Annotated in this window: 390 protein-coding genes, 4 tRNA genes, 3 rRNA genes, 9 pseudogenes and 1 riboswitch (2 of these 407 running past the window's edge); of the genes and pseudogenes, 239 read left to right on the top strand and 167 right to left on the bottom strand. The window is 37.3% G+C overall.

Going from position 1 to position 461,373, the window contains the following annotated elements; all coding sequences use genetic code 11:
- Positions 1-230, bottom strand: the 5' portion of a protein-coding gene (locus WJM97_RS04195; protein ID WP_353931793.1) for a hypothetical protein. It extends 202 nt beyond the left edge of the window; 230 of the gene's 432 nt are visible here — the first part of the coding sequence; it begins with the start codon at positions 228-230; the stop codon falls past the left edge of the window.
- Between the two features lie 269 nt (positions 231-499).
- Between WJM97_RS04195 and psbQ the strand changes: the two genes are divergently transcribed.
- Together psbQ and WJM97_RS04185 are read left to right on the top strand one after the other, a co-directional pair.
- Positions 500-955, top strand: a complete 456-nt coding sequence (gene psbQ / locus WJM97_RS04190; protein WP_353931792.1) for a photosystem II protein PsbQ — start codon at positions 500-502, stop codon at positions 953-955.
- A 150-nt stretch (positions 956-1,105) separates the two neighbouring features.
- On the top strand, positions 1,106-2,254 hold the full coding sequence (locus WJM97_RS04185) for an FAD-dependent oxidoreductase (protein ID WP_353931791.1): 1,149 nt from the start codon (positions 1,106-1,108) through the stop codon (positions 2,252-2,254).
- Between the two features lie 98 nt (positions 2,255-2,352).
- Here the strand turns inward: WJM97_RS04185 and WJM97_RS04180 are convergent, their stop codons facing one another.
- Positions 2,353-3,156: an SDR family oxidoreductase gene (locus WJM97_RS04180; protein ID WP_353931790.1), complete on the bottom strand. Its 804-nt coding sequence runs from the start codon at positions 3,154-3,156 to the stop codon at positions 2,353-2,355.
- 644 nt (positions 3,157-3,800) lie between these two features.
- Here WJM97_RS04180 and larB point away from each other — a divergent pair.
- The 3 genes from larB to argH all read left to right on the top strand — a co-directional run bounded on the left by larB (position 3,801) and on the right by argH (position 6,401).
- The gene (gene larB / locus WJM97_RS04175) at positions 3,801-4,589 is read left to right on the top strand and encodes a nickel pincer cofactor biosynthesis protein LarB (protein WP_353931789.1); all 789 of its coding nucleotides are present in this window, start codon (positions 3,801-3,803) and stop codon (positions 4,587-4,589) included.
- Between the two features lie 104 nt (positions 4,590-4,693).
- The gene (locus tag WJM97_RS04170; RefSeq protein WP_353931788.1) at positions 4,694-4,909 is read left to right on the top strand and encodes a hypothetical protein; all 216 of its coding nucleotides are present in this window, start codon (positions 4,694-4,696) and stop codon (positions 4,907-4,909) included.
- A gap of 109 nt (positions 4,910-5,018) precedes the next feature.
- Complete coding sequence (argH, locus tag WJM97_RS04165) at positions 5,019-6,401, top strand: argininosuccinate lyase (RefSeq protein ID WP_353931787.1); 1,383 nt, start codon at positions 5,019-5,021, stop codon at positions 6,399-6,401.
- A 144-nt stretch (positions 6,402-6,545) separates the two neighbouring features.
- Here the strand turns inward: argH and WJM97_RS04160 are convergent, their stop codons facing one another.
- Entirely contained in the window at positions 6,546-6,731 is a 186-nt protein-coding gene (locus WJM97_RS04160; RefSeq protein WP_353931786.1) for a hypothetical protein, read from the bottom strand.
- 323 nt (positions 6,732-7,054) lie between these two features.
- Between WJM97_RS04160 and WJM97_RS04155 the strand changes: the two genes are divergently transcribed.
- Positions 7,055-8,491 (top strand): DUF697 domain-containing protein, encoded by a 1,437-nt coding sequence (locus tag WJM97_RS04155; protein ID WP_353931785.1) that lies wholly within the window; start codon positions 7,055-7,057, stop codon positions 8,489-8,491.
- Between the two features lie 76 nt (positions 8,492-8,567).
- On the opposite strand, the gene WJM97_RS04150 is transcribed toward WJM97_RS04155, so the two are convergent.
- Positions 8,568-10,229, bottom strand: coding sequence for a mechanosensitive ion channel (locus WJM97_RS04150; RefSeq protein ID WP_353931784.1), 1,662 nt, complete (start codon positions 10,227-10,229; stop codon positions 8,568-8,570).
- A 184-nt stretch (positions 10,230-10,413) separates the two neighbouring features.
- Here WJM97_RS04150 and WJM97_RS04145 point away from each other — a divergent pair, with 184 nt between their 5' ends.
- Complete coding sequence (locus WJM97_RS04145; RefSeq protein ID WP_353931783.1) at positions 10,414-11,154, top strand: DUF429 domain-containing protein; 741 nt, start codon at positions 10,414-10,416, stop codon at positions 11,152-11,154.
- A gap of 124 nt (positions 11,155-11,278) precedes the next feature.
- Here the strand turns inward: WJM97_RS04145 and WJM97_RS04140 are convergent, their stop codons facing one another.
- From WJM97_RS04140 to WJM97_RS04120, 5 genes are all read right to left on the bottom strand, one after another.
- A complete protein-coding gene (locus tag WJM97_RS04140) occupies positions 11,279-13,543 on the bottom strand; it encodes a tetratricopeptide repeat protein (RefSeq protein ID WP_353931782.1) in 2,265 nt (754 codons plus the stop codon).
- On the bottom strand, positions 13,543-14,841 hold the full coding sequence (locus WJM97_RS04135; RefSeq protein ID WP_353931781.1) for a P-loop NTPase fold protein: 1,299 nt from the start codon (positions 14,839-14,841) through the stop codon (positions 13,543-13,545). Before WJM97_RS04135 ends, WJM97_RS04140 begins: the two co-directional genes overlap by 1 nt.
- A gap of 45 nt (positions 14,842-14,886) precedes the next feature.
- Positions 14,887-15,111: a hypothetical protein gene (locus tag WJM97_RS04130; RefSeq protein WP_353931780.1), complete on the bottom strand. Its 225-nt coding sequence runs from the start codon at positions 15,109-15,111 to the stop codon at positions 14,887-14,889.
- Positions 15,112-15,538: 427 nt separating this feature from the next.
- Positions 15,539-18,103, bottom strand: coding sequence for an alpha-glucan family phosphorylase (gene glgP / locus WJM97_RS04125; RefSeq protein WP_353931779.1), 2,565 nt, complete (start codon positions 18,101-18,103; stop codon positions 15,539-15,541).
- A gap of 1,007 nt (positions 18,104-19,110) precedes the next feature.
- On the bottom strand, positions 19,111-19,422 hold the full coding sequence (locus WJM97_RS04120; protein ID WP_353931778.1) for a hypothetical protein: 312 nt from the start codon (positions 19,420-19,422) through the stop codon (positions 19,111-19,113).
- A 1,629-nt stretch (positions 19,423-21,051) separates the two neighbouring features.
- On the opposite strand from WJM97_RS04120, the gene WJM97_RS04115 reads away from it, so the two are divergent.
- From WJM97_RS04115 to purF, 5 genes are all read left to right on the top strand, one after another.
- The gene (locus WJM97_RS04115; RefSeq protein ID WP_353931777.1) at positions 21,052-21,750 is read left to right on the top strand and encodes an acyltransferase; all 699 of its coding nucleotides are present in this window, start codon (positions 21,052-21,054) and stop codon (positions 21,748-21,750) included.
- Positions 21,751-21,990: 240 nt separating this feature from the next.
- On the top strand, positions 21,991-22,107 hold the full coding sequence (locus tag WJM97_RS04110; protein WP_353931776.1) for a photosystem II reaction center protein I: 117 nt from the start codon (positions 21,991-21,993) through the stop codon (positions 22,105-22,107).
- 201 nt (positions 22,108-22,308) lie between these two features.
- Positions 22,309-24,822, top strand: coding sequence for a DUF3769 domain-containing protein (locus WJM97_RS04105; RefSeq protein WP_353931775.1), 2,514 nt, complete (start codon positions 22,309-22,311; stop codon positions 24,820-24,822).
- A 158-nt stretch (positions 24,823-24,980) separates the two neighbouring features.
- Positions 24,981-27,326: a phosphoribosylformylglycinamidine synthase subunit PurL gene (gene purL / locus WJM97_RS04100; protein ID WP_353931774.1), complete on the top strand. Its 2,346-nt coding sequence runs from the start codon at positions 24,981-24,983 to the stop codon at positions 27,324-27,326.
- Between the two features lie 250 nt (positions 27,327-27,576).
- Positions 27,577-29,055, top strand: a complete 1,479-nt coding sequence (gene purF / locus WJM97_RS04095) for an amidophosphoribosyltransferase (protein WP_353933102.1) — start codon at positions 27,577-27,579, stop codon at positions 29,053-29,055.
- 59 nt (positions 29,056-29,114) lie between these two features.
- Here the strand turns inward: purF and WJM97_RS04090 are convergent, their stop codons facing one another.
- The 3 genes from WJM97_RS04090 to WJM97_RS04080 form a co-directional block, all read right to left on the bottom strand.
- On the bottom strand, positions 29,115-29,594 hold the full coding sequence (locus tag WJM97_RS04090; protein ID WP_353931773.1) for a PPC domain-containing protein: 480 nt from the start codon (positions 29,592-29,594) through the stop codon (positions 29,115-29,117).
- 90 nt (positions 29,595-29,684) lie between these two features.
- Positions 29,685-30,341, bottom strand: coding sequence for a ComF family protein (locus tag WJM97_RS04085; RefSeq protein WP_353931772.1), 657 nt, complete (start codon positions 30,339-30,341; stop codon positions 29,685-29,687).
- Between the two features lie 81 nt (positions 30,342-30,422).
- Positions 30,423-30,902 (bottom strand): GNAT family N-acetyltransferase, encoded by a 480-nt coding sequence (locus tag WJM97_RS04080; RefSeq protein WP_353931771.1) that lies wholly within the window; start codon positions 30,900-30,902, stop codon positions 30,423-30,425.
- 389 nt (positions 30,903-31,291) lie between these two features.
- Here WJM97_RS04080 and WJM97_RS04075 point away from each other — a divergent pair, with 389 nt between their 5' ends.
- From WJM97_RS04075 to WJM97_RS04055, 5 genes are all read left to right on the top strand, one after another.
- The gene (locus tag WJM97_RS04075; protein ID WP_353931770.1) at positions 31,292-32,545 is read left to right on the top strand and encodes a transposase; all 1,254 of its coding nucleotides are present in this window, start codon (positions 31,292-31,294) and stop codon (positions 32,543-32,545) included.
- Between the two features lie 130 nt (positions 32,546-32,675).
- Positions 32,676-36,290 (top strand): chromosome segregation protein SMC, encoded by a 3,615-nt coding sequence (smc, locus tag WJM97_RS04070; protein ID WP_353931769.1) that lies wholly within the window; start codon positions 32,676-32,678, stop codon positions 36,288-36,290.
- Between the two features lie 190 nt (positions 36,291-36,480).
- Positions 36,481-37,611, top strand: a complete 1,131-nt coding sequence (locus WJM97_RS04065) for a hypothetical protein (RefSeq protein ID WP_353931768.1) — start codon at positions 36,481-36,483, stop codon at positions 37,609-37,611.
- Between the two features lie 228 nt (positions 37,612-37,839).
- The gene (locus WJM97_RS04060) at positions 37,840-38,808 is read left to right on the top strand and encodes a hypothetical protein (protein WP_353931767.1); all 969 of its coding nucleotides are present in this window, start codon (positions 37,840-37,842) and stop codon (positions 38,806-38,808) included.
- On the top strand, positions 38,801-39,694 hold the full coding sequence (locus WJM97_RS04055) for a site-specific DNA-methyltransferase (RefSeq protein WP_353931766.1): 894 nt from the start codon (positions 38,801-38,803) through the stop codon (positions 39,692-39,694). The genes WJM97_RS04060 and WJM97_RS04055 overlap by 8 nt, the downstream gene beginning before the upstream one ends.
- A gap of 75 nt (positions 39,695-39,769) precedes the next feature.
- Here WJM97_RS04055 and WJM97_RS04050 read toward each other — a convergent pair whose 3' ends face one another.
- The gene (locus WJM97_RS04050; protein WP_353931765.1) at positions 39,770-40,411 is read right to left on the bottom strand and encodes a type I restriction endonuclease subunit R; all 642 of its coding nucleotides are present in this window, start codon (positions 40,409-40,411) and stop codon (positions 39,770-39,772) included.
- Positions 40,412-40,687: 276 nt separating this feature from the next.
- Between WJM97_RS04050 and WJM97_RS04045 the strand changes: the two genes are divergently transcribed.
- From WJM97_RS04045 to WJM97_RS04030, 4 genes are all read left to right on the top strand, one after another.
- Positions 40,688-40,981, top strand: a complete 294-nt coding sequence (locus tag WJM97_RS04045) for a CopG family transcriptional regulator (RefSeq protein ID WP_353931764.1) — start codon at positions 40,688-40,690, stop codon at positions 40,979-40,981.
- The gene (locus WJM97_RS04040; protein ID WP_353931763.1) at positions 40,968-41,393 is read left to right on the top strand and encodes a PIN domain-containing protein; all 426 of its coding nucleotides are present in this window, start codon (positions 40,968-40,970) and stop codon (positions 41,391-41,393) included. The genes WJM97_RS04045 and WJM97_RS04040 overlap by 14 nt, the downstream gene beginning before the upstream one ends.
- Positions 41,394-41,763: 370 nt before the next feature.
- A complete protein-coding gene (locus tag WJM97_RS04035; RefSeq protein ID WP_353931762.1) occupies positions 41,764-42,972 on the top strand; it encodes an AAA family ATPase in 1,209 nt (402 codons plus the stop codon).
- Positions 42,966-43,706, top strand: a complete 741-nt coding sequence (locus WJM97_RS04030) for a DUF4276 family protein (RefSeq protein WP_353931761.1) — start codon at positions 42,966-42,968, stop codon at positions 43,704-43,706. Before WJM97_RS04035 ends, WJM97_RS04030 begins: the two co-directional genes overlap by 7 nt.
- A 128-nt stretch (positions 43,707-43,834) precedes the next feature.
- Here the strand turns inward: WJM97_RS04030 and WJM97_RS04025 are convergent, their stop codons facing one another.
- The 9 genes from WJM97_RS04025 to apcB all read right to left on the bottom strand — a co-directional run bounded on the left by WJM97_RS04025 (position 43,835) and on the right by apcB (position 54,887).
- On the bottom strand, positions 43,835-44,164 hold the full coding sequence (locus tag WJM97_RS04025) for a hypothetical protein (protein WP_353931760.1): 330 nt from the start codon (positions 44,162-44,164) through the stop codon (positions 43,835-43,837).
- 230 nt (positions 44,165-44,394) lie between these two features.
- Complete coding sequence (locus WJM97_RS04020; RefSeq protein ID WP_353931759.1) at positions 44,395-44,883, bottom strand: hypothetical protein; 489 nt, start codon at positions 44,881-44,883, stop codon at positions 44,395-44,397.
- Between the two features lie 385 nt (positions 44,884-45,268).
- Complete coding sequence (locus tag WJM97_RS04015) at positions 45,269-47,854, bottom strand: adenylate/guanylate cyclase domain-containing protein (protein ID WP_353931758.1); 2,586 nt, start codon at positions 47,852-47,854, stop codon at positions 45,269-45,271.
- Between the two features lie 1,114 nt (positions 47,855-48,968).
- On the bottom strand, positions 48,969-49,955 hold the full coding sequence (gene arsS, locus WJM97_RS04010) for an arsenosugar biosynthesis radical SAM (seleno)protein ArsS (RefSeq protein WP_353931757.1): 987 nt from the start codon (positions 49,953-49,955) through the stop codon (positions 48,969-48,971).
- Between the two features lie 131 nt (positions 49,956-50,086).
- Positions 50,087-51,055 (bottom strand): arsenosugar biosynthesis arsenite methyltransferase ArsM, encoded by a 969-nt coding sequence (gene arsM, locus WJM97_RS04005; RefSeq protein WP_353931756.1) that lies wholly within the window; start codon positions 51,053-51,055, stop codon positions 50,087-50,089.
- A 108-nt stretch (positions 51,056-51,163) separates the two neighbouring features.
- Positions 51,164-51,838 carry a response regulator transcription factor gene (locus WJM97_RS04000; RefSeq protein ID WP_353931755.1) on the bottom strand — a complete coding sequence of 225 codons (675 nt, stop codon included), beginning with the start codon at positions 51,836-51,838 and terminating at the stop codon, positions 51,164-51,166.
- Between the two features lie 178 nt (positions 51,839-52,016).
- Positions 52,017-53,453: an ATP-binding protein gene (locus WJM97_RS03995; protein WP_353931754.1), complete on the bottom strand. Its 1,437-nt coding sequence runs from the start codon at positions 53,451-53,453 to the stop codon at positions 52,017-52,019.
- 65 nt (positions 53,454-53,518) lie between these two features.
- The gene (locus WJM97_RS03990; RefSeq protein ID WP_353931753.1) at positions 53,519-53,995 is read right to left on the bottom strand and encodes a DM13 domain-containing protein; all 477 of its coding nucleotides are present in this window, start codon (positions 53,993-53,995) and stop codon (positions 53,519-53,521) included.
- Between the two features lie 382 nt (positions 53,996-54,377).
- On the bottom strand, positions 54,378-54,887 hold the full coding sequence (gene apcB / locus WJM97_RS03985; RefSeq protein WP_353931752.1) for an allophycocyanin subunit beta: 510 nt from the start codon (positions 54,885-54,887) through the stop codon (positions 54,378-54,380).
- 371 nt (positions 54,888-55,258) lie between these two features.
- Here apcB and glnA point away from each other — a divergent pair, with 371 nt between their 5' ends.
- Entirely contained in the window at positions 55,259-56,692 is a 1,434-nt protein-coding gene (glnA, locus tag WJM97_RS03980) for a type I glutamate--ammonia ligase (RefSeq protein ID WP_353931751.1), read from the top strand.
- Between the two features lie 93 nt (positions 56,693-56,785).
- Here glnA and WJM97_RS03975 read toward each other — a convergent pair whose 3' ends face one another.
- Positions 56,786-56,986 carry a hypothetical protein gene (locus tag WJM97_RS03975; protein ID WP_353931750.1) on the bottom strand — a complete coding sequence of 67 codons (201 nt, stop codon included), beginning with the start codon at positions 56,984-56,986 and terminating at the stop codon, positions 56,786-56,788.
- A gap of 334 nt (positions 56,987-57,320) precedes the next feature.
- On the opposite strand from WJM97_RS03975, the gene WJM97_RS03970 reads away from it, so the two are divergent.
- Entirely contained in the window at positions 57,321-58,376 is a 1,056-nt protein-coding gene (locus WJM97_RS03970) for a class I SAM-dependent methyltransferase (RefSeq protein ID WP_353931749.1), read from the top strand.
- 567 nt (positions 58,377-58,943) lie between these two features.
- Here WJM97_RS03970 and WJM97_RS03965 read toward each other — a convergent pair.
- The 3 genes from WJM97_RS03965 to WJM97_RS03955 all read right to left on the bottom strand — a co-directional run bounded on the left by WJM97_RS03965 (position 58,944) and on the right by WJM97_RS03955 (position 61,199).
- Positions 58,944-59,174, bottom strand: coding sequence for a hypothetical protein (locus WJM97_RS03965; protein ID WP_353933256.1), 231 nt, complete (start codon positions 59,172-59,174; stop codon positions 58,944-58,946).
- Positions 59,116-59,349, bottom strand: a complete 234-nt coding sequence (locus WJM97_RS03960; protein ID WP_353931748.1) for a hypothetical protein — start codon at positions 59,347-59,349, stop codon at positions 59,116-59,118. Before WJM97_RS03960 ends, WJM97_RS03965 begins: the two co-directional genes overlap by 59 nt.
- A 107-nt stretch (positions 59,350-59,456) precedes the next feature.
- Positions 59,457-61,199 carry an FAD-dependent oxidoreductase gene (locus WJM97_RS03955; RefSeq protein WP_353931747.1) on the bottom strand — a complete coding sequence of 581 codons (1,743 nt, stop codon included), beginning with the start codon at positions 61,197-61,199 and terminating at the stop codon, positions 59,457-59,459.
- Positions 61,200-61,319: 120 nt separating this feature from the next.
- Here WJM97_RS03955 and WJM97_RS03950 point away from each other — a divergent pair, with 120 nt between their 5' ends.
- Together WJM97_RS03950 and WJM97_RS03945 are read left to right on the top strand one after the other, a co-directional pair.
- Positions 61,320-62,276, top strand: a complete 957-nt coding sequence (locus WJM97_RS03950; protein ID WP_353931746.1) for an Rpn family recombination-promoting nuclease/putative transposase — start codon at positions 61,320-61,322, stop codon at positions 62,274-62,276.
- Positions 62,277-62,375: 99 nt separating this feature from the next.
- Positions 62,376-62,543, top strand: coding sequence for a hypothetical protein (locus WJM97_RS03945; protein WP_353931745.1), 168 nt, complete (start codon positions 62,376-62,378; stop codon positions 62,541-62,543).
- Positions 62,544-62,716: 173 nt separating this feature from the next.
- Here the strand turns inward: WJM97_RS03945 and WJM97_RS03940 are convergent, their stop codons facing one another.
- The 6 genes from WJM97_RS03940 to WJM97_RS03915 all read right to left on the bottom strand — a co-directional run bounded on the left by WJM97_RS03940 (position 62,717) and on the right by WJM97_RS03915 (position 69,512).
- Positions 62,717-63,976: a hypothetical protein gene (locus WJM97_RS03940; protein WP_353931744.1), complete on the bottom strand. Its 1,260-nt coding sequence runs from the start codon at positions 63,974-63,976 to the stop codon at positions 62,717-62,719.
- Between the two features lie 588 nt (positions 63,977-64,564).
- Positions 64,565-65,272, bottom strand: a complete 708-nt coding sequence (folE, locus tag WJM97_RS03935) for a GTP cyclohydrolase I FolE (RefSeq protein ID WP_353931743.1) — start codon at positions 65,270-65,272, stop codon at positions 64,565-64,567.
- A 180-nt stretch (positions 65,273-65,452) separates the two neighbouring features.
- Complete coding sequence (locus WJM97_RS03930; RefSeq protein ID WP_353931742.1) at positions 65,453-66,178, bottom strand: SDR family oxidoreductase; 726 nt, start codon at positions 66,176-66,178, stop codon at positions 65,453-65,455.
- Positions 66,179-66,531: 353 nt separating this feature from the next.
- Positions 66,532-67,512, bottom strand: coding sequence for an acetyl-CoA carboxylase carboxyltransferase subunit alpha (locus WJM97_RS03925; RefSeq protein ID WP_353931741.1), 981 nt, complete (start codon positions 67,510-67,512; stop codon positions 66,532-66,534).
- A 107-nt stretch (positions 67,513-67,619) separates the two neighbouring features.
- Positions 67,620-68,639 (bottom strand): long-chain acyl-[acyl-carrier-protein] reductase, encoded by a 1,020-nt coding sequence (locus WJM97_RS03920; protein WP_353931740.1) that lies wholly within the window; start codon positions 68,637-68,639, stop codon positions 67,620-67,622.
- A gap of 177 nt (positions 68,640-68,816) precedes the next feature.
- Entirely contained in the window at positions 68,817-69,512 is a 696-nt protein-coding gene (locus tag WJM97_RS03915) for an aldehyde oxygenase (deformylating) (protein ID WP_353931739.1), read from the bottom strand.
- A 229-nt stretch (positions 69,513-69,741) separates the two neighbouring features.
- On the opposite strand from WJM97_RS03915, the pseudogene WJM97_RS03910 reads away from it, so the two are divergent.
- The 6 genes and pseudogenes from WJM97_RS03910 to WJM97_RS03885 all read left to right on the top strand — a co-directional run.
- Positions 69,742-69,840 (top strand): annotated as a pseudogene (locus WJM97_RS03910) (carbohydrate ABC transporter permease); the annotation flags it as partial.
- A gap of 117 nt (positions 69,841-69,957) precedes the next feature.
- Positions 69,958-70,158, top strand: coding sequence for a hypothetical protein (locus tag WJM97_RS03905; RefSeq protein WP_353931738.1), 201 nt, complete (start codon positions 69,958-69,960; stop codon positions 70,156-70,158).
- A 234-nt stretch (positions 70,159-70,392) separates the two neighbouring features.
- Complete coding sequence (locus WJM97_RS03900) at positions 70,393-71,595, top strand: peptidoglycan DD-metalloendopeptidase family protein (protein WP_353931737.1); 1,203 nt, start codon at positions 70,393-70,395, stop codon at positions 71,593-71,595.
- A 75-nt stretch (positions 71,596-71,670) separates the two neighbouring features.
- Positions 71,671-71,743, top strand: a tRNA-Arg gene (locus tag WJM97_RS03895).
- 173 nt (positions 71,744-71,916) lie between these two features.
- The gene (locus WJM97_RS03890; RefSeq protein WP_353931736.1) at positions 71,917-72,345 is read left to right on the top strand and encodes a DUF29 domain-containing protein; all 429 of its coding nucleotides are present in this window, start codon (positions 71,917-71,919) and stop codon (positions 72,343-72,345) included.
- Between the two features lie 144 nt (positions 72,346-72,489).
- Complete coding sequence (locus WJM97_RS03885; RefSeq protein WP_353931735.1) at positions 72,490-73,236, top strand: SIMPL domain-containing protein; 747 nt, start codon at positions 72,490-72,492, stop codon at positions 73,234-73,236.
- A 73-nt stretch (positions 73,237-73,309) separates the two neighbouring features.
- Here WJM97_RS03885 and WJM97_RS03880 read toward each other — a convergent pair whose 3' ends face one another.
- Positions 73,310-73,672, bottom strand: a complete 363-nt coding sequence (locus WJM97_RS03880) for a single-stranded DNA-binding protein (RefSeq protein WP_353931734.1) — start codon at positions 73,670-73,672, stop codon at positions 73,310-73,312.
- 511 nt (positions 73,673-74,183) lie between these two features.
- On the opposite strand from WJM97_RS03880, the gene WJM97_RS03875 reads away from it, so the two are divergent.
- The 4 genes from WJM97_RS03875 to ribD all read left to right on the top strand — a co-directional run bounded on the left by WJM97_RS03875 (position 74,184) and on the right by ribD (position 77,856).
- A complete protein-coding gene (locus WJM97_RS03875; protein WP_353931733.1) occupies positions 74,184-75,191 on the top strand; it encodes a rod shape-determining protein in 1,008 nt (335 codons plus the stop codon).
- Positions 75,192-75,275: 84 nt separating this feature from the next.
- Positions 75,276-76,085: a rod shape-determining protein MreC gene (gene mreC / locus WJM97_RS03870; RefSeq protein WP_353931732.1), complete on the top strand. Its 810-nt coding sequence runs from the start codon at positions 75,276-75,278 to the stop codon at positions 76,083-76,085.
- Positions 76,086-76,111: 26 nt separating this feature from the next.
- Complete coding sequence (gene mreD, locus WJM97_RS03865) at positions 76,112-76,750, top strand: rod shape-determining protein MreD (RefSeq protein ID WP_353931731.1); 639 nt, start codon at positions 76,112-76,114, stop codon at positions 76,748-76,750.
- 11 nt (positions 76,751-76,761) lie between these two features.
- Positions 76,762-77,856: a bifunctional diaminohydroxyphosphoribosylaminopyrimidine deaminase/5-amino-6-(5-phosphoribosylamino)uracil reductase RibD gene (ribD, locus tag WJM97_RS03860; RefSeq protein ID WP_353931730.1), complete on the top strand. Its 1,095-nt coding sequence runs from the start codon at positions 76,762-76,764 to the stop codon at positions 77,854-77,856.
- Between the two features lie 30 nt (positions 77,857-77,886).
- Here the strand turns inward: ribD and WJM97_RS03855 are convergent, their stop codons facing one another.
- Positions 77,887-78,105, bottom strand: a complete 219-nt coding sequence (locus WJM97_RS03855; protein WP_353931729.1) for a hypothetical protein — start codon at positions 78,103-78,105, stop codon at positions 77,887-77,889.
- Positions 78,106-78,680: 575 nt separating this feature from the next.
- Here WJM97_RS03855 and WJM97_RS03850 point away from each other — a divergent pair.
- The gene (locus WJM97_RS03850) at positions 78,681-80,846 is read left to right on the top strand and encodes a DNA phosphorothioation-associated putative methyltransferase (protein ID WP_353931728.1); all 2,166 of its coding nucleotides are present in this window, start codon (positions 78,681-78,683) and stop codon (positions 80,844-80,846) included.
- Positions 80,847-81,120: 274 nt separating this feature from the next.
- Here the strand turns inward: WJM97_RS03850 and WJM97_RS03845 are convergent, their stop codons facing one another.
- From WJM97_RS03845 to WJM97_RS03835, 3 genes are all read right to left on the bottom strand, one after another.
- Positions 81,121-82,359, bottom strand: a complete 1,239-nt coding sequence (locus WJM97_RS03845) for a hypothetical protein (RefSeq protein WP_353931727.1) — start codon at positions 82,357-82,359, stop codon at positions 81,121-81,123.
- A 58-nt stretch (positions 82,360-82,417) separates the two neighbouring features.
- Positions 82,418-83,878, bottom strand: coding sequence for a protein phosphatase 2C domain-containing protein (locus tag WJM97_RS03840; RefSeq protein ID WP_353931726.1), 1,461 nt, complete (start codon positions 83,876-83,878; stop codon positions 82,418-82,420).
- Positions 83,879-83,951: 73 nt separating this feature from the next.
- A complete protein-coding gene (locus WJM97_RS03835; protein WP_353931725.1) occupies positions 83,952-84,614 on the bottom strand; it encodes a VWA domain-containing protein in 663 nt (220 codons plus the stop codon).
- 136 nt (positions 84,615-84,750) lie between these two features.
- On the opposite strand from WJM97_RS03835, the gene WJM97_RS03830 reads away from it, so the two are divergent.
- Entirely contained in the window at positions 84,751-85,236 is a 486-nt protein-coding gene (locus WJM97_RS03830; RefSeq protein WP_353931724.1) for a helix-turn-helix domain-containing protein, read from the top strand.
- Positions 85,237-85,367: 131 nt separating this feature from the next.
- Here the strand turns inward: WJM97_RS03830 and WJM97_RS03825 are convergent, their stop codons facing one another.
- Positions 85,368-85,955, bottom strand: coding sequence for a hypothetical protein (locus tag WJM97_RS03825; RefSeq protein ID WP_353931723.1), 588 nt, complete (start codon positions 85,953-85,955; stop codon positions 85,368-85,370).
- 261 nt (positions 85,956-86,216) lie between these two features.
- Here WJM97_RS03825 and WJM97_RS03820 point away from each other — a divergent pair, with 261 nt between their 5' ends.
- The 4 genes from WJM97_RS03820 (at position 86,217) to murI (ending at position 93,717) form a co-directional block, all read left to right on the top strand.
- On the top strand, positions 86,217-87,662 hold the full coding sequence (locus tag WJM97_RS03820; protein WP_353931722.1) for a cation:proton antiporter: 1,446 nt from the start codon (positions 86,217-86,219) through the stop codon (positions 87,660-87,662).
- A gap of 677 nt (positions 87,663-88,339) precedes the next feature.
- A complete protein-coding gene (locus WJM97_RS03815; RefSeq protein ID WP_353931721.1) occupies positions 88,340-90,217 on the top strand; it encodes an N-acetylmuramoyl-L-alanine amidase in 1,878 nt (625 codons plus the stop codon).
- A gap of 502 nt (positions 90,218-90,719) precedes the next feature.
- Positions 90,720-92,618: an N-acetylmuramoyl-L-alanine amidase gene (locus WJM97_RS03810; RefSeq protein ID WP_353931720.1), complete on the top strand. Its 1,899-nt coding sequence runs from the start codon at positions 90,720-90,722 to the stop codon at positions 92,616-92,618.
- 241 nt (positions 92,619-92,859) lie between these two features.
- Positions 92,860-93,717 (top strand): glutamate racemase, encoded by an 858-nt coding sequence (gene murI, locus WJM97_RS03805; protein ID WP_353931719.1) that lies wholly within the window; start codon positions 92,860-92,862, stop codon positions 93,715-93,717.
- A gap of 144 nt (positions 93,718-93,861) precedes the next feature.
- Here the strand turns inward: murI and WJM97_RS03800 are convergent, their stop codons facing one another.
- Positions 93,862-94,059 (bottom strand): hypothetical protein, encoded by a 198-nt coding sequence (locus WJM97_RS03800; protein WP_353933101.1) that lies wholly within the window; start codon positions 94,057-94,059, stop codon positions 93,862-93,864.
- A 1,090-nt stretch (positions 94,060-95,149) separates the two neighbouring features.
- On the opposite strand from WJM97_RS03800, the gene sds reads away from it, so the two are divergent.
- Positions 95,150-96,121 carry a solanesyl diphosphate synthase gene (sds, locus tag WJM97_RS03795; protein ID WP_353931718.1) on the top strand — a complete coding sequence of 324 codons (972 nt, stop codon included), beginning with the start codon at positions 95,150-95,152 and terminating at the stop codon, positions 96,119-96,121.
- 282 nt (positions 96,122-96,403) lie between these two features.
- Here the strand turns inward: sds and WJM97_RS03790 are convergent, their stop codons facing one another.
- On the bottom strand, positions 96,404-96,877 hold the full coding sequence (locus WJM97_RS03790) for a hypothetical protein (RefSeq protein ID WP_353931717.1): 474 nt from the start codon (positions 96,875-96,877) through the stop codon (positions 96,404-96,406).
- A gap of 190 nt (positions 96,878-97,067) precedes the next feature.
- On the opposite strand from WJM97_RS03790, the gene hetZ reads away from it, so the two are divergent.
- The 5 genes from hetZ (at position 97,068) to secA (ending at position 105,993) form a co-directional block, all read left to right on the top strand.
- A complete protein-coding gene (gene hetZ, locus WJM97_RS03785; protein ID WP_353931716.1) occupies positions 97,068-98,258 on the top strand; it encodes a heterocyst differentiation protein HetZ in 1,191 nt (396 codons plus the stop codon).
- 284 nt (positions 98,259-98,542) lie between these two features.
- Positions 98,543-99,328: a PatU gene (locus WJM97_RS03780; RefSeq protein ID WP_353933100.1), complete on the top strand. Its 786-nt coding sequence runs from the start codon at positions 98,543-98,545 to the stop codon at positions 99,326-99,328.
- Positions 99,329-99,622: 294 nt separating this feature from the next.
- Positions 99,623-101,920 carry a DUF3488 and DUF4129 domain-containing transglutaminase family protein gene (locus WJM97_RS03775; RefSeq protein ID WP_353931715.1) on the top strand — a complete coding sequence of 766 codons (2,298 nt, stop codon included), beginning with the start codon at positions 99,623-99,625 and terminating at the stop codon, positions 101,918-101,920.
- Between the two features lie 440 nt (positions 101,921-102,360).
- Positions 102,361-102,900, top strand: a complete 540-nt coding sequence (locus tag WJM97_RS03770; RefSeq protein ID WP_353931714.1) for a cytochrome C — start codon at positions 102,361-102,363, stop codon at positions 102,898-102,900.
- 303 nt (positions 102,901-103,203) lie between these two features.
- The gene (secA, locus tag WJM97_RS03765; protein WP_353931713.1) at positions 103,204-105,993 is read left to right on the top strand and encodes a preprotein translocase subunit SecA; all 2,790 of its coding nucleotides are present in this window, start codon (positions 103,204-103,206) and stop codon (positions 105,991-105,993) included.
- Positions 105,994-106,113: 120 nt separating this feature from the next.
- Here secA and WJM97_RS03760 read toward each other — a convergent pair whose 3' ends face one another.
- On the bottom strand, positions 106,114-106,437 hold the full coding sequence (locus WJM97_RS03760) for a type II toxin-antitoxin system PemK/MazF family toxin (RefSeq protein WP_353931712.1): 324 nt from the start codon (positions 106,435-106,437) through the stop codon (positions 106,114-106,116).
- On the bottom strand, positions 106,431-106,691 hold the full coding sequence (locus tag WJM97_RS03755) for an AbrB/MazE/SpoVT family DNA-binding domain-containing protein (RefSeq protein WP_353931711.1): 261 nt from the start codon (positions 106,689-106,691) through the stop codon (positions 106,431-106,433). The genes WJM97_RS03760 and WJM97_RS03755 overlap by 7 nt, the downstream gene beginning before the upstream one ends.
- Positions 106,692-107,039: 348 nt before the next feature.
- Here WJM97_RS03755 and WJM97_RS03750 point away from each other — a divergent pair, with 348 nt between their 5' ends.
- A complete protein-coding gene (locus WJM97_RS03750; RefSeq protein WP_353931710.1) occupies positions 107,040-107,204 on the top strand; it encodes an S-4TM family putative pore-forming effector in 165 nt (54 codons plus the stop codon).
- Between the two features lie 172 nt (positions 107,205-107,376).
- Here the strand turns inward: WJM97_RS03750 and WJM97_RS03745 are convergent, their stop codons facing one another.
- From WJM97_RS03745 to WJM97_RS03735, 3 genes are all read right to left on the bottom strand, one after another.
- Positions 107,377-107,574, bottom strand: a complete 198-nt coding sequence (locus WJM97_RS03745) for an AbrB/MazE/SpoVT family DNA-binding domain-containing protein (RefSeq protein WP_353931709.1) — start codon at positions 107,572-107,574, stop codon at positions 107,377-107,379.
- Positions 107,575-107,679: 105 nt separating this feature from the next.
- The gene (cphA, locus tag WJM97_RS03740; RefSeq protein ID WP_353931708.1) at positions 107,680-110,382 is read right to left on the bottom strand and encodes a cyanophycin synthetase; all 2,703 of its coding nucleotides are present in this window, start codon (positions 110,380-110,382) and stop codon (positions 107,680-107,682) included.
- A 175-nt stretch (positions 110,383-110,557) separates the two neighbouring features.
- Positions 110,558-111,421, bottom strand: a complete 864-nt coding sequence (locus WJM97_RS03735; RefSeq protein WP_353933099.1) for a cyanophycinase — start codon at positions 111,419-111,421, stop codon at positions 110,558-110,560.
- 692 nt (positions 111,422-112,113) lie between these two features.
- On the opposite strand from WJM97_RS03735, the gene trmD reads away from it, so the two are divergent.
- From trmD to WJM97_RS03695, 8 genes are all read left to right on the top strand, one after another.
- Positions 112,114-112,821 (top strand): tRNA (guanosine(37)-N1)-methyltransferase TrmD, encoded by a 708-nt coding sequence (gene trmD, locus WJM97_RS03730; RefSeq protein ID WP_353931707.1) that lies wholly within the window; start codon positions 112,114-112,116, stop codon positions 112,819-112,821.
- A gap of 41 nt (positions 112,822-112,862) precedes the next feature.
- Positions 112,863-113,351, top strand: a complete 489-nt coding sequence (gene ispF / locus WJM97_RS03725) for a 2-C-methyl-D-erythritol 2,4-cyclodiphosphate synthase (RefSeq protein WP_353931706.1) — start codon at positions 112,863-112,865, stop codon at positions 113,349-113,351.
- A 19-nt stretch (positions 113,352-113,370) separates the two neighbouring features.
- The gene (locus WJM97_RS03720; protein WP_353931705.1) at positions 113,371-113,925 is read left to right on the top strand and encodes a hypothetical protein; all 555 of its coding nucleotides are present in this window, start codon (positions 113,371-113,373) and stop codon (positions 113,923-113,925) included.
- A 36-nt stretch (positions 113,926-113,961) separates the two neighbouring features.
- Entirely contained in the window at positions 113,962-114,591 is a 630-nt protein-coding gene (locus tag WJM97_RS03715; protein ID WP_353931704.1) for a PIN domain-containing protein, read from the top strand.
- Positions 114,592-114,615: 24 nt separating this feature from the next.
- Complete coding sequence (locus WJM97_RS03710; RefSeq protein WP_353931703.1) at positions 114,616-116,400, top strand: ABC transporter substrate-binding protein; 1,785 nt, start codon at positions 114,616-114,618, stop codon at positions 116,398-116,400.
- 496 nt (positions 116,401-116,896) lie between these two features.
- Positions 116,897-118,651, top strand: a complete 1,755-nt coding sequence (locus WJM97_RS03705) for a DUF1565 domain-containing protein (protein ID WP_353931702.1) — start codon at positions 116,897-116,899, stop codon at positions 118,649-118,651.
- A 325-nt stretch (positions 118,652-118,976) separates the two neighbouring features.
- Entirely contained in the window at positions 118,977-124,925 is a 5,949-nt protein-coding gene (locus WJM97_RS03700) for a PAS domain S-box protein (RefSeq protein ID WP_353931701.1), read from the top strand.
- Between the two features lie 30 nt (positions 124,926-124,955).
- Complete coding sequence (locus tag WJM97_RS03695) at positions 124,956-126,026, top strand: hybrid sensor histidine kinase/response regulator (protein ID WP_353931700.1); 1,071 nt, start codon at positions 124,956-124,958, stop codon at positions 126,024-126,026.
- 37 nt (positions 126,027-126,063) lie between these two features.
- Here WJM97_RS03695 and WJM97_RS03690 read toward each other — a convergent pair whose 3' ends face one another.
- The 6 genes from WJM97_RS03690 to acpP form a co-directional block, all read right to left on the bottom strand.
- A complete protein-coding gene (locus WJM97_RS03690; protein ID WP_353931699.1) occupies positions 126,064-126,465 on the bottom strand; it encodes an Hpt domain-containing protein in 402 nt (133 codons plus the stop codon).
- Between the two features lie 17 nt (positions 126,466-126,482).
- Entirely contained in the window at positions 126,483-130,817 is a 4,335-nt protein-coding gene (locus tag WJM97_RS03685; protein WP_353931698.1) for a PAS domain S-box protein, read from the bottom strand.
- 9 nt (positions 130,818-130,826) lie between these two features.
- Positions 130,827-132,356 carry a diguanylate cyclase gene (locus WJM97_RS03680; RefSeq protein ID WP_353931697.1) on the bottom strand — a complete coding sequence of 510 codons (1,530 nt, stop codon included), beginning with the start codon at positions 132,354-132,356 and terminating at the stop codon, positions 130,827-130,829.
- Between the two features lie 548 nt (positions 132,357-132,904).
- Entirely contained in the window at positions 132,905-134,917 is a 2,013-nt protein-coding gene (tkt, locus tag WJM97_RS03675) for a transketolase (protein ID WP_353931696.1), read from the bottom strand.
- A gap of 273 nt (positions 134,918-135,190) precedes the next feature.
- Entirely contained in the window at positions 135,191-136,438 is a 1,248-nt protein-coding gene (gene fabF, locus WJM97_RS03670) for a beta-ketoacyl-ACP synthase II (protein ID WP_353931695.1), read from the bottom strand.
- 169 nt (positions 136,439-136,607) lie between these two features.
- Positions 136,608-136,841, bottom strand: coding sequence for an acyl carrier protein (gene acpP, locus WJM97_RS03665; RefSeq protein WP_353931694.1), 234 nt, complete (start codon positions 136,839-136,841; stop codon positions 136,608-136,610).
- A 250-nt stretch (positions 136,842-137,091) separates the two neighbouring features.
- On the opposite strand from acpP, the gene WJM97_RS03660 reads away from it, so the two are divergent.
- Complete coding sequence (locus tag WJM97_RS03660) at positions 137,092-137,997, top strand: CoB--CoM heterodisulfide reductase iron-sulfur subunit B family protein (protein WP_353931693.1); 906 nt, start codon at positions 137,092-137,094, stop codon at positions 137,995-137,997.
- Between the two features lie 122 nt (positions 137,998-138,119).
- On the opposite strand, the gene lpxD is transcribed toward WJM97_RS03660, so the two are convergent.
- Positions 138,120-139,166, bottom strand: a complete 1,047-nt coding sequence (gene lpxD, locus WJM97_RS03655; RefSeq protein ID WP_353931692.1) for a UDP-3-O-(3-hydroxymyristoyl)glucosamine N-acyltransferase — start codon at positions 139,164-139,166, stop codon at positions 138,120-138,122.
- A gap of 604 nt (positions 139,167-139,770) precedes the next feature.
- On the opposite strand from lpxD, the gene WJM97_RS03650 reads away from it, so the two are divergent.
- Complete coding sequence (locus tag WJM97_RS03650) at positions 139,771-140,457, top strand: hypothetical protein (protein ID WP_353931691.1); 687 nt, start codon at positions 139,771-139,773, stop codon at positions 140,455-140,457.
- A 439-nt stretch (positions 140,458-140,896) separates the two neighbouring features.
- Here the strand turns inward: WJM97_RS03650 and WJM97_RS03645 are convergent, their stop codons facing one another.
- The 15 genes from WJM97_RS03645 to WJM97_RS03575 all read right to left on the bottom strand — a co-directional run bounded on the left by WJM97_RS03645 (position 140,897) and on the right by WJM97_RS03575 (position 158,459).
- Positions 140,897-142,135, bottom strand: coding sequence for a transposase (locus WJM97_RS03645; RefSeq protein ID WP_353931690.1), 1,239 nt, complete (start codon positions 142,133-142,135; stop codon positions 140,897-140,899).
- Between the two features lie 208 nt (positions 142,136-142,343).
- Positions 142,344-144,542, bottom strand: a complete 2,199-nt coding sequence (locus WJM97_RS03640; RefSeq protein WP_353931689.1) for a polysaccharide biosynthesis tyrosine autokinase — start codon at positions 144,540-144,542, stop codon at positions 142,344-142,346.
- A 185-nt stretch (positions 144,543-144,727) separates the two neighbouring features.
- Positions 144,728-145,894, bottom strand: coding sequence for an endo-1,4-beta-xylanase (locus WJM97_RS03635; RefSeq protein WP_353931688.1), 1,167 nt, complete (start codon positions 145,892-145,894; stop codon positions 144,728-144,730).
- Positions 145,895-145,907: 13 nt separating this feature from the next.
- Entirely contained in the window at positions 145,908-146,996 is a 1,089-nt protein-coding gene (locus WJM97_RS03630; RefSeq protein WP_353931687.1) for a glycosyltransferase family A protein, read from the bottom strand.
- A complete protein-coding gene (locus WJM97_RS03625) occupies positions 146,993-147,772 on the bottom strand; it encodes a WecB/TagA/CpsF family glycosyltransferase (RefSeq protein ID WP_353931686.1) in 780 nt (259 codons plus the stop codon). Before WJM97_RS03625 ends, WJM97_RS03630 begins: the two co-directional genes overlap by 4 nt.
- The gene (locus WJM97_RS03620) at positions 147,769-148,851 is read right to left on the bottom strand and encodes a glycosyltransferase family 4 protein (RefSeq protein WP_353931685.1); all 1,083 of its coding nucleotides are present in this window, start codon (positions 148,849-148,851) and stop codon (positions 147,769-147,771) included. Before WJM97_RS03620 ends, WJM97_RS03625 begins: the two co-directional genes overlap by 4 nt.
- Positions 148,826-150,145 carry an O-antigen ligase family protein gene (locus WJM97_RS03615; protein ID WP_353931684.1) on the bottom strand — a complete coding sequence of 440 codons (1,320 nt, stop codon included), beginning with the start codon at positions 150,143-150,145 and terminating at the stop codon, positions 148,826-148,828. Before WJM97_RS03615 ends, WJM97_RS03620 begins: the two co-directional genes overlap by 26 nt.
- 21 nt (positions 150,146-150,166) lie before the next feature.
- Positions 150,167-151,258, bottom strand: a complete 1,092-nt coding sequence (locus tag WJM97_RS03610) for a glycosyltransferase family 4 protein (protein WP_353931683.1) — start codon at positions 151,256-151,258, stop codon at positions 150,167-150,169.
- 18 nt (positions 151,259-151,276) lie between these two features.
- Positions 151,277-152,707 (bottom strand): oligosaccharide flippase family protein, encoded by a 1,431-nt coding sequence (locus WJM97_RS03605; RefSeq protein WP_353931682.1) that lies wholly within the window; start codon positions 152,705-152,707, stop codon positions 151,277-151,279.
- Positions 152,708-152,738: 31 nt separating this feature from the next.
- Positions 152,739-153,680, bottom strand: a complete 942-nt coding sequence (locus tag WJM97_RS03600; RefSeq protein WP_353931681.1) for a methyltransferase domain-containing protein — start codon at positions 153,678-153,680, stop codon at positions 152,739-152,741.
- Between the two features lie 90 nt (positions 153,681-153,770).
- A complete protein-coding gene (locus WJM97_RS03595) occupies positions 153,771-154,832 on the bottom strand; it encodes a glycosyltransferase family 2 protein (protein ID WP_353931680.1) in 1,062 nt (353 codons plus the stop codon).
- A 52-nt stretch (positions 154,833-154,884) separates the two neighbouring features.
- Positions 154,885-156,309 (bottom strand): sugar transferase, encoded by a 1,425-nt coding sequence (locus tag WJM97_RS03590; protein WP_353931679.1) that lies wholly within the window; start codon positions 156,307-156,309, stop codon positions 154,885-154,887.
- Between the two features lie 412 nt (positions 156,310-156,721).
- Positions 156,722-157,957 (bottom strand): NAD(P)/FAD-dependent oxidoreductase, encoded by a 1,236-nt coding sequence (locus tag WJM97_RS03585; protein ID WP_353931678.1) that lies wholly within the window; start codon positions 157,955-157,957, stop codon positions 156,722-156,724.
- 46 nt (positions 157,958-158,003) lie between these two features.
- Positions 158,004-158,168, bottom strand: a complete 165-nt coding sequence (gene rd, locus WJM97_RS03580; protein WP_353931677.1) for a rubredoxin — start codon at positions 158,166-158,168, stop codon at positions 158,004-158,006.
- A 96-nt stretch (positions 158,169-158,264) separates the two neighbouring features.
- Positions 158,265-158,459 (bottom strand): hypothetical protein, encoded by a 195-nt coding sequence (locus WJM97_RS03575; protein ID WP_353931676.1) that lies wholly within the window; start codon positions 158,457-158,459, stop codon positions 158,265-158,267.
- A 381-nt stretch (positions 158,460-158,840) separates the two neighbouring features.
- Here WJM97_RS03575 and WJM97_RS03570 point away from each other — a divergent pair, with 381 nt between their 5' ends.
- Positions 158,841-159,407, top strand: coding sequence for an SRPBCC family protein (locus tag WJM97_RS03570; RefSeq protein ID WP_353931675.1), 567 nt, complete (start codon positions 158,841-158,843; stop codon positions 159,405-159,407).
- Positions 159,408-159,412: 5 nt separating this feature from the next.
- A complete protein-coding gene (locus tag WJM97_RS03565) occupies positions 159,413-159,985 on the top strand; it encodes a DUF924 family protein (protein WP_353931674.1) in 573 nt (190 codons plus the stop codon).
- A 78-nt stretch (positions 159,986-160,063) separates the two neighbouring features.
- Here the strand turns inward: WJM97_RS03565 and WJM97_RS03560 are convergent, their stop codons facing one another.
- Complete coding sequence (locus tag WJM97_RS03560; protein WP_353931673.1) at positions 160,064-160,288, bottom strand: hypothetical protein; 225 nt, start codon at positions 160,286-160,288, stop codon at positions 160,064-160,066.
- A gap of 127 nt (positions 160,289-160,415) precedes the next feature.
- Positions 160,416-163,034 (bottom strand): ATP-dependent chaperone ClpB, encoded by a 2,619-nt coding sequence (clpB, locus tag WJM97_RS03555; RefSeq protein WP_353931672.1) that lies wholly within the window; start codon positions 163,032-163,034, stop codon positions 160,416-160,418.
- Positions 163,035-163,503: 469 nt separating this feature from the next.
- Here clpB and WJM97_RS03550 point away from each other — a divergent pair, with 469 nt between their 5' ends.
- From WJM97_RS03550 to WJM97_RS03530, 5 genes are all read left to right on the top strand, one after another.
- On the top strand, positions 163,504-163,755 hold the full coding sequence (locus tag WJM97_RS03550) for a TIGR02450 family Trp-rich protein (RefSeq protein ID WP_353931671.1): 252 nt from the start codon (positions 163,504-163,506) through the stop codon (positions 163,753-163,755).
- Positions 163,756-164,277: 522 nt separating this feature from the next.
- Positions 164,278-165,144 (top strand): ferredoxin:protochlorophyllide reductase (ATP-dependent) iron-sulfur ATP-binding protein, encoded by an 867-nt coding sequence (gene bchL / locus WJM97_RS03545; RefSeq protein ID WP_353931670.1) that lies wholly within the window; start codon positions 164,278-164,280, stop codon positions 165,142-165,144.
- A 30-nt stretch (positions 165,145-165,174) separates the two neighbouring features.
- Positions 165,175-165,954: a DUF5331 domain-containing protein gene (locus WJM97_RS03540; protein ID WP_353931669.1), complete on the top strand. Its 780-nt coding sequence runs from the start codon at positions 165,175-165,177 to the stop codon at positions 165,952-165,954.
- 149 nt (positions 165,955-166,103) lie between these two features.
- Positions 166,104-167,507: a ferredoxin:protochlorophyllide reductase (ATP-dependent) subunit N gene (locus tag WJM97_RS03535; RefSeq protein ID WP_353931668.1), complete on the top strand. Its 1,404-nt coding sequence runs from the start codon at positions 166,104-166,106 to the stop codon at positions 167,505-167,507.
- A 101-nt stretch (positions 167,508-167,608) separates the two neighbouring features.
- On the top strand, positions 167,609-167,905 hold the full coding sequence (locus WJM97_RS03530) for a DUF4160 domain-containing protein (RefSeq protein WP_353931667.1): 297 nt from the start codon (positions 167,609-167,611) through the stop codon (positions 167,903-167,905).
- Between the two features lie 13 nt (positions 167,906-167,918).
- Here the strand turns inward: WJM97_RS03530 and WJM97_RS03525 are convergent, their stop codons facing one another.
- Complete coding sequence (locus WJM97_RS03525) at positions 167,919-169,067, bottom strand: RNA-guided endonuclease TnpB family protein (protein ID WP_353931373.1); 1,149 nt, start codon at positions 169,065-169,067, stop codon at positions 167,919-167,921.
- 205 nt (positions 169,068-169,272) lie between these two features.
- Between WJM97_RS03525 and WJM97_RS03520 the strand changes: the two genes are divergently transcribed.
- Genes WJM97_RS03520 through WJM97_RS03505 form a run of 4 tightly spaced genes read left to right on the top strand, consistent with a single transcriptional unit; the run spans position 169,273 to position 170,930 of the window.
- On the top strand, positions 169,273-169,563 hold the full coding sequence (locus WJM97_RS03520; RefSeq protein ID WP_353931666.1) for a DUF2442 domain-containing protein: 291 nt from the start codon (positions 169,273-169,275) through the stop codon (positions 169,561-169,563).
- Positions 169,544-169,753 (top strand): hypothetical protein, encoded by a 210-nt coding sequence (locus WJM97_RS03515; RefSeq protein ID WP_353931665.1) that lies wholly within the window; start codon positions 169,544-169,546, stop codon positions 169,751-169,753. Before WJM97_RS03520 ends, WJM97_RS03515 begins: the two co-directional genes overlap by 20 nt.
- Positions 169,754-169,799: 46 nt before the next feature.
- Positions 169,800-170,105: an SH3 domain-containing protein gene (locus tag WJM97_RS03510; protein ID WP_353931664.1), complete on the top strand. Its 306-nt coding sequence runs from the start codon at positions 169,800-169,802 to the stop codon at positions 170,103-170,105.
- Between the two features lie 6 nt (positions 170,106-170,111).
- Positions 170,112-170,930 carry a hypothetical protein gene (locus tag WJM97_RS03505; protein ID WP_353931663.1) on the top strand — a complete coding sequence of 273 codons (819 nt, stop codon included), beginning with the start codon at positions 170,112-170,114 and terminating at the stop codon, positions 170,928-170,930.
- 10 nt (positions 170,931-170,940) lie between these two features.
- Here the strand turns inward: WJM97_RS03505 and WJM97_RS03500 are convergent, their stop codons facing one another.
- The 5 genes from WJM97_RS03500 to surE form a co-directional block, all read right to left on the bottom strand.
- Positions 170,941-171,234, bottom strand: a complete 294-nt coding sequence (locus WJM97_RS03500; protein WP_353931662.1) for a DUF4277 domain-containing protein — start codon at positions 171,232-171,234, stop codon at positions 170,941-170,943.
- 56 nt (positions 171,235-171,290) lie between these two features.
- Positions 171,291-172,199, bottom strand: a complete 909-nt coding sequence (locus WJM97_RS03495) for a MoxR family ATPase (protein WP_353933098.1) — start codon at positions 172,197-172,199, stop codon at positions 171,291-171,293.
- Positions 172,200-172,307: 108 nt separating this feature from the next.
- The gene (locus WJM97_RS03490) at positions 172,308-173,414 is read right to left on the bottom strand and encodes a bifunctional riboflavin kinase/FAD synthetase (RefSeq protein WP_353931661.1); all 1,107 of its coding nucleotides are present in this window, start codon (positions 173,412-173,414) and stop codon (positions 172,308-172,310) included.
- A 216-nt stretch (positions 173,415-173,630) separates the two neighbouring features.
- Positions 173,631-174,521 (bottom strand): MBL fold metallo-hydrolase, encoded by an 891-nt coding sequence (locus WJM97_RS03485; RefSeq protein ID WP_353931660.1) that lies wholly within the window; start codon positions 174,519-174,521, stop codon positions 173,631-173,633.
- 368 nt (positions 174,522-174,889) lie between these two features.
- Positions 174,890-175,687: a 5'/3'-nucleotidase SurE gene (gene surE / locus WJM97_RS03480; RefSeq protein ID WP_353931659.1), complete on the bottom strand. Its 798-nt coding sequence runs from the start codon at positions 175,685-175,687 to the stop codon at positions 174,890-174,892.
- A 285-nt stretch (positions 175,688-175,972) separates the two neighbouring features.
- Between surE and pheS the strand changes: the two genes are divergently transcribed.
- Positions 175,973-176,965: a phenylalanine--tRNA ligase subunit alpha gene (gene pheS / locus WJM97_RS03475; protein ID WP_353931658.1), complete on the top strand. Its 993-nt coding sequence runs from the start codon at positions 175,973-175,975 to the stop codon at positions 176,963-176,965.
- Positions 176,966-177,261: 296 nt separating this feature from the next.
- Here pheS and WJM97_RS03470 read toward each other — a convergent pair whose 3' ends face one another.
- A complete protein-coding gene (locus WJM97_RS03470) occupies positions 177,262-178,164 on the bottom strand; it encodes a metallophosphoesterase (RefSeq protein ID WP_353931657.1) in 903 nt (300 codons plus the stop codon).
- A gap of 100 nt (positions 178,165-178,264) precedes the next feature.
- Here WJM97_RS03470 and WJM97_RS03465 point away from each other — a divergent pair, with 100 nt between their 5' ends.
- The 5 genes from WJM97_RS03465 to WJM97_RS03445 all read left to right on the top strand — a co-directional run bounded on the left by WJM97_RS03465 (position 178,265) and on the right by WJM97_RS03445 (position 181,816).
- Positions 178,265-179,209 (top strand): hypothetical protein, encoded by a 945-nt coding sequence (locus WJM97_RS03465; protein WP_353931656.1) that lies wholly within the window; start codon positions 178,265-178,267, stop codon positions 179,207-179,209.
- A 95-nt stretch (positions 179,210-179,304) separates the two neighbouring features.
- Positions 179,305-179,622 (top strand): 2Fe-2S iron-sulfur cluster-binding protein, encoded by a 318-nt coding sequence (locus WJM97_RS03460; protein WP_353931655.1) that lies wholly within the window; start codon positions 179,305-179,307, stop codon positions 179,620-179,622.
- A 112-nt stretch (positions 179,623-179,734) separates the two neighbouring features.
- Positions 179,735-179,917 (top strand): hypothetical protein, encoded by a 183-nt coding sequence (locus WJM97_RS03455; RefSeq protein WP_353931654.1) that lies wholly within the window; start codon positions 179,735-179,737, stop codon positions 179,915-179,917.
- A gap of 201 nt (positions 179,918-180,118) precedes the next feature.
- Complete coding sequence (locus WJM97_RS03450) at positions 180,119-181,177, top strand: DUF3326 domain-containing protein (RefSeq protein WP_353931653.1); 1,059 nt, start codon at positions 180,119-180,121, stop codon at positions 181,175-181,177.
- Positions 181,178-181,237: 60 nt separating this feature from the next.
- On the top strand, positions 181,238-181,816 hold the full coding sequence (locus WJM97_RS03445) for a type II CAAX endopeptidase family protein (protein WP_353931652.1): 579 nt from the start codon (positions 181,238-181,240) through the stop codon (positions 181,814-181,816).
- Between the two features lie 146 nt (positions 181,817-181,962).
- On the opposite strand, the gene WJM97_RS03440 is transcribed toward WJM97_RS03445, so the two are convergent.
- The 4 genes from WJM97_RS03440 to WJM97_RS03425 form a co-directional block, all read right to left on the bottom strand.
- The gene (locus tag WJM97_RS03440) at positions 181,963-182,451 is read right to left on the bottom strand and encodes a plasmid segregation centromere-binding protein ParR (protein ID WP_353931651.1); all 489 of its coding nucleotides are present in this window, start codon (positions 182,449-182,451) and stop codon (positions 181,963-181,965) included.
- A gap of 8 nt (positions 182,452-182,459) precedes the next feature.
- On the bottom strand, positions 182,460-183,605 hold the full coding sequence (locus tag WJM97_RS03435) for a ParM/StbA family protein (RefSeq protein ID WP_353931650.1): 1,146 nt from the start codon (positions 183,603-183,605) through the stop codon (positions 182,460-182,462).
- A 260-nt stretch (positions 183,606-183,865) separates the two neighbouring features.
- Positions 183,866-184,039: a hypothetical protein gene (locus tag WJM97_RS03430; RefSeq protein ID WP_353931649.1), complete on the bottom strand. Its 174-nt coding sequence runs from the start codon at positions 184,037-184,039 to the stop codon at positions 183,866-183,868.
- A gap of 494 nt (positions 184,040-184,533) precedes the next feature.
- On the bottom strand, positions 184,534-185,613 hold the full coding sequence (locus WJM97_RS03425) for a Gfo/Idh/MocA family oxidoreductase (RefSeq protein WP_353931648.1): 1,080 nt from the start codon (positions 185,611-185,613) through the stop codon (positions 184,534-184,536).
- A 519-nt stretch (positions 185,614-186,132) separates the two neighbouring features.
- Between WJM97_RS03425 and queC the strand changes: the two genes are divergently transcribed.
- From queC to WJM97_RS03400, 5 genes are all read left to right on the top strand, one after another.
- A complete protein-coding gene (gene queC / locus WJM97_RS03420; RefSeq protein ID WP_353933097.1) occupies positions 186,133-186,810 on the top strand; it encodes a 7-cyano-7-deazaguanine synthase QueC in 678 nt (225 codons plus the stop codon).
- Between the two features lie 686 nt (positions 186,811-187,496).
- The gene (locus WJM97_RS03415; protein ID WP_353931647.1) at positions 187,497-187,751 is read left to right on the top strand and encodes a hypothetical protein; all 255 of its coding nucleotides are present in this window, start codon (positions 187,497-187,499) and stop codon (positions 187,749-187,751) included.
- A gap of 429 nt (positions 187,752-188,180) precedes the next feature.
- Positions 188,181-190,388, top strand: coding sequence for a cation:proton antiporter (locus tag WJM97_RS03410; protein WP_353931646.1), 2,208 nt, complete (start codon positions 188,181-188,183; stop codon positions 190,386-190,388).
- A 41-nt stretch (positions 190,389-190,429) separates the two neighbouring features.
- Positions 190,430-190,939, top strand: a complete 510-nt coding sequence (locus tag WJM97_RS03405) for a hypothetical protein (RefSeq protein ID WP_353931645.1) — start codon at positions 190,430-190,432, stop codon at positions 190,937-190,939.
- Positions 190,940-190,943: 4 nt separating this feature from the next.
- On the top strand, positions 190,944-191,681 hold the full coding sequence (locus tag WJM97_RS03400) for an AMIN domain-containing protein (protein ID WP_353931644.1): 738 nt from the start codon (positions 190,944-190,946) through the stop codon (positions 191,679-191,681).
- 119 nt (positions 191,682-191,800) lie between these two features.
- Here the strand turns inward: WJM97_RS03400 and WJM97_RS03395 are convergent, their stop codons facing one another.
- Together WJM97_RS03395 and WJM97_RS03390 are read right to left on the bottom strand one after the other, a co-directional pair.
- Positions 191,801-192,340, bottom strand: coding sequence for a DUF3172 domain-containing protein (locus WJM97_RS03395; RefSeq protein ID WP_353931643.1), 540 nt, complete (start codon positions 192,338-192,340; stop codon positions 191,801-191,803).
- A gap of 152 nt (positions 192,341-192,492) precedes the next feature.
- Positions 192,493-193,185: a DUF305 domain-containing protein gene (locus WJM97_RS03390; protein WP_353931642.1), complete on the bottom strand. Its 693-nt coding sequence runs from the start codon at positions 193,183-193,185 to the stop codon at positions 192,493-192,495.
- Positions 193,186-193,463: 278 nt separating this feature from the next.
- On the opposite strand from WJM97_RS03390, the gene WJM97_RS03385 reads away from it, so the two are divergent.
- From WJM97_RS03385 to WJM97_RS03370, 4 genes are all read left to right on the top strand, one after another.
- The gene (locus WJM97_RS03385) at positions 193,464-193,595 is read left to right on the top strand and encodes a hypothetical protein (RefSeq protein ID WP_353931641.1); all 132 of its coding nucleotides are present in this window, start codon (positions 193,464-193,466) and stop codon (positions 193,593-193,595) included.
- A gap of 515 nt (positions 193,596-194,110) precedes the next feature.
- Positions 194,111-196,372 carry a heavy metal translocating P-type ATPase gene (locus tag WJM97_RS03380; protein ID WP_353931640.1) on the top strand — a complete coding sequence of 754 codons (2,262 nt, stop codon included), beginning with the start codon at positions 194,111-194,113 and terminating at the stop codon, positions 196,370-196,372.
- Positions 196,373-196,383: 11 nt separating this feature from the next.
- Positions 196,384-196,911 (top strand): cupredoxin domain-containing protein, encoded by a 528-nt coding sequence (locus tag WJM97_RS03375; protein ID WP_353931639.1) that lies wholly within the window; start codon positions 196,384-196,386, stop codon positions 196,909-196,911.
- A 219-nt stretch (positions 196,912-197,130) separates the two neighbouring features.
- Positions 197,131-197,544, top strand: coding sequence for a heavy metal-responsive transcriptional regulator (locus WJM97_RS03370; protein ID WP_353931638.1), 414 nt, complete (start codon positions 197,131-197,133; stop codon positions 197,542-197,544).
- Between the two features lie 179 nt (positions 197,545-197,723).
- On the opposite strand, the gene WJM97_RS03365 is transcribed toward WJM97_RS03370, so the two are convergent.
- Positions 197,724-198,200 carry an NAD(P)H-quinone oxidoreductase subunit N gene (locus tag WJM97_RS03365; RefSeq protein WP_353931637.1) on the bottom strand — a complete coding sequence of 159 codons (477 nt, stop codon included), beginning with the start codon at positions 198,198-198,200 and terminating at the stop codon, positions 197,724-197,726.
- A gap of 866 nt (positions 198,201-199,066) precedes the next feature.
- Here WJM97_RS03365 and rplC point away from each other — a divergent pair.
- The 33 genes from rplC (at position 199,067) to WJM97_RS03200 (ending at position 218,281) form a co-directional block, all read left to right on the top strand.
- The gene (gene rplC / locus WJM97_RS03360; protein ID WP_353931636.1) at positions 199,067-199,705 is read left to right on the top strand and encodes a 50S ribosomal protein L3; all 639 of its coding nucleotides are present in this window, start codon (positions 199,067-199,069) and stop codon (positions 199,703-199,705) included.
- Positions 199,706-199,764: 59 nt separating this feature from the next.
- Positions 199,765-200,397 carry a 50S ribosomal protein L4 gene (rplD, locus tag WJM97_RS03355; RefSeq protein WP_353931635.1) on the top strand — a complete coding sequence of 211 codons (633 nt, stop codon included), beginning with the start codon at positions 199,765-199,767 and terminating at the stop codon, positions 200,395-200,397.
- Positions 200,390-200,704 carry a 50S ribosomal protein L23 gene (locus WJM97_RS03350; protein WP_353931634.1) on the top strand — a complete coding sequence of 105 codons (315 nt, stop codon included), beginning with the start codon at positions 200,390-200,392 and terminating at the stop codon, positions 200,702-200,704. The genes rplD and WJM97_RS03350 overlap by 8 nt, the downstream gene beginning before the upstream one ends.
- 98 nt (positions 200,705-200,802) lie before the next feature.
- Positions 200,803-201,666: a 50S ribosomal protein L2 gene (gene rplB / locus WJM97_RS03345; RefSeq protein WP_353931633.1), complete on the top strand. Its 864-nt coding sequence runs from the start codon at positions 200,803-200,805 to the stop codon at positions 201,664-201,666.
- A gap of 145 nt (positions 201,667-201,811) precedes the next feature.
- Positions 201,812-202,090 carry a 30S ribosomal protein S19 gene (gene rpsS, locus WJM97_RS03340; RefSeq protein ID WP_353931632.1) on the top strand — a complete coding sequence of 93 codons (279 nt, stop codon included), beginning with the start codon at positions 201,812-201,814 and terminating at the stop codon, positions 202,088-202,090.
- An 80-nt stretch (positions 202,091-202,170) separates the two neighbouring features.
- On the top strand, positions 202,171-202,527 hold the full coding sequence (rplV, locus tag WJM97_RS03335; RefSeq protein WP_353931631.1) for a 50S ribosomal protein L22: 357 nt from the start codon (positions 202,171-202,173) through the stop codon (positions 202,525-202,527).
- Positions 202,528-202,584: 57 nt separating this feature from the next.
- On the top strand, positions 202,585-203,340 hold the full coding sequence (gene rpsC / locus WJM97_RS03330; RefSeq protein WP_353931630.1) for a 30S ribosomal protein S3: 756 nt from the start codon (positions 202,585-202,587) through the stop codon (positions 203,338-203,340).
- 80 nt (positions 203,341-203,420) lie between these two features.
- Complete coding sequence (rplP, locus tag WJM97_RS03325; protein ID WP_353931629.1) at positions 203,421-203,846, top strand: 50S ribosomal protein L16; 426 nt, start codon at positions 203,421-203,423, stop codon at positions 203,844-203,846.
- Between the two features lie 3 nt (positions 203,847-203,849).
- Positions 203,850-204,071, top strand: a complete 222-nt coding sequence (gene rpmC, locus WJM97_RS03320; protein ID WP_353931628.1) for a 50S ribosomal protein L29 — start codon at positions 203,850-203,852, stop codon at positions 204,069-204,071.
- Between the two features lie 12 nt (positions 204,072-204,083).
- Positions 204,084-204,335 carry a 30S ribosomal protein S17 gene (gene rpsQ, locus WJM97_RS03315; RefSeq protein ID WP_353931627.1) on the top strand — a complete coding sequence of 84 codons (252 nt, stop codon included), beginning with the start codon at positions 204,084-204,086 and terminating at the stop codon, positions 204,333-204,335.
- A gap of 42 nt (positions 204,336-204,377) precedes the next feature.
- Positions 204,378-204,746 carry a 50S ribosomal protein L14 gene (gene rplN / locus WJM97_RS03310; protein ID WP_353931626.1) on the top strand — a complete coding sequence of 123 codons (369 nt, stop codon included), beginning with the start codon at positions 204,378-204,380 and terminating at the stop codon, positions 204,744-204,746.
- Positions 204,746-205,093 carry a 50S ribosomal protein L24 gene (gene rplX / locus WJM97_RS03305; RefSeq protein WP_353931625.1) on the top strand — a complete coding sequence of 116 codons (348 nt, stop codon included), beginning with the start codon at positions 204,746-204,748 and terminating at the stop codon, positions 205,091-205,093. Before rplN ends, rplX begins: the two co-directional genes overlap by 1 nt.
- Positions 205,094-205,216: 123 nt before the next feature.
- Positions 205,217-205,762: a 50S ribosomal protein L5 gene (gene rplE, locus WJM97_RS03300; RefSeq protein WP_353931624.1), complete on the top strand. Its 546-nt coding sequence runs from the start codon at positions 205,217-205,219 to the stop codon at positions 205,760-205,762.
- Between the two features lie 23 nt (positions 205,763-205,785).
- Positions 205,786-206,187: a 30S ribosomal protein S8 gene (gene rpsH, locus WJM97_RS03295; RefSeq protein ID WP_353931623.1), complete on the top strand. Its 402-nt coding sequence runs from the start codon at positions 205,786-205,788 to the stop codon at positions 206,185-206,187.
- Positions 206,188-206,288: 101 nt separating this feature from the next.
- Positions 206,289-206,837 carry a 50S ribosomal protein L6 gene (rplF, locus tag WJM97_RS03290; protein ID WP_353931622.1) on the top strand — a complete coding sequence of 183 codons (549 nt, stop codon included), beginning with the start codon at positions 206,289-206,291 and terminating at the stop codon, positions 206,835-206,837.
- 2 nt (positions 206,838-206,839) lie between these two features.
- The gene (rplR, locus tag WJM97_RS03285) at positions 206,840-207,202 is read left to right on the top strand and encodes a 50S ribosomal protein L18 (RefSeq protein ID WP_353931621.1); all 363 of its coding nucleotides are present in this window, start codon (positions 206,840-206,842) and stop codon (positions 207,200-207,202) included.
- A 134-nt stretch (positions 207,203-207,336) separates the two neighbouring features.
- The gene (gene rpsE, locus WJM97_RS03280; protein ID WP_353931620.1) at positions 207,337-207,861 is read left to right on the top strand and encodes a 30S ribosomal protein S5; all 525 of its coding nucleotides are present in this window, start codon (positions 207,337-207,339) and stop codon (positions 207,859-207,861) included.
- An 84-nt stretch (positions 207,862-207,945) separates the two neighbouring features.
- On the top strand, positions 207,946-208,392 hold the full coding sequence (gene rplO / locus WJM97_RS03275) for a 50S ribosomal protein L15 (protein ID WP_353931619.1): 447 nt from the start codon (positions 207,946-207,948) through the stop codon (positions 208,390-208,392).
- Between the two features lie 69 nt (positions 208,393-208,461).
- Complete coding sequence (secY, locus tag WJM97_RS03270; protein WP_353931618.1) at positions 208,462-209,775, top strand: preprotein translocase subunit SecY; 1,314 nt, start codon at positions 208,462-208,464, stop codon at positions 209,773-209,775.
- On the top strand, positions 209,775-210,329 hold the full coding sequence (locus WJM97_RS03265) for an adenylate kinase (protein WP_353931617.1): 555 nt from the start codon (positions 209,775-209,777) through the stop codon (positions 210,327-210,329). Before secY ends, WJM97_RS03265 begins: the two co-directional genes overlap by 1 nt.
- 207 nt (positions 210,330-210,536) lie before the next feature.
- Positions 210,537-210,761 carry a translation initiation factor IF-1 gene (gene infA, locus WJM97_RS03260; protein ID WP_006276978.1) on the top strand — a complete coding sequence of 75 codons (225 nt, stop codon included), beginning with the start codon at positions 210,537-210,539 and terminating at the stop codon, positions 210,759-210,761.
- Between the two features lie 118 nt (positions 210,762-210,879).
- A complete protein-coding gene (gene rpmJ, locus WJM97_RS03255; protein WP_190368723.1) occupies positions 210,880-210,993 on the top strand; it encodes a 50S ribosomal protein L36 in 114 nt (37 codons plus the stop codon).
- A gap of 234 nt (positions 210,994-211,227) precedes the next feature.
- Positions 211,228-211,605, top strand: a complete 378-nt coding sequence (gene rpsM / locus WJM97_RS03250; protein WP_353931616.1) for a 30S ribosomal protein S13 — start codon at positions 211,228-211,230, stop codon at positions 211,603-211,605.
- 54 nt (positions 211,606-211,659) lie between these two features.
- Complete coding sequence (gene rpsK, locus WJM97_RS03245; RefSeq protein ID WP_353931615.1) at positions 211,660-212,055, top strand: 30S ribosomal protein S11; 396 nt, start codon at positions 211,660-211,662, stop codon at positions 212,053-212,055.
- Positions 212,056-212,384: 329 nt separating this feature from the next.
- Positions 212,385-213,329: a DNA-directed RNA polymerase subunit alpha gene (locus tag WJM97_RS03240; RefSeq protein ID WP_353931614.1), complete on the top strand. Its 945-nt coding sequence runs from the start codon at positions 212,385-212,387 to the stop codon at positions 213,327-213,329.
- Positions 213,330-213,360: 31 nt separating this feature from the next.
- Positions 213,361-213,711 carry a 50S ribosomal protein L17 gene (gene rplQ / locus WJM97_RS03235; protein WP_353931613.1) on the top strand — a complete coding sequence of 117 codons (351 nt, stop codon included), beginning with the start codon at positions 213,361-213,363 and terminating at the stop codon, positions 213,709-213,711.
- A 55-nt stretch (positions 213,712-213,766) separates the two neighbouring features.
- Positions 213,767-214,594 carry a tRNA pseudouridine(38-40) synthase TruA gene (gene truA / locus WJM97_RS03230; protein ID WP_353931612.1) on the top strand — a complete coding sequence of 276 codons (828 nt, stop codon included), beginning with the start codon at positions 213,767-213,769 and terminating at the stop codon, positions 214,592-214,594.
- Between the two features lie 66 nt (positions 214,595-214,660).
- Complete coding sequence (rplM, locus tag WJM97_RS03225) at positions 214,661-215,116, top strand: 50S ribosomal protein L13 (RefSeq protein ID WP_353931611.1); 456 nt, start codon at positions 214,661-214,663, stop codon at positions 215,114-215,116.
- Entirely contained in the window at positions 215,116-215,532 is a 417-nt protein-coding gene (gene rpsI, locus WJM97_RS03220) for a 30S ribosomal protein S9 (RefSeq protein ID WP_353931610.1), read from the top strand. Before rplM ends, rpsI begins: the two co-directional genes overlap by 1 nt.
- 104 nt (positions 215,533-215,636) lie before the next feature.
- A complete protein-coding gene (gene rpmE / locus WJM97_RS03215; protein ID WP_353931609.1) occupies positions 215,637-215,870 on the top strand; it encodes a 50S ribosomal protein L31 in 234 nt (77 codons plus the stop codon).
- A gap of 95 nt (positions 215,871-215,965) precedes the next feature.
- Complete coding sequence (prfA, locus tag WJM97_RS03210; RefSeq protein WP_353931608.1) at positions 215,966-217,060, top strand: peptide chain release factor 1; 1,095 nt, start codon at positions 215,966-215,968, stop codon at positions 217,058-217,060.
- Positions 217,061-217,168: 108 nt separating this feature from the next.
- Positions 217,169-217,486 carry a muconolactone Delta-isomerase family protein gene (locus WJM97_RS03205; protein ID WP_353931607.1) on the top strand — a complete coding sequence of 106 codons (318 nt, stop codon included), beginning with the start codon at positions 217,169-217,171 and terminating at the stop codon, positions 217,484-217,486.
- 405 nt (positions 217,487-217,891) lie between these two features.
- Positions 217,892-218,281, top strand: coding sequence for a hypothetical protein (locus WJM97_RS03200; protein WP_353931606.1), 390 nt, complete (start codon positions 217,892-217,894; stop codon positions 218,279-218,281).
- A gap of 113 nt (positions 218,282-218,394) precedes the next feature.
- On the opposite strand, the gene WJM97_RS03195 is transcribed toward WJM97_RS03200, so the two are convergent.
- The 3 genes from WJM97_RS03195 to infC form a co-directional block, all read right to left on the bottom strand.
- Complete coding sequence (locus WJM97_RS03195) at positions 218,395-219,954, bottom strand: sodium:proton antiporter (RefSeq protein ID WP_353933096.1); 1,560 nt, start codon at positions 219,952-219,954, stop codon at positions 218,395-218,397.
- A gap of 44 nt (positions 219,955-219,998) precedes the next feature.
- A complete protein-coding gene (locus WJM97_RS03190; protein WP_353931605.1) occupies positions 219,999-223,013 on the bottom strand; it encodes an MFS transporter in 3,015 nt (1,004 codons plus the stop codon).
- A gap of 220 nt (positions 223,014-223,233) precedes the next feature.
- The gene (gene infC, locus WJM97_RS03185) at positions 223,234-223,767 is read right to left on the bottom strand and encodes a translation initiation factor IF-3 (protein ID WP_353931604.1); all 534 of its coding nucleotides are present in this window, start codon (positions 223,765-223,767) and stop codon (positions 223,234-223,236) included.
- 414 nt (positions 223,768-224,181) lie between these two features.
- On the opposite strand from infC, the gene WJM97_RS03180 reads away from it, so the two are divergent.
- A complete protein-coding gene (locus WJM97_RS03180; protein WP_353931603.1) occupies positions 224,182-225,087 on the top strand; it encodes an alpha/beta fold hydrolase in 906 nt (301 codons plus the stop codon).
- A 43-nt stretch (positions 225,088-225,130) separates the two neighbouring features.
- On the opposite strand, the gene WJM97_RS03175 is transcribed toward WJM97_RS03180, so the two are convergent.
- Positions 225,131-225,481, bottom strand: a complete 351-nt coding sequence (locus WJM97_RS03175; protein WP_353931602.1) for a phospholipid-binding protein — start codon at positions 225,479-225,481, stop codon at positions 225,131-225,133.
- 206 nt (positions 225,482-225,687) lie between these two features.
- On the opposite strand from WJM97_RS03175, the gene ilvN reads away from it, so the two are divergent.
- The 9 genes from ilvN (at position 225,688) to WJM97_RS03130 (ending at position 233,686) form a co-directional block, all read left to right on the top strand.
- Entirely contained in the window at positions 225,688-226,206 is a 519-nt protein-coding gene (gene ilvN, locus WJM97_RS03170; protein WP_353931601.1) for an acetolactate synthase small subunit, read from the top strand.
- Between the two features lie 628 nt (positions 226,207-226,834).
- On the top strand, positions 226,835-227,323 hold the full coding sequence (locus WJM97_RS03165; protein WP_353931600.1) for a universal stress protein: 489 nt from the start codon (positions 226,835-226,837) through the stop codon (positions 227,321-227,323).
- Positions 227,324-227,379: 56 nt separating this feature from the next.
- Positions 227,380-227,892 (top strand): bidirectional hydrogenase complex protein HoxE, encoded by a 513-nt coding sequence (gene hoxE, locus WJM97_RS03160; protein WP_353931599.1) that lies wholly within the window; start codon positions 227,380-227,382, stop codon positions 227,890-227,892.
- Positions 227,879-229,477 (top strand): NuoF family protein, encoded by a 1,599-nt coding sequence (locus WJM97_RS03155; RefSeq protein WP_353931598.1) that lies wholly within the window; start codon positions 227,879-227,881, stop codon positions 229,475-229,477. Before hoxE ends, WJM97_RS03155 begins: the two co-directional genes overlap by 14 nt.
- A gap of 94 nt (positions 229,478-229,571) precedes the next feature.
- Positions 229,572-230,288 carry a bidirectional hydrogenase complex protein HoxU gene (gene hoxU / locus WJM97_RS03150; RefSeq protein WP_353931597.1) on the top strand — a complete coding sequence of 239 codons (717 nt, stop codon included), beginning with the start codon at positions 229,572-229,574 and terminating at the stop codon, positions 230,286-230,288.
- Positions 230,289-230,317: 29 nt separating this feature from the next.
- The gene (locus tag WJM97_RS03145; protein WP_353931596.1) at positions 230,318-230,839 is read left to right on the top strand and encodes a DUF3122 domain-containing protein; all 522 of its coding nucleotides are present in this window, start codon (positions 230,318-230,320) and stop codon (positions 230,837-230,839) included.
- Positions 230,832-231,377 carry an oxidoreductase gene (locus WJM97_RS03140; RefSeq protein WP_353931595.1) on the top strand — a complete coding sequence of 182 codons (546 nt, stop codon included), beginning with the start codon at positions 230,832-230,834 and terminating at the stop codon, positions 231,375-231,377. The genes WJM97_RS03145 and WJM97_RS03140 overlap by 8 nt, the downstream gene beginning before the upstream one ends.
- Before the next feature lie 86 nt (positions 231,378-231,463).
- The gene (locus WJM97_RS03135) at positions 231,464-232,078 is read left to right on the top strand and encodes a CP12 domain-containing protein (RefSeq protein ID WP_353931594.1); all 615 of its coding nucleotides are present in this window, start codon (positions 231,464-231,466) and stop codon (positions 232,076-232,078) included.
- Between the two features lie 159 nt (positions 232,079-232,237).
- Positions 232,238-233,686, top strand: coding sequence for a Ni/Fe hydrogenase subunit alpha (locus tag WJM97_RS03130; RefSeq protein WP_353931593.1), 1,449 nt, complete (start codon positions 232,238-232,240; stop codon positions 233,684-233,686).
- A gap of 88 nt (positions 233,687-233,774) precedes the next feature.
- On the opposite strand, the gene WJM97_RS03125 is transcribed toward WJM97_RS03130, so the two are convergent.
- A complete protein-coding gene (locus tag WJM97_RS03125) occupies positions 233,775-234,161 on the bottom strand; it encodes a pentapeptide repeat-containing protein (RefSeq protein WP_353931592.1) in 387 nt (128 codons plus the stop codon).
- Between the two features lie 344 nt (positions 234,162-234,505).
- Here WJM97_RS03125 and WJM97_RS03120 point away from each other — a divergent pair, with 344 nt between their 5' ends.
- The 3 genes from WJM97_RS03120 (at position 234,506) to acs (ending at position 238,895) form a co-directional block, all read left to right on the top strand.
- Entirely contained in the window at positions 234,506-235,531 is a 1,026-nt protein-coding gene (locus tag WJM97_RS03120) for an NAD(P)-dependent alcohol dehydrogenase (RefSeq protein ID WP_353931591.1), read from the top strand.
- A gap of 27 nt (positions 235,532-235,558) precedes the next feature.
- Positions 235,559-236,008, top strand: coding sequence for a hydrogenase maturation protease (locus tag WJM97_RS03115; RefSeq protein WP_353931590.1), 450 nt, complete (start codon positions 235,559-235,561; stop codon positions 236,006-236,008).
- Between the two features lie 118 nt (positions 236,009-236,126).
- Positions 236,127-238,895 carry an acetate--CoA ligase alpha subunit gene (gene acs, locus WJM97_RS03110; RefSeq protein ID WP_353931589.1) on the top strand — a complete coding sequence of 923 codons (2,769 nt, stop codon included), beginning with the start codon at positions 236,127-236,129 and terminating at the stop codon, positions 238,893-238,895.
- Between the two features lie 136 nt (positions 238,896-239,031).
- On the opposite strand, the gene WJM97_RS03105 is transcribed toward acs, so the two are convergent.
- Together WJM97_RS03105 and WJM97_RS03100 are read right to left on the bottom strand one after the other, a co-directional pair.
- A complete protein-coding gene (locus WJM97_RS03105) occupies positions 239,032-239,454 on the bottom strand; it encodes a hypothetical protein (RefSeq protein ID WP_353933095.1) in 423 nt (140 codons plus the stop codon).
- 12 nt (positions 239,455-239,466) lie between these two features.
- Positions 239,467-239,949 (bottom strand): adenosine-specific kinase, encoded by a 483-nt coding sequence (locus tag WJM97_RS03100; RefSeq protein WP_353931588.1) that lies wholly within the window; start codon positions 239,947-239,949, stop codon positions 239,467-239,469.
- Positions 239,950-239,994: 45 nt separating this feature from the next.
- Here WJM97_RS03100 and WJM97_RS03095 point away from each other — a divergent pair, with 45 nt between their 5' ends.
- Positions 239,995-240,636, top strand: a complete 642-nt coding sequence (locus WJM97_RS03095; RefSeq protein WP_353931587.1) for a PAP/fibrillin family protein — start codon at positions 239,995-239,997, stop codon at positions 240,634-240,636.
- A 39-nt stretch (positions 240,637-240,675) separates the two neighbouring features.
- The gene (locus WJM97_RS03090) at positions 240,676-241,038 is read left to right on the top strand and encodes a hypothetical protein (protein ID WP_353931586.1); all 363 of its coding nucleotides are present in this window, start codon (positions 240,676-240,678) and stop codon (positions 241,036-241,038) included.
- On the opposite strand, the gene pgmB is transcribed toward WJM97_RS03090, so the two are convergent.
- Both pgmB and WJM97_RS03080 read right to left on the bottom strand, forming a co-directional pair.
- On the bottom strand, positions 241,039-243,918 hold the full coding sequence (gene pgmB / locus WJM97_RS03085; RefSeq protein WP_353933094.1) for a beta-phosphoglucomutase: 2,880 nt from the start codon (positions 243,916-243,918) through the stop codon (positions 241,039-241,041).
- Between the two features lie 80 nt (positions 243,919-243,998).
- Entirely contained in the window at positions 243,999-246,434 is a 2,436-nt protein-coding gene (locus WJM97_RS03080; protein ID WP_353931585.1) for a sucrose synthase, read from the bottom strand.
- Positions 246,435-247,124: 690 nt separating this feature from the next.
- On the opposite strand from WJM97_RS03080, the gene WJM97_RS03075 reads away from it, so the two are divergent.
- Positions 247,125-247,412, top strand: coding sequence for a HetP family heterocyst commitment protein (locus WJM97_RS03075; RefSeq protein WP_353931584.1), 288 nt, complete (start codon positions 247,125-247,127; stop codon positions 247,410-247,412).
- 413 nt (positions 247,413-247,825) lie between these two features.
- The gene (locus WJM97_RS03070) at positions 247,826-248,605 is read left to right on the top strand and encodes a hypothetical protein (protein ID WP_353931583.1); all 780 of its coding nucleotides are present in this window, start codon (positions 247,826-247,828) and stop codon (positions 248,603-248,605) included.
- A gap of 125 nt (positions 248,606-248,730) precedes the next feature.
- On the opposite strand, the gene WJM97_RS03065 is transcribed toward WJM97_RS03070, so the two are convergent.
- A complete protein-coding gene (locus tag WJM97_RS03065; RefSeq protein ID WP_353931582.1) occupies positions 248,731-250,068 on the bottom strand; it encodes a Mur ligase family protein in 1,338 nt (445 codons plus the stop codon).
- Positions 250,069-250,219: 151 nt separating this feature from the next.
- On the opposite strand from WJM97_RS03065, the gene WJM97_RS03060 reads away from it, so the two are divergent.
- Together WJM97_RS03060 and WJM97_RS03055 are read left to right on the top strand one after the other, a co-directional pair.
- Positions 250,220-250,810 (top strand): thylakoid membrane photosystem I accumulation factor, encoded by a 591-nt coding sequence (locus WJM97_RS03060; protein WP_353931581.1) that lies wholly within the window; start codon positions 250,220-250,222, stop codon positions 250,808-250,810.
- A gap of 439 nt (positions 250,811-251,249) precedes the next feature.
- Complete coding sequence (locus WJM97_RS03055; protein WP_353931580.1) at positions 251,250-251,858, top strand: hypothetical protein; 609 nt, start codon at positions 251,250-251,252, stop codon at positions 251,856-251,858.
- Between the two features lie 4 nt (positions 251,859-251,862).
- Here the strand turns inward: WJM97_RS03055 and WJM97_RS03050 are convergent, their stop codons facing one another.
- On the bottom strand, positions 251,863-252,714 hold the full coding sequence (locus tag WJM97_RS03050; protein WP_353931579.1) for a lysophospholipid acyltransferase family protein: 852 nt from the start codon (positions 252,712-252,714) through the stop codon (positions 251,863-251,865).
- 103 nt (positions 252,715-252,817) lie between these two features.
- A complete protein-coding gene (locus tag WJM97_RS03045; RefSeq protein ID WP_353931578.1) occupies positions 252,818-254,251 on the bottom strand; it encodes a carotenoid oxygenase family protein in 1,434 nt (477 codons plus the stop codon).
- Positions 254,252-254,434: 183 nt separating this feature from the next.
- Between WJM97_RS03045 and WJM97_RS03040 the strand changes: the two genes are divergently transcribed.
- From WJM97_RS03040 to WJM97_RS02995, 10 genes are all read left to right on the top strand, one after another.
- Positions 254,435-255,076, top strand: coding sequence for a nuclear transport factor 2 family protein (locus tag WJM97_RS03040; RefSeq protein WP_353931577.1), 642 nt, complete (start codon positions 254,435-254,437; stop codon positions 255,074-255,076).
- A gap of 41 nt (positions 255,077-255,117) precedes the next feature.
- Complete coding sequence (locus WJM97_RS03035) at positions 255,118-256,374, top strand: glycosyltransferase (RefSeq protein WP_353931576.1); 1,257 nt, start codon at positions 255,118-255,120, stop codon at positions 256,372-256,374.
- Between the two features lie 17 nt (positions 256,375-256,391).
- Positions 256,392-258,098, top strand: a complete 1,707-nt coding sequence (locus tag WJM97_RS03030; protein ID WP_353931575.1) for an amidohydrolase family protein — start codon at positions 256,392-256,394, stop codon at positions 258,096-258,098.
- A 97-nt stretch (positions 258,099-258,195) separates the two neighbouring features.
- Positions 258,196-258,444 carry a hypothetical protein gene (locus tag WJM97_RS03025; RefSeq protein WP_353931574.1) on the top strand — a complete coding sequence of 83 codons (249 nt, stop codon included), beginning with the start codon at positions 258,196-258,198 and terminating at the stop codon, positions 258,442-258,444.
- Positions 258,445-258,754: 310 nt separating this feature from the next.
- Positions 258,755-259,807: a hypothetical protein gene (locus WJM97_RS03020; RefSeq protein WP_353931573.1), complete on the top strand. Its 1,053-nt coding sequence runs from the start codon at positions 258,755-258,757 to the stop codon at positions 259,805-259,807.
- Positions 259,808-259,933: 126 nt separating this feature from the next.
- The gene (locus WJM97_RS03015) at positions 259,934-260,368 is read left to right on the top strand and encodes an Mpo1-like protein (RefSeq protein WP_353931572.1); all 435 of its coding nucleotides are present in this window, start codon (positions 259,934-259,936) and stop codon (positions 260,366-260,368) included.
- A complete protein-coding gene (locus WJM97_RS03010) occupies positions 260,352-261,374 on the top strand; it encodes an aromatic ring-hydroxylating dioxygenase subunit alpha (protein ID WP_353931571.1) in 1,023 nt (340 codons plus the stop codon). Before WJM97_RS03015 ends, WJM97_RS03010 begins: the two co-directional genes overlap by 17 nt.
- Positions 261,375-261,582: 208 nt before the next feature.
- Entirely contained in the window at positions 261,583-262,323 is a 741-nt protein-coding gene (locus WJM97_RS03005; RefSeq protein WP_353931570.1) for a hypothetical protein, read from the top strand.
- A 5-nt stretch (positions 262,324-262,328) separates the two neighbouring features.
- Positions 262,329-263,411 (top strand): aromatic ring-hydroxylating dioxygenase subunit alpha, encoded by a 1,083-nt coding sequence (locus tag WJM97_RS03000; RefSeq protein ID WP_353931569.1) that lies wholly within the window; start codon positions 262,329-262,331, stop codon positions 263,409-263,411.
- The gene (locus WJM97_RS02995; protein ID WP_353931568.1) at positions 263,395-264,303 is read left to right on the top strand and encodes a ferritin-like domain-containing protein; all 909 of its coding nucleotides are present in this window, start codon (positions 263,395-263,397) and stop codon (positions 264,301-264,303) included. The genes WJM97_RS03000 and WJM97_RS02995 overlap by 17 nt, the downstream gene beginning before the upstream one ends.
- Here WJM97_RS02995 and WJM97_RS02990 read toward each other — a convergent pair.
- A complete protein-coding gene (locus tag WJM97_RS02990) occupies positions 264,300-265,049 on the bottom strand; it encodes an alpha/beta hydrolase (protein ID WP_353931567.1) in 750 nt (249 codons plus the stop codon). The genes WJM97_RS02995 and WJM97_RS02990 overlap by 4 nt on opposite strands.
- Positions 265,050-265,153: 104 nt before the next feature.
- Between WJM97_RS02990 and WJM97_RS02985 the strand changes: the two genes are divergently transcribed.
- From WJM97_RS02985 to WJM97_RS02935, 11 genes are all read left to right on the top strand, one after another.
- Positions 265,154-266,377: a P-aminobenzoate N-oxygenase AurF gene (locus WJM97_RS02985; protein WP_353931566.1), complete on the top strand. Its 1,224-nt coding sequence runs from the start codon at positions 265,154-265,156 to the stop codon at positions 266,375-266,377.
- Complete coding sequence (locus WJM97_RS02980) at positions 266,370-266,657, top strand: 2Fe-2S iron-sulfur cluster-binding protein (RefSeq protein WP_353931565.1); 288 nt, start codon at positions 266,370-266,372, stop codon at positions 266,655-266,657. Before WJM97_RS02985 ends, WJM97_RS02980 begins: the two co-directional genes overlap by 8 nt.
- A 50-nt stretch (positions 266,658-266,707) precedes the next feature.
- Positions 266,708-267,730, top strand: coding sequence for an aromatic ring-hydroxylating dioxygenase subunit alpha (locus WJM97_RS02975; RefSeq protein ID WP_353931564.1), 1,023 nt, complete (start codon positions 266,708-266,710; stop codon positions 267,728-267,730).
- Between the two features lie 61 nt (positions 267,731-267,791).
- Positions 267,792-268,544, top strand: a complete 753-nt coding sequence (locus WJM97_RS02970) for a sterol desaturase family protein (RefSeq protein WP_353931563.1) — start codon at positions 267,792-267,794, stop codon at positions 268,542-268,544.
- Positions 268,541-269,149 (top strand): acyl transferase, encoded by a 609-nt coding sequence (locus WJM97_RS02965; RefSeq protein WP_353931562.1) that lies wholly within the window; start codon positions 268,541-268,543, stop codon positions 269,147-269,149. Before WJM97_RS02970 ends, WJM97_RS02965 begins: the two co-directional genes overlap by 4 nt.
- Before the next feature lie 237 nt (positions 269,150-269,386).
- Positions 269,387-270,907, top strand: coding sequence for a GH3 auxin-responsive promoter family protein (locus WJM97_RS02960; RefSeq protein WP_353931561.1), 1,521 nt, complete (start codon positions 269,387-269,389; stop codon positions 270,905-270,907).
- Positions 270,885-271,655, top strand: a complete 771-nt coding sequence (locus WJM97_RS02955) for a thioesterase II family protein (RefSeq protein WP_353931560.1) — start codon at positions 270,885-270,887, stop codon at positions 271,653-271,655. The genes WJM97_RS02960 and WJM97_RS02955 overlap by 23 nt, the downstream gene beginning before the upstream one ends.
- Before the next feature lie 395 nt (positions 271,656-272,050).
- The gene (locus WJM97_RS02950; RefSeq protein WP_353931559.1) at positions 272,051-272,545 is read left to right on the top strand and encodes an Hsp20/alpha crystallin family protein; all 495 of its coding nucleotides are present in this window, start codon (positions 272,051-272,053) and stop codon (positions 272,543-272,545) included.
- A 151-nt stretch (positions 272,546-272,696) separates the two neighbouring features.
- Entirely contained in the window at positions 272,697-274,580 is a 1,884-nt protein-coding gene (gene dnaK, locus WJM97_RS02945) for a molecular chaperone DnaK (RefSeq protein ID WP_353931558.1), read from the top strand.
- 423 nt (positions 274,581-275,003) lie between these two features.
- A complete protein-coding gene (locus WJM97_RS02940; RefSeq protein ID WP_353931557.1) occupies positions 275,004-275,249 on the top strand; it encodes a hypothetical protein in 246 nt (81 codons plus the stop codon).
- A gap of 10 nt (positions 275,250-275,259) precedes the next feature.
- Complete coding sequence (locus WJM97_RS02935) at positions 275,260-276,243, top strand: hypothetical protein (RefSeq protein WP_353931556.1); 984 nt, start codon at positions 275,260-275,262, stop codon at positions 276,241-276,243.
- Between the two features lie 124 nt (positions 276,244-276,367).
- Here WJM97_RS02935 and WJM97_RS02930 read toward each other — a convergent pair whose 3' ends face one another.
- Entirely contained in the window at positions 276,368-277,876 is a 1,509-nt protein-coding gene (locus WJM97_RS02930; protein ID WP_353931555.1) for a UbiD family decarboxylase, read from the bottom strand.
- Positions 277,877-278,065: 189 nt separating this feature from the next.
- Between WJM97_RS02930 and WJM97_RS02925 the strand changes: the two are divergent.
- Positions 278,066-278,671 (top strand): annotated as a pseudogene (locus tag WJM97_RS02925) (Rpn family recombination-promoting nuclease/putative transposase); the annotation flags it as partial.
- A 225-nt stretch (positions 278,672-278,896) separates the two neighbouring features.
- Complete coding sequence (locus tag WJM97_RS02920) at positions 278,897-279,415, top strand: DUF29 family protein (RefSeq protein ID WP_353931554.1); 519 nt, start codon at positions 278,897-278,899, stop codon at positions 279,413-279,415.
- A gap of 154 nt (positions 279,416-279,569) precedes the next feature.
- On the opposite strand, the gene WJM97_RS02915 is transcribed toward WJM97_RS02920, so the two are convergent.
- Together WJM97_RS02915 and WJM97_RS02910 are read right to left on the bottom strand one after the other, a co-directional pair.
- A complete protein-coding gene (locus tag WJM97_RS02915) occupies positions 279,570-280,892 on the bottom strand; it encodes a hypothetical protein (protein ID WP_353931553.1) in 1,323 nt (440 codons plus the stop codon).
- 226 nt (positions 280,893-281,118) lie between these two features.
- Positions 281,119-283,560, bottom strand: a complete 2,442-nt coding sequence (locus tag WJM97_RS02910) for an ATP-dependent Clp protease ATP-binding subunit (protein ID WP_353931552.1) — start codon at positions 283,558-283,560, stop codon at positions 281,119-281,121.
- A 231-nt stretch (positions 283,561-283,791) separates the two neighbouring features.
- Between WJM97_RS02910 and WJM97_RS02905 the strand changes: the two genes are divergently transcribed.
- Positions 283,792-284,088 (top strand): DUF3288 family protein, encoded by a 297-nt coding sequence (locus WJM97_RS02905; RefSeq protein ID WP_353931551.1) that lies wholly within the window; start codon positions 283,792-283,794, stop codon positions 284,086-284,088.
- An 81-nt stretch (positions 284,089-284,169) separates the two neighbouring features.
- On the opposite strand, the gene WJM97_RS02900 is transcribed toward WJM97_RS02905, so the two are convergent.
- Positions 284,170-285,654, bottom strand: coding sequence for an MlaD family protein (locus tag WJM97_RS02900; RefSeq protein ID WP_353931550.1), 1,485 nt, complete (start codon positions 285,652-285,654; stop codon positions 284,170-284,172).
- 73 nt (positions 285,655-285,727) lie between these two features.
- Complete coding sequence (locus tag WJM97_RS02895; RefSeq protein ID WP_353931549.1) at positions 285,728-286,552, bottom strand: ATP-binding cassette domain-containing protein; 825 nt, start codon at positions 286,550-286,552, stop codon at positions 285,728-285,730.
- A gap of 47 nt (positions 286,553-286,599) precedes the next feature.
- Here WJM97_RS02895 and WJM97_RS02890 point away from each other — a divergent pair, with 47 nt between their 5' ends.
- On the top strand, positions 286,600-288,099 hold the full coding sequence (locus WJM97_RS02890) for an NAD(P)/FAD-dependent oxidoreductase (RefSeq protein ID WP_353933093.1): 1,500 nt from the start codon (positions 286,600-286,602) through the stop codon (positions 288,097-288,099).
- A 231-nt stretch (positions 288,100-288,330) separates the two neighbouring features.
- The gene (locus tag WJM97_RS02885) at positions 288,331-289,851 is read left to right on the top strand and encodes a class I SAM-dependent methyltransferase (protein WP_353931548.1); all 1,521 of its coding nucleotides are present in this window, start codon (positions 288,331-288,333) and stop codon (positions 289,849-289,851) included.
- 27 nt (positions 289,852-289,878) lie between these two features.
- On the opposite strand, the gene WJM97_RS02880 is transcribed toward WJM97_RS02885, so the two are convergent.
- Together WJM97_RS02880 and WJM97_RS02875 are read right to left on the bottom strand one after the other, a co-directional pair.
- Positions 289,879-291,825 carry a phosphotransferase gene (locus tag WJM97_RS02880; protein ID WP_353931547.1) on the bottom strand — a complete coding sequence of 649 codons (1,947 nt, stop codon included), beginning with the start codon at positions 291,823-291,825 and terminating at the stop codon, positions 289,879-289,881.
- Between the two features lie 96 nt (positions 291,826-291,921).
- Entirely contained in the window at positions 291,922-293,469 is a 1,548-nt protein-coding gene (locus tag WJM97_RS02875) for an S-layer homology domain-containing protein (protein ID WP_353931546.1), read from the bottom strand.
- A gap of 415 nt (positions 293,470-293,884) precedes the next feature.
- Between WJM97_RS02875 and WJM97_RS02870 the strand changes: the two genes are divergently transcribed.
- Entirely contained in the window at positions 293,885-294,889 is a 1,005-nt protein-coding gene (locus tag WJM97_RS02870) for an iron ABC transporter permease (protein ID WP_353931545.1), read from the top strand.
- Positions 294,890-294,968: 79 nt separating this feature from the next.
- Positions 294,969-295,745 (top strand): ABC transporter ATP-binding protein, encoded by a 777-nt coding sequence (locus WJM97_RS02865; RefSeq protein WP_353931544.1) that lies wholly within the window; start codon positions 294,969-294,971, stop codon positions 295,743-295,745.
- Positions 295,746-295,897: 152 nt separating this feature from the next.
- On the opposite strand, the gene WJM97_RS02860 is transcribed toward WJM97_RS02865, so the two are convergent.
- The 3 genes from WJM97_RS02860 to WJM97_RS02850 all read right to left on the bottom strand — a co-directional run bounded on the left by WJM97_RS02860 (position 295,898) and on the right by WJM97_RS02850 (position 299,186).
- The gene (locus tag WJM97_RS02860) at positions 295,898-296,767 is read right to left on the bottom strand and encodes an ABC transporter permease (RefSeq protein ID WP_353933092.1); all 870 of its coding nucleotides are present in this window, start codon (positions 296,765-296,767) and stop codon (positions 295,898-295,900) included.
- 172 nt (positions 296,768-296,939) lie between these two features.
- Entirely contained in the window at positions 296,940-298,022 is a 1,083-nt protein-coding gene (locus WJM97_RS02855) for a spermidine/putrescine ABC transporter substrate-binding protein (RefSeq protein WP_353931543.1), read from the bottom strand.
- Between the two features lie 18 nt (positions 298,023-298,040).
- Positions 298,041-299,186 carry an ABC transporter ATP-binding protein gene (locus tag WJM97_RS02850; protein WP_353931542.1) on the bottom strand — a complete coding sequence of 382 codons (1,146 nt, stop codon included), beginning with the start codon at positions 299,184-299,186 and terminating at the stop codon, positions 298,041-298,043.
- A gap of 312 nt (positions 299,187-299,498) precedes the next feature.
- On the opposite strand from WJM97_RS02850, the gene mrdA reads away from it, so the two are divergent.
- Positions 299,499-301,304 (top strand): penicillin-binding protein 2, encoded by a 1,806-nt coding sequence (gene mrdA / locus WJM97_RS02845; protein ID WP_353931541.1) that lies wholly within the window; start codon positions 299,499-299,501, stop codon positions 301,302-301,304.
- Between the two features lie 13 nt (positions 301,305-301,317).
- On the opposite strand, the gene WJM97_RS02840 is transcribed toward mrdA, so the two are convergent.
- The 3 genes from WJM97_RS02840 to WJM97_RS02830 form a co-directional block, all read right to left on the bottom strand.
- On the bottom strand, positions 301,318-301,641 hold the full coding sequence (locus WJM97_RS02840; protein WP_353931540.1) for a metalloregulator ArsR/SmtB family transcription factor: 324 nt from the start codon (positions 301,639-301,641) through the stop codon (positions 301,318-301,320).
- A gap of 135 nt (positions 301,642-301,776) precedes the next feature.
- Positions 301,777-302,319 carry a GNAT family N-acetyltransferase gene (locus WJM97_RS02835; RefSeq protein WP_353931539.1) on the bottom strand — a complete coding sequence of 181 codons (543 nt, stop codon included), beginning with the start codon at positions 302,317-302,319 and terminating at the stop codon, positions 301,777-301,779.
- Positions 302,320-302,459: 140 nt separating this feature from the next.
- On the bottom strand, positions 302,460-303,320 hold the full coding sequence (locus WJM97_RS02830) for an XDD3 family exosortase-dependent surface protein (RefSeq protein WP_353931538.1): 861 nt from the start codon (positions 303,318-303,320) through the stop codon (positions 302,460-302,462).
- Positions 303,321-303,628: 308 nt separating this feature from the next.
- Here WJM97_RS02830 and WJM97_RS02825 point away from each other — a divergent pair, with 308 nt between their 5' ends.
- The 3 genes from WJM97_RS02825 to WJM97_RS02815 all read left to right on the top strand — a co-directional run bounded on the left by WJM97_RS02825 (position 303,629) and on the right by WJM97_RS02815 (position 307,466).
- Positions 303,629-305,044: an ATP-binding protein gene (locus WJM97_RS02825; protein WP_353931537.1), complete on the top strand. Its 1,416-nt coding sequence runs from the start codon at positions 303,629-303,631 to the stop codon at positions 305,042-305,044.
- 20 nt (positions 305,045-305,064) lie between these two features.
- A complete protein-coding gene (locus WJM97_RS02820) occupies positions 305,065-306,444 on the top strand; it encodes a tetratricopeptide repeat protein (protein WP_353931536.1) in 1,380 nt (459 codons plus the stop codon).
- Positions 306,445-306,599: 155 nt separating this feature from the next.
- On the top strand, positions 306,600-307,466 hold the full coding sequence (locus WJM97_RS02815; protein WP_353931535.1) for a Uma2 family endonuclease: 867 nt from the start codon (positions 306,600-306,602) through the stop codon (positions 307,464-307,466).
- Positions 307,467-307,543: 77 nt separating this feature from the next.
- Here WJM97_RS02815 and WJM97_RS02810 read toward each other — a convergent pair whose 3' ends face one another.
- The 6 genes from WJM97_RS02810 to WJM97_RS02785 all read right to left on the bottom strand — a co-directional run bounded on the left by WJM97_RS02810 (position 307,544) and on the right by WJM97_RS02785 (position 313,842).
- The gene (locus WJM97_RS02810; RefSeq protein WP_353931534.1) at positions 307,544-308,749 is read right to left on the bottom strand and encodes an aspartate aminotransferase; all 1,206 of its coding nucleotides are present in this window, start codon (positions 308,747-308,749) and stop codon (positions 307,544-307,546) included.
- A gap of 169 nt (positions 308,750-308,918) precedes the next feature.
- Complete coding sequence (locus tag WJM97_RS02805) at positions 308,919-310,067, bottom strand: iron-containing alcohol dehydrogenase family protein (protein WP_353931533.1); 1,149 nt, start codon at positions 310,065-310,067, stop codon at positions 308,919-308,921.
- Positions 310,068-310,291: 224 nt separating this feature from the next.
- Positions 310,292-310,813 carry a Ycf51 family protein gene (locus tag WJM97_RS02800; protein WP_353931532.1) on the bottom strand — a complete coding sequence of 174 codons (522 nt, stop codon included), beginning with the start codon at positions 310,811-310,813 and terminating at the stop codon, positions 310,292-310,294.
- Between the two features lie 107 nt (positions 310,814-310,920).
- Positions 310,921-311,301, bottom strand: coding sequence for a hypothetical protein (locus tag WJM97_RS02795; protein WP_353931531.1), 381 nt, complete (start codon positions 311,299-311,301; stop codon positions 310,921-310,923).
- A 390-nt stretch (positions 311,302-311,691) separates the two neighbouring features.
- Entirely contained in the window at positions 311,692-312,999 is a 1,308-nt protein-coding gene (locus tag WJM97_RS02790; RefSeq protein ID WP_353931530.1) for an O-antigen ligase family protein, read from the bottom strand.
- Positions 313,000-313,842 carry a YaaW family protein gene (locus WJM97_RS02785; protein ID WP_353931529.1) on the bottom strand — a complete coding sequence of 281 codons (843 nt, stop codon included), beginning with the start codon at positions 313,840-313,842 and terminating at the stop codon, positions 313,000-313,002.
- 102 nt (positions 313,843-313,944) lie between these two features.
- Here WJM97_RS02785 and WJM97_RS02780 point away from each other — a divergent pair, with 102 nt between their 5' ends.
- The 3 genes from WJM97_RS02780 (at position 313,945) to WJM97_RS02770 (ending at position 316,497) form a co-directional block, all read left to right on the top strand.
- Complete coding sequence (locus tag WJM97_RS02780; protein WP_353933091.1) at positions 313,945-315,036, top strand: FAD-dependent oxidoreductase; 1,092 nt, start codon at positions 313,945-313,947, stop codon at positions 315,034-315,036.
- Between the two features lie 414 nt (positions 315,037-315,450).
- Positions 315,451-315,828 carry a hypothetical protein gene (locus tag WJM97_RS02775; protein WP_353931528.1) on the top strand — a complete coding sequence of 126 codons (378 nt, stop codon included), beginning with the start codon at positions 315,451-315,453 and terminating at the stop codon, positions 315,826-315,828.
- A 282-nt stretch (positions 315,829-316,110) separates the two neighbouring features.
- Entirely contained in the window at positions 316,111-316,497 is a 387-nt protein-coding gene (locus WJM97_RS02770; protein WP_353931527.1) for an STAS/SEC14 domain-containing protein, read from the top strand.
- A 76-nt stretch (positions 316,498-316,573) separates the two neighbouring features.
- Here the strand turns inward: WJM97_RS02770 and WJM97_RS02765 are convergent, their stop codons facing one another.
- Positions 316,574-317,140: a DUF5132 domain-containing protein gene (locus WJM97_RS02765; RefSeq protein WP_353931526.1), complete on the bottom strand. Its 567-nt coding sequence runs from the start codon at positions 317,138-317,140 to the stop codon at positions 316,574-316,576.
- Positions 317,141-317,430: 290 nt separating this feature from the next.
- Here WJM97_RS02765 and WJM97_RS02760 point away from each other — a divergent pair, with 290 nt between their 5' ends.
- A complete protein-coding gene (locus tag WJM97_RS02760) occupies positions 317,431-317,892 on the top strand; it encodes a pyridoxamine 5'-phosphate oxidase family protein (protein WP_353931525.1) in 462 nt (153 codons plus the stop codon).
- Between the two features lie 99 nt (positions 317,893-317,991).
- Here WJM97_RS02760 and WJM97_RS02755 read toward each other — a convergent pair whose 3' ends face one another.
- Both WJM97_RS02755 and WJM97_RS02750 read right to left on the bottom strand, forming a co-directional pair.
- On the bottom strand, positions 317,992-318,210 hold the full coding sequence (locus WJM97_RS02755; RefSeq protein WP_353931524.1) for a hypothetical protein: 219 nt from the start codon (positions 318,208-318,210) through the stop codon (positions 317,992-317,994).
- Positions 318,211-318,221: 11 nt separating this feature from the next.
- Entirely contained in the window at positions 318,222-318,845 is a 624-nt protein-coding gene (locus WJM97_RS02750; RefSeq protein ID WP_353931523.1) for an HPF/RaiA family ribosome-associated protein, read from the bottom strand.
- Positions 318,846-319,257: 412 nt separating this feature from the next.
- A riboswitch (cobalamin riboswitch) is annotated at positions 319,258-319,432 on the top strand.
- A 41-nt stretch (positions 319,433-319,473) separates the two neighbouring features.
- Here WJM97_RS02750 and cobG point away from each other — a divergent pair.
- The 4 genes from cobG (at position 319,474) to cobJ (ending at position 324,323) form a co-directional block, all read left to right on the top strand.
- Positions 319,474-321,027 (top strand): precorrin-3B synthase, encoded by a 1,554-nt coding sequence (gene cobG / locus WJM97_RS02745; protein WP_353931522.1) that lies wholly within the window; start codon positions 319,474-319,476, stop codon positions 321,025-321,027.
- 34 nt (positions 321,028-321,061) lie between these two features.
- Positions 321,062-321,691, top strand: a complete 630-nt coding sequence (locus WJM97_RS02740; protein ID WP_353931521.1) for a precorrin-8X methylmutase — start codon at positions 321,062-321,064, stop codon at positions 321,689-321,691.
- Positions 321,688-322,392 (top strand): precorrin-2 C(20)-methyltransferase, encoded by a 705-nt coding sequence (locus WJM97_RS02735; protein WP_353931520.1) that lies wholly within the window; start codon positions 321,688-321,690, stop codon positions 322,390-322,392. Before WJM97_RS02740 ends, WJM97_RS02735 begins: the two co-directional genes overlap by 4 nt.
- Positions 322,393-322,592: 200 nt before the next feature.
- The gene (cobJ, locus tag WJM97_RS02730; RefSeq protein ID WP_353931519.1) at positions 322,593-324,323 is read left to right on the top strand and encodes a precorrin-3B C(17)-methyltransferase; all 1,731 of its coding nucleotides are present in this window, start codon (positions 322,593-322,595) and stop codon (positions 324,321-324,323) included.
- Positions 324,324-325,014: 691 nt separating this feature from the next.
- Here the strand turns inward: cobJ and rrf are convergent.
- From rrf to WJM97_RS02715, 3 genes are all read right to left on the bottom strand, one after another.
- A 5S ribosomal RNA gene (gene rrf / locus WJM97_RS02725) occupies positions 325,015-325,132 on the bottom strand.
- A gap of 126 nt (positions 325,133-325,258) precedes the next feature.
- Positions 325,259-328,083 (bottom strand): 23S ribosomal RNA (locus tag WJM97_RS02720).
- A 241-nt stretch (positions 328,084-328,324) separates the two neighbouring features.
- Positions 328,325-329,811: ribosomal RNA gene (locus WJM97_RS02715) — 16S ribosomal RNA — on the bottom strand.
- Together the 16S, 23S and 5S rRNA genes form the textbook arrangement of a ribosomal RNA operon.
- A 419-nt stretch (positions 329,812-330,230) precedes the next feature.
- Here WJM97_RS02715 and WJM97_RS02710 point away from each other — a divergent pair.
- The 9 genes and pseudogenes from WJM97_RS02710 to gshB form a co-directional block, all read left to right on the top strand.
- Positions 330,231-330,938 (top strand): annotated as a pseudogene (locus tag WJM97_RS02710) (IS1380 family transposase); the annotation flags it as partial.
- Positions 330,939-330,995: 57 nt separating this feature from the next.
- The gene (locus WJM97_RS02705; RefSeq protein ID WP_353933090.1) at positions 330,996-331,127 is read left to right on the top strand and encodes a hypothetical protein; all 132 of its coding nucleotides are present in this window, start codon (positions 330,996-330,998) and stop codon (positions 331,125-331,127) included.
- A 352-nt stretch (positions 331,128-331,479) separates the two neighbouring features.
- Positions 331,480-331,677 (top strand): annotated as a pseudogene (locus WJM97_RS02700) (transposase); the annotation flags it as partial.
- 614 nt (positions 331,678-332,291) lie between these two features.
- Positions 332,292-333,866: a tetratricopeptide repeat protein gene (locus tag WJM97_RS02695; protein WP_353931518.1), complete on the top strand. Its 1,575-nt coding sequence runs from the start codon at positions 332,292-332,294 to the stop codon at positions 333,864-333,866.
- Between the two features lie 89 nt (positions 333,867-333,955).
- Positions 333,956-335,281, top strand: a complete 1,326-nt coding sequence (locus WJM97_RS02690; RefSeq protein ID WP_353931517.1) for an ATP-binding protein — start codon at positions 333,956-333,958, stop codon at positions 335,279-335,281.
- Positions 335,278-335,910: a hypothetical protein gene (locus tag WJM97_RS02685; protein ID WP_353931516.1), complete on the top strand. Its 633-nt coding sequence runs from the start codon at positions 335,278-335,280 to the stop codon at positions 335,908-335,910. The genes WJM97_RS02690 and WJM97_RS02685 overlap by 4 nt, the downstream gene beginning before the upstream one ends.
- Before the next feature lie 52 nt (positions 335,911-335,962).
- Entirely contained in the window at positions 335,963-337,699 is a 1,737-nt protein-coding gene (gene hflX / locus WJM97_RS02680; RefSeq protein ID WP_353933089.1) for a GTPase HflX, read from the top strand.
- Positions 337,700-337,843: 144 nt separating this feature from the next.
- A complete protein-coding gene (gene grxC, locus WJM97_RS02675; protein WP_353931515.1) occupies positions 337,844-338,113 on the top strand; it encodes a glutaredoxin 3 in 270 nt (89 codons plus the stop codon).
- A gap of 348 nt (positions 338,114-338,461) precedes the next feature.
- On the top strand, positions 338,462-339,424 hold the full coding sequence (gene gshB, locus WJM97_RS02670; protein ID WP_353931514.1) for a glutathione synthase: 963 nt from the start codon (positions 338,462-338,464) through the stop codon (positions 339,422-339,424).
- 344 nt (positions 339,425-339,768) lie between these two features.
- On the opposite strand, the gene ftsZ is transcribed toward gshB, so the two are convergent.
- From ftsZ to WJM97_RS02655, 3 genes are all read right to left on the bottom strand, one after another.
- On the bottom strand, positions 339,769-341,064 hold the full coding sequence (gene ftsZ / locus WJM97_RS02665) for a cell division protein FtsZ (RefSeq protein WP_353931513.1): 1,296 nt from the start codon (positions 341,062-341,064) through the stop codon (positions 339,769-339,771).
- A gap of 1,024 nt (positions 341,065-342,088) precedes the next feature.
- Positions 342,089-342,973: an FtsQ-type POTRA domain-containing protein gene (locus WJM97_RS02660; protein WP_353931512.1), complete on the bottom strand. Its 885-nt coding sequence runs from the start codon at positions 342,971-342,973 to the stop codon at positions 342,089-342,091.
- Positions 342,974-343,184: 211 nt separating this feature from the next.
- Positions 343,185-343,550, bottom strand: coding sequence for a hypothetical protein (locus tag WJM97_RS02655; RefSeq protein ID WP_353931511.1), 366 nt, complete (start codon positions 343,548-343,550; stop codon positions 343,185-343,187).
- 383 nt (positions 343,551-343,933) lie between these two features.
- On the opposite strand from WJM97_RS02655, the gene WJM97_RS02650 reads away from it, so the two are divergent.
- The 11 genes from WJM97_RS02650 to WJM97_RS02600 all read left to right on the top strand — a co-directional run bounded on the left by WJM97_RS02650 (position 343,934) and on the right by WJM97_RS02600 (position 354,276).
- Entirely contained in the window at positions 343,934-344,185 is a 252-nt protein-coding gene (locus WJM97_RS02650; RefSeq protein WP_353931510.1) for a zinc ribbon domain-containing protein, read from the top strand.
- 371 nt (positions 344,186-344,556) lie between these two features.
- On the top strand, positions 344,557-345,390 hold the full coding sequence (locus tag WJM97_RS02645) for a photosystem II manganese-stabilizing polypeptide (RefSeq protein ID WP_353931509.1): 834 nt from the start codon (positions 344,557-344,559) through the stop codon (positions 345,388-345,390).
- A 515-nt stretch (positions 345,391-345,905) separates the two neighbouring features.
- Entirely contained in the window at positions 345,906-346,682 is a 777-nt protein-coding gene (locus WJM97_RS02640) for an RNA polymerase sigma factor SigF (protein ID WP_353931508.1), read from the top strand.
- Between the two features lie 145 nt (positions 346,683-346,827).
- Entirely contained in the window at positions 346,828-347,673 is an 846-nt protein-coding gene (locus WJM97_RS02635) for a hypothetical protein (RefSeq protein WP_353931507.1), read from the top strand.
- A 117-nt stretch (positions 347,674-347,790) separates the two neighbouring features.
- Complete coding sequence (locus tag WJM97_RS02630) at positions 347,791-348,039, top strand: hypothetical protein (protein WP_353931506.1); 249 nt, start codon at positions 347,791-347,793, stop codon at positions 348,037-348,039.
- A gap of 151 nt (positions 348,040-348,190) precedes the next feature.
- Complete coding sequence (locus tag WJM97_RS02625) at positions 348,191-350,056, top strand: hypothetical protein (protein ID WP_353931505.1); 1,866 nt, start codon at positions 348,191-348,193, stop codon at positions 350,054-350,056.
- Positions 350,057-350,139: 83 nt separating this feature from the next.
- Positions 350,140-350,394: a SemiSWEET transporter gene (locus WJM97_RS02620; protein WP_353931504.1), complete on the top strand. Its 255-nt coding sequence runs from the start codon at positions 350,140-350,142 to the stop codon at positions 350,392-350,394.
- Between the two features lie 203 nt (positions 350,395-350,597).
- Entirely contained in the window at positions 350,598-352,241 is a 1,644-nt protein-coding gene (locus WJM97_RS02615) for a radical SAM protein (RefSeq protein WP_353931503.1), read from the top strand.
- A 6-nt stretch (positions 352,242-352,247) separates the two neighbouring features.
- Complete coding sequence (locus tag WJM97_RS02610) at positions 352,248-352,436, top strand: CPXCG motif-containing cysteine-rich protein (protein ID WP_353931502.1); 189 nt, start codon at positions 352,248-352,250, stop codon at positions 352,434-352,436.
- 126 nt (positions 352,437-352,562) lie between these two features.
- Positions 352,563-353,012 (top strand): SRPBCC family protein, encoded by a 450-nt coding sequence (locus tag WJM97_RS02605; RefSeq protein WP_353931501.1) that lies wholly within the window; start codon positions 352,563-352,565, stop codon positions 353,010-353,012.
- A gap of 22 nt (positions 353,013-353,034) precedes the next feature.
- Positions 353,035-354,276, top strand: coding sequence for a damage-control phosphatase ARMT1 family protein (locus tag WJM97_RS02600; protein ID WP_353931500.1), 1,242 nt, complete (start codon positions 353,035-353,037; stop codon positions 354,274-354,276).
- Positions 354,277-354,320: 44 nt separating this feature from the next.
- On the opposite strand, the gene WJM97_RS02595 is transcribed toward WJM97_RS02600, so the two are convergent.
- Together WJM97_RS02595 and WJM97_RS02590 are read right to left on the bottom strand one after the other, a co-directional pair.
- Positions 354,321-355,454: a mechanosensitive ion channel domain-containing protein gene (locus WJM97_RS02595; RefSeq protein WP_353931499.1), complete on the bottom strand. Its 1,134-nt coding sequence runs from the start codon at positions 355,452-355,454 to the stop codon at positions 354,321-354,323.
- 30 nt (positions 355,455-355,484) lie between these two features.
- Positions 355,485-356,471, bottom strand: a complete 987-nt coding sequence (locus WJM97_RS02590) for a mechanosensitive ion channel domain-containing protein (RefSeq protein ID WP_353931498.1) — start codon at positions 356,469-356,471, stop codon at positions 355,485-355,487.
- 471 nt (positions 356,472-356,942) lie between these two features.
- Between WJM97_RS02590 and WJM97_RS02585 the strand changes: the two genes are divergently transcribed.
- Positions 356,943-358,499, top strand: a complete 1,557-nt coding sequence (locus WJM97_RS02585; protein ID WP_353931497.1) for a metallophosphoesterase — start codon at positions 356,943-356,945, stop codon at positions 358,497-358,499.
- Entirely contained in the window at positions 358,463-359,200 is a 738-nt protein-coding gene (locus WJM97_RS02580) for a class I SAM-dependent methyltransferase (protein WP_353931496.1), read from the top strand. Before WJM97_RS02585 ends, WJM97_RS02580 begins: the two co-directional genes overlap by 37 nt.
- Positions 359,201-359,249: 49 nt before the next feature.
- Here WJM97_RS02580 and WJM97_RS02575 read toward each other — a convergent pair whose 3' ends face one another.
- Positions 359,250-359,531 carry a hypothetical protein gene (locus WJM97_RS02575; RefSeq protein ID WP_353931495.1) on the bottom strand — a complete coding sequence of 94 codons (282 nt, stop codon included), beginning with the start codon at positions 359,529-359,531 and terminating at the stop codon, positions 359,250-359,252.
- Between the two features lie 174 nt (positions 359,532-359,705).
- On the opposite strand from WJM97_RS02575, the pseudogene dcm reads away from it, so the two are divergent.
- Together dcm and WJM97_RS02565 are read left to right on the top strand one after the other, a co-directional pair.
- Positions 359,706-361,088, top strand: a pseudogene (gene dcm / locus WJM97_RS02570) (DNA (cytosine-5-)-methyltransferase).
- Positions 361,089-361,157: 69 nt separating this feature from the next.
- A complete protein-coding gene (locus WJM97_RS02565) occupies positions 361,158-362,333 on the top strand; it encodes a DNA cytosine methyltransferase (RefSeq protein ID WP_353931494.1) in 1,176 nt (391 codons plus the stop codon).
- Positions 362,334-362,336: 3 nt separating this feature from the next.
- On the opposite strand, the gene WJM97_RS02560 is transcribed toward WJM97_RS02565, so the two are convergent.
- The 3 genes from WJM97_RS02560 to WJM97_RS02550 are packed head-to-tail and all read right to left on the bottom strand — an operon-like array spanning position 362,337 to position 367,661.
- Positions 362,337-363,131 (bottom strand): hypothetical protein, encoded by a 795-nt coding sequence (locus tag WJM97_RS02560; RefSeq protein ID WP_353931493.1) that lies wholly within the window; start codon positions 363,129-363,131, stop codon positions 362,337-362,339.
- A 50-nt stretch (positions 363,132-363,181) separates the two neighbouring features.
- A complete protein-coding gene (locus WJM97_RS02555; protein WP_353931492.1) occupies positions 363,182-366,304 on the bottom strand; it encodes an efflux RND transporter permease subunit in 3,123 nt (1,040 codons plus the stop codon).
- A 43-nt stretch (positions 366,305-366,347) separates the two neighbouring features.
- A complete protein-coding gene (locus WJM97_RS02550) occupies positions 366,348-367,661 on the bottom strand; it encodes an efflux RND transporter periplasmic adaptor subunit (protein WP_353931491.1) in 1,314 nt (437 codons plus the stop codon).
- A gap of 305 nt (positions 367,662-367,966) precedes the next feature.
- Between WJM97_RS02550 and WJM97_RS02545 the strand changes: the two genes are divergently transcribed.
- Positions 367,967-370,960 carry a PAS domain S-box protein gene (locus WJM97_RS02545; protein WP_353931490.1) on the top strand — a complete coding sequence of 998 codons (2,994 nt, stop codon included), beginning with the start codon at positions 367,967-367,969 and terminating at the stop codon, positions 370,958-370,960.
- Between the two features lie 148 nt (positions 370,961-371,108).
- Positions 371,109-372,602: a site-2 protease family protein gene (locus WJM97_RS02540; RefSeq protein ID WP_353931489.1), complete on the top strand. Its 1,494-nt coding sequence runs from the start codon at positions 371,109-371,111 to the stop codon at positions 372,600-372,602.
- A gap of 37 nt (positions 372,603-372,639) precedes the next feature.
- On the opposite strand, the gene WJM97_RS02535 is transcribed toward WJM97_RS02540, so the two are convergent.
- Positions 372,640-373,860, bottom strand: a complete 1,221-nt coding sequence (locus WJM97_RS02535; protein WP_353931488.1) for a glycoside hydrolase family 10 protein — start codon at positions 373,858-373,860, stop codon at positions 372,640-372,642.
- A gap of 524 nt (positions 373,861-374,384) precedes the next feature.
- Here WJM97_RS02535 and WJM97_RS02530 point away from each other — a divergent pair.
- A complete protein-coding gene (locus WJM97_RS02530; RefSeq protein ID WP_353931487.1) occupies positions 374,385-374,765 on the top strand; it encodes a hypothetical protein in 381 nt (126 codons plus the stop codon).
- Positions 374,766-375,259: 494 nt separating this feature from the next.
- Here the strand turns inward: WJM97_RS02530 and WJM97_RS02525 are convergent, their stop codons facing one another.
- Positions 375,260-376,429, bottom strand: coding sequence for a helix-turn-helix domain-containing protein (locus WJM97_RS02525; protein ID WP_353931486.1), 1,170 nt, complete (start codon positions 376,427-376,429; stop codon positions 375,260-375,262).
- A 321-nt stretch (positions 376,430-376,750) separates the two neighbouring features.
- On the opposite strand from WJM97_RS02525, the gene WJM97_RS02520 reads away from it, so the two are divergent.
- Positions 376,751-376,876: a hypothetical protein gene (locus WJM97_RS02520; RefSeq protein WP_353931485.1), complete on the top strand. Its 126-nt coding sequence runs from the start codon at positions 376,751-376,753 to the stop codon at positions 376,874-376,876.
- Positions 376,877-377,033: 157 nt separating this feature from the next.
- Here the strand turns inward: WJM97_RS02520 and WJM97_RS02515 are convergent, their stop codons facing one another.
- The gene (locus WJM97_RS02515; protein WP_353931484.1) at positions 377,034-378,263 is read right to left on the bottom strand and encodes a glycosyltransferase family 4 protein; all 1,230 of its coding nucleotides are present in this window, start codon (positions 378,261-378,263) and stop codon (positions 377,034-377,036) included.
- A 204-nt stretch (positions 378,264-378,467) separates the two neighbouring features.
- Here WJM97_RS02515 and WJM97_RS02510 point away from each other — a divergent pair, with 204 nt between their 5' ends.
- Positions 378,468-379,454: a glycosyltransferase family 2 protein gene (locus tag WJM97_RS02510; RefSeq protein WP_353931483.1), complete on the top strand. Its 987-nt coding sequence runs from the start codon at positions 378,468-378,470 to the stop codon at positions 379,452-379,454.
- 257 nt (positions 379,455-379,711) lie between these two features.
- On the top strand, positions 379,712-381,748 hold the full coding sequence (locus WJM97_RS02505) for an ATP-binding protein (RefSeq protein ID WP_353931482.1): 2,037 nt from the start codon (positions 379,712-379,714) through the stop codon (positions 381,746-381,748).
- Positions 381,749-381,846: 98 nt separating this feature from the next.
- Here the strand turns inward: WJM97_RS02505 and WJM97_RS02500 are convergent, their stop codons facing one another.
- Both WJM97_RS02500 and WJM97_RS02495 read right to left on the bottom strand, forming a co-directional pair.
- Complete coding sequence (locus WJM97_RS02500) at positions 381,847-382,581, bottom strand: chromosome partitioning protein ParB (protein ID WP_353931481.1); 735 nt, start codon at positions 382,579-382,581, stop codon at positions 381,847-381,849.
- Positions 382,581-383,957 carry an AAA family ATPase gene (locus WJM97_RS02495; protein ID WP_353931480.1) on the bottom strand — a complete coding sequence of 459 codons (1,377 nt, stop codon included), beginning with the start codon at positions 383,955-383,957 and terminating at the stop codon, positions 382,581-382,583. The genes WJM97_RS02500 and WJM97_RS02495 overlap by 1 nt, the downstream gene beginning before the upstream one ends.
- A gap of 378 nt (positions 383,958-384,335) precedes the next feature.
- Here WJM97_RS02495 and WJM97_RS02490 point away from each other — a divergent pair, with 378 nt between their 5' ends.
- Positions 384,336-385,232: a ParA family protein gene (locus tag WJM97_RS02490; RefSeq protein ID WP_353931479.1), complete on the top strand. Its 897-nt coding sequence runs from the start codon at positions 384,336-384,338 to the stop codon at positions 385,230-385,232.
- A gap of 78 nt (positions 385,233-385,310) precedes the next feature.
- On the opposite strand, the gene WJM97_RS02485 is transcribed toward WJM97_RS02490, so the two are convergent.
- Both WJM97_RS02485 and glp read right to left on the bottom strand, forming a co-directional pair.
- Positions 385,311-385,574 (bottom strand): hypothetical protein, encoded by a 264-nt coding sequence (locus tag WJM97_RS02485; protein ID WP_353931478.1) that lies wholly within the window; start codon positions 385,572-385,574, stop codon positions 385,311-385,313.
- Positions 385,575-385,756: 182 nt separating this feature from the next.
- The gene (glp, locus tag WJM97_RS02480) at positions 385,757-386,980 is read right to left on the bottom strand and encodes a gephyrin-like molybdotransferase Glp (protein ID WP_353931477.1); all 1,224 of its coding nucleotides are present in this window, start codon (positions 386,978-386,980) and stop codon (positions 385,757-385,759) included.
- 30 nt (positions 386,981-387,010) lie between these two features.
- Here glp and WJM97_RS02475 point away from each other — a divergent pair, with 30 nt between their 5' ends.
- From WJM97_RS02475 to radC, 5 genes are all read left to right on the top strand, one after another.
- Positions 387,011-387,568, top strand: coding sequence for an RDD family protein (locus WJM97_RS02475; RefSeq protein WP_353931476.1), 558 nt, complete (start codon positions 387,011-387,013; stop codon positions 387,566-387,568).
- A gap of 44 nt (positions 387,569-387,612) precedes the next feature.
- Entirely contained in the window at positions 387,613-387,807 is a 195-nt protein-coding gene (gene rpmG, locus WJM97_RS02470) for a 50S ribosomal protein L33 (RefSeq protein WP_353931475.1), read from the top strand.
- 2 nt (positions 387,808-387,809) lie between these two features.
- Positions 387,810-388,025 (top strand): 30S ribosomal protein S18, encoded by a 216-nt coding sequence (rpsR, locus tag WJM97_RS02465; protein ID WP_353931474.1) that lies wholly within the window; start codon positions 387,810-387,812, stop codon positions 388,023-388,025.
- A gap of 316 nt (positions 388,026-388,341) precedes the next feature.
- Entirely contained in the window at positions 388,342-390,399 is a 2,058-nt protein-coding gene (locus WJM97_RS02460; RefSeq protein ID WP_353931473.1) for a ribonuclease R family protein, read from the top strand.
- A 143-nt stretch (positions 390,400-390,542) separates the two neighbouring features.
- The gene (gene radC, locus WJM97_RS02455; RefSeq protein WP_353931472.1) at positions 390,543-391,274 is read left to right on the top strand and encodes a DNA repair protein RadC; all 732 of its coding nucleotides are present in this window, start codon (positions 390,543-390,545) and stop codon (positions 391,272-391,274) included.
- 13 nt (positions 391,275-391,287) lie between these two features.
- On the opposite strand, the gene WJM97_RS02450 is transcribed toward radC, so the two are convergent.
- From WJM97_RS02450 to WJM97_RS02435, 4 genes are all read right to left on the bottom strand, one after another.
- Complete coding sequence (locus WJM97_RS02450) at positions 391,288-392,076, bottom strand: ABC-2 family transporter protein (protein ID WP_353931471.1); 789 nt, start codon at positions 392,074-392,076, stop codon at positions 391,288-391,290.
- Between the two features lie 91 nt (positions 392,077-392,167).
- On the bottom strand, positions 392,168-393,151 hold the full coding sequence (locus WJM97_RS02445) for an ATP-binding cassette domain-containing protein (RefSeq protein WP_353931470.1): 984 nt from the start codon (positions 393,149-393,151) through the stop codon (positions 392,168-392,170).
- Positions 393,152-393,284: 133 nt separating this feature from the next.
- Entirely contained in the window at positions 393,285-394,937 is a 1,653-nt protein-coding gene (locus tag WJM97_RS02440) for an AarF/ABC1/UbiB kinase family protein (protein WP_353931469.1), read from the bottom strand.
- A 246-nt stretch (positions 394,938-395,183) separates the two neighbouring features.
- Positions 395,184-396,248, bottom strand: coding sequence for a mannose-1-phosphate guanylyltransferase (locus WJM97_RS02435; RefSeq protein ID WP_353931468.1), 1,065 nt, complete (start codon positions 396,246-396,248; stop codon positions 395,184-395,186).
- A 354-nt stretch (positions 396,249-396,602) separates the two neighbouring features.
- On the opposite strand from WJM97_RS02435, the gene WJM97_RS02430 reads away from it, so the two are divergent.
- The 5 genes from WJM97_RS02430 to WJM97_RS02410 all read left to right on the top strand — a co-directional run bounded on the left by WJM97_RS02430 (position 396,603) and on the right by WJM97_RS02410 (position 401,008).
- A complete protein-coding gene (locus WJM97_RS02430) occupies positions 396,603-398,105 on the top strand; it encodes an LCP family protein (RefSeq protein ID WP_353931467.1) in 1,503 nt (500 codons plus the stop codon).
- Positions 398,106-398,191: 86 nt separating this feature from the next.
- Positions 398,192-398,698 carry a pentapeptide repeat-containing protein gene (locus tag WJM97_RS02425; RefSeq protein WP_353931466.1) on the top strand — a complete coding sequence of 169 codons (507 nt, stop codon included), beginning with the start codon at positions 398,192-398,194 and terminating at the stop codon, positions 398,696-398,698.
- 100 nt (positions 398,699-398,798) lie between these two features.
- Positions 398,799-400,406: a murein biosynthesis integral membrane protein MurJ gene (gene murJ / locus WJM97_RS02420; protein ID WP_353931465.1), complete on the top strand. Its 1,608-nt coding sequence runs from the start codon at positions 398,799-398,801 to the stop codon at positions 400,404-400,406.
- A 213-nt stretch (positions 400,407-400,619) separates the two neighbouring features.
- On the top strand, positions 400,620-400,823 hold the full coding sequence (locus WJM97_RS02415; protein ID WP_353931464.1) for a type II toxin-antitoxin system HicB family antitoxin: 204 nt from the start codon (positions 400,620-400,622) through the stop codon (positions 400,821-400,823).
- Positions 400,820-401,008, top strand: coding sequence for a type II toxin-antitoxin system HicA family toxin (locus WJM97_RS02410; protein WP_353931463.1), 189 nt, complete (start codon positions 400,820-400,822; stop codon positions 401,006-401,008). Before WJM97_RS02415 ends, WJM97_RS02410 begins: the two co-directional genes overlap by 4 nt.
- A 77-nt stretch (positions 401,009-401,085) precedes the next feature.
- Here the strand turns inward: WJM97_RS02410 and hrcA are convergent, their stop codons facing one another.
- Together hrcA and WJM97_RS02400 are read right to left on the bottom strand one after the other, a co-directional pair.
- Positions 401,086-402,171, bottom strand: coding sequence for a heat-inducible transcriptional repressor HrcA (gene hrcA, locus WJM97_RS02405; RefSeq protein WP_353931462.1), 1,086 nt, complete (start codon positions 402,169-402,171; stop codon positions 401,086-401,088).
- Positions 402,172-402,531: 360 nt separating this feature from the next.
- Positions 402,532-402,891, bottom strand: coding sequence for a rhodanese-like domain-containing protein (locus tag WJM97_RS02400; RefSeq protein WP_353931461.1), 360 nt, complete (start codon positions 402,889-402,891; stop codon positions 402,532-402,534).
- Positions 402,892-402,963: 72 nt separating this feature from the next.
- On the opposite strand from WJM97_RS02400, the gene WJM97_RS02395 reads away from it, so the two are divergent.
- From WJM97_RS02395 to cysE, 3 genes are all read left to right on the top strand, one after another.
- On the top strand, positions 402,964-404,616 hold the full coding sequence (locus WJM97_RS02395) for a DUF3352 domain-containing protein (protein WP_353931460.1): 1,653 nt from the start codon (positions 402,964-402,966) through the stop codon (positions 404,614-404,616).
- A gap of 224 nt (positions 404,617-404,840) precedes the next feature.
- The gene (locus WJM97_RS02390; protein ID WP_353931459.1) at positions 404,841-405,329 is read left to right on the top strand and encodes a hypothetical protein; all 489 of its coding nucleotides are present in this window, start codon (positions 404,841-404,843) and stop codon (positions 405,327-405,329) included.
- A gap of 90 nt (positions 405,330-405,419) precedes the next feature.
- Positions 405,420-406,190: a serine O-acetyltransferase gene (gene cysE / locus WJM97_RS02385; RefSeq protein WP_353931458.1), complete on the top strand. Its 771-nt coding sequence runs from the start codon at positions 405,420-405,422 to the stop codon at positions 406,188-406,190.
- A gap of 95 nt (positions 406,191-406,285) precedes the next feature.
- Here cysE and WJM97_RS02380 read toward each other — a convergent pair whose 3' ends face one another.
- Both WJM97_RS02380 and WJM97_RS02375 read right to left on the bottom strand, forming a co-directional pair.
- Positions 406,286-406,867: an Npun_F5749 family FMN-dependent PPOX-type flavoprotein gene (locus WJM97_RS02380; RefSeq protein WP_353931457.1), complete on the bottom strand. Its 582-nt coding sequence runs from the start codon at positions 406,865-406,867 to the stop codon at positions 406,286-406,288.
- Positions 406,868-407,020: 153 nt separating this feature from the next.
- Positions 407,021-407,332 (bottom strand): DUF4351 domain-containing protein, encoded by a 312-nt coding sequence (locus tag WJM97_RS02375; protein ID WP_353931456.1) that lies wholly within the window; start codon positions 407,330-407,332, stop codon positions 407,021-407,023.
- Between the two features lie 71 nt (positions 407,333-407,403).
- On the opposite strand from WJM97_RS02375, the gene WJM97_RS02370 reads away from it, so the two are divergent.
- The 3 genes from WJM97_RS02370 (at position 407,404) to nrdJ (ending at position 411,890) form a co-directional block, all read left to right on the top strand.
- Complete coding sequence (locus WJM97_RS02370) at positions 407,404-407,787, top strand: hypothetical protein (RefSeq protein ID WP_353931455.1); 384 nt, start codon at positions 407,404-407,406, stop codon at positions 407,785-407,787.
- Positions 407,788-407,803: 16 nt separating this feature from the next.
- Positions 407,804-408,160, top strand: a complete 357-nt coding sequence (locus WJM97_RS02365; protein WP_353931454.1) for a hypothetical protein — start codon at positions 407,804-407,806, stop codon at positions 408,158-408,160.
- A gap of 247 nt (positions 408,161-408,407) precedes the next feature.
- Positions 408,408-411,890 carry a ribonucleoside-triphosphate reductase, adenosylcobalamin-dependent gene (gene nrdJ, locus WJM97_RS02360; RefSeq protein WP_353931453.1) on the top strand — a complete coding sequence of 1,161 codons (3,483 nt, stop codon included), beginning with the start codon at positions 408,408-408,410 and terminating at the stop codon, positions 411,888-411,890.
- A gap of 107 nt (positions 411,891-411,997) precedes the next feature.
- On the opposite strand, the gene WJM97_RS02355 is transcribed toward nrdJ, so the two are convergent.
- Positions 411,998-412,831, bottom strand: a complete 834-nt coding sequence (locus WJM97_RS02355) for a DUF3598 family protein (RefSeq protein ID WP_353931452.1) — start codon at positions 412,829-412,831, stop codon at positions 411,998-412,000.
- Positions 412,832-412,976: 145 nt separating this feature from the next.
- Here WJM97_RS02355 and WJM97_RS02350 point away from each other — a divergent pair, with 145 nt between their 5' ends.
- The 3 genes from WJM97_RS02350 (at position 412,977) to WJM97_RS02340 (ending at position 415,140) form a co-directional block, all read left to right on the top strand.
- The gene (locus WJM97_RS02350) at positions 412,977-413,195 is read left to right on the top strand and encodes a hypothetical protein (RefSeq protein ID WP_353931451.1); all 219 of its coding nucleotides are present in this window, start codon (positions 412,977-412,979) and stop codon (positions 413,193-413,195) included.
- A gap of 659 nt (positions 413,196-413,854) precedes the next feature.
- Positions 413,855-414,124: an RNA-binding protein gene (locus WJM97_RS02345; RefSeq protein WP_353931450.1), complete on the top strand. Its 270-nt coding sequence runs from the start codon at positions 413,855-413,857 to the stop codon at positions 414,122-414,124.
- Positions 414,125-414,570: 446 nt separating this feature from the next.
- Positions 414,571-415,140: a pentapeptide repeat-containing protein gene (locus tag WJM97_RS02340; protein ID WP_353931449.1), complete on the top strand. Its 570-nt coding sequence runs from the start codon at positions 414,571-414,573 to the stop codon at positions 415,138-415,140.
- 9 nt (positions 415,141-415,149) lie between these two features.
- Here WJM97_RS02340 and WJM97_RS02335 read toward each other — a convergent pair.
- Together WJM97_RS02335 and WJM97_RS02330 are read right to left on the bottom strand one after the other, a co-directional pair.
- Positions 415,150-415,566: pseudogene (locus tag WJM97_RS02335) on the bottom strand (CHAT domain-containing protein); the annotation flags it as partial.
- Between the two features lie 200 nt (positions 415,567-415,766).
- Positions 415,767-415,952 carry a CHAT domain-containing protein gene (locus tag WJM97_RS02330; protein WP_353933088.1) on the bottom strand — a complete coding sequence of 62 codons (186 nt, stop codon included), beginning with the start codon at positions 415,950-415,952 and terminating at the stop codon, positions 415,767-415,769.
- Between WJM97_RS02330 and WJM97_RS02325 the strand changes: the two genes are divergently transcribed.
- Positions 415,888-416,037, top strand: a complete 150-nt coding sequence (locus WJM97_RS02325; RefSeq protein WP_353931448.1) for a hypothetical protein — start codon at positions 415,888-415,890, stop codon at positions 416,035-416,037. The two genes, WJM97_RS02330 and WJM97_RS02325, sit on opposite strands and share 65 nt — an antisense overlap.
- 301 nt (positions 416,038-416,338) lie before the next feature.
- On the opposite strand, the gene lnt is transcribed toward WJM97_RS02325, so the two are convergent.
- Complete coding sequence (lnt, locus tag WJM97_RS02320) at positions 416,339-417,925, bottom strand: apolipoprotein N-acyltransferase (RefSeq protein ID WP_353931447.1); 1,587 nt, start codon at positions 417,923-417,925, stop codon at positions 416,339-416,341.
- On the bottom strand, positions 417,906-420,530 hold the full coding sequence (gene gyrA / locus WJM97_RS02315; protein WP_353931446.1) for a DNA gyrase subunit A: 2,625 nt from the start codon (positions 420,528-420,530) through the stop codon (positions 417,906-417,908). Before gyrA ends, lnt begins: the two co-directional genes overlap by 20 nt.
- A 314-nt stretch (positions 420,531-420,844) precedes the next feature.
- Here gyrA and WJM97_RS02310 point away from each other — a divergent pair.
- Both WJM97_RS02310 and WJM97_RS02305 read left to right on the top strand, forming a co-directional pair.
- Positions 420,845-421,130: pseudogene (locus WJM97_RS02310) on the top strand (Rpn family recombination-promoting nuclease/putative transposase); the annotation flags it as partial.
- A gap of 161 nt (positions 421,131-421,291) precedes the next feature.
- Positions 421,292-421,819: pseudogene (locus WJM97_RS02305) on the top strand (Rpn family recombination-promoting nuclease/putative transposase); the annotation flags it as partial.
- A 119-nt stretch (positions 421,820-421,938) separates the two neighbouring features.
- Here the strand turns inward: WJM97_RS02305 and WJM97_RS02300 are convergent.
- The 3 genes from WJM97_RS02300 to WJM97_RS02290 all read right to left on the bottom strand — a co-directional run bounded on the left by WJM97_RS02300 (position 421,939) and on the right by WJM97_RS02290 (position 424,695).
- Entirely contained in the window at positions 421,939-422,193 is a 255-nt protein-coding gene (locus WJM97_RS02300; RefSeq protein WP_353931445.1) for a TIGR03643 family protein, read from the bottom strand.
- A 56-nt stretch (positions 422,194-422,249) separates the two neighbouring features.
- Positions 422,250-423,569: a DUF697 domain-containing protein gene (locus WJM97_RS02295; protein ID WP_353931444.1), complete on the bottom strand. Its 1,320-nt coding sequence runs from the start codon at positions 423,567-423,569 to the stop codon at positions 422,250-422,252.
- 286 nt (positions 423,570-423,855) lie between these two features.
- Positions 423,856-424,695, bottom strand: coding sequence for an alpha/beta hydrolase (locus WJM97_RS02290; protein WP_353933087.1), 840 nt, complete (start codon positions 424,693-424,695; stop codon positions 423,856-423,858).
- A 126-nt stretch (positions 424,696-424,821) separates the two neighbouring features.
- On the opposite strand from WJM97_RS02290, the gene WJM97_RS02285 reads away from it, so the two are divergent.
- Positions 424,822-426,354, top strand: a complete 1,533-nt coding sequence (locus WJM97_RS02285; protein ID WP_353931443.1) for a SagB/ThcOx family dehydrogenase — start codon at positions 424,822-424,824, stop codon at positions 426,352-426,354.
- A 403-nt stretch (positions 426,355-426,757) separates the two neighbouring features.
- On the opposite strand, the gene WJM97_RS02280 is transcribed toward WJM97_RS02285, so the two are convergent.
- The 4 genes from WJM97_RS02280 to pds all read right to left on the bottom strand — a co-directional run bounded on the left by WJM97_RS02280 (position 426,758) and on the right by pds (position 430,847).
- Positions 426,758-428,053, bottom strand: coding sequence for an ABC transporter substrate-binding protein (locus tag WJM97_RS02280; protein WP_353931442.1), 1,296 nt, complete (start codon positions 428,051-428,053; stop codon positions 426,758-426,760).
- Positions 428,054-428,253: 200 nt separating this feature from the next.
- Positions 428,254-428,345: transfer RNA gene (locus WJM97_RS02275), tRNA-Ser, on the bottom strand.
- Between the two features lie 146 nt (positions 428,346-428,491).
- Complete coding sequence (gene crtB / locus WJM97_RS02270; protein WP_353931441.1) at positions 428,492-429,424, bottom strand: 15-cis-phytoene synthase CrtB; 933 nt, start codon at positions 429,422-429,424, stop codon at positions 428,492-428,494.
- Positions 429,408-430,847, bottom strand: a complete 1,440-nt coding sequence (gene pds / locus WJM97_RS02265) for a 15-cis-phytoene desaturase (protein WP_353931440.1) — start codon at positions 430,845-430,847, stop codon at positions 429,408-429,410. Before pds ends, crtB begins: the two co-directional genes overlap by 17 nt.
- A gap of 154 nt (positions 430,848-431,001) precedes the next feature.
- Between pds and nagZ the strand changes: the two genes are divergently transcribed.
- On the top strand, positions 431,002-432,081 hold the full coding sequence (gene nagZ / locus WJM97_RS02260; RefSeq protein WP_353931439.1) for a beta-N-acetylhexosaminidase: 1,080 nt from the start codon (positions 431,002-431,004) through the stop codon (positions 432,079-432,081).
- A 166-nt stretch (positions 432,082-432,247) separates the two neighbouring features.
- Here nagZ and WJM97_RS02255 read toward each other — a convergent pair whose 3' ends face one another.
- Positions 432,248-432,463, bottom strand: a complete 216-nt coding sequence (locus tag WJM97_RS02255; RefSeq protein WP_353931438.1) for a hypothetical protein — start codon at positions 432,461-432,463, stop codon at positions 432,248-432,250.
- A gap of 513 nt (positions 432,464-432,976) precedes the next feature.
- On the opposite strand from WJM97_RS02255, the gene WJM97_RS02250 reads away from it, so the two are divergent.
- Together WJM97_RS02250 and WJM97_RS02245 are read left to right on the top strand one after the other, a co-directional pair.
- Positions 432,977-436,738, top strand: coding sequence for a P-loop NTPase fold protein (locus WJM97_RS02250; RefSeq protein ID WP_353931437.1), 3,762 nt, complete (start codon positions 432,977-432,979; stop codon positions 436,736-436,738).
- A 430-nt stretch (positions 436,739-437,168) separates the two neighbouring features.
- On the top strand, positions 437,169-438,134 hold the full coding sequence (locus WJM97_RS02245; protein ID WP_353931436.1) for a transposase: 966 nt from the start codon (positions 437,169-437,171) through the stop codon (positions 438,132-438,134).
- Between the two features lie 35 nt (positions 438,135-438,169).
- On the opposite strand, the gene WJM97_RS02240 is transcribed toward WJM97_RS02245, so the two are convergent.
- The 5 genes and pseudogenes from WJM97_RS02240 to WJM97_RS02220 form a co-directional block, all read right to left on the bottom strand.
- Entirely contained in the window at positions 438,170-438,415 is a 246-nt protein-coding gene (locus WJM97_RS02240) for a hypothetical protein (RefSeq protein ID WP_353931435.1), read from the bottom strand.
- A gap of 57 nt (positions 438,416-438,472) precedes the next feature.
- Complete coding sequence (locus WJM97_RS02235) at positions 438,473-438,946, bottom strand: type II toxin-antitoxin system VapC family toxin (RefSeq protein ID WP_353931434.1); 474 nt, start codon at positions 438,944-438,946, stop codon at positions 438,473-438,475.
- On the bottom strand, positions 438,924-439,214 hold the full coding sequence (locus tag WJM97_RS02230; RefSeq protein WP_323314034.1) for a DUF2281 domain-containing protein: 291 nt from the start codon (positions 439,212-439,214) through the stop codon (positions 438,924-438,926). The genes WJM97_RS02235 and WJM97_RS02230 overlap by 23 nt, the downstream gene beginning before the upstream one ends.
- Before the next feature lie 45 nt (positions 439,215-439,259).
- Positions 439,260-439,844 (bottom strand): mobilization protein, encoded by a 585-nt coding sequence (locus WJM97_RS02225; protein WP_353931433.1) that lies wholly within the window; start codon positions 439,842-439,844, stop codon positions 439,260-439,262.
- Positions 439,822-440,088, bottom strand: a pseudogene (locus WJM97_RS02220) (IS701 family transposase); the annotation flags it as partial. The pseudogene WJM97_RS02220 and the gene WJM97_RS02225, both read right to left, overlap by 23 nt.
- Positions 440,089-440,143: 55 nt before the next feature.
- On the opposite strand from WJM97_RS02220, the gene WJM97_RS02215 reads away from it, so the two are divergent.
- Entirely contained in the window at positions 440,144-441,091 is a 948-nt protein-coding gene (locus WJM97_RS02215) for an IS630 family transposase (protein WP_353929831.1), read from the top strand.
- Between the two features lie 558 nt (positions 441,092-441,649).
- On the opposite strand, the gene WJM97_RS02210 is transcribed toward WJM97_RS02215, so the two are convergent.
- The 4 genes from WJM97_RS02210 to psaK all read right to left on the bottom strand — a co-directional run bounded on the left by WJM97_RS02210 (position 441,650) and on the right by psaK (position 442,964).
- Entirely contained in the window at positions 441,650-441,979 is a 330-nt protein-coding gene (locus WJM97_RS02210) for a hypothetical protein (protein ID WP_353931432.1), read from the bottom strand.
- A gap of 196 nt (positions 441,980-442,175) precedes the next feature.
- A tRNA-Lys gene (locus WJM97_RS02205) sits at positions 442,176-442,247 on the bottom strand.
- 110 nt (positions 442,248-442,357) lie between these two features.
- Positions 442,358-442,430: transfer RNA gene (locus tag WJM97_RS02200), tRNA-Ala, on the bottom strand.
- Between the two features lie 273 nt (positions 442,431-442,703).
- Positions 442,704-442,964, bottom strand: coding sequence for a photosystem I reaction center subunit PsaK (psaK, locus tag WJM97_RS02195; RefSeq protein WP_353931431.1), 261 nt, complete (start codon positions 442,962-442,964; stop codon positions 442,704-442,706).
- Positions 442,965-443,216: 252 nt separating this feature from the next.
- Here psaK and WJM97_RS02190 point away from each other — a divergent pair, with 252 nt between their 5' ends.
- From WJM97_RS02190 to WJM97_RS02170, 5 genes are all read left to right on the top strand, one after another.
- A complete protein-coding gene (locus tag WJM97_RS02190) occupies positions 443,217-443,654 on the top strand; it encodes a SufE family protein (RefSeq protein WP_353931430.1) in 438 nt (145 codons plus the stop codon).
- 246 nt (positions 443,655-443,900) lie between these two features.
- On the top strand, positions 443,901-444,872 hold the full coding sequence (locus WJM97_RS02185) for a GTP-binding protein (protein WP_353931429.1): 972 nt from the start codon (positions 443,901-443,903) through the stop codon (positions 444,870-444,872).
- Positions 444,873-445,415: 543 nt separating this feature from the next.
- Positions 445,416-447,563 (top strand): AMP-binding protein, encoded by a 2,148-nt coding sequence (locus tag WJM97_RS02180; protein WP_353931428.1) that lies wholly within the window; start codon positions 445,416-445,418, stop codon positions 447,561-447,563.
- Between the two features lie 68 nt (positions 447,564-447,631).
- Positions 447,632-449,032: a polyketide synthase gene (locus WJM97_RS02175; protein ID WP_353931427.1), complete on the top strand. Its 1,401-nt coding sequence runs from the start codon at positions 447,632-447,634 to the stop codon at positions 449,030-449,032.
- Positions 449,029-461,373 carry the 5' portion of a non-ribosomal peptide synthase/polyketide synthase gene (locus WJM97_RS02170; RefSeq protein ID WP_353931426.1) on the top strand. It continues 3,192 nt past the right edge of the window, so 12,345 of the gene's 15,537 nt are visible here — the first part of the coding sequence; its start codon is at positions 449,029-449,031; the stop codon falls past the right edge of the window. The genes WJM97_RS02175 and WJM97_RS02170 overlap by 4 nt, the downstream gene beginning before the upstream one ends.

Genomic DNA, 461,373 nt, shown 5'->3' with positions numbered 1-461,373 from the left:
TAAAAACGAATTTGAAATAACACACTACGACTGCGCCAAGATTTACTAATTCCGGGGAAGTGAAAACCGATGTCTATGGAATCAGGATCTATCAATTCTCTGGTTTCTGGGTCATTTTGCCAAGGTTGAAGATCGCTTTTAGCATCAGGAAATTCTAGTTTAAACAGATTAACTACTGTAGCAATTTTGCTGGCCTGTTCAAGGTTTGTTGCCTGTTCAGCTGCATTCACGTCAAATATCTCCTAATATTGCTTTGGCCTGTGGGGGAGTGAAAACAGAAAAACCGCCAGAAGGCTTATCTTGTTAGTGTTTCAGCTTATCAATAAGATCGGAATTTTTGCAACTGTGAATGAGGATTTCCTCACATTTATGGTGGGTGACAGAGTTGACAGTGGTATTGTTGTGGTAAATTTCGATGGTTTTGACAAAAACTTGGAGGGATAGAAACGATAAATTACACTGTAAATTGGTAAACAAACAGTAAATTAATTTTTTGTGTATGGTGCGTCAACGCTCTATTTTTTCACTGATTCTTGTACTTGTTACCACGTTTCTGATTAGCTGTGGTGGTCCGAGTGTTGCTACTGCACCTCCAACTTATACAGAAACTCAACTGGTGAAAATTCAGGAATACATTCCTGATATTCAGGTGGTGCGCGATCGCTTTCCAGAACTGAAAACTCTGATTCAAAGCGGTGAATGGATTAAGGTTGGTAATTTTATCCACGGGCCAATGACTGAAGCTAGGCTAAATATGACTTATGTTATCCCTAACCTAGTACCCCAAGACCAACCTCAAGCTAGACAGATTACGAAGGATTTGTTGAGTCATTTGGTAAAGGTTGACCAAGCTGCTAGTGCTGGTAATACTAATCAAGCTTTAAGTGCTTACAAAGATGCTTTTGTTGATGTTGACAAGTTTTTACAACTGATTCCAGAAGCAGGCGATAGTTAACAGGTGACAGTAAAAAAGCAAAAGTTCCTAATTTTGACTTTTGATTTTTGACTTGATTCTCTGAGTCTTGAGTCACAAAACGATAGGTTGATGAAGTGATAGGGTGAAGAGGATCATTTTTCTCTTCATCCTTCACTGTTTACAAAAGTTATGAATATAGTAATTATTGGTTGTGGTGTAGTTGGGGCAGCGATCGCCTATCAACTCAGCCAAGTTAAAGGTTTAAATATTACTGTTTTTGATCAGAACCAACCCGCCCAAGGTTCAACTGCTGCGGCTCTTGGTGTTCTTATGGGCGTTATTAGCCATAAAACTAAGGGTAAAGCTTGGCAAATGCGTGAGGACAGTATTAAATGTTATGGAACTTTGATTCCTGAGTTGGAAGGGATCACAGGACGGAAAATTCCTTGCAACCGTCAGGGAATTGTGATGTTGCTATCGGAGGACGTGGAACATCCTTTAGAAAGTGGTGTAGAAGTGATAGCAGAATGGGAACAATTACGGGAAGTTCGTAAAACTCAAGGTTGGCAATTAGCAGTTTGGGATCGGGAAAAATTACAAAAGTTTTGTCCACAAATTAATCACCCACAAATTATTGGCGCTGCTTATTCTCCTCAAGATTTACAACTTAATCCGACAGCTTTAACTTTAGCTTTGGTAGATGCTGCTCAACGTAATGGGGTTAAGTTTAAGTTTGGTGTCAATGTCCGTAATCATCAAACTCCATCTTCTCAATTAGTCGAGACTGCACCAACGGTAACTGAGCAACTTAAATCTATAGAAACTACAGAGGGTAATGTCAGTGCCGATTGGTTTATTATTTCTGCTGGTTTGGGTTCAACTTTATTAACTACACAATTACATCAAAAATTGAATATTCGTCCGGTGTTAGGACAGGCTTTATATTTAAGTTTAGGGCGGATTTTAGGTAATCCTGATTTTCAACCGGTGATTACTGGTAATGATATTAATTTAGTACCGATGGGTAGCGGTGACTATTGGGTAGGTGCGACGGTGGAATTTCCCCAAGATACCGATGAGATATATGCAAAGAAAGAATTACTAGAATCTTTAAGACAACAGGCGATCGCATTTTGTCCGGATTTAACTGAGGCAAAAATTCTCCGTACTTGGTCTGGTTTGCGTCCCCGTCCTGAAGGTAGACCCGCACCTGTGATTGAAAAATTACCTGCTTTTAGTAATGTTATTGTTGCTACTGGTCACTATCGCAATGGTGTTTTACTTGCTCCTTCTACCGCTTTAGCTGTGCAAAATATGCTATTTAATTCTGGTTCTTAAAGGTAGTTTTTAGACTGATTAGGGCGGGCAAGATGCCCACCCCACAATAGTTTTAAGACTGATATTTTACTTGATTTATGGCTGGCAAAAAAAGTTTTTTATCTTCTCAGTTCGTGCATATTTCTAACAATTTTGGTGACTATATTTCTGGGAGCAAATTTAACAGATTCAGCTAATATTTTATTTCTTAAACCAGGAATTGCTACAGTTTTATTTGCCATTAAACTATCATAAGCAATTTTAGCTACTGTTTCAGTTTTCATCATCCGGTTCACATGGGCAATTTTTGATTCTTCCATGGCTGCGGCTTTTTGAAATTCCGATGCTGTCGGACCTGGACACAAGGTTGTTACAGTCACTCCTGTTCCTTTTAATTCATTGGCGATCGCTTCGGAAAAAGACAAAACATAGGCTTTACTAGCAAAATAAACAGCCATTAATGGACCAGGTTGAAAAGCTGCTACTGAAGCTACATTTAATATTTTTCCATAGCCTTGGTTAATCATATCTTCTAGGAATAATTTAGTTAAGTACGTGAGACTAATGATATTAACCTGCAATATTTGCAATTCTGTTGTCAGGTCGGTTTCACTAAATACTCCATAAGTACCAAACCCAGCATTATTAACTAAGATATCAATCTTAATTCCTGCTTTTTGCAATTCTTTAAATATTTCATCTGGAGATGTGGGAATAGATAAATCTTTCACCAAAGGCATGACGATAATATCAAATTTATGGCTAAATTCCTCTGCCATTAATGCTAATTTTTCAGCATCTTTATCTACTAGGACTAAATTGTAATAGTGACTGCCAAAAATATAAGCTAATTGATAGCCAATTCCGTGGGCTGAACCAGTAATTAGCACAGTTTTTTGGCGATTTTCTTGAGTATTTTTCATTGGATATAATAACTAATTTTACTTTAATGAAAGCATTTTTATTTGCACAGAGTTGTAATTACTTTTATCAACATTCTAATTAATCACATTCCCAATTTTAAAATCTGTATTCTTTGCTGCACTTTGTATTTACAAAAAATCATGGGTCATCATTTCTTGACTAAAATATCAAAATTAATTTAGTTGATTGCTGACTACTATCATTAGTTAGAATAATTTTAATTATTCTTTTGAATTATTCTGATGACAACATTGTATTAACTCTAGCTGCTGGTAAAATGGCTATGTTTTGAATTCTTACTGCGGAGATTATAAATCCTCACCAGGTTTGCAATTTACTGATAATTAAAGGGGCAAATTTGTTAACGATTTTCAGAAAAATCAATAAACCTAGAGTTGATGAAAAACTATAAATTAATTCTGGCAAAATATTATTTATAAGTACCTGGGCAAAATTAATTGCACATTTGGGAAAACAATAGAAATCTCTGTATCTCTTGTCTGTCACCTGTCACCTTCCCTAAATATGAAATTTATTTTGCACGACTACTTACTACGGTTTTCTTGATATTTAGCTAATAAATCAAAAGAATATCCAGGATAATCGTGTATATTCATTAGAAATTTCCAATTAAAAATAGCTTGTGACTCAACCTGAAAATTTGCGATCGCTCTTAGAATCTGTAGCTAATGGTATAGTCAGCCCAGAAATGGCTTTAAACTCCCTCAAAGACTTAGCCTATGAATCTGTCGGAGAATTTGCCAAAATTGACCACCATCGTCATTTAAGAACCGGTTTCCCAGAAGTAATTTGGGGACTTGGTAAAACACCAGATCAAATTGCTCAAATTATAGAAGTCATGCGTCAGCGTACTTCTGTAGTTATGGCCACTCGCATCTCCCTTGATGTTTATGCAACACTACAAAAAAAAGTCAGAGGTTTGCAATACTTTGAATTAGCCAGAATTTGCGCCATTACTCCCCCAGAAATTGAACCGAGATTCCCCGGCACAATTGGGATATTATCTGCTGGTACGGCTGATTTACCCGTCGCTGAAGAAGCCGCAGTCACCGCTGAACTTTCTGGTTTTCGTGTTAACCGTCTCTGGGATGTGGGGGTGGCTGGTATTCATCGCTTATTAGATAATCGTCACCTGCTTAATTCGGCATCGGTGTTAATAGTAGTTGCAGGGATGGAAGGTGCTTTACCCAGTGTGGTAGCAGGTTTAGCTGATTGTCCAGTCATTGCTGTTCCCACTAGCATCGGTTATGGGGCAAGTTTTTCTGGGTTAGCACCTCTGTTAACAATGCTGAATTCCTGTGCAGCGGGTGTTGGAGTAGTTAATATTGATAATGGTTTTGGTGCAGCAGTGTTAGCCGGACAAATTTTAAGAACTTCAGCAAAATTATCCTTGGCATCTGATAATGATTAAGTTATTAAAGTAAATATTGCGTGTAATTGCGGTAATTTGTAATTGAATAGATTACTTCAAATTCACGAATACAGTCAATAAACCTCTTAATGGTAGGTATCCTTATGGAACTCTTAAACGATCAATTATTTAGCCTTGTAAGTAATTTGCACGAACATATTACTTTCGTAGCATCGAATTACACTAACGTTAGAGATGCAGACCTTTTAGGACAAATGCAAGCAGCCTGGAATAACTTTGTCACCAGCGGTCAAATTTGGGCTACTTTGATTGGCATTATTATCGGTTATATGTTCAAAAGTTTAACCAGTTACGGTTAAATTGTTAGTTGGTGATTGGTGATTGGTGATTGGTGATGGGGTGCAAATAAATCGCTAATGACTAATAACTAATCACTATGTTTTGTTATTTCTTCTTCTTGTAAATTATATGACCGAAAAAGTAACTTGGAGTCAGCGATTTGAATCTGCTCTACATCCGGCGATCGCTCGTTTTAATGCCAGTATTAGTTTTGATATTGAACTGATAGAATATGACATTACTGGTTCTCAAGCTCATGCCAAAATGCTGGCTCACACAGGCATTATTTCCCCAGAAGAAGGAGAGAAATTAGTTACAGGTTTAGAACAAATTCGTCAAGAATATCAACAAGGTCAATTTCAACCCGGCATTGATGCCGAAGATGTACATTTTGCCGTAGAAAAAAGACTCACAGAAATTGTGGGTGACGTTGGTAAAAAACTACATACCGCCCGTTCTCGTAATGACCAAGTAGGAACAGATACCAGACTTTACCTCAGAGAGCAAATTACACAAATTCGTCAATATTTACGGGAATTTCAAACCGTATTATTAGAAATAGCCGAACAAAACGTAGAAACCCTGATTCCCGGTTACACTCACCTACAACGCGCCCAACCTGTGAGTTTAGCTCATCACCTATTGGCATACTTTCAGATGGCACAGCGGGACTGGGAGAGGCTAGGAGATGTCTATAAACGGGTGAATATTTCGCCTCTAGGTTGTGGTGCTTTAGCGGGAACAACTTTTCCCATTGACAGACATTACACAGCCAAACTCTTAGATTTTGATAGCATTTATGCTAACAGTTTGGATGGAGTCAGCGATCGCGACTTCGCCATAGAATTTCTCTCTGCTGCCAGCATCATCATGGTTCACCTCAGCAGACTATCAGAAGAAGTGATTCTTTGGTCATCAGAAGAATTTCGCTTTGTCACCCTCAAAGATAGCTGTGCCACAGGTTCTAGCATCATGCCCCAAAAGAAAAACCCCGATGTACCAGAGTTAGTACGCGGAAAAACAGGGCGTGTATTCGGTCATCTCCAGGCCATGTTAGTCATTATGAAAGGTTTACCCCTGGCATATAACAAAGACTTACAAGAAGATAAAGAAGGCATTTTTGACAGTGTCAACACCGTGAAAGCCTGTCTGGAAGCAATGACAATTTTAATGAAAGAAGGTTTAGAATTTCGTCACCAACGCCTAGCAGCAGCGGTAACAGAAGATTTTTCTAACGCTACCGATGTGGCAGACTACCTAGCAGCCAGAGGAGTACCCTTTAGAGAAGCTTATAACCTAGTGGGAAAAGTTGTAAAAACCAGTATAGCCGCTGGTAAGTTGCTCAAAGATTTAACCATAGAAGAATGGCAACAAATACACCCAGCTTTTGAGGCAGATATTTATGCAGCGATATCTCCCCGTCAAGTAGTAGCTGCCCGCAACAGCTATGGCGGTACAGGCTTTGACCAAATTCAACAGGCTATTTTATCCGCTCATACCCAACTTAGTTGAAAAGAGCAAGGGGAGCAGGAAAAGATGAATAACCCAATGCCCAATGCCCTGTATTAGCATAAATAAAGGCGTACAATTATATTTAGATAGTTGTACGCCTAAGTATTGCAAATTAATGTCAGAGTAAATATTTAAACAGTAAATTTAATCAGCAGTATCCATTGCTCCTGTTCCTCCTGCTGCTCCTGTTCCTTCTTCCTCTTCACTCTTAGGTGGTCTCTGTTGGAACCTTCTTTGCATTCTTCCTGTAGTAGTCCGTTTACGAAACTTTCTGGCATAAGCCTGGTTCCGTAGCGCCTTTTCTTTTTTCGGGTTACGGCGCTTGGCCATATTCACCTCATGAATAAACAACAAAAACCTACACTTAGGCAATCTTTAGTTACCGATGTTATTGATAGACTTTTAGCCTAGCGTAGATAAATATACTTGAAACAGCATACAAATATATCATATTTTGAGAATCCATGTCAAGTTTAATTTCACAAGGAACAGGAAACAGAAAAAAGTCATATTTAGAAACATGAGATTAAACTTAACCGGAAAAATTAAGTTTCTTCATGACTTGAAAAGCACAAATATAATAAAAGTATGTTAAATGATGTAGATGTTTAGGATGGAACAGAGGGTTAATCAATAAAATTACGGTTCTTGATATGACATCATTACCAGAAGCTGATCAAAATAACTCAACTACATGGGAACAAGAATTAGATCATGCTATTTTTACCTTTGAAGATATTCAAGCGGAACTTAACTATAAACAAGCAAAAACAGCGTTGCAAAATTTAGTTAATGGTCTTGACTTGAGTAACCAGGAAAAATCCGGTCTGGAAGCGCAAATTGCTGATTTAGAAACTATGCTGGACAAACTGGAAAGTATGGTAGTCCAGATTGCGGCTTTTGGTATGGTGGGACGGGGAAAGTCTTCCCTGCTTAATGCTTTAGTAGGTGAAACTGTATTTGAAACTGGGCCTTTACATGGTGTTACCCGCGCTGAACAAAAGGTAAGTTGGAGTATTACTAAAGAAGAGATTGGTACTTTAAAAGCAACTTTTGCTAGAACTGGCCAGTCTCAGGTGGAGTTGGTTGATACTCCGGGTTTAGATGAGGTAGACGGAGAAACCCGTACTGTATTAGCTCAACAGGTAGCAAAACAAGCGGATTTAATTTTGTTTGTTATTTCTGGTGATATGACCAAAATTGAACAGGTGGCACTTTCACAGTTACGAGAAGTGGGTAAACCGATCATTTTGGTGTTTAACAAAGTTGATCAATATCCCGAAACTGATAGAATTGCGATTTACGAAAAAATTCGGGATGATCGTGTCAGAGAGTTACTTTCACCTGATGAAATTGTGATGTCTGCTGCTTCTCCTCTAGTGAAAACTGCGGTAGTTAATTCTGATGGTACGAGGAATATTAAACTACGTCCAGGTCAGGCGCGGGTGGATGAATTAAAAATCAAGATTTTGGAAATTTTGCAACGGGAAGGTAAGGCTTTGGTGGCGTTGAATACTATGCTTTATGCTGATGCTGTAAATGAGCAGGTTGTACAGCGAAAATTAGAAATTAGAGACAAAAACGCTAATGATTTGATTTGGAAAGCGGTAATGACTAAAGCTCTGGCGATCGCATTAAACCCTGTGACTGTAGTAGATATACTTAGTGGCGTAGTAATTGATATTGCTTTAATTTTAGGTTTATCTCAACTTTATAGCATCGAGATGACAGAAAGAGGTGCGGTAAAATTGCTACAAAAAATCGCCCTGAGTATGGGCGGAATTGGTGCGAGTGAGTTGTTAGCAAATTTGGGTTTAAGTAGTCTCAAAACCTTGCTGGGTGTTTCCACCTCTGTGACTGCGGGAGTTACTCTAGCACCGTATTTATCAGTAGCAGTCACCCAAGGGGCGGTAGCGGGAGTTTCATCCTATGGTATCGGCCAAGTCACCAAAGCCTATTTAGCAAATGGGGCGACTTGGGGACCCGATGGACCAAAAGCGGTGGTGAGTAAGATTTTATCTACTTTGGATGAAACATCAATTTTAAACCGCATTAAAGATGAGTTGTTAACAAAGGTGGGCAGAAGGTGACAGGTGCTACGCCACGGTGACAGCAGGAGAGAGGGAGTAGATTTTTACCAATGCCCAATGCCCAATGCCCTATGCCCTATTCCCTATTTTTAAAAGAGTCTAACCATTCTCGCATTTGTTCTTGGGCTACGTCGCGGCCACCTAAACCGAATGCTAAAGCAATGGCTACAGCGATCGCCCCAAGTAATAAACCAAAGGCTAAATTAACGATATCAGGAGCAACGCCGATCTGCTGTAATGCCATTGCGGAAACTAGGGTAATAATAGAAATTCTGGCTAATTGAGCCAAAATTCTGGTTTGGGAATTACCAGAACTGCTAATGATATTAAAAGCCAGATTTGCTAAAAACAAACCGATGGCAAATACTATCAAGCCTGATAAAATTCGTCCCAAGAGAATGACAATACCTGTCACCAAAACTGTCAAAGCCGGAATATTTAAGATATTCACTGCCGCAACAGTGGCAAACAGCATAATACCCACTAAGGCGATCACACCCACAATTTCCGAAGGAGTGCGACTTGGTGTAGGCATTGATTCAGAACTGTCTGTTTGCTGAACCAGAGAGGGTAAACCTAAGATGGTGAAAATGTTATTAAAACCTAAACTGGTGAGGATGCTTGTTACCAACTCACTGGCAAATCTACCCAAGAAATAGGAAACTATCAAAATGCCGACAGCGGTAAAAATGCTAGGTAGAACATTGAGAACCTGCTGCAACATAGAAATTGCCGGTGCAGAGATAGCCTCAATTTTCAGAGCATTCAAGGATGCGATCGCTACAGGAATCAAAATCAAAATGTAGACAATCGTACCGATAATACTTGATAAAGATTGTACTCCTGTAGTGGGAGACAAACCAAATCTACTACCTAAATGATCCAGACCAGTTGTGTGTAGTAAACGAGTTACCACCCTGCGAAGGATACCAGCCAAAAACCAGCCGACAGTACCAATTAATAATCCTGCCAAAATATCAGGCAGAATGGCGAGAATTTCCGTAATTAAAGCCTGGACTGGTTGTAGTGCTTGTTGCAGTCCTAAAGTATCTAAAACTGGAATCAGGAACAGTAAAAAAATAAACCAATATAAAGCACTACCGATAGTCTCACTGAGATTTTGTTGATTTAAACCTGGTGTACCGTCTTCAGGTTCTGATTCTAGGAACTGATCTAACTGCAAGGTTTGTAAACTACGTACCGTAATCAATTTAACGATAGTTGCTAAAAACCAGGCTGCGCCTAAAAATATACCTGCGCCAAGAATTTTAGGCAAAAAGCCAATTACTTGATCTAAAAAGCTGTTAAGTGGACGAGAGGCTACTTCCAGACCTAAATTCTGTAAAACAGCTACCACCGTCAACAGGATAATACTCCAAAACACCAAGCCAGAGATTAATTTCTCTACCTGGGGGACTTCCTGGCCAGCAGTGATTCCTGCTGCTATCCTGTTATCTATATCTGTGTTGTCAAGGATTTTTTTAGTAGCTTTGGCGATGATAGCAGCGAGTAGCCAACCTACCAACAAAATCGCCGCAGATCCTAATAAACGAGGGGTAAACTGAAGTAGTTGTTCAAAAACTCCTTGTACATCGTTCACACCTGTAGTTATTGCTGACTCGTCAGGTTGTAAAACTGGAGATTGTGCGAGAAAAATGTGAAAATTATGAAAATTTTGCACCCTGTTCGACAAACCAAACTCTGTCAACTGGGTTATACCTTGCCAAGTTGTATTCATGGTTTTTCGATATTGAGGTTTACTGTCAGGTCAAAACTCTAAGAAAAGTTACGATTGTGATCCTTCTTAATGATTTTGTGATTACGTGAGCTTACTAGAATTTTGCCTGGTTATTTACCAGTAAACTCATATCTTGGGATATATATCAAGAATATTTACGGAATTTTTGGGATTATTTGATTTTATGAAATTTATCGGTGTGGACTTTGGCTGGACTTCCCAACCCAGCGGCCTATGTTGTTTAGAACTCATAGACGGAAAATTACAACTATTAGATTTAGATCGTCAAGATGCCATTGCAGATATCTTCCTGTGGATAGATGAAAATCTGCAAACGGGAGAACCAGCGATCATTGCTGTGGATGCACCCACCTTGATCCCGAACCCTACAGGAAGTCGTTTACCGGATAAACTCAGTCATAAATACTTTGGTAAATATCATGCTGGTTGCTATCCAGCTAACCAAAATTTAGCTTTTGCAGAACGTACTATTAATTTTGGCTTGGAATTAGAAACCCGTGGTTTTGTTCATGCACCTACAATTGAACCCCAAAAACCAGGCAGATATCAAATAGAAGTGTTTCCCCATCCAGCCATAGTTAACTTATTTCAATTAGATAGAATTCTCAAATATAAGAAAGGAAAAATTGCAGAACGCCGTTTAGAACTCATCCAATTATATAATTACATCCAAGAAATCCTGCCCAAGATTTCACCATATCTGTGTTCATCTGCGTTTATCTGCGGTTCGTTTCCCTCGGAAATACCCACCACAGGAAAGGAACTTAAAGCTACGGAAGATATGTTAGATAGTTTAATTTGTGCTTACGTTGGCGCTTATTGGTGGTTTTGGGGAACGGAAAAGAATCTAGTTTTAGGAGATGAAAGTACAGGTTATATAGTTGTACCGGAAAGGGTTTGTTGATTTTATTGATGAGTGTAAGATAGTTCTTCCTTATCAATTTCATGATAACAAATATCCAATCACAAGTCAAGAGTTTTATGCTCTTATTTTGGCGATGGGTTAGGAGTAAATGATGTGAGGAATTTTATGGGATATCATCTGATGCTTCTGTTTGCTGTTGTAAAGACTCTCGAATAGATGACAATAATTCAGGATTGTTTTCTAACTGTTCTAGCAAGGTTAATGCTGTTTCTGTATTTAGTTTAGGACGGTTTGCTTGTTGTGCTAGTTCTTGAAGAATATTAATCAAAGTGCTTTTATTGCAATGCAAAAGTCCCTGTATATACAAGCATTTTACTGTAACTGCTGTGTTTTGTGTATTAGGATGTTCATTACCTAATCTATTTTGATATATTGCTAATGCTTGTTTAGCTAAATTTTCAGCTTCTGAGTATTTACCTTGTGATTCATACAATCCTGCCAAATTATTCAGACTGGTAGCAACAGAGGGATGATCATCACCTAATTGGCGTTTCCTGATATCTAAAGATTGTAAATAAAGAGGTTCAGCTTCGTTGTAACGTCCTTGTGATTCATACAATCCTGCCAAATTATTGAGACTGGAAGCAACATCGGGATGATCATCACCTAATTGGCGTTTCCTGATATCTAAAGATTGTAAATAAAGAGGTTCAGCTTCGTTGTAACGTCCTTGTGATTCATACAATCCTGCCAAATTATTGAGACTGGAAGCAACATCGGGATGATCATCACCTAATTGGCGTTTCCTGATATCTAAAGATTGTAAATAAAGAGGTTCAGCTTCGTTGTAACGTCCTTGTGATTCATACAATCCTGCCAAATTATTGAGACTGGAAGCAACATCGGGATGATCATCACCTAATTGGCGTTTCCAGATATCTAAAGATTGCAAATAAAGAGGTTCAGCTTCGTTGTAACGTCCTTGATTTCTATACAACAAAGCCAAATTATTCAGACTGGAAGCAACATCGGGATGATCATCACCTAATTGGCGTTTCCTGATATCTAAAGATTGTAAATAAAGAGGTTCAGCATCGTTGTAACGTCCTTGAGATTCATACAATGCTGCCAAATTATTGAGACTGGTAGCAACAGAGGGATGATCATCACCTAATTGGCGTTTCCTGATATCTAAAGATTGTAAATAAAGAGGTTCAGCTTCGTTGTAACGTCCTTGTGATTCATACAATCCTGCCAAATTATTGAGACTGGAAGCAACATCGGGATGATCATCACCTAATTGGCGTTTCCTGATATCTAAAGATTGTAAATAAAGAGGTTCAGCTTCGTTGTAACGTCCTTGATTTCTATACAACAAAGCCAAATTATTCAGACTGGAAGCAACATCGGGATGATCATCACCTAATTGGCGTTTCCAGATATCTAAAGATTGCAAATAAAGAGGTTCAGCATCGTTGTAACGTCCTTGAGATTCATACAATGCTGCCAAATTATTGAGACTGGTAGCAACAGAGGGATGATCATCACCTAATTGGCGTTTGATGATATCTAAAGATTGCAAATACAGAGGTTCAGCTTCGTTGTATCGTCCTTGTGACCTGTACAATGCTGCCAAATTATTCAGACTGGTAGCAAGAGCATCTTTTTGTTGAAACTGAGTTTGAAAAACTATTGCTTGATTAAAATATTTTTCAGCTAATTCTAATTCATGTTCTCTATTTGCTGATTTTCCTGATTTCACTCTTTCTGCATACAAATTACCTAGCTGGCTATAGAAAGTTTCTACTTTACTACTATCTGCTCCCCATTGCTTAATAGCTTCAGCTAAAGAAGTTTCTAATTGTTCTGGTGAAAAAACGGAACTTGATTGATTATTTCCAATAGCCTCAAAATTATGACTGACTAGTAACTCATTTGTGACTAAAGACGGTTCAGGCTGAAAATGAAATACACCATTACGCCAACTCCAAAAATCAGGTGCTTGCTTGGCAAGTTGAGCATAAATGCGAGATGGTATCCATAAGATAATCGGCATTTTTAGTTCTCGCAATGCTTCTCGTGTCCATTGCAAATAACCAAAAAACTTTTTTAAAGATTTGTCTTGATCCCATAATCCTAATCTTTCAGCACCTAATACTGTTGCTACAGCATTTTCTTTTAATATAACTTGTTGCGTGATGGCTTGCTTTAAACTTGGCTCTTTGTGATCAAGATATACTCGATAAATATTGATATTGGCTGCTAATTCTCTCTCATAACTAGCTATAATGTTTTCACGTTGGCGATCTGCATCACACACCGCAATGAAAATCTGTAACATCCCAATGCCAGCTTCAACTGAAACTAACAAACTAATGTAAGTCTGTTCGTTTGCTTTGATAATATCTTCATTGGTTAAGGCATTCATTAAATTAACTCTTCTAGCTTTAACTGTTCAATCACCAGAGGATGAAGATCGTACCAACTCTCAGTGTTTTTATATTCGATGACATAAACATTGTGGAGTAAATCAAGAAATTCTTGCTGTTTAGGATCATCAGGGCGATAATTCGTATATGTTTCCTGCAAAATTTCCCGATCAGTTTTGCTCAGAGTAATTGTCATATCATTTCGCAAAATATCGAGTGCTTCCTGCAAAATCAATTTATCAATCTGTACATTATCTATTGGTTCTAGCTTTTTTACTTTTTGTCGCAACTGAACTAATACTAAACTACAACATTTTTGAGTAATGCGGACTAGCTCTCGAATTACACCACCACTAGCTAAAGCAATCTCAAGTAAAACATCATCTGCTAGTAAAGTTTTATCAATTCGTTTACGCAAAATTTCTTGTAATTTATTGATCGTGGCATCAACTGGTTGAGTGTTATCTTTATGGCTTTCACCTTTACGATAGGTCTTCAACACTGGCATTACAAAAATGCGATTACTTGTTTCATCTTCGATATGCTTTTTTAAAACACCATCACGAATTGTCGCAATAGGAATTGTATAGATAACAAAAAAATTAGGTTGTAATAAAGCTTTAATATTTTTTTTAAATATCTTTTCAATAGCTTCTAAATCTAATTTATCTAAATCATCAATAATCACTACAATATCTTTTTTACAAGCTAAAGAAACTTCTGTAGCGATTAAATTAAGAGTATCAATTAAATCTTGAAAATTACGAGAAAATTTAGTTTCTATAACTTCGCGGATAGTGGCTTCAGCTTTTAACTTACTTTTAAGGAATCCCAACAAATCAAAGCCTGCTTCTAGTTCAGCACCTATTTTACTTTCTTCAATTTGCGTTCTGTCTTTAAACCAATTAAAAAATCTTTCTTTTTTATCTGGTTCAATTTCAATCTTTTCTTCCTCCGCTTTAGCCATAATTTGTAAAGCAATGGCAAAAAGAATATTAATGTGATTAATAGCTGTAGTTTCGATTAAATCAGATATAGAAAAAAAGATTGTTAGATAGTTACCGTCAAACTGCCGTGCAAACTCTGCTAATAATGTAGACTTTCCACAACCGCGATGTCCTGCAAAAATTAACTGATTGGTATAATCACTACAATCTAATACTAATTGCTCTAATTCTTCAATAAAATTATCACCATAAGGAACTCGAAGATTTGCCGTTTCTTCTGGTGTCACCAAAGGTTGTAACTGTAAATTACGAAATGCTTGTTGAAACGCCTCAATACGGTTGGTTGCCATTGCCATTGCTGTCTATATTTCTACAGTTTTTATCTTATACCAATTTTATCTATTTAGAATCAATCCTGTTTTTGCTTTAGTCAGTGCTTCGTCAACCTTTGGAGATATACCCTGCAACTTATTTAAAATAGTTTTCCGCAGTTCGTTCATTTTTGCGATCGCATCTGTGGTAAATTTCTTGGCAAGTTCCCCAGATCCTGATTTAATAAATTCTTGGAAGGCTAGGTTTGCGATCGCGTTGGCTGTTATAGCTGTAATTGGATCTGTCATTGTTACTTCACTATGAGTTAGGTTAGGGTAACATTTAAAGGATGTTTCAATAGTATTTTCCTATATTTCGGAAAAATAGATAAGACTAATAACGAGTAATTAATAAAATCTGCATCATCCTAAAAATCCTGAAATCCTGGAAATCCTGATTCAGACAAAAAAATTACATCCTGAAATTACACATAAATTACACAGGGAATAAATTCCCTGTCTCAAAGCTAAAGTCGGTTAAAACCGACTAGAATCTCAGGTAATTTACTATTTAACAATCACATCCTGAAAATCCTTAAATCCTGAAATCCTGTTCGCGCAGCTTGGCGTAAGCCACTTCTGACTAATAAAAAAAGCGTTGCCAAATTTCATCAGCAACGCCTCATATTCAAGATTTAATTCAAGATTTAAAACATTGAAAAACTAGATGAAAAAACTACTCAGCCCAAGCAATTAACCGGGGTTCATAAGGACTAGAAAGGTATTGATTTTGAGGTAACACTCGCAAAGACAAACCCTGTAAACCAGAACTTGTATAGGTGATATCCACGGTGTAAATACTTAAACCATCGCTATCCTGTCCTTGGTAATTCATCACCACAGGGAGAGCATTGACAATTTCACCATCAGCATCAATTGCACCTTGGTAGAGTTCCACACGCACATCATCATTTGTTAAAGTTGCTAAATCAACCTTAGCTTTCACCGCTACAGTTTGATTAACTTCAATTTCCGATGCTGCGGAAACATCAATGTCTTTAACTTTGATGTTAAACCAGTGGTCTGAAAGTTTTGACTTCCAAGCTGATAATTCCTTAGCTGGGGAGTAATGATCCACAATTAACGTATGATAGCGATCGCTGGCGGGGAAATAAGCCCTTTCTGCATATTCACGTACCATCCGCGCTGTATTAAAGAATGGACAATTCAAGCGAATAGCATCCTTCATTTTCGCTACCCAAGGACGGGGTAAACCATCTTCATCACGATGATCATAAAACAGAGGTACAACTTCCTTCTCCAATAATTCATAGAGAGCGTTAGCTTCCACCTCATCTTGATAATTGGGATCTTCGTAATTTTCCCCATGTCCAATTGCCCAACCAGTGCGGACATAATCAGCCTCATCCCACCAACCATCAAGTACACTCAGGTTTGGTAGTCCATTCATCGCTGCCTTCATACCGCTAGTTCCTGACGCTTCACGAGGGCGACGTGGTGTATTTAACCACACATCACAACCAGCAACCATCAATCGGGCAATGTGAATATCATAGTTAGGAACAAACACCACGTGCTTTTCTAAATGGTGTTCATGGATGAAATGGTTAATATCCCGAATCAATTCTTTACCAGGAATATCTTTTGGGTGTGCCTTACCAGCGATTACAAACTGAACCTTACGATGTTTGTTACCTAATAAAATCCGTTTAATTCTTTCCAAATCCCGCATCCACAAAGTTGCCCGTTTGTAGGTAGCAAAACGACGGGCAAAACCGATAGTGAGGACATTGGGATCAAGAACTTCCTGGGCTTGGGCAATCTCAGAAGCAGAAGCGCCGCGATCGCGTAAATGCTTGACCAAATGATCCCGTACATACAGAACCATATCCAAACGACAGCGTTCATGATTGCGCCATAACTCCTCATCAGGAATAGAATCCATCCGTTCCCACAATTGGCTTTCTGGTGGTACTGATGACCAATTTGGCCCCAGATAACGGTCATATAATTCCTGCGTTGACTTAGATACACAACTGCGAGCATGAACACCATTGGTAATAGCAGCAATTGGTACTTCATCCACTGGTACTTTCTTCCATAACCCCCGGAACATTTGCCGGGAGACAACACCGTGCAACTGTGCCACACCATTGGAAAATGTCGCCATTTTCAGAGCTAAAACCGCCATACTAAAAGGTGCAGACAAATCACCAGTATTTTCCCTACCCAATCCTAAAAACTGTTCTTTAGGTAAATCAAAGATATCTGCATAGTATCCCAGGTAGTACAAAATCTTATCCGGTGGGAATAAATCAATCCCCGCAGGGACAGGAGTGTGAGTAGTGAAGATATTACTAGAAGAAACTACCTGTCTAGCTTGGGCATAACTCAAACTCTCTTCCTGAATCAACAGCCGGATGCGTTCCAAAGCCGAGAAAGCCGCATGACCTTCATTCATGTGATAGGCAGTCACCTTGTAACCCAAGGCTTTTAACATCTGCACACCACCGATCCCCAGCATAATTTCCTGGTGAATACGCATATCAATATCACCACCATACAACTGATCGGTGATGTCATGATCGTAGGCTTTGTTAGGTTCAATATTGGTATCCAGCATATACAGAGGTACAGTACCTACTTGTACACGCCATACTCTAGCGTAAACCTTGCGTCCTGGGTAATCTACCGCAATCCGTAGTTCTGAACCATCGGGATTTTTTTCCAAATGCAAGGGCATATTATAAAAATCGTTGATGGGGTAACGTTCTTGTTGCCAACCATCAGCGTTGAGATACTGGGCAAAATAACCCTGTTGGTAAAGTAAACCCACACCCACCAAAGGCAATCCCAAATCACTGGCAGATTTGAGGTGATCCCCAGCTAGTACACCCAAACCACCAGAGTAAACCGGTAAACAATCCACCAGTCCAAATTCAGCGGAGAAATAAGCGTAGCATTCTTTTTGATTTTGACCACGCTGTTTGTGATACCAAGTCCGCTCTTGCAAATAGTCTTCTAACTGTCTAGCAGCACGATCCATTTGCGCGAGGAAGCCTTCATCTTCAACGACTTCCAATAGACGGTTTTGACTGATAGTCCCCAGCATTAATACGGGGTTATGGCGGCTAGATTCCCACAAATCTGGGTCTAAACGACGAAATAAGTCTTTTGTTTCAACATTCCAATCGAAATGGAGATTCTGTGCTAGTTTCCGTAATGGTTCTAGACGCTGCGGTAATGACGGAGAAACGTTAAATGTGCGAATTGGTTGCATAATTTGGTAAAAATTATTGATGTTCAGATATGTATGGTTATTTTTTACTGTCTTTAACCAATCTTGCTAATTCTTTATATTATGTTTGTAAATCTTTGACGACTTTGTTCTGCATTGAGGATAATTCTCTCATAATGTTGCTAGACTTTACACCAAAAACTGTTTTCCGTCTACGGTTTCTTGTTGGTAATTTTCCACATTGGGTAAAGTTTATTTTTCTACAGTTACTTAATCTGACTTAATCTATTCTCATCCATTGAATTTTACTCATGATTTGCCTTGAATGTACTTATGCTTGCTTCCTGATAACTGTCAAACTGATTAGGTAATGAAACTCTGATTACAAGAGGTTTTTGGTTTTGTTACACTGATACTTAAAGTGCAACTTGGTAAATTGACTCGTGATTGTAACAGACTGAGTGATATAAGTGATATGAATTTCTTAGCTATGATTTTAGTTATAAATAGGAATATTCTCTACAAGAGAATCGAAAAAATTAATTATTTTTTAATATTTTCAATATGTGATCAATAATTTGATCAGCAGAAGGAATAAACTGGATCACGGCTGGCTATTGCCAAAATTATACCAGTATCTTTTAGTAGAGTCTAGGAATCAGCTACTGGTTCATTCAGTGCTAACAAAAGGTAAATTAACCTAGTAAAACTTAATATCTTTTGCAGATTTTTCTATGTAAAATCAATTATGTGCTGATTGAAGTTTGATTTGGACTGTTAGTAGAGCTTGTCATAAGTTGACAATTTTATCGTCAAAAATAGACTTATGTTGACAAAAATTGACATAAGTTAGCTAAGAAAAATCCCAACTTGATGTATAATCCTAGTATATCAAGTATTGAATAAGACTATTACCGACGCGAAAACCAAGCATTGATAGTGGTAGTCTGTTTCCAAATCTTAACTTGAGAAAGTCGCGTTGGGCTACAGCGTGCAAGTCTACCGAGGGATAACCGCTCCCATGCTCCCATTGAAGTAGAAAGTAAAGTCTAGCTTTGTCTAGGTTTTATATAGCAGAAAGATAAGGCCATTGCTGCTACACAAGCAAGTTCAGCCGCTACTTGATAAGCAAGCTTGATATTTGATGAACTATCTTGTTCTACAATTGAACGGTATTTATTTCGACAACGTGACTCCTGCTGAATTTTACCAGCTACGACAGAGCGTTGTAAAATAATTAAAGCGTCTATATCTTCTGAATCGTAATTTGTTTGTAAAAGAGTACGAATCTGAGCTTGGGCTTTGGCACTCAAATAACCAGTTGTTAAAGCTTGCTTGACAATTTCTTTAATTACAATCATTGTTTTAACACATGAGTCACTTAAAAGCCACATTCTACTCTGTAAGTGGTTTTTTGTCTTCTGTGATCACCAAAAAAATAGAAATAATCTCAATTAAATTTGAGTGGTAGTTTACAAAAAATTTATAATAATTATCTTTATACACATCTTTACACTTGTCTACTTGGTGAAAAGTTTTGCTTGTCAAAATCATGTATAAATAAAGTTCATCCCTGAATGATCATCCCAGCAAATATCAGGTTTGATTACCTGTGATCCATGTTTAATACTTAAATATTGTAAGTGGAATTAGCAAAAAAATTATTTTAAATTTATTTATTTTAAATTATTTTTGAGTTTTATAGGCTGAAAGATCCAAAATTACGAAGTATATATAGAAATACTCAATGATTCTCAACAATGTCTTAGTGAGGCTAAATACCGCAGATTTAAAAGTATCAAAATCTCATTAAACACCCAAATTATACTCAATTTTTATCAAAAATGAGATGTAGATATATACAATATGTCATATCAAAAATTTTAATTAAAAATATCCCATAAAAAATAAATCATGTTATTGTGAATGTAAACTGTAATCAAAATTGGCAATGTATCTAAAACAGTGATTTTTTATCTTTTAACGCATTTTTTTGGGAGGATTAAATTATTACACTCCACAATTTTTTTGCCAGACGAGTGCCATAGTAGTCACGGAAGAGCTTATTTATTTGTACCAATGATCAATTTTAATGTTATGGCAGAAGTTGGTGATAATCCACCTTAAATATTTATCAATATGCAAATAATTATGTAAGTAGTATGAGCGATACATAATTAAAGATGAGTTTTCCCCGTATCATTTTGTAAATTTACCATAAATTTACTGATTTAAGTCTATGATCCTAGAAAGGATGTAAATTATGATTTCTATTACATGATCGTTAAATAAAAATTACATGATCTATTAATGAGTCAGGGATTAAGAACTGCAAATCGTTTTAATTAATAGATAAATGTTTTTTGAGCATATTCATTTATAACAGTTGTAACAAACACAAATAAGATTCTCATTTAAAGTATGGATAATCTGTACAACTGTAGACGCATCTGTAGTATATGACAATCCTAGAGAATCTGCGATCGCCTAGTACCGCATTGCCGAAGTTAAAATTAAAAAATAATACGGAGTAAGCTTTGTAGAAATTGGAAATGGTTGGTTTATTTATGCCATGCTGTACTAGATCGAGCGATAGGATAATCTTGCCAATTGAATTTTTGATATTAGATATCAACGGTATCTTTCAAGTATGAGAATAGACAATTAATTTCAGCATAATTATAGATTAATCTTTTGACTTGATTAACTATAAAGGAAATATGTTGATTAATTTAAGTTTCATGATCAACATATTTTTCACTTATTGACCTAAAAACAAGAGAATAAATGAGTCATTTATGACCAAAACCCTTGAATACTAAGATAATTACCCCCAATCTAAACTCAATCTTAGTAACTAAAGTTGCCAGTGTTCAGTCAATAATTTAGTAGATGGGAATAAATAGAAAATCAAACCTTTAAAAATTGCATTTGTTTACTTACCTATTGCTGATTGATGTGAAATAGTTGTTACTAAAATATTCGTAAGCATGATGAACCAAAAATATTCTCATAAACTACAAAGATTTCAAGAACTTTTAGTAACTACCTTATTGGGAGATGTTCCCAAGATTGCCTTTGGTCCACAACTGAGAAGATTGCTATATCGTAATTTGTTTACGTCCATGGGAAAAGACGTATATATTCAGCATAGCGTGGAATTTATCAATACATCTGCCATTGAACTTGGTGATGGAGTACACATCTTTAAAAATGTACGTTTAGATGCGAAAGGACATCCAAATAATAGAATTTATTTAGGAAACCAAGTAGCTTTAGAACGTAACGTTGACATCGGCTGTTTAGAAGATACTTGTATCCATATTGATGATCAAACATTCATCGCTCCTAATGTTTGTATTGCCGGGCCAGGAGATATTAGAATTGGCAAGCAATGTATGATTGCATCCCATTCCGGAATTTATGCCAATAATCATAATTTTGCTGATGTTTCCTTACCCATAAAAGAGCAAGGTACTACTCGGCAGGGAATAGTGATTGAAGATGATTGTTGGTTGGGACATGGAGTCACTGTATTGGATGGTGTCACAATTGGCAAAGGTAGCGTGATTGGGGCCGGAGCAGTGGTAAATAAAGATATTCCTCCCTATTCCATAGCTGTAGGTATACCTGCCAAAGTAGTTAAAAGCAGAATTAGCAAAGAGTTGATCAAGATTAATCAGCGTTAAGGGGGAAACCTGAAACATCAACTAACGTCAAGCAACATAACCAAAGTCCAGTTGTTGTGAATATTGCCAAACATCAAAACAAAGTTATAGTGAGATACTCACTTATAAACATTGCTTTTTGACTCTTGACTTTGGTTATACCTCCAAAAAAGAGCCAGATATGGGTAAGATAGAGAAGCTATCTTTTCTGCGTAGCAGATTGCTGATAAATTTTTTGTCTTACCCCTGGGAGATATTGCTATGGTGACTTTAAAAATCGCTGTTTATATTGTTGTAGGCCTCTTTGTTGGAATTTTCATATTTGGCTTTTTGTCTAATGACCCTGCTCGTAACCCCGGTCGTCGGGATTTAGAGTAAGAATTCCCTTAATTCCTGCAACTGCTGGAAGGTAGAAGACACTAAATGCCTGAAAATTGGCACAAATCTGAACAAACGATTTAGTGTCCTCCCCTTTGTCGGCTGCTGCAAGTCATCAGCAGGTGAAGTCGGAAGGCAAATGTGTAATAGATCCTTCCGGCTTAATATCTGGCTTTTTGTTAGCTTGATTTTCCACCAAATATGCTTCACCCAGTTTTGCCACCTGATTCGCTTCCTATTCAAGAATATATACAACCTAGTATTCCTCTGGCCGTTGCTGTGGTAGAGGATAAAAATTCTATTGAGCAACAGGTAATTTTAGGAAAAAATGATCATCATGATGTTGATGGTTCAGTAAATCTTACTCAAAACCATCAAGATAATTCCGCAGTTACTCAACCTTTATCTTCTTCTCCTGTTCCAGAAAACTTACCTCCAGAATTTTCTCCTGCCACGGTTTCTAAAAGTGCGGAAGTTTTAGGAAATTCCTTAAATGTAAGTAATCAGCTACAGGAAAAAGTCGAGATTAACAAAACACCATTCGCTACATTTCCAACTCATGGTGGAGTCGTTAACGACCAAAAATTATTTTTATCTCAATCCCCTGTTGTTATTAAAACGCCGACTTTAGCACCACAGCAAAATACTTCAGGTAAAGATGTAAATTTAGAGAAATTAGGAGATCAGATTAACATTTCTGGCTCTCTAGAGATATCAGAAAATCCTCCCACTTCTTTACCTGTACAAAATATTATTGAGTTTAAACCTCGTAATCCCAATAACCAACAATCTGCTCCTACTACTGTTGAATTTCCTTTACCAAAACAGTCTTCTGAGCAAAACGCAGAAGTCAGAAAAAGGGTAGTAGAAGTAATTGCAGACCGTCAAGAATATGATGAGCAAAGACGAGTCGTTACTGCTGAAGGTAATGTGGTGGTACGGTTTGATGGTGCGGTGGTAGATGCCGATCGCCTACAGGTAAATTTAGATAATTTAATTGCTGTGGGTGAGGGAAATGTGGCTTTAACCAGAGGTAATCAGGTATTTAGGGGAGAGCGTTTTACTTATAATTTTGTCCAGGATACTGGGGATTTGCAAAATGGTAGTGGGGAAATTTATATTCCGACTACTGAGAGAGATTTTGCCTTTGATCCCGCTCCTAGTGCAGATTTAACAGCTGGTGGTGTTCCTAGTCGGCCACCTAGCGATCGCATTCGTGCTAATCAACCAACTACAGGTGTTAGCAGTCCTGGTGGTATTAATGTTAACCTTGGTGGTCAACCAGATGCTAGTAATCTTCCTGTGGCTGAATCTGGTGGTGTAGTCAAGCGGATGCGGTTTGAAGCGCAAAGAATTGATTTTTACCCCCGTGGTTGGCAAGCTGAGGATGTGAAAATTACTAATGATCCTTTTTCTCCGCCAGAGTTAGAATTAAGAGCCTCTAAGGTGACTTTAACAAAAGAAGCGCCTTTAGTAGATAGAATTACGACTCAAAATCAAAGATTAGTTTTTGATCAAAATTTTAGTTTACCGATCCCCATTAATAATCAAACAATTGATCGGCGAGAAAGGGATATAAATCCATTTATTGTTTCTCCTGGTTATGACAATGGTAATCGTGGCGGTTTGTATGTAGAACGTCATGTTTCTGCAATTAATAATGATCAAACTCGCTGGACTATTACACCACAATTTTTTATCCAAAAGGCTTTTGAAGATAGTAGTAATGTGGCAGATTTGTTTGGTGTGACTAGCAAATTTAATAGTGTGTTGGGTGCAAAAACTACTGTTGAAGGGAGGGGAGAATTAACCAGTCTGGATTTGAATCAGGTAGAGGATAATTTGCGGGGGAGTTTGAGGTTACGTCAAACTTTGGGTGATGTGAATCCCCACACTTTGAATTTAGAAGCAAGCTACCGCGATCGCCTTTATAATGGTACTCTTGGTTTTCAAACTGTGCAAAGTAGTATTGGTGGTGTAATTACTTCTCCAGTGATTCCTTTAGGTAATAGTGGTGTTAACTTGAGTTATCAAGGTGGCGCTCAATATATTAATGCTAATACTGATCGGCAAGATTTATTAGAAGTTGACAGAAAAAATAATCGTGTTTCTTTAGGTAGGTTACAGGGTAGTGTCGCCCTGGGTAAAGGTTTTTTGTTATGGCAAGGTAAACCTTTAGAACCTACAGCAACAGAAGGTTTAAAATATACTCCTAATCCTGTTGTTCCTTATTTACAGGCGATCGCAGGTGTCACAGGTACTACAAGCTATTACACCAGTGGCGATAATCAAAGTACCTTAACTGGAACAATTGGTTTAGTGGGACAGGTGGGTAATTTTTCTAAACCATTTTTAGATTACACCGCTTTTAATGTTAGTTATTCCCAAGGTTTTAACAGCGGTTTATCACCATTTTTGTTTGATCGTTCCGTTGATAATAAAGTCCTCAGTGCGGGAATTTCTCAACAAGTTTATGGCCCGATTCGTTTAGGTTTTCAAACTTCCATTAACCTAGATACAGGTCAAGAAAGTAGCACTGATTATACATTAGAATATAGCCGGCGCACCTATGGTATTACTTTACGTTACAACCCGGTTTTAGAATTAGGTGGTTTTAGTATTCGCATCAGTGATTTTAACTGGACTGGTGGTACTGATCCCTTTTCTGATCGGAATATTAAGCCAGTGGTTAATGGTGTGCGTCAGGATAATTAATTTTTAGTGTCAGCTAATGCTTGATTTCTGTGGTTTAGCAATTCCCCAGCCTACAAGTATCGCCCAGGAAGTTGAAGTTTTAATTTAAGTAGCAATTATAGATATGATGCGTAAACAGATAAAATAATCATCTATCCTCTTGGTGCATAATTTAAGTCATGACCACCGAAAGTCCCTTTTCACCCCAAGAAATCGCCTCAGAAGGCATTAAACCAGAAGAATATACCGAAATTGTCCGCCGCTTAGGTCGTCACCCCAACAAAGCCGAACTAGGTATGTTTGGCGTAATGTGGTCTGAACATTGTTGCTATAAAAATTCCCGTCCCCTCCTCAAACAGTTTCCCACCACAGGCCCCCGCATCTTAGTAGGACCCGGTGAAAATGCTGGCGTTGTGGATATCGGCAATGGACTACAACTAGCGTTTAAAATCGAATCCCATAACCACCCCTCCGCTGTTGAACCCTTCCAAGGTGCGGCAACCGGTGTGGGAGGTATATTAAGAGATATATTTACAATGGGTGCGCGTCCCATCGCTTTATTAAATTCTCTCCGCTTTGGTAATTTAGATGACCCCAAAACCCAAAGATTATTTAACGGCGTTGTAGCCGGAATTTCCCATTATGGTAACTGTGTCGGTGTTCCCACGGTAGGTGGAGAAGTCTATTTTGACAAAGCCTATTCAGGAAATCCCTTGGTTAATGTCATGGCACTGGGATTAATGGAAACACCAGAAATAGTCAAATCCGGTGCTTCAGGAATTGGCAACCCGGTTTTATATGTAGGTTCAACCACCGGACGGGATGGTATGGGTGGTGCGAGTTTTGCCAGTGCAGAATTAACCGATGAGTCAATGGATAACCGTCCTGCGGTGCAAGTAGGCGACCCATTTTTAGAGAAGTCTTTAATTGAAGCCTGTTTAGAAGCATTTAAAACCGGGGCTGTAGTTGCGGCTCAAGATATGGGTGCAGCAGGTATAACTTGTTCTACTTCGGAAATGGCCGCCAAGGGTGGTGTAGGTGTTGAATTTGACTTAGATAAAATTCCGGCTCGTGAGTACGGAATGATTCCTTATGAATATTTGCTTTCCGAATCCCAGGAAAGAATGCTGTTTGTGGCCCAAAAAGGACGAGAACAGGAATTAATTGATATTTTCCACCGTTGGGGACTACAAGCGGTAGTTGCAGGGACTGTGATTGCAGAACCCATTGTCAGAATTTTGTTTCAGGGTGAAATTGCCGCCGAAATTCCCGCTGATGCTTTGGCAGAAAATACACCTTTGTATGAACGGGAACTATTAGCAGAACCTCCTGAATATGCAAAAACAGCTTGGGAATGGACATCTGCAAATTTGCCTAACTGTAATATTACGGGAATTGAAGTTAATAATAAGTTGCAAACTTGGCAAGATATTTTATTAAATTTGCTCGGTACTCCTACCATTGCTTCTAAAAGTTGGGTGTATCGCCAATATGACCATCAAGTACAGAATAATACTGTCTTGTTACCCGGTGGAGCAGATGCGGCGGTAGTTCGTTTACGTCCTTTAAATTCTGCCCCAGTTACCAGTCATAACAGCGGTGTTGCAGCTACAGTTGATTGTAATTCTCGTTATGTTTATTTAGATCCCTATGAGGGGGCTAAGGCGGTGGTAGCTGAAGCTGCCCGGAATCTTAGCTGTGTGGGTGCTGAACCCCTGGCAGTGACGGATAACCTCAATTTTGGTAGTCCAGAAAAACCCATTGGTTATTGGCAATTAGCCTCTGCTTGTCGGGGTTTGAGTGAAGGATGTGGGGAGTTTTCTACACCTGTAACTGGTGGTAATGTTTCTTTGTATAATGAAACTTTTGATGCTCAGGGAAATCCTCAGCCTATTTATCCGACTCCGGTGGTGGGAATGGTTGGTTTAATTGAGGATTTGGATAAAATCTGTGGTCAGGGTTGGAAAAATGAAGGTGATGTAATTTACCTGTTGGGTTTACCTGTAAAATCTAAAGTTGAATTAGGTGCTTCTGAATATTTAGCAACGATTCACAATACAATTGCTGGTAGACCACCAAGAGTTGATTTTGATTTGGAACGGAATGTACAAAAGGTTTGTCGTGAGGGTATTCGTTCTGGATGGGTGCGTTCAGCACATGATCCGGCTGAGGGTGGTTTAATGGTAGCTTTGGCAGAATGTTGTTTAAGTGGTAAGTTGGGGGCAGATATCAATTTAGGCATCTCTGCAAATTATGATTCTCGCTGGGATGAAGTGCTGTTTGGTGAAGGTGGTGCGAGAATTTTAGTTTCTGTAAATGCGGAAAATCAGGAAATTTGGGAATCCTGTTTACAGGAAAATTTAGGAGAAAATTGGCAAAAATTAGGCATAGTTGCTAACTTAGAAACAGGATTAACAGTTTCTACTACCGATAACCAAGCAGTCATTAAAGTCAGCATTGCCGATATGAGTAACGTCTACGATCAGGCGATCGCTCAACGTCTCGCTCTTTATACCAATACATAGACAGAATAAATGTCAAGGATCAAGCATGAAAATTTACAATTCATCCTCCATCCTTGACCAAATTACGGTACTGTTTTATTGGATGGTTAAAGATTTATTAAGAGGCAGGAAGAAGGTGATAGTTGACAGGTGACAGGTGACAGTAAAGGAAATAGGGAATATAAAAAATTTCTCCCCATCTCCCCATCTCCCCATCTCCCCATCTCCCCACCTCCCCATTTACGACACCCCACCAGGAGCAAAAACCAGCATGATTCCCAAGCATTCTCTCACTTCTGATCAATCTATTAACATCATTACAAATCGTCCAGACAAGCCAGAAGAAGCTTGTGGTGTTTTTGGCATCTATGCCCCAGAACAAGATGTGGCCAGAATGGCATACTTTGGATTATATGCCCTGCAACATCGGGGTCAAGAATCTGCTGGTATTGCTACCTTTGAGGGTAAGTATGTACACCAGCATAAAGATATGGGTTTGGTGTCCCAAGTATTTAGCGAAACAATTTTAGACGAATTACCCGGTGATATTGCGGTTGGTCATACCCGTTATTCTACCACTGGTTCTAGTCGCAAAGCTAATGCTCAACCTGCTGTGGTGGAAACTCGTTTAGGTAATTTGGCTTTGGCACATAATGGTAATTTAGTCAATACCATGCAGTTACGGGAAGAATTGCTCAAGACTAATGTTAACTTAGTCACAACCACAGATTCAGAAATGATTGCCTATGCGATCGCCGAAGAAGTCAATGCTGGTGCAGAATGGTTAGAAGGGGCAATTCGTGCTTTTCATCGCTGTCAAGGTGCATTTAGTCTAGTAATTGGTACACCTGATGGTGTGATGGGAACACGTGATTCTAATGGCATTCGTCCCTTAGTTATTGGTACTTTAGAAAGTAATCCTGTGCGTTATGTACTTGCTTCCGAAACCTGTGCGTTAGATATTATTGGTGCTGAATATCTGCGTGATGTTGAACCAGGGGAGTTAGTTTGGATCACCGAAAATGGTTTAGCATCCTTCCCTTGGAATCAAGAAGCAAAACGCAAGTTATGTATCTTTGAAATGATATACTTTGCCCGTCCTGATAGTGTAGTACATAATGAAACTTTATACAGCTATCGGATGCGGTTAGGCCGGAAACTGGCAGAAGAATCACCCATCGAAGCTGACTTAGTATTTGGTGTACCTGATTCTGGCATACCAGCGGCCATTGGTTTTTCCCAAACATCAGGAATAGCTTATGGTGAAGGGTTGATTAAAAATCGCTACGTCGGTAGGACATTTATTCAACCAACCCAAAGTATGCGCGAAACGGGAATTAAAATGAAATTGAATCCCTTAAAAGATGTTTTATTGGGTAAGCGGGTAGTAATAATTGATGATTCCATTGTCAGGGGAACTACTAGCCGTAAACTGGTTAAAGCTTTGCGTGATGCAGGTGCTGCGGAAGTACACATGAGAATTTCTTCTCCTCCTGTCACCCATCCTTGTTTCTTTGGTATTGATACGGATACTCAGGATCAATTAATTGCTGCGACAAAATCAGTAGAGGAAATTACCAAGTTATTAGAAGTTGATACCCTTGCTTATTTAAGTTGGGAAGGAATGTTAGAAACAACCAGGGAAGATACTAATAGTTTCTGTTCTGCTTGTTTTACAGGTGATTATCCTTTAGCTATTCCTGAACAGATGAAGCGTTCTAAATTGATGTTAGAAAAAGCCACAGTTTAGATCAAATGATATAAATACGTGTGTAAGGGTTTAGCAGTGCTAAACCCCCTACGATAAATTTATTTTACTGGTATCAACTTTGTGACTTTGAGTTTAAAATTTCCTACTCCTGTTTCTCCAAAAGAACGTACACGCACAATGTAATTTCCTGTTTCGGTAATGCGGGTAAATAATAGAGAATTACTTGTACCGTCTGGTCCATCATCATTCTCTCCTACTGTTGCACCATTAGGAGCTAACAGTGTAATGATGGTGTCAAAGTTTTCTGATGATAAATCAATAGCTAAATTGTCACCTTTTTCTAGTTTAATACTATAATCACGGGCAAAACCTCCCTGACCTGTGGGAATATCTTTGATAGTTAACATATCAGTAACTTCCCCACTGGGATTTAAGGGAATAGGTTTATATAGGTTTTTATTGTTATCCGCAGAGTTATTTTCTTGAGCAATTCCTGTACTTATACTTAAACTCATAGTTAGTATAGTTACAGGAATTAATATAATTTTTCTGATTTTCTCCTTAAAAGTTTTATTCATAAATTCAAACTTTGTTTTTCTAGCATTGGTCATAATTTTGTCAATTATAGATTTTTTACCTATAATTTGCCCATATACAATGGACTAATTCTATGTTTTAGCTGTTACTGCTATAGTAGCTACACCTAGTACATTAATGTTATTTTGATTAAGTGTGTGTATAGCAGATTTGACTGTTGCACCTGTTGTATAAATATCATCTACTAATAATACTTGTGTATCTGGATGAGGACGTTTAAAATCCGATCCTAAAGCAAAAGCATCTGCTAAATTCTGTTCTCTTTCTGTACCTGAAACACTAAACTGAGCTTTAGTATCTTTGATTCTGGTTAAACCTTTTGCTTTTAATTTTAACCCTGTTGTTTCACAAAAACCTCGTGCAATGAGTTCAGCTTGGTTAAAACCTCTCTCTTTTAATTTTTTACTGTGTAATGGGATGGGTACAATTACAGATTTTTTATTTTCTGATGTACAATTTAATAGCCAAATTTCTCCTAGATACTGACCTAATAACCGCCCGATTTCTGGGTGGTTTTCATATTTCATGACGGCAATTGCTCTCTTTAATGTTCCCCCATAACTCCCCCAAGCAAAAACGGGTAATGGCTTTTTCCATAAAGCTTTGGGGTTTTGTAATTGACAGCTTTGCAGTTGTTTGGCACAGTATTGACAAATTTGATTTTGTGTGCTGTGCTGACAAATCGGACAGTTATTTTGTAGTAATAGATTGAGTAAATTTTTAAACATAGTTATTATTTGTTAGTCATTAGGTTATTCATCCTCCCCATTTTCCCATCTCTCCTGCTGTCACCTGTCACCTGTTCCCTGTCACCTCACTTTCATATACACGCGATCGCACCTTTGGGTTTCTACTCCTATAGTGGGAATATAACCATTAGTCTCATAAAGCTGGACTGCTTCTTTTAATATACTTGCAGTCTCAATCCAAATTTGCTTAAATCCACGTTTGAATATTGCTGTTTCTAGTTCTTGTAATAAATATTTCCCTAATCCTAATCCTCTAAATTTGGGTAAAATATACATTTTTCTGATTTCTACAGCGTTGTCTCCCCTTTCTATGGGATAATATGCACCTGTACCTACTATGTTATTTTGGTGTTCAATTACCCAAAATTCACCGCCAGTTTTTAAGTAATATTCCTCAACTTCTAAAACATCTCTGTCTGCACCTTCAGCTTCCCATCCTAAGCCATATTCTGATAATACTGAACTAATTACTGCTGCCGCTAACTGGCGATCGCTCTGTTGCCAGTCACGAATGATAAAATTTTGGTAGTATTGTTTCATCTTGAATTGAGAATTTTAAGAGTAACGAACCACAAATGTGCGAAGAACACAGACAGTAGGGTGCGTTAGCGATAGCGTAACGCACCATTATCAAGGGTTTGGTGCGTTACGAACTTCGTTCTAACACACCCTACAATACCTAACTTTTTCAAAATTCAAATATTAATCCTATATTCACTAAGATGTTAATATATATTTTTTATGTATTGTAAAACTTCGCCGAATTTATAGACAAATATAGTCATCTATAGTCATTAATCACACAGAAGTCAGCTAAAATCACTTATACAGGTTTGCTCTAGTAAAGGGAAATGAGCGAGAATTGTGCATTATCAGCCCGAAGATATGTTAGTATATATGGGCGAATATTCATAGAAACCAGTTAGTGTATGCAAGTAGTCGAGCGGCATATCATTCAAAGAAATCATCCCCATTATCAGGAGATTGATAAATTGTGTTTTGCTGCCAAAAACCTCTACAATTATGCTAACTTCCATATTCGCCAAAGTTTCATCTTTACTCAAAAATATCTTGACTACAATTGTTTAGCAAAACAATTAAAAGGGACAGAACCATACCAGGCCTTACCAGCCAAAGTTGCCCAACAAGTATTATTAGGATTACATCGCAACTGGTCATCTTTTTTTGCAGCAATTAAAGCTTATGCAGAAGATAAATCTAAATTTTTAGGCAGACCCAAATTACCCAAATATAAACACAAAGAAAAAGGCAGACATTTATTAGTTTACACAGCCCAAGCAGTGAGTAAACCCCAAATGAAATCTGGGTTGATTCATCTGTCACAAACACAGATTCACATTCCTACAAAAGTAGACTATTGTTATCTCAATCAAGTAAGAATTGTCCCCAAGATTGACCATTATGTAGTAGAAGTTGTCTATGAAAAAGAGGAAACAGATTATGGTTTAGACCCTAATTCCATAGCAGCGATTGATTTAGGAATAGATAATCTAGCAACCTTAACATCAAACCAGCCGGGATTTATACCAGTTCTGGTTTCCGGGCGGATTATCAAATCAATTAATCGTTATTATAATCAAAGAAAAGCCAATTTACAATCTTTACTACCTGCACATCAAAAGACCTCTAAACGACTACAAAGTTTAACTAAAAAACGGAATTTTCGAGTAGATGATTATCTGCATAAAGCCAGTCGCTTAATTATTAACCATTTAGTCAAGTGTGGGATTGGGACTTTAGTAATAGGTCAAAATTCCTTGTGGAAACAGAATGGGAATTTGGGCAGTAGAAATAATCAAAACTTTGTTTGTATTCCCCATACTCGATTTGTACAGCAGTTGAGTTATAAAGCGAAATTAGTGGGGATAAATGTATTGGTTTCTGAGGAGTCTTACACTTCTGTAGCTTCTTTTTTAGACCAAGATCCTATTCCTACTTATGGCAAAGTTGACTCGAAAGAAGTGAACACTTCGACTAAGCTCAGTGTAAAATTTAGTGGTCGCAGAATCAGAACTAAGTTTTATCAAACAGGTAATGGTTTATTGATTCATGCTGATGTCAATGGTAGTTTGAATATTTTACGTAAAGTAGTCCCGACAGCATTTAGTCTAGGGATAGAGGGCGTTGTAGTTCGCCCTGTCGGGGTTATTCCCGGCAAATGAAAGGCATGAGATATTTGTCTATGTTTTTTGGAACTATTTGGAATCAATCTAATATTCCTTAATAGTTGCAAATATTTAAAAATAATTGATACACTTGTTCTTTTAGGTTAATTGTGAAGTAGCGCCCATAATGGTGCATATTAAACGTGTTGAACTGACTAATTTTAAATCCTTCGGTGGTACAACTTCTGTCCCTTTGCTACCGGGGTGTACTGTCATTTCTGGTCCTAATGGTTCGGGAAAATCAAATATTCTGGATGCTTTGCTGTTCTGTTTAGGACTTTCTAGTTCTAAGGGTATGCGTGCTGAAAGGTTGCCGGATTTGGTTAATAATACTCAAAGTGCTAAAAAACGTGCCACTGTTGAGGCTAGTGTGACGGTGACTTTTGATATTTCTGATATTATCTCACGCAGAGACGCAGAGACGCAAAGTGAAGACGCGGGGGTGGTTGAGGAAGTAGAAGCGGAAAAAAATAATTCCCAGTCCCCAACGGAGTGGAGTGTCACTAGACGTTTACGGGTGACTACTCAGGGAACTTATACTTCTAATTATTATATTAATGGGGTTTCTTGTACTCTGACTCAGTTACATGAGGATTTGGAAAATCTGCGGGTTTATCCAGAGGGTTATAATGTGGTGTTACAGGGTGATGTGACGAGCATTATTTCGATGAATGCACGGGAACGTCGAGAAATTATTGATGAGTTGGCTGGTGTTTCTGCGTTTGATAGAAAGATTAATCAAGCTAAGTCAACTTTGGATGAGGTGAAGGAGAAGGAAGATAGTTGTCGTATTATTGAGAGTGAGTTAACTATACAACGCGATCGCCTTTATCAAGATAAGTTGAAAGCAGAAAAGTATCGTCAGTTAAAAAAGGAGTTTCAAGAAAAGCAGTCTTGGGAAGCTGTGTTATCATGGCGTTCTCTCCAAGCACAACAGGATAAGTTTGCAAATGATATCCACGCTGGTGATGTTGCTTTGGGTGAGTTTTCGACTCAGTTGACAAATACAAACCGGGAAATTGAGGAAAAAAATACTGCTCTGGATGTTCTGAATATGCGTGTGAAAGCTTTGGGGGAAGATGAACTTTTAGCTGTACAGTCTAATTTAGCAACTCAGGAAGCGGAACGAAAGCTACTTCAACGTCAACAAGGTGAGATAGAGTCTCATTTACAAGAAACTAATAAGCGATTAAATCAAAGTCAACAGGAAATACAACAATATCAAGTTTCTTTATCACAAGCTTCTCAACAACAAGGTTTAGAAACTTCCCAGGTCAATTCTTTACGAGATGAAAGAAATACAGCACGACAAAATTTAGAATCTTCTCGTCAAGTTGCTGCGGGAATTGCTACTGCTTCGGAAGCTTGGGTACAACAGCAAACGGCTTTAAGTCGGCAAGTGGAAAGTTTATTACAAACTATTGAACCCCAAAGAACTGAACAAGCACAACTGAGAGAAAGAAATTCACAGTTACAGGAATTAATTAACGAAGAATCTCAGATTATTGCTGATTTAGAACCGCAATTAGCCCAAAAAAAAGCAGAATGTGAACAGTTAGAGACTGATTTTAATGCAGCTAACAAACCTATTCAAGATTTAGCAGCGAATCTCGCCGCAACAGATCAGGAATTACAACTGCAACAAGACACACAAAAACGTTTATTACAGGAACAGCGAGATAAACAACGTCAGTTAGATAAATTGGAAGCACAAACCCAAGCACAGCAAGAAGTCCAAGGAACTCATGCGAGTAAGGTAATTATTCAATCTGGTTTACCGGGCTTGTGTGGATTAGTGGTGGATTTGGGTAAAGTTGAATCTCGTTATCATTCAGCTTTGGAAACTGCTGCGGGTGCAAGATTAGGACATATTGTAGTAGAAGATGATCGAGTTGCTGCGACGGGAATTGAATTATTAAAACAAAAACGTGCGGGTAGAGCGACTTTTTTACCCTTGAATAAAATTAAAGCACCGAAATTTACCCCAGACTTAACCTTGCGTTATGTAGATGGGTTTGTGGAATATGCCATGAATTTGGTAGAGTGCGATCGCAAGTATGAAGAAGTTTTTAAGTATGTTTTTGGTAATACGGTAGTTTTTCAAACTTTAGAACAAGCGCGGACACAAATCGGACTTTATCGCATTGTCACCTTAGATGGTGAATTATTGGAAACTAGCGGTGCAATGTCTGGGGGAAGTAGTAACCAACGTTCAACATTGAAATTTGCTACCGGGGAAGCTAGGGAATCTCAAGAAGTTGTCAATTTAAGAACCAGATTAAAAGATATTGACCGAGTTTTAGACCGTTGTCTAGAAGCTATTACTAATTTATCTGCTCGTAGTAAGCAGTTAAGTTTGGAATTAACGGAGACACGTCAGGGACGCAGAGAACAAGAGTTATATTTAGAACAGATTAAAAAAGAAATAAAAACCTTAACTGCACAGTTGCAGAATACCCGCACTCAACTATCCCAAAATAGCGAAAAATTCAATCATGCTCAAACTCGGTTAGCAGTTTTGGATCGGGAATTACCGGAACAAGAAAATCAACTGCAACAATTAAGACATACATTATTGGAGTTGGAAGCCTCCCAAACCCCCAGCGAGTGGCAAGAAATCCAAGCTACCATTAGAAATCAAGAGCAGCAATTACAACAAAAAGAAACTGATGTCAGAGAAGTAGAACAAAGATTACAAAATCTCGAAAATCAACAACAGCGGTTACAAGAGAAAATTGCAGAATCGGAAGCAAGAATAATTGAATATCAACAAGAACAAACAACAGTTAGCAGTCAACAGGTAGCGGTTAACAGTCAGTTAACAGAACTAAATCAGCAAATTACCGCTATTCAAGTTCACTTAAAACAACTAGAAGAGAATTTAGGAGAAGAGAAAAAGAAAAGAGACGCAACAGAACAGGAATTAAGAGCATTAATACTACATCAGCAAAAAATACAATGGGAAATAGAGAAACTGCAACAAACCCAAGCAAAACGTAGAGAAGATTTAACTGCTTTAAAAATTCAGTTGCAAACCCTAGCCCCAGATTTACCCAACCCCTTACCAGAAGTACCAGATAAAGTAGATTTAGAAGAATTACAAAAAGAGTTACGCAGTTTAGGTAAACGTTTACAGGCAATGGAACCTGTGAATATGTTAGCCTTAACCGATTATGAAATAGTCGAAGGACGTTTACAAGAACTAACTCAGAAATTAGAAACCTTAGAAGCAGAAAGAACAGAATTATTATTAAGAATTGAAAACTTTACCACCCTCCGTCAAACCGCATTTAAAGAAGCATTTGACGCAGTTAATGAGAACTTTCAATCAATTTTTGCCACCTTATCCGATGGAGATGGTTTTTTACAACTAGAAAACCCCGAAGACCCCTTTAGCAGTGGTTTAAACCTCGTTGCACACCCTAAAGGTAAACCAGTACAACGTCTTGCATCCATGTCTGGGGGAGAGAAATCTTTAACTGCTTTAAGTTTTATTTTTTCACTGCAAAGATATCGTCCATCACCGTTTTATGCTTTTGATGAAGTAGATATGTTTTTAGATGGGGCAAATGTGGAAAGGTTAGCGAGAATGATTAAACAACAAGCGGAACAAGCACAATTTATTGTAGTGAGTTTGCGTCGGCCGATGATAGAATCAGCACAGCGGACAATTGGCGTGACTCAAGCTAGAGGTGCTTATACTCAGGTTTTGGGGATTAAATTGAAATCATCTGATAATTGAAGCAGTTCACAGGATTGTGTAATATATGTAATTGTGAAGCGATAGCGAAGCGCTCCGCAGGAATCGCTGTATAACAAAGCATTAAGCTGAACAATGTTGTGATATTTTGGTTTTGAGTTGGGGGCGATCTCTTACCGCTCAATTGTACCGTTAGGCAACTTACAGCTCGAACATCACTTTACCCGATAATATGTTTTACTCCAGAAAAATTAATAAAGATACTCAGAAAGTCGAAGTCTGGGAATGTAAGTGGTCAAACAAAGGCACTGGACTGGCGAAAAAGGAATATATTCGCAAAATAGGTGACGAAGAAGACATTAACTTCTCGCACGATGACTATAATGCAGCCGATGCTGTTTGTTGGGCTCCAGGCAGAACAATCGGAAATATTGCGGTTAGCTCAGAAGAAGCCTTTGGTATGTTTGAAGGAGCATCAGGAGATGATGCTATTCTCCCTTGTCAGATAATTCCTGCTGGCAAGTTTCGGAATGGAGCAAAGCGATGGTACTGCAAAACACATCAAATACACTGGGGAGTAAAAGCTGACTACACAGCCGCATCTGAATCAGGGGAAGTTAGATGCAGCAATCATCATACCAAGATGAGTTATGTGATTAACCCATTAGAAATAGAGTTTAAAGACTTTGAAGAGATTGGTATTTGGTGCTCTCTTCCTCCAGCTTTATCCTCAGAATCCATCGAAAAAAGGGCTCCAAAAATTCATGTCCATAAGCGATTTAGCAACAAGGCGAATAAAACCGTCGATAGAGATTTTGACGCAATTGTTTGTTCTTATAATGAAAACCTTGGCTTATTTAAAAACTCAGAGATTACAAGAATTCAAGTAACACCTCCTGCTGCATTTGAATTTGTTCGGTCAATTGAAGAAAGCCGAAATATGTCTTGTATTACGTGCAAAAAGTGTGGTTATCCACATCTCGATTTAGGTGATTTTGCCATTAGCCCACACAAAAAACATTTTTGTGGAAACTGTGGAAATGACAGCATTTGGAGCACTGAACCCATAGTTTCTACTCCACTAAAACCATTACACGATCAGTTTAGTAATAGCAATCAATATACTGTTCCTGACCGAACTTTATGTCTAGATGATTATGCTGAACTAAAATTTGAATTGTGGTCATCTACCCCAGCAGTATTGTGGACAGCACAACGTCCGCAAGAAAAAGGAATACACGTTCATGTATACAAAAACGGTAAGCGAATTGTGGATGATACATTTGGTAAAGTAGTTTTTCAAGGTAAGGAATTACAGCGATCTGAAATGTGGGAAAATATGGTTAAAAATACGTTGTATTAAAAGTGCCTAACAAGGGTTTGCAAGGGAATGGAGCTATCGCAAAATCAAGAAATTTATAGGTGATCGCTGTCTAAAAAAGCATTAAACTGGACAATATTGTGATATTTTAGTTTTGATTTGGGGCGATAGCGTAAGCGCTGACCGGAGGTATCACTTGCCGCTCAATTTAGCCTTTATATGCTATGCTCTACTTACTTAGAATTATTGATAGAAAAACAAGATTAAAAAGTGAATGATCTTATAGTTCATCAGGTAGATGTCACTCACTTTCGTTTGGTTGAGCTTTCTAGGCTTGCGGATCAAGCCAAGCCTTTTTATGATTGGGTAGAGAAAACAGCCAAAAAGGTTACAGGATCTCATCGAGAATTAAGTGAAATTCTCATGCTGGCGGGTAGAGATGATATTACTGCTATTGTAAATGGTTGCTATCAGGAAGTCGAAGAAAAGCGTCCTCTACTGTTTGACGGTATAGGAAGAGTATATCCACATAACAAGGCGTGTTTCTTTTTCTTTGCTTGGATGATTAGAGATGCTCCTCAACAGAGATTAGCACCACTGATTTCTCGAATGAGACAGATAGAAAAGATAGATAAATTAGTTGCAGAAACCGATACTCTAGTTGAATTAATACTTGAATATAGATCATATGTAAAAAGTTTCAGTTGGCTTACGGTACGAGAAGTGATTATTGATCGTCTTGAAGGATCTAGACGAAGTATCAAGGGACATCATCTTGAATCTAGCGTGCGAACTGCTATAATTACAGCTTTTCAAAATTATTTTTCTATATACAGCAACTATGGAAAATATAAAAAAATCGACATTGCCGAAAGCCAAATTAAAATAGGCAATCATACTATTGATGTTTCCGTTAAGCTTACGCCTTTAGACAATAGCTTGCCAGAATCATTGCTAATACCTATTAAGACAAGAGAAACTGAAGGTGGTGGACATTCCCATATATTTACAAGAGACATAATAGCTGCGGTTAGAGAACTTAAAGAGGATGAGAGTAAATACTATATAGTTGCTGTTATTGTGGCACTTAATTGGTCTATTTCTGAATTAGAAAATATCAATAATCAGATTGATAAAGTTTACCACTTTAATATAAATCCGAATAAGTTCATAGGATTTGATGACCCATCACAAATAGATTTGAATAGATATATTCAAGGTATTTTGAATAATGATTAGCAACGATACAATAGATAAAAAGGTCATACTTGGAGATGTGAGAACCACAGCAAGTCTTATCCCTGATGATCTGGTTCAGAGCATCATAACAAGTCCTCCATATTTTGGGCATAGGAATTATTCAGGCGAAAATGTAAACGAAGAAGAGATAGGCAGAGAGTCAAAGTTGGAAGATTATATTACTAATATAGTTGCTTGTTTTGAAGCAGTAAAACCAAAGCTCAAAACTAATGGACTACTCTGGCTTAACTTGGGAGATACATACAGGAATAAAGAACTTCTTGGAGTTCCTTGGCGAGTAGCCTTTGCTCTTAAAGACAATGGTTGGATTCTACGGAGTGATATAATTTGGAAAAAGCCTAATGCTATGCCTTCCTCTGTAAAAAGTAGACCAACTACAGAGCATGAATATATATTTCTGTTTTCTAAATCAAGTGAATATTATTATGATGCTAATTCCATCAGAGAGCCTCATGTTACATTTACAGATAAATCTAAGATGAAAGGAGGAAGAAGTCACTTGGGAAGACGCAATGGAACTCCAGAAAACGGAAAAAATTCTGGTAATTCCAACTTACATAATGGGAGATGGGATCAGGCATTCCATCCCAATGGCAGAAACAAAAGAACTGTCTGGGAAATTCCTCTAGGAAAGTTTAGAGATGTTCATTTTGCTGTTTACCCTGAACTCCTAGTTGAAATATGTTTATTAGCATCAACAAAAAGAGGAGATTTTGTTTTTGATCCATTTGTAGGATCTGGCACAACTGGCGTAGTTGCGCTAAGAAATGGTAGAAGATTTATAGGATGTGAGCTTGTAGAAAGTTATCAGCAAATGGCACAGGGTAGAATTAATGAAACTGTTTTTCAACCAAGTCTTTTTTGACCCAGATTGGGACGGTCTACCACTTCCTCTAACATACCTCTAAGATACAAGGTTAAATTGATAAAGTGCGATCACCTAACTCCTCAAATCACCAATATAAGCCCCAATTTGTTTAAGTCCCTGCAAAACTTGGATACGTTCCGCTGTATTTTCCAGTAACCGATAAGTACCAGATCGCGTATATTGAGGTACATCTTGGCGATGGTCGCATTTCAAAAACAATACTTCTCTGCCGTTTGTCACCATTCCATAGCAACTTGACTGCAAATTAGGAGCGCTTAACAAGTAAGTGAGTGCTTGGGGAATTCCTGCGGTAACATCCAGCTTTGCAGGTTTTGATTCGATTACCAAAATCCAAAAACTATCTTGGATTACCAAAATATCAATTCTGCCTTGAACCACCATAGCATTAGCTTCATCAGCAACTTCGATACTGGTACTTACTTCTGCTTTTACCAAAAAAGGAGATTGATAGAAACCAGCCAAATCTAGCAATGGCGATACCACGACAAGCTTAACAATTTCTTCGAGAGGCGGTTCTTCTTGACTGAGATAGGTATAGTTGCGAGTGAGGCGATCTAGTCCTTGTAGTTCCGCTTCGGTGAGAGTCGGCGCATTATTTAACCATTCATCAAAAAAGCGATCACTAGTGTCGAGTCTCAAGCCAAAGGTTTGACGAAGATTGCTAAGGGTAAGGCTACTAGCATTTGTAATCACAGTTAAATCCTTGTCGTAATTACATGAATTTTAGAAGTCTAGGAATTTGATTTAGGTTCTAATACTTAATATACGATATATATAAGAGAAAGAGCGATTCCTAGGTCGCGCTTCGCTATCGCTTCCCTCGCCGCAGGTATCGCCTAAAAATTACGACTCACAGGAATAGCGATTCCTCGGTCGCGCTAGTTCCCTCCGGGACGCAATGCGTTCGCTATCGCCCTATGAGGAAACTATTTGAGAACTACTTAACTTTGAATTTTTTGAGCTATGGTATTGTCATACAGAGTTATGACAAGCAGAAATATGAGAGTTAATGCAAGGCTCGATAGCGATCGCGCTAGTAAGTTTAATTATATTCGCCAGCGGACAAATCAAGGTGCGTCTGACATTATGAAAGTGGCGATCGATCTTTATTATGAAAAATTACATCAAGAATCCCCTGTAAAGCCTTTGCAACTCCTTAGAGAATCAGGGCTGATTGGTTGTGCTGAAGGGGACTCTGATTTGTCGGTTAATTACAAGCAATATCTCACTGAAAGTCTTAACGAAAAATATGGTCATCGTTGATTCTGGCTTTTGGATAGCACTAATCAATCGCCGTGATGATTATCATATTCTCGCTCAAGAAGTTCTAGATACGATTGATGAGCCTCTGATTACAACATGGTGTGTGATTACGGAAACTTGTCATATTCTCTTGAAACGTACAGGCACAAATGCTCAACAGACGTTTATTCATAGTTTAGAAATTGGTGCTTTTGAGGTTTTTGATCTCAAGGTTCAAGATGGGAAAAGAATCAGTGAATTGATGAATCAATATAGTTCTCTGCCAATGGATTTAGCGGAAGCTTCATTGATTATTCTGGCCGAATATTTGGGGCATGGGCGGATTCTATCTGTTGATTTTCGGGAGTTTAATACTTACCGCTGGAAAAATCGTCATCCTTTTGAGAATTTGATGTCTATTAACTCACAGTAATAGCGATTCCTACGGAGCGCTTCGCTATCGCCTAATAATCAAGACTGATGGGAATAGCGATCGCCTTCAGGAGATTGATTGTTGATGCGATCAAAATCGAGCCTACGACATAGTTCTCTTTTTTTATCTTTTTGGCGAGGTACTGTCATGATGATGATTTAGAATACGAAGACATTATAGCAGTTCTCAACTTTGCTACTCGACTCACTCAGGTTTTGGGGATTAAATTGAAATCATCTGATCATTAAATTAGTTTAGAATAACTAAGAGAGCGATCGCAAAAGATAAATAAATAATTATTTATTGCTTAGAGTAAAGTCACCCAAAATATTAGCAACAATTTAGTTTTATTTAAAATTAGGAGAAGTAAATGGAAGGTAAAAGATTTATTCATAAAATCAAATTACAAAACTTTCTCTCCTATGGAAGTGATGGGGAAGAAATTGAATTACAACCGCTAAATGTGTTAATTGGTGCTAATACTTCTGGGAAGTCTAATTTAATAGAAGCTATTGGTATTTTACGTGCAACACCGACAGATTTACCAGCCGCATTTCGTCAAGGTGGAGGAACTAATGAATTTTTATGGAAAGGTAACAAAGATACTCCAATAGCAGAAATTAAAATTACTGTTAATTATCCACAAAAATCACATTCACTTTTACTTGATTATACGCTTGGTTTTACAACATATGATCAAAGATTTGATTTAGTAGATGAATTTATCGAACCAGAAACGAGAAAAGAAGGTTTTCAATTTTATTATCTTAACAATTTTAATGGATTTCGTTCTTTTACAGTAAGAGATAAAGATCCTTTGTCAGGGCAGGAAAGACGAAGTGAACAACTTTTGGATCTACATTCAATTAACTCAGACCAATCAGTTTTATCTCAAATAAAAGATCCAAATAGATATCCAGAAATTTCTTATTTAAGTACAGAATTTTATAAAATCAGTTTATATCGTTCCTGGCAAATGGGACGAGATTCAGAACTAAGAAAGGCTCAAAAAGCTGATTTACCTCTACATCCTTTATTGGAAGATGGAAGTAATTTAGGTTTATTTTTAGATGATTTAAAATACAAAGGATTAAGTAGAAAACTTATTGAATATCTCAAAAAATTTTATGAAACAGCAGAAGACTTAGATGTAAGAATATATGGTGGTACAGTACAAATATTTATTCGGGAAGAAGGTGTAATTCAACCAATTCCTGCAACTCGTTTATCTGATGGAACATTGCAATATTTATTTTTAATGGCGTTACTTTTAGATCCTACTCCACCCCCTTTAATTTGTATTGATGAACCAGAATTAGGTTTACATCCAGATATTTTACCAACAATTGCCGAAATGTTAATAGAAGCATCTCAGAGAACTCAGTTAATTGTCACAACTCATTCTGATGCTTTGGTTTCTGCATTGAGTGAATATCCTGAATCTGTAGTAGTTTGTGAAAGAGATAATACAGGAACTCATTTGAGGAGACTTAACCCAGAAAGATTAAAAAAATGGTTGGAAAAATATACTCTTGGTGATCTTTGGAGAATAGGGGAACTTGGTGGAAATAGATGGTGAGTATTCGTATTTATATTGAGGGTGCTGGAAATGCAAATGATGATGATGAACTTTTACCAATGCAACGTCCAGGTTTTAGAAGTAAAATTATTGCCGGTAAGGAAACTACAAGTAGTCTTCGTGAAGGATTTAGTCAATTTTTTCAAGAATTAGTTAATATTGCTAAAGAACAAAAAATAGAGTTTAGGATAGTCATGTGTGGTTCTCGTATAGATGCTTATGAAAATTTTAAATTATCTTTAGAATCTAATCCTGAATCTTTCAATATTTTATTAATTGACTCCGAATCTCCAATATCTCCTCATCAAAGTTCTTGGGAACATCTGAGAAATAGAAAAGAGGATCAATCTTGGATTAGAGGTGATAACCTGGATTATGATGATGATCAATGTCATTTTATGGTTCAATCAATGGAATCTTGGTTTGTTGCTGATATTGATGCTTTAAGAAACTTCTATGGTGAAGGATTTAAAGAAGAAAAAATCACAAGAGGAATGAGAAATTACCAAAATATAGAACAGGTTTCTCCTAAAACTTTATTAGTATGGTTAGAGTCAGCAACTCGTCATTCTAAACATGGTAAATATGATAAAAAAACTCGTCGTCCACCTCACCATGCTTTAGAAATTTTAAAACGTCTTAATGCCGATATAGTTCGTCAATCTTCCCCTTATTGCGATCGCTTATTTAACACTCTAAGATCAAGAATTGGATATTTACCAGATGAATCATAGCCTAGTGCTGTTCTTCTTTTGCTTGTCGCTCGTAGGTTAGATTTACTAAGTACGATAGCGTATTGCTAACGCAAGGCTAACGCCAACGCAAAGCGTCCCGGAGGGAACTAGCGCGACCTAGGAATCGCCTAACTCCTCAAATCGCCAATATAAGCCCCAATTTGTTTAAATCCCTGCAAAACTTGGATACGTTCCGCTTTATTTTCCAGTAACCGATAAGTACCAGATCGCGTATATTGAGGTACATCTTGGCGATGGTCGCATTTCAAAAACAATACTTCTCTGCCGTTTGTCACCATTCCATAGCAACTTGACTGCAAATTAGGAGCGCTTAACAAATAAGTAAGTGCTTGGGGAATTCCTGCGGTAACATCCAGCTTTGCAGGTTTTGATTCGATTACCAAAATCCAAAAACTATCTTGGATTACCAAAATATCAATTCTGCCTTGAACTATCATAGCATTAGCATCGCTATGAATGGCTTCAAAACCTTTTATTCCTCTGCATAATTTACTCTATTTACTACTTGTTTATTTCGGAAAGTGACAGAAGAGGGATACAAGACTTACCGATGTTATGAGGTACACATCTATCGGGCAAGATGCCCGGATCACAAGAGTTTCATTATTTAAGTTTGCACCCTTCATGAAAGAAATTTGCTGTATTTAAAGGCGATTAAGGTTAAAGTTTACGCTTGTTGCCAACAACGATTTAACAGCACACCAGCAGCCAATAGTTTGAGAGCTTCCAGAATAAAATAACTACTGTGCAGTAAACTCATGGTTTTAGTAACTGTACTTGTTGTTGCCAACAAACTCAAATTACTACCCAAAGCACACATTTGGGGTGCTAACAAATAAGTATCTAGTAAGGCTACTGTGAGCAACAAGCAAGAGAGAAAGATACTATCTAAACGCCAATTAGATTTAGCTTTACTCATAGCCAGAACAGCAGTTAAAGCTATGGCTGCAAGTAGTAATTCTAAGCGGTTAAAATTCCAAAAAATTGTGTAGCCAGCGGACGCAAAACCCTCTTCTTTCATCATCCCACTTAAATAAAGACTAGGCATAATTACCCAATCTAGTAACAAGGTGGAACTAAGCCAAAAGCCCAAAGTCAACATCACAGCGGTTTGCCAAGTTGACCGTTTTAATTGCAGGTTAGAAATAGTGTTCATAAGAATAATGACTTTACTGTATTCTTAGTTTCTAACCAAATAAATTACTTTGACAATAGATTTAAATTAACTGTTACAAAATAGACCAAATGCAACCATTTAAGAAAATTTTTATCATGTTTTGTGAATTTATTTATCTTCATGACAAAGTTAGATTACGAAATCATACAAATTGTGATCACAGGAGTCAGGTGATGGGGAAAGTAGGGTAAGAAAAATTTCTTCTTTTTATTCTTTCTACTTACAGCATATTTCATTCTTATGAGGTACAAATCATAATAAAGAAACTCTTGTGGGGTGGGCATCTTGCCCGCCAATAATGTACCTCATTACACCGGAAAGTGCTGTAACTGCTGACTCCTGGATCTGCTGACTTCTTCAAACTCTATTTCTCGTTGAAAGTCCACACACCACAATCCCAAGTTTCATCTGTTGGAGGTGACTGTATCCAATGTTGACAGCGGCCTAGATATAACATTGAGGCTTTATCATTATTATCCGCAGTTAAGGCTTTCACGAATTCAGTTTGAGCTTGTATAAATTGACGTTGTAGATAATATTCACGTCCTTTGTGATAATGCTCAATTAGTTCATGTTTTTTACTGTCAATAGGATCAGTCTGCATACCAATCAATTCATAGATAGATACAGGTTCATTTCTCCCTTTGACACGAATAAAATCTAGTTCCCTAGCCCAAACATCTTGATGGCAGAATTTATAAGTATTGTCACTGATAATAATATCGCAACCATACTGTTTACTGACACTTTCTAAGCGAGAACCAAGATTCACACCATCACCAATAGCAGTAAATTCCATCCGTTTACTAGAACCGATATTACCGCTAATCACAGTATCGGAATTAATGCCGATCCCAATTTTAATTCTTGATTGATTAATTGCTTCTCGATGTTCATTTAATTCCTGTAGACGATAGCGCATTTCTAAAGAAGTTTCTACCGCCATCCGGGCGTGTTTTTCTAAGGGTAAGGGAGAACCAAAGACGGCCATAATGGCATCACCGATATATTTATCGAGCGTACCTTTATGTTTAAAGACAGCTTCCACCATGGATTCAAAGTATTCATTCAGCATACTTACCACTTCTTCAGCTGGCATATTTTCTGTCAGAGTGGTGTAACCACGAATATCAGAGAATAAGATCGTAACTTCTTTGCGATCGCCCCCTAATTTAGCATCATCTAATTTGAGTAATTCTTCCGCTAATTCCTGAGTCATGTAGCGGTACATGGTACTTTTTAGCCGTTTTTCATCACTAATATCATCCATGACCACCAATGCACCACAGGATTTAGTTTCATCCTCGGTATTAGCAATGGTATTCAGTGATAAATTAACGCTGTGTTGTTCTTGGCTAGTAGTTAGCAGTGTGCGATCTGGATAGTATTGTTGCCTGGCTTTGGGATCATTTGGATGTAAAGCATCTGCAAACCACTTACTAAAATCTCCCTCTTTAATATTCACCAGATCATTAACTAACATTCCTTCGATATTTGCTTCGGTAGAGTAACCCAGTAAACGTTTAGCACTTTCATTTGCAGTGATCACATATCCAGATTTATTGGCAGAAATTACACCATTGGAAAGACTGCGTAAAATATCACGCTGCATTTGTTCTTGTTGTTTAACTTTGGCAAACAACTGGGCATTTTGTAATGCTACCCCAGCTTGAATGTTAAATGCTTCCATGAATTCTTCATCATTGTGATCAAAACTAGCTTGGAAACATTGAGGAGCTTCCGGCCAGTGTTCAGGGTTATAGGGTGGAAATTCGCCTACTTTCTTTTTATTGACTAATTGCGTCACACCAATTAATTGTTGATCACTATTAAAAACTGGCATACACAATAAACTACAGGTGCGATAGCCATTTTCTTCATCCAGTTTTTGAGCGGTTTTTGAATCTGGATGTTTATATAAATCAAAGGGAATATTTAGTGATTTTTCAGATAATGCTACTATACCCACAAAACCTTGACCTATGGGTACTCTTAATTCTTTTTTTGTACCATTATCTTGAATAATTTTTGTCCATAAGTCATTGCGTTCTCGATCTATCAACCACAGGGTACTGCGATCTGCATTCATCAATTCTTTAGCTTCATCCATTACCTTTTTCAGAGTATCTTCTAAATCAAGACTACTTTGACTTAGAGACTTAATTGCTTTCATTAAAGCTGCTGCTGCTCTTTGCTTTTGAGTGGCAATATAAAAGGAACGAGATGATTCTAAAATTAAGCGAATTGATGGGGCAAAATCTTGAAATAATTTCTCATCAGCACTGGTAAAACCCCTATTGTCAATCCGTTCTGCCAGAGGATCATTTGGATTGTGTAAGTATTTTAATTTATTTAGTAATTGAACTACTGCTACTAAATCTCCGTGATCATTTAATAGCGGTAAAGCCAACATTGTGTATGTGCGATAGCCATTTTTTTGATCTTGCTGTTGGGCAAATATCGAGCGGGGATCGCTATAAAAATCATAGGGAATATTCACAACTTTTTTAAATGTTGCTACTTCCCCAGCAATACCTTTATCAGCAGGAATTCTAATTTCTAAGAGTTTCCCACTTTCTGCTGCTGCTAAAATAGACCACAGTTCTTGATTTTCTTCATCTAGTAAAAATATTGTTGTCCGATCTGCTCCTAACAATTCCCCTGTTTTCAAGGTAATTGAATGTAGCATTTCCTGAAGAATTGTTTCAAAACCTTGATAGTCCAACATGGACAAGGTTTCATTTACAATCTGTAATTTGTTCTCAACTTCTTGCGCTACGTGTTTAAAACTTTCCTGAGTCAAAGGAGCTAGAAACTGAGAAAAAGTCCCTTTTCTTGTTGCTAAACTGACTACTGGTGAAGTGTTATTTTGCACCTGATATGGATCTTGACTATTAACACTAATCATCAAATCTGTGTTGGTTTCGAGATTTGGTTGTTGAGGTGACATAATTGTATTTGATATAGTAGGATTTAGAATTTCTGATTGCTTACTTGGACTAGAAATTTATTATTTGACCTTGTGCTTGTCACGATCAGGTTGAAAAATCATTAAGCCGGGTTCATCCACTAAGAGGATAAAATCTTAAGAATTGATAATGGAATTTAGGTTTAAAAATTACTGGCATCTTCATAAATCCCAATAGTCAAAGCCAAAGGCTTTACCAATTATTATATAGGAATATCAGCCAGGGTTTGAAGACTATTGATTTATCATTTTGATGCCAGGCTTTGATTTACCTATCAATTCTTTTAATTTACATAGTTGTTTGTATAATTTCGTTAATTATACTCCTTTAATAAAGGTCGTATTAGTAGGAATATCAGAAAATTTATGAGTATTTTAAATGTAAATAAATTGTACGCAATGTAAGTATTATCACTGAAAATTCCCTAATTTACCTGGGGTTGCTTGTATATACAGGTGAAATTTTTGTAGTTTAATTAATATTATCAGATAAAAGTGTACCAAGTTTTTCAACACGAATAGTAAGGTCTATTAACATAAAATCACATCTGATGCCTATAGATACAATTTTATAACTATAAGTATTACTGATATAGAATTCCAATTTGTATCACTAACTTCAAAAATCTAAGACAGAAATAACTGCCACCATTTTGGTTTATAGTTTCTAGTTCATGACTTAGTAACTCAATTAGTCTTGAGTCTCAAAGATAGTAATTTATCAGCAAAAAGACTGATAAAACTAATATTTTTATGTATAGTTTATAACCTAAAATCACAATTAAGTATATCAATATTTACTCAAGTTTCTATATAAAAATTAACTAAAGTAATCGTCAAAAAGAAAAACCGCAAAACGTAAAGTTTTACGGCTTTTAGTATGGTGTGAGGAGCTTAACTAATAAAATCATAGACTAGGGATATCAAAATAGAAGGCTCGTATCAATTTTGGTAACGGATTTTTTGAAAATCATCACAACTATGGAAAACTTACAAATTACCCATAGTCAATTAATATGGTGTGAGGAGGATTAATTGGCTATATTATAGGGTAATAAACCAGAAATCAGCCAATAATTGCAGATACAATCATAAATTACACTAAAGCTCCTCCACAACTAGAACCACATCCAGCAGTGCAACCATAACAATAATCAGCGGTTTTGATTTCGTTAATTAAATCCAAACTACCAGATTTTAATAATTTACTAACTGTTAAATGATTACCATCTTTATCAGTTGCAGGTAAATTCATCATCTGGTTAAAATCACAATCATAGATATTCCCTAAATAATCTACGGAGATTTGCTCAAGACACATTAAATTATCTACTGTACTTTGATTAAATTGTGATTCTAAAAACTGTAAATAGCTAGAATAAAGTTGTTTACGTTCTAAGTGAAATTTAGTTCTACCTACAGGTAAATTAGTAATGGTGAAAAGGTTGTTAAAAACAATATTAAAATTATTTTTTAAAAACTGTTTATAAGCAATTTCTAGATTATGTTGTTCTGGAGTGAGAGAGAATTTTTCATTTTCTGGTAATTGGGGATTATAAACCAGGTCTAAAATTAAATTTGGATCTTTGCCATAACCTAATTTGTTTAACCATTGTAAGGCTTGAATAGAATCATCAAAAACACCATTGCCACGCATTTTATCTACATTATCTGCTAAATAACAGGGGAGAGATGCCACAATTCGGATTTGATTTTCTGCAAAAAATTCTGGTAAATATTCAAAACCTGCGACAAAATAAATAGTTAAATTTGACCTAACAATTACTTGTTTACCTGTCTTTTTTGCAGCTTTCACCAATGACTTAAAACCATAATTCATTTCTGGTGCGCCACCGGTTAAGTCTACAATTTTAATTTGCGGAAATTTATAAATAATTTCAATTAAATCTTGACATATTTCCTGTGAAAGTTCTTCTGTTCTTTTGGGACTTGCTTCTACATGACAATGATTACAAGCAAGATTACAACGTTTACCTAAATTTATTTGTAGAATGTTGATTTCTTTTTTATTTAAAGGTGAAACTATTTTTTCTGAAAAAGGTGTAATTCTTGTTTCTATCATTATTTCTACCTCCATTAACTTGATTAGTTAGTATTTTTATCGTTAATTATCGGACTTACACAATAATCATCTATACCTTTTATTCCGTCGTAGTTAGGTTTTTGATAATTTTGCGTAAGTCATTAACTAATTTAACAGCAACCACCGCCGTCATAATACCATGTAGAATCTGTCACCATAATTTCCGTAGGTTTTATAGTTGCTAATTTAGCTGCGGTTTTATCACAAACGGCGGCAGGAATACCACGTTGTAAAATATGTCCGGCATTGTCATCAAAAAATGGTTTAGCACCTGCATAAATAGCAGTTTTACCTGTAAATATACAAGCTCCATCTTCAGGTATTTGTACCTTAAAAGCTACAGAATCAAGACTTTCTAATAGTAAGTTTTCTGCTAGATTATAAGTTTGTTTATCTAATAATCTGTAGGGACGACGGGCGCGAATTTCAATTTGACCAAAGCCAGCATTAATAATTAGTTGTGTATATTCTTGATATGTGAGCGCACCTGATAAACACATGGCTCTCAGTCGTTGATCTTGTTGTAAATGTAGGGGTATGGGACGGGTAGCAATGGGGTCGCTCATTTGCAATCTTCCACCAGGTTTTAATACCCGATATGCTGCTTGTAAAGCAATGGTTAAATCTTTGGGTTCAAAAATATTAAAAAGACAATTTTGGGCGACTATATCAATGGCAGCATCATCTACTGGTAAATTAAAGGCATCTCCTGAACGAATTTCTACAAAACTAGGATCAAACCAAGGATTTTCTTGAGCAGCAATTTCTAAATTTCTTTGAGCAGCTTCGCGCATTTCTGCTACTGGTTCAATGGCGATAATTGCACCTGGACGACGGGAAAAGTAAGCAAATTGCAAGGCTTCTAAACCACCACCAACACCAACATATAAAACTGTAGGTTCATTTGCTAATTCATTGGTATGAACTGTAGTTCCACAACCATAATTCATTTCCTGCATAGCTAAAGGTATGCTTAATCCTGGTAGTTGCAGGGGTGTACTTTGTACACAACAAAGTCCTACTTCTGGTGTTTGGGCAACTTCACTGTAAAATTGAGCAGCGGTTTCTAAATATGTCATTTTTTGTCTGGTTTTTACTTGGTAGATGTTAATGGTGAATCTTAATATATTAAATTTTGGATTTAATGAGTTTTTGCTGAGAGTTTATTAATTTCATCCCATCCCCATTTAATCTCGCAATACGTAACCAACACCGCGCACGGTTTGCAATATTCGTTTTTCGTTGTTGGCTTCTAGTTTGAGACGTAAGTAGCGGATGTATACTTCTATGATGTTGGAGTCACCCATGAAATCATAACCCCAAACTTCTTCTAGGATGCGATCGCGTGTGATTACTTGTCGAGGGTGACTGAGTAAATAATCTAGTAAATCAAATTCTTTGGCTGTTAATTCTATTAATCGCTGACTTCGATATACTTCTCTAGTAAGCCTATTTAAGCTCAAGTCAGCAAATTTTAGGATATTTTCTCCGGTTGTTTCTTTGATTCTGCGGAGGTTGGCGCGGACTCTAGCTAGTAATTCTTCGATACTAAAGGGTTTTACCACGTAGTCATCAGCACCGGCATCTAAACCAGCTACGCGATCGCTGACTTCATCTTTAGCTGTTAATAAAATGATTGGGACTTGATTTCCGGTACTCCGTAAGCGTCGGCAAATTTCTAACCCTGACATACCAGGTAGCATCCAATCTAAAACAATTAAGTCTAGATTTAATTCCCTTGCTGCTGTCAGTGCTGTTAGTCCATCATAGGCCACGCTGACTTGATAGCCTTCATAACTCAATTCTAATTCTATTAATCGAGCTATTTTGACTTCATCTTCAACCAGTAAGATGTGCGTCATAGAAATCTTGAGGGTTTTTGCAGAGTTAAGATTAATACGGAGTATAGCAAATTATAGACATCTAAAATTACTAAAAAGTTAAGAAATTAGATAAGCTAAACTACTACTTAATAGTAATAAATGAATATTTACCAATTTAGTTCTTAATTTCTCAGTTTTCTGAATTTTGTAGTTGAATTTAAATGTGATCAGGTAGTGCTGATGCTGGTAAGGAAATTGTAAAAATGCTGCCTGCTCCTAAATGCGATCGCACACTTACTTTACCCCCCATACTTTCAATCAAAGTCTTAACAATTGACAACCCCAAACCACAACCTCCTGTAGTAGTACGGGCTTCATCTACACGGTAAAATCTTTCAAAAATCCGGGATTGATGTTGTAGCGGAATACCATAACCTTGATCACAAACTTGAATAATTACTTCTGTATCTTCTAAGTTTAATTTCACAATTATTTCTGTGTCGGAGGGGGAATATTTAACAGCATTATCAATCAGATTTATAACAACTTGTTTAAGGCGATTATAGTCTATTTTCGCAGCAATGACCTGATTAATAGTTTCAAATTTAATAACTCTTTGGCTATATTTTTCTGCCATCTTCACGACTTCTGAAATCAATTCATTGAGATCACAAATTTGTTTTTGGAAATGTAAATAACCATTATCAGCCCTAGCTAAATCTAGTAAATCTTGTAAAAGTCTAATAGTACGTTCTGTTTCTAGAGATGCGGTAGTTAAAGCCTCTAATTGGGTAGAATTTAAATTATTTTGTCTTCTTAAAACACTTTGTAAATAACCATTGACAATCGTTAATGGAGTGCGTAGTTCATGGGAAACATTGCTAACAAATTGCCGTTCTTGTTCCCAAGATTGGGCAAGACGAGATAACATTTTATTAAAAGTATGAGTTAATTCTTTAACTTCAGTGGGAGCATTTTTGATATTTAATTCTGCTTGTCCTAAATCAGAAAGAGAAATAACAGTAGTCATTTGACTTAAATGACGTAAAGGTTGTAAAGAATGCTGAATATAAATAGCAATAATTCCAGAAATAATAATAATAACAAAAATACTAGCAATAGACAAACTCCTTACCATTGCCATAAACATAAGTTGTTCATTAGTGATATCTTTAACCACAAATAACTTACCCAAAACCTGACCATCAACGGATAAATTGCCACCACATAACACAAAATAATGTTGATTTACCTGACCTAATTCTGGTTGAGTAGACATCTCAGTTAAAGACATTAACTCAATAGCAATTGTCGGTGATAGCGTATTCCAGTTATTAGATTTAGCGATAATTTTTTGATCTGAACTTTTCACCCATAAAAACGTATCTTGATTTGATAAATTTTTAATTGCTTTCTGTAAACTTATCTCTACAGACATCATTTCATGATAAAGTTGTACATCACGGGGGAGACGATCAGCAATTTTAGAAATATCAGCTTTATGACTATTAATTAAAATTTTTTGCATCTTCCAAGTTGTCCAACCAGCGAGTCCACTGAGTCCAACAGTAGAAACCAAAGCAATACCTAAAATTAGGCGTAATCGCAGGGAAAAAATATCAAATTTCTGCCAAAAACCATTTATTATTTTCACTTTAATGTCAATTAAAACTTATATTTTATTCCCCCTATTTTTGCAGGGGGTTAGTGGGGGCTAATTTATTTAGCAGGCAAACTAGCATAACCAAAAGTAGCATTAAACTTGCGACACCAAATAGCCACAGATTTAAAATTAGCTAACTTTACATTTTGAGGTAAAGCATAACGTTGAGAACCCTTAATTTTTTGTAAAGCAGCAACACTAATATAATCTTTCTCTTTGATTCCAGATTCTGGTGGTACATCACCACGATAGAGAACTACAAATAAATCGGGACCATTATCAGTTTTAAAACTTTGATCAAATTGTAAATAGTTAGTCCCATTTTCATTGGTAACAGTTAATTTACCTTGAGTTTTGTGTTCTAAAGTCTGAAAATTTGTAGACTTTCCTACAGCAGCAGCGACGGTTGTTAGCGACTCGGTTTGATTCTCTGTGGTAGTTTGATTATTTGCAGGAGTTGATGTTACTTCTTTTGCACAACTGACAGTAAGAAGGGTAACGAGGGTAAAAATCGCTAAATGTGGAAACTTCATGATTTAATGTCCGCAAATTTGTCTTTAACAACAATTTAAAGCGTAATTTCTAGAGTTGAATGAATTTAAGCTGAGAATTGATTTAATTTTTTTTCAGTTTGTCAATTCTTTTAGATAGAATCATTAATTATTTTTCTCACTAATTCTAACCATTGACTACCTATTTCTGCTCATTTTCTTTCTGTTTATGGGAACTATTTCTCCTCCCACCTTTGTTATCAAGGTTTCTATCCATCTCAAGAAACAATAATTCAATTCTTCTTAGTAATTTTTGTTAAAAAAAGTAACCGCACCTTGTCAAAAAAGCCAAAGTGCGATCGCAAATTCCATTAATTAAATATAAGGGTTTAGCAATGCTAAACCCCTACTCTACTTTCCTAGATTACACATCCTGCTCACTCAACTCACGGGTAATGTGATCAAAAGGTTCATCCACAAAAGCAGTATTAGCAACACCAGCAGCTGCAACTTGTTCCTTCACGATATCCTTCATAATCTGTACACCGCGCACAGTGGGAGCAATAGGCACACCCAAAGAATTATAGGTTTCACGCAAACCTTGTAAAACACGCTCATCCAACACATTGGTATTAGCTGCAACCAGTGCATAAGTAGCATAGCGCAGATAATAATCCATATCACGCAAACAAGCCGCGTAACGGCGAGTTGTATAAGCATTACCACCAGGACGAATTAATTCTGGTAGTTCCTCAAACAACGCAGAACCAGCCTGTTTAACAATAGCTGCCGCATTAGCATTAATCGCAGACGCAGCTTGGACTCTAGCCGTACCAGTTTCAAAGTAGGACTTGAGGCTATCCATCGCATTCCGGTCAAAATATTTGCCGGCTACGTCATAATTCTTAATTAAAGTTGTAACTGCATCGCGCATTCCTGTTTCTCCCAATCGTTAACTATCTATGGTTTGATATTAATTTGGTTGCACTCATGCACCGGTAAACTTTTGTGCTACACACATAAAAAAGATAGATGCAGCACAAAAACTATCCATCCACTAATAAAGGATTCTATGCCAAAGTTGACACTGATAAGATGAAGTTTCTTGTTGTATGCAGATCAAGTCAGAAAGGTTAATATAACCTGTAATCCAGTCAATCTGTAACAAAAAACACAAAATTATCTAATCTCTACTCTTTACGATATTTGAGGTGGTGTGTCAAAACTTGGGTTAACTCAACAGGGTTAAAATGCTTTGGCATAATCTGGTTTAATTTTAGAAAATTGGCTACAGAAGGAGTAAAAATGACAACCCCACAAGAAGTCTTGAAAATGATTCAAGACCAAAACATTCAGATGATCGATCTGAAGTTTATTGATACACCAGGAACTTGGCAGCATCTCACGGTTTTCCATAACCAGATTGATGAAAGTTCTTTTACCGACGGTGTACCTTTTGATGGTTCTAGTATCCGGGGTTGGAAGGGTATCGAAGAATCTGACATGATGATGGTGTTAGATCCTAACACTGCTTGGATTGACCCCTTCATGGCAGAGCCAACTCTAAGTATTATTTGTAGCATTAAAGAACCACGTACAGGTGAATGGTATAGCCGTTGTCCTCGTGTAATTGCCCAAAAAGCAATAGATTACCTTGCTTCTACAGGTCTTGGTGATACTGCTTTCTTTGGTCCAGAAGCAGAATTTTTTATCTTTGACGATGTTCGTTACGACCAAACCGCTAACGAAGGCTACTATCATGTAGATTCCGTAGAAGGTCGTTGGAATACAGGTAGAAAGGGTAAAAATGGTGAAGTAGATGGACCCAACCTGGGTTACAAAACACGCTTCAAAGAAGGTTACTTCCCAGTTCCCCCCACTGATACCTTCCAAGACATCAGAACTGAAATGTTGTTGACAATGGCCAAATGTGGCGTACCCATTGAAAAACAACACCATGAAGTTGCTACCGGTGGTCAGTGTGAACTCGGTTTCCGCTTTGGTAAATTAATCGAAGCTGCTGACTGGTTAATGACTTACAAATATGTCATCAAAAACGTGGCGAGAAAATACGGCAAAACCGTTACTTTCATGCCTAAACCTATTTTTGGTGATAATGGTTCTGGTATGCACTGTCACCAGTCTATTTGGAATAATGGCAAACCTCTGTTTGCTGGTGACAAATATGCTGGTATGAGCGATATGGGTTTATACTACATCGGTGGTATTCTTAAACACGCTCCTGCTTTGTTGGCTATTACCAACCCCACTACCAACTCTTACAAACGTCTTGTTCCTGGTTATGAAGCACCTGTAAACTTGGCTTATTCCCAAGGAAACCGTTCTGCTTCTGTGCGGATTCCTCTTGCTGGTGATAACCCCAAAGCTAAACGCTTAGAATTCCGCTGTCCAGATGCAACAGCTAACCCATATTTAGCGTTTGCGGCTATGCTTTGTGCTGGTATTGATGGGATTAAGAACAAAATCCATCCTGGTGAACCTCTAGATAAGAATATCTATGAACTGTCTCCAGAAGAATTAGCTAAGATTCCTTCTACTCCTGGTTCTTTGGATTTAGCGTTGGAAGCATTGGAAAATGACCATGCTTTCTTAACTGAAGGTGGTGTGTTCTCTGAAGATTTCATCCAAAATTGGATTGACTACAAGCTTGCTAATGAAGTGAAGCAAATGCAGTTACGTCCTCATCCCTATGAATTTTTCCTCTATTACGACTGCTAATAGCAATTAAGGAAAAACCAATAAATTAGCCACCTACAATGGTGGCTTTTTTGCGTTTATTCACTTTTGAGACTCGCACTCAACCTAATCAATCTAGCTCATGGAAGCATGACTACTACTGTACAGCGCTTGTGTAGTGGGATCTATTTTCCCTTGAATTGGATTCCAATAATGGCATAGTTCTTGAGGAAGACCTAATTCTTGTGTAGCACGCATCAACATTGATTGTTGCCGATTTTTAACTTGTTGATGTTGACGTACCATCAATGCGCGGGATTTTTCTTGAATAGACATAATTTTCTTCCTCTCTTGTTTTTAGTAATAAAAAATTAACTTTTCTCTTACAAGTTAATAGTATCTAATTTTCTGTATCACAGACTACGAAAATCTATTTTCTTGATAAAACTTAATATTTTAAGCGATCGCCATGGGCAAAAATCAATGCGTAAGTCCTATGATCGTTTTAATTATTTTGCTGTTTACAAAATGAGTATTTATGCTGCATAGCTGGCAATCATTGGAATTCACCAACTGATGATCAAAATTTATTTTTTATAGACAAGAGAGTTTATTTTTGAGCTTTTGTTACATAAAATAATTAAAGTAAACAAAAATTAACTTATTATTTATGTTAGAGAACTTGACAAAACTGAGTTATCAAACCTGCCAACAAAGCAAAAACTACTTTAGCCTGGGTCACAAAATCCTCAGTACCCAGTTACAAAATTTACTGTACCCTCAACAACAACCAACAAAACGAGTATCTCCAGAGGCGATCGCCAAACTACAAAACAGATTAAATCAGCTACTAGAAACAGATTGGCAAGATACCCAAAAAGGCATATATCCAGAAAGTGTACTATTTGAAAATGAATGGCAAGACTTCTTTGCTTACTATCCACAACTTTGTCTGGATTTACCCCAAACTTGGGCAAGAATCACCCAGAAAAAATATCAAGCATTTTCCCCAGAAATAGATCAACAGGGATACCCTAGTTATTATTTACAAAACTTCCATCACCAAACCAATGGTTATTTAAGTGATTTATCAGCCAATTTATACGATTTACAAGTAGAAATTCTCTTTGGTGGTACAGCCGATCCCATGAGAAGGAGGATTCTATCACCTCTCAAAGGAGAACTACAAAAATTTCAGCAACAACCACAAAAACAAATCCGCATTTTAGACGTAGCTTGCGGTACAGGAAGAACCCTAAAATTAATCAGATCCGCCCTACCAAAAGTCTCATTATTTGGTGTAGATTTATCACCAGCATATTTGCGAAAAGCCAATCAATTACTATCTCAAAATCCTGACGACTTGCCACAACTTTTACAGGCAAACGCAGAAGAATTACCTTATTTAGATAATTATTTCCATGCTGTGACTTCTGTATTTCTCTTTCATGAATTACCAGCCGCAGCACGTCAAACAGTGATCGAGCAATGCTTTCGAGTAACTAAACCAGGAGGAGTTTTTATTATTTGTGATTCAATTCAAGTAAGTGACTCAGCCGAATTAACTGAGATGATAGAAGGCTTTGCGAAAACTTTCCATGAACCATACTATCAGGATTACACCAAGGATGATTTAATAGATAGATTGGAGAAAGTAGGCTTCCGAAATATCGAGACACAAATCCACTTTCTGAGCAAATATTTAATTGCTCATAAGCCACTTTAACTAAACAAAGAAGTAGTGATTCTAGGAAATCAAATAGAATGATCACAAATGAACTGTAGAAACAGGATAACAAATAGGATTTGTTACTGAATATAGATATAGTAATTGACAAGGACGTTGGGACTTCAACAGATCAGACAACTTAGGAAAAAAGGTTTTCCACCTTGTGACTAGACTATATCTAAACCTGTCCCTACAATAACAAGCTGTTCCATGAATCTCAAACGGTACTAAATAATCCAACTTACTAGCTCACAGCAGCTTTGACAGGTTAATTACACCAATGAAATTCCTATTCTCATCCTGCTTTTTCCTCTTCGTTACTCAACCTATATAGATACTTAATTCACAACAGAAGCGGTTGAAAAAAGTTAAGTTAGCACCTATTAGAGTTAGCAACTAGCTAATATATGTCCGGTTTAACGCAGTTACCCGATTTTCTGAGGAAATACTCAACAGTTGCTGAGTTATACAGATGTGTGTTGATTGAACTGTTTATATTCCTGCCAAAGAAGATAAAATCTGAAACGATGGCTGACTTTTGCAGTTGTGTAGTGCTTTAACTGTTTAAATTTTGCCAAAAATGTAAGTTTGGGATTTTGACAAGAGATGTAGTGCTTTAACTGTCTCTATCTCTGTTGTGTAATCTTGGTCAAGGACGATAAACACCCAGTTATTCCTAAATTTGATGGCTGTGTTAGTAAGAAATTCTCCTACAAGCAGTCTGACGCGACGGTGTTTATACAAAGGAATGAATATTGCTAAACGATTCCATTGATTCTCTACGTCCACTACCACGATGAGGCGCTGGTTGTTCTGGTTCGTTGGGACTAGGCTTAGAATTGTCAGCTAGCAGTGATTGTGAACCAGAATTGGTATTCAGCAGACGGGAAAGGCTAGTACCTGCTTCGCAATTAAGAGCTAAGGAGCCGAATACCAGACTCGATACTAAAAGTGAAATGGCAGCACGCATAGTAGATGTCTATTTTAGAACTCTCTACTTCACTGATACTTAGCTTTAACATGATTATCCGGACAATTTGAAAAAAAGTATTGAATTTAACTGTAAAAAAACCAATTTTATACTTGTTCGATATATTCGACAAGTAGCCAATTACCAGATGAATTTAGACGACCCCAAACAGTGATATTTTGATTTTGGTGCAAATGTTGGAGTTGCTCATCCACAAATGATTCCAAAGTCACAATTTTCCAAGTTGTCTGTAATAAATCAGTTGGGTTTGTGATAATAAATCTGTAATCTTGCTGGTTCAGGCGATTAAAAACACCAGTGAAAGAATCTAAATTTAAGTAATCACAATTAATGGGCGGTACGCCAGAACAATTACCATCAAGAGGGTATTTTTCTGGGTGATCTAAATAATAGATTTGTCTGTCTAACCAATCGGGATGATTGACTGGTAAATTGAAAAATGGAACAATAGATGCTGGCGATCGCTCATCAGTTAATAAAGCTATTTGCAGCCTCCTTATTGGTAAATCCCTGGGCTGACAATTTAGCTCACAACAGAGAGCAGCGGCCATTCCTGCGGCTTGACCAATACCCATAACCACAGGTTGTAGTCTGGTTGCTCCATTGGCAATGTGAGAGACAGAAATATTCTTCTCACAAACCAGCAACCCATCCGTAGACTTTGGAATTAAACAACCGTAGGGAATAGTAAAGGGTGTTCCTGTCCAACGTCCCCCCCAACGAATAGATTTTGGTTGCAGTGGAAAATTAAAATCCGGATAATGGTGGTCATTGGCGTAGTTACCAATAGCAACTGCATTATCAAAATTGGCTGCAACTCGACCATCTGAACTGGGCAAAATATCTTGCTCAGAGACGGTAATAAGCCCCTCTAAGCGACGACTTTCCCGATAATAGGGATGGAGTGCAAAAGCTGGAGAGAGACTAGGAAAAACTCCTTCTGCTAAACCGTAACGTTTACCAAGGTGAGTTTGAATAAAGTGGGCAAAGTTTTGGCTATGCCAGAAACATTCTTGGTGAAACTCACGTCTTGCTATGTTTGACTCTATCAAACGCCCGACGTTTTGGCCGTAGTCATTGCCACATATTGGCCAGTTAATCATAAACCAATTTGCGGGTAAACGTCCATAGTTTAAAAATTTTTCTGCCCCATAATTATCCCAAGCACCTGTAAATAAAGATGGATCATAATTAGGTGCAGGTGGAATTTCTGGGGCGATACTTTCCCCAAAATCTTGCATAACTACTACATGAGTCGGTGATTGTACAGGGTATTTTTCTGTCAGAGAATTAAAATCTGTTGGTGCGCTTGGTTCTCCCCACTTTGACTGCAACTCCCAACCCCAACGATAAGGAATATCCCCTAAAGCTAATAAATCTCCTAATTCTGTACCATCAATAATAACCTTGGCGTTGATCGTGAAATCTTCAAAGCGGATACCTGCGATCCGACCTCCCTTCCGTAAAACTTCTATCGGTGCTTTCCCGGAAATCCATTGCAGATTTGGTAGTTCTTTTACCCAGTCCGCAAAAATTTCTGCACCTATCTGGGGTTGATAGCTAAAAAAACTCACCCAGCTATTATCTAAACCCTCTGGTTGTCTTTGACGTAATTTTTTGAGAAATGACCCCCATAAACCAGTTTGGAAAGATTTTAATTCGTTACCATCAGGCGCGGTTACGCCAGCGGAGGTTAACATTCCTCCTAGCCAGGAAAATTCACTGACTATAATTGTATTAGCACCTCTACGTGCTGCTTGGATAGCGGCCGCTGTTCCACCGACTCCCCCACCAACAACTAAAACATCCGTTGTATAGGTTTGATTCATAAGATTTTAGATTTCATTGTTAATTGAAATGGTAATAAAAAGCAATACATAATACCAATAAATTATAATATAATCTAATAATATTTTCAGGGTTTTTAGTCAGGAGAAAAAATATTTATAATGCGTCGTGATTCCATTTTCTATAAATTATTTAAACAATTTCCTAGTTTACTGTTTGAATTGGTAGATGAAAAACCACCAGAAGCTGCTGATTATCAATTTGATTCCATAGAAGTCAAAGAAACAGCATTTAGAATTGATGGAGTATTTCTACCACCTGATCATGCTAATCCCAAAATAGCATTTTTTGCGGAGGTGCAATTTCAAGAAGACGAAGATTTATATCATCGCTTTTTTACCGAATTAATGACATTTCTGTATCGTCACCAAGTTCGCTATGATAACTGGTTTGGAGTCATAATTTTTCCATCTCGTAGTCTAGAACCATCTAACTCAACAATTCATGATGTGTTAATAGACAGTTATAAAGTCAAGAGAATCTATCTTAATGAACTGGGAGATTTACAGGAACAACCTTTAGGAATAGCGTTAATGTTGCTGACGACTACTCCAGAAACAAAAGCAGTAGAAGCAGCTAAATTTTTAATAAACAAAGCTAAAAATACGGAGGTAGACAACCTAGAAAAAGAAGCCATAATAGATTTAGTGACGACCATCATTGTTTATAAACTTACTAAACTCAGTCGAGAGGAAATAGAAGCTATGTTAGGACCAATTACAGAAGAACCCAGAGCGATTAGAGAATGGAAGGAAGAAGCATTAAAACAGGGATTGGAACAAGGAATAGAACAGGGATTGGAACAGGGAATAGAACAAGGAATAGAACAAGGAATAGAACAAGGAATAGAACAGGGAATAGAACAAGGAATAGAACGAGAAGCGATATCCCTTGTGATTAGACTATTAAAGCGCCGTTTTGGTAAATTTCCTGATGTGTTATTAACGAAAATTCAGCAATTATCTATAGAAAAAATAGAAAATTTGGCTGAAGATTTATTAGATTTCTCTGTACTTGCAGATTTGGAAAACTGGTTAAAACAAAATCAGGCTAATTAAGAATAATTGTAGGTTGGGTTAAGCGACAGCACAACTCAAAAACAACTTTAAAAATGTTGGGTTTCCTTGTGTCAACCCAACCTACAGTTTATCAAAGATATGAATAATATTTTACCCATTGGTGCTATTCTCAGAGAACGTTATCAAATTCTAGATATTTTATCTAGTAATACAGGATTTGGAATTACCTATACAGTCAAAGATAATAATTATCCTCCGACGAGAATTTTAGTTTTAAAACAACTCAAAAAACCGACAGATGCTTAACAAGCTTTGGTTTAGGAATTGGTTTAGGAATTGGTTTAGATGTTGGGCTAGGATTATCAACAATGGTAAAATTTTTAATAGCTTCAGCAATTAACTGTACTTGCTGTGGTGTCAAACATTCAGGACAATTAATCATTGTTTACAGCAGTATTGAATTATTTACCTTAGTTATGCTAGTTATTTTCAGCGTTTGAAAGCGGCATAAGGGGTTCTTCATTTAATAAAGAAGGCTGGTCAAACGGTTCACTGAAAACTTCTTCGTAACCTTGTAAAAATTGTTGAGACTTTCTAAATTCCCTAAATATTGGCCATTCTCTATAATGAATCTTTGAAATCATTTTGGAGTTATTACCTATCTTTTTCATGATTTGATAAGCATCATCAAAATTATCTATAAGCACTGCGTTTGCTAACTTAAATTCATCACTTAATATGTTCCAATTAGTATCTTTTAATAAATTATCAATAGCATCTTGATTTTTACCTTCCCATTTAAGAGTTTGCGCCTTGTTAAGTATTACTAACAATTTAGTACCGTCAGCCATTTTTTTGAAAATACTGGGTTCTTGCATAGCAAAATCTAGTATTAAATTTGCTAGTAAATAATCATTAGATGTTAGAATATCTACAGCTAAATTATTAAGTGCAGTATCAGCTGATTCTCTTTCTTCAGGTTTTAATTTTCTCCAAATTACGTGAACTAATTTAACTCCTACTTCAAATATACATTTATAAGCATTATTAAAATAAGTTTCATCAACTTGCAACCAAGCTCCTAATTTATAATCATTAATGTCTACATTATTTTCCTGACAAATTGTTAAATATTGAGTTGAAATACAACCATCACAATGAACAAATAAATTTCTTCTTTCAGTGATTTCTATAAAATTGCTCCAAGATGAAAACTTTCTTAAAGTATCAATTCCCAACTTTTTTTCTAACCATTTAAAATGCTCTGCATGACTATCTCTTAATAGTCCATCTATTTCTCTATCAATAATATCATTTCTAGCTTCATCAAGTGTTTTAAATTGTATTAACTCTTTAAAACTTAAATGTCTTTCAGATGAATTGAGAATTTCAGGTTTAGTAAGACAAATAGCTTTGACCAAGTTAGCTAAATGAATATCAAATTCACTGACTAATGAAATAATAAAATTTCTTTTGATAATATTTGATGCCAAAGATAAAGACATATTTTCTTGCCACAATTGTTTAAAGTTAGTTGCGCTTTCAAGAGGAATAGTAATAGTTGTATCTGTTTGAGTAATTGATTGTTGAGATGCAAAGTTAATAAATTTCTGCTGAATTTCTTTTTCACTATTTTCAAAAGCATTTATAACAATTGGAAAGCTCATTTTTAAACCTTGTATTCTGTTAATAAATACTTCTATTATACGAGAAAAATTTGGGTCAGCATTGTTAGTCATATTTATTCCCTATTAAAAAGTGATTATTTTAAATACAGTTAGTTAAATATTGTTCTGAGTGAAGGCTTCGATCGCCCATTTTCCCAACGGTTAACATTACCACAAGTAACACTGAGTTCATCTGCAAACTATTCGTGAGTTAAACCAGTCCGTAACCCCAATTCCCTAATTAACCCCCCAACTTCAGATTGTTTAACTTTTAACATCTGGATGGTTGCCTGATGTAGCAAGTTATATATCAGTTAGTATGTAGTATATAACAGTAGTTGTAAAGTATTTATTTGTTTACTTTTTGTTTAGGTTCTTTGAAAAATAGATAACTACTGTACATTAACTTCAGTAAATACCTCAGCATTGACAATACCTTTAGGAGATAAGGAATTTCCTTTTTGTAGTGAGAAAAGAAACTTAACAATAGTTGGAACATTAACCAAAATTAAAACTTAGACACTGAAAGACTTTTAACTCTGTGACTTGCTATATCAAGCCTTTTAGCCTATTTCCGCCTTAGATAAAAAAACCATAAACCAATCGCTCACCCCCGACACAATTTTGAGGATGAGCGATAATGCTAAAAAGCTCTAATTTCTAGAAAAATGAGGCTTGATGACGAATCAAACTTAGGAACTCTTCACGGGTTTTTTGATCTTCTTGGAAAACACCAACCATAGAACTGGTAACAGTCCAAGAACCAGGTTTTTGTACACCGCGCATCACCATACACATATGGGTAGCTTCCATCACCACAGCCACACCTTTAGGTTCAAGAATGGTTTGAATTGCCTCGGCAATTTGTCTAGTTAACCTTTCTTGTACTTGCAAACGGCGAGAATACATTTCGACAATCCGCGCCAATTTACTTAAACCAACCACTTTCTGATTGGGAATATAAGCAACGTGCGCTCTACCCATAAATGGCAACATATGATGTTCACAGAGACTAAAGAAATTAATATCTCTGACTAACACCATCTCTTCATGGCCTTCGTCAAAAATCGCACCATTCACCAATTCTTCTAAAGATTGATTATAGCCACTGGTGAGAAATTTCATAGCTTTAGCTACACGCTTGGGTGTTTTTAATAATCCTTCCCGTTCTGGATCTTCGCCAACACCTATCAGCATTGTTCGCACAGCTTCCATCATTTCCTCTATACTCTCCTCTGAGGGTGGATGCAAATCTGCTTGCTTACCATCGTGGGTGTTACGATCAGGTCTGCTACTAATGGCTTGTGCTAAGTCAGAAATCAGAGGAGATTGTGAGAGATTGGAACCGTTGGAACCAGCAATAGTCATAGTATAAGTCTTGGTAATTGATAATTGGTAATTGGTTGTAAGCGTTCAGCTAACAGCACTCAGCTTTTTAACAGTGATGTCAAAAACCAGTTGTGGATGATCTACGAATTGATCAAATATTCTGACTTCTGTCTGGGTTTTCGTAGTTCTAAACCCCTACTGAATCGTGAATTCTGACAATTAAAGAACACCAGCATTAGACATCAGGGTTAATTCTTCAATCACTGTTTCCTGTGGTAATAAAACTGTGTGCAGAATTGTCTGAGCGACTATTTCTGGGGTTAACATTTTGGCACGATCAAAATCCGCATGAACCGTTTCTGTGTCCCAAATTTCCGTATTCACAGCACCTGGACAAATTGCAGTTACGCGAATACCGTTAGCTCGTTCCTCTTGCGCTAGGGTTTGAGAAAGAGCTAGTAAACCAGCTTTGCTGACGCAGTAGGCCCCCCAACCAGGGAAGGTTTGTTTGGCAGCAATGGAGGCAATATTAATAATTGTTCCTTGACCTTGTTGCCTCATTTTTGGCACAATCGCCATCATGCACTGAAAGACGCTAGTGATATTTAAGTCCATCACCCGCTGCCAGTCTTCTAGGGGAATATGATCTAAATTGGCTGTATATCCCATGCCGGCATTGTTTACCAAAATATCTATGGGGCCAAAGTCATCGGCGATCGCTTCAATTTTGGTTTTGACTTGAGAAATACAAGCTAGATCAACAGGGTAGGCTTTTGCTTCTACTCCTGTTGCTTTTGCTGCTGTTACTACCCCCTCTAATTTCTCCCTAGAACGACTAACTAAGGCGATATCTATTCCCACTTTGGCAAAGGCTAAAGCTGTCGCTTTACCAATACCACTGCTTGCACCAGTAATTAGGGCGCGTCTTTTCTGCTCAAAGCTCATGGTGTCTCCAATTTTTTTTGGCTCTGCTGTGAGTCACCAGCCACCCATAAATTAAATAATTCTAAAAATCAATTGATTTTTTGCTGACTTGTGCTAAGTTGCTTTGTCAATATGGGTATCTCGCCTATCATTAGTTTGATCTGTCAGTTCAAGATAAATTGACTTAGATCATGAGATTCTAAATTCAAGGCTGATTACTGAATTATCTGCAAACTAGCCAATTCAGTTAAATTAGTTTTGTTTGCTGAACACACAACACAAACGCCTATAGCTGCTCAGATTGTTAAGAATCTTTAAGCTTCCATAGGCAATTATAGCACTGTTAATGTGCTAATTATTTATAGCTGTTATTTTTAATGGGCTAGTTCAGTAAAGACTCCGATTTTGCGGAATTTCTCATAGCGCAGTTGGCGACGTTCTACCGGGGTTAAACGGTTTAGTTCGTCCAGATTGTCAAGCAATGCCTGTTTAAGGGTAGTAGCTGTTGTTAAAGGGTCAGAATGTGCGCCACCGATAGGTTCTGGTAGTATTTGGTCAATAATACCTAAGTTTTTTAAATCGTGGGAAATAATTTTTAAAGCTACAGCGGCTTGGGGTGCTTTAGCTGCGTCTTTCCATAAAATTGCTGCACAGGCTTCTGGGGTCGCTACTGTGTAAACAGAATGTTCAAACATCATCAGGCGATCGCCCACACCAATGCCTAAAGCCCCACCAGATCCACCTTCACCGATGACTGTACAGAGAATTGGCACATCAAAACAAAACATTTGCCGCAGGTTGTAGGCGATCGCCTCTCCTTGTCCTTGATGTTCTGCTTCTATACCTGCCCAAGCTCCTGGAGTGTCAATAAAGGTAATAATGGGCATTCCAAATTTATTGGCGTGTTCCATTAACCGTAGGGCTTTTCTGTAACCTCCAGGGGCAGCCATGCCAAAATTGCGGGCGACATTATCCTTAGTATCCCGGCCTTTTTGGTGTCCTAACATGACCACAGGTTGACCACCCAAACGTCCCACACCGCCAACTAAAGCTGGATCATCACCACCACAGCGATCGCCATGTAACTCCATCCATTCATCACTAATGGCCTGGATATAATCTAAGGTACTGGGACGGCGAGGATGTCTAGCTACTTGTAGTCGCTGAGATGGAGTCAGACTGCTAAAAATTTCTTCCCGTAACTGCATCGCCCTAGTTTCCAATTGGCTAATTTGCCCAGAAACATCCACACAGTTCTCATCTGCAAGTTCACGAATTTGATCAATGCGTGTAGCCAATTCTGCTAACGGCTTTTCAAAATCCAACAGTAGCGGTTTACGTTCAGTTGTTGCCATAGTTATAGATTAGGTGACAGGTGACAGGTGACAGGTGACAGGTGACAGGGGTGAATCAGGAATAGGTAAGAGGCAAAAGCTGATTCATTTTTCCCAGTCCTCAGTTCCTAAACTAATAAAGGTCTAAATCCATGTTTTACAGATAGTTGACCAATATGCTCCATTTTGTCTACGGTAATCTGATTACGCCCCCAAGAAAAGTTTGTGTATAACTTCTCAAATTCCAACAACATTGATTCTGCAAAACAGGCAAATAACTGGCGTTCTGGCACATCCATATTGACAATTTTCATGATTTTCCAGTCAATATCCAAAGAATGCTCAACTATTCCACCATTTAAAACATGAACACCTGGATGCTGAACTTTTGTGCCTAAATTTTTAGGATATCCACCATCAATTAATAAACAAGGTTTTTTTAACACAGTAGGATCAATTTCTACACCTTTAGGCATACTTGCAACCCAAACTATAATATCTGCTTCGGGTAATGCTGCCTCTAGATCCATAATTTTACCCCGTCCCAATTCTGCTTGTAGTTCTTGCAGACGCTCTTGGTTACGGGCTATTAATAGCAATTCTTGGACATCTGTTTTTTTATCTAGCCAGCGTGTGACAGCACTACCAATATCTCCTGTTGCTCCACACACCGCTACTGTGGCTTTTGATAGTTCTATACCCAGTTGTTTAGAAGCTGCTTCTACCTGACGACAGATAATATAGGCTGTGTGAGTATTTCCTGTTGTAAATTTTTCAAAATCTAATGTTAGGTTACGGACTTGCTTAAACTGCTCTAAATTAAAGTTCTCAAAGATAATTGAGGAAAACCCACCTAAAGCTGTGATATCAATGCCATGCTTTTGGGCATGAGCCATCGCATTTAGTATTTTCCGTGTTGCTGCCTTAATGCGACGATTTGCTAACATTTCTGGCAAAAAGCAAGATTCTACATACTGTCCTTCTATTTTTTGACCAGTAATACTGGTGACAGTGATGTGATCAACTATTTGCGGCGGGGCGCTACACCAAAAGTCTAGCCCTTGATCGGCATATTCTGGGTATCCCAATTCTTGAGCTACAGATTGAGCGTGTTCTAAACTTGTCAGATGTCCAATTAGACCAAACATTAGTGATATTTTAGGCGTGTGCTATGAAAAGCGTAAAATCAGAAAATAATCTCTAACTCTTAAAAATACTACATAAAGTGTCAATAGTGGGGACTGGGGACTGGGGAATGGGTATTGTTAAAAATATTCTCCCCCTGCTTCCCCTGCTTCCCCTGCTTCCCCTACCTCCCCTACTCCCTAGACGGTTGCTAGTCCGTAGGCGGAAAGACGCATGATATCACGGGTGGTAAAACCAATGTTACTCAGGGCTTCGCCGTATTGAATCATGAAATCTTCAACTAAAGCATCTTTTTCCATGCCCAGGATTTTGGCATCATCGGTTACTTGGTTCAGCATTTGCCAAACAATGGGTAGGTTTTGACGGTTCGCGTCTTCTAGTTCTGCTTTGGATGCTTCAAAATTTGCTTGTAGCCAAACTTCTCCAAAGTTGAGGTGACTGTATTCTTCTTTAACTACACCTTCAGTAATTTTGCGAGCAAAATCATCGGCTACGGGAATGTAGATGTTATAAGCTGCGATCGCAAAACACTCAATTATCAAAGATTGAATCAACAGACAGGTAACAACTTTACCTTCTTTGGCTGCGATTTGGAAGTTTTCATGCAATCCAGAGAAAAACTCTTTCGCAAACTGTATGTCTGGAGTAACTTTTAAGTTGCGTCCACAAGCTTCAAACCCTTTCTTGTGGCGGTTTTCCATTTTGGAAAGCTGAATTAGTTCATCTTTGCTTTCTGGCAGCAAATCACCTAATGTAATGTAATTTTCATGGGCTTCTTGCTCCCCTTCAATCACAATGGCATTAATTCGACTGTAAGCGTCTTTGTAGGTTTCACTTTGGTAATCTAATTCGGTTTGTTCAACAAGCTGCTGCATAATTTAGTTTACTCCGTAACCCTGAATTATTTGATACTGAAATTTAATTTACCCTCTCGGTTTTGGGTAATAATCACTGTTGTTTAATTTAACTTAACAAGAAATTATGGTTATTAGATTAGTTTTTACCAAGTATCTCCTCGAAAGGGGTAAACTATATCCTAATTCATCAAAGCTACATATCCTGCATGAGATATCCAAATTAGATACACAAGGGCTTATTGGTTAAAATAACTGGTCTTTAGCCAATTACCAGGAAGCTTGGGCAAGGAGGAAGTTTTTATTAGCTTTTGCTAATTCTACCTTGGTTGCGATCGCAGTTACCGCCTGTGTTAGAAAAGGACGTGCTACAAAATACTAACTTAACAGACCACAAGCCCAACTGATACCCGGCTCGTATTGGTAAACTTCGCCGAATTTATAGACAAATATAGTCATCGGTAGTTTGAATATTTTACGTAAAGTAGTCCCGACAGCTTTTAGTCTAGGGATAGAGGAGCCACTGCGTTGGGCGGGTTTCCCGACTTGTAGCAAGTGGCGTGGCGTTGTAGTCCGAGAAAGTCGGGGTTATTCCCGGCAAATGAAAGGCATGAGATATTTGTCTATGTTTTTTGGAACTATGCCTGCCTTCCCAACCACAGTCTAACCAAAACCCATAACATAGATTTTATAAATAATGTTTTGCCATTACAGCAGATTCCGCTCTAATGAGGTACAAAGTTGAATCATGAAACTCTTGTGGTGCGGGCATCTTGCCCGCTATATATGTACCTCATAACACCGGGAAGTGCTGTAAAACATTGTTGATATTCTTATACCAAATTATTATTTCTCAAAGTAATATTTTTAATGTTTAAATTTAATGTTTAAAAATAAAGGTATGAAAAATTCAATTGAAGTAAATTTTAAATATTTGTGGCTATGTTGGGCATTTTTTTTGATTCTGTGGATTTCCGTGGGATTATTACCAGTGTATGGTATATCTTCCCCAAACATTGATAAACTCAAACAACAGCAACAGCAAATACAGCAAGAGCGTGAACAAGTAATTGAAAAAAAAGACAGTCTCACCAATTTACAAAACCAAGCTCAACAACATTTAGATGGAATTGAAAATAATTTACAATCTACAAATAGCCAAATTCAAGAAAGTGAAAATCGCTTAAAATTGGCTAATGACAGTCTGGGGAAATTACTAGAAGTATTAGTAATTACAGAAAAAAACTATGAACAAAGAAGATTAGCAACCATAGCTAGATTAAGATTTCTCCAGCGTTCCCAGTCTTCTCAAGGTTTAGCTGTTCTCTTACAAAGTGCAAATTTAAGTGATTTTATTAATCGTCGTCAACGCTTAAAGTTAGTTTATCAAGCAGATCAAAAGATTTTAGATAAACTGACAGAAGATGCGAATTTTTTAATTCAACAAAAAACAGCAGTAGAAAAACAAAAAAATCAAATTGCTATTATTAGAGAACAATTATTAGCCCAAAAAGCCGATTATCAATCCCAAGCAGAATTACAAACAGATTTAATTCAAAGGTTAAATAGTGATCGTCTAGCCTTAGCAGCAGCACAAGAACAATTAGAACAAGATTCAGAAAGTTTAACAACTTTAATTCAACAAAAAATTGCCGAACAAAAAGCTAAAGAAGAAAGAGAAGCACGCGCTAAAGCTAACAGTAAAATTTGGATTCGTGGTACTGGTATCTTTGCTTTTCCCAGCGATGCACCTACCAGTAGTCCCTTTGGTTGGAGAACACACCCGATTCTCGGATATCGTCGTTTTCACTCAGGATTAGATTTTGCTGCTGGTTATGGTAGCACCATCAGATCCGCAGATTCCGGTGTAGTGATATTTGCGGGTTGGTATGGTGGTTATGGTAAAGCCTTGATTGTTGATCATGGTAAAGGAATGACCACACTCTACGCCCATTGTAGCCAATTGTATGTCAGCGAAGGACAAAGAGTAGAAAAAGGACAGGCGATCGCCGCAGTCGGTTCTACAGGTTTATCCACAGGACCCCATCTCCATTTTGAAGTCCGTCGCAATGGTTCACCAGTCAACCCCGCAGAATATTTGTAAAAGCTAATTAAAATTCTTGATGGTAATTTCCCCAAACTTGGAAAAAAGATGTTATAATTGGGATTAGATTATTTTGGGCGTGTGGCTCAGTGGATAGAGCAACAGATTCCGGTTCTGTGGGTCGGGGGTTCAAATCCCTCCACGCTCGTTTTTTAATTATATCTAGATCATTTGTTTGGCAGTAGGTGATAGATAAATAAATCGCCAAAATATTTATGATACCACAATATAAGTGTGGCAAAAATTTTATTATGTATTGAGAAAATATTTTAAAAGTCCTTCATTATATATGGAATAATTTAATTTCGGTATGGAGAACTTATGAACTTAAGCACCCACGAAAATGACTTTTATGCTTGGACACAGGAACAAGTACAACTATTAAAAACTGGACAACACCATCAAATAGATTGGCATAATATCGCCGAAGAAATAGAAGACATGGGACGTTCAGAAAAGCGACAATTAGAAAGCAGATTAGAAGTTTTAATTATGCACCTCTTAAAATGGCAATTTCAGCCTAATTTACGTTCTCGAAGTTGGCAATTAACCATCAAAGAACAACGTCTGCGGTTAGAGAAACTCTTACAAAAAAACCCTAGTCTTCAATCTCATCTAACTGAAGCCATTCAAGAAGTTTATCCTTTAGCTACCATTAGCGCAGAAAGAGAAACTGGTTTATCCTTATTTCCTGAAAATTGTCTCTACACATTCACAGAAATTTTAGATTCTGAATTTTTACCAGAATAAGAGAGAGTATCAGCACAGTATATGAAAAAAAATATATTGTCGTTGCCAAAATTGTAACCACAAAATACTTAAATATCTTCAATGCCAGAATATCAACAGACGAACCCTAAAAACAGGTTCACTTTTTGAGGAGTGTATATATAAATGTCCAGAAATACCTTATCTCTTCCTTCTTTCCCAATTCAGAAACTAGGGAAAACAATCTACACTACATTATTAATATGTCTCATGTTTGCTTTACCCGCATCAGCCGAAGAAAAAGCCAAAATATGGCGCACTTTAACTGTTAGTGGTACTGGTATTGAACGCATCCCCACCAGTCTATCACAAATTAATTTAGGTGTAGAAGTTCAAGGTAAAACCGCCCAGGAAGTACAAAAAGAAGTAGCCCGTAGATCATCCGCTGTGGTAGATTTTCTCAAAAGTCGCAATGTAGATAAATTACAAACTACAGGAGTTCGCCTCAACCCAGTTTATAGTTATACAAACAACGTCCAAAAAATTACTGGTTATGCTGCCAGTAACACTGTCAATTTTCGTTTTCCCACCGATCAAGTCGGTACATTGTTAGATGAAACTGTCAAAATTGGGGCAACACAAATCAATGGTATCAGTTTTATTGCTACAGACGAAGCTATTAGTAATGCCCAAAAACAAGCATTAAAAAAAGCTACCCAAGATGCCAAAGAACAAGCGGAAGCTGTCTTGAGTAGTTTAGGTTTACAATCACAGGAAATAGTCAGCATTCAAATTAACAATGCCAGCGCACCCCCACCACCAATGCTGCAAAGGGCTGAATTTGCCAAAGCTAACCTCGCCGATGCTTCTACCCCAGTAGTTGGCGGTGAACAGGAGGTGCAAGCATCCGTAACCCTGCAAATTAGTTATTAGTCACTGGAAATATTTATCTTTCTTCTGACTCCTGTACGGGCGAACGGCCGTTCGCCTTCTGACTCCTGAATAACTAGAAATTTTCTGGAGACATATCACTCATGCCATTTTCAGCATCACGCTTAGAACCAAGTAACTCCAGTTGTTCCACCTGAATCACTGGTTTTGAGCGACTAGCTCCTGTTTGGCGATCGCTCCAAGTATCAAATTTTAGCGCACCTTTAACCCCGATTAAACTACCCTTACGGACATAGTTACCTGCTACTTCCGCCGTTTTTCCCCACAGTTCCAAATTAAACCAGTCAGGTTGATCACTATTGCGGGTTCTTCTGTTTACTGCTAAAGTCAACTGACATTTCACCGTTCCTGACTCAAAATACCTGATATCTGGATCACCACCTACACGGCCAACTAGAGTAACAACATTAATGCTCATAATTCTTACCTTTTAGTACAGATATACTGACATTAAAAATTTTATCATAGCTAATTTTGACACCTTCAGGCTATTCTACAGGAAAGTTAAACCCGTATCTTACCCATATGCCTACTGAAAAGAGAAAATCTCTGTATTTTTATTGTTTTTTCGATCTTGACAAATAAAAGTTGAGGCTAAGAGGGTGTCTTGTAAAATTATTTCAAATATGTTAAATCATTAGCAATATAATTAACTCTCCACAATGATTCAAAAAATACTTGTCATCATTATGAAAATTATACGGTTATACTGAGGAACTCCAGAAGAGAGGAAATAAGATGTCTAAAACATCCATCTAGATTGACAAAAATTATAGAAAAAAATAGTCTAATTTACTGGAGTCAATACAACAGACATCATAAAATCCAGGCAAATAAACTCTCTCACTTATCATTTAATCACAAATTATCGCACATAGGGGGCATAGATACGCGTGGGTCTTTTCAGAAACTTTCGCTCATCATGGGATATGGGTATCGACCTCGGTACAGCCAACACCCTAGTTTATGTATCTGGTAAAGGAATCGTACTGCAAGAACCTTCAGTAGTTGCCATTGATCAAAATGAAAAAATAGCACTAGCAGTAGGAGAAGATGCAAAAAAAATGATCGGTCGTACACCGGGTAATGTCATAGCAGTTCGTCCCCTGCGAGATGGTGTAATTGCTGATTTTGACACCGCCGAATTGATGCTACAAAGTTTCATCCAGCGAGTACATGAAGGAAGATCACTCATACTACCACGTATTGTCATCGGTATTCCCAGCGGTGTCACAGGAGTAGAAAGAAGGGCTGTCATGGATGCAGCCACTCATGCCGGTGCCAGGGAAGTATATTTAATAGATGAACCGGTAGCCGCAGCCATTGGTGCAGGTTTACCAGTAGCTGAACCCACCGGAAACATGATCATTGACGTTGGTGGTGGCACAACAGAAGTAGCCGTACTTAGTCTACAAGGGACAGTAATTAGCGAATCAGTACGTATTGCTGGTGATGAACTTACAAACTCAATCATGCAGTATATGAAAAAAGTTCATAACCTAGTCATTGGAGAACGTACCGCCGAAGACATCAAAATTCGTATTGGTTCAGCCTATCCCACCCATGATGATAATGAGACTATTATGGAAGTCCGTGGCTTGCACCTACTCTCTGGATTACCAAGAACTGTAACCATTAAAGGCCCGGAAGTTCGGGAAAGTATGATAGAACCATTATCAATAATTATAGAAGCAGTTAAACGAACACTAGAAAGAACTCCACCAGAACTAGCAGCAGACATAATTGATCGGGGAATTATGTTGGCTGGTGGTGGCGCATTACTAAAAGGTATAGACACCTTAATTAGTCATGAAACAGGAATTGTTACCCATATTGCTGCTGATCCCCTGAGTTGTGTTGTCTTGGGTACAGGTCGTGTGTTAGAAAACTTTAAGCAACTAGAGAGAGTATTCAGTGGACGCTCTCGTAATATGTAGCTAAAACTGTAAACAAGATGATGGATACTGTATCCATAAAATATAGCATCCATTATCTTAATCACTTATAGAAATTAGGTATAAATGTTTACTGCAAGACGCTGGTGGGAACATAAAGCATTACACATGGGTTTGTTAGTTCTGGTAGTTGGTAGTGCTTGGACACTCCGACAAACCCAAGGGACGTTAGTCATGGAAGTATATCAAAGTATTAGTCGTCCATTAAAAACCCTACAACCAGGGATAAGTCCCGAAGAGCGCATAAATGATGCTCAATTATTAGAATTGCAAACCCGTATTATTGAGTTAGAGAGCCAAAATCAAAAACTCAAAAGCCTACTAGGTTACGTAGAAAAAGAAAAACTCTCAACACACCCGATCATTGCTAGGGTAGTAGGACGTAGTGCTGATCAGTGGTGGCAACAGGTAACTTTAAATAGTGGCACAAAAGCAGGGATTCAAGAAGGTTTTGTTGTCAGAGCAGAAGGTGGTTTAGTAGGTTTAGTAGAAAGTGTCACCCCTAATACCAGCCGTGTATTATTAGTCAGCGATTTGAAAAGTCAAGTAGGTGTATCCATCAGCCGTACAAACGCCAAAGGAGTATTACGGGGAGATTCATCTACAGAGGGAGTGTTAGAGTTTTATGAAAAAGTTCCTAATGTCAAAGTTGGCGATTTAGTTTCTACATCCACTTATAGCCAAAAGTATCCGGCTGGTGTCCCAGTGGGTAGAATCAAATCTCTTGATTTAAAGAAACTCCCAGCATCAGTAGCGAAAGTAGAGCTATTCCCATCAATACGTTATTTAGATTGGGTAACTGTATATCCAGGCTCAGAAAAAATAGATCCGGAAATAGCCAAACCAGAAAACCAAGAACGACAAAAGTCTAATTAGATTATTAAAAATTTCGGATAAGTATAATGAAAATTCCTGGATTTCTGGGCAACAAAAACAAGATTACCAAAACGCCAGACCAAAAATTTCAATCTTTAATACCCAAGTTGAGCCATTGGCATCCTGGGTTACTGCAAGTTACAGATTGGATTATCACCGCTGGATCGGTATTTTTATGTTTACTCATGTTACCTACAAGATTTCCAGGTATGGAACTATTGGATATCAGTCCTAACTGGTTACTAATTTGGGTAGTAGCTTGGAGTGTAAAACGTCCGGTGATTTCAGGGGTATTTGCCGGTATAGTTTTGGGATTACTGCAAGATGGCATGACAGCACATCATCCTACCCATGCTATTAGCTTGGGAATAGTAGGAATGCTCACCAGTCTAATTCAGAAGCAACGTTTTATCCAAGAAGATTTTATTTCCATTGCCTTAATTGTTTTTGGGATGGCAGTGGTATCCAATACTATTTTTGCCCTGCAATTATCTTTGATGGGTGGTAGCTGTGGCGATATGTGTTTCCGTAAATCTGAAGATATCTGGACTTACTACCAACGTGTTGCTTTAGCTTCTGCTATTCTCAGTAGTTTGTGGGCCCCTGTACTTTATTATCCTTTAAACCGTTGGTGGCAAAAGATGAAATTAATTCGTAATTCGTAATTTATTCAAATATGTTAAGTAGTGAATTCGACTCCCTAATGATGCAAAGGTGTTTGCAACTTGCTGGTCGTGCTTTAGGACGCACTTCACCAAATCCTTTAGTGGGGGCAGTAGTTGTGAAAGATGGTGAAATTGTCGGCGAAGGTTTTCATCCCCGTGCCGGCGAACCTCATGCAGAGGTATTTGCCCTCCAAGCAGCAGGGGAAAAAGCTCGTGGTGCTACTATCTACGTCAGTCTAGAACCCTGTAACCACTACGGACGTACTCCACCCTGCTCTGAAGGTTTAGTCAAGGCTGGTGTATCTAAGGTTGTCGTGGGTATGGTTGATCCTAACCCCTTAGTAGCTGGCGGCGGTATTGCTCGCTTACGTGCTGCGGGAATTGAGGTGGTTGTGGGGGTGGAAGAGGACGCTTGTCGTCAACTTAATGAAGGTTTTATCCATCGTATCCTCCACAAACGACCTTTGGGAATTTTAAAGTATGCTATGACTCTAGATGGCAAAATTGCTACCAGTTCTGGACATAGTGCTTGGATTACAAATTCAGAAGCCCGCAATGAGGTACATCAACTCCGGGCTGCTTGTGATGCTGTGATTGTTGGTGGAAATACTGTGAGACAGGATAATCCTTACCTCACTACTCATCAACAGGAAGGATATAATCCTCTACGGGTGGTTATGAGTCGCAGTCTCAGTTTGCCGGAAAATGCCCATTTATGGGAAGTCGCAGCAGCTCCAACCGTGGTTTTAACCGAGGTGGGCAGTTCACTAGATTTTCAAAAGCTTTTACTCAATAAGGGTGTGGAAGTTGTGGAATTTCCATTACTGACACCGGATCATGTCATGGCTTATCTATATGAGCGTGGTTTTTGTGCTGTGCTGTGGGAATGCGGTGGTACTTTAGCAGCTAAGGCGATCGCCCAAAAAGCAGTCCAAAAAATCCTCGCGTTTATCGCTCCCAAAATCATTGGTGGTAGTTATGCTCCTACACCCGTAGGTGACTTAGGTTTTACCTCTATGACTGAGGCTTTGTCTTTAGAAAATGTGAGTTGGCGTGTTGTCGGTTCTGACTGTTTAGTTGAAGGTTATTTACCACAAAGTCAGTAGTCAGTTGTCAGTCTGTTCACTGTCACCTGTTTACGACTGCTGACGTTCATAGGCAAGATCACGAATAAGATTGAGTCGAGCGCTAACATAGTCACAAAGAAAATCTGTTTCATCGGGATTTAACAAAGTTTGCTTTGTGGTTTGTTTGACTAGCCATTGTACCAAGCTGGCATCATCCATTTGCAAAAGAGTCACAGTTTGCGCTGCTTCAACTATAGACCAGAGTTGACGCATAATTGTAGGAGTCATCAGACCTCTATTAAATTATTAGCTGAGTTTTTTCCAGGTTACACAATTTTGATATGAGCTGATGACATAAATGTACAAGTTAAGATCACTATTATCAAAGACTTCTTAATAAAGATATTTATATCGTTATTAAGATTAAAAATTGCTACTTTTCACCAACTTACTTTACAAAAGTTAACTTATGAAATTGCGATTTACAACTATCTACAATAAAATAAGGTAGTATCCGATTATATCATTCTGTTCATCTACCAATAATAAACACACATATCAGCTATATTGGCAATATTAAGCCGTTTACCCTAGCAAAAACCGGGTAAAACCACGATTTAGCTATGAAAAAAGATAATTAATTAGTATTTAAAGTTACTAACTACTAAAGTAGTATTACTTGACTAACGCTGCTAGAGAATCAGAAACTTAACTAAAATTATGGTGATAGTAATTTTTAATAATACTCACTTCCTTCATAATAAATCTTATTGATTACGAAAAATATAAAATTCATAATTATGATTAGACAATTAATATCAAAATGTCCCTGCTAATCAGTTTTTCCCAGTGGTTTTATACTCATGAGTGCAATAGTTAAGCCTAACGACAGCTTGAACAACCTTGAGGAAATTTTCCCAACTCCAGATCAAATTTCTCTTAGTGCGATCGCTGCTCGTTGCTACAGCAGTCAGTATGGCAAACTTCTTCCAGATGCTTTTTATATCCATATTTTGGCAATCCATACCCTTGACATCCAACTTCAACATTATGAAAGCATCGCTCGCAGTTTAGCTCCTCAAAGTGAAAAAGCAACTATAGTTAAATTTAGTACCAGTAAACCTAAAATATCCTATTTATTTTATCCTGACTTTGATATAGATCCTCACCCTGCCTTACAATCTAGCATTCAAGTTGATGTAGAAAATCTCACTTTTAATCATCGAGATTACACAGATACAGAAAACCCTCCCATTCTCCATCGCAAAGAAACCTTTGTTACTCCTGACTATCCTCTCTATCAAGAATTTGCAGACCTTACTCGCGCCCAAGAAGATTTAGGTTTACTGAACAACACCAGGGGTATTGGCACAAAATTAGGCTGGGAAAAAAGGTTACAAATTTATGGAGTAGAAATACATGGACACAGTTTAGTTAAAAAAAATACTAATACCGTTCCAGACAACTTAATACCGAAAATAGAAAGACATAAAGCAGCTATAATTCGTCATGACTTTTCCCGTCCTTTACGTTTAGCCTTAGATGCAGGTTTTTTTACTCCAGAAACCACGTTTTTTGACTATGGTTGTGGACATGGCGGAGATATGAAACGTATTGCCAATCAAGGTTATTCTAGTAACGGATGGGATCCTTACTACTTATCAGATCATCCCCTAATAGCTGCGGATATTGTCAATATTGGTTTTGTTATTAACGTGATCGAAAACCAAAGTGAACGTCGAGAAGCACTAATCAAAGCCTGGGAACTGACGCAAAAAGTTATGTTAGTATCCGCTCAGGTTTTAATTGCTGACTCCAAAAAAGGTATTATGGCTTATGGTGACGGTGTGATCACTAGAAGAAATACTTTTCAAAAATACTATGAACAAGAAGAATTAAAAACCTATATTGATCAAGTTTTGGGAGTTGATGCTATCCCCGCAGCTTTAGGTGTTTATTTTGTTTTTCGAGATCCATCTGCAACAGAATTATTCCGTGCATCTCGTTACCGTTCTCGTTCTACTACTCCCAGAATTAGAGCTTGTGTACAAAAATTTGAAGAACATAGAGAACTGTTAACTCCTCTGATGGATTTTATGACGGAACGGGGGAGAATTCCTAGTAAGGATGAATTGCCCCAAGCCGAGGAAATTTGTCAACAATTTAGCAGTTTACGACGAGCTTTTCAAGTGATTATTAAAGCTACAGACTCAGAAGAATGGGAAGCGATCGCCGATAAACGTCGTCAAGATTTGCTAGTTTATTTAGCATTATGTCAATTTAGTCATCGTCCTAGATTGGGAAAATTACCAACCGCAGTTCAAGAAGATATTTTAGGTTTATACAGTAGTTATAAACAAGCTTGTTTAGATGCGGATCAAATGTTACGCAGTTTGGGAAATACAGAATTAATTATCAAACGCTGTCAAGAAAGTAAAATTGGGAAAAAATTAGCTAATTCTCTTTTAGTTCATATTTCTGCATTACAATCACTTGATCCTCTATTACGATTATATGAAGGTTGTGCTAGTCGCACCATTGGTAGGTTAGAAGAAGCAAATGTGATTAAGTTTCATTTGCAAACACCAAAGATTTCTTATTTAGTTTATTCTGAATTTGATACTGAAGCTCATCCGACATTATCTAGATCAATGACGATTGATTTACGGGATTTGCACGTAAGTTATAAAGAGTATGATATTGATCCACCAATACTTCATCAATTAGAAACTTTAGTAACTCCAGATTATCCCCAATATGAAAAAATTGCTCAATTAACTATGCAAGAGCAAGAACGGGGACTTTTGGATAATTTACATAGTATTAGGAATCTTTCGGGTTGGCGTAAATGTTTAGAGGAACATTTTACCACTGTTAAAGGATATAAATTATATTGGTGCAAAGATGCCGATCCTTATAAATTGAAGTTGTTTAAAAATGCGATGATTAATCGGAAGAAGGAGCGAGAAAAGGAAATAGAATTGTTAGAAAATAATTCTGTAACTGCAACAAATGGTGATGATAATTAGTTGTAGTTGTAGGGTGTGTTAGCGACAGCGTAACGCACCGAATTGATGGAAGATGATATTATTAATGATTTTCAAGAACTTAGGAAACAGAGTCAATAATAACAAGAAAAGTAACGAATAAATATGATTAAAAACTGACAGGCGATCGCAATATTAACACCAATAGAAAGTAGGAGAAGTTGAGAAAATCAACACATCAACACACTGAATTTATACTGATGAGTTATGAAGACTATAAAATTTATTATCAATGTTTGCAGAGTATTTTTTTAATCTAAAATAAAATAATTAAAAGTATCCAACCTATAATAAAAATTGCACCAGCAATTAAAGTATTTTTCCAATTTTCTCTATTTGTTGGTTGTTGTATTTGTGGTGTTGTAGGAGTAGAATTTATAGTTATAGGCTGATTTTTTTGAGTAGTTATAACTGCTTGATTAGGTGAATTATTTTTAGCAGAAACTGTCACAGGAATTTGTGTTTTCACACTTCCATGTATTGCGGGAAAAGCATCATGATTAATCTGAAGTTTTCTCTCACACCAATAACATTTAGTATAGCTTCTTGCATAATAATGATTATTAACAGATGAACATTGCGTTAGTTCAGGAATCGCTTTTTCTAAAGCAGTTTTCCAATCAGCAGCACTCGGACGAGCATAGGGAGTACGATAACCATCATCAAAACATTTACGGAAAAGTCTTGCAATTTCTGGATGTACAATATTTAAAGGAATAGATAAAGGTGTAGGTTTGAGTTGAGAATTTCTACCATATATCCAATCACCCTGATGAATAAGTTTATCAATATTTGGTTGATTACCACTTCCTACCCATTCTCCAGAAAAAGGATGATTACTAAATAATAATTGCCAAATAATAACAGCTAATCCAAAACGATCATGTAACTCTGAACGGTCAACAGTGGTAAAATCAACATTAAACATTTCTGGTGGTGTATATTCTCCAGAACCTACATGACTGCGGTGAATTTTTCCAGTGATTGTATCTCTGATTTGAAAAGAATCTGTATCAATAATGGAAACTCTACCATCTGGTTGTACTAACAGATTTTGTTGTTTAATATCGCATACTACATAATTTTTTCTATGTAAAGCATCCATAATAAACGCAATATTCATTGCGGTTACGTGCAAATAAATCCAGTGAAAACCCGGTGCTTTTTTCTTTCTATATCGTGGACTATATACATTAATTAATGTTTGTCCATTCTTGATTTCTGGCATCAAAAACCCTAAAATACTACCACCGCTATCTTGCAGTAAATCTTTAGGCCAAGCTATCGAAATATGTTTTTGAGATAAAGTCGGGTCATCAGGTGGATTATTTACCATCACCTGAAGTTTTGCACTTCTTTCTGGTGTAGGATTGTGATAAATTTTAGCTAAAAAACCAGATTTATTAGTTGTGTAAATTTTACCTTCACCACTACTATTGATTTCCTTAACTAAATCAATCCATTCACCGGAAGTTTTGCACTGTAGACGAACCATATTAATTTTATTTCTCCCACCTGATTATTGCTGATTTTCTTTTGGTTTGTTAATTTTTTTAACTTCTTAATCTGCTTGTAGTAGGAGTAGTTGTATTTTTGGGTGATGGAGTATTTTGGAGTTTTTGTTCTTTGTTTTCAGGAGAGTTATAAGGTGTGGTTAAAGGTGATGAACTATTTTTAGGTTTTGGATTAGTTTCTTCCTTAGAAGATGTAGATGGTTGAGTATTAGGTGGTGAAGTTTTTGGGTTAGAAGGTGGTTTTTCGTTAGATTTAAATTGATTAAACGAAAAAACTATACCTGCAATTAGAGATAATATCAAAACACCACCAACTATGTATATTATACTATCTGAACTGATTGCAGAAATAGTGATTCTTGCTTTCTTGCGTATATAACCATCCATTTCCTGATCATAAACAGTTACTTCTTGTAAGGATTTTATATATTTTTTATCAGTCACAATTTCCCGTTCTTGAATTTTCTGAACCAAAGTCTCAAAATATTGAAGAGGTCTTGAAGATTTAAAGATAATTTCCAGGCTACCTTTGCTAATATTAATAATAGGTTTGATACCTTCTGCTTCTGGAATACTCGTAAGTTCTGCCTTAATAAAATTAATAAAATGTTTTATATCTTCATCTTGATTGTTAGGATTAGGAGATGGTGTAATATCATCTTCTTCATCTGAAATAGGGTCAGGTTGAGGATTTGGTATTGTATCTCTATCAGGAAACTCTCTTGCTTCTAAAAAATTACTGTAAGCACATAACAAAAGCGTCTTATCATCATCTGTATTTTGATTCATCTTTTTACTATTGAGAAAATCCTCAACGTCTATTTCTTTATCTTGTAAACTTTGATTAGAAAAAATAGATGGTTCTAAACCCATCTTAAAAAAATTATCAAAAGGTTTCCATTTTGGTGTTTTTTTGTCTAAAGCTAAATTTTCAATTCCATCTGTAGCCGCACAAATAAAATCATAACCTTTATTCTTTAGACAAAACCGCATTTCCCGAATAGCAGCAGTATCAGTTACAGGAGTAGTTTCATTTGCATACTGACCTTTATCTGGTTGAAATAATAATTCATAATCCTGATCATTTGCTCGTACTACAATTAACCCATCACCAACTTGCATGGCAGCTATAAATTTAGGAGTAGCAACAAAAGTTATTAAAGTACAATCTAATTCATTAATATTAAATTGATATTTTTTAGCATGATTATCTAACTGATTTCTAACTTCTATTAATAATTTTTTAAAACTTTCTTTCCAGGAATTTTCATCAAGTTTATATTTCCAATTTTGTTGATTTATGAGATACTTAATTGTAGTTTCAACAGCTAAACGAGAACCTTTCTCTGAATGTTTAGCACTACCCATACCATCGGAAACTGCACCTACAATCACCTGACCTTGATCTACAATTTTATAACTTGAATAATCTTGACAAGGTGTTTCAGATTTAATGTGTTTCGTTCCTATTACGCTTTTAGCTACAGCTTGCCATTGCATTAATTAATCCTCCTGTTTATAATTTTTGTAGAGACATTTTAAGTAACGTCTCCACAAATTAAATATTGCTATATTATGTACTTGTTGTAGCCCAACCACTCACAGGAGGTAAAGAAACTTGAGTTGTACCTACTTTGCTACTAGAAACCCGTTTCATAGAGTCAGATAACCAACGGAATAAGTCAGCAAATCTTAACCCGTCAAGCATGAGAGGGGGTGTATTGGGTGGTGCTATCTGACTAAGAATGTTCATATTTGCACCTTGAACACCGACTGCAAAAAAGCTAATTTTGCGATCAGCATCAGCTTGTCTAACTTGTTGTGCTGCACTTTGCCAACTATCTGTAGGTCCACCGTCAGTAATTAAAAATACCCAAGGTTGATAATATTGAATACCGTTATTTTTATATTCTGTCTTCCGATTTTCTACCTCTCTCAAAGCCATTTGAATCGCTGCTCCCATTGATGTTGAACCGCTTGCAGTCAAATGGGGTGGATTAAATTGATCAATAGTCACAAAGTCTTGTATTAAGTTTGCAGTGCCACCAAAGGTAATAATAGCAACTTCAACTCGCAAAGATGCCGTAGCATCCTGTTCTATTTCTTGCTTAAATGTAGCAACACCCGCATTTAGTTGATCAATAGGGCTACCTGACATAGAACCGGATATATCAAGCAGTAACACAACTGGGCAACGTGGTTCAGGGTTATCGGCAAATTCAGCGTATATAGGCATAGTTTACGTTATGTTCCCTGGTAAAGATGAATAAATGTACCTTGTATTTATAATTGTAAGCTAACTTACATCAGGTCTTGACTAACACTACTTAGGATTTATGTTAGTATTACATCAGGATTTTCTTAAATGTCTTATGTCAGCAACTAACGAAAAGTTTCTAGAAGCCTGTAATAACTGGGATTTGGAGACACTGTATACTGATCTGGCCTCTGTTAAAGGTAAACGGCTCACTCCCGTGGAAAAACTCCACCTGCGGGGGTTGCTTCTGGGTTACAGTCCTGCGGAAATTGCTGATAAACTAGATAAAGATATCAGAGGTGTAGAAACTGATTTTAGTGCCACTATATATAGATACGTCAAAGGTTTGGTGGGAAAGTGCAACGAAAAAATTAATAATTGGCGTAGTGTGATTGAATGGTTATATGAAGCAGGATATAAAATAGAAACTAAAAATAATAATCAACAAACTGTTAATTTTGAATCTGTAGATATGATTGGTAGAATTGCTAATATTAAATTCTGCAAGAAAAAAATTACTATTGAAATAGATACAATTGAAGTTGATTTATTAGGGAAAGAACAGTCTTTCAAGAATTTTAATAATTCTGATGACAATTAAACTCATGAATCATTTAAAATCAACATCCTGTAAATCCTTAAATCCTGGACATCCTGATTCAGACAAATAAAACTCTAAAAAAATAAATATTGTTTCTCCTGACTACTGTAAGGATTTAGGATTGCTAAATCTCACTGATTCTTGTTATGAATTTCCTTTGCCATCTTCACCCAATTTTCAATCCCCTTTTTAGTCGGTTGTCCTTTACTACCAAAAGTCCAAATATCTCTTTTATGCTGAAATCCATAACTAATATGAATAGGTCTTTGACTTCCATAAAAGTAAAGAGAATCAAAAGGTAATTTACTTTGTAAAATCCAATCTATCAGATGGTTACTAGATACATCTGCAATCATAAAATCACAGGCAGCACCCAATCTTTCACAATAATATTTTCCATTTTTATTAATTTCATAACTCATATGTTGGTCAAGTTTAGGTGCTACACGACCATTTTTTTCTCCTGTAATTGGATCTTTTCTTTCTAAAAACTTTTTTAAATCAGCCGAACAAAATCCATAAGTCAGTTGAAAATTATCTCTGCCGTAATTATCAATAATTGGGTCAATGATAAATTTATTCAACTCCTGCAATGCAGGAATGATTTCTGCTCCATTTTGAGGAAATGGATTGATATATTGGGCATATTTGTGATAGGTGTGAGTGCAAGTAGAAAATTCTGCTAGTGTGAGGTATTTACCTAGTTTTAATTCTTGCATATTTATAAAGTCAATATTAGCTAGGGTTTAGGTTTTCAATCATGCTCTGCACCAATCAACTCCTCCTAAATTCTGGAAATCCTGACTGATTGAACTCATGCAGCCAGACTTTTTATACTTCTACTGAGTTTATATATCATATCAGTAGTCTAAATATATGAAATAACTTATAGTTCCTGTTAGGACTGTCAATATCTCAAAAGCTATGAAATAGTTGCAATAAAAGAGTAAAAATAATATGGAAGGATATTCACAGAACCAATGCAGTTTTTCAGCGCAATCAACTTTACTGTTCCCTTGTTAGCTAGTGCCACAGAATCCGCAGAATCCGCAGACAGTTCAATGGTGGTGGCGGCGGTGTTACTTAGCCTAGTGGTAATTTACTTTGCCAGCAAACTTGGCGGAGAATTATCTAATAAAATCGGCTTACCCCCGGTTTTAGGAGAACTTGTAGGAGGTGTCATAGTCGGGACTTCTGTACTACATCTATTAGTATTTCCAGAAGCTGGTGCAGACAGTTCTAGTTCATTAATTATGACTTTCCTGCAAATAACAGCTGGTTTAACACCAGAAGCCACCCCACAGGTATTTGCTGCACAGTCAGAAGTCGTTTCTGTTTTAGCAGAATTGGGTGTGATTATCCTGCTATTTGAAATTGGTTTGGAGTCCAACCTCAAAGAATTGATGGAAGTAGGCATTCAAGCTGTACTAGTAGCAATAGTTGGGGTAGTAGTACCCTTTGCTGCCGGTACAGTGGGCTTAATGACGCTATTTGGCGTGAGTGCTGTACCTGCCATTTTTGCTGGTGCAGCTTTAACCGCTACAAGCATCGGTATCACCTCCAAAGTTCTATCAGAACTAAAATGTCTGAACTCCAAAGAAGGACAGATTATTCTTGGTGCAGCGGTAATAGATGACGTATTGGGAATTATCGTCTTAGCCGTAGTAGCTAGTTTGGCTAAAGATGGTGCAGTTGATGTCAGCAATGTTGTTTATCTGATCATCAGCGCCAGTGCTTTTCTGATCGGTGCGATTATTTTGGGTAATGTTTTCAATAAGACTTTTGTGGCGATCGCCGATCTACTCAAAACACGGGGTGGGCTGGTAATACCTGCTTTCATCTTCGCCTTTATCATGGCTTATCTTGCTGATATTATCAACCTAGAAGCTATTCTGGGAGCATTTGCAGCAGGTTTAGTCCTGGAAGAAACAGATAAACGCAAGGAACTACAAAAGCAAGTTCTTCCTATTGCGGATATGCTAGTACCTGTATTCTTTGTAGCTGTAGGTGCAAAAACAGACTTAGGAGTTTTAAACCCCTCAATTCCCAGTAATCGAGAAGGTTTAATTATGGCAATCTTCCTGATTACAGTGGCCATCATTGGTAAAGTAATTACAGGTTTAGCCGTGTTCGGTCAACCTAACATTAACCGTTTGGCTATTGGTGTGGGTATGATTCCCAGAGGTGAAGTAGGTTTAGTATTTGCCGGTGTTGGTGCAGCTAGTGGCGCTCTGTCAAAACCACTAGGGGCAGCAATTATTATGATGGTAATTATCACTACCTTTATAGCTCCCCCTCTGTTGAGATTTGTTTTCCCCCAATCAGAAACCACAGACTCGGCTGATTCAGCATTTGCTGTAGCAACGGCAAACGAGAATGGAAATTTAGAAGTTACCTCAAATGCTCAGGAGAATGTGAATAAGTAGAATTAATTACTCTTGTTCTAGTTTGTGCTTGTCCATAGATTATTATGGACAAGTATCTTTTTGCCAAATTACTCAATGTTTAAAAATTTAGGAGTTGTATTTTTAGCCACAATCAACGGATAAGACTGCCAGATGTCATCTATGAACACGAATTTTTTCCCAAAATCACATATAAATCTTATATTTAGAAAATTAATACTTAACGGAAACTTATGTTTCTCAATCACCGTCTCCGGTGGTAGATAATTTCTGGAGGTTATTCTATTTGTCCAGATAAAGGAAATATATTCAAACCGAAAATGTCCTTACTCACTGATCGTAACATCAATATCTGTAAATTAATTAGGAACTAGCATCCACCAAATGAAATCATTAATTGTAAATGGTAAATGCAAATTCCAGTACGTACTCAAATATATCAAATATAATTGTGATTCCTGGAAAATTGAAGATTAGGGCATAAAAAACATAGTAACTGACTTGACAATCATCACAAGCAGTTAAATTTTAATATCAAATTTTAACTCCCTATAATAACATGAGAGTGAAAAATATCAGAAGAAAACCCCAAATCTAGAAATCGAAATTATTATCTCTAAAGACGCTGTACAGATTGGCCAAAACTTTGAAATCGAAATACTGATCACTTTTATAAATTCATCTCAGGAGAAATAACTTTGAAACTACAATACTTGCTACCTGGTACTTTTACAACTGCTCTTTTACTATCTTCCCCAGCTTTAGCCGCAAATTTAGAATCATGGCGATTTGACAAAAATCAAAACCAATTAGAAATTAGAACATCAGGGGCTGTACAACCAGAAGCACAACTAATTTTTAACCCCACACGCTTGGTAATTGATTTACCTAATACCAAACTTGGGCGATCGCAATCAAATCAACTCGTCGGAGGGGCTATTAGCGAAGTTCGTGCTGGACAATTCAACCCAGAAACAGCAAGGATAGTTATAGAACTGAATCAGGGTTACACCATTGACCCGACAAAAATTAAATTTGTACCGATCAGTCCCAGTCGCTGGAGAGTACAATTACCTAAAATAGAACTAGAAAGACTGGTAAATAATAACAACAATAACATCAGCAACAATAATAATACTTATAATTTAGCCACCATAGACTCCCAGCCTAAACCAGAGTTTTCCACAGCAGCCAGAATTACCCCAGGGATAACTCAAATTCAAAAATTACAAACCACAGGAGATGGGTTTTTTCTTCGTACCAGTGGGGGTAAACCTAACACCAAAGTCAATCGTAGTCAGGATCGCACCACCATATTTGTAGATGTTGACGGTGCAAACCTATCACCAGAACTGATGCAGAAAAGTTTATCTGTCAATAAGCATGGTGTCAATCGCATAGAATTTACTCAGTTAAGAACAACACCCAACAGTGTGCGTTTGACGCTGAGGGTAGATAAAAATAGTCCTGACTGGCGAGTAAGTGCAAGTAGTGTAGGTGGATTAGTTCTACTACCCAATAGGGGAGTTGTCCGCTTACCCGATAGTAATAATAGTAATAACTCATCAAGACCAGTTTCCACCGCTTCTGCACCAATTGTGACTAACTCCCCCGCTACAATTGAGTCTGTGGAACTAGCTGGCAATGGGACACAACTACTTATTAGAGCCGACCAAGCATTATCTGCTACCGGAAACTGGGATAGAAGCACGGGATTATATCGGATTATTATTCCCAATGCTAAATTGGCACCCAAGGTCAAAGGACCATCTTTCAATGCCAACAGTCCAGTGCTGCGAGTACGTTTACAATCTCAATCTCCCGACTCTGTGGTTATTTTTGTGCAGCCAGCATCAGGAGTCAGAATTGGTGAGATTAATCAAGTTAGCAACCAGCTTGTAGCTTTAGAACTACAAAGGTATCGTTCAGCTAGACCTCCAATTGCCTTACCTCCCCTACCATCTCCTAACAGTGGGCAATTACCTGATCCAAACGTCAGGACTCCTCAACCTCGTCCCCGAACTTCCGTACCCAAAGGTAAATTATTAGTCATAATTGATCCAGGACATGGAGGTAAAGATCCAGGGGCCATAGGGATTGCCGGAGTTCGAGAGAAGGATATAATTCTACCTATTAGCCTGAGAATAGCAGAGGTTTTACAGCAAAACGGAGTCCAAGCTGTTTTGACCAGGGACTCTGACTACTTTGTTAGCCTTCCCGGAAGAGTACAAATGGCAGAACGAGCCAATGCTGATGTCTTTGTCAGTATTCATGCTAATTCAGTAGGTCTCAACCGTCCTGAAGTTAGTGGTCTGGAAACTTATTATTATAGTAGTGGTCTGGGTCTAGCACGTGCTGTCCATAATAAAATTCTCCAAAGAGTGAATGTTAGAGATAGGAGAGTACGCAAAGCAAGATTTTATGTCCTCAGAAAAAGTTCTATGCCCTCAATTTTGGTAGAAACAGGTTATCTAACTGGCAGAGAAGATATAGCTAAACTGAAAAACCCAGCCTATCGAAATCAAATGGCTGATGCGATCGCTCAAGGTATTCTTCAATACTTGAAAAGCCGATAAATACAGCAGGTTGCAAGTATATCCAGTCAAAACTTAAATTCTTGGGTTGCGGGCTTCTTGCCCGCTAAGAGTGTATGCAGGGAGAAAATAACTCTTTTTGTCCTCATCTCAGCAACGGAAATCATCAGTCTACACAGCCCTATGGTATATTTCCCCAGACAGAAAAATAAAAAACTATGATATAATTCATCGCCATTAGCGTTGCCCAACTACCAGTGAAAAATTAAAGTTTAGAAGTTGACAAATTTCCGACAATGCTAGAGTAATCTGAGTTCAAACAGCGATAATCTATACACCAGTTTAACTAAAATTGCTGTTCTGATCAGACGCTCTACTTAGATATGTTTACCTTAATCATAGTGCTGAATTGATTCAGCTATTTGCTTATGTCCGCCGATTCTTAACTGGGGGACAGGAGCATAGAGTTTAGTAAAGGTGTGAGGCTTTACCAAGATGTTAAAAAATTAACAAATTCTATTAACAGCAATCAGGAGAAAATACTGTGAAAGTACACTGGTTAATACCCAGCACTGTTGGCACTATCTGTATGGTATCATCCCCAGCTACCGCAGCAAAATTAGACTCTTGGCGATTTGATACTAACCAAAACCGACTAGAAATTAATACATCTAGTCCTGTACAACCCCAAGCGCAACTAATTTTTAACCCCACTCGATTAGTAATTGATTTACCTGGTACGAGTTTGGATCGCTCACAAACTGCTCAAGCTATTGGTGGAGGTATTCGCACTATCCGCGTTGGTCAGTTTGACGAGCAAACAACCCGTCTAGTTATAGAACTAAATCCAGGCTATACCCTTGACCCTAATCTAGTAAAATTTAGTGCGACAACTGGCAGTCGTTGGCTTGTACAACTACCAAAATTAGCAACAGAAGTATTACCTTCCTCTGCTTATAATGGTGAGCTACCAGCAGAAACACCCAAATTTACACCCCCTTCATCACCATTTACACCATCACCAGTACCTAAAAATTCTTACAACATGGTGACAACAACTCCAGTCACCTTACCGAAACAAGAAGTGGTACTCAACTCCACCCCTGGAATAGTTCAAATAGAAAATTTCCGAGTAACATCTGATGGTTTTTTTATTCGTACCAGTGGTGGTAGTCCCGAAATTAAGGTTAATCGCAACCAAGAGAATCGCACCATCAATATTGATGTAGTTGGTGCTGCTTTATCTGCAAATCTACGACAACGAGATATAGTCATCAACCGCTATGGTGTCAGCCGTGTCCGATTTACCCAATTATCAGATACACCATCCACTGTACGCATGACTCTACAGGTAGATAAATACAGCGGAGACTGGCAAGCAAAAAGCAGTGGTGCAGGCGGTTTTATTGTTCTTCCTGATCGTCTTGCCAAAGCCCAAGCAAATCAATCTAATGTTGAAAATGTTACTAACTCCCCAGCGACAATTCAGGCTGTAGAATTAGCTGCTAATGGCACACAGCTACTAATTAAAGCTGATAAATCCGTATCTGCTACAGGTGGTTGGGATAGAAGCTCTGGTTTATTTAGAATTACTATTCCTCAAGCTAAATTAGCTCCCAATGTCAAAGGCCCTGCTTTTGATGCCAATAGTCCTGTACTCAGGGTACGTTTGCAAGAAGTCTCAAATAGTGTGGTTGTTTTTGTGCAACCCTCATCCAGTCAGCAAATTGGTGAACTCAATCAATTAGGAACGCAAATTATAGCTCTGGAGTTCAGAAACTCGATCAGTTTACAACCCCCTACTACTCTACCACCCTTACCAACCAGCCAAGGTCAACTTCCCGACCCCTATGTTGAAAATCCTCCACCACAACCCCAGCCACGCTTATCAGTTCCTAAAGGCAAACTGATAGTGGTGATTGACCCCGGACATGGTGGTAAGGATTCTGGCGCTCCTGGTATAGGTGGTTTGTTGGAAAAGGATGTGATTTTGCCCATTGGTAAGCGAGTGGCGGCAATTTTGCAACAAAATGGTGTACAAGCTGTTATGACTCGAGATGCTGACTTTTTTGTGGAATTACAAGGTCGTGTGGATATAGCCAACCGAGTTAATGCCAATTTATTTGTCAGTATCCACGCTAACTCAGTTGATAATCGCCCCGATGTGAATGGGTTGGAAGTATATTATTACGACAGTGGTTATGGTTTGGCGGAAAGTGTTCGTAAGACTATCCTTCAAGATATTAATACCATTAAAGACAGAGGCACTCGTAAGGCGAGATTTTATGTGCTGAGAAAGAATTCTATGCCTGCAATTTTAGTAGAAACGGGTTATATGACCGGCCGTGAGGATAATGCCCGTTTAAGATCACCAGAATATCAAAATCGTATGGCTGATGCGATCGCTCGCGGTATTCTCAAATATCTACAAAGGAAATCATAACATAGTCATAGCAGAGGCAAATTATAGCAGGTGACAGGGAACAGGTGACAGGTGACAGAGCTAGAAGTCTTTCAGGGTCTAAGTTTTAATTCTGCTTAATGTCCTAACCGCCTTGTCCATTGCTATAAGTTAAGATGTAAAACTTTGCCATCTTGATTTTGCCTCTTACACAGTAGTCAATTATGGGATTGTCTGCTAAATTCTGTATTTTAAATAGCAAAATCTTTATCAATATTTGCCTGTGTATTCATCTTCTGGTTTTCAAGGTAATTTTGACGCTTTCTCAGATCAAGAAGCTCAACGCTCTCCTATTGGGGTTTTCGATAGCGGTGTAGGTGGGCTAACGGTATTACGACAAATCTATCAGCAACTTCCCAATGAATCAATTATTTATTTTGGGGATACTGCTCATCTTCCCTATGGGATCCGCTCACAGGAAGAAATTTTACAATATGTGAGGGAAATACTGAACTGGATGTTACAGCAAAGAGTGAAAATGGTGATAATGGCGTGTAACACCAGTTCTGCTCTAGCCCTGGAGATTGTGCGTAGAGAATTTGATTTTCCTATTTTGGGAGTTATTCTACCAGGAGCAAAGGCCGCAGTACAGCAAGGCCAGCGAATCGGTGTCATTGCTACGCCAGCCACTGCTAAAAGCAATGCCTATCGTCAAGCTATTATGGAAATCCAACCCGATGTCCAAGTCTGGCAAGTCAGTTGTCCAGAGTTTGTACCCCTAATTGAACAAAATCGTATCCACGATCCTTACACTACTAAAGTGGCTAGGGCTTATCTTGAACCTTTACTGGAACAGGAAATTGATACTTTAGTATATGGATGTACCCATTATCCACACCTAGCTCCTGTTTTGCGATCGCTGCTCCCTAGTCATGTTAATCTAGTAGACCCTGCTGTTCATGTAGTAACGGCTTGTAATCAAGAGTTGGATCTATTAAATCTGAAAAGCAATCACCTGCCAATGCCCACTCGCTTTGCTGTGAGCGGTTCTCCCCAACAGTTTGCCCTATCTGGATTACAGTGGTTAGGTTACACTCCACTGGTTGAACACGTGTATATGAGTGATGCCACAGTATCTTAGGTCTTGAATCGGGAGGAAAATAGTTTTGGATTTTAGATTTGCAATTTTAGATTGTTCATTTAATATCTACCCTACTAATCTGCCACTTGCCAGTAAAGTAGGATTACTAAAGTAGACTGCATCCAAAATCTAAAATCTAAAATTTCATTGACTATTAACTACTTCTGTTACACTTGTTCTCAATTCTCTCTGTTCTTGGTGCTGCTGGTTTACTATTACAGTCCCACTTTTAATTACACCATGTCTACCTGTTCGCTTTGCTAGTGCTAATAATACGTAAACGGCAAATAAATATCCAGCAGCTAAAATAAATATCATCATAGACATATTCCCATAAATCATCTTTCCACCTACTTCGCTTTCAAACAACCAGAAAATCACAAACACAAACAGCAGGACTCTCTCACCAATCAAAATAAATTTTTGATTGCTGTAGCATCGGCTATGCAAAGCCGCCCAGCAAAGAAATGATTCTCCCTAGTGAAGAAATTTATTATTGAATTTACCTTCCCGCAGACCACACATCCGACAGCAGTTAAATTGCCAAATGGCAATCAAAAACTGCACTCCTCAGCAGTCTACCTAGTCTGCGTATTTTATCCTCACACCAATTAAGTAAGAGCTACACTTATGCTCAACCTTAGCTGAAAACGTGTAGTGGCTTTCAATATTAGAAAGCACTTCATCCAACCCAATGAGTATATTCGCCGCATATCAAAATCTTAGGGATTTATCCCTGGATTATATAGGCGGTTTGTTATTTTAGATTCACCTTTTTGATAAGTAAATTTACTTATTGGTAATTTACTTTTTCTGGCTGGTGAATGTCTGAAAGATTTAAAATTCCTATAACTTAGCGTAACACAATAAAAGTAGATTTTCAGCTAACTTCTGGACTAAATTTCATTTTTTTTTATGTTGACACACAAGTTTTTCTGATTTGACAATTTGGTAAATCATCGCTAACAGATCAAGCCTAAAAATAATTACAGCATATTACAAGTCAATTAAACACAAATTTATATTAAAAAAGTCAGCTACAAATGCTAGTTAATGCTATTAAAATTTATTTACTTTTTGACAAGAACAAATTAGTTTAAATTTAAATAGTAGACAAGAATATAAATTGCTAATAAATTTGTATGTATTTAAAAGTAAAAGCAAGTATTAATTTTATTCTCTATATCATTATCCAGACATAAGCGTTGGTTTCTCGTGTTCTGTGTATAAGTCCGAATTATTGAAATTAATGCAAAATCGAAAATAAAATCATTTATTGCTTGTTTCCCAGTCCATCTGGTAGTTTGTGGATACTTGAGCAAAAAGAACGTCAAGAGAATCCTAGAGGAAAACTTTGCGCTGGCTATGGTTTATCTTAAAATGAGTAAAGGATATGTAAACTTTCGTAACTAAAGTCAGAGTCCGCCCATCCATGACCCCAGCTACCTCCCTGTTTACCCCTGTGGAAGCAGACCTGCAAATACTAGCAGATAACCTCACACAGCTAGTTGGCAATCGCCACCCCATCCTCTATGCAGCAGCCGAACATCTATTCGGTGCAGGGGGAAAACGTATCAGGCCAGCCATTGTGCTACTGATATCACGGGCGACCATGCTAGAAGAAGATATCACGCTCCGTCACCGACGATTGGCAGAGATTACAGAAATGATCCATACAGCCAGCTTGGTACATGATGATGTAGTGGACGAATCTAATGTGCGCCGTGGAGTGCCTACGGTTCATAGTTTATTTGGAAACCGCATTGCCGTACTTGCTGGAGATTTTCTCTTTGCTCAATCTTCCTGGTATCTGGCAAATCTGGACAATTTGGATGTAGTTAAACTGCTTTCAGAAGTGATCATGGATTTGGCAGCTGGGGAGATTCAACAAGGACTAAATCGCTTTGATACAAATCTTTCTACGGAAACTTACCTGAAAAAGAGCTACTACAAAACAGCTTCCTTGATTGCTAACAGTGGCAAAGCCGCTGGATTACTTAGTGATGTTTCCCCAGAAACTGCTGAAAACTTGTATAACTACGGTAAGCATCTTGGTCTAGCATTTCAAATAGTAGATGATATTCTAGATTTTACCGGTTCGACAGATACTTTAGGTAAGCCAGCTGGATCAGATTTGAAAAGTGGTAATTTAACTGCACCAGTTCTATTTGCCCTCAAAGAGCAACCTTACTTAGAAGTTCTGATTGAAAGAGAGTTTGCTCAAGAAGGAGATTTAGAGCAAGCCCTCAATCTCATTTCAGACAGTCAAGGTATAGAACAGGCCAGAGAATTGGCTGCTCACCATGCGAAATTATCCGCAGATCATATTGCTACCCTAGAACCGTCAGAATCTCGCCAAGCACTGATTAATATGACCGATTATGTACTGAGTCGGCTGTATTAGAGATTAGCTGCTAATTATTGGGTACTGAATTATATTTTTCTCATGCCCAATATTTAACATGAGCTTTTAGCGATCAGCAGTAAAACCCTTTTATTGCCAAGATTTGTGATTAATCTTTGTCCCTGATGACACCGGAGCGTAGTGTATAAAATCTGTGAAGAAAAGTAAATTTTTCTCAAATATCTTTTCCATGTCATGGTGTCAGCAAGACTATGTTTCATGCCTACTCGCTGATCTTTGTCGCTCCACTAAATAGATGTAGAGCGACAAACAATCCTATCTTCAGGCGATATCCGGAGGAACTCGCTTGGGAATATTTTGTTGCAACTTCTGTGCAATCATTGTTTGCAGATCATTCCGTAGCACTTCAGTAGTGTTATTAGTAGTGCCAGGAGTTTCAAAAAACACTATACTATCTACTGGTTCTAATGCTATCAGTTGGAACAGAATATCAACTACAGGCATAGGTTTAGCTACTGCTTGCGGGTCAACCCCAGCGAATGAAGATAGGGAAGCATCCTGTAATCTAGGAAAAGCATAAACTACCCGTTTTTCTAAATCTGGATTCGCCTTGTTAATTAATGTAGTTAAAACCCAACGTTCCTGTAAATTTTGGACAATATAATACTGGGGGTGTTGTAACTTTTTGGCGATCGCTCTCAAAACAGGAGCGATAGTAGCCACAAGTTTTGGTGTCATACCATCATCAGGTGCATTGTCAATCAAGGATTGAATTTGTGCTTCTATATTTGTCATGGCTGGTAAATAGCTCCTGATTAATGTCCAAGATATTAAACTGGGGAACAGGTCAAACTTACAACTGACAACTGACAACTGACAACTAACCATCAATAACTGGTAGCTTACAAGTAACATCTATCAAGCTAACAGCCACAGTCCTACAGGTTGTGTTTAAGTATGTTAGGTTATTTTTAAAATTCAGATTATGAATTCAGCGGCAACTGCAACTACTCAGGGAGATAAGTCTATCGGCGTGGAAGTTATATTCCAATTCCTACTCAAGGAGCTAAAGCAGTCTACCAAGGCGGCAGAAAAGAACTGTCGAGATGTGGCATTACGAATTTCCGGTGAAGTCCTCAGAATTTGTAATGAAAGTAAACGCATTCAGGCTTCTGGGGAAATAGAGACCGCCGCCATGACCCTAGCAAAGCACCGTCTGCAACAGTGTCTTAGGTATTATCAACTAGGTTCTAATCGAGGTAGGGTAGAACTACACAGCACCCTTAGCGCTATCATTTATCGTTATATTAATCCTCCTAAGAAGCAATTAAGCTATCAAGGGCGGCTGACCATGATAGAGGATTTTCTCCAAAACTTTTATTTAGAAGCTTTGAATGCTTTCCGCAGAGAGAATCAACAACCAGTCACCTATCGTCCCCAAACCCTCTTAGAATTAGCCGAATACATGGCATTTACTGAACGCTATGGTAAACGGCGGATTCCCTTACCAGGAAGACAACAACAACTAATTATCCTCCGAGCGCAAACTTTCTCCCAACAGCAGCCCCCAGAAACTAGCGTAGATATAGAACAAGCTTCTGAAGGTAGTAGTGGTGAATTTGATGGTTCTTGGGAGGAACCAGCCATACAACAATTACGCGCTGCCATGGCTATGCAAGCAGCACCTGAACCAGAGGAAGACACTTTGCGCTCAGTGATAATTACGGAATTGATGGATTATCTGCAACAACGGCAACAGTCAGACTGTGCAGATTATTTTTCTCTCCGACTTCAAGATTTATCAGCACAGGAAATAGAGTCAATTTTAGGATTAACCCCACGGCAGCGTGATTATTTGCAGCAACGCTTTAAGTACCATTTAATCCGGTTTTCTTTGTTACATCGGTGGGAATTAGTGCATGAATGGTTAGAAGCATCATTGCCTACTAACTTGGGATTAACCCCACAGCAATGGCAGCTTTATACAGCAAAGTTGGATGAACAAGAAAAGTCCTTACTAGATTTAAAGCAAAAGGGAGAATCTGAAGAAACTATTGCAAAAACCTTGGGTTTATCAATGGCACAACTACAAAAACGGTGGTTTAAGACTTTAGAACGAGCCTGGGAAATTCGTAACTCAGTTGTGTCCGGATCTAGTGCATCCACCCATGAATAATAACTCACAACTCTTTCTAGACCGATGTCTCAATGGACTTTTGACAAATAATGTCAAACCGGCGAGCATCCCTGAAAAGAGTGTGAGAAAATTGATGGGGTAGAAAACCCTCTCCAGGAAAACACTACATGATTAGAGTTTTGGTAAAAATTTGGAAATAGGTACAAATTTTTTATAAAGTTGAAACCTCTTCCCAAACATTATTAAAAATGATGTTACTAAAAATCTAAACATTAGCCAGCCCCCATCGAGAGGAAAATCCCAAAACTTTTGAACTAGGAGAAATTCCTACTGTGCAAGAACGTTTTCAAGCCGTCATTAAACGCCGGTTACAAATCGAAATCCAAAACCACCCACCTTTATTTCCTTGGGAAAGTCAATTAGTAGAATATCCAGAATTTGTGGAAGAATCGTCGGTTGCTTTAGTTCCTGCCTGGGGGTGGTTGGCACAGCAATCGAAACTAAATCTACCAGTTGCTTTACCAGATAATATTTTTCAGCAATTGATGGAAAAGTGCCAGCTATTGCTGACATCTTCTTTACCATTGGGTCCTAAATTAATCCAGGCAGTGGAAAGCTTTTTTCCTGAAGATTACCAGTCAATTAATGATGTGGCTGGTTTAGTCCTGAGAACTGCTTACCGTTCTGTGGATGCTTTGGAAACAATGCCCAATCTTCAAAAGGATTATTCAGATTTACAACCACGTCAACAAATGGCGTTGTCGTTGATGGCAGCTAAACAACTGTTAGAAAATCTGACTTTGCAAATTTCTCTGGCTAATCCTGTCATAGAACAACAGTGGCAAACTAACGCTGGTACTTTGATTATCAGAGTAGAGTTACAGTCACTGGGCAGACTTTTGAAATTACGCGTTCATAGCGAGTTACCTACTGCTGCGGTGTTAAAACTTCAGGGAAATGGTAATCAAACCACTGCTGCATCAGAAGACGCTGATAAAGTTAGTCTGGAGTTAGACTGTCCACCTACTAACCAGAACTATACTTTGGCAGTTGAATTTCCAGGTTTAGAACAACAACCTTTGTTGTTGGCTATAAATCTCACTGTCTAATTAAAATCAAAACTGCTAACACCTTTTTAGTTGATAAACACTGATAAAAAATGATAATCCTGGGTTTTAAATTTACTCCTCTTTGCACAATAGCTAATTAGGGCGTTTATAGTAAGTAACTATGAGCAGGACACAGATAATGGGTATATTCTCTTAGATTACCCCAGGTCTTCCCAGTCTCGGATATGCTCAGGCTAAGATTGAAGACAAGGTAATAAATGTTCGTACCTAAGATTGTGTCCGTAGCTTTTACATCATAGTTATACTTACTTGACAATGCTAAATCTATCCAGGATGAAAAGGTTTTGGCGCTTACCCGTGGGTGATGATCAACAAGAAAATAGACGGAGGCCGTCTTCAACAGAAGTGGAAGATTCTATCTCCTTACGGGTATTAGTGCTAGGACTGGTAATTTTAGGAACTGTAGCAACAGATATTGCAGCGGATACTACCTTTAGTTTTTGGGCAGTGCCTGTGAGTACAGTTGGTGCAATTTGGAGTTACTACCGCCGCCGTAATGCTAATGTTCCCGTCAAATTCTGCATTGCGATAGGAATGTTAGTAGCTCTAGGTGCTTTTTTTGGGCGGTTTGTGGGTGAGTGGAATGATACGCGATTAAATTTAGCTCAGTTATTGATTGAGCTTCAGGTATTACACAGTTTTGATACTCCCCGACGCAAGGACTTAGGCTATTCGATAGTTATAGGTTTGATACTTTTGGGTGTAGCGGCAACATTAAGCCAAACTATGGGGTTTGCGCCTGTGTTGTTGTTATTTTTGGTGATGGCTTTGCCAACTTTAGTTTTAGACTATCGTTCCCGTTTAGGGTTAAAGCCTTTAAAAAAAGAAAATTTCACTATCAAGAATATTAGCAAGACTAATTTTAAGGTTTTAGTTGTCAATTTTGCGCTAATTATAGCTTTGGGATTGGGTATTTTTGCTGTTTTACCCCGGTTTCCTGGTTATCAATTACGTTCTTTCCCTGTAAGTGCGCCTATTAATGTGGAAGGTGATTTTAATGGTGGCAGGATTGTAAATCCTGGTTATGTGCGGGAAGGTAGGGGTGGTAATGGTACAGGACAGGGAGGTAGTGGTGAAGCTGGTCAGGTAGATAGTAATTTCTATTACGGTTTTAACAGTGAGATGAACCAAAACCTGGGGGGAGAAATGAAACCCAAGGTGGTGATGCGGGTGAGATCCCAGGCTGAGGGTTTTTGGCGGGTTTTGGCTTTTGATCAGTATACGGGTAAGGGATGGAAAATTTCTCGGAATGAAGATGTGACTACGGTGAGGCGTTCCTCTTGGTCTTATAGAATTAATCTGGATATGCCAATTATTAAGGCTTTGACTAAAGAGGTTGTCCAAACTTTTAATGTGGTTGCAGATTTACCGAATTTGATTCCAGCGTTGTCCTATCCTAGAGCGATATATTTTCCTGGGCCTGTGATTGCTGTTGATCAGGAGGGTGGTTTGCGATCGCCTGTACAATTATCTGATGGGATGACTTATACTGTACTTTCGGAAGTTCCTTACCGGAATCGGACTTTATTGGGTCAGGCTGATACTACATACTCTCCAGAAATTAAAGATTATTATCTACAAATCCCGGCGGAAATTAGGGATAAGGTCAAAGCAAAAACTGAGGAAATTCTCGATGATTATAATCGCGAACGGGTTTCTCGTTCTCAAGACGCTAAAAGCCTAGATTCAGCTTACGAAAAAACTCTTTACTTAGCTCAGTATCTCAAACAAAAATATTCTATTACTGATAACCCTTTGGGATTACCTTATTTGGGTGAAAATGATGATTTGGTAGAGACTTTTTTGTTTAAACAACAAGGGGGTTATCCAGATCATTTCTCTACTGTTTTAACGGTAATGCTACGTTCTATTGGCATTCCGGCACGGTTGGTAGCTGGATTTGCTCCGGGAGAGTTTAATCCGTTTACAGGGATGTATATTGTCAAGAATACTGACGCTTATGCGATGACAGAAGTATATTTCCCCCAGTATGGCTGGTTTGCTTTTGATCCAATTCCTAATCATCCTTTAATTCCCCCTTCTATTGAGGAAGATAATACTTTTAGTGTGTTGCGTCAGTTTTGGAACTGGGTAGCGGGTTGGTTACCTTCACCGGTGACTGGTTTCTTAAATGGTGTATTTGGGACTTTGTTTACTTGGTTATTTAGGGCGATCGCTTGGTTCTTTGCGTTATTCTCTAAGGGTTGGTTAGGTATCTTTATTGGTTTAATTGTTAGTACAACTATTGCCTTTTTTGGTTGGTTAGGTTGGGTACAGTGGAAACAATGGTTAAACCGTCGGTTCTTAAAGAAATTACCACCTATGGAAAGACTGTATCAACAAATGTTGCAATGGACTGCCCAAAAAGGTTTAGGGAAACACCCAGCGCAGACACCTTTGGAATATGCTGAAGTTTCCTATCACCAATATCCCAGGGAAACGGCGGAAGTAATTGATGAAATTTGCCAAGCTTATGTGAGTTGGCGTTATGGTGGTAGTGATCCTAACTATCAAGAGTTACAACATAAATGGAAGGAATTACAAACAACCAGAACCCCTAGTTTAGGGTAGTTTGTTGTTTCCCATATTTTTATAGGATAAAATCTGTAACGCACCATTATCAAAGGTTTGGTGCGTTACGCTGCGGCTAAAACACTCTACGTATCTTTTCAAGCATCAAACCGGATTCCTGTAGTATTAAGCTGTTGTGCAAAATAAGAGACTAAGCTGACATGATTTCTTAACTAGGGCTTGCTGAATAAATCTCAAAACATTACAGGTAAACGATTTTAGCGATTTTGACTTTCAAAAAATGCAAGCTTTGATGAGGTGAGAACTGAAAAACCTTGCATTTAATTCCTGCTTCAAGGAAAAATAGTTCCCATCCAACTCTTGAAACTGTCACCTGTCACCTGTCTCCACGACAAGACTTTATCAGCAAACCCTAACTATTGTGCTTTTAGTTTAGCCAGTAAGAATAAAGCAATACCGATATTAAAATAATTCAATTTATGCCTAATTTGTTTAAACAAAAATTTCCCCATCGCAAACTCAAACGTCAACTGCTGATAGTCATGCTAATCATTTTTAGTTGGAGTGTAGCTATCGGATTTATATTAGGTTTAGCTACCAGCACCCAAGCAGCAAACCCCGCTGAAATTGGTACAGTTGACGTAGTACCCGCACAATATCAATTAGGCCAAGAAATATTTATAGAAAACTGTTCTACCTGTCATCTGGCCTTACCTCCACAAGTATTTCCTACCCAAACTTGGAAAAACATCCTGGAAGACTCCCAACATTATGGCGCACAAATTACGCCCTTAACAGGAATAGAACGGACTTTAGTCTGGAAATACGTTTCTACCTTCTCCCGTGTCAAACTTGCAGATGAAAATACACCTTACCGCTTAACAAGATCCCGTTATTTTAAAGCTTTACATCCTCATTTAGAATTACCAGAGCCTGTAACAATGAGTAGTTGTGTCAGTTGTCATCCTGGTGTAGAAAATTATAACTTCCGCAAATTGACATCTGAGTGGGAGAAATAAATTGGTAATTGGTAATTAGTAGTTGGGAAAACTCTTATTCTGTTACCTGTCACCTATCACCTGTCACCTGTCACCGCTGCCAATGGCAAAATGATACTATTAAGGAAGTTTAACTTTAGAATATGAGTAAAAACCAATCGCAGATTCCAGTGATTGGTAAATTTTCATTTCGGTTGTGAGTTAATCGTGACATTATACCCATTAACCAGCAAAACGGTTGAATTGGGTGAAAAGTCTATAATTATATAGCTTTTAGCTAAAAATTTAATTTCCATCCCCCTTGTTCTAGTTCCATAAACTGCCATGCTAAAACTTTTGTTGGGCGATCCCAACGCTCGTAAACTAAAAAAATACCAGCCTTACACTACAGAAATTAATCTCTTAGAGGAAGAAATTCAAGCACTCTCTGATGATGAATTAAAAAGTAAAACTACTGAGTTTAAACAACGTCTAGCTAAAGGTGAAACCCTTGATGATCTTTTACCAGAGGCTTTTGCTGTGGTTAGAGAATCAGCGCGGCGAGTGTTAGGAATGCGACACTTTGATGTTCAGTTATTGGGGGGAACAATTCTCCATACTGGGCAAATTGCCGAAATGAAAACCGGTGAGGGTAAAACCTTGGTAGCTACCTTACCAAGTTACCTCAATGCTTTAACTGGTAAAGGTGTTCACGTCATCACGGTTAATGATTACCTAGCCCGTCGTGACGCAGAATGGATGGGTCAGGTACATCGGTTTTTGGGTTTAAGTGTGGGGCTAATTCAAGCCAACATGAGTCCTACAGAACGGAGAAAAAATTATGACTGTGATATTACTTATGTAACTAACAGTGAAATTGGTTTTGACTATTTACGGGATAACATGGCCACTTCTATGGCAGAGGTGGTACAACGTCCTTTTAATTATTGTGTTATTGATGAAGTAGACTCTATTCTCATTGATGAGGCGCGGACACCGCTAATTATTTCTGGACAGGTGGAAAGACCTACAGAAAAGTATCTACAAGCGGCGGAAATTGCTTTTACCCTCAAAAATGAGGAACATTACGAAGTAGATGAAAAAGCGCGTAATGTGCTGCTAACTGATGAAGGTTTTGCAGAAGCAGAAAACCTCCTCAATGTCACAGATTTATTTGATCCAGAAAATCCTTGGGCGCATTTTGTCTTTAATGCCATTAAAGCTAAGGAATTATTCCTCAAAGATGTCAACTACATGGTTCGGAATGGGGAAGTTGTCATTGTTGATGAATTTACTGGTCGGGTACTACCAGGACGACGTTGGAGTGATGGTTTGCACCAAGCTATTGAGGCGAAGGAACACGTAGATATTCAGCCAGAAACCCAGACTTTGGCAACTATTACCTATCAAAACCTATTTTTGCTGTATCCCAAGTTGGGGGGAATGACAGGTACAGCAAAGACCGAAGAAGTGGAATTTGAAAAGATTTATAAGTTAGAAGTCAGCATTATTCCCACTAACCGGGATAGAAGAAGACAAGACTTGTCAGATATGGTGTTTAAAACCGAGGCTGGTAAGTGGCGGGCGATCGCTAAAGAATGTGCAGAGATGCACGAAAATGGTAGACCTGTGTTAGTAGGTACAACCAGCGTCGAAAAATCCGAACTTCTCAGCCGACTCCTCAAGGAAATGGCTATTCCCCATGAGTTGCTTAACGCTAGACCGGAAAATGTGGAACGGGAAGCGGAAATTGTCGCCCAAGCCGGACGCAGAGGGGCTGTAACTATCGCCACCAACATGGCGGGACGGGGTACAGATATTATCCTGGGTGGTAACTCTGAATATATGGCGCGGTTGAAGTTACGGGAATATTTAATGCCCCGTATTGTTAGCCCTGAAGATGAAGATACTTTTGGGATGCAAAGGGCTTCAGGACTTCCCAGCGGTCATGGTGGTGGACAGGGTTTTGTTCCTGGTAAAAAGGTGAAAACTTGGCGTGCTTCCCCGGAAATTTTTCCTACAGAGTTGTCAAAGGAAGCAGAACAACTGTTAAAAGCAGCGGTAGAAGTGGCAGTTAAGGAATATGGCGATCGCAGTTTACCGGAATTAGAAGCAGAAGAAAAGGTAGCTGTTGCGGCAGAAAAAGCACCTACGGATGATCCTGTAATTCAGAAGTTACGAGAAGCTTATCAACTCATCAAGAATGAGTATGAAGAGTTTACTGGCAGTGAACATGATGACGTGATTAGTCGCGGTGGTTTGCACGTGATTGGGACAGAACGCCATGAGTCAAGACGGGTTGATAACCAGTTGCGTGGACGGGCGGGCAGACAAGGCGACCCTGGAACGACAAGATTTTTCCTCAGTTTAGAGGATAACTTATTAAGGATCTTTGGGGGCGATCGCGTCGCTGGGTTGATGAATGCCTTCCAAGTGGAAGAAGATATGCCGATTGAGTCGGGGATGTTAACCCGCAGTTTAGAAGGCGCACAGAAGAAGGTTGAAACTTATTACTACGACATCCGTAAACAGGTGTTTGAGTATGACGAGGTAATGAATAACCAACGTCGTGCTATCTATGCGGAACGTCGCCGGGTGTTGGAAGGTCAAGATTTGAAGGAACAGGTAATTAAATACGCTGAGAAGACGATGGATGACATCGTTGACTATTACATCAACCCTGATTTACCTTCGGAAGAATGGGAATTAGAGAAGTTGGTGGATAAGGTGAAAGAGTTTGTCTATCTTTTAGCTGATATGCAGTCTAGTCAGTTGGAGGATATGGGGGTTGCGGAAATTAAGGCTTTCCTCCATGAACAGGCGCGGATTGCTTATGATTTGAAGGAAGCGCAAATTGATCAGATTCAACCGGGTTTGATGCGTCAAGCAGAAAGGTTCTTTATTCTCCAACGCATAGATACTTTGTGGAGAGAACATTTGCAACAAATGGATGCGTTACGTGAGTCTGTTGGTTTGCGTGGTTATGGTCAAAAAGACCCGCTGATTGAGTATAAGAGTGAGGGTTATGAGTTGTTCTTGGATATGATGGTAAATATCCGCCGGGATGTGGTTTATTCGCTGTTTATGTTCCAGCCACAGGCGCAGCAAGCTGTGCAGACTTCTGAGATGGTTTAGGTTTTTTTCATGCAGAGACGCGGAGGCGCACAGAGGCGTTTTCTGCGTCTTTTTTGTTTCGCGCAAAGGCGCTAAGGAGCAAAGGCGCAAAGGAAGAGGAGGAAGAAGAGGGAAGGTTATTTATTTTGCGAACATTTCGGCTAAGATACCCAAAACTGCTTTTTGTTCTTCTGTGGTAATTTGACCTAGAAGTTTGATTAGTCGAGTTTTATCTATTGTGCGAATTTGGTCAAGTACAATTTGTCCTTCTTTTCCTTGAAATTGACAGGTTACTCTTGTGGGGTATGGTTGCCCTTTTGTTGTCATTGGTGCAACGATGACAGTTGAAATATTATGGTTTATTTCGTTGGGTGAGATTATTAAACAAGGGCGTGTTTTTTTAATTTCACTGCCAATGGTAGGGTCAAGATTAACTAGGAAAACATCAAATCTGTTGACTACCATTGCCATTCTGTTTCATCCCATTCTGTTGTGTTGATGTCATCTAATAAGACATCATCGCTTTTTTCTGCCATTTCTATAAATGCTTGTTCCCAACCTTTTCTTACTTGTTCAACTGGGCGAATAATGAGATGATTTCCTTGAACTTCTATTTCTACTTCTGAGTTAATTCCGCTTTGTTCTAATAAGGTTTTGGGAATGCGTAACCCTTGGGAGTTACCGATTTTGACTATTCTGGTTTTAATAGCTTTACCCATTTTCTTTTTTGGGGATAGGGTAGTGTTTACATTGTAATTACAAGAATGGGAATAGTCAACCATGAAATGCTCACGCAAATACGCAAAGACGCAAAGTTTTTTAGCAGTTATGGTTGTTTATTGACATTTATACAGATGTACTATAATAGGGTTTCTGATTTATACAACAACATCTCAAGAACTCGAAAGAGAATCATACATTTTACAGAATCAAATCTATAGGAATAATATTTGATTCTTGAAAAGATACGTAGATACGTAGGGTGCGTTAGTGATAGCGTAACGCACCAAACCCTTGATAATGGTGCGTTACGAACTCCGTTCTAACACACCCTACAATACCTAATTTTGTATGGCTACGCCACGCAAGCTATCAAAATTCAAATAGGAGTCCTATATGATAACCGCCGTCTAAGCCCATTAATTTTTGACTGGTTATACTATAGATTAAAAAAACAAAATGAGGAAGAAATGAATAAAGGTACTAAAGCTTTGATTCAAGAATTGCTTTAATCTACATAGATATTTTCTGTGTAGCCTGTATAATATAATTATCGGTCAAGAGGTATGACATTTTCAGATCGTGGTAGCAAGGTCTACCCTTGACTAACTTTTATTTTGAAATAATTCAGTCAAATTTTGACTATAAATAATGTATAAAAAATGATTTTACTTACACCAGTTTCTAGACATCATCTAATAAAATATAATCGCCGTTTTCCGCCATTTCTATAAATGCTTTTTCCCAACCTTTTCTTACTGGTTCAACTGGGGAAATAATCTCATTATTTCCTTGAAATTCTATTTCTACTTCTGAAGTAATACAACTTTTTTTTAAACTTCTTCTTCCCTCCAAGCATCCCAAAAAGACAATTTTTAACACCAACCTACTTAATCACTAATAAAAAACCCGATTACCCAACGAACTTAAAACACCAAGAAAAATAATCACAAGTAGAGACGCATTGGTTAACGCCCCTACTTGAAATTAGAGTAAGGTGTTAACCACAGAAGAAGGTGCTACCCCATTTTGGGAATCACTGATAGTAGTATTTGCATTCTGTGGCTGTATTTCTTCCTGTACACCCCGCACCTTAATTAACCGAATAGCGCGACTCACACTTTCCGGTAAAATTACCACCAGACTACCATCAGGAGCCATATCAAGGGCTTTATCTATCGCTTGGGTTTCATCCAGAATTGATTCATAGCGAGAGTTAGGTCTAACCTCCTTAATACCCTCAATAATCAAATCTGAAGCCGAACCCCTAGCTCGACCTCTGGTATCATCATCTTCTTTGACAATAATGTAGTCAAAGATGTCCGCTGCTAACTTACCCAGAGTCACAAAATCTTCATCCCGGCGATCGCCAGGTCCACCCACTACACCAATCCGCTGTCCAGTTGTCCAATTACGAACAAAAGAACCAACAGCTTCATAACTAGCGGGATTATGGGCATAATCTACCAAAGCATGGTATTTGCCTAAATTAAACAGATTCATTCGTCCCGGTGTCTGACTTACCGAAGCGCGGAAAGTTCTTAAACCAGCACGAATTTCCTCAATAGTCACATTTTGGACAAAAGCTGCTAAAGCAGCCGCCAAAGCATTAGCAATCATAAATGGTGCTTTACCACCCATTGTCAAGGGGATATTTTCTGCTCTTTCTATGCGGTGAGTCCAATCACCTTTGACAATTGACAGATAACCATTTTCATATACTGCTGCTACTCCACCCTTCTGGATATGTTTTCTGACCAATTCCGAGTCAGGATTCATCGTGAAATAAGCAATATTAGCTTTTGTTTTTTCTGCCATTGCTGCTACCCGATGATCATCAGCATTGAGAACAGCATAGCCATCAGGATACACAGCTTCTGCAACCACACTTTTGAGATTAGCTAATTGATCAATGGTATCAATATCACCGATACCTAAATGATCTGCGGCCACATTTAACACCACACCCACATTAGCAGCATCAAAACCTAAGCCAGAACGGAGAATACCACCGCGAGCCGATTCTAATACAGCTACTTCCACTGTGGGATCTTGAAGGATGACATGGGCGCTTTGGGGCCCGGTATTATCTCCAGCCTCTACTAAGAAATCACCGATATAAGTACCATCAGTCGTGGTATAACCTACAACTTTACCTGTTTGTTTATAAATGTGTGCTAACAAACGAGTAGTAGTAGTTTTACCATTAGTACCTGTGACACTGAGAATGGGGATATAACTGGGTTTTTCGCTGGGGAACAACATATCAATCACTGCACCGGCCACATTGCGAGGGATACCCTGACTAGGAGCAACGTGCATCCGAAAACCTGGAGCGGCGTTAACTTCCACAATGACACCATCTACATCTCTCAAAGGACGGCTAATATCTGTAGTCACCACATCCAGTCCAGCAATATCTAAGCCGATGATTTTCACTACCCGTTGTGCTAACCACAAATTTTCTGGGTGAATCTCATCAGTGCGATCTATGGCACTGCCGCCGGTGCTAAGATTGGCAGTTGCTCGTAAATAACAGATAGTACCTTTAGAGGGTACACTATCCAGGTCATAACCTTGCCTATCTAGCAGTTGGTAGCTGCTACGGTCTAACTCAATCTTAGTTAAGACATTATCATGTCCTTCGCCACGATTTGGGTCTTTATTAGTTTCATCAATCAATTCAGCAATGGTAGACCTACCATCAGCAACTACGTGGGCAGGTATTCGTTCAGCGACGGCAACAACTTTACCATCCACCACTAATACCCGATGGTCACGGCCGACATAATAGCGTTCAATAATAATCGAACGCGAAATCTGTCTAGCAGTTTCATAGGCAGCTTCAGCTTCATCCCAGGTTCTGATATCAATGGTGATACCTCGTCCATGGTTGCCATCTAAGGGTTTAATGACAATGGGATAACCGCCTACATATTCAATGGCTTCTTCCAAATCATCCAAGAAGTTAATTACCGTACCTCTGGGAACTGGTACACCATTGGCATCGAGTATGCGTTTGGTGGCTTCTTTATCACAGGCTAGTTCTACACCGAGAATACCTGTGTTGTTGGTCATAGTTGCTTGCATCCGCTTTTGGTTGACGCCATAGCCTAGCTGAATTAAAAAGCGTGCAGGTAGGGACATCCAAGGAATACCGCGCTTTTCTGCCTCTTTGACAATTGCTTCTGTAGAAGGTCCCAAAGAAGCATCACGCCAAAAATCTTTCAGGTCTTGGATATCTTGCTCTAGTTCTGCTTTCGGGTAACGACCCCGATCAACGATGCTTTGACACAGCCGTACTGCTGCACGTCCGGCATAACGTCCCGCCTCCTCATTTAGGTACTCAATTACTACCTGGTAAACTCCAGGTGTGGCAGTCTCACGGGTGCGGCCAAAACCTACGTGCATTCCAGCTAATTCCTGGAGTTCTAGGGCGACGTGTTCTACGATGTGACCCATCATCGTCCCTTCTCGTACCCGCATCAAAAACCCGCCACGGCAGCCGGGGGAACAATAATGACCCTCCAGACTTGGCAGTGCCTCAACTAACCCCTCATAAAAACCGGGGATTTCGTTGGAGGGCGTTTCCGCAAGGCTTTCTAGATCAAGGCGCATGACGATCAGTTTATGGCGTCGAATGCTCCAGTAGTTTGGGCCGCGTAAGGTCTGGATCTTGAGGATTCTCATGGGAATAGGTAGATGGAGATTCGGAACCAAAATTCTAGTTTCTTACTGTAATTGACCGCTAAACTGTTCACAACAAACAGTTTTTTTCTTTTTGGATAGTATTTGTCCAATTGTTATTGGCAGTAAGAAATCTGAGAGCGGTCAATTAACATATAACCTCGTGTACTCTATCCCTTCAGCTGGAGATCCTATGCACCGCTGGCAAAACAGTACGTTGGTAAAGATGGAAGCGATCTCCATAGCTGAGGATATGTAGACGTAAATTGTGTACAGTTAAGGGTTCGTTGGCACTAACATGGGGTTCATTGGTGTGAGTAAGTTCTGTCGGATCGACAATTGTGACGCTACCTTTACCCATGACTTGCAGCCAACCATCTCGTTCAAACACAGCACAAGTATCTTCATCAATGCCAATGCCAAGGCGATCAGGATGGGCAGAGATCGCACTGATCAGTCTTCCCATCCGGTTACGGTTGTGAAAATGCTGATCAACAATCACTTCGGGGATAAATCCCAAACCTGTTGCCATGTCTACAAGGGAACGATTGGGAGTTTCGCCACTCCCACCACCAGCAATCATGTGATGTCCCATTACTGCCGCCCCAGCACTTGTTCCGGCTAGGGTTAGTTGTCCTGATCTCACCCGCTGACGAATAATATCCATTGCTGGTGTGTCTGACAGAACTCCACAAAGGCGTAATTGATCTCCTCCCGTTAAAAACACTCCCGTACAGGCTTCTAAGGATTCTTTAATCTCTGGATTTTCGCATTGTTCCCGTTCCCGGATGTCTAAAATCTCGACTTTCTGCGCGCCCATGTCTTCAAAAATGCGAATATACCGACCACCGATGATGGCTGGTTCACGGGACGCTGATGGCACAATTGTAATATAAGCTTTACTAGCACCAGCACGGGCAAAAAAAGTCCGTAAGATTTCTCGTCCGTGAACTTTGTCTTCTGCGCCTCCGATAACTAGCACGGCGGTTTTCGTTGCTTGGGGTGTCCTCATTTCCAGCGATTTAGCTTTTAATTGCTGCATTGTGTTTCTCCGGTCAACAACTTCTGAAGCCACTGCCTTAGTGATATAGTCCATTTTTGGGGAGCTACTGTTTTGGCCGGGTGTTCCGACTTAAAACCAGTAGCGTGGTTTCTCCCAGGAGGAACTACTGTTCACTTAGTGTGCCTTATGCACAAGGGTTTCCCCGGCTTGTGGCGGATGGCGGGTGAATTTAACAAGGTTTAGTGCCTGTTGATTTTCGCCCTTTGCTTTTTTGAGAGGACACTTTTGATCAGTTTGGAGTGGCGAAATCCGTCTCTCCATCTTCTCACTCAACGCACACGATACCTCAGTTTTGTCATGTCCGTTGTCCTCATCGCCAGCGACTTGTTTTTTACCTATCCACTTATTCCAGACTGGCAAAATAGTGTTTGGAGTCTATGTCTCCCTTCTGGATTTGGGCAAGCAGGTCTTGACAATCTTTTTTCTGAGGCTGGCTCGATACATCCTGGAAGTTGTTAACTTTTGGTGAGATTATTAATTTAAATTTAGTTGTGACAACATTTAAACATAAATTAAGTAATTAGAAAAACTTTTGATGGCACTAAAAAAACCAGCATTCTGGTAGTTTTAGATACTATTGATGAAGTTTATCCCTAATACTACCTCCCTTGAACTATTTCCGTTTACTGGATACTCAAATTTAAGATTAGTGTCATTAAATACGAATTACTGTGCGTTTTGATATAGTTACGCTTTTTCCAGACTGTTTTACCTCAATTCTGACTTCCGGTATTTTAGGTAAAGCCTTAGCCAAGCAGATTGCCCAAGTAAATCTGGTCAATCCCAGAGATTTTACTACTGATAAGCATCGTAAGGTTGATGATGAACCCTACGGTGGTGGTGTGGGTATGTTGATGAAACCTGAACCGATTTTTGCTGCTGTGGAATCTTTGCCAGTTCTACCCCGTCGAGAGGTGATTTTAATGAGTCCTCAAGGGCAAACGATTGATCAGCCTTTACTGCGTGAATTAACTGCGAATTACCACCAATTGGTTGTGATTTGCGGACACTATGAAGGAGTAGATGACCGGGTTTTGAATTTGGTAACTCGTGAAGTCTCTTTGGGTGATTTTATTCTCACAGGGGGAGAAATTCCCTCTATGGCTTTGTTAAATGGCGTTGTACGATTATTACCTGGAACTGTGGGTAAGGTAGAGTCTCTTAAAGCAGAAAGTTTTGAGGAGGGTTTATTAGATTTTCCTCAGTACACTCGTCCTGCTAATTTTCGTGGTTGGAAAGTTCCAGATGTGCTACTCAGTGGTAATCATGCAGAAATTGCCCGTTGGCGTTTTCAACAACAAATTGAACGCACTGCTTCCCGTCGTCCCGATTTGCTGGAAAAATGGCAAGAAGAAAGGGAAGAGGGGTCTGGGGACTAGTGACTGGTGACTGGGTAAAAATAACTGATGACTAATAACTAATGACTATGAAAATCAGAATTGGTAACGGCTACGATATTCACAAATTAGTGAGCGATCGCCCTTTAATCCTCGGCGGTGTTAACATTCCCCATGAACTGGGTTTGTTAGGACATAGTGATGCTGATGTCCTTACTCATGCCATCATGGACGCTATGCTAGGGGCTTTATCTTTGGGAGATATTGGACACTATTTCCCCCCTAGCGATCCCCAATGGAAAGGGGCTGATAGTCTTGTACTATTAAAACAAGTCAATCGCCTGATTCTTAACCAAGGTTGGAAAATCGGCAACATTGATTCTGTGGTAGTTGCCGAACGTCCCAAATTAAAACCCCACATTTCTACAATGCGGGATAAATTAGCGGGGGTTTTAGAATTAGAATCAAATCAAGTTGGTGTCAAAGCTACCACTAATGAAAAACTGGGCCCCACAGGTAGAGAAGAAGGTATTTGTGCTTATGCTGTAGTTTTATTAGTGGCTAGTGATTAGTTAATAGGAGAATGAAAAAATGTTTAGCTTAGATAAACCTGAAGACCTGGTTAAAATTAGGCTTATTTCCAGCATTTGGAATAGTAAATGTGACTCACCGGAGAAAATAGAAAGTTTATTTCTTATCTCCTATCCAGATATTATTGTATTAGATGAAAATCAGCAAATCGCATTATTGGTTGATGTTCAAGCTAAAAAAATAAAAGAAGAAATAAATGAAAAATATTTATCACAAGTTACCAAGCTATATTTACAGAATTCAAAACAAGAAACTCGTTTTGCAATGTTTGCTGAACTAGACAATATCACTATTTTTAAATTCAAAAATGGTAAGACACAAAATAGTCCATTAAAGTTAGAAACTTCTGATATTCTCAGTAAATATGACAGCAGTTTTCAAGACAAGAAGCATAAAATATTTGCTTTCTATTTGAAAACATTAGTAGAATCTTGGTTAAGAGACTTAGCTTATCACTGGAAATCAGACAAACCACCAGCATCTAACCAATTACAACAGATTGAATTATTGCATAAAATAGAAGGGGGAGATACTTATTCGCACAATGATGAATAAAAAAACATAGAGAATTTAATGATCAGGTAGATTAAGGTGACAATACTTTACATAGAAACTAATTTTTTAATGGCTATTGCTAAAGGGCAAGATCCCGAAGCAGAAAATTTACTATATAACCCACCTAATGAAATACGTATATTTATACCAAATATTTGTTACGTTGAAGCTGTATCTGTATTCAAGATAGAAAAACAAGTAAGAGAGTCTTTTAAAACAGAACTAGAAAAGAAAATTAAAGAAGCTAAACGTGATCTATCTTCTGCCAATGCTATATCTTTAATTAACAATTTAGAACAAGCAAAAATTGATAATGATTTATTGCTTGATGATATTCAATATCGTCTTTCCAGTGCTATTGATGGAGGAAATTCTCAGGCAAACAGTCTACTTATACCCAATGTTCAACTCCAGAATACTTGTAGAATAATGTTAACTCAACCAGAAACATTGTTAGTCAAAAACGATATCATGGATAACTTAATTATAAGATGTATTTTAAATCATGCGGATTCACATTCTCAAGAAGAAAAAGCATTTATTAGTAATAATAGTAAAGACTTTAGTAAACCTGAAGTCAAAGAAGTTTTAAGCAGTGCTGGAATCACATATTTTACAATGACACAGCACTTTCTCGACTGGTTTAACTCCCGTTCATCAACCTAAATAAAATTTATATTTTCTGCAATTATGAAACTCAATAAAAACCTTATCGAACACACAAAACGCCTCTTATTAATAATCACTCTCCTCTCATTTACAGCATTATCAATCACAGGTTGTAACCCCACACAATTGAAAAAAAGTGATGCAAAAGTACCTCAATTAGTAAGTAGTATTCTCAGCGATCCCAAAACATTTAACTATCCTCTCAGTTCCGAATCACCTAACATTTTTGGTTACACCTATGAAGGATTGCTTTCCCAAAATCCCCTCACAGGAGAACTAGAACCAGATTTAGCGGAATCATGGGAAGTTTCCGAAGATAAATTAAAAATTACCTTTACCTTAAAAGACAACTTAAAATGGTCAGATGGTAAACCATTAACCGTTGATGATGTCGTCTTTACCTACAACGACATTTATCTAAATGAAAACATTCCCACAGATATTAGAGACATTCTCAGAATTGGCAAAGATCGCAAATTACCGAGTGTGAGAAAAGTTGATAATAGACGAGTAGAATTTAGTGTTCCCGAACCATTTAGACCTTTTTTACAAAATACAGGTGCGGCAATTTTACCCGCTCATGTTTTAAGGGAATTTGTAGAAACAAAAGACAAAGATGGAAAACCAATATTCTTAACTAAATGGGGTGTAGATACACCACCAGAAGAAATCATAGTTAATGGACCATATCAACTAGAACGATATGACACAAGTCAACGAGTAATTTTTCGTCGTAACCCCAATTATTGGAGGAAAGATCAACAAGGTAATTCCCAACCTTACATAGAAAGAATTGTATGGCAAATTGTCGAATCAACAGATACTTCTTTATTACAATTTCGTTCTGGTGGTTTAGATGCTGTAGGAGTAACACCTGATTATTTTTCATTGTTAAAAACCCAAGAAAAACAAGGTAATTTCCAAATATATAATGGTGGTCCATCTACCAGTACAAGTTTTGTGTTTTTCAATTTGAATCAAGGTAAGAGAAATGGTAAAACATTAGTAGATCCTGTAAAATCTCGTTGGTTCAATAATGTAGAATTTCGTCAAGCTGTAGCTTACGCAATTGATAGACAAACCATGATTAATAATATTTATCGTGGTTTAGGACAAACTCAAAACTCACCAATTTCTGTACAAAGTCATTATTATCTACCTCCAGAAAAAGGTTTAAAAGTTTATGATTATAATCCTGAAAAAGCCAAGCAATTACTACTAAAATCTGGATTCAAATATAATGCAGAAAATCAATTAGAAGATGCTCAAGGTAATCGTGTCCGCTTTTCCTTACTTACTAATGCAGGTAACAGAATTAGGGAAGCAATGGGTTCACAAATTAAACAGGATTTAAGTAAGATTGGGATTCAAGTTGATTTTACACCTTTAGCTTGGAACACATTTTTAGATAAGTTATCTAATACTTTAGATTGGGAAGCTTCTTTAATCGGTTTAACTGGTGGATTAGAACCTAATGATGGTGCTAATGTTTGGTCTCCTGAAGGCGGTTTACATATGTTTAATCAAAAACCCCAACCAGGACAAAAGCCTTTAGAAGGATGGAAAGTTGCACCGTGGGAAGAAAAAATTTATCAACTTTATATTCAAGCTGCACAGGAATTTGACGAAGAAAAAGTAAAAGCTCTTTATGCAGAAAGTCAAAAAATAACGCAGGAAAATTTGCCGCTTATTTATTTGGTAAATGCCTATTCTCTATCAGCAGTCAGAAATCGGTTTGCAGGAATTAAATTTTCTGCGTTGGGAGGACCCTTCTGGAATATTCATGAAATCAGAATTACAAAGTAGGAAATAGATGAATTTATGATCACTGGATTTTGTGTCTTTTTATGTCAATTTTTCAAAACAACGCCTTTTTCACTTCTTTTGTTCATAACAGTGATGTTTCGACAAAGTTTACACTAAACACGGTTGGGAAATGGATTTTTGCAAGATCACGAAAAATTTTGATGTGTAATGGTTTAGCACTGCTAAACTCCTATCTATAGAATCAAATAATTAAGCCGTTTTGAGTATAAACAACAAAAACTGGTGTTGCATAAATGCGGGATGAATTGGCGGTTAAAAGCATTGGAAAGTCGTTCTAAATTGAGTGAAATAATGCCATGATTCAGCAACGCCTAATTTCCCTGTTGATATTCAAAAAATTGCTAAACTTGATAATAGATTAATGTAGCTGACCAAAAGTATAAATTTTGCAACATTTTGTAATAGATTTACCACCGCCCAAGTCAAAATTCAATCAATGGGTTAGTATTTCTATGTCTGTTGTAAAAGTATAATTATGACTCAAACATTTTACGTAAGTCCTAGCACTGGCGCAGATACTAACCCCGGTACTCAACAAGCACCTTTCAAAAGTATTACTAAAGCCTTACAAATAGCCACCATCAACGATAAAATTCGACTAGCAAACGGTAACTACAACGCTGCTAATGGTGAAATTTTTCCCCTCACTGTACCCGTGGGTGTTACGGTAGTCGGTAATGAACCAGATAATGGTAACGGTGTTTTCATAGAAGGTAGTGGTAATTATCTTAGCCGAACCTTTGCCCGTCAGAATGTCACTTTTGTCCTGTTGAATAATTCAGAATTACGAGGAGTAACAGTCACTAACTCTGATAGTCGTGGTACTGCTGTCTGGGTAGAATCAAGTACACCCACAATTGCTAATAGCACCTTTACTAAATGCAAACGGGAGGGAGTTTTTGCCACTGGTGACGCTAACCCCGTAATTCAAGATAATATTTTCAGAGAAAATGCCGCCAATGGTATTTCCATTGCCAAAAATTCCCAAGGTAAGTTACAGGGTAATATCTGCGTTAACACTGGTTATGGTATTGCGATTAGTGATAATACATCTCCCACGCTGACAGATAACCAAATTTATGAAAATCGTTCTGGAATTATTATTTCCGGCAGTTCTCGTCCTATTTTACGAAATAATCTGATTGAAAGAAATACTGATGATGGTTTAACTGTAATTTCTCAAGCTTTACCTGATCTTGGTAATGTTGATAATCTGGGTGGTAATACTATCCGTAATAATGGTAATTTCGATATCCAAAATGCAGGTAGCAATACTCTGGTTTCTGTGGGAAATCAAATAGATGCTGCTAAAGTTAAGGGCAAAATAGAGTTTGTTAATATTTCAGCACCTACACCTGAACCCATTCCGGAACCTACACCTGAACCTACACCTGAACCTATTCCCGAACCTACACCAGTACCTACACCCGAACCTATTCCCGAACCTACACCTGAACCTATTCCCGAACCTATTCCCGAACCTACACCTGAACCTATTCCCGAACCTACACCCGAACCTATTCCCGAACCCATTCCCGAACCCATTCCCGAACCCACACCTGAACCCATTCCCGAACCCACACCTGAACCTATTCCAGAACCTACACCTGAACCTACACCTGAACCTATTCCAGAACCTACACCAGTACCTAAAAATGTATTAACAGATATTGGTAATCATTGGGCGGCGGCGTTTATTGAAGAATTAGTTAACCTGGATATTATTAAAGGTTATCCAGATAGGACATTTAGGCCGAATGCAACTATGACTAGGGCGCAATATGCCGCATTATTAGTGAAAGCTTTTAACCCAACTAATAAACGTGAAGCTATTAATTTTAAAGACGTATCAGAGAAGTTTTGGGCTTTTCAAGTTATTCAGCAAGCCTATCAAGGTGAATTTTTGTCTGGTTATCCTAATAATACCTTTGCGCCAAATCAAAATATTCAGCGTGTACAAGTGATTGTTTCTTTAGTAAATGGTTTGGGATTATCTGCTACTTCAAAAACTAGCAGTATATCATTTGATGATGAAGCAAAAATTCCTAACTATGGCAAAGATGAAGTCATAGTTGCCACCCAAAGAAAGATGATTGTTAATTACCCTAGTAAAAATTTATTTAACCCTACCCGTGATGCCACAAGGGCAGAAGTGGCTATGATGGTATATCAAGCTTTACTTGATGCAGGACGTGTAGCGGTGATTAACTCGCCCTACATTGTCGGTTAAAAATTAATAATTCAGAAGTCTCCCGATTTTGGATGACTTCTGACTAAAAACTGTTTGTAAACTTGAAAATATTGCTATGGATAGATAACAGAATCATTGATATTTACTGCACACCATCATCAAATAAATTGAATTATTTGTCTGTATCTATGTTTATGTGTGGTTAATTTTTCTTGGTATCTGATTCTATAAAAATTTATATCAATAGTTTGATACAAGTTAGAATAATTACTTATAATTAACTTAGGAATAGAAACAGACAGATTTCTGTTAATTGATTGCAGAATTTTCAATATATTAAACTTATCAGACTTGTTAGAAAAAAATGTTTTTCTCTTCCCTAATTGAAGCAAACAATTTAGAACAGGCAGTTGCCAATACTCCCTTAACCGTCACAGTGGATACACTGGCAACTGAGGCGATCGCTCTGATGAGTAATGCTAGAGGAAGTTGTACTCTGCCAGAATCAGAGATTGATCCAGACTACCTACTAAATGATTGCCGATCTAGTTGTGTTTTAGTTACAGAAGAGAACATTTTATTGGGTATTTTTACAGAACGTGATGTAGTGAGATTGAGCGCGGAGGGACGAAAAATTGCCGGACTCAGAATTACTGATGTCATGACTTATGATGTAATTACTCTGAAACAGTCGGAATTTACGGATATTTTTGTGGCGTTGAACATATTCCAACGTTACCGGATTCGTCATTTACCGATTTTAGATGAGCAGGGACAGGTAGTTGGAATTGTCACCCATGAAAGCTTGCGACAACTCCTAAAACCTGTAGACTTGTTGCGGTTAAGAATAGCTTCGGAAGTAATGAGCCGTCGTATAGTCAAAGCTAGTCATCAAAGTTATGTTCTAAATATTACTAAATTAATGGCGCGGGAAAACGTCAGTTCAGTGATTATAGTGGAAGAGAGAAATTCCTTACTGATACCCGTAGGGATTATGACTGAACGGGATATTGTGCAGTTTCAGGCTTTGGGATTGGATTTAGAGAATATTCAGGCACAGTCAGTCATGAGTAGCCCGGTATTTAGTTTATCTCCAGAAGCAAGCCTGTTGTCAGTATTAATGCTGATGCAAGCCAGAAGAATTAATCGGGTGGTGATTACTGGTAAACAGGGAGAACTACAAGGTATCATTACACAAACAACCTTATTACAAGCTTTAAATCCCTTAGATATTTATAATTTAGTAGATAACCTCAAACAAGAAGTATCAAGGTTAGAATTAGAAAAATTAGAATTATTAGAAATTAGAAATGCAGAATTAGAAAAAGAAGTAGAAAACCGCATTGCAGAGTTAAAAAAACAAGCAGAAAAAGAAAAGTTATTAAGTGGGATTACTAGCCGAATCAGAAAAACATTAGACTTACAAGAAACATTAAATGCGATCGCCATTGAAGTCAGACAATTTTTGAATTGCGATCGCGTCATAGTTTATAAATGCCATGATCAAGGTCATGGTATTATCATTGCCGAAGATGTCAAACCAGGATGGTTATCTTTATTAGGGCAATCAGTTAGTGATCCTTGCTTCACATCAGATTGGATTGAAAAATATATTCATGGCAGAATACAAGTAGTAGATGACATTGCCACAGATGGCATGACCCCATGTCATCAACAACTATTAGAAAGTCTGCAAATCAGAGCTAAAATTTTAGTACCAATTGTAGTAGCAGATAAACTCTGGGGATTAATGTTAGCTTGTCAAAATGGCACTCCCCGTAATTGGCAACCACAAGAAACAGAATTATTACAACAATTATCTATTCATGTAGCTATTGCTATTCAACAAGCAGATTTACATCATCAAGTTCAGCTAGAATTGCAAGAAAGAAGGCGTGCTGAAGCTGCCTTAGCGGCATCCGAAGAACTTTATCGCACCACATTAACCAATATTTCCGATGCCTTGTTTATCACCGATAACCAAGGTAAATTCACCTTCATTTGTCCTAACATTGATATTCTCTTTGGTTATTCTGCATCTGAAGTCATAGAAATGGGTAATATTCAAATTTTACTAGGTGAAGATTTATTTACTCCAGAGGAATTAGCCTGTGATGGAGAAATTACCAACATAGAGAGAGAAGTAATTGATAAACAAGGCAAAAAACATACAATTTTAGTCAATGTCAAGGAAGTAGATATAGCTGGTGGGACTCGCTTATACACCTGTCGCAACATCACCGAACGTAAACAAGTAGAAAAAGCATTACAAGATAGTGAAGAACGATTGAGAACCATAATTGAAACCAGTGCTAGTGGTTTAATTACCGTAAATAGCACAGGAAATATAGTATTTACCAACCCCTCCGCAGCCAGAATGTTTGGGAGAGAGAAAGAACAGCTAGTAGGTTGGCCATTTGCTCTACCTTATGACTATGATACTCAGCGAGTACAAGAAATACAAATTTTACAACCATCTGGACAAAGACGCACGGTAAATATGCAAGCTGCACTGATATCCTGGGAAGATGAAAATGCTTTCTTGATGTCAATAGCAGATATTACTGACCTCAAAAACACTGAAGATTTATTGCGTCAAAGTGAAGCTAAATATCGGTTATTGGTAGAAAATTTGCCGTTAGGTTTGGTAGTTCATGGTGTGGATACCAGAATTATCACCTGTAATCTCAAAGCCTGCGAACTTTTAGAATTAACCGTTGCACAGATGCAGGGAAAAATTGCTGTAGATTTAGGTTGGTGTTTTTTGAGAGAAGATGAAACAGTCATGCCTCTTTCAGAATATCCAATTAATCAGGTGATTTCCACACTACAACCTTTAACTAATTATGTAGTGGGGATAAATCGTCCTCAGACTAAAACATTGATTTGGTTGTTGGTAAATGCCTTTCCCGAATTTAACAACAACGGTAATTTACAACAAGTAGTAGTCACATTTGTTGATATTAGTGAACGACAAGCAGCCTTAAAAGAACGCAAACAGGCAGAGCTTGAACTCAGAAACAGTGAAGAAAGATTTAGACAAATTGCAGAAAACTTACCAGAAGTGATTTGGATGACTAACAACGAAGAATCGGAGATAATTTTTGTCAGTCCCCAATATGAAAAAATCTGGGGTCGTAGTTGTGAAAGCCTTTATCAAGACTCCCATAGTTGGATAAGTGCAATTCATAAAGATGATCAAGAAAAAATAAGAAATGAGTTTTTTGGTCAAGCTGCTCAGGGGGGTTATGATCAGGAATATCGTGTTATTCAACCAGATGGTAAAGTCCGCTGGATTAGAGATCGTGCATTTCCCATAGCTAATGATGAGGGTAAAGTCTACCGTGTTGCTGGTTTTGCAGAAGATATTACCCAGCGCAAGGAAACAGAAGAAGAATTAAGACAACTAAATGAACAACTAGAAGCAAGAGTTGAACAAAGAACCAGGGCTTTACAAGAATCTCAGACCATGTTGCAGTTGGTATTAGATACCATTCCCCAGCGTGTATTTTGGAAAGATCACCAATCAATTATTAGAGGTTGTAATCGCATCTTTGCAGAAGATGTTGGGAAAACTCCAGAAGAACTGATTGACAAAGATTCCTATGATATATCTGCAACCCGTGAAGAAGTTGATTTTTACTTAGAATCCGATCGCCGGGTAATGAATTCTGGTCAGCCAGAACTGCACATTAAAGAAACTCTACACAAACCTGATGGTTCTGTAATGTTGATAGAAACTAATAAAGTACCTTTAAGAAATGGCGAAGGTAATATTATTGGGATTTTGGGAACTTATGAAGATATTACCAGCCGCAGGGCAGCGGAAGAGGCTTTACGCTACAGTGAAGAACGCTTCCGAATTGCTCTAAATAATTCACCCATTGTAGTATCTAATCAAGATTTAGATTTGCGTTACACATGGATTTATAACCCCGGTTTGGGTTTGCAACCAGAGGCAGTAATTGGTAAATTTGATGTAGATATTTTCTTAGACAAAGATGCAGAAACACTAGAAAATTGGAAACGTCATGTAATCACAACAGGTCAGGGAATGAGAGAGGAAATTATCATTGGTAGAGAAGATAATTTTACTTGCTATGTCCTCACTATAGATCCACTACGCGATCGCAACGGTAACATCGAAGGTGTCACCTGTGCAGCCTTAGATATCACTGACCGAAAAAAAGCAGAAATAGCTTTACAAGAAAGTCAATATTTAATTGAACGAATTACCGAAACCAGTCCAGAGATTCTTTATATTTACGATTTACAAGCAAAATGTAATGTTTACACTAATCAGGAAATTACTAGGTTATTAGGCTATTCTCCAGCAGAAATACAACAAATAGGTCAAAAATTATTTTTGGAACTTGCCCATCCTGATGATATTCTCAAAATAACAGCCCATCATAATCACTTTCTGACTGCCAGTGATGAAGATGTGCAGGAAATTGAATATAGAATGCGCGATCGCCAAGGTAAATGGCATTGGTTTTTAAGTCATGATACGGTATTTAGCCGCAATAGTGAAAATCTCGTTACCCAAATTATTGGTGCGGCTTTAGAAATAACTGAACGTAAACAAATGGAGGCAGAATTACGTCAAACTAACGCCGAACTTGCCCGTGCTACCCGTCTCAAAGATGAATTTTTGGCAAATATGAGCCATGAATTACGTACCCCTCTGAACGCTATTTTGGGAATGTCAGAAAGTTTATTAGATGGGGTATTTGATCAAGTTAGCGATCGCCAAAAACAAGCCATTACCACCATTGAGCGCAGTGGTAAGCACTTATTAGAATTAATTAATGATATTCTTGATCTCTCCAAAATAGAAGCCGGTAAATTAGAACTGCAACTTGCCCCAGTTGCTTGTAATTTTATTTGTAATTCCAGTTTGACTTTTGTGAGACAACAGGCTTTGAAAAAAAATATTCACATATCTTTAGAAATACCCCCAAACATACCAGATTTAATTGTAGATGAGCGACGTATTCGTCAGATGCTCATTAATCTACTTAATAATGCTGTGAAATTTACCCATCCCGGTGGCAATGTTAAGTTAGTTGTCCAGGAACAAGAAATAATCTTAAAAGATGAGACAATAAATCAATTTGTTCATCAAAACCAAGCCGTTGAAAATCTACAAATGTCACTTACTTCTTCCTGTATTCAATGCTCAAAATGGATTTCTTTTTCAGTCATTGATAATGGAATTGGTATAGCTAAAGAGGAATTAGACCAACTATTCCAACCTTTTGTTCAAATTGATAGTAGTCTCAATCGTCAACATAACGGTACAGGATTGGGTTTAGCTTTAGTCCAAAGACTGGTGGAGTTACACGGTGGAAAAGTGACAGTGAGTAGTGAAATTGGTAAAGGTAGCTGTTTTACAGCTTACATACCCTGGATGCAGGAATTGAAAAATGAGGGAAACTCTCTATTTCCTAAACCCTGTCAAGTTTTACCCAATCATCATGGGGAAAATTCCCAGGTGTTAATTATTGAAGATTCCACAGTTGCAGCTGAACAAATAGCCAGATATTTACAGCAATTAAATCTCCAAACGACTATCTATACTAGAGGTGAAGGAGCAGTTGAGCAAGCAATGATTATTAATCCCATATTTATAACATTAGACATTTTATTGCCTAATTTATCTGGGTGGGAAGTTCTCCAACAAATTAAAGCACATCCGCAAACAAAACATATTCCTGTAATTATCATTTCTGTAGTTGATGAGAGATCACACGCATTATCTTTAGGAGCAGCTGATTATTTAGTTAAACCTGTTAACCGGGAGCAAATTTGTCAAACAATTAATCAACTTCTATTATCAGATAATCCTTCTCAAACTTCAACCAACATCATCAATACTACTACTGTCACCAACCCAGTCAGTCTACCAATTACAGCGACTACACCACCTTTAATTCTACTAGCAGAAGATAATCAAGCTAATATTACTACTATTTCTAGTTATCTAAGTGCCAAAGGATATCGCCTGATCATAGCTAAAAATGGTCAGGAAGCTGTTAATCTGACTTTAGAACAACATCCAAATTTGATTCTTATGGATATCCAAATGCCAGGTATGGATGGACTAGAAGCAATGGCTATAATTCGTGCTAATGCACAGTTTAAGCATATACCTATTATTGCTTTAACAGCCTTAGCTATGGCTGGAGATCGAGAAAAATGTATTGCATCTGGAGCTAATGAATATATACCTAAACCAGTAAAATTAAAGTTTTTAGTTGAAAAAATTCAACAACTTTTAAATCAAGTAACAGGTGATCAGCAAAAATAATTCATGACTACAGACTACTAATTAATCATAATGGAAGCAACTGCCAAGATTTTAATTATTGACGACGAACCTGATAACTTTGATGTTATTGATGCTTTATTAGATCGAGAAGGTTATGAATTAAGCTATGTTTCCAATGGCAAGGAAGCTATGGCACTGCTGAAAGTTTTTCATCCAGATGTGATTTTACTGGATGTAATGATGCCACAAATGAACGGGATCGAATTCTGTCAGCAATTTAAGTCAAATTCCCGATGGAAACATATTCCTATCATTATGGTTACGGCTTTAAATTCTAAAGAAGATTTATCACAATGTATTGCTGTCGGTGCAGATGACTTTATCAGTAAACCAGTTAATGGTACAGAATTGCGATCGCGGGTAAGATCCATGTTACGCATTAAGCAACAATACGATTCTCTCCAAGAAGCTTTACAACTGCGCGAAGACCTTTCTAATATGATTGTCCATGATTTACGCAATCCTTTAACATCAGTTATTTTAGCGGCAGAAATGCTCAGAGTTGGTAGTTTATCTCCTGAACGAATACATCAAAAAAGTAATCAAATTCTGGCCGCAGGACAACAACTACAATCAATGATTGATAGTTTACTATTAATGGCAAAATTAGATTCTGGTAAATTAGTTTTACAGTGTACAGATGTTGATATTTCTGAGCTTTGCTTATCAGCAGCATTAGATTTTCAAGCATTAGTCAACCATAAACACCTAGAATTAGTTACTGATCTGCCTCAAATTGGTGGGAGTATTAAACTAGATAGGCATTTATTCCGGCGAGTGATTGATAATCTCTTATCCAATGCCATTAAATTTACCAAACCTAACACTAAAATAGTTTTACACGCTGATTATTTAGCCCCAGGAAAAGTCAAAATACAGGTAGCAGACTCAGGCCCTGGAGTAAAAGAAGAATTACGGCAAGTGATTTTTGAAAAATATGAAATTGGTAGTTTTAAAAAAGCGGCATCTCAAATTGGTTTAGGTCTTGCTTTTTGTAAAATGACAGTAGAAGCACATGGAGGGAAAATAAAAGTGGAAAGCAATCAACCACAAGGAGCAATTTTTACTGTAGAAATATAAAAGCTATTAACTTCAAAATCCATACATAAATAGACTTTTAAGCCTGTTCCCTGTTATAGTTTTCCTTAATTTTTTCTCGCAAAATAATTTCCACTACTTCATAATCCTGAGCCAGTCGAGAGAATAGTTCTAAACTACCTTCTAAATTACCACTCTCTCCCATATTTTCTAATTGTAAACAAAGATTATAAATCACCATTGCACCCATAGAAGCACTACTAGACTTGAGTTTGTGGGCTGTCTGCTCTAGCATTTGAGCATTTTTAGTATTTATAGAATAGCTAATATCTTCAATCAGCTGGGGTGATTCTTCTAAATAACATTGAATTATTTTTGCAAATATCGCTCCATCATCTCCTAACATTACTCGTAAAGATTCAAGAACTGCCGGATCAAGGGAATGTTGAGTATTGGGAAAATTAGAGAGTTCTTGATTCATATCATATACTTCCTACTTTATACCTTTATACCTAATTTTTCAGCATATCTGCTGAGTGCTTGAAATAAATTATCAATTTTTACTGGCTTACTGACATAATCATTCATACCAGCTTCTAAGCAGATTTCCCTGTCACCCTGCATAGCATTAGCTGTCATAGCGATAATGTAAGGACGCTCCGGAGCATCCCATTGTTGACATATTCTTTGGGTGGTTTCCAGTCCATCCATTTCTGGCATTTGTACATCCATCAAGACCACATCATAGGGTTGACGATGTAAAGCTGTTAAAACCTCCAACCCATTAGCTGCCACATCAGCCCAATACCCCATTTTTTTTAGCATCAGTAAAGCCACTTTCTGATTAACGACTGTATCTTCTGCTAAGAGTATTCGCAACGGTAATTTTTCTGACAAATTAACATCAAATTTTGGTGGTTTAACTGAAGAAGGGCTTATTTTTATGGGTTGATTCACCAAAATCTCAGACAAGGCATTATAAAGCTGGGATTGTTTAATTGGTTTAGTTAGATAAGCATAAATCTGAGCAGCACTACATTCTGGACTGGTTTCTGCTTTCGCTAAGGAAATGAGAATAATTATAGGTATATTTTGATAATTAGATAGTTTGTGGATCTCTTGAGCTAAGGTAATTCCGTCCATTTCTGGCATTCGCACATCTAAAATCGCTATATCCAACTGAACATCCAGACGCAGTTGTGCTAGAGCTTCCTGTGCTGTAGCAGCGGTATAAGTTTTCATATTCCAAGATTCGGCGGTGAGCTTGAGAATTTTCAGATGTGCCGGATTATCATCAACAATTAATAACCGTTTATTAACTAACTCAACTGAATAATTAGGTAATTCTTCCCAAGACAGAGTAGTATCTGCGGTAGTAGTGATAGTAAAATAAAATCTTGAACCTATGGAATTTTGGGAAGATTGCAAAGATAAAATTAACGGTTGATTTTGCCATCTAGGGTTAAGTTTTCCTCCAATACAACCATGACTCTCTACCCACAAACTACCACCCATCATCTCACTTAACCGCTGACTAATCACTAAACCTAATCCCGTGCCACCGTATTTTCGGTTAGTGGAAGCATCAGCTTGGCTAAAAGGTTGAAATAATCGCTGCATTTTATCTGGAGAAATGCCAATACCCGTATCTTGGATAGCAAATAAAATTTCATAAGCTGTGGGTACTGATTCGGAAATTTGTTTAGCTTCTACAGAAACAATCACTTCCCCAATTTTGGTGAATTTAAGGGCATTACCTATCAGGTTCATCAATATTTGACGTACACGAGTCACATCACCAATTATCCGCGCTGGAACTTGAGGAGCAATTAAATAAGCTAATTCAATCTTTTTCTCCTCGGCTTTGGGAGCTAAGATATCCAAAACTTGCTCGATACAATTTCTTAAATCAAAAGATTGTTTTTCTAGTTCTAATTTACCTGATTCAATTTTAGAAAAATCAAGGATGTCGTTAATAATGGTCAGCAAAGCTTCCCCACTGGAGCGAATGGTTTCGACAAAGTCCTGCTGCTGAAGACTTAGGTTAGTATCTAATAACACTCCTGTCATCCCAATCACCGCATTCATGGGGGTACGAATTTCATGGCTCATCATGGCCAAAAATTCACTTTTGGCTTTGTTTGCTGCTTCTGATGCCAGTTTTGCTTCTTCTAAGGCATAATTCTGGGAAATTAGTTCTGCTCTTTGATGGGTTTCCTGTTCGAGCAGTCTAGCTTGAGCTAAAGCAATACCTAGTTGGACTGCAACAGATTCTAGTAACTCCATTTCTTCTAGCGTCCATTGGCGAAAATGGCTACATTGGTGTAAACAAATTATACCCTTGGGTCGTCCTTGGTAGGAAATGCGGATCGCTAATATGGATTTGACCCGGATTTCTTGACAAAGAGTTTCAAGTCCTTGAAGTAAAGGATCTGTGTACACATTTTCACAGGCGATCGCTTGATCCTGATTAATCAATTGTGCTGCATGAGAATTTCCCTCAATGGGAATCTCTATATTATCCATGGAAGCAAAACCAGGAATTACATATTCTGCTACTAAGGGAATATGGGGAATAGGCTGATCAATATAGGAGTGAATTAAAGAGCGATCTACTTGAAAAGCATGGGCAATTTCTGTGGCTGATATCGTAAATATTTCTTGAATATCAAGACTTTGACGGATCTTTTCAGTGATTTTTTTCAGGAGTAAAGTTCGTTGTAATTGTTTTTCTAATGCCTGTTTTATTTGTACTCTTTCAGTAATATCTGTGTGAGAACCTACCATTCTGACTGCATTCCCTTGTTCATCCCATAGGGCTTGTCCCCGATCTAATATCCATTTATAACTACCATCTTTACAGCGGACTCGATGCTCACTAATGTAAAAGGGTGTTTTCTGGGCTAAGTGATCTTTAAGCACTTCCATTACCACATCTAAATCATCGGCATGAACTCGCTGAGACCATTCATCAATATGATTACTAATTTCATAATCTTCATAGCCCAACATTTCTTTCCAATGAGTAGAAAAGAAGACTTCGTTAGTTTTGATATTCCAATCCCAAATGCCATCATTATTACCTTGTAGTGCTAGTTGCCAACGTTCTTCTTTTTCTTTGAGTTCTGCTTCCGCTACTTGGCGTTTAGTAATATCGTTTTGAATGCCAATAAAATGGGTTAGTTTTTCATTATCATCATAAATTGGGGAAATACTTAATTCATTCCAAAATAATGTGCCGTCTTTACAGTAATTGCGAATAGTAACTGTACAACTTCTTCCGGCTTTAATTGCTGCTCTGAGTTCATATAATCCAGGTTGGTTAATGTCGTTACCTTGCAAAAATCTACAGTTCTGTCCTCTAACTTCCTTGTATTCATAACCTGTAATTTTTTCAAAGGCTGGGTTAACATAGATAATTGGATATTCTGGATGGTTTGCATCACTAATAATAATTCCATTTTTAGCACTATTAACTGCTCTCTCCCTTAATTTTAAGGCTTCTTCTGCTAGTTTGATATCACTAATATCAAACATAAAACCTCTCAGCATGGTGGGATTTCCTGCTTCTTGAACAACATTGATAATATCCCTTAACCAAATAATTCTGCCATCTGCGGCTAAAATGCGATATTCAAATTGATGATTTTTGGATTCTGCTGTTAATTTCTGGCAAAACTGAATTGACTTGACCCGATCATCTGGATGTAAGTGATTTTCCCAGAAATTTGGTTCATACCATTCTGTCATCGGGTATCCTAGTAAAGCTTCTGCTTGGGGTCCAATATAAGTAAATCTCCAAGTTTTAATGTCTAATTCCCAGGGAATAACTTTAGTTGTTTCTAGTAGCTGTCGTAATTTATTTTGACTCTGACGCAGATCATTTTCTGTTTGTTGATGTTGTTTGATATTCTTATTAAGTTCTTGATTAATTGATGTGATCTGCTTTTGATTTCCAAAGGTAGTTTGAGCTAAATATATTAATAGTGTTAATGTTATTCCTAAGATAGTTCCTGCAACTAATATTACTGTTGATAAAGGTGTATTTAATTCTGATAATAGCTCTGGAGTAGGAGCAATAATAATTTTCCATTTAAGATTATGGGTGTCAAGATTTAGATTGTGCTGCCATGGTGATGTGAGCATATTTTCACTCTGACTATAAATCAATTTTTGCCCATCTAAAATCTGTATTTGATAACCATTTGAATTGTCTAACAAAGAATCTAGGAATTCTTGTGTTTGGAATACCCCTAGTATAAAACCATCAAATTTATTATTGATGAATAAGGGAATATATGCTAGAAATATTTTCTCATCTCCAGACAGATTAAAGGTATTTGTAAATGTAATTTCCCTTTTATTTCTTACTGTTTGCAGAACTGTCTGATATTGATTTTCTTGGTATAAATCTAAATTTATTAATCCTTTATTTCCTAATTTTGGGACAATCCATTTGGTTTTATATTGAGAATCAACCCAGGCAATAGCTTGATAACCAGGGAAGTCTTCTACATAGTTGGTAGCATCAGCTTGCCATTGTAAATAGGGAGTACCACCGCTTTTTTCCCAGCGTTGTCCCATACGCTGTAGTGCAATAATTCGGCTATTTAATTCATTTGTTAATTCTGTTTTTGTAGTGATTCCTTGTTGTTCAACTAGCTGTTGGATGTGTGTCTCATTTTCTTGTGCTAATCTATGGGATATGAATATGACTATAATTAAAACAAAAATTCCTACTAACACTGATAGAAACTTTTGTTTGATCAATAATTTTTCGATCTCAAAGTATTTTTTTTGCTTGCTAATATCCATATTATTAGTATTATTCATTGGTAATAATTAATTATTATTATGTATAATATCACCTATTAATTTCATTGGTTTTATTGCTTGGGAAGCAACAGCAAAACGATTTCTGCCTGATTCTTTGGCTTTGTAAAGAGCTTGATCAGCTTGGGAAATTAAATACTGAGAATCAGTTTCTAAACTGGGAACTATGGTGGCAATTCCTAGACTCAGGGTAATATATTCACTAACTAGGGAACTAATATGAGGAATTGCCGCACTTTCAATTTTAGTTCTGATTTTTTTGGCAATGTGAACTGCTCCTTTTGTTTCTGTTTGTGGGAGAATTAATACAAATTCTTCACCTCCATATCTTGCTGCTAAATCAGCAGCACGGTTAATAGATTGACTGAGAATATGCGCGACTTTTTTCAGACATTCATCACCAGCCGGATGCCCATAGGTATCATTGTATTTTTTAAAATAATCAATGTCACATAAAATTAAGGACAATGGTAATTTTTCTCTCTGGAGTCGTTTCCATTCTTTCAATAAAACTTGATCAAAACAGCGGCGGTTAGCTATTTGTGTGAGACCATCTATATTTGCTAGTCGGATTAATTCTTGATTAGCTATTTCTAGTTGTTCATATATATGAGCTTGCCGAATCCCGATTACTAGCTGATCTGCTATTTGTTGGAGTAAATCTATTTCCATTTGCTGCCATTGCCGGGGAGATGAACATTGATAAACAATTAATAATCCCCACACATATTCATTTTGAACAATAGGTACAACTAAACTGGCTTTGGCTTGCCATTGGTTGAGGGAATCAATTTGACATTGGGAAATACCAACTTCTTTAATGTTATTGATGATTTGAATCCCACCTTTCTGATATTTTTGCCTACATTTATTTAAAAAGTAGCAATCTTTAACATTTTCTCCCTGAATAGATTGCCATTCATTATTTACCGATTCCACTAAAATATTAGCACTACCATCTGGTTGAAAACCATAGACAATTACCTGATCAGTTTTTAGTAATTTGCGGACTTCTTTAACAGTGGTGTTGAGAATGATATTTAAGTTTAAAGATTGACGTATTTTATTAGTAATTTTGACAATGAGTTTTTCTTGTTCTATTTTTTGTTTTAACTTTTTCATTGTCCCACTCATTTGCAATAGACGACGAACTCTTAGCCGCAAAACTGCCCAATGAATTGGTTTGGTAATGTAATCACTTGCACCAACAGCAAAGGCTTTGTCTACAGAATCTGGATCATGTAATCCTGTAATCATCAATATTGGAGTTGTTAGGCTCAAATCATCTGTAAACTTTTCTGTTGCTAAGGCTTGCATTTGAGTGCAGCAGGTAAAACCATCCATGACCGGCATCATAGCATCTAAAAGAACAATGTTTGGATTTAAATTAATATAAATATCCAGGGCTTCTTGGCCATTATTAGCGACTACTACCTCGTAACCTTCTTGCTGCATCACTTGACATAGCTGCGTTTGTATAATCAGGTCATCATCTACAATTAAGACTAAGGGGATTCTTGTATGTAAAAAAGTATTCATTTTAGTATGTAAACAAGTAATAATTGAATATTAGGTATGAATCAAACTGCTATTTTATAGTTCTAATCTACATTCTTTCTGCAAAGCTAATTGTACTTTTTCCTGTTCACTTTCTCTGTGCTGTAAAATTACTAGAAATTGAGCAATTTCATTATTTTGACTAATGATTTCCATGTGTTTGCAAAGATTTAGATAAATAAATCTATAGTTCCCAGGGAAGCATTGCTAGACTTAAATTTATGAATTAGTTGTTTAATGATAATTGTATCTGATTAGGCGATCGCTTGATTTATTGCTAATAATATTTTTGCAGATTCTTGGAAATAGGCTTTAATAAGTTCTGATCAGAAAAAATCAGCATCATCACCTGCTATATTTTTGACAGAATTAAGGATGCAAAAATCAATCTGCCTTGTCCGTTGCTATACAAGGTTGGTTTAAACAAAGTGAAACCCAACAAATGTTCCCCATTCCCTGTTATAGCGACAAAAAAAGGCAGGATTTTCATCCCACCCTCAAAAATATTTACAGAAATTTGTTATTGCTAATTAACCTAACAATGCTTTAGCTTTAGCTACAACATTATCAACACTAAAGCCAAATTCCTTCATACAAGTACCACCAGGAGCAGAAGCACCAAATGTATCAATGCTAACTGTGTCACCGTCAGTACCTACATATTTGTGCCAACCAAAGCTACTAGCAGCTTCTACAGACAGACGTTTTGTAACTGCTTTAGGTAGAACTGATTCTTTGTAAGCTGCATCTTGAGCATCAAATAAATCGGTGGAAGGCATGGAAACTACACGTACTTTCTTGCCATCTGCTGTTAATTTTTTAGCCGCATCTACACAAAGACTTACTTCTGAACCAGTACCAATGAAGATCATGTCTGGTGTACCAGCACAATCTACTAGCACATAACCACCTTTTTTCACACCTTCAATAGATGTACCGGCTAAGTTGGGAACAGCTTGACGGGTGAAAGCTAATAGGGTGGGAGCGTTAGCTTTTGCTTTTTCAATTGCTACTGTATAAGCTCCAGAACATTCGTTACCATCAGCAGGACGAATGACTGTCAGGTTAGGAATAGCTCGGAGAGAAGCTAAGGTTTCGATAGGTTGGTGAGTAGGACCGTCTTCACCTTGACCAATGGAGTCGTGGGTCATGACCCAAATTACACCAGCTTCAGATAATGCAGATAAGCGGATAGCTGCCCGCATATAGTCGGTGAAGATTAAAAAGGTGGCACCGTAGGGAATTAAACCTGAACCATGCAATGCCATCCCGTTACAGATTGCACCCATACCATGTTCCCGCACACCAAAGTGGACGTTACGGTTTTGGTATTGACCTTTTTGGAAGTCGCCTTCACCTTTGATTTCGGTTAAGTTGGAGTGGGTTAAGTCAGCAGAACCACCGATCATTTCAGGTAAAACTGCTGCTAATTTGTTGATGCAGTTTTCTGAATGTTTCCGGGTGGGTAGACCTTTATCTTCTGGGGTGTAGGTGGGTAAACCTTTGTTCCAACCTTCGGGTAATTTACCGCTGATTAAACGTTCAAAGGTTGCGGCTTCCGTGGGATATTTAGCTTTGTATCCAGCGAAGGTTTTGTTCCATTCTGCTTCATAACCAGCACCACGTTCTACTGCTTTGCGGGTGTGGGTAAGAACATCTTGGGGGATTTCAAAAGGTGCATAATCCCAACCTAAGTTTTTACGAGTTAATGCTGTTTCATCTGCACCTAAAGCAGCACCGTGAATACCAGCGGTGTTTTGCTTGTTGGGAGAACCATAACCGATGGTGGTTGTCACCTTAATCATGGTGGGTTTGTCAGTGACTGCTTTTGCAGATTCAATAGCTTTGGCGATCGCACCTAAATCGGTGTTACCATTTTCTACATGAAGAACGTGCCAACCGTAGGATTCAAATCTCTTAGAAACATCTTCAGTGAAAGCAACGTCTGTTGAACCGTCAATGGAAATATGGTTGTCATCGTAAAGAGCAATTAACTTACCCAAGCCATAGTGACCAGCTAGGGAAGCAGCTTCACCAGAAATACCTTCCATGTTGCAACCATCACCTAAAATCACATAGGTGTAATGGTCAACTATTTTAGCATCAGGTTTATTGTATTTAGCGGCCATGTGAGCCTCTGCCATTGCCAAACCCACAGCATTAGCAATACCTTGACCTAAAGGACCAGTGGTGACTTCTACACCAGCGGTTTCAAAATTTTCAGGGTGTCCAGGAGTTCTAGAACCCCATTGACGGAATTGTTTAATATCTTCAATGGTGACGCTATCATAACCTGTTAGGTACAGTAAGGCATACTGCAACATACAGCCATGACCTGCGGACAAGACAAAGCGATCGCGGTTAAACCATTTAGGATTTTTGGGGTTATACCGCATGAAGGAGTCCCAAAGGACAAAGGCCATAGGCGCAGCGCCCATAGGCAGTCCGGGGTGTCCCGATTTAGATTTTTCGATGGCATCAACAGCCAAAAAACGGATTGAGTTAATACAAAGTTCTTCGAGGGATTTGGTTGCAACAGCCATAATCTTTTATTGTTAACGACGGGTTAGGACTCTTTTTAGCTTTCTGTGTTTGGGGTCATTATATAGCGATCCCACCATCCTCATCATCCCATTCTTAATGGCATAAGGACAAGCGGGATCTTCTGAGTTTTAGGTGATGAATAAAGCTAATAATTTGGTTGTTTTGAACTCAGGGTTCAGCAAGGAGTGATATCTATAATACGTTTCACGGGGGAGAGTGGGAGAGTGGGAGAGGGGGAGAGGGGGAGTATTAACCCCATCACTAATCACCAATCACCGATATTTTCTAAAGGCTAAAGTAACGTTATGACCACCAAATCCAAAGGAATTGGAGATTGCCACCTCTACGGTTTGAGCGCGGCTGGTGTGGGGGACATAATCTAAATCACAGCCATCATCAGGGTTATCCAAATGAATTGTAGGAGGTATACGGTCATTAGCGATCGCCAGCATTGTTGCTACTGCTTCTATTCCCCCAGAACCACCTAATAAATGACCTGTCATGGATTTAGTAGAACTGATTGCTACCTTATAAGCATGATCGCCCAAAGCCTTTTTAATAGCTGCTGTTTCTGTAACATCATTGGCTGAGGTACTTGTGCCATGGGCGTTGATATAACTCACCATTTCTGGTGTTAGTTGACCATCTTTGAGCGCTAGTTCGATAGCTCTGGCAGCCCCTAAACCACCAGGAACGGGGGAGGTCATGTGATAAGCATCACAGGTCATACCATAGCCGACCATTTCCCCATAAATACGAGCGCCGCGATTGAGGGCGTGTTCTAATTCTTCTAGAATTAATATACCTGAACCTTCGCCCATCACAAAACCATCCCGGTCTTTGTCAAAAGGGCGACAAGCTGTGTCTGGATCATTTTTCGTAGAAAGCGCTCTGGCGGCAGCAAATCCCGCTACAGATAAGGGTGTAACTGCGGCTTCTGAACCGCCACAAATCATAGCTTGGGCATAGCCATTTTGAATGAGGCGAAAGGCATCACCTATGGCGTTAGAACCAGAGGCACAAGCTGTCACAGGACATGAATTTGGACCTTTTGCACCAGTGTGTATTGCTGTTAGTCCAGCTGCCATGTTAGCGATCATCATGGGAATCATGAAGGGACTACAGCGGTCTGGGCCTTTGTTGAGATAGACTGTTTGCTGGTCTTCTAAGACTTTAATACCGCCAACGCCTGAACCGATCATGACTCCTATCTGTTCAGCGTTGAGGTCATTAATAACTAATTGCGCGTCTGCTATTGCCTGTTTAGCAGCAGCTATGGCAAATTGGGAAAAACGATCCATGCGCTTGGCATCTTTCTTTTCCATGTATTCATGGGGATCGAAGTTTTTCACTTCTCCAGCAATACGGCAGTCATGCTTGGACGTATCAAAAGCTGTAATCCAGTCTATGCCATTACGCCCGCTTACCAAGGCTTCCCAATATTCAGTCGGTGTGTTACCAATAGGAGTAATCGCGCCAACACCAGTTATAACAACGCGCTTACGTTTATAGTCTGTCATGATTCAGTTAAAGGTGGCGAAAAAGGAGCAATTAGAAATAAATAAAGTTCCAGGATCAGGTATTAAGGATGTTGGGTTTTAAAATTGGGAACATTTCAAAATTGAACAATTTTCAGCCCCCAGTCCCTAATACCCATACCCATGCCTTTCAAAGTCTTGGGTGGATTAATTAGCCTTGCTTTTTGTTGATGTAGTCTACTACATCTTGAACCTTCTGAATTTTTTCAGCATCTTCATCAGGAATTTCTATACCAAATTCTTCTTCCAATGCCATGACTAATTCCACAACATCGAGGGAGTCAGCTGATAAATCCTCTGTAAATGAGGCTTCAGGCTTGACTTTTTCTTTCTCCACTCCTAGTTGTTCGGAGACAATTTCTTTAACCTTTTCCAAAATACTCATAGATGAAAGTCCTTAACCTATTGCTATGATTTGCTCTTTATCGGTCATGTTTTTTGAGCATATACATCTTATCGGAAAGGGTGTTCCTGAGTATAGTTATTAGGGAATGGGTAATGGGTAATGGGTAATGAAAAGTTTTTCTCCCCCTCTCCCCCTCTCCCCCTACCGTTTTCAAGCTATACTCACTGGAGATATTCAAACTGTTGAATTTTTCGTGGCCTAGCGATCGCTCTTATTCAAATATAATTTTATGCTATCTCAAACTCTAAAATACGCTTACTATCCCGGTTGTGTGGCTCAAGGTGCTTGTCGGGAATTACATATGTCTACCCAGTCACTGACTCAAGCTTTGGGTATAGAACTTATTGAATTGAAAAAAGCTGCTTGTTGTGGTTCGGGTACTTTTAAGGAAGATTCCCTATTGTTGGAAGATACTGTTAATGCCCGAAATATTGCTTTGGCAGAAGAGTTAAATCTCCCTCTTTTGACTCACTGTAGCACTTGTCAAGGTGTGATTGGTCATGTTGATGAACGTCTCAAGGAATGTCAAACAACGAAACCAGATTATGTCAGTCAAGTTAATGGTTTATTAGAAAAAGAAGGTTGTTCACCCTATCGGGGTAGTACGGAAGTTAAACATATTCTTTATGCTTTAGTTCAAGATTATGGTTTAGATAATATCAAGGAACGTGTTACCCGTAAGTTAACTGGTCTTAAATGTGCAGCGTTTTATGGTTGTTATTTGCTCCGCGCTCAAAAGTCTATGACCTATGATGATCCATTTAAACCAGAGGCGATGGAAAATGTATTTCGGGCTGTAGGCGCAACACCTGTATATTATCGTGGACGGACTCAATGTTGTGGTTGGCCTCTTTCTAGTTATGCGACTAATGAGTCTTTTAAAATGGCTGGGATGCACGTTCAAGAAGCCATAGAAGGTGGTGCTGATTGTATTGTTACACCTTGTCCTTTATGTCATCTGAATTTGGATTCTCGGCAACCAGAGGTAGAAAAGGTAATTGGTAAGAAGTTAGGTTTACCTGTTTTACATTTACCGCAATTAATTGCTTTGTCTTTGGGAATTAGTCCTGAAAAGTTGGGTTTAGATAGACATATTGTTTCGACAAAATCGGTGTTGGAAAAGTTGGGAATGTAATAGCTAAAAGCCTACACTGTATATGTTTTCATGCTGCACATAAGATAAACATATATTTAAGGGAAACTCCACTTAAATTAGTAGTGCTTCCCTGTTAACACTCAAGACTTCTAGTTAATTATCTACTTTTGCCCTAGCTGACGTTTTAATTCCTTCAAAGATTGATACATATCTGGCAAACGACTATAAACAGCACACACCTTCAAATATAGTTTGTGTGGTAAAGCGGGAGTTCCAGAAACAATTTCTCCTGGGGCAACGTTGCTGTGTATACCAGCTTGGGCGGAGGCGATCGCCCCATCTCCGATTGTTACCTGGTTGGCTATGCCTGACTGTCCTGCTAAGATGACGCGGTTGCCTACTTTGACACCTCCGGCCATTCCTGCTTGACCGGCAACAGCACATCCTGAACCTATTTGACAACCGTGTCCTATTTGCACTAAATTATCTATTTTTGTATCTTTACCAATCCGTGTTTCTCCCACAGCGGGACGATCAACAGCACTGTTACAACCAATTTCTACCCGGTCTTCTAAAACTGTATAACCTGATTGTTCCATTTTTACCCAACCTGTGCGGGTGGGAACAAAACCAAAGCCTTCTGCACCGATGACAGCACCGCTATGAATTACGCATTCTGCACCGATTTGGGTACGTTCATGGATGCTACAGTTGGCGTGTAAGGTGGTGCGATCGCCAATTTTCACATCAGGATAAATAACGACGTTGGGGTGAATAATTACACCATCACCAATTTCTACATTTTGGGAAATGACAACATGAGCGCCAATATAAACATTTTCACCGATTTTGGCTGTGGGGTGGATAACTGCGCTGGAATGAATATCTGCGGTGGGTTGATAGGGACGATAAAATAGGGCGATCGCTTGAGCAAATAATAACCGAGGTTCGGGAGTTGCTAACCATGCAATACCCTTTTCTGTAGCTTGGGTTTGTAATTTTTCATCCAAGGGCAAAATTAAAGCACTGGCATCAGTAGAATTGATAAAAGAGGCAAATTTTGCACCTTCTACATAGCTGAGATTACCGTTTTTAGCTTCATCTATAGCAGCAACTCCGGTAATTTCTGGATTGAGTTCTGGGTTTGTCGTCAGACTGTGATTGTTAATTAAATCACCTAATTGGCTGAGGATTTCCGTAAATTTCATTTTTGTGCGTTCAAAAGCTAACTATGAAGATATTAAAGCTTATCTGTTGATCTGAAATTAGAGTTGGATGGCAAAGTTTATAAAAATAAAAATTCACAAATAAATACATGAATAATATTGAAAATTATTTTTATATGTGATTTAATTAACAAACCGTTGTTAACCAAACGTTAACCTCAAACGAAAATAAATCACAAAGATAAATTAGGAGATTAAGATTTTTACCATTTACAGTTTCATACAGGAAGTAAATAAACAGGCAAAATCATAATTCTTACTTCCAAAAATACTGAGATATATGTCATAAAAATTTTCGCTGATGGATATCGAGTTGATGACCGTCGGTAAATTTTTTCGGCCTTGCTGATTTTAGGGATGAAAATGATTTTGCATAAATCTAAAAACCTTGTAGAGGCATTCCATGGAACGTCTCTACACTCAAAAAACATCCCGCAGTTATACAATACCATTTTTTCATGTATACAACTTAGGTTATGCAAATTAGCAATACTTTTTTCAGAAGGTAATTGCATTTTGCCATAGCTTAATTTTGAGTTACTTAAAAACATTAATGAATCTACTAGATACAAGGATCTAATAAAAGATGCAAAAATTAAGCATTTATTCATCAGCATATACTCATCAAATAAAAGTCGCTGTACTAACATTTTTGATGACACTTATTCCCGCATCTATGGTTTTTGTAGTTGTGAGTTTGACAACTAATATAGATTTGCGTGAACTAACTAGAGATGCAAATGCTGTATTCAATATAAGTTGGTACGTAGGATTATTTTCTAATATTGGGATCTTAATTTGGTCTGTTTGTGCGGCAACTTGTCTGTTTAGTTATGCAATATTAAAACAATTACAAGCAACCAAAAGATATAGCGCGTACTTATTGTATGCAGGTTTGTTCACAACTTTATTATTAACAGATGATTGTTTTCTATTTCATGAAGTTGTTTTTCCAAAATACTTTCATATTCCTGAAAAATTAGTTTTAATGGTTTATTTAATACTAGCCTTGATGCTTTTAATTAATTTCAGGAGATTGATTTTGCAGACAACAGAATACTTGATTTTGTTGTTTTCACTCGTATGTTTTGCGTCTTCAATAATTCTTGACATTGATATTTTACGTCTTAATCTTCCTGATCTTCCTTCTACCATCATAGAGGATACTTTTAAGTTAATAGGAATAACTATGTGGTGTACTTATTTTGTTAGGTTATGTCTGCAAGAAGTTAACAATGCACTAATGGCAAAATCGGCTAGAAATGAGGTTTAAATATCTCAAGCCTCCCTAGTTGATTTATACGGTTAGCACGTAAATTAGTGTTACATACAGCACTTTTATTTCCTTGAGGTACAACAAATATTTCATTGTTTGCTGTATCAGCTACATCTTGGCACAAAAAAGTAAAGACATTACATTTACCGATCGTATAATCACTGGAAAATAGGATCTTGTCATCAGAGGTAGGGGAGCAGAGAGCAAGGGGGAAAACTCAAACAGAGCTTGTACTTCGCTCCACGGTAGAAAGCCTCCTTCCCTCTACCTCTTCGGTGAATCAAATCAAATACAGCACTTTCCGGTGTAATGAGGTACATTATTGGCGGGCAAGATGCCCACCCCACAAGAGTTTCTTTATTATGATTTGTACCTCATAAGAATGAAATATGCTGTATTCATGGCATCATAGTTCCAAAAAACATAGACAAATATCTCATGCCTTTCGTTGGACGGGAATAACCCCGACGGGGCGGACTACAACGCCCTCTATCCCTAGACTAAATGCTGTCGGGACTACTTTTCGTAAAATATTCAAACTACCATTGACATCAGCATGAATCAATAAACCATTACCTGCTCTATAAAGTTTAGTTTTGATTCTGCGACCACTAAATTTCACTTCTTTCGAGTCAACTTTGCCATAAGTAGGAATAGTATCTTGGTCTAAAAAAGAAGCTACAGAAGTGTAGGACTCCTCAGAAACTAACACCTTTATCCCTACTAATTTCGCTTTATAACTCAACTGCTGTACAAATCGAGTATGGGGAATACAAACAAAGTTTTGATTATTTCTACTGCCCAAATTCCCATTCTGTTTCCACAAGGAATTTTGACCTATTACTAAAGTGCCAATCCCACACTTGACTAAATGGTTAATAATTAAGCGACTGGCTTTATGCAGATAATCATCTACTCGAAAATTCCGTTTTTTAGTTAAACTTTGTAGTCGTTTAGATGTCTTTTGATGATTTGGTAGTAAAGATTGTAAATTGGCTTTTCTTTGATTGTAATAACGATTAATTGATTTGATAATCCGCCCGGAAACCAGAACTGGTGTAAATCCCGGCTGGTTTGATGTTAAGGTTGCTAGATTATCTATTCCTAAATCAATCGCTGCTATGGAATTAGGGTCTAAACCATAATCTGTTTCCTCTTTTTCATAGACAACTTCTACTACATAATGGTCAATCTTGGGGACAATTCTTACTTGATTTAGATAACAATAATCTACTTTTGTAGGAATGTGAATCTGTGTTTGTGACAGATGAATTAACCCAGATTTCATTTTGGGTTTACTCACTGCTTGGGCTGTATAAACTAATAAATGTCTACCTTTTTCTTTGTGTTTATATTTAGGTAATTTGGGTCTACCTAAAAATTTAGATTTATCTGAGGCATAAGCTTTAATTGCTGCAAAAAAACTTAACCAGTTGCGATGTAGTCCTAATAATACTTGTTGGGCAACTTTCGCTGGTAAGGACTGGTATGGTTCTGTCGCTTTTAATTGTTTTGCTAAACAATTGTAATCGAGGTATTTTTGAGCAAAGATGAAACTTTGGCGAATGTGAAAGTTAGCATAATTGTAGAGGTTTTTGGCAGCAAAACACAATTTATCAATCTCCTGATAATGGGGATGATTTCTTTGAATGATATGCCGCTCGACTACTTGCATACACTAACTGGTTTCTGGAAATATTCGCCCATATATACTAACATATCTTCGGGCTGATAATGCACAAAATTCTTGCTCAGTTCTCTTTGCACAAGAAAAGCTGTATAAGTGATTTTAGCTGACTTCTGTGTGATTAATGACTATATATGACTATATTTGTCTATAAATTCGGCGAAGTTTACCAATACCAATACAGTCAGAATTGAGGTTATACCTTAATTCTGACTGTATTGGTGACAGTTTTAGGAGCAGAATAATATTCTTGAGGACTATAAAAGTAATTATTAGGTTCATTTTTTTCGATGATGCCATTAACTAATAAACCTAAAACATTATAGTTAGAGCGTTTTAGCATCTCTTTAGCAGTGCGAGCATTATTATAATCAATCACACCAGGCCGAGCTACTAATAAAATACCATCTGTCATTTTACTGACAGTTACAGCATCCGCACCAACTAATAAAGGGGGAGTGTCAATAATCACAAAATCATAGTGAGATGATAATTTGGCAATTAGGGCAGCCATCCGTTTAGAATCTAATAAAGCTAGGGGGTTGGGAGGTCTAACACCGGCGGTTAAAACATCAAGATTATCCATCACCCTAGAGATAGAAGTGCTACATTTAGCTTGGCCAACGAGGACTTCGCTCAATCCTGGTGAACTATTAATCTGCCAAAGATGATGTTGAGAGGGAACTCTTAAATCTGCATCAATTAGTAAAACTTTTCGTCCTAATTGAGAGATAGCTGTAGCTAAATTAGCGGCAACTGTAGATTTACCTTCTTTAGAAATAGAACTGGTAACTACAAGACTCTTAATAACTTTATCTGAACTCAAGAGTCTAATATTAGCTTGAGTAACGCGGTACATTTCGCTAGTTAAAGATTGGGGTGCTTCTTTAGTAATAATTTCCGATGTTGTTGATTCTGAATTAGGCAGACGAAACAGAGATTTTTTAAATAATGAGGGAAAAATTCCTAATAAAGTATAGTCAAATATGTCTCTAACTTCTTGTAGAGATTTTAGGGATCTATCTCTCATTTCTAGTAAAAGAATAGTGCTTGTACCAAAGAAAGTTCCTAATAAAAATCCGATGAAAATAATGATGGGTTTTTTCCCTCCTGCGGGTTTCTCAGGTATTGTAGCTTTAACAATAATCCGAGCATTAGCGGTATTATTATTTTCTGCTACTTGTAATTCTTGCACCTTTTTCAACAGGGTTTGATAGGTAGATTGGGCTACTTCTACTTTTCTTTCTAATTCGCGCTGAGTTTCTGCTAATTGAGGGATAACTTTGAGTCTTTGTTGATAGGTAGAGCGGGATTGGAGCAAAGATAAATATTTTTGATTTAACCCTAAGCGTTGCACTTCAGATCGGATTAACTCTTGGATTAATTGTTGTTTTAATTCACCTATTTGTAATATGTCAGGAGTAATTTTGATTTTATTACCAACTGTGGCTCTAATTTGTCGTTCGAGGATATCATTTAAACTAACTATCTTTGCTTCTAAACTGGTAATTAAGGGGTTATTATCCAAGAAGCGGCTACGTTCAATTGCTAATTGTTTTTCAGTATCTTGAAGTTGTGCCAAAATCCCTTGTATGGCACGAGATTGACTGATGGTGCTAATAGCTATAGCCTGTTGAGAAGTCAGATTCAATTGCTGATTTAGTTCTTGCGTTTGGGCTGTTACTTGAGCCAGTTCAGCTTTGACATTATTAATTTGCTCATCTATGAGACCAATAACTTTAACTGCTGATACGATTTCTTCTGAAAGGTCTACAATATTATTCTGTTGTTTAAATCTGCGTAGGTCTACTTCGGCTCTGCGAACTGCATTTTGAGTTTTTGGGAGTTGTTTATCCATAAATTGGCGAGTTGCTTCTGCTTCTGCCCGATTGGATAGAATATCATTTTTTAAGTAGACATTCATAATTGAATTGACTACTGCTGCTGTTTCTTGAGCTTTGCGGCTTTTATAGGTAATTTCCAGTACATCTGTACCGCCAACAATTTTCAGTTTTAAGGCTTTTTTTAGCTCGGAAGGTTCGAGGGGTTCACCTGTGCTATTTTTGAGTTTTAGTTCGTCTATGGTTTTTTGCAATAACGATGGGGAATTAATTACTTCAATTTGAGTGCTAATAGGGTTTTGACTAGATACTAAAGACTTGAGATCTCCTCCTCCGTCAGAGTTACTGGGTATGAGATTAGATCCGACTACGTTAAAAGAGGGAATTTTGAATAATAGTTTTCCTCCAGCTTCGTAGGATGGTTTAAGTCTAGTAGTTGCAGCCGCACTTAAAACTACTGTGGCTATAAATACTGTGATTGCAGGTATTAATTGACGTTTGACGCTTAATAAGTATTTACCAAGGTCTAAATCTATAGATTCTCTAGATTCCATATTCTTTTCCTATTTATATTAATATGTAAGATTCTAAATCTTTAGACAAACAACTAATTATTAAGTATGTACTTAAAATCAACAAAGAATATCATGTGAAAATGACTATGTTAATTCTAAATATTATACATTGAAATTATATAAATTCCCGAATACTGAATTTTTACTTAGTAATGTTTTACTTTTTAGCGTTTGGGGGCATGATCAAAAGCACGAGCTATAGCATTCCAAGCTAACTTCCGCTGCATTTTATTATCTAAAGGTAGAGGACGTACAGGGAATTTATCAGCACGTGGATAAAATTCGGATAACCAGGTATAGCGATCGCTCAATCCCCAAGTAATCACGGCAATGACAGCTTTTTCATCTAAAGCGACGGAAAGATAATCTTCATAGACACTGGCGACAATGCGATCGCGGATATCTATGTCTTGAGGTAATTTTCTATCTATCACATCCAGTTCCGTAATCATTATTTTCAGACCTAAACTCGCAATATCACGGAAAAAATTGCGTAGTTTTTGCGGATTAAAACGAGTTTCATGGGCGGAAAGATGAGATTGCATCCCAAAAGCATGAATTGGTGTTCCCTGAGATTTCAAGCGCTCTAATAACTTTAAGACAGCAGTTCTTTTGGCTTCATCTTCGGGAGTATCATAATCTAATCCATAGTCGTTATAAACTAACAAAGCTTGGGGATCAACCTCAGCAGTAAGTCGAAAAGCCAAGTCAATATAATCTGTTCCTAAAAATTCTAACCAAGGTGATTTTCTCCAACCATTGGCGAGTCCATCGGGAACATTAATAGCTTCATTGACAACATCCCAAGAGTGCATTTTTCCGGCATAACGACCAGCAACTCTTTTGATATGTTCTTCTAAAAATTGCCGAGCATTTTGTTTATTTACTGTTTCTTTAAACCATCGTGGTAAGGACTCATACCAAACTAAAGTATGTCCCCTCGTCAACAGCTGGTTTTTTTGGGCAAAGTTCATATACCAATCACCTCTAGTAAAATCAAAGGTATTGGGTTGAGGACGCAACATATCCCATTTTAAAAACCCTGGGACTAACATGGCACATTCTTGAATTACAGCAGCTTGTAATTCTGTTTGAGACTGTAATTCTAAGCTACCGCAATCTGCACCATAGATTAAACCTTTCTTGGCAGCACGTTCTTTTAAAGGGGTGCTTCCTACTACATGGAAACTTCTATTTTGATTAGCTGCAATAACTTGATTATCCTGCCAATCACTAATCCATTTTCCAGTTGCTAAAGTACCAATACTAGCTAAACTTCCCAATCCTAAGTAAAGAGCGCGTCTTCTAGTTAATAAATGATTGATTTTCATTTTACTTACACAACTAACTTGTTACTTGTATAGATTGTTTGATTGCTATTTTTTGCCGATAACGACTACTTTCCCATTGGTGGAATTGTGAATTAGCTTGCCAACAGAGGAGCAAATCTAATAAAAAAGCGATAAAAAATACGGGAAATAACAAAATTGCTTTCTGAACAGGACGGTTACTCAGGCTTTGTAATCGGCGAATTAGCAACCAGTTAGGAATAGTCCACCAACCATTTTTTTGTACATTGGTAGTAATTAAATTATCTAACCAAGATGGATCTTCCTCATTTTTTAACTTAATTAATGATCCGGCATCTGAACTAGAATGATCATCTATCTGTAAGTGAGTGTAAATAAAATCGTTAATAGTATTACCAACTATTTGACGCAATTCATGATGTAATAAACTATTGATTTGAGTGTAAGCTTCAAAGACATGAGAAGCTGACTCAGTTAACACAACTCGCTCCAGAACTTCTGGAGAAGTTAAGCGATCAGTAACAATCATTTTCCACAAAAAACCGTCTTCAACTAAAATACCTTTAGGCATCCAAATTTTGCGTAAAATATCGGTACGAGTACAGTAAAGTTGTCCACAAATCCAAGCTGATTTTGCACCTGATACACCGGAAACTGCTACTGACAATTTTTCCATGAGGTTTTTTTGTGGTTTTAAAGCTACGTCTTTTACTAATTTGTCTACAGATACCCAAGCATCAGGAGTATTTTCTAGAGTTTGCATCATCCTATAGAGGGTTTGTGATTCCAGAAATTGAATATCTGCATCCATTAAGAACAGATAGTTAGCATCAGGACAAGAAAATTGATGAACGTAAAGATTCCAAGCATTTGGTTTACCGGCTTCTTCTACTTCACAAATACGCCAGGAAATAGAGGGATTTTGAGAGGATTTTTCTAACTCTTGTAAAGTAGTTTGGGAGATAGTTGCTGTATCATCTGTACAACCGTTAGGAACTACAATGATTTCTATTTCTATGTTGGCGTTGGGGTCTTGAAATATACTTTGATTAAAGAGAGAACGTAAGGTAGTGGGAATCTCTTTAAACTCGTTGTAGGCGAGGATACCAATACTAATTTTCAATTCCTTAGCTCCTGACTTGCAAATGATTTAGACATTCCTAAGCGTTGTTTGAGTACCAACCAAATAAAGGCAGGATTTCCTAATACATAACGTTTCCATAGACGTTGAGGTTCAACTAACAGACGAAATAGCCACTCTAAACCAGCTTTTTGCATCCAAACTGGCGCTCTGTTCACCATATTTGCAACCAGTTCAAAACTGACACCAATACCTAAGCTTACGGGTATTTGCAAGGATAAATAATGATTAGCGATCCATTTTTCTTGTTTAGGTGCGCCTAGTCCTACAAATAGGATATCAGGAGCAGTAGCTTTAATTTTGGAGTTGATCAAATCTAATTCTTCTGGTCTATTTTCAAACCCATACTCAGGGCAATAAGTACCCACAATTGCTAAATTAGGATGTCTGTTTTGCAGGACTTCTTGGGCTTTTTCAGCCGCTCCTGGACGACCTCCAAGTAAAAATACTTTTAATCCTTTTTCAGATGCGATCGCACAGAGTTGTTCAAATAAATCTGTACCATTAACTCTACCATTTAAGGGAGTTTTCAAAAATTTAGCCGCCCACAGTAGAGATACTCCATCGGGAACTACTAAAAAAGCCCGCCGATAAATATCACGAAAATCAGCATCTTGTTGTAATGAAAGAATGTGCATAGCGTTAGGAGTCACAACATATTCTGGTTTACCTTGTGCTAAACAATGATTGATGATTTTTTCGACAACTTCGTCAAAGTTATATTTATCAATTTCTACGCCACAGATGTTAATTCTCATTTTATACCTCTACTTTTATGAAATTCTGATAAAGAAGAATATATATCAACTAAATGCTGACAGTAATTATTGATGTCATAGGGTTCAACATTATTTCTAGCAATTATACCTAAATCCCTGCGTAATTTTTCATCTTTAATTAATAATGCGATCGCTGTTGATAATTCTTGAATATTGCCTGGTTGTACTAATAAACCATTTTGCTGATTAATTACCAATTCAGGAATACCACCCACTGGTGTGGTAATAATCGGTAAACCCCAAGCCATAGCTTCTAAAATTGCCATTGGTAAACCTTCATTATAGGAAGGTAAAATAAATATATCTGCCTTGGCTAAAATTTGTTCTCGTTGTTGAGAATTAATCCAACCTAAAAAATTTACTTGTTCTGTAATCTTCAATTCTGCTGCTAATTGTTGGGCTTTTTCTATCTCTCCATCTCCTGCTAAAGTTAATTGAGCGGATTTTTTTTGATCTTCTGGTAGATTAGCAAAGGCAGTAATTAGATCAAATGCTCCTTTCCGTTCACCAACTCGCCCACAAAAAACTAAACTCACGGGATGAGAATTTTTTCGCTGGGGAATTTGAGCAGGTAATTCAGTAGGGTTAGGCAATACAAAAACCCGGTTTGGATTTAAACCAAGATTGTCAATATAATATTTTTCCCAGGTTTCTGAAAGGACTATAAAACCTTGACATTGCTGCAAGATATAACTTAAACCTTTCTGTAAACATTGGGGAAACTTTTGATATTTCATCTCAAATTCTGCCCCATGAGCGTGCATAATGACAGGTTTATGAAATGGCAAAGATAAAATTACTAAAATAGCTTTGCGGACAAGGCTACCTCCATCAGAAAGATGAATGTGTATAGCATCTACTTTTTGTGTGAGAATTTGACCTAAAAATTTAGTAATAGCCTGAATAAAAATTATGATTCTATGAATAATAGAACCCTCAGCATGAGTAGTAATATGCAGGATTTTAACATCATTAGGAATATGTTGAATGATCAGATTTTCAACTGTAGCTATACCACCATTTTGTTGTAAACTAGCTCCTAGCATTAAGATTTTCATTTTTATCACCTCCCGTCAAGTACGTAAAATCTGTGTTTTTAATTGACTTTCTGAATTTTTTTTGAGATTTATTTTCATTTAATAAGCTTACCGTTGAACAGGAAAATGCTATATAAAGTATCCAATTCTCAGACCCGATTAATGCTGTTTCCGCTAAATTAGCTAATATTAAGTAAATCATCATCATTGTGGGAAAAAGATTTTCTTCCGACTTATTTAACCGCACTATTAATAGCGCTCTAATACAACTAATTACAAATCCCATCCAGAATATTGAAAGTCCTAATAAACCCAAATCTAGCCACAAGTCCAAAAAGCCACTATGGGGATGGGTGGGAGTCCAGGGTTCAGCAAACCAAATGTAGGCAGACTCTCCATTCCAACCATGCCAGAAACCACCATATCCATATCCCAACCAAGGTTGTTTCCAAATCATGTCATATACATGACCCCATAACTCTCCTCTCCCACTCAAGTTAGAATCTTTACCTAATGCACCAAATATCAAATCCTCATTTTCTTTAAACCATACGAAAAAAATTGTTCCTAAACTCGATATACCCATGATGGTAGGTATCATTAAGGAATAGGGCAACCATAGGGAGCGTAAAACAAAGAAAACACCTATCAGTATGACTAAATTAACTAACGCGGCTGTAGAAGCAGCAAGTAAGATTAAAAGTATAGATAAACCACAACCACACCAGTAAATCCAAGCTTTTTTCTTAGCATTCATAGCCAGGGTTAAAAATACCATACAGCTGAACAGCATTTGTATACCAAGATTATTTTTGTGCATGAATATTCCCCGCCATTTACCAGCATGAACCCCACCCATTTTTCCATATTTAGGTAATCCCACTGCAAATAGAAAGCTGAGGATAATAGCTAAACCAAAAGTTACACCTAATATTTGTATTTGTTCTTTCAGAGTATAGCGTGTAGAGAAATAGACTCCAAACAAACTGGAACAAATCAGTTTAAATACATCTTTTTTGGTATCTCCTGGTGAAAAAGACCAAAACACTGACATCACAGCAACTATTAACAACATCCAAATAAAACGATTTGTTGTAAAAGCGAATATGGTTTTTTTCCACCTAATAATTAGTAATACAATAGTAATTAAATAAATCAATAAATTGATAAGTGTTAATAAGGCTGTATTATAGTTAACTGCTACATCACTTTCATTTGCACCTCCAGAGAGAATCAGAAGTACAATTCCCCCTGAATAAATCAGGATAGCGAATACAGTAAATACATATTCAAAATGCTTTAACGAAATTTTCATAATTTCCTAATCAAATTTCCTTTATTTGACTTGTAATAATTTATGGTAAACACGCACAGTTTGTTCTGCAATATTTGACCAGTTTAAATCCTGTTGACAACGGATTAATGTTGCTGCTTGCATTTTTTGATATAACTCCTGGTTTTGTAAAAGAGAAATAATAGATTCTGCTAAAGCTTTAACATCACAGGGGGGAACTAATAAACCATCTTGTTGATGTTTAACTATTTCACTTAATCCCCCTACATCTGATGCAATAACTGGTGTTCCCATACCATAGGAAAGTGCAGCTACACCACTTTGTGAGGCTTCAATGTAGGGTAAAACTGTAATCGTACTGCGAGCAAATAATTTAATTACATCTTCATTGGTAATAAATTGGTTGAGGATTTCGTAGCGTTCTTTATCATAACCATTGGGAAAATATTGTTCTATTTTTTCTCCTCTACCAGCAATAATTAGTTTTACTTGAGGAATTTTTGCCGCTACTAATGGCATTGCTTCTACTAAATATTTCAAGCCTTTATATGGCCAAATTCTGCCAAAAAATAGTAAGGTAAAGGGTTCTTTAGCTGGTATATCTTTATGTTCATGACGTTTATACCAAGTGGCAATTTCCCCATGTGGGAAAACATGAACTTTGTGATTAGGTAGGAAATATTTTTGATGAAGGGTATTTTTTAGTTGTTCTGTATGAACGATAATTTTCTGAGAACGATAAAAAGCAATAGGTCTACTATAATCAGAACCAAAGACCTTGGTAGCATCTCCTGGATGGGAAAAAATATCATGAATGGTTGTTACCAAAGGTGGCAATTTCTGAAATAAAATTGTCAACAGATACCAAATATCATTAACTTCTTGTACGTGTAGGATATCTGGATTAACTTGACGAATTAAATCCATCATTTCACCCATAGCTTGGATATTTTTGGGATCGCGCATTTTGGGTTTGTTAAATGTCAGTACAGAAATGCGCGGATCAAGAACTTCTCTAGCGTCTTGGTCTTTATTTTCCTGTTGAATTACTGTTAAGTCTACATAGTTAACTAAACCATTAGCTAGCTCTGTGGCATATTCTTTAAAACATAGATTTAATAAAACAACTTTCATTTTAGTTTTTACCTTGATTTATTTTCTAGATATCTTTTGTAAAATTAAATTAAATCCCCCGAAATCATTCATAAATAATAGGGCTACAATCAAGATATAAGTAACTATGGAGATGCCAAGTATTAACAAAAAATCTAAATTCAAGGTTTTGAGTAGTAAAAATATTATTGACATCAAGCCACCAATTAACATAGGACGGCGTATCACTCGCCATAAATCTATAAAAAATAGGCGATTACATACAGCATAAGTTAATAAACCACAAGCACTAAAAGCCATCACTATTTTCATCAGTGCAGCACCAATTAATTTATATTTAGTAATGAGAATTACTCCTGATACTCCACCGGAAACTGTGGTGACAATGACTTCTAACAGGTTAAACTTTTCTAGTCCATTAGCTACAAGTAAATAACCAAAGGAACGAACAAAAGGTGAGGCAATCAGAGTAAAAACATTAATTTGTAATGGTAAATTTGCTTCTAAAAACTTAGGATCATTGTAGATTAACACAATTAATTCATTGGCAAAAATTGAAACTCCGATAATGAAGGGTATGGACATGGATAATAATATTTCTAGGACATTTTCTGTTTCTGATTTTTGTTTTTCTTTACCTAAAGATACTGCTTTCGACATTGCAGGAAAAGCTGCCAGAGAAACACTATTAGAAATGATAATAAAAGGCTGCATTAACTGTGAAATCATCCCATAAAGTCCTACCAGGAACTCGCTTCCGAGTAGGGATATTAAGAGAATATCCATTTTTCCGGCGATAATCCCCGAAGCATCAATGGCGAAAAATGTACGGACAGAATAGAGAGATTTGATCATAAATTCTTTCTGAATCTGCCAAGCTGGTTTAATAGTATTGACCAGGTAAGTCCATTGTGTTATTAATACTATGACTTCAGAAATTACCATGATAACGGCAATCTGATTAACTGAATACTTGAGGTTGACAAACCAGATCATTATTGCCGTACGTAGGATATAAATTGGTACGGTGGTGATGGCTATCAGGTGCATATTTTCCTGCGCTTGAAAAATTGCTTCTGTAATGTTGGAAAGCGCAAAGGGTATGACTGCCAACCCCATGATGTAGCAAACCATTGAGGTGTCAGGATTATATGGCAGTAAAAATACTACAACGACTAATAGCACATAACCAATAATACTTAAAATTAATTGTAAAAATGTGCCACTAACTAGATAAACGGGTGTGGCTTCTGCTTCTCTGGCCAGTTCTCTGGTAAATAAAGTTTTTAAGCCTTGGCCTACAAAAGTGACAAAGATGTAGTAATAGCTGATTGCTAGTACATATTGTCCTAACTCATAAGCTCCTAAATTACGAGCTATGACTGTGGTAAGGACAAAAGTGGCAATTCCCTGAGTTAACCTATTTACTAATAGTGCCAGGGAATTTTTAAGTAGCTTTGGTTCGGGCATTATTTATGTTTTATTTATTTCCCTTTTAGTTCTATTTCTGGGCAATTAAGAAAATATTATCCGCAAAAATATACAGCTTTCTTAAGAATCTAGCTAAGGGACGACGTACTTTCTTACTAGGAATTAAGAAGAGTATTCTTTCTACAATTAGCATAAAATTGAAGTAAAATATACCGATTTTTGTTAGCTGTTCTGGTTTTTTAATTCCCAGTTTTACCAGCAATTTGTTAATTGCAAAAGGAACAGCACAAGATACGCTTTTAAACCCAGCCAAAGTTAATGGCTCAATTAATTCATGGTACGTATATTCTTTAAGGTGCATACCTTTAGAATCATCGTATTTGAATACAAATGAAACATCATGAGGACCAGTATGACAATGTGGGGTACTAAAAATGTAGCGTCCATTTTCATTCAGGATACTGTAAGCACTCTGAAAATGTGTTTGTAAATCATCAGGATGAAAATGTTCAATTACTTGGTTTGATAGGACTACATCATAATAATTAGCAGGTTCAAATTGTTCTAAATTTACCCCATCAGTGTTACCCCAAGATAAGTAAGATGAAGACTCTTTTATATGTTTTTCTCCACGTTCTCTGGTAACTTCTGTCCCTTTACATTCAAATTCGCATTGAGATAAATATGAAATCATTTCTCCTTTTCCAGAACCAATTTCATAAATTTTCTTGGGTTTAGAACCTATGGTTGCAACCCAAGTCTGATATCTTTCGCTTGGACTTCTAGTGTCTCCTGGTAGTTTGTTCAACCATTCTATTTCACTATATAGAAGGGTGTAAGCTTGCTCAAAAACTTCCCATCTATTTTCTGGAGTTGATTCCCAAAGCTCTTTTGTCAATTTTTTTTCTAAATTCCAGTGCTGAAGTATCATTGCTTCTGTTACTTCTACATCAGCCGGGATGTTATAGTTACGTTTGTAAAGATTTACTAATTCAGTTCCTCTTGGTTCCATGAATAACTCCTTTTTTGATTATTTGTACTTCTGAAACTGAGCAAATTAAACGAATCAGGGATAAGAATACATTTCTACTTATTTAGCACCTTAAGTAAAGTAGTATATATAACCTTGTTGTAAGTAGAAAGACGCGGAAAAACCGAAGTATATAACAAAAAGTAAAGTTGCCAAAAAGCCTCTTCCTTGCTGCTTTCTCATAACTACAATTTTTAACGCCGACCTACTTATTCTTGATGGTAGTCGTTTAGCAAAATGGATAAAAAAAGATGGATTCATAACCATATCAGTGGCAATCTGCAATAAGTTACTTTTACGGATACTGTCTAGAACTTTAAAGTAAGGTCTACTTTCTTGAATTAATTGCAGACGTTGAGATAATGCTTCTGCTAATGGTTGATTATTTGTGATGAAGTCCTGTTGGAGAAAATATTCACTGTCTCGACAATATTGATCCCATCGTTGCAATTGGCTTTTTTTTGTTAATCCTCCCAGACGATTACGATAGAAATAATAGGGTTCAGGAGTAACAAAAAAATTAGCCCCATTACTCAAACAACGAATATAAAACCAAAAATCTTGACCTAATCTGATATTTTCGTCATACTCAATTTTATGCTCTAGTATGAATTGTTTTTTAATCATTGGTTTTGTCAAACCAAGAGTTAAGCCAACTCCGAATGTTGAATGAGTATTGACAAATTGGACTGGGCTGATTTGAGTAATTTCATGAAGTTTATCATCACTTTGAGTAAATAATGTACTCCAAAAAAATTCTTCTCCATCATTGATATAGTAGAGATCATCAGCTACCATATCTGCTGCTTGAGAATCTGCTACAGATAAAAGCTTTTCCAATCTGTCTAGAGAGTACCAGTCATCGGAGTCTAGTAAGGCTATCCATTTTCCCGTTGCTTCTCTAATAGCGCGGTTTCTCGTTGCAGCAGCACCAAGATTTTCTGAATTAACTAATACTTTTACTCGTGGGTCTGTAAAGCTTTTAGCTACTGCTACTGTGCCATCTGTAGAAGCATCATCTACTATGATGATTTCTAAGTTATCTAGAGTTTGTTGTAATACAGATTCAATAGCTTTGGCTAAATATTTCTCTGTATTATAGGCAGGAATAATGACTGATACTTCTGGATTCATATTTTTAGAATAGTTTAGAATAGTGATGATTTAGTTAAATATTTGTTGTTCTTTAATAAGCACCCTCTTTATTCAAAACTACCTGGACTGTTTTGAGTAAAATTTCAAAGTCTAAGGATAGTGACCAGTTTTCAATATATTTCAAATCCAGGTTGAGAACTTGCTCGAAATCTATGATATCTGAACGTCCTGAAACTTGCCACATCCCGGTTACACCTGGTAATACTTCTTGTCTAATTAAATGTCGGGCAGAAAATTTATTTACATCTCTAGTAGGTAAAGGACGGGGTCCGACTAAACTCATTTCTCCTAGTACAACATTAAATAATTGAGGTAGTTCATCCAAGCTATAACGACGGAGGAATTTACCTAATCTAGTGACTCTGGGATCATCTTTAATTTTAAAGAGGATGCCATCTTTGGTTTCGTTTAATGCTTCTAGTTCTTTTTGCATTTTGTCAGCGTCGGTTCTCATGGTGCGGAATTTCCAAACTTTAAATTCTTTGCCATGTAAGCCTACACGGGTTTGCTGGTAGAATGGTGAACCAGGTGAGTCTATAACAATTCCTATAGTAATGACTAAATAAATTGGAAATGTTATTATCAGAAATAAACAAGCAAAACAAAAATCAAATATTCTTTTTAACCAAAAGTCTTTACCTGTAATTGCTGGAGACATAAAACTTAAACAAGTCATACCACCAACGTTATGCACTACTAAATCTCGATAAATTGGTTTTAATTCCATTGGTAAGAGATGGACTGTAATACCGGATGTTTGGAATAACCAACATAAATAAAGTCTATTTTTGATCGCACCCAAGGAGATGAAAACTTCTGTTACTCCTAATTTTTTTAATTTTTCTAATGTTGCTAACCGATTATCTTCATCTAAGGCTTGATAATCATCGTAACCAGCAATGTTATAACGGTTTTCTTGTTGTACACAATTCAACGCTTGTTCTTTTTCTGCTTCTGAACAAATCAAAAAAACGGAGTTAAATCCTACTATTTTGTTTTTGCGAGCATATTCTAAGCAGAAGTTAATAGCAAATCTACCGAAACATACTACAGATGTTGTTATTAACCAATACAATAGTAAAGTTTTGCTATTCTGTTGGGGAAAAGATTCTGACAATACACGGATGACTATAAGTAAACAATGGGCAAATGTTATTGTTTTAGTCAAGCACCAATAGTCATGACGTTTGTTACCTGGGGCATAATTTCCTTGGATACTAATTGCAACTAATTGAATGATCAAAGATGTGAAAAATGGAGGTAATAATTCATTGGTATTCTCTGAAAATAAGGCATAGACTAATAGCCATGATGTTAAGATAGAAATACTATCAACTGTCAGTAAAATTACTAATCTTTTCCACCAGTCTCCTTTCCGGAATCTAGTAGATGCTGATGTACGCAAGTCCAGAGGTATATGAGTTAGCTGGCTAGTGTGTGTTGTTGAATGCAACATATTTTTATACATTGAGTTTTAATGATAGATTTTTAACTTATTTCAGTAAAAATTCTGATTATTATTTGTGCTTTCTATTAAGTGTCGCTAAGGGTAATGTATGACTCTTTTGAATATACTCAGCACAAATAATACAACTACTGCAAATTTTTGTCAATCTCTAACCACAAAACACAAGAAGTATTTTTTTTTTAATCTGTATTATTTGTATTTAAGTAATATTTAAACTACTAAAACTACTAATTGTTTCGTATATTAACACAATTTAAGATTTTTGTATAAAAATAATTATTACGTAATCATACTTGAAAGTACCATTTTACAAACTATATTCAACATAATTACCAAGTATTTATAGGTAAAATCCTTTATTGATTTGTTCTATGCTCTATGAAATATATCAACACAAATGTCATTTAATTATATTTCCCATTGCCTGTCCGGCTAAATATGCTGTTGTCCAAGCACTTTGGAAATTAAAGCCCCCAGTAATTCCATCTATATCTAATATCTCACCGGCAAAGTATAAACCCGGAACTAATTTACTTTCCATGGTTTTAAAGTTAACTTCCTTCAGGCTAATTCCCCCACAGGTAACAAATTCTTCTTTAAATACACCTTTGCCACTGATCAAGTATTCTCCCTGAGTAATTTCCCGGACTAACTGATTTAAGGTTTGTTTAGACATATCTGCCCAGCGATCTTCCGTATTTATATTGATGCGCGTGATTAGATATTGCCAAAGCCTGTGGGGTAAGTCTATTCCCCGATGCAAGGCGATCGCTTTTTTACCCCATTCCTGTTTTACACTTAATAGCTTTTGTCTAACTTCTTCTTGTCGCAGATTTGGCAACCAATTAATAATTAACTGAGATTGATAGTGGTTTTCATGGAGTATCCTTGCACCCCAGGCGGAAAGTTTCAATACCGCAGGACCACTGACACCCCAATGGGTAATTAACAATGGTCCGATTTGTTGTAATGGGGTTTGATCTGCTACTAATAATCGCAAATTTACAGGATTGACGCTAATTCCTGATAATGCTCGCAATTGAGGATCAGCGATGTTAAAGGTAAATAGTGACGGAACTGGGTTTTCAATCTGATGACCTAATTCTTTAGCGATTTTATGACCTATTAAGCTGCTACCGGTGGCTAAAAGCAACTTATCGCATTTTTTCTGTTCTCCGGACTTGAGGGTAATTGTAAAACCCTGATTTTCTCGTTTTACCGCAGTTACAGGTGTACCAATACTTAGTTCTACTTTAGCAGCAAAGGCGGCTCTAATCAGACATTCGGCGATGGTTTCGGAACTATCGGTGATGGGAAACATTCTACCATCGGCTTCTGTTTTCAGGTTTACTCCATGATTAGCAAACCAGGCTATGGTATCTCTAGGTTGGAAACGGGTAAATGCACCTCGTAAGGCTTTGTTGCCTCTAGGGTAATTCTGCACTAACTCGGCCGCAGAAAAACAAGCGTGAGTGACGTTACATCTCCCACCACCGGAAATTAATACTTTTGCTAAGGGTTTACGACTAGCTTCAATTAGAGTAACCTGGGCTTGAGGGTTAGCTTCAGCGCAAGCGATCGCACTAAAAAAACCAGCAGCCCCACCACCAATAACTACAATTTGCAAGGGTAACAACTTTTAATACATCTCAATAACACCTACTCTACCTTAGCTGTTAACTTTACTCTTCATATTCTTTAAAATCTGCCTTTTCTGCCCCACAAACCGGACACACCCAGTCATCTGGAATATCTTCAAAGGCTGTTCCTGGGGCTATATCACCATCAGGATCACCTACTTCTGGATCATATATATAATCACAGACTGTACATATATATTTTTTCATGGTTATATGCCTTACTTTACAGTTGGTCTAGATTTTTGCGACTCACTATATTTGTATGGCAATCTATATTGATTTACTTATGGCTAAGGATGGATCTTAAAACCGCCACCATCTGCGTTGCAAATAGCTGAAAACCCCTATACCGATAGCTCCAAACAACAATAACCAAATTACACCACCGGGAATAAAAGTTAAAATTCCCAAACCTCTGAGTATCCAAAAAGCTATACCTAAACCTAGCAAAATCCCTACACTTTGAATTAACTTGCGATTTAAAGAATATTGATTCATGATATCTTCCCGAAAACTTTAGTTTAATTTACAATTCAACAGATGATCACGTCTAAATTACGGATATAATTCTAAACAAAGTTTAACTAAGATGACAACTAAAAATTGCCACAGGGAATGTAAATAGCACTAATGTCATTCTAGTACAGCATGACATAAATAAACTATTGCCAATCTCTAAAAAGCTTACCTTGTATTGCTCTTGAAGTTTAAAGTTGGAAGTTTGACTTCTGCAAAGCGGTACTAGCTGTTATCTACTGAAAATATCTAAGTCCTGAAATCAACAAAATCAATTGAAATTAAAAATTAGTGTGGTCAAATCTAGCAGAAAATCGTTGACAGTTTCAAAATCTTGTTTGTTGAGGAGTAACCAGCATAGCTATGTCTGCATTTAATATTTCAGATCCAATTATTAAAGTTTCTAAAGGTTTAGATATGTTGTGGAATCAAGAACAGCAACAATCACTGATCCAAGGTCAAATCTTTTTGCAAACGCGATCGCATACCCTTTGGGGTGGTGCTGTCACAGCATGGATGTATTTGCCCATAGTTCGTACAAATGCTTGGCAACAAATTACAGACTATCCTCGTTGGGTACAATATTTTCCAGACATTACCAAAAGCGAAATCATATCTAAAGGCGACATTAAATTTTTGTATCAAACAGCACAAAAAGCATTTTTATTTTTTACTGCCCAAGTAGAAATTTACCTCAACGTTGTCGAAGTCTTAGGGCAGCAAATTCAATTTCGGATGGAAAAGGGAACATTTGAAGATTTCCATGCCAAGCTTGAATTGCAAGACATGGGAAACGGTACACTTTTAGCCTATACTGTAAAAGCCACACCGAATATTCCCATTCCCTCAATTTTTATTCAACAAGCAATGAATTTGGAATTACCAGCAAATATGCGTAAAATGCGACAAGTGCTTTGTAATAGTAAATAACAGTAATGTCACAGGCCGCGCCTATTTTGCAATTTTGGTTTGGTCATCCTGATCAACCTGGTTACGGTAAACCCAAAAAAATTTGGTTTAATTCAGAACCAAAATTTGACAGGGAAATACGGAATAATTTCCTTGAAGATTACCAAAAAGCTGCTACAGGATATTTAGATGACTGGATGAATGCACCAGACACCTGTTTAGCGTTGATATTGTTGCTAGATCAATTTCCTCGCAATATGTTCCGTGGTACTCCTGAAGCTTTTGCAACTGACTGGGAAGCACTTTCAGCAGCACAACACGCAGTAGCCCAAGGATATGACCGAGAATTATTACCTGTGCAACGCTGGTTTATTTACTTACCCTTTGAACACAGTGAAAACATAGCTCATCAGCGTCAATGTGTAAAATTATTTCAGCAACTTAGTCATGATCCTGATAGTACCATAGCCATTGAATCTGCTTTTGAGCATCTACAAATAATCTCTCGTTTTGGGCGTTTTCCCCATCGTAACCAAATTTTAGGGCGCATCTCTACACCAAATGAAGAAGAATTCTTAGAACTGGAAGGGGGTTTCTAGGAAGCAGGTTACAGGTGATAGGTTACAGGTGACAGGTGACAGTAAATGATTAATAACCTATTACCTATTACCTATTACCTATCTACTAATTAACCTTACGGGTTCAGTTGCAAATAGTAATTCCTCTAACTCAGCTTGAGTAAATTCATAGCCAAAGGTAGCTGCAAAACTAGCTATTTTTTTTGTGTCCCAATGACAACTATCAAACATACCGAGTTGACGACAATTTTTATAATAGAGTTCATAAACACCAGGTTCTAAATTTAACATTTCATAAAAACTGGCAACCTGTTCCAAAGACATCTTCAGCACTCCTATTTTATGTTTATTTCTATTCAGAACCCCGCCTCCTGCAAGAAGTCGGGGACATAATTTCTAGCTTTTAATAGTTTTTAAAAACCTGAGTCTAAAATTTATTTCAGCAGTAAGATTAACTGCTAAACACTTCCACTGGTAAACGACTAAAAGCTAAACGTTCATTTTGCACATCTACAAAGATTGTATCACCATCATTAAATTCACCGCGCAAAATAGCCTTAGCAATTTGGGTTTCCAATTCCCGCTGGATAGCTCTTTTTAATGGCCTTGCACCAAATACAGGATCATAACCAACCTCTGCTAAAAAGTCTAGTGCAGCGGCAGCAATTCTCAAAGACATTTTTTTGTCATCTAACCTTTGTTTGAGCCTATCTAATTGTAACTCGACTATTTCCCGTAATTCTGATTTTTGCAAACTGTGGAAGATGATAATTTCATCAATGCGGTTTAAGAATTCAGGACGGAAACTATTCCGCATTGTTTCCATCACCCGATGACGCATTTCATCGTACCTGGAATCATCCCCAGCAACATCAAGAATAAATTGAGAACCAATATTACTGGTCATGATGATAATGGCATTTTTAAAGTCTACCGTTCTACCTTGGGCATCAGTCACCCGACCATCATCTAAAATTTGCAGGAAGATATTAAATACATCGGGGTGCGCTTTTTCAATTTCGTCGAATAAAATTACGGCGTAAGGACGACGACGAATAGCTTCAGTTAATTGTCCACCTTCTTCATAACCAACATAACCTGGAGGCGCGCCAATTAATCGAGAAACTGCGTGTTTCTCCATGTATTCTGACATATCAACTCTGACTAAAGCCTCTTCTGTGTCAAACATATAAGCGGCTAAAGCTTTGGCTAATTCGGTTTTACCGACTCCTGTCGGTCCAAGGAAAATAAAACTAGCAATGGGACGATTAGGATCAGCAAGTCCAGCGCGGGAACGTTGAATGGCATCAGCTACAGCGGTGACAGCTTCACTTTGTCCAATTACACGTTGATGTAATTCATCTTCTAAATGCAGTAATTTTTCTTTTTCCGATTCTACTAATTTACTAATAGGAATCCCTGTCCATTTAGAAATTATTTCGGCAATGTCTGCTTCGGTGACTTCTTCTCTTAATAAGGCTTTTCCTGTACCTTGAGCGTTGGTAAGTTCACTTTCTACGGTTTCTAATTGACGGTGTAAATCTGTAAGTTTGCCATATTTCAACTCAGCAGCACGATTAAGATCGTAGTTTCTTTCGGCTTGTTGAATTTCTAAGTTCACCCGATCAATTTCTTCTTTAATTGATTGCAGTTTGGTGATCACATCTTTTTCAGATTGCCATTGAGTGCTGAGGGTTCTTTGTTCTTCTTTAAAGTCAGCTAGTTCTTTTTCTAATCTTTCTAACCGTTCACGGGAAGCTAAATCACTTTCTTTTTGTAAGGAAAGTTTCTCCATTTCTAATTGTAGAATTTTCCGATCAATTTCGTCTAATTCTTCTGGTTTAGATGTGATTTCCATTTTTAATCTAGCTGCGGCTTCATCTACTAAATCAATGGCTTTATCTGGGAGGAAGCGATCGCTAATATAACGACTAGATAAAGTAGCCGCAGCAACTAAGGAACTATCGGAAATTTTTACCCCATGATGAACTTCATAACGTTCTTTTAAACCCCGTAAAATAGAAATTGTATCAGTAACATCTGGTTGATCTACATAAACTTGTTGGAAACGTCTTTCTAAAGCTGCATCTTTTTCTATATATTTCCTATATTCATCTAAAGTTGTCGCCCCAATACAACGTAATTCACCCCTGGCTAACATGGGTTTTAATAAATTCCCCGCATCCATTGCTCCTTGGGTTGCACCAGCACCGACAACGGTATGAATTTCATCTATAAATAATACAATATTACCACCAGATTCGGTGACTTCTTTTAATACTGCTTTCAGTCTTTCTTCAAATTCACCTCTAAATTTTGCCCCCGCAATTAATGCTCCCATATCTAAAGCTATCAGTTTTCGATCTTTTAAAGATTGGGGAACATCACCAGCCACAATTCGCTGTGCTAAACCTTCGGCAATGGCAGTTTTACCAACACCTGGTTCACCAATTAATACAGGGTTATTTTTTGTTCTGCGGGAAAGAATTTGAATAGTTCTTCTAATTTCATCATCTCTACCAATGACTGGATCTAATTGTCCTTTACGTGCTGCTTCTGTTAAGTCACGGCCGTATTTTTCTAAAGATTGATATTTTCCTTCTGGATTTTGATCTGTCACTTTTTGACTCCCACGAATTTCTTTAATAATATTTTTTAATTTGCCTTCATCTAAACCAAATTCTTGGAGTAGACTTTTACCAAATCGGTCATCTTTGGCATATCCTAATAATATATGTTCAATGGAAATATATTCATCTTTAAATTCTTGGCGATATTTCTCTGCCCGGTCTAATAATGTGTCTAAACTACGTCCTAAATATACAGATGTGCTACTTCCTGATACTTTTGGTTGACGGGTGATAAATTGATCTGTGTAATCTCTAACTTTTTGGATATTTGCACTGGCTTTAGTAAAAATTGCGTTACTTAATCCATCTTGTTCTAGGAGCGCTTTCATTAAATGTTCGCTCTCTAGTTGCTGCTGCTGGTATTGCTTGGCGATATCGGGAGTGTGAGCGATCGCTTCCCAAGCCTTCTCTGTAAATTGGTTCGGATTGGTCGGTTGCATAGATTTTTTGATAAATTACTCTCATATCGTCATTGTAAAAATACCCCAGATTTACTTGGATCGGTCTTCACATCCTAGTAATGTAGTATTATCCCAAATCTAGGAGTCGGGAGTAAGAATTTGCAATTTCCCTGTTACCTCAATATATAAGTTTTTTAAATCTCCGGTTTGCCAAAAAAGTTCATTTTGAGGATTTTCGCAATAAGCTCCGGTCTATTATCAATAATATTAGAAATATTTCTCAATAATCAACGAGTTTACGTCATTTCAGGATTGATATTGACACATACATTTTTTGTGATATTATAGGTGTATAATCCATAGGGTATTTTATGGATAAAATAAGTAAGTTATTTTTACTAAAATCTAAATATAGTTGCACTGTATGTTAATGATCCAATAGCGACACAAATTTGTGCTAAATCTAATTTCAACAAAAATAGATTTAACATATATATTCTGATTACCAATGCCTAAAAAACAAAAATTTCCTTATTTACTGGGTTCTAAATGGACAGCACAGCAAAAAGTTGATGGTTGGCGACATTTTCAAGTTGTTAACCGCAAAAATCAGGGTAAGTGGGTATATGCTGAAATGGTAGCCTCCTGTGATCCTAATGTGCGTTTTTGGCTCAATGCCAAATTACTGCAAGATAATTCTCAATGGCACGGCGGCTGGCAATCTTTACAGGAAATCAACGCTGTTAACAAAAATATTTAATTATATACGAAATTTATCTAGGTCATGATTTGATTATCTTTGATCAGATATTTGATTATTTAATAATAATTTACAAGGATCATGGTAGACACTCATATCTACTGATATCTAACTGAGCTTGTGAAATTAGTATTAAGGATTTGGCGGCAATTCATCGAAAAATCAACCATTAAGTCCACAAATTACACGAAATAATAGAGATTTATCAGGTTACTTGCTAGTCATTATAATCTCTTTAGATTTAATTTGTTTTTTGAAACTCTTTTTATTAATTAATTTATCAAAAGTTATTAATCTAGGTTTTTATAGTTTTTGAGAGTTTTAGGAGTCATTTTATATGTTTTTTATCTTTAAATATCTTTATTAATCTGTTTTTTAGCTATTTTCATATTTTCTTACTCTTTCCTTTCCAGGGAATTTGCACAATAATGACATTCACAGACCTCACACATCGCCATCACAGGCTAGGTGCAGAGGGCTAATGTTTGAACTAAGAGAAAGAACTATAAGAGGTCAGAACAAATGAAATTAGCAGTTTATGGAAAAGGCGGTATTGGTAAATCTACAACTAGCTGCAACATCTCTGTAGCCCTAGCTAAACGTGGTAAGAAAGTGCTGCAAATTGGCTGTGACCCCAAACACGACAGCACCTTTACACTGACCGGGTTTTTGATTCCTACCATCATTGATACCTTGCAAGAAAAGGACTATCACTACGAAGATGTCTGGCCAGAAGATGTAATTTATAAAGGTTATGGTGGAGTTGACTGTGTAGAAGCAGGTGGACCACCTGCCGGTGCGGGATGTGGTGGTTACGTGGTTGGTGAAACAGTCAAACTCTTAAAAGAACTTAACGCTTTTGATGAATACGATGTAATTTTATTTGACGTTCTCGGTGATGTTGTCTGTGGTGGTTTTGCTGCACCATTGAACTATGCCGACTACTGTATGATCGTTACAGATAATGGTTTTGATGCTTTATTTGCTGCTAACCGGATTGCGGCATCTGTCCGTGAAAAAGCCAGAACTCACCCCTTGCGACTAGCTGGTTTAATCGGTAATCGTACGGCTAAACGTGACTTAATTGAGAAATACGTAGAATCAGTACCGATGCCAGTTTTAGAGGTATTACCTTTAATTGAAGACATCCGTGTTTCCCGTGTGAAAGGAAAAACTATGTTTGAGATGGCAGAGTCAGATCCTTCCCTGGACTACGTTTGTGACTATTACCTCAGTATAGCCGATCAGATTTTATCCCGTCCTGAAGGTGTCGTTCCGAACGATGCACCGGATCGTGAACTTTTTTCTCTTTTGTCTGATTTTTATTTAAATCCGAGTAAACCACCAGTCAATAATGCGGAAGAGGAATTAGACTTGATGATTGTATAAAACAATTACCTCTTCAGCATGGAGGACAATATGGCGTTCTTTGATAGTTTTACGGATTCAATTAAACAAAAGTGGTTGCAATTCTTTCAAGCCAACCGCGATTGGATTACCTTGCAAATGACCATAGAATCGGTTTATACCCCTGATGGAGGGAAGCGTCCTTCTTCCTATCTAATTTTGGGTGTAGTCAATGCTCTAGAGCCAAAACTAGCTCAGTTGATGTTTCCGTTTGCAAAGTTAAATCCAGACGCTGATACTTTGATTGATGTCTTGGGTTTACATTTTGATCCAGATATTAGCCTTGGTAATCGGTTGAGTCCGATGCAAGAACCAGAGATTTACTCAAATGGGTCTCCAGAGGTGACAGAAGAAATTTCTGACGTGCAACCATCAGTAGATGATGATTTCAGCATGGAAGAACAAGTCGCTGTTCACGAGTTCAAAATGGATGATGTGGATGAAAATGCCTTTGATGATGTGTCTTTATCTGAAGACAGCATTACACAGGATTTCCAACCACCATCTGATTTGGATACAGGAGATGATTTTGGGGAAATGTCCTTTGAGTCTATCAGTTTGACAGAGGACAACAATGATGATGGTTTAGGTGATTTTAATATCGCTGATAACAATGGATTTGATGAACTCAATCAACCCGATGAGAATGAATTTCGGGATGTCATCTCTGATGTTTGGGGTGATGAAACATCGCTAAATGAGGGTGAAGAAAATAATAGCCTTTTAGGTGAAGAACTGCCTTCTGAGGTCTTTGATGAGTCGGAAATGGCTCGTCTCTTCCCCAATAATTAAATCGGTTATCAGGGAACAGTAGGAGATGGGGAGATGGGGAGATGGGGAGAAAAATAAATTCTGATTCCAAATAGTGCTACGTCCCGTAAACCATACTCCTGCTTCCTGATAACTAACTTGTAAACCTTATTTAAGGGGAGAATATTTAAATGACAGTCGCTAAAGAAAATTCTGCTTTAAATTTTGAATGTGAAACTGGTAATTATCATACTTTTTGTCCTATTAGTTGTGTGGCTTGGTTATATCAAAAAATTGAAGATAGTTTCTTTTTAGTTATTGGTACAAAAACTTGCGGTTATTTTCTGCAAAATGCGATGGGGGTAATGATTTTTGCTGAACCCCGTTATGCCATGGCTGAGTTAGAAGAAGGTGATATTTCCGCACAGTTAAATGATTATGAAGAATTGAAAAGATTGTGTGAGCAAATTAAACGCGATCGCAATCCTAGTGTGATAGTTTGGATTGGTACTTGTACCACGGAAATTATTAAAACTGATTTGGAAGGTTTAGCACCAAAGTTAGAAGCGGAAATTGGTATTCCTATTGTTGTTGCTCGCGCTAATGGTTTGGATTATGCCTTTACCCAAGGAGAAGACACGGTATTAGCTGCCATGGCTAACCGTTGTCCTGATAAAGCACCAGTAACGGAAACTGAAAAAGGCGAGCGTAACGCCATTCAGAAGCTGATGAATTTTGGTAAGAAAAAAGAAGACATTACTCAAGATGAATCAGAATATGTAGACCATCCACCTTTGGTTTTATTCGGTTCTTTACCTGACCCAGTAGTTACTCAATTAACTTTAGAATTAAAGAAACAAGGTATTAAAGTTTCTGGTTGGCTACCTGCAAAACGGTTTACAGAATTACCTGTTTTAGAAGAAGGTTATTATGTCGCTGGTGTTAATCCTTTCCTCAGTCGTACCGCGACAACTTTAATGCGACGCAGAAAATGTAAATTAATTGGCGCACCATTCCCGATTGGTCCCGATGGTACAAGAGCATGGATTGAAAAAATCTGTTCTGTGTTTGGAATTACACCCCAAGGTTTAGATGAAAGAGAAGCGCAGATATGGGCAAATTTAGAAGATTACGTGCAATTAATTCGCGGTAAATCTGTGTTTTTTATGGGTGATAATTTACTGGAAATTTCTCTGGGAAGGTTCTTAATTCGCTGCGGAATGACTGTCCCAGAAATCGGTATTCCCTACATGGATAAACGCTATCAAGCTGCGGAGTTAGCTTTGTTAGAAAAGACTTGTCAGGAAATGAATGTTCCTTTACCACGAATTATTGAAAAGCCAGATAATTACAATCAAGTTCAACGAATTTATGAGTTAAAACCAGATTTGGTAATTACTGGTATGGCTCATGCAAATCCTTTAGAAGCGCGGGGAATTAATACTAAATGGTCTGTGGAATTTACTTTTGCACAGATACATGGTTTTGGGAATGCGCGGGATGTTTTAGAGTTGGTAACTCGTCCTTTAAGAAGGAATAATAATTTGAGGGATTTGGGTTGGGATAAGTTGGTAAGGGAAGAAGCTAAGGTTTAAAGTTTTGCGTTTTCTTTGGCAATTTTAGGACGGACTTTTTGGGTTCGTCCTTTTTTTTGTTTTCTCACGCAGAGGTGCAAAGAAAGAGAATATGCTAAAATATGATGATTAAAAAAAATATATTATCAGGTAATGGAATGCCGGAAGTTTGCCGTTTTTTAGGAATTATTATTACCATGTATTATAATGATCATCCTCCACCACATTTTCACGTTCGTTATAATCAACAAAAGGCAATTATTGATATAGAAACATTATCAATTTTAGAAGGTAAACTTAGTCCTAGAGTTTTAGGTTTAGTAATTGAATGGGCAGCAATCCACAAATCAGAACTTCTCAAAAACTGGAACTTGGCTAGACAAAATGATTCTTTAGAGAAAATCGAACCATTAGATTGACATACTCCCCACCCTAAAAGGGTGAGGATTCTGGGGTCAAACAGCAATTGCTGGCTATAGCCAGTCTCACATCGCCTAAACCAATGGTTGATGCCCCAACCATTTGAATATTTCTAGCAGCGTTTTCATCACGTCCATTGACTGAATTACAAGATGGACAACGCCACTGTCTAATCGCCAAATCTAGACTTTCTAAAACATGACCACAGCAAGAACAAGTTTTACTAGATGGATACCACCTATCCACAAAAACAAGTTGTTTGTTTTTCTTTTTGGCTACCCATTCTAATATTTGTATAAATTCTCCAAAAGCTAAGTCTGATATTTTTCTACCCCAAAGACGTTGCATAACTTTGAGGTTTAAAGTTTCAAAACATAAAACATCAAACTTGTCAGTCAATGTATGCGCTAGTTTCCAAAACCAATCACGTCTTCTGTTACAAACATCTTCGTGTTTACGAACTAAATTCTTTCTAGCTCCTTCTCTGTTGTTTGAACCTTTTACCTTTTTGGAATGATGTCTACTAGCTTTCTTAATAGCATTTAGAGATTGTTTTAGAAACTCTGGAGAATCAATTTTAGTTCCATCAGAACAAGTCAGGAAGGTTTTTAATCCAAAATCAAACCCCGCTATCTTACCAGTCGTTGATTTGATTTCTGGTTCTAGCTCATTATCAACTACAATAACCATAAACATTTCACCTAATGCGGTACGCTTTATGGTTATTGTTTTAATCTTTCCTTCTATTTCTCTAGATTTCCAAAATTGATAAACTCGATTCCCGATTTTTACTCTATTACCATCCAATAATTTATAACCAGCTTGTTTAAGAGTGAAAGATTTATATTTCTTAACTTTCTTAAACCCTGGTGGTCTCACTCCTTTTTTGTTGTGTTTAAAGAATAATTGGTATGCTTTGTCTATTCTTTGACAAATATCTTGTACTGCCTGAGAACCTAATGACTGCCAGAAAGCATTGCGTTTTCTTAGTTTGGCAATATGCGACTGAAGTTTTGCACAGTTTAAGTGTTTACCCCACATTCGGTAATACCGTTTATGCAGGGCAATACAATGGTTGTAGATCACCCCTGCGGCATTAATCATTCGCTTGAGGTGTCTATTCCTTTTGTGTTCGTATAACTTAAACTTTAGTGTTTTCATGCTAGTATTATATCACAAGTTAACGGCAATATGACGGCATGAAAAAATTAACTATCAGATGTTCAGAGGAGGAATATAAACTACTTGTGGAGTATTGCTCAGAAACAAGCCGTACTCAAAATGATGTACTTAGAGAGTTGATCCGCAATTTAAAGAAAAGCCGTCCTAGAAGGACGGGGCTTTAGACCCATTTTTTTGGTAAATTATGTTGCAAGATATTATAGAAGTCATTCCTCAAGAGAACTATCAACTCTATCTGAAATTTGCAGATGGTAAAGAAGGTATTGTTGATGTTAGTCAATTAGTTGAATTTACTGGAGTTTTTCAAACTTTACAGGATTTAGAATTTTTTAAAACTGTGAAAGTTAACCTTGAATGGGGAACAATTTATTGGGATAATGGAGCAGATTTAGATCCCGATGTTCTTTATTCTGTAATTACTGGTGAACCTATTTCTACCTATCATGGAAATCAATATGTCAAAATTTCTCATTGAGTTAGAATTTACTACAACAAAACCAGCCTTATTAAAAACTAAAAAGCCTTTTGTGGTAACTAAGTTGGAGGATGTCGCAGGTTGTTTGAAATCTGATGGTGAACCTGCAACGCTGGAAGATATGGAAGATGCTATTCGTCAAGGTGTTGAGGAAATTTTTACTAATTCATCAAGTAATGTTGCGGATTGATTAACTGATGAAATACAATACTTTTTAAAAGTAAGGAAAAATTTTTATGAAAGTGTGGTCTTATTTGGTTGTCTCTTTAGTTTTATTTGGTGGTGTTAATGCTGTAATTTCACCAGCGAAAGCTGAGGAAGTTTGTAAAGTTACTGACCCTACAGATACTCCTTTGAATGTAAGAGATGTCCCCAATGGTAAAATTATAAATCAATTGAAAAATGGCAAGGAAGTTTACATTCTAGAAATTGCCTATGATAATAAAGGAAGACCTTGGACAAAAATATCTGGTTATCACAAGGGTAAATATAGGGTTTGGGGTTGGGTATTTAGAGAGTTTATCAGTTGCTACAAACGCTAATTAAATATGAAGCTAAATCTCAATTACAAAGAAATGCCATTCTTGCCATATCATCAACGTAAGGATTTACCTACAAAACCAGGTATTTATTATGTTGGTAATGGTGATTCTCCCGTTATGTATATAGGACTTTCTCATAATTTGAGAAATCGTCACCTAAATCATCATCGTCAATCAGAATTTGCAGAAATTGAAAATGCTATTATCCGTTATCGAGTTGTCACCGAAGATTTATTAAATAAAATTTCTAATCTTGCAGAAAATCTTAGAATACTAGAAAAGCAAGCTATTAATTATTATCAACCAGAACTCAACAGAAAAGCTGTAAAAATTCAGCCTAAATTATCACTTGGAGGAGTTTATATTCAAACTCATCAAGTCGCAACAGCAGGATATTGTCCACATTTTGATGCAGAAGATGGGGAAGAATTATCAATTAATACAAGTGTAAGTAAGATAACTTTAATAAATAAAGCTATTGAAAATCAACGTCCTATTTTTTTAATAGCTTCTGGAAATTATGAGGATTATGTAAGAGCAAATTATGATAACTTGTCTGAGTTGATTATGTTCAAACATGAAAAAATCTATATATTGATAAGCTGTTTTATTCCTTATGGTTGCGAACTTAATCATGGTTATGTACAAGATCATATAGTATATGGAGGCAACTCTAAAATGTTTATTGAACCTTACATTATTCTTAACAACCAACCAGGATTTAAAGAATTTAAAAAAAGTTATTTGACAGTAGGATTTACTAACTGTGAAAAATCTCCATTTGCTCAGATTTTGTTAAACTTAGGAGGTTTCCAATTAATTTAATTTTCTATGTTTAATATTGTTCTTGATATTCTACTGCTATTTGACCAAAGCATGATGAGTCTAGGTGTGATGTTGATAGTGATACTCCACATTTTCGAGCGGCTTTTAAGGCAATAATAAAAAATATTATATCCAATTCTTTTATAAATAGTTTATCTATGACTCTCCCCAATTTATCGTCGTTGAGATATTCTGGTTTTACTACTGTTCCTACCAGATGTTCACAGGCGATTGTTTCAAAATATACTGATGTAAAAATCAAGAGTTTGAAACCCACGCAGGTGGGTTTTCTCTGTTTAGCCACGACTTCTAGTCGCTTTTTTGTTTTCTCACGCAAAGACGCAGAGAGGGATAATAAAATTAAGGAATTGCCACAGACCGCAAAATCCTATCAACTACTGTTTTAGCATTCCTACCACCTCTAGGAATTAAACGATGACTTAAAATATAAGGCGCTAAAAATTTCACATCATCGGGAATCACATAATCTCTATCTAAAATAAATGCTAATGCTTGGGATGCTTTTTGTAATGCCACCGTACCACGAGGACTCACACCTAAAGTAATTTCTTCATCCTGTCTAGTAGTCCGCACTAAATCTAAAATGTATTGTTGTAAGGATTTATCTATATTTACCTGTGAACAAAGTTGGCGTAATTGAGCTACTTCTTCTAAACTAATGCAGGGTTGTAAATCACTTAGTTGGACACCTTGTTGGAAATTTTGCAACATTTGCATTTCTTCTGACTCAGAGGGATAACCCAAACTCAAGGACAACATAAATCTATCCATCTGTGCTTCTGGTAAGGGGAATGTACCTTGATATTCGACGGGGTTTTGAGTTGCAATCACAAAGAAAGGTTGAGGAACAAGACGGGATACACCATCAATTGTTACTTGACGTTCTTCCATTACTTCCAGCAAAGCTGACTGAGTACGGGGAGTAGCGCGGTTAATTTCATCTGCTAACAGCACATTGGCAAATATCGGCCCTGGCATAAAGGAAAATTCGCCTGTTTTGGGATTCCAAATATTTGTACCTGTAATATCTGTGGGGAGTAAATCCGGGGTACATTGTAATCTTTGAAATTTACCGTCTACAGAACGCGCTAAAGATTTAGCCAGCAGGGTTTTACCAACTCCTGGTACATCTTCTAACAAGGCATGACCACCACCAAGTAAAGCTACTAATACTAAACGTACTGCCTCATTTTTACCAACGATGGTACGAGCTAGATTTTGTGTTAAAGCGTCAATTTTTTCTCTCATACTGACTAGGTAATGGGTAATGGGTAATAGGTAATGGGTAATGGGTAACATATATTTCCCAATCACTAATCACCAATATATACATTGTTCCCTGGTAATTATCCAAATTCAGTATTGACCAATTAAAACTTCTCTAGCTATAGTGCTGTCAAGTTGAATTTGGTTTTTCAGGGCTTCTAAATCAGAAAATTTTTGTTCAGGACGTAAAAATTTTACTAATTCTACTACTATTTTTTGACCGTACAAGTCACCAGACCAATCAAATAAATGTACTTCTATAGATGAATTTGTACCGTTGACGGTGGGACGATTGCCAATGTTCATTACCCCCATTTTTTGTATAGGTTCATTATTAGGAGTTTCGCTAGGGATGAGAACTTTAACCGCATAAACTCCTTGACAGGGTAAAAATTTCTCTGTTGGTGGTTGTAGATTAGCGGTGGGAAAACCAATGGTTCTTCCTAATTTTTGTCCTGTCACAACTTCACCAATTAAGCTGTAAGGTCTGCCTAATAGACGGTTAGCTTTGGTAATATCTCCAGTTTCTAAACTTTGGCGAATTGATGAGGTACTGATACGTCCATCTTCCATTAACCCACTATTGTGAGTGCAATCAGTATTTTTTGGTAGGTTATTTGTATCAGTTTGAATTGGAACTATGGTGACTGGTATATCGTACCGGGCGGCTATTTTCTGCAAATCTTTCGCTGTACCCACACGTTTTTTCCCAAAACAGAAATCTTCCCCAACACTAATTTTTCGACATTGCAGCTGTTGGACAATGACTTTCTCCACAAAATCTTCTGGAGAAAGGGCGGATAATTCTTGATTAAAAGGTAATAATACAAGTTGTTGTACACCTAGCGATCGCAATTGTTCTACTTTTTCTTCTAGGGGTGTTAACAAGGAGCGACGTTGGCCGCTAAAAAACTCCTGGGGATGGGGATCGAAGGTGACAACGGTAGAATATATAGATTTTTGGGGTGCTGATAAAGTTGATAATTCAGTTGGATGACTAGGTAGGTCTTCTGATAATTTTTTCCTATCTTCCCGCCTCTGTTTACCGACAACTGAATGCAAAATTGGTTGAATTACTCTTTGATGACCAAGATGAACACCATCGAACTTACCAAGAGCAATAGCAGTTGGTGTTAGTAGCTGTTCTATTGAAGCAGCAACCCACACAGAACACCCATTTTGAGACAAATTTAGCACTTAGATTCTGGAATTTTAGGTTTATTTTAGCAGGTCAGTGATAGAAGAGTTCCCAACAGAAAATAATCAAGACTGACATTAAAAGCTATTTCTGACAATTATCACAATTTCTACAACGTCAATTTTCCGCTTCTTTCCTAAATTCAAAAGCATTTAACAAAAACTGTCACCTGTCACCTGTCACCTGTCACCTGTCACCTGTCACCTGTCATGATTTCAAGACTTAGTTATAGGTAACGATTCAGAGACGGAATCTAAAACCGGAACTTGAAGTATTAACCCCTCCCTAGCCATAATTGCCCCAGGAAATTTATCAGCTGCTTGTTTACCTACATTATCTAAGAAATCATCCTTGTGAGCAGGATCGTGATGGAATATAACTAAGGTTTTGACATTGGCCGCTTGGGCTATTTTCACAGCTTCTTGCCATGTAGAATGTCCCCAGCCTATTTTTGGTGATTTGGATGAATAATATTCATCGTCTGTGTAGGTAGAATCGTAAATCAAAACATCTGCATTCCGTGATAACCACAAGACATTTTCATCTAATTTATCCGGAAAATGTTCAGTGTCTGTGATGTAAACGGCAGCACCACCACGCCAGTTAACTCGATATCCTACGGCTTCCCCTGGATGGTTAAGATGTGCTGTTTCTATGGTGATATCATCAATGTGAATAGGTTGGCCTGGTTGAATGTTGTTAAAATTCAGATTGGCCTGCATGATTTGTAAGGGTACTGGGAAATTGGGATGGAGCATTTGGTCATTGAGACGTTGCTCAATTGTTGAACCATCTGGAGCGATCGCCCCATAAATATTAAAGTTATTACCTTTAATAAAAGCCGGGGTGAAGAACGGAAATCCCTGCATATGATCCCAGTGGGAGTGAGTGAAGAAGATGTGACCTTCTACGGGCATTTGGGACAATAATGACTGTCCCAAAACGTGAACTCCTGTTCCACAATCAAAAACTAAGCGTTTACCACCCACTTGCATGGCAACACAAGGGGTATTACCTCCATAACGGACGGTGTGTGGACCTGGACAGGGTATGCTACCCCTCACGCCCCAAAATTGTACGGTAAATTGGTTCTCTATCCTAGACATGGGTGTTGTTTGCTGGACTGAGCGGGCGATAAATCAACGAAAATTCTGCTTATATTCCTAGTCTATGCTTTCTGACTACTTTGATTATAAAGTACCTATTGGTAATAAAGCATACTCTAGTTTCAATCAAATGGAGTCAACGGTATTGTTCCCTAATTTCCGTATTCTTACATACAGTTGCTCATTTGATGCTGTTCTGTAAGATGTAATAATTAGTGAGACACACTATACAGAAAAACTCTTAATTAACCGGAATTTATCTGTATTTGGTGATCCTAAATATAGCTCCTATATTTGTATTGGGTATATTGGGTTTATATGAAGGAGTGTTTAATTTAAATTAAATTATCAGCAAATACCGCAAAAATTTACGGAAATTTAAAATCCCATTGAGATAGTTTTTGCAGTCCGCTGGCATAGGTAAGATTGTATTGCAAGGGAGTTATACTAATGAAGTTTTTACGGATAACTTCTACGTCAATTGGCACGTTTGCAGCTACATTTAAACCTGGTGGTGGTTCTACATCCTCTAAAACTTCTCCAGTTAGCCAATAATAAGTTTTGCCACGGGGGTCAACTCGCTTATCAAAAACGTCGGTATAGCGTCTTATTCCTTGTCGAGTAATGGTGACACCGACTATTTCTTCCCAGGAAACAGGAGGGATGTTAACGTTAAGTAGCATTAAATCTTTGACGGGTTGGGCTGCTATTTGGTCTACTAAAAGCTTGGCAAATTTTGCCGCTGGTTGAAAGTCTTTGTGATCGTAGCTGGTTAAACTCAGAGCAATACTGGGGATACCTTCTATCATACCTTCCATTGCGGCGGAAACAGTGCCGGAGTACAAAATTTCTGTACCTAAGTTGGCACCTTGGTTTATTCCTGATACTACCAAGTCGGGAGGAGAATCGAGTAATGCCCACAGAGCTAATTTTACACAGTCGGAAGGTGTACCATCACAAGCCCAAGCATTTATGGATGGATGAAACACTGCTTCAACTATTTCAGCGCGAATTGGTTGATGTAAGGTTAATCCATGTCCGGTTGCGGATCTTTCTCGGTCTGGAGAAACTACGCTCACTTCGTGACCGGCTTCTGCTAAGGTGTTAGCTAAAGTGCGAATACCCAAAGCATAAATACCGTCATCGTTACTAATTAGTAATTTCATTGATCATTGGTAATTGGTCATTGGTAATTGGTGATTTAGTTATTAATCATTAGTTAAGAATATGTTGTCAGTGTTTTTGGTCACAACAACAAGAAAAAATATTTTTCATGGTTGATCAGCTTCTAAACTGGTAAACAGGGGAGATGCTTGAACTTTTGCCATTGACTCATTCATGGCACATTGCTAAGGTTAATTTTCCTGAATCAGTTGTTAGTTGTTTATATTTTGCCACTGACTACTAATAACTGATCACTAAATTCATAATTCATGACCACTGACTAACTAATGACTAGTAATTTAGAGGATCAACTTTTAGGATTGCAGCAGGATGGAGTTGCAGCGATCGCAGCTGTGAATACCCTGGAAGCTTTAGAAGAACTCAGAGTTAATTATTTGGGTAAAAAAGGTCAACTAGGCGTACTTTTACGCAATATGGGTAAATTGAGCGCGGAAGAACGTCCTCAAGTTGGTGCGATCGCCAATACTGTCAAAGAAGCTTTACAAAATAGTCTTGACCAGCAACGTGCCGCTTTAGAATCTGCCCAAATTCAGGCACAGTTAGAGGCTGAAACTCTAGATGTCACCATGCCTGGTATTTACCGTCCCCAAGGTCGGGTTCATCCCCTCAATGGTATCATTGACCAAGCTCTGGATATCTTTGTCGGTCTGGGTTACACTGTGGCGCAAGGGTCAGAAATGGAAACAGACTACTATAATTTTGAAGCCCTCAACACCCCACCTGACCACCCCGCCCGTGATATGCAGGATACTTTCTATTTACCCGATGGTAACTTATTGCGGACTCACACCTCATCGGTGCAAATTCGTTATATGGAAAAGGAAGAACCACCGATCAAAATCGTCGCCCCAGGTAGGGTTTATCGGCGAGATGATGTAGATGCTACTCACTCCGCTGTTTTCCATCAAATAGAACTGTTAGCAGTAGATGAAGGACTAACTTTTAGTGACCTTAAAGGCACTGTCAAAGTATTTTTACAAGCAATGTTTGGCGATTTACCTATCCGCTTCCGCGCTAGTTATTTCCCATTTACAGAACCTTCTGCGGAAGTAGATTTACAGTGGAACGGTCGCTGGTTAGAAGTGATGGGTTGCGGTATGGTAGACCCCAATGTATTGAAATCTGTGGGTTATGACCCGGAAATTTATACTGGTTTTGCCGCCGGTTTTGGTGTAGAACGGTTTGCAATGGTTTTACATCAAATTGATGATATTCGCCGTTTATATAATAGCGATTTACGTTTTTTACGGCAGTTTTAAATTGTAAGAATTCAGGAGTCAGGAGTCAGAATATTTTTTGTAGCAGTGATTCACAGCAGTATGTTTTTTCATCAATTATCAAGAATACCTTGAAAACTCTCATTCATTCTGAATTCTGAATTCTGTATCCTTACTTTAAATTTAGCTTTCAGCTATCAGCTTATTATTCTGAAATTACAAATCAAGAGGAAAACAGTTCTAAAAAATTGAAACCTTTCCTAATCTGAAAAATTATCCTCTTTGTTGTTGATTTTCAGGTTCTTAAATTTTAGCTGATAGCTGGCTGCTGTATAATTCTACAAACTAATTACCCCCCGATCAAAAACACGATTATTAGTACCAATTCCTTGGACTTCAATTCTATCTGCATAAACATCATAGGTAGCAAAACTTAAATTACTGGTAGAATATTCAGTCCATTTAGAACGACCCACAGGACGACTTCCTGCCCCTGCACCACATATTACATAGGTTGTACCATTAATAGCACGAGTGCGTTCATAATGATGTTCATGACCATTGATGTAAAGTTGTACACCATACTTTTTAAATAGAGGTGTAAAAATTTTGATAAATTTGGGATTATTGCCATAATGACCTGAAGCATAAATGGGATGATGACCAAAAACTACTTTCCAAGTCGCTTTACTTAAACTCAATTCTTTTTCTAACCAAATTAATTGATTTTCCCAATCAGCATTACCATTAGTATCTAAAGCGAAGAACTGGACATTATTTTTACTAAAGGTATAGTAACGTTTTCCTTGCATATTAAACGCAGGATATTGCACCTGTGGATTACCGTTATCAGTTCTAATATCATGATTTCCCAAACAAGCATGAAATTTTACACCTTGTTGTAACAAAGGTTGATAAGGTTTTTCAAAAACAGCTTCTATTTTTTCAATTTCTCCCTTATTGTAAATATTATCTCCAGCTAAAATCACTGTATTGTAAGGATTTTTTTGGTGATAAAAATTCATGGACTTAGCTACAGCATATTGTCCCCTTGCACCAGTTCCAGTATCAGCAACTGAGACAAAACGTAGTAATAAATCTTGGGGATTTGGATTTGCCGCTATGACAGTTTCTAAGAATGGATTTTCAGAATTTTGACTAGCGAATTTCCAACCTAAAAATCCTGAACCAATAGTGCTAACACCACCTAAAATTAGAAATTGACGACGTTTAAGTTTCATAAATCAATAAATTCAACTAATGGTACAATAAAGGACTTCTAAATTTTATATCCTGACTTCTAACTTCTATCATTGAATCATTTAATTGGGTGAAAGTTCCATGTCACGAGACAAGCAGAGGAAAACAAGGAATAAATCAAGGGATAAACCACAAAATTCCCTTTCTCCAAAACCTGATCAGAAAAATCAGTCACTTTGGAAAACGACAATAATTCAATTTTTAAGGGGAACAATTGGATTTTTAGAAAATACTGTTGTCAAGTTAGAAACAGAACAATCCGCAACAACTGAAAAAAAGCCTAATCTTTTAGAAAGGATTTTGTTAGGATGGGATAAGTTTTTACAGACTTTTCGCTTGTTTTTACCATCTCAGGTTTCTAATAATGTATCAGATACAGTTTTAACATTAATTTTTGCAGTATTTGCTGTAGTTTTAGTTGTGTTAACTACATTTTTATTTACCTCTAAACCTACCGAAGTTGCAATTATTCCCCCAGTTGAGGAAGTTATTACACCTGAAGCTATTCCTACATCAACACCAGAACCTGAACCTATTCCTACATCAACACCAGAACCTGAACCTATTCCTACATCAACACCAGAACCTGAACCTATCCCCACATCAACACCAGAACCTGAACCTATTCCTACATTAATACCAGAACCTGAACCTATCCCCACATCTGTAGAATTAACACCAGAACAAAATTTAATAGCTGCTATTAAAAATCAATTAGCAGAAATTGCTGTAGTTACTATACAAAATAAAGAAGGTGAAAATATTACGGTTAATCTGATAAAATCTATTCAAGCTAATTTGCATACCAGCGATTTAATAATTACCATCCGTGATGATTGGTACAGGTTAGAAAAATCAGCACAAAAAAAATTAGCAGGGGATATATTACAACGTTCTCAAGAATTAGATTTTACGCATTTACAAATTATAGATTCTCAAGATAAATTAATTGCCCGTAGTCCAGTTGTAGGTAATGAAATGATTATTTTTATTAAACATTCAGGATTCAGCACCCAGCAGTTATAATTGGCAAAATTTGTAGTCAAGAGTAAATATTGTGAAATTGGCATAATATCAGATAAGATATGTAATTTATCCGTTGAAAGACTCAGCTATTACGTATGTCCAAAACTTACGCCGTTGAAATTAACCACCAAGGTACAATTTATAACTTGCAAGTTCCTGAAGGTGAAACAGTGTTATCCGTTGCAGAAACAGCGGGTTTAGAGTTACCTGCTTCCTGTCATGCAGGGGTTTGTACAACTTGTGCTGCTTTAATTACCCAAGGAAGTGTAGATCAATCTGAAGGTATGGGTGTAAGTCCAGAGTTACAAGAACAAGGCTATGCTTTACTTTGTGTGTCTAAACCTCTGTCTGATTTAAAGGTAGAAACAGACAAAGAAGAAGTAGTTTATCAAAAGCAATTTGGTAAAGATTAAGAACTTAGTAATAGGTAATGGGTAATATATTTTTCTAAATTACCAATTACCAATTACCAATCACCTCAAAATAGCTGTATTCTAGAAATCAACAATCATAGTTTTTACTATCATGACTACTCATTTTATTACTGCCGAAATTGATTTACAAGAAACACCTACAGAATTACAAAAAACCATTGAAGCAGAACTGAAGAAGCAAGGTGAACCTTTGCGTTGGGCTGTGACTGCTGTAGATGCAGAGAAAGAAAAAGCTACTGTAGAAGCTGTTGTGACTACAGCTAGTGCTGAATAATTAATTTGCAGGCGTTGCTAAATGAGAATAATAAATTGAAAACCTCAAAATCGGCAACGCCCATATTTGTAATCAGTAATGGTAATGTTTAATATTTTTGTTTTGAGATTTTAGTCTTTATTGACGAGTAGAAAAATTGAACAATGGAAGGCATTTATTTAAGATATTTGAGTCAATTTTATTCGTTATCATTAAATGATTATGCAACGTCCCTATACAGCTATTTTAATTATACCTACTGGTATCGGTGCAGCCATTGGTGGTTATGCTGGTGACGCATTACCTGTAGCTAGAGTTATATCACAGGTATGCGATCGCCTGATTACTCATCCCAATGTTTTAAACGGTGCAAGTTTATACTGGAATATTCCTAACTCTTTATATGTAGAAGGATACGGTTTAGATAAATTTGCTGCCGGGGAATGGGGTTTAAGACCTGTGCATAGTAACCGAGTCGGTTTACTTTTAGACCAAGGCATAGAACCAGAATTAATGCTAAGACATCTGCAAACAGCAGACGCAGCCAGAGCCACACTAGGATTAAATATTACAGATCATGTAATTACAGATGCTCCATTAAACGTAGAATTACGGATATCATCATCTGGTGCAAGTTGGGGAACAATAGGCAACCCAGACAGTTTATTGCGAGCGGCAGAAAAATTAATTAAAAACGAGAAAGCAGAGGCGATCGCAGTAGTTGCCAGATTTCCCGATAATATAGATGAAGAAGCCAGCCAAAATTATCGTTATGGTCAAGGTGTAGACCCCTTAGCAGGTGCAGAAGCCGTAATTAGCCACTTATTAGTCCGTCATTTTCAAATTCCCTGCGCTCACGCTCCCGCTCTGGCAGCAGAACCCCCAGATCCCCATTTATCACCCCGTTCAGCAGCCGAAGAAATAGGTTATACATTTTTACCTTGTGTTCTTGTCGGCTTGAGTCGCGCTCCTCAGTTTATCCTCAGTAGGCAAGTTAGCAATTCTTTACAAGCAGATATTTGGGCAGATCAAGTTGATGCTGTTATAGTACCAGCAAACGCTTGTGGGAGTGGCACCTTACTGAGTTTAAGTGAAAAACAATGTCAAATCATTACAGTTGCAGAAAATAAAACTTTAATCCAAGTTCCTGCCGCAGTCTTGGGAATTAAATCCATACAAGTAAACTCTTATTTAGAAGCAGTAGGTGTCCTAGTCGCTCACAAGGCAGGTATTAATCCTTACTCATTAGTCATAAACAAGGGAATAGGGAACAAGGAATAGTTTTTCTACCCATTACCCATTCCATGACCCATTACCCATTACTGATTTATCTAAAAGCCTGTGGTTGAACAACAAAAGCAAAAACCAGAAATTCCCAATCTCTCCCGTACTCAAGTGCTTGTAGCTATTGGTGCAACAGCGATCGTTTTATGGATAGTCGCCAAATTGTGGTTGCGTTTTGGCAACTTTCCCCTATTTAAGTTGTATTGGTCGCCAATACATTTATGTTTGGGATTCGGGTTAGGTCTAATTATCACTATTTTAAGCAGTTTAGCTTATCACTTTTTTGCTGCCTATCGTCAAAGTGCAGACTATTACCTAGAAATGGTACTTAAACCTTTAGCTTTACCAGACCTGCTTTGGTTAGGTTTATTGCCTGGGTTAAGCGAAGAATTATTATTTCGTGGTGTCATGTTACCAGCTTTAGGAGCTAATCATTTAGCAGTAATTGTATCAAGTGCCTGTTTTGGAGTTTTACATCTGAGTGGTTCAGAACAATGGCCTTATGTGGTGTGGGCAACCATTATTGGCATCATATTGGGATACAGCACCTTATTAACTGGCAACTTATTAGTTCCAATTATTGCCCACATACTCACAAATTTGCTATCTAGCTATTTGTGGAAAACTCGTTCTTAGTCATTAGTCATTGGTTATTTTTCTTAATCACCCCATCACCCCACCCGAAAAAGATTACACCCAGAAATGTTTTAATTCCTGGGTGTAAACAGTAGACTTCTCAAAATTCCCGATCTTGTAAAAACGCTTGTGAATTTGCTTTTTTCTTAGAAATCATCAAGGAATTGACTCAGACGGCTGATAACAGGATCAACTTCTTGGGGAGCGGGATCGGGGGTAGAAACAGTATTATTAACTACCTCTACAGTTGGTAATGGTGAAGTTGAATTCTGAGTAGAAGACCCTTGACTGACCATAATTGCCAGTTGTGCTACTTGTTGAGTCAGTTGCAATATCTGGCTTTCCATCGTTTGTAAACGGTTGGATTCCTTAGCAAAAAAACGTTCCTCAAGGTCAGCTATTTGACGTTGCAACTCACTGATTTGGTGTTCAGTGGGCGATGTTGCTGTATTTGGAGAAGGTCGTACAGATTCCGGTACACATAAAGCTTGCCAGAGAGCCTGTTTACAAAGGTCACTGAAAGTCTTTTCAGGTTGTGCTTCCAAGTAGCTTTCTACCTGTGCTAACAAACTCTCATCAGCAATTTCTGGGTTAAAAGTGACGGATTTAACTACCTTTTTTGACCATTGGAACATCAGTTTTATTACCTAGCTGCGCGACTAGCAGACAATTGCGCCTCTCCATAAATATACTGCCCTAAAGCATTAGCTTGACGGGAAGGAGCAGCTAGATGGGCATTAACCTGAGCTTCTTTGAGTAGACGCTGTACAGCTTCCCAGAAGAACTCACCACCACCACCGGTGATAATTACATCTGTTACCCGTTCTGGTAGCCAGGCTAAGACACGAGAGCAAATTTCCCGTGAAAACTGCTCTGTTAAATTAGGGAGAAAATCATCTAAGTTCGTAGGTTTACTTGCACCTTTGGGACGGTAAAAACGCTCACCTTTGGGCTTATTCACCGCAGAAATTAAGGCTAAAGACTGACTATCAGCACCTTCAATTTCCTTAGCCACCATTTCATAAAAACTGCTCATCCCGAAATCTTCACTTTGAGAAAGACCTCTAGCAAAGCGGAAATTATCCACCATGAGCAAGTCAATGGTTTGGTGGCCGATATCAACAATACCCACAGATACCTTAGTAAAATCAGGCATTGAGGTGACTTTATTGGGTTGAGCTTCAGACCACAGCAAGCTACCGTAACCTTCTGGCATTACCCAAACTTTGGTGACATTTAAAGACACAGTTTCACCACGGAAATTCATGACATGAGGTCCGCTGATGAGACTGGTTAACTGAGCTTTTTCTTTTTCAAATTGTTCTAAAGAAAGGAAAGGCAAACCAACAATTATAGAAATATCGTCTTTGAGTTTAAAGTAACCAGCGGCTGCTAATACTTTAGCTAAAGCATCTTCTACCTTGGATTGGCCGACTCCCAAATTAGCACCAAAATCAGCAGCCAATTGACCTACAGCGTATCCGTTACCTTGATATTCCAGCCACAAATCCATGAGAGGATCAGTCATCTTAGACTCAAATACGCCACCTCGTATTTGTTCCATGGACATTTGTTTCACATTGGAAGTAATGAAAGCCACATTGCCAGGTTCGCGGCTAATACAAGTTTTGGTGGAGGTTCTTCCTAAATCAACACTGAGAATATTTTTCCCTGATCCCCCCATTGGCTTATTCACATTGTTATTTATGGGGCTAGGGGTTGCCGTTACTCGATTCATGGGAATAGCTGCGGCATTCATTGGGTTTGCTACGGGTGGTTGGTCTGTCATGAAAGCTCCTATGTGGTGACTTAACTGTAAAAAGTTATCATGCTCATCTTACAAAAATGCAAGATCAGAAAAATTTTTGCTTGGGTTAAGTGTAGCTAGAAATACGTCAAAATTTATTGTCAGCGATAAAAAATTCTGTATTATATCGGTTTCATAGTATGAACAGCGTTTGTAAATAAACAGTTTGCATACTCTATCAGAATTTAGGAGTCAGAAGATTCGCTGTATCTGTATAGTTCCAAAAAACATAGACAAATATCTCATGCCTTTCGTTGGACGGGAATAACCCCGACGGGGCGGACTACAACGCCACGCCACTTGCTACAAGTCGGGAAACCCGCCCAACGCAGTGGCTCCTCTATCCCTAGACTAAATGCTGTCGGGACTACTTTACGTAAAATATTCAAACTACCATTGACATCAGCATGAATCAATATTTGTCTATAAATTCGGCGAAGTTTACCAATACTAAATTTTTTTGAGCGTCCTCCTCCGAAAAACTTATCAGGATACTAGCAGATAAGTGTGTTAGTTATGTAAATTAACTGGGGTTTGTAGAAATTTTTTTTTGCAAGGGAAGGCTAGAAGTTAGAGTCAGAGGGAATCTGAGGTAGTAACAGTCCCGAATTTGAACTTTAGCCCTGTCACCTATTTCCTCTCATCTGCTAGGCATACTGAGATTTTTTTATCACCTACCTTACCTGAACATCCTGAAAAAATTCCTTCCACCTTAGCATTTACAATTTGAAACCTCCTGGTTGATATGGACTGGTGGTAACTCCTGCCAGTAGCATAATCAATTCAGAAGGTATTAGGAGAAAATTAATTTTCTCAGATCATCCGCACAGGTAAGGAGATAGGCAACAAAGTAAAAAGAAAAATAGAATATTTTTTCCTATCCTCCTCAACCATTCTTAGCCCTCTGCTTCTAAACTGTGGGCGTTAACGACTGTACTCGAGATTCTGATGGCCATTCTAATGGGTTCCAAACTCGCTCCTCTACTGCCATCTGTTCAATTAAACTAGCTAGTCTCAGAGCTTTGAGTGCTTGTTCACCGCCAACGGAAGGCTGATTACCACCATGGACACAGTTGACAAAATGCTCTAGTTCTGCACTCAGAGGTTGAATGTTAGTAGTATATACTTTTTCTATGACACCATCTTGTTTATAAAGTACCTGCCGATGGTCGTTGTGGGGATTGGTATTTTGACGATGAATCAGAATTTCATTTTTAAGGAAATCTGCTTCTGTGAAGGAATTTTTGCAATGGGCAACAATGCGGCGAATTTTGCGGTGAGTTACTTTACTAGCAGTAAGAGTGGCGACAATGCCATTGGCAAAACCCAAGGTGGCAGTCACATAATCTAAGTAACCAGAGTCTAGGGAACGAGTACCATTCGCTGTTAGTTTCACCACCGGAGAACCAGCTAGTTCCAACAACAAGTCAATGTCATGAATCATTAAGTCCAGAACCACGGAAACGTCGTTGGCTCTGGCTGAATAAGGACTCATGCGGTGAGCTTCTAAAGCTAGAACTTCCTCAGTTTTCAGGACTTGACTAAGTTCTCTAAAGGCCGGATTGAAACGCTCAATGTGACCTACTTGTAGAATACACTGAGATTCAGCAGCAGCGTTAACCAAAGATTCTGCTTCCGAAATACTAGCAGCTATTGGTTTTTCGATTAAAACATGAATTCCTGCTAACAGACAGTTGATGCCGACTGCATAATGCAACCGCGTAGGTACTGCAATACAGACAGCATCTACATGGGGTAGCAAGTCGCAGTAGTCTTCAAAAAAACGGACTTTGTATTTACTGGCAGTTTCTAGGCCTCGTTCCACGTTAATATCAGAAACCCCTACCAGTTCAACATCTTTCATTGAACTTAGTACACGGGTGTGATGTTGTCCCATGTTACCCACACCAATCACGCCTATGCGGATTGTTCGTGGCTGGTTACGCTGTGAATATAGATTTGGTTCTGCCACTGACATGCTATTTTGCACTATTATTTTCTCCTCAACCACCAAATTTAAAGACGCTACGGTCGTTGGCATTTATACTGAATTACCAGGTGCAATCCGTCTAAAACCATCCAGATGGTAACATAGTGGTTCTATTTATGAAGAATTTCAAAGTTTGCATTCAGTTCCCACTATATTGTCAACTTTTGGATAGATTGTTATTAATTGCACTGTGGTTTGTAATTAACACATGAAATATTGTGTTTTTTGGTTGACTTGACAATCCTTGTAATAACTATGTGATAGTTATCAGGTGTCACTTAGGCAATTAGTAATTTAAACCACTACTTGATTGTCCAGGGATAAATAAGTTACATTTTTGATTAAGTAAAATTATCAATGATTGTAGTTTTCTACAAAATTGTCTGTAACAATGTTGCTATGGATACTGTAAATCACTTTTTCCATTTTGAATTTAATTTTCTGTTTGTTGCATTTTGTTGATTGTCTCACCTTTTGGCTGAAATTGGTGTTAATGATTTTTTGAGACTTTGTTCCATGATGAAAGCTGTAATTCTGTTATCTGGAGGATTAGATTCTTCTACTGTTATCTATCAAGCTAAGGCTGATGGTTGTGAATGTTACGCAATTTCTTTTGATTATCAGCAGCGACACCAAAGAGAGTTACAGTCAGCTATGTTAGTGGCTAAATCGGTAGGAGTTGTTCAACATCAAATAGTAAATTTTGATTTACGTTTATGGGGTGGTTCAGCTTTGACAGATAATGCGATTGCACTTCCTCAAGCTCGTTCTTTTGATGAAATGTCTGAAAATATTCCTGTAACTTATGTTCCTGCCCGGAATACTATCTTTTTAAGTTTTGCTTTGGGCTATGCTGAAACTATTGGCGCACAACGGGTATATATTGGTGTTAATGCGTTGGATTACTCTGGTTATCCTGATTGTCGCCCTGATTATATCCAAGCAATGCAGGAAGTTTTCCGTTTGGGAACTAAACAAGGAAGAGAAGGGCAACCTATTAAAATTATTGCACCCTTAATTGATTTGAAAAAAACTGAAATTATCCAATTAGGTAATCAGTTGGGTGTACCTTGGGATTTAACCTGGTCTTGTTATGCTGGTGGGGAAAAAGCTTGTGGTGTTTGTGATTCCTGTCGGTTGCGGTTAGCTGCCTTTAGTGAGCTAGGCAGAGAAGACCCTGTAGAATACATGCACTAAGTAGGTAAGCGTTAAAAATTGTCGTGATGACAAGGCAGGAGGGAAGAGGTTTTGAGCAATTTTACATTTTGTTACATACCTTGGTTTTTTCTTGCCGACTTACTTATGTTCACAAGAAATAATAGGAATTAGTATTAGGAATTAGTATTTAGAGTTTGCCATCACTCAATTTTTGGCATTTTGGCAGATTTCCCAAGAGTTGTGTTGCTATTCTAGATGCGCGAATGTCTTTGTGCGATAATTCCGACTTGCAGAATCCCTCGGTTAATCACTGGGGGGATTTTTTATTTGGTGTTGCATAAAAATCAAAGTCATTTCCAAATAATTGTAAGTGCCTACATTTTAGTCAGTTTTGCAAATTGCGAAATTAGAGTGTTATGGATAGTGGAAGATCAGCAAACTGACGATCAATCAACTGAATATCTTCTAAACTTGTAATCATACCAGGAAATATCATCTCTTTGTCAGACTGTACCGAGTTTTTTGAACCTGATTTATTTCTGTGTGTTTACTTTGTATTATTTACGGTTATTTCCTGATGAATTTTGGAAAATATTGATACAGAATTGGTATAGGTTAGACAAAGCAAACGGTAATTAATTTGCCTTTCATAATCACAGTTTGTTCTGATTTTTTTAATTAGACTCACCTGGAAGAAAAATACATCAGTAAACACAAATTCCACTGTGGACAGTTTATCAACACAGATTCCAGTTTCTTCGCAACATCCAGAGAATCACTTGAAAGGATTAAGAATAGGAATTAGAGATGATAAAGCAGCGACAGCAAAGCTCTCCGCAGGAATCGCAGGAGTCAAAGAAGAATTTATTGTTTCTCTTGTGTTCATTCCTCCTTGTCCCGGTTGCCTTTTTAGTTTTGGTAGTTATCTTAGTTCTGCTTGCACCAATAGTCAAAGATCAGGAACATTGTCAATAGTTTGAAGTTAAGGGGGAAAAATCACAATAAAGCCTATAAACTTTATTCTTTCCCCCGTAGCACTTTATATAATGCTGAATAAATAAACATTAAACCCAAAGAATTACTGAGAATTAGGTTGCCTATTACCTGAATATTTGAAAACATACCAATAAAAATATTAATTACTGGAAATTAGTAACAATAATTAATAAAAGCTAATCCAGCGAATATAATTAAATACTGTCTGCTAATAAAAGAGACATAGATAGTTGAGAATAAACAAAAATCTGTTATCTTGAGCCTTTAAGCTTTTGAAATATCAACTTAATAAATTGAGGTTATTAACAGAGTAGTATAGTAATGAACCTGTATTATATTTTAATCGGGTTGACATTTTACTATTCTTTAAAGAATTATCTTAGAGAAACCGGATAGCAGTAGGTAAGAAAACGATGCACACAGTTATTATCGTTCTGGTGGAAGTGCTAATTGTGATTGGCATATCAAGATTAGTAGGATTAGCATTTCGAGCAATTAAGCAACCATTAGTAATTGGTGAGATTGTTGCTGGCATCATGTTAGGACCATCATTCTTGGGTTTAATTGCTCCCCAGGCAGCAGCTACACTGTTTCCCCCAGAAGCTGTTCCCTTCCTGAATGTTTTATCTCAGGTAGGACTAATATTTTTTATGTTTTTGATTGGTTTGGAGTTAAATCCTAAATATCTGAGCGGTAACTTACCAGCAGCGATTCTAATTTCAAATATCAGCATAATTGTACCTTTTTCTTTAGCAGGAATTTTATCTTTACTGCTTTATCCTTTAGTTGCTAATGAAAGTGTATCTTTTACCGCATTTGCTTTATTTTTAGGTGCAGCAATGTCAATCACGGCATTTCCTGTCTTGGCAAGAATTATCACTGAAAATAACTTACAAGGAACACGTTTAGGGACATTAGCTTTAACCTGCGCTGCCGTTGATGATGTGACAGCATGGTGTATTTTAGCTGTAGCGATCGCAGTAGCTCGGAATGGTAGCATTGATCAACAAGCAATTCTCACTATTTTTGCTAGTCTTGTTTATATTGCCTTAATGTTCACTGTTGGGCGGTGGTTTCTCAAGCGTCTCCTTAAACATTATCGCCGGGCAGGAAAGTTAAGCCAATTTGTTTTAGCCATAATTTATATGGCAGTTGTTGCTTCTGCATTAATTACAGAATTTATCGGTATTCACTTAATTTTTGGAGCATTTTTATTAGGTGCAGTCATGCCCAAAAATGCCGAATTAATTAGAGAAATAGCCGTAAAAACTGAGGATTTTGTTTTAATATTTCTCCTACCTGTATTTTTTGCCTACAGTGGTTTAAGAACACAAATTGGTTTACTTAACCGTCCAGAATTATGGTTACTATGTGGATTAGTTTTAGCAGTCGCAATTGCTGGTAAATATTTTGGTGCTTATGTTGCCGCCCGCATCAGTGGTATTAACAAACGAGAAGCATCAGCCCTGGGTTGGTTAATGAATACTCGCGGTTTAACAGAATTAATTGTTTTAAATATTGGTCTAGAGTTAGGAGTAATTTCACCTTTACTATTTACCATGTTAGTTGTGATGGCTTTGGTGACAACGTTTATGACATCACCATTATTAGAATGGACATATCCAAAACGATTAATCAAATTAGATGTCTTAGATGTAGTTGAACCAGAACCAGAAGAAGAAATAAATACAGAAGTAATAGAAACCGTAGAATCTTTTGCTAGTCCCTATCGAATTTTAGTCCCTGTTGCTAACCCCAGTACACAAAAAGGGTTACTAGAATTAGCTGTAGCTATAGCTATTAACTACCGACAACCGGCAATTATCAATCCTCTCAGCTTAATAGAATTAGAAGAAAACTATGGTTTTGAAAGTACACCAGCAGAAGCAAACCGCCTCATTATCGAACGTCGCCAGGAATTGGAAGAATTGATTAATACTTTAGAACCCTTCATCACTGGTTCTTACATACATCCTATCGTGCGGATTTCCAGTAACGTGGCCAGAGAAACTGCCCAAATTGCCCAAATAGAACAACCAGATTTAATATTAGTAGGATGGCATCGGCCAGCTTTTAGTAATAATCGTTTGGGTGGAAGAGTTGGACAAATTCTCACCACTGCCCCCGTAGATGTAGCCGTGTTTATAGATAAAGGTAGCGATCACCTAGAAAGTCTATTAGTTCCTTACTCCGCCAATATCCATGATGATTTGGCATTGATTTTAGCCTTAAGATTATTGATCAATCGTGATACTTGTATGTTGCAAATTTTGCAAGTCTTAACAGCAAATAATGGCCAAGAAGAATTGAGTTATGAACTCCAAGCCATGATTGAGAAATTACCAAAAAGTGTACGTGATCGCATAGAAATCAAAACTATTAACGAACCAGAAATCATGCAAGCTGTAGTGGAAACTTCCGAACAAGTTGATCTAACCATTGCTGGTACAAGTCGCGCTTGGGGTATTGAAAGACAAACTTTAGGCAGATACACCGACGAACTAGCAATCAAATGTCGTTCTTCTCTACTTATCACCCGTCGTTACAGTCAAGTTACCGCTCATCTGAGTTCTCTACTACTAGAAGTTAACAAACAAGAAATAATTCATAGCAGGGAATAGGGAATAGAGAATGAGGAATAAGTAATAACTAATCACTAATCATGAATGACTTCAACTTTAAATTTTTAGCAACTTCTGGAATAGCGATCGCCTCAGCTTTAGTATTATTCAAAACCGTCACCGCTTACGGCGAAAATCATCTCCGTGCTACTTCCCTGATACACACCCGCTATCATCTTCAGATAAACCAAAACTTGCCAAATTGTCAAAAAACAAACAAACTAATCTTAAAAATTCAACAATCTGGCATTTACATCAATGCCGCCCTATTACCAATTAAAACCAACGCAGCCACAAAAACACCCCTTAACCTCACAGGTAAATTCAAAGATCAAAAATTAACACTATCAGGAAACATTAACACTGGTATTTTCTGTCAAAATTCTAGTGTCCAGAATCATCAAATCCAACCAATCACCATCCAAATGTCACAACTGACTCAAGAATATATACCTGGACAAATCAAAATCAACAACATACCTAAAACCTTAGAATTTACAGCCTTACCGCAAACCAAGAAAAAACCAATTTCCCAAATACAAAACCATTAAGATTATGAGCAAAAAACTTCAAATCAGGAAGCTTTTACCATTTAATTTATTACAAGTCAGCGTATTAAGCTTATATGCAGTAATTAACCTCAACTCTGAATTTACTCTGGCAGCAACTACTGTAAAACTCAATCAATGGCAGTTTAACCCTAAATCTCAAAAATTAGAAATCACCCTTTCCGCAGCCACCAAACCCGAATATTTCTACCTCAATCAACCCCCACGCTTAGTAGTAGACTTACCCAACACCCAATTAGGTAAAGTTGAAACCAAAAAAACCTATCCTGCAACCATGCAAAAAGTGCGTGTTTCCCAATTCACATCCAACATTACCCGCATAGTCATAGACTTAGAACCGGGAACTTTTATTGATGTCAACCAAGTCAAATTACAATCGCTTTCTTCCCAAAACCCCACGCGCTGGGTATTAAGTTCACCTCCTCCAAATCATAATACCAATCTCATCAACCCCCCATCATCTGACCCAATGATGACTCTCCCACCACCATCCACCAATTTACCCTCAAATCCACAGCCTTTCGTCATCGTACCACCACCTAATTCTCAGAACACAACTCAACTATCTAACTTAAATATTATTCCCCCTAATTCTGCTGAGAATAATAATATGGTGACACTTCCTAACTATCCTCCTAATTTTCCCAATCCTCAGAACAACAATAACCAAATCCTTGAAATTCCTATTATTGAATTTGGTCAACCACTACCAATTATCAAATAAAAACAAGGAACAGGAAACGGGAAATAAATGAGCAAAACAGAGATTTCTGTTTTTCCCAAAAATGTTTAATTGATTTTTTTCAGGTACTTATAACTTCTGACTCCTAAATCATCAAAGGCTTAAAATCTTTCTGTATCCTGAGTAGGACCGACTGCACCTGGTTGAGATAAGAAGAAATTTTGAGCAGATTCATTCTGATATATACACCTAATATCTGGCTTCTCACTATCTAAATCGCCAGTAAAGCCAAAAGTATTGAGGCGGTTTTTACACTCTCGCACCTGATCCGAGGTAATAAGTCTTTTATTTTCCAAAATAGCCCAGTTGTTTGTACGCAATACACATCCAGGACGAATATTAGGCTGGGCAACATAAACATTAAAAGGGTTGAGAGTTACAAACAACCTTGCATCCATCACCATTGCACTAGCACCATACTGGACACAAATTTCTGGGTTTGGTGCTTTAGTATCAATAAAATCACGGGAAGCCACATTAGATGGACTCAAAGTAGCTGTAGAACTAAAAGCAATACCAATTCCGATCCCTAAAATTAGCACCCCTCCCAAAATTGCAATAGTGGTGAAATTAAATAGAGGAGATTGGAAAGCGGAGGGTTTAGAAGTAGTAGGTGTTCTACCTGTTGATTTACGTCTCATGTTTGTTTAATCACCTTCATGCCAACTTGAGAGGGAGTTATTGATTCTCTCTACTTCAGTATGACGAGTTTATAGGAAAATTGTCTCTGATGTTCCACTTAATTCTTATGACTATTTTACTGTGGGTATTTTGTTTATATTGAAAATTGAGACTACTTGTTATACCAAGCTTTACGCCACTGTTTCATTTGCTTAATCTCTGTGTCTTGGGCTTTGATAATTTCGGCTGCTAATTTTTTAATTTCAGGACGTTGAGACTTTTGTAAGGCATCTTTCCCCATAACTACAGCCGCTTCATGGTGAGGAATCATTGCATTAATAAAGCGCAGGTCAAATTCTGTATCAGCTGCACCTAAGTCCATGTTCATCATCATGGCTTGCTTTTGCTCAGAGGACATCTCCATGTCATGACCCATTTTGGCATCATAAGCCATTGGTTTATCTCCCGCTTTGGGATACCAAGCTGCACGCCACTGTTGCATCTGGGTAATTTCTTGGTTTTGGGCTTTGATAATTTCGGCTGCTAATTTTTTGATTTCAGGGCGTTGAGATTTTTGCTGTGCTTCTTTTGCCATTACCGTTGCGCCTTGATGGTGCGGAATCATGGCATCTATAAACCGCAAATCATAATTAGCATCGGCTGGGCCTAAATCCATATCGTGGTTCATACCATTACTATGCTCATGAGGCATTGAACCACTACCATGGTTCATAGTTTGCTTATCGCTAGTATCCGTAGCAGTTGTAGAACAAGCTGTTAAGAAGCTGCTAGAAACGGAGGCGATCGCTACTAAGGTCAATGACAAAAAGCTGTTTTTCAGAGTAAAATGTTTCATAGGGATCATCTAAATATTTCCTAATTTCATTTTTAAATATCCAGTTGGCTGGAGAGTCAAGTCTTTAATTTATTCACAAAGTGACTGTTGCACTTACTATTATTGGTAAACTTCGCCGAATTTATAGACAAATATAGTCATCTATAGTCATTAATCACACAGAAGTCAGCTAAAATCACTTATACAGCTTTTCTTGTGCAAAGAGAACTGAGCAAGAATTTTGTGCATTATCAGCCCGAAGATATGTTAGTATATATGGGCGAATATTTCCAGAAACCAGTTAGTGTATGCAAGTAGTCGAGCGGCATATCATTCAAAGAAATCATCCCCATTATCAAGAGATTGATAAATTGTGTTTTGCTGCCAAAAACCTCTACAATTATGCTAACTTCCATATTCGCCTGTCAATGGTAGTTTGAATATTTTACGAAAAGTAGTCCCGACAGCATTTAGTCTAGGGATAGAGGGCGTTGTAGTCCGCCCCGTCGGGGTTATTCCCGGCAAACGAAAGGCATGAGATATTTGTCTATGTTTTTTGGAACTATACGAATACATACAAATATGGAATCTGCATGAAATCTTTATACCTCAGTAGGTAGAAATATTGGCGTTGCTGAATTGAAGATATGAAATCAAAAAAATCAAACTCTCACTCTCTGCGACTCTGCGTGAAAAAAAATCACACTCTTAATCAGCAACGCCGAAATATTTATTATTTCACTAGCATGACGCAATTGCACCCAAAAATCTTTAACTTTAGTGAAAAGGCAACCACTCCATCTAAATTTCTAAGTGTAAGCACTCACAAATCTGCATTTAATATGTGCTTAAAAAAATTCTTCAGCCTGAACTCTTGACTCTCCAGTTGACTGGAGAATTTAAGATGAAATCAGTGAGTTGTTAGTTAACGCCACTTAGTAACTGGAGCAGCCAAATGGAGAATAGCATACTCAAACTGCGCGGCATGAGTTGTGCCTCTTGTGCCAAAAGTATTGAAAATGTGATTAATTCTGTTCCCGGTGTCAATGAATGTATTGTGAATTTTGGAGCAGAACAGGCCACAGTTAAATATGACCCTAGAAAAACTAATTTAGAAGCCATTCAAGAAGCGGTAGATGCAGCAGGTTACTCTGCCTACCCACTCCAAAAACAGAACCTAATGGCAGGAGAAGATGATGTCCAGAAAAGGCATCGCTTCCGAGAATCCCGCGATTTAATCCGAAAGGTGGCGGTAGGAGGCATCATTAGCACTGTGTTAGTGATAGGTTCATTGCCTATGATGACAGGGTTGCACTTATCCTTGATCCCAGTATGGCTACACAATCCTTGGGTACAGTTGATACTCACTACTCCAGTACAGTTCTGGTGTGGTTATTCCTTCTACATTAACGGTTGGAAAGCTTTGAAACGTCATGCTGCCACAATGGATACTCTAATTGCTTTAGGTACAAGTGCAGCGTATTTTTATTCCCTATTTCCTACCTTATTTCCCAGCTTTTTTATCAATCAGGGGTTAACACCAGATGTATATTATGAGACGGCTGCTGTTGTCATTACCCTGATTTTACTAGGCAGACTATTTGAAAATCGCGCCAAAGGACAAACTTCAGAAGCTATCCGTCAGCTGATTGGGTTACAAGCTAAAACAGCGCGTTTAATTCGTAATGGACGAGAAGTAGATGTCCTAATCGAAGAAGTGCAGATTGGAGATGTCATACTGGTTCGTCCTGGCGAGAAAATTCCTGTTGACGGGGAAGTAATTGAGGGAGCATCCACAATTGATGAAGGGATGGTGACAGGGGAAAGTGTGGCGGTTAAAAAACAACCAGGTGATGAAGTGATTGGAGCTACCATTAACAAAACTGGGAGTTTCAAGTTTCGAGCCACACGAGTCGGTAGTGATACTGTACTAGCTCAGATTGTCCAATTAGTACAGCAAGCACAGGGTTCTAAAGCCCCAATTCAGAGATTAGCAGATCAAGTGACCGGATGGTTTGTACCTGCGGTAATTGCGATCGCACTGCTCACTTTTATCATTTGGTTTAATTTTACAGGCAACGTGACTTTAGCACTAATTACCACCATTGGGGTACTAATTATCGCCTGTCCTTGTGCGCTGGGTTTAGCCACACCAACATCTGTAATGGTAGGAACTGGTAAAGGTGCAGAAAATGGCATTTTGATTAAAGGCGCTGAAAGCTTAGAACTAGCGCACAAAATTCAAACAATCGTGCTAGACAAAACTGGAACTATCACTCAGGGTAAACCAACAGTCACCGATTTTGTCACCGTCAATGGTACTGCTAATAGCAACGAAATCAAGTTAGTGCAACTTACGGCATCTGTGGAACGCAATTCCGAACATCCATTGGCAGAAGCTGTTGTCAGATATGCTCAATCTCAAGAAGTGACGTTAGCAAATGTCAGAGAGTTTGAAGCAATTATAGGCAGTGGTGTAAAGGGTATAGTTTCTAATAATCTCGTACAAATTGGCACACAACCCTGGATGTCAGAATTAGGTATTGACACCCAAGCCTTGCAACCAGATAAAGAGCGTTTGGAATATCTAGGTAAAACGGCGATTTGGATTGCAGTTGACGGACAAATTCAGGGATTAATGGGGATTTCTGATGCCATCAAACCTACCTCCATACAGGCAGTTCGCGCTTTGCAAAAACTGGGTTTAGAAGTAGTAATGCTCACAGGAGATAATCGGCGCACCGCAGAAACCATCGCCCGTGAAGTTGGAATCCAGGGTGTTTTGGCTGAAGTCCGCCCCGACCAAAAAGCCGCTACAGTGCAGAAACTACAATCAGAAGGAAAGATTGTAGCTATGGTTGGTGATGGTATTAATGATGCACCAGCACTAGCCCAAGCCGATGTAGGAATAGCAATTGGCACTGGAACAGATGTAGCGATCGCTGCCAGTGACATCACACTCATCTCCGGTGACTTACGAAGCATTGTCACAGCCATTCAACTTAGCAATGCCACAATTCGTAACATTCGTCAAAACCTATTCTTCGCCTTCATCTACAACGTTGTTGGTATTCCGATTGCTGCGGGTATTTTGTTCCCCATCTTTGGCTGGTTACTTAACCCCATCATTGCAGGTGCAGCAATGGCATTTAGTTCAGTTTCAGTAGTTACGAATGCCCTACGTCTGCGTAAATTTGAAGCTAAAACAGTAGCATAAGGAGGTAGCAAATGTTGAGTAAAGTAATTCTTAGCAGTATAGCAGGCTTGGGATTAGCATTCAGTGTTGCCTCAGATCAAGTAGTTGCACAGATAAATAATGAAATGCCAGCTACCCAGCGATTGCAGACAACTCAGTTTCGTCATATTGAGCAACCATTCTGGGTAAAAGGTGCAGTTACAACAGCTGGCTTGGGGCTAATCGGACTAGAAATATGGTGGTTTCTCCTCAGTAAACCAAAACCCCAAACAGCCAAAGCTCATAATGGGATTCAAGAAATTGATATTACTGTAGATGGAGGCTACGAACCTAGCCGAATTATAATCAATGCAGGTCAAAGAGTCCGCCTTAATTTCCTACGTCGTGATCCTAGTAGTTGTCTTGAAGAAATACGCCTACCTGATTTCCATATCGCCAAAAACCTACCACTCAACGAAGTCACACCCATTGAGTTCACATCCAATAAACCAGGTACTTATACTTTCAACTGCGGTATGAATATGTATCGTGGTGTTGTGGAAGTAAAGTCTGCCACATAATCCAGTAGCAGATATAGCAGGTGACAGGGAACAGGTGACAGGTGACAGGTGACAGTCCTAAAAGTCTTTCAGTGTCTAAGTTTTAGTTCTGTTTAATGTCCTAACCGCCTTGTCCATTGCTATAATTAGCATAATGATCCTGTTCTCACTTGACTCTCTAGTTAGATGGAGAGTTTAAAATCGGGTAAATAAACTTATCTAAGATCAGAGCAGCTAAATATGTTAGTCCAAGAAGAGCCAAAACTCATTGGTAATATTGCCAAGTCTAGTGGTGTACCTATTAAAACTATTCGCTACTATGAAGAACTTGGTCTACTTAAATCATCAGCAAGAACGGAAGGTGGATTTAGATTATTTAACTCTGATGTTTTGGAGCGACTACACTTTATTAAACGCGCTCAAAGCTTAGGATTAAGCTTGTCAGAGATTAAGGAATTTTTAAATGTTCATGATGAAGGGGAATTACCTTGTGAGCATATAAAAATTAAATTAGAAGATAAGATTAAAACTATTGATGAAAAAATCCGGCAATTACTTATTTTGAGACAAGAATTATCAGGATTAGTTTCTGGTTGGGAAACCATACCTGAAAATCCTGAAAAAACAATTTGTCCTATTATTGAAAGAAATTAAACAATCAAGCCGATCAAGAAATTCGTAACTGGTAATATAGCGATCTGCACTTAGATTTAGTTCCAAAGTTAACTGCATAATCCCTACCCTAAAAGACTTTCAACCTTGTTTCCTAACATAACATAATCAGAGTCAGCAGTCGGTTAAAACACAACTGACCACTGACAACTGACCATTGACTAACTAGCTAACAGAGTTTTTTCTAGTGAAGTCCAACGGAAATAGCGATCGCCACCCCGTTCAATCACCACCTTTACCCGTGGTTCTAATTTAGGCAAATTAGCCAAATACTCCACTTCCTGATCAGAAAGGATATGTCCCTCAATGATCCATAACAACAAACCCTTAGACTTAGGTGGTAGATGTTGCAAATGAGAATCAATCATAGGAGGTAAATAATACACCTCACCTACCGCTGCACCGCTACCAGTGCTTTTTTTACCCAGATGAGGAGGTCTCACACCATGAACTCCCTTCAAATAAGCCGCAACATCACCCAGTCCCCTAGCGGTAATATGGAGGTTAGTATAACCAGTAGCCCTTAAACGACGGCGATAGCGACCCTCGTAGCCTCCTTCCAAAGGAACATACACACCCAGAGAACCAAACTTCTCCAAATCGCGAATGAAACCGTTACCAGTGGTAATTAGTGCCATAGATTTTCCTATTATCCCACTTAGATATTTATTTAGATATTTATATTATTCACCCTTTAATGGTAGATTAAGTGAGATTAAGTCACATAATTTTAGGAATTATTGAGCATCATCAAGATCCTTAGCCCCTAACTTATCATTTAGTTAAGCTTCCAGGAAAAGATGCCCAATACACCACTAGACAAAAATAAATCAATGATTTATATTATTAGATTGTGACCAAAGTAAAAATCAGCTAGTCATTTTAGCTTATCACTCTCAAAAAAGCGTACTCATCATTTTTATTTGATGATTGCAATCTCTCCAGATATAATTAATAAATCTGGAAAGAAAGTACAAGAGACTGCTAAACTAGAGAAACTTTTAGGTCAAAAACAGAAGCCAAAGGCTGTTAAACCACAGCCCGCTTGAAGCTCCAGCCCAAATTCACTCCCGCAGCCCCTAAAAAAAGGCAAGACCTCGAACATAAAGTTTAAGGTATTTACAGAAGTAGATTCTGAAAAGCAAGTTTCAGGAAAAGGATACTGAATGATACACATCATTTAAGTCCCACTACAACCGGAGAGTGCCAGAGCAATTGCTTGGACGAAAGCAATGCTGCACAAAGCGCAAAGCAATCACGTCTTGCATTGATTATGCAGTATTAACTTCAGATAGTGAAGTTAAATATTACTGTTCTGGTGGCCAAAAGAGTGAAAATCCAACGGATTTATCAAACATTAGGGACGCAGATTATCTGTTTAGTCGCAACTATTTGTACTGTTTAACAACAGTCCGAATTTAGGGTAAATACCCTCGACCTAAGCAAAATCATTGCCCTAGAATCCGATTCCAAGGTCAGCAAATAGAAAGGAGAACCAGTAACTGTGTCTGTAGGTATTCTCGGCACCAAGCTGGGCATGACCCAAATCTTTAACGAAGAAGGAGTAGCCATTCCTGTCACCGTCGTTAAGGTAGGTCCATGCACTGTCACACAAGTTAAAACAAAACAGACCGACGGTTACTCAGCCATCCAAGTTGGATATGGCGAAGTTAAACCCAAGGCATTGAACAGACCAAAACTAGGACACCTAGCTAAATCAGATGCCCCTGCATTGCGCCACTTAAACGAGTATCGCACTGATGCCGTAGGCAATTATGCTTTAGGTCAAGAGATTAAAGCAGACATCTTTAGTGAAGGTCAAATTGTAGATGTAGTTGGAACAAGCATTGGTCGCGGTTTTGCCGGCAACCAAAAGCGGCATAACTTTGGTCGTGGACCTATGTCTCACGGTTCTAAAAACCACAAAGAACCTGGTTCTATTGGTGCAGGTACAACCCCTGGTCGTGTTTATCCTGGCAAAAGGATGGCAGGTAGATTAGGTGGAACTCGCGTCACAATTCGCAAACTGACAGTAGTGAAAGTAGACGTAGAGCGTAACTTACTACTAATAAAGGGAGCTATTCCCGGCAAACCAGGTGGATTAGTCAACGTATTACCCACCAATAAAGTTGGTAACAAATAGATTTAGTTGTTTAGCCGTCAGCATCAACTGACCACTGGCAACCGAAAAAGGACACAAAAATGGTTGAGAGTGTAGTTAAAAATTGGCAAGGAGACCAAGTTGGCCAAACCAGCTTTGAGTTAAAAGTTGCCAAAGAAGAAACAGCAGCGCACATAGTACATCGCGCCCTAGTTCGACAAATGACCAATTCTCGCCAAGGTACAGCCAGCACTAAAACCCGTGCAGAAGTACGAGGTGGAGGTCGCAAACCTTGGAGACAAAAAGGTACAGGTCGCGCCCGTGCAGGTTCTATCCGCTCACCCTTATGGCGTGGTGGTGGTGTCATCTTTGGTCCCAAACCCAGAGACTTCAACATCAAACTTAACCGTAAAGAAAGACGTTTAGCACTACGGACGGCCTTTGTTAGTCGTGCTGAAGACCTAATTGTTGTAGAAGAATTTAGTAACGAACTACAACGCCCTAAAACCAAGGAACTGGTAGCAGCATTAGCTCGTTGGGGAGTAGCACCAGAACAAAAAAGCTTGTTAATTTTGTCCGAAGTTGCAGAAAACGTCAGTTTATCAGCCCGCAACATCGAAAACGTCAAACTTATCGCAGCTGATCAGTTGAATGTTTACGACTTGCTCCACGCTGACAAAGTTGTAGTTACACCAGCAGCATTAGAAAAAATTCAGGAGGTCTACAGTGCCTAACTTTGACCCCCGTAACCTGGCTGACCTAGTACGTCGCCCGATTTTAACCGAAAAAGCGACAGTGATGATGGAGCAAAACAAATACACATTTGAAGTCACTCCAAAATCCACAAAGCCCCAAATTAGAGCAGCAATTGAAGACTTATTCCAAGTCAAAGTTGTCAAAGTCAACACATCCTTACCACCACGGAAAAAACGCCGTGTAGGTAAATTTATCGGTTTCAAACCCCAATACAAACGGGCAGTTGTCACCGTGGCGGAAGGGGACGCAGAGAAGATCAGACAAGTTCTGTTCCCAGACGTTTAAGAATTGGAGAATGGCGAATCAGGAATTAAAAACAAGATTTGATTACCTATTCACCAATCACCAATTACCAATTATCAGTTAGAAAGACAAAATTACTTATGGGTACTCGTTCTTATCGCCCTTATACCCCCAGTACTCGCCAAGTTACAATCTCCGACTTTGCGGAAATCACCAAATCCAAACCTGAAAAGTCACTGATAGAATCAGTTCATCGTGCCAAAGGTCGGAATAATCAAGGGCGGATAACCAGCCGTCGTCGGGGAGGCGGACATAAACAACTATACCGGATCATCGATTTTAAAAGAAATAAAAGAGATATCTCGGCTATCGTTACAGCAGTTGAATACGATCCTAACCGGAATGCGCGCATTGCCCTAGTTCAATATGAAGATGGGGAAAAGCGTTATATTTTACATCCTAATGGTTTGAAAGTAGGCACAACAATTATTGCTGGTGTTGATGCTCCTATTGAAGATGGTAATGCTTTACCTCTGTATAGGATTCCTACAGGTACTAACGTCCACAACGTGGAAATGACACCCGGAAAAGGTGGACAAATTGTACGTGCGGCCGGTGCGACAGCCCAAGTTATGGCAAAAGAAGGTGATTACGTTACCCTCAAATTGCCTTCTGGCGAATTTCGGATGATTCGCCGGGAATGTTACGCCACCATTGGACAAGTAGGCAACACAGAAGCAAGAAACCTCAGTGCTGGTAAAGCCGGACGTAACCGCTGGAAAGGTCGTCGCCCTAAAGTTAGAGGTAGTGTAATGAACCCAGTAGACCACCCACATGGTGGTGGTGAAGGTAGAGCGCCTATCGGTAGATCAGGCCCTGTTACTCCCTGGGGTAAACCAACTTTAGGTGCTAAGACCCGTAAGCGTAACAAGGCAAGTAATAAACTGATTGTACGTCGCCGTCGTAAGTCATCTAAACGCGGTCGTGGTGGTCGTCAGTCTTAGAATTTTAGATTTTAAATTTTGGATTTTAGATTTCGTTTACTTGTTGTGAGTATTCACAAAACAGCGAGTCTCACCAAAAAACAGAAACATCCAAAATCCGAAATTCTCAATCCAAAATCAGCAATCCAAAATCCAAAAAAGCACTATGGGTCGTTCTTTAAAAAAAGGTCCTTTCATTGCTGATCATTTACTCAGCAAAATTGAAAAGCTCAACGCTAACAACGAAAAGCAAGTTATCAAAACTTGGTCAAGAGCCTCAACAATCCTGCCAATGATGGTGGGTCATACCATTGCTGTTCATAACGGTAAACAACACGTTCCCGTATTTGTAAACGAGCAAATGGTAGGGCATAAATTGGGTGAGTTTGCACCAACACGCCCCTACAGAGGGCATGGTCGAAGTGACAAAAAATCAGGCAGGTAAGCGGTCATTAGTCAGTAGTCAGTGGTCAGTCACAAACAACTGATAACTTACATCTGACAAATGACAAGATGGAGAAAATTATGGCAACTGATACTACAGAAGTTAAAGCGATCGCTCGTTATATCCGCATATCTCCTTACAAAGTACGACGTGTACTTGACCAAATCAGGGGACGTTCTTACAGAGAAGCACTAATAATACTGGAATTCATGCCCTACAGAGCTTGTGATCCAGTGTTAAAAGTATTAAGAAGTGCAGCTGCTAACGCTGAACATAACGAGGGTCTAGAACGGGCAGATTTAGTCATCACTCAAGCTTATGCTGACCAAGGTCCTGTCCTAAAACGGTTTCAACCCAGAGCGCAAGGGCGAGCTTACCAAATTCGCAAGCCGACGTGTCATATCACCGTAGCTGTCGGTGCTGCTACTGCCAAATAAGCAATCATACAGACACTAACTAACTGCGTACAGTAAGAAATTTTAGAGGAAGCATTTGTGGGACAGAAAATTCATCCAGTCGGTTTTCGTCTGGGAATTACAAGAGAACATCAATCCCGTTGGTTTGCGGTTCCTGACCGCTATCCAGAACTGCTACAGGAAGACCATAAACTCCGCCAGTACATAGATCAAAAACTAGGTAAAAAGGCTCAAAACAACGCAGGTATTTCCGAAGTACGTATTGAGCGCAAAGCTGACCAAATTGACCTAGAAGTCAGAACAGCAAGACCTGGTGTTGTAGTCGGTCGCGGTGGACAAGGTATAGAAGCACTACGTACGGGACTCCAAGAACTATTGGGTAGTAACCGTCAAATTCGCATTAACGTAGTTGAGGTTCAAAAAGTTGATGCTGATGCTTCTTTGATTGGTGAATACATTGCTCAACAATTAGAGCGTCGTGTTTCCTTCCGTCGAGTAGTACGCCAAGCTATTCAACGCGCTCAAAGAGCGGGAGTGCAGGGAATTAAAATTCAAGTTAGTGGTCGCCTCAACGGAGCAGAAATTGCTCGGACAGAGTGGACAAGAGAAGGTAGAGTTCCTCTACACACCCTCCGGGCTGACATTGACTATGCTTACTGCACAGCCCAAACAATTTACGGGATTCTCGGAATCAAGGTTTGGGTATTTAAGGGAGAAATTATCCCTGGGCAAGAAGAAATTCCTTCCCAACCAACCACAAGAGAGCGTGAGCCACGTCGTCGTCAACAACAACGCCGTCGCCAGCAATTTGAAGACCGTTCCAACGAAGCGTAAGAGGTGATAGGTGATAGGTGACAGGAAAAAGCCAATTACCAATTACCAATTACCAATTACTAATTACCAATTAGCAAATCATGTTAAGTCCTAAGAGAACTAAATTCCGCAAACAACAACGCGGACGGATGGAGGGTTTAGCACACCGTGGCAGCACCCTTAATTTTGGGGATTTTGCTCTCCAGGCACAAGAACCTTCTTGGATTACATCTCGGCAAATAGAAGCTTCTCGTCGAGCTATGACCCGTTACATCCGTCGGGGTGGTAAAATTTGGATCCGGATTTTTCCTGACAAGCCCATCACCATGCGTCCCGCAGAAACCCGGATGGGTTCAGGTAAAGGTAATCCAGAATTTTGGGTAGCTGTAGTGAAACCAGGCAGAATCTTATTTGAGATTGCTGGTGTTTCTGAAGAAGTAGCCCGTGAAGCAATGCGCTTGGCTTCTCATAAACTACCCATTAAAACTAAGTTCATTGTGCGACCCCAAATACAGGAGCAGGATTAGGTCATGCCTCTTCCCAAGATTTCAGAAGCTAGAGAATTAACTGATGAAAAACTGTCTGAGGAAATAGTTGCCGTTAAAAAAGCACTATTTCAGTTGCGCTTACAAAAAGCTACTAGACAGCTAGAAAAACCTCACCAGTTCAGACACGCCCGCCATCGTTTAGCCCAACTACTCACTGTAGAGGGAGAACGTCAAAGGGCAGTAAGTCAAACGACTAAGGAATAAAAGTAGGAGACTATGGCAGTCAAAGAACGAGTTGGCTTGGTAGTGAGCGATAAAATGCAAAAAACAGTGATAGTCGCTGTGGAAAACCGCGCTCCTCACCCCAAGTACGGCAAAATCATAGTTAAAACCCGGCGCTATAAAGCTCATGATGAAGAAAATTCCTGTAAAGTGGGCGATCGCGTCCGCATTCAGGAAACCAGACCCCTGAGCAAAACCAAGCGTTGGCAAATCACAGAAATCCTTAACGCTAAAGCTACAACATAAATAGTTGTTATCCACTTAACAACTCTCATCGGGAGACTAATTGTGATCCAACCCCAAACTTATCTGAACGTTGCAGATAATAGCGGTGCCAAAAAACTTATGTGTATCCGCGTATTAGGTGCAGGTAATCGCCGCTACGGTGGCGTAGGCGACAGAATTATCGCCGTTGTCAAAGAGTCTTCACCCAACATGGCTGTAAAAAAGTCTGATGTGGTAGAAGCAGTAATTGTTCGTACTCGAAAAAGTATCAACCGCGACAGTGGTATGAGCATTCGTTTTGATGATAACGCCGCAGTCATCATCAACAAAGAAGGTAATCCCAGAGGTACACGGGTGTTTGGACCTGTAGCACGGGAATTACGCGATAAAAACTTTACTAAAATAGTTTCTCTCGCGCCGGAGGTGCTGTAATGGCAAAGCCAAAACCCAAAGTATTTCACAAAATGCACGTCAAGACTGGTGACACAGTACAAGTGATAGCTGGTAAAGATAAAGGTAAAATTGGTGAAATCATCAAATCCTTACCCGAAACCAGCAAAGTGCTAGTCAAAGGTGTGAACATCAAAACTAAACACGTTAAGCCTCAGCAAGAAGGTGAATCTGGGCAAATTGTTACCCAAGAGTATCCTATCCATAGCTCTAACGTCATGCTTTATTCTAACAAGCAAAACGTCGCTAGTCGGATTTGCTACACTTTCACCGCTGAAGGTAAGAAAGTACGGATGTTAAAGAAAACAGGCGAGATTTTAGATAAATAAGCCTGTAAGCGGGGCAAGATTTTAGATGTTAATCGGTTGAGATATTTTTAATTTCAAATCCAAAATCTAAAATCCAAAATCTAAAATTCCCTGACCAAGACCAGGGATAATCAGGAAAAAACTATGGCGACAACCAGACTCAAAACTTTATATCAAGAGACAATTGTCCCCAAGCTAACTCAGCAGTTTCAATACACCAACGTTCATCAAGTACCTAAGGTGGTCAAAATAACTGTTAACAGAGGTTTGGGAGAAGCTGCTCAAAATGCTAAAGCGTTAGAAGCATCTTTAAGTGAAATAGCTTTAATTACTGGTCAAAAACCAGTAGTAACAAGAGCCAAAAAGGCGATCGCTGGCTTTAAAATTCGTCAAGGTATGCCCGTTGGCATCATGGTGACTCTCAGAGGCGAACGGATGTACGCCTTTCTCGACCGACTAATTAGCCTATCACTACCTAGAATCCGTGACTTTCGTGGTATTAGCCCCAAAAGCTTTGATGGCAGAGGTAACTACACTCTAGGTGTAAGAGAACAGCTAATTTTTCCAGAAGTCGAGTACGACAGCATTGATCAAATCCGTGGTTTAGATATTTCTATCATCACCACAGCTAAAAACGACGAAGAAGGTCGTGCTTTACTCAAGGAAATGGGAATGCCCTTTCGCGATTAATAAGTTCATCTAAAGAGGGAAAGATGGCGGCTAACGACACAATTGCAGATATGCTGACGCGCATCCGCAATGCTAATCTGGCAAGGCATCAAACTACACAAGTGCCAGCAACAAAAATGACTCGTAGTATCGCTAAGGTACTACAAGAAGAAGGCTTTATTGCTGAATGTACAGAATCTGGTGAAGGGATTAATACCAACCTAGTCATTTCTCTGAAATACAAAGGTAAAACTCGTCAACCCCTGATCACAGCACTAAAACGGATAAGTAAGCCTGGATTACGTGTTTACTCGACCAGGAAAGAACTACCCAAAGTATTAGGTGGTATAGGTATTGCCATCATTTCTACATCCAGTGGAATTATGACTGACCGCGAAGCGCGTCGTCAAAATGTGGGTGGTGAAGTGCTTTGCTACATTTGGTAGTCTTCAAAATGCTCAAAACAGGCATTTGTGAACGTCAATAGTCAGTTCCACATAAAACTGACAACTGACAACTGACAACTGACAAAGGACAAAATTAAGTCATGTCTCGTATTGGTAAACGTCCAATTACTATTCCCGCCAAAGTACAAGTGGCAATTGATGGCACAAAGGTAGTAGTTAAGGGCCCAAAAGGCGAACTATCTCGTGAACTATCTCACACTATTGTCATTGCCCAAGAAGGCGAAACAATATTGGTAACCCGCCGGAACGAAACCCGTGTAGCTAGACAAATGCACGGTCTCAGCCGGACATTAATTGCCAACATGGTAGAAGGTGTTTCTGAAGGTTTCCAACGCCGTTTGGAACTGCAAGGTGTAGGCTATCGCGCCCAAATGCAAGGAACTAAACTTGTACTGAATATTGGCTACAGTCATCAAGTTCAAGTAGATGCACCAGAGGGAATCAATTTCAAAGTAGAAAATAACACTAACATTATTGTCAGTGGTTACGACAAAGAAATTGTAGGCAACACAGCAGCTAAAATCCGTGACTTCCGTCCACCTGAACCTTACAAAGGTAAGGGTATCCGCTATGCAGGTGAAGTGGTCAGACGGAAAGCTGGTAAGACTGGTGGTAAAGGTAAGAAGTAAATATGAAACTTACTCGAAGAGAATCAAAACAACGTCGTCATCGGCGTGTACGTGGAAAAATCAGCGGTTCGCCAGACAGACCACGCCTATCTATATTCCGATCTAACGAGCATATTTATGCTCAGGTAATTGATGATACACAGCATCAAACTCTTGTATCAGCATCTACTGTAGAACCGGATTTGAAAGCAAGTCTATCCTCTGGCTCTAACTGTGATGCTTCCGCCCAAGTTGGTAAATTGATAGCAGTGCGTCTATTAGAAAAAGGCATCAACAAAGTCGTTTTTGACCGTGGTGGCAACCTTTATCATGGACGTGTTAAAGCACTAGCTGAAGCTGCGCGTGAAGCTGGTTTAGATTTCTAAAGTCATCTGTCAGGGAACAGTCACAACTGAGAACTGACAACTGACTCTTAAATATAATATGTCAGTCCACTAAGGGAAAACTCTGGGACTAAACTGACTCATAACTGACAACTAACGTTGAGAGAGCATGAATTATGGCAACGGGTCGTCGTAAAACAAACAAAGCAAAAAAAGAAGAAACCAACTGGCAAGAACGGGTAATTCAAATCCGCCGTGTTAGTAAAGTGGTAAAAGGTGGTAAAAAACTTAGTTTCCGCGCCATTGTTGTCATTGGTAACGAACGTGGCCAAGTTGGTGTGGGAGTAGGTAAAGCTTCCGATGTAATTGGTGCTGTGAAAAAGGGAGTTGCAGATGGTAAAAAGCATCTGATTGACATTCCTATCACCAAATCTAATTCTATTCCTCATCCCATTGATGGTATTGGTGGAGGAGCAAAGGTAATTATGCGCCCAGCAGCCCCAGGTACAGGGGTAATTGCCGGTGGTGCAGTGCGAACTGTACTAGAGTTAGCTGGAGTACGTAACGTTCTGGCTAAACAATTAGGCTCTAACAACCCTCTTAATAATGCCAGAGCTGCTGTGAATGCTCTATCTACACTGCGAACATTATCTGAAGTCGCTGAAGACCGGGGCATTGCTGTCGAAAGTCTCTATTTCTAATTATGCTTTGATCCTGGATTGCTAATTTAGCATCCCCAAGCATGACGAGATGATCAGTACCCAAATTTAAAATCCCAAATCAAAATGAGACTCAATGATGTTAAGCCTCAAAAAGGCTCTAAAAAACGCCGTCGCCGTGTAGGTAGAGGTATTTCCGCTGGACAAGGTGCTAGTGCTGGTTTAGGTATGCGGGGTCAAAAATCTCGCTCCGGTAGTAGCACCAGACCTGGGTTTGAAGGTGGTCAACAGCCCTTGTATCGTCGTATTCCTAAACTCAAAGGTTTCCCTGTCGTTAATCGTAAAGTTTACACTACGATAAATGTAGAGAAACTGGCCTCTCTTGCCCCTAATTCAGAAGTAACCTTAGCGTCTTTAAAAGAGGCTGGTATTCTTACAGCTGTTAAGGGTCCTTTGAAGATCCTGGGGAATGGAGAATTGAGCATTGCTCTGAATGTGAAAGCTGCTGCTTTTACAGGTCAAGCTCGCAGCAAAATTGAGGCAGCTGGCGGGAGTTGTCAAGTCTTAGACTGAGCCAGGAAATAGCACTTCCAGCTAATCAACTCGCTTCCAGCGCCTGGTTAATTATAAAGGTAGCACTCTATGATCAGTCGAGACAAAGCCCCAACGGCTCAAGAAACTTTTATGCAGATGGCACAGGCAGCCGGACTCAGAGGTAGGCTGCTTGTAACAGTCGGTATTTTAATTTTGGTTCGCCTGGGCATCTTTTTACCAGTACCAGGAATTAATAGAGCGGAATTTGCAAAAGCTATATCCAGTAATAATTCCATTTTTGGTTTGTTGGATATCTTTTCAGGAAGAGGACTTTCTACTCTGGGCGTATTTGCTTTAGGTATTTTGCCTTTTATCAATGCGTCTATTATTATCCAATTGTTGACTGCGGCCATACCATCTTTAGAAAACTTACAAAAAAATGAAGGTGAAGCAGGTCGTCGTAAAATATCCCAAATTACCCGTTATGTAACTGTTGGTTGGGCAATTGTTCAAAGCGTGGCTTTTTCAGCACTGTTCTTACAACAATTTGCCTTAAATCCCGGTCCTTTGTTTGTAGCCGAGACAGCAATTGCTCTCACTGCCGGTTCTATGTTCGTGATGTGGGCATCGGAACTAATTACTGAACGGGGTATTGGTAACGGCGCATCTTTGTTGATTTTTCTGAATATTGTTGCTTCTTTACCTAAATCTTTAGGCGATACCATTGACCTGGTACAAGTCGGAGGCAGGGAAATAGTTGGCCGTGTCATAGTCCTGGTTTTAGTTTTCTTGGTTACTATTATCGGTATTGTCTTTGTACAGGAAGGAACTCGCCGCATTCCCATTATTTCCGCTCGTCGTCAAGTAGGTCGTCGGGTACTGGCTGAACAGCGTAGCTTTTTGCCCCTACGTCTCAACCAGGGTGGAGTAATGCCAATTATTTTCGCTGCTGCTATCCTCAGTTTGCCACTGCTGATTGCTAACTTTACTAAAAACTCTGATTTAGCAAACATAGTTAACACTTATCTCAGTCCCGGTGGTTCTGGAGCTTGGGTGTATGCTTTGGTTTACATGGTTTCCATTATTTTCTTCAGTTATTTCTATTCTTCCTTGATCTTGAATCCGGTAGATGTAGCGCAAAACTTGAAGAAAATGGGTTCTAGTATCCCCGGTATTCGTCCTGGAAAAGCTACCAGTGAGTATATAGAGCGTGTTACTAACAGGCTTACTTTCTTAGGTGCGCTCTTCTTGGGCTTAGTGGCAATTATACCCACCGCTGTAGAAAGCACTCTGAATGTACCAACTTTTAGGGGTTTGGGTGCTACTTCTTTACTAATTTTAGTAGGTGTAGCAATTGATACAGCAAAACAAATTCAGACTTACGTTATTTCTCAACGCTATGAAGGGATGGTGAAACAATAGTGACGCGATTAATCTTCTTGGGACCACCAGGTGCTGGTAAAGGAACTCAGTCCAAAGTTTTGGCTGATTTTTTGAATATTCCTCATATTTCTACTGGTGATATTTTACGGCAAGCAATTACTGACCAAACTCCTTTGGGGATAAAAGCACAGGGTTACATGGATCGAGGTGAGTTAGTTCCAGATCAACTTGTGGAAGATTTGGTCAAAGAACGCCTTGGACAACCAGATACTAAAAATGGTTGGATTCTAGATGGATTTCCCCGTAAAGTGACCCAAGCAACTTTTTTAGAGGAATTACTAGCAAAAATGGGTCAAGGTGGTGAAAAAGCCGTCAATTTGGATGCCAAAGATGAAGTTGTCATTTCTCGTTTACTGGGACGAGGACGGAAAGACGACAGTGAAGAAGTTATTCGTCGTCGTTTAGAAGTATACCGTGACGAAACTGCACCCCTGATTGACTACTATGGCGATCGCCGAAAACTGGTGACTATAAATGGTGATCAGTCCCCAGAAGAAGTCACTACTGAATTAAAAAACATCATAGCTGCTTGAGGGGATAGTCCGGGGAAGTTAAGGAGAATCAGTAAACAACCGTGCAAGTTTACCCTCACACCTTTTCCCAATCCCCAGTCCCCAGTACCCTTTCTCTTTTAGCTAAGATATATTAATAAACTGTTGAAATTTTTCTCAAACTGTGTTTTCGTGCAGATGAAAATTCTGTCAGCCAGAAAGAGATTGTCGAATTGAGGAAACAACAAATTGTCTAAGCAAGATTTAATTGAAATGGAAGGGACAGTCACAGAATCGTTGCCCAATGCAATGTTTCGTGTTGACTTAGATAATGGCTTTAATGTTTTAGCACATATTTCTGGTAAGATTCGCCGTAATTACATCAAGATATTACCTGGCGATCGCGTCAAAGTAGAACTAACACCCTACGACTTGACGAAAGGTAGAATCACCTACCGACTACGGAAGAAGTAAATCTATGTAGAGAATCTTACCATAAAGCCGCTAATTTGGGATTTACCCATTTTAACTTAACTGAAATAATTTCCTCGGAAATGCTATAATTTACTATTTGGAGTCAAGTAGAAAAGGCATGAAAGTCAGAGCCTCAGTCAAAAAAATCTGTGACAAGTGTAGCGTGATCAAACGCCGTGGTCGCGTCATGGTGATTTGTGAAAACCCCAAGCACAAACAACGTCAGGGATAATTTCCAGAATTCAGAAGTCAGAAGTCAGAAGTCAGTCTCAGAACAGCCTCAAGGCAAATTGACAGCTACAAATTGGAAAATCAACCCTATTTTTCATAACAAGTAAATGACAAAAGTAGATTCTGACAGTTGATTCCTCACTCCTGATAGCGTAGCGTGGCGTAAGCCATATTCTGCACAAATAAATCGCCTTTTGCAAACAGCAATCATCAAAATAACAGGGAGTTATTAATTGTGGCAAGGATTTCCGGCGTAGACCTTCCCCGCGATAAACGCATTGAGTATGGTCTAACTTACATTTACGGAATTGGGTTAACAAGGTCGCACCAAATTCTAGCGGCTACTGGTGTAAACCCAGACACTCGCGTTAAAGACTTAAGCGATGCTGATGTAGCAGCCCTAAGAGGCGAAATAGAAAATTACCAAGTTGAAGGTGATTTGCGTCGCTTAGAGGCCATGAACATCAAACGCTTAGTTGACATTGGCTGTTATCGTGGTCGTCGTCATCGGATGGGATTACCCGTAAGAGGACAAAGAACTCGCACCAACGCCAGAACTAGACGTGGCAGAAGACAGACAGTGGCTGGTAAGAAGAAAGCCCCTGGCAAATAATTTTTCTGGGCTTGCTGTGACAAGCAAGGTTTACCTTAAATTTACTCAAAAAATATGGCAAGACAACCAACAAAAAAATCCGGGAGCAAAAAGCAGAAAAAGAATGTACCCAACGGCATGGCTTACATTCAGTCTACTTTCAACAATAGCATTGTCACCATTACTGACCAAAACGGAGATGTAATTTCTTGGGCAAGTGCTGGTTCTAGTGGATTTAAGGGTGCAAAAAAAGGCACACCCTTTGCAGCACAAACCGCTGCTGAAAGTGCAGGTCGTCGAGCTATTGACCAAGGAATGCGTCAAATTGAAGTAATGGTCAGCGGACCTGGAGCCGGACGGGAAACTGCTATCCGGGCCCTACAGGGAGCAGGATTGGAAATTACCTTAATCCGTGATATTACCCCAATTCCTCACAATGGCTGTCGTCCACCTAAACGCCGTCGAGTTTAAACGTCAAATTTGAAAGACGCTTAGGCAGAAAGTTAATGCTCAGAGCAATTGTCTGTAAGGATATGTAAGGTATATAAAGTATTAACCCTTGCTTGTTAACTTCAAATCCATACAGTGATGAAAAAGCACGTCAGCTCTTCCCATAGGAAGAGCTGCTAAACTTTCAAAAATCCAAAATATTATCATTTCTTGTCATGGTATTGGAAAATCAAACTTTTACATATACGTGTTGGCAGTTTGATCAACCACAACCACAGATCAGAGCATAAAGTGAATTCGAGAGGCAAATAAATTGTCTTCTAGCAGCACCTTAATAGGGAGGCTACTCCGTGGCGCAGTTTCAAATTGAATGTGTAGAATCTAATACTGAAGAAAGTCGGAGCCATTACAGTAAATTTGTTCTCGAACCCTTAGAACGTGGTCAAGGAACAACAGTAGGTAATGCGTTACGCCGGGTTTTACTTTCCAATTTAGAGGGGACATCTGTAACAGCTGTGCGAATAGCTGGTGTTTCCCATGAGTTTGCCACAGTTCCTGGTGTACGGGAAGATGTGTTAGAAATCCTCATGCGGATGAAGGAAGTGATCCTCAAAAGCTATTCCTCTCAACCCCAAATTGGTAGATTACTCGTCAACGGGCCTGCAACAGTTACATCGGCACATTTTGACTTGCCCAGTGAAGTAGAGATTATTGATCCTACTCAGTACATAGCCACCTTAGCTGAAGGTGGCAAACTGGAAATGGAATTTAGGATTGAGAGAGGTAAAGGATACCGGACTGTAGAACGCGGAAGGGAAGAAGCAACGTCTTTAGACTTTTTGCAGATTGATTCGATATTTATGCCGATCCGCAAAGTCAACTACAGCGTTGAAGAAGCTCGTGGAGATGGAACACTCAAAGATAGACTACTGTTAGAAGTTTGGACTAATGGTAGTCTTTCCCCTCAAGAAGCACTGTCTTCAGCTGCGGGAATTTTGGTGGATTTATTCAACCCGTTGAAAGATATCTCTTTAGAACCAACAGATATAGGTTCAGATATCCCCGACGATCCTACTGCTCAAATTCCTATTGAAGAATTACAACTTTCTGTTCGAGCTTATAACTGTCTCAAACGAGCGCAGGTAAACTCCGTAGCAGATTTGTTGGATTTCACCCAAGAAGACCTCTTAGAAATTAAGAACTTTGGTCAAAAGTCAGCGGAAGAAGTAGTGGAAGCTTTACAGCGACGTTTAGGCATTACTTTACCGCAAGAAAGGGGTTCTAAACCCAGCTAAGTAAAACCTGTAATCAATAAAGAACAGTATCATGCGTCACCGTTGTAAAGTCAAAAAACTTGGAAAACCAGCCGACCAGCGCCGCGCTCTGTTGCGAGCGCTAACCACCGAATTAATCCGTCATGGTAAAATTACCACTACTTTAATCCGCGCTAAAGTAGTACGTAGCGAAGTAGATAAAATGATCACCCTAGCTAAAGATGGTTCTTTAGCATCACGTCGGCAGGCGTTGGGTTATATCTACGACAAAAGTCTAGTTCATGCTTTATTTGAGCAAGCACCAACCCGGTACGCAAACCGCCAAGGCGGTTATACTCGCATTTTGCACACCATCCCTCGTCGTGGTGACAACGCAGAAATGGCGATTATTGAGTTAGTTTAAAGTTATTAGTGATTGGTCATTAGCATAACTAATAACTGATAACTAACAAAACAGTATGTTAGAAAGCCGCCAGCCGACAGGAACTTATCGAGTAGCCTTGATCATCCAGTATCTAGGTACTAATTTTCATGGCTGGCAACGGCAAAAAGCGCAGCGCACAGTCCAAGAAGAGATAGAAACAGCTATAGCTAATGTTCTCGGGTATCATGTGACACTTCACGGTGCTGGGCGAACCGATGCTGGAGTTCATGCAGCTGCTCAAGTAGCCCATTTTGATGCCACTGGTTTTATTCCCGCGCACAAATGGTCAACAGTTCTGAACAGTTATTTACCCCCGGATATATTAATCAGAGCTTCAGCAGGTGTAGATGATAACTGGCACGCTCGCTTTAGTGCAGTGTTTAGACGTTATCGCTATACAATTTACACAGAAGCTCTACCTAACTTGTTCGTGAACTCCTTTAGTTGGCATTATTATTATGCTCCCTTGGATGAATCTGTAATGCAAGCTGCCCTTGAACCTCTGCTGGGAAAACATCATTTAGCAGCTTTTCACCGTGCAGGATCAGCGCGATCACATTCCTGGGTAGAAGTACAAGCAGCAGAATGTCATCGTAGTGCTTCTTTTATCCATATTGAAATTCAGGCAAATGGATTTCTATATGGCATGGTGAGACTGCTAATGGGAATGTTAGTACAAGTAGGTTCTGGACAATTATCCTTAGAAGATTTCACCGACATCTGGAAAGAACAACGCCGGGAAAAAGTGAAATATGCTGCACCCCCACAAGGTTTATGCTTGTTAAGAGTCGGGTACCCAGATTTTCCCTTTGCTCAGGAAATTTGGTATGACACCCAACCATATTTAGTGTTTGGTCATTAGTCATTGGTCATTAGTTATTAGTGCTACTGGCAACTGACAGAGAAAAACTGATAAAGGACAAAAACAATGAGTAGTAAAACTTACCTTCCCCCTCAAGCATCCCTTGAGCGTGATTGGTACGTAGTAGATGCAACCAATAAACGTCTTGGTCGCCTAGCCAGTGAAATTGCTATGGTGCTAAGAGGTAAAAGAAAAGCAGAATATACCCCCCACATGGATACTGGTGATTTTGTAGTTGTGATCAACGCTGAAAAAGTAGCAGTTACTGGTAAAAAGCGTACCCAAAAACTTTATCGCCGCCATTCCGGTCGTCCTGGTGGGATGAAAACAGAAACATTTGCTAAATTGCAACAACGTATACCAGAGCGGATTTTAGAACAAGCTGTTAAAGGTATGTTGCCTAAAAATAGCTTAGGTAGACAATTATTCACCAAATTAAAAGTCTACGCTGGACCTACCCATCCCCACGCAGCCCAAGAACCAAAAGAACTGATTATTAATACAATTCCTGGAGAGAACTAATGCAAATAGCAGAAGCTAATAGCGGTCGTGCAGTTTACTGGGGTACTGGCCGCCGTAAATCCGCAGTAGCACGAGTACGCCTAGTTCCAGGTGAAGGTAAATTTGTAGTTAATGGCAAAGATGGAGAATTATATTTTCAATTCAATGCCAACTACTTAGGAGCTATCAAAGCCCCCTTAGAAACTTTGGGACTAGAAAGCGAATATGACATTTTGGTGAAAGCTGAAGGCGGTGGTTTAACCGGACAAGCTGACTCCATTCGTTTGGGAGTTGCTCGTGCTTTATGTCAGTTAGACCCTGATAACCGTTCACCTTTAAAAATTGAAGGCTACCTAACTCGTGATCCACGGGCTAAAGAGCGGAAGAAATACGGTTTACACAAAGCACGGAAAGCTCCTCAATACTCTAAACGATAGGGTATTGGATATTGGTTATTGGAAATTGATAATTACGGTGTTTTCTAGTTTCCAATACCTAGTCTTAGTTATAATTTTGATAGAGAAAAACCACAAAAGGAACAATGGCTAAATCTGATATACATCCCCAGTGGTATCCAGAAGCAAAAGTCTACTGCAACGGCGAAGTTGTGATGACCGTAGGTTCTACTAAACCTGAACTACACGTAGATGTTTGGTCTGGAAACCACCCCTTTTACACAGGTACTCAGAAAATTATTGACGCTGAGGGTAGAGTTGAACGCTTCCTCCGCAAATATGGTATGTCTAGCCAACAAGGCGATCAAAACAAAAAGTAGCTGGTTGGCTTTGGCTGTTAAGGACGACCCTGCAAGTGCTGGGTCGCTTGTCATTTAATGCAGTAGCCAACTTGTTATTTTAAGGAATTGTACTCATGGCTGAAACATACCTGCTGGAGAAACTGAAATCTGTTGAACAAACTTTTCATGAATTAACTCGTCGTTTAGCTGATCCTGACACGGCGAAAAATCCTGACGAGTATCAAAAAATTGCTAAATCTCGTTCTTCTTTGGAAGAAACAGTTATTACTTACGAAAACTGGAAAACTGCCCAGGAAGAATTAATAGGGGCGCGTCAGGTTCTGAAAGAAGCAAATACTGATCCAGAGTTGCATGAAATGGCAGCTTTGGAGGTAAATGAGCTAGAAGAGAAATTAGAACACTTAGAAAGTCGCTTAAAAGTGTTACTTTTACCTCGTGACCCCAATGATGATAAAAACATCATGTTGGAAATTCGCGCTGGGACTGGTGGTGATGAAGCCAGTATTTGGGCTGGTGATTTACTGCGGATGTATTCTCGCTATGCTGATGGACAAGGCTGGAGAGTGAAGTTAGTCAGTGAGTCTCTGGGTGAGATGGGCGGCTTCAAAGAAGTGATTCTCGAAATTCAAGGGGATAGTGTTTATAGTAAGCTGAAGTTTGAAGCGGGAGTTCATCGTGTACAGCGAGTACCTGCAACGGAAGCTGGCGGTAGGGTACATACTTCTACGGCCACTGTGGCTATTATGCCGGAAGTGGATGATGTAGAAGTCCACATTGACCCTAAAGATATTGAAATGAGTACCGCTCGTTCTGGTGGCGCTGGTGGTCAAAACGTTAACAAGGTGGAAACAGCAGCTGACTTGTTCCACAAACCAACTGGAATCAGAATTTTTTGTACTGAAGAACGCAGCCAGTTACAGAACAAAGAACGGGCAATGCAAATTTTACGGGCTAAACTTTATGAAATTAAGTTGCGGGAACAACAAGAAGAAGTAACTTCTATGAGGCGATCGCAAGTAGGTACAGGTTCTCGTTCGGAAAAAATTCGTACTTACAATTATAAAGATAGTCGGGCAACTGACCACAGATTAGGTCAAAATTTCACCTTGAATAATGTATTAGAGGGTGATTTAGAAACCGTAATCCAATCTTGTATATCTCAAGATCAACAGGAAAGGTTAGCAGAATTAGCTGGTGCTAATAACTAATTCTCAATTTTTTAATATTCTGGAAAACCGCTGTTTTTGTTGTTAAATTTAACAAATCGGCGGTTTTTATTTTTATACTGTAATAAAGCATCTTGAAGGAACTCAATCATGTTATACCATTTAGATTTTCGTGTTGAATATCCTGATGACATCAATCAACAGGAACTATTTACCATTTGGAGTGAGGAAGCTGACGCTGCGCTACAAGCAAAACAAGCAGGAATTGTTGTAGATTTATGGAAATGTGTAGGAACTCGTCGGGTAATTGTGATTGTAGATGTTCCTACTCCTGACATTGTTGATCAAATTTTATTAGATTTACCCATTATGAAAAAAATGGGTCAAAATGTTCAAGTAGAAGTAACTTCACTGAGAAGATATGAAGACTTTGCCGCAGATGTTAAAGCTAGGTTAGAGACAAAATAAAAATAACTCAATCATTTAAGAATTCAGCTAGTCTGCTGTTTGATCAGAGATTTTGAACCCTGAATTCTTACTAATATTCTTCTATCTTGGGATTGAATTTAAAAGTTTAGTCCGATTAGTTTATAGCGATTTATTCTTTTATTACTTTAGATATAGATACAGAAAAGTACAAGCAAAACTAAGGACAGATATAGCTTGAGTTTTGTTTTGTTAAACATATAATTAAAATCTACTCAATAATTTGCAGCAGATTTCATATAAGTAAATTACTAATGGGTTAGTAATATATCCCAATCACCTATCACAACGGTTTTAGTGTGAATACTCGTAATTTATTTACTTGCAATGTACTGTAATGACCACAACTGGGTAAAAAGCATATAATATATCAAGAAGGTAAATAATATGTATGTTGAACAGATATTACAAAAAAACCTTGAAGTTGATAAAACATTTAATTATTTAACACAATCTGAAAATAAAAGTGAATATATACCCCAGGAAGGATTAGATATTTCCGATTTAGCAATAGCTTTAACTCCATTAAGCTTTGTATTTATTTGGGCGATGATCTTATTGATTTTGCAGAAACTTCGTTCTAACTTGGATAATAAAATATCTTTTAGTATTAATTCTGTACATCAAGTTCCTTGCAAAAACTGTAAATTTTTTGCTAATAACCATTATCTCAAATGTGCGGTAAAGCCGGATATAGTTCTCACTGAGGAGGCGGTTAATTGTGCTGAATACTGCCCTAAAAAAAGTAAATTGAGAAGAAATAAGTTTTTCGGCTGATAGTATTTGCAACTTGGCGATCGCTCCATTAACACTTATTTATAACTCTAGCTAAGAGCGATCGCTAATTCACAAGTTTATTGATAAAAGATGTTTTTTGTTCAAACTCCCATTTAATTTCCAGCCTGTAAAACATCTTGCAGCATAGGCGCAAGTTCCTTATTTAAACGCCCTGAACGGACAAATTCAGCATAAGTATCAGCTTCAATTGCTAGTAATTCATCTCGGAATTGTTCATTATAAAATTCATTCAAATTGGGGTGTTCATCTTGTAATTTATCAATCTTGTCTTGTATATTTTTCATCTCCCCTTTAATCAAAGTTTCTTGATAACGGTAAAATTCTGGATCAATACCTGGTTGTTGATTTGCTTGTAGATGTTCCAGTACCCTTTCTAAAGCAACATTCCGAGCGGCTAACTCTAAATATTGCTCTTTCAAACCACCATCACCCAATAAATTCAACTTCTCTAATAAAGGTTTAATAGTTAAACCCTGTGCTAATAAAGTAAACAAAACCACACCAAAAACAGTAGCAATAATTTCTTCTTTTTCTGATAAAACATTTGGCACACTTAAAGCTAGAGCAATAGAAACAGAACCGCGTAAACCACCCCACCACAGAATAGTTTGTTCAGGTAAACTAATCTCTGATTTAGTAATAGTCATACTAACTTGACTCAAAACATAAAGAGCCAATGCTCGCATCACAATCATAGCAATGACTGTGACAAAAATGATGTGGATGTTTTCCACTAAACTAGCAAAGCGAATTTGATCACCAATTAATAAAAAGACAATTGAATTAACAAAGAAAGCCAGAAAATCCCAAAATTCAGAAACAATGATCCGAGTTCTCGGATTCATACCAATACGAGAACCAAAGTTACCTAAAATTAAACCTGTAGTTACGACCCCAATTACCCCAGAACCGCCTAAATCTTCAACAATTAAATAAGTACCATAGGCAGAAACTAAAGTTAAAGACTGTTCCACCATTGGTAAATCAAACCTTTGGGTCAGGTAAGAAATACCAAAACCAATTAAACTGCCAACAGCAACACCAATACCAACAACAGTACCAAATTCCAGTAAAATTGGTTGTAGTCCTAATTCGGCTTTTCCTAGTGGTAAAGCTACCAAAAAACCAAAAGCTACTACTGCCATCCCATCATTAAATAGACTTTCTCCCTCCATTAAAGTAACTAGACGTTTACCCACACCTAATTCTCGAAATAATGCAGTCACAGAAACGGGATCAGTGGCAGATAGACTAGCACCAATTAATAAAGCTGTAGTTAAAGATAATCCGGCTAATTGATTTAAGCCTAAAGCAATACCCAGAATAGAAATTACTACTCCAAAGATTGCATATAAACAGATAGGAAAAAAATCTGCTTTTAATTCCTTCCAATGCAAATTCCAAGCAGCTTCAAATAACAGAGGTGGGAGGAAAATTAACAGAATTAAGCCAGGGGATAAAGTCACCAAACGTACATCAGCGATCGCTAAACCCAAGCCAACAATTACTAACAATAATGTGTAAGGTATTTGTCGAAACCAACTAAATATTTGTGGTAGAGTAGCCACTCCCAAGGAAACTGAAAGTACCAACAGAAACTGTTTCAGATTGGCTGCAATTAAATGCTCACCGATTTGTGATTCCATCATCATATAAAATATGGTAAACTTCATAGCCTTGTTAGATGAAACAAGACCTATACATTGTTGTTCTGAGATTGATGGTATTTTTCTATCAAAGCCTTCGCCTGAGCCGCTACAAGTGGGTGTGGATCAGTTTGTAAATAGGGAAGAATTTCTTGTAAGATTCGTTGAGAAACAACACTCAAATAGGAAATAGTAGCTTCTCTGACAAAGCCTGTAGGATGGCTCAGATTGGCTAAAATCTCTGTAGTTGTGAGTCGAATATAAGCCGCTTGGGCAAAATGGAAACAGCAAGCTAAACACCAATCAGAAAGTAAATATCCCTGAGAGATGAGTTTTCTGATCCGTTCCTGAATAGGAATATCTTGATTTTGATAAAATTGCCCATCAATCAAATATTTGAGTTTTTCTTCTTCTGGCCTGCGATCCAAAACATTCAATAATAAAGTCTTGCACGGTAAATTTATCGTGTGGTCTAAAATTTCTAAACCCCGTGCTAAATTGACTAAAGATTGAGATTGGAGATTAAAAGCGGCTGCTTGCATTTTCTCCGCTGGGTAAAGAAGTTTTAATAACAACAATAACCTATCTCTAACATCTAACTCTACTTCTAGAAGTGAGCGTTGTAATAACTGGGCAATAATTACTAATCTTTCGTTACCTTGATAATTTTCCAGAGACTCTACATTTTGGAAATCTACATAAGCTGCATAAATTTCTCCTAAAAATTTTAATTCCTCTTCAATTAAAGCTTCTACTCGACTTTCAGAAAACCTATTAACAAGGCTAATATTTTCTAACTGTTGGTTAATCTTTAGTAAGCTGCGGAGAATATAATCTCTTGTTGTCCCCCTAGATGTTTCTAATTGTAACCATAAGGTTTCAATCGCTTCTGCTGTACCAATTTGAGCCATAGTTCGCCAGGCATACATTCGCACCACTTCTGGCTTGTAAACATTGGTAGCTAGTTTCAATAGCATAGGAATAGCTTCATTTTGCATACTCACTAAGCACTGCATAGCTGTAGGTCGAGTAGATTTATAGTAGAGTGCGGCTAAAAGCGAGGGGTAGTATTCTTCCAACCGAGTAGCAGTAATCATTTCTAAGACAGCACAGCGTACTCGCAGGGATTCATCCTGCAATAAATTGGGGAGATGAACTCGCAAAGCCTGTAAATAAACTACCTCTGTGAGCGCTCTGACTCCGTTCACCCGTTCTTGTTCTTGTTTATTGGTGAGCATCCGACGCATAGTTTTAGTAGCTACTGCTTGTTGCATGGATGTTCCTTGACGTAGCAGTAAAGCGGCAGCGGTAGCACGAATGAGAGAATGATGGGATGGTTCTAGATATTCTTCCAAGAGACTTAAATTCAGATTTTCCTCTGCCAGCCAAACATAACGCATAGCTAGGGCAAAAACCTCTGGATCTAAGGTGGCTGGGGGTTGATCTAATAAGGGGCGAATTTCTGGTACATAAAGGGGGTTTGCACCTGCTGTCAACATTAGTTCCAGAGAGGATTTTTGTAAATCTGAGGGTAACTTGACTAGCAAGGGTGCTAAAACTTGACCGGCTCCGGGAAGATCAATTTGAGCTAGGAGTTCCAAGCAAGAGTGTTTATCGGTGTTATTGCCTGGTTCTACTAAAGCTTTTACTATGCCTTGTTTAAATGCTTTTAATCCTACTGTTGCTGTACTTAATCCTCCTCTTTCAGCACTTAATACTAAAACATCTACATAGCGCGATCGCAATTCCCAGACGACTTTTAAACAGGTAGCAGCCACTATAACTGTTTCCCCAATTAAGACCCATTTTTGTAGTCCTTCTGGGACAAGTTGAGTGGAAAATTGTAAAGTGCCAAAAATTACTAATCCTGTTAAACCGGAGGAGATAGCTTCCGCTGTACCACTGGATAAGGCTTGCATCCGGCTACGAATGCGTTCAGGAATAGGCTGATAAAGTGCCGGACCACTACTAATGACAAAGGTATAGCGCAGGAGTTCATCACAAAATTTCAGACTGATTAAACCCCAGAAAAATCCTGGTTCTTCGATAGCTGGAAATAAGTTGAGAACGGAGATCGCCGCTGGTAACAAAAAGCCCACAGTGAGGGGGAGAAGTGCTGCCGCAAAAAACACCCCTACTTTTTCAATCAGACGGCTAGAAAAAAACCATTGAGTAATTAACTCACACATTCCCACAAAACCACCAAAAATGCCCAAGAAACTGGCTAATTCTTGTTCTCCTAGACTGGAATTGAGTTCCCGCAAATACTGAAAATCAATTAACAAGCCGATAGCTTGCAAGAGGGCAAAAAAAGCAAATAACTGCCAAACATAGCGTTTTAAAGGCGTTTCTACACGGCGATGCCTTGAGGCTTGTTCTTCTGTTAGTTCGCGTTGTGGGGTATGGGGAAACGCTGAGGGGTATTTATAGGTTAAATAAAATAAAATGATCGAGCCTAAGAGAATAACAAAACAAGCGATGAGAATGACTGTATTCAGGTTGATGAATTTAAGTAAAACTGGCAAACTAAAGCCACTGATGACATCAGCCACCAGGATGCCACTACTCACCAATGGGTAAGTGCGTTTAATCTCACGAATATTAAATAATTGATTAGCAACAATAGATGTGTTGAGGTCATTGACTACATAGCAGGCATCTACCCACAACCTCAGCATAAATATGATAATTACGGCCGAGTAGGAAATATGAATTCCCAACCGCAACAGTACCAATATGAATAAAGGTATTACCATTCCCGGTGCGATCGCCACAATTACGGCACGTAATGGAAAAACCTTTTGTAACCAAGAATATAAAATCACTAAGCCAGCACCTGTGGCCGCACTAGAAATATAAATCCAAGGTAATTTTCCCGCACCATATTCGTCTAAAAACAAGGCTACAGTGCTATCTTCTGCCCATCGCAATCCTACAGATACGATGGTATAGAAGGCAAACATCATCCAAGTCCGTTCAACTTCCTCTGGTCGAAGATTCACCCACTTAAGCAGTCTGGCCAGAGAACCTCTATTGCTAGTTAACCACTGATTTTTTAATTCCATGCAGTTTTTTCTGGGGTGCGAAACAGGTCATCACAGCACAACAGCTAAGTATTTAGGATAACAGTTACTGAATGACAAAAGTCCCGAACAACTGAGTATTATCTTTCCCACTCAGGAGTCAGGACTATCACGTTGAGATAAATTTACCGCTAGGAAATAGGTAACTGGTAATTTTTTACCAACTTTTCCTATTTCCTCAACATTTACAAACTTTAGCTTCTTACTTCTTGGGTGAGATTAGCATCATCATATTTCGCCCTTCTTTCTTTGGCGCTTGCTGTACTTCACCAATTGTCTGTAGATCATTAGCCATCCGTTTAAGTAAATCTTCCGCTAAATCACTGTGTTGGATTTCTCGACCCCGGAACATTACAGTGGCTTTGACTTTATCACCGTCTTTGAGGAAGCGTTCTGCTTGCTTAACACGTACATTATAGTCGTGTTCTTCGATTTTATAGCGCATCTTCACCTCTTTTACGTCAGCCGTATGCTGTTTCTTCCGGGCTTCCCGCGCTTTTTTCTCCTGCTCAAATTTAAACTTCCCATAGTCCATGATTCGACAGACGGGTGGGTCAGCCTTATCACTGAGCAATACTAGGTCTAGCTCTTTTTCTTCGGCTAGTTGTAGTGCTTCCTGGGGTGTAATAATTCCCAATTGGGCTCCATCAGTGTCAATGACCCTAATTTTTGGGAAGCGAATACGTTCGTTAATTTGGGGCAGATCACGAGTTCTTTTTTTCTCAATCACAGGCATTATGATTTTTGCAGCTTTTTAGTTAAGGATTTGGCTTGGTCTTGGTTTACTTGTTTTGTTGATATGCCTAGATGGGCAAAATTCAGGTAATCAACTCATAACTTAAAAATGAGTCTATTTCTTTAGGGTAACTAATCCATACAATAATTGGTTACTCTTTTATAATTGTCATTCTACTCACTTTGATCAGATTTCCCTACATTAGTTAATGTAAATTACATAAACTTGCATAAAGTTAATAATTATTACAACTATACCTTAACATATTGACATATAAAGTGCATGGGCATTGGGCATTGGGCATTGGGCATTGGGCATTGGGCATTGGGCATTGGATAGAATAGAGAATAGTTATCAATTACTAATCATTAATATAGTAGTTGTGATTAGGGACAGGAATTAGCGGAGGAATATGTGACTATTGGGTTATCTTGGCAGCAACGAGTAGGTAATCAGAGGGATTGGGTGTGGAGAGGGTGGCAAATTCGCTACACCTACATTCGTCCTCGTTTTCATGACGAAAATGCCACACCCTTGATTTTGTTACATGGCTTTGGTGCTTCCATTGGTCATTGGCGACATAATTTAGAAGTTTTAGGTACACATCAGACAGTTTACGCTTTAGATATGTTGGGTTTTGGTGCTTCCGAAAAAGTTCCAGCTAATTATAGTGTTGAATTATGGGTAGAGCAGGTTTATGAGTTTTGGCAAGCATTTATCCGCAAGCCCGTAATCTTAATAGGTAACTCAATTGGTTCTTTAATCAGCTTAGTTGCTGCTGCTACCCATCCTGATATGGTGCGAGGCATAGTCATGATGAGTTTGCCTGATCCCTCCTTGGAAAAAGAGGCGATCCCAGCTTTTTTGCATCCAATAGTAGCAGGGATTAAAAATATATTTGCTTCACCTTTGTTACTTAAACCATTATTTAAGGTAGTACGTAAACCAGGAGCTTTAAGACGTTGGGCTGGTTTAGCTTATGCTAATCCAGAAGCTATCACAGATGAACTAATAGACATTTTAGCAGGACCACCTCAAGACAGAGGCTCTACTCGTGCTTTTATTGCCTTGTTTAAAGCTTCTACAGGTTCAGAGTTCAGTCCTAGTGTCAAGAAAATATTACCAAACTTAACAATTCCGATGTTATTAATTTGGGGGCGAAAAGATAAATTTGTTCCCCCAAAATTAGCAACTGAATTTGCCAAATACAACGAAAAATTAGAAGTTTTGTATTTAGAAGATGTGGGTCACTGTCCCCATGATGAATCACCAGAACAGGTTAATGAGGTGATTTTAAATTGGATTAGCCGCAACATATAGGTGTTGGGTGTGGGGAGCAAAGAATAACCTAATCAGCAATCACCTATCCAACTGAAACTTCTTCAGTATTTACGTCAGTAGCACCATTCACAGAACTAGCCACATCAACCATCTGATCGAGAATATCCTGACTGGGAACTTCACCTTTTAATACAACGGTGCTGCCTAGTTGAGCTACCCACAGACGGTCAAAATCTGTCAATGCTGCATCCTCATCAAAAGCTAATGCAACCCGTTTAGCTAAACCGCTTTGATCATATTCGCCATTTAAGCCTACACGTTCTGGAGGAATGCCTTCTGTGGTGGCTTCAGCTGCTGATACAGGTTGAGGAGTTGGATTAACCTCTGCATTTTCTGGTTTTTCCAATCCAAATAGTCGTTTTAACCAAGCCATGGGAAATTTACTCCTAGATCAAGAATTCTAAATCACCAGTATAAAGGTTGGCAGAAAAAGTAGCATCTACCGATCCAGAGATATTTGGCAACGATTCAAGTTAAAATAGGGGCTTAGACCAAAAATTAAATTTGGTAACAAATCCAGTGTAGGCAATCGTTCTGGCCTGCGTTAATATCATGCTCCCCTAGCCTGTGTTGGCGAAGATGAAACATACTCTTTCCGTGCTTGTAGAAGATGAAGCGGGGGTTTTATCCCGCATTTCCAGTTTATTTGCTCGTCGTGGTTTTAATATTGAAAGCCTTGCTGTTGGCCCTGCTGAACAGGGAGGAGTTTCTCGAATTACGATGGTTGTACCTGGTGATGATCGAGTGATTGAACAACTCACCAAACAGTTATATAAGTTAGTTAATGTCCTCAAGGTACAGGATATTACTGAGACTCCTTGTGTCGAAAGAGAATTGATGCTTTTGAAAGTGAACGCTACCAGTAGCAATCGTTCAGAAGTAATTGAAATTTCTCAGATTTTCCGTTGCCGAATTGTGGATGTGGCTGAAGATTCTGTGACTTTGGAAGTTGTGGGTGATCCCGGTAAAATGGTGGCAATAGTTCAAGTGCTACAAAAATTTGGCTTGAGGGAAATTGCCCGTACTGGTAAGATTTCTCTTCCTCGTGAATCTGGTGTGAATACTGAGTTACTCAAGTCTTTACAAACCAAGGTTTAGATTTATATGAGATTTACACATTAGACAGGAAGCAGGAAGCAGGAGGGGAATTAAATATCTGTGCAAAATTAATTATACATTTTGTTTAAAAATAGAAGTCCCTAGAATTGCGTTCTGTTAGCCGTTCTCTGTTCCCTGCTACCTGATTTTTTCCCGTCTTTTTACTTGTTTTAATATTTACTGTAAATTTTTGGTTTTATCTAAATTTTATAATTATCAGATTTTATATTTTTCGAAGAAATGTGGGAAAAGCCTGTAATTGTGATTTGTTCTGCATTTTTGATTCTTTATTCTGACTTTTCAACTAATTACAAATATATTCTTGTTAAGAAATAATAAGTACCTGAGCAAAATTAATTGCACATTTGGGAAAACAATAGAAATCTCTGTATCTCTTGTCTGTCACCTGTCACCTTCCCTAAATATGAAATTTATTTTGCACGACTACTTATAACCTATCCTCACAAGTTCCTCAAATTGTTTACGTATAAGCATAGATGTAGAGTAAAAAACAGGGTAGGTGATAGACAATAAAGAATTGTGAAGATGAATGTATTTTTACTAATTCAGTATTGCCAAATCAACAGATTTATTTTCCATAATTAGTGAGCTAAAATAGAGGGTATCAATGTTTAATAATATTTTGGTGGCATTGGATCGTTCGGAGAGAAGTAGACAGGTTTTTGATCAAGCCTTGGCATTAGCAAAGTTAACATCAGCTAAGTTGATGTTGATTCATGTTTTATCACCTGATGAAAATGGCTTTGGGGATGCCATGATGGTTTCTAATATGGATTACTATCCAGGTTGGGGTGATGATAGTATGAAAAGATATGTGGAGAAATTAGAACTTCATAGAAGTGAAGGTTTAGAAATGCTACAGGCATTTTGCGCTGAAGCAAATAAGGAAAATATTAATACTGAATTTACACAGAATGTAGGTAGTGCAGGTAAAGTAATTTGCAATTTAGCTAAAAATTGGAATGCAGATTTGATTGTAATTGGGAGAAGAGGACTATCTGGAATTACGGAATTACTGATAGGTAGTGTTAGTAATTACGTTTTACATCATGCACCTTGTTCAGTGCATATTATACATTTTGCTCAGAGGGAGTAGGGAATAAGTCAGAGGTTGCAGGTAACAGTAAATGATTAATTACCAAATTACCAATAATGAAGAGAAATACAGTTACACCTCCTGCGAATCATCCGAGTGGTGATAAACGTTTAAAAATGTTGGATGCAACGATCAAACGTCACCAATATCAACAAGATGCACTGATTGAAATTCTCCATCGAGCTTCGGAATTATTCGGTTATTTAGAATTAGATTTATTACTGTATATTGCCCATCAATTAAAATTACCACCTAGTCGGGTTTATGGGGTAGCAACTTTTTATCATTTGTTTTCTCTCGCACCGAAAGGTAAACATAATTGTGTGGTTTGTACAGGTACAGCTTGTTATGTGAAAGGATCACAAGAAATTCTGACAAGTTTAGAAAATGCAACGGCAATTAAAGCTGGAGATACTACACCAGATGGCGAAATTTCCCTATTAACTGCTAGATGTTTGGGTGCTTGTGGGATTGCACCAGCAGTAGTTTTTGATGGTGCTGTGGCTGGAAATCAAACATCAGAATCTGTGTGTAAAAAAATAGGAGAATGGCAGCATGGAACTAAATGAATTATTAGAAATTACGAGAATTGAACATGATCAAACTAAACCTGTACAGGTTCGTTGTTGTACTGCTGCGGGTTGTTTGTCTTCTGGTTCTCAAGCAGTAAAAGATAATTTAGATGCTGCGGTGAAAGCTGCGGGTTTAGAAGATAAAATTCATGTTTCTGGTGTGGGTTGTATGCGGCTTTGTTGTCAAGGTCCCTTAGTACAAGTGGATCAAGAAAGCAACAAAGAAAGTAAACTTTTTGAACAAGTAAAACCAGAAGATTCAGTAAAAGTAATTGATGCTATAGAGGGTAAAGAAACGAATTTAAAACAGCAAGATTTACATCAGCCATTTTTTACTCGTCAATTACCAATTGTGCTAGAAAATAGCGGTAAAATTGACCCGGAGAGGATTCAATCTTACATTGCTGAAAATGGCTATCAAGGCCTTTATCAAGTATTAAGAGAAATGAAACCCTCTGAGGTAGTAGAAACTATTACTAAAAGTGGGTTAAGAGGTAGAGGTGGTGCTGGTTATCCTACGGGTTTAAAATGGGCGACGGTGGCAAAATCGAAAGGTGATAAAAAGTATGTAATTTGTAATGCTGATGAAGGTGATCCCGGTGCATTTATGGATCGGAGTGTGTTAGAAAGTGATCCTCATCGGTTGTTAGAAGGGATGGCGATCGCGGCTTATGCCATTGGTGCAAGTCAAGGTTATATTTACGTTAGGGCAGAATATCCCATTGCGATCAAAAGATTAGAAACTGCTATTCGCCAAGCCCAAAGATTGGGACTTTTAGGTTCACAAATATTTGATTCACCCTTTGATTTTAAAATTGAAATTCGCATTGGTGCAGGTGCTTATGTTTGTGGTGAAGAAACAGCTTTAATGGCTTCTATTGAAGGTAAACGCGGCGTACCTCATCCCCGGCCACCTTATCCGGCTGAGTCTGGTTTATGGGGTTATCCAACCTTAATTAATAATGTAGAAACCTTTGCCAATATTGCGCCAATTATCAGAAAAGGTGCTGATTGGTTTGCGGGTATTGGTACGGAAAAAAGTAAGGGGACAAAGGTTTTTGCACTAGCTGGAAAAATCCGCAATACTGGTTTAATTGAAGTGCCAATGGGGACAACTTTAGAAGAAATTGTTCAAGAAATGGGTGGTGGTGTTCCCGATGGTGGTATTGCCAAAGCAGTACAAACTGGCGGTCCTTCTGGGGGATGTATCCCTGCATCAGCATTTGCTACACCTGTAGATTATGAATCCTTAACTGCACTGGGATCAATGATGGGTTCTGGTGGGATGATTGTGATGGATCAAACCACAAATATGGTAGATGTGGCGCGATTCTTCATGGAATTTTGCATGGATGAATCCTGTGGTAAGTGTATTCCCTGTCGGGTGGGAACTGTGCAATTACATGATTTATTAACCAAAATTAGTGATGGTAAAGCTGCACAAGCTGATTTGGAATTATTAGAAGAACTTTGCGACATGGTAAAACATACAAGTTTATGTGGTTTAGGTCAGTCTGCACCAAATCCAGTTTTTAGCACTTTGAAATATTTCCGAGATGAGTATTTAGCATTAATTAGGTGACAGTTGACAGGTAACAGGTGACAGTTGACAGGTGACAGTTGACAGGTGACAGTTGACAGTAATAGCGAAGAATATTACCAATTATCAAATTATTATGACAGTAAAAACATTAACAATTAATGGGCAAATGATTAGCGCTCGTGAAGATGAAACCTTGCTAGAAGCGGCACAGGAAGCGGGTGTGCATATTCCTACACTTTGTCATTTAGAAGGTGTGGGAGATGTGGGCGCTTGTCGCTTGTGTTTGGTAGAAATTGCTGGGATAAATAAACTTTTACCGGCTTGTGTTACCAAAGTTGCGGAAGGAATGGAGGTGAATACAAATAGCGATCGCCTGCAAAAATATCGCCGCACAATTATCGAAATGTTATTTGCCGAAGGTAATCATATTTGTTCAGTTTGTGTGGCTAATGGTAATTGTGAATTACAAGATTTAGCCATAGAAATGGGCATGGATCATGTAAGTTTAGAATATCAAAATCCTAAACGTTCTGTTGATACTTCCCATGATAGATTTGCCATAGATCATAATCGTTGTATTTTGTGTACTCGTTGTGTGCGTGTATGTGATGAAATTGAAGGCGCACATACTTGGGATATGGCAGGTAGAGGATCAAAATCTCACGTAATTACTGATTTAAGTCAACCTTGGGGAACTTCCCAAACCTGTACATCTTGTGGTAAATGTGTAAATGCTTGTCCTACAGGTGCGCTATTTAATAAAGGTGCAAGTGTGGGTGAAATGGTACATGACCGAGGTAAAATTAACTTTTTATTTAATGCCAGAACCAAGAAAGAATGGAATTTTTAGTCATTAGTTATTAGCCATAAGTAAATGATATGGTCAACATCATTAGGCGTATTTTAACAGTAGGAATATTGACAATATTCCTATTCCTGGGTTTAGGAGATTTTACCGGACAGAGTGCGATCGCTCTCACCACAAAAATAGAACCAGTTCCAGAAGAAATTCTTTATAGTTCACAAACAAAATTAGATGATAGCTCAGGTAAAGTTTGGCAAGTCGTATTATTTAAACAAGTGTATCTTGGGCAAAAATCTAATATTAATTTGCGCTTAGTTGGCTTTCCTGGTTCTGAAGAATTAATACATCCTCAACCGTTAAGAATTACGTCAAATACTGGTCAAATCTGGGATGCTCCTGATATATTTTTAGATGAAGCACCAGCCCCGACAATTGGTCAATATGATTTCAATGAAATCTTACCAATTTTACCGACAGAACCATTAAATTTAGCAATTCCTTTACCAGGTGCAAAGTCTATTAATATATCAGTTCCTCTCAATGTTGTTAAAGAGTGGAAATTATTAACTATAAATAACAAGGTAAAGTATGAATAAAATAAAACTAGCTACAGTCTGGTTAGGTGGATGTTCTGGATGTCATATGTCCTTCCTAGATTTGGATGAATGGTTAATAGAATTAGCCGCCCAAGTTGAAGTAGTTTATAGTCCCATTGCTGATATTAAAGAATATCCAGAAGGGGTAGATGTAGTATTAGTTGAAGGAGCGATCGCCAATGAAGAACATTTAGAATTAATCCACCAAATTAGAGAGAGAACAAAAACAATAATTTCCTTTGGAGATTGTGCAGTTACAGGTAATGTAACCGCGATGCGGAACCCTACAGGAAATGCTGATGTAAGTTTACAATTAGCTTATATTGAAGGTGCAGATTTAAACCAACAAATCCCCCATGCACCGGGTATAGTTCCACCCTTAATTGATAAAGTTGTACCTGTTCATCACATAGTACCAGTTGATATTTATTTACCCGGTTGTCCTCCCTCAGCGTCCCGGATTCGTGATACATTAGAACCGTTGTTAAAAGGAGAAATGCCAGAAATGGTAGGAAGAGAAATGATTAAGTTTGGGTAATTGGTAATTGAACAATGGTAATATTTAAAAGTCTTACCTATTCCTTTTTTACTGTCACCTGTCACCTATTATTTAAGAGGTAAATTATGTTAACAGCAGCAGATGTAATGACAAAAGATGTAGCGATGATTCGTGGTTCTGCTACAGTCAAAGAAGCAGTGGATTTAATGAAAGCTAGAGACTGGAGAGCATTAATTGTAGATCGTCGTCATAATCAAGATGCCTATGGAATTGTTACAGAAAGCGACATAGTTTATAAAGTCATAGCTTACGGAAAAGATCCTAACAAAGTACGGGTTTATGAAATTATGACTAAACCTTGTATTGTAGTTAATCCGGGTTTGGCTTTAGAATATGTAGCGCGATTATTTGCTGATCATCGTTTACATCGTGCGCCTGTAATTAGTGGCGAATTATTAGGAATAATTTCCATAACTGACATTTTAGCGGGCAGCAGTGCTTTAGAAAAACCCCATGCAATTTTATTAGAACAAGAATTACAAGATGAAATTAGAAAAGCTCGTCAAGTGTGTGCAGAAAAAGGAATTAATTCCGCCGAATGTGCAGCCGCATGGGATGTAGTGGAAGAAATACAAGCAGAAATTTCTCACCAACGAGCTTTAAAACCTCTAAAAACAGCTTTTGAAGAATATTGTGAAGAGTACCCAGAAGCCGAAGAAGCTAGAGTTTATGATTTATAGGTGACAGGTGACAGTAATAAGGAAATAGGGAAATAGGGAAATAGGGAATATAAGAAATTGTTGAGCATCTCCCCGGCATCTACTACCTTCTGTCTCCTGTTCCCTTTTCCTAATAACTAATAACTAATAACTAATAACTAATAACTAATAACTACAATTATGAAAAAAATTGTTATTGATCCGGTTACTAGAATAGAAGGCCACGCTAAAATTAGCATTTATTTAGACGATGATGGTCAGGTAAATGATGCGCGGTTTCATGTGACAGAATTTCGTGGGTTTGAAAAATTTTGTGTCGGTCGTCCGTTTCCAGAAATGCCGGGAATTACTGCGAGAATTTGCGGTATTTGTCCTGTGAGTCATTTATTAGCATCGGCAAAAACAGGTGACCAAATCCTGTCTGTAACTATTCCCAAAGCAGCGACAAAATTACGGCGTTTAATGAATTTAGGGCAAATTGTCCAATCTCATGCTTTAAGTTTCTTCCACCTCAGTGCGCCAGATTTGTTATTAGGAATGGATAGCGAACCAGCAAACAGAAATGTATTTGGTTTGATCGCATCTGACCCAGAATTAGCTAGAGGTGGAATTCGTTTACGGCAATTTGGACAGGAAATAATTGAATTATTAGGAGGTAAAAAAGTCCATCCTTCTTGGGCTGTTCCTGGTGGTGTTAGTGATCCTTTAACTGAAGAAAACCGGACGCATATTCAACAAAGAATTCCCGAAGCAAAAACCACTGTTTTAAATGCTATAGATTTATTTAAAGGTTTGTTAAAAGATTACGAAAAGGAAGCGCAAACTTTTGGTAATTTCCCTAGTTTGTTTATGGGTTTAGTTACTTCTGAAGGTTTATGGGAAACCTACGAGGGACATATTCGGTTTGTGGATAGTGCTGGTAACATTGTTGCTGATAAATTAGATGCTGCTAATTATCATCAATTTATCGGTGAAGCTGTCCAACCAGATTCTTATTTGAAATCTCCTTACTATCGTCCTTTAGGTTATCCTGATACTAGCGATCATTGCAGTTTAGAAAGTGGAATGTATCGTGTTGGACCATTAGCCAGATTGAATGTTTGTAGTCACATTGGTACACCATTAGCAGATAAGGAATTAAAAGAATTTCGCAGTCATGGAACTGGTACTGTAAAATCTTCTTTCTTTTATCACTATGCGCGGTTAATTGAAATTTTGGCTTGTATTGAACACATTGAAATTTTACTGGATGACCCGGATATTTTATCAACTCGTTTACGTGCGGAAGCTGGTATTAATCAATTGGAAGCTGTAGGTGTAAGTGAAGCACCAAGGGGTACTTTATTCCATCATTATAAAGTTGATGAAAATGGTTTGATGGAAAAGGTAAATTTGATTATTGCAACTGGTCAAAATAATTTAGCAATGAATCGTACCGTTGCTCAAATTGCTCGTCATTTTGTCCAAGGTAATGATATTAAGCAAGGAATGTTAAACCGGGTAGAGGCTGGAATTCGGGCTTTTGATCCTTGTTTGAGTTGTTCTACTCATGCGGTGGGACAGATGCCGTTATTAATAGAATTAGTTGCAAAAGATGGGACTGTTGTTAATCAAATTTGTCGGAATTAAGTTAGTGATATCTCCGACTTATTAAAGAAGTCGGAGTTCTATTTTACAGCATAGTTTGAAACCCCCTAAAGGGGGGATTTTGTGATGGTTATTCACTCATTTTTACCCCTGCGGCCACGGGGTCGAAATTGGTGGGAAAATGGGTGTTATGGTTACAATCTGCTTTTTCTAAATGTGTTCCTTGTAAATCAGCTTGACGCAAATCAGTAGAAAACAACATTGCACCGCGTAAGTCTGCATCTTGTAAATTAGCTTGACTCAAATCGGCAAAACTCAAATCACATCCGCGCAGATTAGCACGACTGAGATTAGCTGTACTTAAATCTGCATAGCTAAAGTCAGATCCTTTTAAATCCACACCTTGCAAATTAGCGTTACCTAATTCTGCTTTTTCAAAGTCTCGTTTTCCGGCTGCATATTCTTCAATAATATTTGCAGCACTGTTAATTGGCTGTTGAAAATTGACTTCAGGCATAAAACAGCCTCACAATTTATCTAATTTTTTGACTGGTTTAATTTTAACCGAACTGATTATATAACCAATTATCCATAAATTACATCCACTATTAACATAAATTTGCGTTTGTTTTTGGGTGATTCCTCACGAGTTCCTCAACTTTTGATATTTTATTTAAAAAATAAACCTATTTTTGATCATTTTAAATGGGAGATTTAATAATTTTTAATAATGATTTATACCGTATTAAGAAGTTTAACTTTTCGTGTAATTTATTGTGATATCAGACTTTAATTTAGATAGTTACGGGAACATGAAATAAAATCAATACTAAGCTCATAAAAAATCTAGGATAAACTCTGATGACACTAACTAAAAAATTTCAAAGTTATGCAGCGTTGAAACAAGGAGAAAAATTCCATAAATGGGAGTATGAGCCAGCAAAATTAGGTCGTCAAGATATTGAAATTGCAGTGACTCATAATGGTTTGTGTCACACTGATATTCACATGAGAGATAATGACTGGAATGTGAGTAAATTTCCTCTGGTTGCGGGTCATGAAGTGGTAGGAAAAGTCACCCAAATAGGTGAAGATGTGACTGCATTTGTAGTGGGAGATCGTGTTGGTTTTGGTTGGATTCGCAATTCTTGTAGAACTTGTGACGCTTGTTTAAGAGGAGAAGAAAACATCTGTCAGCAAGGTTATACAGGATTAATTGTTGGTAATCATGGAGGATTTGCCAATCGTTTACGCGCTCCTGCTGATTTTGCTTATAAAATCCCTGATGCTTTAGATTCTGCTAGTGCTGCTCCTCTATTATGTGCGGGAATTACTGTTTATACTCCCTTGAGAACTTATATCAAACATCCGGGGATGAAAGTGGGAGTAATTGGTATTGGTGGACTAGGACATTTAGCCATCAAATTTGCCAGAGCGATGGGGGCTGAAGTTACAGCTTTTTCTACTTCTGCTGACAAAGAAAAGGAAGCTAAAGACTTTGGAGCGCACCATTTTTGTCAATGGGATAATGCAGAAGAAATTGAAAATTTTAGCGGAAAACAGGATTTAATAATTAGTACAAGTTCATCAGCAATTGATTGGGATAAATGTTTTAATTTACTAGCTAATAATGGAGTCTTTTGTATTCTTGGTCTTCCTACTGCTACTCTAAATATTCCACTTTTGCCCTTAGTTTTTGGTCAAAAAGCTATTGTTGGTAGTGTGGTGGGAGGACGGAGATTTATGCGAGAAATGCTAGAATTTGCAGCAATAAACCAAATAAAACCCATGATTGAAATAATGGAATTATCTGATATTAATGCCGCAATGGATAAAGTTGCAGCAAATAAAGCTCGTTATAGGATTGTGCTAGTTTCGGAACATTAATTACTAGATGGAAAGAAGGCAGAAATAATGGAAACTGCAATAGTGATTGGTTATGGTAATGAATTACGGGGTGATGATGCTATTGGACAAATGATAGCAAGAATTATAAAATCCAGAGGTTTATTATCCGTAAAATCTATTGCAGTTCACCAATTAACACCAGAATTATCTGAACCTTTAGCAAGTGCTAGGTTAGCGATTTTTGTAGATGCCTGTGTTGATTATCAATCGGATAAAGTAAAGGTAATTTCATTATTACCATCTTATTCACAGAATATTAATGGACATATTTGTGATCCACAATCTCTACTTTATTTAGCTAAATTTCTCTATAATAATTGTCCAGAAACGTGGTTAATTACAGTACCAGGAGTAAACTTTGAATTAAGCGATCAAATTTCACCAACGGCAGAAAAAGGTATGGAAATTGCCCTTACCAAAATCATGGAAATCCTCAATCAAAATCACAATTTATAGCTGAACTCAGAATGAAGAAGTCAGGAGTCAGCAGGTAAATATCCCTCCCCATCACCCCATCTTTACTGTCACCTGTCACCTGTCACCTGTTAACTATCACCTATTGAAAGGAGTCGTTATGCAAGCATCTATCAAACTAACTACAGATACAGCTTACGATATCTTACAAACTGAGAGAATAAACCCGTTAGATGCGATTTTTGCACCTAAAACAGTTGCTGTTATTGGTGCAAGTGAAAAACCTGGAAGTGTGGGGAGAACATTACTCTGGAATTTAATTACAAATCCCTTTAATGGAACGGTTTTTCCCATCAATCCTAAACGGAATAGTGTCTTAGGAATTAAAGCCTATCCTAGTATTTTTGATGTTCCTGAAAAAATAGATTTAGCGATAATTGCCACCCCCGCTCCCACAGTACCACAGATTATTTCTGATTGTGTAAAAGCCGGAATTAAAGGAGCAATTATCATCTCCGCAGGATTTAAAGAAGCAGGAGAAAAAGGTATTGCTTTAGAAAGAGAAGTTCTGGAAATAGCACACAAAGGAAAAATTAGAATTATTGGACCAAACTGTTTAGGTGTCATGAGTCCAATGTCTGGTTTAAATGCCACCTTTGCTAGTAAAATGGCACAACCAGGAAATGTAGGTTTCCTCAGTCAAAGTGGGGCATTATGTACATCAATTTTAGATTGGAGTTTACAGGAAAAAGTTGGTTTTAGTGCCTTTGTTTCCATCGGTTCAATGTTAGATATTGGTTGGGGAGATTTAATTTATTATTTAGGAGATGACCCTAATACAAAAAGTATTGTCATTTATATGGAATCAATCGGTGATGCACGTTCTTTTCTTTCCGCAGCGAGAGAAGTAGCATTAACAAAACCGATAATTGTTATTAAAGCCGGTCGGACAGCAGCAGCAGCAAAAGCGGCCGCTTCTCACACAGGATCATTAGCAGGAAGTGACGCGGTTTTAGATGCTGCATTTAGAAGATGTGGAGTATTAAGAGTTAATAGTATTTCTGATTTATTTGATATGTCAGAAGTATTAGCAAAACAACCAAGACCGAAAGGTTCACGTTTAACGATTCTAACAAATGCTGGTGGCCCTGGAGTATTAGCCACAGATACATTAATAGAAAGTGGAGGGAAACTAGCAGAAATTTCCGAAGCAGTAATTCAAGGTTTAAACGGAATTTTGCCTCCACAATGGAGTCATAATAACCCCATTGATATTTTAGGAGATGCCGATCCAAAACGTTATACAAAAGCCTTAGAAATTGCTGCTAAAGATCCGAATAGTGATGGTTTATTAGTAATTTTAACACCCCAAGCAATGACCGATCCAACAAAAATTGCTGAAGAATTAAAACCCTATTCGCAAATGTCAAATAAACCAATTTTAGCAAGTTGGATGGGTGGGGAAGATGTTGCCGAAGGACAAAAAATTCTTAATAATCAAGGTATTCCCACCTATGCTTATCCTGATACAGCAGCGCGGATATTTAGCTATATGTGGAAATATAGTTATAACCTCCAAGGAATTTATGAAACTCCGGTATTACCAAGTTTAGAATGCGATATTAATACCCGTGATTGTGTATTAGTAGAAACCATTATTAACGAAGCTAGAAAAGCTGGCAGAACAATTTTAACCGAATTTGAATCTAAGGAAATATTAGCAGCTTATGGTATTCCTGTAGTTGCGGGAAGTATTGCTAAAAGTGCAGAAGCAGCGATAGAATGTGCAGAAAAAATTGGTTATCCGGTGGTGTTAAAATTGTATTCCCAAACCATTACCCATAAAACAGACGTGGGGGGAGTACAGTTAAATTTACGAAATGCAGAAGCTGTAAAAAGAGCCTATCACTTAATAGAAACTGCGGTTTTAGAAAAAGCGAAACCGGAAGATTTTTTAGGTGTAACCGTACAGAAAATGGTAAAAACTAGCGGTTATGAATTGATAATTGGTAGTAGTTTAGATCCCCAATTTGGGCCAGTATTATTATTTGGTGCTGGAGGAGAATTAGTAGAAGTTTTTCAAGATAGTTCTATTGCACTTCCACCTTTAAATACTACCCTAGCAAGAAGAATGATGGAACAAACAAAAATCTATCAAGCTTTAAAAGGTGTGAGGGGTAGAAAAAGTGTAGATATGACAGCTTTAGAAGAATTATTAGTAGTATTTAGTCATTTGGTAGTAGAACAACCTTTGATTAAAGAAATAGACATTAATCCTTTATTAGCTATTCCTCCCACTGCTGATTATCCTGGTGGTTTAATAGCATTAGATAGCAGAATAGTTTTACATTCTGTGGATGTGAAAGATGAACAATTACCAAAATTAGCAATTCGTCCTTATCCTCACCAATATGTTAGTAGTTGGAAAATGAAAAATGGTACATCAGTTACTATCCGTCCCATCCGTCCTGAAGATGAACCATTGATAGTAAAATTTCATCAAACTCTATCAGCAGAAAGTGTGTATTTACGTTACTTTCATTTAATCAAATTAAGTCAAAGAATTGCCCATGAAAGACTAACAAGAATTTGTTTTATTGACTATGACCGGGAAATGGCTTTAGTTGCAGAATATGAAAACCCAGAAACCAAAGAAACGGAAATTTTAGCTGTAGGAAGATTGAGTAAATTACATGGAAATAATGCGGCAGAATTTGCTATGTTGGTGAGTGATAAATTTCAATGTCAAGGCTTAGGTACGGAAATAGTCCGCAGGTTAGTAGAAGTAGGGAAAACCGAAAAAATCTGCTGTATTTCGGCTGAGATATTAGGAGATAATTTAGGGATGCAGCGAGTCTGTGAAAAACTTGGGTTTAAAATTTCTCATACTAATGATGCAACGGTGTTAAGAGGGGAAATTGATTTGTAAGAAAGTTATCTAAATTATAACTAATGTAGGGGTTTAGCATTGCTAAACCCTTAAATTGTATCAACCCAGTCTACATAAATGTTAAATAAATTTTGATTCCTATTCCTTAACTCCAAGGGATAGAAATATCCTCTAACTAATTTTGTCTATTTACTGGATATTTCATCCACCGATAAGCCACAAAAATCAACAACAAACCAAGCAAAAACAAAAACGCCATCAAAGCAATTTGATACCAAATTACTCGCGGTAAAAGTAAATCTAAAACTAGGTGCATTAAGTTCATAAAACCATAAAATACACTCAACCCAAAATGCAAGATCCGATAACGTTTATTTTCTGTAAATGTAGTACCAATAATTGCTAACATTGGCAACATAAAAAAGCCCAACATTAACCAAAAAATCAACGAAACTTCATCAAGTGATTTAGCTGGTTGTGATTCCACCACATTTAAACTATGAAATAATGGCATTAAACCCAATTGGGTATGAAACAGTGTTCCTAATAAAAACACAGCCCATAAATTAATAATTTTTTCTCGATAAGTAATCACTATTTTTTACCATAACTACATTTTATAACCAAATTGACGCAGTAATTCTTGGCGTGCTTTTATATCTTCACTTCCTTCTACACCTTGGGGTGAAAATCCATCAATTATACCAAGAATACCCCTTCCTTGTGTAGTTTCTGCTAAAACCACCTGTACATTATTAGCGGTAGCACAATAAATATTACATACCTCTGGACATTGTTTAATAGCATTGAGAAAATTGATAGGATAAGCATCTTTTAAAACAATTAAAAAACTATGTCCAGCACTGATAGTTTGGGCATTTTTAATAGCTACAGCTTGCAAATTCTGGTCATTTCCAGCAATTCTAATTAAACAAGCTGCGGATGCTTCACAGAAAGCAATTCCAAACTTTACCTGTGAGGATATACCCACCATAATTTCATATAAATCCTCGACAGTTTTGATAAAGTGGGTTTGTCCTAAAATCAGGTTACAATCTACAGGAATTTCTAAAGTGACGGTTTTGAGTTCCATTTTGAGGTACAATTTTATTTGTTAATTACAGAAATATCTCAGTTTATGGATTGTCAAACATTAAAAGCACAGTTACATACATTACTAAAAAAAATTAAAACCCAAGATGATGGTTCTCCTATTACAAATTTAAAAATCAACACTAATCAAGCCGCAGAAATAGAAAAGTTAACTGTAGACTTAGAAAATCTAAATCCTCATCCTCAACCAATTCAAAATGCCGTTAATTTATTAAATGGAGCTTGGCAATTACAATATTCAACAGCTAGAGAAATTCGTGCTTTAGACTCTCTCCCCTTGGGTTTACAAATAGGTAAAGTTTATCAAGTAATTAATGTTGCAGATAAAAAGTTTTTCAATTTAGCACAGGTAAAACACCCTTTAAAAATCATCTCTGGATATGTGAAAGTAACAGCTATTTTTGAACCTGACTTAGATACATCTGGTTTACCAGATAAACGAATCAATGTTTATTTTGATAAACGCTTTTTAGCAATTGATAAAATTATAGGTGTTAACACTCCTCAACTAAATCCTTTTAAAGTTGTAGATGCTAAAGGACCAAAAGGTAGAATTCCCACGCTTGATATTACTTATTTAGATGAAACATTGAGAATTGGCAGAGGCGGAGATGAAAGTTTATTTATTCTCAAAAAAGCTGATGATTTACCAAATTTAAGTTTTTGATTTTTCTAGTTAAATAACATTAATGAGAGGAATAAATAAATGTTTAAAAAATTACGTGGTAGTTTATTTGTCGGCATAGGTTATATGTTATCACCGCTATCATGGTGGAATGATGTATTTTTTAATTTACCGATTGCTTTGTTATTTGGTTACTTAGTAAGTTGGGCAAAACCAGATTGGTTTTTACCGTTTACAGTTATTGGCTATTGGCTTTCTAATGTATTGGGTATTGTGATGATGCAAATGGGAGCTATGGATATGTTTTTTCAGGAAGAAAAGCGTAATGTCAAACGAGATTTAATTTTGGGTTTAGGTGGTTCTACACTTTATACAATTGTGGTGGCATTGTTGGTATATTTTCATATTCTAGAAGTCCCTGATTTTTTAGTAGATTTGCGATAATTATGCTCTGTTTTGTAAAGCAAAATCCCTGAATTTAGCTTGCAATTTTTCCCAAGTTAAATCCACTAAACTCGGTAGGATAATATGAGCATTTCCTAGCCTTTCTGGTTGTCCCATACCCACCACCCACATACCTGCACCTAAAGCAGCTTCTATACCTGCGGCAGCATCTTCAAACACCACACATTGCTGGGGTGCAATTCCTAATTGTTGGGCTGCAAATAAAAATAAATCTGGGGCTGGTTTAGGTTTTTGCACACTATAACCATCAGCAATAACATCTAATTTATCAATAATTCCTAACTTTTCAATTACTAAATGAGCATTTTTACTAGCTGAACCAATAGCTATTTTTAATCCCGCTACTCGCAAATTATCTAATAAAGAAACTGCACCCGGTAACAAATTATTATGGGTAATATTTTCAATTAATTCTACATAATAATTATTCTTACGTTCCATCATTTCTTGTATTTGCAGTTCCGAATATTTCCTATTACCAATAATTAACATTAATGAAGCACGACGAGAAATTCCCCTCAATGCTTCATTAGCTTGACGGTTAAAAGGTATACCTTCTTCATCTGCTAACTTCTGCCAAGCTTGATAGTGATATTCTGATGTATCCGTTAACACACCATCTAAATCAAAAATTACACCCTGGATGTGGGGATGTGGAGAAGGTAGGGAAATGGGGCGTAAATCAAAATCATGCCATCTACCACGCCAGTATAATTTAAACTTTAAGCGTGTCCATCCTGGGGGGAAATGGGGATGGGCTACGGGTTGAGTGTCTGTAAATTGGATACCTGCAAAACCGAAAATAACAGCTTGCCAAATACCGCCAGCACTAGCGCCATGAATGCCGTCATTTGTATTTCCTCTTCTATCTTCTAAATCTACCATAGCCGCTTGCATAAAGCGTTCATAGGCTTCCTGGGTTTTACCTAAGTCGGCGGCTAGTATGGCATGAATGGCTGGTGCAAGGGAAGAACCATACGTAATATCCGTGCGGGGTGCGTAATAATTCCAATTAGCTTCTAGACTTTTTCTGTTGTAGGGAAACTCCGCAGATTCCCGCATTAAATAAATCAACATTAATACATCTGGCTGTTTGAGAACTTGGTGTTTGTTTGTGCTTTCAATACCTAAGATGGCTTGTATGGATTTTTGACGGGGTTCGTAGTCTGCTAGGTTGAGATCAGCTAATTGAAAAAATCCCTCACATTGTTCAATTAATCCTGTTTCTGAGTCGTAGAGAATGCAAATTTTATCAATGATTTTTAACCAATGATTTCTCATTTCTGCGGATAGCTGCAATTTCTGTTCTAATTCTGCTATTTTATCAGGATATTTACTAGATAAAATGTCATATATTGTACAAGCTTTTTCTAGATGCCATTGCACCATTCGATTAGTAAATGTATTGTTATGCACTAATTCATGGTATTCATCTGTACCTATAACACTGCGTATTTCATAATGTTGAGTGAGAGGATTTAATTCAACACGACTCGACCAAAAAATTGCGGTATCAAAAATTATCTCTGCGCCATAATCTTTTAACCATTCATCATCTCCTGTCACCCGCCAGTAGTACCATATAGCGTAGGGGATCACTGAGCTAATGTGAATTTCCCGATCACGGCACCAAATTCTGACATCTTCGGCATAATAATCATTGAGTAACGACCACCGGGGTGTTACTTCATCCCCTGTCACCGCACTTTCCCAGGCATACATTGCACCCTGGTATCCATAATGACCTGCTTTCCGTCGCGCTCCATTTAAAGTATGATAACGGTAAGTAAGTAAATTCCGAGCTATTTCTGGTTGAGTAAAAGTAAAAAATGGCAAAATAAAAATTTCCGTATCCCAAAAAATATGACCGTGATAACCAAATCCTGAGAGAGTTTTGGCGGGAATACTCACTGTTTCATTTTGATGAGATCCAGCAATTAATAATTGAAATAAGTTGTAACGTACAGCAAAAGCAGCCTTACTATCTCCTTCAATTGTAATATCGCTTTGCTGCCAAATCTCAGCCCATGCTTGTTGATTAGCATCATGAAGAGATATATAATTATCTAACCGAGAGAGTTTTTCTTGTGCAGCTGATACTGGCTCACTGACATCCTGTGAAGTAAAAACAGTAACAATCTTTTCTACAGTTACGGTCTGTTGTGGTTCACAGAAAAAAGTTGCATTGATGCTAGGATAACCGGGTGCAGTATTTACCTGTAGAGCGGCTTCAATTCCTGAAACGGTTATTTTTGCTGCCATTCCGAGATGAATACGGGAGGTGCGGGTGCGACTGTGTAACCAAAAACCTCGGTCAATTTTCCCTTGATCTAATCCTTCCCAGTGATTGAAACCTTTATTTTCTGGGTAGCCGTTGATACTCGCCTGAATTTCGACCAAGCCATGAAAGTCTAATGCTGTTAATGTACAGATTTGTGCTAGTACGTGATGATCTGCTAAACTCGCAAAACGTTCAAATCTAATATCAATGGTTTTACCAATGGGACTACACCAACGCACGGAACGACGGAGAACCCCTTGATGCAGATCAAGTTCACGGTTGTACTTTAAGATTTTACCTTGATCTAAACGAAAGCGATCGCCATCAATAATTACTACCAATGGTAACCAGTCTGGACAGTTAGCCAGTTCAGTATAAACTACGGGAACATCATCATAAACACCATGAATTAATGTAGCTGATAATGCTTGAGGATAACCTTCTTCAAAACTGCCTCTAGTTCCTAAATAACCATTACCAATGGTAAATATTGTTTCTCTAGTTTGTAATTCTTCAGGGTTAAATTGATTTTCTATTAACATCCAATCTGTGTAAATAAAATCGTTTTTTGTTTCCATTGTTTTAGCAGTCATAAAATTAAACATTCACGAATTAAAGAGAGTTTATTTTTGATTTAATCTTTAACTTAATTCTGAACTTAAATAGGGGCATATTTTTCTTGATGTTGGGCGATCATTTTGTCTACCCTGGGCTTATAAATGAGATAAAATAGTGTTTCCATATATCTATCTCTGGCATCATTATCTTCTGGAGCAATAAAGTTCCAAAAACTAAACATTTTTGCTAAAATTAGTAATTGTTCCGTGTGTGATTCCCAACTGTATTTATGACGAATTCGCTGAATCATCCATTGGGAATTTTCTAACCAATATTCTGGGTTGTGATCACATTTATTTAAAAAATTGATAATTGTGGTTTCTGTATCTTGAAAATCTGTGGGATTAAGATGAAATCCATTTTGCCAATCTTCGATGATTTCTAATGCTCCACCAAATTTAGTAGCAAAGGTTGGTAAGCCAGAAATCATTGCTTCTAAAATGCTGCGTCCAAAGGCTTCATATAAAGCAAAATGTATATAAATTCCTTGATAATCAGCAATTATTCGATAGGCTTCACCAATCTTATGGCTTGGTAAGCGCATTCCTAACCAGCGAATTTTACCTTGAAGATGATGCTCATTAATAATATTGTAAAGTTTATTTATTTCCTCTGTTTCTTCAGGGTCTGTAGCTTCATCAACTGATAATTTACTAGTTAACAAAATGAGATTACATCTTGCTTGTAATTCTTGGCTTCTACCAAACACTTCAGCTAAACCAGTTAAATTTTTAATTGAAGTGATAGGTGCAACTGCAAAAATAGGTCTTTTATGAATATCATCTAAGTAACCAAGAATATGATCATTTTGATGATGAAATAAGAGATTTTTAATTTGCTCAGTTTGTTGAGGATTTCTCAATTCTGTTTGATAGTATGGAAAAAATAAACTTTCACTTACTCCTGGTGATACCATGTTAAACTTAGGGTTAAATAAATCAATACCGTCAATGACATGATATAGTTGGGGCATGGTAAAACATTTGTAAGATTCATATTGTCCGATTGTGTCTGGTGTTCCTACTATTTCTTGATAGGTGGAAGTGATAATAAAATCTGCTGCATTCATACTAATGATATCAGCAGTAAATAATGTGGAAAAGTGATATTTTTCTTCTAATTCCTGCCAATAAAGGTTACTAAATAAGTGTTTTGGTTTTTCTAAAGCATGAGCAATATTACATTGTGTGACTTTTAAGCTACGAGAAAGGAGAAAAGCTACTAAATTACCATCGCTATAGTTACCAATAATTAAATTTGGTTTTCCTTGAAATTGTTTTAAAAGTTCTGGTTCTGCATCTTCTGCAAATTTTTCTAAATAAGGCCAAATCTCATATTTAGAAATCCAGTGATTTGTAATTTCTTCATCAAAATCTGAGTTTAAATCTGTAAAAGGAACTCGTAAAATCCAAGCATTTTCTGTATTATCAACTTTTTCTAACCGCAGATTACAAGAAGTTCCTTGACAGTTGGGAATCAGACGAGTGAGAATAATTACATGAGGTTTAATACCCAAAAAATCTAGCCCTGCAAGTTTAATTTCTGCTTGTAATTTATTTTCTAAACTGCGTGCTTGTTCCAGGACATAAATAACTTGACCTAATGTTTCATCTCTTCCCAATACATCCTCCTGTGCTACCCAACCATGTATAGAAACGAGAACTACTTGAAAAACTGCGGGAATACGCGCTACAAAAGCTTCTAAAATCGCAGGTTGGGGAGTGTCTATGAGTCTTTGTAAAAGTTCTAGAGTTTCTCTGACTCGTGCTGCATTGTTACCCCAACCAGCTTCAAAACCGAGTTTTTGTAGCTGATCACGAAATTGTGGGTAAGGTTGAGTAGGGGGAAGTTCGCTGAGAAATTTTATTGCGGGTTTAATTTTTTTAGCAAATTGCACACCAGAACGAATGTGATCGCTAATTAATAACTGCAAATCATTGTATTTTATTCCCCGTAAAGTTTGAAACAAAATTTCTAGCCAATATTGAGTATCAGTCAAAAATTGATTGCATAAATAATGATTTAGAAAATTTAAACCTTGACCAATATCTCTAGGGTCACTAATTCTGGGAGATGCTTGATAAAATGGCCGGAGATCAATTTCTAAAATGTGCGGTTGGTAACGATTAACTAAGCGATCGCATACATCTAAAAATTCTGGGGGAGTCATTAAATCAAACTGACTAAAATCTGCGGTTAGTCTCCATATTTCTTGACTAGCAACTTTTGGCCTGACAATAAACCAAGTATGATCCGTTTCTAGAATTATTTCATGGGTATACTGTATCAGTGTACCCAGATATGAAGAATGGTAAAAATATACTGGTTTTTGAGATTGATGACAATAATCAGCAAAAGCCTGTAAAATCTCATTTCTTAAAAAGTAATGTTTATTGGTAGTATCTAAAGATAAAACTAACTTACGCAGATCAGTTTTTTCCTCAGAATTGACAACAACTTGAAATAATTCATACATAGAAAAATACTCAACTGCAACTAAGACACAAAACCTAAAAAATAGATTGTGTTATGTGTATTTTCCTCCCAATCATAAATGGATTGTTAAAATAATTGCTTCTAGCTGAAGGATGAAAACAAAAAGTAATTCCTCAGACAGATAATCATATAACTTATGGAATATTTCTCTATGAACTCAATTTACTTTAAATAAATAAATAATTTCCTCAATATAGACTTTTCTAGTGCGATATCTTCAACCCTATAATACACCTTCTATTAATGGTATTTTTGTCAACTGATCCTGTGACACTATTAAAATAGTCCCTTACAAAAAGAAAAAGATAAAAATTCCGATAAGCTAATAATTTATTTCCATAAAATTTGCCATTCTGGCTAAAATCAACGCGAAAAAATAGTATTCTGCGATCATGTGAATCTTTTTGTTCCCTATTTTTGCTCATCACAAACTTGTATGAAAGTCATAAATAATCAGCAACGAAATGTTCTGCTTACAAAATTCAGTGTCAACCCATGCAAGTAAATCCATGAAAAATATGAATATTTGATAGATACTTATTTTTCAAAAATCTAGGCATATTTGATAGCGATCGCTAAAAAATTATGTCTTACAACTTAGGGATAAAAACATTATCTCTAAGGTCTGAACACGCCAAATCTCAAGTCATCAACTATATCAGGGCTAGTCATGAACTACCAAGTTTCTTCTTCCACCAATTGTGAAAATCTGATTACTCCCGAAGAATTAAATCAAATCATTGAAGTTATTGCTGATGGTAGATATTCCTGGGCTTGTGTGCTGATTTTACGTTTTATTGGTTATAATCCACTGCATTATATCCCTCAGCGTACCTATAGCCGACTCATGAAAGAAAATAGTCAAGTTGTCACAGCATCAGCATCTACACACAAACAAAATCTAAAATCTGTTAACCATCATCACTTGAATTCATCACCAGCTTTTAATAACAATTAGTAGGATAGAATTATTTTTTAGCTATTGATGTAAGCATTCGGCCGCCAGCTGAATGCTTTTAATAAATTCAAGGATTTTTGATGATTAAATGCTGTATAAAATATTAATAATTAGTAATAAATCATCGTTTACGGGCATTAACTGCCGATCAATCAGTATTAAGAGGAACAGCCCAAAACCCCGATGTATTCTTCCAAGCTAGAGAAACAGTTAATCAGTTATGCTTTGTTCAGTTCCAGACGTTTTATACCAAAGTCCTTTCTTGGTTGAACCTCAATCTGATTTAGTTAAAACTGCCCGTGCTTTAGGAATTTATGTAGGAGAAAATTAAGTGTTATGATTTATGAATCTGTAGGGATTTGGCAGTGCTAAAACCCTAAAATATAATGAAAATATAGGATTTATTTTTGTTTATGCAACTCATTGAATTCCCCAACTTTCAAGTAATTGCTGGTGAAAATGCGGTTTCCATTTCTCAGTTACCTTCGATTTGGCAAGATATCGCCGGAGGAAAAGCAAATGTGGGTTTTAAAAATCCAGAAGTTTATGTAGAAATGGCGCAGTTATTTCAATATAAACTAGCCAATGGGGATGTAGACTTATTTAATGAACGTCCAGAGTTAGGTCATTTAAAATCTGCCTTTTCTCAGCTATTCGGACAGTTAGCTGATGAAACTTTAGAATTTTATGGACGTGATTTTTTAATCACTCAATATCCTAAATTTGAGCAAATTTTAAAAGATGCTCAAGCAAAAGGATTAGAATCCAGTAATGAGGTGAAAGTTGCTTTAATTGGAATTGACCTATTTAACGAATTTGGATATCAATTACCTGCTAGTTTTTATCATGTGCATTTAGCACCAATTTATAGAGATCACGTATTTGAAGAAAGAGCTTTAAGATTTGATCAAAGAGATATTGAACACAAACGTTCCTGGGATGCCATTTTACACGCAGGTAAGGTTTTTGCTATACAAATGAAAATCCAAAGTATTGCTTCTAAATACGGTTTTACTTATCATCATGGTTGCGGTTGTAATTCCCATTTATCTTCTATTGATATCTCAGAGGGAGAATTTAATTATCAAATATCTTCATCAAAATATCAACGTTGGATTAGAAGTTTTATTTGGACAGCTTGGTATGAGTATGCTTTCTTTCCCATTGTTCCTAATACCAGTTATTTAGTGTAAATTTCCTGTACCCAGATCCCCCCATTTTGGAATAATTAAATGTTTACTTTTAGTTTAACACTTGTTAGATAGTTGTGTCATATCCCCGACTTCTTTAATAATTAGGGGATCTAAATCTTTCAATCTTAAAGAATTTTCCTCCCTGTTAAAACTTCCCTAACTTCTAACATGGCCGAATAGGTGGGAAGAATGTGTAAGGTTTCATTTGTTGGTGTATGTTGCAAAGCCGTGTGAATAGCTTTCTTTAAATCTTCTTCGACAATTAAATTGATCTTACTTGCTAAACAAGGTTGACTATAACGCAATCTTAACGCCAGATCATAGACGCGATCGCCACTGACAATTAATGTTCCACCTCGTTCTACTAATTTCTCTGTGTCTACATCCCAAATCCAAGATACATCAGTTCCATCAGGTGTCCGATCATTTAAAACCAACAACGTAGTTTTATCCTGACTTTGAGTAACTACTCTAATAGTTTCATTCGTTCCCACTGGGTTTTTAGATAATAAAATCCTCACCTTTTTACCATCTATAACTAAATCTTCTGCACGTCCAAAAGCGGCTTGAAAATTATTAATAGTTTCCCTAATTATAATTTCATCAACTCCTAGTTCTTTGGCAGCAGTAGCAGCAGCTAAGGTATTATACTTATTATATAAACCGACAAGAATTTGTGACCATTTTCCACTTTCTAAACTGGGTTTACTCTTACTAAAACCACAACTAGGACAAGTGAAATCTCCTAAATGAGAAAGATAAACCCCTTGATAATCTAAAGAATGTCCACAGCGAGGACAATAAATAGAATCTACTGCATGGGGAATAGCTTCTAAATAATTTTCTGGTTCATTTAATCCAAAAAATAAAACTTTTTGATGTAACTGTTGTCCTAAATAAGATAAAGTCGGATCATCAGCATTGGGAATAATTACAGTTTCATCGGGTAAAGTCGCAATCACATTAGTCCAACGCTTACTAATTGTATCAACTTCACCGTATCTATCTAATTGATCACGGAATAAATTTAGACAGAGAATAATTCTTGGTTGGAGAGGTTTTAAAACTCTGGGGACAATGTTTTCATCAACTTCTAAAATGGCATAGTCAACATCTAAAGAACCTAATAAACTGGTATTTTCAATTAAAGCCGTTGCTAAACCATTTTCTAAATTTGCACCAGTGGAATTATGAGCGATTTTGTAACCTTTGTGTTCTAAAATGGTGCATAGTAACAAAGCCGTGGTAGTTTTGCCATTAGTACCAGCAATTAAAATTACCCCGTTTTTTACTTGCTGACTCAATAACTGTAAAAGTTTGGGTTCAATGCGTCGTGCAAGAGATCCGGGTAACACACTAGCAGCACCAAGACGAAGCGATCGCACTAGAAATGTTACACTTTTAGCAATAGACACCGCTAAACCCAGTCTGACTCTATCAATAAGTTGTATTTTCTTACCCACAGCAGTTGTTAACTAATAGTAATTACAATTTAATCTTGCCAGTGTAGCTAATATTCGGGAAAAATACCAGTCATCAAAAATTTTGAATTACAAAACAGCAGCCAGATGTAATTATATATCTAGGCAAAAGTGTTAAATAAGGTTTCTGTTGATGAGTATCATAAAGTGGCTGTTTTTACAAACTAAAATAATTACTAACTGGCGACAGTTGCTGTCAAAATGCCTATTATTGCTGCTTTGCCTATTAATTATAGGTGTACAACCAGCTTTTGCAGGTATGAAAGATGACAGATATGAGGGGAATATTTTCGTGGTTTTTGCGGGTAATGGTTCGCTCGTACCCCCTAGACAAAGCCTTGCAAAGACTTTAGCAGCAAAGAAACCCGCAATGTTGGCTTTTTATGTGGATGATAGCAGCGATTGTAAACAGTATGCGGTCTTTATTTCCCAAACACAAGCATACTATGGACGGGCTGTAGAAATTATTCCTGTTAGTGTTGATACTATTCCCTCTCAGGAAAAATACGATCCCACCGAACCGGGATATTACTATTCAGGGAAAGTCCCACAAGTAGTATTGTTCGATGATGCGGGTAAAGTCATCTTAAATAAAACCGGTCAAGTACCCTTTGAAGAAATAGATGATAAATTTAGAGGTGTGTTTAATTTATTACCTCGTGATGAATCAATTGAATTCAAACAACGCTCATTTAACGAATATAGCAGTGAACTGAGTCAATAGATAGGGTTTGCTGAATAAGTGTTGTCGTGAAGACAGGTGACAGGTGACAGGTGACAGGTGACAGTTTCAAGAGTTGGATGAGAACGATTTTTCCTTTCAGCAGGAATTAAATGCAAGGTTTTTCAGTTTTCACCTCATCAAAGGTGGCACTTTTTCAACTTAAAATAAGCTCAAATGCTCAAATGCTTTACCTGTAATGCTTTCATATTTATTCAGCAAAGCCTAGATAGCAGCTATCAAATCATTTATGAACACATAGATCCCGAACTTCTCTAAGAAGTCAGGGATCTGAAATCCTTACAGTTTACAAATTAAATAGAATTGCTATATTTGGAGTTAATATATTTCGTTTAATCTGATACTACATTTCTATTGCAGTCAAGAGATAATAGTTAAATCACAAATGGCTAATAACTAATGACTAAGTAACTAATGACTAATGAACAAAGTTTATAATACTCAAGAACTGATAGAGATTGTAGCAGCAGAACGGCAAGCTTGCCTAAAAGGAAAGCGCCTAAAATTAGATGTAGCAGTTTCTGGAAACCCTGTTATAGACCAGTTGATTACAACAGAAGGGCTACAAAAATTTACAGCCTATCAAGATTTTAAAGCTTCTATTCATGAATATCAACGCCAAAATCAAGTTTCAGGAATTGTCTGGAAAGATTTAACTGTTAAAGGTAAAACTTTGAACTATCCAGAAGTAGACTCACATCTAATAGCTTTAGATCAGGATTTAGAAATATTAACAGCTGCCAAACAATCCATGCTAGAATTTTGGGATGGAATTACAGCAGAGATGGATTTATATTTAAGTGTCAGTAATGGTAGATTACACGAAAAAATTAATACTTTAGATGTAGAAAGAATTGCCCACAGGACAGAATGGGCAAGTTTTTTAAAGTGGGAAAACTCCAATTTTTTAGAATTAATTTTACAAATGGGCTGGGGAAAACCAGAAGAAGCAGCATATAAACGAGGTAGGCCACATTCTGGTAGTGAATTTATTCATGCAGTTAACCCTGGAAATTATCCTATTGGGTAATTAGTCATTGGTTATTTACTGTCACCTTGATAATTAAATTATCTAATTCTTGCTGCATTTTAGTTCTGACTAATTCATAACATTCATCTACATAATTGCGATCGCTGGCAGCTTCTTTTCCATAACGTTCAAAAATAATCGGTGGACAAACTCTGGTATGGATACGCGCTGGTAAGGGAATATTTGGCAATGGTCCGACAGCTAAACCCCAAGGTAAACCTAAGTAAATAGGAAACACTAACGGATCAACACCAAACAACCAAGGCATACCCATTTTATGGAGTTGCTGCACTGTTTTATATAAATCAGCCAGAACAATTAAAGTATCATGCGCTCCCCAGGAAATAGCCGGCACAATGGGGACATTTTCCCGTAGCGCTAACTTGATAAAACCGCGACGTTCAGCAAAATAGATTTTGTCCCGCAGTTGGTGAGGTCTAAATACATCTTCCGCACCACCGGGATAAACCAAAACACTCGCACCGGCACGAAAAGCCGCATAAGCCATTTTCGGATGAGCTATTACCGCACCACCTTTCATTGCCATTTCTGCCACTGGGGGAAAAACTTCCCACACTTTGGGGTGCATTAAACCATAAATTGGTCGTTGTGTCCCAAACCGGCGAAACCAGTCGTACAGCATCATAGATGTATCCGGGGATGCTAAACCGCCATTGTGAGAACCGACACACAGAATTTTCCCCTCTGGGATATTTTCCCAACCACTGGTTTCTACACGGAAGTAGAAGTTATATAAAATACCCAAGAGAGGCATGAGGTTTTCGATAAATTCTGGATCTCGCTGATCCAAAGACCAACCTGGTTTTGTGTTTTGGGTATGTTGTAGTTGTAACATTGAATTTATGTATCAGGATATATTAAGAATCCTAAACTATTTTAAAGGTAGGTGACAGATGACAGGTGACAGGTGACAGAAAAGTAAATTTTTGCCATAACTGTTAACTGTTTTTCCAAGTTCCGTGAAAACTATGGGGAATTACACTGGGTAAAGCGAGTTTACAAATGGGTTCTGCTTGTAAGCGTTGACTATCAAAGATCCAAACTTCGCTATTATTAGTATTTCCATCATAAACCACAGTTAAAATCCAACCTTGCTCAGAATTTTCGGGATCTTGAACATGAATAGGTTCAGAAGGATAGAGGTTTTCACCTAAATTTGCTTCTGTTAAAGTTGCGGTTTCATGGTTAAAACAAGCGATATTATTTAAAATTTCTCCTTGCATATCTGTTTCTTCCTTATAAATAGACATATAGCTATATTTGGAAAATTTACCCACATTGGCAGCGGGAACAGAAGGAAATTCACAAGTTCTATTTATGAGGATTTCTGTACCTGTAACTTTGCCGTTTTTGGGGTTAATTTGTAATCGTGTAAAAGTTGTTTTAGCAACTGTTTGAGTTTCAGCGCTGGCTACTTCTCGTAAAAATTCATTAGTTTGAAAATCAGCATATTTGGCAAAATCAATAATTACTGTTCCCCTATCATCAACATAAGCATTACTAAAATGCCATTGAAACCAAGGTTCTGTGATTCCCCGACTAACCAAAGACAAAGTTTCTCGGTCAAAAACTAAAATTTCTGTGCCTTTATCGGGTTGCCAAGTTAAACAATTACTGTAAGTATTAACTCCAAACAGAACAGGCCAAATATTCAAATACACAGCAGGGGCAAAAAATACTAAATATTGTCCTGCTAACACAAAATCATGGATGAATGGAAAACCTTTTAAAGTAAATTTTTCCTGTTTAATAATTTTGCCAGTTAAATTACTTTTATAAATATGCAGTATGGCATTAGGTCCAGGACTGACACCAAAATTGAAAATTTCACCAGTTTGATCATCAATTTTAGGATGTGCAGAATAGGGTTGTCCTTTAGGTAAAGCACCTAAATTATTTAAACCTTTAGTTTCTAAAGTTTGCAAATCTAAAGCATAAGGATTATTACCTTCCCAGAGTGCCAAAAGTTGATCAGGTAATGCTAAAACGGAAGTATTTGCAGAATTTTTAACGGGTTTTTGCCATTGATTCCAAATTGGGCCAGGTGCTGTCATGCCATAATTTCCATAGAGGAATTTACCTGCTTTTGTTTCTTTTTGATAACCAGCAGTTTGTACATAGCGATAAACGCCGGTAGCACCTGCATCAGTAAAATGAACGGCTAAAATTGCCCCATCTCCATCAAACCAATGACCAACCCGCATATTACCCCGTTCTAGTCTGGCTGCACCATTGCGGTAAATTGTACCTCGTAAACCAGCGGGGATTTTACCTGTAATTATTGGTAATGGAGTGGGAGGAAATTCGGTTGCTGGTTGGGATATGGCTTGTGACCAGGCTTTTTTGGTGGAGTTTTGATTAATTGTTTGCATGATTGTCAAGTAGATTTTATCAAGTAATTAATTTCTCTGAATATGGACATCCTAACTGCAAACAGAGATTTTGACGACGATTTAATTTAGACACAGATTATAAAAAATGCAAAACATATTGATTTTAACAAAAATCATCAAAATTCAGCTATTCTAATAAAAAATACGAATCAAGGTTTTTATATGATTAACCAGAAATGGAAAAGCATCTACAAATTTACTCAAATACTATTGAGTGTGTTGTTAGTGTTCGTAATTTGGAATGTCCCCCAAAATGCTCTAGCTGCTGATGTATCACCAGAGGATTTAAAATCTATTATTAGAACCAGAGATATTGCTTTAGAATCCCTCAACACTCGTGATTTTACCAAAGTTCAGCCTTATTTACATCCAGATTTTACAATTACAACTGTTGATAATCAAGTTTTTCATAAAGTTCCTGAATTTGAAACGTATTGGAATCAACAATTTTCTAATACAATTGAAGATATTAAAATGAAATTTAAGGGAGATACGTTAAGAACATTTCTCACCCCAGAAATAGATGTAGCCACAGGAGAAGCAATAACTACTTTCTCATTTAAAGATGGTAAATCAGCAGATATGGGTGTACGCTGGACGGCGGTTTTACAAAAATTGCCGGATAAATGGGTAATTCAATCTTTACATTTTTCTTCAAATCTTTTAGATAATCCTGTTTTGAAAGCTGCTCAACAGGTAGGTAAAATGATTGCTATTGGTGCAGGGATAGCAGGTTTTATGTTAGGGACTTTGATCATGTTATTATTACGTCGTAGAACTAGACCACGCAGCCAAAGGACATAGTAAATCAAGTGGAAATAAATACCCATCAGCCTAATAGGAATATGAACGTTAATAAATATCGCAGAGTTAAAGCAACTATTGTAGTTTTATTAGTCTGGTGTGGTGTTAGTTTACTGCATTTATTCCCTAAAACTAGATGGTTTATGGTAGTTTTAACTATTGTCTTAACTGTGCAAGCAGTGAGAATGTTAATAGCTAAACCAAAAAGTTATTTAATTGAAGATGATAGTTATTTACCCACAGTATCAATTTTAGTTCCAGCTAAAAATGAAAGTGCAGTTTTACCAGATATAGTTGATAGTATTTTTAAATTGGATTACCCAATTGAATATTTAGATATTTGGGTAATTGATGATGGTAGTATTGATGAAACTGATCAGGTTTTGCAACAATTAAAAACTGATTTTCCTCATTTACAAGTTTATAAAAGAGAATCAAAAGGTGGCAAATCTGGAGCTTTAAATGCTGTATTTCCCTTAACGAAAGGAGAGATAATTTTAATCTGTGATGCTGATGCAAAATTACCTGTTAATTTCCTGCGAAAAACATTACCTTTATTTCAGCATAAAAAAGTTGGTGCTGTACAGGTGAGGAAGTCTATTTACAATGCTGGAACTAATTTTTTAACCCGCTGTCAACAGATGGAAATGAACTGTGATAGCTTCCTGCAAACCCATCGGATAGTTATCGGGGGAATGTCAGAGTTAAGGGGTAATGGAATGTTAGTAAAGAGAGAGTTTATAGAAAAGTGTCATGGTTGGAATGAGGATACTATCACTGATGATTTAGATTTGTGTTTTAGACTGTATTTAGTTGGGGCAGAAATTGAATTTTTAACCTTTCCAATTATACAGGAAGAAGGGGTAACAAGTTGGAGAAAATTGTGGTTACAACGTCGTCGCTGGGCTGAAGGTGGTTATCAACGTTATCTTGATTATTTTCCTCAGATGTTAACTTTAGGCTTGTTTAAAGAAATTGATTTATTATTATTTTTATTATTGCAATTTATTTTACCAATTGGCTTAATTCCTGATTTATTTTGGACTTTATTCTATAGTCAAAATCCAGTTTTATTACCTTTGCAAACATTACTAAGTTTGATTTTAACAACTGCTTTTATCGCTGGACTTTATCAATTTCAAGGTTTACGAGGATTGTCATTATTATGGGCAACTATTCAAGGTTCATTTTATATGGTGCATTGGATTCCAATTATGATAATTACGACTTTAAAGATGTGTTTACAAAGAGAGCGATCGCCCTGGGTAAAAACTGAACACAAGGGTATAATTATTTAATATAAACAGGATTATAAATGCTAGATTTAATCATCAAAAACGGTTTAAAATTCGATGGTTTAGGTTCTCCCCCAATACTTCAAGATATAGGTATTGAAAACGGCCGTATTGTCACCATTTCCCCATTCATAACTTCCCAAGCTCATGAAATAATAGACGCAACTAATTTATGGGTGACACCGGGCTTTATAGACATTCATACACACTACGATTTAGAATTAGAAATTGCACCGGGTTTGAGTGAATCAGTACGTCATGGAGTTACTAGCGTAGTTATTGGTAATTGTAGTTTATCTGTTGCCATTGGTGAACCACAAATGTTAGCAGATATTTTCCAAAGAGTAGAGACTTTATCTCATACATTAATTGCTAAATGGTTAGATAAATCTCTTTCTTGGCAAACTCCAGCAGAATATTTACAGCATTTACAAACATTACCATTAGGTGCAAATATTGCCCCATTATTTGGCCATAGTGCTTTACGCGCTCACGTCATGGGTTTAGAAAGAAGTTTAAAAAAACAACCCAGTAAATTTGAATTAAAAATCATGGAACGCATTGCTGCTGATGCTCTAGAAGCAGGTTTTATTGGTATTTCTATTGATATGTTTCCCTGGCACAGAATGAGTGGAGAATGGCAAGGTGATAGTATTCCTTCTCAACACGCCAAATTTAAAGAATATGCGATGTTAGCTAATTTATGTCAGCAGCGGGATCTAGTTTTTCAAGTTACACCTAACATTAAAAAAATAGGTTCATTTTTAGAAATTTTATGGATGAGTTTAGGGATAATTAAAAAACCACTACGGTTAACAGTTCTCTCGGCTTTAGATGCTGTTCATAACCGCAAAATGTGGCGAATGTTTGCCCCTATCCTATTTATTTGGAATCGCATTTTACAAGGTAATACTCGTTTTCAAACCTTAACCGAACCATTTACAATTTTTTCTGATGGTGCGGTTACACCTTTATTTGAAGAATTTACTACCGGAGCAAAACTGAATAGTTGTCAGTCAAGACAGGAAAGATTAGAATTATGGAAATCTGAAAGTTTTTGTGATCAATTTATTCAAGAGTGGAATAATAAAAAATATCCAGCATTTCATCGGCAATTAGAGTTAATGGAAGTTGTAGAATGTCCTGAAAAAAGCTGGGAAGGTTTGACTTTTACAGAAATTGCTCACCAACAAAAACAAGAACCTTTAACGTTTTTTATTGACGCATTACAAAAATATGATACTGATTTACGTTGGGTAGCAACAGGAGCAAATGATCGCTTAAAACCTCGCTTAAAAATGATGAAACATCCGCATATTTTCCCTGGGTTTACTGATGCTGGCGCTCATGTTCGTAATTTGGGTTATTATGATGGAGCAATATCTTTATTAAAACAAGCAATTGCTACTAATTTTTTAGCTCCTGAAGCTGCAATTTATCGAGTTACGGGAGAACCTGCTGAATGGTTTCGTTTAAATACGGGGGTAATTAAAGTTGGTGCAAAAGCTGATTTATTATTAATTGATCCTTTGGGTTTAAATCAACCTTTGAGTCCCCAATTGCAAATATCAGATCCGGTTTTAGATGGGGAAATGCGGATGGTAAAACGGGGTTCTGAGGAAATAATAAAAGCGGTTTTTATTAATGGGGTAAAGGTTGTTAATAATGGGGAAGTTAGTGATGTTTTGGGAAGGGAAAAGTTGGGGGATGTTTTGTTTCCTGTTTGAGTTATTTCACGCAGAGACGCAGAGAGAGTTACAAGAATTAAATTTTTATGTTAAGGTTGCATTTATAGGTAGGTTATAAACAGGAAAGGTACTTGTAATGACTATTGATAATAATAATTCTCAACAAAGTTTTTCTCTCAAGGCTATTTACAGATTTATTGGGGGTGCTACCCTTGGTGCTTTTGTTGTCAGTATTCCCATTTTGTATGGTTCATCTACCAATTTAAGCCTATTTCAAGTAGGTATTGCATCATTGTTAATTATTTTGTGTGGTTTACTATCAAGTATTTGGGGTGAAAAATTTATCAATGCAGTAATGGATATATTAAATGCATCTAGTTTGTAGTTTTAATTTCTGCGATTTTGTATTATTAAAATTCACCCCATAGGACAAGTATCAAAATTTTATATATACAGCAGAAGTCAGGGCAAAAGTATCTTTTTGTCTAGGTATCAATCTCGGTTATGTACCTTCATATACAATCTGCTTGCGTTGCCATTGATCATTGTTGTCTGGGTTTAGAGGATTCCAGTACATAATGGTAGATTTTGACATGATAAGTTTTTGTTAAGAAAAATATTAAATACAGAAACTTTCAGTATAATTAATGAGTCATTAATATTGAAAGTTAATTATTTGTTGAAGTTAACATTTTATGCAACAACCAAAAAAAGTATATCATATTTCTTGCCTCAACATCGCTATTCTTGCCAGTATTACAGGAATAATGGCAATTAATGATCAAAGTTTCGCTACGGATAACAAACAACAAACAGCTACATTACAAAATAGCATGAAGAATATTTCTGTAAATAGAAATATTGTAGAAATTAATCATAAAAATCAACAAATTTACGCTAATCAAAATAATCAAGTTTCTCTACAAACAAATATGGTTTATCGGGAAGCAAGAATATTAATTATGCAGCAAGGATGGCGACCTAATTTACAAGGTGAACAGCCTAATTTACGCTCTCCAGTTGTTAAGGAATTATTTGATTTAGGATATCAAGAAATTAAAGACTGTGCTGGTTCTGGTGAGGGTGCTTGTCGGTTTGAATTTGTGAATGATGAAGGCGAATTGTTAGTAGTTACTGCCATAACAAGGGGATATGAAAATAAAATAAGGTTTGTCAAAAAATGGTGGATTGAGAAAAATTCAAATATTATTCAACAAAGTTCAACCCCAAAAATTGCTGATGGTTATTATGCTTTAGGAGGAACAGGTCAAGGTTTAGAAGTTAAAGGAAAACAATACCGATATTATGATGAGGAGGGAAAACAATCTTGGCAATCTATTAATGATTTAAAGTATATTAAAAATGGCGTTTTATCTGCTCGTCAAAATTATTGGTGTTTATCAACTCTTGCACCTCAAGGTAAACCCGCTGTTTGTTCCGAAAATGGCTGGAAAACTCCAGAAATATTGCCATTTATAGGCACTAGATACTATAACTTTTTGGGTGGTAGTGGGACTGGTCAAACAATTACAATTAAGGATGATGGTAATGCGATAGTTAAAATTATTGGCACTCAAAATACTTCTGTGATTTATGAAGGCAAATTTACTAACCCATTGATATTTGTAGAGGGAGATGGAATTCTGATTAAGGATAATAAAATTTATTTGTTAGGTAGAAATCGAAAATTTGCAAAAGGTTGCAAAGGTGAAGGAATAGTCTGTGAATCAGAACTTTATGAGCCTTAAAAAATTTGTGTCTCATATGTGCTTGTACGTTTAATTTGTATAATTCTATCGGGCAGATGTCCGCACTACAATTATTAATTGATAATGTTTATCTTTTGATATTCAATAACTGCTGAAAACTGAAATATGAATAACATCAATTACCATCCTCAACAAAATTTAATAAATCAAACAAGAAGTAAAATCAATAATCAAATCACTGATCATCCTTTTACTGACTACTGGGATATTTTTGTTCTCAAACATCAGCATCCTATTAATATTAGTTTACATATTCTTGGCATCTTATTTTTTTATTGTTTACTTTTTCTAACTTGGAAATTACAAAACCTCTGGTTGCTTTTAGGTTTACCTTTAACACAGTTAATAGGATTATTAGGACATATTTTATTTGAACCTAGCCATATTGATCAACAAGATGCTATATTTTCTTGGAGAGCTTCCTATTGTTTGGGTAAAATGTTGCTTAGGGTTTTGATGGGTAAATATCAAGATGATATTTATCAAAGACAGGAAATATTAAACAATTATTTAATAAAAAATCATGCAAATATTCAATAATTGGGATATCGTAGCTAAAGGCTGGTATATTGCTTGTGCTAGTCAGGAAATTCCTAAAAAACAGGCTAAATCGGTAGAATTATGTGGTCAAAAGATTGTTATTTTTCGTGGTGAAGATGGACAAGTTAGGGCTTTAGATGCTTACTGTCCGCACTTGGGAACGGATTTAGGAATTGGTAAGGTTGATGGTAATTTAATTCGTTGTGTTTTTCATCATTGGGCATTTGATAAAGACGGAATTTGTGAAGATATTCCCTGTCAATCAGAAATTCCTAAAAAAGCCAAAGTTAAATCTTATGCAACAGCAGAAAAGTATGGATTTATTTGGGTTTATCCTGATAGGAATGCACTAGAAAATTTAGTAGAATTTGATGAATTAAAAGGTAAAGAATTAGTCGCAGAACCTGATCAAGCATTTACGAGAAATTGCCATTATCACATCTGTATGATGAATGGAATTGATGCTCAACATTTACGAACTATTCATCATTTAGATATTGAAATGGAATTATCTTTAAATCGTAGTCAATTAGGGACAACAATTGATTTTACAATGGTGGGAGAATTTCCCCAAACTACTTGGCGAGAAAGATTAGGTAAAAAGTTTTTAGGTTCTAAATATCAATATTCTATGCGCTATGCAGATGGTTGTATAGGTCTATTAACTATGATGAAAAATGTGAGACTTTTCCCTCCTTTACATCTGATTTATGCTTATACTCCCATTACACCAAGAAAAACAAAGATTCAACCAATTTATGTCACAGAAAAACGACCAGGTATTTTAGGTTTTTTGATTAGTAAATTTTTGTTATTTTGTACTCGTTTAGCTTACTATATGCTCAGAGATGAAGATGGCAAAATTTATGATAATATTCAATTTAACCCTCAGTTGCTGTTAAAAATTGATCAACCACTAGCTGAATATATGCAGTATGTTAACAAGTTAGAACCATCTCAATGGTCAAAAAATGAAGTTCAGATCCCCGACTTCTCTAAAAAATAGGATATGAAGGAATATAAATAACCATTTTTAAATCTGTCACATAACTGTGTAACTGGAAATCTTTAGAAGTAAGGGGAAATCTGAATAAATTATTGTAGTGTAGATAACCATTTTAAAATCTGTCACAGGACTGTGTAACTTTAATTCTGCAATCGCTACAGTTTTATTTAAGACCCGTTATCAATATATTTCAAGTAATTACCGAATAATGAAAAGCTTACTTATTCCTGTAGAGAATTTGCAGTCAAGCGATCGCACAGCTATGTATATGCTGCTGCAAAATCACTTTCAAGGTATCACCTGGAATGCTTTTGAAATTGACCTAAAACGTAAAAACTGGGTGTTATTATTAAAAAATGAAACATCTAATACACTCCAAGGATTTTCTACTCTTAATTTCTGCCAAAAAACTATTAATGGTGAAAAAATTAGTGTGGTTTATTCCGGTGATACCATAGTTGATCCTAGTGCTTGGTCAAGTGTAACATTACCACAAAGTTGGGTTGCAGCTATTAAATTTCTCCGTCATCAATATTCTGTTCAAAAACTATATTGGTTATTAATTTGTTCTGGGTTTAGAACTTATCGTTTTCTCCCTACATTTTGGCAGGATTTTTATCCACGTTATAATTTGAAAACACCTATAGATATTGAAAATATCATGGGTAGTTTAGCTAAACAATACTATGGTGATTTTTATGAAGAAACATCTGGTATAGTTCGTTTTCCTTATCCACAAACTTTAAGAGAAGGGTTGATTGAAATACCATCAGGAAGAGAAAAAAATCCTCATATTCAGTTTTTCACACAAAAAAATCCAGGACATATCAATGGAGATGAATTAGTGTGTATAACTGAATTTACTTATGATAATCTTACCCGTGCTGGAAAACGGATGTGGAATGGAAAATCATCCTTAGAAATTGTCCAAGATTATATTTTGATTTAACTATTATGGCATCTACAATCCTAAAGACTAATTTTAATAATTCCATGCAATTTATAGAAGGTTGGTACTGGGCTTTACCATCAAAAAAATTAAAACTTGGTAAAGTTAAACCTGTAACTTTATTAGGTAGAAATTTAGCGATTTATCGAGGATTTAGTGGAGAAGTAAAAGCCGTAGACGCTTATTGTCCACACATGGGAGCGCATTTAGCAGAGGGAAAGGTAGAAGGTAATGATATTCGTTGTTTTTTTCATAATTGGAAATATGATGAAAGCGGAAATTGTGTAGAAATTCCTTCTTTAGAAAAACCCTTACCTGTGTATATAAAGACTTGGGAAACAGCAGAAAAATACGGGATGATTTGGGTTTGGGTGGGGGAAGAAAAAGCAAATGTATTACCCTTTGTTCCCGAATTAGAACAGGTAGAATGTAATTATATGTTGGGAACTAAATTTATTAAAAATTGTCATCCCAATGTGTTACTAATTAATGCCATTGATGCTCACCATTTTAACACAGTTCACAATCTACCGTTAGAAATTATTTTTGATTCTCAAAGTTTAAATAATAACGCCATTACTTTTAGTAATACTACACGAGGAGGTAATGATTCTTGGTTTATTCGTCTCGTTCGTCCTTTGTATAAAGAACAAGTTACTTATAGTATGTGTTACTGGTATGGTAGCACTGGTACTGTAACATTAGGTCCTGATTTTCTGCACTTTTATATAATATTTTCCCTGCGAATGATAGAGGGAGGAAAAACCGAAGGACAGACAATTTTAGTAACTCCCAAACGTCAGGGAATTTTAGGATGTTTGATAAATCCAATTTTATTATGGTTAACCCAAAGAGTTGGTAATTACTTTGCAAAAGGAGATACCCAAGTATTTGAAACCATTGAATTTAATTTCCAAAATCCCACCAAAGCAGATCAATCAATTTTACAATTTATTCATCATGTCAATCAGCAAAAATCATTAAATTGGGGAACATGGGAAGCAGTAGATGATATCAATAATAAAAACGTAAAACCTCAGTTAAAAAAGAATTTACTGGCATATAAACAACATGAATTCAACATCTAAAATTGTCGGTTTTGATTTACCTCATCTAGATGCGGAACATCGTTTACAAAGGATTTTCACCGCAGCATTACCAGAATATAAAAAAAATCAACATCAGCAAAAAATAAATTATTGGAATGCTAATTTTTTCAACTTACATCAAGTGAAAATATTTCAAGAATCAGATATTAATGAACAATCACAAATCTTAGAAATTACCAATCTTAGCTTATTAACCGAATCCTATTTTATTGAAAAAGCAGGAGTAGGTTATATGGCCAAGATGGTTTTATTAGCGGAAACAGTAGAAGAAAGAATGTTATATGGGATGTTCACTGCTGATGAAACTACCCACCTCCAACAAATCATCAATTTTCTCCCAAACACAGAATTAACTAACACTGACAATCCCTTTTTAAACCTATTATCAGAAGTGGTAGAAAGCGATGATAAAACGGTATTATTATTTGTGCTGCAAGTGGTATTAGAAGGATGGGGTTTAACTCATTATCGTCGTTTAGCTAAACACTGCCAAAACCCCATTTTTTCAGAAATTTTACAGAGTTTTTTACAAGCAGAATCTCGACATCATGCAACCGGCACAACATCATTTCAAGAAATGTCAATTTCTGCATCTAGTCAAAAAATCATCATAGAAATACTCTCTCAGTTTTTATTCATGGTACAAGTGGGACCCCAAGAAATATTAACAGCAATTGAACAGGTAAAAGGAGAATTAACAAAAGTGCAAAAAATCCAAATTTTGGAAGAATTAGACACAGAAAACCATAGCGGAACAAGATTAAAAATACTGCAATCTTTGATGAATATGCCATCAGCTAATAATATCTTACAAAGATTAGCAGAAAAGGGAGCATTTACACCACTCCCCGCCTATCAATGTGTGTTTTAATCAGCCGCATCTGTTAATATTTTTGCAAGTTGTTGAGGATGAGATAAGTGAGGGCAATGTCCACCAGGTAGTTCTATAGGCTCAATTCCTAAACGTTTACGTGCAGCATACTTTGACCATTCAGGAGAAATTATTTGGTCATTATTACAGACAATATATTTATACTCGACATTGGGTAAAGATTGCAGAGGATTGACTTCAAAAATATACGCCATTGATTGTTGTAAACGCCTTTTTGAGAGTGCCATTTCTACTACTTCTGGTGAACAATCATTGTAAAAAATTTCTTTTAATACTGCTACATCAGAAAAATCTCTACCCAAAGAAAGGGGGTGAAACATATTCGGTTCATCATCAAATTGTTTAAATTCATCGGTATTTTGACGTTCATAATTAAATGATTTTAGAGTATCGGTATCAAAATTATGGGCAAATTGATCAATTGTACTTTTACCAGGATGGGGTATCAAAGCAGCTAAAAATACTAACTGACGGATTTTATGAATTTCTGCTACCAAAGGAATAATTGTACCAGCCATTGAGTGACCAACTAAAATAATATCATCATTGGTTTTTGGTAGTGTTTGAGATACTATGGTCGCAAATTCTAACAAATTCACAGATGAATCTTCGATGGGTAAATCCATTGTTACAACTGTATGACCTTGTGCTTGTAAATGAGGGATTAATAAATCCCAAGTCCAAGCACCTTGAAAAGCACCATGAACTAAACAAAAAATACTCATACAGATCAGGAATTATGATAATTGACATTGAATAATAGTTTAGATTCTGTTGCTAAAAATGTCAAAAATTATCATTAATATCTTTGTTTATCCCTAAAAATTCTATGAATACAACAACTCAAAAATTATCAGAACAGTCTGCAACATACCGCAAATTACAAATAAACCACACCCGTAATAAACAACAAGATCATACTACTTTAATGAATGAAGTAGTTGATCAATTTAATTATGAAGAATGTAAACATGAATATTGGCAATCAGAGGAATTTTCTTTACTTTATGGTACACCTTTATGGGAACAATCAAGCCCCTACCAAAAAACTATTTTAAATCATCTTTATTGGGTGGCTTATTATTCTCAAATCGTATCCGCAGAAATAGCAACTATTTATTTTAATCAAACCAGTGCAACGGGACTTTATGCCCATGAAGATTTTCGTTTAATTTGTGATACATTAGATTTAGAATCAGCACAAGAACGAGCGCACATTCACGCTTTCCGCACTATTTCTAAAGAAACAGAATTAGCATTATTTGGTAAAGAAATTTTTACCTATCCCATGCGGACACCGTTTGTAGAAACAATGGTTTATGCTGATACTAATTTTTTAAAAACATGGTGGAAAAAAATCCAATTACAATATTTTGGTTTAATTTCTGCAAGTAATACATTTTTAGCTTGTCAGTATTTTACTGTGCGGGGAGTCAGGACATTAAACGGTAAATTAGTCCAACATAAACTGAGTAATTTCTATCAAAAAAATCCCAATAAGGAAACTGCACCTATTCCCGCAAAAGTTTCTTACTATCATTTTATGGATGAGAGTTTTCATTTTAATAGTTCTACAATTATCTCCCATGATGTGATTACTTGTCTTGCACCTCCGACTAAATTTGAAAGTTTGGTAGCTAACTTAGGGGTGCTGGGATGTCAAAAAGATCATTTTCACTTTTCAGCAGCGATAAATGGCATTTTTTGGTATGATCCGGCGTTGTATGGGAAGATTTATCAGGTCTTGATATCTCCGATTTTTAATATGAATGATCACGATGCAAAAGAGATGATGCGACGCTGTTTTACTGAAGAGTCGGAAGGTTTACACCGCAGTTTTGCTACTCATCAAGAAGCAAGAAATTCTTATCAGGTTTATGTAGAAAAATTAGATTATTTATGGTTAAAAAATCGAGAGATGTCTTTGATGGAGGGTAATTCTATTGATAGGTATTTAGCAATTCAAAGAAAGGAGTTTAGAAAGTTTGCAGAAAATAAAGATTTATCTCACGCAGAGACGCAGAGACGCGGAGAGGTTTTGAATTATGGCTGATTTGTGTAAGGTATCATTTCCAGGGAGTGATTTTGAAACTATTATTTTAGATATTCATAGTCAGTTATCTGAACATTTAACAATTCAAAATTCACCTGTATTATTTGGTTGTCGGACTGGTATTTGTGGTACTTGTTTAGTTGAAGTTGTGGGTGATATTCCTCCTCCTAAAACTGATGAACAGGAAATGTTAGAAATATTAGCAACCAACAATAAAAAAGCGCGGTTAGCTTGTCAAATTGATATTATCAGTGATGTAGAAATTCGGATCATTAAATAGCTAATTCCTCTGCGTTCTCTGCGTCTCTGCGTGAAATAAATTTAAATATTATGCAACTAACAGACTTTTGGTACATAGTCGCACTCAGCAAACAATTAAAATCTAACCAAATATTACAAAGAACCGTATTAAATGAATGGTTAGCAATATTTCGCGGTGCAGATGGAAAACCCGTAGCTTTACGCGATCGCTGTTTACATAGAAACAGTCGTTTATCTCCGGGAAAAGTCCATAATGGTACTTTACAATGTCCCTATCATGGGTGGGTATATGACAATGCTGGGAATGTAATTTCTGTCCCCGCAGAAGGAAATGATTTCAAATCTTCACCTCCCAGATGTGCAAAATTATATCCGACAAAAGAACAGGATGGTTATATTTATGTGCGGTTAACTGATAACCCAGAAATTGATTTTTCACCTTTTTTAATGCCATATTATCAACAACCAGGATGGGAAACTGTCAGGGTAATAAATAGGTTTGCAAATAACGTTACCAACTGTGCAGAAAACTTTATTGATATTCCCCATACCGCTTTTGTTCATCCTGGAGTTTTTCGGAATAATCGTCAACAAAAATTAGAGATGACCGTGGAACGTTACAATGGTTCGGTGTTAGTAGAATATCACAATGAAAATAATAATTTAGGGTGGTATAGTCGGTTTTTAAATTCTCAAAATTCAGAGATAAAACATAGCGATAAATTTTTTATGCCAAATATAACATCTGTAGAATATATTATGGGTAAAAATCGTCATTTGTTTATTACAAGTCAATCAATTCCTGAAACTGAAAATTCAACTTTGGTGTATACAGATGTTACTTATAATTATAGCATTTGGAATAAATTAGCTCGTCCTTTTATTTGGTGGACTGCACAACATATTATTGGTCAAGATGTAAAAATATTGGCAGTTCAAGGAGAAACTATTGCTAAATACGGGACGCAGTTTTTTAATACTCCTGCGGACACAATTCATGTTTTTGTAGAATCAATTATATCAGCTATCTCTCGCGGTGAAGATCCGCGTTTGTTACCGAATAAATCAGTCAAAGTTAAATTTTGGGTTTAGTTTAATTGAACGCAGATAAACGCAGATAGACGCAGATAAATTGAGTTTTTAAGGTGGATTTATGGATATAGATAATTTTTCACAATTTATCATTTTTGCAGCTTTTATCAGTCTCACTGCTGGGACTTTTATCAATAAAATTAGTAGAAATAAACTCAGACTTAAAAAAATCGAAGATTGGTTAATTGATGGTATAAGTTTAACAATTCAAGGAATTTTTATTCCTCTATTACAAGCAACCTTAGTTTATTCCCTTTATCATCATCTGTTCCCTCAATATCAAGGATATCTGAAACTTTCACCAATTCTATCTTTTATCCTCAGTTTTCTAATAATTGACTATATATATTATTGGAATCATCGTTTATTACATAGTCAAAAATTTTGGAATATTCATCAAGTCCATCATACAATTACAGACATGGATGTTTTGGGAACTTCTCGTAATACTATCTGGACAAGTTTGTTTATTATTTATTTATGGATACATCCTTTATTTATCTACTTTTTATCAGATCCTACAGCTTATTTATTAGGAATTAGTTTAACATCGGCTTTGGATTTATGGAGACATAGCGGTTTATTGATTGCTACTAATAGTTGGTTTTGTCAATTATTATCTCCTTGGTTAATCTTACCACAAGATCACGATTGGCATCATTCCAGGGAAAATCATCATTATAATTATGGTGCAAATTTCAAACTTTGGGATAAAATACATAGAACGTATTATCAAAATAAAGAATTACCAAAAACACTGGGAATTGATACTTCATTAAACTTATTTCAAAAACTTTTTTTCCCCTTTGTATGACTTTTTTAAGTACAATTCTTGCGTTTTTCCCAACTTTGATATTATTGCTAACTGGTTCAACCATAGTTTACTTTATTTATTCCCATAATTTTATTTGCATCTTCGCTATTTTCTTCTTTATTTACGGTTTACCATTGCTAGTTTATCGTTTACATAAAAAAAATTATCGAATTACAGAAGGAATTAGTTATTTACAAGATCAAAAATATATTCCTTGGTGGGGTAGTCATCAAATACAAGTGATTTATATTGCTATTCCTGTATTAGAATCAGTATTAAGATTAATTCCCGGAGTGTTTTCTATGTGGTTGAGATTATGGGGGTCTAAAATTGGTAAAAATGTTTATTGGACACCAGGTTTAGAAATTGCTGACCGTGGTTTATTAGAAATAGGTAATAATGTGGTTATGGGTCATCGTGTGGGAATTTCTTCTCATGTCATTAAACCACGCAAAGACAACCTGATGTTGTATGTGAAAAAAGTAAAAATCGGTAATGATGTTTTTATTGGTGGTGGAACTCTCATTGCACCTGGTGTAGTTATTCATGATGGTCAATTTATTGCTGTGAATACAACTCTTTTACCTAATCAAAAGGTAAAGTGATTTATGAATAATAATACGGATGAATAGTATAGTAGTCTGGTTTCTCTGAATTATTAGGTTGAGCTAATAAAAACTCATTAGCTGTAATAGATGAAATTGCTAAATTTTGACTGCTAATGTCTTTATCAACACCTTTAAAGTGATATGAAAGTATTTGGGTATCAATAATCAAATCCAAAGTTTATATTTCTCCATAGAGTGTATAAATATTCATTATACGTAAATTTTTCATCAAATATGATACGTCCCATAATTCAACTATTTGCAAAAACCCTCACTCCCACAGCTAACAGATTTTATCAATCATTATCACACCCTGAATTAACCCAAAAATCCGTAAAACAGGAAATTTGCAATCTACTAATTAACAGTGAATATGGTAAGTCATTAAATATGAATTCCCTCGATGATTGGCAACATTTACCCATTGTAGATTATGATGATATTGCTCATCATTTACAATACCAAAATAAACAAATAGCACTCACACCAGAACCAATTTTATTTTATGAGAAAACCTCTGGAAGTAGCGGTGCTATTAAATATATTCCCTATACCCAATCTTTAAGAACATCATTTAATCAGATGTTCTGTGTTTGGGTGCATGATTTAATTACCAATGGTCCAAAATTCAACACAGGTAAACTTTACGCTTGTATTTCTCCCCAATTAAATCTAGAAAATCAAACTTTACAAGATGATTTAGATTATTTAGATCCTTGGTTACGTTGGTTTTTGCGTCTTTGGTTAGTCATTCCTGACAAAATGACAACTTTAAAAAATACCAATTCCTTTCAACATCAATTAGCTTTAGCTTTACTAAAAGCAGAAAACCTAGAAACTATTTCTATTTGGAGTCCGAGTTTTTTACAAGTACAATTAAAATACATCCAAGAAAATCGAGATTTTTTAAAAACAGAACTCAAAAAAAGTATATCATCTCAACGGTTAAAATTATTAGATGAAAATAATATTAACTGGGTGGAAATTTGGCAAGATTTAAAATTAATATCCTGTTGGGATAGTGCTAATGCTGCTGATCAAGCACAGGGATTAAAAAATCAATTTCCCGGTGTTTTAGTGCAAGGTAAAGGACTGTTAGCAACAGAAGCACCTATGACAATTCCCTTAATTAAAGCTGGGGGATATGTACCAATTTTAGATCAGGTATTTTTTGAATTTGAGGATGACGATCATAACATCTATAATTTACATGAATTGAATGTAAATCAAGAATACAAAATCATCTTATCTCAAAAAGGTGGATTATATCGTTATCGGATTGGAGATAGAATCAAAGTCACCCATTACCATCACAATACACCTTGTTTACAATTCATCGGTAGAAATCAAACTACCAGCGATTTAGTCGGGGAAAAATTACCGGAAACTTTTGTTAAAAATGCCCTAGAAAAATTGAACTTGCAAAATACAAACTTTAAAAGTTTAGTCCCTATTTCTCAACCACCTCATTATATTTTATTATTAGATTCAGCTACAGAAACACCAGAAAAAATTGCTCAAAAACTAGATCAAAGCCTATCAAAATCATATCATTATCAACGAGCGCGAACATTAGGACAACTTACAGAACCAGAGGTTTTTATATCTGAAAGCATTCCCGAAATTTTAGTTAATTATCATCTCAAAAATGGTGGTGTTTGGGGAGGAATAAAACATCAAATTTTGGTAAAATTACCTATGAGCATTGAACTTTTACAAGCAATCAAAAATCATGACCACCAAAACCACCTTTAACTCCTGGATAACTCGTCCTCAACCCAACCCCCACGCAAAAATGCGTCTCTTCTGCTTACCCTACGCAGGAGGTAGTGCAGTCATATTTCGCACCTGGCTAAAAAACCTACCCCCAACCATCGAAGTATGTCCCATAGAAATTCCAGGGAGAGGAAGACAAATGATATTACCTCCCCATACAAAAATGCCATCTTTAGTAGCAGAAATAGCCAAAAATATCATCCCATTTCTAGATAAACCCTTTGCAATTTTTGGTCATAGTATGGGTGGACAAGTCAGCTTTGAACTTGCACGGTTATTAAGATCAGATTATCAATTAAAACCAATACATTTATTTATTTCTGGTCGGAAAGCACCTCAAATAAATTCTACCAAAAGAAAAATTTACAACTTACCAGATCAAGAATTTTGGCAAGAAGTCAACAAATTAAATGGTACTCCTAATGAAGTCATAGAAAATGCCGAAATGATAGAAATTTTTTTACCCATTCTCAGAGCAGATTTTACAGTATTAGAAACTCATATTCACACAAACCAGCAACCTTTTGATTTCCCTATCAGTGTTTTTGGAGGTTTACAAGATACAGAAGTTCCCACATATCAACTAGAAGCATGGAGAGAACACACCACCGCAAATTTTTCATTACAAATGCTTGAGGGTGATCACTTTTTTCTCCGTTCTAATGAAAAACTTTTATTAAGTAAAATATCTCAACAGCTTCGGGAAAATTCCATGATTAATATTTGATATTTGATTCTCAACTATATCCAAAACCCTTAAATTTTGTAGGTTGGGCTGAACTGTTTATTAACCCAACCACTAAATAAGTTTATTAGTTAGTTTATTAGTTTTCCAACTTTGAATATAAGAAAAATTGAGATATTTGTAACTACCCAAAGATAGATTTTACACATTTTAAATTTGTACCAAAATATAAAAAACCAGGTACGGCTATTGCGATCTTTATAGCTATAAAACCGAACATACTAAATTTAAATCTTGGTGTTATTCTTGATTTAGGAAGCAAAAGATAAAGCTTCACGCAGTGAAAGATTTAAAAAATATACGAGTATTGTTTGCCATCTGTGAAGCTGAAAATTGAGCCTCCCCAAGCCAAATTGAGCATTCTAGAGGAGATAAATATGGCATTAGTTCGTTGGGACCCCATCCGTGATCTTGAACGTCTAGAACCATTCCGTGAACTGGAACGTTGGGATCCATTCCACGAAATGGACACCCTACAACGGCGGATGAGTCGTTTATTTGAAAGAATGTTACCAACTGACGGTGGTGAAAGAGCAGGTATTACCTTTGTTCCTGCGGCTGAACTGGAAGAAACAGATGATGCCTTGAAATTAAAACTAGAACTACCTGGTCTTGAAGCCAAAGACGTGAATGTAGAAGTAACTCCAGAAGCAGTTTCTATCACTGGTGAAAGAAAATCAGAAACTACCACGGAGAGAGAAGGTTACACTCGTTCAGAATTTCGTTATGGCAAATTCCAAAGAGTAATTCCTTTACCTTCTACCGTCCAACATGAACAAGTTCAAGCTGAATATAAAGATGGTATTTTGCGATTGAACTTGCCAAAAGCTGAACCAGAAAAACAAAAAGCTTTTAAAGTTAATCTCGGTTAGTTTTAAGTTATTTCTAATTTTGTAGAGATGTTATCTATAACGTCTTTACAAATGTTAGTTTTGCTAATTGATGTAAGGGTTTAGCATTGCTAAACCCTCCTGATAGCTGAATGATTACGAAAAAACTTCTACTCAAGTCCAGGGGGAAAATATGGCAAAAGTAGTAGGAATAGATTTAGGCACAACTAATTCCTGTGTTGCTGTCATGGAAGGAGGAAAACCTTTAGTAATTGCCAATTCGGAAGGGCAAAGGATCACGCCTTCAGTGGTTGCTTACACTAAAACTGGTGAACGTTTGGTAGGTCAAATTGCCCGTCGTCAAGCGGTAATGAATCCAGAAAATACATTTTATTCAGTCAAACGGTTTATTGGTCGTAAATATGCAGAAATAACCCATGAAGCCACAGAAGTTTCCTATAGAAATATCCGCGATAGTAATGGTAATGTAAAACTTAAATGTCCCGCAGTCAATCAGCAATTTGCACCAGAAGAAATTTCTGCTCAAGTGCTAAGAAAGTTAGTAGATGATGCGAGTAAATATTTAGGGGAAAAAGTTACAAAAGCGGTAATTACTGTTCCTGCTTATTTTAACGATTCCCAACGCCAAGCTACTAAAGATGCAGGGAAAATTGCTGGTTTAGAAGTTCTCCGCATTATCAACGAACCAACCGCAGCAGCTTTAGCCTATGGTTTGGATAAAAAGCAAAATGAAACTATCTTAGTATTTGACCTTGGGGGTGGTACATTTGATGTTTCTATTTTAGAAGTTGGGGATGGTGTATTTGAAGTTAAATCTACCAGTGGTGATACCCATTTGGGTGGTGATGACTTTGATAAAAAAATTGTTGATTGGTTAGCTCATGAATTTGAAAATAATGAAGGTATTGATTTACGCAAGGATAAACAGGCATTACAAAGACTAACCGAAGCAGCAGAAAAAGCCAAAATTGAACTTTCCAGTGCCACTCAAACTAATATTAATTTGCCCTTTATTACTGCTACCCAAGCAGGTCCAAAACACTTGGATATAACATTAACAAGGGCTAAGTTTGAAGAAATGATCGCTGATCTTTTAGATCGTTGTCGTCAACCAGTTAAACAAGCTCTACAAGATGCCAAATTAACTAATGCTCAACTTGATGAAATTGTTTTAGTTGGTGGTTCTACTCGCATTCCCGCTGTGCAAGAATTGGTGAAAAGAATGACAGGTAAAGAACCCTGTCAAGGTGTCAATCCTGATGAAGTTGTTGCGGTGGGTGCAGCTATTCAAGCTGGTGTTTTATCTGGTGAAGTTAAAGATATTTTACTACTTGATGTTACACCTTTATCTTTAGGTGTAGAAACTCTTGGTAGTGTGATGACCAGAATTATTGTTAGGAATACAACTATTCCTGTGAAGAAATCAGAAATATTTTCTACTGCTACTGATGGTCAAAGTAATGTAGAAATTCATGTTTTACAAGGTGAAAGGGAGTTAGCTCAAGATAATAAAAGTCTGGGTACTTTTCGTCTAGATGGTATTCCTCCAGCACCTAGAGGTGTACCACAAATTGAAGTAACTTTTGACATTGATGCTAATGGTATTTTGTCGGTTAATGCTAAAGATAAAGCCACTAATAAACAGCAGTCAATTTCTATTACTGGTGCTTCTACTTTGGATAAACGAGATGTAGAAAAAATGGTGAAGGATGCTGAAGCTCACGCAGAGGAAGATACAAGACGACGGGAACAAATTGATACTAAGAATTTAGCTGATTCTTTAGTTTATCAAGCAGAAAAAGAACTCAGAGAGTTAGGTGATAAAGTTAGTGCTGCTAATAAAAGCAGAGTTGAAAAACTGGTGAACAATTTACGTTCAGCTATAAACCAGGACGATTTTAACCAGATTAAATCTTTAAGTGGTGAGTTACAGCAGCTACTAATGCAAGTAGGCAGTGCCGTTTACGCTCAAGCGGGAAGTACCAACGGAAGTAGTGGAGAACCTCAAACCAGTCAGAGTGAAGATGTAATTGATGCTGATTTTGTAGAAAGCTAATTCTTCTATATCCTCGACTTTTTATAGAAGTCGGGGATTTATGACAACCACAAAAATTAATCCAGAATTATAAATTACAACCCATGAATGATTTAATGTTTTCATTTATTCCATAAGTAGGATGATTTTTATATCTATTTCTATCTAATTTCTATCAAGTTATCCAGATGATCAGTAGAGAGCATAGAACAACTAGAAATACTGAAATGAAATATTCAATATCAATCATAGGAAAGAGGAGAAACCATGGGTTAATCAGGCTGTGCTGCTGATTTTGGATAATTAAGTCACAATAAAAATTTGTATCCTATGCTGGGGTTTATTTTAAGGATTTGAAGAAAACTTACAATAAAACACACACTGAAATAGTTTTGTTTGCTTGAATAGCTATATTAAGAGTACAGAAACTGACAATTCTTAATTATGGCTACCAAAATCATTGATGTGAGAGAATATACTGTCAGAGCGCATAAAAGACAGATTCACACTCGTATTTTTAATTTTGTCTGTAAAGAATGTAATCAGGCGACAAAAAGAGAAACCTTTGGTCCTAGACCTTTATATTGTGAAAGTTGCCGACCTCCTCAACCTCCTAAAAAATCAGTTCAGGCATCTAGAAAAGCCAAACCTCGTGTCATGAATTACCAAAGCGATATTAATTTAGGTTGATTGAAGTAACATGAATACCAAAGAACAATTACAACCTCCTTCAGAGGTATTTATTAGGCCGTTGTTGGAATTACGAGACTACTATACGAGTCTGACTCAAGAGTATCAACGGCTATTTATAGAAGCGCGATCGCAATTAGATCATGTGGAAGCTTTATTGTCTCCCTGGTCTTATCCTGATGATTCTCAACCAATTTCACAATTAGAAACAGCTGATCAACCGAGTTCACGTTTATTTCTGTCATCAGATGATGGATCTGATTTAGACTCTATAGATTCAGAAATGTCTCACTCTGATCAATGGGAAGTAAATGATTTAAATTCAGTAGCTACAAAATCAGAAACTACTCATCTAAAAAATCAGCCTTTAGATAGTTACGATCACTTTATCAAGGGTGTAGAAGTTCCTATGCTTCCTGAGTATAAATCTATGACTCGAATGGAAGCTTTAAGAATTCTCTTACACGAATATGCAGGGACGGTTTGCCATATAGATTTTATTGTGCGATCGCTCTATGGTGATTTAGAATCAACTACTTTTAAAATTGTTAAAGGTAGGGTACAATCTTCTCTTACCCAAGGTAGAGAAAGGGGTTATTGGTCAGCTATTCCCAATGAACCAGGTTGTTATACTTTGGCTTTAAGTCTGTTAGATCCTAGTCATCAAAATGGCTCATCTTCTCTTGGTAAAACCAGAAGAAAGAAGCAAATCATGACATCAAAATCTCCAGAATTACCAATGCTCAAACAATTTGAGGGTCAATTTTTAATTGATGCTCTTACCTCTTTTTTAGAGCAACATCGGGGTAGAATTTTTGGTGTCAATGACATCATTACTGGTATTTATGGAGAACTTGATGATCAGGAAATCAGAGAGGTAAAAAATAAAGTTCTCAATGAATTATCTAGAGGTCATCGCATTGGTAGGTTTACCAGAGTCCCTAATCAAATTGGCATCTATACTTGGGATGCCAGGATGATCAAAAGAAGATAGGGTGAGTGGGAGAGGGGGTGAAGGGGTGAGTGGGAGAGGGGGTGAAGGGGTGAAATTAACTCTTGATCCAGAAATTCTCCTAACTCCTAACTCCTAACTCCTAACTCCTGTCACCTGACTCCTTTTATTTCATATCATACCCAAACAAATTAGGGTCAACTTCTCCTAACTTTAAATCCCCTAAACCGTATTCTTGCCAACGTCTATCTACCATTGCAGCAACATCAGGATCTGACTCTAAAGGTTCACCCCATTCATGTTCGGTCTCTGGGGGGATTTTTGTGGTTGCATCTATACCCATTCTTCCCCCTAAACCTAATTTTTCACTAGCAAAATCTAAGGTGTCAAAGGGGGTATTTGGTAATATGAAAACATCTCTATTTGGGTCAACTTTAGAACTAATTGCCCACACAACTTGACGCGGATCACGAATATTGATATCTTTATCCACAACTATCACAAATTTTGTATAGGTGAATTGAGGTAAGGCACTCCAGAAAGCTAAAGCTGCTCGTCTTGCTTGTCCAGGATAGGCTTTATCAATGGAAATAATTGCCGCTTTGTAACTTAATGCTTCCATTGGTAGGAAAAAGTCAACTATTTCTGATACTTGTTGCCGTAAAATAGGTGTGTAAATCCGATTCAAGGCGATCGCCATCATTGCCTCTTCTTTGGGGGGACGACCGCTAAATGTGGTAAGATAAATCGGATCTTTGCGGTGAGTCATACACTGAAACCGCACCAAAGGCGAATCTTCCACACCGCCATAATATCCCATGTGATCACCAAAGGGCCCATCGGGTAAAACTTCCCCTGGGGTAATTGTCCCTTCTAAAACAAATTCTGAGTCGGCGGGTACTTCTAAATCTACTGTTTTACACTTGGCTAATTGTACCCCAGAACCGCCATACAGCCCGGCAAATAACCATTCTGATAAATCTACAGGAATGGGTGTGGCTGCTGCCATAATGATTAAAGGATCAACACCCAAGGCGATCGCCACTTCTAACTTCTTACCACGTTCTGCCGCTTTCCGTAAATGTCTCGCACCCCCCCGCACCGATAACCAATGTACGGTCATGGTGTTTTGAGATTGCAGTTGTAGACGATACACACCCACATTCGGCGTTCCTGTCTCACAATCCCTTGTAATTACCAATCCTAGCGTAATTATCTTTCCGGCATCTCCCGGATAAGGACGTATTAAAGGTAACTTGTTTAAATCTAAATCATCCCCTTGCACAACCACCTGTTGACAAGCGGGGAAAAAATCTCTTCCTGGTTTGGCTTTGACAACATCAAACAGCACCTTACCAAAATCCACCGCTTGGGAAATCTTTTTTGGGGGTTTGGGTTGCTGAAGCATACTTAACTTTTTACCCAGAGTTTCCAACTCCTCTGGTTTTTCCATATTCATTGCCCAGCATATCCTTTCTACAGTCCCCATTAAATTAACTGCAACGGGAAAAGACGCACCTTTAACATTTTCAAAGATTAAACCGGGACCACCTTGTTGTAGCATCCGGTTGGAAATTTCGGCAATTTCCATATCTGAGTCCACTAAAGCAGAAATTCGCTTTAATTGTCCTCTTTCTTCCAGAATTTTAATAAATCCCCGTAAATCTCGCGCCATATCTTTAAGAGTTAAGAAGTGTAAAGTCTCCTTAATCTTAACTTGATCTTTGTATAGTAGATTTGTACTAAAAAAGCAAAAAGTAGCAGATCCCTTACTTCTTAATTAATCTTGGGTAAATAATGATAATTTATCCAAGCAGTCGGGGATCTAAATTCGCTCAAATTTAAGTAACCTTTCACAGTTATTATGTATGACAACATTTGTAAATTCATAGCCGAAAATCACAAAGATGACTTAGCCAGATGGTTACTAGGTTCACCCATAAAATTAACACAACTGAGTCCTACAGAACTTTCTAGCGAACCAATTAGAGCCGATTCATTGATATTATTACAATCAAATGAATTAGTGCTACATACAGAATTTCAAACCGATACCGATGATGATATGCCTTTTAGAATGTTAGATTATCGAGTCAGGGTATATCGTCGGTTTCCTAAAAAAGAAATGCGTCAAGTGGTAATTTACTTGCGAAAAACTGGTTCTGATTTAGTATATGAAAATAGTTTTAGGCTCACAAATACTCATCATGAATTTGAGATAATCAGACTATGGGAACAACCAACAGAACAGTTTATGACAGTTCCCGGTTTATTACCTTTTGCCGTGTTAAGTCAAACAAAAGATCCTAAAATAGTATTAAACCAAGTAGGAGAAGTAGTAGTAGCAATTACAGATAGAAGGACACAAAGTAATATTGCTGCTGCTAGTGCCGTTTTAGCCGGTCTTGTGTTAGAAAAAGATGTCATCAAGAAGATTTTCAGGAGTGAAATTATGCGAGAATCTGTGATAAGTACCCAAGCAAAATTAATTTAACATATTGAGTGAAAACAAAAACGTCTGTATTCCTTAGCTGTTCCCTGTTCCCTGTTCCCTCTCCCAAATATAAAATTTATTTTGCACGACTACTTATACCAAGAAATTCTGGAAGAAGGTGAAGCTAAAAAGGTAAAATTGATATTTGTATAATACTATGTTAGTTTTAAAAAATATTGTTACTGTGAGGTTAACAAAGCAATGACACAGGAATTAATAGATCTCAAAAATAGTATTTTAGAACAACGTTATAGTGATGCTTTAGCTATTGTAGATGAATTAGAGGGAATGGGTAGACAGGCGATTTTCAGGAATATTCAATCTTTTTTATTGAGATTAATAATTCATTTAATTAAAAATCAGATAGAAAAAAGGTTAACTAATTCTTGGGCAAATTCAATACGCAGTTCAATTAGAGAAATTAAGAAAATAAATTTGCAAGATAATAAAAAATCTTATTACGTCAAAATAGACGAGTGGCAATCAATGTTAGAAGATGAATTTGAGGAAGCTATTCGGGAAGCAAGTGATGAAGTAATGAATGGTATTTACAGTCCATTTCAATTAACAGAGATGGTAGATAAATTGGAGATAATCAATCAATCTCAAAGTTTGTTAAACTTGATATATAGTTATTCAGTGAAGGAATTACCAGCAGTGATTGATGATTATTTAACTCAGTTACCTGGGGGTGAAAATTGGAAGCTAGGGAAGAGATGATTAATATCTCCGAATTATGGAGAAAATCTGCTGGCAAAAATCAAGTTTATTTAACAATACCTTCGCCATTTTTTTGTAGGTTGGGTTGAGCGGAGCAAAACCCAACGAATTTAACGCATTTGTTGGGTTTCGTGCCTTAACCCAACCTACGAATCTAATATTTTCCAAAAAGATGCTCAAAAATTTGGTTACTGAAGTAGAATCTTAATGCGGTCATAGCCGCAGTTTGTATATCTTTCATAGGATGAGACTTAAAATGCTTTCGATAATGATCTAAATCATCCCACCTTTTGATACTACTGATTCCACCATGTACAAGTTCGTTCCGAAGTTTAAAAAGTTTATCTGTACGTTCCTCCCAGTCTATGTGACCTGGAAAAGTTTTTCTAATACCTTCCTTCAGATTTTTCTCAACGTTTTTATGTTCACCAAAAAGAGCATCTAAGGCAATAAAGAAGTGAATAAAACGCTCTAGTTCATTAGAAATAATTCCGTAGTGAATAAAATGGGCTGCCGTAGTCGCTCGTTGTGCAGCCAAATCTGAAGCATTAGACCTTAACTCATACCAACTTTGTATTTTAGATAATATATCTGGTGATATATGAAGACAATTGTCAACCAATAAAGGTGGAAATAGATTACCTATTCCTGCACTTATAGAGCCGCATCCTGCTCTACTTGCATCATCTGGAAATTGGATTGAATAGGAAGTTATCTCCGCTCCACTCTTAGTCAGGAGATTAGGCATTTTATCATCTAAATAAGAGCAAAGAATAGCAATGAAAGTACGCATATTATCCCCTGCAAGACTTCTAGCACCAGATGCTGTTCCTGATGCTTCGCAAACCAACCAAGTTTGTGAAAATAAGAAGTCCTTATTGGTATGGTTACTTATTCCATTTGTCCAAGTTCCAGTGGTAGGCATCCAGTATTGTGATTCATCGTAATTTTCAGAAAGTTTTTTCCATTGCTGTTCATCATTAGCTCTAAGAAGAGTTAAATTATCGAATCCAAGAATAAATGAATCAGTTTTAACCAAAGGCAGTGGGTACATAGTTAGCCATTTAACTAGCGAATTTGCTAAATTGCTATGGATTTCATTCCATAAATGAGACGCAAATTCTTTCGGATTTTCAATTGCTCTGGCTTCAAAAAGGGTACTAGCTGTTTTAAAAAAAAGACCTTCATCGGTAAAAAGCTTTGGGTTAATAGCATTTTCTCGCAATGTTTCTCTAATTATCTTTGAAAAAGACTCTTTGTCGCCTCCTTCAAGCTGAGGGTCAAAAGATATGGCTATATCTGCAATATCTTCACAACATTCAAAGACACGATGAGTTATCCACCACTCCATTCCAAATCCCAAAATAGGACGTTTCCCAGTCATAAATTTTTCAACTAGTGCATGACCATCTTCTGGCTCATTCAAGTGAATTTGTTTTGTTAAATGAATAACTTTATCAATCAGTTTAGAATTCATAATGTTGGTAGGCTTATAAATTTCACTTGTTGAGAAAAGTCTTCCTTTAGTTCTGGCTTTATACTAGATTTTAGATTAAAAGCACATAGTTAGGAAATAAGCCAATTATAAAGCCCATAACACAAACAAACTCTCAATTCTGTCACCTAATAAAAAAAATAAGGGTTTCCGGTTTTTCACCTTTCACCCTTACCAAAATTCAAAATTAACTTCTAATTAACCAGCTTTAACTAACAGTTAATAACTCTCGGTTTTCTGTTGTTCTCACTTTCACCTGGCCATCATCATCTACATCAATAATGGCTGTATCACCATCAAGAATATGACTAGATAAAATCGCCTCAGCTAAAGAGTCCTCTAACAGGCGCATAATGGCTCTGCGTAAAGGTCTAGCACCGTAACTGGGGTCATATCCTTCTCTGACTACCAGTTCCTTAAAGGCTTCTGTGACTTGCAGTTTAATTCCTTTTTCAGTCAAGCGTTTAGCAACTTCTTTGAGCATAATCTCAGAAATTTGCTTGACTTCTTCCTTATTCAACTGAGTGAAGACGATAATATCATCAAGACGGTTGAGGAATTCTGGACGGAAGTAATTTTTCAGTTCTTCATTTACCAAGTTACGAATACGGTGATAACTCGCATCTGCTTGATTATCAAATTCAAAACCTAAACTCATACCACCTTTTTCAATTACCTTAGAACCAATATTAGATGTCAAGATAATTAAGGTGTTTCTGAAGTCTACTTTCCGACCTTTTGAGTCAGTAAGATGCCCATCATCTAGGATTTGTAGCATCATATTGAATACATCGGGGTGCGCTTTTTCGATTTCGTCGAAAAGTAACACTGTGTAGGGTTTGCGCCGTACTGCTTCGGTAAGTTGTCCACCTTCTTCGTAGCCGACAAAACCTGGCGGTGAACCGATAAGTTTGGAAACATTATGGCTTTCCATGTATTCGGACATATCTAAACGAATCATGGACTCTTCAGATCCGAAAAAGTAAGCCGCTAATGATTTAGCTAATTCGGTTTTCCCTACCCCAGTTGGCCCAGAGAAGACAAAACTGGCAATGGGACGGTCGGGGTCTTTTAAGCCTACACGGGCGCGACGAATAGCGCGAGAAACTGCTACAACTGCTTGTTCCTGACCAATTAAGCGTTTGTGTAGGGTATCTTCCAAATGCAGAAGTAGTTCAGATTCTGATTCAGTTAGTTTATTAACTGGTACTCCTGTCCAGGAAGCGACGATTTCGGCAATGTCCTCTTCGTCAACGTTAGGAATATTCAGAGTTTGCAGGTTTTCTTCTGCGTCAAGTTTGGTTTGCAGTTCTATTTCTTCTTGACGGAGTTTACTGGCTTTACCAAAGTCTTGCAGTCTGATAGCGTCGCCTTTGTCTTTGCTGACGTTTTTCAGTTGCAGTTTTAGTTCTTTGTTGTTGATGATGCGGGAGTGACGTAAACGCACACGAGAACCAGCTTCATCAATTAAGTCTATGGCCTTATCGGGTAGGAAGCGATCGCTAATATATCTATCTGATAACTCTGCGGCGGCCATCACTGCTTCATCGGTAATGGTAACTTTATGATGTTGTTCATAAGCACCCCGTAAACCATAGAGAATATCAATAGTTTCTGCTACCGATGGTTCTCCTACCAAAATAGGTTGAAAACGCCGTTCCAAAGCTGCATCCCGTTCAATATATTGGCGGTACTCATCTAAGGTGGTTGCACCAATACATTGCAGTTCACCCCTAGCTAAAGCCGGTTTGAGGATATTTGCGGCATCTAAGCCGCCTTCTGTGCCACCCGCACCGACAAGGGTATGAATTTCATCAATTACCAGGATGATATTGCCATCAGTACGCACCTCATCCATGATTTTTTTCAGGCGTTCCTCAAAGTCGCCCCGGAAGCGTGTACCGGACACGACTGAACCCATGTCTAGGCTGATGACTTGTTTTTTCAGGAGAACTTCTGGTACATCTTGATTAACGATGCGTTGGGCTAAACCTTCGGCAATTGCAGTTTTCCCAACTCCCGGTTCTCCAATTAAAACAGGGTTATTCTTTGTCCGGCGACCAAGAATTTGCACTGTGCGCTCAATTTCTTTCTGACGACCAACTACAGGGTCTAGTTTTCCTTCTTGCGCCAGTTTAGTCAGATTTCTACCAAATTCTTCTATACTGGGGTTCTGGTTACGTCTGGTACTTCCACCCCCCGCAAAAACCGTAGTGTCTTCACCTAACAAACTCATCACCGCAGCGCGGATAGTCTGTAAGTCAACTCCCAGATTTTGCAATACTTTGGCGGCGACTCCTTCCCCAGCCTCAGTTAAACCTAACAATAAATGTTCAGTGTTTATGTAGTTGTGTCCAAGACTATGAGCTTCTCTAAAGGACTGCTCAAATAGACTTTTTACTTTTGGTGTAAAAGGAATTTCCGGTGGCACAAAACCAGAACCCCGACCAATAATTTTTTCTACTTCCCGACGCGCATCTTTGAGAGTAACACCCAACTCAGCCAGCACCTTGGCAGCAACCCCAGTTCCTTCTCCCATCAAACCCAGGAGAATTTGCTCCGTTCCTACAAAGTTGTGTCCCAGTCGGCGTGCTTCCTCCTGAGCTAACATGATTACCCTAATGGCTTCGGACGTGAAGTGTTCAAACATAGCGGGTTCTTGCTCCCTTGCTGCTTGGACTTTGGGTGATATTAAATTTCACCCTCATCTAAAGTTTCTTGTATTTTCTTAAAGACAATGTATCTTTATTTAAAATGAAATGACAGTAGTGAGAGCCGTATTGGCTCAGGTGTAGTTGCCGTCATCAGCCAATTACGGCTGTTTTTAGATACTGTTTAGCTTTTTTTGGCTGCATTGCAAATCCTCTCATTGGTAATAATTATGACAGAATCTTCTGCAAGTAAGGATCAACAGCATCCTCTTTACAACCGCGATCGCCCCCTTATTGATATTTTACTCTCTCAAGAGCCAACAGATTACAATTTAGCTGAATTAGCTAGGCTAAAAATTAGATATCAAGGTTTTCCAGGTGCGCGGGACATTCAAAGCAACCTTGATCAAGTTTTGCAACGCTGGGGTTTAACGGAAGAAGAACTTTTTACCAAAACCCGCGCCATACACCAAGTCGGCGGTATTTACAAAAGTCGCGGCAAAAAAGAAGAGGAAGATTGGAATTAATTTGGTCATTGGGCATTGCCAATTGGCCATCTTCCCCTGTCACCTGTCACCTGTCACCTGTCACCTGTCACCTGTCACCTGTCACCTGTCACCTAATTCCTTATACTCCCTTAATTTCTGTAATAACTGCTCTTGGGAAGATGGTGTAGGAATTTCTCTGGGTGTTAATGACTCAGATGTTGCTGGTGGGGTGGAAATTACTACTTTTTTTGGCTTCTCCACCTCTTTTACATCTTTTACATCTAGGTTAAGTGTGAAGTCTGTTGGTTCAGGGATGATATTTCTCGCTTTCAGGGTGGGAGTGGGTGGAGGTGCGATAACTGCTTGTTTCTGATTGACAGAGGCTTTGAGAGAGTCTAAAGTCATCGCTACCTTAGTTTGTTCCTGTACATCTTTTGTAGAAGAAACCAACTTACTCAAACCATTTACCAATTGCAGCAAGTTTTGACGAAATTTAGGATCACCTGTTAATTCATCTAAGTCAGCCGTAATTTTTTGGGTGTTTTCAAAAGTTCCCCTGGCAGCATCTAGAGTTTGTTGTAAAAGTACAATATTTTTCGGATCATTAAGAGTTTGAGAAGCATCTTTTAAATTAACAGAAGCTTCTGCTGCATTAGCCGAAAGAAGTTCTAAATTTTTGATTAGTTCTCCATCAGTAAAACGATCAACCGCAGGAGATAAACTACTAACTGTTTGCCTTAATTGGTTACTGGTTGCAGTAATATTATTTAAAGCACCAACCAAAGCAGAACGATTATCAACTAATAATTCATCTAAGTTAGTGAGTAACTTACCAGCTTGTTGTGCTGTGACACTAAAATCACTGGCAGTTGCACTTAGTTGACTTGCGGTTTTTGTAGTAGTTGCTGTCAATTCATTAGTAGACTTTTGCAGTGTTACCGCAGTATTAGAAAATGTTCCTATCTGATCATTAAAACTTTTGCTGATAGTTTGTAATTCTTTCGTGAGATTAGCGACATTAGTAGCTGCACTAGAGGATGTTACTAATAGGCGATTAACATTTTCATAAAATTCTTTATTATTATATTGAGCCGTAAACTTATATGACTCTCTTAGTAATTCATCAACACTAATTCCAATTACACCTTTTAATTTGCTGGACTCATTACAAATAATTAAACCGGGATTACAATCTTTATCTAATGGGCCAGGAATATCTTGAGAAATTTCTGAATTAGCTGGGGGAACAATATCAATAATACTTTCATTAATTAATCCACTTTGATTAGCTTCAATTGTCGAATTAGCAGGTATTTTTAGATTAGGATCATTAATTTGCAATTCTACTTCAATCGCATTGGCACCAGTGGTAATTTTAGAAATACTACCTACTTTTACACCGCGATAACGAACCGGAGAGCCTTTTTGCATTCCTCCAGCATTAGCAAACTCAACTACAGCCCGATAAGACTTACCTCCAGCACTAATTCCATTTAACCACATAAAAACTCCCCCAAATGCTCCCACACCCAAGAGAATTAATAATCCTACCATTCCTTCTTTGAGAGTTCGTTTAGAAGTAAATCCACCAATTAGATCCCGCATTTTATTTCTCTCCATAAGAATAACCCTGAATAATTCGTCATCTGAAATTTCTAGATTTTGATATATATTATAATCAACTAGCTACTTGAATTGGACCTTGTACACTTCCGCTCATAAATTGCCTGATATGAGAGTTTTCCGTGTTGTCTACTTCACTTATTTTACCTTGCCATTTTACCTTGCCTTGATAAAGAAATACTAATCTATCTGCTGTACGACGAATGGTACTATCTTGGTGGGTAACAATGCAGTAGGTACTACATACACCTTGTTGACATTGTAAACTACGGATTAAATCCTCAATTACTGTTGAAGCTATAGGATCAAGTCCTGCTGTAGGTTCATCGTATAATAAAACCTCTGGACTGTCTTCGGGTTTTTCGGGATTAGACATAATTGCACGAGCAAAACTGACCCGTTTTTTCATCCCTCCTGACAATTCTGATGGTAAAAGATGACCAATATCTGATAACCCTACCATTGCTAATTTTTCCCTCACTAATTCTTGAATACGCGATCGCCCTAATTTCGTATTCTGGTATAATGAAAAACCAACATTTTCATCTACATTCAAAGAATCAAATAGGGCCGCTTGTTGAAATACCATACCAATTCCTACAGGATCATTAGCATCTTCTATTAAACCATCTCGTTTTTCTTCCTGGATATAAATTTCTCCTTCATCTGGTTCTAATAAACCAGCTATAATTCTTAAAATCGTTGATTTACCAGTTCCCGACGGGCCAATAATTCCTACTGCTTCTCCCTTATAAATGTCCAAGTCAATATTATCTAAAACCTTGTTTTTACCAAAAGTTTTAGAAATACCTCTGAGTTTAATTAATGGTTCTTCTTTAGGTGATTGGTAATTGGTGATTTGTGATTTGTGATTGGTCATTGGTGTATATTGATTAATTAACTAAAGACTAATAACTAATGACTAATATGCAAAATCCTGATGTTATTGTAATTGGTAGTGGTATTGGTGGTTTATCTGCTGCTGCTTTACTCGCACGTTATGGAAAACGGGTTTTAGTTTGTGAAAGTCATACTATTCCTGGTGGTGCAGCACACAGTTTTAAAAGACGCGGTTTTGAATTTGATTCTGGACCCTCCTTTTATTGTGGTTTAACTGGTTCTCAAAGTTTAAACCCCCTCAAACAAATTCTTGATGTTCTTGGTGAAACTCTCCCAGTTATACCTTACGATCCTTTAGGACATTATCACTTTCCTGAAGGTACTTTTGCAGTTTATAGCAATGCAGAACGTTACCGTCAGGAATTAAATAAATTTACACCCGAAGGTGCTAAGGAATTTCAACGATTTGAACAGCGTTTGTTGGGACTTTACGACGCAATGAAAGGTATTCCTACTTTAGCACTGCGGTCAGACTGGCAAGTTATCCCCCTGTTATTACAGCGTTATTTACTATCTCTGGGAAAAATGCTGTTCAATTTACCTCTTGTGCAAAGTTCTGTGGGTAGTGTCATGGATGCTACTATCAAAGATGCTTGGATAAGGCGACTAATTGACCTAGAATGCTTTTTATTATCTGGTTTAAAGGCAGAAGGTACTATTGCTCCTGAAGTAGCTTTTATGCTTGGTGAACGCTCCCGCGCTGGGGTGGAATATCCCGTAGGTGGTAGTAAGACGATTGTTGATGCTTTGATACGAGGTTTGCAGAATTTTGGTGGTGAGTTGCGTTTAGGTGTTCATGTTAAGCAAATTTTAGTAGAAGCTGGTAAAGCCGTAGGTGTGAAATTACGGAATGGTGATAATTTAAAAGCACCTATAGTCATTTCTAATGCTACCCTTTGGAATACTTATCATGATTTACTACATCCTGAAGATTTACCCGCTGGTTATTGCCAAGCAGCTTTAGATACTCCAGCAGTAGAAAGTTTTACGCACTTACACTTAGGGATTAAAGCTGATGGTTTGCAGAATTTAACAGGTCATCACGTGGTAGTTCATGATGGAAATAAAGATATTACTATTCCTGGAAATACTTGCATGATTTCCATTCCTACCGTGTGGGATAAGTCTTTAGCACCACCAGGACATCATGTAGTTCATGCTTACACTTTAGAAACTTTTACGGGATGGGAACGCAATGATAGTTATGAAAATCGGAAGCGGGAAAAAGCACAAAATTTATACCGAGGATTAGAACGTGTTATCCCTGATGTGCGGGAGCGGGTGGTGTTGGAGTTAATTGGTACTCCTTTAACCCATGCTAGTTACTTACGACGTTATCGGGGTACCTATGGCCCTGCTATTGCTGCGGGCAAGGGTATGTTCCCAAGTATGTATACACCAATTAAGGGTTTGTATCGGGTGGGAGATAGCACTTTACCGGGTATAGGTGTTCCTGCGGTTGCTGCTTCGGGTATTTTGTGTGCGAATACTTTGGTTGATGTAGGGCAGGTTTTGGCGGTTTTGTAGTTTGACTTTATGCTTTTTGATAAACCACAGAGTCACATCTGCACTGATTATAACTGCGTGGGTTAAAGCCATACTACTCAATATTGGTTCTACCCAAAGAGGGGCTTTTACTAGCTTAAATGTTCGTACTCGCCTTGGATTATGATGATGGGAAATTTGGGTTTAAATTAGCAAGAATACGATATTCAAACCGTTTTACCGACAATATACTGATCAGGATTAATACAAGACATGGAAAATTGGACTCAGGGTTACGTTTCAGATGTCAGCTATGATTACAGTTTCTTTCCAGAACTATCACCCATTAGCCTTGCTTTCAACCTTCTAGATGCAAGGTTTTTACCTCCATCCCTAGATAAAATTACTTACTGTGAATTAGGGTGTGGTCAGGGTTTCACCACAAATGTGCTGGCAGCGGCCAACCCCCAGAGTCAATTCTGGGGTGTTGATTTTAACCCAACCCATGCCGCAGAAGCACAGCGTCTTGCTGATGCAGCAAACCTCCAGAATGTCCATTTTTCTGATCAGAATTTTGCAGAATTTCTGGCAGCAGATACACCTCAATTTGATTTCATTACGTTACATGGGGTGTATTCCTGGATTAATGATGATAACCAACGCACTGTTGTTGATTTACTCCGACAAAAACTAAAGTTTGGAGGTGCTGTTTATCTGAGCCATAATACATTACCAGGTTGGTCAGCAATCATGCCACTGAGGGAACTAATGGTTCAGTATGCAGGTGGTTCTCATGATTCCAGTATTCAGAAGGTAGAAAAAGGGCTGGAGTTTGCCAACCATCTCCAAAAACTTAAAGCTAGATATTTCCTAGAAAATCCTCTGGTTAAACAAGATTTAGCAGAGATGCAAGAAGATTCCCGAAATTACCTTGCCCATGAATATTTTAATGATAATTGGCGACCTCTATACCATTTTGAAGTAGCGAAACAACTAGCTGAGGCTAAACTCACCTTTGCCACCTCAGCAGATATTGATGATCAATTCCATGATTTAAAATTAGATCAAGATCAATTAAATTTATTAGCAGAAACGACAGATATAACCTTGCGGCAAACGATGCGAGACTTTTTATTTAATACTCGATTTCGTAGGGATATTTATATCAAAGGGCCAATTAAATTATCAGCTTTGGAACAAGTTGAGTTACTGAGTAATTTTCGTTTTGCTCTAGTTGTTGATCCAGAAGATATTGAATATGAAATTGACCTAGTTGGTCGGATGATTAGACTAGATGAAAAAATTTATCAGCCTCTGATTGCATCTCTGGCAGAACGTCCCCAGACTCTCAGGGAACTGATGAAACAACCTGCTTTAACCAAACTGGATTTTGCCTCTATTTTGCAAGCACTGAAAATATTGATCACTAATTATAGTGCCGTTCCTGCGTTGTCTCAAGAGGGTGAAGCAGAACGAAAAGAATCTGTTGCTCAGTTTAATACCGCTGTTCTCAAACGAGCTAGATTTGGGGCTGATACTCAAATTCTGGCCTCACCGATGACAGGAAGTGGAATTGATATGAATCGCTCGGAACAACTGATGTTGTTGGCTCATTTGCGTCCAGGAGATCCGGTGCAATTTATCTGGAATCTTCTGCAAGTTCAAGGAGAAAGGTTGATTAAAGATGGTAAACCGCTGGAGTCTCCAGAGGCAAATCAGGCGGAACTAAGAGAGCAGATTCAACAATTTCAAGAGTTGCGTTTACCCTTGCTCAAACACTTAGGATTGATTTGAACACATCCATGTTCATGATGTTCATGATTAGATAAATGACATCAACTGCTCAATTCCCGCAGCCGTTTCTTCCAGTTCTACCTCTAAAGTGGCACGGAAAGAAGGATGATCTTGCGCTCGGTTCACTTGCCAAAGTCCATAGGCTGCATATTGAGCCGTAATAAAACCGATGATCTGGGCTAAACTCGCCTCTGGTAAAGGTCTAATCTGACTATATCCATTTAATAGCTGATCTAAATAGAGTAGGAAGTCTGGCTCTGATATGTAATCATTTAAGAATCGAGCTAGATCATAAACCCAATACCCAAAACCACAATCAGCGAAGTCAATAATACCTATTTGATCCTGATTAATCAGAATATTTCCCGCCCAAAAATCACCATGAATTACACCAAATTGACTGGAATCTTCTTTGAGTAAAACAACCATTTCTTGAAACTGTCGGCTAACTCTGGCAAAGAGGTTTCTATAGGGTTGGGGGGTCAATTCCCAAACACGTAAGCCATCGTTACTGTAGCCAGCCATGTCTCCGAATAAACCATTCCAGTCCCAGCGCGGTCTAGTAAATTTTTCTGGTATAGGCCAATGCTCGGCATGATCATGTAATTGCCCTAATAGACGACCGACGGACTGAATTTGTAGAAGTTGTGATTCTTGTGTCGTCTCCTCGGACAAAATTGAATCGCCATTCAGCCAGCGAGTTAGGGAGCAGACGCGGGGTTCGGGTAATCCTTGAAATTTCCCCCAGGTACAAAGTCTTCCTTCTAATGTGGGTATTGGTTCAGGAACAGGTAGGTTTGCTTCTTGACTCAAGTATTTTAACCAGGACAATTCTGAGGTAATGGCAGAAATGGGCAGGTAGTTAGGGCGGTGAATTCTGAAAATAAAGCGAGAAGATGAATAGCGGCTGTTTTCCTGCTCAATTAATCCCTTGGCAACATCAACGGCAAAAACCGTGTTTTCTCCGTGGGAAATCAATTCTAGTCCAGCGTGTTCCATCCCATATTCACTTAAAGCCAGTTTGGCCAGTTTGCTCAGTTTGTCAACTTGTGCCGATGCCGTTAATTGATCATCACTGGTATTGGCTGGCAGCTGGGAATTTTCCTGAAGACTAAGGAAGTGACTAAATTTTAACAAATCCTGGGTTCTGGCAAAGAGAAACTGATAGTTTTCTGGTATTTTTTGATATTCATTTTGGGTGATGGAAACCCGGAGTTGTTGTTCATAATTAACCGTCTCTTGAAACCAGGAACGATAATAAACAATGTATAAAATCGGTCGTACTTGATGGGAAATATTCGGCGTTCCCCCATGCCACAATTGATAGTCCATCAAGTAACAAGATCCAGTTGACACAAACGGAACGGATAAATTTTTATTTTCTAATTCTGCTGTTGAAGACAGACGATGGCTACCTTTCCAAACTTGGGTAGATCCTGTAGCTGGTGTTAAATCAATCAGAGGGACAACAACTGTGATAGCAAAACTAGGCAGTTGAATATTTAAAGCCTCATCTTCAAATAGTGCTGGATGATCTTGGTGAATATGTTGTTCCTCCGCACCGGGAAGGGCGATAACTGCGCCAAAACTCCCTAAAACAAAATCTTTTCCTAGTAAACCCTCAATTAAGTGGATCAACAAAGGATTGCCATAAAGGTCTGGATGATTAAAGGGAGTTTGGAACTTCACTGTCACCATTTTTCGTTTGACACCGACTTCTAAGGCATCGGTGTGATCTTGATCTTCAAAGTAGCTGTTATACTGTTCAAAAAATGATTGATTTAGTTGAGTAATCAAGTCTTGGGAAAAAAGATTTTGAATCAGAAGTACACCATTTTCTGTAAACAAATCTTTGGCAATATTAATTAGTGTCGGATTAGTTAAATCGGACTGGGGTAAATGAGGGGGTAAACTAATTTCTGGTGGTTTATTTGAATTGAGATTTTTATAAACCTGAATTGAGAAATTAGACATAGATGATGATTTTATTTAAATAGAAAAAAACAGGACGTATTAAGTTTCCCTGATCGTCCTGATTATCAAAAGCTTGGTTAGTCCTGAATTTCTAGTTTACTGAGCGATGTAGTTGGAACTAATGCTCTCTAACTTTTCAAGACCTACTAGGGCTTGATGCACCAAGGCGCAGGTTTCGGCACGGGAAATGATTTGGTTAAGATTTAGGGTGTTGACGTTCGGGTAGTTTACCAGGATGCCCTTTTCCACTAAGGCTGCAATGTAAACGCGATCGTCAGCAGGAATGCTATCTGCATCGCTAAAGACACTTAGTATCTCGTCAATACTCTTGGCAGATGTGACTTGAGTATATCCCAGTCCTCTGGCAATTGAAGTTAACACATTTAGTTTTGTAAGTTGTTGTTCTACATTAAAAGTTGTACTGCTGACATCAATAAAGCCCATTGAATAAGCTGTCTGCAAGTTACCATAAGCCCAGTAGTCCCTGGAAATGTTTTCAATAACGGTGGCTTGTCTGATTCTACGGACGTTGAATGCCTTACTGATAATTGTGGCAAACTGTGCGTGGGTGATGCCTGTTTCCGGTTGGAAATCTCCATCTGGAAAGCCTTGAATAATTTGTAGGGAAGATAGACGATAAATAAAACGACTGGCCCAGTAGCTCTTTCTCACATCTGTAAAAATGTAATCTGGCGCGTCATTGAAAATTTGAACAAGTTTGTCAGAACTGCAATCAACGGTTTCGATAAATTTGCCCCCACCAGTGATATTTCCCTGAGTGAAGACGTTAGATCCTTTTTTACATTGTTTAACACGTTTGAACTTCTTGCACTTTTTACCTCGTCTACCATCGGATACAACAATGTAAGATTCGCCATCTGCATCTACAATGCCGGTCACAGCCCCATAGCCTTGTTTATTGGACAAGACTATATCGGTATAGTTAGTATCGGTTGTAGAAAGATATTGGAAGGTTAGCTTATTTGTCTGGGTTGTCTTGACGGTCAAACTACCAATTTGATCGCCAGAGGAAATGACTTGATTAGAGGTAGTTGAATACTCGATGGTTTGTACTGCTGAAGACCCGGATAGATAAGCTGCTTCGTTATCAAAAACTTGAATTAATGTCGCAGAACTGAAATTACCTGTGGCGGTAAACTCTGAACCTTTGATAACTTTGCCTTCAAAGAATTGACCACAGTATTTCTTAAATTTCTTACCCTTTTTAAATTTCTTAGTCTTTTGATTAAATTGCCCACTTTTTTTATTAGACTTCTTACTCTTTTTATTAGATTTCTTACTCTTTTTATTTTTACTGATTATCTGCCGATCAGTGTTGCTCTGAACAGTAAAGGAGTCATCTTCGCTGTCAGTTTTAGTAGCTATGGCTGTACCTATATCGGTTGATTCAGTGTTGTCGGGGACAAGAAATTGAAAGGTAAGTTCTCTGGATTGAGGATGTGTGCGATCGCTGTTGTCAAGTTTCTGAATTTCTACTGGTTCTAAACCAGAATCGGGTAAATCATTTAACTCATTGGGTTGTAGCATAGCTACTTGAGCTATAACGCTAGTAGGACTAGCTACAAACCCAACACACAAAACCAAATAACGAAGGAATTTAAACCGTGAGGATGCTTTGGTCATAGATTCGGAACTGACTCCTATAGTAATGAAGACATAAATCTACCAGTTAACCTCTATCACTGGAGGATAAATTGGTATATGTTAACACTGTTGCATAAATGACATATTTTATAACATAAAGATCGAAATTATACAAGTCTGGCTAAATATAACCATCTTGATCAAGATTAAGAATTCTGACTGGAAATTGAATATTTGGTTAAAGTTAAAGAGAAAAGTTAAATAGAAAAGCGCAAATGAATCCAAGTATGCAAATAAAAGTAAAGTTGCCTCAAAACATCTTCTATCCCGCGTTGTCATAATCGCAACTTTCAACGCCAATTTACTGAGGATATTTAACTAAGTCTAAGCAAAATGTCATTCTATCTGGTTAATACTTAACACTCAAGGTAAAGCTAAATCTCAATTACTAACAATGGAAAAATTATTGATAAAACATCGTCTCTTCTTGGCTATCTTATGTTTAATTACTGCTTTGGGAATTACTTTTTTTGTTTCCCTTTCTCAAGGTGCTGTTAATTTTAATGTTGCTGAATTTTACCAAGCATTGATGCGGGAAGGCGACCCGATAAAACAAACAATTCTTTGGGATTTACGACTACCGAGAATTATAGCAGCAATGGTTGTAGGGGCAGCTTTGGGTATGTCTGGCGCACTTTTACAGGGGATGTTACGTAATAGTTTGGCTGACCCTTTTATCTTGGGAATTTCTGCCGGTGCTGGGTTGGTTGTAATTGTGATGATTGTTTTTCAGGTGTTCCCCATTGCGATTCCTTTAGCTGCTTGGTTAGGGGCAATTTCTACCGCTGCTATTGTGCTTTTTCTGGGGCGTTCTGGGGGAGGAATTTCGGTAGAAAAGTTAATTTTGGGAGGGGTTGCTGTTAGTTCTTTGTTCGGTTCTGTACAAAGTACGTTATTATTAATGTCGGAAGATGGACAGGTACAAATTGCCTTGAGTTGGTTGGTTGGTAGTTTAAATGGTCGCGGTTGGTCGGAAATTTCTACTGCTAGTCCTTATATTATTGTAGCTTTATTTGCTGGTTGTTTGTTAGCGCGATCGCTTAATGTTTTAGCTTTAGGTGATGAGTTAACTGTGGGTTTAGGTGTTTCTTTATTACGTTCCCGTTTATTAATTGGTGGTGTGGCCACTTTATTAGCTGCTGGTGCTGTGAGTATTGCTGGTTTAATTGGTTTTGTGGGTTTACTTGTTCCCCATGCGGTCAGGTTAATTGTCGGCACTGATAACCGTTTTGTTTTACCTTTTTCTGCTGTCGCTGGTGCTTGGTTATTGATGTTTGCAGATTTATTAGCACGATTGGGTGCGGTGGAACTTCCTGTTGGTTCGGTGACTGCTTTGTTGGGTTCTCCTCTGTTTATTTGGTTACTTTATCGTCGTGCAGGTGGTTTAGGTAAACTATAGAAGGTGACAGGTGACAGGGTTGATAATTTCTTTAATTTTGACTTTTGATTTTTGACTTTTGACTTTTGACTTGTTAATTATGCCTTTAGAATTAGAAAATCTCACTGGTGGTTACACTACTATACCTATTGTTAAAGATGTTAATTTATCTTTAGAAAATGGGGAATGGTTAAGTTTAGTTGGTGCTAATGGTTCTGGTAAGTCTACTTTATTAAAGTTAGTTAGTCGGATTCTTTCACCTCAAGGTGGAGTAGTTTTACTGGATGGTAAAGCTATTCATTCTCAACCACCTAATTTAGTTGCCCAAAAATTGGCACTTTTACCACAACAACAACCTGTTCCTGTTGGTTTAACTGTGCGTCAATTAGTAAGTTTAGGAAGAACTCCTCATCAAAAATGGTGGGAATGGGAATTAACAGGAAATGATCAACAAATTGTGGCTTCAGCAATTGCCAAAACTCAATTAGAAAAGTTTAGCGATCGCCTAGTTGAAAATCTTTCTGGTGGGGAAAGACAACGGGCTTTTTTAGCTTTAGCTTTAGCACAAGAACCCAAAGTTTTATTATTAGATGAACCAACTACTTATTTAGATATTAATTATCAATTACAGTTATTGGAATTACTACGAAATCTTAATTTACAACAGCATTTAACTATTGTTACAGTGTTACATGAGTTAAATTTAGCTGCTCGTTATAGTTCCAGAATTGCTTTATTAAAACAAGGTCAACTTTGGGAAGTTGGTAAACCGGAAACTGTGTTAACACCAGATAATATTGCTGAGGTTTTTGGGGTGGAATCTTTGATTATTCAAACTCCTGTAGGTTTACAAGTTTGTGCTATTAGTGCTGTTTAAATATTGTGATTTTGTCTGAATCAGGATTTACAGGATGTTTTTAAAAACACTCTGCGTTTATTTGCGTATCCTATGCCAACGGGAAGCAAGCTACAAAGGATGACAGTAATTCTTTTAAGTAGATGAAATAACAACATACTTTGCACCCGACACTACTGCTTAGGTGTGGCTTCCCCAAATTTAATTATCAGGGCGATCGCTATACTCACAACCAAAATTAAAGTCATACTCAATGCTGAACCAAAACCCCAATTTTGGGTAGCACCAAGAAACTGGTTATAAACTAACCTCGCAGCAGTCATACTGGAAGCACCACCTAGTAATTCCGGGTTAATAAAATCTCCCAAAGCAGTAATAAAGACCAACAAAGAACCAGCTGCAATACCAGGAAAAACCTGCGGTACAGTCACTTTCCAAAACGCTTCTACAGGGTTTGCTCCTAAATCTGCGGCTGCTTCTAATAAACGCTGATCCAACTTTTCTAAAGAAGCATACAAAACTAAAACCATATAGGGTAATAAACTGTAACTCATGCCAATTAAAACAGCAGGAGTACGATTCAATAATTCCAAAGCTGGTAAACCTAAACTGGCAAGTATGCTATTAAACAATCCTGTCGGACGGAGGATAGTAATCCAAGCATAGGAACGTAATAGGGAAGAAGTCCACAGAGGTAAAACAAAACCTAATAACAGCAAATTCCGCCAAGGTTTTGGTGCGATTTGAGCAATCCAATATGCCACAGGAAAACCCAAAAATAAACAAATAATTGTCGTATTAATTGCTAAAAACAGGGAATGAAATATGACTTTTAAATATAGTGGTTCTAAAATGCGAAGATAGTTATTTAAACCATCAGGATTGACAATTTCTCCTGGTCTAATATTTGTTACTAAACTCAATTCAAAAATTATCAATGTCGGTAGTAACAATAACAGTAATAACCAAATCCCAGATGGTGCTAATAAAGCCAAAGGTGGGAATAATTGTAAAGATTGGCGATACAAAGATTTTTTGGGAATATTATGAGAAGATACTGCTGATGATTTATGAATATTAATAGACACTGCCTGATACCAATTTTGAGATTTTACTTTGAGATTTAATATCTTATCTTTTGGGACTGATCTGGGACTGATAATTGGTAAAAATCAATTAACAGCCAGGAGAATTATAGATATTTTATGCTAAATTTCATGCTAATAATTGAGTCCAATATCGTTCATAAACTGCTTCAAAATCACCTATGGGTGTCAGACGTTCACACTTGTCTAAAACAGATTCTGGCGGAAATAAATTAGTGTTATTTTGTAGTTTTTGCGATAGTTGTTCAAAACCAGCGCGGTTAGGAATAGCAACAGCTAATCTTTTAGTAATTTCTGCCGCTACATCTGCTTGCAGAAGTAAGTTAATCCAGCTATAAGCACCTTGCTGATTGGGTGCTGTTTTAGGAATTACCACCGTATCACTCCATAAAGAAGAACCACTACTGGGAACTACATATTTTAGTTTTGGGTTTTCTTCAGTGATTTTCACAGCATCGCTAGAATAACACATTGCTAACCACAAATCTCCTGCTAGGATTTGATTTCGCCAAGCATCTGTATCAAAAGCAGCGATCGCAGGTTTTAATGTTCTCAGTTTTTCATAAGCTGCTTTAATTTCTGCTTCGTTTTGAGAATTGTAGGAATAACCCAACATCTTTAAAGTTGCTCCCATCACTTCCCTGACATCATTTAACAATGTCATGCGTTTATTTAACTTGTCTTTATTTTGCCAAAGATACTCCCAGTCTGTTGGTTCTGTTTCCAGTTTTTCCGAGTTATAAATAAACCCTGTTGTTCCCCAACTAAAGGGTAAACTATAGCGGTTATTAGGGTCATAAATAGGATTTTGAAATTGGGTAAATAGATTTTCTAACCCAATTAGCTTTTCATGATCGAGTTCTATTAACAAATTTTTTTCTACCATCTTCTGAACCATATAATCAGATGGATAAATCACGCTATAAGAACTACCACCTCCAGCTTGTAGTTTAGCCAGCATCACATCATTAGAATCGAAAGTATCTACCATAACTTTGATTCCTGTTTGAGAAGTAAAAGTAGATAATAGTTCTTGGTCTGTATATTGACTCCATGTATATAAATACAATTCATCACTTTTACCAGAACCAGAGTAATTGGCATTGACATTAGCTAATCTCCAACCACAACTACTTAAAGATAAGCTGGAGAGTAGAGCTATTTGTTTGAGAAATTTTCTTCTCCTAGTCATGTTTTTCATCATGGTTTACTATTGATTTACCCTTGATGTTTGACTAATAGCTAAACAGTCATTTTCTGACCACCAAACATATATGGGAGTATTACGGTCTGGTAAACTACCAAAAGTATTAGGTTGTAAAATATTAACACTTATGCCATTGGTTAATTCCACTAAATAATTAACATGAGTACCCAAATACATGACATTAATTAATCTACCTTCAAAGCAGTTATGCGGTAGATTAGGCTGATACAAAGAAATCTGAATTTTTTCAGGACGTACACTCAAATTGACTACTTGTAATAGTTCCAGTGGAGTGTCTTCTGGACGAACAGCAATAATTGATAATCCGCTTTTAGTCAAAACTTTTACATATCCTATGTCAATGGTAGTTAATTCACCACTGAAGAGGTTGGTATCACCAATAAAGTCAGCAACAAAAGAAGTTTGTGGACGTTCGTAAATTTCGCTAGGAGTACCAACCTGTTCTATTTTGCCTTGATTCATCACTGCTATCCGATCAGATAAGGATAGTGCTTCCTGCTGATCATGTGTAACCATGATAAACGTTACCCCTAGATTTTTTTGGATATTGGATAATTCACACTGCATTTCCTTCCGCAGTTTTAAATCTAAAGCTCCCAATGGTTCATCCAATAGCAAAACAGCGGGACGATTCACTAAAGCCCTAGCTAAAGCTACCCGTTGTTGTTGACCACCAGATAAATGAGAAGGAAAACGCGATCGCAAACTATCCATTTTCACGAGTTTCAACGCATCCCCTACTCGTCCATCAACCTCCAATTTAGATAGTTTTTGTAACCGTAATCCAAAGGCGATATTGTCCCACACATTCAAATGATTAAAAAGAGCATAGCTTTGAAAGACGGTATTGATAGGCCTTTTGTAAGCAGGGACATCGGTCATAGATTGGCCTTGAATCAGCAACTTACCAGCATCAAGTCTTTCAAAACCAGCAATTAAGCGGAGTATAGTTGTCTTCCCACAACCAGAAGGACCTAAAATACTAAAGAACTCTCCTTGTTTTACATCTAAGTCCACACCGTGTACGGCTGGTTCTTGGTTGAAAAACTTGAACACGTTCCGCAGTTCAACATCAAGTGGCTGAAAATTAGGTATACTCCTCTGATTCTGCATTGCAGTTTGAGCCATAGTATTTAGTTAGTAGAAAGCCGTGATCTGATAAAACTTAGTTGAGCAATGTAGCCAATGATCTAAAAATTACACTCTGATTTATTTTATCCGGCAAAAACACCCTTGTTAAAAATATATAGGAATTATGACTTGATTACTGAATTTACTTGTCTAAGTTGGCAAAAGGCAAGAGGATTATAGAAAATTAACCTATAACCAATGTGGTAAAAATCAGATAGGTTTTCTAAACAGACCATTGTTCTGGTTTCCATACCGGATTACAGCTGTAAAGCATTGTTTACAGAGAATATTAGTGTCATGTATTTTCTTATGGCTATATTACCATCACTACTCAGTATTCAAAAAAATACCCGTACGGTCGGCCGTGGTTCTCAACCATTATTTTTAATTTTATTCACCTTACTGATGACATCTGGGATAGGCGCTCGTTTGGCTTATTTACAGATTATGGAAGGGCCAAAACATAAAGAACGGGCAGAATCTAACCGGATTCGGATGATTACCAAGCAACCGGAACGGGGAAACATTTTTGACCGTAATGGCAAACTATTAGCTACTACTCGTTATCCCCGATCTGTTTATTTGTGGCCAATGGCACATACTCAACCTTCATGGTTAGTAGTTGGCCCACTGCTTTCTCAAATTCTGGAGATTCCGCAAGCGGAAATAGAGCAGAAACTCATAGACGCAGGTGTAAATTCTGCCTCTCTAGTTCGTATTGCACGTAACTTGAATGATGCTCAAGTAACGGCTTTAAAAGAATATGAAACCGAATTAGCAGGGGTAGAAATAAATACAGAAGCTATGCGCTATTATCCTCAAGGTAAAATAACAGCGCATATTATTGGTTACACCCGTGAACTGACAGCAGAACAGTTAAAAGAAAAGCGGTCTCAAGGCTACCGTTTGGGAGATGTAATTGGTCACATGGGTGTAGAAAAAGCCTATGAAAAAACTCTCAGAGGTGAATGGGGTGGTCAGCAGGTAGAAGTGGATGGCGCTGGTAGACCCCTAAGAGTTTTAGGAGAAAAACAAGCTCAAGCGGGGAATGATTTACACTTAACTATAGATTTAGAAATCCAAAAAGTAGCAGAAAAAGCCATAGGTAGACGGAATGGGGCGATTGTAGCACTCAATCCCAATAATGGGGAAGTGTTAGCAATGGTATCTCATCCCACCTTTGACCCCAATATTTTCTCTAAACCAAAACTCTCTCAAAAAGATTGGGAAAGTTTACAAAATGCTGAACATCCTTTGGTGAATCGCGCTTTAAGTGTGTTTCCTCCAGCCAGTACATTTAAGATTGTGACTACAACTGCTGCTTTAGAATCTGGGAAATTTTCACCAAATACAGTTTTGCAAACCTATGGTTATTTAAACATCGGTGGGACAAGATTTGGAGAGTGGAATCATGCTGGCTTCGGTCCGTTGGGGTTTGTGGGGGCGATGCAGTGGAGTAGTGATACTTTCTTTTATCAAATTGCTAAGGGTATAGGTGGTCCAACTTTGATTGATTGGACTCGTAGATATGGTTTTGGGGAAAAAACAGGTTTTGATTTTGCTACGGAAGAGGCTAAGGGTTTAGTTCCTGATGATACATGGAAGCGAAAAGCTTGGAAAATGCCTTGGACTGTGGGTGATACTGTCAATATGTCTATTGGTCAAGGTGCTTTACAAACTTCTCCTTTACAAGTCGCTGTGATGTTTGCTGTGCCGGCTAATGGTGGTTATCGTGTGCAACCCCATTTGTTAAAAGATGATGGAGATGCTAAAAAATGGCGTGAGTCTTTGAATATGAAGCCTGTAACTGTAAAAATTCTCCGTGACGGTTTACGGAAAGTAATTACTGAGGGTACTGCTCAAGCTCTGAATAAACCAAATCTTCCTCCAGTAGCCGGTAAAACTGGAACAGCGGAAGCATGGAAGGGGAGAGCAAAACAAAATCATGCTTGGTTTGGTGCTTATGCACCAGCTGATAAACCAGAAATTTTAGTGGTGGCTTTTGGTGAACATTCTGGTGGTGGTGGTGGTAGTGTGGCTGCACCGATGATTTTAGAAATTTTTGAAGATTATTTTGCGAGGAAGAAAGCTTCTGGTACAGTACGGCGTAAATAAGGGTTTTAATCCATCACTGACAACAAGAACGAGAGGGATAAAATACAGAATTACTGTGAATATCAGTTAAATACTCTTCTAAAGCCTGAAATTGGTGTAAATTCAAACTATAATAGATCCAACGTCCTTCTTGACGGGCATTAACGAGATTTGCTTCTTTCAAGTTTTTGAGATGAAAAGATAGTTTTGATTGACTTATTTCTAAAGCGTCGCATAAATCGCAGACGCAAAGTTCACGCTGACGCAGTAATTCTATGACTCTAATTCTAATGGGGTCAGAAAGGGCATGAAAGCCGGCGATAATTAAGTGTGGGGGTGTGGTTGTAGAAGTAGTCATTATGATACAGCAGAGTTGCTCAGACTGTATTATAGCTTTTTGTTAGTGTCAGGATATCTGGGAGTTGAGGATTTACAGGATGGGGAACGCAGATAAACGCAGATAAACGCAGATTAATTATGTTTATATGAGGATTTACAGGATTTTTTGATTTATGGGTTTGGGGGTAAATATGCAGTTTTCAGGATTTTGATTAGAGATGTTTTTATAGTAAATATATCCATTTTTAGGTGTTTCTATATCTAGAAATTTAATGTATCCACTATTTTCATATAGTGAAGTAGCTTCTTGAAAAAGACTAATAGTTTTAATCCAAATACTTGAATATTTTCTATTTGCAATTTCTAGTTCTAATTGATGTAATAATAATTTTCCTAAACCTTTACCTCTTGCTTCCGGTAATAGGTAGATTTTTTTAATTTCCGCGCCTGTTTCTACTGCTTTATATGGATAAAATGCGGCAGTACCTAAAATTTTATTTTCTTTTTCTACTACCCAAAATAATCCACCTGTTTCTAGATAATATTTTTCTACTGCTGTGTAAGTTTGCATATCTTGATCATATTCTTCAGGAAGAATTACACCATATTCTAATCTAATAGTTTGAATTATATTTAGGATTATTTGGTAATCACTTGGTTGTAGGTTACGAATTGTAAAATCTTGGTATTTATACATAAGATTAGTAATTATAGTAATATAAATTTATTTTTACAATTTTGTTTAATTTGAATGTTCAAGAAAAGCGATCGCAAAGTAAAAATGGCTAGAGATGCGATCGCCAAAAATTAAAAAATTCAAAAAATGAAGTCCGTTAATTAAGCATCTACTAGAACTTTCTTACTCTTTATTTTATTTCTAGTAGAAAATATACCCATTGCAGCTAAAGCAATCATTCCTATTAAAGTAGAAGGTTCAGGAGTAGGTTGAGGTGGTTCAGAAACATTTGCTACCATTGCTATGCCATCATTAAAACACTCTTGAATTAACCAAGCTACAACATCTCCTGAAGGTATTAAAGAACGATCAAGACTAAATCCAAAAGTTTGAGAACCAAACGCACCAAAACGTCCAAAATCTAAACCACTTAAATCACCAGCAAGAACATCACCAATTCGTTGTCCAGATGAAATTACACTATGAGTTGTATTTCCAAAAGGTGATTGATGTTGAGCTAAATCTCCTAAAGTTGGATTTCCACCTCTACTAATTACATGATTAGTATACTCAGCATTACTATCCCAACCATCATTAGCAGCAGCTACACTTGCTGTTCCAGAAACTCTCCATACACCTAAACTAGCAGCAGAATCATTAGCATTGGTAAAATTAACTCCTAATAATCCAGAAGCAGTTTGAATAAACAAGTCACCCCAACCAATATGACTATATCCATTAGCAACAGGAACTACAGCACCATCTTGAGGTAAATTGGCATTAATTGCAAAGGTGATTCTATTATTTTCTATATCATCTTTCATGCCTATAGCATGAATTTCAAATGTTCCACCACCCACACGGGTAGCACTACCAGGAGAAGTTCGATATGTAGAATCATTAAAAGAGTCAATTGAGTAATTCCAACCATTGTGTAAAACTGATGCTTGCGCTTCTTTAGTGACTCCTATAATTGTGAGTAAAGAAAGAGTTACTGTTGCGAGTTTGACTAGATTTTTCATCTGTAATTACCTCGATTTTGTAAATAATGCAAACATGAAATATAAGAGACTTAGTAAGAATTCAGGAGTCAAAAGTCAGCAGTCAGAATATTTGATAAATCAATAAATAATCAATCATTGATTTTTGATTTGACCCTGAAAAAGCTGATTACTGTTAGCTGAATACTTACGATACTCAGTTGTCTTGTCCAGAGCATAAAATTTACTATGTACCCAAGTCACTATTTAATTGTGCGTTGTTTGTTCGTTGAATTGTATACTGGTTGACGAATCGGGTATTATTCACTCAGTGCAATCTAGTGTGTGATATGGCGAGAAATAAACAAAAACTGTATCGGTTAACCACAGTAGGACATGAGTTAGTTAGAGAAGCATTAAAAAACTTTGAATCAATTAGTAGTTTTGCATCTGAAAAAAATCAACATCGTCAAACCTTTACTAAGTTTCATGATGGTGATGGTGTAATTAGAGCTACTGCTGAAACTTACTGTGATGTGTTAGATATTCCTAATTGGCGGGAAAATTGGGATAATATCTTTGAACTTGTACCAGAAAAAATTACAAATTGGCCTGTTTATGATCATGGTTGGGTAGGCCGAAAAAATCTGGTGAGTTGTTTAACAAAAAAAGTACAAGGAAATTGTCGGTTATTATTATTATTGGGAATTACAGGAATTGGTAAAACGGCTTTATCTGAATGTATTGCTAATGATATTCAATGTAGATTTAATAAGATTTTAAGAGTAAATTTTGATAGTGATGATAGTCCTAAAAATTTTGTCAATGTTGCGGTAAGATGGTTAGAAGAATTAGGACTTTTAACTACAGATAACCAAACAGAAAATATCCTTAAACAACTTATTAATTATCTCCGGGAAGAAAGGATTTTAATTTTAATTGATTCTTTAGAAGCATTATTAACAGCAAGTGAGGATGCTTGGGGAGATTTTGCAGATGAATGGTGGGCTAGGTTTTTTGAGAGTTTCTTAACTATAGAATCTTCTGCAAGTAGATTAATTGTTACTTCCCAAGATTTACCCAGTAAAATTGAAACCTTAGCTTCTCGTTATCCTAATTCCTATCATCGGCAAATTTTAGATGGTTTATTAGCAGATGAACAAATTGATTTATTTTACAAAGCTGGTTTAGATGTTAGTTTGGATTCAGAAGATAGGCAAATTTTAATCAGAATTGGTAAAATATATAAAGGACATCCTTTAACTTTACGTGTTGTTAGCGGTGAAATTGTCGAGTCTTTTGGTAGTAATACTTGTGCTTTTTGGCAAAATGTCGGTGATGAAATTGAGTTAGTAGAACAACATTTATTAGCAGCAGAATCAGGAATAAAATCAGAAGGTGTAGATGATGATTGGAAGTTACATAAATTGACCAGAAAAGTTCGCTCGGATGTTTATAAACACAGAGTAAATGCTGTTTTCCAGAGATTGAAAAATCAAAATTACGATGCTTATTTACTGATGTGTGTAGCAGCTACATATCGGTGTCCTGTCCAAGATAGTGCTTGGTTATTACAACTAAATCGCTATATTCAACGATTGAAAAATCAGGTTTATAGTAAGGAAAAACAACAAGAAGTGTTAGATGATTTATTTGCGAGGTTTTTAGTAGAAATATCTATTAATCATGAAAATCACCGTGTTTTAGGATTGCATAATTTAATTCGTAGTGTAGCTTTAGAACATCGTCAAACATTATTTCCATAGTTTATTTTCATCATCGAATTATGATTATATCTGTTCTGAGTAAAAGTCAAGAATTATATCAATCTTTAGAAATTGATTGGGAGAATGTTTCTTTAAATCAACTTGATAAATATACTGCTATTGAATATTTCCTCACTTTGGAAGATAAACCACCAGAGAGTGCGAACAATTTACAAAAAATAAATCGCTATTTGCAAGTTTTCCATCATTTATGTGAGGTTACAGAATGGCAAAAAGCTGGACAGGTTTTATCATTTTCTCCTGTATCTATACCATTACATGAACAATTACGAATTTGGGGATATTATCGAGAACAAATTGAATTATATCAACAACTTTTAGGAAAGGTCAATTCTGATCAAGATATCATTTGTTTATATGGATTAGGTAGGGCTTTTTATAATCTGAGTGATTATAATCAGTCTCTAATTTACTATCAAAAATTACTTAATTTTGCTCGTTTAATAAATAATCGCCAAGCAGAAGCGCGTGCTATGGATGGTTTGGGAAATATTAAATATATTAAACAAAATTTTGATGGAGCGATTGCTTATTTTCAGCAACAATTAGATATCGCTAATGAAATTGAGGATAGAGAACAAGAAGGTTATGCTTTAGACAATTTAGGATATGTCTTTTATTTTTCAGGACTAAACCAAGGTAAATATCATCATCAACAAAAAGGATTACATTATTTAGAAGATGCTTTAGAAATAGCTGATCAACTGAATAACCAGGAACTGGAAAGTTTGGCTATTGATCATATAACTATAATATATTTCAATCGTGGTCAGTGCAATAAATCATTAACATATCTTTTCCGTCAACTTGCTATTTGTCAAGAAAATAATGATAAACGTCGTCAGGGTGCAATATTAGAAAACATAGGTAGGTGCTATCTTATGCTCAAACAATCTGATCAAGCTCTGAAATATTCTCAGGAAGCTTTGATAGCTACACGGGAGATTGGGAATAAATGGAAAGAAGCTAATATATTAAATAACTTGGGTATAATTTATTGTTATCAATTAAAACAATATCAAGAAGCTTTATTTTATTTTGAGCAAGCATTAAAGATATTACAGAAAATTAGTATTGAAAGACTTCAAGCTATGAATGCTGTGAATATATCTATATGTTATTCATATTTAAAAAATCAGGAAAAATCAGTTTTTTATCTGAATATGGCTAAGTCATTAATGACAGAATTAGAGTCGGTAGAAACCAAAGGAATATTAATCATGTCTATAGCTAATTCCTATTGGCTACGTGATAAAATTTGGTATAAAGCCTGGGCAATATTGTTAGCAATAAAAGCACTAATCATAATTCCACCTTGGCGTAGTGCAAATGGACGTTTAGCGATGCAATCTGCAATTAAGCAAATATTTGGTAAGTGATTTATGAAAATATGAAAGATGTGATTTAAACTCATATCCTGAAAATCATTAAATCCTGGACATCCTGATTCTGACAATTAAAATTATTTGCATTTACCAAATATCAATTCCTACTGTTATGTTAAAATTAATTCAATGTATATTCTGGAGTTATTATGGAAAGCACTCAAGCAGTGATAAACCCCACTACTCCCACAAATCAAGATATTCATACACCTAAATTTACATTACCAGATCATACACAACTACCTGATTCAGACGGAAATTTTGTGTTAGCGAAGCGTACCGTAGGTCAAAATTTTCAGGAGCATCCCCAAAGTATTGTTTTAACCAGTTCCATTGAACCAATTTTACAAAAAATACATCCTGATGGTAACTATTGTATTGGTCAGGATAGCGGTATTTATTGGCGGTTAACAGACCCACCAGAAAAAGGTGCAGAAGCTCCAGATTGGTTTTATGTCCCTAATGTACCACCAAAACTAAATGGAGATTATCGTCGGTCTTATGTGTTATGGAAAGAATTTGTAGCACCATTAATTGCTATTGAGTTTGTGTCAGGAAATGGGGAAGAAGAAAGGGATAAAACTCCTCCCAGTGCAACGGAAAAAGCTGGGAAATTTTGGGTTTATGAACAAGCAATTCGTATTCCTTTTTATGCAATTTTTGAAGCTAGAAAAGCATTACTAGAAGTTTATCGTTTAGTAGATGGCAGTTATCAAAAAATCCAACCTAATGAAAGAGGACATTTTCCAATTTCTCCTCTGGGTGTGGAATTAGGTTTAATAGAAGATGACGGTGTACCTTGGGTACGTTGGTGGGATGATGGGGGGAATTTGTTGTTAACTGGTGATGAAAGAGCTATTGTTGAAAAACAAGCCCGTTTAGAAGCTGAAGAAATCGCCCAACAAGCAAAATTAGCACAACAACAAGCGGAGGAAATTGCCCAACAAGAACGACAACAAAAGGAGAAGTTAGCAGCGTATTTAAGGTCTTTGGGTGTTAATCCTGATGATATTTAAAAAATAGGATAAGGGGTAGGCACGGGGCGTTTAAATATCAAAAAGGGGTAGGCACGGGGGCGCTACCCCTACGTTAATTACACAGAAACTACCGCTTCTTGTTGATAAGAAATTCCTGCTTGTTTAAACCTTTGTAAAGCTTCACCCAAGCGATCGCAATCTGCAATTAAACTAATTCTCACATATCCTTCACCACCAGCACCAAAAGCATTTCCAGGTGTCACAACTACCCCGGTTTTTTGCAGTACATCTAAAGCGAAATCTGTAGAACCCATTCCCACCGGACATTTTACCCACAGATACATGGTTGCTTTGGTTTTAGGAACATTCCAACCCAATTTTCCTAAACCATCTATCAAGAAATCTCGACGGGTGCGGTAACGAGTTTGCACTTCTTGTAAATAAGAATCAGGTAATTCTAAAGCGGTTTCTGCTGCTGTTTGTAAGGCGGAAAAAATGCCATAATCTAAGTTGGTTTTTAAGGTTCTTAAACCTTGGATAACATGACGATTTCCCACGACAAAACCCACTCGCCAACCTGCCATGTTATAAGTTTTTGATAAGGTGTGAAACTCAACACCAATATCTTTTGCACCGGGAATTTCTAATAAACTTGTGGGTTGATAACCGTCAAAAGCTAATTCTGCATAACATAAATCATGCACTAAGAGAATTTCATACTTCCTAGCAAAAGCGACAATTTCCTCAAAAAATTCACGGGGGGCGGTTGCACCTGTGGGATTACTGGGATAATTGAAATAAAGAATTTTCGCTTTTCTTGCTACTTCTTCAGGGATAGAACTTAAATCAATTAACCAGTTATTTTCTTCCTTTAAAGTAATACTATGAATTACTCCGCCGGCAATAATTGGACCACGAAAATGAACGGGGTAAGATGGCGATGGTACTAATACAATATCACCAGGATTAATATAGGCGATCGCTAAATGTCCTAAACCTTCCTTAGAACCCAACAAAGGCAAAGCTTCACTATCAGGATCTAATTTCACACCATAACGGCGATTGTACCATTTAGTAATTGCTTTCCGAAAATTAGCAGTTCCTTCAAAGGGTGGATAACCATGATTAGCAGGATTTTGTAAAGCTGCTATCCCTGCATCAATGATTGGTTGAGGTGTCGCCCCATCGGGGTTTCCCATCCCCAAATCAATCAAATCTAATCCTTGTTCTCTAGCTTTTGCCTTTAGTTCATCCAACCTAGCAAAAACATAAGGAGGCAATTTCTGTACACGTTCTGCGGGAGTAATCCAACTTAAACTCATTCTTAAACCTCGGAATTAGTTGATTGGTGATTGGTGATTGGTGATTGGTGATTGGTGATTGGTGACTGGTGAATGCTTTTGCCTTTTTCCTTCTTTTACCTGTTCCCTATTCCCTTATTTCCCAATGCCCAATGCCCAATGCCCCATGCCCCATGCCCCATGCCCATTTTTAATTTTTAACTTTTAATTGATGTGGTGCAGTGGTAGAAATCATCGCCGCCATTAACTGTTCCAAAGCAACTGGAAAAGGTAATCTGTGAATATCAGAATTTGGTGATAAAGAAATTTCTGCGGCGGTTTGCAACTCAGTTAAAGTGATATTTCCTAATCCCAAATCTGCTAATTTTTGGGGCAATCCAATCTCTGCATAAAACTTTAATAATTGCTGTCTAGCTGCATCTGCAAGTTGATTACTTTGCAGCATTTCTTCTAATCGCAATTGTACTAAAATTCCGTAGGCGACTTTTTCACCATGAATGCTATCATGTCCACAAATATGGGTTAAACCATTATGTACTGCATGGGCGGCCACTGTACGACATTGTGCGCCACCTAAACCCCCGATGACACCTGCTAATAATACAGTAGCATCTACGACTTCTCGCCACACTTCACTACCGGGAGATTGTAAAGCAGCGGCGGATTTTTGGAAGAGGATGTCTCGTAAAACTCGCGCTTGTTGAACTGCGGCAATAATTAAAGTATCTTGTAAATGTCCGCTACTAACCGATGCTTCATACCATTTTGCGATCGCATCGCCAATACCTGCTACTAATGTCCGCTGTGGTGCAGTCTGGATCAAATCATAATCCAAAATCAGCAAATCAGGGCAGCGGGATAAACCCACATCATATAAAAACGCCCCCGATTCAGAATAGACATTAGATAAAGCCGTCCAAGCTGCACAGGTAGCCGCAGAAGTAGGAATAGTCACCACAGGTAATTTCAATTGATGGCCGACTAACTTAGCTGTATCCAAAGCCTTACCACCACCCATACCAATAATCACATCTGCTTTATGTTCCTTTGCAGCCTTACGTAAAGCTTTTAAAGTTGCTTCACAGCAATCTGCACCATAGGAACTTGTAGCAGCATCTAAATGTTCTGATTGGAAAATGGGTTGTAAACTTTCCTGAAAAATACCGAGAGTGCGATCGCCAGCTACAATTAAGGGACGAGTTCCCAAACTGGCAATTTCCACTACAGCAGAACCAAGTATACCAGCACCTCGGATCACCCTAGCTGGAGATACATTCAGTGTTAATAATGAACTAGCAGTTTCAGTAGACAAGGTTTGACTAGAAAATTGATTAGGCATAATAGCTTATTATCTCAAAACTTGATATTTATTCATAAAATTAGACTAACGATACACGATTCCTTTTGCCACACTCATAGAAAGCTATTGTTAATGGTGAAAATTCTCAAGTTCTAATATCTTAATATAAAAATAATCTTATTTGTATTGTAAGTCACAAAAAATTTGGTAATGGGTAATGGGTAATAGATAAAAATATTTCTCCCCCTCTCCCCATCACCAATTTAAGCCTTACTCTCTGGTAGTTGCGCGAACTTATCTAAGTAAATTTTCACATCCATTTCTGAATCTTCACGACTAACGAGAGTGCGTTCTACCTGACCTAAATAAACAGGTACGGAAACCCCTGGTTCTGGATGAATTAGAGTCCTAGCGCGAATTGTCAGTTGGTTATTTCCAGCTGCACCTAAACGTCCATAAGAATATAGATTACTAGCAGCTTGGCGTAAAGTCGCTTCTAATTCCGTGGGGGTAATATCCGATGCAGTAGAAATCACCGCTTGATTAGAACCATTATCAAAAACCAACGTATATTTTGCCGCACCGGGAATCACTGTTCTACTTAAAGGTACTAAAGACAGGGAAAATAACCCTGCTGTCAACACAATCATAAAACCTGTTGTACCCACAAGCCGAAAGCGGATACCCCATTTAAGGATAAAAGCTAAAATGGCCAGGACTGCAAACGCTATGGTAGCAATCCCTGACCATTGGGTATATTGTAAAAAATTTGCTGTTGTCGGCATGAGTTAATCTAAATGGGGATTTAATTGAATTACAGACATACCCATTTTACCGACTGCTTACGTTAAAAATACTCGTTGTTGGCCAAAATCAGGAATCATTATGACTACTAATAACAACTAATATCTTGATTACCTCTGCTATCAATCCACAAAGATACAGAAGAATCAGCTTTACACACTTGAGTGGAATTACCTTTCCTGATTTTAATTTCTTCGTAAAGTGTACAACTGCTAAACTGTCCTTTGCTATTAAAGCTAATAGATTCACCAGCTTTGCAAGGAAAAACAGATCGTCCCGAAGCACTAGCAACTTGAATAGTTGTATCTGACCCCAATATACACCTTGCCAAAGAACCATTAGGATACTTAGTGATTGTACCTGGTTCACAGACAACTGATGCAGATGCTGGTTCGGATATAGCCAGACCAATTGTAGATATTCCTAAGAAAGAAGCAACCAGTAAAGATAATTGAGAATGCTTTAGCATTGAAATTAGTTAGATTTATTTTCACTTAGACGGCAACTTATATAGTATAGATATGTACTAAACATGGATACAGTAATTACACTCGATGTCTATAGAAAAGTCTAACCAACCTAAAGTATCAGCACTATTGTGGATACTATCAGTGGCATACATACATTTACTCATATCTTGAATTCTATACAGACAGCTTAGTATTAACACAAAACCAAATCTAGAAATCAATTAATCAAGGGTGTTATGGAATTATTCTTCCATAGCACTCTTTTTAAGAGTTACCGCAGCTATCAGCGTTCAGCCATAAAAACCTTTGATTGTAAATATTTTTGATTATTATTTGTACCTCACTTGCATCAAATATGTTGTATTTATACTATTCTTCAATGGTAAAACTCATTTATTTTTTAGATGCTGTAATTTATGAATTACACCACATAAAGCACCTAAAAATACCCAAAATAAGGTACTTAAACGTAAATCAAAAGTTGTCACATCTACAGTATTAAAGATTATCCAACCAATAAAAGCGAGCAGATAACTAAAAAAGATTAGTCTATTTTCTGGTGCTAAAGATTTTGATTTCCACAGGGTTAGACTAGCGGTAATTAATATCCACATTAATAACCCACAAAATAACAAAGTTGTAATCAACCCGGTTTCCGCAGACAGCATTAAAAATAGGTTATGGGGATGACCTAAATCTATTTGCATTTTCTCTTTATAAAGTCCGCTAAAACTTCGTAAACCCCAACCGGTGAAAGGGTGTTGTTGGGTTAAATTCCAAGCGAATTCCCATTGGGTTTTTCGCATTAATGCGATTGGCCGATTGGGGTACATTTGATCATTTAACCGCGCCCAGATGAAATAGGGAACGAAACGACGGAAAAAATCAGCAATTTCTAATGGTGCAAAGGCAGCTAATAAAATACTAGCAACTACACCCGTAAAGCCCGCCACAATTAATCGCCAACCTTGATATAAGGCATAAGCTAAACAGGTAATAATAGCTATGACCCAGGCATTTCTAGAGTTAGTTAAAACTAAGGCGATAAAGTTAGCAATTACTGTGATTGTTAAGAAAATTAGAGGACGGTAATCAACAGTTGTTTTTTCTTTAATTTGTTGTTTAATAAGTTGATAATTTTCTAACCATAAACCTAAACCTAAAATAAAAATAGTGACTAAGTAAGCGGCTAACGTGTTAGCGTGCATGAGAACAGAAGCCATGCGGCCTGGTGGTTCTCCTCCAGAGGTAAGATGTAAATCTATCAATACCCACAGAAATTGGATGTTAAAACCCCAACCTAAAAATAATTGCCCAAAACCAAAAATTACCACAGGTAAAGAACCACATACCATGATCCAAGCTATCTGCCGTAATTGGGTGGTTGTTTGAATTAAAGGAGTTAATCCAGTAAAGACAATAAAATAAGGTAATAGATTAAATAAACCTAAAAATGCCTCTAATTTATGGTTGGCAAATCCTGTAGTTATTAACAGTAATAAACTTAAAATTGCAAATCCTTGATGTAAAGGTTTTTTGCTAATAGTGCGGTATTTTTTGCCCCAAGTTATTAAGGCTGCTAAAGCAATTGTCACAGCCCCCAAGAATGGATTGACGGGGAAAACAATTAATCCAAATTGAAGACTGTTCCAAGGGAATTTTAAATTAGAATCTGGATGATAAAAACCTTTTTTCAATTAAGCTAACTCCCAAAATTCTGTACGAGTAAGACGAATTTGCGCCAGGGTGAAAATTGTAGGAATAATCCGACCATAATTAGTGGCAATTGTTCGCCAACCTAAATCCGCAAAAAACCATGCCCACATCATCGGACCGACAACAGTAAATACTGTCCTGACAGCACTATAACGGGCTGCACTCATAGTCATTCCTCGGCGTGCCATCTGTGCTGTAACATAATTTTGAAATTGTTTACTAGCTACCTTTGTTCCTGTTTTTGCAGCTTCTTTAGCTACTTGATAGGTAGCAAAATGAATGGCAAATTGACGGGCAATTTGTTGGAGAATGTAAGGTTGAATTACAGAAGTTACGGCTAAAGCACTACCGCCTTTAAAAATTAATCCTAAAGGATCTTTTTGTAAAGATAAAGGTAAAGGTTGTTGAATATCCGATTGAATTAAATGGGCTTGTATTTTAGCAGTTAATTTTTGTTTTTCTGCTTCTGGTAGCTGTTTCCAAACTTTTCCTAAAAGATGTAAAAATATCTCTGCTTCTAAATCAACAGTTTCTAAATCATCTGTATAAGGAATTTTCAAATATTTACATACTTGAATTAATGCTTGTCGGTAAGTAACTTTTTCCGTACGTCTACGTAATACGGTGATGCCATCAGCAGCCAAAAAACGAAACCGATCTTCTAGAGCATCTAACCAAGCTTGACGACCTTGGCTTTGGACTTCAATGGGTTCAGGTGTGTGAACATAATCGAGGGGGTTAAACTTACGACTAAACAAAATTGCAGTTAGGTCTTGTAGTTCTTCCTCAGTTGCTAATTCTAATACTGTCCTGAGTTCATCCAATTTCCCATCCTCCTTTTCGTGTAAATGGTCTGTTCCCTATTCTACTATTAGGTTTTAGTAATTATTGTCAAGGTGTAAGTGTGAATTATGTCAAATTCTCATATAACTGATGTCATCGTCATTGGTGCGGGTATATCTGGTTTAGTTTGCGCTCAACGTTTACGTCAAGCTGGTTATTCGGTGCTGGTGTTAGAAAAATCTCGTGGTGTGGGTGGAAGAGTTGCAACACGGCGTTTGTATGGTACTTGTGCGGATCATGGTGCTTGTTATCTTAAACCCAAAGGTGAATTATTTAATCAATTGATAGAGATTTTGCGCGATCGCCATATCATCCAACTATGGACAGATACAGTTTACCAACATCAATCAACCACAGGTTTAATAGTTCAAAGTTCCGCAACTTGTTATACTGCACCAGACGGAATGAGTGCGATCGCTAAATTTCTAGTTCAAAAATTAAATCTACACATCACTAACCGGGTAGTAAAAGTTAACCTCACCTCAGAAAATTCCTGGTGTTTAACTTTAGAAAATAATGAACAATTTCACGCCAAAGCCCTATTAATCGCCATCCCCGCCCCCCAAGCCGCAGATTTATTAACACCTTTAGGTGAAAACCTCTTAGGTACTGAATTTCTCAAAAACCTCCAATCCGTTGAATTTAACCCCTGTATCAGCGTTATGGCAGGATTCCCTCACAACTCCCAACCATTACCTCATTGGCAAGCTTTGACTTTTAATGATCATCCCGATTTAGGTTGGATTGGATTAGATAGTAGTAAGCGTCTCCAATTAGAAAAACCTCATTTTGTAGTTCAAAGTAGTGCCAATTTTGCCCAACAACATTTAGACACAGAAGACTTACAGCCAGTCGGCAATTATATGTTAAAAAAAGCCGCAGCATATCTAGATTTATCTTGGTTAGAAAATCCTGAATGGGCTACAGTACATCGCTGGCGTTATGCTTTTCCTCGCACTCCTTTAGATGTTGCTTGTTTACCTGCCCAAACTCCCCTCCCTTTGGTTTGTAGCGGTGACTGGTGTGGGGGAAGTTTAATAGAAGGGGCAATGTTGTCAGGATTAGCCGCAGCCCAAGAAATAGACGGTCAAATGGGTAATCAACTTTCAGCAGACAGAGATTTTTTAGACTTTGTTAGGGAATTTTCTACTAACAGTTACACCATAGACAACTAAAACATCAACGCTCCCAAAAAAAAAGGTGAATAAGTAAAGATTATCAAAGACAAATTTAATCCTAGTTAACATTAGTTAATTACCTGAAAAATTGATCCTTCATGTTTATACATAGATTTGTGTAGTTTTGTGGCATTTTACTGTCAATATCGGAATAATAGTAATCGTCAATCACTACGGAAAATTTCCACAGGTTCATTTAATCAGTTCTTGGTTATACTTTTAGGTATCTCAATATCAAAAGATAACAAAGACATCTGAATATTTTGCTAATTTCAAATTTGATATTAGTAGTCAGAAGTCTGACATTAAAAATACTTCTGATTACCTATCAGAAAAAAATCTTAATCCCGACATTCTTCCTTGCATAAATTATTAACTGGCTAACTGTATGAAATAAGGAGATAAAAAACCATGAAAACCATAGTTAAGTTAACCCAAGAATATATTGTTGGAGAAATTGACAGCGTTTTAGATACATATCCATATCAACCTTATCAACAAGTTTTTGCAATTCCTGATTTACGTCAAGAGTTAATATCCTTCGTTATCAATCGTCTCCCCGGCTTTTCTAACGAATTTTCTGACCATGTAATACCATTAAAACAACAAATAAAAGAAGACTCTTTTAACTACAAATTATCCCGCAATCCTTTAGAACAAAAATTACATCTGCAAAATTTGATTAATCAAGGTATTTCCTCAATTATCCAAGAAAAATCAGAATGGATTAGTAATTATTTGTGTGAAACAGTTCAACCGGGTTGTCAACCTTCTAGGTGGTTTGGTTAATTTCATTCAGACAAATTTTTTAGTTGCGGTAGTGTTTTTTAAATTGGGTTTAATAACTTTCTGTTAACAGCAAAATTCTCCAGATACCTAACTTATGGAAAAAGTTGGGTATCTGAATTTAACATTTTTTATCAAAAATTAAATTTGCTTAAAACTTACTTAACATTATTAAATATCTTCATTTTCTAAACCTCTTGCATATAATTTTGTTGCCATATATACTGAGCTTAATCACTTTATATTATAGTAAAACTTAAACAACTAGCTGGCGAGAAATTAACAATGTCAACAGTGAAACTGGAAATTCAATTATCCTCACAAGAATTACTCAAAGCTGTTGAGCAGTTAAACAAATCAGAATTGGAAGAGTTTGTTTCTAAAATCATCATTTTACATACCCAGAAAAAATCTGCTCAATTACTGAAAAATGAAGCAGAGGAGTTTTTACACAAAAATTATAATACTGATTGTGACAATCATAACTACTACAACAGATTAATCACGAAGACAGAAGAAAAAATGACAGATGAAGAGTACAGAGAGTTATTGCGATTAAGCGAACAAATAGATAAACTCCAAGCTCATCGTTTTGAATATCTAGCAGATTTAGCACATTTACATGGAGTTTCCTTAACTGAATTAATGAAAAGCTTGGGTTTTCAGACATAAAACCTTATTTTATACTGATAAACCCAAATAGTAAAATTTTGATAATCCAACTATCTCCTGTTGTGATTTTTTCATATCAATTTTCCCGCTCCCTATTACTGTATTGCTCCTGAAATTCAATAGAAACAGCATTAATTGATAAATCATTTAATTGAGATTCATCCTCAAAATTCAGTCGAGTAAAAATATCAAAAGCAAACCAAGCTAATATATACCAAGGAATTTCTTCTAATTGTAGACCTTTTTTCAATAATTGTTCCAGTGCAAATCCAGCAATTATCAGCGGGAATATCACCTTGATATCAATAACACCATTTGTCATTACCCCCACATCATTATTCAAATCAGAGATAATATTTATCAACTCCCTAGCAACTGCTGATTTACCATTAATTTTATCATTTGGATAATCTATGTATGAAAAACTGTCCGATTTATCTTTTCTAACTTCTGTTATTAATTTTTCCCATATCTCACCTATTTCTAGAACAGCATATTTTACATTTTCAGATAAAATAACACCATCTTTAATAGTATTTTGAACCATAGGTTGTTTTATAGCTGAAGCAATAGGTAAAATCACAGGAGATAAAACTATTGCCGTTAAACCTTCAGCTAATTTATCAAATGTATAATCCATCATTAAATCTCCACTTAATTATTTTTATCAATTTTATGTATATGATATTCAATTATCATCAAACTTTTATTAATTTAAATCAACCTAAAGAACCATAAATTAATTGTCAACCAATATTAAAGCTAAAACCTTTGATATTTAATTTGATATTTAAAAATATTTCTTTAGTAATACATAAATTATCTGAGTTTATTTAGTTAACATTAAATAAAAATTACACCTCTAGACTCATGTTTTAACTATAAAAATGAAACTAATATAAATTGAAGATATCACTTAATGAACAGAGTTAAATGGCAAATTCACAAGATTATCATCAAAAAATTCAGCACTTGCGTCAAATCATCCAAAATATTGACTGTACTATGTTAACTACAGTTGATGAAGATGGTAGTTTACACAGTCGGCCTATGTCAATTTTTAATGAAATAGACACAGATGGTAAACTCTGGTTTTTTACCTTTGCTAACTCCCATAAGGTATTAGAAATCGAACGCCGTCAACAAGTAAACGTCAGTTTTTCTGCACCAGATAAACAGCGATATATCTCTATTTCTGGTACAGCAGAACTGGTGAGAGATAGAAATAAATTAGCAGAAAAATGGCAACCAATATTACAAACCTGGTTTCATCAGGGATTAGATGAACCCAATATTGCTTTACTAAAAATTAATATCAATAAAGCAGATTATTGGGAAAGTCTATCAAGTTTCATCCCACAAACAATTAGTTTTTTAGAACTCTCACATATTTAATCTATCTCCTTGATTACATTAATATCAGTTGCTTTTTATATGTAGAAACGTTGTATTTAACATCTCTACATATTTTTTTGACCTCAGTGTTTATTGATTCTACTTACTCGACATAATTGCTATCTCTTTATGACGATGATTAACTGCAAAATGATTAATAAAATTTTCAGCAATTTCTACAGATGCAATCACTAATTTCTGTTCCATATTCCCATAACCTCCCTCATCACTAACTTGGCTATAAATATGAGGGTTAGATAACATAGCTGCTAATAATTGAGAGGCAATTTTTTTTAGATCATCATCATGTTTATTCATTGACTTAACTCCTACCAATCTAAAGGGGGTTCAATAATTGTTGTTGATGCTTTACCAGCACAGACACCAGGTTTATCAACTATTTTTACAGTGCTTGCTTGAGGTCCTTCTTTACCTTCTTCTGGAGAGAAATGTACACCAGTTCCAATTTCTAATCGGTCAAATTCATGATGTAAAACGCTATTTCTGTGGAAATACATCTCTCTCCCATCTAAAGTTTTTAAAAAACCATAGCCATTTTCTCGAAATAACTTAGTCACAAAACCTATATTTTCTGGGACTTCTTCATATCTACCGACTTTTTCACTTGCACGTTGCAGTTGAGTCAGTTTAGCTAACTGCTGTCGCATAGCATCAAAAGTTTGTCTAATTACCGCATCCAGGGGTTCATATTGAATACTTTCCCCAGGATTTCTCTGTGCTACCAGTTCATGTCCAGGAGGAACAGTTAAATCAATTCTAACTCGATAAGGAGAACCACTCCGGGGACGATCATGTATTTTCTCTATGGTAATATGACAGCTATTAATGTAATCACAAAAATGCTCTAATTTAGCAATTTTTTCATGGACTAAATTATCAATCACAGGAGATTTTTCTACATGACGATAAGTAATTTCTGGCGTTACTTTCATAGTATGATTAAAACAGATATTCTACCAATTAATCAAATATTCTTATTTCTCCAAACAACTGAATATTTTAATTCTTAAATCCTCCCATTTTTGCCAATTTAGTATTTGCAAATATTCTATACTTTTACGAACAAAATAATAATTTTGCATCTAACTCTCAATTGGAAACATATTAAAATCCTCTTATGTTAACAACTCATTATAAATAAAAATAAGATTGTAATCATCTAACTAAAAGCTAGATATTGTCACTTATAAATATACCCTTAGTAATAGATGGAAGATATCAATATCCCATTTCATAAAATAAAATACGAATTCATCTGCGTTTATCTGCGTGCATCTGCGTTTTATTCTAGATATTGTCATCAACTGGCGAGAAAATCCTTGTGAAAATCATCAATATTCCTGCTCAAAATTCTCCGCTTGTGGTACAATTCTAAATCTTGGAGTTGGGAAACTCCGGTTAAATTCCGGGACTGTGCCGCAGCTGTAAAGCAATTTGAGATGTTTAGATTGTTGATAACCAAGCCTAAAGTCCTAAATTGAACTTAGTCAGAATGCCAACTCTAAGAAAATATATTTATTCATTTCTGTCTCTGCGTCGCACGGGGAAGGAGTCCGATTTTTGTTAAGCGTATTTACTGCCTGTCCAGGCTTATTTTACACTACACCAGCCCAAGATGGGATTTTATCTCGTCTGAGAATACCCGCTGGAATTTTGAACATTGAACAGTTACATCTGATTGCAGATATAGCCGATAATTATGGTGGTGGCTATGTAGATATCACAAATCGGGCTAACCTACAAATTAGGGAAATCAAGCAAAATATAGGTGTAGAAATTCTTCAAGGTCTACAAACATTAGGCTTGGGTTCTATTAATCCCAAAGTAGATCATATCCGTAATATCATGGCTAGTCCTACAGCAGGTATAGATACACAAGAATTAATAGATGTTCGTCCTCTAGTTAAAGCTTGGGATGAATACATAACAGCTAACTCCCATCTAGGAGAACTATCAGCAAAATTCAGCGTTTGTTTTGATGGTGGTGGTAAACTTTCAGTCGCCAAATGCCCAAATGATATTACATTAGTGGCAACCTCAATTGTAGAGGGGTGTAGGGAAGAACATAAGTTCTTTCCTACAGGGGAATGGGGATTAAATAAAGTATACTTTATTTTGTATATTTGTGGGATTGAATCTCCGGAAAAATTTAAAAATATCGGACTTTACTTAAAACCAGAAGCGTGTATTCCTGTTTTAGCAGCTTTAGCAGAAGTATATCTACGACATACAGACTGTACTCTTCTTCGTAAACCACGTTTACGAGAAGTTATCAGCAATTTAGGTTGGGAAAATTATCTACAGCAGGTTCAAAATTATTTGCATGAACACCACTGGGAATTATTCACAAAGTTACACAATCAAGACTTGATTTATCAACATCAAAATGCAACTTTACGAAGTTATGAAAGAAATAAAAACCCAAAATTTTATCATCTTGGTATTCATCGCCAAAAACAATCAGGATTAGTTTATATTGGTGTAGTCTTGCCTTTGGGACGATTGCAAAGTTGGCAAATTCGAGGTTTAGCTAACTTGTCCCAAAAATATGGTAATGGTACTATCAGACTTACACCATGGCAAAATCTACTGATTACTGATATTTCTGAATCCCAAATTGCTGAGGTAAAGAAAGAAATTCATCTTTTAGGACTCAGTTATTCAGCAATTAACATCAAAAGTGGACTTGTCTCTTGTTCAGGAAAGCGTGGTTGTGCTGCTGCTGCAACTGATACAAAAAGTCATGCTTTAACATTAGGAGAATATTTAGAATCTCATTTATTTTTAGATTCTCACATTAATATTCATTTTAGTGGGTGTGCTAAATCTTGCGCTCAACGTCATCCAGGTGATATTACATTGCTAGGTGTCAACATCGAGGTGGAAAATGAAACATTAGAAGGTTATGAAGTTTACCTTGGTAACGATAATTTACAGCAATTCGGTCGTCAAATTTATGACCACGTACCTTTGGCAAAATTGCCCCAACTTTTAGCCAGAATGTTGAGAGTATATCAAACTAAACGAGTTAATTCTCAAGAATCATTTAGAGAATTTGCCAACCGTTATGATATACCTGAACTCAAACAATTGTTTACTGTCCAATCTATTTAGATCCATTTAATTTTTTAATCCCAAAACCAAGACTATGTATGATTATATACGTGATGGCAACGAAATATACAGAAAATCTTTCTCCATTATTCGCTCAGAAGCTAACTTAGAAAACTTCCCAGAAGACATATCTCAAGTAGCTGTACGTCTAGTCCATGCTTGTGGAATGCCGGACATAGTCCAAGAATTAGAATATTCCAATGATGTGGTGGAGTCAGCCAGAAAAGCTTTAGAGGCTGGCGCACCCGTTTTGTGTGACAGTTATATGGTTGCACAGGGTGTGACTAGAAAAAGACTACCTACCAATAATGCTGTGATCTGTACTTTGAATGATCCCGAAGTGCCGACAATAGCAAAAAGGTTATTAAATACCCGTTCAGCTTCAGCCTTAGAATTATGGCGTTTCCATTTAGAAGGGGCAGTTGTGGCTATTGGTAATGCACCCACAGCCTTGTTTAGATTATTAGAAATGCTAGATGAGGGAGTACCACGTCCAGCCGCTATTTTAGGCTTTCCTGTCGGTTTTGTAGGGGCAGTTGAGTCCAAAGTGGCATTAGCAGAAAATAGTCGTGGCGTACCATTTTTAACTTTACATGGACGACGGGGTGGTAGTGCGATCGCCTCCGCTGCTGTGAACGCCATAGCCACCGAGGAAGAAATATGAACTCAAAAGGCCGTTTGTATGGTATCGGTGTCGGCCCTGGAGATCCAGAACTGTTGACATTAAAAGCATTGCGCTTATTACGTTCGGCCTCTGTCATCGCTTATCAGTCAGCCACAGACCGGGAAAGTATCGCTCGCAAAATAGTGTCTTCATATTTACCCGGTAATCAAGTCGAGGTTTCCTACCATCTCCCCCGTGCTTTAGAACCAGAAAAAGCTAAATCTGTTTATGACCAAGAAATAGAACCCATTAATGAACATTTAGCAGCGGGTCGAGATGTGGTAGTTCTCTGTGAAGGTGATCCGTTTTTTTACGGTTCTTTCATGTACATTTTTACTCGGTTATCTCATCAATATCAAACAGAAGTTGTCCCTGGCATTTCTTCTTTGATGGCCTGTCCAGTATCCTTGGGTGTACCCTTCACCTACTACAACGATATTCTGACGGTGTTACCTGCCACTTTGCCCACAGAAATGCTTATTTCTCAATTATTAGCCACAGATGCAGCAGCCATTATGAAATTAGGCCGTCATTTTGCCAAAGTCCGTGATGTCTTGCATCAACTAGGATTACAATCACGGGCAAGATATATTGAAAGGGCAACCACTACAGAACAAAGAATTTTACCCTTAGATGAAGTCAAACCCGAAGAAGTACCTTATTTTTCTATGATTGTCATCCCGACGATACAAAGACTCTAATCAGAAATTGGATATGTAGGTAGGGGAAAATTCCCCGTGGTTGTAATATCAGAAGTTCAAAATTTTATTGCTGATTGGCACAATAGTATAGATAGACTATTGATTTCGATTTGAAAATCTGGTACGATAAATCTTGATAAGGAAGAACTATCAACTAAAAATAAATAAGTTAATTTTAATACAATCAATACTAAATAATAATGAAAACCAGGGTTGAACCTACCGTAGTCATACTGAGTCAAAATAGTATTACGGTAGCAAAGCAAATTGTCAATATTTTACCAGGAGCAAAGTTATACGGTTTAGCTAGTCGTACTAATGGGGTTGATGTTAGCTTTACTAATTTTGGTGATACCCTACGGGAGTTATTCGCAGCGGGAAAACCAATCATTGGTATTTGTGCAGCGGGTATTTTAATTAGAACTTTAGCACCTTTAATCACAGATAAAAGACAAGAACCCCCAGTGTTAGCAGTAGCTGAAGATGGTAGCGCAGTTGTACCTTTATTGGGTGGGTTAAATGGGGTAAATGATTTGGGACGACAAATTGCAGAAGTTTTCCAGATCCAAGCTGCAATTACCACCACAGGAGATTTACGTTTTCGCACAGCTTTATTATCTCCTCCCACTGGATATTATTTAGCTAACCCAGATGATGCAAAAAAATTTATTGCTGATTTATTAGCAGGAGCAAAAGTTAAATTAGCAGGAACAGCACCTTGGTTAAGTGAGAGTAATTTACCTATAGATGACGATGGTGAGTTAACAATTAAAGTCACAGAAAAAGAGGTAGCTTTTCAAGCTAATTGTTTAGTTTATCATCCTGCTAATATTGCGATCGCCATTACTTCTCCCAACTCAGAAACAGTCAGACACCTTCACGAACTACTAGAAAATATACAAATTTCCCCTCATTCAGTAGCTGTAATTCTTGCACCCATCTACTTAGCTACTAACCCCATAATTGCAAACATTGCTAATATTTTTCAAGTCCCTACACGGTTTTTTACAGCCAGTCAACTAACAGAATTTACAACCAAAGGATTTAGTTTTCATGAAGCTGTGGTCTCTTCTGGTACAGATGCCAATAGTATATCTTTATGTTCTCCATCTTCCCAAATTACTGTTAGTATTACTCCCGAAATTATTGATCCTGAAACCATCGGACAACCCCAAGGAAAATTAGCCATTATTGGGACTGGGCCTGGGGCAAAAAAGTGGATATCACCAGAAGTTACAGAAATTCTCAATCATGCTACCGATTTAGTTGGATATAAAACCTATATTAATTTAATTGGTAGTTTAGCTGATGGTAAAAACATTCACGAATCTGATAATAGAGAAGAAGAAGCAAGGGCAAAAATGGCCTTAGACTTAGCAGCAGAGGGCAAATATGTGGTGGTAGTCTCTTCTGGTGATCCGGGAATTTATGCCATGGCCACCGCAGTTTTTGAAGTCATAGATAAATATAATTGTCCAGAATGGCAGACTATTGATATTCAAGTAGCACCAGGTATTTCCGCCATGCAAGCTACTGCCGCAGCTATTGGCGCACCATTAGGACATGACTTTTGTGTAATTTCCCTTTCTGACATTTTAAAACCTTGGGAAATTATCGCTCAACGGATTGAAAAAGCTGCTCAAGGTGATTTTGTGATTGCATTTTATAATCCAGTTTCTAAATATAGAAATTGGCAATTAACAGAAGCTAAAAATATTTTATTACAACATAGAAAACCAGATACTCCAGTGATATTAGGTTGGAATATTGGTAGACCAGGACAAGCAGTAAAAGTAATGAATCTGGAAGATTTAGAACCTGTAGAAGCAGATATGCGAACATTAATTATTGTTGGTTCTTCTCAAACTCGGAAAATAGAAACTGATGCACAAGATATCAGGGTTTATACACCAAGGCAGTATAATTCGTAATTTTAAAAAGTTTGCAATAATTCAGAAGTCAGGATGCAGAAGATTTGCTAAATAAGTTGACATAATTACAGTAATTATGTCTAATCAGATGCTGTTAAACTATTGAATTTTCGGGTTTTATCATCAACAATAAAAGCATCATGTTCCATACATGATTGTAGCCAATAAAAGTGACAGAAGCCCTGATCTATGTCCGCCCTTGCGGACATTTTTTTTATATTTAGGTAATATAAGTACCTCGGCAAAATTAATTTAACATTTTTGGAACAAACAAAAATCTCTGTAAACCTTACCTGTTCCCTGTTAAGAGTTCCCTGTTCCCTCTCCCAAATATAAAATTTATTTTGCACGACTACTTAGGGTTTGCTGTTCGCGGAGCGTGGCGTAGCCATAAAAGTCCTTTCGTGGAGGCAGGTGACAGTTTCAAGAGTTAGATAGGAACGATTTTTCCTTGGACTAGGAATTAAATGCAAGGTTTTTAAGTTTCCACCTCGTAAAAGCTTGCACTTTTTTTACCTGAAAACGGCTCAAACCCTTTCCCTGTAATGTTTTCACATTTATTCACCAAGTCCTACTTAACAGCTTAGTAAATTTTTACTCAGAATCATAAAAGGGTTTAAATCCATTCATTGCATCCCAAAAAACAAAAGCCCCTCTATTAATAGAGAGGAGGCTTTTGTGTGAATTATTGCCCTGGCATCGAGCTATTTTGGCGTGGGGCAACCCCCAGACTATCGTGGCCGCAACAGCGTTTCACCTCTGAGTTCGGGAAGGGGTCAGAGTGGTTCCACCGCGCAATAGACACCAGGAAAACTTTTAATTGCTAATTTGTAATTCGTAATTCGTAATTCGTGATTAAAGAATTAAAAATAACAAATCAAACAGCAACCCTGAAGACTGCAAGTAACGCGAAATATGATTGACCAATGAGATGAGAGGTCAAGCCCTCGGTCTGTTAGGACTTCTCAGCTACATACATTACTGTACTTCCACTTAAAGCCTATGAACGGGTGTTCTGCCCGTGACCTTACCTACTTAAAGTAGTGAGAACACTCATCTTGAGGTGGGCTTCCCACTTAGATGCTTTCAGCGGTTATCCGCTCCGAACGTGGCTACCCAGCGTCTACTGTTGGTACAATAACTGGTACACCAGCGGTTCGTTCCTCCCGGTCCTCTCGTACTAAGGAGGACTCCTCTCAATGTTCTTACGCCTGCACCGGATATGGACCGAACTGTCTCACGACGTTCTGAACCCAGCTCACGTACCGCTTTAATGGGCGAACAGCCCAACCCTTGGGACGTACTTCCGCCCCAGGCTGCGATGAGCCGACATCGAGGTGCCAAACCTCCCCGTCGATGTGAACTCTTGGGGGAGATCAGCCTGTTATCCCTAGAGTAACTTTTATCCGTTGAGCGACGGCCATTCCATGCTGAACCGTCGGATCACTAAGGCCTACTTTCGTACCTGTTCGACTTGTCGGTCTTACAGTCAAGCTCTCTTATTGCCTTTACACTCGCCGCACGGTTTCCAAGCGTGCTGAGAGAACCTTTGCGCGCCTCCGTTACCTTTTAGGAGGCGACCGCCCCAGTCAAACTGCCCACCTGAAACTGTCCTCTCTCCGGCTGACGGAGATGAGTTAGAATTCTAGCTTCGCCAGAGTGGTATCTCACCGTTAGCTCCCTTCTCCCCACAAGGAGAAGTTCATCGCTTCCCACCTATCCTGCGCAAGCCAAGCCCGAACACAATTCCAGGCTACAGTAAAGCTTCATAGGGTCTTTCTGTCCAGGTGCAGGCAGTCCGTATCTTCACAGACATTCCTATTTCGCCGAGTCTCTCTCTGAGACACCATCCAGATCGTTACGCCTTTCGTGCGGGTCGGAACTTACCCGACAAGGAATTTCGCTACCTTAGGACCGTTATAGTTACGGCCGCCGTTCACCGGGGCTTCAGTCGCTAGCTTCATGTTGCCACTGACCAACTTCCTTAACCTTCCGGCACTGGGCAGGCGTCAGCCCCCATACGTCCTCTTTCGAGTTTGCGGAGACCTGTGTTTTTGGTAAACAGTCGCCTGGATCTCTTCACTGCGACCCACTCTCGTGGGCACCCCTTCTTCCGAAGTTACGGGGCCATTTTGCCGAGTTCCTTAGAGAGAGTTATCTCGCGCCCCTTGGTATTCTCAACCTCCCTACCTGTGTCGGTTTCGGGTACGGGTAAGATATCTTCATCACATTACTAGCTTTTCTTGACACTATCCTTCACCAAACGGAGTTCGTAAACCCCTCCCAAACCAATCAGGGTATGGCTATCTTTCATGCGTCCCTAGCAATGCTCCCATATCTTAGTCAGGGATTGTTGACCCTGTGTCCATCGACTACGCCTTTCGACCTCGCCTTAGGTCCCGACTAACCCAGAGTGGACGAACCTGGCTCTGGAACCCTTAGGGTTTCGGGGCATTGGATTCTCACCAATGTTTGCGCTACTCAAGCCGACATTCTCACTTCCGTTTCGTCCACAGCTGCTCGCCGCTACTGCTTCTCCCTACTACGGAACGCTCCCCTACCGATTAATGTTTAGTTAATCCCACAGCTTCGGTACATCACTTAGCCCCGTTCATTTTCGGCGCAGGATCGCTTGACTAGTGAGCTATTACGCACTCTTTCAAGGGTGGCTGCTTCTAGGCAAACCTCCTAGTTGTCTGTGCAATCCCACCTCCTTTATCACTTAGTGATGATTTGGGGACCTTAGCTGGTGGTCTGGGCTGTTTCCCTCTTGACGATGAAGCTTATCCCCCACCGTCTCACTGGCAATGTGTTCACTGGGTATTCTGAGTTTGTCTCGATTTGGTACCGGTCTCCCAGCCCGCACCGAAACAGTGCTTTACCCCCCAGTTTTAATCATTACCGCTGCGCCTCAACACATTTCGGGGAGAACCAGCTAGCTCCTGGTTCGATTGGCATTTCACCCCTAACCACAACTCATCCGCCGATTTTTCAACATCGGTCGGTTCGGACCTCCACTTGGTGTTACCCAAGCTTCATCCTGGCCATGGTTAGATCACCAGGGTTCGGGTCTATAAATACTGATTATCGCCCTCTTCAGACTCGGTTTCCCTTTGGCTCCAGCATTCTCGCTTTAACCTACCAGTACCTATAAGTCGCCGGCTCATTCTTCAACAGGCACGCGGTCATCCGTTAAATCGGACTCCCACTGCTTGTAGGCTAACGGTTTCATGTTCTATTTCACTCCCCTTCCGGGGTTCTTTTCACCTTTCCCTCGCGGTACTTGTTCACTATCGGTCACACAGTAGTATTTAGCCTTACGAGATGGTCCTCGCTGATTCACACGGAATTTCTCGTGCTCCGTGCTACTCGGGATTCAGCTACTATCCTTCAACTTTCGACTACAGGACTTTCACCCCCTCTGGTGCAGTATTTAGCTGCTTCGTCTAGTCTCTAGATTCGATATCGCTGTCCCACTACCCCAACAAGTAAACCTGTTGGTTTAGGCTCTTCCCCTTTCGCTCACCACTACTCAGGGAATCTCTTTTGATTTCTCTTCCTCCAGCTACTAAGATGTTTCAATTCGCTGGGTTGGCTCTTTCCTGTCTATATATTCAACAGGCAGTATATAGGGTTGCCCCATTCGGACACTTCCGGCTCTCAGTTTGCTTCCAACTCCCCGGAACTTTTCGTAGGTAACCACGTCCTTCTTCGCCTCTGTGTGCCTAGGTATCCACCATTAGCCCTTATTAGCTTGACCACAATCCATTGGTTTCTTCCATCTGACAGTCTTTCGACTGCCTGCTTCGCGTTACTATGCAGTTTTCAAGGTTCTGACTGGCTTTCACCAGCAGTCTAGCTTTTCACTAGTTGCTGATTTTGACCAGAGCAATAATAATACTTTGAAAGAGAACTTACCAATCTCGACCGACCTAGAGTAGACCAATTTAGTCTCTAATTGCTGATTGCTTTCGATTTCTAAATGGATTAGGTCTCCCTAAAAAGGAGGTGATCCAGCCACACCTTCCGGTACGGCTACCTTGTTACGACTTCACCCCAGTCACCAGTCCTACCTTCGGCATCCCCCTCCTTGCGGTTGGGGTAATGACTTCGGGCGTGACCAACTTCCATGGTGTGACGGGCGGTGTGTACAAGGCCCGGGAACGAATTCACTGCAGTATGCTGACCTGCAATTACTAGCGATTCCTCCTTCACGAAGGCGAGTTGCAGCCTTCGATCTGAACTGAGCTACGGTTTATGAGATTTGCATCACATCGCTGTGTAGCTGCCCTTTGTCCGTAGCATTGTAGTACGTGTGTAGCCCAAGGCGTAAGGGGCATGCTGACTTGACGTCATCCTCACCTTCCTCCGGTTTGTCACCGGCAGTCTCTCTAGAGTGCCCAACTTAATGCTGGCAACTAAAAACGAGGGTTGCGCTCGTTGCGGGACTTAACCCAACATCTCACGACACGAGCTGACGACAGCCATGCACCACCTGTCTCTGCGCTCCCGAAGGCACTCTCAGCTTTCACCGAGATTCGCAGGATGTCAAGCCTTGGTAAGGTTCTTCGCGTTGCATCGAATTAAACCACATACTCCACCGCTTGTGCGGGCCCCCGTCAATTCCTTTGAGTTTCACACTTGCGTGCGTACTCCCCAGGCGGGATACTTAACGCGTTAGCTACGGCACGGCTCGGGTCGATACAAGCCACGCCTAGTATCCATCGTTTACGGCTAGGACTACTGGGGTATCTAATCCCATTCGCTCCCCTAGCTTTCGTCCCTCAGTGTCAGTTACGGCCTAGCAGAACGCTTTCGCCACCGGTGTTCTTCCTAATATCTACGCATTTCACCGCTACACTAGGAATTCCTTCTGCCCCGAACGTACTCTAGTTCTGTAGTTTCCACTGCTTTTATCTGGTTGAGCCAAATTCTTTAACAGCAGACTTTCAGTTCCACCTGCGGACCCTTTACGCCCAATCATTCCGGATAACGCTTGCATCCTCCGTATTACCGCGGCTGCTGGCACGGAGTTAGCCGATGCTTATTCCTCAAGTACCGTCATTTTTTTCTTCCTTGAGAAAAGAGGTTTACGACCCAAGAGCCTTCCTCCCTCACGCGGTATTGCTCCGTCAGGCTTTCGCCCATTGCGGAAAATTCCCCACTGCTGCCTCCCGTAGGAGTCTGGGCCGTGTCTCAGTCCCAGTGTGGCTGATCATCCTCTCAGACCAGCTACTGATCGTCGCCTTGGTAGTCCCTTACACTACCAACTAGCTAATCAGACGCGAGCTTATCTTCAGGCAATAAATCTTTCACCTTCCGGCATATCCGGTATTAGCAGTCGTTTCCAACTGTTGTCCCCGACCTAAAGCCAAATTCTCACGCGTTACTCACCCGTCCGCCACTATCTCCGAAGAGACCGTTCGACTTGCATGTGTTAAGCATACCGCCAGCGTTCATCCTGAGCCAGGATCAAACTCTCCGTTTTGGTTTGTTTGTTTAGCTCTTACTATTATTTTTCTCTACTCCGAAATCCTCTTTTCTTCCTTACAAGGATTTCTTTGTTGAAATTTCTTTGACGAGGAATGGTCGTCTTTATTCTTTCAAAGTATTATTTTGTCTCGGTTCAGTTGTGGGCTTCGTTTGCCTCACCCAAATAAATATAGCAACTCTCTCTTTCTGTGTCAACTACTTTTTCTATCTTTTTTGGGATTCTTTGGGAAAATAACCTGTAACTGCTTCTGGATAAGGGTTTTTTTGTGAGGTCTTACTTCTTAGCAAGTTCATCAATATTTGAGATAGCAGGGTTGAAACCCATAAAACCCGGATTTCTCACAAAGAAATAAAAAAAAGGGGTCAAAAACTGAGAAAATGTATATGTAGAAAGCATTTCAACAGTTATAAAGTATGACCCCAGTATCAACAGATTGTACACCAAAGCAGTTCAAATTTGAAAGAGAAAAAGCTCGGCCAGTTGTAGTAAATTTCCAGGGTGGAAGAGTAACATCAGATGCAGGACTAAGTTTAATTGCGGAGATAGACAGAAAACTGCAAATCACATCAAGACTAGCGCAATGTTTCCAAGATTACAGGCAGCCAAATAGAAAACAATATTCAATAGAAAACCTCATAGCACAAAGAATATATGGGTTAATCATGGGATATGAAGACCTCAACGACCATGAAGAACTAAGACATGACCCAATGTTCGCTCTCTTCATAGGAAAAAGAATAAATCAAGAGAATGAACCAATAATATTAGCAGGGAAAAGTACATTAAATCGTTTAGAACATTGTCCAGAAAACATAGAACAGGGAACAGAAAGTAGATATCATCGCATCGGACACTCAACAGCAGAAATAGAAAAATTATTTATCAAAATATTTCTAGAATCATACCCAAAAGAACCAAAACAAATAATCTTAGACCTAGACGTGACAGATGATTTAGTACATGGAAATCAAGAACAAGTATTTTTCAACACATATTATGGAGCATATTGTTATGCACCACTATATATATTCTGTGGCAAACATCTATTAGCAGCCAAATTAAGACCATCAAACGTAGACCCAGCAGCAGGAGCATTATCAGAATTACAGAGAGTCATTAAACAAAGTTTAGTTAAAACTGAATTACAGAATGCACAAGTTGGTACTATCCGTACCAAGTTGTTGAAGTTAGGAGCTTTGATTAAGATAACAACCAGACGAGTTTTAATTGCGATTAATAGTTCTTGTCCCTACAAGGATATTTATGCGACTGCTTACCGTTGTTTGCAGTTGTTACCCAATCCTGGTTAATTCTTTGGCGGCAATTATCACGCTCATTTCTAGTTTTTATTAGGGTTAAAAAACTTGTTTTTTCTTAACTCTGTTTTTTGATGTCTAAGTTCACTAAAATAATTTTTATATCCGTATATACCAAGACATTTATATGATATATTTGACGACTTTTGTTGAATTTATACGGTGACATTTATTTTTTATCATCGCCGCGCTTCATGTATCAAATAAATGCCACTTGCTGTGGCTTTTCATCAATGATTTTTTCTTCTTGTGAGAAATCCGGGAAAAATCCAGTAAGTTTATATAACCCTGTTTTGTCACTTTCCGGATGGATAATTTTCTACATTGGGTCATGGATATGTTTCTTTGGATTGTCCAGATTGTTCTGCGACCTTTAGAGAGGAAGGGTTTTGTACTATTACCAAAGCGTTGGGTTGTAGAAAGAACTTTTGGTTGGCTCAATTGGAGTCGCCGTTTGAGCAAGGATTATGAAAGATTACTCCAAACTTCTGAAACTTTTATGTATATTGCAATGATTCGTATTATGCTCAGACGACTTGCTTGATTATTGACTACCTTTGACTTTTCAAACATCCTCTTATTATCTAGCTTTATTGCTTTCTTTAACAGTTGTTCTAATTTCTCATAATTTAGTACTAATAACCGCTGTGATTCATGAGGATTGTTCTAAATATACTCAAATATGTTACTCATGACACTTAGTAAAAAACACCATTTCTTCGCAGTTATACCATGATTTTATTCTTTTTCGGACAGGTCTATTACAGACAATAATTTTTTACACTATTTTTGCGTCAATACTTATAATAAGTTTAAAACTAACTTTTGTAATAATTTTCTAGTCTCGCGGTTACTTTGCTCACTGTTCTATACACAGGAGTCATATATCATACATAACAGACAGTCAAGATTATAAATAAATTTAATTCCATTTTAGGAAATCCATTTTTTATCAAAATGTATAAAAATGCCAAAAACCTTCATAAAAAACCATCAAATTTGACTATTAGTAATGTTTTAATTTTCTGTTTATTTTCCGTAATTACACCAATAAAATTATCGAAATCATGAATAAATATCAAAATTCAAAAAATTAGCCAAGAATATTAAATTCATGACTCTTTCAGTTTTTATGACAGCATCTACTATAAAAAATATATGACACTAATTTATAGTCACTGGGATGATGACTTGCCCCCAGATCCTCAAGAAGTATATCAAGATTTACTCTGCTCCCTAGAAAGAAAAACAGGGTTTGGCTTATATTTTGTGCAATGTAATCCCGTAGATTCAGATCGTTTTATTAATCAAATCCCCCATGATCTGCCTCACAAAAATATTAAAATATTGCGTTTAGTTGAACCAATTGATAAACTATATCAGCAAGTTAATTCTTTTATCCAAGGTAAAAAAATTGATATTTTACTCATCAAAGGTCTAGAGTATTCACTCTATAAATATGAAAAAAGAAACTTTGGAGAAATCACAGAAGGTCAATTTATAAACTTAACAAAAGTACCACCAATACTAAATCACCTCAACCAGCAAAGAGAAAGATTTAGAGATGATTTCCCATTTTGTTTTGTATTTTTACTACGTTCATTCTCCCTAAATTATCTCATCCATCGCGCACCCGACTTTTTTGATTGGCGTTCTGGAGTCTATGAACTACCTACAACACCAGAATTAGTTGAAGAAGAATCTCGCCGTCTTGTATTAGAAGGAGACTATGAAAAATATTTACAACTTACTCCTGAAGAAAAAATAGAAAAAGTATTAGAAATTCAAGAGTTGCTAACCGACAAGCATCAAACAGATAGTAACAAAGCCAATTTAATATTTGAATTGGGTAACTTGCTTTACTCGGCTGAAGAATACGAAACTGCAATCACATTTTATGAGCAAGAACTAAAAATTAAACCTGATGATAATTATGCTTGGTATAATCGTGGCAATTCATTACTGATTTTAGGACGTAATGAAGAAGCTATTTTATCTTATGATCAAGCATTAAAAATTAGACCCAATGATAATTATGCTTGGCATAATCGTGGTAATGCTCTACAAAATTTAGGTCGCAACGAAGAAGCCATTTCCTGTTATGATAAATCCCTAGAAATTCAACCTAATTATTCCTATTGTTGGTATTATAGAGGTAATGCACTACGAAATTTAGGTCGCAACGAAGAAGCGATCCTATCATACAACCAATCAATTAAATTCAATCCTCAAGACTCCTATGCTTGGAATAATCTTGGTATTGCTTTACGGAATTTAGGCAGGTATGAAGAAGCTGTTATGTCCTATGATCAAGCTCTGAAAATTAACCATCATGACCACTATTCTTGGTACAACCGAGGTATTGCACTGAGAAAGTTAAAACGCAACGAAGAAGCTGTCATATCATATAACCAAGCTCTGAAAATTCAGCCCCATGATCATTACGCTTGGAATAACCGAGGTAATGCACTGGATGACTTAGGAAGAACTGAAGAAGCAATCTTTTCCTATGATCAAGCTTTGAAAATCAAACCTGATGATTACTATGCTTGGTACAATAAAGCTTGTTGTTATGCTGCTCAAAGTAATGTTGAACAAGCTTTAGAAAATTTAGAGCAAGCTATTAATCTTAAACCTATGGAATTTGCAAAAATGGCAGCTGCTGATCTGGATTTTTTGCATATTCGGGGAGATATCCGCTTTCAGGAATTAATCCGAAAAGGCATGAATTAAGTGAGCATAGGTGATAGGGGGTATTAGCCAGTAGGCAGTAGGCAGGAAGTAGTATATTATTTACCCTAAATTAACCAGGTCATTTACTTATGTCCAGCAATTCCGAATTACTGAAAAAACTATACAATGCTTTTAATCCATTTCAACCCTTACCCGCTGGTGATCCCAACTATGTAGACTGTCAAGACGTGCGGGGAGATGCAGATATTTTAGAAGAATTAGGAAATCGGATTCAGTTAGCAAATCAAAACACCTGCCAATTGTATTCAGGTCACAGAGGGGCAGGTAAATCTACAGAATTACTCCGACTCAAAGAATCTTTAGAAGCCAGACAATTTTATGTAGTTTATTTTGCAGCAGATGAAGAAGATATTGATTCCGAAGATGCCCAATATACAGATATATTACTAGCTTGTACTCGGCGGTTACTGCAAGATTTGCAAACCATGGGAGATCCCAAACCAGTTTTAAATTGGCTCAAAGAACGTTGGCAAGACTTAAAAGATTTAGCACTGACAGAAATTCAGATTGAGAATATGAATGTAGAGATGCAAATTTGTCAGTTTGCCAAATTGACAGCTAATTTAAGAGCAGTTCCCGAACTGAGACAACAGATTCGAGATAAAGTCAATCCTCATACTGTCACATTAATTAAAGTTTTAAATGAATTTATCGCCGATGTTAGAAAGCGACTACCAGCCAATCGTAATCAATTGGCAGTAATTATTGATAATTTAGACCGTATGGTATTAGTAAAAGACGGAGATAGAACTAACTATGAAGAAGTTTTTTTAGATCGCTGTGAACAATTAAAAGCTTTAGATTGCCATTTAATTTATACAGTTCCCATCGCCATGGTTTATTCTACCAGAGCCACGGATCTCAGAGATATATATGGTGATCCCCAAATTTTGCCCATGATCATGGTACGTACTCCCAAAGGTGAAATTTATGAACCAGGAATAAATAAAGTGAAAGAGGTAATTTCCCGAAGAATTAGGCAATTTGCACCAGATAAACCCATAGAAACAGAAATATTTGACAATCCAGAAACTTTAGCAAGACTTTGTTTAATGAGTGGAGGTCATGTCAGAAATCTGCTATTGTTAACTCAGGATGCCATAGGACGCACTCAAGATTTACCAATTTCCGAAAGAGCAGTTCGGCGTGCTATCACTCAGGCCAGGGATACCTACAGACGAGCCGTGGAAAACCATCAATGGATTTTATTGGCAGAAGTCTCTCGTTCTAAGCGAATTATTAACGATAATCAGTATCGGAATTTGATGTTTAATCGCTGTCTTTTAGAATATCGCTATTTGGATGCAGATGGAGAAATGCAGCGTTGGTATGATATCCATCCCTTGATTCAAGGCATTCAAGAATTTAAAGAAGCTTTAGAAAATCTCCCATGAATTTAGAGTTTATAGACTGGGATCAAGACTTACCTCCGGAAGGATACGAAGAATATCAAACTTTTTTAAATGCTCTAAAACGCAAAAACAAAAATGAGTTTGGCTTATTTTTTGTCGAGTGTACACCAATAGAAGCAAAGAAAGTTTTTTTACGAATTATCCATGATATACCAGAGAAAAAGCTAGAGGTATTACATCTAATTGAGCCAATTAATACTCTATATAATCGGATCTCGAACCTCTATAAAAATAAGAAATTTGATATCTTGTTTATTCAAGGTTTAGAATATTCATTGTATAAGTATGAAAAAGATAAGTTTGGCAAAATCACAGAAAAATACTCTAGTGATTTAAGTAGTGTGCCACCAATTTTAGATCACTTGAATAAACTGCGAGAAAGTTTTAGGGATAACATACCTGTAAGTTTTGTTTTTCTGGGCAGACCTTTTCTAATAGATTATTTCATTCATCGCTGCCAGGACTTTTTTGATTGGAAATCATTAAATGTTTTGCAATTAACATCTATTCCAGATTTAGATGATGAAGAACCTGCTCATAACTATTTGGAAAAATTTCAGGTTTCCTACTATCCCCCAACTGACAAATATGCTTCCCGTGTGATAGGTTAAAATAAACATATAGAACTATTTGGGGGGGCCAGTTTACTGGTCATAAGCGCCTATAGAGACTATCTTCGGAAATCTCCAAGGTTTAAAGTCCAGCCAGCTAAAACAACTACAGCGGCTGTACCACCAGCGTATATCGAGCGATCGCATGACAACACCGGAGTTCGCTCAACGGCTGGCAGCAATTAGTACGGAATTAAATCAACCAGTATGTGCCTATCTCAACCGTCGCGGACAAGTAATCCGGGTGGGGGTAGGCACTCCGCGTCAAACCCAAATTCCACCCTTAGAACTACCCCGTTATGGTGCAGAGCGTCTGAGTGGGATTCGCTGTATAGCTACCCACCTCAAGCCAGAACCACCAAATGAGGCGGCACTGACAGCAATGGCATTACAAAGATTAGATGCTCTAGTAGTGTTGAATATCACTGGTACGGGATTTACCCGCCGGGGTGGGGGTGCAACTGGTTACGTAAAAGAGGCTTATTTGGCGCATTTAGTTGCCAATAGCAAACAATTAGTTTTAACTCAGTCATCGGGAATTAGTACCCCAGATTCGGCTTTATATGCCCACATATCCCCGCCGTTGAGTGTGGATGCGATCGCCGATCAGGATTTTCTGGACTTGGTAGAAAGTCTAGAAGAAGAATTCCAGCGGGAATATATCGCCCAGGAAGTAGACGCAGATCATGATCGGGTGGTGATTGTCGGGGTACAAACTAACGATATGACCCCCTTACAATTCCACGACACCATTGCCGAACTAGCTAGGTTAGTAGATACGGCTGGGGGTGACGTTTTACAGACACTGCAACAAAAGCGATCGCGCATCCATCCCCAAACCGTCATCGGTGAAGGTAAAGTCCAGGAAGTAGCCCTCACAGCCCAAACCTTGGGAGCTAACCTGGTGGTATTTGACAGGGATCTTTCCCCCGCTCAAGCCCGCAATCTAGAAATGAAAATAGGTGTCAGAGTAGTTGATCGTACAGAAGTAATCTTAGATATCTTTGCCCAACGCGCCCAATCTGGTGCCGGTAAATTACAAGTTGAACTGGCACAGTTAGAATATATGCTGCCAAGACTCACTGGCAGAGGCCGCGCCATGTCCCGACTAGGGGGTGGAATCGGGACTCGTGGACCTGGTGAAACCAAACTAGAAACAGAAAGACGGGCAATTCAACGGCGAATTTCTCGACTACAACAAGAAGTTAACCAACTACAAGCCCATCGCTGTCGCTTACGGCAACGGCGACAACATCGGGAAGTACCTTCAGTAGCTTTAGTCGGTTATACCAACGCAGGTAAGTCTACCTTACTAAATGCCCTGACTAACGCTGAAGTTTACACAGCGGATCAATTATTTGCCACCCTTGATCCCACTACCCGCCGCTTGACCATTCCCCATGCAGATACAAATCAACCCCAGGAAACTCTAATTACAGATACTGTAGGGTTTATTCATGAGTTGCCAGCTTCTTTAATGGATGCCTTTCGCGCCACCTTAGAGGAAGTCACGGAAGCGGATGCCCTATTACATCTAGTAGATTTATCCCATCCTGCCTGGTTGAGTCATATTCGTTCAGTACGGGATATTTTGGCACAAATGCCCATTACTCCTGGTCCTGCGTTGGTTGTGTTTAACAAAATTGATCAAGTTGACAGTGAGTCTCTAGCTTTAGCGAGGGAAGAATTTCCTCTAGCGGTGTTTATTTCCGCGAGTCAACGTTTAGGCTTAGAAACTCTACGTCTGCGCTTATCCCAGTTAATTCAGTATGCTGTAGACTGCGATTAACTTTTTCTGGCCAAACTTTTGAATTTTGACTTCCCCAAGGGTAGCTATCAAACCATTCTGGCGGAAAATGGGGAGAAGCTCCCTTTTCTAATTTCAGTAGCAACAGTCTAAAATTAAAAAGTATTTGCTCAAATTGAGGATGTTATGACTGCAAAAGTAGAAATTTACACTTGGACTACTTGCCCATTTTGTATTCGTGCCAAAAACCTATTGTTAAACAAAGGTATTGATTTTCTGGAATACAACATTGATGGCGATGAGGTAGCAAGAAATAAAATGGCTCAAAGGGCAAACGGTAAACGTTCTGTACCCCAAATTTTCATCAATGATGATCATATTGGTGGTTGTGATGATATGTACGCCTTAGAGCGTCAAAGTAAACTGGATGCTTTGCTAACTGGTAATAAAGTTTAGGTTAAGTTCCATAAAATTCTTCTTCATCGAACCCTCCCTCTAGAAGCTTACCTTAAAGATAGTCAACCACTTGCTAGGAATAACATAAACTGTTTCTATACTGTTTTATGGTCTCTACAGCCATTTTCAGTATTTCTTGTCCTGATTAAACTTCCCTGGGTAATATCAGCCATCAAACTTGTTTTGAGAAAACAGATCATCTAAATTCACTGATACCATTTTGGAGACAAGAATTTTAGATTTTGGATTGGGAATCTCTTTCTGTGTTTAGGTGAGAGTAAATCCATTTTTAAAATCATTAGTCAAATTGGTATAAAAATTAAATTCTTGATGATTGAGGTAGAAAGGGTGAAACTGGCTTTTATTATTGATCCCATCCATCAACTTGATCCATGTCATGATACGAGTGTTGCATTGATGGAAGCCGCACAAATTCTCGGTCATGAAGTGTGGATCACTCAGGCCAACTGGTTAAATGTTGTGGATAGCAAAGCTTGGGCTGTACTACAGCAGGTAGAACTTGTACCTGTGCAGTTATCCCAAGGAAGTTGGATATCGGCAAATCCTTGGTATAAGTTAAGCTCAAGTGTCTTTACTGCTTTGGAATCAATGGACGCTGTATTTATGCGGACAGATCCACCAGTTAATGATTCTTACCTCTATGCCACCTATATTTTGGATTACATTGACCAAACTAAAACATTGGTAATTAATCATCCCAATGGAATTAGAAGGGCAAATGAAAAAATGTATGCTCTTCAGTTTGTTGAATGTATTCCCACAACAATAGTTAGTGCTGAAAAGCAAATTATCCGCGAATTTGTAGAAGCTCAGGGGGCAACAGTTCTCAAACCTTTGGGGAATAAAGCTGGGGAGGGGATTTTATTTTTGCAAGCTGGCGATCGCAATTTTAATTCTATTGTTGAATTAAGCACCCTTCAAGGTCGAGTACCTGTGATGGTACAAAAATATTTACCGGAGGCGAAGGAAGGAGACAAGCGAATTATCTTACTCAATGGCGAACCCATAGGAGCGCTGAATCGCCTTTCTAGCGGTAGTGATTTTCGCAATAATATGGCAACTGGTGGAACAGTCGCAAAAACCGAAATTACCCCTAGAGAGCAAGAAATTTGCGCCTCATTAGCCGAAAAACTGCGTCAAGAAGGGTTAATTTTTGTAGGTATTGACGTAATTGGTGGCTACCTCACAGAAGTCAACGTTACTAGTCCTACAGGTATTCGGGAAATTGACCGCTTAGATGGTACTCACCTTGCTCATCAGGTGATTCAATGGCTAGAACAAAAGCAGTAGCAAAGATTAGTAATTGATAGGGGTAAAGGATGAAAAAAGCCTTTCCCCATCATCATTTCCAATTTCCACCAGTTTTTTCACTGGTGTCTTCAATCCTATGGATAGGAAAAATTCCAATTATAAAAATGTGGGGTAGGTAACTAAACTTCTGCTCCCTACCCTATAGCCGTATGCACTTGAATGATATGCAAATTTGACATCAAAACCCTTGCCCCAAGAGGGTTTTACTGCTGACCGCCGACTAGCGATAAATTGTATTTACTCCTAAAACTAAGACATTGCCTACAGAACTCAGCTAAAACTAAGACTGCAAATTTAATCTAAAATCTCAAATCTACAATCACTTAATTTTTGGGTGGAGTGCGTCGCCGTTGCAGAAAATCAGGAATATCTAAAATTGGTTTTTCCTTGGGTTCAGGAGTTGGGCTAGGCTGATTGACAGTTGGTTGATTAACCCCTGGTTGTGTTCCTGTTTTCTTGGTAGTTGTAGGTACTACTCTGGTATTGTTAGCACTTTGTTGTTGTACAGCTTGAATTTCTCCTGTAAACCCAGTAGCAATCACCGTAATTCTGACTTCTCCTTGTAATCTGTCATCAATTACCGCGCCAAAAATAATATTAGCGTTGGGATCAACCACTTCATAGATTGTTTCCGCTGCCGCATTCACTTCATGAAGAGTGAGGTCACTACCACCAGTGATATTAAAGACAACACCTCTAGCTCCTTCAATAGAACATTCTAATAATGGTGAAGAAATTGCGGCGATCGCCGCTTCTCTAGCTCTTGATTTGCCAGAACTCACACCAATACCCATTAATGCTGATCCCGCATCTGCCATCACAGCCCGGACATCAGCAAAGTCAACATTTACCAATCCCGGAATCGTAATAATATCCGAAATACCTTGAACACCTTGACGCAGAACATCATCAGCATAACGAAAAGCTTCCTGTACAGGAGTTTGTTCTGGTATTACTTCCAATAACTTATTGTTAGGAATAATGATCAGGGTATCTACTCGACTTTTTAGCCCTTCAATACCTTGCTCTGCTTGGGTAGTACGTCTTCTCCCCTCAAATACGAATGGTCTAGTCACGACACCAACAGTTAAAGCACCCATTTCCTTAGCTACTTCTGCCACAATTGGCGCAGCCCCAGTACCTGTTCCACCCCCCATACCGGCAGTAATAAATACTAAGTCTGCCCCTTCCAATGCTGTAGCAATCTCATCACGGGACTCCTCCGCTGCCTTTTGGCCAATGGCAGGATTACCCCCTGCACCCAATCCCCTCGTTAACTTCTGTCCGATTTGCAACCTACTGGGAGCGCCAGCTAAAGTCAGAGCTTGGGCATCAGTATTAATTGACCAAAACTCCACCCCGGAGACATCAGACTCGATCATGCGGTTAACAGCATTGCCACCACCACCACCAACACCAATAACTTTAATATTGGCAACTCGGCCGGGTACAATTTCACCAATGAGACTGGTTTCAGGCATTTTTTTATCGTGATTTTGTCCAAAGTTTAAGGAAGAACTACTAAAGGGATTCTTGGAGTTCACCGCTACAGATAGTCCTTGCTGTCCTGCTGATTGGGTATTTTGATAGATAAGCTCTTGGTTATTGTCAAGTGTCATCGGATTTATGAAAGATAGATAAACGAGTTTTTGGTGTTGTTCACTTAATAGTCCACTATAGTTGAGTTAGAGATTATCACTATTTATGGTACTGTCTTTTATTTTTATGAACACTGCTGAACCTAAGTAATTGGTCTGGAGATAGTTGCGCGTAGCATAAGCTAAAAACCTATGTGTTTCCTTCCTATCCAGTAGGAAATCAAATCTCTAATTCTCAAAAAGTATTGCTACTCCGTGGGAAAATTGATTTATGTGGCTTGGTCTGTGATCTAAAATATTAACGTTTTCAATCCTATATTTCTAATTTATTTACGTCTGCAAATGCTAATATTATCTTCTGTATCCTCCTCATACCCATATTACCAATCAAATATTCATTAGTAGTTAATTTTACAACTTGATGAGTTCTTTTTTCCATATTTTCTACATAAATTTTGAGTTATTAAATGTATAGTTTTTTGTTCTAATTTCTTAAAATACTTAAATAAGCATTTCTAGATAGTGGGGAATAGTTGTTGTACACATCAGCAGGGTAAAAGCAAACTTGTACTGGCAACTTTCAGAAGATATTCAGAGTGATAAATCCACACGACTATAACCAATGTTATCTGCAATAACCCAATAACTAACAGATTTTACCATTAGAGATAATTGCAATTTTGGACAAAAATTAGGACTTTTACTCAGAATTTTCTCAGATTACTGACCTAAAAACAAGACTGACTCACTAAGAGTATTCTTGTGAGTCTATGCTGGTTGTGAAGTATGGAACTAAATTATTTTTGACCTCAGCTGATCCGTAGGTTCTATCACTAATTTTTAATCCCACTACAAAGATTCCATATTCTGGCAGTTTATATCATAGCTATTGCTAATGTAATCAAAACTTAATGCTAATTTTTGTTTTGAAAAATTTCATCTTCGCTATAGTCAAGTCCCTATTGCGACAGGGAAAAGGTTTTGAGGAATTTTACTTTTCGTTACATACTTTTGTTTTTTCACTTAACAGACTTAATTTATTAAATTAATTCGTATGTACTAACAAAGAACTAGGATTTTTGATATCAATATAAGCTATTTGTTGAGAATCCAGTTGTGATGGTAATTGTTCAAGTTGTTTAAGTACATGAAATTTTTCAGCTAATTGAGTGGGAACACCAAGGTGGACATTACCCAATTCAGTTTTCAAAATTAAATTTGTGGGATCTTGACAATCAATTTCCGTCACTTGTATCCCACTCTGACTAACAGCTTGGTAAAGTTGATGCCAGTAGGCACGATATTGTTCTGGTACACCAATAACTTTAAGACTAGGCAATTTACCATTAGGGTTGAGTGCAGTGTATTTTTGCCAGGGGATTAAAGCTCCATTGGCATCTAATAAATTTACCTGACTGTGTTTATTCTGAGTATGGGGGTTTTTTAGACATGGGTTTGTTGATTTATCAGTAGATTTTTCTGAGGATTGGGGCTGATTCTGGCAATTACTGGTATTTTGTTTTGGTAACATTTGAGCAATTGCTACTGGTGATTTTTCTCGAATTTCGATAATTAGCCCTGGGGGAAACAGACGACGACTCACAGATGCTTGTGAAATGGCTGGTTGTTTCTTTAATGTTTCCGCAATGGTAGCTGGTTCAATTCGCCATAGAGACTGGGGATAGGAAAGCTGCAAAAGTGACTGAGTGATTTGGGCGGATAATAATTTACTGTTGGATCTCATCACCACTTGGGTGGAAGTCCTCAAAACCCAAATAGGCTGAACTGTTACCCAAAGCAGACCTCCTGCCATACCAGTAGCAGCCAATGTTCGCCAAATAGTTTGAATAATTTTTATCCGTCGTTGCCGACGTAGCTTTTGACGGCGCTGGGCTAAATCTTTACGGGAAACTGAGATAATACCTGCCATTAAAACCCCTCTGTGGTTGCAGTCTAATTTCTTATAGGATCAAATGCTCAAGTTATTTTTTCTAGCAGAAACTTAAAAATCCTTGATAATTTTACAGGTTTAAATAATTTTGAGTAATTGATCATACCCCTGATTGGGGTCGAGATTTATCGGTTTCTGGGAAAAAGGAAAAGGGGAAAGGAGAGAATAAAAAACCTCTACCCTTTTTAAGTTACCATTCCCAGGAACTATCAATACCGGGAGAGTTCCCAGTGTTTTTTATGGCTTGATTTTGATTATCAACTTCCGCTGATAGATTTACTAAAAATGCTTGTAATCGCATCCTTTCAATATAAGGCCAGCCACCTTCAGACTCAATATCTTTGAGTAAAGAATAAAGTCTTTGACGATTATCAGGCAAGCTATCTTGAAAAATTCCATCCCGAATCTCTTTATGTAAACTTTCTAACTGTCTGAGTAAAGCTAGTAATAATGTTACATTGCCTTGACAAGATTGAGTAGCATCATGTACAGAAACAGTAATGGCTTGCAATTTTACAGACAAATCGGTAGATGGCAAATTTTGGTGATTATTCATGTAATTTTCTGCTGGTGTTAGTGAAAGTAATACAATACCCGAAACACCTAAAAAAATGGAGGATTAACAGGTAAATAGCTAGTTAGAGTTTTAATCAGAAATACTAACAACTAATCACATATCATCAATGTTTCCCACGTCATGTTTATGGTGATAGATTTGCCTGTAAAATACAATCATGCTAATAGGATTCAAAACTCAAATCAAGATTAACAAGCAATAAAGACTAATACTTGCACAGTAAACATAAGTAGCTAAACACGCTTAAAATCGAGTTTGATTATTAAAAACCAATTTTGCATTGGGATAGAGGAATCGAATATATCGGCAGTGTTAGCAGATAGCAAGTTAACAAAAGTTATCTATATGGCAGTAAGTTGGTAGTGGTGAATAGATTTTATCTCAGTAGTTATCCCAGTAGTAAAAGCTGCTCTAACTACGGTGAGAAAAAATTATCTCTGTCATTATCTCAAAGGGTGTGCAAATGTGATAAGTGTGGTTTTGAGTGTGACACAGATGTAAATGCTGTCATTAATTTAAATCAAAAAACGGTCAGGTTGACCGTGTTAGCCTGTAGACTGCATAGTGCCGACACTTTCAGGATGAAGCAGGAAGAAAAAGTTGGCTATTTTTAGCATTAGTTAGCTTTTTCCTATCAGTTGTATGTACTGGCAATACATACACAACATAAAATAATTGAGTAAAGCCGCTTTTGTATTTAGTTATGCAAAAGCAAACCATGAAGTATAACTTGCTTCGTGCCAAGTACAGGATACCTTGAAGGGTTTCCGTGTTACGGCCTACTCATCAATTTAGCCAAATCCTGCTAAATGTAACCAACTTTTTGCCTTTGGTTTGACGCTGTACCTACTAAAATTCCCATTTTATCTGGGATGGTTCTGAGTTTGAAATTCAACTTAGAGACTGGGGAGAATGCGTTTAATTATTTAATTACATTTAGTAGAGCAGTTTTACAACTTAGATATTAATGACATTGAGGTTGACCATGAGGTATCGCGCTTTAATAGTTGCTTTCTTAGCTTTGTGTTTGGGACTGATAACTGCTTGTAGTGAAGCTCCCTCTTCTAGCGGTAAGGACTTACTTACCTATGAACAAATTCGAGGTACTGGCTTGGCTAACAAATGTCCTCAATTAACAGAGACAAGTCGTGGTTCTATTGCTTTAGATGACAGCTTATCTTACAGCATCACAGAACTTTGTTTAGAACCAACTAATTATTTTGTTAAGGAAGAACCTGCTAACAAAAGACAAGAAGCTGAGTTTGTAGCTGGTAAGTTGTTAACTCGGTATACTTCTACTATTGACCAAGTGCAGGGTGATTTGAAAATTAACCCAGATAAAAGTCTGACATTTTTGGAAAAAGATGGTCTGGACTTTCAAGCTACCACTGTTAAACTTCCTGGTGGTGAGTCAGTACCTTTCCTCTTTACTATCAAAAACTTGGTTGCTCAAACACAGCCTAATTTGACCAGTATTAATACCTCCACTGACTTTGAAGGTACTTTTAAAGTTCCTTCCTACCGTGGCGCTGCTTTCTTAGATCCCAAAGGTCGTGGTATTGTGAGTGGCTATGACAACGCTGTAGCTTTACCTGCACAAGCTGATGATGAAGAATTAATTCGCGCCAATGTTAAGCGGGTAGAAACTCTTGATGGTAAGATTTCTTTACAAGTAGCCAAGGTAGACAGTGCTACGGGAGAAATTGCTGGTACTTTTGAGAGTGAACAGCCTTCTGATACAGATTTGGGAGCCGGTGAACCTAAAGAAGTGAAGATTCGTGGTTTATTCTATGGCCGGGTAGAAACAAATCGTGGCTAATCCATCTTAATTAACGGATTGATTAACAAAAATTAACCTAACTGTCCTGTTCTTTATACTGGTTCAGTTAGGTTTTTTTATGACTGTATATCTAATACTTTTATAAAGTTAATGTGTATTGCTCTCGGTAAATTAACGGTAATTCAATTACGGTTATTAAAAATTAGATAAATTGCTGGGTTTATGTCAGTACGATTACTAAGTAATTAGTTTTACTAATATAAAAATAGTTTGTATATAAACAGTAGATACTTATAAGTATATATGATCTTGAGTTTGTTAAATTAAGTACGATTTCGGTTTGACATTAGTCACTCAATTGTATATTTTGATTCTAGGACAGTTGTTTGATAAGCTACAAAATCACAATAGTTTTTTAATTTATCCTCAAGATTTTTGAGACAAAGCATAAATTCCTGGGTTTTGAAAAGTCATATTACGTCTTTTCTCCTGGATGACTAGAGCTAATTTAAAAAGCAATAAAAAAAACACTACTCATTAATTCCCAATGTGCCATGAATACTACAGCCACAAACGAACTAAAACATGAAATTTACCAACTGTTGCGGGAATATGAGCAAAGTCCTTCAGAGCGACTTCGCAATCAATTGGTAAAGCTAAATTATGGACTCGTGAGAAAAGAAGTTCATTACTGGAGTAATCAATGTCAAGAAAATCAGGAGGATTTACTTCAGGTAGGCTGTTTGGGGTTAATTAGAGCGATTGAAAAATTTGAGCTTTCTAAGGGTAATGCTTTTAGTTCTTATGCTATCCCTTATATTCGTGGGGAAATTCAACACTATCTGAGAGATAAGGGTGTAACCATGCGAATTCCTCGCCGCTGGTTAGCCTTACAACAACAAGCTATAGGTATTTGCCGTTCTCTGCGGGAACAGCATAATCGCCAACCTTCGGATGCGGAAATAGCAGCAGCGCTGGGAATTCCTCACACTGAATGGCAAGAAATTAAATTAGCATGGGTGAACCGATCTCCTTTGAGTCTGGATGTACCAATACAAGATGGGGAAGAAGGTTCTACAAGTTTGGGTGAATTAGTTCCTGATCCCAACTATCGTAGTTTCCAATTGGCTCAAGAGGATCAAATCAGACTGCAACAAGCGCTGGTACAGCTGGAAAATCGGACTCGTGAAGTTTTAGAATGTGTATTTTTGCAGGATTTAACTCAGAAGCAAGTTGCAGATCACTTAGGCATTAGTGTGGTTACTGTTTCTCGCCAGGTCAAAAAAGGAGTGAGTTTGTTAAAACAGATTATGACTGCTGGGGATAATTAATATTTTTTTGGATCTCAAAGTGTGAAAAACAACCAGCGTAATGTAAAAATTTAGGTTATAAAGGGAACAGACTTTGCCTAAAGTATTTACTTCAGGCGTGTTGATTTTCACAAGTAAACTTTCCTATAGCTTTCGAGAACAGCTAATGGGTATAAATTCACAAATTACAGCTGCGGCTATTTTAACTCTGGCGATCGCTGGATGTACCATAGGAGGAGATACTAGCACTACTCAACCTACTAATACATCACAAACGACCCCAGCCAAACCAGACACAAAAATAGCAACACAACCTGATCCCGTATCTACAGATAATCCAATATTTGCCCCTAAGAACCCTGGCTTGATTGAATCAACTCAAGCAGATGTGCGTATTAAGGGTGTACAGCAAGGAAGACAAGATCCATTTGGGGAAATCGTCAAAAATTCACCAGGATCTATAACTTCTGTGGGTATGAACCAAAAACCGGTTCCTATACCACCACCTTTACCTGTTACACCAATCGGATCGTCAGGACAACGAGGGCAAATTAGAACTCCTGTACAACCAGGACAAATCAGAACTCCTGTACGGACAGGGCAAGGTTCTATAAATGCCTCATTACCTAAACCTAAACCTGCGGTCACACCTGTGCTGCCAACGGTTTTACCACAGGTTGTCACTCCTAAAAAACTAGAACCTGTTTTACCGGAACTGCCAAAACCGGAAACCGCAGAAGCAGTTTATGTAAGTGGTGTAGTTCTAATTGGTAAACAACCTAAAGCGATTATTAAAGTACCGAAGGAGAACACTAGCCGCTATGTCCAAGCTGGACAAAGACTGGCTGATGGTGTTTTGGTAAAACGGATTGAAATGAACGGTGGTTCTGATCCGATTGTAGTTTTTGAACAGTACGGAATTGAAGTTGCTAAAGCAGTGGGAGAAGAACCCAAATCTGAATCTAAGACTGCTTCTGCTGGAAATTCTATTGCTATGACTACACCCCTTTAAAATTTTGTGGTACTGTTTTGGTTGTGATTTGAGTATGGTGATTAATCTGTACACAATGACATTGAAATCAGAAAACAAAATTTAATAACCGGAAATATCCGGTTTTATTTTATTTTTATGGAACAGACTAGCAAAACAATTGAATTTCCTTATTTACCTTTGGCTGTGTATCGAGAAATAACTGCACATTTGCGTCAGGTGGAAGGGGTAGAGGTGGATTTAATTCCCCAAACTTCCTCAGATTTTGATTATTATCAAGGTCAAATCGCTGGCTTATCTGTTACTTGGATATCCAATGCGGAAACAAGGGTAAGGCAGATTTTAGATTACTATGAAAACCTTTATTCTGGTTCTTCTGTGTCGTAGTTTTAGTTAAAAATTTGATGTAGGTTTTTAGGGGTATTTATCAGGAATGCCTCTTTTTATTTTTGTAGTTATATTCGTAGTTTTTTGTCAGTATTTTTTGTTTTACGCAGAGAAGAACGCAAAGTAATTTGTTTTTGATTGGGTGCTGTTTATGAGTCAGGAATATGACATTAAGTGTCAACATTTTGCTGGTTTAAAGGATAAGTATCAAGCTGGTGATTATGAAGATTCTTCTCCTGTTAGTCCTCTTTATTTTATTCTCAGAAAGGCTGATTTAGGTGTAGAGATTCATGATTTAGAATATATTTGGTTACAGAAAGAAAAACTTTTAAATACTGCTAATTTGATTAGAAATGAACAGAAGCAAAAAAGCAAAGAAAAGATAAAATTACGAGAAGAGTTTACTAGACTCAACGCTAAATATGAAGTTACTGATGCTAGTATTGAATGGACAGTAACTCCTTTATATTTTATTTTTTGTAAAATTGAGTCAGGTGATGTTTTAACTGAGAAAGAATTTAACTGGTTAATATCAAACGGTTTTAGTAAAATAAATACTTTTGCTGTAGAAACTCGAAAGTTTGTGAATTTGAAGTCTAAATATAAAGCAAGTGAATATCGAAACTCTAATCTAGATAATCCACTTTACTCTATTCTTAAAAAAATAGATGTTACTGAACGTTTAACTGAGTCTGAATATAAATGGTTGCAAGAAAACCAACTGTTAGAAACTTTGAATTTTGTTAAACAACAAGAAGCAGTAAGAAGAAATGAGTTTGTAGAGTTAAAGGAAAAGTACCAAGCTATCAAATATAAAAGTAACTCTGTAGGTAGTCAATTATATCTAATTCTGAAAAAGTTAGCATCTCAAGCAAGTTTAATTGATACAGAAATTGCTTGGTTACAGGAACAAGAACTGATTGAAACTATTGCTATTGCAGAGGAACAGGAAAAAACACGAGAGTTTGCTGCTTTGAAGATTAAGTATCAAGCAACTGATTTTGAAGATACATCTCCCAAATGTCATCTTTATAAGATTTTAAAAAAAATTGATTCTGGTAATTTTTTAGGAGAGCAAGATGTTAATTATTTGAAGAAACGTAAGTTTAATAAAACAATAGAGATTGCTAATCAAGAATATGCAGGTAAACTCAAGTCAAAAGTAAATTCATTCACATTATTAAATGATGCAGAGATTGATTGGTTAAAAATCAATAATTATCAAGATATAATTATTTTGATAAAAACAAAACAGTTTACTTCCCTTAAATCAAAATATAGAGTTTCGGAATATGAAGATAAGTCATTTACAAGTCCTTTATATTCAATTCTGCAAAAATTAGAAAAAGGTGAGAGAATAGAACCTAAAGATGTGGCTTGGTTACAAGAAACAAAAATCAACACTCCTCAAAATAAGTCCTACGAGTATTATAATCGGGAAACCGATAAAAATAATCAAGGACGTGCATTATTTTCTGGTTTAATTTGGACTAAATATCACAGCATAGAAGCTGATTTTTATCAACAGGAATTTAAACGCACTGGGAATAGTTGGAATTTAGTTAATGCTAGTAGTCATTTACGTAAAGCAGATAAATCAGAATTAGCATTACAGTTAACCAATAAATTACAACTGAACAACATTAAAGATAATAAACTCAAGTCAGCTTTGTTAACAACTAGAGGTGGAGCATTTCGAGATATTGATAAATTAGATGAGACGGAAAGTTGCGCTCGTCAAGCAATGAAATTTCAACCAGATAGTCATCATCCCTATACATTAATGGGAGCTATTTGTTTTGAAAGACATGAATATTCAGATGGTGAATATTGGTTTAATGAAGCAATTAAACGAGGTGCTAAACCTTTGGATATGGATTCGGAAATTAAATCTGTTTTGAAAAAATCAAAGGATGAAAAACAGCGTCATGAGTTAGTTGATTATCTGTTAAAAAAAGACTCAAAACGCTATGCTTGGGCTAAACATTATCTGAAAAAAGAAAAAGATAAAAAATAAATGACCTGATATTCTAGGATGGGTATTCTGCCTATCCCGATTCTGCTATATTATAATCTTACAGTTGAGATTTACTACTACAAATGGATTTAATTACTATTATCGGATTAGCAGCAGGGACATTAACGACTATCGCATTTCTACCACAGATGTTTCAAACCTGGAAAACAAAGTCAGCTAAGGATGTCTCTTTTGTGATGTTAATTACTTTTATGACTGGGTTGTTTTTGTGGTTTATTTATGGGATTATTCTGGGTGCATTACCGATTATTATTGCTAATGGTGTAACTTTGTTTTTTAATTTTATTATTCTTTTGTTAAAAATTAAATATCGCTAAGTAATATTTGATTGTTGGAAGATGAGTTTTTAGAGAATAAGATATTAATATTGAACGCAGATAAACGCAGATAAACGCGGATTGGAATGGATGATTGCCGGATTTTTAAAAGTGTTTGATTTAATTGTATTGAGCTAAGTTATAATAACTAATTTGGGTTATAATTATATATAGATAAAATAGATAACGTTTAATAAAAATCTGTGACATCATCTGTATTTAACTCGGAACGTCTATTATTTACTCCCGCGACTCCCCAAAATGATGCTATTCCTTTAATTTTCGCTTTCCCAAACGAGTACACGGTGGGTATTACCAGTCTTGGTTATCAGGTAGTTTGGGCAACTTTAGCAATGCGCGAAGATTTACAGGTAAGTCGTTTATTTACTGATACTCAAGAACAACTTCCTCGACATCCAGAAATTTTAGGTTTTTCTATGTCTTGGGAATTAGATTATGTGAATATTTTTAACCTTTTAGAATCTTTAGAAATTCCTCTGCGTGCAAGTCATAGAAATGAAAATCATCCTTTGGTTTTTGGTGGTGGTCCAGTTTTGACTGCTAACCCTGAACCTTTTGCGGATTTTTTTGATGTGTTTTTATTGGGGGATGGGGAAATTTTATTAAGTAGTTTTATTGATGCTTACAAAGAAGTTAGAAACTCAACTAGAGAAGTTAAATTAAAAAGATTAGCACAAGTTCCCGGTATTTATATTCCTAGTTTATATCATGTAGAATATTCTGGAAATGATGGAGAAATAACATCAATTCACCCTCTTGATAGTGATATTCCTGCTGTTATTCAAAAGCAAACTTACCGGGGAAATACTCTTTCTGCTTCTACTGTGGTGACAGAAAAAGCAGCTTGGGAAAATATTTTCATGGTGGAAGTGGTGCGGAGTTGTCCAGAAATGTGTCGTTTTTGTTTAGCTAGTTATTTAACTTTACCTTTTAGAACTGCGAGTTTAGAAACTTCTTTAATTCCGGCAATTGAACAGGGTTTAAAAGTTACTAACCGTCTGGGTTTATTGGGTGCTTCGGTAACTCAACATCCTGAATTTTCCGAATTATTAGATTATATTAGTCAAACAAAATATGATGATGTACGATTGAGTGTTGCTTCGGTCAGGACAAATACGGTGACAGAAAAATTAGCTCAAACTTTAGCAAAAAGAGATACACGTTCGCTGACAATTGCGGTAGAAAGTGGTTCAGAAAAGCTGCGGGAAATTGTCAATAAAAAATTAAAAAATGAGGAGATTATCCAAGCGGGAATTAATGCTAAAGCTGGGGGTTTATCCAGTTTAAAATTATATGGAATGGTGGGTATTCCTGGGGAAGAAGCAGAAGATTTAGATGCAACGGTAGCAATGATGAAAGCTATTAAAAAAGCTGTACCTGGTTTACGGTTAACTTTGGGATGCAGCACTTTTGTACCTAAGTCTCACACTCCTTTCCAGTGGTTTGGGGTGAATAAGCAATCAGAAAAACGGTTAAAGTTACTACAAAAACAGTTAAAACCCCAAGGTATAGATTTTCGTCCAGAAAGTTATAATTGGTCTGTAATTCAAGGTTTGTTATCGAGAGGCGATCGCAGACTCTCTTATCTGTTAGAATTAACTCGTGGTTTTGGTGACTCTTTAGGAAGTTATAAACGTGCTTTTAAAGAATTAAAAGGCAAAATTCCCGATTTAGATTTTTACGTTTATAGTGATTGGTCAACCGAGCAAATTTTACCTTGGAATCACTTGCAAGGGCCTTTACCACAGTCTACACTAATAAAGCATTTGACTGAAGCAATGAGTCATTTTCGGTCTAGTGCAGAAATGACATCCATGCAGAGGTAATGAAAAATGCAAAACACAGCAGAATTTTATTGTGCTTATTGTGGTGAAGAAAACACAACTTTTATTGATTTTAGTGCCGGAATGCAGCAAAATTATGTAGAAGATTGTCAAGTTTGCTGTCGTCCCAATATTTTGTATGTCAGAATTGATGAAGATACGCTAGATATTGAAATTGACACTGAATATGAAGGTTAATTGTAAGAATTCAGGATTCAGAATGTTTGAGAAATCGGTAGATTATCAAATAATGATTCTTGACATCACCATGAAAAAGCTGAATGCTTACCGTTAATTAAAAGTTAAAGTTTAGGTTTTTTGTCCATGCTGCACTTTTCTCATTCTTCCATTATCAATGCACCAGTCGAAGTAGTTTGGAAATTCCATGAACGTCCAGATATTTTACAACTACTCACCCCACCTTGGCAACCTGTGCAGGTACTGCGTCGGGAAGGTGGACTTGATGAAGGTGCAATAACTGAGTTTCGCTTGTTTCTTGGCCCTGTACCTTTAACTTGGTTAGCGCGTCATACTAAATTTGAAAAATATAGTCTGTTCACTGATGAACAAATTTCTGGACCATTTGAGTCTTGGATACATCGTCATGAGTTTGCAGATGAAAATGGAAAAACAAAATTAACTGATAATATTTCTTATATTCTTCCTGGTGGTGATGGGGTAGAATTCGTCAGTGGTTGGTTAATTCAAATGCAGTTAGAAGCAATGTTTCGCTATCGGCATTTTATTACGAAAGAGCAATGTGAATCAAAATAAATGAAGAACTGTTGTATTTGTCGTGAATAAATATCAAAATAAATATCAATTACCTAATTTACCCCTACCAGCACCACTGCTAGGTTCTAAAACTGGCACTTTTACTGAATATACAGTAACTAAAAGAATGCCAGATATTGCTCATCGTGTAATTAAAGAAAATAATTTCCCTCCAGAAATAAATCAAAATTTAGAAAAATTAGCATCAGAACTAAAAAATGGATATTTACAACCTTTAAAAAATGACCATAGTATAGATTTTTATCACTGGGAAAAGTATTTAGAAATCCATAAAAATCAGCGTTGGTTAGATGTCCCTTGGTTTTTAGCAGAGACTTATTTCTATCGTTTAATTCTTAACATAACTAATTACTTCCAACCGGGAAAGAATCATCAGTTAGACCCATTTTTATTACAGAAAGAACAAGGTTTAGAAGCATCTATTGATGCAATTATTTATCTATGTACCCAAGTAGAAAAATGGTTAGATGACTCCCAAAAACAAGATAAACCTAGTAAATCATCCTTAATTGCTTTATTATATTTTTCATTATGGGGAAATCGGGTAGATTTAAGTTTATGGTCAGCGTTTGAAGAGAACAGAAGTAGTTTTGATATTCAGACACAGTTAACTAATATTCTCGTTGATGATAGTTTTGCTGTAACTAAATTATTAACAAAATCTGCTCATAATCGGATTGATATTGTCCTTGATAATGCAGGTTTTGAGTTAATTTGTGATTTGTGTTTAGTTAATTTTCTCTTAGATAGCGGTTTTGCAGCACAAGTCCACCTGCATTTAAAACCTCATCCAACCTTTGTATCCGATGCAATGATTAAAGATGTTCATTATACCCAAGAATTTTTAGCCGCAGGTAGTCATCCTCAAGTTAAATCTTTTAGTAAAAGACTGAACAAAAATATAAATTCAGGTCGCTTAGTTTTACAGGAAGATTATTTTTGGACTTCACCTTTAGCATTTTGGCAAATTCCAAAATTATTAAAAGATGAGTTTGCTAAATCTAATTTAATCATAGTTAAAGGTGATGCAAATTATCGGCGTTTATTGGGTGATTTAGAATGGGATTATACTACCAATTTTGCTGATATAGTTGCTTATTTACCCACACCAATGGTAGCTTTACGGACTTTAAAATCAGAGGTAGCAGCAGGATTAAAAGCGGAAATTTTGACAGAATTAGCAACAATAGACCCCAAATGGTTAACTAATGGACAATGGGGAGTAATTCAATTAGTACATTAAACCCCAAATAAACCTCAAATTCTCTCAATAGAAACTCTAAAAACTTAGATTGTCATCGGTGACTCGACATAAAGAGTTGGTTCTTGCATTGTGAATTCTATACCGTAACTCAGCAGCTTTTTAGAAATACCTTCATTAGCTAATTCTAGTAACCGCTTACGGAAATCAATAGAGTTTTCATGAGAACCTAAAATAAAGAAACTTACCCTAGCACGAACTCCTGCTTGATCATCTTGAGGAATTAAGTTAATTTTTGTACTGTTAGGGTCAATTCCAAATAAAGTAATGGTACTTTCCTTGATTACCTTTTCTACTAATGCTTCTTCTGTTTTCTCTAGAATTCTGGCAAAGTCAAGATACAGCAAGACCATTAATTTTTTACCTCTAGTAATATTTTCAATATCTACTTTTGCCATGACTGAGTTAGGAACAATTACCAAGGTACTTTTAGCAGCTATTCTTAACTTTGTAGAACGTAAACCAATTGATTCTACACGCGCAAATAATATCCCTTGGGAACTTAAATTAACACGAATATATTCACCAGCTACAAAAGGACGATCTAAATATAAAACAAAAGTTCCAAAAATCTGTTCTAAGGTACTTTGAGCAGCAAAAGCAACAGCGATACCACCAATACCTAAACCTGCAACTAAACCAAGTAAATTTACATTTTGACTTTGAGCAAAAGCTATGGCTGCAATTAAGCCAATAGCAACATTAGCAACTGTTTCTACAACTAATAGTAACTCATCAACTTCTAAACCCAATTTGCGAATTAAATCAATTCCATAAACCCGGATAACTTGACGAAATAACTGAGATGCTAAAGCAGCAAAACTGCAAATTACAGCTAAATCTAGGAAAAATTTTAGGAACTGATACAGTCGCTCATACTGCTGCATTAACGTCCAAGATACAGATACAAGAACTAGAGTTCCTGTTACTTTTAAGAAACTTTCTAAGGGATCTATTAAACCTTGGTATATCTTAGCTATTGGTTTGGGTGTAAATCTATGAACAATAAATGTTAATAGACCGGGAGTATATTTACCAGCTAACAGAGATAGAAGTAAAAAGAAGCCAAAAACTCCCAAATTAATGCCTAATGATGTCAGAAAGCTCTTTAAATCTGTATTAACTGGTAACAAATTTTGAAGATTAACTAAAATCTGCATACTTATTAAATTCACTCAACTTTAAAAACATTAAATGGTGATAGGTGCTTGAATATTTACTGGTTCATCAGCAATATCAAAATTAATTCCAAATCCTTGTAGTTGTGTGGTGATATTTTGTTTAGCCATATCTAATAGTTGATGACGGATATCCATACCCACATCACCAGTACCAAGAATAAAAAAGCTAATTTGTGCTTGAGTTTTGAATGTATCTTTATCTGCTTGTAGGATATCTTTAAATACTACTTCTGTGTTTCGAGAATCAATCCCAAATAAGTCTTTTGTACTTTCTAAAATAACTTGTCTAATTAAAGCTCTTTCATTTTCATTGATTTTTTCTTCAAATTTCAAATAAATCAAAGAAACAACTTTTCTTCCTCCGGTAAAGTTTTCAATATTTAATTTAATCAAAGAATCGTTAGGAACTACAGTTAAAGTACCTTTGCCAGAATTACGAATTTTTGTAGAACGCAAACCAATTGATTCTACTCTGCCAAAAGTTCCATCTGCTAAACCGATATAATCATCAACTACAAAAGGTCTATCAATATAAAGTACAATTCCACCTAATATTTGTTGTAGGGTTTGTTGAGCAGCAAAAGCAAAAGCAATTCCCCCTAATCCGAAACTGGTAAAGACACCAATGAGATTTATTTGATGTACCTGAGCAAAGATACAAAAAATAATTATAGCAATTAAACCTTTGGCTAAAATACTAGAAACTACTAATATTTCACCGTTAACCTTCTGCTTGATAGCTGACTGTAGTAAATAATAATTAAAACACTGATCAAAGATTTTGTAGGTTAGCATCCCCATGATAACAGCTATTGATAAGCCCAGAGGAATTTCGATGTATCTGAGCCAACTTTTTTGTAAGGAAATTAGGAGAATTAAATCAAATATTATCAATAAAACGACAAAAATAACCCATTTAACGTAAGGTAAAATTACTGCGTCATAGGTTTTTTGTAATTCAGGAGATAATAACCGAGTGATAATTGATTCATTCATTTTATTCATATTATGCAAACACACAGATATAATAAACTAACAAGCAAAGCTAATACCTGATGGCTATGACAAAATTACTCTAATGACTTCTAACATAACTATCTTTTATGCCACTATATAATATTTACAGAATTTTTGCTCAAAAGTATTGAGTTGATCTAATCACAGAATTATGTTATGGCATTATATCAAACTATGGAACTCACTGATAGTTTACTTTCAGTTTAAATTATACCAACTTACTCATAAATCTACTCTAGCAATTCACAAAAACTAATCAAAAATTTGAAATTAATACCAAAGATTTATCAAAAAAAATAACCATCTGGTGATGCTATAATTTGTTTAAATTTCAGATATCCAAGAAATATCAGATGAATAAGTAATATTTACAAAATAAGATAGAATGTTTGATAATTATAAATTGATTAACTCGTTTAGAATTAACTTATAGATTAACTAATTTCGGATATGAACTTGATTTCTGAACCATCAGTTCCTGTAAAAATTCAAAAAATGAAACAGCGGGTGCGATGGCTACATCCTAGCATTAAGCAACGAGAAATTGACCAAACCTCCATGATCTTAGATGATAATGGCAGGGAAGAAAATCCCGATTTTTCATTTATGGTAATTGGTGATTCGGGAACTAAATCTCATTATGGTTCTCATCCTCAACGTCAAGTTGCAGAAATGATGTTAAATCATAGTGATGATTGTCGTTTTGTTTTGCACACTGGTGATGTCATTTATGTTGTTGGTTCTCGTGAATATTATCCAGCGAATTTTATTGAACCCTATCGGGAATGTTTAGTAGGTGGAGAAAATACCAAAGATATAGCTTATGATCAGATGGTTTTTAAGTTACCAATTCTCCCAGTTTTAGGTAATCATGATTATTATGATGTACCTTGGTTGTATCGCTTAATTACAGGTTCGACGTTACCTTTGCGTCGGATGCTGCGTTACAAAGATATAGAGATTGGTTGGCATGGTTCAAACCAAGGTGATGCTTATACAAGAGCTTTTATTGATTATTTAGCAGCTATTCCTCCCAGAGAGTTGGAACGTCATTTAGATAAACACTACACCGGAAAAAGTCATACAGGTTTATGTTTGCGTTATCAACCAGGAAAATTTACCCGCTTACCTAATCGTTATTATACCTTTAATTATGGTGAAATTGACTTTTTTGCCTTAGATTCTAATACTTTTAATACCCCAGAACCTTTACCAGAAAATCAAGCGGGAGATATTCGTCAGGAGTTATTAAAACGTCGTCAAAAACTGGAAAAAGAGGAGTTACAAATTTTATCAGAATGTGAAAAATTGAACTCAGAAAATCCAGAAGATTCCGAACAATTAGCAGATTTAGGTGGTAAATTAGACCAAATTAACGAAGTTAAAATTGATATTCAAAAACAACTAGAAACCCACACCAATGCAGATGTTGATTTTGAACAATTGGAATGGTTGCGAAGTCGGTTAATTGCATCTTGGCAAAATTCAGAAGTGCGGGGAAGGGTAATATTTTTCCATCATCCACCTTATGTTACAGAAGCCACTAAGTGGAATCAAGGACAAACCCTAGCAGTGCGTCATCGTTTAAGAGCAGTATTTGAACAGGTTGCAGCAGCTTTGGGTAATCTTACTGAAGGTAGACCGTTGGTAGATTTGGTGTTTAATGGTCATGCACACTGCTTAGAACATCTGCGGACAGGGGATACAGGATATGCTGATTCTCACATTAATTATATAGTTTCTGGTGGCAGTGGTCGTCGCCCCCGTCGGCAACGAAAAGAAGGAACAGAACTGATGGAAACATTTCCTGATTCTCCTCGTAAAGTTGCTGATTCTTTGTTGTATGTAGGACGTAGTGGCCATGGTTCTCAGAGGAAGAAACCTTATTCCTGCGTGCGGGTAGACGTAAAAGCCGGATTTCCTGCTAAGTTTGTAATTACACCCTTAGTAACAGAATATATAGAAGGAAAATGGTGCGATCGCTCTTTAGAACCGTTTATAATTTAATACTAATCCTATGTTTAAGTTGGGGAATATTACTAACTTTTTCCAACCTTCCCAGTACAGCATTATCCGTTTACGAACAGCGACAAAATCACAGTCCTGATGGTATCGGTAAATACTACATGGGTCGAGAAATAGCTCAAGTTATGGGTTATAGAGGTGCAGGATGGTTAGAAAGGCCGAGCAGAGAAACAGAAGAAAAAACCAGTCAAATAGTTGAACTGTTAGACTTAAAACCCGATAATGTAGTTGCAGATATTGGTGCTGGTACAGGTTATTTAAGTTTTTTAATAGCACCTTTATTAACCCAAGGTAAAGTTTTAGCAGTTGATATTCAACCACAAATGTTAGAAATAATTGGGTATTTTAAAGAAGAGAAAAACATCAATAATGTTGAACCAATTTTAGCCACAGAAACCAACCCTAACCTACCAGAAGAAAGTATAGATTTAGCAATTATGGTTGATGCTTATCATGAATTAGCATATCCCCAAGAAGTAATGACAAAAATTGTTAAATCTTTAAAACCAGGTGGAAAAGTTGTATTGGTAGAATATCGGGGAGAAAATCCCTTTATTATGATTAAACGGTTGCACAAAATGACACAAAAACAAGTCAAAAAAGAAATGAAAGCAGTAGGTTTAAATTTTCAAGAGACAAAAAATAAATTACCACAACAGCATTTTATGGTATTTGTGAAATAAAATAAATGAATAGTTGGGTTGCGCTGTTGCTTAACCCAACCTACTGAATTTATAACATCTGCGGAATCAAATTAACTTTTTTATCTACACTATCCCAAACTATCCAATTAATTTTATCATCCAAATCAACCGCATTATTAGTCACATTGAAATATAGCTTTCCACCTCCTTTTACTTCCACAGCAAAATCATAATTTTGGGCATAAACTACAATAAAACCTCTATCTCGTAAACAATACATTGCCCAATTTTTCAAAGACTGTTTGTATGGTTCATGGGGAATAGGAGGATTAGTAATTACATCATTAATAACTTTTAAAACTTTTTCCATGTTTTATTCATTAAAAATCACAACAGAATTTAAGCATTATTCGTATTGATTATATCACTTATGATTACAACAGTAAAATTAAATTGATATTAGGAAAAGCGATAACTGAAAACTATCTTGATTTTTTGATAAAATCACAATATATTCCCAGATAATCTTGCTTATTTGAATAATATGAAATCTTGTATTAATGCTCAACAATTAGAACTATTTCAATTATTACAACCGACAACCAGTATAAAAACAACAACAAAATTTACTTTTGTTGACCTATTTTCCGGTATCGGTGGTTTTAGAATACCTCTTGAACAGTTAGGGGGAATTTGCTTAGGTTATTCAGAAATTGATAAAGATGCTATCAAAGTTTATAAAAATAATTTTATTCATAATAATAATAATCCGAATGAAGCATATTTAGGAGATATTACTAATTTAAATCAATTACCTTTTAAAATAGATATTATTGTCGGTGGAGTTCCTTGTCAACCTTGGTCAATAGCAGGTAAGTTAAAAGGATTAGATGACCCTAGAGGTCAATTATGGATTGATGTTTTTAGAGTTGTAAAATCTAATCGGCCAAAAGCCTTTATATTTGAAAATGTGAAAGGTTTAACTGAACCGAGAAATAGAGAAAGTTTAGAGTATATACTCGATAATTTAATATCTTCTGGTTATATGGTTAAATATCAGGTTCTTAATTCTTAAGATTTTGGTCTACCTCAAGATAGAGATAGAGTTTTTATTATTGGTATTAGAAAGGATATAAATAATTGTTGGGGTTTTACCTTTCCAAAACCTGTTAACGAACATTTGAAATTGTATGATGTAATTCCTGATATTGAAATTAGTCATTTTTCTAAAAGAAAGTTTCCTACAGAAGTATTATTTACAGATGGTAAAATTCCTGCTTCTAGAGGAAGATTTAAAAAAATAGATGAATTAAATGATTTCTTTTTATTCTCAGACGTTAGAAATGGACATACTACAATTCATTCTTGGGATTTAATAGAAACCACTGAAAGAGAAAAGCTAATTTGTCAAACTGTTTTAAAAAATCGTCGTAAGAAAATTTATGGTAATAAAGATGGTAATCCTTTAAATTTTAATGCTCTAGAATCCTTAATTACAGATTTGAAAATTGAAGAAATTGAGACTTTAGTGGAAAAATCTATTTTACGTTTTGTAGAAGATAAAGGTTATGAGTTTGTAAATTCTAAAATATCATCAGGAATTAACGGAATTTCTAAAATCTATTTACCTCACGCTGATGCTATTGGTACATTAACAGCAACGGGAACGCGAGATTATTTAGCAACTATATCTATAGAATGTGATGAACCCGAAATATATAAACAAAAGTTTATTCAAGAAATATATTTTCACCAAAAATATAAACCATTAACTGCAAAGGATTACGCAATATTACAAGGATTTCCAGAAGGTTTCCAGATAGCAGATAATCAATCTAAGGCAAAGCATCAATTCGGTAATGCTGTATCTATTCCTGTAGTTTATCATTTGGCGAAATCCTTGTTAAATAATATATGCCTAAAATAAATATTTACTAATTACAGTATATTAAACAATATGATATATTCAGTATATAAATAATTTATAACAACAATAATGATCAATAATCAACCTATCTCTATCTCCCTGTTTACAGGTGCTTATGGTTTAGATTTAGGCTTAGAAAAAGCAGGATTTAAAACTATTTCTGTTGTCGAAAAAGATAAAGATGCAGTCAAAACTATTGCTATAAACCGTCCCTATCTCCAAGAAAGTGCTGTTTCTAGAGAAATAGAAAAAGTCAGTTCTCAACAATTACTAGAAGAAGGTGGAAGAGTTTTAAAATTAGGACGTGCTTTACTTCCAGGTGAGGTAGACTTAGTAACCGGTGGTCCTCCTTGTCAACCATTTAGTACCGCAGGAAAACGTGGTTCTGTTATGGACCCGCGTGGTAGTTTATTTATGGACTTTATCCGAGTTGTTAAAGAAGTCCAACCCCGATTTTTTTTGATGGAAAATGTCAGAGGTTTACTTTCTGCTTCTCTACGTCATCGGCCAATAAACCAACGCGGTAAAAATTACCCACCTTTAGAACCTGATGAAATAGCTGGTGCAGCTTTACAAGTTGTTTTAACAGAAATGAAACAATTAGGTTATAACGTAGTTTACAACCTGTTAGAAGCAGCAGATTATGGAGTTCCTCAAAATAGATTGCGTGTAGTTTTTATTGGTTCTAGAGATGGTGAAAATGTAACTTTTCCTTTAGCTAAATATAGTAAAGATGGTAAAATTTTACCAAAATGGAGAACTTTAAAAGATGGGTTAATAGATTTGATTGATAATAAACCAGAATTTATGTCTTATTCCGAAAATCGTTTAAAGTTTTTAAAATTATTAACAGCAGGACAAAATTGGCGATATTTACCAGAAGAATTAAAACAAGAAGCAATGGGTGGTGCTTATAATTCTGGTGGTGGGAAAGTAGGATTTTATAGAAGATTATCTTGGGAAAAACCTTCACCAACTATTACAACTTGTCCCCATCAAAAAGCTACAGATATGTGTCATCCTGTAGAACTTCGTCCTTTAACTGTACGTGAGTCTGCGAGGATTCAAACTTTTCCTGATGATTGGATTTTTCATGGTTCTATCAGTTCTAAATATAAACAAATCGGTAATGCAGTACCAGTCTTACTTGCTCAAGAATTGGGTGAATATTTGCTAAATGTTATGCAAGGAAATCAACCCATAGGAAAATCAGTAGCTGAACAACTGTCTTTATTTCCTGTCTAGAATTTAACTCGCTGCTAAATCTGCAAACTCTTTGTCAATTCTTTGCAACATATTTCTAACATTGTTCTCTATTAAATCGTAGTCAATACGAATCATTTCCCAAAACTCCTTACCAGCTACTCGCTGAATTTTATCGTCATTAAATGTCCATCCTCCTAAATTAAAAGCAGATATAAATAAGGAGTTATCATGAATACCTAGTTCTTTTTTAGCTCTATTTGATTGTGAACCCGTCAAAGTACCTTTTAAAGTTTTCAACTGTGCAAAGTAAATTTTTGATGTTGTCAGTATAACAATATCTATTCCTTTAATTGCAATTCCAAATTCAACTTCAGGTACAATTACATAAGGACTAATATTAGCTATTTCTTCCCAGAGTTGTCCCATTTTTGTACTCAAGCTTCTTGTCACTGAATTACTGGTAACAAGTAGTTTCACTCCGCAAAGTTCAAAGAGATTTCGCGGGTTAGGATGATGCTCCAGTATTGCATTTTTCTTATCAAAATCTGCTTTTAACCATTTAATAAAACCATCTGCAAATTTATCAGTTTTATTAGTGATTAACTGAGATTGATTTTCTAAATTAAGACTAAATATATTTTGATTATCTATTAATATTTGATATTTAAAATATGATTCTCCTATTGCAGAAATTATTTTTCCATATTTGTATGCTTTCTGTAGGTCTATATCTGGAATATGACTTGCATCAAGTAATGAAGCATGATGTAAAATAAGTTCTTTTCTTTGTTGAACAGAAAGTGGTATGAGAGTCTCAGCTACTAAATTGATAGACATACTAATTCTTAATTGGCTCTTTTTTTAGAATATTCCAACACCATCCTAAATCAATACTTACTCACAGGTTGTAACCGCTGCCGAATCTTCCCAATAATAATATACAAAATTGGCACAATAAACAAACTTAAAAAAGTCGCTACAAACATTCCTCCAAACACCGCAGTACCTAAAGATTGACGACTTCCCGCACCAGCACCCGTAGCAATTACCAACGGAAAAATCCCTAAAAGTGTAGAAATAGCAGTCATTAAAATCGGACGTAAACGACCTTGTGCTGCTTCCACCGCTGCTTTAGTAATTGGTAAACCTTGGTCTCTTAATTGGTTAGCAAACTCAACAATTAAAATCGCATTTTTACTAGCTAAACCAATTAACATGACTAACCCCACTTGGCAAAATACATCATTACTTAAACCCCGTAAAGATTGAGATGCTAACGCACCCATAATAGCTAAGGGAACTGCAAGCAAAATAATCAAAGGGTCAACATAATTTTCATATTGAGCAGCTAATACCAAAAACACAAACACCAAACCCAAACCAAAAATTAACGGTGCTTGTCCACCTGACTCTTTTTCCTCCGCAACAATACCCGACCATTCATAACCCATACCTGTGGGTAAAATCTGTTTAGCTAATTGTTCCATTGCTGCGGTTGCTTGTCCTGAACTAAAACCCGGTGCAGGAGAACCATTAATTTCAATGGAACGGAATAAGTTGTAATGGTTAATAGTTTGTGGTCCGGTTGTAGAAGTTAGTTTTACCAAACTACTCAAAGGAATCATTTGATTATTTTCTGACCTCACGTACAAGGAATTAATATCATTGGGATTAGAGCGAAATTGAGATTCTGCTTGTACATATACCCGATAAGTACGGGAGAGAAAATTAAAATCATTCACATATCTTGAACCTATATAAGTTTGGATAGTTCTGAAAACATCATCTACAGAAACTTGTAAAGATTTGGCTTTATTTCTATCTACTTCGACAATAATTTGTGGTGTGTTGGCTTTAAAAGTGCTAAACACAGCTTGTAATCCTGGGGTTTGATTTCCCTGCATCATAAATTGACCAACAACAGCCAACATATCATTTAAACTATTTGTTCCTGCTATATCTTGCAACTGAAATTGGAAACCACTAAAACTACCTAAACCACGAATTGCTGGGGGGTTAACGGCAAATACACTCGCTTCTGTAATGTTAGAAAACTTGCCCATTAATTGACCAATAATAGCTTGTACAGCTTGATGAGGTTGTGTCCTTTCATCCCAGGATTTTAGGGTACTGAAAATTACGCCACTATTAGCAGTATTACCACTAAAACTAAAGCCACCAATAGCAAAAGTTCCAACAATTTCTGGTAATTTTAAAATTTCTGTTTCTACCTTACTCATAACGTTACTCGTATATTGCAGAGAAGAACCTTCAGGTGCTTGAACAATGGTGATAAAGTAACCTTGGTCTTCATCAGGAAGAAATGATGTAGGAACGTTTAAATAAATCCAACCTGTAAACCCAATTAAGACAATAAATATTACTAAAACAATAGCCTTGATTCTTGTTAAGAAAACCAAAAATTTGCGATATCCTCGCTGCATGGCTGCCAAAAAGCCGTTTATAATACCAAAAAACAAGCCAAAAATACCACGAGGAGGAGGTGTTGGACGCAATAAAAAAGCAGATAGAGAAGGTGTGAGAGTCAGAGCTAAAAATGTAGAAATAGTAATAGAAAAAGCAATAGTTAAGGCAAATTGTTTATAAATATTCCCCGTTGAACCAGGGAAGAAAGCTACAGGGACAAACACCGCCATTAATACTAAGGAAGTTGCAATTACCGCTCCTGATAATTCCTCCATTGCTACTGATGCAGCTTTTTGGGGAGGAAGTTTTTCTTCTTGAATTAAACGGGAAATGTTTTCAACTACAATGATTGCATCATCAACTACCATCCCTGTGGCTAAGGTTAAGCCAAACATGGTTAGTGTGTTAATGGAAAAGTTAAAGACTTTGATAAAACCGAAAGTACCAATTAATGCTAGGGGAATTGTGATGACAGGAATTAACGTAGTGCGCCAATCTTGAAGGAAAATAAAGATTACTAAAACAACTAGGGAAATCGCCAATAATAATGTTTTAATTACTTCAGATAAAGAGCCTTCGATAATAGTTGTCGTATCAAAGGCAACTTCATATTTTATCCCCGGTGGAAAACTTTGAGACAGTCTTGCCATCTCTTTTTTAACCGCCCTCGCAACATTTAAAACATTACTTCCCGGTGTGGGAAATATCCCAATACCTACTCCATCTTGAGCTTTAAATCTCAAAAAAGAACTATAATTTTGAGCGCCAAGTTCTGCTCTACCTACATCTTTTAATTTAATCAAACTACCATCATCGGCAGTTTTAATGACTAATTCCTCAAATTCCTCTGGTTTGGTCAGTCTACTAATAGCCCTTAAATCAATTTGAAACATTTGACCTGTTGGGGCTGGTTCTTGTCCAATTTGTCCTGCACCTACCTGTAAATTTTGCTCATTTAAAGCATTAATGACATCGCTGGTTGTCAATTTTCTAGTAGCTAGTTTATTCGGGTCAAGCCATAACCGCATCGCATAACGACGTTCCCCAAAAATTCGCGCTTCGTTGACACCAGGGAGACGTTTTAAAGCTTCAGCAACGTATAAATCAGCGTAATTACTTAAAAATATATTATCAAATTCTTGATTCTCGCTATACAAACCCATCCCTAACAAAATATTATTAGACTGTTTACTAACAGTAACTCCTGTTTGTTTAACAGCATCTGGTAACTGTGGTTCAGCTAAGGAAACCCGGTTTAAAACATCAACAGCAGCAATATCTTTATCTTTGTCAGCATCAAATGTGACTGTAATAGTGCTAGTTCCATCATTACTGCTACTGGAAGTGATATATTTAATGCCTTCTACACCATTAATTTGTCGTTCTAAAATAGAGGTAACGGTGCTTTCTACAACTTCTGCACTAGCACCAATGTAGTTAGAAGTAACAATAATTTGAGTAGGACTAATTTCTGGATATTGGGCTGTAGGTAAGGTAGGAATACTAATTGATCCTAGCAAAAAAACGATGATGGCACAAACAGTGGTAAATACAGGCCGCTTAATAAAAAAATCAGCAAACATAAATTTTGGTAATGACTAACAACTAATGACTAATAACTAATGACTAATTTTCAGGAATTATTGGTACTCCATCTCTGAGATTTTGAATACCGGAAACAACTATTTTTTCATCTCCTTTTAACCCTTCTTTGACTTGGTAATTATTTTCTTTAATATCCCCTAATTGCACTCTTTTCTGTTTAGCTATTAATTGAGAATTACCCTCTGGAGATGTTGCGGTTTGGGCTAAAAATATAAAATTTTCCCCGGCTATTTGCGATACTGCGCTAGTAGGAATTAACACCCCTTCTCGCTCACTCCAAATCACTCTAGCGCGAATTTGCTGATCTGCTCTTAACTCACCATTAGAGTTGTTGTATAGTGCTTTGATTAGAATTGACTGGGAATTATTATTGATATTGGGAGAGATAAAAAATACTCTGCTGGTAGTTAAAGTTTTACCCTGGGCATTAATTAATTCTACTGGTAATCCCTGACGTAATTGAGGACCTCTTTCTAATGGTACAGGAATATTAACCTCTAAAGGTCTGTTTTGGGTGATGGTAGCTAGTGGTGTGGCAATATTTACGACATCTCCTACTTTCACCGGAATATTACCTACAGTTCCATTAAAAGGGGCAGTAATTTTGTAATACTGAAGCTGAACTTGTTGTTGTCTGATGTTAGCATCGGCTTGTTCTAAAGATTTTTCTGTCTGGGAAATAGTAGCTTTTTGGGCTTGAATACGAGAGTTTATTGCGCTCAGTTCAGATTTAGCTGTGGCTAATCTGTTAGCATATAACTCTTGAGTTTGTCGAGATACAGCACCTTGAGCAACTAGTTGCGAATAACGTTCATATTCTTGCTGGTTTAACTTGACATCAGCAACTTTACCTAATCTTTCTGCTTCTAAAGATTGCAGGGTCGCACGGGCATTATCTAATTGTGCTTTTGCTACTTGTGAAGCCGCAGATAAACTATTAACAGTAGCTTGTTGCTGTCTTGAGTCTATTTGCATGATGGCCGCACCCGCAGCTACTGGATCTCCTGATGTCACATATATTTGGGAAATTTGACCTTGAACTCTTGGTTGGAGATTAACAGAACGCCTAGACTCTAAAGTAGCAATGTATTCTGCACTATCCTCAATTGTACCTGTCTGTGCTGTAGATAATTTTACTTTCACCCCAGCCGGTTGCGGATTGGCAGCAGGTTCTGGATTTTTAGTTGTAAGCAAACGCCAAGTAATGGCTGTACCACCACCAAGGATTAGTAGTGTAGCTAATAATAAGCGAAGCCACCGTTTGGCTTGAGTAGGTGGCTTTGAAGATGACGGAGGAATTTTTTCTAAATCAGTTTCTGGTTTAGGTAAAGTCATAAGCAATATGAATTATCAAGAAGGAATAACTAAAACTCTATCTACAAAGGTATCCAGTCAATTTGGAAATTACTCACCTAGCATGAGGTCAGAAAACAACTTATGTATTACTTTATATAACTATACAATATTTATGGTTTTTTACAATCTATCAAAAGATTAATTATGTAGACTTATCTTTATCTAGAAAAAATCATGTTAAAATTAATATCTTAGTCCATTAAAAAACGATACAATAGACCGTGTTTTGATTTTTTAGTAGTGCGATCGCTCAAAATTTTACTCATCTATTAGCTGAAATAATTATGAATGGTGATTATATCACTGTAGACAGAAACACTTACGAATCTCTACAACAGGAACTTCTGGAACTTCGTCAAGCAGTCAGCAGCTTGAAGCAAAATAAGTTATCTGCTCCTGTTGGGTATGATCACAAGCAGATGAGTTTATTTTTAGAATATATCCCCGCAGCGATCGCCATATTTGATCTTCAGATGTGCTATTTATCAGCAAACCGTCGTTGGCGAGAAGATTATGGTTTAAAAGATCAAGAAATTATTGGTCGTAGTCACTATGAAATTTTTCCAGAAATACCCCAACATTGGCCAGAAATTCACCAAAAATGTTTAAAAGGTGAATTCGCAAAATGTGAAGAAGATAGCTTTCACCGTACCGATGGCACAATAGAATGGATCAAATGGGAAATACATCCTTGGTATCAAGATAGTAATGAAATCGGCGGCATGATCATGTTCACCGAAGTAATTACCAAACGTAAACAGGCAGAAATAGCCCTATTAAAAAGTGAAAAACGGTTAAGAGATATTGCCACAAATCTGCCGGGGGCAATTTTTCAATTTACCAACCGCAATAATGTTTGGGCTGTAGATTATATCAGCGATTTTATCTGGGAACTAGCTGGAATTACCGCTAATGAAATGATAGCAGATTTTCATAAATTTATTTCCCTTGTTCATCCAGAAGATTTTAATAATTATTTAAACTCTGTAATTGCAGCCATTCAAAATTCTACCCCTTGGCATTATGAAGGAAGACTCATCAAACCCAATGGAGAAATTACATGGTGGCAAGGAGACTCAACCCCAACCACAAATGAAAAAGGTGAGATTATTTTTTGTGGTGTTTTATTAGATATTACAGCCAGAAAAACAGCCGAAGCTGCACTGAAAAAACTCAACGAAGAATTAGAACATAAAGTAGAAGAAAGAACAACTGCCTGGCGTAAAAGTGAAGCTAGACTACAGAGATTAGCTGACAATGTACCAGGAATGATGTATGAATTCTGTTTATCACCTGATGAAGAAATGTCCTTTAACTACGTCTCTTCAGGATGTCGAGAACTTTTAGAATTAACTCCAGAAGAAATCCAACAAGATGGATTATTAGTATTTAATTATATTCATCCCCAAGATATACCAGAGATAAAAGATAGAATATTTCAATCTGCCCAAACCTTAGATAACTATGAAGCTGAATGGAGAATTAAAACTACTTCTCATATCAAAAAATGGGTCAAAGCCATAGCCAAACCAGAAGTACAGAATAATGGTAATATAGTCTGGTATGGTTGTTTATTTGAAATTACTAAACTCAAACAAGCCGAATCAAAATTACAAGAAAAAGAAGAATTTCTGCGTAGTATTTATGAAGGTATTACTCAAATTATATTTGTACTTGATACTATGGGCGAAGATGATTTTTCCTATGTAGGAATGAATCGAACTGCCGAAAAAGTTACAGGAATAAATGAAAAAGATTTAATAGGTAAATCACCAAGATATGTACATGGGGAAATAGAAGGTCAAAAAGTAATTAACCGCTATAAAAGTTGTATAAAATTAGGTAAAGCGATTACTTATGAAGAAAATCTTACTATTAAGAATCAACCGAATTGGTGGCTAACCACACTTCACCCAATCAAAGATAATGACGGAAATATCTATCGAATTATAGGAACTACTATAGATATTACTGAGCGAAAAAAAGCCGAAGCTGCGCTGCAAGATAGCCAGGATTTTATTGAACGTATTGCTAACTTCTCCCCTAATATTATTTATATTCTTGATTTAGAAGAAAAACGCAACATTTACGCTAACCGAGAAATTACTAACTTATTAGGATACTCCCTCTCAGAGATCAAAAGTATGGGAGTCAATTTAATTCCCACAATCAGCCATCCAGAAGATGTAGAAAAAATGCAAGCACATTGGCAGAGGTGTATGAATTCTGCCGATGGAGAAACCCTACAAGTTGAATACCGGATCAGAAAAGCCAATGGTGAATGGTGCTGGTTATACAGTCGAGATACAGTTTTTAATCGTCACGAAAATGGAAAAGGTAAGGAAATTTTAGGTGTAGCTACAGACATCACAGAACGCAAAAAATCAGAAATATTATTACAAGAACAAGCCGAAAACCTGAAAAATGCTCTCAGAGATTTAAAGCGGACACAAACTCAACTTATCCATAGTGAAAAGATGTCATCTTTAGGGAATATGGTAGCTGGTATTGCCCATGAAATTAATAATCCTGTTAACTTTATTCACGGTAATCTATTTCCAGCCTACGAATATGTAGAAGACTTATTAAGTGTATTAAACTTATATCAAAGATACTTCCCAGAACCACCAGAAGAAATTCAAGAAAAAATCTTAGATGTAGAATTAGAATTTTTGAAAGAAGATTTAGTGAAACTGCTTAACTCGATGCGTGTAGGTACAGACAGAATTAGAGAAATTGTCTTATCATTGCGTAACTTCTCCCGTTTAGATGAAGCAGAAGTCAAAGAAGTTAACATTCACGAAGGCATAGATAGCACCTTAATGATTTTGCAAAATCGCCTCAAAGCCCAGCCAAATCATCCAGCAGTATCAGTAATTAGAGATTACGGAAATATCCCACTCATTAAATGCTATCCAGGTCAAATGAATCAAGTATTTATGAATATTTTTAGTAATGCTATTGATGCTTTAGAAGAAGTGAAGCTCATTACTAAACCAAGAGAAATTAGAATTACTACTAAAATGATCAATAATTCTCGATTAGCTATCCGTATTGCCGATAATGGATCAGGAATACCTCCAGAAATTCTTACCAAATTGTTTGACCCATTTTTTACCACGAAAGATGTAGGTAAAGGTACAGGATTAGGGCTTTCTATTAGTTACCAAATTATAGTAGATAAACATAAAGGTAATTTATATTGTCACTCTACCTTGGGGCAAGGAACAGAGTTTGTAATTGAAATTCCTATTACTCAAGCAGCAAAACCTAAGTAGGGTTTGCGGAAATAGTTTTTCAAGCCAGTAGGAGTCAGGAATAAAAACATTATTTGGGCAGACTGCTATTTGCGTTATAGATTAGTTATTAAACATAACTAAAAAACCGGACTGGTTCTGGCTTAGTGTCAATAGCAAAGGTTGAGCGATGTTAACTTCATCAGAAACTCCGATAATTGCGGCTGTCGTCCTAGTCGCTTTCTCCATTTTAGGTTGGGGCTTTTATCGCGCCAGACCTTTTGGTAAACTGGGCATCCTAGCCTGGTTGCAGTCTGTAGTATTAATGACCCCTTGGCTAGTATTTTTCGGCCTGTTTGCCGCTGGAATTTATATCAATATAGCAGGTGTATTGTTATTGTTAGTGCTGTCAGCAGGAATATACATTGTCTTAGGTAGACAATTACGCCAAGCAGGCCAAGATGCCATTCTCCAACAACGAGCAAACCAAAGACTGGCACAGGAAGCATCAGAAGCTGCGAAAACTCCAGAAAATGACCAACCCGCAGTGGTAGCAGCAGTAAAATCGGAGTCAATCACAATACCAGAAGAAGATTTAAGCAGCATTAGAGGTATTTTCGGTATTGATACATTTTTTGCCACAGAAACCATTCCCTATCAAGAGGGAGTAATTTTTAGAGGTAACTTACGGGGAGAACCAGAGGAAGTTCACAATCGGCTCACCAAAAGTTTACAAGAACGCTTAGGTGATAAATATCGTCTGTTTTTGGTGGAAAACACAGAAGATAAACCAGTGATGATTGTTTTACCCAGTCGCACTGATCCGCGTCAAATGCAATTATCACAAAAGGTTTTTGCTGTCATCCTCTTAGTCGCAACTATCGCTACCAATTTAGAAGCGGCTGGTTTATTACTGAATTTTGATCTATTTGCCGAACCATCGAGAATTTCTGAAGCTTTACCCATTGGCTTAGGAATATTTACAATTTTGATCATTCATGAAATTGGTCATTGGTGGTCAGCAAGAAAATACCAAGTCAAACTAACTTGGCCTTTTTTCCTTCCCGCTGTACAAATTGGTTCATTTGGGGCAATTACCCGCTTTCAGTCTTTATTACCTAACCGTAAGGCGTTATTTGATATTGCTTTAGCGGGGCCTGCTTTTGGGGGTATTGTCTCTTTAATTATGTTAGTGACAGGGTTGCTACTTTCCCACCCTGGGAGTTTATTCCAATTACCTAATACCTTTTTCCAAGGTTCAATTTTAGTCGGCAGTTTGGCGCGTGTAGTTCTCGGTTCTGCTCTACAACAGCCTTTAGTCAGTCTCCATCCTCTGGTAATTATTGGTTGGTTAGGATTAGTAATTACAGCCTTAAATTTAATGCCAGCTGGACAATTAGATGGTGGACGCATTGTTCAATCAATTTACGGACGCAAAACTGCTAGAAGGGCAACAATTGCTACTTTAGTTGTGCTGGCTGTAGTGTCTCTAGGTAATACTCTGGCTTTTTATTGGGCAATTGTGATTTTCTTTCTACAACGGGATGCAGAACGCCCCAGTTTAAATGAAATTACTGAACCCGACGATGCTAGAGCGGCTTTAGGTCTTTTGGCTCTGTTTTTAATGATTAGCACTCTTTTACCCCTCACACCTTCTTTAGCTGGTAGGTTGGGAATAGGATGATGGGGTGATGGGGAGTTGGGGAGGATTAATAACCCAATTACCAATCACCTTTCCATCCTGTGAGTAAGTTAGGATAGGTGGTTGGTTTGGGGAAAAGTTGTTGCCAGCCAGCTTGACGTTGTGGGGCTTTTTCTTCGCTGATGTTCCACAGAGTTTCATAAAAGAAGAAGGAAACACCGGCAAATTGGCGATCGCGTACTGTTTGGACTTGGGTTTTAATCTGCTGTATGGGAACTGAGCGATTTTTTAACCCACTCAAAATCCCAATGCTGACAGGTATATGTTTCCTTGCTGCTATTACTTCCGGGTATTCTAATTCTTGGATGAAGACATTTAAATCATTTCTATAAATCTGCAAAACCAAATCTTCTACTAATCCCATTCTTTCCCATTTCTGCCAGTCTGCTAAATAATATTCATAGGAAAATCTTTGGGGATTAGGAGCAACGGAAACTAGACAATCTTTTTTATCAGCTTTAATCGCCAAAAATACCTGTTTCATGAATTTGGTAATTTTATCAGCCCGCCATTTTACCCATTCTGGATCTTTGGGATTTTCAGAAGGTGCTTGACCTCGATGTTCTAATTTATAAAGAGCTACTGTATAGGGGTCATAACCTAATTCTGATGGTAAGCCAAAATGATCATCAAATTGAATTCCATCAATGTCATAGTTTTTAACTATTTCGACAATTAAATTTTGGATAAATTTCTGTACATCGGGACGAAAAGGACTTAACCACACGCGCTCATGTATTCCTTCTTTGACAATTTGAGTCCCATCACTGCGATTGGTTAGCCATTGGGGATGATTTTTGGCTAAGAGTGAATCAGCAGGAGCCATAAAACCAAATTCAAACCAAGGAATAACTTTTAAACCTTGTTGATGTCCTTGAGTAACAATTTCTTTGAGCATATCTCTTCCTTGTAATCCTGGAGTGGGATCTAAGGATTTACCAATGGCTTTACCCGCAACTTGACTAGGATAAAGTGTATAACCCCAGTTCCATACGGTGGGATAAACAGTATTAAAGTTGAAGTCATGTAATTGTTTTAAAGATTTTTGCAAGCGATCGCGATCAAATAAAACATCGCTGTCAATATTTGTTAACCATACTCCCCTTAACTCTGTTTTTTGTTTTTGAGTAGTAATAATTTCCGCTTTGATAGTTTTTAAAGGTATAGAAACAATAACTATAGTTAATAAACTGAATATAAATATAGCCGCAAATAAACCTGATTTAATTCTTTGATGCACATTCCACCTCAAAATTTTCTAGACTGAGTAAAAATACTATTTTTTTTCTACTCTATTATTTGCTGATTTGGTTGAAAAATATAACCGAACACCAAGATCACAAAATAAAGATAATTAAAGAGACTCAGATCACAGCCTAGATGTTGCTTTGTGATTTATTATTAAAGAAATTTCCGTAAACCCAAAAAGTTTTGGTGAAGGTTAAGTTTAGGGTGCAAAAAGTTATCTCGGAGTTAGTGTTACTGTGTATTTGGCAGAAGTGTAGTCCTGTGTAGCAAATAGAATTTGAGAGATTAATTACGTAAATTCTATTAGTTATAAAAGCGACTAAGAATCGTAAATAAATAACCTAAATGAGATAACTGGAGACCTAATTTGCCTAGATTTTTGAACCTCCGTAAGTGAGTAAATACGGAGGCTATTGTATCTATTTTTTCATGTTGCAGCGAAAAAAAAAGTTGAATTAATTTTCCGGATTTGCAAAAAAATTTGAGTTTATTGTTACACGTAAATATGTAAATACGATGAATATCAAGCTCGATAAACATACTCCCGATAGTCTGGCATCTTTATTTGTCCTCCTCATAGAAGAAGGAATCACACCAAACCAAATCTTGACTGGTATCGTTCGTCTAGCAACTGACAGTAAAGAATTAGAAGGAACAATTGTATCAGCCGATTGTCTACGTTTTTTAATGGCCACTATGCCAGTAGATACCAGTGCGCCTGGTATAACGGAGTTTATTATATCTCTGCCGAAAGAAGGTGTTACTGCTTTGATGTTATTCGATGCTTTGGGTTTCGCGTGCTATGTTCTGGGTTTATTTGATAGTGCAAGTCTGATCCGCTTAACTTATCAAAGATTACAAGCAGATCAAATCATTTCCAAAATGCTGCGCGATTAGAAGCTAATGAAGAATAAATTTTTTTTTACACTGCTAATGACAAATCAAAAAATGCTCAACCACAGTATGGATGAACTGTTGAAAGATTTATATATGTATTATGAGATATCTAGCCAGTTGCTATGAAGCTTTTACAGAGTTAATAGGCTGCTACAACAAATAGGGTAGTTGTACAGTGCTTCATCAACAACTGGCAAGAGGGTTTTAGTTGAGTTCTAAGGGTTGGCTGCCATCCTTCCCCTGGAACGTTCTATCCCGTTTTTGATTTTGATATCTCCATTAAAACGGAAATTAAAAAATTACGTCTGCCAAATTGCCAAAACCTGAAATTATTTTGGCAGACGGTTGATTTTGATTGCATAGATGGGGCGTTGAGGAACGCCCCTGTTCTTATTTATACGTAAGAAGGAAGAGGAAGAAGATTTATCATAGATGGCAGTGTTAAAAGCCTTTCAGTGTCTACTGCTATCCTTTTGCTTCTTAACTTCTGTCGTCTATTTTTTATGCTTATAAATAATATGCTTTTTATGATCAATGCAAATTACACCTTGTTGTTGAAGCTTACCTATTAAACGTGTAATTGTGACTCTACTTGTACCGCAGATATTAGCAATATCTTCATGGGTGAGATGAAAGGTAAGACGTGTTCCTGCTGCTACAGGTTCACCAATTAGCTGTTTTAACAGTTCTAATAAATAGATTAATCTAGTTTCTAATTTTCGCTGACCAGCAATAAATAAAAAATATTCTGCCTGTTGTAATCCCTGTTCAATTTTATCTAAGATCATCTCTTTCAAAGAGGGAAAAATATTTAGTTGTTTGATATGAATAGATACTAACTCTACATCAACTAAGGCTGTAGCTTGATAAAGCTGTAAGGATGTCATCATAGATCCAAAAATCATCTCTGTTGTGGCTAATCTGGTAATGATTTCCTGGCCTGTTTCTGAAAATGTATTCAGTTTAACTAAACCCTGTTTTACATACCAAATTGATTGGGGATGTAGGGGAATATTTTCTCCTTTAGTATATTTATGTATGGAAAAATTATTTTCTAAATCAGTGAGGTTTTGAATAGGTTTCATTTCTACTGATTGATGGGGATAGATTCTTTGTATTAGCCAGTATAAAGTCTGATATCTATCCTGATTATTAATGACAGATTTAACTTTTAAACAAGCATCAAAACAATGATCATAACGTGGTTGGATGGGTAATAATATTTCTTTGATTTCTGCGGATTTAGATATCTCTACAAGTTGACTATAAAAGTTGTGGTGTTGTTCTTGTGGGATAAAGTTAATTATGGGTTTACCAACTAGAAAGTTTATAGGTATGTTGAGTAATTGTGATGTGGTTTGGTTGGCAGTTTTAATGATACCTTGTTGATTAGTTAAAATATAAGCAATTGGTGCAAATTCAAATAAGTTTTGGTATTTTTGATATTCTATTTCTAATAAGTTGCGCGTTTTTATGAGTTCTTCATTTTGCTGATATATTTCCTCAGCGGCTATTTGCAGTAATTGTGATGTGGTGTACAATTCTTTAAACGCCTGCGGTACTAAATTATCAGGAATCCAGGGTAGTATATGAGCAGTTTGGTATAGATCAGATAAATATTTATGTAATATTTCTGATTTTTGGAATAATATTTCTATGCTCATTGTCATTAAATTTCCTGATTTAAAATTTTGCAGATATGCAATTATCTTCAAGGTTTTTCAAGCTCAATAGAAATCTATATTTAAAAGTAAAAATTTAATGATTTTATCCATGAGTAAGAAGTTGCTACACTAGGTAAAAAAGTTGAAATCTCTTTTATTTAGTTATTTTATTTAGATGAGTCAATTAGCTGATAGTTTAACCTTAACTAAATACTCATGGGTTAATATTTAAGTACCCATTTTAAGAATTATATTATCTGTGGGTTAATTAAATTAACCCACATAGTCCAGATTATAAAATGTCACATACTGTAAGAATGGATGGCTCGTATAAATGTATTATGGCAACGTTTATGGTTACAAGTAGCGATCGCTAGATTTTTTGTTGTCGTTTTGCTGACTATGCTGAGTTTGCATTTTATACCATTCGTTCATGCAGTATTCTGACCAACAAAAGCAGTATTCATCCCAGCAAAAATCACAGAGGTTAGTTTCCTGAATTTGCTCAGAATTGAAGTGGGGTGTAACTTTATTCCGAGGACAATGGATGTAATTACTCATCGCGGTAAACTCCTTTAAGCTGGATGATGATAATTTATAAATGTTATAATAATAACTTTGATCCTAAGCAAATTTGCTCATAATGATGACCGGCTATTTCCCAGGTAAATTGAGTTTCAATCATTTGTCGAGCATTAACAGAAAGTTTATACCTCAGTTCTGGTTGTTCAAATAGTCTAGAAATAGCATCTATATATTCAGCGGGTTGATTTGCTCTCAATGCTCGTAGTGGTGTGTTGAGACCGTCTACATCTAATCCTTCTAAACCGCGATCGCTCCCCACTACAGGAATACCTGCGGCCATTGCTTCTAAAGTTTTATTTTTAATCCCGAAACCTGTCCGCATTGGTACTACACAAAGAGTAGATTGATGTAAGTATTCTGCCATGGAGGGGACGCGTCCAGTCACATTAATGCCGTTTTTTCCACCCAGTGCTAAAACCTCTGAAGCGGGACGAGAACCAACAATATCAAAGGTTGTGTCAGGATAGATTTTTTGGATTTTAGGTAATACTTGATTACTAAAAAAACAGACCGAATCAATATTAGCTAAATTGTCCATTGCTCCAATAAAAACAATCCGATGTCCTCTTGGATCTTGAGGACGAATGGGAAAGGAAACTAAGTCTACACCATTAGGAATAACGGCTATTTCGGCGGTTTGATTAAATTGTTTGAGTTGGACTTTATCCTCTGGTGTAGTAACTACAATATTGCTAAACTTAGAACAATAATTTCGTTCATAGCGGCGCAATAAAGGCAAATTAATTTTATCTCGTAACCGATTTTCTGATGTACCAGTTGCTAACTGATTTAAACAAGTTCCATAGACAGAACTATGAACATTAACCATAGTTTTTACATGGGTTTTAAATTCAGGACGAATGTAAATTTCGTTAACACTATGTTCACAAGTAACTACATCACATTTACCCGATTTAACAAAATTGTCAACCCATGTTTGCATTTCTATAGAATAACGATTAAGAACACTGGGAGGTGTACCAGTTACTAAAAAAGTACCTAGTCTCTGGATTTTCTTCAGTGTTCCTACGGATGTAACTTGTTCTGGAGGACGATCAAATACAACTAACTGATTTACACATTCTCTTAAACCTGCTATTTCTGCATCTGTAACATCAGACTCTCGTTGAGTCACAAGGGTAATATGATGATTTTGACTAAGGTATTTGAGTAAATTAAAGGTTCTGACTTGCGTTCCCCCCCTAGTTGGTGGATAGGGAAAGGTGGAGGACAACATTAAAATATTCATATAAAATGTAGTAAATTTATCAGTAATGTCTAGTATTTTACTGGCTAAACAATAACATAATATACTAAAATGGGTTGTGATTCTGGGTAAAAATTAGTGAAATAAAATCTCTAAGTGTTTGCACTCTTGCTAGTTAATTAATTGATTCAGTAATAGCTATTCAGATTTTTCGTACATATTTTAATTAGTAAATGTTTAGATCCTATGCCTAAAGTTAGTGTTTGTATTCCCACTTATAACCGAGAGAATATACTTCCTTATGCAGTTAATAGTGTATTATCTCAAACTTATACAAATTTTGAACTAATTATCTGTGATGATGGTTCGACAGATAACACTGCGGAGATAGTTAGTCAGTGCAATGATCCGCGCATTCGTTATATTAGACAACCTGTAAATGGTGGACGTAGTCGGAATATGCGTTCTGGTTTTGAAGTTGCTACAGGGGATTATTTCATTAAATTTGATGATGATGATGCAATCACACCAGAATTTTTAGAAAAAACTGTAGCGGTTTTAGATGCAGAATCAAATATAGATTTTGTGTGTACAAATCATTGGATTATTAATCAAAATAATCAGAGAGTTGAATCTGCTACTCAAGAGAATTCAATTAAATGGGGAAAGGATAAATTAAAAGGTATCATTCCCGATTTAATGCGAGAAACATTTATCCAGCAAAGTCTACAAGTTGGTTCTACTTTATTTCGCCGAAATTGTTTATTAGAAGTTGATTTTATGCGTCCAGAAGCTGATGGATGTGAGGATTTTGATTTGTTAGTGAGGTTAGCTATTGCGGGTAAACAAGGATATTTTTTACCAGAATTTTTAATGGAATATCGCTTTCATGGTGGACAAACCAGTTTAAGACAAAATCTGCATTTTTTAAAAGCCAAAGTTTTCTGTATTGATAGTTATAGATTTCCTGATCAAGAATTAGAAAAACAGCGACATCATAAATTAGCAGTCACTCAACAAGTTCTAGCATTAAGATTAATTGAAAACGGTAATACCATAGAAGGTAGAAAATTTTTACAAGCATCAAGTCAGGTTTTGGGGAGAGATAAGAAAATGTTAATGGGTTTCATTCTATCCTATTTGCCAATGAATTTAAGAAACTTTGCTTTGCAGGTTTTTCGTCAACTTCGTCCTCAAGATTATACTGAACAGGTACGGAAAGCTGGTGTTTAAAATATAACTGGCTAGGGCTTGATGATTTGTTAAGTTCACGTTAATATTAGGATCAAAGATGTATTCTGTATTTTAATACTCTTTGTGTGAAAAATATTTCCCAAACAGCAAAGAATTTATAGTTGAATGTTAACTATAAATTTTCAGTAAATATAATCAATCCTTAATCTGACAATAAACTAAAAAAGTATCGGGTGGCTAATATCTATAGTATCTACTTCTCTCATCAAGACAACGCAAGGTAGGAGAAAATTCCCATGCAATCTATTGACGATATTATTTTGATGAATGTCAACCCTTTTGATAATGTTTACTGTTCTCATGTTGTTAATAACAGTAATTCAGAATCAAATATTACTTATCTTCATCAAGAAACATTCATCAAAATTGAAATATTATTAAGTCAAATTTCACAAGATCATATTACACGTACTGTACTAATTACGGGAAATAGTGGTTGTGGTAAAACTTATTTATTAACTAGACTAAAAAATCAATTAAGTCATAAAGCTTGTTTTGTTAACATTCCTCCCTTTGCTAAACGGGATAGTATTTGGCGTAGAATTTTACGTTATACAGTTGATAGTTTAGTAAAACGTCAAAATAATAACCAACCATCGCCATTATTATTACATCTATTGAAAGTCAAGGAAGAAAAAGATACTATATTAGGTTTCTTCCGAACTGAAAAGCAAAAATTTATTAATAGACTAAAAGAGAAATATAAAAAAGTTAACATTTATAATTCAGATGACTTTTTTGGAATTTTGTATGAATTAATCAATCCAGAATTATATGATTTAAGCTGTCAGTATCTGCGTGGAGAAGATTTAACAGCAGAATCTCTTCAAAGTTTAGGAGTAGAAAAATCTATCAATACAGAAACAGCAGCAAGGGAGATATTAACTAATTTCGGTATAATTAGCTGTGAAATTCAACCCATAATACTCTGTTTCAATCAAATAGAAAGTATTGCTCGTTTACCAAATGGATCATTAGATTTAGATGCTTTACTTCAAGTAAATGCTAAAATCCGAGAAGATAATAATAATTACATGATGATTATTAGCATTTGTAGTAATCGTTGGGAGGAATATAAAGATCAAATTCAACCATTATATCAAGGTGATATTAATCAAAAAATAGAATTAAAAGATATAAGTTTAGCTCAAGCAGAACTAATTTTAGGTTCTAGATTAGACTCCATACACAGACAAGCTAATTCTCTCCCTAGTTCTTCCCTATATCCCTTAAATCGTCAAGTTTTAGAAAAAGTCTTTCCCATTGGCAGAATTAATTTTAGAGATGTAATTATCTGTGGTAGAGATTTATTTAAAGCTTATAAAGAATGGTTGGTAAAAGATGATAAAGCAACTACTTTTACTTTTTATAAAGAAACTCAAGATAAATTAGAAATTATTTCCTATTTTAAAGTTAGATGGTATGAAGAATTTTCCCGAATCCAACAACAAATTACACGTATTAATCAATTATCATCCACAGAATTAATTCAGGATTTACAAGCTGTTTTATTAGCATTGCAAATGCAAGAAGTTAGCACTTCCCTATTTATTAGAAGTAAGTATGCTAGTTATTCTCTTGTTTATAAATTAAAGAATAAAAATATTGGAGTTATTTGGACAGAAGATCCTAATTTAGAAAGTTTTTTTTATGTAATGGAAGCTTGTAGAAAAATTTTAGAAAAAAATCCATCTTTAAAATTACATCTAATTCGTTCACAATCTTTAGGTGATTCTCAAAGTAAGGGATATAAAGTTTACAAGGATATTTTTGTTAATTCTAAACATTGTTATATTATTCCTGATTTACATTCTGTGCATTACTTAGCTACCTATCATAGTTTAGTAAGAACTGCACGAGAAGGAGATTTAGTAGTTGGTAGTAAAATTATTAGTTTAAAGAATTTACAATCTCTAATAGTTGCGACGAAAATTTTAGATAATTGTTCTTTATTACAAGATTTAGGAATAGTAAAAAAAACAGATGTTATTAGTAAAAATGATGATAGTAGTGGTGATTTAAATACGTTCAACCCAATGAAAAAACATACAGAATTGAAAGATGCAAAGGATTATATTTTTAATTTAGTGATTACACAGTCTTGTTTGAGTAGACAGGTTTTATTAAAAAATGTGGGTTGTATTTTTCCACAATTTAGTGAAGTGCAACTTGATGGTTTAATTCAACAATTATGTTGGGAAAATAAGATGAAAATTATTTATCCTAAAGCTCATCTTTCTTCTCAGTTAGTGACTTTGTTTCCGAGAAAGTGATTGGTTTTTGCTCCAAATACGTGGTTTATTTCGCGCAATCTCCGTTAGGAGATCCCGCAGGGTAGACGCAAAGGAGCAAAGGAAGAGAAGAAAGAGAGTTAATTTTTTGAAAACTCATCAATTATGGTTATCATTCCTTTATCACCTAATCCTTTAACAGAACTCAGTACATCTCGATAATCTTCAAATTCTTGATTTTGTTTTTTATTCCTTGCTTCTACAATAGCTTTAGCTAAAGCTTCATAACGATGAACTCGATAATTCTTTAATTTCGAGTATAATTCCTGTTGCGTTAGAGTGTTGAGTAATTTCAGAGGATCTTTATGCTGAGATACTTCTTTTTTATCTGGGTTCTCCCTAATTTTACTAATCAATTCCTTAAATTGATCGTCAACTTTCTGTCTTTCTTTCGTAATTTCTAATTTTAACTCAGTCATAAACTTTTCCAATCTTAATTCTAAATTATTAAGACGGGATGAATCTACATTAATTTTGTCATGTGCAATTATTGGAGGTTGATTAATATCATTAATTCCTGTAATAGCTGCAACTTGCTTTAAAACTAAATCCTCAATTTTTGATGAAATAACAAACGCATTTACTGTTTCACATTGACGTGGATTTTTTTCTTTTGCTGTGACAGCAGCATAATACTCTAAATGTCCTTCAATTACTGTATAACTTTCTGCTCCTGATTGTTTAAGAACTAATGGTTTAATAAGTCCACCACTTTCTATAATCAGTTCTGCAATTTTTTGTAATTCAACTTCATCAAAATTTGAACGAGGAAAATCAGATACGATATCTTTAACATCTACTAAGTAAAAACGCATTATACTTGAACTCCTATTTTTTGTAAAACTTCATTAGCTAAAATTTCAAATTCTAATGCTGATTTTTGAGCGCTAGATTTGACTTCTTCTGCATATTTAATTACCGACTTTGGATCAGGATATTCTAGTTCTCCAATGGTTATAGTTTTATTCAAACACTCTGAAAGTACACTTCTGTCATAAATCACTGACTCCATTAAAGGTAAATCATATTTTTCAGGAATTATATCTCTTTGTCTTGGAAATGTATATTGCAGAAATCTACTATTAGTGGAAATTTTAGAAGGTAAAACTCCCAGTATATTTAAAGGTTCTTTACCAAAAACTTCTCTATATTCTTGAATTTGCTCATTTATAAAGTTTTTGACTGTGGGTAAACCTTGATTAGCGAATGGTTTTAAATCAGAAGGAATTATTAGATAATCTGCTGTTATTAAAGCAACTTCTGCATATACATCTCTGGAGGGTGGGGTGTCTATAATAACGATATCATATTCATTTTCTACGTTTTCTAACTTTTTCATTAATCTGAGTCTAGTTTTCGCTAGTTTATTCAAACGCTCTTGTTTTTCTACTAAAATAATATGTGCTGGAATTACTTCAAATTCTGGATTATTGAAATAATTTGATTTCCGAGCGATGTCAGGAATAAAGTCATGTTCTGCGGATTCTAGTAGATGATAAATATTTTTATCTCTTAAATCATCATCTTCTTCAAATTGGAACTTGATCAAACCTGTGGCAAAAGTTGTATTAGCCTGAGAGTCTATATCAATTAATAAAACTTTTTTACCTTTATGACTCAAAGCTGCTGCTAAATTAACTGCAACGGTTGTTTTCCCCACTCCACCTTTATTGTGATAAATTGCAATAGTCTTCATAGAATGCTCCTTATTAGATTCTAACTTTGATACTTGTACTTCTAACCTTTCTTTAAACTCTCTATTCTTCAAACTCTCCCTACCAACTAACCCCCTAATTTCCTCAATCTTCTCCTCAACTTCATCACCATTACATTGAAAAACTAAGATAATTTGATCATCATACTTTTCATATATTCTGATCTCCTTACCATTAGTTAACAACCCATAACGCACATTTAAACTCGTTAAATAATGCCTTAATCGGAAAATGTGATGATCTAAATTTTGCTTAGGGTGCTTTGCCTCCATTACTACACTTAACGGTGAATTAGCATCTAACACAAAAGGTACAGCTTGTGCTGAAAATGCCAAAAAATCTAAGCGAATACTACCAACAGCTACTTCTTGATGCCATGTATCCGGTGTATAACCTAAATGTGGTAGCAAATATTGAACTATCAGTTTACTTTCTACTTCGCTTTCATTACGACACAGTGCAGGATTAAAAAGCAAGGTATTCTACCTCTAAGAAACAATAATCATTATGAGAATTTAAATATACGAATAATTATGTCATAGCATGAGTATTTGAAATTATAAAGTTTACTTAAAGTTTTGTAGAAAAAAGTCAATAAAATTAGTATTTATACGGAAAATATTCACAATAATTACTGCATATCAGTGATGTTAAAACCGTGGTTGTTCAATTACGTAAAAACACTCAATATTCCCAACTTATCCAAAAATTTGGACATATAATCACCTAAACTACAAAAAATACTAACAAACACATTTTCCCCATCTTCCCAAAGAATAAATTAACCAAAGTGAAAATCTATTAGATAATATGTACGCTACCAAAATGGGAATGCGTCAGCAAAGGAAATCAAAATGGGATATGTAATTGCAACTGCAAACATGAAGGGTGGAGTCGGTAAAACTACCCTCACTGTTAACCTGGCGACTTGTTTAGCCAAAAATCACGGTAAAAAGGTATTGGTTCTGGACTTAGATAGTCAAATTAGTGCCACACTGAGTTTAATGTCACCTCTAGAATTTGCCAAACGTCGTAAACAAAGAAAAACTTTTAGATATTTAATAGATGAAGTTATTAACCCAGAACCAAATCCTGAATTACAAATTCACGACATTATTGAATCTCAATTATGTAAACTCCCAGGATTAGATTTACTACCAGGAGATATAGATTTATATGATGAATTTGTTGTTTCTGAAATGCTGCATAATCAAGCTGTAGCATTAGAAGAAAATGATTTTGAAACTATCTGGAATCGTTTTGAAAGAGTCTTAATTAGAGATATTTTAAAACCAGTACGGGAAAAATATGATTTTATTCTTTTAGACTGCGCTCCTGGTTATAATCTCATGACTCGTAGTGCTTTGGCTACTAGCGATTTTTACGTTCTTCCTGCTAAACCAGAACCTTTATCTGTAGTGGGAATTCAATTATTAGAAAGACGTATTGCTAAGTTAAAAGATAGTCATGAACATGAAGCGAAAATCAATACTAAAATGTTAGGAATTGTCTTTAGTATGTGCAATACTAATTTATTAACTGGCAGATATTATAAACAAGTAATGCACCGTGTTGTCGAAGATTTTGGTGTAGAAACTATTTGTCAGTCACAAATTCCTGTAGATGTCAATGTAGCTAGGGCTGTTGATAGTTTTATGCCTGTGGCTTTAATGAGTCCTGGTTCTGCTGGTGCTAAGGCATTTACTCAATTAACCCAGGAATTATTACAGAAATTACCAAGTGATAGGTAACGGGGAGAGGGGGAGAAATATTTACCTTTTGACTCCTGTACGGGCGAACGGCCGTTCGCCCCTCCTGACTCCCGTTGTTTACGCTGCTTCCCGTATTTGTGAAGGAATATTCATTTCTGGGAAGGGTAGTGAAATTTGTTCAGTTTGCTGTGTTGCAGCTTCTTCTAATACCTTGACTTCAATATTTACACTGACTAAATAACTACCTGTATTCTCTCCTACTGCTTCAGCAATTAATTTTGCTATGTCTGGACGTTTTGCAGTGAGAGGATCTCGTAAAATACAACGATCCCATTCATGCTTGGCTGTAGGATTAAGACTGAGAATATAGTGTTTCATCATAGGATTCATCCATCTTCCAGATGTGGTTTACAGCTTGGAGGCGATGAATCTATTATAGTACAATTATACTAATTTGGCAAGGGGAGAGTGGGTGAGGGGGTGAGTGGGAGAATCAGATATTACTTCTTTATCTCTGACTCCTGTACGGGAGAACGGCCGTTCTCCCCTCCTTGATATTCTGCCTATGGTTGCAATACCACAACTTCCTCACCGGGAGAAACCAACGTTTGACCGACAGGAAGAACTGCTAAAGCGTTAGTCTGGACTAAATTTATTAAATTACCGGAACTGTCATTACCCTGAGCTTTATGAAATTGGTAAACACCATTGACTAGGTGTAAATTTCCACATATATAAGTTTCCATTTTACCATGAGATTGTAGTTGAGAGTGCGATCGCACCCTGATAAATTTTCCGCCCCAACCTTGGGCAAGTCCCGCCATTCTTCTAATTGCAGGTTTGACAAACCGCCAACAAGTTACCAGGGCAGACACAGGATTTCCAGGTAAGCCAAAGTATAAAGAATTAGGAAAAGTTGCAAAAGTTAAGGGTTTACCCGGACGCATCTGCACAGATTGAAAATGAACCTTTCCACCCAAAGATGCCAAAGTTTTACCTATGTAGTCATAATCACCAACAGATACACCACCTGTAGAAATGACAATATCCGCATTGGCGATCGCATAATCTATAATTTCTGTTAAAGCTTCAGGATCATCCTCAACAATACCCAGCAATAACACCTCAGCCCCCAACTCCCGCATCAAAGTCGCCAAAGCAAACTGATTAGAATCAACAATTTGACCTGGTTTAAGTAACTGTTCCGGCATCACCAACTCATCACCACTAGAAAAAATTGCTACTTTAGGACGACGGAAAACCCCTACCTGTTCCCTACCCGCCCCAGCTAACACCGCAATTTCCCCAGCCGTTAACACAATACCACCGGGCAAAAGTTCCGTACCTGCTTGATAAAAATCACCCTTACGTCTAACAAACTCACGAGGTTGAGGGGCAATAAAAATCAAAACCCGGTTATCTTGACGGTGAGTTTTTTCCTGCATCACCACAGTATCCGCACCAGCAGGCATCACAGCACCTGTAAAAATACGCGCGGCTTGTCCAGGTTTAATAGTAATCTGGGGTTGATAACCAGCGGGAATTTCTGCCACAATTTCCAAAACCACAGGTTTATCAGACCTAGCTTGATGTACATCTGCATAACGCACAGCATAACCATCCATCGCCGAATTATCCCAATGGGGAAAATTAACAGAGCTAGTAACTGGAGTTGCTAAAATACGATTATTCGCCATCAGCAAATCAATGAATTCTACATCTAGCTGGTTATCCAGCGGTTTTACGGAATTTAAAATAGTAGCTTCTGCATCTCGGACTGACAACATAATTAATGATGATAGTTTTGTATACTTTAAATGAGTATAATTAAAACACCCCAAAAACACTATCCCAAAGGGACAATTACCCGTCGCTGTATAGCACTAGGTATAGATTTTCTTGGTATATGGCTAGTTAGCTCCCTACTGGGAAGTAGTAAAATCGGTATTCAATTCGTCCAAATATTTGTTTTTATACTAGCTTGGTTGATTTTACGTGTTGTAATTGTTGTTAACAACCAAGGTCAAAGTTTAGGTCGTTGGGCAGTTGACTTAAAAGTGTTAGCAATAGAAAATGGGCAGATAGTCAGCAGAATTCCTCAACTTTCAGCATTGTTGCAACGAGAAGGAATTATTTGCTTTAATACCCTGTTAGCATCCATAGGTTTGAGCAACATCATTGCTAATCCTACAGCCATACTGTTCTTACTACCCCTAGTAATTGACTGTGGTGCAGCCTTGTCAAATGCTAAAATGCGACAGGCCTTCCATGATCGTTATGCTAGGACTATCATCGTTTCTTCCCAGCGCGGCTACTCCCTAGATTTAAAAATTCAGCGGTTAGTTGAAAAAGTGCAGCGAAATGTGAGAAGATAGTCATTTGTGTTAAATTCTCTCCCGGCTTTACTGTTTGTAAAATTATGGCTAAGAGTAAAGGTGCCCGCCTAATAGTGACACTAGAATGCACCGAGTGTCGAACCAACCCAGACAAACGTTCTCCAGGCGTTTCCCGCTATACCAGCACCAAGAACCGCCGGAACACCACCGCCCGTTTAGAACTGAAAAAGTTCTGTCGCCACTGTAACAAACACACTGTTCACAAGGAAATCAAGTAAAGATGAGCTACTATCGTCGTCGCCTGTCGCCTATTAAGCCAGGAGAACCAATTGATTATAAAGATGTTGATTTACTACGTAAATTTATCACAGAGCGTGGTAAGATCCTACCCAGACGTATTACTGGATTAACTTGCCAGCAACAACGCCAATTAACATCAGCAATTAAACGCGCTCGCATTGTCGCTTTATTGCCATTCATAAACGCAGAAGCCTAGTAAAATTTTGGATTTTGGATTTTGGATTTTAGATAAACATCCAACAAAAGTAACGTTGGTAAAAATTAAACGTTTACTTTTAGTCCAAAATCTAAAATTTCAGCAGTGACAAGGAAGTGTATAATGACTTTCGAGATTTAAAATTATTCAAGATTTAAAATTCTTGGATTTGGGTTAGAGGTAATAGGGAGTCAGGCAGTAGGTAATCAATTTGCCAATCACCAAATTATCAATACCCAACCTAAATTAATAACTAGCAACTGAAGTTACTGGTTATTTAATCTAAAATCTAAAATTACTAAAAAGTATAAGAGTTGTGGAGAAGGGTACGCTAGTTGAATTCAAAGTTCAAGGTGACAGTCGTCTGGGAGTGGTAGATCGTCCAGACGGTAAAACCCGTTGGTTTGTAATAGACGCAAGAGGACAGTCTCACAGCCTCGCACCTAGACAAATAACTTACACAGTTAATAGCAACGGAACAACCTACAAACCAGGTGATATTCCCAACTTTTTAAAGGAAGTCCAACCATATCTAGATCCATCAAGCTTGGAAGTGGCTTGGGAACTATTAGTGGAAGATGGGGAAAATGCAACTTCCCGCCAAATGGCAAACTTGTTGTTTTCAGAATCAGAACCACAACATTGCTATGCTGCTCATTGCTTGTTATCAGAAGACAAACTTTATTTCAAACAAAAAGGGGATGCTTATGAACCCCGCAGTGCAGCACAAGTAGCAGAACGTAAACATCAAATTGAAGTAGAAGCCCAAAAAGCCAAAGGACAGCAGGAATTTTTAGCCCGTGTAGAACAGGCACTTAATGGCGACACCGTAGAATGGCAACGTCACGATCGTCAGCGTTTGGAAGCACTAGAAAAATATGCAACTCTAGTGGCAGATATCATCAGAATGGGAATAAATGCTGATGTTTTAGTTCGTACTTATCCACCGCCAGCCCCAGTATTAGAAACCATGAATATGCTGGGACGTTCAGCAACACCCCAGACAGCATTACAACTTTTGATCGACCTGAGTTGGTGGAGTCCTCATGAAAACCTATTCCTGCGTCGTTCTGCGATTCCCGTTCAGTTCCCCAATCAGGTATTAGAAGTGGCGCAAGAAAATTTAGATTCTCCCCCAGCAGACTTAGACACCAACCGTGTTGATCTTACCCATCTCAAGGTATATACAGTTGATGACGAAAGTACCACCGAAATAGATGATGGTTTAAGCTGGGAAACATTACCAGATGGTAGAGAACAACTGTGGGTACACATTGCTGATCCTACCCGCTGGTTAATACCAGAAGATGAATTAGACCTAGAAGCCAGAAAACGGGGTAGTACAGTTTACTTGCCTACGGGAATGATCCCCATGTTCCCAGAGGTTTTGGCCACAGGGCCAATGAGTTTGGTACAGGGAAGAATTTGTTGCGCCCTTAGTTTTGGGGTTGTGTTAGATGAAAACGGTGGTGTAGAAGAATATAGAATACATCCTAGTTTGATCAAACCTACCTATCGCCTCACCTATGAAGATGTAGATGAGATGCTGGAATTAGGAGTAGAAGCAGAACCAGAAATTGCCGCGATCGCTAATTTAGCTCAAAAAAGGAAAACTTGGCGGTATAACCAAGGCGCGATCAGTATCAATATGCCAGAGGCGATGATCAAAGTCAAAGATGATGATATCAGCATTGATATTTTAGATGATTCTCCATCTCGGCAATTAGTAGCAGAAATGATGATTTTAGCAGGGGAAGTAGCAGCACGTTATGGACAAACCCATAACATTCCTTTACCCTTCCGTGGTCAACCCCAACCAGAACTACCCCCAGAAGAAGAATTATTACAACTTCCAGCTGGCTTTGTGCGTTTTTGTGCCATGCGTCGGTGTATGCCCAAAAGTGAAATGAGCATTAACCCAGTGCGTCATGCTGGATTAGGATTAGATACATATACCCAGGCAACTTCCCCTATTCGTCGTTACAGCGACCTACTCACCCACTTCCAACTTAAAGCACATTTGCGGGGAGAAAACTTGCCCTTTTCTGCTGAAGAACTAAAAGAAGTGATGATGACAGTCACCACTACTACCCAAGAACTAACAATGGTAGAACGACAGACTAACAGATATTATGCTTTGGAATATTTGCGTCGTCATCCTGAACAAGTATGGCAAATTACAGTTTTGATGTGGTTGCGGGAAGATAGTAACTTGGCATTAATTCTGTTAGAAGACTTAGGTTTGCAGTTACCAATGATGTTTAGACGTACTGTGTGCTTAGGTGAACAAGTATCAGTGAAAGTCAGTATCGCTGACCCACAGAAAGATATTATTCAGTTTCAAGAAATCATTTACCAAGAAGCTGTAAATTAGTTATTGGGCATTGGGGATTGGTGATATTTATTCTGACTCCTGACTACTTAATAAATATTTTTGTCACTAAATATAATTTACGGCTGTAAAAAGGGATAAATAAGAATAGTTCCATCTTTGGTGCATTGTCCCTTTGTTGTTATATGACATACTGCCTTAGAATTGCCGATCTACCTGAAAATGAGCGTCCCCGTGAAAGATTAATGACTCATGGCGCAAAAATATTAGCTACTGCGGAATTAATTGCTATTTTGTTGGGAACTGGACAAGGCCCAGGTAAACTTTCCGCCGTGGGTTTAGGACAACATATCTTACAGGAATTAGGAAAAAATCAACGTGATCCTTTAGGTGCTTTGCGGGAAGTAACACCTGCTGAATTAATGGAAATTCATGGTGTGGGATCTGCAAAAGCTACGACAATTCTGGCAGCGATAGAATTAGGTAAACGAGTTTTTTTATCCCGTCCTGCCGATGGTACAGTCATTGATAGTCCTCTAGCCGCCGCCGCTACCCTGAGTCAAGACTTAATGTGGCAAAGTCAGGAACGTTTTGCAGTGGTACTATTAGATGTGAAAAATCGGTTTTTGGGGACAAAAGTAATTACCATTGGCACTGCCACAGAAACCTTAGCTTCCCCCCGTGATATTTTTCGGGAAGTAATTCGACATGGTGCAACCAGGATGATAATTGCCCATAACCATCCTTCTGGCAATTTAGAACCCAGTGAGGCAGATATAGAATTAACAAAACAATTATTATCAGGGGCGCTAGTTTTAAATATTCCCTTGTTGGATCATTTAATTTTAGGTAATGGCACTCATCAGAGTTTACGAGAAATTACCACTCTTTGGGATGATTGCCCCCAGGAAGATTGATTACAAATTATATTCATGCTCCCATGCCTGAATATCGCTTTAAACCTGCACGCCATAACAAGCGATTTAGTCCTAAAAATATGAGTATCCACCCTAACATTGATAAAAATCCCCTGGTTAAATCTACAGGTATTCCTACTAAAATATTAGCAGGAAAATTAATCATGTAAGGGAATGGTGTAAACATAACTACGTTTCTAACATTTTCTGGAAAAACTTCTAAAGGTGCAATTAAACCAGAGAAAAATAGAAAAAATAAAAACCAAAAATTTTCTAAAGCTGTAGCCCTTTCCGTCCAAAAAGTAAACATAGCAAATGTATATTGAATTATAAATCTCAGCGTGAAAGCAAGTACCGCAGCTAAGGTAAATAATAATATATTAGGTAAACTTGGTATCCAAAAAGCTTGGGGATATAATAAGAAAAATAAACCTATTATTAAAAATACCAGTGGCATTCGTGCAAATCTTTCAGAAACGTGAGTAGCTAGATGATAAAAACCAGGGTCAATTGGTTGTAATAACCGGGGTGAAAGTTTACCTTCTACTACTTCTCTTTCAAAATCAAAAATTACCCAAACAACTGTTAATTGTCTGGTGAGAAAAACAGCGAAAAAGTATCTGGCAAATTCCAGTGATGTTAAGCCAAAGTTGCCTCCTTCTGCTGCTTGTATCCAAACTCCCATAAGTATTATTGGTAAAGTTCCAGATAAAATCCATAACACCAGTTCGGAGCGATATTCCAGCATATAGGCATAATATACTGTTAATAAAGTAAGGATTTTTTTAGTAAAGTTTTTCATGGTAGATATCAATATTTTCTGGTGAATTTTATGTTAAGTTTACTATTATCTATTCCTCATCATACTGTCACTGTGGCGTAGCACCTGTCACCTATTCAACAACACCAGATTGAAAAACTCTACCAATCACTTCTTCTACAGATGGTTCAGTGACTGTTAAATCTATGACTTCTAAATTAGCTAAAATTTGTGATACTGTGCTGGTAAGTGCGTCTCTTTGCACGATAAATTTAACGGTGCGACCTTCTAAGAGTTGAATGTCTCCATAGGACATGAGTTTTTCTGCTGGTAAAGGTTGGGATAATTCGATGTTAATTTCTCTGTAAGGTGCAAAGCTTTCTAATAATTCATCTAAATTACCATCATACATTAATTCTCCTTGGTGAATTAACAATACCCTTTCACATAAAGCTGTAATATCTGCCATGTAGTGGCTAGTTAATAATACTGTGGCTTGATATAGTTTGTTGTACTCTCTTAAAAAATCCCGTACTCCGACTTGAGCATTTACATCTAATCCTAAAGTTGGTTCATCTAAAAATAAAACTTGGGGACGATGTAAAAGTGCTGCTAATAATTCAGCTTTCATTCTTTCCCCTAATGAAAGTTTTCTGACAGGTTGAGTAAGTTTACCTTCCAAAGATAGCATTTCTGTTAATTCACCAAGACGACGATGAAATTCTTGATCAGAAATATTGTAAACTGCGGCATTAATTTTCAAAGAATCAAGTGCTGGTAAATCCCAGATTAATTGCTGTTTTTGTCCCATGACTAGGGTGATGTTTTGTAAGAATGATTCTTGACGACGAAAGGGAATAAAACCAGCGACATTGACTTTTCCACTGGAGGGATGAATTAAACCAGTGAGCATTTTTAGAGTTGTGGTTTTTCCCGCACCATTAGGACCTAAAAAACCGACTACTTCTCCTGCTTGAATGGTAAAAGATATATTTTTAACAGCGTTAATATTAAGATATTTACGGTTAAAAAAGTGGTTGATAGTTCCTTTTAATCCAGGTTGTTTAATAGCTACTGGATAGGATTTACTGAGGTTTTCTGCTATGATCATTGACATAAAAAAGAAATAATTCAAGAATCAGAATATTACATGGATATGCTTTGTATACTGATAAAATATCATTATCAATTAGATACAAAGATTAACACTTATGAAGCTAACAATACTCCGCTAATTTGAGTCGCTTCGACTATTTTAAACGTCCTGATCGCAAAATGCTAATTATTAACCATAACCCTAATAAACTAGCAGCAGCAAATAAAATACTACTTACAAAAGATAATTGAGATGTTTGGGCTTGACTAGAAATCATGGCTGCGCCCATAATTAAAGACCCGACCAGAATACTAAAAGAAAGACGGTTAGCAGCATCATCCATAGTTCGACGTAAACCGTCTAATCCTTTTAATGATAAGTTCCATTGTAGAGTTTCTGAAGTAACCCGATTTAACAAGAGTTCGATTTGACGGGGAGATTGTAAAGAGAGACGTTTAATATCTAAAGCTGTACGAAGGAGAGATCGCACAGGAGCATCTCCCAACAATTGACGACGGAATAAATCTGTAATTAAAGGTTTAATTTCATCAAATAAATTGATATTAGGATTAAAATTACGGGCTACCCCTTCTAAATTTGCCAAAGTTTTCGCATAAAGACCCATATTACTGGGTAAGCGAATTTTATTATTGCGAGCTACCTGTAAAATCTCATAGATAACTTGACTGAAATTAATATCAGTCAGACTGGCATTATAATACTGTCGCAACATTCGGTCATAATCATTTTCTAACCGAGCCAAAATCACAGGTTGAGCAGAATCAGAAAGTTGTAAAGTTAACTGAGCGCAGCGTTGAGCATCTATATCTACAATTGCTAATAACAATTCCGTTAAAATTTGCTGAGTGCGGGGATCAAGTCTCCCCACCATCCCACAATCTAAAAGAGCCACCCGGCCATCTGCGAGATAGAACAAATTACCAGGATGGGGATCAGCATGAAAAAAACCATCAATATATAATTGCTGAAAAAATGCCCTAAATAACAAGCTAGTGATAGCTGTACGCTTACTGATTAAATCTTGTTCAGTATCACTATCACCAACACTTAAATCTGCGTCAAGTAAAGGCACACCATCCAACCATTCCATCACCAGTAACTTTTGGGTAGTCAAACTCCAATCAATTTCTGCGACCACAATTTGTGTAGGATCATACCAAGGACTTTGGGATAAATTCCGCCGCAGTTGATCGGTATAACCAGCTTCCCGTGTAAAATCCAACTCTGCTTCCAAAGCCTTCGTAAACTCTTCCGCAACGGATTTAATTTCATAGGTTTGCCCAAAATCAGTTCTGGCTACCAAATCAGCGATACCTTGAATTAAGGCGATATCCTGGGCAATAGTGATATCTATTCCTGGCCTTTGGACTTTGAGTGCAACTTCCCGACCATCTGCTAAAATAGCCCGATGGGTTTGGGCAATTGATCCCGCAGCCACTGGAAGATGATTAACCATCCGAAAAGTTTCTTCTAGTGGGTTTTTTAACTGTTTGCGGATAATAACTTCTATTTCCGACCAAGGAACTGCGGGTACTTCGTCTTGTAAAGATGAAAGTTCTTCAATATAAGCGGCACTCAATAAATCTGGACGGGTAGAAAGTAGTTGACCGAGCTTGACATAAACTGGCCCCAAATCCACCAAAATATTTTTTAATACCGCTGGTGTAGGTAACTGGGGTTCATCAGTTTTACCACCAGTGAGTAAACCTCGCATATAATCCCAACCATTGCGGAAGACTACCTCAATAATTTCCCGTTGTCTAGGTACAGTGTGAGTTAAAAACATTTTTGATAACCAATAAATTCAACATTCAATATTATTCAAAATTAGGGAAAAATGATCACATTCAGTGATTTATTAAAAGTTTTTGATGAAGAAATCTGGGTTTTTATTAACCAAAAATAAATTTCATCATGATCCCCTTGGTGAAGACCCAAAAGTGTTGATTAAGCTCAATATTACAGACTAGAATAAATTATCCAGATATAATTGAGAATAAGACTATTAAGTCTCTACCAAGGGTGCTAAATTTTACAGCAAATCCGTAAATCGGGGGTCACTTTGTAAGGTTTTAAGAACTTGCTTAATTTCCTGAGTGCGATCCTTTTTAACTATGAGGGTAGCATTGCGATCGCGCACAATTACCACATCCTCTAAACCAATAGTCACAATTACATCATCTGGATTAGAGGCGTAAACAATAGCCCCTTGAGTATCTAACCCCACATGAGTAGCTAATTCAACATTAGGATGATCATCTTTTTTCAGTAGACGTTCAATAGCATTCCAATCACCCAGATCATCCCAACCAAATTCTACCGGTAAAACATAAGCCAGGCTTGTTTTTTCCATCAACGCATAATCTATACTTTTTTTAGGTAACTGGGGATAAATATCAGGGACAGATTGTTCTAAAGGTGTGATAATTTCTGGAGCATGGGTACGTAGTTCTTCCAGAACAACACCCGCCCGAAAAACAAACATACCACTATTCCAGCTAAACCGTCCCGTTGATAAAAAGTTTTCCGCTGTTTCCCGGTCAGGCTTTTCAGTAAAGCGGTTGACATGATAAGCTGGCAGATTATTAAAGCTACCAATCTTTTCACCTTGTTCAATGTAACCGTAGCCAGTTGAGGGAAAAGTAGGCTTGATCCCCAAAGTGACAATTGCCTGTGTGCTAGTGGCTAACTGGGTAGCCGCACTCAATGTATATGCAAATACCTCTTGATCTGCAATCCAGTGATCAGCGGGAAAAAAGCCAATTACAGCTTCTTCCCCGTAACGCTTCTTAATTTCCAAACTTGCCCAAGCAACAGCGGCTGCGGTGTCTCTTCCTTGTAATTCGATCAGCAAATTTGCAGATGGCAGATCGGGTAATTGTTCTCGTACTCCTTCAGAGATTTGACTAGAAGTGATTACCCACAAGTGATCCCAACCCCCACCAAGGGTTAACAGTCTATCAGCAGTTGATTGGAGTAGACTTCTAGAACTACCATCTAGGCATAAAAACTGTTTTGGTCTGTCTTGGCGGCTTAAAGGCCAAAAACGCTCGCCTTTACCACCAGCCAAGATTACAGGGATAAATTGATTATTCATGTTCTCTAATACACTTACTTTAGAACAATATTACAGCAGCGAATAGTGTTTAGCAGTTAGCAGTCAGCGGTAAAACTCTTTTATTGCAAGACTTTTTAACTTACATTTGTAACTTATTTACCTGCCAGATGCTGTAAGTGTATATTCATTCATTTTGCGATTTACTGATACTGATAAATCCAAATGTTTGAGAATTGTTGATTTATTAACCATTTGAAAACTTGAGGGTTAGGATACCAATAAAATCAAAAATCCAGAAAATCAAAAACTTGCAAAGATAGCTCTAACTTTGGCAACAAGATTTGTAGCTTGCATTAACATACCTTTAGGGATTGGTTGAGTGGGGAGATAATTGTGGTTAAACAAATTCAATGGTCAGAACATCAGGTCACACCTCAGCAATTGACAGCATTAGATCAAGAGGGAAAACCGCAACAATTTCAAAGAACTGACAATCAGTTTATAGGCATACCAGTACAGAGAGTTGGAGCAGAAGTTAAACAGCAACAGTCAGTAAATAATCCACGTCATGTAGCTAAGTCAGTAGGTAATGTGCCGAATGAACTCTCTGACCGATTGGGGTTAACCATGCCCCAATGGTTATTGTGGATTTTAACTTTTATGGTTGGTATCATTTTATCCGGGTTAATGGTATCAACTGTGGCTTTATGGACTCCCTTATGGAGTAATTTAGATCAAGTCAAAGAAGATGATTTTGGATCTACTACCACTAAAGATCAGATAAAAGTACCAGGTAACTTATGGAATAAACTTTCTCAGTATAAACTATCAAAACCCATGAATATTTTAGTCATGGGAATTGAACCTGTGAAGGGTACTCTTGACGGTTCTCCAGAAAGTTTTACTGGTCACAGTGATACCATGTTACTGATCCGGTTAAATCCTGACGACAAATCTATTCGTGTACTTTCCATTCCCAGAGGAACAATGATTTCTCTGCCAGAACAGGGCTTAACTCAGGTATCTGAAGCTAACGCCAAAGGAGGGCCAGTTTTAGCAGCACGGGTAGTTAGTCGTACATTAAGTAATGCACCCATTGATCGGTATATTCGCCTTTCCACTAGCGGTTTGCGGCAATTAGTTGATCAATTGGGCGGTGTAGATATGTTTGTACCCCAACCAATTAACTATCAAAATAACGGTTCAACGGTGAATTTAGTTAGTGGTTGGCAAACCTTAAACGGTGAACAAGCAGAACATTTTGCCCGTTTTAGGGAATCAAATGTTGATGATTTGCCAAGAGTACAACGACAACAAGCATTAATCAATTCCTTATTGCAAAGGCTAAATAATCCTACAGTTTTACCCAGGTTGCCGCAAATTACTCGCATAATGCGAAAGTATTTTGACACTAACTTGAAAATGGAAGAAATGATGGCATTGGCTAATTTTTCTGTGAATGTAGAACGGGATAATTTCCAAATGTCTATTTTACCGGGGACATTTAGCAAATTCAGTAAAAATCCTAATAGTTATTGGTTAAATCTCACAGGACAACAAAGCTTATTGAATGATTATGTTGGCGTAAATATAGCTGGGGTGAAATCAGATTCACGTCCAGTTTATCGCCTCAAAATTGCGATTCAAAACGCTTCCAATCGGCCTCATTTAACAGAAAAAGTGATTACTTATCTTAAAGAGAAAGGTTTTCAAAACATCTACACCATAGCTGACTGGCCGGATACTCAGCGTCAAACTCAGATTATTGTGCAAAAAGGAAATCCACAACCAGGTACAGAACTGCAAGCAGTTTTAGGCTTAGGTCAAGTGGATGTTTCTGCCAATGGTGATTTAGATTCTGATTTGACAATTCGTATTGGTCAAGATTGGCAATAGTGATCAATGATTGGTGATTGGGACAAAATCAGTTAAAGTGAGGGTTTAGCAATGCTAAACCCCTACATTTGAGAATTATTAAGATCATGAAAAAAAATTTGTTGAGATTATTTAGTTTACTGTTGATTTTGGTTCTCGCTGGTTTTTGGATAATTATTAATCCCCAACCAGCTTTTGCACAAGTTAACACCATCAACTATAATAATGCTTCTTTAGAAAATCGTGATTTCTCTAATACTGATTTAACTGGAGTGAATTTTGTCGCTGCGGAAATGCGCGGGACAAATTTTCAAGGGGCAAATTTAACTAATACCATGTTAACCAAAGGTGTGTTACTCAAAGCAAATTTACAAGATGCGAATTTAACAGGTGCTTTAGTTGATCGTGTTACCCTAGATGGTGCTAATCTGAAAAATACTATTTTCACAGAAGCGACTTTAACCCGTAGCCGTTTTTATGATGCGGATATCACCGGGGCTGATTTTACAGATGCTTTAATTGATAGATATCAGGTATCACTATTTTGTGAACGTGCCGATGGTGTTAACCCTGTAACTGGGGTTGCTACACGAGACAGTTTGGGATGTAAATAGGTGACAGGTGACAGGTGACAGTAAAGAAGAGGGTAATGTTAAGATTTCAGGTTCAATATTCTCATATATATACTCTGTAAGAGGTTTATAGGTATTATTCGTGTCCGAACAACAACAAGAAAAACCCTCTCGTTCCTTTGCTGGTATTGCTGGTATTGTTGCCGCAGCAACATTAATTAGTAAAGTATTTGGTTTAATTAGACAACAAGTCATAGCCGCTGTTTTTGGTGTGGGTGCTGCTGCTACTGCTTACAGTTATGCCTATATAATTCCTGGGTTTTTGTTAATTTTATTAGGTGGTGTGAATGGCCCTTTACATAGTGCCATTGTTAGCGTTTTAGCTAAACGGAAAAAAGAAGAATCTGCACCCATCGTTGAAACAGTAACCACTATAGTTGGTGGGTTGTTGTTGTTAGTCACAGTTGCCCAGATTTTTTTGGCAGAACCAATTATTGATATTGTTGGTTATGGTTTAGAACCAAACACCAGAGAAATTGCTATTCGTCAATTACAAATAATGTCCCCCATGGCTTTATTTGCTGGTTTAATTGGCATTGGTTTTGGTACTCTTAACGCAGCCAATCAATATTGGTTACTGTCAATTAGTCCTTTGTTATCTAGTCTTACCGTTGTAATTGGTATCGGTATTTTAGCTTTACAATATGGACAGGAAATTGTTAAACCAGAGTTAGCTTTAATTGGGGGAATAGTATTAGCTATTGGCACTTTAGCGGGGGCAATTTTACAATGGTTAGTCCAATTAATTGTCCAATGGCGGTTAGGTTTAGGTTCATTAAGATTGAGGTTTGATTTTAAATCTCCCGCAGTGCAAGAAGTAATTAAAATTATGACTCCGGCAACAATTTCTTCGGGAATGATGCCGATTAATGTGGCAACAGATTTATATTTTGCCAGTCCCATTCAAGGTGCAGCGGCAGGTTTTAACTATGCCAATTTATTAGTACAAACTCCATTGGGAATTATTTCTAATATTATTTTATTACCTTTATTACCGATATTCGCCAAGTTAGCTGAACCGGAAAACTGGCCAGATTTAAAATTACGTATTCGTCAAGGACTGTTATTAACTGCGGTAACAATGCTACCTTTGGGGGCATTAATGATAGCTTTATCTGAACCAATTGTGCAAATAGTTTATCAACGGGGAGCATTTACACAAGAAGCAACTGAGTTAGTTTCTTCCTTATTAATTGCCTATGGAATTGGGATGTTTGCTTATTTAGGAAGGGATGTTTTGGTGAGGGTATTTTATGCTTTAGGTGATGGACAAACACCTTTTAGAATTAGTACGTTTAATATTTTATTGAATGCTAGTTTAGATTTTATTTTAGTTAAACCTTTTGGTGCGCCTGGTTTAGTTTTAGCTACGGTTGGTGTTAATTGTAGTTCAATTTTAATGTTGTTGTGGTTGTTAAATCGGAAATTAAATGGTTTACCTTTGCGGGAATGGAGTTTACCAATTCTCGGTTTAGGTGCGGGTAGTGTGGTTGCTGGAGTTGCAAGTTATGGCACTTTAGTTGGTTGTCAGCAGGTGTTGGGAAATCAGGGTTTAGTTGTTTTAATAATTGAGTTGTGTGTTGCTGGTGGGGTGGGAATTGGGGTGTTTGCGGTTATTGCGGGGATGATGAGAATACCGGAGGTGAATAGTTTTGTGGTGAAGATGGGTCAGAAGTTTTTGAAAAGGTAGGTTAGTTGAGATTCTGACTAAAGAATATATCAGAAAAATCAACTACGAAGACACGAAGATATAGACACAAAGAAATAAGAGAAGAAGATAGGTAATTTTATCACTGGGAAGGGAGTAATTTTAGTTTAGCGATCGCTCTAATTTTCAGCAATTCTAGATAAATTGCTATGATAGGTGAATATTCAACACTGCTACAGCTAAGGAGGAAGGATTTTGTATACAGCAATAATTAAAAAATCCAGTGATTGGTGGTTAGGTTGGATTGAAGAAATCCCTGGTGTGAATTGTCAGGAAGCAACGCGAGAGGAATTATTAGAAAGTTTACGAATTACACTTTTAGAAGCATTAGAATTTAACCGGCAAGATGCTATAGAAGCTGCGGGTAATGATTATGTTGAGGAAGCGATCGCACTATGAAGCGTGGGGATTTACTACGCCATTTACAGGAGTGTGGTTGTGAGTTTATTCGTGAAGGTTCTCGTCATTCTTGGTGGTGGAATCCTGAAAAAAATAGAAGATCCGCTATTCCTAGACACCAAGAAATAGATGATATTTTGGCTAGGAAGATTTGTAAGGATTTAGGGATACCTTTTACAAAATGAGTGTAGTTTAATCGTTCATGAAGTCATCCCATAATTCAGCAACGCCAATAAATAAAAGATATTTTTCCCAACACGATTTACGCAGTATGACTAAAAGCTTCAGACAGATAATCTGCTGCTGCGGCTACAACAGCGATCGCATTTTCATAGTCTAACCGAGTCGGCCCCAAAACACCTACACTTCCCACCGGTTGAGAACCTCGACGATAGGTAGAAGAAATTAAAGAACAGGTTTGAATAGGTTCTAAAGGATTTTCTGCACCTATCCGCACCGTTACCTTGGATTTACCTGTTTCCTCTACTTCCGGTTCTTCACATATTAGCCGCCATAATTGCTCTTGTTCTTCTTCCAATAAGTGCATAATCGTTTGTACCTGCTGCACTTGGGAAAATTCCGGTTGACGTAACACCTCTCCCACACCCCGGATCATGATTTGTGTTGTTGAGGGTGTAGATGCACGATGCAGTAATTCTGTCAAGGAACTTTTGAGAAATTCCCCATAACGTTGAAACTCTTGGTCTAATTTACTCCAGTCAAGCTGAGATAATTCCAAGAGAGTACAACCCCGCAGATGAGTATTTAAAAAATTAGAAACTATTTGTAATTCCCGATCAATTGCTTCGGGATCTAGTTTGGTATCAGCAGACTCAGGAAATAATTCCATCAACCTAGAATGGGTTTCATAACCATCCGTCACCACAATCAGCATAATTTTTCCAGTTTCAACTTGTACAAGTTGCAAATGTCTTAACTGTGCTGTTTGGGATTGAGGCATAGTAATTAAAGTAATGCAGCCGCTTAATGTTGCCAGTATTTGAGCAGCACCTTGTAATAGAGCCTCTAAACTCCAATCTTCCCAATGTAGACGTTGTTGAAATGTTGATTCTACCTCCCTAGCTAGAGTTTCCGAAGGTTTCATCAATTTATCAACATAAATACGATAACCAGAATCAGAAGGGATTCTACCCGCAGAAGTATGTGGTTGGTAAAGTAACCCTGATTTTTCCAAAACCACCATAACATTGCGGATAGTGGCAGAACTGACCCCAAGATCAAATTCTTCAATGAGAGTTTTAGAACCAACAGGCTCTGCTGTAGCGATATAATGGCGTACAGTTGCCCAAAGTATGTGCTGTTGGCGATTTGTCAGCTTGACTTGCATAGATTATGTGTTACTAAAGGCAAATTTTAAGGAAAAGTTGAAAAATCAGACCGAAAAACCGAAAAAATTGAAAAAATTAATTAATTATGAATGCACAATTGCAAATTATCTATTTATACTATATTCCCTGGGTGCAAAGCTTCCCTTGAATGTTTATTTTGTGTGTACTGAATAGCACATTATAACTCATGACACACAAGAAGATAAATTTCTATCTATTAACTATAATATTTCATATTGTTAAGAGTATTAGCTGTGTTTTTAGCTACAAAATTTAACTTTTAGTTCAGTCACATTGCTGACACAGGGGGAATCAGTTATCAGTCTTTTGACTGTTCCCTCTTCCCTGTTTCCTATTCCCTAATACTGAGGAATAGAAGGATCAACTAACGTCGAGTAGGCGGCAATTCCACCGATGATATTTTTAACATTAGTAAAACCTTGATCCATTAACCATTGACACATTTGAGCAGAACGAACACCATGATGGCATAACACCAAAGTTTCTGCGTCAGCATCAAAACGGGTGGAGATTTCCCCATTCCATTGTTCGTATTCACTTAAAGGCAGGTTAGCAAACCCTTCTATTTTAGCGATCGCCACTTCTTGAGGTTCACGTACATCTATTAATTGCAAACCAGAATCATCCTCAGCTAGACGCTGCGCTAGTTCTGCTACGCTGATTTGGGTTAAAGGTTGGTTAAGAGATTGACCTGTCATGGAGTTTTCCTAAATAATCCTATATTTTGTCATACTATTCATGGTGACAAAAAGCTGGGAAATAAAGTTTAAGTGAACAGTCAACGCTCATTTTTTGGTTTTTTCGTAGCTGGTGTCATTGCCGTGCTACTAATTGTTATTACTGGCTTTTACTGGTTTTTCGTGAAAAGTCCAGTTAAATTAAGCACTCCTATCAATCAACCAGGTGCTGCTATTTTTGTGTCAAAAGTGTCACCTGCTATGGTGTCATTATTAGTAAATCCCGAAGGTTTGCAGTCTTTAGGACAACAAGGGGAATTTTCTCAGATCAAAAACAGTTTATTCGCTAAAACTAAAATAGATTTCTCAAAAGATATTAAACCTTGGCTAAGTAATGAAATTACCTTAGCTGTAACCAGTGAAGATATAGATCATGATCCTAAAAATGGACTACAACCAGGTTATTTGATGGCACTAGCTACAGATAACCCAGAAAAAAGTCAGGAATTTGTAGAATTGTTATTTTCTCAACGAGCTTTAGCAGGAGCAAATTTACAAGTTAAACAATACAAGGGTGTAAAACTACTTTATGACAATCAGGAAATAACAACATCGGAAAAAAATCAAAATTCTTTAGCTGCTGCGGTTGTTGATAAGTTTGTTTTATTTGCAAATAATCCTAAAGTAATCAGGGAAGCTATCACCAATGTCCAAGTACCAAATTTGAATCTAGAAAGTTCTCCTGATTATCAAAAAGCTATTCAAGAATTACCAAAAAATGCTCTAGCTTTAGCATTTTTTAATTTAAGTGAAATCGCACAATGGCAAGGTTTAGAATTACTAGAACCAACCTATAATAGTCAAATTATTTCCTTGGTTTTAAAACCCCAAGGATTACTAGCAGAAAGTACATTTTTAACTACATCTCCAATTGAAGCTGTATCTAAACCACAAACTAAACCAGTAGGTGCATTAGAGTATATTCCCGAATCAGCAGGTTTGGCGATCGCTGGCACAAACCTGAGCAATTTAACTAACAGTAACTTAGGTAAACTTTGGCAACAAGGAACAAAAACAATTTACGGTTCTCAGCAAGAAGCCATAACTCGTTGGTTAAAACCTCTAGTAGAAGTGCAAAAACAATGGGGTTTAAACTTGAGTGAAGATATTTTCAATTGGGTAACGGGAGAATATGCTTTAGCAATTTTACGAAATCCAGAAAATATCCATCCTAATTGGGTATTTGTAGTAGAAAAATCACCACAATTAGCATCAGGTTTAAAGAATTTAGACCGCATTGCTAATGAGAAAGGGTTGAATTCTAGTTCTGTAACTTTAAATAATCAAAAAATTACAGCTTGGACAGAATTAACCGCAACCGAAAATCAAACCTCAGTTAATGTAGAAACCAAAGTTAAAGGAGTGCATACCAGCATTAATAATTATGAGATATTTACTTCTGATTTAGGAGTAATGGAAAAAATTCTCACCCATCAAGAACAACCCCTCATAGAAAATAGTAACTTTCAGGATAATATTGTAGCCATTCCTCAACCAAACCAAGGATATGTATATATTGACTGGAAAAAAAGCCAAGATTTTTTAGAGCGTCAACAACCCCTACTTGAATTTGTAGAAGTGTTAGGAAAACCACTATTTGATCATTTGCGATCGCTGACAATCAGTAGTTATGAAGAGAGACCAGAAATACTCAAAGGTGGTGTATTCTTGCGTCTACAACCATAAAAAACAACCAAACGGGGCATAAATTCCCAGTCTAATAGCTAAAAACCCTCAAAAATAACCACCTTACTTGAATGGGTGCTAATCTGGAAATTCCGCAAAATTTATTGAAGAATAAAATAGTGATCCCATGATTAAGACAAGCGTGATCTCAACACTATCTATGAGGTACTTTTTTACATAAAATTAGTATACTCAGTCACAAAACAACTTAATGAGATAGGTTCATGAACAATCGTCACCTTTGGCTTCAAATTCGGTTTAGCTTGCTGTTAGCAGCAGTCACAGCTATGATTACAACACCTGTAGCAGCCCAGAAAGCAAACTTCGGGACTCTAAAATTAGCCCCAGGTTTTGAATTAGAACAAGGAAAAGCGTCAGGTTACACAGGTGGTTCTTTTTCTCTATCCGCGATGAGTAACAGAGACAAAGATAAAAGAGTGTGTATTGGTTTTGGTGATCCAAACCCAGATCACATTTTAGTTTTAGAGCAAGATTTCGAGGAGCTAAAAATATTAATCAATAGTAACGGAAAAGATACTACCTTATTTATCCAAGGCCCAGATGATCAGACAATCCGCTGTGGAGATGATACAGGTAGAAGTAAAGATGCAAGCGTGAGCGATCGCCAATGGAAAAAAGGTAAATATAAAATTTGGGCAGGTACATTTAGTCCTGGAGATAAATTCAACTACACCATCAAAGTAGAAGAATAGTTGACCTAATAATTAACAACGACTAACTAATAACCAATTAACGATAAAATATTAAAGTAGCTTGCTTTGCTGTTCAAGGGTACTATATCAATGTTCTCTAAATTGCGTACCGACTTTCGCATCATCTTTGAACGTGACCCAGCAGCCCAAAATTGGTTAGAAGTCTTGTTTTGCTACCCAGGTTTACAAGCTTTAATCTTTCACAGAATAGCACATTGGCTGCGTGCTATAGGCATTCCCTTTATTCCCAGATTTATTTCTCACATAGGTAGATTTTTAACTGGTATTGAAATTCACCCTGGTGCTGTAATTGGTCAAGGAGTATTTATTGACCACGGAATGGGTGTAGTAATTGGTGAAACAGCCATTATTGGAGACTACGCACTCATTTATCAAGGTGTCACCCTCGGTGGGACTGGTAAAGAAACTGGCAAACGTCACCCGACAGTTGGTGAAAACGTCGTTGTAGGTGCTGGTGCAAAAGTTTTAGGTAATATTCAAATTGGTAATAACGTCCGCATTGGTGCAGGTTCAGTAGTCTTGAGAGATGTTCCCTCTGACTGTACCGTTGTCGGAATACCAGGACGGATCGTTTACCGTTCTGGAGTCAAAGTTTCACCATTAGAACACAACAACTTACCAGACTCAGAAGCACAAGTAATTCGGACTTTAGTTGATCGTATTGAAGCACTGGAAGAACAACTCCAAGAACTCCAAGAAACACGTTCAAATATCAAAACTCCTGTGTTAGTAGCTGCTGGTAATTTAGTTATAGAAGAGGAAAAATTACTAAAAGTAGCACCTTCTTGTCATCTTAAAGATAAAGCAATACAGGAATTTTTTGACGGAGCAGGAATTTAAACGGTAGGGGTGGGAATTTTCCTACCCTTTTTTAATATTTATAAATTGATTTATTTCTTCAAATCACAAATTTTATTCATCTTATTATCTCATCTTTAAGGATTAACTTCTTCACAATACCATTCTTTATTTTCATTAACTTGATAAAAAGTACGATTTTGTGGTTCACCCCGCAATTCTAAATGATCTATTTCTGTAGGTTCAAGTAATAATAAACAAAAATTTTCTACTGGTTCAATATTATCTGGTGCTGGTGGTGTAAATGCTTCTGGTGTTTTTACTCTCTCTTTACCAGGGTTAGGCCAAGCAAATTGTAACCGTGCAGCATCACTTAATTCTTGCCACATTTTAATTCTCGCTGTTTGTAAATCTCCATGAGAATTAGCAGTAACTAAAATTAAATTTCCAGCAATCCGAAATTGTTCTCTGGAGTTGGGAAAATACCAACAAATTTCTGCTGCTGGTTGTTTGGGTATTTGTTCAGCTTTTGCACTGCGGATATCGGTGATGAATTTTAGCTGGTTTGTCTCTTCCACAAAACCACGAAATACTACAGTGCGGTTTGCAGGTAAACCATTTTCTCGCACCGTTGCAAGTTGTAGATAGCGGGAATAAACAAGGCTGCGGTTTTTATGTAGTGCGCGAGTAATTAAACTCCTCCAAGGTGCTAGGGACATTATTATTACTGTGATATTTTTGTAATTTAATTTCGATTTATTAGCTCTATAATTATAATTTAAAATCTACTATTTTTGAGATCCCCGACTTCTATCAATATAGAATAAATCATTGAATTATCTTGAAAATTCGGGGATCTGAACAGTAATAAATTAATCTTGCACTTGACTTAACCAACTTTGTAAATCTTGTAAACTGGTAAAGTCTAACAACGCTTCACCAAGATTTTCTAAGTTAGTTAAAGATAAACCAGAAATATTATTTTTAAATTCTTCTGGTAATTCTCCTAAACGTCTAGTTAGTTGTCGCATCACTAAATTTAAAGCACTTTCTTTGAGTCCTTCTTGTCTTCCTTCTTGTCTTCCTTCTTGTTTAATTTCTTGATAAGCGCGACTTCTTTCTAATGAAATTCCTAACATGACTTGAACCTCCCGCAAAGTCAAATTTTCAAACCTATACATCATGATTGTTATAATCATTTCTAAAATCATCTCATTGGATGAATTTTCTTGATTACTTCTACTTAATAAATACAATGAACAATGATGAAAAATCAGCCTTAATTGCCCAACTTGGCGACGTTAAGCATACCCCTGAAAAAATAGTAAAGATTGCTAAACAAGCAGATGGCAAAATCGTATTTTTAGAAGAAGGAAAACCTGGAAGAAAAGGTAGTGGACTATTGCACATTTTAGAGAGACACAAAGAAGACTTTGCCAAACGGGGAATTTCTGAAGATGAAATCGCTGATGTTGTAATAATTGCTGTAACCAATGGAATTTTTCTGGGTTATCAAGGAACAGTAGAACCTCGAAGAGAAATCTATGAAGTAAAGTTTAAGGGAAAAAAGCATTATATAGCAGTGACAGTAGGCGATAATGGTTATATAGTTGGAGCTAATCCAGCCTCATTACCATAATTCCACCTGAGTAGCTATGGCAATAAAAATCAAACTAATGGCTGATTATGGGTGCGACCCTTTATGGTGGGCAGATGTTGATAAAGTTGGTAACATCAATCCTGCAAGACTGCCCCTCAGCAAAGAAACCATTAACCGCCTCAGAAATTGGGCAACCAGTTATAATGCAACATTAAATTTGCAAGACCCTGCTAATTCACCAGATTTGAGTCCAGAAGAAGAAGTAGCTTTTGAAAAAGAAGGAATTAGTTTGTGGAAGCAACTACAAAAAGAACTTGCACCTAATTATGAAGTTATCTATTTTAGCGAGCAATTACGTAAACTTGTAACTGATATCAATGAATTAGAATATTTACTTACTATCAATGCTTAATGAATAGTCAAAAAATTAACAACGTAGCAATATTAAACAGATAGCCTATTCCACAAAAACTGATAGGTAAAATTTTGAGCATTTACAACCCTGGCGTACAGTCGTCAGGGTTTTGTACTTAAACTAAAATATAGTCATAATTTACACAAAATTAGATATAGCACCAAGTGGCAAATTTAGCAATCTTCCATCCTCTAACTACTTGGCGTTATAGTCTTAATTTGTTAGTCAGCAACAAAACCGAACTATGGTTCAAGAACTGGAACGTAAACGTCAGAGTGCATCTTTTCCCGAAACTGCTCCAGCAGCCAATCCTGTGTTTTTTAGAACTTACAGCCGTCGAACAGCCGCTGGTTTAAGGGAAAGTTATGATCAGGTATGCGATCGCACTCTTAAAGGCTTAGTCGAACTGGGAAAACTCACCCGTGAAGAAGCCACCCTTTTAGATAAAATGCAACGTAACATGAAGTCCTTACCCAGTGGCCGTTGGTTATGGGTTGGCGGGACGGACTGGTTAGCCAAAACCAAAAATTTCTCTGGTGCTTATAACTGCACTTCTACCAACTTGGTAGACTGGAAAGCCTTTGCTTTGATGATGGACTTAGCCATGATGGGCTGTGGCACTGGTGCTATCATCGAACCACAGTATATTAATCAACTGCCATCTATCCGTAATCGCTTAAATATTACCATCACAGGTGAAATTGGCAGCACACCCCAAGAACAGCGTCGTGAATTTACACAAACCGATATAGAAGCTAACACCGCGACTATCCATGTGGGAGACAGTCGGGAAGGTTGGGTAAAATCCTATCAAACCCTTTTAGAACTTGCCAGCGATGAACGCTTTACAGGCGATGTAGAAGTAATTGTTGATATTAGCGATGTCCGTCAATCTGGGGAAACCCTCAAAGGCTTTGGCGGTATGGCTAATCCTGTAAAATTACCTGGATTGTATCAGCGTTGTGCCTCCATTCTCAATAAGGCTTTAGGTAGACAATTAAACTCAGTTGAATGCTGTTTGTTAATTGATGAAGCTGCTGTCACGATTGTTGCAGGAAATATTCGGCGCTGTCTTCCTGAAGATGCCTTAGTTCATACAGAAGCGGGTTTAGTTCCCATTGCTAAGGTGCGTGTAGGCGATCGCGTTCTCACCAGCAAGGGTTTTTATCCTGTTACTAACTTCTTTGTTCAAGGTGAGCAATCCCTTTGTCGCATTCAAACTCAAGATGGTAGTTTTGAATGTACAGCCGATCATAAAGTTGCCGTTTTTACAGATGTGTACGGCAATTATAAAATGGTCAAGGCTCAAGATTTACAATCTGGCGATCGCTTGGTGTTTGTACCACAAGCTATACCTGGCACACCCACTGAACTGCCTGAGTTTCGCGGTAAAATCCAAGGTAAAACCAAAAAAATCACCGTTCCTGCTCTTACTCCTGATGTTGCTTACTTCATCGGCTATTTGCACGGTGATGGCTCAGTTAGCTCTGACGGGTCAAGAGTTAGATTTCGGGTTCATGAAGATAGCCCCAAGATTTTGGAACGTTTAATTGCAGTTGGGAGCGAATTTGGTTTAGAAACTTACACACTGCGAACACCCGAACAGTGCCAAACCAAAGCCTACGAGCTACAATTCAACTCATCAGCTTTGAATCAATATCTTAAATTATTTAAGCAAGCATTCCAACGATTAAATATTCCTGATTGCATTCTATTGGGTACAGCAGATATTCGCAAAGCCTACCTAGCTGGTCTTGCTGATGCTGATGGGTGTCATTCTCAAGGGGTCTTAGTAGCGTCAATTCACCAGCGATTTTTGCAGCAAGTGCAATCACTTTACGCATCTCTGGGAATCACAGTCCGGTTGGGTGGTTCAATTCGCAAGCGTACTGGCAAATGGGAAGGCGAATTAGTCACAGTTGGTGGAGCCGCATTCAAAGCTGTTGAAAACTTCTTCTCAAAGTATTCCATTCAGTTTTCCATCCAAAAACGCCAGACCCCTAAATCATTTCAAGACCACGGCTTCCCGAAAGCTATGGTTCGTCCTATTATTAACACCACTCAATATCACTGGGGTGCGATTCATCAACAGATGACTCTCCCCACCATGAAAAAATATCTTCCCGAAGCAACTGATTTAGTTCCAGTGAAAGTTTTAGGGGTTGAACTAAATGTACGTTCTGCACCTACTTATGATATTGAAGTTGCAACTGTTCACGAATTTGTCTGTGAAGGTATTTTAGTCTCTAACAGTGCTGGCATGAGACAGTTCGTTTCCGAAGACCAACAAGGCGCAACTGCCAAAGATAATCTATGGCAACAAGACGCAGAAGGCAACTGGCGCATAGATCCAGAACGTGATTCTTTGCGGATGGCCAATCATAGCCGAGTATTTCACCATAAACCTACTCTAGAAGAATCTATTGCAGCAGTTCAAAAGCAGTATTATAGCGGTGAAGGAGCAATTCAATGGGCTGGTGAAGCAGTCGCTAGAGCTAATATTGATTTACTCAACACAGCAGAATTGAAAACAGACTTTTTGCAAGCTTACGAGCAAGGAAAAGCAGAGCAATGGATAAAAAAATACCATCCTGAAATTGATGCTGATGAGCTAGAACATAGATTAGGTAGGTTTGGATTAAACCCGTGCGGAGAAATTATAGGTAGCAATTTTCACTGTAATTTGTCAGAGGTACACTTAAACCAACTAGACCCCGATAACTACAAAGAACAAGAAGAAGCATTTAAAGCAGGTGCTTTATCTGTTGCTGCATTATTAAACCATCAATTCCAAGAACCCCGCTATCAATACAGTCGGGAACTTGATCCCATTGTCGGCGTTTCCTTCACCGGTTTATTTGACTTCTTCGTTCATGCTTTTGGTGTGGACTGGTTGCGTTGGTGGGAAGCAGGAAGACCTGAAACCGAGGAAGGATTGATATTTAAACGTGGTGAGCAAAAATATCTCAGCAAATGGAGAGAAATAGTACATCAAGCTGTGTGGGAATATTGCGACAAGCATGGAATTAAACGCCCCAACCGCTGTACAACTGTGCAACCCAGCGGGACAAAATCTCTCTTGACCGGTGCTAGTTCTGGTTGGCATCCCCCCAAAGCCCAAAGATTCATTCGTCGCATCACCTTCGGTAAAAATGACCCTGTAGCTCTAGCTTGTATAGACTATGGTTATAATGTCATTCCTTCCCAATCTGACAAAGATGAAAAAGGTAACTTACTTAATGATCCTTTTGATCCTCGTTGTACAGAATGGTTAGTAGAAATACCCGTGGCTGTTTCTTGGGCAGATTTACCCGGTGCAGATAAAATTGATGTATCTAAGTTTTCTGTATTGGCACAGTTAGATTTTGTCATGCAGGTGCAAAAATACTACACTACCCATAACACTTCGGCGACTTTAGAATTACGTTCTGAAGAAGTTGAATCCTTGGGAACACGGATTTATGAAGCCATTCAAAATGATGAAGGTTACATTTCTGCGGCTTTATTAGCGCGGTTTGATGATATTCAAACATTCCCCCGTTTACCCTTTGAACCTATAGACAAAGTCACTTATGAGCGTTTGTCTGCTGAAGTAAAAGTACGGCGGAAAACCGATGATTTCTGTGGCGCTCTAAGTCGTTATGATTTGGGAGAAATGACGGAAGCCGGACCTAGCGGTTGTGATTCTGATAAGTGTATGTTCCCTGAACAAACGCCCTCATCATAATTTCTTTTTGCCTTCGTGTCCTTCCTGTCTTCGTGGTTCATTCCTGATCATGTTTTAATTTTTCATGAACCACAGAGGCACGGAGGACACAGAGAAAGGGAAAATCTTTAATTGGTTTTATATTCAATGACGTGAGTTGAGCTAACCCATTCACCTGTTTCGTTGTAAGTACGAATTAAGCGTTGGCGTTCATTGTCTCTTACTAACCATCCTGCTTCTACAAAAAAGGGTTTTCTCATTTGTAGTTGTAAGGGAACATTACTGGAAATACCATCGGGTAATAATAATATTTCTTGTGTGCTTCCTTCTTTTTCAAAGATTAGTTTTTTATCTGCCATTTTGGCTTTTGAAGTAATAGTTTGGGATGCAAAAGATAACTTCTGTTCTAAATATCCGTTACCTATTTCTTTAATTTCTAAATAACTTGTATAGTTTTCGGATGGCCTCAAATCAGAATATACTGTGTGGGCTTTTCCTTCCCAGTTACCAATTAATTGTTCTACGGTTAATTGTGGGCGTTCTTTGGCATCTTTATGACTGCGAAATTCTCTAATTAAGGTTAAATTAGTGAATTTTCCTTCTTTATTAAATAATTGAACTAAACGCGATCGCCTATCATTATCCACAAAGCCATATTCTGCTCCAAATTCTGTAAATGGTGCTAGTTGTAATGTCCCTTTAGAAAAAGATCCGTTATTAAAAAAGATATTCTGTCTACCTATAGAGCGATATTCCTGTTGATAATCTTGAATAGGAGAACTATCATCACTATCTTTTCCAAAACGTCTAATTCTAAACATTACACCCTGATTATTATCAAAGGCTTCTAAATTTAAAATACTAGGAGTAGAATCTAATATTTCACCATCGGGAGATATTTGTGTAAACGAACCTCGCCATTCACCTACATTTTTCAGGAAGTTTTCCCAGTTGCTAGTCATGTTAATTTAGTTATTAAAGTTGCCTATTGTATGCTAATACAGGTTGAACATCAATTTACATCACAGCTATGGTTTGTTACTGCTGAAGAATCTGTTAAAATTAGTAAAGAATTAATAATTTTTACGACAATACGTGGAGACGGTAATGTTTATTAGTGAATTATCACCTCTATTTAAAGAACTAACCCAGCATCCAGTATCATTTACAGGTGGGTTTGTCTCTGGTGTTCTCCGACTCAACTTAAACGAAGATCCTGTGAAAACCTGGCTAAATAAGCATCATAATTCAGAGGGTTGCTCTAAAGTCATTCCTGAAGCGGAGAATGCTAAGACCTCTGGGCCTCAAAGAATTTCCATTGACTAATAAATTTTTAACCGTTAGCCTTCAACAGTTAACGGTTAAAATCCGCAACAATGATAATTTCACTGAAATCTCAATTTTGACGGCTGTTATTACACCTGCTATATAAAACCTAGACAAAGCTAGACTTTACTTTCTACTTCAATGGGAGCATGGGAGCGGTTATCCCTCGGTAGACTTGCACGCTGTAGCCCAACGCGACTTTCTCAAGTTAAGATTTGGAAACAGACTACCACTATCAATGCTTGGTTTTCGCGTCGGTAATAGTCTTATTCAATACTTGATATACTAGGATTATACATCAAGTTGGGATTTTTCTTAGCTAACTTATGTCAATGTTTGTCAACATAAGTCTATTTTTGACGATAAAATTGTCAACTTAGGACAAGCTCATTTTAGATATGTGAAAGCATATAAATTTATATTATATTTCTTTGTAAAATCCCATACTTTGGAAAATGTCACAATCAGTTATCATAATTGGCAGATGCGTGTGTTCAGTCTGATGGCAAATTGGGTACTTGGATCTAGTAACCTGGATAGCTAGTATCCTGCCATTTTTGCCATCTATAAATCACAGGTAACTATGCAAGGCTTAAAATTTGCTACGTTCCAATTTATTACTGAATTATCGCTTTTTGTTGAAAATTACGTGACTAATAATGACTATCTACGTTGGAAATCTCGCTTACAGCGCTACTGAAGCAGACTTAAAAGCCGTGTTTGCTGATTATGGTGAGGTAAAAAGAGTTGTCTTACCTACTGACCGTGAAACCGGAAGGGTACGCGGATTTGCCTTTGTTGAAATGACTGAAGATGCACAAGAAGATACTGCCATTACAGAATTAGACGGTGCAGAATGGATGGGTCGTCAACTAAGAGTTAACAAAGCCAAACCACGGGAGGATAACCGACGAAATAGTTATTCTTAAAAAGAATATTAAGAATAGCAGTATAATATCTTAGCAACACTGTCTACTTATCTAAGTAGTAAAACGCTAAACGTTATTTAGCTATAAACAAATAGAACGAATTCCGGCTAGTAATTCCCCGTCTGTGAATGTTCATGCTAGTCGGATTTTTTCAATAACTTTTTTTAACCACTTTTTTAAATCAAATTTAAATTTTTTTAAGGTTAAATAAACCATTTCCAGTACCTTATGTAAAAAGCCATGACTTGACTTGCTGAGTTTACAAAAAGTTTAATCAACATTATTAATAATGCCATTATTTATAGTTATCATATATTTATGAGTTAAAAATCATAAGACTTATAGTTATTTAATTTTATTTAGTTTTAAGTAATTATCAATATTTGAAGATGATTCCAAGCCATAGATTAAAAATTAAAAAACTAATGACTAAGGACTCAATAACTATGAATATTCAGGAACTTTTAACTAGATATGCCAGAGGAGAAAGAAGCTTTAACGGTATAGTATTAACCTCATCAAACTTACAGGGAGCTAACTTAGGTGGGATAGATTTTAGTAGAGCAGACCTCAGCGGTGCTAACTTAACTGGTGCATCGTTAACAGGAGCAAATTTAAGTAAAGCAAATCTTAGAGGTGCAAAACTAGAAAATGCCCATTTATCAGAAGTAATTTTGTGTGGTGCAGATTTAACTCAAGCTGTGTTAACTAATGCCCATTTAAATGAATCAGATTTGAGTGGTGCTTTATTAACAGGTGCAAATTTGTGTGATGCTAATTTACATCAAGCATCAATTACCGCTGCCAATTTGCAAGGTGCAAATTTAAGTGGGGCAAAAATGGGTGGTGTGCGGATGTGGAAAGCAGATTTACAAGGTGCAAATTTAACAGGTGCTGATTTAAGTGAAGCCAATATGTGTGAGGTAAATTTAACCAGAGCTAACTTAAATGCTACAGATATGAGTGAGACTTTTTTGACTGCGGCTATCATGCCTGATGGGAGTATTCATAGTTGATATTTTTCCCTATTTCCACTCACCCTGTACAGTAAAAGCTGCCCAAAAATCAGGTTTAGAAAATTTTTCATCTTGCCACATCTCAATCTGCGCTTCTCGCAACGCTGTAGCCGGTTTTAAGCCCCCTTGCAGCATTTTTTGATACAATTTGCCCATCAATACAGAAGTCGCCTGATCATCCACATTCCACAGACTCATCACCACCCTGGGACTACCAGCATAGATAAAACCAGTAGTTAAACCAACCATACCCTCACCTTTTATTTCCTCACCCAAACCAGTTTGACAAGCACTCAAAACTACCAAGTCTGCGGACAGGTTTAAATTGAAAATATCATGTAATCTTAAAAAACCATTTTCTGATTTACCGTTTTCATCAAACAACGATAAAACCAAACCTGATAACTCCGGTTGTTTACTATCTAGGGTTTGCTGATAAAGTCTTGTCGTGGAGACAGGTGACAGGTGACAGGTGACAGGTGACAGTTTCAAGAGTTGGATGGGAACTATTTTTCCTTGAAGCAGGAATTAAATGCAAGGTTTTTCAGTTCTCACCTCATCAAAGCTTGCATTTTTTGAAAGTCAAAATCGCTAAAATCGTTTACCTGTAATGTTTTGAGATTTATTCAGCAAGCCCTATCTAAAATTCCATGAGTTGCAAAATGTAAAATTCTATATTCACTCAGTTTTGCACTGGTGGCAAAATCACGATCTGCATTAAAATCAAAAGCTGATAAACTCTGATTTTTGGGAACTAAATTTAAAATTGTTTCCGCTTCTGTACGGGTAAATGGTAAACGTGAAAAATTAATCTGTGTATTATCTGCGGCTCGTTTAGAAGCTGGAACTAAAATACCAGATCAACTAGAATTAGTTAATAACTATGATGATCATTGACTGTGGAAACCCATTTAGAATATGCCATTGGAGGATTACAAAGCAGCATTACAAAAGGTAGGCGCATACTTCTCTAAAGTTAATTAGTAATATTTACAGTTATCACTAGAAGGAATTATCTATGAATTTATCTTTCAAAGACATGAAGTTTATGATCTAGGCAATGACATCATGTTTTTATCATCACTTCGTAAAAAAATAGATGATAGTTTAAACGATAGTCTGAAACCTAACACTACTGCTATACTTCAATTTTTAAACCGCAGTATTAGCAGTAGGAGAAGAAAAAAGCATATACAATTTAGAGTAGCAATCCCAACACCCCCAACACCAGTAAAACCACCATCAACCAATCCCCAAAACGCACATATAAAGTCTGAGTTTGACGAGGATAAATAGTTTCTGCATGGGTTTCAAAAACATTATATCCCGACTTCCACAAAGTTCTCCCACGGGGATCAACAAAAGCAGAATAACCAGTATTTGTTGCCCTCACCGCCCATCTATCAGTTTCAATTGCCCTCATAATATCCTGAGCATGATGTTGATCTGCCATTGCTGCGGTATAATGAGCATCATTAGAAGAACTTAAAATAAATTGTCCCCCATTAAAAGCCTGATATCTGAATATTTCCGAAAACGCAGACTCATAACAAATACCCACAATTGCCCTCCCTAAAGGAGTATCAAAAACTTGATTTTTTGCCCCATGAACTTGATGTTCATCTAAAGGGGATAACCGTTGAACCAAGCCGCCAATAATTTCCTCAAAAGGCACAAATTCCCCTAAAGGCACAAGTTTAGACTTATCATACCTGCTAGTAACTTCGCCTTTTTTATCTACACCAAACAAACTATTAGTATAACTTTTTCCCCTCCTTCCAAAACCACCCAACCAAGCAATTACTTTCTTTTCTTGAATAGCATCTAACAAAGGTGTATTTTTAAAATCACTTTCATATAAAGGTAAAGCACCTTCAGGAGTTAAAACCCCATCTACACCTTGATTTGCTAAAGTTAAATACCCATTAGTATAACCCGTAACTGCACCTCTAAATCCTTGGGGAAGCAACTTAATCTCATTAGGAATATTCCCCTGAACAACCCCTATTTTAAAACCCGTATATTCGAGATTATGTAAAGGTTGAGAATAAAGAACAAACCCTAAAACATGAGCGGTAATTAATAGTGTTACTGCTGAGATTGAATAAGAGTTAACGAACCACAGAGACACGGAGAACACAGAGGTTTTCCTTTCTTCCTTTGCGTTCTTTGCTTCTTTGCGCCTTTGCGCGAAATAAATCCAAGACTCCGCCACCAACCCATTCACCCCCACAATAACCGCCGTCACAGCACTCGGCCCCGACAACTGCCCCAAATGCAAAATTACCAAATTATGCGGAGACTGAGTGTAAGATAAAGAACTCCACCATAAAGATCCAGAACTCCACAAACTTTCCAACCCACACCATAAAGCCGTACCAATTAAAACCCGTAACCAGGGCTTTTGTTTATCTAACCGCACCATCAGAAATGCCCAGAGGGAGACTAACAAACCGCCCCAACAGCTAATAAATGACCAGCAAAAGATGGTAATAAATAAACTTGGCCACCAGGGTACACCTAACCAGTTCATGGGGTGAATACCAGTGATCCAGAAAAGAGCGATACCATGATAGGCGATCGCCCAAATCAACGCAGGAAGGATTACTTTTTTAGTATATTTAAGAACTATTACCCACAGGGGTGCAAGGGAAACCCAACCTAAAAACCATGCACCAATGGGGGCAACTGTCACCCCCATAGATATGCCACTAGCTAATACTACTAGGTAAGGGAGTAAGATTTTAAACGTCTCCCTAATTTGCTTATTCTGTTTCTTCAGCATCTCCAGCATCGGCGGGAACTATTGCTACGCCTGTGATAGCGTCGTCTTCGTCTAAACGTTGTACTCTGACTCCGGTTGCTGTCCGTGATTGTACAGAAATGGCATTGACTGACTGACGAATGATAATACCGCGATTTGTAGCCATCATTATTTCTTCGTCGCTGTTGACAATTCGCAGTGTAGCTAGTTTGTCTTTGGTTTTGCGGTTTTTGAATTTGGTCGCTGTTAAACCTTGTCCGGCACGGTTTTGGAGGCGGAACTGTCCCACGGGTACGCGTTTTCCATATCCTCCCATGGTGATGACTAAAACCCAGGGTCCGGTGCTGTTTGGCGTTTCTGGAGTTTCTAGTGTTTCCAGATTTTCTAGTGTTTCCAGTGTTTCTTCACTGTTTTCTGTGGTTTCCTCAATTTCGATGATTTCTTCTTCGATTTCTGTTTCTGTTTCTGTATTTAAGGTTTCGAGAATAGCAGCGGGAAGAATATCCATCCCTACCAATTCATCACCGGGTTTGAGTTTCATGGATTTTACTCCACGGGTTGCTCTTCCTAAAGGACGTAGTTGATCATGGGTACAACGGAAGTGAATGGCCATCCCATGACGTGAACCGATGATAATACTATCTTCTACTCTGGCACGTCTGACCCAACGCAGTTGATCACCTTCTTCTAAGGAGATAGCAATTAAACCGTTAGAGCGAATGTTGCTAAATGCTGCCAATGCGGTTTTTTTGATGTTACCGCCTTTGGTGAGCATGACTAGATATTCTTCGTCGCTAAACTCGCTGACGGGGACGATGGAGGTAATTTTTTCTTCTTTGGGTATGGGTAACATCTGAACGATGGGTGTACCTCTGCTGGTGCGAGAACCCAGGGGTATTTGATAGGTTCTGAGGCTGTAGACTACGCCGCGATCGCTAAAAAATAGTACACTGTCATGGTCACAGCAGGTTAAGAAATGCTCGATGGTATCATCATCTTTGACTTTTGCACCGGCTTTACCTCTGGTGGCACGGTTTTGAGCTTCAAAGGTATTAACGGGCATCCGTTTAATGTAACCTTGTTCTGTGACTAGAATCAGAACTTTTTCATTGGCAATTAAGTCAATGTCATCTATGTCCCCTTCTCCGTGGGTAATAATTGTCTGTCTGGGGGTGGCAAATTGGGTTTTGATTTGGGTAACTTCATTTTCAATGATTTCTAGTACCCGTTCCCTTCTGTCCAAAATATCCTGCAAGTCTGCTATTTGTACTTGCAATTCTTCGTGTTCCAGGCGAATTTTATCTGCTTCTAGGGCTGTTAACCGTCGTAGTTGCATCTGTAAAATTGCATCGGCTTGAACTTCGGAAAGTCCATAACTATTAATTAATTCACCTTTGGCTGTAGGTGCATCTGGGGCGCTACGAATGAGATTTATAATTGAATCTAATTGTGATAAAGCAATTAATAAACCTTGCAGTAAATGATCTCTTTCCTGTGCTTTTCGGAGTTGATAAAGGGTTCGTCTGTTAATAGTTTCGATGCGAAAATCTAGGAAGACGCTGAGGAAGTTTTTCAGGGTGAGAATTTGCGGTTCTCCGTTTACCAAGGCCAACATATTCGCGCCAAAGTTGGATTGGAGTGGAGTTTGTTTGTAGAGGTTGTTTAAAACTACGCGAGGATAGGCATCCCGTTTTAATTCAATCACGATTCGCATCCCGTCGCGATCGCTTTCGTCTCTGATGTCTGCAATACCATCAATTCTTTTATCATTTACCAACTCGGCGATTTTTTCAATTAATGCCGCTTTGTTGGTTTGATAGGGCAACTCGGTAATAATTATTGCATCCCGTTCCGGTCTGTTGCGTTGTTCAATGGTTTCAATTGTTGCCACACCCCGCATGGTAATTGAACCTCTACCACTGGTATATGCTTCTTTAATGGCAGATGTTCCCAGAATTTGCGCCCCCGTAGGGAAGTCTGGCCCATGAATATACTGCATTAATTGCATATCTGTGATTTCTGGGTTGTGAATTAATTCTACTAACCCATCAATCAATTCTCCGAGATTATGGGGAGGAATGTTGGTAGCCATCCCTACCGCAATTCCCGAAGAACCATTAAGTAATATTTGGGGGATGCGGGATGGTAAAACTGTAGGTTCTTGTTGAGAACCATCAAAGTTATCAATAAAGTCTACAGTTTCTGCTTCAATATCTTGGAGGAGGGCAGAACTGGTCAAAGCTTGGAGACGACATTCTGTGTAACGCATGGCCGCCGGGGGGTCATTATCTACAGAACCGAAGTTCCCATGACCATTAATTAAGGGCGATCGCATGGAAAAATTCTGTGCCATCCGCACCAAAGCATCATATACTGCCGTATCACCGTGGGGGTGATATTTACCCAACACTTCCCCTACCACACGAGCGCATTTTCTAAAGGGGCGATCGTGTAATAGTCCTAATTCGTGCATAGCATAGAGGATGCGACGATGCACAGGTTTAAGACCATCCCTGGCATCTGGCAGCGCCCGACCAACAATTACGCTCATGGCGTATTCCAGATAAGATTGTGACATTTCCTGTCTCAAATCCGTCGGGATAATCCGCTCCTGTGAGGTTGTCATAACCTGCAAAACTCCAAAAAATGTAGATTTTAGCCTTTTTACTTGACAAAATACAAAATTATGTCAAATCAATCTTGAAAAATTGTCATATTTTGCTATAATTTTAACATATATTGCACCTGTTTGTGGTCAGTTTGGCTAAACCAAAAGATAATCTATTATTAACTTCAATTCATGGTATTGATAAGTTAATTTTTGGTCATCAGTGAAGATAAAAATTAGTCAGTAAATTTAGTTTTTTAATTTTAATTTCTCAACTGAATTATTCAGGAATAATTGATTGATGCCTTTAAACTTATTTTTTTATAAAAACAATGAAAACAGATACCATATTTTATCGCTTATTTCAAGAAATACCCAGCATTTTTTTTAACTTATTGATAAATCTCCCGAATTAGCCGATTTTTACCAATTTGCATCAGTTGAAGTCAAACAAACAGCATTGAGGATAGATGGAGTTTTTCTACCTCAAGAAAATACAGAAAACTCCATTTACTTTTTAGAAGTGCAATTTCAATTAGATGCAGACCTTTACAGTAGACTTTTACAGAAGTATTTCTTTACATCCGTCAAAACAAACCCAAAAACCACTGGAAAGCGGGAGCATCCCAATTTTGCAAATTCACAAAAATGATAAGTAGTCATTGCGAATGGAGCGTAGCGTAATCAAGCAATCTCAAAGTCTTAATATGCGATTACTTCCCTCCATTTCATTCCGCTCGTAATGACGGGTTTTATTTTTACACATTTGGGATGCTCCCTGGAAAGCAGTGATTATCTACCCCAGTCGCAGTATAGACACAAGCGATATCAGACATTATGAAGAATTTTTTATCAGTCAAAGAGTAAAAGTAATTTATCTAGATGAAATAGAAGAAACATTACCCTTACCCATTGGTATTGCTACAATAAAATTAATTATAGCCAATGAACAAAAAGCCATTAGTCAAGCCAGAGAACTAATTAACCGTACCAAAAAAGAGGTAAATTCTCAACAGCAACAGCAGCAATTATTAGAACTAATCGAAACAATCTTAATTTATAAGTTTCCAAGAATGAATAGGGAGTAAATAGAAGCTATGTTTGGACTAAGTGATTTAAAACAAACCAGATTTTACCAAGAAGCTTTACAAGAAGGTAAAAAGGAAGGTAGAGAGGAAGGAGAACTTAAAGCTAAATTAGAAGCAATTCCTGGTTTATTAAGACTGGGTTTAAGTACAGAACAGATTGCCCAAGTTTTGAAATTGAGTGTTGCAGAAATTACAGAAATGATAAAAAAAATAAATTAGCAGCAAACACAATTAAACCATCAATCATATTCCCCAATTTCTTAGAGTAGTTGGGGATTTTATCTTTTAAAAATACGAAAAATCCATGAAAAATCTCAACTTACTTGATTGATGAATGGTTAAGTTTTCTGATTATCTGACTTAAACCTACCTGCCACGAAATCACGGGTTTTCAGATGTTTAGTTTGGCGCTGAGTAACCCGTTTTCGCCACATTTTAAAACTAGATTCCTTCATTTCCCGACGCATGATTTTAATGACATCTTTTTCTGATAAACCAAACTGAATTTCTATAGCTTCAAAGGGTGTTCTATCTTCCCATGCCATTTCCACAACACGATCTATAGTTGCTTGTTCTAATTCTGGTAATTTCATATTTCGACGATGATTGCAAAAATTAATTTCAGATATTTTAACATAAAATAATTATTTTATTCATTCTCACTTTTCATACCTTTAAACCTTTCCTTTGCCCCTTCAAAAGCTTCCTGCATCACATTTTGAATTTTCTGCGGATCAGGTTTTTTCCCACCCATTAAATCACCAAAATAAACACAAGCAGCTTCACCCAAAGCCCAGGTATAAGCACCCGCCCAAGATGCAGCAATCACACTCCCAAAACCAGGAATAAATTTAATTAATTCCCGTGCTATAGCTTGCGCTAAAAAACCACCAGCGATCGCACTCACCACACCACCAGCTTGCGATCGCGTCAATGTCTGACCATATAATTTACCCAATAACCCCACCATAGAAACTTGCAAAGCTGTTAAAACTGGCATTGTCGCCAACGGTAAGGGTACAGCAGCTAAAGTACCTGCCATAATTGAAAAGGGTAAAATATAGCGTCTAGCGGTATCTCTATAAATGTTACCTAATTTCTCGCCCGCTTGCTGATCTAATAACTGATAAATTGCTTTTGACTCTGCTTCTGGCAACAATTGGGCTAAATTATCTCGCAATGCTTCTAAACCATAAAATATAGAATTATAACCATCTTCTTTTAACGTAAAATCAATTAAAACTGCCTGATCATATAAACCCGAAAAATTAGTTTTTATTTCTGTAAATGCCCGATTAATTTCCTCAAAATCCGGTGGATAATGAGGATGATCTGCTACATCTAAAGGATAGAGTTCATGTAAACAAGTTACAGCCAAAAGACAAGGAATATAAGGATATTTTTTACGTAATTCTTGGATGATTTGCCGCAGACTTGCCGTAGCAAAATCATTAACTTTAATAGTTAAAATTAAAACTCTAGCCCCTGTAGCTTCTGTTTCTAAATCACTAATTAATTCTTGAATAATAACTTCTGTATCTTGACTCACATCTCCCAAACCTACTGTATCTGTAAAAATTAACAATGGTAAATCATTAGAAGGATAAGCATAACGTTGGGTATTTTGAGTATGAGGACGAAAACCCTGGCCAATAATCTCCTCAGAAACCCCGGTTAAACCTCTAACAATTGAACTTTTACCAGTTTGGGGTTTGCCTATCAACAAAGCTTCTGTAGTCGGTAACTGATTACGAACAGTGGCTAAAATCTCAGCAACTTGAGCATCATTTACACTCAACCATTGTCCTACGGTCTGTTTGACCTGATCTACAGGCAGAACTTGAGTTAATTTAGATGTCGTTTTACTGACAGCAGCAGTAATGCGGTTTTTCCAAGAATCCTGTTTTGACTTAGATTCTGGTTCATCAGTTGGCGTGTTTAATGAGTCTGCATTGGGTTGTTCATTCATGGACGTGATTTCAATTAGCCACCATTTCTAATATATGCTATAGCTTTGGTTTGGTGGTGAGAAATTTGGGTATTTGGAGTTTACTGGTAAGTGCTGTAGGATATCTCTGCTAATTCAATTTTTTATACCCCACATTCTGAACTTCAATAAGTAGTATGGAAATGAACTCGATGTTATTGGTGAGGTGACTGGCTTAATTTTTGACTCCCTAAACTTTTAAAACATCCTCTAAGAGGACTAATTAGCAATTACCAATTACAAATTACAAATACTTTTATTTATTTATTTATTTATGCTCTGCTAAAAACTCGGCAACTGTTTGATTAAAATCTTCTGGTTTAGTTAAAAATGGCCAATGATTTCCAGGCACTTTTTTAAAAATGAGGTTTTTTAAATTAGTTTTGTAAGGTTTAATTTGCCAATCTTGGCGGTTGACACCTCTCTCTGGTTGAATAAATAAAGCAGGAGTTTCAATAGGGTTAATAAAACCTGGAACTTCAATTACTGCATCAAAAATGCCATCACGGGCGGCAATTGTAAATTTACTGCCCCAACTTCCATCGGCTTTTTGTTCAATTCCGGCTTGAAAAACTTGCTGTTGCAAATAACTCCAGTCTTGAAATTGACTAAGTTGTTTGATTTTTTCCTCCGCTTCTTCATAACTGGCAAATGGTCCCATCGTCTTGAGAAATGGCAACACTTTATACAAAAAAGGAAAGGTTAATTTCATCAGATTAGGCATTTTCCAGATAAAAATGGGATCTACCAAAGTGATACTTTTTAAGCGTTTTGGGTTGTATCTTGCCCAAATAGCGGCTAATTTACCAGTCCAAGAATGACTAATAACATGAGTTTGTGGCCATTCCAAATGATCCATTAATGCTTCTAAATCAGCGATCGCACTTTCAAAGGTATAATCTTTTTCAGGCTTACTACTCTCTCCATGACCACGCATATCTGGGGCAATAATGTGATATTCAGAAGCTAAATAATCTCCTAAACTAGACCAAACCAAGGCATTATCAGCCATACCATGTAACAGTAGTAACGGTTCTTTACCTTTGTTCCATTCCAGATAAGAAACGTGAATATCAGTGGTTGATAGAGTTTTACGTATAGGTATCATTTGCTCACTCATAGTCATTTGCGATTCTTTTCTACTCTTGCCAAAATTTTACTCATTCAGACAAAAAATTAAGCTGATGAATGTCAAGATCAAAAAATAGAACTTTTTGAGGATATTAAAAATACTATGCCAGAAATATACGAATCAATTGCTCAACATTACCACGAGCGGACTAAATACGACCCGGAAACCTTGGCCGGAAAAAGTCAGCAGCTAGACTGGGCTAAACAGCCTGTACCATTTAAAGAATACAAAATTGGCTCTGATTTTGACCTTAAACCCTATTTACAAGAACACCCAGACACTTTTACTCACAATTCAGACGCTAAATGGTGGCAAAGACTCTCCAAGCTGTTATTCCATAGCTATGGACTCACCGCCAAAATGCCATCTATGGGTAGTGCAGTATATTTACGGTCTGCCCCTAGTGCCGGGGGTTTATATCCAGCAGAAGTATATTTAGTTTCCCGTGGGACACCATTGTTACCGGCTGGACTTTATAACTATCAGTGTCGCACTCATTCTTTAAAACAGTTTTGGGAAAGTGATGTCTGGACAAATTTACAAAGTGCTTGTTTCTGGCATCCTAGTTTAGAAAGTACCCAACTAGCTATTGTTACGACTGCGGTTTTTTATCGTTCTGCTTGGCGCTATGAAGACCGCGCTTATCGGCGCATTTTTCTCGATACTGGGCATCTTTTAGGTAACATCGAATTAGCTGGTGCAATAACTGATTTTCGTCCCCATTTAATTGGCGGTTTTATTGATGAAGCTGTCAACAATATGCTGTATATTGATCCTCAACAAGAAGGTGCAACCGTTGTTATCGCTTTGGCTGATTTATTAGATATTAAACAAAATTTACCCTTGGGAAAAACTGCACTACCTTCATCAACAGACATTGAATATCCCTCAATTCCTGATGGTAAACTGCTCAAATATTTTCATCTTCATACTCAAATTACAGCGGAAGAAACAGGTAAGAAAAATTTAAACTTAGTCAAACCTGAAAAGTCATTAGAAGATAAATATAATTTCCCTTTTTGTGAAAAATTTTCTACTGCTACTACACCTATTGACTGGGGTAGAAATCTTTCCAGTTTAGAAAATACAATGTATAAACGTCGTTCTACCCGTGCTTATAGTGATGAAAATTTGACTTTTGATGAATTAAAGGCTTTACTCGATTTTACTTATCAACCAGAAAATTATCTAGAGCAAAATTTAGATACTACTCCTGATTATTTTGATCTGAATTTAATTGAAACTTTTATTGCTGTTTCTGGTGTAAAAGGACTTGATTCCGGTTGTTATTATTATGCACCCAAAGCTCAAGAATTAAGACAAATTCGCTTTAAAAATTTTCGTCGGGAATTACATTTTCTCTGTTTGGGACAGGAGCTAGGAAGGGATGCTAAAGCGGTAATCTTTCATACTGCTGATTTAAAGGCAGCAATTGATAAATATGGCGATCGCGTTTACCGTTATTTACATTTAGATGCTGGTCATTTAGGTCAAAAGCTTAATTTAGCAGCTATTAGCCTTAATTTAGGAGTCAGCGGTATCGGTGGCTTTTTTGATGATCAGGTGAATGATGTTTTAGGTATTCCTGCCGATGAAGCTGTTCTATATATTACTACATTGGGAAGGCCTAGGTAAAACGAATTTTGCTCATAAAAAATAACCCTCTTCTGTCATTCTCTGAAAAGCTTTATCATTTCTGAATAGAAATTCCACAAGATGACCAAGACCTGAATCAATTGATATTGCGTCTCTTGAGAACTTTTTATGAATAGGATAAATCGGAAAGTAACAGAAGAGGGGGTAGAACATTAGTTAATTCTAATTGACAACAAGCATCAGATTTAACAGTTGCTAATCTTTTTCACTACTTTAATATTAGAGATGAATCAGAAGAAAAATAAAAATTAAATCAATAATCAACTTTTAAAAATTTTGATGAAAGCAAAACTCAGTTGCATACAAAAACTAGAAAAAATACGCCATACATGAAAGTATAGACGTATTTAATTTAAACTTTTAATTTACATCATTGACAGCTTTACTGTGCTTTAACAGTGTCTATGACCGTAATCTTGCCATCATCTCCCACTGTCCAAACATCATATACACCGACGACATCACCGTTAGCATCTACATCAACATTACCGCTTGCACCTTGGTAATTAATCTTTTTATCTTCTTGAAGTAGCTTGAGTCCTTCGCAGACATCAGAAACCTCTGTACCTTCTCCACCAGCCACTTCCCGGAGTTTACTAGCAATACCAACTCCTGTATTATCTTTAGCAGCTTGTGCGGATAAAACTAACAAAGCTGCTGCATCCCAAGCTTGAGGTGCATATTCTCCTGGTGTACCGCCTTTTTTCTCTTGCCACAATTTATTAAAAGCCTCTAATGCTTTACCATCAGAACCAGGAACTGTACCCACTGCACCAGATAACAGGTATTTACCATCTGCTCCTTTACCTACTTGGTCGGGGAATTCAGGTGATTTTACCCCATCAGTGAGCATTATTTGTACACCCTTAGTTAAACCTTGCTGATAAGCAGATTTCAGGAATAAACTACCTGTTTCTGCATACATCACAGCTACTACAGCATCGGGTTTACCTGCAAATGCTGCACCTGCTTCAGTTTGAAAGGTTTGAGCTTTGGGGTCATAACGAACAGGTTTATCTTTGTTAATTACTGTTCCCCCTAATTTTTCAAAAGCGTCTACAAATGCTTTTTCAAAAGCTACGCCATAGTCATTGTTGATGACGACTGTGGAAACTCTTTTAAAACCTCTTTTATTAGCTAATTGAGCTAAAGCCGGAGCTTGGTAGTTATCTGAGGGAGAAGTCCGCGCCCAAAATCCTTTAAAATCGCCGTTTTTGGCTTTTTCCGTAAATATGGGACTGGTGCTACCAGGGGAAATTAACATGACTTGATTGGGTACAGCAACGGAAACCGCAGCGGTAGAGACACTACTAGCAAAAGAACCAACCACACCACCGACTTTATCTACAGTTGCGAGTTTGGTCATCCCTGCTGCACCTACTTTAGGGTCGGTTTGGTCATCTACTTCTACGAGGGTGACTGATTCTCCATTCACACCACCGCAAGCGTTGACGGTTTCTACCAGTAAAGGAACTGAACCAGCCATCTGTTGACCAATGGAAGCTAGGTCGCCAGTCGTTGGTAACAAAGTCCCAATTTTTAAACCTTTGGCACTACTTGATGGGGTTGTTGTGGTGTTGGTATCTGTTGTGGTGGTGGTATTTTCACAGGCGGTCATTAATAAGCCGCTGACCACAGTTACTAAACTCAGAAATAGGGAAACACTAGATTTTGGCATATTGTCCTTTCACTCCTCTCATGTTGAGGAGCTTGAAAATCAGCAGACTAACCCTTTAGTTTAGCTGCTAGTTCTTCAAGCCTCAAATCATAAATAATAACATTTACGTTTGGATAGATTGGCAATTGCTCAAATACTCAAAAAACCCTGTAATTTGTCTTGATTACAGAGTTTTTTAAATTCTATTTATTAGCTGCGAACGGAGAGGGAGGGATTCGAACCCTCGGATGGACCTTACGATTCCATCAACAGATTAGCAATCTGCCGCTTTCGACCACTCAGCCACCTCTCCAGAGGTAACAGTAACTAATAGTAGCAGAGTATTTTTTATTCGTCAATAGTTTTTTCAGTTATCAGTGAAATAAGGGAGGAGGGGGAGATGGGGAGAGGGGGGGAAGATTTTTACCAATGCCCAATGCCCAATGCCCCATACCCAACTTATAAAACTTGCGATCGCATCCAAGCTGCCGGTAATGTACGTAATTTTTGCACCTGGGGAACGTAAGCACGTTGACTAAACACTTGATAATCATTGCGCTCAATCACATCTAAAATCTGTCCATAGAGCATAGATGCTGCCCAAACTGGCCAACGGGCATCAGGGGCAAGATAAGTAATTCCCCTATCTGCTTTAGTATAAAATTCGCGGGCGCGTTGAATTTGAAATTTCATCAATGCACGCCAACGGTCATCTAAAACACCTCGGAAAAGTTCTTCTTCGCTATAGTTAAATTTAGCTAAGTCTTCTAAAGGTAGATAAATTCTACCCCGACGTGCATCTTCACCAACATCACGGAGAATGTTAGTAAGTTGGTTAGCTATACCCAAGGCGATCGCTTCATCTATGGGTAAATAAGGTTGTTGATTTCTATGCCAAGGGGCAGTATAAATACTGGTATCTACACCCATAATGGTAGTTGACATTAAGCCAACTGTACCAGCTACTCGGTAGCAGTAAAGATATAAATCCTCAAAAGTTTCATAGCGACTACGGTATAAATCCATGCGCTGACCGGCGATCATATCCCGAAAGGGTTGAATTTCCAGTGGAAACCGTTGCAGGGTATCTACTAAAGCTACATCGTAGTTATCTAATGGTTGTCCAGCAAAAACTGAGTCTAGCTGCTTTTCCCATAATTCTAAAGTTTCTGGGGTCGTTCTAGCAGCAGCAGGACCATCTACTAATTCATCTGTACGGCGACACCAAGCGTATATTGCCCAAACAGATTGACGTTTTGCCGGACTCATCAGCAATGTACCCAAGTAAAAGGTTTTGGCGTACTTGGCTGTAAGTTCTTGGCAAAGTTTGTAGGACTCGTCTACAGAGACCAGCGTTTTCATGCGCGGTGGGGAATCAGGCAGTTGCAGCATTCTTTGCGGGCGGTCGAGTTGGCGTTTGCAGGTGGGAAGGGTTTGCTACCGTTGGCGCTTCCGAGATCGCCTGTGCTGTTAGCTTACCAGAAAGTACAGCGCCTTCCATACTGCCTAAATAGCGTTGCATGGTATAACTTCCACTTAAAAAGAAGTTAGCTATAGGAGTTGTTTGGGATGGGCGGTACTGTTGACGACCAGGGGTCGCTGTGTAAACTGAACGTGGCGTTTTCACAACGTGAGATTTCAGCAGCTTGGCTGGGTTTTCTCCTGTAAAGTGGTCAGGGAAGAGTTTTTCCAACTCGGCCATAGTAGCAGAGATAATTTCCTGATCAGATTTGCTAATCCAATCTTTGGCAGGTGCAAGAACTAATTCCAGCATTGACCGATCAGGGTTAGCATACTCACGACAGGTATTACTCATATCAGCATAAACGCTGAGGAGTGGCGATCGCGAAAATAAGAGATGATCAATATCTGTTAACTTCCGATCAAACCACATATGGAGGTTAATGACTGGTACACCTTCTAAACCTTCTAGCTTTTGGAAAAATTCCATTTGCTGCCAAGGTTTGGGCAACATTACTTTTAATGGGTCAACCGATATGGCTGATACGTAAAAGTCTGCTGTCACTAATTCATCTGCTTCTCCGTTTAAACCCCGCAGCAAAAACCCTTTGACTGTACCATCTGAGTTCAGCACGATCTCTTTTAAGGGAGCATTAAGCTTCACTTCTCCACCCCCAGCGGTAATGTAATCAACAATGGGTTGGCAGAGTCTCTCTGTCGGAGAACCATCTAAAAAGGCAATTTTTGAACCGTAACGTTCTTGTAAAAACCGATTGAGGGCGGTTAGTAAAATTGTGGAGGATACTTCATCAGGGTTAATAAAGGTGAGTGCCTTAGAAGCTGCAATAAATACATCAGTGGCTACTCGTTCACCTATACCTTGTCTTTTCAACCACTCTGAGAAGCTGTACTTATCCATCTCCTCAACATATTTTTGACCGCGAACGATGGCCGGAAGCAAACCAATGGCAAAACGAATTTTTTGCTCCCAAGTCAACATATCATTGTTATTTATGATGGAAGCAATGATGTTAAACGGTGAGGGAATATCAGGAACATCAAAACGTGATAGTGTCCCTGGTTTATCTGGTTGGTTAAAAATCAGTGTATGCTCTTTCCATTGAAGTCGGTCTTCAATACCTAACTCCTTGAGCAATTGCAGCATATTGGGATATGCCCCAAAGAAAGCGTGCAAACCGGTTTCGTACCAGTCTCCGTCAGAGTCTTTCCATGCTGCCACCAAACCACCTAGTACATCCCGACTTTCAAAGATAATGGGTGTGTGACCTGCATCTATTAGATATTTCGCACAGGAAAGTCCTGCTAAACCAGCACCAGCGATAGCTACTCGCATTTAAACCTACTGTTTTCAATATTTCTTAACTGTTCTGTCGTTTTCATTATACTTTGCATTCTGTTACATTTAACCTGGCTTTTTGGAAATTGGTGACTGGTGATTGGTGATTGGTAATATTTATCCTGACTCCTGCCTCCTAGAACTTTTGAATATGAAACATTTACAAAAATTTGGTAATCATTTAATTCTTGGTATTTCTGGTACAACTCTCAGTGATGATGATAAACGGGTGCTGAATGAGTTAAAACCTGTAGGTGTAATTTTTTTTGGTAAGAACTTTTTGGATGGTGTACCTTATCCGGTTTGGTTAGAACACTTTGAAAATTTACTAAATCAAATACGAGAATATACTGAACGGAATACCCTGTTTACCAGTTTAGATCATGAGGGTGGAAGAGTTGTCAGAACTCCATTACCTATTACTCGCTTTCCCTGTGCTTACTTGGTGCGATCGCAAGCTTATAAGGTAGCAAAAGCAACGGCACTAGAATTAAAATCATTAGGTATTAATCTTTCCTTTTCCCCAGTTGCTGATATTTTTTCCAACCCTGAAAACCCTATCATTGGTTCTCGTGCTTTTGGTATAACTCCTCAAACAGCTAGTCAAAGTGCGCTTAAATACTACCAAGGACTAAAAGAAGTAGGTATTCTTGGTTGTGCTAAACATTTTCCTGGACACGGAGACACAAGTACAGATTCCCATGTTGAGTTACCGATATTGAATCTCAGTTTAGAAGAATTACAAAAACGGGAATTAATACCTTTTCAAACTCTCATTCGGGAACAAATACCATTAATTATGACAGCACATATATTATTCCCACAAATTGATCCAGAAGTTCCAGCGACTTTATCAAAAACAATTTTAAATCATATTCTCCGGCAAGAATTAAATTATCAGGGTGTAATTGTTTCTGACGACTTAGATATGAAAGCAGTTTCTGATATGTTTATGCAGTCAGGAACAATAGCTAAGGCTTTTAATGCTGGTTGTGATTTATTTATAGTATCTCGCAATATCAATTCTTCCACATTAGAGAGAACTTATAAAATAGCAGCAGATTTTGAGAATAGTTTAAACAATGGTAGCTTGAGTGAAACAGTTGTAGAAACAGCAAGAACAAGAATTGAAAACCTATTAGCAGTAACTCCCCAATATTCAGTTTATGAATTAGAAAAAGAGACATTATTAAATCATGCCGAGTTAGCAATTAATTGTACTTGGCAATAGAATATGTTATAAAAACAATATTAAAATAGACAATATTTAGGGTGCGTTAGTGATAATGTAACGCACCTAAGTTTGGACAATGATATAAAGTAAATTGGATTAAAAGTGATATTTACCAGCAATGATCAAATTTTCAGGTCAACAAATCTGAAACTACAGATTTTTTCTAATCTTCCCAACCTTGATATTGTGCTAACATTGCTTCCTTATCAGTTATTTCACCAAATCCTGGCGGACTGAGGTAGGAAATTCCCAAAGCTTGCAAATATCTACTATAGTCAAAACCTCCTTCCTTCTCACCACCACCATTAATGTTAGCAGTAGCTTCTGGGGTAAGTTCCGTAATCAATAGCTGGGTTTCAAAATTTTCCATGTTTAACATCTGGATTTATCCCAAATTCACCTAGATTAAAAAGTTAGTTGAGAACTGATATTTAATTCTGCAACTAATGTTTATATAGTAAATTCTCTAATTTTTAATTACCTCCGAAATCAGAAATTTAACTTAGGTAGTAATTGCCATCTGATGAAATTACTTCCAGTTATTGAGAATAATATAAAAATTCTCTGACATTAATAATGTAAATATTCAGTTTTCAGTTTATGAGTTTTAGCTGATTTTTCAATAAGCGAGTTATTTAACAATCAGTTAATAAAATAGGATTAAAAATCTTATAAGCTTTGTATAGCAAGACTTGTGATAGTTTCAATCATCAAAATCAATTTTTGTATCTCAGTAATATTGTGATTTTGCAGGTTATGCAGTTAACATTTAGATGAGAAAAAGCAATATTTTTTAACAAAAGCCGAGAATAGAGAACCTGAGTTTTGAAGTTTGTAAATAAAGTTATAAAAGTATTTACAAACAAAAAACAACATAGTAAAACCAGTAAAATTGGACATAACTCAGACTGGCATGGAAGCACCCCAAAACCTAGAAACAGCAACCCCAGCAACAGAAAAACCCTTTGCGCAATTTGAGAGTGCAGTATTAGCAGTAGCGATATCACCCCAGGGACGCATTGCTGTGGGTTTGGAAGATGGGAGGATTGAAATTTGGGATATTTTAACTGGGGAAAAGTGGGTAAGTTACCAAGGACATGATGAAATTGTCAGCAGCGTCAGTTTTAGTCCTGACGGCAAGACCTTGGTTTCTGGTAGTTATGACAAGACTATCAAACTCTGGGATGTGGAGACAGGAGGGGAAATTCGCACCCTTGAGGGACATAATGATTCAGTCTTTAGCGTCAGTTTTAGTCCTGACGGCAAGACCTTGGCTTCTGGTAGTTATGACAAGACTATCCACCTCTGGGATGTAGAGACAGGAGGGGAAATTCGCACCCTTCAGAGGCATAATGAAACTGTCATCAGCGTCAGTTTTAGTCCTAACGGCAAGACCTTGGCTTCTGTTAGTGCAGACAAGACTATCAAACTCTGGGATGTGGAGACAGGAGGGGAAATTCGCACCCTTGAGGGACATAATGATTCAGTCTTTAGCGTCAGTTTTAGTCCTGACGGCAAGACCTTGGCTTCTGGTAGTTATGACAAGACTATCAAACTCTGGGATGTAGAGACAGGAGGGGAAATTCGCACCCTTCAAGGGCATAATGAAACTGTCATCAGCGTCAGTTTTAGTCCTGACGGCAAGACCTTGGCTTCTGGTAGTGCAGACAAGACCGTGCGGTTATGGAATCTTTCTGACTCCCAAGGAAAGCCATATATAGAAATTGGCAAACATGAAGGGGCGGTTTATTCCGTCGCTTTTGACCCCTTGGGAGATTACATCATCAGTGCTGGTGAAGATGGTATCAAAGTCTGGCGCTGGCAAAGGTTTAATATTCATCGTGTGTCTCAACCTTTTCGTAATGACCAAGCAACTGGTGAAGATTCTTTAGATGTGGCTAAGGAATTACAAGCTTTAGCTGATGTATTAATGTTACGAACTCTTGAACCTCCTTTAGCGGTAGCAATTTTCGGTAGTTGGGGAAGTGGTAAGTCTTTTGGAATGCACTTGATAGAACAGCAAATTACTAAAATTCGCTGTCAACAATTAACCGCAAAACAAACATGGGGAAAAAACGGAGATGAACCTAATCTTTCTCCTTATGTTGGTCATGTTTATCAAATTAAATTTAATGCTTGGAGTTATGCTAAGTCTGAACTTTGGCCAAGTTTAATGCAAACTATTTTTGATCAACTTGACCGTCAATTAACGTTAGAGAAACAGTTAGGTGAAGTTTCTGATTTACTCGCAGGTGGTGATGTTTGGCAGGTTGTAAATCAGATGAGTGATGGTGATAGAAAAGCAATTTTAGAATCAGAATTAAGTCAGGAAGTATTTACTCAATTCAAAAACCAAACTACTGAGAGTAATTCTCTGTGGGATGTTCTCAGTCAAGTGAGAAAAGAGGAACAGGAAAAGTTAAAACAAACTGTAGAAAAATTAGAAAATTTAGAAGCAGAATTTCAACGAGATAATCAGGAAATAGAGGAAGCATTTAATCGAGATACTGAAAAGATTGAAAATGAGTTTAACCAAGAAGTTAAAAACATAGAAAAAAATGTTGAACAAGAGATGAAAGATTTATCAGCTTTGATTGTTTTTCTATCTCAACTTAAAGAAACTCTCAAGGATGATTTTGGTGATTCTATTCTCAAAGATTTACTCAATTTCTGTGGTTTTCAAGATCGCCAAGATTTAGAAAATCAGTTTCCGATGTTGAATTTGGATAAGTTGGCTAATTCTAATGTTACTGAAATGGCACAGGAGTTAGTTGAAAAAAAAGATGATAAAATTAACAGACTTGTTAGTAATATCAAGAAAATAAATTATTTTTTAGAAGAACAACCTAGCAATATCGTTGGTGTAATTGAATTTATTAAAAAAGACAAGAAAACATTATTGATATTTGTAGCTACAACTGGTTTACCTTTTATTGCTTATTTTGTCATAGTTTCTGTTATTCCCAAGTTGTTACCAGCAATGATCGAAATATCCGCAGCTTTGCAATTCTGGTTAACGAGTGTATCTGCTATTCCAGCTATATCTGTGAGTATAGAAATATTTAAAAAAGTCCGTATCTTGCAGGTAAAAACTGTGAGATTTTTACAAGTTGCTAAGGAAAATGTCAATCAAGAAAAACAAAAGTTAGCACAAGTTAAGGATGAAAAAATCAAAGATAAAATTAATAAACGCAAAGCAGAGTATGAAGAAAATCAGGTCAAAGAAATTAAGAATAGAAAAAAAGTAGCTGAATCTGAAATAGCTGTTAAACAACAGGAAATAGAAAAACTTAAAATCCAGATAGAACGACAAAAACAGCGAGTTGGTTTAACTGCTAACTATAAATCTTTATTGGATTTTGTCAACAATCGTTTAGAGGATAATTCCTATCAGAAATTTTTAGGAATTATGCACCAAATTCAAGATGATTTAGCAGATTTATCTGAACATTTAAGCTATAAACCTGGTAATACAAATCCTGAAAAGTTGAAGGTTTTAAAGGAATATTTTCCCAGAGGTCCTGCGAGAATTGTTTTGTATATAGATGATTTAGACCGTTGTCCTCCTGATAAGGTTGTCCAGGTTTTGGAAGCTGTACAGTTATTGTTAAATACGGATCTTTTTATTATCGTTTTAGCAATAGATGATCGTTATATTGGTCGTGCTTTAGAATATATTTATAGAGGTGTTTTAAAACGAAATGGTACTCCGTCCGGGGTTGATTATTTAGAGAAAATTATTCAAATTCCCTATCGAATGCGGCCAATTAATAAAGATATAACTGCAAGTTATTTAAGTTCTTTGGTGGATATTAATGAGGGGTCTAAAAACGAAAATAGGGAAAATTTTTCAATGTTCCAGCAAGTAACTGATGATGATTCTATTTTAGAACAAACCGATGAATTAGATGAATTACCAGAACAATCATATCAAGATGAATTTGCAGAAATACCTGTTCAATTAGGACAAGAAAATGAGAAAAATTTGAGTGTATCAGTTCCTAGTAAAAAATCAAGTTCTAAAAATGTTAAAGCAGATAATTCAGAAGATAATAATATCGAAAATCAAGATTCTGTCAATAAAAATACAGATGATTTAGTTAGTTTTGAAAGATTTTCTGCTGAAGAATTTGCTTGGATATCAGAATGTTGTCAGCACGTTGATTTAACTCCAAGAACTGCAAAACGACTGATTAATATTTGCAAAATCATTAAAATTATCTGGACTCCTACGGAGAATGATACTACTTGGAAAGTTGAACCAAAACCTGTTTGTAAGCAAACTCTCATAGCATTTTTAGCTTTAGCGGGAAGATATCCCAGGGAGGTGCGGAAGTTATTGGAAGAGATTTATTTAGATTTTGAAGAAACAGATAGTGATACGGTGATTATTCAAAAAGATGAGTGGTTAAACCGTGTCCAAAAACTAGATGTATTTATGGATAGACACAACCAAAGGGAGTGGAAGAAGTTTAAAAATGATTTTATGAAGATGTCACCACAGGATGAGTTTATTTTTGAGAAAAGAACTTTTAATTTAGCTAGGTCTTTCTGTTTTGTGGGTGATCTTGGTTATGATCCTGATGATCATTATAATTGGGTTTCTAGAGTTGAAGATGGGAAGAAAATAATTGGTTTTAGTAGAAATATTTAAGCACAATATTTAAGGTGCATCAATAATACAATAACGCACCCTAAATGAGATCCTATTTTTACTACTTTGTGGCGTTTAATGAGTTTAATGGGTGATCTGAGATTCGAACTCAGAACCAGCGGATTAAGAGACAGCAATCCTGCAACTTCACAAGGGAAAATCATCAGCTTTTTATCCAAACTGATGATTAGAACATGAATATTAAGGAAAATTAATTTTTGACTATTGGAGGTAACGGGCGGGCGGGATTGCTCATAGCTAAATCAAATGATCTAGGACTTACGCATTGACAGAATAATAAAATAGTGCATTGATAAATATGGGTCGTCTAGTAATGGGTGTGGGAGAATGAGAGAAATTACTAAACCCTTGCTACGCAACGCTAACGCGAACGACAGCACAATGCAATCTAGACATCTACACCTTATTTTTGCTGTCAGAGCCAAAGTATGGAGGGTGCAGTAGGTTAGCAGAGATATTGGGAAATGTTTCACATGATAGTGTAAACCGCTTTTTATTGAGAGAGAGATACGAACCCAAAGATTTATTCAAAATAATAGAGAAAATAATTAACCTAGAAGGAGGAATATTAAGTGTAGATGACACGGTTATAGAAAAGATTTACAGCGACCCCAAAAATGCCGAATTAATCGGTTATTTTTGGTCAGGAAAAGCCCATAAAACTATTATTGGCTTAAATTTAATCACTTTATATTACAGTGATATTAATGGTAATTCAGTCCCAATTAATTACAGAATATATGATAAAAAGGAGGGAAAAACAAAAAACGATTATTTTAGAGAAATGGTAAGTGAAATAATAAGCTGGGGAGTCAAACCCAGAATGGTAACAGGAGATAGTTGGTATTCTGGAGTAGAAAACTTGAAGTTTCTAAAAAACCAGAAATTGGGGTTTTTATTCGGAATTGAAAAAAATAGAACTGTTTCAAACGAGCCACATAAGTATTGTCAGGTCAGCACTCTGGCTATTTCTGAAGAAGGATTAAGGACTCATCTGAAAGAATTTGGATTTATAAAGTTGTTTAGGAAAGACTTTAAAAAAGAAGACTCTAGACATTATATTTTATATCTGCCAGATGAGGAGAAAATCAAAGACATAACTAGAAGTACCTTCGTCACAATTCATGATACCCATTGGGGTATTGAAACATTTCATCGAGCCATAAAACAAGTATGTGGAATTTGTCGGTTCATGGTTAGAGATACCTGTGCAATCAAAACTCACATATTTTGTTCACTTCAAGCTTTTGTGAAATTGGAGTTTATGCGCTCTGAAAAAATAATTAGCAATTGGTATGAAGTACAGAGGAATCTGTTTACTTCTGTTGTCCGTGAACACATTTTTGCTAACCTTGACAAGAATGCCATTGTCTAGACTGCATAAATGATATTTTTGTCAATGCGTAAGTCCTATTGACAATAAACAATAATCATCTTCGCCCAAGAACTGACGGTTGTTATCCCCAACTTCTGCTGTAACCAAGGCTGAAACTCACCATAAAAATCATCATCCTCCTGAGTGGTTTCAATTCCTAACTCACTACGGGCGTATTCATACCCCACTAAAAACATAAATAAATCGCTCACCGAAGAGCGACCAATATACATTCCTGGCTTAGTTCTCACCTTTTTAAAAATCTCAAAAACTCCAGTCATTATCTTTTCCTCTTTAGCCAAGCTGTTCATTTACCTTCACTTCTCTTTTATGCAGATTTACAGCCAAGATTCAACAGACAATGGTCGTACTTGTATAATACGCTGAAAGTCACTATCGGCTGATACAACGGTAAGACTGTGTTGTAAAGCTACAGCAGTAATCCAGAGGTCATTTTCATCAAAGCCTAAATCAGTGATTTTCGTTTTTCTTCGCTTGCTTTTTTCTTTCGGTGCAAATTGATTGAACAAAGCGGCTTTCAGTTGTCCGTACATAGTAGCAGTAAATCCATCAATACTGTAAATGTATATACCCTGTAGAAAACGGTGAATCAGAGCTAAGTTACTTTCCCTGCGTTGAGAACGTTCTGCCATGTCTATCAGTTCACCTTGAACAATGACGCAGGTTGTAATTAAAGAATTTTCCATCTCAGCAAGGTGACGAAGCACATTGGCATCACCGAGAATTGCCAGGCTACAGTGATTTGTATCTAGTAGGTACATTGGTACATTATTCAAAGGGGTTATCGTCATCAAATTTGGCCTTGCCACGAGTGGCATAAACTAGCTGGAGGCACTCTTGTAAATCATCACCTTCCCATTTACCAATCGTTTTCAAGTGTTCTAGGAGTGAATTACCTGTGGAATTTACTCTTGTGTGAGTAGGTTCTTCAGCTACTTCTACTTTGGGCTGTGTTTGGGTTTCCTTGGCTTTGAGAAAGCGTAAAAAGTCTAGGGTTTCAGCCAGAATGCTGTCTGGAGTGGATTCAATTTCTTGGAGAAGTAGTTCTTTGAGCATCATTCTTCATCTCTCCTCTACGTGATAGAACATTCTTGAATAGCTGCATCAATCTTCATTATGACAATAGTTTCTTTGAGGGCTACCAAAATAGGCTATATCTACTGAGAATTTATTAGCCGGTTGAGCCACATTCCATACTTGCGCCTTGCCAATTTCTTCATAAGCTTTTTTAAGAAAACTATGCAAACGCTGCTGACCCAAAACACCCAACTCAGCAGTTAAGAAAGCTTGAGAAAAGTTTATCCGCGTTGCATCAAGTAAATCCCGCTCTCGATAACTAAACTTAGGAAAGTTAATTATAGGTACTTGTTGAGCTTGAATTAACTCTTGTAAATCCTCTCTTTCATCCACGTGTTTCCAGTCATCGCATAGACCAAAATTGCGAACAAAGACGTGCTTAATTTTGCCTTCAAAGTGGTTTAAAGATTGAATCAATAACTGAACGCTATCATATCCACCATTGCCAACAAACCACTTGCAGATATCGACTTTATGCTGAGTTCCCATTTCTAGTATTTGATTGCGCTCAATCCAATCATTCACTGCTCTAGTTACGTGAGCAGGTAAATTGACAATCACAGGAGTTGTCAGTGCTAAATTAAAAATTTGTTTTTCCCTCCTTTTTATCATATATTCTGTAATTAATTGGGACTGAATTACCATTAATATCACTGTAATATAAAGTGATTAAATTTAAGCCAATAATAGTTTTATGGGCTTTTCCTGACCAAAAATAACCGATTAATTCGGCATTTTTGGGGTCGCTGTAAATCTTTTCTATAACCGTGTCATCTACACTTAATATTCCTCCTTCTAGGTTAATTATTTTCTCTATTATTTTGAATAAATCTTTGGGTTCGTATCTCTCTCTCAATACAGCACTTCCGGCTGTAATGAGGTACACTAGATTAAAATACAAATGCTTTTAAATGAAATCATACTCTGTGGATCTTCGAGAAAAAATAGTTGCTGCGCATATTCAAAAAAACATATCAATCAGGAAAGTAGCTAATATATTTTCTGTGTCAAAAAGTTTAGTACAAAAGCTGGTAAAACAACAAAAAATTGATGGAGATTTACAACCCAAGAAGCGAGGAAAACCACAATTTAGTCATCTGACAAATGCGGACATAGATTTAAGAGAATTGGTTGAAGCAAATTCGGATGCAACATTGATAGAATTGTGTGAATTATTTGCAGATAAAACTGGTAATTGGGTAGGTCGAAGTGCAATGTGTTCTGCATTACAGAAATTAGGATTAAATCGTAAAAAAAAAACAACGCGGAGTACCCAAGCAGGAACAGAAAGAGTTCTGAATTTAAGATTAGATTATTGGGATCAGGTCAAAAATATAGAGCCAGAAAATTTAGTATTTCTGGACGAAACTGGTATCCTACTTGGCTTAACGAGGACTCATGCCCGCTCACAACTAGGAGCAAGAGCTTACTCTGTCAAACCCTTTTATCGAGGCTCAAAGGTTACAGTAATTGGAGCTATTAGTATTAAAAAAGTAGTTGCATTAATGACAATGAATGATTCAATGGATGGCAACGCTTTTGAAGTATTTGTTGAAAAGTTTTTAGTGCCACAGTTATGGTCGGGAGCAGTAGTAGTAATGGATAATTTATCCGCACATAAACGAGATTCAATTGTGTCAATGATTGAAGCTGTTGGTGCTTCAGTTCTTTGTTTATCCTCATACTCTCCTGATTTTAATCCAATTGAATTATGGTGGTCACAACTCAAATCTTTCTTACGTAGCTTTACTCCAACCACAACAGAAATGGTTGATAAGCTAATCTCAGTTGCACTCGACTTAATAAATCCTCAACATTTAAGAAACTGGTTTGCTAGTTGCTGCTACTGTACCTCATAACAGCCGGAAGTGCTGTAATCCAATATTTGGATCATTGGTGGGAATCGAAAGTAAAGGATTCCCATCCTGATCCAAAACTACTAAAAGATAAGGAGGTATTTTTTCTTGATTATCTCTCCTTATGATTTCGACCCTTTGAGTAACATCCAACTTAACCCAGTAGCCAGCCCCGCCAACGACTGATTCTCGCTGCGGATTGAAGCAAGAGGAAATAACAATATTGTTATATCCTTCGAATCCGGAAGAAAAGACCCGTCGGAGGATTACTTCTATTGGAGTGAAGTCGAATCTTACCCAGGAATCCTCCCTTGGGTAACCCGGAAAGATATTACCTTCTGCATCTCGGCGATAAGGTAATATGGAATTGAAAATTCGAACCTCTACATATACGCAGTGGGGCTGATTAGGGTTAGGGATTATTTGCGGATCTATCGGCTCATTAAATTGATAGGAATTCCCACCATTAGAAACAGTCGGCAATTGCCCCATCGGACATGAAAACATATTTCTCCTTACCCCGCCAGAAAAATAGTATCGGCAGGGATTTTATGGATACAATTAATAATCTTCAGGATTTAAGGAAGTATCATCTTCCTTGGCTAAATTAATTACAATTTGATCTACTCGATGCTCTATATCATTAGTTCCATCATTTTTTGAGGTGAAGGATTTAAATCCCTCTGATATATACACTTTCTGCTCGTATTCTGCATCAAACTGAGCCTGATTCAAAATTGGCTTTGCAGTGATAGCAATAGCGGAAATAATCTGATCAGCAGAGTGAGACTCTGATGGCGATAGTCCTATATCGGTTTTGTCTAAAAAGATTTGTGTGGAGGTTTGGCTGGCGTTCGAGCCTAATACGTCCTGCAATGATTTTTCAGCCATTTTCTTTGAGGTTTAACCTATTTATTTATACAAATAATTATATTTTAAATTACTCATGAAAATGAATAGAGGCGAGGATTGTTTGCTGCCAAGCGCATTGGACAGCCTTGATTCTAATTGCCTCTCAAGTGAGGGGGATTCTTTCTGATAGTAGGCAAGATTTAGGCAAGAAAAAATATAATGGATTATAAATTAATGGGTAATCTGGGATTTGAACCCAGAACCAGCGGATTAAGAGTCCGATGCTCTGCCGTTGAGCTAATCACCCGAATTAATGCAATAATAGCAGAATTCTAAGGCTGGTGCTAGTGGTGCAGTCAAAAAACCGTCTAAGGTGGGAATTTAATTATGAAGGTAATTTTTTGATTAGCACTGTAATGGAGTTAAGGGGAATCGAACCCCTGACCTCTTGAATGCCATTCAAGCGCTCTACCAACTGAGCTATAACCCCATAAATTTAGATTAGCATTATCTATTGTGACAGATAATATCAAATTAGTCAAGATAATTACCAAAAATCCCGACCAACATCAACTAGGCCGGGATAATTAATCACAATGGATACACAATTTAGATGTAAAGCTTATAGGGTGTTTGAAAACTTTTTAGTTTTGTATCCAGCACTTGTAAATCCCCCCTAACCCCTTATTAAGGGGGGAAATAGAGTCACAGTAGGGGATCTGAAAATATTTGATACATGATGTGAGACTTTTCAAACATCCTCTTAGATTCTGCCAATGTTGTGCAGACCTAAGATAATACCAGCACCTAAAATATGACCAAAAGCAGTAGTTGCGAGTATAGCAGGTAAACCAAAACCACCAAAGAATCTGGGAGAGGGTGCGGCTGGTTCTACGCTAGGATATTCGATGGTAAATTTACCATAGGCGATCGCTATAATATTAGCGATAATCATAATTATGCCAACGGTAGGAGTCCATTCTAGGGGTGTGGGTGCTGTAGCGAGTAAAACAGAAGTCAACATCGAGTTTTCTCCTCAAATTCTAAATTTATGGACTAATAATCTTAATAATTACTAATAAAAACCAATAAAGATCCCAATTAAGCAGTATTATTTAATATTTTGTCTAATTACTTCATAATTTATCAGTTACTAGCCATTTCACCATCACCCGTTCTCTGTATCCTATCACTTACATCCTGTCCCTGGCGATCGCTCGCAAATATCCCAGATCATTTACACTCAACATAAGACGGATTATTTTCTAGAATTACTATGTCCTTGAGTCTTGACTCCTTACCACCAGCTTTAGCTAAAATTGTCCAGCGCTTCCAACGTGCTTCCGATCCAAAACGACGTTATGAACAATTGATCTGGTATGCTCAGAAACTACCAGAATTTCCCGAAGCTGATAAAGTCCCCGAAAATAAAGTCCCTGGTTGCGTTTCCCAGGTATATGTCACAGCTTCATTTAATGATGAGGGGAAAGTATTTTTTCAAGGAGATTCTGATTCTCAGCTAACCAAAGGTTTGTTAGCACTTTTGATAGAAGGATGCAAAGGACTAACACCTACAGAAATTGTAGAATTAAAACCTGATTTTATTCAAGCCACAGGTTTAGATGTCAGTCTCACACCTTCCCGCGCGAATGGTTTCTACAACATCTTTAAAACCATGCAGAAAAAAGCACTGGAATGTAAGTTAGAAAATTAACGGTGATAGGTGAAGCGGGAAGTAAACGAAGAATCTCCGGCAGTCTTTTTGGAAACAAAACTACCATTTTTAACGAATATGTGTTAGACAGGTAATGATTTTCAATAAATGTCAGAATTTAGCAGTCAGGAGATTAGGAAATCAGTAGATGATCAAATACTGGTTTTTTACGTAACTATTCAAAAGCTGACTGCTGACCATTTACTAAAAAAATCATCACAATTGCTTTGAAATCACTTGAAAATTATGATCACTTCAGAAACATCAAACTCAGTGCCTGTAACCGTTTTAACTGGTTATTTGGGAGCAGGAAAAACTACCTTACTTAACCATATTCTTACCTATGAACACGGTAAAAAAGTTGCAGTAATTGTCAATGAATTTGGAGAAGTAGGCATTGATAATCAGTTAGTTATTGATGCAGATGAAGAAATATTTGAAATGAACAATGGCTGTATTTGTTGTACAGTCCGTGGTGATTTAATTCGCATTATCGGCAATTTGATGAAACGCCGAGATAAATTTGATCATTTAGTAATTGAAACTACGGGATTGGCTGACCCTGCACCTGTAATTCAGACATTTTTTGTAGATGAAGATATGCAAAATCAACTATCACTAGATGCGGTGGTGACGGTTGTAGATGCTAAACATATTTGGCAACATTGGGAAGCAGACGAAGCTCAGGAACAAATAGCTTTTGCTGATGTGATTTTATTAAATAAAACTGATTTAGTCACGCCAGAAATTTTAGCAGAGTTAGAGCAGAGAATTCGATCAATGAACGCTATGGCTAAAATTTATCGTACCCAAAATTCTGAATTATCAATGGATGCTTTGCTAGGAGTTCAGGCTTTTGATTTAGAACGGGCTTTAGAAATTGATCCGAATTTCTTAGGTGAAGATGCCCATGAACATGATGATAGCGTTTATTCTGTAGCATTGGTAGAAAATGGTGCAATAAATGCAGAAAAATTAAATGCTTGGATGACTGAATTACTCAGCACCAAAGGCCCAGACATTTTCCGTATGAAAGGTATTTTAAACATAGCTGGTGAAGATAATCGTTTTGTTTTTCAAGGAGTACACATGATATTTGATGGTACACAAGATAGACCTTGGAAAGAAAATGAAACCCGCAAAAATGAACTTGTTTTTATTGGTCGTAATTTAGATACAGCTAAGTTAAAACAGGATTTTATAGCTTGTCTGGTGTAAGTTAACGGGGGAATTTAGGCATAGTTTTCAAAAAAGCAGGAGTAGAAAGGAAATTTTTCTTTAATTCCTGCTATCTACCTCAATTTCTGGTGTAAGTTTCTGTATTTTAAAATATATTCTATGACACTATGTGTACTTAGTTTCATTTATTCTCCTCTGCTACCCCTACTTATTGAGCTAATACGCTTATATTTTTAAGTATTTTTTATCTGAACTTAGCTTATATTTTAAATATCTTATCTTAATCTCTTGCAACTCACGTATTAAAAGTATTAAGAGATTTGCAAAACCGCTTAAAAGTTTTAAATAAGTTAAATTTCCCAAAATTAATCTTAACTGTCTTATTATCTCACTTTAATTGTTTTCCGAACAACTTAAATTACTCTTGCATTTTGTGGAGAATGCTGAGATTATTTATCACTAAAGTCATAAAATTCAGCTTAGATGTAAATGCAAACAAAACAATGTATTATTAGCGTGGAATTGTAAGTATAAATTTAGTTATCTAGTTTAGTCAGGATAAAAAATAGAGAATATTAATTTATGAAGACTGGTGTAGCGACTTCCCAACATCCTCAAGAAAAATTTTCCACTTTAGTAGAACTACTACGTTACAGAGTACAAAATCAACCAGACCAAACAGCTTACGTTTTCCTGCGGGATGGGGAAACAGAAGAAGCCAGCTTAACATATTCCCAGCTAGATCAAAAAGCAAGGGCGATCGCCAGCTATCTTCAATCCCGAAAAGCTGCTGGTGAGAGAGTTTTGCTTTTATACCCACCGAGTTTAGACTTCATTACAGCATTTTTCGGCTGTCTGTATGCCAACGTGATCGCCGTTCCGGTGTATCCACCCAAACGCAACCAGACATTATCCAGACTCAAGGCGATCGCCTCAGATGCCCAAACAAAAGTATCGCTGACTGTTAGCTCCATTCTTGAGCAGATTCAAAGTAAATTTGCCCAAGAACCAGAGTTTGCTGATATGCAGCTTTTAGCAACCGATAACATCCCTGTCAGTCAAGCATCAGATTGGCAACCAGCACAAATAGACAGAGACACCCTAGCCTTTCTCCAGTACACCTCTGGTTCTACAGGAAAACCCAAAGGTGTGATGGTAAGCCACGGCAACTTGCGGCAAAATTCCAAATATATGCAGCAAATTTGGGAATACGACTCACAAAGTGTCATGGTGACATGGTTGCCCGTATTCCACGACATGGGACTAATATACGGAGTTCTGCAACCTCTGTATGCAGGATTTCCTTGCTACATGATGGCACCTGCATCCTTTATTCAAAAACCAATCCGATGGCTTCAGGCAATTTCCCGCTACAAAGGCACACATACTGCTGCGCCTAACTTTGCCTATGAACTTTGCATTCATAAAACTACCACCACAGAAAGAGATAACCTAGATTTAAGTAGCTTGCAGATGGCCTTAAACGGTGCTGAACCAGTCAGATATAGCACCATCACAAAATTTACCCAAACGTTTAAATCTTGTGGTTTTGACCCATCAACATTTTGCCCAGGCTACGGTTTAGCAGAAGGAACATTAGCAGTAACAGCAGTACCAAAACAAACATTACCAAATTTCTGTACGGTTCAAGCTGAAGCACTGGCAGAAAAACAAGTGATAGAAAGCACAAGTGATCAGGAACACCAAACCTTGGTTAGTTGTGGAAAACCAGGGATTGATACCAAAATAGTCATAGCTAATCCTGAATCGTTTACCAAATGTGCGTCCCAGGAAATCGGAGAAATTTGGATTTCTGGCTCTACCGTTACCCAAGGATATTGGCAGCGGGCAGAAGCAACCAAGGAAACTTTTAAAGCTTATTTACAAGACACTAAAGAAGGGCCATTTTTGCGGACAGGGGATTTAGGATTTATCAAAGATGGGGAATTGTTTATTGCCGGTCGCCTCAAAGACTTAATTATTATTCGAGGTAGTAATCATTACCCCCAAGACATTGAATTAACAGTAGAAGAAAGCCACCCAGCATTGCGGCCAAGTTGTGGAGCAGCATTTTCTGTAGATGTAGATGGTACTGAACAATTGGTAATCGCGCAAGAAGTAGAGCGTAGTTACCTGCGTAAACTCAACACTAATGAAATCATTGGAGCGATTCGTAAAGCTGTATCTCAAAAACACTATTTACAAGTTTATGCCGTATTATTACTGAAAACTGCCAGTATTCCCAAAACCTCTAGTGGTAAAATTCAGCGCAGCGCTTGCCGTAGTGGATTTTTAGATAAAAATCTAGATGTAGTAGGCGATTGGATTCTCGAAAATCCCCAGCAAATAGATTTAGAACAGCTGCAAGTAGAATCAGAATCCTCATGGGAAAATACAAAAGATTCCATATATAAAAATACTGAAAATAAGGTAATATTAAGCACTAAAAACAACATTGATCTATCTAGCCCAATTACCAAAGAGAAAATACAAACATGGCTAGTTTCTCATCTCAGTCTGAACTTGCACATTCAGCCCCATGATCTAGATACGACAGAATCATTTGCTTACTACGGTATGGATTCCAACCTAGCAACTAGCACAGTTTATGAATTAACAGAGTGGCTAAAATGCGACCTAGACCCGACTCTGTTATGGGAATATCCAACTATTGAATCTCTTGCTGAGTATCTAGTAGAACAACATCAGCAGTTGCAAACAGTTTCTTAACATCCAACTTCCAAGATAGTTTACCCAGATAGATTCAATGATGACAGTTCAAATCAAGGATAAGCAGTATGGATAGAGAACCGATTGCAATAATTGGTGTAGGTTGTCGTTTCCCCAAAGCTCAAGACAAGAAAGCCTTCTGGCAACTGTTGCGAGATGGTGTAGATGCCATCACAGAAGTACCAGCAGAGCGTTGGCAAGTAGAATGCTTGAGTCAATTGACATCCACAGACTTAGAGCAGCAGAATATCCAATGGGGCGGTTTTTTAGAAGATGTAGATCAATTTGATCCGCAATTTTTTAAGATATCTCCACGGGAAGCCATGAGCATGGATCCCCAGCAACGTCTGGCATTGGAGTTAGCGTGGGAAGCTTTAGAAGATGGCGGTCAAACATTAGATTATCTCAACGGTACAAAGACAGGTGTGTTTTTAGGTATTAGTAGTAAAGATTATTACAGTAATCTGATTGAACAACCTGCAAATCTTGATGCTTATACAGGATCAGGTAACACTAACTGTATGGCAGCAAATCGTATTTCCTACTTCTTTAATTTCACAGGACCAAGTCTCAGTATTGATACTGCTTGTTCTTCTTCCTTGGTAGCCGTTCATCTTGCTTGTCAAAGCATCTGGAATCAAGAATCTACCCTGGCATTAGCTGGAGGTGTGCAGATGATTTTATCACCGTGGATGACAGTTAGCTTTGCCCAAGCAGGATTTATGGCTGCTGATGGACGTTGTAAAACCTTTGATAGCCGCGCTGATGGTTACGTCCGTAGTGAAGGTGCTGGTATTGTAGTTTTAAAACCTCTTGATCAAGCTTTAAAAGATAAAGATTATATTTATGCTGTAATTCGTGGTAGTGCAGTTAACCAGGATGGACACAGTAATGGACTGACAGCTCCAAACCCCCGCGCTCAAGAAGCTCTGCTCAGAGAAGCCTATAGCAAAGCTGGGGTGTCTCCAGGTCAAGTCCAATACATTGAAGCTCACGGTACAGGGACAAAGCTGGGAGATCCCATAGAAATCAAGGCTTTAGGCAAGGTATTAAATGAGAGTCGCTCTCCGGGTAAATACTGTACTGTAGGTTCTGTAAAAACTAACATTGGACACCTGGAAGTAGCCGCAGGAATAGCGGGATTAATTAAAGTAGCACTATCTCTCAAATATGCTCAAATTCCACCTAGTTTACATTTCCAGCAACCTAATCCCTACATTCCTTTTGATAAGCTTTCATTGCGTGTGCAGACAGAATTAACACCATTACCAGATCAAGATGAACCAGTTATTGCTGGTGTCAGTGCCTTTAGTTTTGGTGGTACAAATGCTCATGTTGTTTTAGAAGAATATCCTGCTATCAAAGACAGCAAATCAAAAGACAAAATCACCCTACCAGTAATGACTAAAACAGTTGAAACTGAGCAGGTATTATCCCAGGAAAATAATTATATAGAAGGTGAATTATGAATTTAAAAGAACTGTTAAAAAACCTGTCTGCACTGCAAATAGAACTGTGGGTTGAAGGTGATAAATTACGTTATCGAGCCGCAGAAAATGCACTCACCCCAGAATTATTAGCAGCAATAAAAAACAACAAAACAGAAATTATCCATCTTCTCTCCCAGCAAAGTGAAGAGATAGAAACATATCCTTTATCCCATGGACAAAAAGCCCTATGGTTTTTATATCAATTAGCACCAGAAAGTGCAGCTTATAATCTGACATATTCTGCAAAATTAGCGGATAATGTAGATGTTAATGCACTACAAAAAGCAGCACAAGCCTTAATAGAAAGACATCCGGCATTAAGAACAAAATTTACAACCATTGATGGTGAACCAGTACAAAAAGTTAATCAAAACCAACAAGTAGAATTTAAGGTAGAAAATGCCTTTGCGTTAAGTCAAACAGAAATCAAAAATTGGTTATTAGAAAAAAGTGCGCTACCTTTTGACTTAGAAACTGGGGCAGTAGTTCGCTTTAATTTATTAATTAATAATAAAGCAAAAAAAGAATATATTTTATTAATTACCCAACACCATATAACAGGTGATTTTTGGTCATTAGGAATAATTCTAGAAGACCTAAAAGTATTATATGAAGCAATCGTTAAAGATAGAGAACCATTATTATCAGAACAGAAAAGCACGTACAGAGATTATATTAAATGGTCAGAGGAAATGCTCACAGGAGCATCTGGAGAAGAATTATGGGAATTTTGGCAGAAACAACTATCAGGAGAATTACCATTAATTAATCTACCAACTGATAAACCAAGACCACAAAACCAAACCTATAACGGTAATTCTTTAGTATTTAGGTTAGAAGACGCACTATTAAAAGATTTACAAGAATTAGCAAAAAAAGAGAAAGTATCTCTATATATGCTTTTATTGACAGTATGGCAAATTTTATTATTAAAATATACAAACCAAGAAGATATCCTAATAGGTTCACCAACAATAAATAGAAGCCGCCCAGAATTTGAAAAAATACTAGGTTATTTCACAAATCCAGTGGTTTTAAGAGGGAATTTATCAGGAAATCCAACAGTATCCGAATTATTATCCAGAACCAGAATTTCTGTATTAGAAGCATTAGAAAATCAAGAATATCCATTCCCATTATTAGTAGAAAAACTACAACCAGTCAGAAATACAAGCATATCGCCAATATATCAAGTAGCCTTTGCGTGGGATAGAGTTAATAATAGTGAACAAGAAACAACATTAGTGGATAATGATAGATTGATTAAAGAATCAATCATCACAGGAACGAAAGGAGCAGCCTTTGATTTGACGTTATCTATTACAAATGAGCCATATTTATTAAGAGGAACATGGAATTATAATACAGACTTATTTGATAGCAGTACAATTGAAAGAATGACGGGTCATTTTACCACTTTGTTATCAGCAATTGTAGAAAATCCCCAAACCAAAATTAACCAACTTCCAATATTAACAGCAGTAGAAGAAAAGCAATTATTATTTGATTGTAATCAAACAGAACAAGAATATCCAAAAGATAAATGTATTCATCAGTTGTTTGAGTCACAAGTTGAGAAAACACCGGATGCTGTAGCGGTGGTATTTGAAGATAAACAATTAACTTATGCGGAATTAAATCAAAAAGCGAATCAATTAGCACATTATTTAATTTCTTTGGGAGTTAAAGCAGATACATTAGTAGGAATATGTGTAGAGCGCTCCCTAGAAATGATTGTGGGTATTTTGGGTATTCTTAAAGCTGGTGGTGCTTATGTTCCTCTTGACCCTGAATATCCTCAAGAACGACTGAATTTTATTTTAGAAGATACTAAAGTCAAAGTTTTACTTACCCAGCAATCACTTGTTAACAAACTACCTAAAAATACAGCCAAACTTGTTTATTTAGAGGGAGACTCCCAGTCAATTTCTCAATGTAGTCAAAATAATCTCAAAACAGAAGTACAAACTACAAATTTAGCCTACGTAATTTATACCTCTGGTTCTACAGGTAAACCCAAAGGAGTAGAAGTTATTCATCAAGGTGTGAATCGTCTATTATTTGGAGTTAATTATGTTCAACTGGATGAAAAACAAAGATTTCTGCAAATAGCACCGATATCATTTGATGCGTCAACATTTGAAATTTGGGGAGCTTTATTGCATGGTGGATTGTGTGTTATCTTTCCAGAAAATATACCAACCGCAGAAAGATTAGGTCATGAAATAGATAAACATGAGATTACTATTTTATGGCTCACAGCTTCATTATTTAACTCAATAATTGATGAAGATGCAGAAAGTTTATCAGGAGTTAAACAACTACTAATTGGAGGAGAAGCACTTTCAGTAACTCATGTCAAAAAAGGTTTACAAAAATTACCATCTACACAAATAATTAATGGATATGGTCCAACAGAAAGTACCACATTTACCTGTTGTTATCCTATCAACAGACTAGAGAAAACCACAGAGTCAATACCCATAGGAAAACCAATTTCCAACACCAAAGTATATATATTAGATAAAAACTTACAACAAGTACCAGTAGGAGTAGCAGGAGAACTGCACATAGGAGGAGCAGGGTTAGCGAGAGGATATTTAAACCGTCCAGAATTAACAGCAGAAAAATTTATTACTAACCCCTTTGAAAACGGAAACACAAAACTCTACAAAACAGGGGATCTAGTAAAATATTTAGTAGATGGAAACATAGAATATTTAGGAAGAATAGACAACCAAGTAAAAATACGCGGATTCAGAATAGAACTAGGAGAAATAGAAACAGCACTTAGCCAAAACCAAGAAATACAAACATCCTGCGTCATAGTTCGTGAAGACAACCCAGGAAACAAACAGTTAGTAGCTTATATAGTATCAGAAACAACATCTACAGTTAGCGAACTGAGACAATATTTAAAAGGTAGACTACCAGAATACATGATACCAAACGCCTTTGTATATCTGGAAAACTTACCATTAACACCCAACGGAAAAATAGACAGAAGAGCATTACCAGCACCAGATCAAAGCGAACTTCAATTAGAATACATAGCACCACGCACTGCCACAGAAGAAATACTAACATTAATCTGGGCAGAAGTATTAAAAATAGAAAGAGTAGGAATTACAGATAACTTCTTTGAACTGGGTGGACATTCATTATTAGCGACCCAAATAGTATCCCGTATTCGTAGCAACTTCAACATAGAAATACCCTTACAGAGCATATTCACAGCAGCAACATTAGAAGAACAAGCAAAATTAATACAACAAACACAAACACAAAAAGCAGAAATAAACCAAACTCCCATCAAACCCAGAATAGAAAAAACAGAAATACCACTGTCATTTTCACAACAACGTTTATGGTTCTTAGATAAACTAGAACCAAATAGTTCAACATACAACATACCAGCAGCATTAAAACTAGAAGGAAAAATAGATAAATTAGCCCTAGAAAAAAGCCTAAAAGCAATAATAAATCGTCATGAATCCCTACGAACAAACTTCAGAGAAATAGCAGGAAAAGCAGAACAAATAATTCACACGGATAGCGATTGGAAACTATCAATAATAGACCTACAAAACCTATCAACAGAAAAAGCAGAAAAAGAAATAGAGAGATTAACAAAACAACAAGCAACCCAACCATTTAACCTATCAAATGAGAACCTAATTAGAATCACATTAATATTGCTATCGGACACAGAAAATATATTAAGTCTGTGTATGCACCACATCATTTCAGATGGGTGGTCAATGGGTGTGTTTATAGATGAGTTGTCAGCACTTTATAACAGCTACATTCAAGGGAAAGAAACAGAACTAAAACCCCTACCAATACAATATGCAGACTTTGCAATATGGCAAAGAAACTGGTTACAAGGAGAAGTATTAGAACAACAAATAAACTACTGGTCAAAACAACTAGAAAACGCTCCCACATTTTTACCATTACCCACAGATAGACCAAGACCAGCAGTACAAACCTTTGCAGGAGCATATCAAGAATTTACAATATCAAAAGAGTTAACAGAAAAACTACAAAAAGTCAGTAAAGAACAAGGTGTAACCTTATTCATGACCCTGTTAGCAGCATACAACACCCTACTGTATAGATACACAGGACAAACAGACATATTAGTAGGAACACCAATAGCCAACAGAAACAGAAAAGAAATAGAAAGTTTAATAGGCTTCTTTGTAAACACATTAGTATTGAGAACAGAACTATCAGGAAATAGTAAATTTAGCGAAATATTGAATAAAACCAGGTCAACAGCATTATCAGCATATGCACATCAAGATTTGCCCTTTGAAATGCTAGTAGAAGCATTAGAAATAGAAAGAGACCTGAGTCATTCACCATTATTTCAAGCAGTATTTGCCCTACAAAACGCACCCATATCAGAAATAGAATTAACAGGATTAAAAACCAACTTATTACCAATAGAAACAGCAACAGCAAAATTTGACTTAACCCTATCAATAGAGCAAACAGAAACAGGTTTAATTGGTGGTTGGGAATACAACACAGACTTATTTGACAGCAGCACCATTAATAGAATGACAGGACATTTCATCAACCTATTATCAGCAATAGTAGAAAATCCAGCAGCAGAAATAAACCAACTACCAATACTCACAGAAACAGAAAAACAACAATTATTAATAGACTGGAATCAAACAGAAACAGAATATCCAAAAGATAAATGTATTCATCAATTGTTTGAAGAACAAGTTGAAAAAACACCGGATGCTGTAGCAGTAGTATTTGAAGGAAAACAATTAACCTATAGAGAATTAAATAACAAAGCAAATCAACTAGCACATTATTTAATCTCTCTGGGAGTAAAAGCAGATAGCTTAGTAGGAATATGCGTAGAGCGCTCCCTAGAAATGATAATCGGACAATTAGGAATATTAAAAGCAGGAGCATCATACCTACCAATAGACCCAGAATATCCCACAGAAAGAATCAAATTCATCTTAGAAGATACCAAAATAAACATCCTACTAACACAACAAAACCTCAAACAAAAAATCCAAAACAATCAAACACAAACAACCTGTTTAGACACAGAATGGGAAAAAATAAATCAACAAAATCAAAAAAATCCCCACAAAGAAATAACATCAAATAACCTAGCTTACATAATATACACAAGTGGTTCAACAGGAACACCAAAAGGAGTAGAAATAACCCATCAAGGACTAACAAACCTAATCAATTGGCATCAAAAACAATTTAAAATAACCACAGCAGATAAAGCCACCCAACTAGCAGGAACAGGATTTGATGCAGCAGTATGGGAAACATGGCCATACCTAACAGCAGGAGCAACATTACATCTAGTTAGAAAAGAAATATTAGTATCACCAGAACAACTGCAAAAATGGTTAACAGAAAATCAAATAACCATTAGCTTTGTACCCACACCAATAACCCAAGAACTATTAAAACTAGACTGGAAAAAAGAAAAAACAAAACTACGCTACCTACTCACAGGAGGAGATAAATTAACCCAAAATCCAACAAATAAAATACCCTTCCAAGTAATTAACAACTATGGACCAACAGAAAACACAGTAGTCACCACATCTTGCATATTAGAAACACAAAAACAAACATCACCAAGTATTGGAAAACCGATAGATAATACCAAAGTATACATATTAGACAGCAATCTGCAACCAGTACCAGTAGGAGTAGCAGGAGAACTACATATAGCAGGAACAGGTTTAGCAAGAGGATATTTAAACAGACCAGAACTGACAGCAGAGAAATTTATCCCTAACCCCTTTGACAACGGAAAAACCAAACTCTACAAAACAGGAGACCTAGTACGATACTTAACAGATGGAAACATAGAATACTTAGGAAGAAGCGATAACCAAGTAAAAATAAGAGGATTCAGAATAGAAATAGGAGAAATAGAAACAGCACTCAATCAAAATGAAAATGTACAAACATCAGTAGTTGTAGTTAGAGAAGACAAACCAGGATATAAAAAATTAGTAGCTTATATAGTCTCAGAAACAAAACTCACAACAAAAGAACTGAGAAAATATTTAAAAAGTAAACTACCAGAATACATGATACCAAGTAACTTTGTATATCTGGAAAACTTACCATTAACACCCAACGGAAAAATAGACAGACGCGCACTACCAGAACCAAAAACAAACACAGAAATAGAAAAAAAATACATAGCACCAAAAACAGAAATAGAAACCAAACTAGCAGAAATTTGGCAACAAGTATTAGGAATAGAAAAAATAGGAATAAATGATAACTTCTTTGAACTAGGTGGAGACTCAATTCTCAGTATTCAAATCATAGCAAAAGCCAAACAACAGGGAATAGAAATCACATTAAAACAACTATTTGCCAATCAAACAATCGCCGAACTAGCAGCAGTAGCAGGAACAATTAAAACCCTAGAAATAGAACAGGTCACAGTTAGTGGAAACTTCCTCTTAACACCAATTCAAAAATGGTTCTTGGAGCAAAATAGACCAGAAACCCATCACTTTAACCAAGCATTTTTACTAACAGTACCAGCAGAAATAGATAGAAATAAAATAGAGAAAACTTGGCAAGAAATCATCAATCATCATGACGCTTTAAGATTGAGATTTACAGAAACAGAAAATCAATGGAAAGCAACACATAGTGAACCAATAGAAACTTTTGAAATTGAATACTTTGATATTTCCGAAGTTACAGAAACAGAAAAAACAGAAATAATAGAAACCACAGCGGATACACTGCAAGCAAGTTTAGACCTAGAATCTAATCTAGTCAAAGTGGGATTATTTAAACTAGGAGAAAATCAACCAGGAAGACTATTAATAATAATTCATCACCTAGTAGTAGATGGAATATCTTGGAGAATATTATTAGAAGACCTAGAAACAGGATATCAACAACTAAATCAAAATCAGAAAATCCAACTACCAGCAAAAACCACATCCTTTAAAACCTGGAGTGAGAAGTTATCAGAATATGCACAAACAGAAACATTAAAATCAGAAATTGATTATTGGGTAAATAAATCAAACAGTGCAATTAAATCAATTCCTGTAGATAAAGAAGGTGAAAACACCTTATCATCAACTCAAAATATAGCAGTATCATTAAACCAAAAAGAGACAACAGCATTATTACAAGAAGTACCAAAAGCATATAAAACACAGATAAACGATATCTTATTAACTGCATTAGTGTTAGTTTTGAGTAAATGGACAAACTCAAAATCTGTGTTGTTTAATTTAGAAGGACATGGTAGAGAAGATATTTTAGATGGTGTAGAGATATCCAGAACTATTGGATGGTTTACAACCATGTTTCCAGTAGTTATAAATATTGAAAAAACAGAATTCAATAACTTAGAAAACACCATAAAATCAGTCAAAGAACAATTAAGAGAAATACCGAACAAAGGGATTGGATATGGTGTATTGCGTTATTTGAGTGAAGATAAAAGCATTAAAAAACAAATAACAAAAACACCCAAAGCAGAAATTAGCTTTAACTACTTAGGACAATTTACCCAAACATTAAATACATCATCTTTGCTATCATCTGCGGATGAGTCTAGTGGACAAGACCAAAGTTCAGTAGGTCAACGTTCAAATTTACTAGATATTAACGCTATCATTGCAGAAGAACACTTACAAATTAACTGGACATACAGTAATAATATTCATGAAAAAACAACTGTTGAGAAAATAGCGCAAGAGTTTATTACAGCACTGCAAGAGATAATAACCCATTGTTTAGAACCAGAGAATGTAGGATATACACCTTCTGATTTCCCGTTAATAAAACTCAAACAACCAGAATTAGATGGAGTTTTAGGTAAACTGGGTAAACTAAACTGGCAAAATATTGAAGATATTTATCCCTTGTCACCAATGCAAGAAGGGATGTTATTTGAAAGTTTGTATGCACCGGAAGGTGGTGTGTATTTTGAACAAATAACCTGTACTTTCAATGGTGAATTAAATATTAAAGCTTTTGAAAAAGCATGGCAAAAATTAGTCAATCGTCATTCTATTTTCCGGACTGCATTTATATGGGAATCTCTCAGTCAAGCTGTGCAAGTGGTTTATAAACAGGTAGATTTAGGTGTAGAAATTAGAGACTGGAGAGAGTTATCAGAACAACAAACAGAAATAGAAACATTTTTAGAAGAGGAAAGAAAACAAGGATTTAAACTTGACAAAATTCCATTAATGAGATTGTATTTACTACAATTAAGTGATGAGAGTTATCAATTTGTCTGGTGTCATCATCATATTTTATTGGATGGTTGGTCTTTACCTTTGGTGTTTAAGGACTTGTTTGAGTTCTATCAAGAAATAATTGATGGTGTGGAAACTGTTAATAAACCAAGTCTCAATTATCGAAATTATATTGAGTGGTTACAACAGCAAAAACAAGATGCTGCACAAGAATTTTGGCAAGAAAAACTTAGTGGTTTTGATGCACCAACTCCGTTAGTGGTTGAGAAATCATTATCAAGTCAAAAAACACAAAGTGAATATAAAGAAGAAGTTGTTTATTTATCAGTTGAGAAAACCAATAAAGCGACAGAGTTTGTGAGAAAGCATCAATTAACGATGAGTAATTTGGTGCAAGGTGTCTGGGGTTTGTTGTTGTCTCGTTACAGTCAAGAAAATGATGTAGTGTTTGGTTCTACTGTTTCTGGTCGTCCTCCATCTTTACCTGGTGTGGAGTCAATGGTGGGGTTATTTATTAATACTTTACCTGTGCGAGTTCAGGTTTCAGATGATAATAATGTTTTGTCTTTATTAAAAGAATTACAGCAGCAACAGGTGGAGTCTGAACAGTTTTCTTATTGTTCTTTGGTGGAAATTCAAGGATGGAGTGATGTGACGAGAGGTACGTCTTTATTTGATAGTTTGGTTGTGTTTGAAAATTATCCGGTTGATGCGGATACTTTAGATGATGATGGTGGTTTACAGGTTGAGAATTTCCGAGGAATTGAACATACAAATTATCCGCTGACTGTAATTTCTGGTCCTGGTGAGCAGTTGTGGGTGAAGGTTAGTTATGATAATAGTCGTTTTGATGAGGGAACGATTAATAGAATGTTGGGTCATTTTCTGACTTTGTTATCAGCAATTGTGGAAAATTCTCAAGGGGAAATTAATCAATTACCTATTTTAACAGCAACAGAAGAAAAACAATTATTAATTGATTGGAATCAAACAGAAACAGAATATCCAAAAGATAAATGTATTCATCAGTTGTTTGAAGAACAAGTTGAAAAAACACCGGATGCTGTAGCAGTAGTATTTGAAAATCAACAATTAACCTATTCTGAATTAAATAACAAAGCTAATCAATTAGCACATTATTTAATATCCTTGGGAGTGAAAGCAGATGTTTTAGTGGGGATATGTGTTGAGCGTTCTGTGGAAATGATTGTGGGTATTTTGGGTATTCTTAAAGCTGGTGGTGCTTATGTTCCTCTTGACCCTGAATATCCTCAAGAAAGAATTAGCTACATGATAGAAAATTCTGGGGTAGAAATATTATTAACACAACAACATTTACTAACTAGATTACCCCAAGAAAAAACCATCATTTGTGTAGATGCAGATAGGGAGAAAATCAATCAATATAGTCAAGAAAACCCAATCACAGAAACAACAGTAAACAACTTAATCTACACAATATATACATCAGGTTCAACAGGAAAACCAAAAGGAGCAGCAGTTTATCATCGTGGTTTTGTCAACCTAGTTCAATGGATGATTAATGACTATCAATTCACAGAAAAAGACAGCACAGCATTAATATCATCATTGAGTTTTGACCTCACCCAAAAGAACATTTTCACACCATTATTAATAGGAGGAAAATTAAACCTCTCACCTAACGGGTTTGAACCAAGTAAAATATTAGAAATTATCTCTAAACAACAAGCAACATGGGTGAATTGTACACCGAGTACATTCTCAGCAATTCTCGCATCAGGGGAAGATAGCTTTAGTAAAACTAAATCATTAAAATATGTATTTTTAGGTGGAGAACCCATATCAATACCCAGCTTATTAAATTGGTTGGATTCAGAACATTGTCAAGCCAAAATAGTTAATAGTTATGGTCCCACAGAATGTACAGATGTTTGTGCAGCGTACACAGTAGAAACACCCCATGATTTTATTAATAAATCAATACCCATCGGTAAACCAATTCCTAACGTGCAATTGTATATTTTGAACCAAGAATTGCAACCATTACCAGTAGGAGTGATAGGAGAATTATTCATTGGAGGAATAGGTTTAGGAAAGGGATATATTGGTGATGAAGAACGCACCAATGAGAAGTTTATACTTAACCCATTGGATAATGGTCAAACGAAATTATACAGAACAGGGGATTTAGTCCGTTATTTAAAAGATGGAAATATCGAATACATTGAGCGGATTGATAATCAAGTAAAAATACGTGGGTTTAGGATTGAGTTAGGAGAAATAGAAGCACTGCTAAATACCCACCCACAAGTGCAACAAGCCGTAGTTATTGCCAGAGAAGATATTCCAGGTGATAAACGTTTAGTTGCGTACATCGTACCGCAATCAGAACAGGAACCTAATGTTAGTCAACTGCGGGAATTCCTGAAAACTCAACTACCAAATTATATGATTCCTGCTGCTGTGGTGATTTTGGCATCTTTACCGCTGACAGCAAATGGGAAAGTAAATCGTCGCGCTTTACCAGCACCGGAAACTTCCGCAGGAATAGAAGAAAGTTTTGTTGCACCACGTACCCCCATAGAAGCGAAACTGGCAGAAATTTGGTCACAGGTATTAAAGGTAGAACTTATTGGTGTTAATGATAATTTCTTTGACTTGGGTGGACATTCATTATTAGCAACTCAGGTAATTTCCCGATCACAAGCAGCTTTTGGTATTCCTTTACGGTTACGTAGTTTATTTACATCCCCAACAATTGCCCAGTTGAGTCAAGTTATCTTAGAACAACTACAAACTAATTCCGGTTTTACTCTACCGGCGATCACACCTGTTCCTTCTAGAGAAAATATACCCCTATCTTGGGCGCAAGAACGACTGTGGTTTGTGCATCAGTTGGAAGGGGACAGTGGTGCTTATACCATGAGTTTTAGTGTTGGTTTGACTGGTGATGTGAATGTCAAGGCTTTGGAACAGGCATTCCAAGCGATAGTGCAACGTCACGAAGTCCTACGGACTCGGTTTGAGGTTGAGGATAACTCACCAGTTCAGGTGATAGTTCCAGATATGTCCATTACCTTACCAGTTGTGGATATACAGCAGATTGCAGATCCTTGGCAAAAAGTCAAAGAATTGGCGATCGCAGAAGTTGCCCAACCTTTTAATCTTGCTCATGATGCAGTTATCCGCGTTAAACTCTGGCAACTTTCCCCACAAGAATATTTATTACTGGTAGCAATTCATCATATCGCCGCTGATGGTTGGTCACTAGGAATCTTTATACAGGATTTATCAGCTTATTATCGAGCGATCGCCACAAATAGTCCTGTAGAATTACCAGACTTAACCGTACAATATGCAGACTTCACAGTTTGGCAACGTCAATGGTTAACCGATCAAACACTAGACCGTCAGTTAAATTACTGGATGCAGCAGTTAACAGACGCACCACCCATATTAGCACTGCCCACAGACCGCTCCCGTCCAGCTATCCAAACCTTTAACGGTAGTACACAGCCAATTCAGTTAGATCCTGACCTCACCCAAAAACTGAAAAAACTGAGTCAGAAATTTGGCACCACTTTATACATGACCTTGATGGCTGGTTTTGTCATCCTTATGTCTCGCTACAGTGGCCAAAAGGATCTTGTCATCGGTTCACCCATCGCCAACCGTAACCGCACAGAAATAGAATCATTAATTGGCTTTTTTGTCAATACCTTAGCACTAAGATTTAATCTCACCCCAGAAGAATCATTTGCGGCTTTATTAACGCAGGTGCAACAGATAACTCAAAACGCTTACGATCATCAAGATTTACCCTTTGAGATATTGGTAGATCACCTGCAATTAGAACGAAATCTAGATCGCAACCCACTGGTACAGGTGATGTTTGCCCTGCAAAATGCTCCTAGTTCCCCTTGGGATATGCCCGGTGTCAACATTGAAGAAATACCCTTGGGGCTTGACACCGTAAGATTTGATTTAGAAGTTCACCTGTGGGATATGCCAGAAGGTGTAGGGGGTGTATTCTGTTACAACACAGACTTATTTGATCAGACAACCATTGTCCGGATGATGCAACAC

The sequence above is a fragment of the Okeanomitos corallinicola TIOX110 genome (assembly GCF_038050375.1).
GTDB lineage: Bacteria > Cyanobacteriota > Cyanobacteriia > Cyanobacteriales > Nostocaceae > Okeanomitos > Okeanomitos corallinicola.
The sequence above is the reverse complement of the archived record's forward strand: the minus strand, read 5'-3'. Positions and strand labels throughout refer to the sequence as shown.

Bases quoted from the DNA above. Each gene is read 5' to 3' on its own strand.
- psbQ (WP_353931792.1), top strand. From the start codon at position 500: ATGGTGCGTCAACGCTCTATTTTTTCACTGATTCTTGTACTTGTTACC.
- WJM97_RS04185 (WP_353931791.1), top strand. From the start codon at position 1,106: ATGAATATAGTAATTATTGGTTGTGGTGTAGTTGGGGCAGCGATCGCC.
- WJM97_RS04180 (WP_353931790.1), bottom strand. From the start codon at position 3,156: ATGAAAAATACTCAAGAAAATCGCCAAAAAACTGTGCTAATTACTGGT.
- WJM97_RS04170 (WP_353931788.1), top strand. From the start codon at position 4,694: ATGGAACTCTTAAACGATCAATTATTTAGCCTTGTAAGTAATTTGCAC.
- argH (WP_353931787.1), top strand. From the start codon at position 5,019: ATGACCGAAAAAGTAACTTGGAGTCAGCGATTTGAATCTGCTCTACAT.
- WJM97_RS04160 (WP_353931786.1), bottom strand. From the start codon at position 6,731: ATGGCCAAGCGCCGTAACCCGAAAAAAGAAAAGGCGCTACGGAACCAG.
- WJM97_RS04155 (WP_353931785.1), top strand. From the start codon at position 7,055: ATGACATCATTACCAGAAGCTGATCAAAATAACTCAACTACATGGGAA.
- WJM97_RS04150 (WP_353931784.1), bottom strand. From the start codon at position 10,229: ATGAATACAACTTGGCAAGGTATAACCCAGTTGACAGAGTTTGGTTTG.
- WJM97_RS04145 (WP_353931783.1), top strand. From the start codon at position 10,414: ATGAAATTTATCGGTGTGGACTTTGGCTGGACTTCCCAACCCAGCGGC.
- WJM97_RS04140 (WP_353931782.1), bottom strand. From the start codon at position 13,543: ATGAATGCCTTAACCAATGAAGATATTATCAAAGCAAACGAACAGACT.
- WJM97_RS04135 (WP_353931781.1), bottom strand. From the start codon at position 14,841: ATGGCAACCAACCGTATTGAGGCGTTTCAACAAGCATTTCGTAATTTA.
- WJM97_RS04130 (WP_353931780.1), bottom strand. From the start codon at position 15,111: ATGACAGATCCAATTACAGCTATAACAGCCAACGCGATCGCAAACCTA.
- glgP (WP_353931779.1), bottom strand. From the start codon at position 18,103: ATGCAACCAATTCGCACATTTAACGTTTCTCCGTCATTACCGCAGCGT.
- WJM97_RS04120 (WP_353931778.1), bottom strand. From the start codon at position 19,422: ATGATTGTAATTAAAGAAATTGTCAAGCAAGCTTTAACAACTGGTTAT.
- WJM97_RS04115 (WP_353931777.1), top strand. From the start codon at position 21,052: ATGATGAACCAAAAATATTCTCATAAACTACAAAGATTTCAAGAACTT.
- WJM97_RS04110 (WP_353931776.1), top strand. From the start codon at position 21,991: ATGGTGACTTTAAAAATCGCTGTTTATATTGTTGTAGGCCTCTTTGTT.
- WJM97_RS04105 (WP_353931775.1), top strand. From the start codon at position 22,309: ATGCTTCACCCAGTTTTGCCACCTGATTCGCTTCCTATTCAAGAATAT.
- purL (WP_353931774.1), top strand. From the start codon at position 24,981: ATGACCACCGAAAGTCCCTTTTCACCCCAAGAAATCGCCTCAGAAGGC.
- purF (WP_353933102.1), top strand. From the start codon at position 27,577: ATGATTCCCAAGCATTCTCTCACTTCTGATCAATCTATTAACATCATT.
- WJM97_RS04090 (WP_353931773.1), bottom strand. From the start codon at position 29,594: ATGAATAAAACTTTTAAGGAGAAAATCAGAAAAATTATATTAATTCCT.
- WJM97_RS04085 (WP_353931772.1), bottom strand. From the start codon at position 30,341: ATGTTTAAAAATTTACTCAATCTATTACTACAAAATAACTGTCCGATT.
- WJM97_RS04080 (WP_353931771.1), bottom strand. From the start codon at position 30,902: ATGAAACAATACTACCAAAATTTTATCATTCGTGACTGGCAACAGAGC.
- WJM97_RS04075 (WP_353931770.1), top strand. From the start codon at position 31,292: ATGCAAGTAGTCGAGCGGCATATCATTCAAAGAAATCATCCCCATTAT.
- smc (WP_353931769.1), top strand. From the start codon at position 32,676: ATGGTGCATATTAAACGTGTTGAACTGACTAATTTTAAATCCTTCGGT.
- WJM97_RS04065 (WP_353931768.1), top strand. From the start codon at position 36,481: ATGTTTTACTCCAGAAAAATTAATAAAGATACTCAGAAAGTCGAAGTC.
- WJM97_RS04055 (WP_353931766.1), top strand. From the start codon at position 38,801: ATGATTAGCAACGATACAATAGATAAAAAGGTCATACTTGGAGATGTG.
- WJM97_RS04040 (WP_353931763.1), top strand. From the start codon at position 40,968: ATGGTCATCGTTGATTCTGGCTTTTGGATAGCACTAATCAATCGCCGT.
- WJM97_RS04035 (WP_353931762.1), top strand. From the start codon at position 41,764: ATGGAAGGTAAAAGATTTATTCATAAAATCAAATTACAAAACTTTCTC.
- WJM97_RS04030 (WP_353931761.1), top strand. From the start codon at position 42,966: ATGGTGAGTATTCGTATTTATATTGAGGGTGCTGGAAATGCAAATGAT.
- WJM97_RS04025 (WP_353931760.1), bottom strand. From the start codon at position 44,164: ATGATAGTTCAAGGCAGAATTGATATTTTGGTAATCCAAGATAGTTTT.
- WJM97_RS04020 (WP_353931759.1), bottom strand. From the start codon at position 44,883: ATGAACACTATTTCTAACCTGCAATTAAAACGGTCAACTTGGCAAACC.
- WJM97_RS04015 (WP_353931758.1), bottom strand. From the start codon at position 47,854: ATGTCACCTCAACAACCAAATCTCGAAACCAACACAGATTTGATGATT.
- arsS (WP_353931757.1), bottom strand. From the start codon at position 49,955: ATGATAGAAACAAGAATTACACCTTTTTCAGAAAAAATAGTTTCACCT.
- arsM (WP_353931756.1), bottom strand. From the start codon at position 51,055: ATGACATATTTAGAAACCGCTGCTCAATTTTACAGTGAAGTTGCCCAA.
- WJM97_RS04000 (WP_353931755.1), bottom strand. From the start codon at position 51,838: ATGACGCACATCTTACTGGTTGAAGATGAAGTCAAAATAGCTCGATTA.
- WJM97_RS03990 (WP_353931753.1), bottom strand. From the start codon at position 53,995: ATGAAGTTTCCACATTTAGCGATTTTTACCCTCGTTACCCTTCTTACT.
- apcB (WP_353931752.1), bottom strand. From the start codon at position 54,887: ATGCGCGATGCAGTTACAACTTTAATTAAGAATTATGACGTAGCCGGC.
- glnA (WP_353931751.1), top strand. From the start codon at position 55,259: ATGACAACCCCACAAGAAGTCTTGAAAATGATTCAAGACCAAAACATT.
- WJM97_RS03975 (WP_353931750.1), bottom strand. From the start codon at position 56,986: ATGTCTATTCAAGAAAAATCCCGCGCATTGATGGTACGTCAACATCAA.
- WJM97_RS03970 (WP_353931749.1), top strand. From the start codon at position 57,321: ATGTTAGAGAACTTGACAAAACTGAGTTATCAAACCTGCCAACAAAGC.
- WJM97_RS03960 (WP_353931748.1), bottom strand. From the start codon at position 59,349: ATGCGTGCTGCCATTTCACTTTTAGTATCGAGTCTGGTATTCGGCTCC.
- WJM97_RS03955 (WP_353931747.1), bottom strand. From the start codon at position 61,199: ATGAATCAAACCTATACAACGGATGTTTTAGTTGTTGGTGGGGGAGTC.
- WJM97_RS03950 (WP_353931746.1), top strand. From the start codon at position 61,320: ATGCGTCGTGATTCCATTTTCTATAAATTATTTAAACAATTTCCTAGT.
- WJM97_RS03945 (WP_353931745.1), top strand. From the start codon at position 62,376: ATGAATAATATTTTACCCATTGGTGCTATTCTCAGAGAACGTTATCAA.
- WJM97_RS03940 (WP_353931744.1), bottom strand. From the start codon at position 63,976: ATGACTAACAATGCTGACCCAAATTTTTCTCGTATAATAGAAGTATTT.
- folE (WP_353931743.1), bottom strand. From the start codon at position 65,272: ATGACTATTGCTGGTTCCAACGGTTCCAATCTCTCACAATCTCCTCTG.
- WJM97_RS03930 (WP_353931742.1), bottom strand. From the start codon at position 66,178: ATGAGCTTTGAGCAGAAAAGACGCGCCCTAATTACTGGTGCAAGCAGT.
- WJM97_RS03925 (WP_353931741.1), bottom strand. From the start codon at position 67,512: ATGGCAACAACTGAACGTAAACCGCTACTGTTGGATTTTGAAAAGCCG.
- WJM97_RS03920 (WP_353931740.1), bottom strand. From the start codon at position 68,639: ATGTTTGGTCTAATTGGACATCTGACAAGTTTAGAACACGCTCAATCT.
- WJM97_RS03915 (WP_353931739.1), bottom strand. From the start codon at position 69,512: ATGCAGCAGCTTGTTGAACAAACCGAATTAGATTACCAAAGTGAAACC.
- WJM97_RS03900 (WP_353931737.1), top strand. From the start codon at position 70,393: ATGAAAAATTCAATTGAAGTAAATTTTAAATATTTGTGGCTATGTTGG.
- WJM97_RS03890 (WP_353931736.1), top strand. From the start codon at position 71,917: ATGAACTTAAGCACCCACGAAAATGACTTTTATGCTTGGACACAGGAA.
- WJM97_RS03885 (WP_353931735.1), top strand. From the start codon at position 72,490: ATGTCCAGAAATACCTTATCTCTTCCTTCTTTCCCAATTCAGAAACTA.
- WJM97_RS03880 (WP_353931734.1), bottom strand. From the start codon at position 73,672: ATGAGCATTAATGTTGTTACTCTAGTTGGCCGTGTAGGTGGTGATCCA.
- WJM97_RS03875 (WP_353931733.1), top strand. From the start codon at position 74,184: ATGGGTATCGACCTCGGTACAGCCAACACCCTAGTTTATGTATCTGGT.
- mreC (WP_353931732.1), top strand. From the start codon at position 75,276: ATGTTTACTGCAAGACGCTGGTGGGAACATAAAGCATTACACATGGGT.
- mreD (WP_353931731.1), top strand. From the start codon at position 76,112: ATGAAAATTCCTGGATTTCTGGGCAACAAAAACAAGATTACCAAAACG.
- ribD (WP_353931730.1), top strand. From the start codon at position 76,762: ATGTTAAGTAGTGAATTCGACTCCCTAATGATGCAAAGGTGTTTGCAA.
- WJM97_RS03855 (WP_353931729.1), bottom strand. From the start codon at position 78,105: ATGACTCCTACAATTATGCGTCAACTCTGGTCTATAGTTGAAGCAGCG.
- WJM97_RS03850 (WP_353931728.1), top strand. From the start codon at position 78,681: ATGAGTGCAATAGTTAAGCCTAACGACAGCTTGAACAACCTTGAGGAA.
- WJM97_RS03845 (WP_353931727.1), bottom strand. From the start codon at position 82,359: ATGGTTCGTCTACAGTGCAAAACTTCCGGTGAATGGATTGATTTAGTT.
- WJM97_RS03840 (WP_353931726.1), bottom strand. From the start codon at position 83,878: ATGCAATGGCAAGCTGTAGCTAAAAGCGTAATAGGAACGAAACACATT.
- WJM97_RS03835 (WP_353931725.1), bottom strand. From the start codon at position 84,614: ATGCCTATATACGCTGAATTTGCCGATAACCCTGAACCACGTTGCCCA.
- WJM97_RS03830 (WP_353931724.1), top strand. From the start codon at position 84,751: ATGTCAGCAACTAACGAAAAGTTTCTAGAAGCCTGTAATAACTGGGAT.
- WJM97_RS03825 (WP_353931723.1), bottom strand. From the start codon at position 85,955: ATGCAAGAATTAAAACTAGGTAAATACCTCACACTAGCAGAATTTTCT.
- WJM97_RS03820 (WP_353931722.1), top strand. From the start codon at position 86,217: ATGCAGTTTTTCAGCGCAATCAACTTTACTGTTCCCTTGTTAGCTAGT.
- WJM97_RS03800 (WP_353933101.1), bottom strand. From the start codon at position 94,059: ATGATTTATGGGAATATGTCTATGATGATATTTATTTTAGCTGCTGGA.
- sds (WP_353931718.1), top strand. From the start codon at position 95,150: ATGACCCCAGCTACCTCCCTGTTTACCCCTGTGGAAGCAGACCTGCAA.
- WJM97_RS03790 (WP_353931717.1), bottom strand. From the start codon at position 96,877: ATGACAAATATAGAAGCACAAATTCAATCCTTGATTGACAATGCACCT.
- hetZ (WP_353931716.1), top strand. From the start codon at position 97,068: ATGAATTCAGCGGCAACTGCAACTACTCAGGGAGATAAGTCTATCGGC.
- WJM97_RS03775 (WP_353931715.1), top strand. From the start codon at position 99,623: ATGAAAAGGTTTTGGCGCTTACCCGTGGGTGATGATCAACAAGAAAAT.
- WJM97_RS03770 (WP_353931714.1), top strand. From the start codon at position 102,361: ATGCCTAATTTGTTTAAACAAAAATTTCCCCATCGCAAACTCAAACGT.
- secA (WP_353931713.1), top strand. From the start codon at position 103,204: ATGCTAAAACTTTTGTTGGGCGATCCCAACGCTCGTAAACTAAAAAAA.
- WJM97_RS03760 (WP_353931712.1), bottom strand. From the start codon at position 106,437: ATGGTAGTCAACAGATTTGATGTTTTCCTAGTTAATCTTGACCCTACC.
- WJM97_RS03755 (WP_353931711.1), bottom strand. From the start codon at position 106,691: ATGGGTAAAGCTATTAAAACCAGAATAGTCAAAATCGGTAACTCCCAA.
- cphA (WP_353931708.1), bottom strand. From the start codon at position 110,382: ATGAGAATCCTCAAGATCCAGACCTTACGCGGCCCAAACTACTGGAGC.
- WJM97_RS03735 (WP_353933099.1), bottom strand. From the start codon at position 111,421: ATGCAGCAATTAAAAGCTAAATCGCTGGAAATGAGGACACCCCAAGCA.
- ispF (WP_353931706.1), top strand. From the start codon at position 112,863: ATGACTATGAAAATCAGAATTGGTAACGGCTACGATATTCACAAATTA.
- WJM97_RS03720 (WP_353931705.1), top strand. From the start codon at position 113,371: ATGTTTAGCTTAGATAAACCTGAAGACCTGGTTAAAATTAGGCTTATT.
- WJM97_RS03710 (WP_353931703.1), top strand. From the start codon at position 114,616: ATGAAACTCAATAAAAACCTTATCGAACACACAAAACGCCTCTTATTA.
- WJM97_RS03705 (WP_353931702.1), top strand. From the start codon at position 116,897: ATGACTCAAACATTTTACGTAAGTCCTAGCACTGGCGCAGATACTAAC.
- WJM97_RS03700 (WP_353931701.1), top strand. From the start codon at position 118,977: ATGTTTTTCTCTTCCCTAATTGAAGCAAACAATTTAGAACAGGCAGTT.
- WJM97_RS03695 (WP_353931700.1), top strand. From the start codon at position 124,956: ATGGAAGCAACTGCCAAGATTTTAATTATTGACGACGAACCTGATAAC.
- WJM97_RS03690 (WP_353931699.1), bottom strand. From the start codon at position 126,465: ATGAATCAAGAACTCTCTAATTTTCCCAATACTCAACATTCCCTTGAT.
- WJM97_RS03685 (WP_353931698.1), bottom strand. From the start codon at position 130,817: ATGAATAATACTAATAATATGGATATTAGCAAGCAAAAAAAATACTTT.
- WJM97_RS03680 (WP_353931697.1), bottom strand. From the start codon at position 132,356: ATGAATACTTTTTTACATACAAGAATCCCCTTAGTCTTAATTGTAGAT.
- tkt (WP_353931696.1), bottom strand. From the start codon at position 134,917: ATGGCTGTTGCAACCAAATCCCTCGAAGAACTTTGTATTAACTCAATC.
- fabF (WP_353931695.1), bottom strand. From the start codon at position 136,438: ATGACAGACTATAAACGTAAGCGCGTTGTTATAACTGGTGTTGGCGCG.
- acpP (WP_353931694.1), bottom strand. From the start codon at position 136,841: ATGAGTATTTTGGAAAAGGTTAAAGAAATTGTCTCCGAACAACTAGGA.
- WJM97_RS03660 (WP_353931693.1), top strand. From the start codon at position 137,092: ATGCTATCTCAAACTCTAAAATACGCTTACTATCCCGGTTGTGTGGCT.
- lpxD (WP_353931692.1), bottom strand. From the start codon at position 139,166: ATGAAATTTACGGAAATCCTCAGCCAATTAGGTGATTTAATTAACAAT.
- WJM97_RS03650 (WP_353931691.1), top strand. From the start codon at position 139,771: ATGCAAAAATTAAGCATTTATTCATCAGCATATACTCATCAAATAAAA.
- WJM97_RS03645 (WP_353931690.1), bottom strand. From the start codon at position 142,135: ATGCAAGTAGTCGAGCGGCATATCATTCAAAGAAATCATCCCCATTAT.
- WJM97_RS03640 (WP_353931689.1), bottom strand. From the start codon at position 144,542: ATGGAATCTAGAGAATCTATAGATTTAGACCTTGGTAAATACTTATTA.
- WJM97_RS03635 (WP_353931688.1), bottom strand. From the start codon at position 145,894: ATGAAAATCAATCATTTATTAACTAGAAGACGCGCTCTTTACTTAGGA.
- WJM97_RS03625 (WP_353931686.1), bottom strand. From the start codon at position 147,772: ATGAGAATTAACATCTGTGGCGTAGAAATTGATAAATATAACTTTGAC.
- WJM97_RS03620 (WP_353931685.1), bottom strand. From the start codon at position 148,851: ATGAAAATCTTAATGCTAGGAGCTAGTTTACAACAAAATGGTGGTATA.
- WJM97_RS03615 (WP_353931684.1), bottom strand. From the start codon at position 150,145: ATGAAAATTTCGTTAAAGCATTTTGAATATGTATTTACTGTATTCGCT.
- WJM97_RS03610 (WP_353931683.1), bottom strand. From the start codon at position 151,258: ATGAAAGTTGTTTTATTAAATCTATGTTTTAAAGAATATGCCACAGAG.
- WJM97_RS03605 (WP_353931682.1), bottom strand. From the start codon at position 152,707: ATGCCCGAACCAAAGCTACTTAAAAATTCCCTGGCACTATTAGTAAAT.
- WJM97_RS03600 (WP_353931681.1), bottom strand. From the start codon at position 153,680: ATGGAACCAAGAGGAACTGAATTAGTAAATCTTTACAAACGTAACTAT.
- WJM97_RS03595 (WP_353931680.1), bottom strand. From the start codon at position 154,832: ATGAATCCAGAAGTATCAGTCATTATTCCTGCCTATAATACAGAGAAA.
- WJM97_RS03590 (WP_353931679.1), bottom strand. From the start codon at position 156,309: ATGTTGCATTCAACAACACACACTAGCCAGCTAACTCATATACCTCTG.
- rd (WP_353931677.1), bottom strand. From the start codon at position 158,168: ATGAAAAAATATATATGTACAGTCTGTGATTATATATATGATCCAGAA.
- WJM97_RS03575 (WP_353931676.1), bottom strand. From the start codon at position 158,459: ATGAATCAATATTCTTTAAATCGCAAGTTAATTCAAAGTGTAGGGATT.
- WJM97_RS03570 (WP_353931675.1), top strand. From the start codon at position 158,841: ATGTCTGCATTTAATATTTCAGATCCAATTATTAAAGTTTCTAAAGGT.
- WJM97_RS03565 (WP_353931674.1), top strand. From the start codon at position 159,413: ATGTCACAGGCCGCGCCTATTTTGCAATTTTGGTTTGGTCATCCTGAT.
- WJM97_RS03560 (WP_353931673.1), bottom strand. From the start codon at position 160,288: ATGTCTTTGGAACAGGTTGCCAGTTTTTATGAAATGTTAAATTTAGAA.
- clpB (WP_353931672.1), bottom strand. From the start codon at position 163,034: ATGCAACCGACCAATCCGAACCAATTTACAGAGAAGGCTTGGGAAGCG.
- WJM97_RS03550 (WP_353931671.1), top strand. From the start codon at position 163,504: ATGCCTAAAAAACAAAAATTTCCTTATTTACTGGGTTCTAAATGGACA.
- bchL (WP_353931670.1), top strand. From the start codon at position 164,278: ATGAAATTAGCAGTTTATGGAAAAGGCGGTATTGGTAAATCTACAACT.
- WJM97_RS03540 (WP_353931669.1), top strand. From the start codon at position 165,175: ATGGCGTTCTTTGATAGTTTTACGGATTCAATTAAACAAAAGTGGTTG.
- WJM97_RS03535 (WP_353931668.1), top strand. From the start codon at position 166,104: ATGACAGTCGCTAAAGAAAATTCTGCTTTAAATTTTGAATGTGAAACT.
- WJM97_RS03530 (WP_353931667.1), top strand. From the start codon at position 167,609: ATGATGATTAAAAAAAATATATTATCAGGTAATGGAATGCCGGAAGTT.
- WJM97_RS03525 (WP_353931373.1), bottom strand. From the start codon at position 169,067: ATGAAAACACTAAAGTTTAAGTTATACGAACACAAAAGGAATAGACAC.
- WJM97_RS03520 (WP_353931666.1), top strand. From the start codon at position 169,273: ATGTTGCAAGATATTATAGAAGTCATTCCTCAAGAGAACTATCAACTC.
- WJM97_RS03515 (WP_353931665.1), top strand. From the start codon at position 169,544: ATGTCAAAATTTCTCATTGAGTTAGAATTTACTACAACAAAACCAGCC.
- WJM97_RS03510 (WP_353931664.1), top strand. From the start codon at position 169,800: ATGAAAGTGTGGTCTTATTTGGTTGTCTCTTTAGTTTTATTTGGTGGT.
- WJM97_RS03505 (WP_353931663.1), top strand. From the start codon at position 170,112: ATGAAGCTAAATCTCAATTACAAAGAAATGCCATTCTTGCCATATCAT.
- WJM97_RS03495 (WP_353933098.1), bottom strand. From the start codon at position 172,199: ATGAGAGAAAAAATTGACGCTTTAACACAAAATCTAGCTCGTACCATC.
- WJM97_RS03485 (WP_353931660.1), bottom strand. From the start codon at position 174,521: ATGTCTAGGATAGAGAACCAATTTACCGTACAATTTTGGGGCGTGAGG.
- surE (WP_353931659.1), bottom strand. From the start codon at position 175,687: ATGAAATTACTAATTAGTAACGATGACGGTATTTATGCTTTGGGTATT.
- pheS (WP_353931658.1), top strand. From the start codon at position 175,973: ATGACTAGTAATTTAGAGGATCAACTTTTAGGATTGCAGCAGGATGGA.
- WJM97_RS03470 (WP_353931657.1), bottom strand. From the start codon at position 178,164: ATGAAACTTAAACGTCGTCAATTTCTAATTTTAGGTGGTGTTAGCACT.
- WJM97_RS03465 (WP_353931656.1), top strand. From the start codon at position 178,265: ATGTCACGAGACAAGCAGAGGAAAACAAGGAATAAATCAAGGGATAAA.
- WJM97_RS03460 (WP_353931655.1), top strand. From the start codon at position 179,305: ATGTCCAAAACTTACGCCGTTGAAATTAACCACCAAGGTACAATTTAT.
- WJM97_RS03455 (WP_353931654.1), top strand. From the start codon at position 179,735: ATGACTACTCATTTTATTACTGCCGAAATTGATTTACAAGAAACACCT.
- WJM97_RS03450 (WP_353931653.1), top strand. From the start codon at position 180,119: ATGCAACGTCCCTATACAGCTATTTTAATTATACCTACTGGTATCGGT.
- WJM97_RS03440 (WP_353931651.1), bottom strand. From the start codon at position 182,451: ATGTTCCAATGGTCAAAAAAGGTAGTTAAATCCGTCACTTTTAACCCA.
- WJM97_RS03435 (WP_353931650.1), bottom strand. From the start codon at position 183,605: ATGACAGACCAACCACCCGTAGCAAACCCAATGAATGCCGCAGCTATT.
- queC (WP_353933097.1), top strand. From the start codon at position 186,133: ATGAAAGCTGTAATTCTGTTATCTGGAGGATTAGATTCTTCTACTGTT.
- WJM97_RS03410 (WP_353931646.1), top strand. From the start codon at position 188,181: ATGCACACAGTTATTATCGTTCTGGTGGAAGTGCTAATTGTGATTGGC.
- WJM97_RS03405 (WP_353931645.1), top strand. From the start codon at position 190,430: ATGAATGACTTCAACTTTAAATTTTTAGCAACTTCTGGAATAGCGATC.
- WJM97_RS03400 (WP_353931644.1), top strand. From the start codon at position 190,944: ATGAGCAAAAAACTTCAAATCAGGAAGCTTTTACCATTTAATTTATTA.
- WJM97_RS03395 (WP_353931643.1), bottom strand. From the start codon at position 192,340: ATGAGACGTAAATCAACAGGTAGAACACCTACTACTTCTAAACCCTCC.
- WJM97_RS03390 (WP_353931642.1), bottom strand. From the start codon at position 193,185: ATGATCCCTATGAAACATTTTACTCTGAAAAACAGCTTTTTGTCATTG.
- WJM97_RS03385 (WP_353931641.1), top strand. From the start codon at position 193,464: ATGCAAGTAGTCGAGCGGCATATCATTCAAAGAAATCATCCCCATTAT.
- WJM97_RS03380 (WP_353931640.1), top strand. From the start codon at position 194,111: ATGGAGAATAGCATACTCAAACTGCGCGGCATGAGTTGTGCCTCTTGT.
- WJM97_RS03375 (WP_353931639.1), top strand. From the start codon at position 196,384: ATGTTGAGTAAAGTAATTCTTAGCAGTATAGCAGGCTTGGGATTAGCA.
- WJM97_RS03370 (WP_353931638.1), top strand. From the start codon at position 197,131: ATGTTAGTCCAAGAAGAGCCAAAACTCATTGGTAATATTGCCAAGTCT.
- WJM97_RS03365 (WP_353931637.1), bottom strand. From the start codon at position 198,200: ATGGCACTAATTACCACTGGTAACGGTTTCATTCGCGATTTGGAGAAG.
- rplD (WP_353931635.1), top strand. From the start codon at position 199,765: ATGGTTGAGAGTGTAGTTAAAAATTGGCAAGGAGACCAAGTTGGCCAA.
- rplB (WP_353931633.1), top strand. From the start codon at position 200,803: ATGGGTACTCGTTCTTATCGCCCTTATACCCCCAGTACTCGCCAAGTT.
- rpsS (WP_353931632.1), top strand. From the start codon at position 201,812: ATGGGTCGTTCTTTAAAAAAAGGTCCTTTCATTGCTGATCATTTACTC.
- rplV (WP_353931631.1), top strand. From the start codon at position 202,171: ATGGCAACTGATACTACAGAAGTTAAAGCGATCGCTCGTTATATCCGC.
- rplP (WP_353931629.1), top strand. From the start codon at position 203,421: ATGTTAAGTCCTAAGAGAACTAAATTCCGCAAACAACAACGCGGACGG.
- rpmC (WP_353931628.1), top strand. From the start codon at position 203,850: ATGCCTCTTCCCAAGATTTCAGAAGCTAGAGAATTAACTGATGAAAAA.
- rpsQ (WP_353931627.1), top strand. From the start codon at position 204,084: ATGGCAGTCAAAGAACGAGTTGGCTTGGTAGTGAGCGATAAAATGCAA.
- rplX (WP_353931625.1), top strand. From the start codon at position 204,746: ATGGCAAAGCCAAAACCCAAAGTATTTCACAAAATGCACGTCAAGACT.
- rplE (WP_353931624.1), top strand. From the start codon at position 205,217: ATGGCGACAACCAGACTCAAAACTTTATATCAAGAGACAATTGTCCCC.
- rpsH (WP_353931623.1), top strand. From the start codon at position 205,786: ATGGCGGCTAACGACACAATTGCAGATATGCTGACGCGCATCCGCAAT.
- rplF (WP_353931622.1), top strand. From the start codon at position 206,289: ATGTCTCGTATTGGTAAACGTCCAATTACTATTCCCGCCAAAGTACAA.
- rplR (WP_353931621.1), top strand. From the start codon at position 206,840: ATGAAACTTACTCGAAGAGAATCAAAACAACGTCGTCATCGGCGTGTA.
- rpsE (WP_353931620.1), top strand. From the start codon at position 207,337: ATGGCAACGGGTCGTCGTAAAACAAACAAAGCAAAAAAAGAAGAAACC.
- rplO (WP_353931619.1), top strand. From the start codon at position 207,946: ATGAGACTCAATGATGTTAAGCCTCAAAAAGGCTCTAAAAAACGCCGT.
- secY (WP_353931618.1), top strand. From the start codon at position 208,462: ATGATCAGTCGAGACAAAGCCCCAACGGCTCAAGAAACTTTTATGCAG.
- rpmJ (WP_190368723.1), top strand. From the start codon at position 210,880: ATGAAAGTCAGAGCCTCAGTCAAAAAAATCTGTGACAAGTGTAGCGTG.
- rpsK (WP_353931615.1), top strand. From the start codon at position 211,660: ATGGCAAGACAACCAACAAAAAAATCCGGGAGCAAAAAGCAGAAAAAG.
- rplQ (WP_353931613.1), top strand. From the start codon at position 213,361: ATGCGTCACCGTTGTAAAGTCAAAAAACTTGGAAAACCAGCCGACCAG.
- truA (WP_353931612.1), top strand. From the start codon at position 213,767: ATGTTAGAAAGCCGCCAGCCGACAGGAACTTATCGAGTAGCCTTGATC.
- rplM (WP_353931611.1), top strand. From the start codon at position 214,661: ATGAGTAGTAAAACTTACCTTCCCCCTCAAGCATCCCTTGAGCGTGAT.
- rpsI (WP_353931610.1), top strand. From the start codon at position 215,116: ATGCAAATAGCAGAAGCTAATAGCGGTCGTGCAGTTTACTGGGGTACT.
- rpmE (WP_353931609.1), top strand. From the start codon at position 215,637: ATGGCTAAATCTGATATACATCCCCAGTGGTATCCAGAAGCAAAAGTC.
- prfA (WP_353931608.1), top strand. From the start codon at position 215,966: ATGGCTGAAACATACCTGCTGGAGAAACTGAAATCTGTTGAACAAACT.
- WJM97_RS03205 (WP_353931607.1), top strand. From the start codon at position 217,169: ATGTTATACCATTTAGATTTTCGTGTTGAATATCCTGATGACATCAAT.
- WJM97_RS03200 (WP_353931606.1), top strand. From the start codon at position 217,892: ATGTATGTTGAACAGATATTACAAAAAAACCTTGAAGTTGATAAAACA.
- WJM97_RS03195 (WP_353933096.1), bottom strand. From the start codon at position 219,954: ATGATGATGGAATCACAAATCGGTGAGCATTTAATTGCAGCCAATCTG.
- WJM97_RS03190 (WP_353931605.1), bottom strand. From the start codon at position 223,013: ATGGAATTAAAAAATCAGTGGTTAACTAGCAATAGAGGTTCTCTGGCC.
- infC (WP_353931604.1), bottom strand. From the start codon at position 223,767: ATGCCTGTGATTGAGAAAAAAAGAACTCGTGATCTGCCCCAAATTAAC.
- WJM97_RS03175 (WP_353931602.1), bottom strand. From the start codon at position 225,481: ATGGCTTGGTTAAAACGACTATTTGGATTGGAAAAACCAGAAAATGCA.
- ilvN (WP_353931601.1), top strand. From the start codon at position 225,688: ATGAAACATACTCTTTCCGTGCTTGTAGAAGATGAAGCGGGGGTTTTA.
- WJM97_RS03165 (WP_353931600.1), top strand. From the start codon at position 226,835: ATGTTTAATAATATTTTGGTGGCATTGGATCGTTCGGAGAGAAGTAGA.
- hoxE (WP_353931599.1), top strand. From the start codon at position 227,380: ATGAAGAGAAATACAGTTACACCTCCTGCGAATCATCCGAGTGGTGAT.
- WJM97_RS03155 (WP_353931598.1), top strand. From the start codon at position 227,879: ATGGAACTAAATGAATTATTAGAAATTACGAGAATTGAACATGATCAA.
- hoxU (WP_353931597.1), top strand. From the start codon at position 229,572: ATGACAGTAAAAACATTAACAATTAATGGGCAAATGATTAGCGCTCGT.
- WJM97_RS03145 (WP_353931596.1), top strand. From the start codon at position 230,318: ATGGTCAACATCATTAGGCGTATTTTAACAGTAGGAATATTGACAATA.
- WJM97_RS03140 (WP_353931595.1), top strand. From the start codon at position 230,832: ATGAATAAAATAAAACTAGCTACAGTCTGGTTAGGTGGATGTTCTGGA.
- WJM97_RS03135 (WP_353931594.1), top strand. From the start codon at position 231,464: ATGTTAACAGCAGCAGATGTAATGACAAAAGATGTAGCGATGATTCGT.
- WJM97_RS03130 (WP_353931593.1), top strand. From the start codon at position 232,238: ATGAAAAAAATTGTTATTGATCCGGTTACTAGAATAGAAGGCCACGCT.
- WJM97_RS03125 (WP_353931592.1), bottom strand. From the start codon at position 234,161: ATGCCTGAAGTCAATTTTCAACAGCCAATTAACAGTGCTGCAAATATT.
- WJM97_RS03120 (WP_353931591.1), top strand. From the start codon at position 234,506: ATGACACTAACTAAAAAATTTCAAAGTTATGCAGCGTTGAAACAAGGA.
- WJM97_RS03115 (WP_353931590.1), top strand. From the start codon at position 235,559: ATGGAAACTGCAATAGTGATTGGTTATGGTAATGAATTACGGGGTGAT.
- acs (WP_353931589.1), top strand. From the start codon at position 236,127: ATGCAAGCATCTATCAAACTAACTACAGATACAGCTTACGATATCTTA.
- WJM97_RS03100 (WP_353931588.1), bottom strand. From the start codon at position 239,949: ATGGAACTCAAAACCGTCACTTTAGAAATTCCTGTAGATTGTAACCTG.
- WJM97_RS03095 (WP_353931587.1), top strand. From the start codon at position 239,995: ATGGATTGTCAAACATTAAAAGCACAGTTACATACATTACTAAAAAAA.
- WJM97_RS03090 (WP_353931586.1), top strand. From the start codon at position 240,676: ATGTTTAAAAAATTACGTGGTAGTTTATTTGTCGGCATAGGTTATATG.
- pgmB (WP_353933094.1), bottom strand. From the start codon at position 243,918: ATGGAAACAAAAAACGATTTTATTTACACAGATTGGATGTTAATAGAA.
- WJM97_RS03080 (WP_353931585.1), bottom strand. From the start codon at position 246,434: ATGTATGAATTATTTCAAGTTGTTGTCAATTCTGAGGAAAAAACTGAT.
- WJM97_RS03075 (WP_353931584.1), top strand. From the start codon at position 247,125: ATGAACTACCAAGTTTCTTCTTCCACCAATTGTGAAAATCTGATTACT.
- WJM97_RS03070 (WP_353931583.1), top strand. From the start codon at position 247,826: ATGCAACTCATTGAATTCCCCAACTTTCAAGTAATTGCTGGTGAAAAT.
- WJM97_RS03060 (WP_353931581.1), top strand. From the start codon at position 250,220: ATGAGTATCATAAAGTGGCTGTTTTTACAAACTAAAATAATTACTAAC.
- WJM97_RS03055 (WP_353931580.1), top strand. From the start codon at position 251,250: ATGAACAAAGTTTATAATACTCAAGAACTGATAGAGATTGTAGCAGCA.
- WJM97_RS03050 (WP_353931579.1), bottom strand. From the start codon at position 252,714: ATGTTACAACTACAACATACCCAAAACACAAAACCAGGTTGGTCTTTG.
- WJM97_RS03045 (WP_353931578.1), bottom strand. From the start codon at position 254,251: ATGCAAACAATTAATCAAAACTCCACCAAAAAAGCCTGGTCACAAGCC.
- WJM97_RS03040 (WP_353931577.1), top strand. From the start codon at position 254,435: ATGATTAACCAGAAATGGAAAAGCATCTACAAATTTACTCAAATACTA.
- WJM97_RS03035 (WP_353931576.1), top strand. From the start codon at position 255,118: ATGAACGTTAATAAATATCGCAGAGTTAAAGCAACTATTGTAGTTTTA.
- WJM97_RS03030 (WP_353931575.1), top strand. From the start codon at position 256,392: ATGCTAGATTTAATCATCAAAAACGGTTTAAAATTCGATGGTTTAGGT.
- WJM97_RS03025 (WP_353931574.1), top strand. From the start codon at position 258,196: ATGACTATTGATAATAATAATTCTCAACAAAGTTTTTCTCTCAAGGCT.
- WJM97_RS03020 (WP_353931573.1), top strand. From the start codon at position 258,755: ATGCAACAACCAAAAAAAGTATATCATATTTCTTGCCTCAACATCGCT.
- WJM97_RS03015 (WP_353931572.1), top strand. From the start codon at position 259,934: ATGAATAACATCAATTACCATCCTCAACAAAATTTAATAAATCAAACA.
- WJM97_RS03010 (WP_353931571.1), top strand. From the start codon at position 260,352: ATGCAAATATTCAATAATTGGGATATCGTAGCTAAAGGCTGGTATATT.
- WJM97_RS03005 (WP_353931570.1), top strand. From the start codon at position 261,583: ATGAAAAGCTTACTTATTCCTGTAGAGAATTTGCAGTCAAGCGATCGC.
- WJM97_RS03000 (WP_353931569.1), top strand. From the start codon at position 262,329: ATGGCATCTACAATCCTAAAGACTAATTTTAATAATTCCATGCAATTT.
- WJM97_RS02995 (WP_353931568.1), top strand. From the start codon at position 263,395: ATGAATTCAACATCTAAAATTGTCGGTTTTGATTTACCTCATCTAGAT.
- WJM97_RS02990 (WP_353931567.1), bottom strand. From the start codon at position 265,049: ATGAGTATTTTTTGTTTAGTTCATGGTGCTTTTCAAGGTGCTTGGACT.
- WJM97_RS02985 (WP_353931566.1), top strand. From the start codon at position 265,154: ATGAATACAACAACTCAAAAATTATCAGAACAGTCTGCAACATACCGC.
- WJM97_RS02980 (WP_353931565.1), top strand. From the start codon at position 266,370: ATGGCTGATTTGTGTAAGGTATCATTTCCAGGGAGTGATTTTGAAACT.
- WJM97_RS02975 (WP_353931564.1), top strand. From the start codon at position 266,708: ATGCAACTAACAGACTTTTGGTACATAGTCGCACTCAGCAAACAATTA.
- WJM97_RS02970 (WP_353931563.1), top strand. From the start codon at position 267,792: ATGGATATAGATAATTTTTCACAATTTATCATTTTTGCAGCTTTTATC.
- WJM97_RS02965 (WP_353931562.1), top strand. From the start codon at position 268,541: ATGACTTTTTTAAGTACAATTCTTGCGTTTTTCCCAACTTTGATATTA.
- WJM97_RS02960 (WP_353931561.1), top strand. From the start codon at position 269,387: ATGATACGTCCCATAATTCAACTATTTGCAAAAACCCTCACTCCCACA.
- WJM97_RS02955 (WP_353931560.1), top strand. From the start codon at position 270,885: ATGACCACCAAAACCACCTTTAACTCCTGGATAACTCGTCCTCAACCC.
- WJM97_RS02950 (WP_353931559.1), top strand. From the start codon at position 272,051: ATGGCATTAGTTCGTTGGGACCCCATCCGTGATCTTGAACGTCTAGAA.
- dnaK (WP_353931558.1), top strand. From the start codon at position 272,697: ATGGCAAAAGTAGTAGGAATAGATTTAGGCACAACTAATTCCTGTGTT.
- WJM97_RS02940 (WP_353931557.1), top strand. From the start codon at position 275,004: ATGGCTACCAAAATCATTGATGTGAGAGAATATACTGTCAGAGCGCAT.
- WJM97_RS02935 (WP_353931556.1), top strand. From the start codon at position 275,260: ATGAATACCAAAGAACAATTACAACCTCCTTCAGAGGTATTTATTAGG.
- WJM97_RS02930 (WP_353931555.1), bottom strand. From the start codon at position 277,876: ATGGCGCGAGATTTACGGGGATTTATTAAAATTCTGGAAGAAAGAGGA.
- WJM97_RS02920 (WP_353931554.1), top strand. From the start codon at position 278,897: ATGACACAGGAATTAATAGATCTCAAAAATAGTATTTTAGAACAACGT.
- WJM97_RS02915 (WP_353931553.1), bottom strand. From the start codon at position 280,892: ATGAATTCTAAACTGATTGATAAAGTTATTCATTTAACAAAACAAATT.
- WJM97_RS02910 (WP_353931552.1), bottom strand. From the start codon at position 283,560: ATGTTTGAACACTTCACGTCCGAAGCCATTAGGGTAATCATGTTAGCT.
- WJM97_RS02905 (WP_353931551.1), top strand. From the start codon at position 283,792: ATGACAGAATCTTCTGCAAGTAAGGATCAACAGCATCCTCTTTACAAC.
- WJM97_RS02900 (WP_353931550.1), bottom strand. From the start codon at position 285,654: ATGCGGGATCTAATTGGTGGATTTACTTCTAAACGAACTCTCAAAGAA.
- WJM97_RS02895 (WP_353931549.1), bottom strand. From the start codon at position 286,552: ATGACCAATCACAAATCACAAATCACCAATTACCAATCACCTAAAGAA.
- WJM97_RS02890 (WP_353933093.1), top strand. From the start codon at position 286,600: ATGCAAAATCCTGATGTTATTGTAATTGGTAGTGGTATTGGTGGTTTA.
- WJM97_RS02885 (WP_353931548.1), top strand. From the start codon at position 288,331: ATGGAAAATTGGACTCAGGGTTACGTTTCAGATGTCAGCTATGATTAC.
- WJM97_RS02880 (WP_353931547.1), bottom strand. From the start codon at position 291,825: ATGTCTAATTTCTCAATTCAGGTTTATAAAAATCTCAATTCAAATAAA.
- WJM97_RS02875 (WP_353931546.1), bottom strand. From the start codon at position 293,469: ATGACCAAAGCATCCTCACGGTTTAAATTCCTTCGTTATTTGGTTTTG.
- WJM97_RS02870 (WP_353931545.1), top strand. From the start codon at position 293,885: ATGGAAAAATTATTGATAAAACATCGTCTCTTCTTGGCTATCTTATGT.
- WJM97_RS02865 (WP_353931544.1), top strand. From the start codon at position 294,969: ATGCCTTTAGAATTAGAAAATCTCACTGGTGGTTACACTACTATACCT.
- WJM97_RS02855 (WP_353931543.1), bottom strand. From the start codon at position 298,022: ATGACTAGGAGAAGAAAATTTCTCAAACAAATAGCTCTACTCTCCAGC.
- WJM97_RS02850 (WP_353931542.1), bottom strand. From the start codon at position 299,186: ATGGCTCAAACTGCAATGCAGAATCAGAGGAGTATACCTAATTTTCAG.
- mrdA (WP_353931541.1), top strand. From the start codon at position 299,499: ATGGCTATATTACCATCACTACTCAGTATTCAAAAAAATACCCGTACG.
- WJM97_RS02840 (WP_353931540.1), bottom strand. From the start codon at position 301,641: ATGACTACTTCTACAACCACACCCCCACACTTAATTATCGCCGGCTTT.
- WJM97_RS02835 (WP_353931539.1), bottom strand. From the start codon at position 302,319: ATGTATAAATACCAAGATTTTACAATTCGTAACCTACAACCAAGTGAT.
- WJM97_RS02830 (WP_353931538.1), bottom strand. From the start codon at position 303,320: ATGAAAAATCTAGTCAAACTCGCAACAGTAACTCTTTCTTTACTCACA.
- WJM97_RS02825 (WP_353931537.1), top strand. From the start codon at position 303,629: ATGGCGAGAAATAAACAAAAACTGTATCGGTTAACCACAGTAGGACAT.
- WJM97_RS02820 (WP_353931536.1), top strand. From the start codon at position 305,065: ATGATTATATCTGTTCTGAGTAAAAGTCAAGAATTATATCAATCTTTA.
- WJM97_RS02815 (WP_353931535.1), top strand. From the start codon at position 306,600: ATGGAAAGCACTCAAGCAGTGATAAACCCCACTACTCCCACAAATCAA.
- WJM97_RS02810 (WP_353931534.1), bottom strand. From the start codon at position 308,749: ATGAGTTTAAGTTGGATTACTCCCGCAGAACGTGTACAGAAATTGCCT.
- WJM97_RS02805 (WP_353931533.1), bottom strand. From the start codon at position 310,067: ATGCCTAATCAATTTTCTAGTCAAACCTTGTCTACTGAAACTGCTAGT.
- WJM97_RS02800 (WP_353931532.1), bottom strand. From the start codon at position 310,813: ATGCCGACAACAGCAAATTTTTTACAATATACCCAATGGTCAGGGATT.
- WJM97_RS02795 (WP_353931531.1), bottom strand. From the start codon at position 311,301: ATGCTAAAGCATTCTCAATTATCTTTACTGGTTGCTTCTTTCTTAGGA.
- WJM97_RS02775 (WP_353931528.1), top strand. From the start codon at position 315,451: ATGAAAACCATAGTTAAGTTAACCCAAGAATATATTGTTGGAGAAATT.
- WJM97_RS02770 (WP_353931527.1), top strand. From the start codon at position 316,111: ATGTCAACAGTGAAACTGGAAATTCAATTATCCTCACAAGAATTACTC.
- WJM97_RS02765 (WP_353931526.1), bottom strand. From the start codon at position 317,140: ATGATGGATTATACATTTGATAAATTAGCTGAAGGTTTAACGGCAATA.
- WJM97_RS02760 (WP_353931525.1), top strand. From the start codon at position 317,431: ATGGCAAATTCACAAGATTATCATCAAAAAATTCAGCACTTGCGTCAA.
- WJM97_RS02755 (WP_353931524.1), bottom strand. From the start codon at position 318,210: ATGAATAAACATGATGATGATCTAAAAAAAATTGCCTCTCAATTATTA.
- WJM97_RS02750 (WP_353931523.1), bottom strand. From the start codon at position 318,845: ATGAAAGTAACGCCAGAAATTACTTATCGTCATGTAGAAAAATCTCCT.
- WJM97_RS02740 (WP_353931521.1), top strand. From the start codon at position 321,062: ATGTATGATTATATACGTGATGGCAACGAAATATACAGAAAATCTTTC.
- WJM97_RS02735 (WP_353931520.1), top strand. From the start codon at position 321,688: ATGAACTCAAAAGGCCGTTTGTATGGTATCGGTGTCGGCCCTGGAGAT.
- cobJ (WP_353931519.1), top strand. From the start codon at position 322,593: ATGAAAACCAGGGTTGAACCTACCGTAGTCATACTGAGTCAAAATAGT.
- WJM97_RS02695 (WP_353931518.1), top strand. From the start codon at position 332,292: ATGACACTAATTTATAGTCACTGGGATGATGACTTGCCCCCAGATCCT.
- WJM97_RS02690 (WP_353931517.1), top strand. From the start codon at position 333,956: ATGTCCAGCAATTCCGAATTACTGAAAAAACTATACAATGCTTTTAAT.
- WJM97_RS02685 (WP_353931516.1), top strand. From the start codon at position 335,278: ATGAATTTAGAGTTTATAGACTGGGATCAAGACTTACCTCCGGAAGGA.
- grxC (WP_353931515.1), top strand. From the start codon at position 337,844: ATGACTGCAAAAGTAGAAATTTACACTTGGACTACTTGCCCATTTTGT.
- ftsZ (WP_353931513.1), bottom strand. From the start codon at position 341,064: ATGACACTTGACAATAACCAAGAGCTTATCTATCAAAATACCCAATCA.
- WJM97_RS02660 (WP_353931512.1), bottom strand. From the start codon at position 342,973: ATGGCAGGTATTATCTCAGTTTCCCGTAAAGATTTAGCCCAGCGCCGT.
- WJM97_RS02655 (WP_353931511.1), bottom strand. From the start codon at position 343,550: ATGAATAATCACCAAAATTTGCCATCTACCGATTTGTCTGTAAAATTG.
- WJM97_RS02645 (WP_353931509.1), top strand. From the start codon at position 344,557: ATGAGGTATCGCGCTTTAATAGTTGCTTTCTTAGCTTTGTGTTTGGGA.
- WJM97_RS02640 (WP_353931508.1), top strand. From the start codon at position 345,906: ATGAATACTACAGCCACAAACGAACTAAAACATGAAATTTACCAACTG.
- WJM97_RS02635 (WP_353931507.1), top strand. From the start codon at position 346,828: ATGGGTATAAATTCACAAATTACAGCTGCGGCTATTTTAACTCTGGCG.
- WJM97_RS02630 (WP_353931506.1), top strand. From the start codon at position 347,791: ATGGAACAGACTAGCAAAACAATTGAATTTCCTTATTTACCTTTGGCT.
- WJM97_RS02625 (WP_353931505.1), top strand. From the start codon at position 348,191: ATGAGTCAGGAATATGACATTAAGTGTCAACATTTTGCTGGTTTAAAG.
- WJM97_RS02620 (WP_353931504.1), top strand. From the start codon at position 350,140: ATGGATTTAATTACTATTATCGGATTAGCAGCAGGGACATTAACGACT.
- WJM97_RS02610 (WP_353931502.1), top strand. From the start codon at position 352,248: ATGCAAAACACAGCAGAATTTTATTGTGCTTATTGTGGTGAAGAAAAC.
- WJM97_RS02605 (WP_353931501.1), top strand. From the start codon at position 352,563: ATGCTGCACTTTTCTCATTCTTCCATTATCAATGCACCAGTCGAAGTA.
- WJM97_RS02595 (WP_353931499.1), bottom strand. From the start codon at position 355,454: ATGCAGATTTTAGTTAATCTTCAAAATTTGTTACCAGTTAATACAGAT.
- WJM97_RS02590 (WP_353931498.1), bottom strand. From the start codon at position 356,471: ATGAATGAATCAATTATCACTCGGTTATTATCTCCTGAATTACAAAAA.
- WJM97_RS02585 (WP_353931497.1), top strand. From the start codon at position 356,943: ATGAACTTGATTTCTGAACCATCAGTTCCTGTAAAAATTCAAAAAATG.
- WJM97_RS02580 (WP_353931496.1), top strand. From the start codon at position 358,463: ATGGTGCGATCGCTCTTTAGAACCGTTTATAATTTAATACTAATCCTA.
- WJM97_RS02575 (WP_353931495.1), bottom strand. From the start codon at position 359,531: ATGGAAAAAGTTTTAAAAGTTATTAATGATGTAATTACTAATCCTCCT.
- WJM97_RS02565 (WP_353931494.1), top strand. From the start codon at position 361,158: ATGATCAATAATCAACCTATCTCTATCTCCCTGTTTACAGGTGCTTAT.
- WJM97_RS02560 (WP_353931493.1), bottom strand. From the start codon at position 363,131: ATGTCTATCAATTTAGTAGCTGAGACTCTCATACCACTTTCTGTTCAA.
- WJM97_RS02555 (WP_353931492.1), bottom strand. From the start codon at position 366,304: ATGTTTGCTGATTTTTTTATTAAGCGGCCTGTATTTACCACTGTTTGT.
- WJM97_RS02550 (WP_353931491.1), bottom strand. From the start codon at position 367,661: ATGACTTTACCTAAACCAGAAACTGATTTAGAAAAAATTCCTCCGTCA.
- WJM97_RS02545 (WP_353931490.1), top strand. From the start codon at position 367,967: ATGAATGGTGATTATATCACTGTAGACAGAAACACTTACGAATCTCTA.
- WJM97_RS02540 (WP_353931489.1), top strand. From the start codon at position 371,109: ATGTTAACTTCATCAGAAACTCCGATAATTGCGGCTGTCGTCCTAGTC.
- WJM97_RS02530 (WP_353931487.1), top strand. From the start codon at position 374,385: ATGAATATCAAGCTCGATAAACATACTCCCGATAGTCTGGCATCTTTA.
- WJM97_RS02525 (WP_353931486.1), bottom strand. From the start codon at position 376,429: ATGAGCATAGAAATATTATTCCAAAAATCAGAAATATTACATAAATAT.
- WJM97_RS02520 (WP_353931485.1), top strand. From the start codon at position 376,751: ATGGCTCGTATAAATGTATTATGGCAACGTTTATGGTTACAAGTAGCG.
- WJM97_RS02515 (WP_353931484.1), bottom strand. From the start codon at position 378,263: ATGAATATTTTAATGTTGTCCTCCACCTTTCCCTATCCACCAACTAGG.
- WJM97_RS02510 (WP_353931483.1), top strand. From the start codon at position 378,468: ATGCCTAAAGTTAGTGTTTGTATTCCCACTTATAACCGAGAGAATATA.
- WJM97_RS02505 (WP_353931482.1), top strand. From the start codon at position 379,712: ATGCAATCTATTGACGATATTATTTTGATGAATGTCAACCCTTTTGAT.
- WJM97_RS02500 (WP_353931481.1), bottom strand. From the start codon at position 382,581: ATGCGTTTTTACTTAGTAGATGTTAAAGATATCGTATCTGATTTTCCT.
- WJM97_RS02490 (WP_353931479.1), top strand. From the start codon at position 384,336: ATGGGATATGTAATTGCAACTGCAAACATGAAGGGTGGAGTCGGTAAA.
- WJM97_RS02485 (WP_353931478.1), bottom strand. From the start codon at position 385,574: ATGATGAAACACTATATTCTCAGTCTTAATCCTACAGCCAAGCATGAA.
- glp (WP_353931477.1), bottom strand. From the start codon at position 386,980: ATGTTGTCAGTCCGAGATGCAGAAGCTACTATTTTAAATTCCGTAAAA.
- WJM97_RS02475 (WP_353931476.1), top strand. From the start codon at position 387,011: ATGAGTATAATTAAAACACCCCAAAAACACTATCCCAAAGGGACAATT.
- rpmG (WP_353931475.1), top strand. From the start codon at position 387,613: ATGGCTAAGAGTAAAGGTGCCCGCCTAATAGTGACACTAGAATGCACC.
- rpsR (WP_353931474.1), top strand. From the start codon at position 387,810: ATGAGCTACTATCGTCGTCGCCTGTCGCCTATTAAGCCAGGAGAACCA.
- radC (WP_353931472.1), top strand. From the start codon at position 390,543: ATGACATACTGCCTTAGAATTGCCGATCTACCTGAAAATGAGCGTCCC.
- WJM97_RS02450 (WP_353931471.1), bottom strand. From the start codon at position 392,076: ATGAAAAACTTTACTAAAAAAATCCTTACTTTATTAACAGTATATTAT.
- WJM97_RS02445 (WP_353931470.1), bottom strand. From the start codon at position 393,151: ATGTCAATGATCATAGCAGAAAACCTCAGTAAATCCTATCCAGTAGCT.
- WJM97_RS02440 (WP_353931469.1), bottom strand. From the start codon at position 394,937: ATGTTTTTAACTCACACTGTACCTAGACAACGGGAAATTATTGAGGTA.
- WJM97_RS02435 (WP_353931468.1), bottom strand. From the start codon at position 396,248: ATGAATAATCAATTTATCCCTGTAATCTTGGCTGGTGGTAAAGGCGAG.
- WJM97_RS02425 (WP_353931466.1), top strand. From the start codon at position 398,192: ATGAAAAAAAATTTGTTGAGATTATTTAGTTTACTGTTGATTTTGGTT.
- WJM97_RS02410 (WP_353931463.1), top strand. From the start codon at position 400,820: ATGAAGCGTGGGGATTTACTACGCCATTTACAGGAGTGTGGTTGTGAG.
- hrcA (WP_353931462.1), bottom strand. From the start codon at position 402,171: ATGCAAGTCAAGCTGACAAATCGCCAACAGCACATACTTTGGGCAACT.
- WJM97_RS02400 (WP_353931461.1), bottom strand. From the start codon at position 402,891: ATGACAGGTCAATCTCTTAACCAACCTTTAACCCAAATCAGCGTAGCA.
- WJM97_RS02390 (WP_353931459.1), top strand. From the start codon at position 404,841: ATGAACAATCGTCACCTTTGGCTTCAAATTCGGTTTAGCTTGCTGTTA.
- cysE (WP_353931458.1), top strand. From the start codon at position 405,420: ATGTTCTCTAAATTGCGTACCGACTTTCGCATCATCTTTGAACGTGAC.
- WJM97_RS02380 (WP_353931457.1), bottom strand. From the start codon at position 406,867: ATGTCCCTAGCACCTTGGAGGAGTTTAATTACTCGCGCACTACATAAA.
- WJM97_RS02375 (WP_353931456.1), bottom strand. From the start codon at position 407,332: ATGATGTATAGGTTTGAAAATTTGACTTTGCGGGAGGTTCAAGTCATG.
- WJM97_RS02370 (WP_353931455.1), top strand. From the start codon at position 407,404: ATGAACAATGATGAAAAATCAGCCTTAATTGCCCAACTTGGCGACGTT.
- WJM97_RS02365 (WP_353931454.1), top strand. From the start codon at position 407,804: ATGGCAATAAAAATCAAACTAATGGCTGATTATGGGTGCGACCCTTTA.
- nrdJ (WP_353931453.1), top strand. From the start codon at position 408,408: ATGGTTCAAGAACTGGAACGTAAACGTCAGAGTGCATCTTTTCCCGAA.
- WJM97_RS02355 (WP_353931452.1), bottom strand. From the start codon at position 412,831: ATGACTAGCAACTGGGAAAACTTCCTGAAAAATGTAGGTGAATGGCGA.
- WJM97_RS02350 (WP_353931451.1), top strand. From the start codon at position 412,977: ATGTTTATTAGTGAATTATCACCTCTATTTAAAGAACTAACCCAGCAT.
- WJM97_RS02345 (WP_353931450.1), top strand. From the start codon at position 413,855: ATGACTATCTACGTTGGAAATCTCGCTTACAGCGCTACTGAAGCAGAC.
- WJM97_RS02340 (WP_353931449.1), top strand. From the start codon at position 414,571: ATGAATATTCAGGAACTTTTAACTAGATATGCCAGAGGAGAAAGAAGC.
- lnt (WP_353931447.1), bottom strand. From the start codon at position 417,925: ATGCTGAAGAAACAGAATAAGCAAATTAGGGAGACGTTTAAAATCTTA.
- gyrA (WP_353931446.1), bottom strand. From the start codon at position 420,530: ATGACAACCTCACAGGAGCGGATTATCCCGACGGATTTGAGACAGGAA.
- WJM97_RS02300 (WP_353931445.1), bottom strand. From the start codon at position 422,193: ATGAAATTACCAGAATTAGAACAAGCAACTATAGATCGTGTTGTGGAA.
- WJM97_RS02295 (WP_353931444.1), bottom strand. From the start codon at position 423,569: ATGAATGAACAACCCAATGCAGACTCATTAAACACGCCAACTGATGAA.
- WJM97_RS02290 (WP_353933087.1), bottom strand. From the start codon at position 424,695: ATGATACCTATACGTAAAACTCTATCAACCACTGATATTCACGTTTCT.
- WJM97_RS02285 (WP_353931443.1), top strand. From the start codon at position 424,822: ATGCCAGAAATATACGAATCAATTGCTCAACATTACCACGAGCGGACT.
- WJM97_RS02280 (WP_353931442.1), bottom strand. From the start codon at position 428,053: ATGCCAAAATCTAGTGTTTCCCTATTTCTGAGTTTAGTAACTGTGGTC.
- crtB (WP_353931441.1), bottom strand. From the start codon at position 429,424: ATGCTGCAACTGCCTGATTCCCCACCGCGCATGAAAACGCTGGTCTCT.
- pds (WP_353931440.1), bottom strand. From the start codon at position 430,847: ATGCGAGTAGCTATCGCTGGTGCTGGTTTAGCAGGACTTTCCTGTGCG.
- nagZ (WP_353931439.1), top strand. From the start codon at position 431,002: ATGAAACATTTACAAAAATTTGGTAATCATTTAATTCTTGGTATTTCT.
- WJM97_RS02255 (WP_353931438.1), bottom strand. From the start codon at position 432,463: ATGTTAAACATGGAAAATTTTGAAACCCAGCTATTGATTACGGAACTT.
- WJM97_RS02240 (WP_353931435.1), bottom strand. From the start codon at position 438,415: ATGACTGGAGTTTTTGAGATTTTTAAAAAGGTGAGAACTAAGCCAGGA.
- WJM97_RS02235 (WP_353931434.1), bottom strand. From the start codon at position 438,946: ATGACGATAACCCCTTTGAATAATGTACCAATGTACCTACTAGATACA.
- WJM97_RS02230 (WP_323314034.1), bottom strand. From the start codon at position 439,214: ATGATGCTCAAAGAACTACTTCTCCAAGAAATTGAATCCACTCCAGAC.
- WJM97_RS02225 (WP_353931433.1), bottom strand. From the start codon at position 439,844: ATGATAAAAAGGAGGGAAAAACAAATTTTTAATTTAGCACTGACAACT.
- WJM97_RS02215 (WP_353929831.1), top strand. From the start codon at position 440,144: ATGAAATCATACTCTGTGGATCTTCGAGAAAAAATAGTTGCTGCGCAT.
- WJM97_RS02210 (WP_353931432.1), bottom strand. From the start codon at position 441,979: ATGGCTGAAAAATCATTGCAGGACGTATTAGGCTCGAACGCCAGCCAA.
- psaK (WP_353931431.1), bottom strand. From the start codon at position 442,964: ATGTTGACTTCTGTTTTACTCGCTACAGCACCCACACCCCTAGAATGG.
- WJM97_RS02190 (WP_353931430.1), top strand. From the start codon at position 443,217: ATGTCCTTGAGTCTTGACTCCTTACCACCAGCTTTAGCTAAAATTGTC.
- WJM97_RS02185 (WP_353931429.1), top strand. From the start codon at position 443,901: ATGATCACTTCAGAAACATCAAACTCAGTGCCTGTAACCGTTTTAACT.
- WJM97_RS02180 (WP_353931428.1), top strand. From the start codon at position 445,416: ATGAAGACTGGTGTAGCGACTTCCCAACATCCTCAAGAAAAATTTTCC.
- WJM97_RS02175 (WP_353931427.1), top strand. From the start codon at position 447,632: ATGGATAGAGAACCGATTGCAATAATTGGTGTAGGTTGTCGTTTCCCC.